The sequence below is a fragment of the Streptosporangium sp. NPDC050284 genome, assembly GCF_044459525.1.
Lineage (GTDB): Bacteria > Actinomycetota > Actinomycetes > Streptosporangiales > Streptosporangiaceae > Streptosporangium.
The window spans coordinates 1-457,276 of record NZ_JBITIZ010000002.1 but is presented as its reverse complement, the minus strand read 5'-3'; the positions used below and the strand labels follow the sequence as shown (position 1 = coordinate 457,276).

The 457,276-nt window shown below is 69.8% G+C and carries 416 protein-coding genes, 6 tRNA genes, 1 rRNA gene and 2 pseudogenes (1 of these 425 cut by a window edge); 243 read left to right on the top strand and 182 right to left on the bottom strand.

Features of this window, described 5'->3' with window-relative positions; all coding sequences use genetic code 11:
- Window positions 1–638, bottom strand: partial view of an XRE family transcriptional regulator gene (locus ACIBH4_RS06480; RefSeq protein ID WP_362764453.1) — the 5' portion only. Its footprint begins 97 nt before the window's first position; the window shows 638 of its 735 coding nt (coding positions 1–638); it begins with the start codon at window positions 636–638; the stop codon falls past the left edge of the window.
- 174 nt (window positions 639–812) lie between these two features.
- Between ACIBH4_RS06480 and ACIBH4_RS06475 the strand changes: the two genes are divergently transcribed.
- The 3 genes from ACIBH4_RS06475 (at window position 813) to ACIBH4_RS06465 (ending at window position 2,260) form a co-directional block, all read left to right on the top strand.
- Entirely contained in the window at window positions 813–1,157 is a 345-nt protein-coding gene (locus tag ACIBH4_RS06475) for a hypothetical protein (protein WP_362764456.1), read from the top strand.
- 11 nt (window positions 1,158–1,168) lie between these two features.
- The gene (locus ACIBH4_RS06470) at window positions 1,169–1,642 is read left to right on the top strand and encodes a winged helix-turn-helix domain-containing protein (RefSeq protein WP_362764458.1); all 474 of its coding nucleotides are present in this window, start codon (window positions 1,169–1,171) and stop codon (window positions 1,640–1,642) included.
- Window positions 1,643–1,708: 66 nt separating this feature from the next.
- Window positions 1,709–2,260 carry an HD domain-containing protein gene (locus ACIBH4_RS06465; protein ID WP_399171560.1) on the top strand — a complete coding sequence of 184 codons (552 nt, stop codon included), beginning with the start codon at window positions 1,709–1,711 and terminating at the stop codon, window positions 2,258–2,260.
- Here the strand turns inward: ACIBH4_RS06465 and ACIBH4_RS06460 are convergent.
- A complete protein-coding gene (locus ACIBH4_RS06460; protein WP_362764463.1) occupies window positions 2,243–2,719 on the bottom strand; it encodes an NUDIX domain-containing protein in 477 nt (158 codons plus the stop codon). The two genes, ACIBH4_RS06465 and ACIBH4_RS06460, sit on opposite strands and share 18 nt — an antisense overlap.
- Window positions 2,720–2,721: 2 nt before the next feature.
- Window positions 2,722–3,459 carry an XRE family transcriptional regulator gene (locus tag ACIBH4_RS06455; protein WP_362764466.1) on the bottom strand — a complete coding sequence of 246 codons (738 nt, stop codon included), beginning with the start codon at window positions 3,457–3,459 and terminating at the stop codon, window positions 2,722–2,724.
- A 151-nt stretch (window positions 3,460–3,610) separates the two neighbouring features.
- On the opposite strand from ACIBH4_RS06455, the gene ACIBH4_RS06450 reads away from it, so the two are divergent.
- Window positions 3,611–3,826, top strand: coding sequence for a hypothetical protein (locus ACIBH4_RS06450; RefSeq protein WP_362764470.1), 216 nt, complete (start codon window positions 3,611–3,613; stop codon window positions 3,824–3,826).
- Window positions 3,823–3,999, top strand: coding sequence for a hypothetical protein (locus ACIBH4_RS06445; protein ID WP_362764472.1), 177 nt, complete (start codon window positions 3,823–3,825; stop codon window positions 3,997–3,999). The genes ACIBH4_RS06450 and ACIBH4_RS06445 overlap by 4 nt, the downstream gene beginning before the upstream one ends.
- Before the next feature lie 31 nt (window positions 4,000–4,030).
- On the opposite strand, the gene ACIBH4_RS06440 is transcribed toward ACIBH4_RS06445, so the two are convergent.
- Complete coding sequence (locus ACIBH4_RS06440) at window positions 4,031–4,366, bottom strand: winged helix-turn-helix domain-containing protein (protein WP_362764475.1); 336 nt, start codon at window positions 4,364–4,366, stop codon at window positions 4,031–4,033.
- A gap of 160 nt (window positions 4,367–4,526) precedes the next feature.
- On the opposite strand from ACIBH4_RS06440, the gene ACIBH4_RS06435 reads away from it, so the two are divergent.
- From ACIBH4_RS06435 to ACIBH4_RS06405, 7 genes are all read left to right on the top strand, one after another.
- A complete protein-coding gene (locus ACIBH4_RS06435) occupies window positions 4,527–4,880 on the top strand; it encodes a hypothetical protein (protein ID WP_362764478.1) in 354 nt (117 codons plus the stop codon).
- Complete coding sequence (locus ACIBH4_RS06430) at window positions 4,870–6,234, top strand: FtsK/SpoIIIE domain-containing protein (protein WP_362764481.1); 1,365 nt, start codon at window positions 4,870–4,872, stop codon at window positions 6,232–6,234. Before ACIBH4_RS06435 ends, ACIBH4_RS06430 begins: the two co-directional genes overlap by 11 nt.
- 31 nt (window positions 6,235–6,265) lie before the next feature.
- Window positions 6,266–6,949, top strand: coding sequence for a DUF2637 domain-containing protein (locus tag ACIBH4_RS06425; protein ID WP_362764484.1), 684 nt, complete (start codon window positions 6,266–6,268; stop codon window positions 6,947–6,949).
- 69 nt (window positions 6,950–7,018) lie between these two features.
- Entirely contained in the window at window positions 7,019–7,180 is a 162-nt protein-coding gene (locus tag ACIBH4_RS06420; protein ID WP_362764487.1) for a hypothetical protein, read from the top strand.
- A 140-nt stretch (window positions 7,181–7,320) separates the two neighbouring features.
- Window positions 7,321–8,676 (top strand): replication initiator, encoded by a 1,356-nt coding sequence (locus ACIBH4_RS06415; protein ID WP_399171656.1) that lies wholly within the window; start codon window positions 7,321–7,323, stop codon window positions 8,674–8,676.
- The gene (locus ACIBH4_RS06410; protein ID WP_344743532.1) at window positions 8,673–8,864 is read left to right on the top strand and encodes a helix-turn-helix domain-containing protein; all 192 of its coding nucleotides are present in this window, start codon (window positions 8,673–8,675) and stop codon (window positions 8,862–8,864) included. The genes ACIBH4_RS06415 and ACIBH4_RS06410 overlap by 4 nt, the downstream gene beginning before the upstream one ends.
- Window positions 8,861–10,228 carry a tyrosine-type recombinase/integrase gene (locus ACIBH4_RS06405; protein WP_362764494.1) on the top strand — a complete coding sequence of 456 codons (1,368 nt, stop codon included), beginning with the start codon at window positions 8,861–8,863 and terminating at the stop codon, window positions 10,226–10,228. The genes ACIBH4_RS06410 and ACIBH4_RS06405 overlap by 4 nt, the downstream gene beginning before the upstream one ends.
- 70 nt (window positions 10,229–10,298) lie before the next feature.
- On the opposite strand, the gene ACIBH4_RS06400 is transcribed toward ACIBH4_RS06405, so the two are convergent.
- Together ACIBH4_RS06400 and ACIBH4_RS06395 are read right to left on the bottom strand one after the other, a co-directional pair.
- Window positions 10,299–11,228, bottom strand: coding sequence for a hypothetical protein (locus ACIBH4_RS06400; RefSeq protein WP_362764496.1), 930 nt, complete (start codon window positions 11,226–11,228; stop codon window positions 10,299–10,301).
- A 416-nt stretch (window positions 11,229–11,644) separates the two neighbouring features.
- A tRNA-Arg gene (locus tag ACIBH4_RS06395) sits at window positions 11,645–11,717 on the bottom strand.
- 1,281 nt (window positions 11,718–12,998) lie between these two features.
- Here ACIBH4_RS06395 and ACIBH4_RS06390 point away from each other — a divergent pair.
- Window positions 12,999–14,078 (top strand): D-alanyl-D-alanine carboxypeptidase family protein, encoded by a 1,080-nt coding sequence (locus ACIBH4_RS06390; protein ID WP_362764499.1) that lies wholly within the window; start codon window positions 12,999–13,001, stop codon window positions 14,076–14,078.
- A 57-nt stretch (window positions 14,079–14,135) separates the two neighbouring features.
- Here the strand turns inward: ACIBH4_RS06390 and ACIBH4_RS06385 are convergent, their stop codons facing one another.
- Together ACIBH4_RS06385 and ACIBH4_RS06380 are read right to left on the bottom strand one after the other, a co-directional pair.
- A complete protein-coding gene (locus ACIBH4_RS06385) occupies window positions 14,136–14,336 on the bottom strand; it encodes a DUF397 domain-containing protein (RefSeq protein WP_362764502.1) in 201 nt (66 codons plus the stop codon).
- Window positions 14,323–15,159, bottom strand: coding sequence for a helix-turn-helix transcriptional regulator (locus ACIBH4_RS06380; protein ID WP_362516821.1), 837 nt, complete (start codon window positions 15,157–15,159; stop codon window positions 14,323–14,325). Before ACIBH4_RS06380 ends, ACIBH4_RS06385 begins: the two co-directional genes overlap by 14 nt.
- A 991-nt stretch (window positions 15,160–16,150) precedes the next feature.
- On the opposite strand from ACIBH4_RS06380, the gene ACIBH4_RS06375 reads away from it, so the two are divergent.
- Together ACIBH4_RS06375 and ACIBH4_RS06370 are read left to right on the top strand one after the other, a co-directional pair.
- Window positions 16,151–16,390 carry a hypothetical protein gene (locus ACIBH4_RS06375; RefSeq protein WP_362516819.1) on the top strand — a complete coding sequence of 80 codons (240 nt, stop codon included), beginning with the start codon at window positions 16,151–16,153 and terminating at the stop codon, window positions 16,388–16,390.
- Window positions 16,375–16,707 carry a hypothetical protein gene (locus tag ACIBH4_RS06370; RefSeq protein ID WP_362516817.1) on the top strand — a complete coding sequence of 111 codons (333 nt, stop codon included), beginning with the start codon at window positions 16,375–16,377 and terminating at the stop codon, window positions 16,705–16,707. The genes ACIBH4_RS06375 and ACIBH4_RS06370 overlap by 16 nt, the downstream gene beginning before the upstream one ends.
- A 148-nt stretch (window positions 16,708–16,855) precedes the next feature.
- Here ACIBH4_RS06370 and ACIBH4_RS06365 read toward each other — a convergent pair whose 3' ends face one another.
- From ACIBH4_RS06365 to ACIBH4_RS06345, 5 genes are all read right to left on the bottom strand, one after another.
- Entirely contained in the window at window positions 16,856–17,461 is a 606-nt protein-coding gene (locus tag ACIBH4_RS06365) for an RcpC/CpaB family pilus assembly protein (RefSeq protein WP_362764505.1), read from the bottom strand.
- Window positions 17,462–17,610: 149 nt separating this feature from the next.
- Complete coding sequence (locus ACIBH4_RS06360) at window positions 17,611–18,423, bottom strand: S-methyl-5'-thioadenosine phosphorylase (RefSeq protein ID WP_362516813.1); 813 nt, start codon at window positions 18,421–18,423, stop codon at window positions 17,611–17,613.
- Window positions 18,424–18,602: 179 nt separating this feature from the next.
- Window positions 18,603–18,971 carry an FmdB family zinc ribbon protein gene (locus ACIBH4_RS06355; protein ID WP_362516811.1) on the bottom strand — a complete coding sequence of 123 codons (369 nt, stop codon included), beginning with the start codon at window positions 18,969–18,971 and terminating at the stop codon, window positions 18,603–18,605.
- 172 nt (window positions 18,972–19,143) lie between these two features.
- Window positions 19,144–20,649: a potassium/proton antiporter gene (locus tag ACIBH4_RS06350; RefSeq protein WP_362516809.1), complete on the bottom strand. Its 1,506-nt coding sequence runs from the start codon at window positions 20,647–20,649 to the stop codon at window positions 19,144–19,146.
- Window positions 20,650–20,700: 51 nt separating this feature from the next.
- Window positions 20,701–21,330: a 5-formyltetrahydrofolate cyclo-ligase gene (locus ACIBH4_RS06345; RefSeq protein ID WP_362764508.1), complete on the bottom strand. Its 630-nt coding sequence runs from the start codon at window positions 21,328–21,330 to the stop codon at window positions 20,701–20,703.
- A 25-nt stretch (window positions 21,331–21,355) separates the two neighbouring features.
- Here ACIBH4_RS06345 and galU point away from each other — a divergent pair, with 25 nt between their 5' ends.
- From galU to ACIBH4_RS06295, 10 genes are all read left to right on the top strand, one after another.
- Window positions 21,356–22,255 (top strand): UTP--glucose-1-phosphate uridylyltransferase GalU, encoded by a 900-nt coding sequence (gene galU / locus ACIBH4_RS06340; protein ID WP_362516805.1) that lies wholly within the window; start codon window positions 21,356–21,358, stop codon window positions 22,253–22,255.
- A gap of 5 nt (window positions 22,256–22,260) precedes the next feature.
- Window positions 22,261–23,448 carry a gephyrin-like molybdotransferase Glp gene (gene glp / locus ACIBH4_RS06335; protein WP_362516803.1) on the top strand — a complete coding sequence of 396 codons (1,188 nt, stop codon included), beginning with the start codon at window positions 22,261–22,263 and terminating at the stop codon, window positions 23,446–23,448.
- A 100-nt stretch (window positions 23,449–23,548) separates the two neighbouring features.
- The gene (moaC, locus tag ACIBH4_RS06330; RefSeq protein WP_362516801.1) at window positions 23,549–24,019 is read left to right on the top strand and encodes a cyclic pyranopterin monophosphate synthase MoaC; all 471 of its coding nucleotides are present in this window, start codon (window positions 23,549–23,551) and stop codon (window positions 24,017–24,019) included.
- Window positions 24,020–24,055: 36 nt separating this feature from the next.
- The gene (locus ACIBH4_RS06325; protein ID WP_362516799.1) at window positions 24,056–24,529 is read left to right on the top strand and encodes a MogA/MoaB family molybdenum cofactor biosynthesis protein; all 474 of its coding nucleotides are present in this window, start codon (window positions 24,056–24,058) and stop codon (window positions 24,527–24,529) included.
- Between the two features lie 47 nt (window positions 24,530–24,576).
- Complete coding sequence (locus tag ACIBH4_RS06320) at window positions 24,577–25,230, top strand: GNAT family protein (RefSeq protein WP_350945798.1); 654 nt, start codon at window positions 24,577–24,579, stop codon at window positions 25,228–25,230.
- Between the two features lie 124 nt (window positions 25,231–25,354).
- Window positions 25,355–26,128 carry a hypothetical protein gene (locus tag ACIBH4_RS06315; protein WP_362764511.1) on the top strand — a complete coding sequence of 258 codons (774 nt, stop codon included), beginning with the start codon at window positions 25,355–25,357 and terminating at the stop codon, window positions 26,126–26,128.
- Window positions 26,129–26,185: 57 nt separating this feature from the next.
- Window positions 26,186–26,259 (top strand) — tRNA-Ala (locus ACIBH4_RS06310).
- Between the two features lie 346 nt (window positions 26,260–26,605).
- Entirely contained in the window at window positions 26,606–27,502 is an 897-nt protein-coding gene (locus tag ACIBH4_RS06305) for a polysaccharide deacetylase family protein (RefSeq protein ID WP_362516793.1), read from the top strand.
- Window positions 27,503–27,564: 62 nt separating this feature from the next.
- Window positions 27,565–28,152 carry a TetR/AcrR family transcriptional regulator gene (locus ACIBH4_RS06300; RefSeq protein ID WP_362764513.1) on the top strand — a complete coding sequence of 196 codons (588 nt, stop codon included), beginning with the start codon at window positions 27,565–27,567 and terminating at the stop codon, window positions 28,150–28,152.
- Entirely contained in the window at window positions 28,146–28,742 is a 597-nt protein-coding gene (locus ACIBH4_RS06295) for an alpha/beta hydrolase (protein ID WP_362516789.1), read from the top strand. Before ACIBH4_RS06300 ends, ACIBH4_RS06295 begins: the two co-directional genes overlap by 7 nt.
- Before the next feature lie 727 nt (window positions 28,743–29,469).
- Here the strand turns inward: ACIBH4_RS06295 and ACIBH4_RS06290 are convergent.
- The 7 genes from ACIBH4_RS06290 to ACIBH4_RS06260 all read right to left on the bottom strand — a co-directional run bounded on the left by ACIBH4_RS06290 (window position 29,470) and on the right by ACIBH4_RS06260 (window position 36,698).
- The gene (locus ACIBH4_RS06290) at window positions 29,470–30,264 is read right to left on the bottom strand and encodes a neutral zinc metallopeptidase (RefSeq protein ID WP_362516787.1); all 795 of its coding nucleotides are present in this window, start codon (window positions 30,262–30,264) and stop codon (window positions 29,470–29,472) included.
- 906 nt (window positions 30,265–31,170) lie between these two features.
- Window positions 31,171–31,839, bottom strand: coding sequence for a Type 1 glutamine amidotransferase-like domain-containing protein (locus ACIBH4_RS06285; protein WP_362516785.1), 669 nt, complete (start codon window positions 31,837–31,839; stop codon window positions 31,171–31,173).
- A gap of 559 nt (window positions 31,840–32,398) precedes the next feature.
- Window positions 32,399–32,686, bottom strand: a complete 288-nt coding sequence (locus tag ACIBH4_RS06280) for a hypothetical protein (protein WP_362516783.1) — start codon at window positions 32,684–32,686, stop codon at window positions 32,399–32,401.
- Between the two features lie 205 nt (window positions 32,687–32,891).
- Complete coding sequence (locus tag ACIBH4_RS06275; protein ID WP_362516781.1) at window positions 32,892–33,740, bottom strand: hypothetical protein; 849 nt, start codon at window positions 33,738–33,740, stop codon at window positions 32,892–32,894.
- A 381-nt stretch (window positions 33,741–34,121) separates the two neighbouring features.
- The gene (locus tag ACIBH4_RS06270) at window positions 34,122–35,015 is read right to left on the bottom strand and encodes a hypothetical protein (RefSeq protein WP_362516779.1); all 894 of its coding nucleotides are present in this window, start codon (window positions 35,013–35,015) and stop codon (window positions 34,122–34,124) included.
- 209 nt (window positions 35,016–35,224) lie between these two features.
- Window positions 35,225–36,181: a helix-turn-helix domain-containing protein gene (locus tag ACIBH4_RS06265; protein WP_362516777.1), complete on the bottom strand. Its 957-nt coding sequence runs from the start codon at window positions 36,179–36,181 to the stop codon at window positions 35,225–35,227.
- A 115-nt stretch (window positions 36,182–36,296) separates the two neighbouring features.
- Window positions 36,297–36,698, bottom strand: a complete 402-nt coding sequence (locus tag ACIBH4_RS06260; RefSeq protein ID WP_362764515.1) for a hypothetical protein — start codon at window positions 36,696–36,698, stop codon at window positions 36,297–36,299.
- A gap of 487 nt (window positions 36,699–37,185) precedes the next feature.
- Here ACIBH4_RS06260 and ACIBH4_RS06255 point away from each other — a divergent pair, with 487 nt between their 5' ends.
- Window positions 37,186–37,563, top strand: a complete 378-nt coding sequence (locus ACIBH4_RS06255; RefSeq protein ID WP_362516773.1) for a hypothetical protein — start codon at window positions 37,186–37,188, stop codon at window positions 37,561–37,563.
- Between the two features lie 455 nt (window positions 37,564–38,018).
- Here the strand turns inward: ACIBH4_RS06255 and trpS are convergent, their stop codons facing one another.
- From trpS to ACIBH4_RS06235, 4 genes are all read right to left on the bottom strand, one after another.
- Entirely contained in the window at window positions 38,019–38,999 is a 981-nt protein-coding gene (gene trpS / locus ACIBH4_RS06250; protein ID WP_362516771.1) for a tryptophan--tRNA ligase, read from the bottom strand.
- Between the two features lie 230 nt (window positions 39,000–39,229).
- The gene (locus ACIBH4_RS06245; protein ID WP_399171544.1) at window positions 39,230–39,556 is read right to left on the bottom strand and encodes a DNA glycosylase AlkZ-like family protein; all 327 of its coding nucleotides are present in this window, start codon (window positions 39,554–39,556) and stop codon (window positions 39,230–39,232) included.
- Complete coding sequence (locus ACIBH4_RS06240) at window positions 39,529–39,945, bottom strand: glutaredoxin domain-containing protein (RefSeq protein ID WP_362516769.1); 417 nt, start codon at window positions 39,943–39,945, stop codon at window positions 39,529–39,531. Before ACIBH4_RS06240 ends, ACIBH4_RS06245 begins: the two co-directional genes overlap by 28 nt.
- A 221-nt stretch (window positions 39,946–40,166) precedes the next feature.
- Complete coding sequence (locus ACIBH4_RS06235) at window positions 40,167–40,781, bottom strand: TetR family transcriptional regulator (protein ID WP_362764518.1); 615 nt, start codon at window positions 40,779–40,781, stop codon at window positions 40,167–40,169.
- A gap of 62 nt (window positions 40,782–40,843) precedes the next feature.
- Here ACIBH4_RS06235 and ACIBH4_RS06230 point away from each other — a divergent pair, with 62 nt between their 5' ends.
- Entirely contained in the window at window positions 40,844–41,776 is a 933-nt protein-coding gene (locus ACIBH4_RS06230; protein WP_362764520.1) for an NAD(P)H-binding protein, read from the top strand.
- Between the two features lie 50 nt (window positions 41,777–41,826).
- Here the strand turns inward: ACIBH4_RS06230 and ACIBH4_RS06225 are convergent, their stop codons facing one another.
- Both ACIBH4_RS06225 and ACIBH4_RS06220 read right to left on the bottom strand, forming a co-directional pair.
- The gene (locus ACIBH4_RS06225) at window positions 41,827–42,666 is read right to left on the bottom strand and encodes an alpha/beta fold hydrolase (RefSeq protein ID WP_362764523.1); all 840 of its coding nucleotides are present in this window, start codon (window positions 42,664–42,666) and stop codon (window positions 41,827–41,829) included.
- Window positions 42,663–42,920 carry a DUF4180 domain-containing protein gene (locus ACIBH4_RS06220; RefSeq protein ID WP_362764525.1) on the bottom strand — a complete coding sequence of 86 codons (258 nt, stop codon included), beginning with the start codon at window positions 42,918–42,920 and terminating at the stop codon, window positions 42,663–42,665. Before ACIBH4_RS06220 ends, ACIBH4_RS06225 begins: the two co-directional genes overlap by 4 nt.
- 362 nt (window positions 42,921–43,282) lie before the next feature.
- Between ACIBH4_RS06220 and ACIBH4_RS06215 the strand changes: the two genes are divergently transcribed.
- Window positions 43,283–44,086, top strand: a complete 804-nt coding sequence (locus ACIBH4_RS06215) for a hypothetical protein (RefSeq protein WP_362516759.1) — start codon at window positions 43,283–43,285, stop codon at window positions 44,084–44,086.
- Window positions 44,087–44,492: 406 nt separating this feature from the next.
- On the opposite strand, the gene ACIBH4_RS06210 is transcribed toward ACIBH4_RS06215, so the two are convergent.
- Entirely contained in the window at window positions 44,493–44,966 is a 474-nt protein-coding gene (locus tag ACIBH4_RS06210) for an NUDIX domain-containing protein (RefSeq protein ID WP_362516757.1), read from the bottom strand.
- Window positions 44,967–45,309: 343 nt separating this feature from the next.
- Here ACIBH4_RS06210 and ACIBH4_RS06205 point away from each other — a divergent pair, with 343 nt between their 5' ends.
- Window positions 45,310–46,305, top strand: a complete 996-nt coding sequence (locus ACIBH4_RS06205; protein WP_362764528.1) for a MerR family transcriptional regulator — start codon at window positions 45,310–45,312, stop codon at window positions 46,303–46,305.
- Between the two features lie 127 nt (window positions 46,306–46,432).
- Here ACIBH4_RS06205 and ACIBH4_RS06200 read toward each other — a convergent pair whose 3' ends face one another.
- On the bottom strand, window positions 46,433–47,386 hold the full coding sequence (locus tag ACIBH4_RS06200; RefSeq protein WP_362516753.1) for a zinc-binding dehydrogenase: 954 nt from the start codon (window positions 47,384–47,386) through the stop codon (window positions 46,433–46,435).
- A 227-nt stretch (window positions 47,387–47,613) separates the two neighbouring features.
- On the opposite strand from ACIBH4_RS06200, the gene ACIBH4_RS06195 reads away from it, so the two are divergent.
- A complete protein-coding gene (locus ACIBH4_RS06195) occupies window positions 47,614–48,957 on the top strand; it encodes a hypothetical protein (RefSeq protein ID WP_362764531.1) in 1,344 nt (447 codons plus the stop codon).
- A gap of 325 nt (window positions 48,958–49,282) precedes the next feature.
- Here the strand turns inward: ACIBH4_RS06195 and ACIBH4_RS06190 are convergent, their stop codons facing one another.
- Window positions 49,283–49,855 (bottom strand): dihydrofolate reductase family protein, encoded by a 573-nt coding sequence (locus tag ACIBH4_RS06190; protein ID WP_362516905.1) that lies wholly within the window; start codon window positions 49,853–49,855, stop codon window positions 49,283–49,285.
- Window positions 49,856–49,927: 72 nt separating this feature from the next.
- Between ACIBH4_RS06190 and ACIBH4_RS06185 the strand changes: the two genes are divergently transcribed.
- The 7 genes from ACIBH4_RS06185 to ACIBH4_RS06155 all read left to right on the top strand — a co-directional run bounded on the left by ACIBH4_RS06185 (window position 49,928) and on the right by ACIBH4_RS06155 (window position 57,014).
- Window positions 49,928–50,500: a TetR family transcriptional regulator gene (locus ACIBH4_RS06185; RefSeq protein ID WP_362516749.1), complete on the top strand. Its 573-nt coding sequence runs from the start codon at window positions 49,928–49,930 to the stop codon at window positions 50,498–50,500.
- A 227-nt stretch (window positions 50,501–50,727) separates the two neighbouring features.
- Window positions 50,728–52,083, top strand: coding sequence for an AAA family ATPase (locus ACIBH4_RS06180; RefSeq protein WP_362764534.1), 1,356 nt, complete (start codon window positions 50,728–50,730; stop codon window positions 52,081–52,083).
- Window positions 52,080–53,288: a tetratricopeptide repeat protein gene (locus tag ACIBH4_RS06175; protein ID WP_362516745.1), complete on the top strand. Its 1,209-nt coding sequence runs from the start codon at window positions 52,080–52,082 to the stop codon at window positions 53,286–53,288. The genes ACIBH4_RS06180 and ACIBH4_RS06175 overlap by 4 nt, the downstream gene beginning before the upstream one ends.
- Window positions 53,289–53,450: 162 nt before the next feature.
- On the top strand, window positions 53,451–54,590 hold the full coding sequence (locus ACIBH4_RS06170; RefSeq protein WP_362516743.1) for an NAD(P)/FAD-dependent oxidoreductase: 1,140 nt from the start codon (window positions 53,451–53,453) through the stop codon (window positions 54,588–54,590).
- A 266-nt stretch (window positions 54,591–54,856) separates the two neighbouring features.
- Entirely contained in the window at window positions 54,857–55,039 is a 183-nt protein-coding gene (locus ACIBH4_RS06165) for a hypothetical protein (RefSeq protein WP_362516741.1), read from the top strand.
- A gap of 374 nt (window positions 55,040–55,413) precedes the next feature.
- The gene (locus ACIBH4_RS06160) at window positions 55,414–55,800 is read left to right on the top strand and encodes a YciI family protein (protein ID WP_362516739.1); all 387 of its coding nucleotides are present in this window, start codon (window positions 55,414–55,416) and stop codon (window positions 55,798–55,800) included.
- Complete coding sequence (locus ACIBH4_RS06155) at window positions 55,800–57,014, top strand: DUF6596 domain-containing protein (protein ID WP_362516737.1); 1,215 nt, start codon at window positions 55,800–55,802, stop codon at window positions 57,012–57,014. Before ACIBH4_RS06160 ends, ACIBH4_RS06155 begins: the two co-directional genes overlap by 1 nt.
- A gap of 77 nt (window positions 57,015–57,091) precedes the next feature.
- Here the strand turns inward: ACIBH4_RS06155 and ACIBH4_RS06150 are convergent, their stop codons facing one another.
- Window positions 57,092–58,045: an NAD(P)-dependent alcohol dehydrogenase gene (locus ACIBH4_RS06150; RefSeq protein WP_362516735.1), complete on the bottom strand. Its 954-nt coding sequence runs from the start codon at window positions 58,043–58,045 to the stop codon at window positions 57,092–57,094.
- 247 nt (window positions 58,046–58,292) lie between these two features.
- Here ACIBH4_RS06150 and ACIBH4_RS06145 point away from each other — a divergent pair, with 247 nt between their 5' ends.
- Together ACIBH4_RS06145 and ACIBH4_RS06140 are read left to right on the top strand one after the other, a co-directional pair.
- Entirely contained in the window at window positions 58,293–58,664 is a 372-nt protein-coding gene (locus tag ACIBH4_RS06145) for a VOC family protein (RefSeq protein ID WP_362516733.1), read from the top strand.
- A gap of 298 nt (window positions 58,665–58,962) precedes the next feature.
- The gene (locus ACIBH4_RS06140; protein ID WP_362516731.1) at window positions 58,963–60,516 is read left to right on the top strand and encodes an amidohydrolase family protein; all 1,554 of its coding nucleotides are present in this window, start codon (window positions 58,963–58,965) and stop codon (window positions 60,514–60,516) included.
- A gap of 13 nt (window positions 60,517–60,529) precedes the next feature.
- Here ACIBH4_RS06140 and ACIBH4_RS06135 read toward each other — a convergent pair whose 3' ends face one another.
- A complete protein-coding gene (locus ACIBH4_RS06135; RefSeq protein WP_362764538.1) occupies window positions 60,530–61,510 on the bottom strand; it encodes a TetR/AcrR family transcriptional regulator C-terminal domain-containing protein in 981 nt (326 codons plus the stop codon).
- Between the two features lie 181 nt (window positions 61,511–61,691).
- Between ACIBH4_RS06135 and ACIBH4_RS06130 the strand changes: the two genes are divergently transcribed.
- Window positions 61,692–62,546, top strand: a complete 855-nt coding sequence (locus tag ACIBH4_RS06130; RefSeq protein ID WP_362764541.1) for an alpha/beta hydrolase — start codon at window positions 61,692–61,694, stop codon at window positions 62,544–62,546.
- 108 nt (window positions 62,547–62,654) lie between these two features.
- Here the strand turns inward: ACIBH4_RS06130 and ACIBH4_RS06125 are convergent, their stop codons facing one another.
- The 5 genes from ACIBH4_RS06125 to ACIBH4_RS06105 all read right to left on the bottom strand — a co-directional run bounded on the left by ACIBH4_RS06125 (window position 62,655) and on the right by ACIBH4_RS06105 (window position 67,836).
- Window positions 62,655–63,200, bottom strand: coding sequence for a MarR family transcriptional regulator (locus ACIBH4_RS06125; RefSeq protein ID WP_362516725.1), 546 nt, complete (start codon window positions 63,198–63,200; stop codon window positions 62,655–62,657).
- Window positions 63,201–63,703: 503 nt separating this feature from the next.
- Window positions 63,704–64,033 (bottom strand): hypothetical protein, encoded by a 330-nt coding sequence (locus ACIBH4_RS06120; protein WP_362516723.1) that lies wholly within the window; start codon window positions 64,031–64,033, stop codon window positions 63,704–63,706.
- Window positions 64,026–65,369, bottom strand: a complete 1,344-nt coding sequence (locus tag ACIBH4_RS06115; RefSeq protein WP_362516721.1) for an MFS transporter — start codon at window positions 65,367–65,369, stop codon at window positions 64,026–64,028. Before ACIBH4_RS06115 ends, ACIBH4_RS06120 begins: the two co-directional genes overlap by 8 nt.
- A 601-nt stretch (window positions 65,370–65,970) precedes the next feature.
- On the bottom strand, window positions 65,971–66,819 hold the full coding sequence (locus tag ACIBH4_RS06110) for an SDR family oxidoreductase (protein ID WP_362516719.1): 849 nt from the start codon (window positions 66,817–66,819) through the stop codon (window positions 65,971–65,973).
- Window positions 66,820–67,143: 324 nt separating this feature from the next.
- Window positions 67,144–67,836, bottom strand: a complete 693-nt coding sequence (locus ACIBH4_RS06105; RefSeq protein ID WP_362516717.1) for a FadR/GntR family transcriptional regulator — start codon at window positions 67,834–67,836, stop codon at window positions 67,144–67,146.
- 273 nt (window positions 67,837–68,109) lie between these two features.
- Between ACIBH4_RS06105 and ACIBH4_RS06100 the strand changes: the two genes are divergently transcribed.
- The 14 genes from ACIBH4_RS06100 (at window position 68,110) to ACIBH4_RS06035 (ending at window position 81,599) form a co-directional block, all read left to right on the top strand.
- Window positions 68,110–68,871: an SDR family oxidoreductase gene (locus ACIBH4_RS06100; protein ID WP_362516714.1), complete on the top strand. Its 762-nt coding sequence runs from the start codon at window positions 68,110–68,112 to the stop codon at window positions 68,869–68,871.
- A gap of 35 nt (window positions 68,872–68,906) precedes the next feature.
- A complete protein-coding gene (locus tag ACIBH4_RS06095; protein ID WP_362516712.1) occupies window positions 68,907–70,589 on the top strand; it encodes an AMP-binding protein in 1,683 nt (560 codons plus the stop codon).
- Window positions 70,586–71,188, top strand: coding sequence for a hypothetical protein (locus ACIBH4_RS06090; protein ID WP_362516710.1), 603 nt, complete (start codon window positions 70,586–70,588; stop codon window positions 71,186–71,188). Before ACIBH4_RS06095 ends, ACIBH4_RS06090 begins: the two co-directional genes overlap by 4 nt.
- Window positions 71,181–71,618, top strand: a complete 438-nt coding sequence (locus tag ACIBH4_RS06085) for a MaoC family dehydratase (RefSeq protein ID WP_362516708.1) — start codon at window positions 71,181–71,183, stop codon at window positions 71,616–71,618. The genes ACIBH4_RS06090 and ACIBH4_RS06085 overlap by 8 nt, the downstream gene beginning before the upstream one ends.
- 61 nt (window positions 71,619–71,679) lie before the next feature.
- Window positions 71,680–72,930, top strand: a complete 1,251-nt coding sequence (locus ACIBH4_RS06080; RefSeq protein ID WP_362769485.1) for a CoA transferase — start codon at window positions 71,680–71,682, stop codon at window positions 72,928–72,930.
- A complete protein-coding gene (locus ACIBH4_RS06075) occupies window positions 72,927–73,739 on the top strand; it encodes an enoyl-CoA hydratase/isomerase family protein (protein ID WP_362769482.1) in 813 nt (270 codons plus the stop codon). The genes ACIBH4_RS06080 and ACIBH4_RS06075 overlap by 4 nt, the downstream gene beginning before the upstream one ends.
- A complete protein-coding gene (locus tag ACIBH4_RS06070; protein WP_362769480.1) occupies window positions 73,736–74,968 on the top strand; it encodes an acyl-CoA dehydrogenase family protein in 1,233 nt (410 codons plus the stop codon). The genes ACIBH4_RS06075 and ACIBH4_RS06070 overlap by 4 nt, the downstream gene beginning before the upstream one ends.
- Window positions 74,965–75,717 (top strand): glucose 1-dehydrogenase, encoded by a 753-nt coding sequence (locus ACIBH4_RS06065; RefSeq protein WP_362516699.1) that lies wholly within the window; start codon window positions 74,965–74,967, stop codon window positions 75,715–75,717. Before ACIBH4_RS06070 ends, ACIBH4_RS06065 begins: the two co-directional genes overlap by 4 nt.
- 37 nt (window positions 75,718–75,754) lie before the next feature.
- A complete protein-coding gene (locus ACIBH4_RS06060; RefSeq protein ID WP_362516697.1) occupies window positions 75,755–76,633 on the top strand; it encodes a 3-hydroxyacyl-CoA dehydrogenase family protein in 879 nt (292 codons plus the stop codon).
- Window positions 76,634–76,645: 12 nt separating this feature from the next.
- Window positions 76,646–77,515, top strand: a complete 870-nt coding sequence (locus ACIBH4_RS06055) for a 3-hydroxyacyl-CoA dehydrogenase family protein (protein WP_362769478.1) — start codon at window positions 76,646–76,648, stop codon at window positions 77,513–77,515.
- Window positions 77,512–78,297, top strand: coding sequence for an enoyl-CoA hydratase-related protein (locus tag ACIBH4_RS06050; RefSeq protein WP_362769476.1), 786 nt, complete (start codon window positions 77,512–77,514; stop codon window positions 78,295–78,297). The genes ACIBH4_RS06055 and ACIBH4_RS06050 overlap by 4 nt, the downstream gene beginning before the upstream one ends.
- Window positions 78,298–78,346: 49 nt before the next feature.
- Window positions 78,347–79,447, top strand: coding sequence for an acyl-CoA dehydrogenase family protein (locus ACIBH4_RS06045; RefSeq protein WP_362516690.1), 1,101 nt, complete (start codon window positions 78,347–78,349; stop codon window positions 79,445–79,447).
- Complete coding sequence (locus tag ACIBH4_RS06040; RefSeq protein WP_362769473.1) at window positions 79,444–80,589, top strand: CaiB/BaiF CoA-transferase family protein; 1,146 nt, start codon at window positions 79,444–79,446, stop codon at window positions 80,587–80,589. The genes ACIBH4_RS06045 and ACIBH4_RS06040 overlap by 4 nt, the downstream gene beginning before the upstream one ends.
- Before the next feature lie 26 nt (window positions 80,590–80,615).
- Window positions 80,616–81,599 carry an NADPH:quinone oxidoreductase family protein gene (locus tag ACIBH4_RS06035; RefSeq protein ID WP_362516686.1) on the top strand — a complete coding sequence of 328 codons (984 nt, stop codon included), beginning with the start codon at window positions 80,616–80,618 and terminating at the stop codon, window positions 81,597–81,599.
- Window positions 81,600–81,611: 12 nt separating this feature from the next.
- Here ACIBH4_RS06035 and ACIBH4_RS06030 read toward each other — a convergent pair whose 3' ends face one another.
- Window positions 81,612–81,788, bottom strand: a complete 177-nt coding sequence (locus tag ACIBH4_RS06030; RefSeq protein WP_362516684.1) for a hypothetical protein — start codon at window positions 81,786–81,788, stop codon at window positions 81,612–81,614.
- 18 nt (window positions 81,789–81,806) lie between these two features.
- On the opposite strand from ACIBH4_RS06030, the gene ACIBH4_RS06025 reads away from it, so the two are divergent.
- Together ACIBH4_RS06025 and ACIBH4_RS06020 are read left to right on the top strand one after the other, a co-directional pair.
- Window positions 81,807–83,000, top strand: a complete 1,194-nt coding sequence (locus tag ACIBH4_RS06025) for a thiolase family protein (RefSeq protein WP_362516682.1) — start codon at window positions 81,807–81,809, stop codon at window positions 82,998–83,000.
- Window positions 83,001–83,002: 2 nt separating this feature from the next.
- On the top strand, window positions 83,003–83,857 hold the full coding sequence (locus tag ACIBH4_RS06020) for a 3-hydroxyacyl-CoA dehydrogenase family protein (protein WP_362769470.1): 855 nt from the start codon (window positions 83,003–83,005) through the stop codon (window positions 83,855–83,857).
- 19 nt (window positions 83,858–83,876) lie between these two features.
- Here ACIBH4_RS06020 and ACIBH4_RS06015 read toward each other — a convergent pair whose 3' ends face one another.
- Window positions 83,877–84,539: an SDR family NAD(P)-dependent oxidoreductase gene (locus ACIBH4_RS06015; protein WP_362516677.1), complete on the bottom strand. Its 663-nt coding sequence runs from the start codon at window positions 84,537–84,539 to the stop codon at window positions 83,877–83,879.
- 64 nt (window positions 84,540–84,603) lie between these two features.
- Here ACIBH4_RS06015 and ACIBH4_RS06010 point away from each other — a divergent pair, with 64 nt between their 5' ends.
- The 21 genes from ACIBH4_RS06010 (at window position 84,604) to ACIBH4_RS05910 (ending at window position 108,276) form a co-directional block, all read left to right on the top strand.
- Window positions 84,604–85,413: an IclR family transcriptional regulator gene (locus tag ACIBH4_RS06010; RefSeq protein ID WP_362516675.1), complete on the top strand. Its 810-nt coding sequence runs from the start codon at window positions 84,604–84,606 to the stop codon at window positions 85,411–85,413.
- A gap of 518 nt (window positions 85,414–85,931) precedes the next feature.
- Entirely contained in the window at window positions 85,932–86,696 is a 765-nt protein-coding gene (locus tag ACIBH4_RS06005) for an ABC transporter permease (RefSeq protein WP_362769467.1), read from the top strand.
- 15 nt (window positions 86,697–86,711) lie between these two features.
- Window positions 86,712–87,767: an ABC transporter substrate-binding protein gene (locus ACIBH4_RS06000; RefSeq protein WP_362516670.1), complete on the top strand. Its 1,056-nt coding sequence runs from the start codon at window positions 86,712–86,714 to the stop codon at window positions 87,765–87,767.
- A 13-nt stretch (window positions 87,768–87,780) separates the two neighbouring features.
- Window positions 87,781–89,226, top strand: a complete 1,446-nt coding sequence (locus tag ACIBH4_RS05995) for an FAD-dependent oxidoreductase (RefSeq protein WP_362516667.1) — start codon at window positions 87,781–87,783, stop codon at window positions 89,224–89,226.
- Window positions 89,226–89,996, top strand: coding sequence for a hypothetical protein (locus ACIBH4_RS05990; protein ID WP_362516665.1), 771 nt, complete (start codon window positions 89,226–89,228; stop codon window positions 89,994–89,996). Before ACIBH4_RS05995 ends, ACIBH4_RS05990 begins: the two co-directional genes overlap by 1 nt.
- A gap of 4 nt (window positions 89,997–90,000) precedes the next feature.
- A complete protein-coding gene (locus ACIBH4_RS05985; protein WP_362516663.1) occupies window positions 90,001–90,795 on the top strand; it encodes an ABC transporter ATP-binding protein in 795 nt (264 codons plus the stop codon).
- Window positions 90,795–92,177, top strand: coding sequence for an MmgE/PrpD family protein (locus tag ACIBH4_RS05980; protein ID WP_362516661.1), 1,383 nt, complete (start codon window positions 90,795–90,797; stop codon window positions 92,175–92,177). The genes ACIBH4_RS05985 and ACIBH4_RS05980 overlap by 1 nt, the downstream gene beginning before the upstream one ends.
- Window positions 92,171–92,746, top strand: a complete 576-nt coding sequence (locus ACIBH4_RS05975) for an ureidoglycolate lyase (protein ID WP_362516659.1) — start codon at window positions 92,171–92,173, stop codon at window positions 92,744–92,746. Before ACIBH4_RS05980 ends, ACIBH4_RS05975 begins: the two co-directional genes overlap by 7 nt.
- Window positions 92,743–95,106, top strand: coding sequence for a xanthine dehydrogenase family protein molybdopterin-binding subunit (locus ACIBH4_RS05970; protein WP_362516657.1), 2,364 nt, complete (start codon window positions 92,743–92,745; stop codon window positions 95,104–95,106). Before ACIBH4_RS05975 ends, ACIBH4_RS05970 begins: the two co-directional genes overlap by 4 nt.
- Window positions 95,103–95,939 (top strand): FAD binding domain-containing protein, encoded by an 837-nt coding sequence (locus ACIBH4_RS05965; protein ID WP_362769464.1) that lies wholly within the window; start codon window positions 95,103–95,105, stop codon window positions 95,937–95,939. The genes ACIBH4_RS05970 and ACIBH4_RS05965 overlap by 4 nt, the downstream gene beginning before the upstream one ends.
- Window positions 95,936–96,409, top strand: a complete 474-nt coding sequence (locus tag ACIBH4_RS05960) for a (2Fe-2S)-binding protein (RefSeq protein ID WP_362516652.1) — start codon at window positions 95,936–95,938, stop codon at window positions 96,407–96,409. The genes ACIBH4_RS05965 and ACIBH4_RS05960 overlap by 4 nt, the downstream gene beginning before the upstream one ends.
- On the top strand, window positions 96,406–97,314 hold the full coding sequence (locus tag ACIBH4_RS05955; RefSeq protein ID WP_362516650.1) for an OsmC family peroxiredoxin: 909 nt from the start codon (window positions 96,406–96,408) through the stop codon (window positions 97,312–97,314). The genes ACIBH4_RS05960 and ACIBH4_RS05955 overlap by 4 nt, the downstream gene beginning before the upstream one ends.
- Entirely contained in the window at window positions 97,307–99,220 is a 1,914-nt protein-coding gene (locus ACIBH4_RS05950; protein ID WP_362769461.1) for an FAD-dependent oxidoreductase, read from the top strand. Before ACIBH4_RS05955 ends, ACIBH4_RS05950 begins: the two co-directional genes overlap by 8 nt.
- A gap of 100 nt (window positions 99,221–99,320) precedes the next feature.
- Window positions 99,321–99,668, top strand: a complete 348-nt coding sequence (locus ACIBH4_RS05945) for a hypothetical protein (RefSeq protein ID WP_362516645.1) — start codon at window positions 99,321–99,323, stop codon at window positions 99,666–99,668.
- A gap of 2 nt (window positions 99,669–99,670) precedes the next feature.
- On the top strand, window positions 99,671–100,810 hold the full coding sequence (locus tag ACIBH4_RS05940) for an MFS transporter (protein ID WP_362516643.1): 1,140 nt from the start codon (window positions 99,671–99,673) through the stop codon (window positions 100,808–100,810).
- Window positions 100,810–102,363: an FAD-dependent oxidoreductase gene (locus ACIBH4_RS05935; protein ID WP_362769458.1), complete on the top strand. Its 1,554-nt coding sequence runs from the start codon at window positions 100,810–100,812 to the stop codon at window positions 102,361–102,363. The genes ACIBH4_RS05940 and ACIBH4_RS05935 overlap by 1 nt, the downstream gene beginning before the upstream one ends.
- A 68-nt stretch (window positions 102,364–102,431) precedes the next feature.
- Complete coding sequence (locus tag ACIBH4_RS05930; protein WP_362516640.1) at window positions 102,432–103,625, top strand: CoA transferase; 1,194 nt, start codon at window positions 102,432–102,434, stop codon at window positions 103,623–103,625.
- Between the two features lie 92 nt (window positions 103,626–103,717).
- Window positions 103,718–104,557, top strand: coding sequence for a cyclase family protein (locus tag ACIBH4_RS05925; protein ID WP_362516637.1), 840 nt, complete (start codon window positions 103,718–103,720; stop codon window positions 104,555–104,557).
- A complete protein-coding gene (locus ACIBH4_RS05920; RefSeq protein WP_362516635.1) occupies window positions 104,550–105,977 on the top strand; it encodes an MmgE/PrpD family protein in 1,428 nt (475 codons plus the stop codon). Before ACIBH4_RS05925 ends, ACIBH4_RS05920 begins: the two co-directional genes overlap by 8 nt.
- Entirely contained in the window at window positions 105,974–107,440 is a 1,467-nt protein-coding gene (locus tag ACIBH4_RS05915) for a dihydroorotase family protein (protein WP_362516633.1), read from the top strand. Before ACIBH4_RS05920 ends, ACIBH4_RS05915 begins: the two co-directional genes overlap by 4 nt.
- Window positions 107,437–108,276 carry an aldolase/citrate lyase family protein gene (locus tag ACIBH4_RS05910; protein ID WP_362516630.1) on the top strand — a complete coding sequence of 280 codons (840 nt, stop codon included), beginning with the start codon at window positions 107,437–107,439 and terminating at the stop codon, window positions 108,274–108,276. The genes ACIBH4_RS05915 and ACIBH4_RS05910 overlap by 4 nt, the downstream gene beginning before the upstream one ends.
- Before the next feature lie 124 nt (window positions 108,277–108,400).
- On the opposite strand, the gene ACIBH4_RS05905 is transcribed toward ACIBH4_RS05910, so the two are convergent.
- Window positions 108,401–108,745 carry a MerR family transcriptional regulator gene (locus ACIBH4_RS05905; protein WP_362516628.1) on the bottom strand — a complete coding sequence of 115 codons (345 nt, stop codon included), beginning with the start codon at window positions 108,743–108,745 and terminating at the stop codon, window positions 108,401–108,403.
- A 133-nt stretch (window positions 108,746–108,878) separates the two neighbouring features.
- On the opposite strand from ACIBH4_RS05905, the gene ACIBH4_RS05900 reads away from it, so the two are divergent.
- Window positions 108,879–109,682 carry an aminotransferase class IV family protein gene (locus ACIBH4_RS05900; RefSeq protein WP_362516626.1) on the top strand — a complete coding sequence of 268 codons (804 nt, stop codon included), beginning with the start codon at window positions 108,879–108,881 and terminating at the stop codon, window positions 109,680–109,682.
- Window positions 109,683–109,843: 161 nt separating this feature from the next.
- Window positions 109,844–110,434 (top strand): iron chelate uptake ABC transporter family permease subunit, encoded by a 591-nt coding sequence (locus ACIBH4_RS05895; protein ID WP_362769455.1) that lies wholly within the window; start codon window positions 109,844–109,846, stop codon window positions 110,432–110,434.
- On the opposite strand, the gene ACIBH4_RS05890 is transcribed toward ACIBH4_RS05895, so the two are convergent.
- Together ACIBH4_RS05890 and ACIBH4_RS05885 are read right to left on the bottom strand one after the other, a co-directional pair.
- A complete protein-coding gene (locus tag ACIBH4_RS05890; RefSeq protein WP_362516622.1) occupies window positions 110,404–111,063 on the bottom strand; it encodes a response regulator transcription factor in 660 nt (219 codons plus the stop codon). The genes ACIBH4_RS05895 and ACIBH4_RS05890 overlap by 31 nt on opposite strands.
- A complete protein-coding gene (locus tag ACIBH4_RS05885) occupies window positions 111,051–112,310 on the bottom strand; it encodes a sensor domain-containing protein (RefSeq protein ID WP_362769452.1) in 1,260 nt (419 codons plus the stop codon). The genes ACIBH4_RS05890 and ACIBH4_RS05885 overlap by 13 nt, the downstream gene beginning before the upstream one ends.
- Before the next feature lie 135 nt (window positions 112,311–112,445).
- Between ACIBH4_RS05885 and ACIBH4_RS05880 the strand changes: the two genes are divergently transcribed.
- The gene (locus ACIBH4_RS05880) at window positions 112,446–112,715 is read left to right on the top strand and encodes a hypothetical protein (RefSeq protein ID WP_362516618.1); all 270 of its coding nucleotides are present in this window, start codon (window positions 112,446–112,448) and stop codon (window positions 112,713–112,715) included.
- A 106-nt stretch (window positions 112,716–112,821) separates the two neighbouring features.
- Here the strand turns inward: ACIBH4_RS05880 and ACIBH4_RS05875 are convergent, their stop codons facing one another.
- Complete coding sequence (locus tag ACIBH4_RS05875; RefSeq protein ID WP_362516616.1) at window positions 112,822–113,838, bottom strand: AraC family transcriptional regulator; 1,017 nt, start codon at window positions 113,836–113,838, stop codon at window positions 112,822–112,824.
- Between the two features lie 178 nt (window positions 113,839–114,016).
- Here ACIBH4_RS05875 and ACIBH4_RS05870 point away from each other — a divergent pair, with 178 nt between their 5' ends.
- Window positions 114,017–114,832 (top strand): NAD(P)H-binding protein, encoded by an 816-nt coding sequence (locus ACIBH4_RS05870; RefSeq protein ID WP_362516614.1) that lies wholly within the window; start codon window positions 114,017–114,019, stop codon window positions 114,830–114,832.
- Between the two features lie 188 nt (window positions 114,833–115,020).
- Here ACIBH4_RS05870 and ACIBH4_RS05865 read toward each other — a convergent pair whose 3' ends face one another.
- On the bottom strand, window positions 115,021–116,532 hold the full coding sequence (locus ACIBH4_RS05865; protein ID WP_362769449.1) for a ricin-type beta-trefoil lectin domain protein: 1,512 nt from the start codon (window positions 116,530–116,532) through the stop codon (window positions 115,021–115,023).
- Between the two features lie 84 nt (window positions 116,533–116,616).
- A complete protein-coding gene (locus ACIBH4_RS05860; protein ID WP_362516903.1) occupies window positions 116,617–117,174 on the bottom strand; it encodes a MerR family transcriptional regulator in 558 nt (185 codons plus the stop codon).
- 100 nt (window positions 117,175–117,274) lie between these two features.
- Between ACIBH4_RS05860 and ACIBH4_RS05855 the strand changes: the two genes are divergently transcribed.
- On the top strand, window positions 117,275–117,595 hold the full coding sequence (locus ACIBH4_RS05855) for a metalloregulator ArsR/SmtB family transcription factor (protein WP_362769446.1): 321 nt from the start codon (window positions 117,275–117,277) through the stop codon (window positions 117,593–117,595).
- A 44-nt stretch (window positions 117,596–117,639) separates the two neighbouring features.
- Window positions 117,640–118,095 (top strand): SRPBCC family protein, encoded by a 456-nt coding sequence (locus ACIBH4_RS05850; protein WP_362516607.1) that lies wholly within the window; start codon window positions 117,640–117,642, stop codon window positions 118,093–118,095.
- A 227-nt stretch (window positions 118,096–118,322) separates the two neighbouring features.
- Here the strand turns inward: ACIBH4_RS05850 and ACIBH4_RS05845 are convergent, their stop codons facing one another.
- From ACIBH4_RS05845 to ACIBH4_RS05830, 4 genes are all read right to left on the bottom strand, one after another.
- Window positions 118,323–118,967: an SRPBCC family protein gene (locus ACIBH4_RS05845; RefSeq protein WP_362516605.1), complete on the bottom strand. Its 645-nt coding sequence runs from the start codon at window positions 118,965–118,967 to the stop codon at window positions 118,323–118,325.
- A 236-nt stretch (window positions 118,968–119,203) separates the two neighbouring features.
- A complete protein-coding gene (locus ACIBH4_RS05840) occupies window positions 119,204–120,508 on the bottom strand; it encodes an AI-2E family transporter (protein ID WP_362769443.1) in 1,305 nt (434 codons plus the stop codon).
- 205 nt (window positions 120,509–120,713) lie between these two features.
- Window positions 120,714–121,928: a hypothetical protein gene (locus ACIBH4_RS05835; RefSeq protein WP_362516601.1), complete on the bottom strand. Its 1,215-nt coding sequence runs from the start codon at window positions 121,926–121,928 to the stop codon at window positions 120,714–120,716.
- A 110-nt stretch (window positions 121,929–122,038) separates the two neighbouring features.
- Window positions 122,039–123,556, bottom strand: a complete 1,518-nt coding sequence (locus tag ACIBH4_RS05830) for a dolichyl-phosphate-mannose--protein mannosyltransferase (RefSeq protein WP_399171653.1) — start codon at window positions 123,554–123,556, stop codon at window positions 122,039–122,041.
- 196 nt (window positions 123,557–123,752) lie between these two features.
- Between ACIBH4_RS05830 and rsmI the strand changes: the two genes are divergently transcribed.
- Window positions 123,753–124,607 carry a 16S rRNA (cytidine(1402)-2'-O)-methyltransferase gene (rsmI, locus tag ACIBH4_RS05825; protein WP_362522389.1) on the top strand — a complete coding sequence of 285 codons (855 nt, stop codon included), beginning with the start codon at window positions 123,753–123,755 and terminating at the stop codon, window positions 124,605–124,607.
- 54 nt (window positions 124,608–124,661) lie between these two features.
- A complete protein-coding gene (locus ACIBH4_RS05820) occupies window positions 124,662–126,191 on the top strand; it encodes a dolichyl-phosphate-mannose--protein mannosyltransferase (RefSeq protein WP_399171515.1) in 1,530 nt (509 codons plus the stop codon).
- Here the strand turns inward: ACIBH4_RS05820 and ACIBH4_RS05815 are convergent.
- Window positions 126,139–127,743 carry a hypothetical protein gene (locus ACIBH4_RS05815; protein WP_362509277.1) on the bottom strand — a complete coding sequence of 535 codons (1,605 nt, stop codon included), beginning with the start codon at window positions 127,741–127,743 and terminating at the stop codon, window positions 126,139–126,141. The genes ACIBH4_RS05820 and ACIBH4_RS05815 overlap by 53 nt on opposite strands.
- A gap of 101 nt (window positions 127,744–127,844) precedes the next feature.
- Between ACIBH4_RS05815 and ACIBH4_RS05810 the strand changes: the two genes are divergently transcribed.
- The 3 genes from ACIBH4_RS05810 (at window position 127,845) to ACIBH4_RS05800 (ending at window position 132,248) form a co-directional block, all read left to right on the top strand.
- Complete coding sequence (locus tag ACIBH4_RS05810) at window positions 127,845–129,113, top strand: glycosyltransferase family 2 protein (RefSeq protein ID WP_362509280.1); 1,269 nt, start codon at window positions 127,845–127,847, stop codon at window positions 129,111–129,113.
- A gap of 248 nt (window positions 129,114–129,361) precedes the next feature.
- Complete coding sequence (gene metG, locus ACIBH4_RS05805) at window positions 129,362–131,143, top strand: methionine--tRNA ligase (RefSeq protein WP_362509283.1); 1,782 nt, start codon at window positions 129,362–129,364, stop codon at window positions 131,141–131,143.
- A gap of 244 nt (window positions 131,144–131,387) precedes the next feature.
- Window positions 131,388–132,248 carry a TatD family hydrolase gene (locus ACIBH4_RS05800; protein WP_362509286.1) on the top strand — a complete coding sequence of 287 codons (861 nt, stop codon included), beginning with the start codon at window positions 131,388–131,390 and terminating at the stop codon, window positions 132,246–132,248.
- 197 nt (window positions 132,249–132,445) lie between these two features.
- Here ACIBH4_RS05800 and ACIBH4_RS05795 read toward each other — a convergent pair whose 3' ends face one another.
- Together ACIBH4_RS05795 and ACIBH4_RS05790 are read right to left on the bottom strand one after the other, a co-directional pair.
- Window positions 132,446–133,864, bottom strand: a complete 1,419-nt coding sequence (locus ACIBH4_RS05795; RefSeq protein ID WP_362509289.1) for an FG-GAP-like repeat-containing protein — start codon at window positions 133,862–133,864, stop codon at window positions 132,446–132,448.
- Window positions 133,861–135,918 carry a protein kinase gene (locus ACIBH4_RS05790; RefSeq protein WP_362769490.1) on the bottom strand — a complete coding sequence of 686 codons (2,058 nt, stop codon included), beginning with the start codon at window positions 135,916–135,918 and terminating at the stop codon, window positions 133,861–133,863. The genes ACIBH4_RS05795 and ACIBH4_RS05790 overlap by 4 nt, the downstream gene beginning before the upstream one ends.
- Window positions 135,919–136,143: 225 nt before the next feature.
- Here ACIBH4_RS05790 and rsmA point away from each other — a divergent pair, with 225 nt between their 5' ends.
- The 3 genes from rsmA (at window position 136,144) to ACIBH4_RS05775 (ending at window position 140,007) form a co-directional block, all read left to right on the top strand.
- Complete coding sequence (gene rsmA, locus ACIBH4_RS05785) at window positions 136,144–137,016, top strand: 16S rRNA (adenine(1518)-N(6)/adenine(1519)-N(6))-dimethyltransferase RsmA (protein WP_362509295.1); 873 nt, start codon at window positions 136,144–136,146, stop codon at window positions 137,014–137,016.
- A gap of 90 nt (window positions 137,017–137,106) precedes the next feature.
- Complete coding sequence (locus tag ACIBH4_RS05780; RefSeq protein WP_362509298.1) at window positions 137,107–138,009, top strand: 4-(cytidine 5'-diphospho)-2-C-methyl-D-erythritol kinase; 903 nt, start codon at window positions 137,107–137,109, stop codon at window positions 138,007–138,009.
- A gap of 186 nt (window positions 138,010–138,195) precedes the next feature.
- On the top strand, window positions 138,196–140,007 hold the full coding sequence (locus ACIBH4_RS05775) for an ABC-F family ATP-binding cassette domain-containing protein (protein ID WP_362509302.1): 1,812 nt from the start codon (window positions 138,196–138,198) through the stop codon (window positions 140,005–140,007).
- A gap of 71 nt (window positions 140,008–140,078) precedes the next feature.
- Here ACIBH4_RS05775 and ACIBH4_RS05770 read toward each other — a convergent pair whose 3' ends face one another.
- From ACIBH4_RS05770 to ACIBH4_RS05760, 3 genes are all read right to left on the bottom strand, one after another.
- Entirely contained in the window at window positions 140,079–140,837 is a 759-nt protein-coding gene (locus ACIBH4_RS05770; protein WP_362769493.1) for a MerR family transcriptional regulator, read from the bottom strand.
- A gap of 102 nt (window positions 140,838–140,939) precedes the next feature.
- Window positions 140,940–141,824, bottom strand: a complete 885-nt coding sequence (locus ACIBH4_RS05765) for a DUF2268 domain-containing putative Zn-dependent protease (RefSeq protein ID WP_362509308.1) — start codon at window positions 141,822–141,824, stop codon at window positions 140,940–140,942.
- A 100-nt stretch (window positions 141,825–141,924) separates the two neighbouring features.
- Window positions 141,925–142,413, bottom strand: a complete 489-nt coding sequence (locus ACIBH4_RS05760; RefSeq protein ID WP_362510038.1) for a MarR family transcriptional regulator — start codon at window positions 142,411–142,413, stop codon at window positions 141,925–141,927.
- A 317-nt stretch (window positions 142,414–142,730) separates the two neighbouring features.
- Here ACIBH4_RS05760 and ACIBH4_RS05755 point away from each other — a divergent pair, with 317 nt between their 5' ends.
- Together ACIBH4_RS05755 and ACIBH4_RS05750 are read left to right on the top strand one after the other, a co-directional pair.
- Window positions 142,731–143,495, top strand: a complete 765-nt coding sequence (locus ACIBH4_RS05755) for a trans-aconitate 2-methyltransferase (protein WP_362769495.1) — start codon at window positions 142,731–142,733, stop codon at window positions 143,493–143,495.
- 304 nt (window positions 143,496–143,799) lie between these two features.
- Window positions 143,800–145,278 carry a CYTH and CHAD domain-containing protein gene (locus tag ACIBH4_RS05750; protein ID WP_362769498.1) on the top strand — a complete coding sequence of 493 codons (1,479 nt, stop codon included), beginning with the start codon at window positions 143,800–143,802 and terminating at the stop codon, window positions 145,276–145,278.
- 118 nt (window positions 145,279–145,396) lie between these two features.
- Here ACIBH4_RS05750 and ACIBH4_RS05745 read toward each other — a convergent pair whose 3' ends face one another.
- The 4 genes from ACIBH4_RS05745 to ACIBH4_RS05730 all read right to left on the bottom strand — a co-directional run bounded on the left by ACIBH4_RS05745 (window position 145,397) and on the right by ACIBH4_RS05730 (window position 150,501).
- The gene (locus ACIBH4_RS05745; RefSeq protein WP_362509317.1) at window positions 145,397–146,281 is read right to left on the bottom strand and encodes an NUDIX hydrolase; all 885 of its coding nucleotides are present in this window, start codon (window positions 146,279–146,281) and stop codon (window positions 145,397–145,399) included.
- The gene (locus ACIBH4_RS05740) at window positions 146,274–148,337 is read right to left on the bottom strand and encodes an RNA degradosome polyphosphate kinase (protein ID WP_362509320.1); all 2,064 of its coding nucleotides are present in this window, start codon (window positions 148,335–148,337) and stop codon (window positions 146,274–146,276) included. Before ACIBH4_RS05740 ends, ACIBH4_RS05745 begins: the two co-directional genes overlap by 8 nt.
- 62 nt (window positions 148,338–148,399) lie before the next feature.
- The gene (locus ACIBH4_RS05735; protein WP_362769501.1) at window positions 148,400–149,509 is read right to left on the bottom strand and encodes a TetR family transcriptional regulator; all 1,110 of its coding nucleotides are present in this window, start codon (window positions 149,507–149,509) and stop codon (window positions 148,400–148,402) included.
- 50 nt (window positions 149,510–149,559) lie between these two features.
- Complete coding sequence (locus tag ACIBH4_RS05730) at window positions 149,560–150,501, bottom strand: fatty acid desaturase (protein ID WP_362509326.1); 942 nt, start codon at window positions 150,499–150,501, stop codon at window positions 149,560–149,562.
- A 402-nt stretch (window positions 150,502–150,903) separates the two neighbouring features.
- On the opposite strand from ACIBH4_RS05730, the gene ACIBH4_RS05725 reads away from it, so the two are divergent.
- From ACIBH4_RS05725 to pth, 5 genes are all read left to right on the top strand, one after another.
- Window positions 150,904–150,975 (top strand) — tRNA-Gln (locus ACIBH4_RS05725).
- A gap of 165 nt (window positions 150,976–151,140) precedes the next feature.
- Entirely contained in the window at window positions 151,141–152,592 is a 1,452-nt protein-coding gene (glmU, locus tag ACIBH4_RS05720; RefSeq protein ID WP_362769503.1) for a bifunctional UDP-N-acetylglucosamine diphosphorylase/glucosamine-1-phosphate N-acetyltransferase GlmU, read from the top strand.
- A gap of 100 nt (window positions 152,593–152,692) precedes the next feature.
- Window positions 152,693–153,670, top strand: a complete 978-nt coding sequence (locus ACIBH4_RS05715; RefSeq protein ID WP_362509333.1) for a ribose-phosphate diphosphokinase — start codon at window positions 152,693–152,695, stop codon at window positions 153,668–153,670.
- Window positions 153,671–153,913: 243 nt separating this feature from the next.
- Window positions 153,914–154,525 carry a 50S ribosomal protein L25/general stress protein Ctc gene (locus tag ACIBH4_RS05710; protein WP_362509336.1) on the top strand — a complete coding sequence of 204 codons (612 nt, stop codon included), beginning with the start codon at window positions 153,914–153,916 and terminating at the stop codon, window positions 154,523–154,525.
- 63 nt (window positions 154,526–154,588) lie between these two features.
- A complete protein-coding gene (gene pth, locus ACIBH4_RS05705) occupies window positions 154,589–155,194 on the top strand; it encodes an aminoacyl-tRNA hydrolase (RefSeq protein WP_362509339.1) in 606 nt (201 codons plus the stop codon).
- Window positions 155,195–155,353: 159 nt separating this feature from the next.
- On the opposite strand, the gene ACIBH4_RS05700 is transcribed toward pth, so the two are convergent.
- Complete coding sequence (locus tag ACIBH4_RS05700; protein ID WP_362509341.1) at window positions 155,354–155,854, bottom strand: exonuclease; 501 nt, start codon at window positions 155,852–155,854, stop codon at window positions 155,354–155,356.
- Window positions 155,855–156,010: 156 nt separating this feature from the next.
- On the opposite strand from ACIBH4_RS05700, the gene ACIBH4_RS05695 reads away from it, so the two are divergent.
- From ACIBH4_RS05695 to ACIBH4_RS05665, 7 genes are all read left to right on the top strand, one after another.
- Window positions 156,011–157,627 carry a sugar transferase gene (locus ACIBH4_RS05695; RefSeq protein WP_362769506.1) on the top strand — a complete coding sequence of 539 codons (1,617 nt, stop codon included), beginning with the start codon at window positions 156,011–156,013 and terminating at the stop codon, window positions 157,625–157,627.
- On the top strand, window positions 157,627–158,394 hold the full coding sequence (locus ACIBH4_RS05690; protein WP_362509347.1) for a 3'(2'),5'-bisphosphate nucleotidase CysQ: 768 nt from the start codon (window positions 157,627–157,629) through the stop codon (window positions 158,392–158,394). Before ACIBH4_RS05695 ends, ACIBH4_RS05690 begins: the two co-directional genes overlap by 1 nt.
- A 19-nt stretch (window positions 158,395–158,413) precedes the next feature.
- The gene (cysD, locus tag ACIBH4_RS05685; protein WP_362509350.1) at window positions 158,414–159,328 is read left to right on the top strand and encodes a sulfate adenylyltransferase subunit CysD; all 915 of its coding nucleotides are present in this window, start codon (window positions 158,414–158,416) and stop codon (window positions 159,326–159,328) included.
- Between the two features lie 112 nt (window positions 159,329–159,440).
- Window positions 159,441–160,703: a sulfate adenylyltransferase subunit CysN gene (gene cysN, locus ACIBH4_RS05680; RefSeq protein ID WP_362509353.1), complete on the top strand. Its 1,263-nt coding sequence runs from the start codon at window positions 159,441–159,443 to the stop codon at window positions 160,701–160,703.
- A 324-nt stretch (window positions 160,704–161,027) separates the two neighbouring features.
- Window positions 161,028–161,987, top strand: coding sequence for a sulfotransferase (locus ACIBH4_RS05675; RefSeq protein WP_362509356.1), 960 nt, complete (start codon window positions 161,028–161,030; stop codon window positions 161,985–161,987).
- Window positions 161,984–162,925: a glycosyltransferase gene (locus ACIBH4_RS05670; RefSeq protein WP_362509359.1), complete on the top strand. Its 942-nt coding sequence runs from the start codon at window positions 161,984–161,986 to the stop codon at window positions 162,923–162,925. The genes ACIBH4_RS05675 and ACIBH4_RS05670 overlap by 4 nt, the downstream gene beginning before the upstream one ends.
- The gene (locus tag ACIBH4_RS05665) at window positions 162,925–163,998 is read left to right on the top strand and encodes a WecB/TagA/CpsF family glycosyltransferase (RefSeq protein ID WP_362509362.1); all 1,074 of its coding nucleotides are present in this window, start codon (window positions 162,925–162,927) and stop codon (window positions 163,996–163,998) included. Before ACIBH4_RS05670 ends, ACIBH4_RS05665 begins: the two co-directional genes overlap by 1 nt.
- Before the next feature lie 49 nt (window positions 163,999–164,047).
- On the opposite strand, the gene ACIBH4_RS05660 is transcribed toward ACIBH4_RS05665, so the two are convergent.
- Genes ACIBH4_RS05660 through ACIBH4_RS05635 form a run of 6 tightly spaced genes read right to left on the bottom strand, consistent with a single transcriptional unit; the run spans window position 164,048 to window position 171,028 of the window.
- The gene (locus ACIBH4_RS05660; RefSeq protein WP_399171505.1) at window positions 164,048–164,968 is read right to left on the bottom strand and encodes a sulfotransferase; all 921 of its coding nucleotides are present in this window, start codon (window positions 164,966–164,968) and stop codon (window positions 164,048–164,050) included.
- 43 nt (window positions 164,969–165,011) lie between these two features.
- On the bottom strand, window positions 165,012–166,310 hold the full coding sequence (locus ACIBH4_RS05655; RefSeq protein WP_362769509.1) for a lipopolysaccharide biosynthesis protein: 1,299 nt from the start codon (window positions 166,308–166,310) through the stop codon (window positions 165,012–165,014).
- Complete coding sequence (locus ACIBH4_RS05650; protein WP_362509371.1) at window positions 166,298–167,173, bottom strand: sulfotransferase; 876 nt, start codon at window positions 167,171–167,173, stop codon at window positions 166,298–166,300. Before ACIBH4_RS05650 ends, ACIBH4_RS05655 begins: the two co-directional genes overlap by 13 nt.
- Window positions 167,170–168,291: a hypothetical protein gene (locus ACIBH4_RS05645; RefSeq protein ID WP_362509374.1), complete on the bottom strand. Its 1,122-nt coding sequence runs from the start codon at window positions 168,289–168,291 to the stop codon at window positions 167,170–167,172. Before ACIBH4_RS05645 ends, ACIBH4_RS05650 begins: the two co-directional genes overlap by 4 nt.
- Window positions 168,288–169,535: a hypothetical protein gene (locus ACIBH4_RS05640; protein WP_362509377.1), complete on the bottom strand. Its 1,248-nt coding sequence runs from the start codon at window positions 169,533–169,535 to the stop codon at window positions 168,288–168,290. Before ACIBH4_RS05640 ends, ACIBH4_RS05645 begins: the two co-directional genes overlap by 4 nt.
- 41 nt (window positions 169,536–169,576) lie before the next feature.
- Entirely contained in the window at window positions 169,577–171,028 is a 1,452-nt protein-coding gene (locus ACIBH4_RS05635) for a Wzz/FepE/Etk N-terminal domain-containing protein (RefSeq protein WP_362769514.1), read from the bottom strand.
- A gap of 321 nt (window positions 171,029–171,349) precedes the next feature.
- Between ACIBH4_RS05635 and ACIBH4_RS05630 the strand changes: the two genes are divergently transcribed.
- On the top strand, window positions 171,350–172,486 hold the full coding sequence (locus ACIBH4_RS05630) for a hypothetical protein (protein ID WP_362509383.1): 1,137 nt from the start codon (window positions 171,350–171,352) through the stop codon (window positions 172,484–172,486).
- A gap of 22 nt (window positions 172,487–172,508) precedes the next feature.
- On the opposite strand, the gene cysC is transcribed toward ACIBH4_RS05630, so the two are convergent.
- Together cysC and ACIBH4_RS05620 are read right to left on the bottom strand one after the other, a co-directional pair.
- A complete protein-coding gene (cysC, locus tag ACIBH4_RS05625) occupies window positions 172,509–173,738 on the bottom strand; it encodes an adenylyl-sulfate kinase (RefSeq protein ID WP_362509386.1) in 1,230 nt (409 codons plus the stop codon).
- 121 nt (window positions 173,739–173,859) lie between these two features.
- Window positions 173,860–174,588, bottom strand: coding sequence for a methyltransferase domain-containing protein (locus tag ACIBH4_RS05620; protein ID WP_362769517.1), 729 nt, complete (start codon window positions 174,586–174,588; stop codon window positions 173,860–173,862).
- A 387-nt stretch (window positions 174,589–174,975) separates the two neighbouring features.
- Here ACIBH4_RS05620 and mfd point away from each other — a divergent pair, with 387 nt between their 5' ends.
- From mfd to ACIBH4_RS05545, 15 genes are all read left to right on the top strand, one after another.
- Window positions 174,976–178,527, top strand: coding sequence for a transcription-repair coupling factor (gene mfd / locus ACIBH4_RS05615; RefSeq protein ID WP_362509392.1), 3,552 nt, complete (start codon window positions 174,976–174,978; stop codon window positions 178,525–178,527).
- Between the two features lie 27 nt (window positions 178,528–178,554).
- Window positions 178,555–179,199: a SurA N-terminal domain-containing protein gene (locus tag ACIBH4_RS05610; protein WP_362509395.1), complete on the top strand. Its 645-nt coding sequence runs from the start codon at window positions 178,555–178,557 to the stop codon at window positions 179,197–179,199.
- Between the two features lie 8 nt (window positions 179,200–179,207).
- On the top strand, window positions 179,208–180,146 hold the full coding sequence (locus tag ACIBH4_RS05605) for a MazG family protein (protein WP_362509398.1): 939 nt from the start codon (window positions 179,208–179,210) through the stop codon (window positions 180,144–180,146).
- Window positions 180,147–180,534: 388 nt separating this feature from the next.
- On the top strand, window positions 180,535–181,812 hold the full coding sequence (gene eno, locus ACIBH4_RS05600; RefSeq protein WP_350950000.1) for a phosphopyruvate hydratase: 1,278 nt from the start codon (window positions 180,535–180,537) through the stop codon (window positions 181,810–181,812).
- Between the two features lie 87 nt (window positions 181,813–181,899).
- Window positions 181,900–182,310: a septum formation initiator family protein gene (locus tag ACIBH4_RS05595; RefSeq protein WP_362509402.1), complete on the top strand. Its 411-nt coding sequence runs from the start codon at window positions 181,900–181,902 to the stop codon at window positions 182,308–182,310.
- Between the two features lie 42 nt (window positions 182,311–182,352).
- Entirely contained in the window at window positions 182,353–182,901 is a 549-nt protein-coding gene (locus ACIBH4_RS05590) for a DUF501 domain-containing protein (RefSeq protein WP_362509405.1), read from the top strand.
- Window positions 182,898–183,857, top strand: coding sequence for a Ppx/GppA phosphatase family protein (locus ACIBH4_RS05585; protein ID WP_362764021.1), 960 nt, complete (start codon window positions 182,898–182,900; stop codon window positions 183,855–183,857). Before ACIBH4_RS05590 ends, ACIBH4_RS05585 begins: the two co-directional genes overlap by 4 nt.
- Window positions 183,858–184,025: 168 nt before the next feature.
- Window positions 184,026–185,183, top strand: a complete 1,158-nt coding sequence (locus ACIBH4_RS05580; RefSeq protein ID WP_362509409.1) for a hypothetical protein — start codon at window positions 184,026–184,028, stop codon at window positions 185,181–185,183.
- A 286-nt stretch (window positions 185,184–185,469) separates the two neighbouring features.
- Window positions 185,470–186,270 (top strand): uracil-DNA glycosylase, encoded by an 801-nt coding sequence (locus tag ACIBH4_RS05575; protein WP_362509410.1) that lies wholly within the window; start codon window positions 185,470–185,472, stop codon window positions 186,268–186,270.
- Between the two features lie 169 nt (window positions 186,271–186,439).
- A complete protein-coding gene (locus tag ACIBH4_RS05570) occupies window positions 186,440–187,756 on the top strand; it encodes an FAD-dependent oxidoreductase (RefSeq protein WP_362509413.1) in 1,317 nt (438 codons plus the stop codon).
- A gap of 222 nt (window positions 187,757–187,978) precedes the next feature.
- A tRNA-Leu gene (locus tag ACIBH4_RS05565) sits at window positions 187,979–188,051 on the top strand.
- A gap of 212 nt (window positions 188,052–188,263) precedes the next feature.
- A complete protein-coding gene (locus ACIBH4_RS05560; protein ID WP_362509416.1) occupies window positions 188,264–188,647 on the top strand; it encodes a helix-turn-helix domain-containing protein in 384 nt (127 codons plus the stop codon).
- 147 nt (window positions 188,648–188,794) lie between these two features.
- The gene (locus ACIBH4_RS05555) at window positions 188,795–189,580 is read left to right on the top strand and encodes a Bax inhibitor-1/YccA family protein (protein ID WP_362509419.1); all 786 of its coding nucleotides are present in this window, start codon (window positions 188,795–188,797) and stop codon (window positions 189,578–189,580) included.
- Window positions 189,581–189,767: 187 nt separating this feature from the next.
- A complete protein-coding gene (locus ACIBH4_RS05550) occupies window positions 189,768–189,995 on the top strand; it encodes a DUF4287 domain-containing protein (protein WP_350950018.1) in 228 nt (75 codons plus the stop codon).
- 68 nt (window positions 189,996–190,063) lie between these two features.
- Window positions 190,064–190,474 (top strand): PPOX class F420-dependent oxidoreductase, encoded by a 411-nt coding sequence (locus ACIBH4_RS05545; protein ID WP_362509422.1) that lies wholly within the window; start codon window positions 190,064–190,066, stop codon window positions 190,472–190,474.
- 105 nt (window positions 190,475–190,579) lie between these two features.
- Here ACIBH4_RS05545 and ACIBH4_RS05540 read toward each other — a convergent pair whose 3' ends face one another.
- The 3 genes from ACIBH4_RS05540 to ACIBH4_RS05530 form a co-directional block, all read right to left on the bottom strand.
- Window positions 190,580–191,800 (bottom strand): acetyl-CoA C-acetyltransferase, encoded by a 1,221-nt coding sequence (locus ACIBH4_RS05540; protein WP_362509425.1) that lies wholly within the window; start codon window positions 191,798–191,800, stop codon window positions 190,580–190,582.
- A gap of 214 nt (window positions 191,801–192,014) precedes the next feature.
- Window positions 192,015–193,358, bottom strand: coding sequence for a PQQ-binding-like beta-propeller repeat protein (locus tag ACIBH4_RS05535; RefSeq protein WP_362509428.1), 1,344 nt, complete (start codon window positions 193,356–193,358; stop codon window positions 192,015–192,017).
- Between the two features lie 59 nt (window positions 193,359–193,417).
- Complete coding sequence (locus ACIBH4_RS05530; RefSeq protein ID WP_362509431.1) at window positions 193,418–194,392, bottom strand: SGNH/GDSL hydrolase family protein; 975 nt, start codon at window positions 194,390–194,392, stop codon at window positions 193,418–193,420.
- A gap of 134 nt (window positions 194,393–194,526) precedes the next feature.
- Between ACIBH4_RS05530 and ACIBH4_RS05525 the strand changes: the two genes are divergently transcribed.
- The gene (locus tag ACIBH4_RS05525; protein WP_362509434.1) at window positions 194,527–195,897 is read left to right on the top strand and encodes a cystathionine beta-synthase; all 1,371 of its coding nucleotides are present in this window, start codon (window positions 194,527–194,529) and stop codon (window positions 195,895–195,897) included.
- 24 nt (window positions 195,898–195,921) lie between these two features.
- Here the strand turns inward: ACIBH4_RS05525 and ACIBH4_RS05520 are convergent, their stop codons facing one another.
- Complete coding sequence (locus tag ACIBH4_RS05520; RefSeq protein ID WP_362509437.1) at window positions 195,922–197,217, bottom strand: histidine kinase; 1,296 nt, start codon at window positions 197,215–197,217, stop codon at window positions 195,922–195,924.
- A 319-nt stretch (window positions 197,218–197,536) separates the two neighbouring features.
- Here ACIBH4_RS05520 and ACIBH4_RS05515 point away from each other — a divergent pair, with 319 nt between their 5' ends.
- Entirely contained in the window at window positions 197,537–198,676 is a 1,140-nt protein-coding gene (locus ACIBH4_RS05515; RefSeq protein WP_362509440.1) for a cystathionine gamma-synthase, read from the top strand.
- 211 nt (window positions 198,677–198,887) lie between these two features.
- Here the strand turns inward: ACIBH4_RS05515 and ACIBH4_RS05510 are convergent, their stop codons facing one another.
- On the bottom strand, window positions 198,888–199,316 hold the full coding sequence (locus ACIBH4_RS05510; protein WP_362509444.1) for a hypothetical protein: 429 nt from the start codon (window positions 199,314–199,316) through the stop codon (window positions 198,888–198,890).
- Window positions 199,317–199,486: 170 nt separating this feature from the next.
- A complete protein-coding gene (locus tag ACIBH4_RS05505) occupies window positions 199,487–199,675 on the bottom strand; it encodes a hypothetical protein (RefSeq protein WP_362764024.1) in 189 nt (62 codons plus the stop codon).
- 272 nt (window positions 199,676–199,947) lie between these two features.
- Here ACIBH4_RS05505 and ACIBH4_RS05500 point away from each other — a divergent pair, with 272 nt between their 5' ends.
- Window positions 199,948–200,370, top strand: a complete 423-nt coding sequence (locus ACIBH4_RS05500; protein WP_362509450.1) for a DUF6292 family protein — start codon at window positions 199,948–199,950, stop codon at window positions 200,368–200,370.
- A gap of 198 nt (window positions 200,371–200,568) precedes the next feature.
- Here the strand turns inward: ACIBH4_RS05500 and ACIBH4_RS05495 are convergent, their stop codons facing one another.
- Both ACIBH4_RS05495 and ACIBH4_RS05490 read right to left on the bottom strand, forming a co-directional pair.
- Window positions 200,569–202,512 carry a hypothetical protein gene (locus tag ACIBH4_RS05495; RefSeq protein WP_362509453.1) on the bottom strand — a complete coding sequence of 648 codons (1,944 nt, stop codon included), beginning with the start codon at window positions 202,510–202,512 and terminating at the stop codon, window positions 200,569–200,571.
- Window positions 202,513–202,521: 9 nt separating this feature from the next.
- Window positions 202,522–203,919 (bottom strand): sigma 54-interacting transcriptional regulator, encoded by a 1,398-nt coding sequence (locus tag ACIBH4_RS05490; protein ID WP_362509455.1) that lies wholly within the window; start codon window positions 203,917–203,919, stop codon window positions 202,522–202,524.
- Between the two features lie 360 nt (window positions 203,920–204,279).
- Here ACIBH4_RS05490 and ACIBH4_RS05485 point away from each other — a divergent pair, with 360 nt between their 5' ends.
- Entirely contained in the window at window positions 204,280–205,461 is a 1,182-nt protein-coding gene (locus ACIBH4_RS05485; RefSeq protein ID WP_362510042.1) for an FIST N-terminal domain-containing protein, read from the top strand.
- Between the two features lie 56 nt (window positions 205,462–205,517).
- Window positions 205,518–206,726 (top strand): threonine ammonia-lyase, encoded by a 1,209-nt coding sequence (ilvA, locus tag ACIBH4_RS05480; RefSeq protein ID WP_362764026.1) that lies wholly within the window; start codon window positions 205,518–205,520, stop codon window positions 206,724–206,726.
- Between the two features lie 82 nt (window positions 206,727–206,808).
- On the opposite strand, the gene ACIBH4_RS05475 is transcribed toward ilvA, so the two are convergent.
- The 3 genes from ACIBH4_RS05475 to hppD form a co-directional block, all read right to left on the bottom strand.
- Window positions 206,809–208,290, bottom strand: coding sequence for a M1 family metallopeptidase (locus ACIBH4_RS05475; RefSeq protein WP_362509461.1), 1,482 nt, complete (start codon window positions 208,288–208,290; stop codon window positions 206,809–206,811).
- A gap of 73 nt (window positions 208,291–208,363) precedes the next feature.
- Window positions 208,364–208,789 carry an RDD family protein gene (locus ACIBH4_RS05470; RefSeq protein ID WP_362509464.1) on the bottom strand — a complete coding sequence of 142 codons (426 nt, stop codon included), beginning with the start codon at window positions 208,787–208,789 and terminating at the stop codon, window positions 208,364–208,366.
- Between the two features lie 357 nt (window positions 208,790–209,146).
- Entirely contained in the window at window positions 209,147–210,256 is a 1,110-nt protein-coding gene (hppD, locus tag ACIBH4_RS05465; RefSeq protein ID WP_362764029.1) for a 4-hydroxyphenylpyruvate dioxygenase, read from the bottom strand.
- A gap of 102 nt (window positions 210,257–210,358) precedes the next feature.
- Here hppD and ACIBH4_RS05460 point away from each other — a divergent pair, with 102 nt between their 5' ends.
- Entirely contained in the window at window positions 210,359–210,838 is a 480-nt protein-coding gene (locus ACIBH4_RS05460) for an Lrp/AsnC family transcriptional regulator (RefSeq protein WP_362510046.1), read from the top strand.
- Between the two features lie 102 nt (window positions 210,839–210,940).
- On the top strand, window positions 210,941–213,121 hold the full coding sequence (locus ACIBH4_RS05455; RefSeq protein WP_362509470.1) for a transglycosylase domain-containing protein: 2,181 nt from the start codon (window positions 210,941–210,943) through the stop codon (window positions 213,119–213,121).
- 126 nt (window positions 213,122–213,247) lie between these two features.
- Here ACIBH4_RS05455 and ACIBH4_RS05450 read toward each other — a convergent pair whose 3' ends face one another.
- Entirely contained in the window at window positions 213,248–215,365 is a 2,118-nt protein-coding gene (locus tag ACIBH4_RS05450) for a thioredoxin domain-containing protein (RefSeq protein ID WP_362509473.1), read from the bottom strand.
- A gap of 146 nt (window positions 215,366–215,511) precedes the next feature.
- Here ACIBH4_RS05450 and ACIBH4_RS05445 point away from each other — a divergent pair.
- The 4 genes and pseudogenes from ACIBH4_RS05445 (at window position 215,512) to ACIBH4_RS05430 (ending at window position 219,835) form a co-directional block, all read left to right on the top strand.
- Window positions 215,512–216,773: pseudogene (locus ACIBH4_RS05445) on the top strand (RNA-guided endonuclease InsQ/TnpB family protein).
- 390 nt (window positions 216,774–217,163) lie between these two features.
- Window positions 217,164–217,745, top strand: a complete 582-nt coding sequence (locus ACIBH4_RS05440; protein WP_362509479.1) for a DUF2243 domain-containing protein — start codon at window positions 217,164–217,166, stop codon at window positions 217,743–217,745.
- Window positions 217,746–217,801: 56 nt separating this feature from the next.
- Entirely contained in the window at window positions 217,802–218,623 is an 822-nt protein-coding gene (locus ACIBH4_RS05435) for a cytochrome c oxidase assembly protein (RefSeq protein ID WP_362764035.1), read from the top strand.
- A gap of 51 nt (window positions 218,624–218,674) precedes the next feature.
- The gene (locus ACIBH4_RS05430) at window positions 218,675–219,835 is read left to right on the top strand and encodes a hypothetical protein (RefSeq protein ID WP_362509485.1); all 1,161 of its coding nucleotides are present in this window, start codon (window positions 218,675–218,677) and stop codon (window positions 219,833–219,835) included.
- 202 nt (window positions 219,836–220,037) lie between these two features.
- On the opposite strand, the gene ACIBH4_RS05425 is transcribed toward ACIBH4_RS05430, so the two are convergent.
- The 3 genes from ACIBH4_RS05425 to mca form a co-directional block, all read right to left on the bottom strand.
- Window positions 220,038–220,355 carry a GNAT family N-acetyltransferase gene (locus ACIBH4_RS05425; RefSeq protein WP_350950387.1) on the bottom strand — a complete coding sequence of 106 codons (318 nt, stop codon included), beginning with the start codon at window positions 220,353–220,355 and terminating at the stop codon, window positions 220,038–220,040.
- Between the two features lie 136 nt (window positions 220,356–220,491).
- A complete protein-coding gene (locus tag ACIBH4_RS05420) occupies window positions 220,492–220,692 on the bottom strand; it encodes a hypothetical protein (RefSeq protein WP_350950386.1) in 201 nt (66 codons plus the stop codon).
- A gap of 34 nt (window positions 220,693–220,726) precedes the next feature.
- Complete coding sequence (gene mca, locus ACIBH4_RS05415) at window positions 220,727–221,623, bottom strand: mycothiol conjugate amidase Mca (RefSeq protein WP_362509489.1); 897 nt, start codon at window positions 221,621–221,623, stop codon at window positions 220,727–220,729.
- 227 nt (window positions 221,624–221,850) lie between these two features.
- On the opposite strand from mca, the gene ACIBH4_RS05410 reads away from it, so the two are divergent.
- The 12 genes from ACIBH4_RS05410 (at window position 221,851) to ACIBH4_RS05355 (ending at window position 233,786) form a co-directional block, all read left to right on the top strand.
- Window positions 221,851–222,279 (top strand): DUF4307 domain-containing protein, encoded by a 429-nt coding sequence (locus tag ACIBH4_RS05410; protein WP_362509492.1) that lies wholly within the window; start codon window positions 221,851–221,853, stop codon window positions 222,277–222,279.
- A gap of 110 nt (window positions 222,280–222,389) precedes the next feature.
- Complete coding sequence (greA, locus tag ACIBH4_RS05405) at window positions 222,390–222,890, top strand: transcription elongation factor GreA (protein ID WP_350950305.1); 501 nt, start codon at window positions 222,390–222,392, stop codon at window positions 222,888–222,890.
- 199 nt (window positions 222,891–223,089) lie between these two features.
- Window positions 223,090–224,367 carry a C40 family peptidase gene (locus ACIBH4_RS05400; RefSeq protein ID WP_362509494.1) on the top strand — a complete coding sequence of 426 codons (1,278 nt, stop codon included), beginning with the start codon at window positions 223,090–223,092 and terminating at the stop codon, window positions 224,365–224,367.
- Between the two features lie 249 nt (window positions 224,368–224,616).
- Entirely contained in the window at window positions 224,617–225,144 is a 528-nt protein-coding gene (locus ACIBH4_RS05395; RefSeq protein WP_362764038.1) for a hypothetical protein, read from the top strand.
- Between the two features lie 289 nt (window positions 225,145–225,433).
- Window positions 225,434–227,233 (top strand): phosphoenolpyruvate carboxykinase (GTP), encoded by a 1,800-nt coding sequence (locus ACIBH4_RS05390; RefSeq protein WP_362509500.1) that lies wholly within the window; start codon window positions 225,434–225,436, stop codon window positions 227,231–227,233.
- A 210-nt stretch (window positions 227,234–227,443) separates the two neighbouring features.
- Window positions 227,444–228,421: a TIGR04222 domain-containing membrane protein gene (locus ACIBH4_RS05385; protein ID WP_362764041.1), complete on the top strand. Its 978-nt coding sequence runs from the start codon at window positions 227,444–227,446 to the stop codon at window positions 228,419–228,421.
- The gene (locus ACIBH4_RS05380; RefSeq protein WP_362509506.1) at window positions 228,414–229,226 is read left to right on the top strand and encodes a DUF692 domain-containing protein; all 813 of its coding nucleotides are present in this window, start codon (window positions 228,414–228,416) and stop codon (window positions 229,224–229,226) included. The genes ACIBH4_RS05385 and ACIBH4_RS05380 overlap by 8 nt, the downstream gene beginning before the upstream one ends.
- The gene (locus ACIBH4_RS05375; RefSeq protein WP_362509509.1) at window positions 229,219–229,593 is read left to right on the top strand and encodes a hypothetical protein; all 375 of its coding nucleotides are present in this window, start codon (window positions 229,219–229,221) and stop codon (window positions 229,591–229,593) included. The genes ACIBH4_RS05380 and ACIBH4_RS05375 overlap by 8 nt, the downstream gene beginning before the upstream one ends.
- A 265-nt stretch (window positions 229,594–229,858) precedes the next feature.
- On the top strand, window positions 229,859–230,644 hold the full coding sequence (locus tag ACIBH4_RS05370; protein WP_362764044.1) for a TIGR04222 domain-containing membrane protein: 786 nt from the start codon (window positions 229,859–229,861) through the stop codon (window positions 230,642–230,644).
- A 254-nt stretch (window positions 230,645–230,898) separates the two neighbouring features.
- Window positions 230,899–231,375: a hypothetical protein gene (locus ACIBH4_RS05365; RefSeq protein WP_362764047.1), complete on the top strand. Its 477-nt coding sequence runs from the start codon at window positions 230,899–230,901 to the stop codon at window positions 231,373–231,375.
- A 78-nt stretch (window positions 231,376–231,453) separates the two neighbouring features.
- The gene (locus tag ACIBH4_RS05360) at window positions 231,454–232,221 is read left to right on the top strand and encodes an isoprenyl transferase (protein WP_362510049.1); all 768 of its coding nucleotides are present in this window, start codon (window positions 231,454–231,456) and stop codon (window positions 232,219–232,221) included.
- Window positions 232,222–232,442: 221 nt separating this feature from the next.
- On the top strand, window positions 232,443–233,786 hold the full coding sequence (locus tag ACIBH4_RS05355) for a PhoH family protein (protein ID WP_362509517.1): 1,344 nt from the start codon (window positions 232,443–232,445) through the stop codon (window positions 233,784–233,786).
- Window positions 233,787–233,996: 210 nt separating this feature from the next.
- Here the strand turns inward: ACIBH4_RS05355 and ACIBH4_RS05350 are convergent, their stop codons facing one another.
- Genes ACIBH4_RS05350 through ACIBH4_RS05340 form a run of 3 tightly spaced genes read right to left on the bottom strand, consistent with a single transcriptional unit; the run spans window position 233,997 to window position 236,829 of the window.
- Window positions 233,997–234,731, bottom strand: coding sequence for a hypothetical protein (locus tag ACIBH4_RS05350; protein WP_362764050.1), 735 nt, complete (start codon window positions 234,729–234,731; stop codon window positions 233,997–233,999).
- A complete protein-coding gene (locus ACIBH4_RS05345) occupies window positions 234,728–236,125 on the bottom strand; it encodes a HAMP domain-containing sensor histidine kinase (protein WP_362509523.1) in 1,398 nt (465 codons plus the stop codon). Before ACIBH4_RS05345 ends, ACIBH4_RS05350 begins: the two co-directional genes overlap by 4 nt.
- A 29-nt stretch (window positions 236,126–236,154) precedes the next feature.
- Window positions 236,155–236,829: a response regulator transcription factor gene (locus ACIBH4_RS05340; protein ID WP_350950292.1), complete on the bottom strand. Its 675-nt coding sequence runs from the start codon at window positions 236,827–236,829 to the stop codon at window positions 236,155–236,157.
- Between the two features lie 303 nt (window positions 236,830–237,132).
- Here ACIBH4_RS05340 and ACIBH4_RS05335 point away from each other — a divergent pair, with 303 nt between their 5' ends.
- Window positions 237,133–237,888, top strand: coding sequence for a lytic transglycosylase domain-containing protein (locus ACIBH4_RS05335; protein ID WP_362509527.1), 756 nt, complete (start codon window positions 237,133–237,135; stop codon window positions 237,886–237,888).
- A 60-nt stretch (window positions 237,889–237,948) separates the two neighbouring features.
- Window positions 237,949–239,925 (top strand): glycosyltransferase family 2 protein, encoded by a 1,977-nt coding sequence (locus ACIBH4_RS05330; RefSeq protein WP_362509530.1) that lies wholly within the window; start codon window positions 237,949–237,951, stop codon window positions 239,923–239,925.
- 124 nt (window positions 239,926–240,049) lie between these two features.
- On the opposite strand, the gene ACIBH4_RS05325 is transcribed toward ACIBH4_RS05330, so the two are convergent.
- From ACIBH4_RS05325 to ACIBH4_RS05280, 10 genes are all read right to left on the bottom strand, one after another.
- Entirely contained in the window at window positions 240,050–241,444 is a 1,395-nt protein-coding gene (locus ACIBH4_RS05325) for a tannase/feruloyl esterase family alpha/beta hydrolase (protein WP_399171488.1), read from the bottom strand.
- The gene (locus ACIBH4_RS05320) at window positions 241,441–242,484 is read right to left on the bottom strand and encodes an alpha/beta hydrolase (RefSeq protein ID WP_362509536.1); all 1,044 of its coding nucleotides are present in this window, start codon (window positions 242,482–242,484) and stop codon (window positions 241,441–241,443) included. Before ACIBH4_RS05320 ends, ACIBH4_RS05325 begins: the two co-directional genes overlap by 4 nt.
- Window positions 242,485–242,504: 20 nt before the next feature.
- On the bottom strand, window positions 242,505–243,827 hold the full coding sequence (locus ACIBH4_RS05315; protein WP_362509539.1) for an MFS transporter: 1,323 nt from the start codon (window positions 243,825–243,827) through the stop codon (window positions 242,505–242,507).
- Window positions 243,828–243,977: 150 nt separating this feature from the next.
- The gene (locus ACIBH4_RS05310) at window positions 243,978–245,975 is read right to left on the bottom strand and encodes a helix-turn-helix domain-containing protein (protein WP_362764055.1); all 1,998 of its coding nucleotides are present in this window, start codon (window positions 245,973–245,975) and stop codon (window positions 243,978–243,980) included.
- Between the two features lie 401 nt (window positions 245,976–246,376).
- On the bottom strand, window positions 246,377–247,123 hold the full coding sequence (locus ACIBH4_RS05305) for a 3-hydroxybutyrate dehydrogenase (protein WP_362509545.1): 747 nt from the start codon (window positions 247,121–247,123) through the stop codon (window positions 246,377–246,379).
- Window positions 247,124–247,408: 285 nt separating this feature from the next.
- A complete protein-coding gene (locus tag ACIBH4_RS05300; RefSeq protein WP_362509548.1) occupies window positions 247,409–247,795 on the bottom strand; it encodes a tautomerase family protein in 387 nt (128 codons plus the stop codon).
- Window positions 247,796–247,959: 164 nt separating this feature from the next.
- Complete coding sequence (locus ACIBH4_RS05295) at window positions 247,960–249,351, bottom strand: class II fumarate hydratase (RefSeq protein WP_362509551.1); 1,392 nt, start codon at window positions 249,349–249,351, stop codon at window positions 247,960–247,962.
- Window positions 249,352–249,431: 80 nt separating this feature from the next.
- The gene (locus tag ACIBH4_RS05290) at window positions 249,432–251,102 is read right to left on the bottom strand and encodes a protein kinase (protein WP_362764058.1); all 1,671 of its coding nucleotides are present in this window, start codon (window positions 251,100–251,102) and stop codon (window positions 249,432–249,434) included.
- 35 nt (window positions 251,103–251,137) lie between these two features.
- Window positions 251,138–252,403, bottom strand: a complete 1,266-nt coding sequence (locus ACIBH4_RS05285) for a serine/threonine-protein kinase (RefSeq protein WP_362764061.1) — start codon at window positions 252,401–252,403, stop codon at window positions 251,138–251,140.
- Between the two features lie 350 nt (window positions 252,404–252,753).
- Window positions 252,754–254,406: a fumarate hydratase gene (locus ACIBH4_RS05280; protein ID WP_362509560.1), complete on the bottom strand. Its 1,653-nt coding sequence runs from the start codon at window positions 254,404–254,406 to the stop codon at window positions 252,754–252,756.
- A gap of 230 nt (window positions 254,407–254,636) precedes the next feature.
- Here ACIBH4_RS05280 and ACIBH4_RS05275 point away from each other — a divergent pair, with 230 nt between their 5' ends.
- On the top strand, window positions 254,637–254,990 hold the full coding sequence (locus ACIBH4_RS05275; RefSeq protein ID WP_362509563.1) for a hypothetical protein: 354 nt from the start codon (window positions 254,637–254,639) through the stop codon (window positions 254,988–254,990).
- On the opposite strand, the gene ACIBH4_RS05270 is transcribed toward ACIBH4_RS05275, so the two are convergent.
- Window positions 254,896–255,846, bottom strand: a complete 951-nt coding sequence (locus tag ACIBH4_RS05270; protein WP_362509566.1) for a DMT family transporter — start codon at window positions 255,844–255,846, stop codon at window positions 254,896–254,898. The two genes, ACIBH4_RS05275 and ACIBH4_RS05270, sit on opposite strands and share 95 nt — an antisense overlap.
- 67 nt (window positions 255,847–255,913) lie before the next feature.
- Between ACIBH4_RS05270 and ACIBH4_RS05265 the strand changes: the two genes are divergently transcribed.
- Window positions 255,914–257,404, top strand: coding sequence for a PLP-dependent aminotransferase family protein (locus ACIBH4_RS05265; RefSeq protein ID WP_362509569.1), 1,491 nt, complete (start codon window positions 255,914–255,916; stop codon window positions 257,402–257,404).
- Between the two features lie 519 nt (window positions 257,405–257,923).
- Entirely contained in the window at window positions 257,924–258,844 is a 921-nt protein-coding gene (locus ACIBH4_RS05260) for a TIM barrel protein (protein ID WP_362509572.1), read from the top strand.
- Between the two features lie 81 nt (window positions 258,845–258,925).
- Here the strand turns inward: ACIBH4_RS05260 and ACIBH4_RS05255 are convergent, their stop codons facing one another.
- Window positions 258,926–260,131 carry an MFS transporter gene (locus ACIBH4_RS05255; RefSeq protein WP_362509574.1) on the bottom strand — a complete coding sequence of 402 codons (1,206 nt, stop codon included), beginning with the start codon at window positions 260,129–260,131 and terminating at the stop codon, window positions 258,926–258,928.
- Between the two features lie 183 nt (window positions 260,132–260,314).
- On the opposite strand from ACIBH4_RS05255, the gene ACIBH4_RS05250 reads away from it, so the two are divergent.
- A complete protein-coding gene (locus tag ACIBH4_RS05250) occupies window positions 260,315–260,917 on the top strand; it encodes a DUF1707 domain-containing protein (RefSeq protein ID WP_362509577.1) in 603 nt (200 codons plus the stop codon).
- Window positions 260,918–261,086: 169 nt separating this feature from the next.
- On the opposite strand, the gene glpX is transcribed toward ACIBH4_RS05250, so the two are convergent.
- Complete coding sequence (gene glpX / locus ACIBH4_RS05245; protein WP_350947970.1) at window positions 261,087–262,121, bottom strand: class II fructose-bisphosphatase; 1,035 nt, start codon at window positions 262,119–262,121, stop codon at window positions 261,087–261,089.
- A gap of 81 nt (window positions 262,122–262,202) precedes the next feature.
- Between glpX and ACIBH4_RS05240 the strand changes: the two genes are divergently transcribed.
- Both ACIBH4_RS05240 and ACIBH4_RS05235 read left to right on the top strand, forming a co-directional pair.
- Window positions 262,203–262,808, top strand: coding sequence for a TetR/AcrR family transcriptional regulator (locus ACIBH4_RS05240; protein WP_362509580.1), 606 nt, complete (start codon window positions 262,203–262,205; stop codon window positions 262,806–262,808).
- Between the two features lie 38 nt (window positions 262,809–262,846).
- A complete protein-coding gene (locus ACIBH4_RS05235) occupies window positions 262,847–263,380 on the top strand; it encodes a DUF4245 domain-containing protein (RefSeq protein WP_362509583.1) in 534 nt (177 codons plus the stop codon).
- A 210-nt stretch (window positions 263,381–263,590) separates the two neighbouring features.
- Here the strand turns inward: ACIBH4_RS05235 and ACIBH4_RS05230 are convergent, their stop codons facing one another.
- From ACIBH4_RS05230 to ACIBH4_RS05200, 7 genes are all read right to left on the bottom strand, one after another.
- Window positions 263,591–265,144, bottom strand: a complete 1,554-nt coding sequence (locus ACIBH4_RS05230; RefSeq protein WP_362764064.1) for a CotH kinase family protein — start codon at window positions 265,142–265,144, stop codon at window positions 263,591–263,593.
- Between the two features lie 9 nt (window positions 265,145–265,153).
- Window positions 265,154–265,831: a DUF4956 domain-containing protein gene (locus tag ACIBH4_RS05225; protein WP_362509589.1), complete on the bottom strand. Its 678-nt coding sequence runs from the start codon at window positions 265,829–265,831 to the stop codon at window positions 265,154–265,156.
- Between the two features lie 6 nt (window positions 265,832–265,837).
- Complete coding sequence (locus tag ACIBH4_RS05220; protein WP_362764067.1) at window positions 265,838–266,749, bottom strand: polyphosphate polymerase domain-containing protein; 912 nt, start codon at window positions 266,747–266,749, stop codon at window positions 265,838–265,840.
- A 92-nt stretch (window positions 266,750–266,841) separates the two neighbouring features.
- Window positions 266,842–268,302, bottom strand: a complete 1,461-nt coding sequence (locus ACIBH4_RS05215) for an ATP-binding protein (RefSeq protein WP_362764070.1) — start codon at window positions 268,300–268,302, stop codon at window positions 266,842–266,844.
- Window positions 268,299–269,000 (bottom strand): response regulator transcription factor, encoded by a 702-nt coding sequence (locus ACIBH4_RS05210; protein ID WP_362509598.1) that lies wholly within the window; start codon window positions 268,998–269,000, stop codon window positions 268,299–268,301. Before ACIBH4_RS05210 ends, ACIBH4_RS05215 begins: the two co-directional genes overlap by 4 nt.
- 284 nt (window positions 269,001–269,284) lie before the next feature.
- Window positions 269,285–270,070: an SGNH/GDSL hydrolase family protein gene (locus ACIBH4_RS05205; protein ID WP_362764072.1), complete on the bottom strand. Its 786-nt coding sequence runs from the start codon at window positions 270,068–270,070 to the stop codon at window positions 269,285–269,287.
- Between the two features lie 214 nt (window positions 270,071–270,284).
- The gene (locus tag ACIBH4_RS05200) at window positions 270,285–270,515 is read right to left on the bottom strand and encodes an exodeoxyribonuclease VII small subunit (protein WP_350947962.1); all 231 of its coding nucleotides are present in this window, start codon (window positions 270,513–270,515) and stop codon (window positions 270,285–270,287) included.
- 137 nt (window positions 270,516–270,652) lie between these two features.
- Between ACIBH4_RS05200 and ACIBH4_RS05195 the strand changes: the two genes are divergently transcribed.
- Window positions 270,653–271,123 carry a GNAT family N-acetyltransferase gene (locus ACIBH4_RS05195; protein ID WP_362509605.1) on the top strand — a complete coding sequence of 157 codons (471 nt, stop codon included), beginning with the start codon at window positions 270,653–270,655 and terminating at the stop codon, window positions 271,121–271,123.
- On the opposite strand, the gene xseA is transcribed toward ACIBH4_RS05195, so the two are convergent.
- Window positions 271,101–272,309: an exodeoxyribonuclease VII large subunit gene (xseA, locus tag ACIBH4_RS05190; protein WP_350947960.1), complete on the bottom strand. Its 1,209-nt coding sequence runs from the start codon at window positions 272,307–272,309 to the stop codon at window positions 271,101–271,103. The genes ACIBH4_RS05195 and xseA overlap by 23 nt on opposite strands.
- Window positions 272,310–272,336: 27 nt before the next feature.
- A complete protein-coding gene (locus tag ACIBH4_RS05185) occupies window positions 272,337–273,746 on the bottom strand; it encodes a hypothetical protein (protein WP_362764075.1) in 1,410 nt (469 codons plus the stop codon).
- 112 nt (window positions 273,747–273,858) lie between these two features.
- Here ACIBH4_RS05185 and ACIBH4_RS05180 point away from each other — a divergent pair, with 112 nt between their 5' ends.
- A complete protein-coding gene (locus tag ACIBH4_RS05180) occupies window positions 273,859–274,827 on the top strand; it encodes a 4-hydroxy-3-methylbut-2-enyl diphosphate reductase (RefSeq protein ID WP_362509611.1) in 969 nt (322 codons plus the stop codon).
- 203 nt (window positions 274,828–275,030) lie between these two features.
- On the opposite strand, the gene ACIBH4_RS05175 is transcribed toward ACIBH4_RS05180, so the two are convergent.
- Both ACIBH4_RS05175 and rmuC read right to left on the bottom strand, forming a co-directional pair.
- On the bottom strand, window positions 275,031–275,570 hold the full coding sequence (locus ACIBH4_RS05175; protein WP_362764078.1) for a DUF6542 domain-containing protein: 540 nt from the start codon (window positions 275,568–275,570) through the stop codon (window positions 275,031–275,033).
- Between the two features lie 137 nt (window positions 275,571–275,707).
- Window positions 275,708–277,012 carry a DNA recombination protein RmuC gene (rmuC, locus tag ACIBH4_RS05170; RefSeq protein WP_362509617.1) on the bottom strand — a complete coding sequence of 435 codons (1,305 nt, stop codon included), beginning with the start codon at window positions 277,010–277,012 and terminating at the stop codon, window positions 275,708–275,710.
- A gap of 196 nt (window positions 277,013–277,208) precedes the next feature.
- On the opposite strand from rmuC, the gene ychF reads away from it, so the two are divergent.
- The 13 genes from ychF to ACIBH4_RS05105 all read left to right on the top strand — a co-directional run bounded on the left by ychF (window position 277,209) and on the right by ACIBH4_RS05105 (window position 295,193).
- Window positions 277,209–278,297, top strand: a complete 1,089-nt coding sequence (ychF, locus tag ACIBH4_RS05165) for a redox-regulated ATPase YchF (RefSeq protein ID WP_362509620.1) — start codon at window positions 277,209–277,211, stop codon at window positions 278,295–278,297.
- Between the two features lie 660 nt (window positions 278,298–278,957).
- A complete protein-coding gene (locus ACIBH4_RS05160) occupies window positions 278,958–279,986 on the top strand; it encodes a conjugal transfer protein (protein ID WP_362509623.1) in 1,029 nt (342 codons plus the stop codon).
- 150 nt (window positions 279,987–280,136) lie between these two features.
- Window positions 280,137–280,412 carry a hypothetical protein gene (locus ACIBH4_RS05155; protein ID WP_362510052.1) on the top strand — a complete coding sequence of 92 codons (276 nt, stop codon included), beginning with the start codon at window positions 280,137–280,139 and terminating at the stop codon, window positions 280,410–280,412.
- 47 nt (window positions 280,413–280,459) lie between these two features.
- A complete protein-coding gene (locus ACIBH4_RS05150; RefSeq protein WP_362764081.1) occupies window positions 280,460–283,186 on the top strand; it encodes a TcpE family conjugal transfer membrane protein in 2,727 nt (908 codons plus the stop codon).
- Window positions 283,187–283,209: 23 nt separating this feature from the next.
- Window positions 283,210–283,347: a hypothetical protein gene (locus tag ACIBH4_RS05145; protein WP_362509629.1), complete on the top strand. Its 138-nt coding sequence runs from the start codon at window positions 283,210–283,212 to the stop codon at window positions 283,345–283,347.
- On the top strand, window positions 283,344–285,836 hold the full coding sequence (locus ACIBH4_RS05140; protein ID WP_362509632.1) for an ATP-binding protein: 2,493 nt from the start codon (window positions 283,344–283,346) through the stop codon (window positions 285,834–285,836). Before ACIBH4_RS05145 ends, ACIBH4_RS05140 begins: the two co-directional genes overlap by 4 nt.
- Before the next feature lie 218 nt (window positions 285,837–286,054).
- A complete protein-coding gene (locus ACIBH4_RS05135) occupies window positions 286,055–288,382 on the top strand; it encodes a type IV secretion system protein (protein ID WP_362509635.1) in 2,328 nt (775 codons plus the stop codon).
- Between the two features lie 2 nt (window positions 288,383–288,384).
- Entirely contained in the window at window positions 288,385–289,053 is a 669-nt protein-coding gene (locus tag ACIBH4_RS05130) for a hypothetical protein (RefSeq protein ID WP_362509638.1), read from the top strand.
- Between the two features lie 76 nt (window positions 289,054–289,129).
- Entirely contained in the window at window positions 289,130–290,233 is a 1,104-nt protein-coding gene (locus ACIBH4_RS05125; protein ID WP_362509641.1) for a bifunctional lytic transglycosylase/C40 family peptidase, read from the top strand.
- Window positions 290,234–290,247: 14 nt separating this feature from the next.
- A complete protein-coding gene (locus ACIBH4_RS05120; protein WP_362509644.1) occupies window positions 290,248–290,661 on the top strand; it encodes a (deoxy)nucleoside triphosphate pyrophosphohydrolase in 414 nt (137 codons plus the stop codon).
- A 107-nt stretch (window positions 290,662–290,768) separates the two neighbouring features.
- A complete protein-coding gene (locus ACIBH4_RS05115; RefSeq protein WP_362764084.1) occupies window positions 290,769–292,817 on the top strand; it encodes a hypothetical protein in 2,049 nt (682 codons plus the stop codon).
- 75 nt (window positions 292,818–292,892) lie between these two features.
- Window positions 292,893–294,416, top strand: coding sequence for a hypothetical protein (locus tag ACIBH4_RS05110; RefSeq protein ID WP_362764087.1), 1,524 nt, complete (start codon window positions 292,893–292,895; stop codon window positions 294,414–294,416).
- Between the two features lie 342 nt (window positions 294,417–294,758).
- On the top strand, window positions 294,759–295,193 hold the full coding sequence (locus ACIBH4_RS05105; protein WP_362509653.1) for a MarR family transcriptional regulator: 435 nt from the start codon (window positions 294,759–294,761) through the stop codon (window positions 295,191–295,193).
- A gap of 139 nt (window positions 295,194–295,332) precedes the next feature.
- Here the strand turns inward: ACIBH4_RS05105 and ACIBH4_RS05100 are convergent, their stop codons facing one another.
- From ACIBH4_RS05100 to ACIBH4_RS05070, 7 genes are all read right to left on the bottom strand, one after another.
- Window positions 295,333–296,094, bottom strand: coding sequence for a succinate dehydrogenase/fumarate reductase iron-sulfur subunit (locus ACIBH4_RS05100; protein WP_362509656.1), 762 nt, complete (start codon window positions 296,092–296,094; stop codon window positions 295,333–295,335).
- Between the two features lie 2 nt (window positions 296,095–296,096).
- Entirely contained in the window at window positions 296,097–298,004 is a 1,908-nt protein-coding gene (locus tag ACIBH4_RS05095) for a fumarate reductase/succinate dehydrogenase flavoprotein subunit (RefSeq protein ID WP_362509658.1), read from the bottom strand.
- Between the two features lie 9 nt (window positions 298,005–298,013).
- Window positions 298,014–298,799 carry a hypothetical protein gene (locus ACIBH4_RS05090; RefSeq protein ID WP_362509661.1) on the bottom strand — a complete coding sequence of 262 codons (786 nt, stop codon included), beginning with the start codon at window positions 298,797–298,799 and terminating at the stop codon, window positions 298,014–298,016.
- A gap of 334 nt (window positions 298,800–299,133) precedes the next feature.
- Complete coding sequence (locus ACIBH4_RS05085) at window positions 299,134–299,583, bottom strand: response regulator (protein ID WP_362509664.1); 450 nt, start codon at window positions 299,581–299,583, stop codon at window positions 299,134–299,136.
- Window positions 299,576–301,231 (bottom strand): ATP-binding protein, encoded by a 1,656-nt coding sequence (locus ACIBH4_RS05080; RefSeq protein ID WP_362509667.1) that lies wholly within the window; start codon window positions 301,229–301,231, stop codon window positions 299,576–299,578. Before ACIBH4_RS05080 ends, ACIBH4_RS05085 begins: the two co-directional genes overlap by 8 nt.
- The gene (locus tag ACIBH4_RS05075; protein ID WP_362509670.1) at window positions 301,228–302,382 is read right to left on the bottom strand and encodes a SpoIIE family protein phosphatase; all 1,155 of its coding nucleotides are present in this window, start codon (window positions 302,380–302,382) and stop codon (window positions 301,228–301,230) included. The genes ACIBH4_RS05080 and ACIBH4_RS05075 overlap by 4 nt, the downstream gene beginning before the upstream one ends.
- Before the next feature lie 160 nt (window positions 302,383–302,542).
- On the bottom strand, window positions 302,543–303,475 hold the full coding sequence (locus ACIBH4_RS05070) for a LysR family transcriptional regulator (RefSeq protein ID WP_362509673.1): 933 nt from the start codon (window positions 303,473–303,475) through the stop codon (window positions 302,543–302,545).
- Between the two features lie 280 nt (window positions 303,476–303,755).
- On the opposite strand from ACIBH4_RS05070, the gene ACIBH4_RS05065 reads away from it, so the two are divergent.
- From ACIBH4_RS05065 to ACIBH4_RS05055, 3 genes are all read left to right on the top strand, one after another.
- A complete protein-coding gene (locus tag ACIBH4_RS05065) occupies window positions 303,756–304,520 on the top strand; it encodes a succinate dehydrogenase cytochrome b subunit (RefSeq protein WP_362509676.1) in 765 nt (254 codons plus the stop codon).
- 97 nt (window positions 304,521–304,617) lie between these two features.
- Complete coding sequence (locus ACIBH4_RS05060) at window positions 304,618–306,546, top strand: fumarate reductase/succinate dehydrogenase flavoprotein subunit (protein ID WP_362509679.1); 1,929 nt, start codon at window positions 304,618–304,620, stop codon at window positions 306,544–306,546.
- Window positions 306,547–306,630: 84 nt separating this feature from the next.
- Window positions 306,631–307,368: a succinate dehydrogenase/fumarate reductase iron-sulfur subunit gene (locus ACIBH4_RS05055; RefSeq protein WP_362510055.1), complete on the top strand. Its 738-nt coding sequence runs from the start codon at window positions 306,631–306,633 to the stop codon at window positions 307,366–307,368.
- 198 nt (window positions 307,369–307,566) lie between these two features.
- Here ACIBH4_RS05055 and ACIBH4_RS05050 read toward each other — a convergent pair whose 3' ends face one another.
- A complete protein-coding gene (locus ACIBH4_RS05050; protein ID WP_362509682.1) occupies window positions 307,567–308,124 on the bottom strand; it encodes a Clp protease N-terminal domain-containing protein in 558 nt (185 codons plus the stop codon).
- A 2-nt stretch (window positions 308,125–308,126) separates the two neighbouring features.
- A complete protein-coding gene (locus ACIBH4_RS05045; protein WP_329085846.1) occupies window positions 308,127–308,360 on the bottom strand; it encodes an RNA polymerase subunit sigma-70 in 234 nt (77 codons plus the stop codon).
- A 115-nt stretch (window positions 308,361–308,475) separates the two neighbouring features.
- On the opposite strand from ACIBH4_RS05045, the gene ACIBH4_RS05040 reads away from it, so the two are divergent.
- Window positions 308,476–310,164, top strand: coding sequence for an ABC transporter ATP-binding protein (locus ACIBH4_RS05040; RefSeq protein ID WP_362509686.1), 1,689 nt, complete (start codon window positions 308,476–308,478; stop codon window positions 310,162–310,164).
- A complete protein-coding gene (locus ACIBH4_RS05035) occupies window positions 310,164–311,909 on the top strand; it encodes an ABC transporter ATP-binding protein (RefSeq protein WP_362509688.1) in 1,746 nt (581 codons plus the stop codon). The genes ACIBH4_RS05040 and ACIBH4_RS05035 overlap by 1 nt, the downstream gene beginning before the upstream one ends.
- A 33-nt stretch (window positions 311,910–311,942) precedes the next feature.
- Here ACIBH4_RS05035 and ACIBH4_RS05030 read toward each other — a convergent pair whose 3' ends face one another.
- Entirely contained in the window at window positions 311,943–312,473 is a 531-nt protein-coding gene (locus ACIBH4_RS05030) for a hypothetical protein (RefSeq protein WP_362509691.1), read from the bottom strand.
- Window positions 312,474–312,527: 54 nt separating this feature from the next.
- Window positions 312,528–314,141: a ribosomal protection-like ABC-F family protein gene (gene abc-f / locus ACIBH4_RS05025; RefSeq protein WP_362764162.1), complete on the bottom strand. Its 1,614-nt coding sequence runs from the start codon at window positions 314,139–314,141 to the stop codon at window positions 312,528–312,530.
- A 132-nt stretch (window positions 314,142–314,273) separates the two neighbouring features.
- Here abc-f and ACIBH4_RS05020 point away from each other — a divergent pair, with 132 nt between their 5' ends.
- Window positions 314,274–314,876: a TetR/AcrR family transcriptional regulator gene (locus ACIBH4_RS05020; RefSeq protein ID WP_362764090.1), complete on the top strand. Its 603-nt coding sequence runs from the start codon at window positions 314,274–314,276 to the stop codon at window positions 314,874–314,876.
- 111 nt (window positions 314,877–314,987) lie between these two features.
- A complete protein-coding gene (locus tag ACIBH4_RS05015) occupies window positions 314,988–315,293 on the top strand; it encodes a hypothetical protein (RefSeq protein WP_362509697.1) in 306 nt (101 codons plus the stop codon).
- A 126-nt stretch (window positions 315,294–315,419) separates the two neighbouring features.
- Here the strand turns inward: ACIBH4_RS05015 and ACIBH4_RS05010 are convergent, their stop codons facing one another.
- Both ACIBH4_RS05010 and tnpA read right to left on the bottom strand, forming a co-directional pair.
- Window positions 315,420–317,480, bottom strand: coding sequence for a prolyl oligopeptidase family serine peptidase (locus tag ACIBH4_RS05010; protein WP_362764093.1), 2,061 nt, complete (start codon window positions 317,478–317,480; stop codon window positions 315,420–315,422).
- Between the two features lie 58 nt (window positions 317,481–317,538).
- Window positions 317,539–317,934, bottom strand: coding sequence for an IS200/IS605 family transposase (gene tnpA, locus ACIBH4_RS05005; RefSeq protein WP_362509703.1), 396 nt, complete (start codon window positions 317,932–317,934; stop codon window positions 317,539–317,541).
- A gap of 39 nt (window positions 317,935–317,973) precedes the next feature.
- Between tnpA and ACIBH4_RS05000 the strand changes: the two genes are divergently transcribed.
- The 6 genes from ACIBH4_RS05000 (at window position 317,974) to ACIBH4_RS04975 (ending at window position 322,619) form a co-directional block, all read left to right on the top strand.
- Complete coding sequence (locus ACIBH4_RS05000) at window positions 317,974–318,945, top strand: transposase (protein WP_362509706.1); 972 nt, start codon at window positions 317,974–317,976, stop codon at window positions 318,943–318,945.
- Entirely contained in the window at window positions 318,923–319,132 is a 210-nt protein-coding gene (locus tag ACIBH4_RS04995) for a zinc ribbon domain-containing protein (RefSeq protein WP_362510061.1), read from the top strand. Before ACIBH4_RS05000 ends, ACIBH4_RS04995 begins: the two co-directional genes overlap by 23 nt.
- Window positions 319,133–319,279: 147 nt before the next feature.
- Window positions 319,280–320,236 (top strand): N-acetyl-1-D-myo-inositol-2-amino-2-deoxy-alpha-D-glucopyranoside deacetylase, encoded by a 957-nt coding sequence (mshB, locus tag ACIBH4_RS04990; protein ID WP_362509709.1) that lies wholly within the window; start codon window positions 319,280–319,282, stop codon window positions 320,234–320,236.
- A 5-nt stretch (window positions 320,237–320,241) separates the two neighbouring features.
- The gene (locus tag ACIBH4_RS04985; RefSeq protein ID WP_362764096.1) at window positions 320,242–320,778 is read left to right on the top strand and encodes a DUF6113 family protein; all 537 of its coding nucleotides are present in this window, start codon (window positions 320,242–320,244) and stop codon (window positions 320,776–320,778) included.
- A 64-nt stretch (window positions 320,779–320,842) separates the two neighbouring features.
- Window positions 320,843–321,277 (top strand): hypothetical protein, encoded by a 435-nt coding sequence (locus ACIBH4_RS04980; protein ID WP_362764099.1) that lies wholly within the window; start codon window positions 320,843–320,845, stop codon window positions 321,275–321,277.
- 58 nt (window positions 321,278–321,335) lie between these two features.
- Complete coding sequence (locus ACIBH4_RS04975; RefSeq protein WP_362764102.1) at window positions 321,336–322,619, top strand: MBL fold metallo-hydrolase; 1,284 nt, start codon at window positions 321,336–321,338, stop codon at window positions 322,617–322,619.
- A gap of 126 nt (window positions 322,620–322,745) precedes the next feature.
- Here ACIBH4_RS04975 and ACIBH4_RS04970 read toward each other — a convergent pair whose 3' ends face one another.
- From ACIBH4_RS04970 to ACIBH4_RS04950, 5 genes are all read right to left on the bottom strand, one after another.
- A complete protein-coding gene (locus tag ACIBH4_RS04970; protein WP_362764165.1) occupies window positions 322,746–325,286 on the bottom strand; it encodes a penicillin acylase family protein in 2,541 nt (846 codons plus the stop codon).
- 218 nt (window positions 325,287–325,504) lie between these two features.
- Window positions 325,505–326,422, bottom strand: coding sequence for an aldose 1-epimerase family protein (locus ACIBH4_RS04965; protein ID WP_362509720.1), 918 nt, complete (start codon window positions 326,420–326,422; stop codon window positions 325,505–325,507).
- 380 nt (window positions 326,423–326,802) lie between these two features.
- Window positions 326,803–327,663, bottom strand: a complete 861-nt coding sequence (locus ACIBH4_RS04960; RefSeq protein ID WP_362509723.1) for an AfsR/SARP family transcriptional regulator — start codon at window positions 327,661–327,663, stop codon at window positions 326,803–326,805.
- A 194-nt stretch (window positions 327,664–327,857) separates the two neighbouring features.
- Window positions 327,858–328,700 (bottom strand): ABC transporter permease, encoded by an 843-nt coding sequence (locus ACIBH4_RS04955; RefSeq protein WP_362509726.1) that lies wholly within the window; start codon window positions 328,698–328,700, stop codon window positions 327,858–327,860.
- The gene (locus ACIBH4_RS04950) at window positions 328,697–329,638 is read right to left on the bottom strand and encodes an ATP-binding cassette domain-containing protein (RefSeq protein WP_362509729.1); all 942 of its coding nucleotides are present in this window, start codon (window positions 329,636–329,638) and stop codon (window positions 328,697–328,699) included. Before ACIBH4_RS04950 ends, ACIBH4_RS04955 begins: the two co-directional genes overlap by 4 nt.
- 131 nt (window positions 329,639–329,769) lie before the next feature.
- On the opposite strand from ACIBH4_RS04950, the gene ACIBH4_RS04945 reads away from it, so the two are divergent.
- Together ACIBH4_RS04945 and ACIBH4_RS04940 are read left to right on the top strand one after the other, a co-directional pair.
- Window positions 329,770–330,915 (top strand): sensor histidine kinase, encoded by a 1,146-nt coding sequence (locus ACIBH4_RS04945; protein WP_362509732.1) that lies wholly within the window; start codon window positions 329,770–329,772, stop codon window positions 330,913–330,915.
- A 16-nt stretch (window positions 330,916–330,931) separates the two neighbouring features.
- A complete protein-coding gene (locus ACIBH4_RS04940; RefSeq protein WP_362509735.1) occupies window positions 330,932–331,618 on the top strand; it encodes a response regulator transcription factor in 687 nt (228 codons plus the stop codon).
- Window positions 331,619–331,718: 100 nt separating this feature from the next.
- Here the strand turns inward: ACIBH4_RS04940 and ACIBH4_RS04935 are convergent, their stop codons facing one another.
- The 7 genes from ACIBH4_RS04935 to ACIBH4_RS04905 form a co-directional block, all read right to left on the bottom strand.
- The gene (locus ACIBH4_RS04935; protein WP_362509737.1) at window positions 331,719–332,558 is read right to left on the bottom strand and encodes an ABC transporter permease; all 840 of its coding nucleotides are present in this window, start codon (window positions 332,556–332,558) and stop codon (window positions 331,719–331,721) included.
- Window positions 332,559–332,590: 32 nt separating this feature from the next.
- Window positions 332,591–333,514 (bottom strand): ATP-binding cassette domain-containing protein, encoded by a 924-nt coding sequence (locus tag ACIBH4_RS04930; RefSeq protein WP_362509740.1) that lies wholly within the window; start codon window positions 333,512–333,514, stop codon window positions 332,591–332,593.
- 34 nt (window positions 333,515–333,548) lie between these two features.
- Window positions 333,549–334,085 (bottom strand): MauE/DoxX family redox-associated membrane protein, encoded by a 537-nt coding sequence (locus ACIBH4_RS04925; RefSeq protein WP_362509743.1) that lies wholly within the window; start codon window positions 334,083–334,085, stop codon window positions 333,549–333,551.
- Window positions 334,082–334,525, bottom strand: coding sequence for a lasso peptide biosynthesis B2 protein (locus ACIBH4_RS04920; RefSeq protein WP_362509746.1), 444 nt, complete (start codon window positions 334,523–334,525; stop codon window positions 334,082–334,084). Before ACIBH4_RS04920 ends, ACIBH4_RS04925 begins: the two co-directional genes overlap by 4 nt.
- The gene (locus ACIBH4_RS04915) at window positions 334,522–334,779 is read right to left on the bottom strand and encodes a lasso peptide biosynthesis PqqD family chaperone (protein ID WP_362509749.1); all 258 of its coding nucleotides are present in this window, start codon (window positions 334,777–334,779) and stop codon (window positions 334,522–334,524) included. The genes ACIBH4_RS04920 and ACIBH4_RS04915 overlap by 4 nt, the downstream gene beginning before the upstream one ends.
- Window positions 334,780–334,792: 13 nt before the next feature.
- The gene (locus tag ACIBH4_RS04910) at window positions 334,793–336,610 is read right to left on the bottom strand and encodes an asparagine synthase-related protein (RefSeq protein WP_362509752.1); all 1,818 of its coding nucleotides are present in this window, start codon (window positions 336,608–336,610) and stop codon (window positions 334,793–334,795) included.
- A 145-nt stretch (window positions 336,611–336,755) separates the two neighbouring features.
- Window positions 336,756–336,881 carry a lasso RiPP family leader peptide-containing protein gene (locus ACIBH4_RS04905; RefSeq protein ID WP_362509755.1) on the bottom strand — a complete coding sequence of 42 codons (126 nt, stop codon included), beginning with the start codon at window positions 336,879–336,881 and terminating at the stop codon, window positions 336,756–336,758.
- 257 nt (window positions 336,882–337,138) lie between these two features.
- Here ACIBH4_RS04905 and ACIBH4_RS04900 point away from each other — a divergent pair, with 257 nt between their 5' ends.
- From ACIBH4_RS04900 to ACIBH4_RS04890, 3 genes are all read left to right on the top strand, one after another.
- Window positions 337,139–338,173, top strand: a complete 1,035-nt coding sequence (locus tag ACIBH4_RS04900; RefSeq protein WP_362509758.1) for an LLM class flavin-dependent oxidoreductase — start codon at window positions 337,139–337,141, stop codon at window positions 338,171–338,173.
- A gap of 48 nt (window positions 338,174–338,221) precedes the next feature.
- Window positions 338,222–338,746 (top strand): flavin reductase family protein, encoded by a 525-nt coding sequence (locus ACIBH4_RS04895; RefSeq protein WP_362509761.1) that lies wholly within the window; start codon window positions 338,222–338,224, stop codon window positions 338,744–338,746.
- Window positions 338,747–339,227: 481 nt separating this feature from the next.
- Entirely contained in the window at window positions 339,228–339,359 is a 132-nt protein-coding gene (locus ACIBH4_RS04890) for a hypothetical protein (protein ID WP_362509764.1), read from the top strand.
- 60 nt (window positions 339,360–339,419) lie between these two features.
- Here ACIBH4_RS04890 and ACIBH4_RS04885 read toward each other — a convergent pair whose 3' ends face one another.
- The 4 genes and pseudogenes from ACIBH4_RS04885 to ACIBH4_RS04870 form a co-directional block, all read right to left on the bottom strand.
- Window positions 339,420–340,262, bottom strand: coding sequence for a transposase (locus ACIBH4_RS04885; RefSeq protein WP_362509767.1), 843 nt, complete (start codon window positions 340,260–340,262; stop codon window positions 339,420–339,422).
- Window positions 340,220–340,714: pseudogene (locus ACIBH4_RS04880) on the bottom strand (transposase); the annotation flags it as partial. The pseudogene ACIBH4_RS04880 and the gene ACIBH4_RS04885, both read right to left, overlap by 43 nt.
- 807 nt (window positions 340,715–341,521) lie before the next feature.
- Window positions 341,522–342,097, bottom strand: a complete 576-nt coding sequence (locus ACIBH4_RS04875) for an ATP-binding protein (protein ID WP_362509770.1) — start codon at window positions 342,095–342,097, stop codon at window positions 341,522–341,524.
- Window positions 342,054–342,452, bottom strand: a complete 399-nt coding sequence (locus ACIBH4_RS04870) for a hypothetical protein (RefSeq protein WP_362509773.1) — start codon at window positions 342,450–342,452, stop codon at window positions 342,054–342,056. Before ACIBH4_RS04870 ends, ACIBH4_RS04875 begins: the two co-directional genes overlap by 44 nt.
- 175 nt (window positions 342,453–342,627) lie before the next feature.
- Here ACIBH4_RS04870 and ACIBH4_RS04865 point away from each other — a divergent pair, with 175 nt between their 5' ends.
- Window positions 342,628–343,950, top strand: a complete 1,323-nt coding sequence (locus ACIBH4_RS04865) for a helix-turn-helix domain-containing protein (protein WP_362509776.1) — start codon at window positions 342,628–342,630, stop codon at window positions 343,948–343,950.
- A gap of 18 nt (window positions 343,951–343,968) precedes the next feature.
- Here the strand turns inward: ACIBH4_RS04865 and cysS are convergent, their stop codons facing one another.
- The 7 genes from cysS to ACIBH4_RS04830 all read right to left on the bottom strand — a co-directional run bounded on the left by cysS (window position 343,969) and on the right by ACIBH4_RS04830 (window position 354,452).
- Window positions 343,969–345,357, bottom strand: coding sequence for a cysteine--tRNA ligase (cysS, locus tag ACIBH4_RS04860; protein ID WP_362764105.1), 1,389 nt, complete (start codon window positions 345,355–345,357; stop codon window positions 343,969–343,971).
- A gap of 136 nt (window positions 345,358–345,493) precedes the next feature.
- Entirely contained in the window at window positions 345,494–347,323 is a 1,830-nt protein-coding gene (locus ACIBH4_RS04855) for a sigma factor-like helix-turn-helix DNA-binding protein (protein WP_362764107.1), read from the bottom strand.
- A 61-nt stretch (window positions 347,324–347,384) separates the two neighbouring features.
- Window positions 347,385–349,442 carry a UvrD-helicase domain-containing protein gene (locus tag ACIBH4_RS04850; RefSeq protein ID WP_362509785.1) on the bottom strand — a complete coding sequence of 686 codons (2,058 nt, stop codon included), beginning with the start codon at window positions 349,440–349,442 and terminating at the stop codon, window positions 347,385–347,387.
- 3 nt (window positions 349,443–349,445) lie between these two features.
- A complete protein-coding gene (locus ACIBH4_RS04845; protein ID WP_362764110.1) occupies window positions 349,446–351,983 on the bottom strand; it encodes a hypothetical protein in 2,538 nt (845 codons plus the stop codon).
- A gap of 111 nt (window positions 351,984–352,094) precedes the next feature.
- Window positions 352,095–352,847: a methyltransferase domain-containing protein gene (locus tag ACIBH4_RS04840; RefSeq protein ID WP_362764114.1), complete on the bottom strand. Its 753-nt coding sequence runs from the start codon at window positions 352,845–352,847 to the stop codon at window positions 352,095–352,097.
- A gap of 137 nt (window positions 352,848–352,984) precedes the next feature.
- Window positions 352,985–354,046 (bottom strand): ABC transporter substrate-binding protein, encoded by a 1,062-nt coding sequence (locus ACIBH4_RS04835; RefSeq protein WP_362509794.1) that lies wholly within the window; start codon window positions 354,044–354,046, stop codon window positions 352,985–352,987.
- A gap of 205 nt (window positions 354,047–354,251) precedes the next feature.
- A complete protein-coding gene (locus ACIBH4_RS04830) occupies window positions 354,252–354,452 on the bottom strand; it encodes a hypothetical protein (protein WP_362509797.1) in 201 nt (66 codons plus the stop codon).
- A 160-nt stretch (window positions 354,453–354,612) separates the two neighbouring features.
- On the opposite strand from ACIBH4_RS04830, the gene fdxA reads away from it, so the two are divergent.
- The 3 genes from fdxA to ACIBH4_RS04815 all read left to right on the top strand — a co-directional run bounded on the left by fdxA (window position 354,613) and on the right by ACIBH4_RS04815 (window position 356,891).
- Window positions 354,613–354,939 (top strand): ferredoxin, encoded by a 327-nt coding sequence (gene fdxA / locus ACIBH4_RS04825; RefSeq protein WP_344902423.1) that lies wholly within the window; start codon window positions 354,613–354,615, stop codon window positions 354,937–354,939.
- Window positions 354,940–355,122: 183 nt separating this feature from the next.
- Window positions 355,123–356,202, top strand: coding sequence for a succinyldiaminopimelate transaminase (gene dapC, locus ACIBH4_RS04820; RefSeq protein WP_362509801.1), 1,080 nt, complete (start codon window positions 355,123–355,125; stop codon window positions 356,200–356,202).
- An 11-nt stretch (window positions 356,203–356,213) separates the two neighbouring features.
- Window positions 356,214–356,891: a DUF4178 domain-containing protein gene (locus ACIBH4_RS04815; RefSeq protein ID WP_362764117.1), complete on the top strand. Its 678-nt coding sequence runs from the start codon at window positions 356,214–356,216 to the stop codon at window positions 356,889–356,891.
- Between the two features lie 159 nt (window positions 356,892–357,050).
- On the opposite strand, the gene ACIBH4_RS04810 is transcribed toward ACIBH4_RS04815, so the two are convergent.
- Window positions 357,051–357,875 carry a hypothetical protein gene (locus ACIBH4_RS04810; protein WP_362509807.1) on the bottom strand — a complete coding sequence of 275 codons (825 nt, stop codon included), beginning with the start codon at window positions 357,873–357,875 and terminating at the stop codon, window positions 357,051–357,053.
- 68 nt (window positions 357,876–357,943) lie between these two features.
- On the opposite strand from ACIBH4_RS04810, the gene ACIBH4_RS04805 reads away from it, so the two are divergent.
- From ACIBH4_RS04805 to ACIBH4_RS04790, 4 genes are all read left to right on the top strand, one after another.
- The gene (locus ACIBH4_RS04805; protein ID WP_362509810.1) at window positions 357,944–358,792 is read left to right on the top strand and encodes a 2,3,4,5-tetrahydropyridine-2,6-dicarboxylate N-succinyltransferase; all 849 of its coding nucleotides are present in this window, start codon (window positions 357,944–357,946) and stop codon (window positions 358,790–358,792) included.
- A gap of 184 nt (window positions 358,793–358,976) precedes the next feature.
- The gene (gene dapE / locus ACIBH4_RS04800) at window positions 358,977–360,038 is read left to right on the top strand and encodes a succinyl-diaminopimelate desuccinylase (RefSeq protein ID WP_362509813.1); all 1,062 of its coding nucleotides are present in this window, start codon (window positions 358,977–358,979) and stop codon (window positions 360,036–360,038) included.
- A 216-nt stretch (window positions 360,039–360,254) separates the two neighbouring features.
- The gene (locus ACIBH4_RS04795) at window positions 360,255–361,049 is read left to right on the top strand and encodes a TIGR00730 family Rossman fold protein (protein WP_362509816.1); all 795 of its coding nucleotides are present in this window, start codon (window positions 360,255–360,257) and stop codon (window positions 361,047–361,049) included.
- 9 nt (window positions 361,050–361,058) lie between these two features.
- Complete coding sequence (locus ACIBH4_RS04790; RefSeq protein WP_362509819.1) at window positions 361,059–361,646, top strand: TIGR00730 family Rossman fold protein; 588 nt, start codon at window positions 361,059–361,061, stop codon at window positions 361,644–361,646.
- Here ACIBH4_RS04790 and ACIBH4_RS04785 read toward each other — a convergent pair.
- Window positions 361,623–362,093: a hypothetical protein gene (locus ACIBH4_RS04785; protein WP_362509821.1), complete on the bottom strand. Its 471-nt coding sequence runs from the start codon at window positions 362,091–362,093 to the stop codon at window positions 361,623–361,625. The two genes, ACIBH4_RS04790 and ACIBH4_RS04785, sit on opposite strands and share 24 nt — an antisense overlap.
- A gap of 23 nt (window positions 362,094–362,116) precedes the next feature.
- Between ACIBH4_RS04785 and ACIBH4_RS04780 the strand changes: the two genes are divergently transcribed.
- Window positions 362,117–363,037: a hypothetical protein gene (locus ACIBH4_RS04780; protein ID WP_399171455.1), complete on the top strand. Its 921-nt coding sequence runs from the start codon at window positions 362,117–362,119 to the stop codon at window positions 363,035–363,037.
- 53 nt (window positions 363,038–363,090) lie between these two features.
- Entirely contained in the window at window positions 363,091–363,675 is a 585-nt protein-coding gene (locus ACIBH4_RS04775; RefSeq protein ID WP_362509827.1) for a DNA-3-methyladenine glycosylase I, read from the top strand.
- 206 nt (window positions 363,676–363,881) lie between these two features.
- On the opposite strand, the gene ACIBH4_RS04770 is transcribed toward ACIBH4_RS04775, so the two are convergent.
- Window positions 363,882–364,664 carry a PaaX family transcriptional regulator C-terminal domain-containing protein gene (locus ACIBH4_RS04770; RefSeq protein ID WP_362509830.1) on the bottom strand — a complete coding sequence of 261 codons (783 nt, stop codon included), beginning with the start codon at window positions 364,662–364,664 and terminating at the stop codon, window positions 363,882–363,884.
- Window positions 364,665–364,854: 190 nt separating this feature from the next.
- Here ACIBH4_RS04770 and ACIBH4_RS04765 point away from each other — a divergent pair, with 190 nt between their 5' ends.
- Both ACIBH4_RS04765 and ACIBH4_RS04760 read left to right on the top strand, forming a co-directional pair.
- A complete protein-coding gene (locus ACIBH4_RS04765) occupies window positions 364,855–365,022 on the top strand; it encodes a DUF3117 domain-containing protein (protein WP_084195322.1) in 168 nt (55 codons plus the stop codon).
- A 207-nt stretch (window positions 365,023–365,229) separates the two neighbouring features.
- Window positions 365,230–366,729 (top strand): leucyl aminopeptidase family protein, encoded by a 1,500-nt coding sequence (locus ACIBH4_RS04760; RefSeq protein WP_362509834.1) that lies wholly within the window; start codon window positions 365,230–365,232, stop codon window positions 366,727–366,729.
- Window positions 366,730–366,894: 165 nt separating this feature from the next.
- Here the strand turns inward: ACIBH4_RS04760 and ACIBH4_RS04755 are convergent, their stop codons facing one another.
- Together ACIBH4_RS04755 and ACIBH4_RS04750 are read right to left on the bottom strand one after the other, a co-directional pair.
- Complete coding sequence (locus tag ACIBH4_RS04755; RefSeq protein ID WP_362509837.1) at window positions 366,895–367,119, bottom strand: hypothetical protein; 225 nt, start codon at window positions 367,117–367,119, stop codon at window positions 366,895–366,897.
- Between the two features lie 327 nt (window positions 367,120–367,446).
- Window positions 367,447–368,097: an O-methyltransferase gene (locus ACIBH4_RS04750; RefSeq protein ID WP_362509840.1), complete on the bottom strand. Its 651-nt coding sequence runs from the start codon at window positions 368,095–368,097 to the stop codon at window positions 367,447–367,449.
- A gap of 171 nt (window positions 368,098–368,268) precedes the next feature.
- Here ACIBH4_RS04750 and sigE point away from each other — a divergent pair, with 171 nt between their 5' ends.
- The 5 genes from sigE (at window position 368,269) to ACIBH4_RS04725 (ending at window position 372,758) form a co-directional block, all read left to right on the top strand.
- Window positions 368,269–368,901, top strand: a complete 633-nt coding sequence (gene sigE, locus ACIBH4_RS04745) for an RNA polymerase sigma factor SigE (RefSeq protein ID WP_362509843.1) — start codon at window positions 368,269–368,271, stop codon at window positions 368,899–368,901.
- Window positions 368,902–368,953: 52 nt separating this feature from the next.
- Window positions 368,954–369,484, top strand: coding sequence for a zf-HC2 domain-containing protein (locus ACIBH4_RS04740; RefSeq protein WP_362509846.1), 531 nt, complete (start codon window positions 368,954–368,956; stop codon window positions 369,482–369,484).
- On the top strand, window positions 369,481–370,548 hold the full coding sequence (locus ACIBH4_RS04735; protein ID WP_362509849.1) for a sigma-E factor regulatory protein RseB domain-containing protein: 1,068 nt from the start codon (window positions 369,481–369,483) through the stop codon (window positions 370,546–370,548). The genes ACIBH4_RS04740 and ACIBH4_RS04735 overlap by 4 nt, the downstream gene beginning before the upstream one ends.
- Before the next feature lie 95 nt (window positions 370,549–370,643).
- On the top strand, window positions 370,644–372,269 hold the full coding sequence (locus tag ACIBH4_RS04730; protein ID WP_362509852.1) for a trypsin-like peptidase domain-containing protein: 1,626 nt from the start codon (window positions 370,644–370,646) through the stop codon (window positions 372,267–372,269).
- Between the two features lie 120 nt (window positions 372,270–372,389).
- Window positions 372,390–372,758, top strand: a complete 369-nt coding sequence (locus ACIBH4_RS04725; RefSeq protein WP_362509855.1) for a sec-independent translocase — start codon at window positions 372,390–372,392, stop codon at window positions 372,756–372,758.
- 161 nt (window positions 372,759–372,919) lie between these two features.
- Here ACIBH4_RS04725 and ACIBH4_RS04720 read toward each other — a convergent pair whose 3' ends face one another.
- Entirely contained in the window at window positions 372,920–374,062 is a 1,143-nt protein-coding gene (locus ACIBH4_RS04720) for an Mrp/NBP35 family ATP-binding protein (RefSeq protein ID WP_362509858.1), read from the bottom strand.
- A 265-nt stretch (window positions 374,063–374,327) separates the two neighbouring features.
- On the opposite strand from ACIBH4_RS04720, the gene ACIBH4_RS04715 reads away from it, so the two are divergent.
- Complete coding sequence (locus tag ACIBH4_RS04715) at window positions 374,328–374,807, top strand: MarR family transcriptional regulator (RefSeq protein WP_362509861.1); 480 nt, start codon at window positions 374,328–374,330, stop codon at window positions 374,805–374,807.
- Between the two features lie 38 nt (window positions 374,808–374,845).
- On the opposite strand, the gene ACIBH4_RS04710 is transcribed toward ACIBH4_RS04715, so the two are convergent.
- Window positions 374,846–375,325 carry a DUF1003 domain-containing protein gene (locus ACIBH4_RS04710; protein WP_362509864.1) on the bottom strand — a complete coding sequence of 160 codons (480 nt, stop codon included), beginning with the start codon at window positions 375,323–375,325 and terminating at the stop codon, window positions 374,846–374,848.
- On the bottom strand, window positions 375,318–376,562 hold the full coding sequence (locus ACIBH4_RS04705; protein ID WP_362509867.1) for a magnesium transporter MgtE N-terminal domain-containing protein: 1,245 nt from the start codon (window positions 376,560–376,562) through the stop codon (window positions 375,318–375,320). Before ACIBH4_RS04705 ends, ACIBH4_RS04710 begins: the two co-directional genes overlap by 8 nt.
- 139 nt (window positions 376,563–376,701) lie before the next feature.
- Between ACIBH4_RS04705 and ACIBH4_RS04700 the strand changes: the two genes are divergently transcribed.
- Window positions 376,702–377,646: a DMT family transporter gene (locus ACIBH4_RS04700; protein WP_362509870.1), complete on the top strand. Its 945-nt coding sequence runs from the start codon at window positions 376,702–376,704 to the stop codon at window positions 377,644–377,646.
- Here ACIBH4_RS04700 and ACIBH4_RS04695 read toward each other — a convergent pair.
- The gene (locus tag ACIBH4_RS04695) at window positions 377,621–377,986 is read right to left on the bottom strand and encodes a hypothetical protein (protein ID WP_362509872.1); all 366 of its coding nucleotides are present in this window, start codon (window positions 377,984–377,986) and stop codon (window positions 377,621–377,623) included. The genes ACIBH4_RS04700 and ACIBH4_RS04695 overlap by 26 nt on opposite strands.
- Window positions 377,987–378,046: 60 nt before the next feature.
- Window positions 378,047–378,622, bottom strand: a complete 576-nt coding sequence (locus ACIBH4_RS04690; protein ID WP_362509875.1) for a biotin transporter BioY — start codon at window positions 378,620–378,622, stop codon at window positions 378,047–378,049.
- A 238-nt stretch (window positions 378,623–378,860) separates the two neighbouring features.
- Here ACIBH4_RS04690 and ACIBH4_RS04685 point away from each other — a divergent pair, with 238 nt between their 5' ends.
- Window positions 378,861–379,802, top strand: coding sequence for a CoA ester lyase (locus ACIBH4_RS04685; RefSeq protein WP_362509878.1), 942 nt, complete (start codon window positions 378,861–378,863; stop codon window positions 379,800–379,802).
- Here ACIBH4_RS04685 and ACIBH4_RS04680 read toward each other — a convergent pair.
- Together ACIBH4_RS04680 and ACIBH4_RS04675 are read right to left on the bottom strand one after the other, a co-directional pair.
- Window positions 379,792–380,358, bottom strand: coding sequence for a DUF6529 family protein (locus ACIBH4_RS04680; protein ID WP_362509880.1), 567 nt, complete (start codon window positions 380,356–380,358; stop codon window positions 379,792–379,794). The two genes, ACIBH4_RS04685 and ACIBH4_RS04680, sit on opposite strands and share 11 nt — an antisense overlap.
- Window positions 380,358–381,020 (bottom strand): hypothetical protein, encoded by a 663-nt coding sequence (locus tag ACIBH4_RS04675; RefSeq protein WP_362509883.1) that lies wholly within the window; start codon window positions 381,018–381,020, stop codon window positions 380,358–380,360. The genes ACIBH4_RS04680 and ACIBH4_RS04675 overlap by 1 nt, the downstream gene beginning before the upstream one ends.
- 381 nt (window positions 381,021–381,401) lie before the next feature.
- Between ACIBH4_RS04675 and ACIBH4_RS04670 the strand changes: the two genes are divergently transcribed.
- Window positions 381,402–384,581 (top strand): hypothetical protein, encoded by a 3,180-nt coding sequence (locus ACIBH4_RS04670; RefSeq protein WP_362509886.1) that lies wholly within the window; start codon window positions 381,402–381,404, stop codon window positions 384,579–384,581.
- Window positions 384,582–384,644: 63 nt separating this feature from the next.
- On the opposite strand, the gene ACIBH4_RS04665 is transcribed toward ACIBH4_RS04670, so the two are convergent.
- A complete protein-coding gene (locus ACIBH4_RS04665; RefSeq protein WP_350947885.1) occupies window positions 384,645–385,043 on the bottom strand; it encodes an NUDIX domain-containing protein in 399 nt (132 codons plus the stop codon).
- Between the two features lie 74 nt (window positions 385,044–385,117).
- Between ACIBH4_RS04665 and ACIBH4_RS04660 the strand changes: the two genes are divergently transcribed.
- From ACIBH4_RS04660 to ACIBH4_RS04650, 3 genes are all read left to right on the top strand, one after another.
- Window positions 385,118–385,759, top strand: coding sequence for a DUF6758 family protein (locus ACIBH4_RS04660; protein ID WP_362509889.1), 642 nt, complete (start codon window positions 385,118–385,120; stop codon window positions 385,757–385,759).
- An 87-nt stretch (window positions 385,760–385,846) separates the two neighbouring features.
- A complete protein-coding gene (locus ACIBH4_RS04655) occupies window positions 385,847–386,569 on the top strand; it encodes an MBL fold metallo-hydrolase (protein ID WP_362509892.1) in 723 nt (240 codons plus the stop codon).
- Window positions 386,570–387,475, top strand: coding sequence for a PD-(D/E)XK nuclease family protein (locus ACIBH4_RS04650; RefSeq protein ID WP_362764120.1), 906 nt, complete (start codon window positions 386,570–386,572; stop codon window positions 387,473–387,475).
- A gap of 180 nt (window positions 387,476–387,655) precedes the next feature.
- On the opposite strand, the gene ACIBH4_RS04645 is transcribed toward ACIBH4_RS04650, so the two are convergent.
- Both ACIBH4_RS04645 and ACIBH4_RS04640 read right to left on the bottom strand, forming a co-directional pair.
- Complete coding sequence (locus ACIBH4_RS04645) at window positions 387,656–388,528, bottom strand: alpha/beta hydrolase (protein WP_362509898.1); 873 nt, start codon at window positions 388,526–388,528, stop codon at window positions 387,656–387,658.
- 112 nt (window positions 388,529–388,640) lie between these two features.
- The gene (locus ACIBH4_RS04640) at window positions 388,641–390,521 is read right to left on the bottom strand and encodes a DEAD/DEAH box helicase (RefSeq protein WP_362509900.1); all 1,881 of its coding nucleotides are present in this window, start codon (window positions 390,519–390,521) and stop codon (window positions 388,641–388,643) included.
- Window positions 390,522–390,889: 368 nt separating this feature from the next.
- Here ACIBH4_RS04640 and ACIBH4_RS04635 point away from each other — a divergent pair, with 368 nt between their 5' ends.
- Window positions 390,890–391,540 carry a ferritin-like fold-containing protein gene (locus tag ACIBH4_RS04635; protein ID WP_362509903.1) on the top strand — a complete coding sequence of 217 codons (651 nt, stop codon included), beginning with the start codon at window positions 390,890–390,892 and terminating at the stop codon, window positions 391,538–391,540.
- Window positions 391,541–392,038: 498 nt separating this feature from the next.
- On the opposite strand, the gene ACIBH4_RS04630 is transcribed toward ACIBH4_RS04635, so the two are convergent.
- The 6 genes from ACIBH4_RS04630 to ACIBH4_RS04605 form a co-directional block, all read right to left on the bottom strand.
- Complete coding sequence (locus ACIBH4_RS04630) at window positions 392,039–392,269, bottom strand: DUF3107 domain-containing protein (RefSeq protein ID WP_362509905.1); 231 nt, start codon at window positions 392,267–392,269, stop codon at window positions 392,039–392,041.
- A gap of 288 nt (window positions 392,270–392,557) precedes the next feature.
- Window positions 392,558–393,187, bottom strand: a complete 630-nt coding sequence (locus ACIBH4_RS04625) for a TetR/AcrR family transcriptional regulator (RefSeq protein WP_350947877.1) — start codon at window positions 393,185–393,187, stop codon at window positions 392,558–392,560.
- A gap of 60 nt (window positions 393,188–393,247) precedes the next feature.
- Window positions 393,248–393,544, bottom strand: a complete 297-nt coding sequence (locus ACIBH4_RS04620) for a hypothetical protein (RefSeq protein WP_362509908.1) — start codon at window positions 393,542–393,544, stop codon at window positions 393,248–393,250.
- 624 nt (window positions 393,545–394,168) lie between these two features.
- The gene (locus ACIBH4_RS04615) at window positions 394,169–394,525 is read right to left on the bottom strand and encodes a hypothetical protein (RefSeq protein ID WP_362509911.1); all 357 of its coding nucleotides are present in this window, start codon (window positions 394,523–394,525) and stop codon (window positions 394,169–394,171) included.
- 755 nt (window positions 394,526–395,280) lie between these two features.
- Window positions 395,281–395,598, bottom strand: a complete 318-nt coding sequence (locus tag ACIBH4_RS04610) for a hypothetical protein (RefSeq protein WP_362509914.1) — start codon at window positions 395,596–395,598, stop codon at window positions 395,281–395,283.
- 667 nt (window positions 395,599–396,265) lie between these two features.
- Complete coding sequence (locus ACIBH4_RS04605) at window positions 396,266–396,598, bottom strand: hypothetical protein (RefSeq protein ID WP_362509917.1); 333 nt, start codon at window positions 396,596–396,598, stop codon at window positions 396,266–396,268.
- Between the two features lie 448 nt (window positions 396,599–397,046).
- Between ACIBH4_RS04605 and ACIBH4_RS04600 the strand changes: the two genes are divergently transcribed.
- The 12 genes from ACIBH4_RS04600 (at window position 397,047) to ACIBH4_RS04545 (ending at window position 416,899) form a co-directional block, all read left to right on the top strand.
- Window positions 397,047–397,955 (top strand): alpha/beta hydrolase, encoded by a 909-nt coding sequence (locus ACIBH4_RS04600; RefSeq protein WP_362509920.1) that lies wholly within the window; start codon window positions 397,047–397,049, stop codon window positions 397,953–397,955.
- Window positions 397,956–398,032: 77 nt separating this feature from the next.
- On the top strand, window positions 398,033–399,214 hold the full coding sequence (gene moeZ / locus ACIBH4_RS04595; RefSeq protein WP_362509923.1) for an adenylyltransferase/sulfurtransferase MoeZ: 1,182 nt from the start codon (window positions 398,033–398,035) through the stop codon (window positions 399,212–399,214).
- A 168-nt stretch (window positions 399,215–399,382) separates the two neighbouring features.
- Window positions 399,383–400,117: a hypothetical protein gene (locus ACIBH4_RS04590; RefSeq protein ID WP_362509926.1), complete on the top strand. Its 735-nt coding sequence runs from the start codon at window positions 399,383–399,385 to the stop codon at window positions 400,115–400,117.
- Entirely contained in the window at window positions 400,111–401,493 is a 1,383-nt protein-coding gene (locus tag ACIBH4_RS04585) for a S8 family serine peptidase (RefSeq protein ID WP_362509928.1), read from the top strand. The genes ACIBH4_RS04590 and ACIBH4_RS04585 overlap by 7 nt, the downstream gene beginning before the upstream one ends.
- Before the next feature lie 95 nt (window positions 401,494–401,588).
- Window positions 401,589–402,557: a hypothetical protein gene (locus ACIBH4_RS04580; RefSeq protein WP_362509931.1), complete on the top strand. Its 969-nt coding sequence runs from the start codon at window positions 401,589–401,591 to the stop codon at window positions 402,555–402,557.
- Window positions 402,551–403,846 carry a S8 family serine peptidase gene (locus ACIBH4_RS04575; protein ID WP_362509934.1) on the top strand — a complete coding sequence of 432 codons (1,296 nt, stop codon included), beginning with the start codon at window positions 402,551–402,553 and terminating at the stop codon, window positions 403,844–403,846. The genes ACIBH4_RS04580 and ACIBH4_RS04575 overlap by 7 nt, the downstream gene beginning before the upstream one ends.
- A gap of 138 nt (window positions 403,847–403,984) precedes the next feature.
- Window positions 403,985–404,335 carry a hypothetical protein gene (locus tag ACIBH4_RS04570; RefSeq protein ID WP_350947866.1) on the top strand — a complete coding sequence of 117 codons (351 nt, stop codon included), beginning with the start codon at window positions 403,985–403,987 and terminating at the stop codon, window positions 404,333–404,335.
- The gene (locus tag ACIBH4_RS04565; RefSeq protein WP_362509937.1) at window positions 404,323–404,631 is read left to right on the top strand and encodes an MGMT family protein; all 309 of its coding nucleotides are present in this window, start codon (window positions 404,323–404,325) and stop codon (window positions 404,629–404,631) included. Before ACIBH4_RS04570 ends, ACIBH4_RS04565 begins: the two co-directional genes overlap by 13 nt.
- 147 nt (window positions 404,632–404,778) lie before the next feature.
- Window positions 404,779–407,679 carry a CDP-glycerol glycerophosphotransferase family protein gene (locus tag ACIBH4_RS04560; RefSeq protein WP_362509940.1) on the top strand — a complete coding sequence of 967 codons (2,901 nt, stop codon included), beginning with the start codon at window positions 404,779–404,781 and terminating at the stop codon, window positions 407,677–407,679.
- Window positions 407,680–408,154: 475 nt separating this feature from the next.
- Window positions 408,155–411,523, top strand: a complete 3,369-nt coding sequence (locus tag ACIBH4_RS04555; protein ID WP_399171439.1) for a UvrD-helicase domain-containing protein — start codon at window positions 408,155–408,157, stop codon at window positions 411,521–411,523.
- A gap of 132 nt (window positions 411,524–411,655) precedes the next feature.
- Complete coding sequence (locus ACIBH4_RS04550) at window positions 411,656–415,393, top strand: UvrD-helicase domain-containing protein (protein ID WP_362764126.1); 3,738 nt, start codon at window positions 411,656–411,658, stop codon at window positions 415,391–415,393.
- 312 nt (window positions 415,394–415,705) lie between these two features.
- Complete coding sequence (locus ACIBH4_RS04545) at window positions 415,706–416,899, top strand: cytochrome P450 (protein WP_362509946.1); 1,194 nt, start codon at window positions 415,706–415,708, stop codon at window positions 416,897–416,899.
- Window positions 416,900–417,031: 132 nt separating this feature from the next.
- Here ACIBH4_RS04545 and ACIBH4_RS04540 read toward each other — a convergent pair whose 3' ends face one another.
- Window positions 417,032–417,583, bottom strand: coding sequence for an NAD(P)H-dependent oxidoreductase (locus ACIBH4_RS04540; protein ID WP_362509949.1), 552 nt, complete (start codon window positions 417,581–417,583; stop codon window positions 417,032–417,034).
- 112 nt (window positions 417,584–417,695) lie between these two features.
- Here ACIBH4_RS04540 and ACIBH4_RS04535 point away from each other — a divergent pair, with 112 nt between their 5' ends.
- Both ACIBH4_RS04535 and ACIBH4_RS04530 read left to right on the top strand, forming a co-directional pair.
- On the top strand, window positions 417,696–418,619 hold the full coding sequence (locus ACIBH4_RS04535) for an AraC family transcriptional regulator (protein ID WP_399171436.1): 924 nt from the start codon (window positions 417,696–417,698) through the stop codon (window positions 418,617–418,619).
- Window positions 418,620–418,907: 288 nt separating this feature from the next.
- A complete protein-coding gene (locus ACIBH4_RS04530; RefSeq protein ID WP_362764129.1) occupies window positions 418,908–420,233 on the top strand; it encodes a phytase in 1,326 nt (441 codons plus the stop codon).
- A 96-nt stretch (window positions 420,234–420,329) separates the two neighbouring features.
- On the opposite strand, the gene ACIBH4_RS04525 is transcribed toward ACIBH4_RS04530, so the two are convergent.
- Entirely contained in the window at window positions 420,330–421,133 is an 804-nt protein-coding gene (locus ACIBH4_RS04525) for an SAM-dependent methyltransferase (protein ID WP_362509955.1), read from the bottom strand.
- Between the two features lie 228 nt (window positions 421,134–421,361).
- Here ACIBH4_RS04525 and ACIBH4_RS04520 point away from each other — a divergent pair, with 228 nt between their 5' ends.
- A complete protein-coding gene (locus tag ACIBH4_RS04520; RefSeq protein ID WP_362764132.1) occupies window positions 421,362–422,105 on the top strand; it encodes a hypothetical protein in 744 nt (247 codons plus the stop codon).
- A gap of 247 nt (window positions 422,106–422,352) precedes the next feature.
- On the opposite strand, the gene ACIBH4_RS04515 is transcribed toward ACIBH4_RS04520, so the two are convergent.
- The 3 genes from ACIBH4_RS04515 to ACIBH4_RS04505 are packed head-to-tail and all read right to left on the bottom strand — an operon-like array spanning window position 422,353 to window position 423,612.
- Complete coding sequence (locus ACIBH4_RS04515; protein ID WP_362764135.1) at window positions 422,353–422,493, bottom strand: DUF397 domain-containing protein; 141 nt, start codon at window positions 422,491–422,493, stop codon at window positions 422,353–422,355.
- A gap of 8 nt (window positions 422,494–422,501) precedes the next feature.
- Window positions 422,502–422,759, bottom strand: a complete 258-nt coding sequence (locus ACIBH4_RS04510; RefSeq protein ID WP_362509964.1) for a DUF397 domain-containing protein — start codon at window positions 422,757–422,759, stop codon at window positions 422,502–422,504.
- Window positions 422,740–423,612: a helix-turn-helix transcriptional regulator gene (locus ACIBH4_RS04505; protein WP_362509967.1), complete on the bottom strand. Its 873-nt coding sequence runs from the start codon at window positions 423,610–423,612 to the stop codon at window positions 422,740–422,742. The genes ACIBH4_RS04510 and ACIBH4_RS04505 overlap by 20 nt, the downstream gene beginning before the upstream one ends.
- An 876-nt stretch (window positions 423,613–424,488) precedes the next feature.
- On the opposite strand from ACIBH4_RS04505, the gene ACIBH4_RS04500 reads away from it, so the two are divergent.
- On the top strand, window positions 424,489–425,298 hold the full coding sequence (locus ACIBH4_RS04500; RefSeq protein WP_362764138.1) for an ATP-binding protein: 810 nt from the start codon (window positions 424,489–424,491) through the stop codon (window positions 425,296–425,298).
- A 113-nt stretch (window positions 425,299–425,411) separates the two neighbouring features.
- A complete protein-coding gene (locus ACIBH4_RS04495) occupies window positions 425,412–428,657 on the top strand; it encodes a penicillin acylase family protein (RefSeq protein WP_362764141.1) in 3,246 nt (1,081 codons plus the stop codon).
- Between the two features lie 249 nt (window positions 428,658–428,906).
- Here the strand turns inward: ACIBH4_RS04495 and ACIBH4_RS04490 are convergent, their stop codons facing one another.
- The 3 genes from ACIBH4_RS04490 to ACIBH4_RS04480 form a co-directional block, all read right to left on the bottom strand.
- Window positions 428,907–430,640, bottom strand: coding sequence for an IucA/IucC family protein (locus ACIBH4_RS04490; protein ID WP_362764144.1), 1,734 nt, complete (start codon window positions 430,638–430,640; stop codon window positions 428,907–428,909).
- The gene (locus ACIBH4_RS04485) at window positions 430,637–432,520 is read right to left on the bottom strand and encodes an IucA/IucC family protein (protein ID WP_362764147.1); all 1,884 of its coding nucleotides are present in this window, start codon (window positions 432,518–432,520) and stop codon (window positions 430,637–430,639) included. Before ACIBH4_RS04485 ends, ACIBH4_RS04490 begins: the two co-directional genes overlap by 4 nt.
- A 161-nt stretch (window positions 432,521–432,681) precedes the next feature.
- Window positions 432,682–433,851, bottom strand: a complete 1,170-nt coding sequence (locus ACIBH4_RS04480; protein ID WP_362509985.1) for a siderophore biosynthesis protein — start codon at window positions 433,849–433,851, stop codon at window positions 432,682–432,684.
- A 376-nt stretch (window positions 433,852–434,227) separates the two neighbouring features.
- Here ACIBH4_RS04480 and nudC point away from each other — a divergent pair, with 376 nt between their 5' ends.
- Window positions 434,228–435,205, top strand: coding sequence for an NAD(+) diphosphatase (gene nudC / locus ACIBH4_RS04475; protein WP_362509988.1), 978 nt, complete (start codon window positions 434,228–434,230; stop codon window positions 435,203–435,205).
- Between the two features lie 66 nt (window positions 435,206–435,271).
- Here the strand turns inward: nudC and ACIBH4_RS04470 are convergent, their stop codons facing one another.
- Together ACIBH4_RS04470 and ACIBH4_RS04465 are read right to left on the bottom strand one after the other, a co-directional pair.
- The gene (locus ACIBH4_RS04470; protein WP_362509991.1) at window positions 435,272–435,526 is read right to left on the bottom strand and encodes a glutaredoxin domain-containing protein; all 255 of its coding nucleotides are present in this window, start codon (window positions 435,524–435,526) and stop codon (window positions 435,272–435,274) included.
- Between the two features lie 58 nt (window positions 435,527–435,584).
- Entirely contained in the window at window positions 435,585–436,769 is a 1,185-nt protein-coding gene (locus ACIBH4_RS04465) for an alpha/beta hydrolase (RefSeq protein WP_362509994.1), read from the bottom strand.
- Window positions 436,770–436,944: 175 nt separating this feature from the next.
- Here ACIBH4_RS04465 and ACIBH4_RS04460 point away from each other — a divergent pair, with 175 nt between their 5' ends.
- The 5 genes from ACIBH4_RS04460 to ACIBH4_RS04440 all read left to right on the top strand — a co-directional run bounded on the left by ACIBH4_RS04460 (window position 436,945) and on the right by ACIBH4_RS04440 (window position 440,997).
- Complete coding sequence (locus tag ACIBH4_RS04460; protein ID WP_362509996.1) at window positions 436,945–439,017, top strand: ATP-dependent DNA helicase UvrD2; 2,073 nt, start codon at window positions 436,945–436,947, stop codon at window positions 439,015–439,017.
- Entirely contained in the window at window positions 439,014–439,880 is an 867-nt protein-coding gene (gene tesB, locus ACIBH4_RS04455) for an acyl-CoA thioesterase II (protein WP_362509999.1), read from the top strand. The genes ACIBH4_RS04460 and tesB overlap by 4 nt, the downstream gene beginning before the upstream one ends.
- Before the next feature lie 115 nt (window positions 439,881–439,995).
- The gene (locus ACIBH4_RS04450) at window positions 439,996–440,298 is read left to right on the top strand and encodes a hypothetical protein (protein ID WP_362510002.1); all 303 of its coding nucleotides are present in this window, start codon (window positions 439,996–439,998) and stop codon (window positions 440,296–440,298) included.
- A gap of 129 nt (window positions 440,299–440,427) precedes the next feature.
- Window positions 440,428–440,697, top strand: a complete 270-nt coding sequence (locus ACIBH4_RS04445) for a WhiB family transcriptional regulator (RefSeq protein WP_329085648.1) — start codon at window positions 440,428–440,430, stop codon at window positions 440,695–440,697.
- A 105-nt stretch (window positions 440,698–440,802) separates the two neighbouring features.
- Window positions 440,803–440,997 carry a hypothetical protein gene (locus ACIBH4_RS04440; RefSeq protein ID WP_362764150.1) on the top strand — a complete coding sequence of 65 codons (195 nt, stop codon included), beginning with the start codon at window positions 440,803–440,805 and terminating at the stop codon, window positions 440,995–440,997.
- Window positions 440,998–441,454: 457 nt separating this feature from the next.
- On the opposite strand, the gene ACIBH4_RS04435 is transcribed toward ACIBH4_RS04440, so the two are convergent.
- Together ACIBH4_RS04435 and ACIBH4_RS04430 are read right to left on the bottom strand one after the other, a co-directional pair.
- Entirely contained in the window at window positions 441,455–442,792 is a 1,338-nt protein-coding gene (locus ACIBH4_RS04435; protein WP_362510006.1) for an AarF/UbiB family protein, read from the bottom strand.
- 136 nt (window positions 442,793–442,928) lie between these two features.
- Complete coding sequence (locus ACIBH4_RS04430; RefSeq protein ID WP_362764153.1) at window positions 442,929–444,029, bottom strand: ThiF family adenylyltransferase; 1,101 nt, start codon at window positions 444,027–444,029, stop codon at window positions 442,929–442,931.
- 606 nt (window positions 444,030–444,635) lie between these two features.
- Between ACIBH4_RS04430 and ACIBH4_RS04425 the strand changes: the two genes are divergently transcribed.
- Both ACIBH4_RS04425 and ACIBH4_RS04420 read left to right on the top strand, forming a co-directional pair.
- Window positions 444,636–445,013: a M48 family metallopeptidase gene (locus tag ACIBH4_RS04425; RefSeq protein WP_386205879.1), complete on the top strand. Its 378-nt coding sequence runs from the start codon at window positions 444,636–444,638 to the stop codon at window positions 445,011–445,013.
- Window positions 445,010–445,609 carry a hypothetical protein gene (locus ACIBH4_RS04420; protein WP_362510015.1) on the top strand — a complete coding sequence of 200 codons (600 nt, stop codon included), beginning with the start codon at window positions 445,010–445,012 and terminating at the stop codon, window positions 445,607–445,609. The genes ACIBH4_RS04425 and ACIBH4_RS04420 overlap by 4 nt, the downstream gene beginning before the upstream one ends.
- A 15-nt stretch (window positions 445,610–445,624) precedes the next feature.
- On the opposite strand, the gene ACIBH4_RS04415 is transcribed toward ACIBH4_RS04420, so the two are convergent.
- The 3 genes from ACIBH4_RS04415 to ACIBH4_RS04405 all read right to left on the bottom strand — a co-directional run bounded on the left by ACIBH4_RS04415 (window position 445,625) and on the right by ACIBH4_RS04405 (window position 448,627).
- The gene (locus ACIBH4_RS04415) at window positions 445,625–446,647 is read right to left on the bottom strand and encodes an endonuclease/exonuclease/phosphatase family protein (protein ID WP_362764156.1); all 1,023 of its coding nucleotides are present in this window, start codon (window positions 446,645–446,647) and stop codon (window positions 445,625–445,627) included.
- 136 nt (window positions 446,648–446,783) lie between these two features.
- Window positions 446,784–447,329: an NUDIX hydrolase gene (locus tag ACIBH4_RS04410; protein WP_362510021.1), complete on the bottom strand. Its 546-nt coding sequence runs from the start codon at window positions 447,327–447,329 to the stop codon at window positions 446,784–446,786.
- Entirely contained in the window at window positions 447,326–448,627 is a 1,302-nt protein-coding gene (locus ACIBH4_RS04405; RefSeq protein WP_362510024.1) for a zinc-dependent metalloprotease, read from the bottom strand. The genes ACIBH4_RS04410 and ACIBH4_RS04405 overlap by 4 nt, the downstream gene beginning before the upstream one ends.
- Window positions 448,628–448,706: 79 nt before the next feature.
- Between ACIBH4_RS04405 and ACIBH4_RS04400 the strand changes: the two genes are divergently transcribed.
- The 7 genes from ACIBH4_RS04400 to ACIBH4_RS04370 all read left to right on the top strand — a co-directional run bounded on the left by ACIBH4_RS04400 (window position 448,707) and on the right by ACIBH4_RS04370 (window position 455,755).
- Window positions 448,707–449,783 carry an NAD-dependent epimerase/dehydratase family protein gene (locus ACIBH4_RS04400; protein WP_362510073.1) on the top strand — a complete coding sequence of 359 codons (1,077 nt, stop codon included), beginning with the start codon at window positions 448,707–448,709 and terminating at the stop codon, window positions 449,781–449,783.
- 101 nt (window positions 449,784–449,884) lie between these two features.
- The gene (locus ACIBH4_RS04395) at window positions 449,885–450,310 is read left to right on the top strand and encodes a molybdenum cofactor biosynthesis protein MoaE (RefSeq protein ID WP_362510027.1); all 426 of its coding nucleotides are present in this window, start codon (window positions 449,885–449,887) and stop codon (window positions 450,308–450,310) included.
- An 83-nt stretch (window positions 450,311–450,393) separates the two neighbouring features.
- Window positions 450,394–451,440: a PDZ domain-containing protein gene (locus ACIBH4_RS04390; RefSeq protein WP_362510029.1), complete on the top strand. Its 1,047-nt coding sequence runs from the start codon at window positions 450,394–450,396 to the stop codon at window positions 451,438–451,440.
- A 320-nt stretch (window positions 451,441–451,760) separates the two neighbouring features.
- Window positions 451,761–454,703 carry a UPF0182 family protein gene (locus tag ACIBH4_RS04385; RefSeq protein WP_362764159.1) on the top strand — a complete coding sequence of 981 codons (2,943 nt, stop codon included), beginning with the start codon at window positions 451,761–451,763 and terminating at the stop codon, window positions 454,701–454,703.
- Between the two features lie 71 nt (window positions 454,704–454,774).
- Window positions 454,775–454,851, top strand: a tRNA-Met gene (locus ACIBH4_RS04380).
- A gap of 224 nt (window positions 454,852–455,075) precedes the next feature.
- Window positions 455,076–455,152 (top strand) — tRNA-Met (locus ACIBH4_RS04375).
- Window positions 455,153–455,326: 174 nt separating this feature from the next.
- The gene (locus ACIBH4_RS04370; RefSeq protein WP_362510035.1) at window positions 455,327–455,755 is read left to right on the top strand and encodes a PH domain-containing protein; all 429 of its coding nucleotides are present in this window, start codon (window positions 455,327–455,329) and stop codon (window positions 455,753–455,755) included.
- Window positions 455,756–456,165: 410 nt separating this feature from the next.
- On the opposite strand, the gene ACIBH4_RS04365 is transcribed toward ACIBH4_RS04370, so the two are convergent.
- Window positions 456,166–456,576, bottom strand: a complete 411-nt coding sequence (locus ACIBH4_RS04365; RefSeq protein WP_350947823.1) for a hypothetical protein — start codon at window positions 456,574–456,576, stop codon at window positions 456,166–456,168.
- Window positions 456,577–457,213: 637 nt separating this feature from the next.
- On the opposite strand from ACIBH4_RS04365, the gene ACIBH4_RS04360 reads away from it, so the two are divergent.
- Window positions 457,214–457,276, top strand: a 16S ribosomal RNA gene (locus ACIBH4_RS04360); the annotation flags it as partial.

The window sequence follows — 457,276 nt, the reverse complement described above, 5'->3', positions numbered from 1 at the left end:
TAGATGACGGGTGCTTCGGAGGCTCGGGTGCCGTACACGTGCAGGTTGACCAACAGGCTGTCGTCGGCGCGGTAGATCGAGTTGTAGAGCACGGTGCGATGCCGGCGGATCTCGATGCCCTCGATGTCCTGGAGAGGACGGTAGAGGGCAAGGGCGTTGTGGATGCGTGCGGCCATGACGTCGCTGCCAGTGCCTTCCTCGGCGCCTCGGGCGGCGACCTGCGGGCTGTCGGGGTCGCCCAACAGGATGCGGACCCGTACCCCTGCCCGTGCTCGCTCGGTGAGGATGCGGAGAAGGCCGGCGTCCTCGGCGAGGAACAGTCCGCTGTAGACGAGGATGCCGATCTCCTTCTCCGCGGCCTGGAAGAACGAGCGCCAAACCTCGGCGGGTACAGCCCAGCGGTGGGGATAGACGGCCTTGATCTCGCCGGTGATGTGGCGTCGGCCGTAGGAGACATCAGGCCACAGGTCGTTCTCGTGGGTTCCGAGGAGATCGGCGACCGCGAAGCGGTGGCGAGGGTGTGGGATGCGGCCGCTGATCCAGCGGGCGACGGTTTTGGGATCGACCGCCAAGCGGGCGGCGATGTCGACGGGCTGCAGTCGCGCCCGGATCAAGGCGTGCCGGAGGTTTTCGTTCATCAGGGACGCACCTTCCGCAGCAGGAGGGCCGGTGCTTGCGACGCTAACATAAGACGTCCCTAGACGTCCCTAACTTGCGGTGCCCGAGTCCCTGCCGGACAGCGAAGCTCGTCGGCATGGAGCCCCGCCCACACAGGGGCTCCGCCCTCACCATCCGATGGGAGTCCTTGATCCATGGCCACCGTGAAAGAGAACCAGTACGCCTATCAGGTCGAGTTGCTCACCGCGCTTCGCAATGAGCTGATCAACCGGGAGATCATCGCGGTCCTGATCACCGACAGCAAGGATCGACCGTGCCTGGACGTCACCGACAGTGGATTCCGCCCTCGTCGCGTCTACGTTCATCTGGCGTTCCAGTGGTTCTACTGGGGCGATCAGCACGACGAGCGGGTCTCGTGCCTGAAGCTGTTCCCCGCCGCCGATCGGATCGCTGAGGCGGCCCAGGCCGGCTGGCGCGACGGTGAGCAGGGAGAGCTGGGCTTGGATCTGGGTCAGATCGTCAACGCTTATCGTTCCTGAGCTCGGCGACGATGTCCCACAGCGAAAACAGATGGCTGACCGGCGGGCGGGTCTATCACCTGCTCGCCGATTGGCTTCGCGACCAGATCACCACGGGCGCGTACCCGCCCGGCAGCGTCCTGCCCTCAGAGATGGCTCTCGTCGACCAGTTCCGCATCGCCCGATCCACTGCCCGCCGCGGACTGGCGGTCTTGGAGGACGAGGGCCTGATCGTCACCCTGCCCGGCAAGGGGCGTGTCGTGAGAGGTGATACGCCAGACCTGCAGGCGACCTATCGCTATCAGGTGATCGCCCGTGCCTTGCGCGAACAGATCCGCGCGGGGGCGTTTCCCGTCGGCGCTACGCTGCCCAGTGAGCATGCGCTGCGTCGTCGGCATCGGGCCTCGCGCAACACCGTCCGTCATGCCCTGGCCGAGCTGGAGCGCGAAGGGCTGATCGTCGCCGAACACGGTAAGGGGCGGTTCGTCCGATCGGCCCAACTCTGAGACGTCTTGAGACGTCTCGCTATGGCTCTGGTCGTCCTCCGGGGGTCGGCATTTATCGTGAACCGCATGGAACACGCCGAATGGGCTCGTGAGCTGGCCGAACATCTTCTCCGGGAGCCGTTGCCACGCCGCTGGGCGCACACGCAAGGGGTGGCCGCACGTGCCGTCTCACTGACGCCGATCCTCGGGGAACATGCTGATCTGCTGATCACCGCGGCCTGGCTGCATGACATCGGTTACACACCCGATCTCGTCGACACCGGCTTTCATCCGCTCGACGGTGCCCGATACCTGCGAGACGTTCAGCGGGTCGACGACACGTTGTGCGGCCTGGTGGCCTACCACTCGGGTGCGGTCAACGAGGCTCGGGAGCGCGGTCTGATCGACCTGTTGACCGCCGAGTTCCGTGAGGGACGGCTCGAGCTGTCCGAAGCGCTCATCTACTGCGACATCACTACCGGCCCGAACGGTGAGCGGTTCACCGTGCATGAGCGCCTGGCGGAGATCCGTGCCCGCTACGGTCCCGGCGACCTGGTGACCCGTGTCATCGGCATTAACGAACCGTTGCTGCTGGCCGCGGTCGCCTCCGTTGAGGCGGCGCTAGCCGATGTGAGGTAGGCCGGCGCCCTTCAGATAGTGCTCGATCCGCATCCGCATCGCCCGGTCCATCGGGAGGGACAGGACGTCCTCGCGCGGGACCCATCGCACTTCGCGTGACTCACTGCTCGTCGTCGGCGATCCCCCTACGGCACGTGCGGTGAGCACGATGGAGAACTCCTGCCGGGCCTCGCCGTTGGACGTGTAGAGGATCACGTGCCGGGGGTCGGTGTAGATCCCGACCATTCCGGTGATCTCGCACGTGATCCCGGTCTCCTCGGCCGTCTCGCGTACCGCGGCCTGCGGGACCGACTCGCCCAGATCGATCGCACCCCCGGGAAGTGCCCAGTTGTCGTTGTCGGTGCGGTGGATCATCAAGATGTCGCCGGCGTCGTTGGTGACCACCGCGTTCACGGACGGAACCATGCTGTTGGGCGTGGGGGCGCCGGGGTCGTCGTGGTAGTCGATCCGCCGAGACATGATCACCACTCTACCGGGCGGGCTTCGTTCCATATCTTGTCGAAACTGTCCAGGTACGTGGTCACCATGTCCCCGCCGGCCACCCGGCGCAGGTGCAGCACGGGGGCGTTGGAGGCCACCTCGCCGTACACGTGCGTGTTCACGAGAACCTGGTCGTCCGCCCGGAAGATCGAGTTGTAGAGCGTCGTGCCGTGCATCCGGAACTCGGCCACCTCGCGCAACGGCGCGTACAGGGAGAGCACGCTCCGGATCTTCGCTGAGATCGCGTCCTTGCCGATGCCCTCATCGGCGCTACGCCGGATCACTTCCTCCGATTCCGGGTCGCCGAGCAGCACGCGAAGCCGAGCCCCGGACCTGCCCCTCTCGGCGAGAAGCCGGATCAGCCCGGCGTCCTCGGCGAGGAACATCCCGACGTACACCAGGATGTCGATCTTTTCTGTCGCACCGCGGAACAGGCTCTCCCACGCGCCCCGGGGCATCGTCCACCGGTGTGGGTACACATTGATGATCTCGCTCTCGGAGGCGGCCACGACCTGCTCTTGGCTGAGGGCCTGCGGCCACAGGTAGGTCTCGTCCGTACCCAGCAGCGACGCCACGGCGAACCGGTGTTTCCGGTACGGCTCGCGTCCCTTGGTGATCCACCGCTCGACGGTCTTGGGATCCACCGCGATGGCCTCGGCCAGTACGGCGACGCTCATACCCTTCGCCAACAGCGCCGCGCGCAGCCGCTCGTTCGCCATCTCACCTGCCCGTCAGGGACGTCCGGGGACCTGGACATCGTATGCCGGACGTCCCGAACATGTCCCGTCCTGTAGTGATCTCGTCCCACCCTTCGGGCGGATTCTCGGTGTCACACCGCACGACACCGACTCGACGAAGGGAGACGCGACCATGATCGACCTGATGGCCTCGCTGGAGGAGGGACCGGTCTGCGCCTGCGGCGCGGCCGTGGAGGAGGGGCAGACGCTCTGCCGGAAGTGCCACGCCTCGGCACGCTGGCTGCGGCGGCAGGCCAGGCGACGTAAGGCGAGCAAGCGGCGCGGCGAGGTCCGGCGCCCGGCCGGCTACCCGCGCGGCACCGTGGAGGCGGGGGTGATCTGGACGTGAGCTCGATCCCCCTCATCGTCGCCCTGGTGCTCACGGCCGTCGTGGTCGTCGGCTACACGCTCGTTCTGATCGGGATGCGCAAGGAGGACCGGTGCATGAGCCTTCGCACGGCCGCGCCGACCCGTTCGGCGGTCCTGGCGCGGCGGGTGACCGGCTGCCACGTCCGCGGATGACCGTGAATCCGCAGGCGACCGCGCAAGGCACCTACGGGCGGTCGTTCAGCGCCGACTCGACTCGGGCGAGTCGTTCCGACAGGTCATGCAGGGTGGCGCGGATCTCGGTCAGCTCATCCGACGGGGCCGGCGCCGGCGCGGCGCCCTCCCGGACGAAGACGCCCTTGCCCTGCTGGCCGATCACCAGGCCCTCGTTGCGCAGGACGCCGACGGCGAGTTTCACCACGCTCAACGAGGCTTCGTAGCGCTCGGCGAGCTGGGTGGTGGACGGCAGCGGGGCTCCGGGGGCCAGGACGCCGACGCGGATCTGCTCGCGCAGATCGTCGGCGATCTGCAGGTAGCCGGGCCGCCCGGTGTTCTTGACCATCCATCCCTCTTCCGCCGCATCACATGCCTGATAGCCCAGCTCGGCTACCAACCTCGTATCAGTTCAGCACAGACGTGCAACCAAGCCAACCATGAGAACGTTGACAACCAGGCCAACTAGGTTAACTATGTTGGCTACGTCGAACAGGAGGTCACACACCATGCGCAACATCCCCATCCCCGTCGACACCGCCAAACTGCAGTTCGTCTGCGTCGCCGCACCCCGCCCCCGCCTGGTCAACAAGGACACCGGCGAGATCAAGACCGACAAGAGCGGCAACCCCATCTACGAGATCTACGAGGTCGCCATGTCGGCCATCGACGCGACCGGCCGCATCGAGCTGATCCGCGTCAACACCTCCGGCGAACCGCCCGTCACCCTCGGCATGCCCGTCCACCCCGTTGACCTGGTCGGTTTCGTCTGGGAACAGACCCGCAACGGCGAAGTCCGCTGGGGCATCAGCTACCGCGCCGCCTCGATCCTCCCCATGGAGGTGAGCACTCTTGCGCGATGACCTGCTGCTCACGCTCCTCGACGTCGGCGTTGTCCTGGCCGTCGCACTGGCCGGACTGTGGGCGTGGCGGCGCTGGCACTACCGCTCCTTCTGGCTGGTGGCCGGCTACCCACTCATGGCTCTTTCCGTCCGCGCCACCTGGCGCAAGGTCGCCCTCGGCTGCGGCCTGACCAAGAAGCGCCAGCGCTGGTGGTTCACCCTCACCCCCGGCGCGGTCGCCTCCACCGGCCTGGTCAAGGTCCGCCGCCGCTTCCAGCGCATCGCCGTCGACACCAAGCCGTGGATGTGGCTGCCCCTGCCCACCCGGCACGGCTGGCGCGTCACCCTCCACCTGCTGGAAGGACAGGTCCCCGAGGACTACGCCAAGGCCGCCGAGCGACTCGCGCACTCCTGGCGAGTCCACGCCGTCCGCGTCTCTTCGCCCTGCCCCGGGCGGGTCGTCCTGGCCGCGACCATGCGCGATCCTCTCGTCAGGGTCGCCGACCTGCCGCCCTCCTCCGGACTGCTCAAGGTCACTGTGGGACGGCTGGAGACCGGCAAGCCCTGGGAAATCGACTTTCGCACCGTGCCGCACTGGCTCAACGCCGGAGCGACCCAGTCTGGGAAATCCAACCTCGCCAACGCCCTGATCGTCGGCCTGGCCCCGCAACCGGTGGCGCTGGTCGGCTTCGACCTCAAAGGCGGCGTGGAGTTCACCCCCTACGCCGTGCGCCTGTCGGCACTGGCCACCTCCCGCGCCGAGTCGGTCGGCCTGCTCGACGACCTGGTGGGACTGATGATCGACCGGATGGGCTTGTGCCGTGCGGCAGGCGCCCGCAACATCTGGCAACTCCCACCCGGCGTACGGCCGATCCCCATCGTGGTCCTGGTCGACGAGCTCGCCGAGTTGTACCTGATGGCCGACAAGAGCGAGAAAGACGAGATCGCTCGCACCTCCACGGCCCTCCTCCGTGTCGCGCAGCTCGGACGGGCCTTCGGCATCTACTTGTTCTGCTGCGGCCAGCGCATCGGCTCCGACCTCGGACCCGGCGTCACCGCTCTGCGAGCGCAGTGTTCGGGCCGGATCTGCCACCGGGTCAACGACCCCGAAACCGCGACCATGACCCTCGGCGACCTCGACCCCGCCGCACTGGTCTCCGCCCGCGCGATCCCCGCCGAAACCCCCGGGGTGGCCATCGTCGCCGGACAAGACGGCCAGTGGTACCGAGCCCGCTCCTTCTACGTCTCCGAGCAGGCCGCCGAACACGCCGCCCGCATGTACTCAGACCTCACCCCGGCCTGGGCCGACATCACCTCTGGCATCCACGACACGGCCACGAGCGAGCTCGACCTGACCGAACTCCTCGACGCCTGAACCGACCGACCCGCTCAGAAAGGGGGACACGATGCGACACCTCGCCCGCTACCTGCTCGACTCCGGGCCGGTCCTCATCCTGGCCGCCATCGCGGGTGCCGGATCGTTCACCCACATCCACGACACCGCCACTCAACACGGACAACACGGCTGGATGGCCTGGGCCGTGGCCATCTGCGTCGACCTCACCTGCGTCATGGCCGCCCGCGAACGCCAGCGCGACGCCAAGACCGGACGCCAGCGCTCCGGGCCGGTCTCTTGGCCGGCGCTCGTCCTAGCCGGTGGCGTCCTGCTGTCCCTGGCGGCCAACCTGCACCAGGCCGAAGCATCGGTATGGGGCTGGCTGGTCGCGGCCACACCCGCCGGAGCATTCCTCATCGCGGTCTCGATGCTGGAACGCCGCGCGGCCGTCTCCCGATCCGCCCCCTCGTCCGCGGTGACGGTCACCACCTCCACCACACCGGTCCCCACGCCGCCGATCCCCGAACTCACCTCCGCCGCCGACGCCATCCCCGATGACTCAACCAGACCGTCTCCGGCGCTGGTCACCTTCGCCCGCCGCGTGGCCACCGAACACCACGCCCAGCACGGCCGGCCCATCACCGCCGACACGCTTCGCGCCCGACTGGGGGTCTCCGACCAACTCGCCACCGACCTGCTCCGCAGCCTGCACACCGTCACCGAACCCGCGCAGAGACAAGGAGCACCACGATGACTGCCCTCGCCCACCGGCCCGTCCTGATCAACGACCTATGGGACCTGACCGCCTTTCTGGAAGCCGCCGATGCCACCTGACACCCACCCGGAAGCGACCATCCAGCCCGTCCACGAGCAGGAACCGCTCTCGCCGACTATGCCGCACCGCTGGCGCTGCCTGTGCGGCGGCGGTGGCCTCGACTCCTACGGCGACACCTGCACCTACTGCGACGGTCTCGGCTTCTGCTGAGAGTCGTCGGCGCCCCCGGCCTGGCCGTACATCCGCCAAGACGCCTGCCAGGTCGGGGGCCATCCCCTTCGCACCCCAACGAGTGAAAGGAGGTCTTCATCTTGCCCGCATCCTCGGCCATCCCGCACGCGATCAAGGGCATGATCACCCGACTGCACGACCCGGACTACACCCGCTGGGCCGCCCAGGTCCGCGCCACGAACGGCTGCCGCCAGCCGATCCACCTTCGAGGCCGCGTCGACCACATCGACCGGGCCACCGGCGCACTGCTCCACCGCTACAGCACCCGCGCCGAACCTGACGGCATCCTTCGCGTCCCCTGCAAGACCCGCCGCGCCTCCCGCTGCCCGGCCTGCGCCGAGATCTACCGCGCCGACACCTACCAGCTCATCCGTGCTGGTCTGGCCGGCGGCAAGGGCGTCCCCGAAACGGTCACCGCACACCCGTGCCTGTTCGTCACCCTCACCGCCCCATCCTTCGGCACCGTGCACACCCGCCGGGAGAAGAACGGCAAAGCGCTGCCCTGCCACGCACGTCGCGACGCCGCCACCTGCCCGCACGGCCGGGTCATGTCCTGCACGGCCCGGCACCGCGCCGATGAGACCTGCCTCGGCGAACCGCTCTGCCCGGACTGCTATGACTACGAGGGCTCAGTGCTGTTCAATGCCCTGGCCCCGCAACTGTGGCGGTACTTCACCGACGCTCTGCGCCGTCGCGTCGCCAAAGCCGCCGGCCTGACCCTGCGGGAGCTGCGTGAGCAGGCCACCGTCTCTTTTGCCAAGGTCGCCGAGTACCAGCGACGCGGCGTCGTCCACTTCCACGCCGTTATCCGCCTCGACGGCCCTGACGGTCCCACCTCCCCGCCTCCGGCCTGGGCCACCACCGACACTCTGACGGACGCCGTACGGCATGCCGCCTCCGCCGTCTCCGTCACCGCTCCCGCCGTCCTCGACGCACCCGCCCGCGTGCTGCACTGGGGCGAACAGATCGACACCCGCCCGATCACCCTGGACGGCGACCTCACCGACCAGGCCGTAGCGGGCTACATCGCCAAGTACGCCACCAAGGCCGCCGAATGCGTCGGCACCCTCGATCGACGCATCAACCCCCTTGACGACCTGACCGCCTTCAACCTCCGCCCGCACCCCCGCCGCCTCATCGCCGAATGCCAGCGCCTCGGCGCCCTCGACGAACTGGCCGACCTTCGGCTGACCCAGTGGGCCCACATGCTCGGCTTCCGCGGCCACTTCTCTACCCGTTCTCGCCACTACTCCACCACCCTCGGCGACATCCGAACCGACCGCACCACCTACGCCCGCGACGAGGCGATCACCACCGGCCGCCTGCCTCTCTTCGACGAGGACACCGTCCTCGTCATCGCCGAATGGGAGTACGCCGGAAAGGGCTACTCACTCGGTGACGCACTCCTCGCCGCCGCACTGACCGGCACTGCCTTACCTGCCTCGCCGACGAGCAGCGAAGGCGATGCCCGATGAGTCGGCGTGACGAGCTACTGACCGTTCCCCAGGTCCTCGACGAGTTGGGTGGACTCTCTCGCCGGACGTTCTATCGCTGGCGCGAGCTCGGCCACGCGCCCAAGTGCATCAAGCTGCCCAACGGAGAGATCCGCGTCTGGCGGAGTGACTTCGCGGCCTGGTTGGACAGTCTCCGGGAGGCGGCATGAACACCTCCTATGACGTGAGGATTTGGGACATCCGCCGAAACGCCTCAAGTAAGACGCCTTCATACGTCGTCCGTTGGAAGGTCGGCGGCAAGGAGCGGTCCAAGACCTTCCGGACGAAGGCGCTCGCCGAGAACTTCGTCTCTGACCTACGACAGGCGACCAGGAAGGGGGAGCCCTTCAACCTGGTGACTGGCCTCCCCGAGTCGATGGCCAAGCCTGCCGCCGACACCGGGGCGACCTTCTTCGGCTTCGCGCGGTCGTACATGGCGACCCGCTGGGTCCACTCGGCTGCTCGGACCCGCGAGACGATGACGTACGCCTTACTGTCCCTGGTCCCTGCGCTCACCAAGGACCTTCCCGGCAGGCCGGATGACGAAGAGCTCCGCGCGGTGCTGCGCGACTATGCCTTCCTCCCGGACAAGCGGCGCGGGGAACTGCGGCCGGAGTACAAGGCGGTGTTCTGCTGGCTGGAAGCAGCGTCCCTACCGCTCACCGACCTACTGGAACCGGTCGTGATTCGATCAGCCCTCGACGCGATCGCTCTCTGCTTCGACGGGAGGCCGGCGGCGGCCAACACGGTACGGCGGAAGCGGGCCGTGCTCCACCACATGATGGAATCCGCGGTGGAGCTCAAGAAGTTGCCTGCCAACCCGCTACATGCGGTCAAGTGGAAGCCCCCGAAAGCCTCTGGGACCGTCGACCCCCGGACGGCGGTCAATCCGGTGCAGGCGCGGGAATTGCTCGACGCCGTGAGGCAGGTAGGCCGGACACGCGGTCCTCGGATGGTGGCCATGTTCGCCTGCATGTACTACGCGGCACTCCGCCCCGAAGAGGCGTCCGACCTGCGTCGCCAGAATTGCGAGCTCCCTGCCAAGGGGTGGGGGCTCATCACGCTTGAGAGGGCACGTCCACAGGCGAACAAGCGGTGGACAGATTCGGGAGAGACCCACGATGAGCGCGGGCTGAAGCACAGGGCCAAGGATGACATCCGGGAGATCCCGATTCCTCCGGCTCTCGTCGCGATCCTCCGCGAGCACATCGAGACGTACGGCGCCGCGAAGGACGGCAGACTCTTCCGCACGAGCAGCGGCCGTCCCTTCTCCTCCTCGGCCTACTCTGCCGTCTGGCAGGAGGCTCGCCGGCTCGCCTTCACCGCCGAACAAGTCGTCTCTCCACTGGCGGCCCGGCCGTACGACCTGCGGCATGCAGCGGTCTCTCTGTGGCTCAACGCGGGCGTCCCGCCCACCGAGATAGCCCAGCGTGCCGGGCACGGCGTTGATGTGCTCCTCCGCGTCTACGCGAAGTGCATAGAAGGACAACGAGCACGCGCCAATAGTCAGATCACCCAGGCTTTGGAGATGTGATCACTATTAACTTAGGAGGCCCCGGCAGAGTCCGGGGCCTTTGGTGTTGCCTGCTGATGGTGTGCAGCGGTTAGCGCCAGTGTCTTAGGTCTGGCGCAGCTAAGGTCCGACCCGCTGCGATGGCGTTCTGCACGCTTCGCGCAAGAGTGTTCTCCAGGGCGGTCGCCTGCTGCAGGAGATTCTGCATGCCCATTCTGTCGTCGGTGTGCGCGAGAAGGTAGCGGTACTTGTCGTTGTTCTGTAGTTGCTCATGAGCCCGTAGCGCGGCGTCTGCCTCTTGAGTACGGCGAGCGTAAGCCTCTAGCTCCATGATTCGCTGTGTGACCATCGCGACCGAATGCTGCAGGGCTTGCCGCTGTGGAGCGAGGACGGCCGTCAGCTCAGGTGTGACGATGACACCGTGGGTAGCGGCGACCTGTTCCGCACGAAGGATGCTCTGAAAACGGAGGAGACGACTGATCTCCCACAGTTGTTGGGGAAACAGTACGTTGTTGGCGACAGAGTCCAAGAACCCCTGCCGACTGACTTGCGACCCGGTGACTGTCATCGTGGCGTCGGCGGTCCGTTTGAGCAGAGCGTGGGCTTCGTTGTCGAGATCGCTGGGGAGTACGTAGCGATCACGGTAGAGGCGTGCAAGTCGTTTTGGGGATTTGAGGCGTTTCCGCGCGAGCAATGTCGCTGCGGCCGCAGCCATCAGAATGAGGAGGGGCGGGCCTATCCATGGTGCCTTGCTCGCAGCTACAGCGATGGCTATGAGGATTCCGTAGACCATAAAGATTGCAAGAGTTATCAGGAGACCTTGTGTTCTCGACGGCTGAGAACCGGCGTACCCGGACGAAGGCGCCATTGATATGCCAACGAGCTTCCGATGGCCTATGATTCGGTGCTTGTCCCGAGGCGGGATGGTGGGATCGACGATCGGCCAGTGATCAGCCCAGGAGTGCATGGTAAAGATCAGCCTCCTAACGGCCCTGGCGTAGTCCAGCGTTGGACTCGACATCGTGGGCTCTTCAGAGCGCAGATAATCTCAGAGAGCACTTTCCCGCACAACCAGCTTCAAGGGCGGCGAACAGAAGCGGGTGAGAGTGGAGGGCTCTCTGAAGCCGGACAGAGTTTCTCGCTGAGCTGCGGCTCGCTCTTCCATCTGTCGATAGCTGAGGGCTCGGCGAGTAACGCCTGTCCTGTCCGTAGGGGCCGATCCCTGACGTGGTGGTTTCGCTGGTTGATGTGACAGTCGACCGCGCTGACCTGGTCCTTTTACGGGACATCGCCGGGCTGGGTGACCTCAAGATCATCCCGTGCATATTCCGCGAACGGCGACTCAGGGCCGCTCAAGGTGGCCTACGGCTGCACAGGGCGCATGCCGCCTCAGACAAGAAGTCCCAGGCCAGACGGCAAACCACAAGGTCAGAAGAGTGCCCCCGGCATGATTCGAACATGCGACACCCGCTTTAGGAGAGCGGTGCTCTATCCCCTGAGCTACGGAGGCAGGGGCTCCTAGTAAGAGTAGCGAAAGTAGCGAGTGGTTGCGCGCCCGAAGGGGGAGTCGGGGGCGGGCGGCGGGTTATCGGTTCGCTGGCCCGGAGTAATAAGGGGGGCAAGTGGGCGGGTGTGTGGCGTTGGGCGAGGTTAGCGTCACGATCTGTGATCGACAGGCGACGGAAGCGCATTCGCGGGCATCGAGCCCTGCGACCGGTGGTGCTGTGCGGTGCGATGCTGGCGCCCGCGCTTCTGGCCGGGGGGTTGCTGGTGGCCGAGCTCACCGGGTACGAGGCCGCTGTCCAGCGGGCCGACGCCGGTGCGGAGCCTGAGGGGCCTGGGGAGGTCGAAGAGGGCGGGAGGGCCGGCGGAGTCCGGGAGAACGAACGGGCGAGAGAAGCCCAACGGCCCGGGGAGACGGCCGGAGCCGGGGAGGCTCGGAGAGCCGAAGAGGCTGAAGAGGGCGAGGAAGCCGAGAGGCTTGACGACGGTGAGGCCCTCTGGGTGGGGGACGGGGAGCGCCGGGGATTCCGGGAAGGCGGGGGAGCCTGGAGAGGTACGGCGTCTCGGCTGAGGGCCGGCGAGCCTGTGGAATCGCCGGACGACGAACCGCAGGGTGAGCCGCAAGGAGCTGCGGGGACACCGGCAGAAGCGGAAACACCGGCGGAGGTGGGAACGCCGACAGCGGTGGAGACACCGCGAGAAGCAGGGACGCCCCGAGAGGCGGAGAGGCCGCGAGAGGCGCGAGCACCGGAAGAAGTAGTGGCCGTGGTGCCGGTCGTGGTCGGATCCGTACGGAGCCGGGTGTTCGGGCCGAGGCTGATGCCTCCGCCGTTGCGGCCGGAGCGGGTGTACGGGGGATGGATGCCCGTCGCGGCGAAATCAAGGGTGCGCGACACGGACCCGGACGAGGCCGGTTGGCAAAGTAACCCGAGCGGGACTGATGGTGCGAGCGAGGCGGAGGTGGTCGTTCCCATCACACCTCGCCCGCAAGCCTCCAGAGGCCCGCAGAAGGTGGCATCTCCACCCCCTGTGGCACCAGAGCCTCAGGCGCGCCGTACGCCGCCACTCGCGCGACCTGAGCCCCGCGACGAGTGTTCGGCGGAGTGGAAGGGGACGTGGCTCTGGGGGGTCTGCAAGAAGCACGCGCGGCAAGAAGCCTGACTTGTCCGGTCCCCAAAAGGGGTGTTCGGCGCATAACGGCTGTGGAGAGCTGGCCCGTTCACTTGGTCAGCTGTAGTAGCGTGCGTGCCTGGCCCAGGTCACGAGTTCGCAAACGGAGGGGTCGAACGTGCCACCTCGTCGATCAGCGGGTCTGATCGCCGTCGTCGCGACGCTGACGTCCCTCCTGCCGGGATCCGCTGTCGCGCAGCGAGCGCCGGCGGAGGTTCAGACCGTCGTCGCTGCGGATCCGGTGAATCTCACCGAGCTGCGTCGTGAGGCGGAGAAGGCCGCGAAGGATCTGGAGGCCGCGACCAAGGCCCTGGAGCAGCGGCGGACCCAGATCCGCAACTCGGAGAAGGAGCTCTCCGCCAAGCTGCGGGAGCTGCAGGTGGCCGAGCGGGCCTTCGCCCAGGTACGGCAGCCGCTGTCGGACCTCGTCGGGATCCTCTACCAGCAGCCCTCCGGTGGGGACCTGGCCGGCTTCTTATCCGGCGAGTCCAACGCCGACACCCTGCGCGCGATGGCCGGCCTCACCCAGATCGTCGCCGAGCGCGACCGCATCCTTGAGGACAGCAGTCGTCTGCAGTTGGAACGGGAGCGCCTGGCGGGTGAGGCGCAGGAACTCAGGGCGGGCAACCTCCTCGCGGAGGCGCAGATGGGCGCCGAGATCGGAACGCTCAGGGTGCGCTCACAGAAGATCGTGCAATCCCTCACCAAGGCCCTGGTGAAACTGGGCGTCAAGATCGACAAGAAGGGGCGCCCGGCTGCCGGGTGCGACCCGACCAGGGCGACCTCGATGAGCGAGTTCCCCAACGGGCTGATTCCGCAGGCCTACCTCTGCCCGCTCCAGCAGAGTGGCAACCAGTTGCGGGGGGACGCCGCACTCGCGTTCATCAGCCTCAACGAGGCGTACAAGCGGCAGTTCGGCAAGCCGATGTGCGTGACCGACAGCTACCGGAGTCTGGCCGAGCAGCAGTCGGTCTACTACCGCCGCCCTGGCCTGGCGGCGGTCCCCGGCCGCAGCAACCACGGCCTGGGACTCGCCGTCGACCTCTGTGGAGGCGTCGAACGCTTCCGCTCAGCCGAGTTCAACTGGCTGGAGGCGAACGGCAAGAAGTACGGGTGGATCCACCCCAAGTGGGCCTATGTCAGCCCCTTCGAGCCCTGGCACTGGGAGTACGACCCCGAGATCGGCTCCCTGCTTTAAAGGGTTTTACGGTTTCAGGGACAGCTGTCCCTGAAACCGGTGGTGCTTGGCGTCAGGTCAGACCTCTCCGTTGCGGATGCCCGCCAGGAAGTCGTTCCAGGCCGTGGGGGAGAAGGTCAGTGTCGGGCCGGATGGGTCTTTGCTGTCGCGTACGACGACGAGGCCCGGCAGGTTGGTTGCTACCTCGACGCAGTTGTTGTTGGCTCCACTGAGGCTGGAGGTGCGGAACTCGGCGCCGGACAGATCAGGGGAGATCATGGTCGCTCCTCAACGCGGTGATGAGCGCCGCGGATTCTTTGGGGGACAGGCAAACCTCGGTAAGGCGCTCAAACGTCAGCATAAGTTGCTTGACCTGCTCGCTGTCTTCGACGTACACCTCGCCTGCTGGGCATTCGGCGTAACCGAGATCCGGATCGTCATCGAACAACAGCACTGAGAAGGTCCCCTCCATGCCGCCGTGCGCACCGACCTCCAATGGGAGCACTTGGACCGTGATGTTCGGTTGTTCCATTGCTTGGAGGATGTCGCCAAGCTGACGGGCCATGGTGTCGGGAGCTCCCACGGGATGACGCAAAGCGCCTTCGGCGATAAGGGCGTGCAGTGTTGTGTGAGCACCGAACAGGCTGGTCTTGCGCTGCATGCGGGCATCGACACGGCGTGCCAGCTCAATGTCTGACCGATCGGGATGACCTGCTCGGATGATCTCTCGGGCATACTCCGGGGTCTGGAGCAGGCCGGGGATCAGTAGCGGTTCCCAATGCCGGATCGTCCTCGCTGCCGCCTCGAACTCGACGTACGACCCGGTGAATACGTCCGAGTAGGCCGTCCACCAGCCGCGTCGGGCGACTTCACGGGTGAGCTGCATCATGGCCTCGGTGGTCGCCGTCTCCACGCAGTACAGGTGGCAGATGGCCGCCACGTCCCCGGGCGCTGGAGCGATCTTGCCGGTCTCGAAGCGGTTGAGCTTCGACCTGGACCAGCCGAGTTGTTCAGCGGCAGCCTCAGTCGTCAGGCCGGTGGTCGCACGCAGGGTGCGCAACTCACGGGACAGACGTCGCAGGCGGACCGTGGAGTACTTCATGCGGTCAGTTTGCCGCAGGTCAACCGCCTCTTCTCGCTCAACGCAACAAGTTTGTGAGATGGGATTGTCAGCGTGAGATTCTCACGGCATCATGATGCTGGTCACATAGGGTAGCGAGGTTCGAACTTATGGTGACGGGCTTGCGTCCGTGTCACCGCAAGCAACCTTGATACAAAAAACGGACCCGCCACCGGTCTTGCACACCGGTGAAACGGGTCCTTGATCAGGAAGTGAGTCCTGACCCATGAATAACCCTAGTGCTCCGGTGCTCGACCGGAGTGTGGTGAGCGGCTGCGGCTGTTTCGCCGACGTACCGCCGTTGCCGATGGGGTGTGCCGCCTGCGGGCACGCTCCCTACGCGCACGGTTGCCCCGACCGGCCCGCCGATCACGAGTACGCGCAGCCCTCGGGCGCCTTGATGGACATCTGCCTGGAGGTCCGTCGTACGGGGAACTGCTCCATGCCCTGCTTCGAGCTGCCCGCCCCCGCCTGCCCTGCCGAGGTGATTCTCTCGGTGCCCGCCCAGCGGCCCGCGGAGCAGGTCCAGGTCCAGGTCCAGGCCGAGGTTCAAGCCCAGGCCCGGGCTGCGGAGGACATCGCGCCGGTGGCCGTTCAGCGTCTTTCCCGACTTCACGAGTCCTGTCCAGCCCACCGACTCCGGTCAGGCGCCGGGCGGCCTCGCGCGGCCCACCCGAACGTGCTCCACCCGAACGCGTCTCACCCGAACGTGCCTCACCGGAACGCGTTCTGCTCGAACGCACCACACCCGAACGTGACCCGCCCGACCCGGACACCCCCGCCCTTCAACCCCGAGCGCCGCCCCAAGCGAACAACCGCCCGCACCCCGTGCCGCGCGGCGCTCACCCCGTCTCCGTACCGGCCGCCCGGCCCGTACGGCTCACCCCTCCGTGTTCTCGCCCGTTCCACAAAGCGGGCCCGTCCACCGCTACCAACGTCCGGACGGGCCCTTGATCGGATGGAGGTCCAATCAATGAACGATGGTAGGTCCAGCGCCCCCGAACCGGCCATCCCCGGCTGGCGGCTGATCCTGAGTGACGCCGGACGGCTGTGGGCCAGCCGCGAGGAGCCCTTCTCGTCGATCGCGTTTCACGCCGGAGCCGAACGGACCGTCGACGCCGACACCCTCGACGCCCTCCAGGCTGAGACCGACAGGCAGGAGAGCATCGCGAGGAAGGCCCAGGAGCAGGCCGCGGGATGGGGGATCTCGTGATCCGCCGCCTTCCGAACAGGCGGGTCTCCGCTCGCGGGCGTCACCGTGACGGCCTGATCGCCACCCCCGTCCCCCACTACACCTGGGACCACCAGGCGCGCGCGGAGGCGGCGCTGCTGCAGGTCACCTGGCCGGGCTGGGCCGTGCTCTACGGCACCGGCAGCCGCCTCTTCCACGCCATCGCCACCTGGCCCACCCCGGAACCGCTGCTGCTCTGCGACCGGACCGTCGAGGGCCTGAAGACTCAGATGCGCGAGGCCGAGATGACCGCGATCGTCCAGCGCTGGGCGATCACCGGGACGACCGACCGTCCCTGAGCGGGTACGGCGGCCGGGGCAGGTCCCGGCCGCCGTACCCTCGTCGGCCGTCGTGAGGTTCACCCTGTACGGGAGTCGATCGTGATGGGGAACCGTCGGAAGACCCCCTGCGCGTGAGTCAATCATGACGGAGGGCCGTCGGGAGACCTCATCCCGCGCGGGGACCGATCGTGATGGAGAGCCGCCCGCCGGCCTGGGCGGAGGCCAACTCGGTGGCCTGGGCCGGCGTGGTGGCCAGCACGACGAGCGCGCCCCGCTCCGACTCCCCGGCCGGGGTGGCGAGGACCGTGACGTCCTCGGCCACGACGGTCGCCGGGGCGGTGCCCTCCCACGCCGAGGTCGCGGCGAGCACGTCCACCACGTCACCCGGCGAGAGCAGGCGCGCGGTCTCGGGGTCGGCGACCCGTACGGGGGTGGCGACCGTTCCCCGGCCGTGGGCGGTCAGCAGGCCGGGGCCGAGCAGGCGGACGTCCGTCAGCGGCTCTCCTCTCCTCGCGGGACCCGTCAGGACCTTTCCCGCGAACGGCGTGCCGGGCCTCAGGACGCCGTCGGGGACCGTACCGGGTCTCAGTGGAGCCGGTATCAGGTCGGCCGCCCCCAGCACGCCTCCGGACAGATCCCTCGCGGCGACCAGGACGGTCACCGAGGCGGTGTCCTGGCGCAGCGCGAGGATGGCGCAGCCCATCGCCGAAGCGGCGACGACGGTCGCGATGAGACGGTGACGACGGCCGAGGAAGCGGCGCAGAGCGCGCATGGCTGACTCCAGGAGTGGGGAGTCGGGCGGCGCGGTGCCCGCGATGGGTGGGATCGCTCCGCGAAGTGGCGGAGTGGCGGTGGACCAAGGCCAGGCCGCTGCGGCCCGGCGCGACTACGGCCCGGCCGCCACGGCACAGCACGGCACGGTCAGCCGGGGAGCTCGAAGGGGAGCTTGAGGCCGTCCAGGACGTTGGGGCAGGGGCAGGTGCGTTTTTCCGGGAGGGCGGCCACGACGTCGCCGATGAGGGAGCGCATGCGGCCGACATTGGTGGCGAAGAAGGAGAGGACCTCCTCGTGGGTGACCCCCTCACCCGCCTCCACTCCGGCGTCGTGGTCGGTGACGAGGGAGAGCGTGGTGTAGCAGAGGGCGAGCTCGCGGGCGAGGATCGCCTCGGGGAAGCCGGTCATGCCGACGATCGACCAGCCGTTGCCGCTGAACCAGCGGGACTCGGCGCGGGTCGAGAAGCGCGGACCCTCGATGACGACGAGGGTGCCGCCGTCGACGGTCTCCCAGCCCTCGGCGGAACGCGCGGTGGAGATGGCCGCCGCACGGCCCAGAGGACAGTAGGGGTCGGCGAAGGAGACGTGGACGACACCGCCCTCGTCGTAGTAGGTCTGCGGGCGGCCGATGGTGCGGTCGACGAGCTGGTCGGGCACGACCAGGGCGCCGGGACCGATCTCGGTACGCAGGGAGCCGACCGCGCTGGGGGCGAGAACCTGGCGGACGCCGAGGGAACGCAGCGCCCACAGGTTCGCCCGGTAGGGGATGCGGTGAGGTGGGAAGCGGTGGTCGCGACCGTGGCGGGGCACGAAGGCGACCGAACGCCCTCCGATGCGGCCGACGGTGACGACGTCGCTGGGCGGGCCGTACGGCGTGGTGATCTCGACTTCTGTGGCGTCGTCGAGCAGGGAGTAGAAACCAGAGCCGCCGATGACCCCGATGTCCGCGCGAGTGACCATGAAGCTGAGGCTAGCGCCACGAACCGACCCCTGAGGACCCCCGATGACGGCCTGTGGATAACCGAGTTCGCCGGGTAATCATCGGGGGTTGAAGAGGCTGAGGGGGTTGAGGGCGGGGAGGGGGTGAAAGGGCTGGGGACGGGGGCAAGAGGGCTGGGGAACGGCTCCGGGCGGGTGGCTCAGGAAGCCGCCGCGGCCGTGCTGCTCGCGGCCTTGGCGGGCTTGGAGTCCGACGAGGTCGAGGAGCTCGAAGAAGACGAGGACGACGAGTCGGACGAGCTCGACGAGTCGGAGGACTTCGAGGAGCCCGAGTCCGAGGAGCCCGAAGCGCTCGACGAGCCGTTCGCGGAGGCCACGGTGCTCGACGACGACGATCGGCTGTCGGTCCGGTAGAAGCCGGAGCCCTTGAAGACGATGCCGACCGCGGAGAACACCTTGCGCAGGTCGCCCGCGCAGCTCGGGCACTCGGTGAGAGCATCGTCGGAGAACTTCTGGACGATTTCGAACTGGTGGTTACAGGCAGTGCAGGCGTACTGGTAGGTGGGCACGCTCTCCTCCTCGTGTGATCCGCGCCGATTGGCACTCTAGTGGCGCGACTGCTAATGGTATGCAGCTGACAAGCTTAAACGCGAGCCGGAGTCCTCGCATTCCGTAGCCCGATTCCCATCAGATGTGACCGAATTCGAGGCGAACCCCCTGGTCAACAGGTCTATCGGGGTATCAAGTTCCCTGTTCGCCGTACCATCCGGCGAGCTTGCCCCTGCGGCTGATCGCCCGCATCCGGCGCTCGACCACGTCCCGGCAGGCGGCCGTGGCCACGACGAGGAGCTGATCGTCGACCCTGATCCTCGTGGAGTCGGCGGGGACGAACGAACGGCCTTCCCGCACGATCAACGTCACCTGGGCGTCCCTGGGCAGCCGCAGCTCGAAGATCTCCACGCCGTGCAGCTTGGACGTCGGCGGCACCTTGACCTGGAGCAGGTCGGCGTTGAGCTCCTCCAGCGGCGCCGACTCGACCTCCAGGTCACGGGCCTCCTCCGGCCTGGTCAGCTTGAGGAGTTTCGCCACGAACGGCAGCGTCGGCCCCTGCAGCAGGGTGTAGACGATGACGATCACGAAGACCTCGTTGAACATGAACTTGGCGGTGCCCTCGGGAACGGAGTCGGCCGCCCACGGGATGGTCGCGAGCACGATGGGCACCGCGCCGCGCAGCCCGGCCCACGACAGGAACGCCTGTTCCCGCCAGCCCAGCCGGTCGATGCGGAGCAGCCGGGTCAGCAGCGAGGAGACGATGATCGACGCGGGGCGGGCCACCGCGACCAGGATCAGCCCGGCCACCAGGCCGGGCACGATCGAGGACGGCATCTCGGAAGGGCTGGCCAGCATCCCGAGCATCACGAACAGGCCGATCTGCGCGAGCCAGGCCACGCCCTCGGCGAAGCCCCGCGAGGCCGCGCGGTGCGGCATCTGCGAGTTGCCCATGACCAGCGTCGCGAGGTAGATCGCGAGGAAGCCGCTGCCGTGGAGCAGCACGGCTCCCGCGTAGGCGACGAACGCGAGCGCGAGCACCGCGATGGGGTACAAGCCGGAGATGGGCAGCGCGATGCGGCGCAGCGCGTACGCGCCGAGCGGGGCGACCGCGAGGCCGACGGCGGCGCCCACCGCCAGCTCGAAGAGCACGTCGACCAGCGCCACCCCCAGGCTGGGAGAGGCGGCGGTGCTCAGCAGCATGACGGCGATCACCGTGGGGGCGTCGTTGAAGCCGGACTCGGCCTCCAGGATGCCCGCGAGGCGCGGCGGCAGGGGCAGGCGGCGCAGTACGGAGAAGACGGCGGCGGCGTCGGTGGAGGCGAGGATCGCGCCGAGCAGGAACGCGGTCCGCCAGTCCATGTCGAGGATGAGGTGCACCGGGACCGCGACGGCCGCGATGCTCACCCCCACGCCGACGGTGGCGAGCACCAGGGAGGTGGGGATGGCCTCTTTGACGTGGCTCCAGGTGGTGGTCAGGCCGCCCTCGGCCAGGATGATCGCGAGCGCGATCATGCCTATCTGCTGCGCGAGCTGCGGGTCCTCGAACTGTAACCCGAACCCGGTCTCGCCGACGATCAGCCCGAAGCCGAGGAAGATGAGGAGGCTGGGCAGTCCGCTCCGATGGGCGACGCGCACCGCGACGATGGCCGCGATGACGATCCCGGCACCGAGAAGCAGCCAGACGTCCAGTCCCATCTGGCCCCCTCTCTCACTCCGGGGACCATTGTGTCGTATTCGAAAAGGCCGTCACGCCCTTGCGGCGGCGGTCCTGAAGATCCCCGAGGGGGTCGCGGCGTAGCGGACCGGGACGTCGTGGGGCTCGGCGGGCACACCCTCGAAAGCGCCGTCGAGAGCATCGTCGAAACCACTGTCGCGAGCGCCGCCGAGCAGCTCGCCCTCGTGGAGCAGCGCCACCGTCGGCACGTTCGGGCCGACCCTGGCCAGTGTCCGGTCGTAGGAGCCCCCGCCCCTGCCCAGCCGTACGCCGGTGGAGACGTCCACCGCGAGCGCGGGCACGATCACCAGGGCCGCGGTCCTGACGGCGTCGACCCCGCGCCTGGTGTCGACCGGTTCCATGATCCCGAAACGGCCGGGGGCGAGGGTGTCCGGGCCGTCGTACACCGCCCAGTCGAGATCGTCGTCGTCGCGGAGCACGGGCAGGATCACGGTCGCGCCGTGTTTCCACAGGGCGAAGACGAGCCCGTGCGTCGCGGGTTCGGTCCCGATCGACCAGTAGCACGCGACCAGCCCGGCCATCTGGACCCAGGGACGGTCCAGCAGGGACTCCCTGATCTGGACGGAGGCCGCATGCCGCTGCTCGTCGGACATCGAGGCGCGTGCCCCCTCGATTGTGGTACGCAGCGTCTGCTTGTCCACAGGTCCCTCCACTATGGTTTTGGTTATGGCCGACTTCGAAGCTGTGACGAAAGCCGTCGTTCCCGCAGCGGGTATGGGCACCCGTTTTCTCCCGGCGACCAAGGCGACGCCCAAGGAGATGCTGCCCATCGTCGACAAGCCCGCGATCCAGTATGTCGTCGAGGAGGCGGTCTCCGCCGGACTGCTCGACGTCCTCATGGTCACCGGGAAGAACAAGCGTTCCATCGAGGATCACTTCGACCGGGCCCACGAGCTCGAGGAGATCCTGGAGGCCAAGGGAGACGACGAGCGACTCTCCCAGGTGAGAGAGCCCGCCGACCTGGCCATCCTCCACTACGTACGGCAGGGCAAGCCACGCGGCCTCGGCCACGCGGTCCTGTGCGCCAAGCAGCACGTGGGGAACCACCCCTTCGCCTGCCTGCTCGGCGACGACCTCATCGACCCCCGAGACGAGCTCCTCAAGCGCATGATCGAGGTGCGTGGCACGTACGGCGGCAGCGTGATCGCCCTCATGGAGGTCCCCCAGGAGCAGGCCTCCCTGTACGGCTGCGCGGCCATCGAACCCACCGGCGAGGACGACGTGGTCAGGGTGACCGACCTGGTGGAGAAGCCCCCGGCGGACGAGGCACCGTCCAACTGGGCCATCATCGGCCGGTACGTGATCGACCCGGCCGTCTTCGAGGTCCTGGAGAACACCCCGCCGGGACGCGGCAACGAGATCCAGCTCACCGACGCCCTGCGGACCCTCGCCGGGCGCGGCAGCGACCAGGGCGGCCCGGTGCACGGCGTGCTGTTCAGAGGCCGCCGCTACGACACCGGTAACAAGATCGACTATCTGCGTACGGTGGTGCAGTTCGCCGCCGAACGCCCGGACCTGGCGCCGGAGTTCATGCCCTGGCTCAAGGAGTTCCTGGCCTCGCGATGAGTTCCATGAAATCAGTCGACGACCACCTTTCCGACATCCTGGGCACCGTGCGGGTACTCGCCCCGCTGGAGTTGGAGCTGGAACGGGCACTGGGCACCACGCTGGCCGAAGAGGTCACGGCCCCGATCCCGTTACCTCCCTTCGACAACTCCGCGATGGACGGCTACGCCGTGCGGGCCGAGGACGTCGCGGACGCCCCGGTGACGCTCCCGGTGATCGACGACATCGCGGCCGGAGACGGCCGAGTGCAGGCCATCGGCCCCGGCATGGTCATGCGGATCATGACCGGGGCCCCGATGCCCGCCGGGGCCGACGCGGTGGTCCCGGTCGAGTGGACCGACGGCGGCACCGCGCAGGTCACGATCAGCCGCCCGGCCGAGAAGGGGAACGCCGTCCGCAGGTCCGGAGAGGACGTGCGGGCGGGTGACGTCGTCCTGCCGGAGGGCACCCCGATCGGGCCCGCGCAGCTCGGGGTGCTCGCCGGTGTCGGCCGCCGCAGGGTTCTCGTACGGCCACGCCCGAGGGTGGTCGTGATCTCCACGGGGGCCGAGCTGGTCGAGCCCGGCCTGCCCCTGGGAGACGGCCAGATCTGGGAGTCCAACAGCTTCACCCTCGTCGCCGCCGTCCGCGAGGCGGGCGGCGAGGGCTACCGGGCGGGGATCGTCGGCGACGACGCCGCGGAGTTCCTCGACCAGCTCGACGCGCAGCTCCTGCGAGCCGACCTCGTGATCACCAGCGGCGGCGTCTCGATGGGGGCGTACGAGCCCGTCAAGGAGGCGCTCGGCCCGCTCGGCACGGTCCGCTTCGAGCGGGTCGCGATGCAGCCGGGCATGCCCCAGGGCTTCGGCGTGGTCGGCGAGGACCAGATACCGATCTTCGCGCTGCCCGGTAACCCGGTCTCGTCGTTCGTGTCGTTCCTGCTGTTCGTCCGGCCCGCGCTGCGCAAGATGAACGGCCTGCCCGACGAGCCCACGCCGACCGTACGGGCGGTCACCACGAGCCCGATCCGCTCACCCGCCGGCAGGCGCTCCTACCTGCGCGGCGTGCTCGGCCGCGACGGTACGGTCGGCCCGGTGCGCGGGCAGGGCTCCCACCAGCTCGCCGCCCTCGCAGCGGCCAACGCGCTGATCGTGGTACCCGAGGACGTCACCGAGCTTCCCGAGGGTGCGGACGTGGAGGTCATGCCCCTGTGAACGAGCGGGAGCGGAGCTTTTGAACGAGCAGGACCGTGGAGGTCACCTCTCCCCGAACGAGCGGGAGTGGAGCCTTCTGAGAAGCGGGGAGCGGAGCGAAGTGACTGGATTCACCCACATCGACGAGACCGGCGCGGCGCGCATGGTGGACGTCTCGGCCAAGGACGTCTCCCTCCGTACGGCGACCGCGACCGGCAGGGTGCTGCTCTCCGCCGAGGCCGTGGCGCTGCTGCGCTCGGGCGAGGTTCCCAAGGGCGACGCGCTCGGCACCGCGCGGATCGCCGGGATCATGGGCGCCAAGCGGACCCCCGACCTGATCCCGCTCTGCCACCCCATCGCGCTGCACGGGGTGAAGGTCGAGCTGACCGTGGCCGACGACGGCGTGGAGATCATGGCGCGGGTCAAGACCGCCGACCGTACCGGCGTCGAGATGGAGGCGCTGACCGCGGTCTCCGTCGCCGCGCTCGCCCTGATCGACATGGTGAAGGCGGTCGACCCGGCGGCCGTGATCACCGATGTCCGCGTCGAGGAGAAGACGGGCGGCAAGACGGGGATCTGGACCCGTCCCTGAGAGACCGGACCCCCGAGATCCTGGGAGAATGACCTCATGAGAGCTCTGGTGATCACCGCGTCCAACCGGGCCGCCGCGGGGACGTACGAGGACACCTCGGGGAAGCTGCTCGCCGAGCTGCTCGCGGCGGCCGGGTGCGACGTGGACGGCCCGAGGGTGGTCCCCGACGGCGATCCGGTCGAGGCGGCGCTGCGCTCGGGGGTCGCCGAGGGGTACGACGTGATCGTCACCACCGGCGGCACCGGTCTGACTCCCGCGGACCTCACCCCGGAGATGACCCGGCGGGTGATCGACAGGGAGGTCCCGGGCATCGCCGAGGCCATCCGCCACGTCAACCGGGACAAGGTGCCCACCTCGATCCTGTCCCGTGGGCTCGCCGGGCAGGCCGGCGGCACGTTGATCGTCAACCTGCCGGGCTCCTCGGGAGGGGTACGCGACGGTATGGGGGTGCTGTCTCCCGTGCTCAGGCACGCCGTGGACCAGATCAGGGGAGGAGATCACCCCCGCTGACCCGTCTGCCCGGCTCACATGGCACGACGGGCACTCTTGGGGGGATGATGGAGGGCGTGGATCGACTTCGTGGCTGGCCGGTGACCCTGACGGAAGGCCCGGTAGGACTTCGGCCGCTGCGACTGCGGGACGTACGCGTCTGGCGGGAGTCGCGGCTGCGCAACGCGAACTGGCTCCGTCCCTGGGAACCGAGCAACCCGGAAACCCCCCTCTTCAAGACCGGTCTCGGTCCCTACGTCTCCATGGCCGGAACCCTGCGCAGGGAGGCCAGGCAAGGGCTCGCGCTGCCGTGGGTCGTCACCTACGAGGGCGCCTTCGCGGGGCAGCTCACGGTGGGCGCCATCGTCTGGGGTTCGGCGAGGTCGGCCCAGATCGGCTACTGGGTGGACGGCGCGTTGGCCGGTCGCGGGATCATCCCCACCGCGGTCGCGCTGGCCGTCGACCACTGCTTCTTCACCACCGGGCTGCATCGTGTCGAGGCCAATATCCGCCCAGAGAATCACGCAAGCCGCAGAGTGGTTGAAAAGCTAGGTTTTAGGGAAGAAGGGGTCAGACGTCGACACTTGCACATCGATGGCGCCTGGCGTGACCACATCTGTTACGCGCTCACGGTCGAAGACGCGCCAAGAGGGCTGCTCGTACGGTGGCGACGGGACCGTGAGGCAGCCGCCCACGGCGGCACTCCCCACGAAGAGGTTTGAAGATCTCGCGACACACCGCATCGAATGCTCGTCAAATAGTGACACGCGGTCTTACGGTGCGTGACATGAGCAGATTGAGGACGCCGGGAGACCACCCCTGTCCTCACGCTGCCCGGAGGTGGTCGTGAGCAGCGGCGTCGTTCTCTATCTGGCCATTGTCGTCATGTGGCTGTGCGTGCTCGTGCCCATGTGGCTGCACCGCGACCGCAACACCCTCGTCGAGACCCACAAGGACGCCGAGCCGTACGCCTACGACGAGCGGGTGATCGACGAGGACTCCGCCGAGACCCTCGCAGAGCCCCTGCCCGTCCCCTCCGCAGACCCGTCCTCTCCGCCCCCTTCGTCCTTGAAGGAAGACGACGCCGCGTCGTCCGGCGCCGAGGGGGTGCGCGCTGCCGAGGATGCCCCTGCGGGCGCCCAGGCCGCATCGGAGCCCGCGGCCTCCGGGGCCGCGGCGACGCCCGTCGGACCCTCGACAGGGAAGCCCTCGACCGGCAGGGCCGCCACCGGTGGCGGTGTCTCCGAGCGTCGCCGTGCGGAGCTGCGCCGCAGGGGCAAGCAGGTGGCCAAGCGCAGGCGCCTCACGCTCTGGTGCGTGCTGCTCCTGCTCGCCTCCGTGGTGACGGCCGCCGTCCAGGTCATCCCCTGGTGGGGCGTGGCGCCCTCAGTGGTGCTCCTGGGGATCTACATGGCCATCCTCAGGGTCACGGTCCAGATCGACGTCGAGCGGCGCGCAGCCATCGCTCAGGCCCACGCGGAACGTGCCAAGCGTGCCCGCCGCCGCGCCGCCCTGCTGGAGGCCCAGCGCCCCGTGGCCGAGATCATCGACCTCGCCGCGCACCGCGACGAGCTCTTCGACCAGTACGCGGAGACCCCCCGCCGCGCGGTCGGCGACTGACCCGCGCTCCGGATGGCGCGAGTGCTCTCGGAAGTTTGCTAATCTAGTCCACGTCTTGGGGATGTAGCGCAGTCCGGTAGCGCACTTCGTTCGCATCGAAGGGGTCAGGGGTTCGAATCCCCTCATCTCCACAGGGGGCCGTTCTCGAAACGGCTGGACTGAAGTTGACGGGATCCCGTCTGATTATCGCGATCGGGCGGGGTCTCGTCGTTTCAGGGGTTTCCGAATCGGGTTCGCCCTGGTTTGGGAGCTGCGGAGCAGGGGTCCGGGAAGGCCCGGGTGATGTCAGGGCGCTGGTGGAGGCCGAAGTTCGCGTCGCTGGGCATGGCGAAGTCGACGCCGGGCTGGGTGTTGCGACACGGTGATCTGAAGTGCGGGTTATGGGACGGGTGGTGGCCTGCTCCGGCCCGTGAGCGGTGAACCTGGGGAAGCGAAATCCGAGTGCACGCCGGGATCTCCACCGGTCACTCTCTTTGAATGCAAGAACACGCCGCGGAGCCGGACCCGCTCTCGTTTCCCTCGACTCAGCTACTGGGCTTTCCCGCGGATGCGCGGGTGCTCTTCGTCAACTGCGACGACCTGGGCATGCACCACGACATCAATATTGCGGTGATCGACTCCATCGAAACGGGAATCGCCACGTCCTGCAGCCTGATGACACCCTGCCCGGCCGCGCACCACGCCATGCAACTGCTCAGCCGGCGGCCCGAGATCCCCTTCGGTGTTCACCTCACCTTGGTCTGTGACACGCCCCACTATCGGTGGGGACCGCTGGCGTCGAAAGAGAGGGTTGCCTCGCTGCTCGATGAGCAGGGACTGCTGTTCACCGCCACACCCGCCGGACGTGCCGCGCTGCTCGCCGGCGCCCGCCTCGACGAGGTCGAGATCGAGTTCCGAGCACAGATCCAAGCAGCCTTCGACGCCGGGCTCAGTCCGACACATTTGGACTTTCACTGCTTGGCCGACGGTGGCCGCGACGACATCTTCGACCTGACTGTCGCACTGGCCGCAGAACACGGCCTGGCCGTACGAGCCTGGTTGCAACCCGCGCGGCAGAAGATCCGCCAACAAGGCATGCCTGTTATTGACCACCCTTTCCTGGACAGCTTCTCCCTCTCCACCGACGAGAAAGGGGCCCAGTACTCCCACCTGTTGCGCGACCTACCGGCTGGACTCAGCGAATGGGCGGTACACCCAAGCCTGGGCACCCGCCAGACCCGCACGATCGACAGCGGCTGGCTCGTGCGGCGAACCGACTACGAATTTCTCACCTCGGCGGCTGCCCGCGACCTCCTCCATCAGCACAACATCACCCTGATCGACTCCCGCCTGATCCAGCAGGCCTGGTCACGCTCCAGCCGCCCCAACCGATAGTGGCGGGAAGCGATCGGGAGTATCGTGTGAACATAAAATCACATTGTTCATATGGAGATGCTATGCCACCGGCGTTCTCCGAGGAGGAGCGGGCGCGGATCACCGAGCGGTTGCTCGACACCGCTACCCGCCTCTTCTCGACCCAGGGCCTGCGCAAGACGTCACTGGAAGAGCTGACGACCCCTGCGGGCATCGCCAAGTCCTCGATCTACGCCTTCTACGACTCCAAGGAGGAGCTCTACTTCGAGGCCATGCTGCGGCAGTACGAGGGGGTGCGGCGGCGCGTGATCGACGAAGGGCTCAACCGCGGTACCGACACCCGCGACCGCCTGCGGCGCTTCCTGCGCGCCACGGTCGCCGAACTCGACACCAACCCGCTCTACCGGCGGCTGATGTCCCACCCCGAGGAGATGGCCGTAGTCGCCGCCAAGCTCACCCCCGAGCGGATGGCCGCCGCCGGGGGCGGCCCGATGGCCGAGCTGCTCCAGTTTCTCGGCACCCATCTGGAAGGCGATCCGCAGGTACTACTCGGCGTGCTGCGCGCGGTCCTGCTGACCCCGCTGTACGCCGAACACCTGGGCGCCGACATCTATCCGGCCGTGATGGACCGCCTGATCGATGCTGTCACGGAAGGGCTCACCTCATGCTGAACGACCTGCCGTACCTGTCGGCCGGCAAAGGACCACCCCTGGTCGTCCTGCTCTACACCCCGCAAGCGGCCAACCCGAGAGGTTTGGCACGCTGGTCCACGATGCGGCTGGTGCAACCGTTCACCGAACATTTCACCGTCTACGTCGTCAATCGCCGGCCCGGGCTGCCATCGGGCACGACGATGGCCGACCTCGCCGCCGTCTACGCACAGGCGATCAGAGGCATCTCTGAGGGCCCGGTGAACATGCTGGCCATCTCCACCGGCGGATCCATCGCCCTCCAACTCGCGGCCGACCATCCCGGCCTGGTCGACCGCCTCGTCCTGGCCGGTACGGCCTGCACCCTCGGCCCCATCGGCAGGCGAGCCCAGCGTGCCTACATCGAGCGCTCACGCCAAGGCAGGCGGCCGAGCCCCGCGCTGGCCGAGGTCGTCACGGAATCGACGATCGGCCGAGGCTGCTCGAAGGCCTGCTGCGGCTGTCTGACAGCGGTCACCAAGACCACACCGACGCCGTCGTCGTCCTCGACGCCGAGGATGGCTTCGACCTGCGTGAACGGCTGCACGGCATCAAGGCGGTCACGCTGCTGATCCAGGGTGACAGGGACCTGGTCTATCCGCTGGCACTGGCCCGGCAGACGGTGAAAGGCATCCCGGACGCCCAGCTCGTCGTCTACCCGGGCCGAAGCGACAGCGGCACGTTCACCGACCAATGGTTCGCTCCGGACGCCTTGGCCTTCCTGACGGACAGTTGATCAACGCACGCTGAACCCCCGAGGGCTCGGCTGAGAAAAGATCACGGCCATCTCGGGAAGCGATCTTGAAGCTCTGCCTCGACCGCAGATCACACCCGCTCGTGAACACCCCACAGGGGGCCGTTCTTGAAACGGCTGGACTGAGGTTGACGGGATCCCGTCTGATCATCGCGATCAGACGGGATCTTGTCGTTTCAGGGACCTCCGAATCGGGTTCGTCCTGGTTTAGGAGTCGCGGAGCAGGGGTCCGGGAATGCCCGGGTGATGAGGTCGCTGGTGGAGGTCGGAGTTCGCGTCGCTGGGCATGACGATGCCGGCTCTGGGCTGGGTGTTGCGACCAGGTGAAGCGTTCTTGCTGCCATCAGCGTCCAGGGCCTTCGGCCTAACGTCACCGAGCGCTACTCGACTTCAGCAGGTTGTTCTGGCCTGACCGACAGGCATTCATGACCACCAGATGTGCAGCACTCAGGGGGAAGCTCAGTCTCTGAGAAGGAACGCAGAAAGCCCGAGTCCGCAGAACTCGGGCTTATCTGTCAATGACCTGCCGCAGCGGAAGGAACCCGTTAGGCGACGCGGGACACCGGTGCGGTCCAGGTGTTGCACGCGGCAGGGGAAGCGCTGGCGAAACCTCGCTGCAGCCAGGCGGCCCGGTTCTTGCCCGTGCCGTGACTGCGTTCCTTGTTGACCTTCTCATCACCACTGCCCCGGTAGTGGTCCACGACCTCCTTCCAGTCCTGGTCCCGGTAGTTCTGCGACGACCAGACGCTGGCCATGAACACCGCTCCCAGGCAGTCGGCCTGCAGTTCCAGACGGCGGCTCTGCGCCAGCGCCTGCGCCTTGCTGCGGGCAGGCATTTCTTTGTAGGCGGTCCACATGCCGGTGAGGTTCTGTACGTGGTGGGCGTACTCGTGTGCGATCAGGTGCAGCATCACCGGGTCGGCCGGTGCTTTGACGGCGTAGTCGCTGATCATGATGACCAGCCGCTGCTCGCTGGTGCAGTAGCGGCCGGTGTTGTACCTGCTCCATGCTGACCCACACGCGCGGCCGGGTTTGGTCATGAACTGGATTGTCGGCTTCTTGAAGGCCAGGCCCGTCTTCTTCAGCTGCTTGGACCATGAGGCGTTCAAGCAGCCCAGCATCGCCGTCAGGTGCTTTTTCGTGGCGGCGACGCTGCCGGAGGCTTCGGGGTGCTGAGCGCAGGGCAGCGTCAGTTTGCCGCTGCGATACAGCGGATTATGGGTCAGCGCCTTGGTGCCGGTGGGAGCCGGCGTGCCGACACTGGCGTCGGCTTGGGCGGTGCCGGTAAGCAACAGGCCAACCAGAACCCCGGCCAGCAGGGCGATATGGGGGGTACGCATGAAGCAGAACTGTATAGAAGGGGCGATAAACCCTGGAGCCGAAAGGTGCACCGTTCTTGATTCCATCCCGATGGATCGTCGGGAGCAAGCACCGCACGCTCCTCACTGGAACCGGTCAGCGGGGCATTGAGCAGCCGTGCATACCACCTCGCGTCGTGTTGGCTGACCTTCCGATTGAACATCGAACACCGGGATGTGTAACTCGCTTAGCGAGATGACGATGGGGGTCCCGGCGGTGACGGGGAGCGCTTTTCCGCCTTCCGACGCTGCCGGTGTGGAGAAGGCCGGCCTCGGGCTTGCCGACGATCTGGACAGTGTCGGCGGCTGCCTACGCCCGCCCTGACGTGCGGGCGCACCCACATGTCCAAGCCGCCCTCCATGAGCAGGTGCCTGCCTGCCCTTCGGAGTCGGCATACGGTACGGACTGTTCACTCGCGGTGTCCCCGCAAAGGAGGAACATTCCATCTGCCCCGTCACCGGCAATCGCCTCCGGGGCATCACCTGATCGCGGCCTGACCACTTCGACGTGCTCGGTGCGGGAGACGTCGAAGTCGAACGGCCATGTCAGTGACTCGGCGGCCGCCGGAGTGTGGTGAATGAGGTCGAGAAGGAGGTTCGGATGCGCCACGGTGAGCACTCTGACAACTCGCTGCTCCTCGACTTCAGGGAAACGATCATCTTCATTTCGGGAAGCGATCTTGTAACCCCCTGTTCCGCCCCGGATCACCCGTACTCGTGAACACCCCATAGGACGAAGGACCCGATTCCAGATCATGGAACCGGGCCTTTTTGCTGTTCAGAGGTTATGAGGTCGCCTCGTTCTCCGGGGGGCGTACGGCCTCCGAAGGAACTTCGCGGACCGGGATCAGCGAAAAGTCGACGACCACCGTGCGAACCTTGTTGATGTCAGGAGGAGAACAGCCTCCAGTGCCCCTCGGACACGACGTCGACGGTGCCCTCGGTCACTCTGATGGCGGTCTCGTCGTCGATCGCATACGCCGGACCTGAGATTCCGGCCGCCCATCTTTCCGCGTCGGCCATGGTGTTCTCCGGCAGGAGCTCGTGATCCAGGTGCGGGAAGATCGAGAAGTCGACGATGCCCAGTGTGCTGTCGCTCCCGGCAGGCGGTTCCCAGCCGACGAAGGTCTCTCCGATACGGGGGGTCATCACCATGCTTCCGGCGCTCAGTCCCACCCAGACCGTCTCGCGCAGCGACGGCAGGAGATCCGCCAGCCCCGACTGCCGCATCCAATGGCACAGGTACAGGGCGTCGCCGCCATTCACCAGCAGGACGTCTGTCTCTCGGACCCAGGAGACCCAGCGTCCTTCGTCGATGCTGGGCAGCGCGGTGAGTTCCAGCACTCCCAAGGACTTCCAACCCAGCTCGCACATGGGGGTGGAGGACTGACCGCTGATGAAACGCCATGCCCCACCGGGATTGCCCTGGGGGTGCCCGTAGCTGGCGGTGGGGATACAGAGGGCGTTGGAGTCGGCGATCGGTTTGCCCAGTAAGTCGACCAGCGCGCTGTGGATGCTCGGGTTCTTGACGCCGGCGGAGGTGAGAAGAAGCTTCATGCTTGCCCCCTGTACATAGCGGTCATGACGCTCTCGTCGAAAGTCGAGAGATCGGTGCATAGGAAGGTTGATGCGGTGTTCGGTCGTGTTGAGCTGTTCACAGAGCTCTGGATCGTGGCTGACCGGGCAACCGCTTCAGGCGAGCCGCGCTCGGCTGCTTGGTGGAGAGGGCGTCCATGGAGGTCTGTTCCCGAATTCGGGTCGGCGCCCGCGTCGAGCTGGGCACGGAGCAGAGCGAGATGCGTCCAGCCGTTCCAGCCCATGCCGGACTATCCGGCTCTGTCGGTGACGTCCATGGCACTCCCTGGGAGGATGTATTAATACGAGCGCTGATCATGCCGTACAAGACTGACAAATTCGGGCCGACCGCGGGAAACGCAACTTCCCGTAGCCATGGTCGCCCCAGGTCGGGCGGCTGGGCGGAGTCCGCTAAAAGTCAGCGAACCGGCTGACACGGGAGCGCAGCCGGGACCGATGGACGTCATCGTCGCGGCATCTGACGACACCGAACGGCATCCGTTGATCGGAAACGGTGCGTCCCACCGGGGTTCGAATCCCCTCATTTCCGTGCTCCCCCCAGCTTCAGTTGGCCATCGCGCCGGCGCGGATCCGGATACAGGTCGGCGAACAACCTCTCGGCACCGCCCGCAGCCATTTGCTCGGCCCGATGGACGACATTCGCATCGAGTACGGCCCGCATCCGTGACCAGTGTGGCGCGGTGAGCCGGTCATGTGCCGCACGCAGTTCCGCGGCGATCGCACGCGGTCCTGCCGCCGGCTGTTCAGCGAGCGCGGCGGCCGGGGCGGAGAGGCCTTCGCCGAACAGGCGCCGGAGGCTGATTCGCACTTGGGGTGCGGGTGTCCTGCGCAACACGGCAAGGTCGTCGTCGATGGACGTCCCCGAGCCGAGCAGGGCAGGAACGAGGAACTCCGGCCAGTTTGGCCGGTCGCTGACGATCAGCGGCCATGTACGTGAGAGATCCAGGGGATCTCTGGCGAGCTCACCCGCCGCCCGCCGCAGCTACCGCAGGTGGAGCGGGTTCCGATCAAGATTACCCAGCTGCTGCAGGCGGGCCACAGTCTCCGACAGCGGCGAGATCGCGAACCGGGTCGCCGCCAACTATCTCGACGTAGTCCAGCTCGGCCGCGAACGGTCCGTCGTCGTGCTGGAATCGCAGCGTGTTCCATTTGTGGTCCAGCTTTAGGGTGGCCGACGCGTGCGACCAGGTTGTCCAGGTGGGGCTACCCGGATAATGCACTACGATCTTGCGCGAGCCATTCACCGTCAGGTACTGCCGCGCGTCGCCATCGGCGGCGCTATACCGCACGTTCACCTTATAGATGTCGGCCCTGGGCGCGTACACCTTGATTTCGACCCAGCTGTCCGGGTAGTTCAAATGGCCCATCGAAGCGTTGTTCGATGCGTCGTCGATATTGTAAAGGCGTCTGGCATTGTTGCAAGAGCCGTCCTCAGCCTCGTAGCGGACCGACGCATCTGATACGACGGCCAGGGCGATCAGGGTGGTCACCACGACAGCCGACACGGTCGTGATCAGCAGGACCGTACGACGTCGCGGGCCACGGGCGTGGGCGGACTCTGCCTGGCCGGACCCCGGTGTCCCCGTGGTGGATGCGATGTCGTCGACGGGCCGGCTTCGCAGTTGCGCGCGTAACGCCAGCATCGCGACGACCAGCCCGGCCGCGCCCGTGAACGTGCCGATCACGCTGGCCCGTTGGCTCAGCATTTCCAGTATGTCCTTCTGCAGATCGAGTGGGTCGACCAAGACCCAGGCCAGCCCCATTCCCAGTAAGACCGGCAACGCCACGCTCGCGGCGATCCGCACTGCCCGCCACTGCCGCGAACCGGGTGCTCGCTCCTGCTCTCCCACCGCCTTTGACATGGTTCCAGGGTGGCCTCTCGATCACCTCAGGCGGACACCGGTAAGGAAATTGTTGCCCTTGTGCTCAGAATTGGTCGCGTTGTAGTCGGCGTCCGCAGCCGGGCGGGGACTGATTGTGAAATGTGTGGAATAGGGGCAAATTCGGCTAGTGGTTCCTGATTAACCGACAGGTGCCATAGACGATGATCGTGCTGTCGGCGCACCGATCAGCGTCAATTGCCCGGTGGCCGCACCGTCCGTTCCCGACAGGCATGTTCCGCCTGTCCCGCCGATCTGCGCCGGCGCCCGTTGGGCGTCCGTTTCGCCGCCGATGGGGGCACGGTGTCGGCATCGGAGGAGGACGAGAAGTTCTGGAGCTCACGGTGCCGGAAGCGGACGTTCTCACTTCACCAGTTCGGTGCGCAGCTCGTGGCTGTCGTCGGGCAGCCGGGCCTCGTAGAAGATCCGGTGAGCGCCGCTGGGAAGGGGCAGTACGTCGAGGTAGCGGACGTCCGCGACGGGAGGGCCGTCGACCGGCGTCAGCGGCGCGCCTCCGGCGCCGCTGGACGGCGTCACCAGCCCAGTGCGTTCACGCCAGTTCTCCGCCGCCGAGGCGCGCCCGTCGTAGCAGGCGCGGCCGTCGGGCAGCACACTGGTCAGACGCGCGCCGCGGGCGTCCCATGAGCCGGGCCGGCCGGTGAGGACGACGCCGTGCCATCGCCAGCTCAGCCCGTCCTGGCTGGTGGCGTATGCGGTGCTCATGCGGTCTTCCGCGCCCGGCACATCGAGCGGGTGGCAGCAGATCCAGGCCCGCCACTCCGTGCCGTCGTAGCGGATCACCGGGTCCTTGACGCCGGTGCGGACGTCGCCGGCGAACACCACTCGCACGTCCGCTTCAGCCAGTCCCTCCGGGGACGCGGCCTCGATCGCCCCGATCCACCAGTGCTTGGTTCCGGGCGTGGCGCAGCTGACATACAGCCGCCAGCCGCCGGACGGGGTGCGGACCAGGGCAGGGCGCTCCACCATCGCCGCGCCGAAGCGGTGGCGCGGCAGGACGGTGACGGTGGTGAAGCGCTCGCCGTCCGCGGAACGGGCCACGACGTTGTAGTCCTCGCCACCCTTCCGCACGCGGTAGGCCAGGACGAACGTGCCGTCGGCGTCCAGCACGGCGCTCGGTGCGCCGGCCCAGCGCTGCGGCCCGGCACCGGGCGCGTGGACGGCGACCGTGAAGCGCTCCTGCGACGGCAGGGGGAAAGGGCGCGCGAGCGAGGGACGGCAGTGTGTGCTCGATGTCATGCCCCGAGTCTGTGAGAGCGGATGATTCAGGAGGAGTGGCAGCACTGCCCGGTTACCGGAAAATCCTGCCATCCTCGTGGTCGTGCCCCGAAGCCCCGAACCCGGGACTCCTCACGACCGACCTCGCCCAGCCGCTCGGGGAGCGACATGCCCGTCACCCGTGGCAGAGGCGTAGAGGGAGCAGCCGGTACGCCCGTGTCGGCGGCCGGTTACGTACTGTGGCGGAAGGCGCGGCGGTAGGCGGCGGGGGCGATGCCGCGGCGGGCGGCGAAGTGGTGGCGCAGGGTGTCGGCGCCGCCGAACCCGGCCCGCGTCGCGACGGCGTCCACACTCAGATCGGTGGTCTCCAGCAGTTCCTCGGCGAGTTGGAGCCTGCGTTCGAGCAGCCAGCGGTGCGGGGTGGTGCCGGTCAGCGTCTTGAACCGCCTGGCGAACGTGCGCGGCGACATGGCCGCGCGTGCAGCCAGCGCCTCCACGGTGAGTGGCTGATGGAGGTGCTCCATGATCCAGTCGAGCAGCTCCGACAGCTCGTACGGGGTGCGCGGTGGCGGCATGGGCGCCTCCACGTACTGGGCCTGCCCGCCGGCCCGGTGGGCCGGTACGACCAGGCGCCTGGCTAGGGCGTTGGCCATGGCGGCGCCGTACTGCAACCGGATGAGGTGCAGGCAGGCGTCGATCCCGGCGGCGGCCCCGGCGCTGCTGAGCACCGGGCCGTCCTCGACGTACAGGACGTCGGGCTCGACGCTGACCCGCGGGTGGCGGCGGGCGAGCAACTCGACGAACTGCCAGTGGGTGGTGGCACGCCGGTCGTCGAGCAGCCCGGCGGCTGCCGGCAGGAAGGCGCCCGTGCAGACGGTCAGCACCTTGGCGCCTCGCGCGACGGCTTCCCGCAGGGCCGCCAGCAGGGGAGCGGGAACGGGCGCGTCGAGCTGAGGCCAGGCGGGCACGGTGATGAGGTCGGCGTCAATCAGGCGCTCCAGCCCGTGCTCGACCTGGATGGTGTACCCCGAGGTCGTCGGGATCGTGCCAGGCCGCGGTGTGCAGAGCGTGAAGTCGTGAAGCGGCAGCCCGTCGTCGGAGCGATCCAGGCCGAACACCTGGCAGACGATCCCGAGCTCGAACGCGGCGGCCCGGTCGCCGACGACGGCCACGACCTTGGGGATCATGATTTCATTATGGCGGCTTTTTCCCGCTTATTGTCATTGCTGCCATTGACGTGCAGGTCGTCAGTGGCCGGGGCCGCAGGGGGTAGCGTCCGCGACTTCCGGGAAACGATCACCTTCATTTCAGGAAGCGATCTTGTAGGCCCCTGTTCTGCCCCAGGTCACCCGTACTCGTGAACACCCCCTCTTCACCGCAACCGAATCCGATCCACAGCCGGTCGTACTCCTGCGCCAGACTCGACGGACACGGGTGCGCGGTGAGGTCGATGCGCTTGGTGATGGCGAGCGTGGCGGTATCGATCTCGATCACTTCGTGCGAATCGCGCAGCGCCGCGTACACCTTCCTGCCGACCCCCGGCGAGGCCAGGGCGACAGCACCGGACAGGCCGGGGATCGTGTCGATGACCTTGCCGTCGATGGGCGCGACCACGATCTGATCGCCGGCGGCGACGAAGGCCTTGCTGCTGCGCGCCACCACGTCTCCGCCCTTCCCGGCGACGCCGAGGTCGGTGACGGTCACGGCGGCCGTGGCGGTGGGCGCCTGAGCGACGAGCGGGGCCGCCGTCAGGAGCAGGGTCCCGGCCCAGGCGACTAATCGGCGGGACAAAGGAGCCCGGGCAGAGGTTGATGGGCGCACAGGCACTCCGTTCTGGAGAGGAAGGGGAGAGTCGAGCACCCGGGCATGGCTACGGGACCCGCTCTCGTTGACGATCTTCGTAAATCGAACGCATATTCGCATAGTGTGAGATTGTCGTCTAGAACACTGGTCGGTTGAGCTGATCGGGGTGCTCGCACTTGCGCTGGACGCAGCATCGGCAGGACTCGTTTGACGCAACGTGCGATCTGATTCTCCAGCCAGGTTTTGTTGGTAGAGATCCGGCTGGGCGCGCTCGCATCCGGTCCCGGTCGTCCTCAACGTCGGCCCCGCTGTGCAGGGGCCTTGGGGGTCGTTTCCCGGGAAGCCATCGGGGATGTCTGCCGACCCCGAAACCCGGTAGCGTCAAGCCATGCCCGCCTTTGCGATCACAGGCCTGATCCTGCTCGTGATACTCGCCGCCCTCCAGATCGCCCTTGCCGCAGGAGTGCCCTTGGGCCGCTTCGCCTGGGGCGGCCGGCATGACGTGCTGCCTCGAAACCTGCGGATCGGAAGCGTGGTCGCGGTCTTGATCTACGTTGTGTTCGCGCTGTTCCTGCTGAGCAAGGCCGGCCTGGTGTCGATCATCGGCGAGCCGCTGTTGACGATCGGGATGTGGGTGATCGTGGTTTACCTGGCGCTGAGTTCGGTGTTGAACCTGTTGTCGGGCAGCAAGTTCGAGCGCTCGGTGATGACGCCGGTCGCGCTGGTGATGGGGGTGGCGTTCCTGGTGGTGACGTTGACCGCGTAGCAGCGGGCACGTCGGCGCGGCGTCGACGTTCGAGTGACTCCGCGACTTGCGACATCCGAGTGACTCCGCGACTTGCGACATCGCTCGGGCGGCCCCGACGCTCTCCACCGACGTGTGGGGTGCGAAAACCCGGATGCGGCCTTGGTCTGCGGTTATCCGCCCCGTCCGGAAGGTCCGGCGTGAGCAGCCCGGCCGGCGAAGTACGGCACACGTCAAGATCGATACCGTTGTCGGCGTACTCCCGCTCCATTTCTGAGATCATCGATCGCGTCGCATCCAGGCTTTCTGTACGGCATGGTGCGGGTCGCCCAAGGGGGTGACTTCTGCTTCTCCTGGGACGGGAGCCCATCGAGTACCGATGGATCTTCACAGATGAGGGCGACGGCACATCACGACGGCCTCCCGCCCGGGTCGTCGTCAGCCACGCGGATGGCCAGGCCCCCGCACCCGCTGACTCATCCGGGTAGCAGGCCGATCGCCGCCTTGGCCTGGCGTACCTTCGCGCCGGCCACCCCGCGGGCACGGCCGGCACCGGCCCGCAGAACCGCCTGGACGTGCCGCGGGTCCTCGGCCAGTCGCAGGTAGCGGTCCCGGAGAGGGGCGAGGGTGGCCACCACCGCGTCGGCGACCGCTTCCTTCAGCTCGCCGTACCGGTCGAACCGCCCGGCCAGCCGCTGAGGCTCGTCGCCGGTGCAGGCGGCCAGGATGGCGAGCAGGTTGGACACTCCCGGTTTGCGTTCCGGGTCGTAGCTCACCACGGTGTCGGTGTCGGTGACCGCACGCATCACCTTGCGCCGCAGGACGTTCGGCTCGTCGAGCAGTCGAAGCACCCCCGCCGCCGAGGGGGCCGACTTGCTCATCTTGTCGCCGGGTGACGCCAGGTCCATGATGCGGGCGGCGACCGGCGGGTTGACCGCACGGGGGACGGTGAAGGTGGGGCCGTATCGGGTGTTGAACCGCTGGGCGACATCGCGGGCCAGCTCCACGTGCTGGCTCTGGTCCTCGCCGACCGGCACCTCGTCGGTGTCGTACAGCAGGATGTCGGCGGCCATCAGGATCGGATAGGTCAGCAGCGACATCCGGACCTGGTTCTGACGGCCGGACTTCTCCTTGAACTGGATCATTCGCTGGGCCTCGCCGTACCCGGTGGTGCACTCCAGCAGGTAGTGCAGTTCGGTGTGCTCGGGTACGTGCGACTGGACCAGGAACAAGGACGCGTCGGGGTCTGCGCCCGCGGCCAGCAGGATGGTCGCGAATTCCAGCGTCCGCCGCCGCACCTCGGCCGGATCGTGCTCCAGAGTCAGGGAGTGCAGGTCGGAGATGAACACCACCGTGTCCGTGACGGCCTGCTTGGCGATTATCGGGGCGATCGCGCCGATGTAGTTGCCCAGATGCAGGTCGCCGGACGGGGTGAAGCCGGTGAGTCGTCGTGGCATCGGTTTGGCTCCCTCAGGATCGGGAGGCCGCCCTGGCCGGGCCACCGAGGTGCGAACACACGAAACGGCCACCCGAACCGGGCGGCCGCGTTGTCGGTTACGCGGATGAACGGTGCCGCCCGTCAGGGGCGCCACCAGCCAAGGAACAAGAAGATCATCCGCATGTTGAGACCATACCATTCGGCGGGCGGAGATCGCAGTCAAGCCGGTGATGATCCTTGTGTGATCTTTCATGCCCACCGCGGCCGGAGCGATTCGACGACTTCGCGTAGCCGGGTCATCCCGCTCCATGCCTTGATGTCCTTGGCGGAGGCCGGACCGAATGCGGTGAGATAGCGCAGGACAAGTTCCCGCGCCGGCGGTTCGTCGGCCGGTGGCCGGTCGAGCCACCGGTCGGCGAGCGTGAACCGGCTGACGCGACTCCTCGGCGAGGCCATGGCGTTCGAGGTCCCCATATCTCGTGGTCGGCTGGGAAGTCTGAAGGCGCCGCCAGGCCAGGCGGCATGTCGAAACGGACGGACGCGACCTCTTAGAAGGGCGGTTGCGCACGCAGCCATTGAGGATCGGGGTTGACGTGTGGCTTGCCGGCCACCACCACGGTCGGCACCGTCTCGTCGCCGCCGGTGGCCGCCCGGACCGCCGCGGCGCCTTCCGGATCGCGCCAGATGTCGACCCAGTGCATCCGGTGGGCGTGGCGGCCGAGCCGGATGCGCAGCCGCAGGCAGAAGCGGCAGCCAGGGCGCCAGTAGACGATCGGGCGGCCGTCGGCCTCGCTGCGGCGTAGCGCTTCCGCCGCGCCGATGGACTTCGGGAACATCAGTGGGGACAGCAGGACGGCGCCCAGCAGGAATATCAGGAGCGGCGCGACGGCGGCGCCCGGGGACCCCTGAGCGGTCTGCCGGGCCGCTGCGGCGAGTCCGAGGGCCAGGAAGAAAATCGGTAGCATCCATCGGCGCAGCATGTGATGACGCTAGCGCACCGGACGGGGGCGTCAGCGGTCGAGGGCGGTGGCGGCGGACCGGCAGCGAGAAGAAGATCGCGACAAGCAGCAGTGGCCAGGCCAGGGTCGGCACTGCGGAGTGCTCGGCGATCCTCGCCGCGTTGGACTGCCTGCCCCGGTGGTGTCAACGCTCGGCGGCGCCGGCCGGAGTGTGCGGGCGCGGCGGGCTAGGGTTTGCCCGTCGCGTGGCACAGCCGGGCGAAGGCGTGGTCCGCGTCGGCGACCGCCTCGGGTCGCACATCGTGTGCGGTCCGCCCGTCGGCGATCTTCTGCCAGTTGGTCCTGGCCAGTACGCGTTGGACCGCGATCACCTGGGCCGCCTGCAGCCGGCCCCGGACACCCGGGTCGAGGACGGCGGCCAACGCGTCCTCGTCGTCGAGCATGTACTGCAGGAGCCGTCCCGCCAGAGTTGGCGTGGTGAACACCAGCCGATGGAACGCCACCACCTCGGGATGATCGTTGAGGCCGGTGACCGGCTCGAAACGATCGAGACCGGCCAGGAAATGCCGGTGCAGCGCCGTTATCGGTGTGATCCCCGAGGGCCGGTCGCGGACCACGCGTGCGGCCTCACCGCTGTGGTCCGCGAAGCGGTGCAGGATCAGATCTTCCTTGGTGGCGAAGTAGCGGAACAGCGTCGGTTTCGACACCTCGGCCGCCGCGGCGATGTCGGACACCGATACCTGGTCGAACCCGTGCGCCAGGAACAGCGAGATCGCCGCCTCGGCGATCGCGTCCCGGGTTCGTACCTTCTTGCGGGCCCGCAGCCCGACCGGCTCGCTCACCTCGTCAGGGTAACATTTGTTACTGAGTTGCTTTTTTAACTCGGTAACGAAAAGATGCGCCCATGGAACAGACAGACACCTCGCCGCACCCCGTCGACGACGGCGAGACTGCCATGACACCTGCGGGAGGGCCTCCGGTGCTCGTCACCGGGGCGACCGGACGCATCGGCCGCGCCGTGGTCGACCTGCTGACCGACGCGGACGTGCCGGTCCGCGCCCTCGTGCGCCGCTCCGAGTCGGCGGCGACACTGCCCGCCGACGTCGAGATCGCCACCGGCGATCTCACGGTGCCCGAATCGCTCGACGCCGCGCTGCACGCCGTCAGCACGGTCTTCCTCGTCTGGACCGCCCCGCCGCAGACCGCGGCGGCCGTCGTCGACCGGCTGGCCGCCCACGCACAGCGGGTCGTCTACCTGTCCGCACCGCACCGGACCCCGCACCCGTTCTTCCGGCAACCGAACCCGATGGCGGCGCTGCACGCCGAGATCGAGGAGCTCATCGCGGCCACCGGACTCGACTCGACGATCGTCCGGCCGGGGATGTTCGCGTCGAACGCCCTGTTCTGGTGGTCCGCCGCGATCCGTGGCGAAGGAGTGGTCCGCTGGCCGTACGGCGCGGCCGAGACGGCCCCGGTCGACGATCGGGACGTGGCCGCGGTCGTCGCACGGATCCTGCGCGAGGACGGACACGCCGGCGGCGACTACGTCCTGACCGGCCCCGAGTCACTCACCCAGGCCGAGCAGGTAAGCGTCATCGGAGACGTGCTGGGCCGCCGGCTGACGTTCGAGGAACTGGCGCCCGACGACTTCCGGCGCGAGACCCCGGAAGCCTCGCGCCCGGCCGTGGACATGCTCCTCGCGGCGTGGAACGCCACGATGGGACGCCCGGCGTACGTCACCTCGACGGTGTCCGACCTCCTCGGAAGGCCGGTACGAACCTTCCGCCAGTGGGTCACCGACCACACCGCATCGTTCACCGAGAACCCCACCCGATGAACCGGCAAATCTCTTTCTGACAGGCTTTCGGCGTTGAGTGACCTTTCACCTCAGGCCCGAAGGAACTCGGCGATCGGCTCGGCCTGGCCGAAGATGGCGTGACCGGCTTCGGGGAGCAGGTTCACGGTCGAGTGCGGGATGCACTCACGGACACGCCGGGCGGTCTGGTGGGAGTCGAACATGGCGTCGTGGCCACCGACGATGACGAGTACGGGCATGGCGAGGCCGCGCAACGCCTCATCGGGGAATACCGGCAGCTTTTCCCTGCGCGGGTTGAAGTGCGTGAACGTCAGGACGACGGCGTCGAGCGCCTGCCGGTCCTTCTCCCCGTCCAGTCCTGCGACGGCCATCGCCGACTCGCGTAGTCCATCGCGTCGGAACGGGCGGGTCAGCAGGGCCTTGAAGATCCAGCCGACCTTCTGCCGTCCCACGCCGCCGGGGCACACCAGCACCAGGCGGGTCACTCGTTCTGGACGGCGGATGGCGTAGTCCAGGGCCGTCCAGCCACCCAGAGACGTGCCGACGAACGCGGCGTCGGTGATCTGGAGTTCTTCCCGCACGTCGTCCAGCCACCGGGATACCGCATCAGAGTCCAGGGCAGGGCGCGAAGGCGCGCTCAGGCCGGGCTCGCCGACGAGGTCGACGGCGTAGGTGCGGAAGTGCTGAGACCAGGTGGCGATATCGCCTCGCCACATCGACGTGTTCGCACCCGAGCCGTGCAGCAGCACCAGGGGCGGTGCGTCCTGCGGGCCACAGGCCAGGACGAAGGTCTCGCCCTCGCGCGTCGGCACCCACAGGTGCTCGGCGGGAACCGGCCAGGCCTCCAGCACCTGCCGATAGTGGTCGCGGAGCTCGCGTTCACCGGCCTCGGACCTGTAGATCATGGTCATGACGGATCGCACCCCCTCCTCGCGCGTCGAGCGCGTTGAAATGTGGAACGAGCCGGCCGGACCTGTTCGGCGCGCCGACGAGCGCGCGGAGCAGGACCGGCCACCGGACATGAGGAGAGGTCGCCGACGACCACGGGCTTCAGCCGGTAGGTGACGACCTTCTGCGTGGGCTCGCCCGCCAAACGGGAGCTCTGCGAGAAGAGCCGTTGTCGCAGGCGTGCCATGGGCGGCGCCACCACGTCCCGTTCGAGCATGGGACCACCTCCTTGGCAGCAGTGAAAGCCTTCTCACCGTGTCAAGGTCAAGCGCGGTCACGTCGCGAGACGGTCTGCCCCGTGTCCGGCGGTGTCAGGGGGCTGGTGGAGGTTGGAGTTCGCGTCGCCGGGTCGGCCGGGCTGGGGCTGTGTCACGGTTATGCGGCGGATGGGTGGCCTGCTTCGGCCCATGAGCGGTGTGCGGTCAACGGACCCTGCTGGAGTTTCGAGGTTGTCAGCAGGTGCGTCGGGCTCGTCGTGAGGTTCCCCGTGGACGCGTCCTCCACCTGGCGCCACTCTTCATGATCGACTGTAGGGTGAGGCGTTCGCTCCCATCCCCCCGAATCCTCAGGAAGCGTCCCGTGTCACGTCGTCACCGTTCAGCCCTGCCCGCCCTGCTCGTCGCCGGTCTGTACGGCGCCGCGCTGACGGTCGCCGTCGTCGTCGCCCTGACCTCTGGCGACCTCGGTCCGCTGTGGTGGCTGACGATGTTCGCGACCATGCCCGAGGGCGTCGCGGCGACAGGGCAGAACCTGCTCTTCCTGGTCCTGGCCGGGATGTCCTGGGCGTGGGGGATCTGGCAGATCCTGCGCGGGCCGTCGGCGGGACCGCCGCCCCAGCAGGACCGGAACACCCTTCGGGTGCGCGTGGCGCTCTACGTCGCGGTGGCCACGATGTGGCTGCTCGATGTCACCGCGTCGTTGATCTGGGCGGATACGACGGTGATCCACTCTGCGGTGATGTGGGTGGTCGTGCTGCTGTTCGCGCGGGTGCTGGGCCGCGACCGTGAGTACACGCGAGGCGCGGGGGTGCTGGGGTACGGCGGTTTCACCGTCATCGGCGTGCTCGACCTCGTCGGCCAGCCCGTCCCGGGTTGGGCGGAGATGGTCTGTGGCCTGGCCGGCCTGGCCTGGACGGTGCTGATCCTGCGGGTTCAAGCGGGCGACGACCGCTGGGAGAAGGCGACCGTCGCGTACGGTGTCGCCGCCCTGGTGGTGCCCATCCTGCTGCTACTGGCGGCATCGCCGTTCCGGGATGAGGGAAGCGCTGTCGAACCACTCGGTGTGGTCTCGACCGTCCTGGTCATGATCTGGCTGGCCCGCTCCGCCCACGACCTCGCCGCCCCGCGCCACCAACCGGCCGCCCAGACCATGTCGGAGGCATGAGCCGACGAGCAGCCGCGGTGTCGGCCGTTGTCGCCGCGCTCGTGTGGGCGGCGATCGCCATGGTGATCATTCGTCCGGACGATCCTGAGGGGACCGCCCCAAGATTGTGCTCCCCAGGATGTCGCGTCCCAGCGGACCATCGAACGCGTGCGTGAGGCAGACCTCGGCTGAGGGGCGGGATCAGCGGACCGAGGAGACGTCGTTGAAGGCGTTGACGGCGCCGTCGCCTTGATCGCCGACTTGGTGATGATGTCGACGGAAGCACTGTCGGTGAAGTCGCGATGGCCGTAGGCGAAGGCGGTGGGGAAGCCGGGCGTGACCAGGGGTTTCACGGTGGTGACGGAGTTGGCGTCGACGCGGAGGACTTCCGTTCGGGGGAAGGAGCGCGGCTGCTGTCGCGGTCGTTCTATGACGCGGCGCGTCGCAGGCCGCGCAGAACCCACGGCGGGCAGTTCGCGTCCGCTTCGGCCTCGGCGACGGTGAGCCAGACGAGCCCGGCCACTTCCTGCGCGGAGGCGGCGATGGGCTGAGCGTGCGCCGGCAGTTCACCGCGGAAGACCACGTTGATCACCGGGTCGCCGTCGTCGGTCGTGAAGAACGCGCTCTCCACGTAGGTGAGCACGACGTCCGTCACGTCGACGCCGATCTCCTCGGCCACCTCCCGCCGTGCGGTCTCCTCCAGGACGTCGGCTCCGGCGCCGTCGATCTCGACCTTGCCGCCGACACCGGCCAGCGCACCGGGAGCGTGGGCCTCCTGTGCCCCGCGCTGGATGAGCAGCCAGCGGTCGTCCCGCTCCAGGAAGACCTCGACGTTCACGACGAATGCCGGTCGGCCCCTTCGCGTCGTGCAGGCCGACGTGTCAGGTGGGTGAATGTCCATGCTCGGTGACTTTACGCGGAAGGATCCTCAACATGATCGTCCATGTGTCCAGGGCGGGGATTTCGTACGTCGAGTCCGGGAAACGATCAATGCCGTTCCGGGAAGCAATCTTCCAGCCTCCGCTTCGACATATGTCAGGGGTATTCGTGAACATCCTGCAAAAAGGAGCCGTTCACGAGATGGCCTGGGAAAGTCTCATGAGGTGCCCTCCTGATCTTGGGATCAGGAGGGCACCTGTCGTTTCGGAGGGTTCTGGCCGAGATTCCAGCCGAGCTGTGCGGCCGCATGACGGTGGCGGGGCGGGACTTGAGTCTCAAGCCGCTTGAGACACCATAGTGACGGCATGGACGACAACGAGCTGTATCCGATCGGGGACGTGGCACGCCGGACCGGTCTGAGTGTCAGCGCCATCCGCTACTACTCCGACGCCGGGGTCATCGCGCCCACAGATGTGACCGAGGCGGGCTACCGCCTGTACGACGTCCGGGCGATCGCCCGGCTGGAGCTCATCCGCACCCTCCGTGACCTGGACGCCGGCCTGGACGACATCCGCCAGCTACTCGACGGCGAGACGTCGCTGCACGATCTTCTCGCAACGCACCTGGAGCTCGTCGAGCGTCAGGAGCGAGCCCTTCGGGCCAGACGGGCCGTGCTGAGAACCCTGGTCAAGCAGGACGGCACGGTCGCGCAGGTGACCCTGATGCACAAGCTCGTATCGATGCCCGACGAGGAGCGCGAGCGGCTCGTCGACGACTTCTGGAACGAGGTCGGCGAAGGCCTCGACGTACCCTCCGGTTTCGTCGAGCGGTTGCGGACGATGCGACCGATCCTGCCGGAGGACCCCACCGCAGCCCAGCTCGAAGCCTGGATCGAGTTGGCCGACCTGCTGCGGGGCGAGGAGTTCCGTGACGCGGTCCGCTCCTATCTCCGGGACACCTACGGCACGTTCCCCGGACGGCGCATGGCCGCCGCACCGGTGTGGGACTTCATCCACGAGGAGGGGGCGAAGGTCGGGGAGGAGATCGTGGAGGCGTATCGTTCCGGGCTGCCGGCGGACTCTCCCCGAGCGCGGGAACTGGTCGTTCGGATGGCGAACGCGTCCGCCGAGGCCGTCGGCGGGCAGGCCACGGCCGAGTCGCGGGAGCGACTGGCCACGGCCTTCCTCCTCGTCGAGAGGATCCAGCGCGAGAATTCCGATAAGGAGGCCCGCTACGACGCGACCCACGGCAGGTACCTGTCCCTGGTGGCCGTGATCAACGGGACGCCGCCCGCTACGGACGAGGAGGGGCCCGAGCTCTTCGCGTGGATCGCAGCGGCCCTTCGCGCTTCGGCCCGGTGAGACGGCGGACGGACAGGCCGGAAAATCGAGGTTCGCTCGCGCGTCGAGTCGCGGATCAGGCTGAGGTCGGTCCGATCGTTCCAGCTGATCGCGGTATGTGGTTCTGCGGGGGGGTCTTGGGGCGTTGTCAGATCAGGAGCAGGGTCTTGCCCAGGGCGGTGCGTGACTCGATCGCGGTGTGTGCGTCCGCGGCGCGTTCCAGGGGGAAGGTCTGCCCGACGACAGGCCGGATCCGGCCCGCCACCGCTTCCGACATCACCTGCCTCGTCCACTTCTCCATCTGGGGCCCGAAGCCGAAGAGCTGCTCGATCCCGATCACCTCGACCCCGCGCCGTCGCGCCCGCGCGGGGTCGATCGTCGTGACCTGGCCGCTGGAGGCGCCGTGGACGGAGAAGCGGCCGCCGTCCGCCGTCACCTCGAACGCGGCCTGGCCGATCTCGCCGCCGACCCCGTCGAACACCACATCGGGGCCCGCACCACCGGTCGCCTCGCGTACCCGGTCCGTCCAGCCGGGATCGGAGTAGTCGATCGCGACCTCCGCGCCCAGATCGCGAGCCAGTTCCAGCTTCCGCGCGCCGCGCGCGGCTGCGATGACCCTGGTGCCGGCCGCCCGGGCCAGTTGCACCAGCAGGCTGCCGACACCGCCACCCGCGGCCTCGACCAGCACCCACTCACCAGGACGGATGCGGGCTCCCTCCACCAGGCCCAACGCGGTGCCGCCGTCGGTGTACAGGGCGACGGCCTCGGGCAGTCCCAGCTCTTCCGGTACCGGGATCAGGTCGCCCACCGCGGCCACCGCACGCTCGGCGAAGCCGCCGCTCTCCCCGGTGCCGGCGAGTACACGTCGTCCCGACCAGGCCGGATCCACGTCCTTTCCGAGCGAGGCCACCCGGCCGGCCACCGTACCGCCCGGCACGTACGGCAGTTCGGGCCTGGCGTGCCACTTGTCGACGCCACGCCGGATCTGCGTCTCGACGAAGGTGATGCCCGCGACGGACACGTCGACCACCACCTGGCCGGGCCCGGCGACCGGCTCCGGCGCCTCGCCCGCGACCAGCACCTCCGGACCTCCGAAATTCATGACCCTCACCACTCGCACGTCAGTCGCTCTCCCGTACTCGGCTGTCCGACACCGGCGCGGAGCAGTCTCCAACCTCAACCTCGATAGAGGTCAAGCGACCGCGAGCCACGCCCCCGAACTCGGTGCGGCCAGAGGCCGTCGCCGTCGGTTCGGTTGGTTGCCTGCGCGGTGCCGTTCCCCGATGATCCAAATGGGGGATCACACACCGAAGGGCGACGATGAGGGTATTGCTGATTTTTCTGGGGGTCACCGCGGTGAGCGCTCTGGTCGCGGTCGTCCTGCTGTTGCGGAGCCCGGCGGACGGAGGGCTGAGAGAGGAGCGGGTGGCCTCGGACTCCACCGCCACGGCCCCCGCAGCCCCCGTGGCGGGAAAGAGCGTGTTGCTGGACGTCGAGGGCGCCGTCCTTGAGGAGTTCTCCGGCGACTGCGCGGGCGTCGGGTATCCCTACCTGTGCCGGCAGGTCAAACAGCAACTTCTCGCCCAGGATCCGCAGTTGCTCAACCGCAGGGGCCTGACGATCCGCACGACGATCGACCAGCGGCTCCAGCGGGCGGCGCAGCGGGCCATCGACGCCCACGTCCACCGCGACGACCCGCAGGTCGCCACCCAGGTCATGATCGTCCCAGGTGAGGGCGCCATCAGGGCCATGGCCACCAGCCGCGACGCCGCCGCCGACAGGGCCGCCAACGGGGTCGCCTTCCAGCAGGGCACGACGGCGATGCCCTACGTCCTGGCCGCCGCGCTCGCCGCCGGTCTGCGCCACGACGACGGCTTCCAGATCTCGGACGAGTACCGCGCTCCGAGCTACGCGGCGTTCAGGAACTGCGCGAACGAGGCGGTCGCCGACCCGACCCACACCGTCGTGAACCGGGAGAAGCGTGGGGACCGGTTCGTCACCCTGCGCTCGGGCACCCGGGAGGTGGTGAATACCTTCTACATGCGCCTGACGGAGAAGGTCGGGCTGTGCGAGACCGTCAGGATGGCCGAGCGTCTCGGGCTCGGACGCGCCGACGGGACGCCGCTTCTGGAGTTCGAGACGTTCCCGCTGGGCATCAACGAGGCCGAGCCCGTCTCGGTGGCCAACTCCTATGCCAGCCTCGCCGCCCGCGGCCGTTTCTGCGAGCCGACGGTGATCACGGAGATCCGCGACGGCTCGGGTGCGCCACGCCCCTTTCCGCCGCGTTGCCGGCAGGTCCTGGACCCGGCGGTCGCCGACGCGGTCACCGACGTGCTGTCGGAGGCCCTGGGGGAAAGCGCGCTCGGCGGCATCGGCCGCGAGGCGGCGGGCATGCCCGGCACGACCGACGCCTTCACCGCCGCCTGGTACGCCGGATATACCCCCGGCCTGGCCTCGGCCGTCAGCCTCGGCGACTCGCGCGGCGCGTTCCAGCACGACCTGAGCGACGTCACCATCGGAGGCCGCCACTATCCGTGGGTGGACGGCATGTCGCTTCCCGGCCTGGTCTGGAAGGAGGCGATGACCGAGGCGGTGAGAGGAACGCAGGAGACCGGCTTCACCCGGCCGGACATCGGGCGCTTCGGCGCCTGCCGCGACGCCTGCCCGAACTGACCGCCGCGGCCCACCCGCCCGGCCACCGCCGCCGTCCCGCCTGCCGCGTCGTGCCCGAAGGCTCCGGCGAGCAGTCCGGTGGCCGGTAGCGGGGCCCGTGGACGTACCTGGCCGGGGTGCTCATGGCCGTAGTCGTCGCTTGCCCGCCAAGGCCGGTCGTCCACTGCGGGAGACTTCCCCCCGGACGGCACAGGGAGGAGGAATCGTCCCGCTACGACACCGGGAATGGGCGCGCGCCATGGCGCCACGCGGATGAGGAGGGCGCGATCTCGCCCGTGAGGTCGAGCCGAGCGGACGCGCCGAGGTGTCCGGCTTTCTCGGGGTGCTAAGCCCTGGTGAGCCAGGTGACCTGGGTGCCGTTGTCGAAGGACTCGCGCCGGGTGGGGGTGAACAGGGTGGGGCGGAATTGTCCGGAGAACAGGGAGATGCCCGCGCCCGCCACCACGGGGTAGCTCTTGAGGATGATCTCGTCGATCTCCGGGAGCAGGGAGCCGGCGAGCCTGCCGCCACCGCAGAGGTAGATGTCCATGCCGGTGTCCTCGGCCTTCAGCCGCCGGACGAGCTCGACCGGGTCGCCGGTCTCCACCCGCACCGTGGGATCGTCGATCGTCAGGGTGCTGGAGACGACGTACTGGCGCAGGTGGGCGTACGGGCTGGTGGTGGGGACGTCCAGGGCCGGCTCGTAGGTGCCTCGGCCCATCACCAGCGTGTCGAAAACCTTGTTTGGCGCGTCCTCAAGGCCGACAAGCCTGCGGACATGGGTGGGGAGCGTCTCGGGGTAGCGGTCGTTGATCCAGGCGGCCATCTGGTCCGACACGGGGTAGAAGTCGAACTCGGCGTTGGGGCCCGCGATGTAGCCGTCGAGCGAGACGGCGACGTAGTAGACGAGCTTTCGCATACCAATCAACTCCAAATATAGTACTCTACTTGTAGTGGTTGGAACGTAGTACTACAGATGGAGTGGTGTCAAGTGCGGAGGAATCCCGAGCGGCGGCAGGCGTTGATCGACGCGGCCATCGAGGTGCTGGCCAAGGAGGGGGCGCGGGGGCTGACCTTCCGGGCCGTCGACGCGGAGGCGGCCGTGCCCCCGGGCACGGCCTCCAACTACTTCGCCAACCGCGACGACCTGTTCACCCAGGCCGGCGGACGCATCTACGAGCGGTTGCTGCCCGACGAGGCCACGATGGCCCGCAGCCGGGAGGGTGTGCAGGACGCGACCCGCTATGCCGAGCTCATGCACGAACTGGTGGATCGGGTCTCCGCCTTCGACTCCGGCTACCTGGCCCTGCTCGAACTGCGGCTGGAATCCACCCGGCGCCCTGAGCTGCGCGCGGTGCTGACCAAGCGCATCCGCGAGGACATCGACGCCAACATCGGCCACCACGCCGCTTCGGGCCTGCCCGGTGACTCGACCTCGGCGGTGCTCCTCTACCTCGCCCTGAACTGGCTCATCGTGGAGCGGCTGACGCTGCCCGACATCTTCACCGAGCAGGAGGTCCGCGAGCTGGTGGACGCCGCCGTGCACAGATCGCTGAACGCCTGACCTGTGAGGCCGCCCGAGGGCTCCGGGAAACGATCGTCCCTTACGCGAGAAGTGATCTTCTGACTCTCCTGGTCCTCAGGCGCCGGTTGGCATTCGTCGATCGGAGGCGATGCGTCTCACCGAGGGGTCGCATCGGAGGGAGCGGGGGTGCGCGGTGCCGCCGGGTGCGAACCCGCATGGAATCATCGACAGGTGTTTCCAGTATTGGGGTGAAAGGCGGGCGTCTTGTGACCGATCGGGGAACGTTGGACGCACTGCGGCAGGCGGTGCAGGTGTCGCCGGACAATCTTCCGTTGCGGCGCCACCTGGCAGAACAGCTGCTGAGTGCGGGGTTGCTCATGGATGCCGAGGCCGAGTTCCGTGCCGCGCTCGCCCTGGTTCCCGGTGACGCCGAGTCGGCGACCGGGCTCGCCGAGGTGTTTCTCAGGCAGGGCAAGAGCGGTGCGGCCCTGGCGGCGCTCGAACGCGTCGCGGCCGGGCAGGGGCCGCCTCGGGCCGGGGTCATCGTGGCCAGGGCGCTGGCCGCGGAAGGGGATGTGGCGGCCGCACGACTGCGCTACCGGGAGGCCGTGGCACGGGACGGCTCGCTCGCCGATCCCGGCTTCGAGGCCGAGCTCGCGTTCGAGGCCGAGCTCACGAACTCCGATGTCGTGCCGCGCTCCATCCGTGGCGAGGCGATGGCGAACGTGGCGTCGCCCCTGAATCCGGGCGCCGACAGGCTGCGCACGAGCTTCGCGGACGTGGCCGGGATGGAGCAGGTCAAGCAGTCCCTGCGGATGAAACTGCTGCTGCCGGTCCAGCAGCCGGAGATGTTCGCCGCCTACGGCAGGCGTGCCGGCGGCGGGGTGCTGCTGTACGGGCCACCCGGCTGTGGGAAGACCCACCTGGCGCGGGCCGCCGCCGGAGAACTGGGCGCCGACTTCATCAGCGTCGGACTGTCGGACATCCTTGACATGTACGTCGGGTCCAGCGAACGCAACCTCCACGCGACGTTCGAGAGGGCCCGCCGCAACAGCCCGTGCGTGCTGTTCTTCGACGAGGTCGACGCGTTGGCGGCACGCCGCTCGGACATGGGCCAGGCGCACAACCGGCAGATCGTCAACCAGTTCCTCGCGGAGATGGACGGTGTGGAGGGCGGCGCCAACGAAGGGGTTCTGATCCTCGCGGCGACGAACGCCCCCTGGTACGTGGACGCGGCGTTCCGTCGTCCCGGCCGGTTCGACCAGCTGGTGTTCGTGCCGCCGCCGGACGCGGCGGCGCGGGCGGCCGTTCTGTCCCTGCTGTGCAGGAAGGCGCCGCTGGCCGAGGTGGACTTCCGGATGATCGCCGAGGCCACCGAGGGGTTCACCGGTGCCGACCTCAAGGGGGTGGTGGACCGGGCCGTGGAGGCCAAGCTCCAGGACGCGATACGCGTTGGCCGCCTCCTGCCGCTGTCCACCGCCGACCTGCTGGGCGCGGCCCGTTCGGTCCGCCCGACGGCGGTCGCCGAATGGATGGCCACGGCCCGCAACTACGTCACGTACTCCAACGAGAGCGGAGCCTGGGACGACCTGCTGCCCTGGATCGGCGGCAGGCGGCGATGACCTCCCAGGTCGACGCCCGGGTTCAGGCTCTGGCGGAGCGGGCGCGGATGCTGGTGATGCTGCGCCGCGGCCCCGACGCCGAGCGGGAGGCCCGTGCCGCGCTGGCCGAGGATCCGCAGAATCCGGCCGCGCATCTCATGCTCGCCCTCGCGCTTTTTCTCCAGAAGGACCTGGACGAGGCACTCGTGGAGGCGAACCGCGGGACCGGACTGATCCCCGATCACTGGTTCGGGCACTGGGTGGCCGGGCTGATCCTGAACAAAACCGGCCGGGAGCGCGAGGCGTTGGGGGCCTTCCAGAACGCGCTGGCACGTGGCCCGGACGAGCCGTTGATCTACGAACTGCTGGCCCGCACCCACTTCAACCTTCGCGAGTTCCCGGCCGCCGCCGGAGCCGCGGGCCATGGACTGCGGCTGGCACCGGAGGACGGCGGGCTCGCCCAGATCATGGGTATCGCCCTGGCCGAGCTCGGCGACGCGGACGGCGCACGCGAGCACGCCTCGCGGGCGATCCGGCTGGCCCCCGAGAGCGCGGACGCGCACCGTGCGTACGGGCTGGTCATGATGACGACCGGCGACCACAGGGCCGCCGCCGGCGCGTTCCGCGAGACACTCCGGCTCGCGCCCGAGTACGAGGAGGGCCGGAACCTGCTCCTGGAGGCCCTCAAACAGCGCAATCCGCTACGTCGTCTCGACGGTTGGCTCGCGTCTCTGCGTCTCCTCACCCGCCGACGGATCCTGCTGTGGCTCGCGCTGTGCCTGCTCGTCCCCTGGTTCGTCTACATGGTGCTGATCACACTGGCGACCTGGGTGAACTGGGTGGGCCAGGCCGTGACCACGCTGGTTCTGCACCGGGACCTTCGCGACCGGCAGTTGTTCGACACCGCCGAGGTGTGGGCCGCCCGGATCTCCGCGGGCCTCTTCTGCTGCGGGATCGTGCTGCTGGTCTCGGCCGCCGTGGCACAATCGCCCGGCACCGTGATGGCGGGTGTCGCCGTGCTCGGGCTGATCACGCCCGTCCAGGAGACGGCACGGCTCAGCGGGGTGCGCCGCCACGTTTTCGGCGGCATCACGGGCACGCTGGCCGCGACGCAGGCGGCCCTGATCCCGATGTCGTACTTCGGCCAGTCGCTGGTCCCGGTGCTGCTCGTCTTCTACGCCTGCCTGGCGTCCACCTGGGTCGCCAACCTCCTGCACCCGCGCTGACCCGGCTGGACCGGGGCACACCGGCGGATGTGCTCGGTGCCGGCCGGGGCGGAGGGCGCGGCCCTCTCGGCAGGGGAGCCGTGGGGCGACGGTGTGAAGGTATGGGGCAGGTAGCGTGCAAACCGTCGTACGGCTGAGGCACCGCCCTTACCGTCGCGAAGTATGCGAACAGTGGATGTACTGGTCGTGGGTGCGGGCCTGGCCGGTCTGCGCACAGCCCGCCTGCTCGCGCGCCGGGACCTGAACGTGCTGGTGGTCGACCGTCGAGGATCGTTGTCGGCCGGGATCCGCACGACGGGGATCTTCGTGCGCCGCACCCTCGACGACTTCGACATCCCCGATCACCTGCTCGGGCCGGGGATCCGGGACGTGCTGCTGTATCCGCCGTCGCGGCGGGCACCGATCCGGTTCACCAGTGACCGGGACGAGTATCGCGTGGCCGACATGGCGGCCGTCTACGAGCACGCGCGCGGCGCGGCGGAGTCGGCCGGGGCACGGGTCCTCCTGGGCGTACGGTACGTCGACGCGTCGAGGGGGTTCGTGCGGTTGGAGGGCGCGGAGCCGGTGAGGACCCGGTTCGTCGTCGGCGCGGACGGTGCCCGCTCCCGGGTGGCCCGTGATCTCGGTCTCGATGTCAACCGGCGCTTTCTCGTCGGCGCCGAGATCGTCCACCCGATCGCGTCGGGCACGGCCACCCCGACGTTCCACTGCGTGCTGGACCCCCGGATCGCTCCGGGGTATCTGGGATGGGTGATCGACGATGGCCGGCACGCGCATGTCGGTGTCGCGGGCTACCCGAACGCGATGCGCGCCGGTATCCGCCACCTGCTGGACGCCTTCGTCGCGGACGCGCCCGGCCACGTGGCGCCGGTCGGGCCGGTCGAGCGTCGAGGTGGTCCGATCCCGGTCGGCGGGGTACTGCGGCGGCTGGCATGTCCCGCCGGGCTGCTCGTCGGGGACGCGGCGGGCGCGGTGTCACCGCTCACGGCCGGTGGGCTGGACCCTTGCCTGCGCATGTCCGAGCTGGCCGCGGCGGTCACCGCCGGATACCTGCGTACCGGCGACCAACGCGTGCTGAGCCGGTACGACGGGGGCGCGTTGCGAAACCGGTTTCTGGGCCGGTTGTCGCTGCGCCGCGTGTTCGCCGGTATCCGGTCCCCCGCCGCGGCGGAGGCGGCGGTGACCGTGCTGCGCGGTCGCGCCGGTCGCGCCCTGGCGGCGCGGATCCTGTTCGGCGACGGCTCGTTTCCCGACATCGACCAACGACTCGCGGACCCGGTGGCCGACCACCCCCGCCGGTGACGGCGCGGGCCCGGCCGCCGTCCCGTGGCGGGAAGATCGGCCGGCAGCCGGGTCAGGCGTCAGGGGTGTCGAGGATCCGGCAGAGTCCGGTCAGCCACCGGTGCCGTTCGAAGAGGCTTCGGCAGTGATCGATCACATGATCATTGTGCCGGAGGTCGAGTGGCAGGGGGAGGTACGACCGTTGTCGCCCGGTGAGGCGGCCGAGTTCGACACGTCCTTGCCGCACCAACGGCAGGCAAGCTCTGGTCGCGGGCGGATCCGGCGTCATGCTCGTGCCCACACTGGTGCGGGGCGCCGTACACCCGGGGGTGGTGAGAAGATCGACCGCGCCTTCGCTCCCTTCCCGCCGGTTGTACGCGGCCTCCCTGGCGCCGCCTTTCCGCCTCCCTGCCGTGACCGCACTGCTGGACGTGATCGCCCGCGTGAGCCGCGAGCGGATCCCGGCCTGATCGACCGGACCAGGGGTAACGAGGATGTCGGAGGTTGAGCGGTCATCGGCGCGGAACCCGGTCTCCGGCGGTTGGCCTTTCAGAGGGCCATCCCGTGGATTCCGCCACGCCGGCCCAACCTCGCACATCCATATTCGGGTGACTGACCCGATCAGGCAGAGCAGGAATTGCTTCCTTTGAGGGCCCCGTGTCCCGGGTGAACATCGACTCTCCGCTGATCCCGTCGGTCACCCATTCTGGGCTCGAGGGCCGGTCTGACAGGATCGTCTGCGTCGCGGCGAGAGATTTCTCCGGGACGGTGTCGATTGGCGGGCCGCTCGTTCGACGTGTGGTGCGAGGGCCGAGAGGCGGTCCCGCCGGACGAGGAGAACGCGATGTCGAAATACCTGCTGATCATGCGAGGCACCGATGAGACGAACGCGGCCATGATGGCTGATCTCGACGAGATGATGGCCATGACCCACCGGTTCATCGAGGACATGATGAAGGCCGAGGTTCTCGTCGCGGCCGAAGGGTTGGACGATCCGGGTCAGGGTGTCGTGGTCGACTTCAGCGGCGAGGCTCCGGTGGTCACGGACGGACCGTACGGCGAGACCAGGGAACTGTTCGGCGGCTACTTCCTACTCGACGTCGCTACGAAACAGGAGGCGGTCGAGTGGGCCAGGCGGGTCCCGGCGGTCCGCGGGTCCAAGATCGAGGTCCGGCGGGTGGCCGAGGTCGACGAGGCTCCGCTGGGCAGCGAGAGCAACGGCCGGATCTGATGGGTACGGCCGACGTCGAGGCCGTCTGGCGGATCGAGTCGGCCCGGATCGTCGCCGCGTTGACCCGGCTCACCGGCGATTTCGGGTTGGCCGAGGACGCGACCCAGGAGGCGGTCGCTGAGGCGCTGGTGTCGTGGTCGCGTGTCTCTCCGGCCAATCCGGCCGGCTGGCTGATGGCCACGGCCCGGCGGCGGGCGATCGACGCGATCCGCCGCCGGACCGCCCTCCAGGACCGATACGCCCTGTTGGCGGCAGCCCCTGCGGTCGACCAAGAGGTCGATCCCGACAAGATCGGCGACGATGTTCTGGCGCTGATGTTCATCGGCTGCCACCCGGTGCTCTCTCGCGAGGCCCAGGTGGCGCTGACCCTGCGCGTGGTCGGTGGCCTGTCCAGCGAAGAGATCGCTCGCGCGTTCCTGGTACCCGTCCCGACCGTGCAGGCCCGCATCACCCGGGGCAAGAAGGCGATCGCGGCGGCACGGGTGCCGTTCGAGTTGCCACCGGCCGACAAGCGCCGGGAACGGCTGGGCGGAGTGCTCAGCGTCCTCTACGTGATCTTCACCGAGGGGTCGACGGCCACATCGGGTGACCGGCTGCTGCGCCCTGACATCGCGCACGAGGCGATCCGGCTGGCCCGCACGCTGGCCGCGCTACAGCCCGAGGAGCCGGAGGTGCACGGCCTGCTCGCGTTGTGCGAGCTGACGGCCGCACGCTTCCCGGCCCGGACCGGCCCGGACGGCACGCCGGTCCTGCTCGGGGACCAGGACCGGAGGCTGTGGGACTTCTCGGCGATCCGCCGAGGGCTGGCCGCGCTGGCCAAGGCATCGTCCTGCGGCCTCGGTCCCTATGGCCTGCAGGCCGCGATCGCCGCCGCCCACGCGTCGGCGCCCTCGGTCGAGGCGACCGACTGGGACCGGATCGTGCTGCTTTACGAGGCGCTCGGCCGGGTCGCGCCCTCGCCGGTGGTCGAACTCAACCGGGCCGTTGCCGTGGCCATGGCCTCGGGGCCGACGCAGGCCCTGGCCATCGTGGACGAGCTGATCGCCTCGGACCGGCTGCCCGGTTCGCATCTGGTTCCGACCGTACGCGGGGAACTGCTGGCCCGCCTCGACCGACGACCGGAGGCGCGCGCTGAGCTGGAGCTGGCCGCCCGCCTGTGCGCCAACCAGTGCGAACGCTCGGTGTTGCTGCGCAAGGCGGCCGCGCTGGACTGACTTCCCCAACGCGGCCGACGCGGATCCGAGTGGTGGGACTCAGCTCCTCGGCCGGCTTCCCAAGACGCGCCGCGGGGTCAATCGACCGTGATGACGAGCTTCCCCGGCGCGTTGCCCGCGGCCAGGTCGCTCACCGCGGTGGAGGTCTCCGCCAGGGGGTACGTGCGCCCGACGGCCGGTCGCACGGCCCCGGCCTCGATGAGGTCGCGCAGCGTGTCCAGGTCGGCGGTGCGGGTCAGCGCGATCAGCGCGTCCAGGCGTTGGCGCGTGAACGGTGTGATCAGCCGGACGGCCAGCATCCGGCCGAGCCCGCCGAACCACCGGCCGCCGCCCTCGCCGCCGACGATGACGAGCCGGCCGCGCTCGGTGAGCAGCCCGCGCAGCAGGGGCAGCGGTCGGATGCCCGCGATGTCGATGATCAGGTCGTACGTTCCGGTGAGCGGCTCGCGCGTGTAGTCGATGACGGCCCGGGCGCCCAGCGACCGGACGAGATCGGCCTTGGCCGTGCTGCACACGGCGGTGACGTGGGCGCCGGCGGCGGTCGCGAGTTGCGTCGCGAAGCTGCCCACTCCGCCGCCCGCGCCGATGACCAGCACCTTCTCGCCGGTGGTGACCTGGCCGAGGGCCCGCAACGCGGTCACCCCCGACACGGGTACGGCCGCCGCTTCGGTGAAGCTCAGGTTGGCGGGTTTGCGGGCGAGCTTGCCCGGGCGGGCGAGTGCGAACTGCGCGTACGCGCCGGTCGCCTCGCCGTACACCTCGTCGCCGGGGCGAAACGCGGTCACGTCGGCGCCGACGGACTCCACGACGCCGGCCACGTCCATGCCCGGCACGCGGTTGCGGGGTCGACGCAGGCCGAGGCCGGGGCGAGCGATGAGCGGCAGCCCGGTCATGATGTGCCACACGCCGTAGTCGACGCCGGCCGCGTGCACCCGGATCAGCACATCGTCGGCGCCGGGCGTCGGGGTCGGGACCTCGCCGAGGCTCAGCATGTGCGGCGGGCCGTACTCGTCCTGGACGATCGCCCTCATAGGGGGTCTCCTTCGGTGTCGGGGGAACCGGAAGACGTCATCGAGTCCGCCCCGGAACACCCGGGCGATGCAGATGTAAAACAAAGCTGACATTGCTTAATGTAAAAGGTCGCGGACATCATGTCAAAGTTTATTTACAGGTGCGGTCGCTGTCGCGGTGGCGTGCGCTGTTCGGCACGCGGGTCCGACACCCGCTCATGCCGATGAGGGATAGCGGTCGTCACCGGCGTGCTGGCATGCTGTCGGTATGATCGGACGCCTCGAAAAGACCGTGATCGACTGCCCCGATCCGCGCGCTCTCGCGGAGTTCTACTGCCAGGTGCTGGGGATGAGGATCAACGAGGACGCCGACGGCTGGGTGGTCATCGGCGCGGAACCGGGCCTTCGGCAGGTGGCCTTCCAGCGGGCCGTCCCGTGGATTCCACCACGCTGGCCCGACCCCGCGCATCCCCAGCAGATGCACCTCGACATTCGGGTGACCGACCCCGATCAGGCCGAGCGGGAATTACTCGCCCTGGGCGCCACCCGTGTCCCGAACGAACACGAGTCGGTCTTTCGCGTCTTCACCGATCCCGTCGGTCACCCGTTCTGCATCGTCTTCGGTCGGTCGGTGCTTTGACGGCATAGTCGCTGATCATGATGACCAGCCGCTGCCGGCCGGCGCAGTGGCATTCCTCACCTTGGCGGTCGCCCTCGATCTCCTGCGCCGTTACGACATCACCCTGATCGACCACCGAGTGATCCAGCGGGCTTGGACACCATCACGGCTGGAAGGACAGGGAAGATCATTCGGGCGACCACGCCGCGGAACGGGCACGGTAGGGCCCGCCCTACCTGTGATGACCTGCCTCCTTCATCGTGCACACGGCGCGACTCCAGAAAGCTGGTGAAAACCAACGGGGGCAGGGAGTTGCACGATGAAGAGGGATGTTTCCCGGCGAAGTGTGATCGCTGGGGCGGCTGTGACCGCGGTCGGGGCGCTGGTAGGGGGCGGCCGGACCGCGCAGGCGAGCACGGGAGCGGTCGGGGGCGCGGCGGGTAAGGTCACCGCCGTCGTACGGGTGACGGTCATCGACGCGACGGGACGACCGGCGGCCCGTGACATGACGGTACTGGTGCGGGGTGAGCGCATCGTCGCGGTGGGCCCGGTCCGGTCGGTGCCCGTTCCGGCGGGGGCGACCGTGGTGGACGGCACGGGTAAGTTCCTCATTCCCGGCCTTGTGGACATGCATGTGCACTCGACGGAACTGGAGCGCACCTATCCGCCGCTCTACCTCGCCAACGGCGTCACCACCGTGCGGGAGATGAGCGCGAACCCGGCGATCAGTTCCTGGCGGCGTGAGGTGGAGGCCGGTACCCGTCTGGGTCCCCGGTACGTGATCGGCAGCCGCATGATCGACGGTGCGCCGTCGCTGTGGGAGGGGATCGGGCCGCCCTTCGTCAGCGTGGCCGGTCCGGAGCAGGCCCGTGCCGCGGTACGGCAGGAGAAGGCGGCGGGCGCCGACTTCATCAAGACCTACACGCGGCTCAGCCGGGCGTCCTTTCTCGCCCTGGCCGACGAGGCGCGCAGACAGCGGATTCCCATCCTCGGCCATGTGCCGGATTTCGTCCGCTTCACCGAGGCGAGCGACGCCGGGCTGCGGACGATCGAACACCTGTCGGCGGTCTGGTACAACACCTCTGACCAGGAGCGGAAGTTGCGTCAGGCGATCGCCGCGGTGCCGATCGGCCCGGGGGAGTACGCCGGCTGGTACAACCGAATGCATCCCGTAGAGTACGCCGCCGCGCGCAGCTACGATCGGCGCAAGGCCGCCCGCGTCTTCGACCGCCTGGCGCGCAACCAGACCCGGTTGACGCCGACGCTGACCAACCACCGGGTCGTCGACACACCGTCGAGTGTGCGCACCGATGATCCGCGTCACCGCTATTTCCCCGCTCAGATACGGCAGTTGTGGGAGATGACCATGCGGGAGGTGTATCTGAAAGACCGTCCTGCGGAGCAGGCCGCGTCACGCAGGGAGCTTTTCGAACGCCGGCTGCGGCTGGTCGCCGAACTCGATCGCGCCGGGGTGCCGCTGCTGGCGGGCACCGATACCGGCACCTCGTATGTGATGCCCGGTTTCGGCCTGCACGACGAGCTGGAGCTGCTGTCCCAGGCGGGGCTCAGCGGCATGAGCATCCTGCGGGCGGCGACCCTGGAACCGGCGAGGCAGCTCGGGCTGCGTGACCACGGAACCGTCGAGCGCGGAAAGGTGGCGGACATGGTGCTGCTGGACGCCGACCCGCTGCGCGACATCCGCAACACGACGCGCATCAACGCGGTGTTCGTTCGAGGCCGGTTGATCGATCGCGCACAGCGGCAGCGCATGCTGGACGACGTGATCACGGCGGCTCGGGAGCCCGTCCCGGCCGCGGCGCGGGTGGCCGGCTGCGCCTGTCATCCCAGCGCTTCACACGCGCTTCATCACTGAACATCCCAGCGCTTCACACGCGCTTCATCACCGGACGTTCTCCACCCTCCCGGGCCGCGCGTCGGTTCGCCCGCCCGAGCTCGCGGCGGTGGGCGTCGATGCCGTCGAGCAGGCGTTGCAACCCGTACTCGAAGACCGCGTCCAGGTCGAAGTCAAACGGTTTCCGTACGACGTAACCGAGTCCGGGGTTGCCGGTGGACGTCCACCGGCGCAGGCCGTCCTGGAGGTTCATCCAGTCGTCCGCCGACATCCCGGTGTCCTCTTCCGCCTGCGTCTCCGTGAGACGGACGAGTGCCATGCCGCGTACGTGCCCGAACAGGTTGATGTGCGTGCACAGCATGTCGTGCGCGTCGAGTCCCATCGTGCGCAGTGTGCTGAGCGACCACTCGGCGATCGGCAGCACGTTGGGCATGAGTTGCGGGCGGCTCAGCGAGAACACCTCGGCGGCCCACGGGTGGCGGCCGAAGACGGTCCAGAACAGGTGCGCGGCCGCTTCGAGGCGTCGTCGCCAGGCGGTTGTCGGGATGTCGGGCAGCCTGGCGCCGGCGAACACGCTGTCGGCCATCCGCAGCGTCAGGTCGTTCCTGTTCGGGACGTGGCGGTAGAGCGCCATCGTGGAGACGTCCAGGGCGACGGCCACCCGCCGCATCGTGACGAGCGGCAGCCCGTCGGTGTCGGCGATCCGTACGGCGGCCTCGACGATCTCGCGCCGGGTCAGCCCGGGGCGCCGTGCCCGCTCGCCGGTGGACGGGCCGGTCCTCCCGGTCGCCGGCTCGTCTCGCCGCCGGACGACGGTCCCGCGGCCCGGGATCGTCTCGACCAGGCCCGCCTCGCGCAGGGCGCCGAGGACCTTGGTGGCGGTGGCCATCGCGACCCCACGGTCCCGGACGATCTGCCGGGTGGACGGCACCGGCCGGCCTTCCGCCAGTCGTCCGCTCCGGATGTCGTCGGCGATCTCATCGGCGATGCGCAGATAGAGCGGTCGGTCTGTCATGACTCTCCAGTGCACTAGTGCGGTCGTGAGTCGGCGGATCGCCGTACTACCCCGTTGTCCTGCGAAAACATGCGAAGTGCACTAGCTCGCAGCAGTGCGAGGTGGTGGGATTTCTTCGCTGCTGCGTACATTGTAAGCACTGCTTGGGACGGCTCCGGGCGACGAGAGAAACGAGAACACCATGCCTGATCTGGACACTCGGTCGGTGACCTCGGCGGACGGCACGCCCGTCGAATACCTCGGCGTGGGGTGTGGGCCCGATGTCATCGTGGTCCCCGGAGCGCTCGCGGTGGCGTCCGACCTCGCCGTCTTCGCCGGACTCCTGGCGGCCCGGCACACCGTGCACATCGTGCAGCGGCGTGGCCGTGGCGGCAGCGGCCCGCAGGGTGATCGGTACGGCATCGCGCGGGAGTGCGAGGACATCGAGGCGGTACTCGCACGAACCGGTGCGCGGCTGATCTTCGGGCACAGCTTCGGTGGACTGGTGGCCCTGCGAGCCGCGTGCGAGACCTCGGCGTTCGACGCGGTCGCCGTCTACGAGCCCGGAGTGTCGGTCGACGGGTCGGTCCCGGTCGACTGGATCGAACGAGCGCGCCATGAGATCTCCGAAGGTGCGGACTTCGAGGCGTTCGTCACCTTCGTTCGCGGGGTCAACCCCGATCAGACCGGACGCCTTCCACGCGGGCTTCTCCGGATCATCCTGCGGTACGCGATTCCCCGCGCGGAGCTGCGGCAGAACCTTGCGCTCATGCCCCAGGCGATCAGCGAGCACGCCGAGGTGGGACGACTCGACGGCCGGCTGGCCGACTACCGCGAGATCTCCGCGACCGCCCTGATCATGCGAGGCAAGGGGCGTGACACCGCTCGGCAGGGCGTCGCCCTCGCCCGATTGGCCGAGACGATTCCGCGCTCCGAGACCGCGACGTTCCGTACGCTCGACCACTTCGCGCCGGAGAAGAAGCCCGGCGAGATCGCGGATGCCGTCCTGCGGTTCTTTGCCGCGTACGTCCGGCCGGGTGTCCAGGCCGAAGGGTGACCCGTGGCTTCGGGGGAGCCGGGCGCACCGCCCGCGTCGCCGCCTGCGGAGAGAACGCCGCCTACAGAGAGAACGTCGCCTGCGACGGGAACGCCGCCTGGCCGGGGGTTATGGCGCGATCGGAGCCGAGGGGGGCGTGCGGCCCTTGCGGGAGGCGGCGGAACGGGGTGGCTGGGCGCGCAGGTGGTCTCGGACGCGGGTCATGATGTCGCCGAGGTGGTGCAGGTCGTCGTTCGCCAGGGGGTCGAAGAGCAGGCGGACGACCTGGATGTGGCCGGGCAGGACACGTTCGACGAGAGCCCGGCCGTCGCCGGTGATGGCGACCAGGGTGGCGCGCTCGTCGTCGGGGCTGGGACCGCGGGTGATGAGGCCGGCCTTCTCCAGCAGGCCGGCCTGGTAGGTCAGGCCGCTGCGGCTGTAGACGACGCCGTCGGCCAGCTCGGTCATGGTCAACGGGCCGTCGTGATGGGCGAGGCGGGCCAGCACCTGGAACTGAACGTAGCTGATGCCGCCCTCGGCGCGTAGCTGCTGCTCGACCTGGTGCTGAAGCAGGCTGACAGCCTCCATGAGCACGAAGTACGCGCCCAGCTGGGCGGGATCGAGCGGCTGGACGTCCTCGGTTCCCGCACCGGCTTCCGGCTGGCTGTCGTTCATGTCCTCACGCTACATGTTGCGAATTCGAAGCAGTGTGACGGTCGTCACACCCCTGAGGGTATCGCTTTGAATTCGAAGCGAGTTACCGTTCTTCCGGTGTTTCGACCTCGGTCCGCAACCTGTCCTCACAGGACGGCCGGTGGGTGAGACCGTCCGCGTCCCCTGACCCGCGAAGTGGCTGTCGGTGCTGCTGGTGGAACCGTACCGGGCCAACCGGTCCCGCGGCGATCATCGGGCCGCTCCGGCGGAAGACGAACCGCCGCTCGAAGACGTCCGGACACCGCGTCGCGGATCGATGCGGGTGACAACAACACTGAAAAGCCCTGCGAGATCCCGTCCGATCAGGCGATCGGACGGGATCTCGTCGTTTCCGAAATCCCGATGCGCCGGATCGACCGGGTGCGGGAAAGCGGAGGCCCGGGGCGGTCTTCGCCGCCCCGGGCCTCCGACTCGGTCCGCCCGCACCGGCCGACAGGCGGCCGCGGGCGTTCATCCGAGGTGGTTCACCGCTTCGCGCCCGCCGGTTCGAGGATCTCCCGCGTGCGCACGACCCCTTCCGGCCACCGGGCGTCGAAGTCGTCGAGCAGCGGTTGGAGCGTCGGGGACCCGACCATCCGTACCAGGGAGTCGAGGTCGTCGAACTCGTACTCGGCGAAGTGGACACCGGGGCTGGTCACGCTCCAGCAGCGTCGTCCCGACCTGGCCCCGAGCGTCTTGATCACCAGTGGGAGGTGGTCGGTCTCGTACCAGTGGTCGAAGTCGTCACGCAGATCGTCACGAACCTCGGCTCGCACCAGGAACACTCCCGGCTTCGCGGTGCCGATCTCAGACATTGTTCAGGTCCTCCTCCTCGTGGGACAGCCCACGACGCGTGAACAGGATCGTGAGGAACGCGATGATCGAGATGGCCGCGGCGAACAACGAGATCGGGATCGTGCTGTCGTAGCTGTCCATCAGCGCGACGGCGAGCGCCGGCGTGATGCCTCCACCGATGACGGCCGCGATGGTGTACCCGAACGAGATGCCGGTGTAGCGGACCTGCGTTCCGAACAGTTCGGCGAGCCAGGTGCTCATCGGGCCGTAGAGCAACCCGAGGAAGATCAGGCCGACCGAGAAGCCGATGCCCGCGAACAGGGGGTTGCCGGTGGCGATCAGGGGGAACAGCGCGAACACCCAGACGGCGAAGCCGATGACGCCGATGAGCATCGGAGGCTTGCGGCCGACCTTGTCCGAGATGTGGCCGGAAATCATGATCGCGCTGAAGTAGAAGACGGACGCGATCAGGACCATCACCAAACCGGCCGTCGCACTGAAGCCCACCTCGTTACGGGCGTACGACAGGGCGAAGATGATGGACAGGTAGTAGCCGGCGTGGATGCCGAGCGAGGCGCCGATGGAGGAGAGGACGCTGCGCGGGTAGCGCTTGAACATCTCCATGAGGGGGATCTTGACGACCTCCGTGGTCTTCGACTGCTCGACGACCTCCTTGAACGCCTGCGACTCCTCGAGTGACAGGCGGATGTACAGGCCGACGATGACCATGATGGCGCTCAACAGGAACGGGATGCGCCAGCCCCACGAGTTGAAGGCGTCCTCCGGCATGAACGCCGAGGTGAGGGCGATCAGTCCTGCGGCGAGGATGTATCCGATCGGTGAGGCGCTGCCCATCCAGGCTCCGAAGAAGCCGCGACGCTTGGCCGCCCCTTCGTGCTCGACCACCATCAGCACCGCACCGCCGTACTCGCCGCCCAGTGCCAGACCCTGGATCAGGCGGAGCGTGACGAGGAGGATCGGGGCCGCGATCCCGATCGAGGCGTAGGTGGGGAGCAGGCCGATGGCGAACGTGCCGATACCCATCATGAGCAGCGCGAGGACCAGCATCTTCTTGCGGCCGTACTTGTCGCCGAAGTGGCCGAACACGATGCCGCCGAAGGGCCGCGCGACGAACGCGACGCCGAACGTCGCCAGGGAGAGCAGTGTGCTGGTGAGCGGGTTGTCCGAGGGGAAGAAGAGCGGCCCGAGAACCAGCGCGGCCATGGCGCCGAAAAGATTGAAGTCGAACCACTCGATCACGGTGCCGACCATGGAGGCGGTGGTGACTTTGCGGATGGAGTTCTTGCTGGCTTGGGGGGCGCCCTTGTTGGTGGCGGCGACAGCGTCTTGTGTCATACCGGATTCCTAATGTTCGACATTCGACCTGATGGACGGACGATACCGGTGGGTCGTGATGAAGGCAACAGTCTTATTTGTCGTGCTCACCGGCTCGCCTCGGCCGAAGTGAGGGGATCGGCCGGGTTTTCCGGTGATGAATCGGGGTGTCATGCCCCCTGCGGCAGGCACCCCTTGTGGGGGTGTTCGGTGTCGTGCGGCCGGGGTTGTGGTGGCCTGACCGGCGTCGCGTGTCGGCGGCGGGGTGGGCCGCCGGAGGTGGCCCTGGACGGTGTCTTCGGCTTCGGGGTGCCCGGGAGGGCTTCGGGGTGCCCGGGAGAGAAGGCCGAGGCGAGGAGTCGTGATCGCCGGGGGCGTGCCCCCGCCACGTGCCGGTCGGTAGCCGGGAAAGTGTGGCGGGTGCCTAATCTGGCCGGCGGCCAGGGAGGCAGGCGCCTGGCTCTGTCTGGTCGCCGATCCGGAGGCGCTCTGGGTGTTCGGCCGGGGGCTCTCTGTGAAAGTCCCAGGTCGTGGAACTTTACCGCATGGTTTCCGGTTAACGTTCGTTACGAAATGTGATTGATTCGTAACGTTCGAGCACGGTGTGGCAGTGCCGTCGCCGCTATCGCCGAGCCTCCGTGGAACGCAGGCGATCCGCGAAGAGCGCGGGCTGGGGGGCCGAATGGCCGCCGTACTGATCCGCGTGACGCTGCACATGCATCAGCGGGGCGGACAGGAACCCGCCGTCGACCACCAGTTCCTGGCCGTTGACGAACGCGGCGGCGTCGCTCGCCAGGTAGGCGACCACGCTCGCGATGTCGGACGCGCCGCCGATGCGGCGCACCGGGGTGAGCTGGGTGCGCAACGCGAGCAGATCGGGGTCGGCGTAGTGGGCCGCCGACATCTCCGTGCGCACGAACCCGGGACTCACCGCGTTCGCCCGCACTCCCAGCGGGCCCCACTCCACGGCGGTATGTCGCGTCAGTGCGACCAGGCCCGCCTTGGAGACGCCGTAGGTGGGGGAGGTGTTCGGCGAGTGCGCCCCCACCGAGGCGATGTTCACGACGGCGCCGCGGCCATTGTCGATCATGAGACGGCCCAGCTCGCGAGTGCAGAGCATCGCGGCCGTCAGGTTCACCGCGATCGTCTCGTTCCACGCCGCCGTGGAGAGCGACGCCAACGGCCCGGGGGTGCCCAGGATGCCGGCGTTGTTCACCAGCACGTGGCAGGTCCCGAACCTGCCGGCCGTCGCCTCCGCGAGGCCGACGACGTCCTCCTCGTCGGTCAGATCCCCGGCGTGGACCATGACGCGGTCGGGGAGGCCGAGCCGCAGGGAGACCTCCTCCAGGCGGCCGGCGTCCCGATCCGTGAGCACCACACTCGCGCCGGCTTCGAGGAACTCGCCCGCGATCGAGCGCCCCAGACCTCCCGCCGCACCGGTCACGACCACTACCTGCCCCTCGAAACCCATCGTGCACTCCCTGTGTCGGCTATTTAAGGACGAGCCGATTATTGTCGGACAGTTCGGAGTGCGGCAAGGGGGAGAGGGCTGCGACGTGTTCTCGGCCGCGCGGGCCCGAGTCGGGATGCGCCGAATCGCCGTACGGGCCAGGGGTTGGGGGCGCCGGGTCGGAGGCGCTCCGTGCGGGCCGGAGTCAGGGGCGCCCTCAAGCAGACGCCCCGTGTGGGCCCGAAGTCAGGGGCGCACGATCGAAGAGACGCCCCGTGCGGGCCCGGAGTCAGGGTCGCACGGGGGTGAACGGTGCTCGTGCGGGCCGGAGCCGGAGGCGCCGGGTCAGATGCGCTCCGCCGCGGCCACGCGGTGAGCCTGCAGGTAGCGAAGGTGCGTCACCATGGCGTTCTGGGCCGCGTCCTCGTCGCCCGCCTCGATCGCCTTCACGATCTGCAGGTGCTGGAGCACGGTCTCGGCGCCGACCTGCTCGGAGAGATCGAGGAACCGCACGGGCATCGTCTGCTCGTGCAGGGCCTGGACGAAGGAGCCCAGCACTCGGTTGCCGGAAGCGCGGGCGACAGCGGAATGGAAGTCGACGTCGAGCTGGGGCACGGACGGGTCTGTCACGCGGACCGACTTCTGACGCTCGATGATCTTGTGCATCTGGGCGAGGTCCTCCGCGTTGCGGTGGCCGGCGGCGAGCCGGACCGCGGGGACCTCAAGGTATTCGCGCACCGACTGCACCTCGTCGGCCCCGATGCTGCCGAGGCTGAGCAGGTTCTTCATGGACTCCGACAGCATCTCGCTGAGTGCCTCGTGGTCCACGGCCCGGACGAAGCTGCCGCCCCCCGCTCCGGGGACCTTCTCGATGAAGTTCTGCGTCGACAGCGAGCGCAGCGCCTCGCGCACCGTCGTCCTGCTCACCTCGAACTGACGTGCGAGCTCGGTCTCGGAGGGGAGACGCTCGCCGCGCTTGAGCTCGCCGTCGAGGATCGCCCGACGGATGCGGTCCTCCACCTGCTGGCGCGGGCGCACGACCGCCTGCCCAAGAGCACGGGGCTCACCAAAGGTCTCCAATGTGGGCCTCTCGTTTCCGGGGGGTTGACAAGTGTCCTACATCAGTCAACCGCCGAACCAGAAGTCTACTGGCTTCCCAGGGCGGCAGTATGTCGTAGCTACTACCGGATGGTACTTGCCTATGTGATGAATGTTCGACATTATGCGTACTCGGCACCGCTTCGCGGACATGGTCGACTCGTTCCCGAGAGAGGGCGGCAAAGACGCCCCCGCGCGATGAGGAGCAACAGCATGTCGGGTTTCCCGGATCTGGCCGGACGAAGGGCCGTCGTCACGGGTGCCAGCAGGGGGATAGGCCGGGCGATCGCGCGAGCGCTGGCAGCGGCCGGCGCGACGGTCGCGATCGGCGGCCGGGACTCCGCGGCACTGAGCGCGGTGGCCGACGAGATCGCCGCCCAGGGGGGCAACGCCCACCCACGCGTCGTCGACGTCTCCGATCACGACTCCATTGAACGCTTCGTCGCGGAGGCGGTGGACGGCCTCGGCGGGCTGGATCTCCTGGTCAACTGCGCGGGGGTGCTCGCCTCGGGCTCTCTCCTGGACGCCGGTGACGAGCCGTGGGACGCGGTGTGGAAAACGAACGTCCTCGGCACGGTGCGGGTGACACGCGCCGCGGGGGCCTTCCTCACCGCCCAGGGCTCAGGGCGGGTCGTGAACGTCGCCTCGAACTACGCGTTCAAAGGGGTGAGCGGACACGCCGCCTACTGCGCGTCGAAGGCGGCCGTCGTCTCGTTCACACGTAGCATGGCGGTCGAGTGGGCGCGCCACGGCGTCCAGGTCAACGCCATCGCCCCCGGGTTCATCGCGACAGACCTCAACGCGAGCATCCGCGCGGACCCCGAACAGAGCGCCCGTGTGACGAGGGCCGTGCCCGCGCGCCGGTTCGGGACGGTCGACGACGTCGTGGCCGCGATGGGACCACTGTGCGACCCCCGCAGCACGTTTCTCACCGGAGCCGTGCTGACCGTCGACGGAGGAGAGACCGCGCGCTGAGCGGTCGAGCAACACCAACCAATGAGGAGCGCATCGTGAGTTCGCAGAACACACCCGCCGCGGGCGAGCACCCGGGCATCCGCCCGGACAGCAGGCTGACCCGGGATCTCGCGACCACCTACGAGTCCAGCGGCCAGTGGACCTCACAGACGCTGACCTCCCTGCTCGCCGACGCGGCCGTCGCACACCCGGAGCTGACCGCGGCGGTCGACTCCGCAGGCCCGGGGGGAAGCCGCCGCGCGATGACCTACGCCGAGCTCGACGCCTACGTCACCGATCTCGCCGTGGGCCTGCGGGCCCGGGGAGTCTCCGAGGGTGACTCCGTCGTGGTCATGCTGCCGAACTGCATCGAGTTCGCCGCACTCATCTTCGCCATCAACCGCGCCGGCGCCGTCTACACCGGTATCCCGGTCGCCTACGGCACCAAGGAGGTCAGCCACATCCTCGCCTCGACCGGCGCGAAGGTGGTGGTGACGCAGGAACGGGTCGCGAGCGCCACCCCGCTGGAGGTCGTGCGAGCCTCGTACGGAGAGGTGGCGCCGCTGGTCGTCGTGCGTGGCGACTCGGGCAGGGGCGAGGGCGAGATCGCGCTCGGGGATCTGGCCGCCCCGTCCGCCGCCGGCGCGCGACTCCCCGCCGTGGACCCTCGTGCCCTGTGCCACATCGGTTTCACCTCCGGTACGACGGGCGCTCCCAAGGGGGTGATGAACACCAACCAGACCCTGATCGCGGTGCTCAGGAACTGGCTGGCCTACTTCGGGGCGGAGAACCTCGGCGCCCCGGTGGTGAACGCCGTGGTCTCACCCGTCGGCCACCACAGCGGCTTCCTGTGGGGAGTCCTGATGACCGCCTACCTCAGGGGGACGGCCGTCTACCTGGAGAAGTGGAGCCCGGCGACGGCCGCGACCTTCCTGCGCGAGGAAGGGGCCACGGTGTTCTTCGGTGCCCCGACGTTCCTCCAGGACCTGCTCACCACAGATCTCGTCGGTGACCCGCGCTGCGCGCTGCGCGCCGTCATCACGACGGGATCGCCGGTCCCGCGTGCGCTCCCCGGTGCCGGGCGCAGTGCCTTCGGCTGCTGGGTGGGCTCCGCATGGGGAATGACCGAGATCGGGATCGGGGTTTCCTGCCGACCCGGTATGTCCGACCCTGAGCTCGCGAGCGACGGCCGGGCGGTGCCCGGCGTCGGAGTCCGCATCGTCGGGACGGACGGCGAGCCCGTGGCCGCCAACACGCCGGGACGGATGCAGGTTCGCAGCGCGGGACTCTTCCTGGGTTACCAGGGCCTGCCCGACAGGACCCGCGAGGAGATCGACGCGGAGGGCTGGTTCGACACCGGCGACACCGCCCGCATCGACGAGAACCAGCTGGTCTACCTCGAAGGGCGCAGCAAGGACATCGTCATCCGCGGTGGGGAGAACATCCCCGTGGTCGCGGTGGAAAGCGTGCTCTACACCCACCCCGATGTCGTCGACGTGGCCGTCGTCGGCGTTCCCGACGAGCGTCTCGGCGAGCGGGCCTGCGCCGTGGTGCACTCCCGCACCGATGATCTGACCCTCGACGAGCTCAACCGGCACCTGCTCGACAACGGCGTGTCCAGGCACTTCCTGCCGGAGCGCCTGGTGCTGGTGCCGAGCCTGCCCAAGACGCCCAGCGGGAAGATCCGCAAGGTCGAGCTCCGTCAGCGGCTGGCACTGGTGGAGACGGCGCCCCAATGACAGGGACCTGGGATCCCGCTCCGGTGCTCGCCCGGCTCACCGCGCTGCGTGAGCGCCAGGAGTCGTGGCGGACCCGCGAGATCATCGAGCCCGCCGACGCGCTCGGCCACGCCCGCCTCTGCGACGTTCCGGCCGGCCGATCCGTTTTCGGTGACCGCGAAAAGGAAGCGGTGGCCGGCGGCACCCCGCCGCCGGACGGCCCCGACGTCGGCGACCACGGCGGGGAAGGCCTCGCCGATGTCGGCGACCACGACGGGGAGGACCGCGCCGATGTCGGTGACCGTGGCAGGGAAGATCTCACCGGCGGCATTCGGGAGGTGCCGCCCGGCCTGTCCGTCGCTCTCACGATGCGCGCCGTACTCGGCGTACTGCACGATCACCGCCTCGACCTGCCGTTCGACCACAACGTCCACGCGGCGCAGGCCCTGACGTGGCACGCGCCCATCACGGTGGGCGCCTCGATCGAGACCCGAGCCTGGATCGGCCGTATCAAGGAGGGCGCGCGTGCCGTCTTCTTCGATGTGGAGACCGAGTCCTTCACCGAAGACGGCCGGATGTGCCTGCGCGGCACCAGCACCCAGGCTCTGCGTCATGGGTGAGGCCTCCGTGCCCGTGGGTGAGGTCCCCGTACCCGCCCCTCTCGTGTGGGAGCCGGCCGCCGACGTACCTCGCGACTACGCGCGGGTCTCCAGGGACCACAGCGCCGTGCACCTCGACGAGGCGGTGGCGAGCCGCGTCGGCCTGCCCGGTGTGATCCTGCACGGCATGTACGTCTACGGATACGTGGCCACCTATCTCGGGCGCCACGCGGACGGTCACGGAGGCCGCCTCGCCTCGTTCGAGTGCCGGTTCCAGGCGCCGATGCTGCCCGGAGCGCCCATCCGGGTGCGGTTCGAGCGTGGCGACACCCGGGAGTCCGTACGCGTCGAGGCCCGCCAGTCGGACCGTCCGGTCCTGTCCGGGGTCGCCGTCCTGGCGTCGGCTCTGGTGTCGGACCTGGTGTCGGCCGGACCGTCCGACACCTCCTGAGCTCGATGAGGACAAAGCAGACGGTGTTGACCAATCGGTAAATGTCCAACATTATTAGTAGGTGATTTCATTGGACACCAGCAGTGGGCCTGTGGACGAGCCGTCGGGGCCTCTCGACGGCGTGCGCGTGGTCGACATGACCACCTCCTACGCCGGCCCCACCGCCGCGATGTACCTCGCCGACCTCGGCGCGACAGTGATCAAGGTGGAACGCCCCGGCAGCGGGGACGACGCCAGGTCCTGGGGCCCGCCGTTCGTCGACGGGGTCTCGGCGTGGTTCGCCTCCGCCAATCGCAACAAGCGGTCGGTCGTCCTCAACCTCAGCGCGCCCGAGGGGCGCGAGGTGCTCCTGCGGCTGCTCGACACCGCGGACGTCTTCCTGCAGAACATGAACCCCGCGAAGCTCAGCCGCATCGGGATCGACGGTGAGACCCTCCGGCGCCGCAACCCCCGGTTGGTGTACTGCGCCATGTCCGGGTTCGGCCTCACCGGTCCCGACAGCGACCTGCCCGGATACGACCTCGTCGCCCAGGCGCGGTCCGGGCTGATGTCGGTCACCGGGGAGAAGGGCGGGGCACCCCAGCGCGTCTCGACCGCGCTCTCCGACGTGGCGACGGGGATGGCCGCGGCGATCGCCGTCAACGCGGCACTGGTCCGTCAGTGCCGTACCGGACAGGGCGATGCCATCGACGTGTCCCTGCTCGACACCGACCTCGCCCTGATGGCGCCGCGTGTCGCCGCGTTCCTCGCCGGCGAGCCGGAGCCGGCGCCCAGCGGCGGCACCGATTCGGTCCTCGCCATGTACCAGCCCTTCGAGGCCGCCGACCGGACCATCGTGATCGCGATCGGCAACGACTCCATGTGGCAGCGGTTCTGCGGTGCCATCGAGCTTCCCGAGCTGGGTGCCGATCCGGGGCTGTCGGACAACGCGAGCCGTCGTGCCGACCGCTCACGAATCACCGAACTGGTCGCGCGACGACTCGCCACGCGGCCCGCCGCGGAGTGGCTCCGGCTCCTCGCCGACGTCGAGGTGCCGGCCGCGCTGGTGCAGACCCTCTCCGAGGTCACGAAGGACCCCCAGGTCGTGGCGCGTGGCGCGATCCTTCCCGTCCCGGGGGGCCACGACGACCTCGTCAGCGTTCGCAGCCCGTTCCGCCTCGCCTCGCAGGAGAAACCGCGCAACGAGCGGTTCCCCGCGCTGGGGGCGGACACCCGGACGACCCTGCTGGATCTGGGATACACACAGGAGCAGATCGACGAGCTCGCGGCAGCGCGCGTCATCGGTCTGGAGACAGCGGAGATCGCGTCATGACCCCGTCCGAGACCGTCCTCGTCGAGCGGACCGGCCCGGTCACGATCGTGACCATCAACCGGCCGGAGGCGTACAACGCGCTCAACGCCGAGGTCCTGTCCCGGCTGCGTGCCGCGGTCCTCGACGCCGACGCCGACCCCGCGGTCCGCGCCGTCGTCGTCACCGGGAGCGGAGAGAAGGCGTTCTGCGCCGGCGCCGACCTCAAGGAACTCGCCGGGATGAGCGCGGACCGCGCCCACGAGACGCTCCGCACCGGACAGCGGGTCCTGCGGGACATCGAACGGGCGACCGTACCCGTGATCGCGGCGGTCAACGGCGTCGCGCTCGGCGGCGGCTTCGAGTTCGTGCTCGCCTCGACGTTCCCGGTCCTGTCGACCGGGGCCTCCCTCGGGCTGCCCGAGTCCGGGCTCGGTCTGACCCCCGGTTACGGCGGCACGCAGCGGCTGCCCCGCGTGATCGGCGCCCCCGCGGCCGCGCATCTCATGCTCACCGGGGCGCGGCTGGACGCGCAACGCGCCCACCAGCTGGGGCTCACCCCGATCCCTCCCGTCGCCCCCGCCGACCTCATGGCCACCGCGACGGCACTCGCGGAGAAGATCGCCGCCCAGGGGCCGATCGCGGTCCGCTCCATCCTCACCGCCCTCGAATGCGGCCGGGACGCCGGGCTCGACGCCGGACTCCAGATGGAGACCGGCCTGGCGGCACTCGCCGTCGCCGGCGCCGAGTCCGACGAGGGGATCACCGCCTTCCTGGAGCGGCGGCCGCCCCGGTTCACCGGCCCCGCGTCCCCACCAGGGGAGTCCGCGTGAGCCCGGAACGACTGGAACGACTCGACCTCGACACCGACCCGAAGGCGTACCTGGCCCTTCACGAGCGGCTCGACGAACCCGTCGTCGACGCCGCGCTGAGCGGCAGGGAGCTGGAGGTGCGCGCCCTCACCCGAGACGTCGTCTCCCGCGAGGTGGCGCCGCGAGCCCACGACGTCGACCGCACCCACGCCTTCGCCCACGACAGCGTCCAGGCGCTCGCCCGGGCGGGCCTGATGGGTCTGATCTTCCCGGAGAGCCTGGGGGGAACCGGAGACACCAACGTCGCCTACGCCGTCGCGATGGAGGAGATCACCGCGGGCTGCGCCGCCACGTCCCTGGTGTTCATGACGCAGACCCACGCGGCGTACCCCATCATGATCGCCGGAAGCGACGACCTGGCACGGCGTTACGTTCCCGGCCTGCTCGACGGATCGGCGTACGGGGCGCTCGGCATCACCGAGCCGAACGCCGGCAGCGACGTGTCCGGCCTGCGCACCACCGCTCAGCCCGTCGGGGACGGCTACCGGCTCAACGGTTCCAAGACCTTCATCACCACCGGTGACAGGGCCGGCGTGATCGTCTGCTTCGCGACCACCGACAAGTCCCTCGGCCGCGACGGCGTCAGCGCCTTCGTCGTCGACGGCGGCTGGGACGGCGTCCGCTCCGGTCGGCCGTTCGACAAGATGGGCATGCACGGCTCAAGCACCGCCGAGCTCTTCTTCGACGACGTGCGCGTCCCGGCCGACCACCGCCTGGGCGCGGAAGGCGAAGGCTGGCGGGTGGTCATGAACTCGGTCGTGAAGTCACGGATCAGCGCGGCGGCGCAGGGCGTCGGGCTGGCCCGAGCCGCCTACGCGCGCACGCTCGCCATCCTGACCAGGACGCACGGGACGCGCCTGCCGGACGAGCACGTCTTCGCGCTGGCCGACCTGCGCGGACGTATCCTGCAGGGCAGGCTGCTCCTGCACGCGGTGGCCCGCCGGGCGGACGCCGCCGGCGACATCTCGACCGGGCAGATCGGGATGATGAAGCAGTCGTGCACCGACCTGGGCTTCGCCGCGGCGGTCGAGGCCACCCGGATCCTGGGTCCCTACGGCGACCTCGCGGTCCTGGGCGTCGAACGCTGCCTGCGCGACGCCAAGGTGACCCAGATCTACGACGGCACGAACGAGATCCAGCGGATCCTGATCGGCCGCGAGATCACCCGCTCGATGAAGGGAGTGACATGAGCGACCTGCAGGGCAAGGTCGCGATCGTCACGGGAGCCGGTCGCGGCCTCGGCCGCTCGATGGCGGCGGCGCTCGTCGACGCCGGAGCCTCGGTGACGGTCGCGGCACGCACCGCCGCGGAGCTCGACACGTTCGTCGAGGAGGCCGGTGACGCCGGAGGCCGGGCGCTCGCCTGCCCGACCGACATCACCGACGAGGCGGCGGTGGAACGCATGGTCGCGGCGACCGTGGAGACCTTCGGGCGCGTCGACGTGCTCGTCAACAACTCCGGGATCGTCGCGTCCACGCCGTTGCTCGACCAGTCGGCCGCCGAGTGGGACCGCGTCGTGGCGACCAACCTGCGCGGCACCTTCCTCGCCACCCGGGCGGCCGGCCGGCACATGGTGGCCCAGGGGGCGGGCAAGGTCATCAACATCGCCTCCAACTTCGCGCTCCAGGGCGTCGCCGACCACGCCGCCTACTCGGCCTCCAAGGCGGCCGTGATCGGGTTCACCCGCTCGATGGCGATCGAGTGGGCGCGCTCGGGAGTGCAGGTCAACGCGATCGCGCCGGGATACTTCGCCACCCCGCTCAACGCCGGGATGCGCGAGGACGCCGACGTCCTGGCGAAGGTCGTGCGAACCATCCCGGCACGTCGCATCGGCGAGCCGGACGAGCTCAGGCCGTGGCTGCTGCTGCTCGCCGGTAGCGCCTCGGACTTCATGACCGGAGAGGTCATCGTCATCGACGGCGGCCAGAGCGTCCGATGACCGGCCACAGCCACAGCCACAGCGAGGAGGAGACCCCGTGAGGAACGAGAGCAAGACCGTCGCCGTGCTCGGCGCCGGCACCATGGGCTCCGGCATAGCCATCGTGATGGCGCGAGCCGGGCACCGGACCATCCTCTTCGACGTCGACGAGAACAACCTCAAACGCGGCATCGAGACCGTGCACGGCTTCTTCGACAAGGGCGTCCGGCTCGGCAAGATGGACGCCGGAGCGGCGCAGAAGGCGAAGGACGCCCTCGTGGGCAGCACCGACCTCACCGACCTGGCGCCCTGCGACGTGGTGGTCGAGGCGGTCTTCGAGGACCTGCGGGTGAAGAAGGAGATGTTCGGCCGCCTCGACGAGATCGTGTCGGACTCGACGCTGTTCCACACCAACACCTCGACGCTCTCGGTCACCGGCATCGCGTCCGGGTCGCGCCTGCCGGAACGGGTCGTCGGCACCCACTACTGCAACCCCGCGCCGCTGATGAAACTCGTCGAGGTGGCCGACGGACGGCACACCGCCGGCTGGGCGCACAAGGCGACCGAGGAGTTCCTCGGCTCCCTCGGCAAGGTGAGCGTCGTCACCAAGGACAGCCCCGGGTTCATCGTGAACAGGTTCCTCATCCCGTGGGAGAACTCGTGCATCCGGGCGCTTGAGGCGGGCGTGGCCACCAAGGAGGACATCGACGCCGCGGTGCTCGGTGCCGTCGGCCACCCCATGGGCCCCTTCCGGCTGCTCGACATCGTCGGCCTCGACATCCACCAGCAGGTCGCGACGCGGCTGTACGAGCAACTGCGCGACCCGCGCTTCTTCCCGCCGCCGATGGTCGAGCGGATGGTCGCGGCCGGCGACCTCGGCCGCAAGACCGGTCGCGGCTTCTACGAGTACGACGACACCCGGCTCTTCGGATCCTGAAGGAGGCAGACGATGAACCAGTTCCACAGAATCGGAGTGGTCGGCCTGGGAACCATGGGCGGCGGCATCGCCCAGGTGTTCGCCATGTCCGGCCGCGACGTCGTCGCCGTGGAGGCCGACCGGACACGAGCCGAAGCGGGCGTCGCCGCGATCGGCGCCTTCCTCGACGGTGGCGTGGCCCGCGGCAAGGTGAGCGACGAGGAGAAACGGGCCACGCTCGCCCGCATCACCACCGTCACGTCACCGGGCGACCTGACCGGCGTGGACCTCGTCATCGAGTCGGTGACCGAGAACCTTGAGGTCAAGCGCGAGGTCCTCGCCGCCGCCGCCCTCGCCGTCGGCGACGAGACCCCGATCGTGACCAACACCTCGGCGTTGTCGGTGACCGAGCTCGCGGCCCTGCTGCCCAACCCCGCGCGGGTCGCCGGGCTGCACTTCTTCAACCCGGCACCGGTGATGCGCACCGTCGAGGTGGTTCGCGCCCTGCAGACCGACCAGGGCCTCATCGACCGGCTCGTCACGCTCGTGAACAGCCTGGAGGGCAAGCAGCCCGTCGTCGTGAAGGACCGCCCCGGGTTCCTGATCAACGCGCTGCTCCTTCCGTACCTCAACGACGTCATCCAGGAGTACGACGAGGGGCTCGCCACCGCCGAGGACATCGACCTGGCGCTCAAGCTGGGATTGGGCTACAGGTCGGGCCCGCTGGAGATGCTCGACATGATCGGCCTCGACGTGCACCTGCACGCCACGGAGAACGCGTACGCCGCCACCTCCGACGACCGCTACGCGCCGCCTCCGCTGCTGCGGCAGATGGTCGCCGCCGGCCGTCTCGGCACCAAGAACGGCAAGGGTTTCCGCGCCGGAGAGAAGAGGACCCGATGAAACCGTCGCACTACGAGGACATCCTCATCGACCTCGAAGGCCCGGTCGTCACGATCACGATCAACCGGCCTGAGGCGGGGAACAAGTTCCGCCACCGGACCTGCCTGGAGCTGTTCGACGCGCTCCAGCGCTTCCGCCTCGACCCCGCCCTGCGCGCCGCGGTCCTCACCGGGGCGGGAGAGAAGTTCTTCTGCATCGGAGGCGAGCACGACCCGGTCACCTCGCTGGACCAGTCGCAGGTCCTGCCGATCGTCGACGTCTACCAGGCGCTCGACACCGTCCCCAAGCCCGTGGTCGCCGCCGTGAACGGGTTCGCCGTCGGCGGCGGCAACGTGCTCCACACGGTGTGCGACCTCACGATCGCCTCGGAGAACGCGGTCTTCCGGCAGGTCGGACCCATGGTGGGCAGCTTCGACGCCGGTTACGGGTCCTGGTATCTGGAGGACACCATCGGCCGCAAGCGCGCCAAGGAGATGTGGTACCTCAACCAGAAGTACTCCGCCGAGGAAGCGCTGGCGATGGGGCTGGTCAACGAGGTCGTGCCCGCCGACCGGCTGCGTGAGCGGGTCGCCGAGGTGACCCGCGCACTCACCTCCCGCGGTCCGATGGCGATCGCCGGGATGAAGGCCGCGTTCTCGGCTCGCCACAACGGCGTTTCCGGCCAGGCGCGGATGGCCCACGACCAGCAGCTGTCCTTCTACCTGCAGACCCGTGAGGCCCACGAGCTGAGCGACTCGTTCGGCGAGCGTCGCGCGCCCAACCCGGAAAGCTTCTGGTCGTGATGTCGTCTCCGCACCTCACGGCGGGGATCTCCACGCGGAAAGGAACACGATGAGCCGGCTCGGCCCTGCCCTCGACGAGGAGCAGCGCGACCTGGTGGCGATGCTGGACGCCTTCGTCGCCGATCACGACGTGGTGTTGTCCGACGACGCGGACGTCGTCGGCGGGCTCGCGGCCGAGCTCGCCGAACTGGGCGTCTGGACCATCGGTACCGACGAGCGGCACGGCGGCGGCGGAGCCGGCCGTCTCACCACCGCCGTGGCGATGGAGCGGCTGGGACGTGCCTGGCCGGCCCTCGGCTGGGCGGCCACCCAGGCGCACGCGGCGGTCGACGTCCTCGGCGGCGACGACCGGTTCTCCGACGTGGTCGCCGCCGTGCACACGGCCGCCGCGGCGATCGCCGTCGTGGACGCGATGTCGCCGCAGGTACGGCTGGACTGGTCCGCGGAGACGCTCAGCGGTTCCGTGGACCGGATCGATCCGGCCGCCGAGGCCCCCTACCTGCTGCTGCTCGGCGACGACGACACCGCGGTGCTGGTCGGGCCGGAGGCGATGACCGCCCGGCCGCTGGAGCGGACCGGGCTGGGCGGCGCCCTGACACGATCGGTGCGGCTCAAGGACAACGTTCCCGTGGGCGCGGTTCACCGGATGGGGAACGTCGACGTCGCCGCGGCACGGACACGACTGCGCCAGGGCGCCGCGGCGGTCGCCGCGGGGATCGCCGGGGCCGCCGCCGACGCCGCGGCCGCCTACGCCGCGGAGCGTCACCAGTTCGGCGGACCCCTCACCGATCTGCCGACCGTGCGGCAGTCGCTGCTCGACCAGGCGATGCGGACCTCGGTGGCGCTGGCGGTGGCGTTCGCCGCGGACGAGGGCGTCGGGGGCGACCGAGGAGGCAAGGGCGGCGGGGACGTCGAGGGCTCGGTGCGGACACTCGCCGCCGTTCGCCACGCCTGCGACGCCGCGATCGAGGTGGCCGCCGCGGCCCTGCAGTCCCACGGCGGCTACGGCTACCTGACCGAGTACCCCGTCGAACGCCACCTGCGCGACGCGGTCTCGCTGCGCGCGGCGACGGACACCCAGGCCGCCACCGCTCTCACCGCCCGTACCCTCGTCGGTCTGGGGCCGCTCCGTGAGGCCGAGGCGTCATGACATCCCCCGTACCGACCTCGCGGCCTCGGCTCCCCCTGCACGGAGTGAAGGTCCTGGACCTCTCCACCCTGCTGCCAGGACCCCTCGCGACCCTGATGCTGGCCGACGCGGGCGCCGATGTCGTCAAGCTCGAACGGCCGGGCCGCGGGGACGAGATGCGCACCTACCAGCCGCGCTTCGGCGAGGCGAGTGCGAACTACGCGGTACTCAACCGTGGGAAACGGGCATACGCCGCGGACTTCAAGGACCCCGCCCAGCGGGACCGCGTGCTCGAACTCGCCGCCGAGGCCGACGTCGTGGTCGAGCAGTTTCGGCCGGGCGTCGCCGACCGGCTCGGCCTGGGGTACGAGCACGTGCGCGCCGTCAACCCCGACGTCGTCTACTGCTCCATCAGCGGGTACGGCCCGACGGGTCCACGAGCCACCCGCGCGGGCCACGACCTGAACTATCTCGCCGAGTCCGCCCTGCTCGGGGTGAGCGTCGACGGCGCCGGATCACCCGGCCTGCCCGTGACCGTGCTCGCCGACATCGCCGGCGGCACCTACCCCGCTGTCGTCAACATCCTGCTCGCCCTGCGACAGCGGGACGTCACCGGCGACCCGGTCCACCTGCAGATCTCGATCACCCACAACCTGCAGGTCCTCGCGTACGGCTACCTCGCCACCCACCAGGCGGGCGGAGGCTGGCCTCGCCCCGGCGCCGAACTCCTCACCGGCGGCAGCCCGCGCTACCAGGTGTACGAGACCGCGGACGGCCGTCACGTCGCCTGCGCGGCGTTGGAGCAGAAGTTCTGGGACCGGCTGGTCGAACTGGTGGGACTCGACCCGAGGTTCCACGACGACCACGGGCAGGAGCAGGCCGTGATCGACGCGCTGGCCGGACGGTTCGCCTCCGAGCCCGCCGACCACTGGCGGTCCGTACTCGACGGTGAGGACGTGTGCACCGTCGTCGTCGCGACGTGGGACGAGGCGGTCCTGGCGAACCTCGTCGACATCGACGCGCCCGAGCGGGTGTCCGCACCCGGGACGCGGGACTCGTTCGCGACCCTCCCCAGCCCCATCTCGCCGACGCTACGTCAAGGACCCGGCACCGTGCCCTACCCCGCACTCGCCGATCTGGGCGAAGAGTCGCCCTGGTCCTGACGCCCGACCAACCGAAGGAGACATCCATGCGCGCTGCACTCGTCAAGGAGTTCGGCCCCCCGACCAGCCTCGTCGTCGAAGACGTGCCCGACCCGGTGCCCGGTCCGGGCGAGGTCGTGATCGAGGTCGGTGCGGTCAGCGTCAACTTCCCCGACATTCTCGTCGTCGAGGGCAAATACCAGAACCTGCCGGAACGACCCTTCAGCCCCGGCAAGGAGGCGGCGGGGCGCGTCAAGGCGGTCGGTGAGGGCGTCGAACGGCTCCGGGTCGGCCAGCGTGTCCTGGCGCTGGTCGAGTTCGGTGGCTACGCCGAGCAACTGCGCGTCCCCGAGGAACTGGTCATGGAGTTGCCCGACGCGATGTCCTACGAGTCGGCGGCCGCCTCCGGCCTCGTCTACTCCACCGCCTACTTCGGGCTGCTGCGCCGAGGCCGGATGAAGGCGGGGGAGACCGTTCTGGTCACCGGTGCGGGCGGAGGCGTCGGTTCCGCCGGCGTCCAGCTCGCCAAGGCGTACGGCGCGCGGGTGATCGCGCTGGCTCAGGACGACGCGAAGGCGGAGCTGGCCCGCCGGCAGGGCGCGGACGTCGTGCTCACCTCCACCCCGGAGACGCTGCGCGACGACCTGCTCGCGGCCACCGACGGCAGGGGCGTCGACGTGGTCCTTGAGATGCTCGGCGGTGACTTCCTCACCCAGATCATCCGGGCGACCGCCTGGGAGGGGCGCATCGTGATCGTCGGATTCGCCTCGGGCGGCCAGAACCCCATCAAGCCGGGACACATCCTGGTGAAGAGCATCAGCATCGTGGGACTCCAGAGCAGCGACTACCGCGACCGGATGCCGGAGCTGATGCGCTCGACCATGGCCGAGGTGTTCCGGTTGTTCGTCGACGGGAAGGTCGACGCGGCGGTCGACACGACGTTCCCGCTCCAGAAGGCCGGCGACGCCCTGCAGTACGTCAAGGAGGGCCGGGTCAAGGGCAAGGTCGTGTTGACGACGGGCCTGGGCTGAGCCTCCCCACGATCAGGCCGCCACGATCAGGCCGCGCCGATCCGCGTGCCCGGCGCCGCGCACCGGGCCGGTGACCAGGCCCGCATCGGGCCCGCCACAGGCCCGCACCGGGCTCGCACCGGGCCCGCCGCAGGCCCGCACCGGGCCGGAAACCGGGCCGGAACCGAGCCCGCACCACGTTCGCACCATGAAGGAAGGACTCCACGGGTGACCGCCTCGTTTCTCTACGCCGCCGTCCGTACGCCGTTCGGCCGTTTCGGCGGCGCCCTCGCCGAGGTACGTCCCGACGACCTGGCCGCGGCCGCGCTCACGGGGGTGCTCGACACGGTGCCGGCGCTGGACCCCGCACTCATCGACGATGTGATCTACGGCAACGCCAACGGCGCCGGCGAGGACAACCGCAACGTCGCGCGCATGGCGGTGTTGCTCGCCGGGCTGCCCACCTCGGTGCCGGGCTCGACGGTGAACCGGCTCTGCGGCTCGTCGCTGGACGCGGCGATGACGGCGTCCCGGATGATCGAGGCGCGTGACGCCGAGGTCGTCGTGGCCGGCGGTGCCGAGTCGATGACGCGGGCGCCATGGGTGCTCCCCAAGCCCAGGCGCGGCTATCCCGCGGGTGACCTCAGCGCGGTCTCCACGACGCTGGGCTGGCGGCTGGTCAACGCGCGTATGCCGAAGGAGTGGACGGTCTCCCTGGGCGAGTGCAACGAGCAGCTGGCCGACAGGTACGGCATCACCCGCGAGCGGCAGGACGAGTTCGCGGCGCGCTCGCACCGGCTCGCCCACGCCGCCTGGGAAGACGGGTTCTACGACGGTCTGGTCGTTCCGGTGGAGCACACCGGACTGCACAGGGACGAAGGCATCAGACCCGACTCGTCCCCCGAGACGCTGGCCGGGCTGAAGCCCTCGTTCCGGCCGGACGGGTCCATCACGGCGGGCAACGCGTCCCCGCTCAGCGACGGGGCGGCTGCCCTGGTCATCGGGTCGGAGGAAGCCGGATCGCTCATCGGTTCCGACCCGGTGGCCCGCTTCGCGGGCCGGGGAGTCCACGCGCTGGATCCTCAGGACTTCGGATTCGCACCGGTCGAGGCGGCCAGGGTCGCCCTGGCGAGGGCGGGGATCGGCTGGTCCGACGTCGGCGCGGTCGAGCTCAACGAGGCCTTCGCCGCGCAGTCACTCGCCTGCGTCGACGCCTGGAAGATCGACCCCGACATCGTCAACACCAAGGGCGGCGCGATCGCGATCGGGCACCCGCTCGGCGCCTCGGGCGCGCGCGTCCTCGGCACGCTCGCCCGGCGCCTCGCCTCGGAAGGGGAGCGCTGGGGCGTCGCGGCCATCTGTATCGGCGTGGGACAGGCCCTCGCCGTCGTACTGGAAAACGTCACCGAAGCAGGGAAGTGATCATGATGCGGTCCAACAGCGCTCCGTCGACGGTGGGGGTGTACGGCGGCGGGCGTATGGGCGCGGGCATCGCGCACGCGTTCCTGCTGGCCGGGGCCGACGTGCGGATCGTCGAAACCTCGGACGACACCGTACGGGCCGCCCGCGAGCGCGTGGAGGGCAGCGTGGCGAACGCCGAGCGGAGGGGGAAACTCCCCGCGCCCGCGACCGAGCTCCTCTCACGGCTGGTCGTCACCACCGACCACACCCTGCTGGGGGCGTGCGCCCTGGTGATCGAGGCGGTCCCCGAGGATCCCGACCTCAAGCGGCGAGTGCTGCGCGACGTGGAGGAGGTCGCGACGGACGCCGTGCTCGCCACCAACACCTCCAGCCTGTCGATCGACGACCTGGCCCGGAACCTGGCCCGGCCGGAACGCTTCGTCGGCCTGCACTTCTTCAACCCCGTACCGGCCAGCGAACTGGTGGAGGTCGTCGTCGGCACCAAGACCTCACGGGATCTCGTCGCGGACGCGCAGACCTGGGTGACCGCCCTCGGCAAGACCGCGATCACGGTGAGGGACTCGCCGGGGTTCGCGAGCAGCCGGCTGGGGGTGGCCATCGCCCTGGAGGCGATGCGGATGCTGGAGGAGGGGGTCGCGTCGGCGGAAGACATCGACACGGCGATGACGCTCGGCTACAAGCACCCCCTGGGCCCCTTGAGAACGACCGACGTCGTCGGACTCGACGTCCGGCTCGCCATCGCCGAACATCTCGCCCGCGAACTGGGAGCGCGCTTCGAACCTCCCCGCATCCTGCGCGAGCTGGTCGCCGCAGGACACCTCGGGCGCAAGACGGGCAAGGGCTTCTACGACTGGTGAGCCCCGTCCCCGTACGGGGCTAGCCCATCCACATACCGCCGTTGACGTCGATCACCGCCCCGGTGACCGAGGCGGCGGAGGAGGAGCACAACCACTCGACCGTGCCGGCGATCTCCTCGGGGCGGGTCACCCGGCCGAGGGGGATCTGGCGTCGCAGGGCGTCCATCTCCTCCTCGGACAGGCGGGTCAGCATCGGGGTCGCCACCGGGCCGGGGGCCACCGCGTTCACCCGGATCCCCCTCGCCGCCTGGTCCTTGGCCAGGTGGCGGGTGAGGCCGATCAGCCCGGCCTTCGCGGTGGCGTAGGCGGGTCCTGACAGGCGGTTGCCGCCGTGGCGGCCGTTGACCGAGCTGAACAGGACGACCGAGCCGCCCTCGCCCATCAGGGGGAGCGCCGCCTGGGTGACGACGAGGGCGGAGGTCAGGTTGTCGTCGAGCACCCGGCGCCACTGGGCCAGGTCGAGGTCCTCGATGCCGCCCTCGCCGACGGAGCCGGCGGCGTGGACGACGTTGTCCAGGATCGGGGTGTCACCGAGTGCCTCACGTACCGAGGAGGGGTCGCTCGCGTCGTGGCCGAGGGCTCTGTCGATGACGATCAGGTCGTGACCGAGGGCGCGCAGGCGGTCGGCGCAGGCACGGCCGATGCCACCCGCACCCCCCACCACCAGGGAAGTCTTCGCCATCCGGACATTTGTATCAGGGATGGGTGAGGCCGGACGAGTCGGGGGCGGGCTATGCTCTGAGCTTGTGCGGGCGGAGGAGAGTACGGCGAACGGGACCCCTGCCGACGACGGGCAGACCAGCAGCGGTGTCGAGAGGGCACTGCAGGTGATCTTCGCCGTCGCGGCGGCGAAGGAGCCCGACATCGGCGTCTCCGAGCTGGCCAGGTCGCTCGGGCTGAGCAAGGCGGTGGTCCACCGGGTGGTCCGCACCCTCGTGGCGGCCGACTTCTTCTCCTTCGACGAGCGCACCCGGCGTTACCGCCTGGGGCCCGGCGCGGTGAGCGTGGGCCTGGCGGCGATGGCGCAGATGGAGGTGCCGAGGATCGCCCAGCCCTACCTCGAACGGCTGGTCGCCCACACCAAGGAGACCGCGACCCTCTCGGTGCGGTACGGCACTCAGCGCATGTATCTCACCCAGGTGCTCTCACCGCAGGAGATCCGCATGTCGGTGCAGCTCGGGCGGCTCTACCCGCTCCACGCCGGCGGGTCGTCGAAGGCGATCCTGGCCGCGATGGAGGCTGAGGAGATCCGTGGTTACCTGTCCTCGCAGCAGCTTGAGGCGCTGACCGGGATCACGATCCAGGACCCGGCCAGGCTCGCCGACGAGCTGGAGACCATCCGGCAGCGCGGTTACGCCGTGAGCCTCGGTGAGCGCCAGCAGGGGGCGGCGTCGGTCGCGGCGGCCGTCCACGAGGCGACCGGCCGGGTTTACGGCTCCATCTCGGTCTGCGGACCGGTGAGCCGGCTCAGCGTCGGCAACATCGAGGAGTACGGCCGCCTCGTCCACGAGGCCGCCACCGAGGTCTCCCGCCAGCTCGGTTACCGTTCCTCCTGACTCCGGCGTCTTCCCGGTTCCGCCGTCTCCCCGGTTCCGCCGTCTCCCTGGTTCCGCCGTCTCCCTGGCTCCGCTGCCTTCCCGGCTTCGCCACCCGGTTTCCTGAGCGGAACGCGGTCGATCCTCGGGGCCGGCCGACTGCGGGGCCGGCTCGCCGTTCATGGTCGGCCGCCCCTGAGTGCCCACTGACCGAAACCCTGGACAAGCGCCCGTCGCCGACGCGACGGGCGTCTCTTTTACCTGCTGTTATCACTCTGTGTAGCGATTGATTGTGCACCGGTCACCCTCAGATATGGTGATAAAAGCGTCAAATCGCCCATGCGTGTTACAAACTCGAAAAACCGCGATGGATCCCTTGACCTGCTTTTGGTGCCGCACCTAGCATCACGGTATCCGGTACGGCGTTCCGCCCAGCGATACACCGGGAGCCTGGAGGACAGCACATGTCGACCTCAGTCCGCACTTCAGAGGAGATGCGGCCCCGCGTGCCTCGACGTAAGTGGACCGACACTTCGTTGATGCTGTGGATCACCACCCCTCTGCTGCTTCTGGTCTTCATCGGGGTGTGGAAGGCCTACACCGTGCTGTTCGGCGTCGGGGAGCTGATGCTTCCTCCGCCCGAGACGGTCGGCGCGGCCCTGGTCGAGCTGATGCAGGGCTCGCTCATCTACGAGGCAATCAAGATCACCCTCTACGAGACGCTGGTCGGGTTCGCCCTCGCCGCCGTCGTCGGGGTGGCCCTGGGCATCATCCTCGGCAAGGCCCGCAAACTGGAACGGGTCCTGTCGCCGTTCCTCATCGCCACCCAGGTCGTACCGAAGGTGGCCATCGTCCCGCTGTTCCTTCTGTGGTTCGGCTTCGGGACCACATCCAAGATCTTTATGGCGGCGATCATCGCGTTCTTCGTGATGATGCAGAACACGATCCTCGGGATCCGGTCGATCGAACCCGGTCACCGCGATCTCATGCGCGTCATCCAGGCACCCTGGTGGAAGCGTGTGATCTCCCTGGACATCCCGTCCTCGCTGCCCTACGTGCTCACCGGCGTGGAGCTGGGCATCGTCTTCGCCATCACCGGCGCCGTCGTCGGCGAATACCTCGGTGGCGACGAGGGCCTCGGCGCCCTCGCGACGATGATGCTGGCCGGTCTCCGCACCGACATGCTCTTCGCGGTCGTGATCGTGATGACGGTGCTCGGTTTCCTCCTCTATGCCGTCACCGCGGCCATCCGGAGGTTCGCGATCCCCTGGCACGAGTCGTCCGGCCGTCCCACGTCTCTCTAGAACAGGAACACTTACATGGACCGCCGCAACTTCCTCCGTGGGGCCGGGCTGCTCGTCGCCACCGCCGCCGGAAGCCAGTTTCTCATCGGGTGCTCGTCGGGTGAGTCCGGCGGGGACGCCGCTGCCACCACCGGTCCTTCGGGCGAGCAGCTGCGCAACCTCGTCTACATGACCCCGTTCCAGCACATCATCTCCCACGCCGACGTGTACGTCGCCCAGGCACAGGGGTTCTTCGCCGAGGAGGGCCTGCTGATCACGTCGATCGGCGGTACCGGCACGGCGAGCTCCGTCTCCCAGGTGGCGGGCAAGCAGGCCATGTTCGGCAAGGCCGCCTCCGTCATCACCTGCCCGCTCATCGCCGACCAGGACACCCCGATCGTCACGATCGGCCAGAAGGACCAGATCAGCCAGTACAGCGTCGCGTCCCTGCCGGACAAGCCGCTGACCAGCCCCGAGCAGTGGCAGGGCAAGACCATCGGCGTCATCTCCAAGGGCGGCACCACCGAGTTGCTGCTCGACGCGATGTCGGTCGCCGCGGGGCTCGACCCCACGAAGGTGAAGAAGGTCGTCACCGGCGCCGACGTCGGCTCGCTGGAGTTCCTCAACCGGGGAGAAGTGGATGGCTTCATCACCTTCATCGGTTCCGAGACGGCCTTGAAGCAGCGCAACATCGAGCTGAACTACCTGAACACCGACCTGTTCGCGCCGCTCCCCGGTGACTCCTACTTCGTCACCAGGGAGACCGCGAAGGCCGAGGGCGAGGCGATCACCAGCTTCCTGCGGGCCTGCCGCAAGGCCTGGAAGTTCATGGCGGAGCCCGCCAACACCGACAAGGTGCTGGAGGCCGTGGGCGTGCTCAACGAGATCGAGGTCTCCGACAAGGCGCTCGCCACCGCGAAGGTCGCCGGGGAGGTCAGGGTCAGCACCCCCCCGAACGGTGGTGACTTCCTGTCGATGGACACCGCCGTCTGGGAGAAGGGGATCGAACTGATGCGCAAGTCCGGGATGATCAAGGACACCGCGCGGCCGGTCACCGACTTCATCGACACCTCGTTCATCGACTCCGTGTGAAAGGCCGCTCCTGATGCAGTGCACCACGACCACCGACCTCGTGGTGGTCGGCGCCGGCACCGCCGGACTGCCGGCCGCGATCGAGGCCGCGGCCCACGGGCTGCGGGTCACGGTCGTCGAGAAGGGCGACCGGCCGGGCGGCACCCTGTGGCGGTCCTGGGCACAGCTCTCGGCGGGCGGCACGGCCCTCCAGCGTGCCAAGGGCATCCGTGACAGCCCCGACCTGCACTTCGACGACGTGATGCGGATCAGCAGGAACACCGCCGATCCGGAGCTGGTCCGGCTCGCGGTGAACCACGCGCCCGCGACGATCGAATGGCTGATGGCCTCGGGCTTCGACATGGATCCCGACGCCCCGGCGGTGCTGCACTTCCACGAGCCCTACCTGCTGCCGCGCACCTACTGGGGGCGCGACGCGGGGCGGTCGGTGCTGGAGGTGCTGCTCCCGGCGTTCGAGAAGGCGTGCGCGGCGGGATCGGTGACGCTGGAACTCGGTACCGAACTGGTCGCGTTCCGGACGGCGGAGCGCGGCAGGGTGGCCGGGGTGACGGTCCGGAACCCCGATGGAACGTTCCGGGAGATCGACGCGGCGAACGTGATCCTCACCAGCGGCGGCTACGCGGGCAACCCCGAGCTGTTCCCCCGGCTCACGTCGGGGGCGCCGCTCGCCGGCCCCGCCTCGCCGGGCGCCGAGGGTTCCGGCCTCCTCGCCGCCGTCGACGCCGGTGGCCGGGTGCGCGGTCAGGACCGCTTCCTTCCCACGTACGGTGGGGTGCTGCGGTCCGGCAGCACCTGGGAGACGGTGGGGCTGGACGACTATCCGGCTCTCACCCCGCAGGCGCGGGCCCCGTGGGAGATCCACGTGAACACCCGCGGCGAGCGGTTCGTCGCCGAGGACGCCCCGAGCGTCGACGACCGGGAGAACGCCCTGCTCGCCCAGCCCGAGCTGAAGTTCTGGGTGGTGTACGACGCCGCGATCCGCCGATCGGCCCCGGCGTTGTTCCCCACCTGGGACGAGGCGGAGCTCGACCGGTCCTTCGACGGTCACCCGTCGTTCGTCACCGCGCTCGACCTCACGACACTGGCGCGGGCCACCGGGATGGACCCCGGCGTCCTGGCCGACACCGTGGCCGCCTACAACACGGCCGTCGCCTCGGGCGACGACCCCTTCGGCCGGGCCCATCTGCCCGCGCCGATCGCAGAACCGCCGTACTACGCCGTCCTGAACCACGGCACCACGCTGAAGAGCCCGGCTGGGCTCGCCGTCGACAGCCGGCTGCGTGTCATCGGGCCCGACGGCCCGTTCGCGAACCTGTGGGCCGCGGGCGAGGTCATCGGCGGCAGCACCTTGTCCGGCAAGTCGTTCGTGAGCGGGATGAGCGTCACTCCCGCACTCGGGTTCGGCCGGATGCTCGGACGCCGGGCGGCCGGCGCCACCACCGATCCAGGGAGCATGTGATGTGGAACAGGCCTGATGTCGACTTCGTCCAGACCCAGGACGTGCCGTGGCAGCCCGTCCAGGACGGGGCGTTCGGCGCGGCGCAGGGCGGGCGCAAGCGGTTGCTGAGCCGCGACGCCGGCACGGGCGCGGAGACCGCGATCCACCGGCTGACCGGCCGTCACCAGGGTGTGCTGTCCGCCGGGGTGGACCTGTTCGTGGTCGCGGGGGAGGGGTTGCTCGACGGAGAGCCGCTCCGCACCGGCGACTACGTCTACGCCCGGGCGGGCAGCGCGATCGACCTGGTGGCGTCGGTGCGCGGTCTCACCGTCTACGCCGGCTTCTGGGGTGAGCCTGGCTTCGCCGCCGGCACCGGCTCGGGTGAACCGCTCCTGCGGATCACCCCCGAGCGGGAACCGTGGATCCCGGCCGGGTGGAGCGGTGAGGTGGAGCTCGAAGTCGGGGCGATGTCGAAGACGCTGCGCTCCGACGGCGAGGTCTTCGTCTACCTCGCCGCGATGATGCCGGGCTGGAAGTCGCCCATGGCCGAGGCCCACCCGGTCTACGAGGAGTCGTTCAAGATCTACGGCGACGTGCTGATGGGGCCGCTCGGTGTGATCCGCGAGGGCGGCTACTTCTTCCGCTCCCCGGGGGTCTTCCACGGCCCGCTCTACTCACGCGGCGGGACGATGTCGTTCATCCGTTCCGACGCGGCGCCGACCACCGAGTACCGCGTTCCCGAGCCCGGCAACACCTGGGACGAACTGTCGGAGCGTGCGTATGTCCGCTGACCGGATGCTTGACGGAGGCGCGGCGATCTCGATCAAGGGCGTCGGTAAGCAGTACACCACCGACGCCGGGCCGGTCCGGGCCCTCATCCCGACCGACCTGGAGATCAAGCCGCGCGAGTTCGTCGTGCTGCTCGGCCCCTCGGGGTGCGGCAAGACGACGCTCCTGCGGATGCTCGGCGGGCTCATCCCGCCGACCGAGGGCACCATCGTCATCGGCGACAAGCTCCTGTACTCGGAGGGTGACGACCGTCCTTCGCGGGAGGCGCTCGGCTCGCTCGGCTTCGTCTTCCAGCAGGCGACGCTGATGCCGTGGCGGAAGATCTGGAAGAACATCGCCCTGCCGCTGGAGGGCAAGGGCGTCAACCGCAAGGAGCGCCGCCGCAGGGCCGAGGAACTCGCCGGGATGATGGGCCTGGAGGACTTCCTCGAACACTTCCCGCGCGCTCTGTCGGGCGGTATGCAGCAGCGGGTCGCCATCGCGCGGGCGTTGATCCACCGGCCGTCGATCCTGCTCATGGACGAACCCTTCGGCGCCCTCGACGCGATGACGCGTGACCGGATGAACTCCATGCTCCAGCAACTGTGGATGGACACGGGGAAGACGACCGTGCTGGTCACCCACTCGATCTCCGAGGCGGTCTTCCTGGCCGACCGGGTGGTGCTGCTCTCGCAGCGCCCCGGACGCATCCAGGACATCGTCGAGATCGACTTCCCCCGGCCGAGGTCGCTCGACATCGTCAAGTCGCCCAAGTTCGGGGAGATCGTCCAGCGTCTCCGCTCCCAGCTCGGCGAGGTCTGATGGGCAGGCCGATCGACGGGACGACGCGTGGGGCGACCCGCGCGCTGGCCCGCTTCGCCGCGGAGCTGACCTTCGACGACCTGCCGGAACCGGTGGTCGCCAAGGCACGCCACCTGCTGCTCGACTTCTTCGGGGCGGCACTGGCGGGCGGCCGGGTCCCTGAGGCGGCCACCATCACCGAGCTGATCCGGGCCAGGGGTGGGAACCCCCAGGCGACCGTGCTCGGAGCCGGCTTCTCCACCACCCTGGCGGACGCCGCCTACGCGAACGGATGCGCGGCCGACGTACTGGAACACCAGGACGGGTACCGGTTCGGTGGATTCCACCCCTCCCACGCCCTTCCCGCGCTGCTCGCCGTGGCCGAGTCCCGCGACGCCGACCTGCGCGCACTGCTGACGGCGGTGGTGGCGGCGTACGAGGTGGCGAACAGGATCGGCCGGGTCATGCATCCCGGCGCGACCGTCGCCGGGTGGTTCCCGGTGGCCGCCGGATACGGTGCCGCCGCCGGGTGCGCGAAGCTGCTCGGCCTCGACGAGGACGGGATCGTGTCGGCCGTCGGCGCCGCCGGATTCTTCGTGCCCGCCGTCATGATCGAGGAGATCTTCGCCGGATTCACCGTGAAGCCCGCGTTCGCCGGGCAGATCGCCCGCGCGGGGGTGGAGGGCGCCCTGCACGCCCAGGCCGGTCTCACCGGCTGGGACGAGGTCGTCGAGCACCCGAGAGGGCTGGTCTCCCTGTTCCGCGGTGACCCCGGAGATTCCCGCCTCACCGACGGTCTGGGCGAGGAGTGGACGATCCTGGAGGTCCACCAGAAGCGTTTCGCCGGGTGCCGCCACACTCACGGCGCCGCCCAGGCGTGTGCCGAGCTCGCGGCCGAACACGACCTCGACGTGGCCGAGGTGACCGCCGTCGACGTCGAGACCTACGACGTCGCCAAGGTCCTGGTCGACCGTCCCGCGGGTGGCTCGGTGGTGCCGTGCACGTTGAGCCTGCCGTACGTGGCGGCCGTCGCCCTCGCCGACCGCGACGTCACCGCCGCCCAGTACGCCCCTGAGCGCACCTCGGATCCGCTCGTCCACCGGGTGGCCGCCTCGGTCCGTATCCGGGTCGCCCCCGACCTCGACGCGCGCTACCCGGAGTACACCGCGACCCGCGTCACCGTCACGACAGGAAAGGGCGTGCACACGCGCCAGGTCGACCTGCCCGTGGGCGACAGCCGCAACCCGCTGACCAGCGAGGAGCTGGTCGGCAAGTATCGAGGCTCCGCTGTCCCCGTCGCCGGGGAGAAGGCCGCCGACCGCGCCGCCGAGCTGCTCCTGACAGCGAAGGACACGCCCGTACGCACCCTGCTCACGATCACGACAGGAGGACAGTCATGCTGAGCCCGGACAGTCCGCAGCACGTCATCACCCCGCAGCCGCTCACGGCCGAGGACTTCGCCCCCTACGGCGAGGTGATGTCGCTGGAGGCCACCCCCCGGTTGCCGATCGACTTCTACTCCGGCAAGAACGCCGTGCACGGGCCGGTCCGGCTCGACTCAGACACCCCGCCGGAGTTCCTGGTGTTCCGTGTCGGCATGCGGGGCGACAACCTGCGCTTCCTGGAGCGTCACGTCGAGATGACCCAGACGATGATCCCGCTCGGCGGCAAGCCCTACGTCGCCGTCGTCGCGCCGCCGGACGTGCCGATGGAGAACGGTTTCCCCCCGCTCGACCAGGTCAAGGCGTTCGTGATCCCCGGTGACGTGTCGATCAACCTCTACCGGGGCACCTGGCACGAGCCGCCGTTCCCCTCGGTCGACGGTCAGCTCTTCCTGATCACCAGCCACGAACGGCTGACTCGGGGGCTGCAGAGCCGCCTCGACGAGAACGGTGAGCTCGACGAGTTCGACGTCGAGAAGCGCAGTCCCTTCTACCGCACCGGCCAGCGGGTCAGGGTCCGGCTGCCGTGACGGCGATCGGCACCTCGGTCCGTAAGGCGGACGGCGAGGTCCTGCTGACCGGGCGGGGCCGGTTCGTGGACGACTACGTCCTGCCCGGCATGCTGCACGCCGCGATCGTCCGCAGCGACGTCGCGCACGCGCGCATCACCGGGATCGACACCTCGGAAGCCGAGCGTGCCCCGGGTGTCGAGCTGGTGCTGACCGGGGAGGGGGCGGCTCGGCACAGCGGGCCGATCCCGCACTTCATCGACCCGGCCGCCCGGGGCGGACGCCGCGCCGAGGTGCGCTGCCTGGCCGTGGACAAGGTGGTCCACGCCGGTCAGGCCGTCGTCGCCGTGGTCGCCCGCACCCGCCGCGAGGCCGAGGCGGCGGCCGGGCTGGTCAGGGTAGGCTACGACCGCCTGCCCCACGTGCTCGACGCCGACGCCGCGCTGCGGCCCGACGCGCCCCGGTTGTACGACGACTGGCCCGACAACGTCATCCTGCACAACCACTACGGCACCGGTGACGTCGACGCCGCCCTCGAAGCGGCCGACCTCGTCGTCACCGAGACGATCCGCATCGGCCGTACCACCACCGCGCCCATCGAGCCGCGCGGCTACCTGGCCTCCTGGGACCGCTTCGACGAGTCGCTGACCGTACACGGTTCCGTCCAGAACCCCCACCAGCTTCGCTGGATGCTGGCCCGCAGCCTCGGCCTCGACGAGACCAGGATCAGGGTCGTCACCGCGAGGGTCGGCGGCAGTTTCGGGCTGAAGATGCAGGGCCACCCGGAGGAGACCCTGATCTGCCTGCTCAGCAGGCTCACCGGCGCGCCGGTGAAGTGGATCGAGGACCGCCGCGAGTGTTTCCTGTCGGGGGCCCGCGAACAGGTGCACCGTGTCACCGTCGGCGCGATGCGCGACGGGCGCATCGTCGCGGTGAGGGACCGGATCGTCGCCAACGCGGGCGCGGTGACGGCCCAGCCGGGCTGGGCGATGCCCAACATGTCGGCGACCACGCTCGCCTCCGGCTACCTCGTACCGAACGTCGAGGCCGAACTGCACGTGGTGGCGACCAACAAGCCGCCGCTGAACGCCGCGAGGGGTTTCGGCAAGGACGGCGCCCACTTCGTGATGGAACGGGTCGTCGACCTGGTGGCCCGCGGGCTCGGAGCCGATCCGGCGCGGGTGCGGCGGGTCAACTTCGTGCCGCCTGACCAGTTCCCCTTCCGTACCGCGACCGGTCTGAACATCGACAGCGGTGACTTCCCCGGCCTGCTCGACAAGGCGCTCAAAGCGCTGGACTACGACGCCCTGCGCGACCGCCAGCGTGAGCTGCGTTCCCGGGGGCGGCACCTCGGGATCGGGCTCGCCTTCGAGCTCACGCCGGAGTCGGCCGACGGTCCCGGCACCTTCGTCTCCGGGTTCGACGTGACGACGGTCCGGATGAACATGAGCGGCGGCGTCACCGTGCTGACCGGGGTGACCAGCCCCGGCGGCGGCAACGACACCGCGATCGCGCAGATCGTCTGCGACGAGCTCGGGGTGCCGCTGAGCTGGATCCAGGTCGTCCAGGGTGACACCGACCGGTGCCCGAGCGGGTTCGGCAACTTCAGCGGGCGCGGCATGGTCGTCGGCGGCGGGTCCGCCGCGCTGGCCGCCCGCGACGTACGGGCCAAGATCGCCACGGTCGGTGCCCGCATGCTGGGCGTCTCCCACGACGAGGTCGAGGTGACCGGCGGCGTGGTGCGGGTCTCCGGCGACCCTGACCGGTCGGTGCCGGTGCCCGACGTCGCCGCGGCCGTGCTCACCCGCGCGTTCGCCGTGGCCTCCGAGGTCGAGCCGGTCCTGGAGGCCACCCGCGCCTTCAAGCCGGGCAACATCAACCACGTCCCGGACGAACGCGGACGTATCCAGCCCTACCCCACCTACTCCAACTGCCTGCACGCCGCCGTCGTCGAGGTCGACGCCGACACCGGCCTCACCGAACTGGTCGACTTCGTGATGGCCCACGACTGCGGGGTCGTCATCAACCCCGCCCTCGTCGAGGGCCAGGCCCACGGCGCGATCGTGATGGGCCTCGGCGCGGCGCTCACCGAGGAACTCGTCTACGACGACGAGGGCCGCCTGCTCAGCGACCGCTTCAAGTCCTATCTGCTGCCTCGCGCCGGTGACCTGCCGAAGGTCCGCCTCGAACACCAGGTCACCCCGAGCCCTTTCACCATGTACGGCAACAAGGGCGCGGGCGAGGCCGGGGTCGGCGGCGCGCAGGCGGCGGTGGCCAACGCGATCGAGGACGCCCTCGCGCCCTTCGGCGTCACCGTGACACAGGTGCCGCTGCCGGCGCCGGTCGTGCTCGACCTCATCGAACGGGCCCGCTCGAAATGATCACCCAGAACTTCGCCTACCACGCGCCCACCGACCTCGAAGGGGTGGTGGCCGCGCTCGCCGGACACGACGCCGTGATCGTGGGCGGCGGCACGATGGTCGTCCCCGACCTCACCCACGGCCGGACCTCGGCGGACGTCGTCGTCGACCTGTCACGGGCCGGACTGTCCGGGATCACCCGGGCCGGCGACGCCGTGGTCGTGGGCGCGACGACCACGTACACCCATCTTCTGCGCGACGGCGGCGAGCAGGTGCCACCGCTGCGGCGGATCGCGGGCGGAATCACCGGCGGCCCGCAGATCCGCAACCGGGGCACCGTCGGCGGGTCGGCCTGCTACGCCAACCCGTCCTCCGAGGTCCCGGCCGTGCTGGTCGCCCTTGGGGCGGAGCTGCGGCTGGTCTCGGCCGCCGGGGTCCGCGAGGTCGCGGCGGCCGACTTCTTCACCGGCGCCTTCACCACCGCGCGGCGGCCCGACGAGGTGCTGGCGGCGCTCGTGCTGCCCGGCCCGGCCGGGCCCTTCGGCTACCACAAGCTCAAGCTCGCCGAGAGCAGCTGGCCCATCGCGACGGCGGCCTGCGTGCGTCTGCCCGGAGGAGGGCTGCGGCTCGCCCTCGGCGGGGTCGCGGCCACGCCGCTGCCGGTGCACCTCGAATCAGACGATCCCGGGCACGTGCGCGCGGAGGTCGGGCGGGTGCTCACCGAACCGTGGAGCGACGTGCTCGCGGACGGCGACTACCGCCGCCGGGTCGCGCCGGTGGCCGCACTGCGCGCCATCGGGGAACTACGGGCCATCGAGGAACCGCACTCCGTCCAGGAAGGAGAACCGCGATGACCAAGGTCAACCTGACCGTGAACGGCCGGGCGCGGGAGATCGACGTCGAGACGTCGAAGCTGCTCGTCCACGCCATCCGCGAGGACCTCGGACTGACCGGCACCCACGTCGGCTGCCTCACCGGGGACTGCGGCGCCTGCACCGTGCGCATCGACGGCGCCACCGTCAAGTCGTGCTCGGTGCTCGCGGTCGGCGCGGAGGGCGCCGACCTCACCACGATCGAGGGCCTCGCGGGCGACGACGGGTTGCACCCGGTGCAGCGGGCGTTCTGGGACGAGTTCGGCTTCCAGTGCGGCTACTGCCTGCCCGGCATGCTGCTCACCGCCTGTGAGCTGCTCGAAGACGACCCCGACCCCGACGACGACGCGATCGTCGAGGCCATCAACGGCAACCTGTGCCGCTGCACCGGCTACGCCGCCATCACGCGCTCGATCCGCTGCGCCGCCGACCGGATGAAGGACACCCCATGAGCACCACCGACGCGGCCATCGCGATCGTCGAGGATTTCCTGGCCGCGGTCGGCCGGGGAGATCTGGAGTCGGCAGGGACCCACCTCGCCCCCGACGCCGTGATGATCTTCCCGGGCGACCGCCTTTACACCACCCTGCGCGACCTGGCCGACGCCTCCGCCACCCGCTACCGGCACGTCGACAAGCACCGCACCGAGTACGAGGCGTTCACCGAATCCTCGGGGGACGTCGTCGTCTGGTCGATGGGCACCCTGTACGGCGAGAACAACCAGGGCGTCAAATACGACGGCGTGCGCTACGTGGACCGGTTCCGGTTGAGCGCGGGCCGGATCGTCGAACAGCGGGTCTGGAACGACCTGGAGATCAGCGGTGTGCTCCGGGCGCGTACCGCGGAGGAGCTCGACCCGCGCTGGCGCACGGCCGCGGCGACGGCGACGGCGACCGCGCCGACGACGACCGCGACGGTACGCCGCGTCGCCACCGCCGCCTGGGACGGCGCGCTGCGCGGGGGAGCGGGTCGCCTCGCCCTCGCCTCCGGCGCCACCGATCCGCTGCCGATCTCCCTGGAGAGCAGGAAGAACAGCGCCGCGCCCGCGACCTCGCCCGAGGAACTGCTCGCCGCCGCGCACGCCGCCTGCTTCGCGATGGCCCTGCGAGGCGTCCTCGACACCGTCGCCCCCGGCACCCCCGAGCAGGCCGTCGAGGTCACCGGCACGTGCGTGCTGCGCATCGACGCGGCGGGTTGGACCATCGACGCCATCCGTCTCGACGTGACCACCCGGGGCGTGCCGCGAGACGCGCTGGAGACCGCGATCCCCGTCGCCGAACGCCGTTGCGCGATCTCCAACGTCGTGAAGGGCAACGCCGCCGTCACGGTCACCGTGCAGGAGCAGCGGGATGACTGAGCGTTACCCGCACGTCTTCTCACCCCTGCGCCTGGGCGGCCTGACCCTGCGCAACCGGGTCTTCGTGTCGGCCCACACCACCAACTTCGGCGTGGACTTCCTGCCGACCGCCCGCCACGTCGCCTACCACAGGGAACGGGCGAGAGGCGGGGCCGGGCTGATCATCACCGAGCCGCTGCGCGTGCACGACACGAGCCTGGGCCGCGTGGGCGGGCTGAGCGCCTCCCGGGCCTCCCTCCCGGGCCTGGCCGACATCGTCACCGCCGTACGCGACGAGGGCGCCGCGGTCTTCACCCAGATCACCCACACCGGGCGCCACAGCGACAACGTGTTCCGGCGGACCGCGTCGTGGGGGCCGAGCGCCGTGCCCTGGCACACCACCGGCCAGGTCCCGCACGTGATGACCGCCGCCGACATGAAAGAGGTGCGGCGGGCCTACGTCGAGGCGGCGCTGCTCGCGGTGGAGGCGGGATTCCAGGGGGTCGAGGTGCACTTCGGGCACGGGCACCTGTTGCACCAGTTCATCTCACCGGCCGTGAACGTGCGGACCGACGCCTACGGCGGCACCGAGGAGAACCGGCTGCGGTTCCCGCTGGAGGTGCTCGACGACGTGCTGGACGCGGTCGGGTCGTCGGCGCTGGTGGGGGTGCGGATGAGCGCCGACGAGCTGCTGCCCGGCGGGCAGGACCTCGCCGCGGGGCGGCGCATCGCGGAACTCCTGGCCCGGACCCGGCCGATCGCTTTCCTCAACGTGTCGGTCGCCTCCTACACGGTGCCGTCCATCGGCCACCACGTCGCCGACATGAGCGAGGGCCGGGCGCCCTACCTGCCGGAGGCGCTCGCGATCGCCGAGGTCGCGGGTGACGTGCCGGTCTTCGCGGCCTGCCGGTTCGTCAGCGTCGACGACGCCGAACGGGCCCTCGCAGGAGGCGAGATCGCGGCCGTCGCGATGACCCGCGCTCACATCGCCGACCCCCATCTGCTCGCCAAGACGGCCGAGGGCCGCGAGGGCGAGGTACGGCCCTGCGTGTCGTGCAACTTCTGCATCGGCGAGATCGCCGGGCACCGCGCCATCACCTGCATGATGAACCCCGCCGTGGGACGCGAGGCCGAGTGGCCGGTTCTCCCCGCACCCGCGACCCCGGCCAGGACGGTGCTCGTCATCGGCGGCGGCCCGGCGGGAATGGAGACCGCGAGGGTCGCCGCCGAACGCGGCCACCGGGTGCGTCTGTGGGAGCAGGGCGACGAGCTCGGCGGCCAGGTGCGGGTCGGACGGCGGGGGATCGGGCGGCACGAACTCGACCTGCTGCGGACCTACGAGGAACACGAACTGGAAAGGCTCGGGGTGACCGTCAGGACCGGGGCGGGGGTGGTGACCGCCGAGGAGGTGGTCGCGGCGGCTCCCGACGTCGTGGTGATCGCCACCGGATCGGCCCGCCGCCGCCCCCTCGCCGCCTTCGAACGTCGTTCCTGGGAAGGGCGGACCGTTGTCGTGGTCGACCGGGAGGGCGCCTGGACCTGCGCGTCCGTCGCGGAGACCATCGCCGGGGCCGGCGGGACGGTGCACGTGGTCACCCCGGCGACGTCCCCGCTGTGGGGGGTGACCGAGTACAGCCGGATGACCGCGCTCGAACGGCTCAGAAACCGCGGCGTCGACATCTGGACCGGCGCCGTCGCCGAGTTCGGTGAGGGACGGGCCGTGGTGCGTTCCTCCCTCGTCTCGGCCGAGACCGTGATCGACGGGGTCACCGACGTGATCGAACTCGACTCTCCCGACGCCCTCGACGCCCTTGCCACCGACCTCGCGGGAAGCGGGCTGACCGTGCACGTCATCGGCGACGCGGTGGCGCCCCGATCCCTGCTCGAAGCCATGTACGAGGGCCACGCCCTCGCCCGTGCCCTGTGAACCCGTGAACCCGCGCCCCTGTGGGAACGACGCCTCGCGGCTCGGTGCACCCGACAACCCATACCTCGTAAAACCGACAAAGAACAAAGGAGACGCCGCCATGGCGCGCAAACTGGTACTGCTCACCTACGACATCCGGCCCGGATCGGACCTGAACGAGTACATCGAGTTCACCCGCTCGGTGGACTACCCCGCATTCCGCCAGAACCCCCGCATCCAGGACTACGCGAACTACGTGGTGAAGAGGAACGTCCGGGGCGAGGAGAGCTTCCGGCACTTCGACCTCATGTTCGTCGACGACCTCGACGCCTTCCACGCCGACGGGAAGCTGCACTTCGGCGACCCGGTCATCCTCGACCACGCCGCTCGCTGGCGAGCCAAGTGGGGGCAGGACGAGGCCACCGGCTGGCGTGCGAACGTGAACATCAGCTACGCGGACGAAATCTAGGGGTGAGCGACTCCCCGACGTCGCGTCGGGCGGTCGTCCTGGCCGTGCTGCTCGGCATGACCTATATGTATCCCGCCTACCTGGTGGGCACCCTGGGCGTGGCGATCCGGCACGACATCGGCCTCGACAGTGCGGGCCTCGGCCTCACCGTCAGCGTCTTCTACGTGGTCGGTGCGGTCGCCATGTCCCCGGGCGGCCGGATCGCCGACCGCGTGGGCCCGCGCAGGGCCCTGCGGTTGTCGGCGATCATGACCGGCCTCTGCCTCGTCGGGGTGGCCGTGTTCGGCGGGTCATGGGCCGGTCTGCTCGCCGCACTCGCCGTGGGCGGGATCGGCTCGGCGGTCGGCGCCTCGATCGGCACCGTGCTGATCGTCGAAAACGTGCGGGCGTCGCGGCGGCCGATGGCGTTCGGCCTCGAACGTTCGTCGATCCCGGCCTCGACGCTGGTCGCCGGGCTGTCGCTGCCGCTGCTCGCCACCGTGATGCACTGGCGGCTGGTCTTCCTCGTGGGTGGTGTCGCGGTCGCCGCGCTGCTGCTGATGCGGGTGCCCGGCACGGTGGCTCCGGCCTCGGCGGGACGCCCCGCGCGGGTGAAGCTGAAGCCGCTGATGCCCCTGCTGCTGGTCACCGGCGCGTTCCTGCTGGGTTCGGCCGCCGCGACCGCGCTGAGCAGTTTCTTCGTGGACTACAGCGTCACGCTCGGCCTGTCCCCGTCCTTCGCGGGCATCGCGCTCGCCGTGAGCAGCGCGGTCATCATCGCCGTGCGGCTGACCCTGGGCCGTACCAGGTACGGCCGTCTCACGGTCGCCGCGATGATGGCGCTCGGCGGGGTCGGGTTCCTGCTGTTCATTCCCGGCGAACGGGGGCTGTTCCTGGTCGGCACGCTGGTGGCCTGCGGCGCCGGCTGGGGCTGGACCGGCCTGGTCGCCCTTACCGTCGCAGAGACCTACGCCACCATGCCGGGCGCCGCGTCCGGCGTCGTGCAGTCGGGCGGCGCGGCCGGGGGCATTCTCGGGCCGCTGCTCGTGGGAGCAGTGGCGCAATATCACTCGTACGCCGCCGGCTGGTTGCTGGCGGCGGCGTTCTGCGGGCTGGCCGCACTCCTCGTGCTGGTCAACCGGGCCGCATGGGAGGCGACCTGATGAACTTCACCACCCTCGATCATCCGCCGGCGTCGTGTGACGTGCTGGTCGTCGGCAGCGGCGCGGCCGGGCTGACCGCCGCCTGCAGGGCCGCCGACGCCGGACACCACGTCGTCGTCGTCGAACGGGCCTCCGTGCTCGGTGGCACCACCGCCGTGTCGGGCGGTGTGATCTGGGCGCCGGGCAACCACCTCGCCGACGCCGACGGTGTCGACGGCGCCCTGCGCCACCTCGTCGCGGTCACCCGGGATACCGTGCCGCGCGCCCGCCTTGAGTGGTTCCTGCGCCAGATCGGGGAGGCCGTACGCTATCTGTGCGACGAGACCCACGTGGACCTGTTCGCGCTGGAACGCCCTGACTACCGGGCCGACCTGCCCGGTGCCAGGCTCGGGGGCCGGGCCCTCGACAACCGGCCGTTCGACGTCACCGCGTACCCGGGACTGGAGAGTCTGCTCCGGCCACCCACCTATCTGCCCTGGCTCACCATGGCGGAACGGGAGCAGGACACCGGCGCCGACCTCGCCGCGCTCGACCGCGAGCGCCGTGAACGGGGGGTGCGCACGGTGGGCGGGGCGCTCGCCGGTTCGCTCGCCGTCTCGGCCCGCGCTCGTGGCGTGGAGTTCCTGCTCGGCGCCCGTGCCGTCGGCCTGGAGCGGTCGGGCCGGTCGTGGGACCTCACCTTCGAAGACTCCGGTCACATCACCGCACGCCGGGCGGTCGTGCTGGCCGGTGGCGGCTTCGAATGGGATCCGGCGCTCCAGCAGGCGTTCCTGCCCGCCCGGCTCACCCCGATCGGGGCGCCGGGCAACGAGGGGGACGGCCTGCTCATGGCGCTGCGCGCCGGGGCGGCGGTCGCCGACATGACCGCCTCGTGGGGGGTGCCCATATTCCGTGACCCCGAGGTCAGCTACGACGGGCTGCCCACCGGACGGCTCGCCACCGCGGAACTGACCCGGCCTGGCTCGATCATGGTCAATGGCTCGGGGCGACGGTTCGCCGACGAGACGGGGAGCTACTACGACCTGACGAAGGTGTTCCGCGAGACCGATCCCGTCACCGGCGCGCCCCGGCATCTTCCCGCCTGGTTCGTGTACGACGCCGCCCACCGCGCCCGGTACCCGGTCGCGGGCATGCCTGCGGGAGAGACGCCCTCCTGGGCGGTCACCGGTTCGACGCCGCACGAACTCGCCCATGCCTGCGGGATCGACGCGTCGGTACTGGCCGAGACGATCGCGGAGTTCAACGCCGACGCCCTCGCGGGCGCCGACCGGCGGTTCGGACGTGATTCGGCGTCCCTCGCGCCGCTGGCCGAAGGACCGTTCACCGCGGTGCCGGTCATTCCCGGCACCTTCGGCACCTGCGGCGGCGTGGTCACCGACGACCACGGACAGGTCATCACCCCCGGTGGCACCCCCGTGGACGGCCTGTTCGCCGCGGGGAACGTCTCCGCGAGCGTTTTCGGTGACCACTACCCGGGCGGCGGCACCTCGCTGGCCGCGGGGGTGGCCCGTGCGTACGCCATCGGGACGGCGCTCGGAGGGGGAGGACGTTGACCGCACCAACCGGCCTGACATACTCTCTGAGCGGACCGGCGTTCGCTATAGCGGAACAAGGAGTGATGGTGGAAGACGGACCTCTGACAGGTCTGCGGGTGATCGACGCGTCGACCATCCTCGCCGGACCACTGTGCTGCCAGATCCTCGGAGACCAAGGTGCCGAGGTCGTGAAGGTCGAGCACCCGGTCGCCGGGGACGGTATGCGCGGCCACGGTCCTTCCAAGGACGGCGTCCCGCTCTGGTGGAAAGAGATCTCGCGCAACAAGCGCACGATCGGACTGAGCCTTTCCGTTCCGGAAGGCGCACAGCTGTTCCTGGAATTGGCGAAGACGGCCGACGTCGTCGTGGAGAACTTCCGGCCGGGCACCCTCGAACGCTGGGGCGTCGGGCCCGAGACGCTCCACGAGATCAACCCCCGCCTGGTGATCGTCCGGATCACCGGCTTCGGGCAGGAGGGCCCCTACGCGGCCCGCCCCGGGTTCGGTACCCTCGCCGAGGCGATGAGCGGCTTCGCCCACCTCACGGGCGAGGCCGACGGCCCCCCGACCCTCCCGGCGTTCGGGCTCGCCGACAGCATCTGCGGCATCGCGGCCAGCTCGGCGACGATGATGGCGCTCTGGGCCCGGGAGCGGACCGGCCGGGGCGAGGTCGTCGACATCAACCTCCTCGAACCGATCATGACCGCGGTCGGTCCCCACGCCACCGTCTACGACCAGCTCGGCGTGATCGGCCGCCGCCAGGGCAACCGGTCGGGCAACAACTCCCCGCGCAACACCTACCGCTGCAAGGACGGCAGCTGGGTCGCCATCTCCACCAGCGCCCAGAGCATCGCCGAACGGGTGATGACGCTGGTCGGCCACCCCGAGGTGATCGCCGAACCGTGGTTCGCCTCCGGGCGGCAGCGGGCGGCCCACGCCGACCTGCTCGACGCCCACGTCGGAGGCTGGATCGCCGAACGCACCCGCGAGGAGGTCATGGCCGAGTTCGAACGGGTCGGCGCCGCCGCCGCACCCGTGTACGACGCCCGCGACCTCGCCGAGGACCCCCACGTGACCGGCACAGGCATGCTCACCCGCGTTCCCGACGAGGACCTGGGCTCGGTGCTGATGCACAACGTGATGTGGCGGATGCCCGGCGCCCCCGGGCGGGTCCGCTTCACCGGCCGGCCTCTGGGCGCCGACACCGACGAGATCCTGCGGGAGCTCGGGGTCGACGCCGCCACGACCGCCGACCTGCGCGTACGCAAGGTGATCGCATGACAGGCGCCGGAACCACCGGCGTGAGGACCGGAAACCACACGACAGACGCCGGAACCACCGGCGCGAGCACCGGAAACGGAAGGCCAGGCGACGTGAGCGGCACCGCTACCACCGACCCGCTGCTACAGGCGGTCCGCGACGGGGTCGGCATCTACGACCTGGGCCGTCCGCTGACCATCGGAATGCCGCAGTCACCGAACCACCCCCCCTTCTGGCACACGCTGCCCCGCCGCCACGGCGACATGGTCCGTGCCGACGGCGGCTCCGCCGCCAACGACATGATCAGCATGGGTACCCACGTCGGCACCCACATCGACGCCTTCGCCCACGTCTCCCATGACGGCCGCCTCATCGACGGCTCCGACGCCCTCGAGGCGAGCCGCGGCGGCCGGTTCGCCGAGCTCGGGGCGCACACGATCGCCCCGATGGTGCGGCGCGGCGTGCTGCTCGACGTGCCCGCCGCCCTCGGTATCCCGGAGGGCTGCGAGGCCGGTTACGAGATCACCCCCGACGACCTGGAGAGGACGGTCGCGAGACAGGGCACCCCCCTGGCCTCCGGAGACGTGGTGCTGGTGCGCAGCGGCTGGGGCCGCCTCTTCGGCGACCCCGACCGGAACGTCTACATCGGCCGCGACTCGGGCGTGCCGGGTGTCGGCGAGGCGGGCGCGACCTGGCTCGCCGACCAGGGCGCCCACGCGGCGGGCGCCGACACGATCGCCTTCGAATGCCTCAAACCCGGCAGCGGCCACAGCGTGCTCCCCGCCCACCGGGTGCTCCTGGTCGAACGCGGCGTCTACATCATCGAGACCCTCGACCTGGAGGAACTCGCCGCCGCGGGGGTGCACGAGTTCACGTTCGTGCTCGCCCCGCTGCCCATCTTCGGCGCCACCGGCTCGCCGGTCCGCCCGCTGGCGGTGGTGAGCCGTGGGTGAGCCGATCCTCGCGGCCGAACTCGCCAGGTTCGCCGCCGCCACCCTGAGCGGCCAACCGCCCGCCGACGTGATCGCCAGCGTACGGCAGCGGGTGCTCGACGTGCTCGGGCTGTGCGTGGCCGCCTACCGGCTGCCGACCAGCGTGGCCGCCTCCGGCTACGTCGCGGACCAGGGCGGGCGGCCCGAGGCGTACGCCGTCGGGGTCACCCAGGCGCTGCCCGCCGCGCAGGCCGCGTTCGCGAACGGCGTGCTGGCGCACTCGCTCGACTACGACGACACCCACCTGCCCTCGGTGCTGCACCCGAGCGCCGGGGTGATCCCGGCCGCGCTCGCCGCCGCGCAGGCCTCGGGGGCCTCGGGCGCCGACACGGTCGCGGCGATCGCGGCCGGACTGGAGATCACGGTCCGGCTCGGCATGGCCGGCTACGACACCACGCTCGGCAACTCGGTCTTCTTCGAACACGGCCAGCACGCCACCTCCATCTGCGGCACGATGGGCGGCGCCGCCGCGGCGGCCCTGCTCATGGGCCTGGGCGAGGACGGCGTACGCGACGCGCTGGGCGTCGCCGCCTCGTTCGCCTCGGGCATCATCGAGGCCAACCGCACCGGCGGCACCGTGAAGCGGCTGCACTGCGGGTGGGCCGCCCACTCGGCCGTCACCGCCGCGTCGCTGGTCGGGCGGGGTTTCACCGGTCCGCCGACCGTGCTGGAGGGCCGGTTCGGCTTCTTCGAGGCGTTCATCCGCGACGACAAGACCGACCTGTCGCAGGTGCTCGACGGACTCGGCGACCGCTGGGCGGTGCCGGGCGTCTTCTTCAAGCCCTATCCGGCCAACCACTTCACCCACACCGCCATCGACGCCGGGCTCGCACTGCGCGCGCGGGGCCTGCCGCTCGACCGGATCGAGCACATCGAACTCCGGGTGCCCTACGCGGTGATCCGCACGATCGGCCAGCCGATCAGCGGCAAGCGCGCCCCCGAGACCGGCTACCAGGCCCAGTTCAGCGGCCCCTACGCGGTGGTCGCCGGGCTCGTCGGAGGCTCCGGCCTCGGTGTGGGACTGGACGACTTCACCGACGACCTCGCCAGGGACCCGTGGAGACGGGCACTGATGGCGAAGGTCGACGTCGTCGCCGACGAGCGGTGCGACGAGATCTACCCCCACCAGTTCCCGGCCGTGGTCCGGGTGCGCACCGACGACGGTCGCGAGTGGACCGAGGAGGTGCTCGCCAACCGGGGCGGTCCGGCCAGGCCGCTCTCGGACGCCGAGCTGTCACGCAAGTTCCGTGAGAACGTCTCGGGCCGCCTGCCGGACGAGGCCGCGGAGACCGTCCGCGACCAGGTGCTCGCACTCGACCGGCTGCCCGGCGTCGCCGACGTGCTGCGCCCGCTCACCCACCTTGAAGGAGTCTCCCTGTGACCTCGTTTGACCTGATCATCAAGAACGTCCGGGTCGTCCACCACGACCACGCCGAGCCGACGGACGCCGACATCGCGGTGCTCGACGGGCGCATCGCCCGCGTCGCGCCCGGCATCGACCCTGCCGAGGGTCGCTCGGTGATCGACGGCGGCGGAAGGCTCGCCTTCCCCGGCGTCGTGGACGCCCACCAGCACTGGGGCATCTACAACCCGCTCTCCGTGGACACCGAGACCGAGAGCCGCGCCTGCGCGCAGGGCGGCGTTACCTCCGCCCTGACGTACATGCGCACCGGGCAGTACTACCTCAACAAGGGCGGCGAGTACGCCGAGGTCTTCCCCGAGGTGCTCGCCGCCTCCGACGGCAGGGCCTTCGTCGACTACGCCTTCCACCTGGCCCCGATGATGCGCCGCCACATCGAGGAGATCCCGTCGCTGGTCCGCGACCACGGCGTCACCTCGTTCAAGGTGTTCATGTTCTACGGCAGCCACGGCCTGCACGGCCGCTCGGCCGACCAGAACTCCTTCCTGATGATCCCGAAGGACGAGCGGTACGACGTCGCCCACTTCGAGTTCGTCATGCGCGGCATCCAGGCCGCCCGGCAGCAGTTCCCCGACCTCGCCGACGAGATCTCACTCTCGCTGCACTGCGAGACGGCCGAGATCATGACGGCGTACACGAAGATGGTCGAGGAGGAGGGCACCCTCACCGGTCTCGCCGCCTACAGTGCCTCCCGCCCGCCCCACTCCGAGGGCCTCGCCGTCAGCATCGCCTCCTACCTCGCGCACGAGACCGGCCTGCCGACGATCAACCTGCTGCACCTGTCGTCGGCGAAGGCGATGGACGCCGCCCTGCGCATGGCCGAGGCGTTCCCGCACATCGACTTCCGCCGCGAGGTCACCATCGGCCACCTGCTGGCCGACATCACCACCGCGAGCGGCATCGGCGGCAAGGTCAACCCGCCGCTGCGCCCCCGCGAGGACGTCGAGGCCCTGTGGGGCCACGTGCTCGACGGCAAGGTCGACTGGGTCGTGAGCGACCACGCCTGCTGCCGCGACGAGCAGAAGTTCGGCGACCCCCGCGAGGACGTCTTCGTCGCCAAGTCGGGCTTCGGCGGCGCCGAGTACCTGCTGCCCGGCCTGGTCACCGAGGGCTCCAGGCGCGGTCTCGGCTACGGCGAGATCGCCCGCCTGCTGTCCTGGAACCCCGCCAGGCGGTTCGGCCTGCGCACCAAGGGTGCCGTCGCCGAGGGCCTGGACGCCGACTTCTGCCTGGTCGACCCCGACTCCACCTGGACGGTGCGCGCGGCCGACTCCGAGTCGACGCAGGAGTACACCCCGTTCGAGGGCTTCGAGCTCAACGCCCGGGTCACCGACACGTTCCTGCGCGGCCACCGGGTGCTCGCCGACGGCAAGGTCACCGGCAGCCCGCAGGGCCGCTACCTGGCCAGGCCGACCGGCGCATGACCCCGCGCAGCTACCTCTACGTCCCCGCGGACCAGGAGGACAGGCTCGCCAAGGCCGCGGGTCGCGGGGCCGACGCGCTCATCCTCGACCTGGAGGACGCGGTCGCGCCCGGAGCGAAGGCCGCCGCCAGGAAGAACGCCGCCGCCGCGATCCCGGAACTGCCCGGCGAGGTCTGGGTACGCGTCAACGCCGACACCCCGGAGGCGGACATCGCGGCGGTGGCCGTACCGGGGCTGAAGGGGATCGTGGTCCCGAAGGCCGAACCCGCGCTGCTGGAACTCGCCGACGCCCTGCTCACCGAGGCCGAGACGGTCCGCGACCTCGCGCCGGGCACGTTCGCCCTGCTCGCGCTGATCGAGTCGGCCTCCGGGGTCGTGCAGGCCGAACGTGTCGCGGCGTCGCCCCGGGTGGTACGGCTCGGCGTGGGAGAGGCCGACCTCGCCGGTGAGCTGGGGTTGCGCCCGGGTCCCGAGCGTGAGGAACTCTGGCCGATCCGGTCACGGATCGTCGTCGCGTCGGCGGCGGCCGGGATCCTGCCGCCGGTCGGCCCGGTCGAGACCGCCGTCCGTGACACGGAGGCGCTGCTGGCGGGCACCCGCACCCTGCTGCGGCAGGGGTTCCGTGCCCGCACCGCGCTGTCGCCCCGCCAGCTCCCGCTGATCAACGAGGTCTTCACCCCGTCGCCCGAGGAACTGGAGGAGGCCCGCGACCTGGTCCGCCGCCTGGCCGAGACGGGCGGCGTCGCACTCGACGCCAGGGGCCGGTTCATCGACGCGGCGGTCGCCAGGAGCGCCCACGAGGTGATCGGACGCGCGGAAGGGGCCGCTCCCCCCTGAACGACCGGTGCGGTCACACGGCGGTGGGGGGCCTGAGTCTCAAACCATTCGAGAACCCCGCCGACGACGGAGCGGGCGCACGGGCCTCCGCGCGGCGGCCGGGCTTCCCCCCCCGTGTGGGGGCTCAGGGCTTCGTCAGGTAGTCGGCGAGGGCGCCACGGCTACGCTGAAGGTCGTCGATACGCTCGTCCATCGCCGCCAGTTCCCCGTTCAGGATGTCCCACAGGTCCGCGCACCAGTCGAACTCCGGGCGCTCGCCCCGCGCGCACGGCAGCACGGAACGGATCACCTCGGTGGACAGGCCCGCCTTCAGCAGAGCGCGCACCTGCCGCACGACGACCACGGAGTCCTCGCCGTAGTGGCGATAGCCGTTCGGACCACGGTTGACGTCGAGCAACCCCTGCGCCTCGTAGTAGCGCAGCAACCTCGGGGTCACCCCGGTACGTCGGGACAGCTCTCCGATCAGCATGTGACCTCCCCGGCCGGGGTTGACCTTTCCATCGATGTGAACCTCTAACGTCGCCTCGTGAACGGACATTCCGGCCCGGGTGTCCGCGTGATCGTCAGTGCTCCCCTTCTGACCTGTCCCGTTGGAGTGACGCATGTCCGCTTTTGTTGTGCACCGTGACGGCCGCGCGGTGAGTGCCGAGGAGTTGGCGCCGCTCGCCTTCGCGGGCTACGCCCATTTCACCGCCGCGCAGGTGCGTGGTGGCCGGATACGGGGCCTCGACCTCCACCTGGAGCGACTGCGGTCCGCCTCCACGGAGCTGTTCGGCCGGGCGCTGCCCGACGATCGGGTGCTGACCCGCATGCGGGCGGCACTGCGGTCCGGTCCTGCCGACCTCTCGCTGACGGTCACCGTGTACTCCCCGGCGGGGGAGTTCACCGTGGCAGGGCCCGACGTGGAGCCCGAACTGCTGGTACGCACCGGACCGGCCACGTCCGGCCCGCGCGGCCCGCTCGCGCTGGCGGCGGTCGAGCACGAACGGTTCCTCCCCGCAGTGAAACACGTCGGAGAGGTGGCGAAGACGTACCTTCTCCGTCAGGCCGTCGGCGAAGGCTTCGACGACGCCGCCTTCGTCGACCGCCGGGCACGGCTCAGCGAGGGGTCGATCTGGAACCTGGCCTTCTGGGACGGCGCCGAGGTGGTGTGGCCCGAGGCCGAGATGCTGCACGGCACGACGATGAACATCGTCCGCCGACAGCTGGACCGCCTCGGTGTGCCCCAGCGCGTCCTGGAGGTGAGGATCGCCGACCTGCCGACGCTGGCCGGGGCCGTGGTCATGAACTCGTGGACGCCGGGTGTGACGGTGCGTCGGATCGGCTCGGTGTCCCTGCCGGAAGCGCCGTCCTTTGTGTCGCTACTGCACCGGGCCTATCAGGCGGAACCTCTCACCGCGCCGTAGGCTCGATGCCTTCCCTGCCCTTACCGAACGACGACCACATCTGAGGCTCATGGGCAGGAGGCGGACGGAGTCGCTCTGACCAGTGCTTCTTCCCGAGCGTGTTGTCCTGCCGTCCGGTATTGGGGTGGAGAAATGTCGCTTGTGCCGCACCGCGTCCATCCATGACCAGGGAGACCCGCACGCTGCCCGCCCTCGCGGCGGGGCCGGTCGACGCCCACGGTCGCCGCCGGCGTGCCTCCCGTCGCCGCCTCGTCGTCGTGACGCTGGTGGCGCTCGTCGTCACCGGGTTCGCCGTGACCTTGATGGCCGGGCAGACGTTCTACCCGCCCCGCGACGTGGTGCGGGTCATCCTCGGCGAGCAGGTTCCGGGTGCGTCCTTCACGGTCGGACGGCTCCGGTTGCCGAGGGCCGTCCTCGCCGTGGTCGTGGTCGTGAGCTTCGGCTTCGGCCTGGCCGGTGTCACCTTTCAGACGATGCTCCGCAACCCGCTGGCCAGCCCCGACGTCATCGGCATCAGCTCGGCGGCGAGCACCGCGGCGGCCATCGCGATCGTGTCGCTGTCCTTGAGCGGGACGCAGGTGTCGGTCCTCGCCATCGTCTCCGCCCTCGCCGTCGCGCTGCTGATCTACTCCCTGGCGTTCCGGGACGGCGTCGTCGGCACGCGGCTCATCCTGATCGGCATCGGGATCGCCGCGATCCTCGAAAGCGGAACGGCCGGTGGTCAGGCTCGGCGCTGGGCGTCTTCGAGATAGCGCAGGACGGCGGTGACGCGCCGGTCCGCCCGGTCCGCGGGCGCCAGGTCGAGCTTGGCGAAGATGCTGCGGATGTGCTTGTGGACGGCGCCGTCGGTGACGAAGAGCCTCTCGGCGATGGCGGTGTTGCCCAGTCCTTCGGCCATCAGGGCGAGGACGTCGCGTTCGCGGGGACTGAGGCGGTCCAGCCGGTCGTCGGACCGGGTGCGGGCGAAGAGTTGCGCGACGACCTCGGGGTCGATCGCCGTGCCTCCCCCCGCCACCCGGTGCAGCGCGTTCAGGAACTCGTCGACGCGTCCGACCCGCTCCTTGAGGAGGTATCCGAGGTGGGCGCTGCCCTGGGCGAGCAGCTCGGTGGCGAAGGCCTGTTCGACGTACGCGGACAGCACGAGCACGGCCAGGCCGGGTCTGCGGCGCCTGGCCTCGACGGCCGCGACGATCCCCTCGTCGGTGTGGGTCGGTGGCATCCGGACGTCGACGATGGCGACATCCGGCTCGTGGGCGTCGACGGCGGCGAGGAACCCGTCGGGCTCGGCGGCGGTGGCCACGACGTCGAGCGACTCCGCGCGCAGCAGCAGCGCGAGCCCTTCGCGCAGGAGCGGGTCGTCCTCGGCGATCACGATCCGCATGGCAGGCTCACCTCAAGGACGGTGGGCCCGCCGGGGGGACTGGTCAGCATGAGCGTCCCATCATGTGCTTCGGTACGGCGGCGGATGCCGACGAGTCCGGACCCGCCGTGCTCGTCGGCTCCTCCGCGGCCGTCGTCGGTGATCTGAAGGTGCAGCCGGTCGTCGCGGCGGCGGACCATGACGGTCGCGTGACCGGCGTGGCTGTGCCTGGCGATGTTGGTGAGCGCCTCGGCCACCACGAAGTAGGCGGTGGCCTCGACGGAGGCGGCGCAGCGGCTGGGAAGGTCTGCGTCGAGCCGGCAGGGCACCGGGCAGGTGGTGACCAGCCCGGTCAGTGCGTCGACGAGGCTCCGGTCGGTCAGCACCGGAGGCAGGATGCCGCGGGCGACCGCGCGAAGCTCGACGAGCGCCTGCTCGGCGGCGTCCTGGGCGCGGTCGAGGATGGCCTCGGCGCCGGACGGGTCGCGCGCCAGCGCACGACGGGCCGCGCCGAGCAGGATGGTGACGGCGACGATCCGGTTCTGGGTCCCGTCGTGCAGCGACCGTTCGATCCGCCGCAGCTCGGCGGCGTGCGCGTCCAGCGCCGCCGCGCGGGTCGCGGTGAGCTGCGCGACCCGCAGCGCGAGGTCGGTGCCCGGGTCGGTCGTCAGGAGCCGCCGGCCGGGCCATGCCTGCAGTCGCGCCATCCCCGGTATGAGGAGCACGGCGAGGACGATCCATCCCAGGCCGAGCAGGCTCACCCCGAGGGCGCCTGGCAGGTCCCGCACGGTCCAGAGCCCCATGGCGGAGGTGGCCGCCTCCTCCGGAGGCAGCAGCCGCCACCACAGCGGGAAGGTGGTGTCGGTCACCGCGCTGAAGAAGATCGTGAGACCGGCCAGGCCGAGGAACAGACCGAGGGTCGAGTGGACGACCACCCAGCCCAGCTCCCGGCGCGTGGCCGGATCGGCGAGGGCGGCACGCAGGCCGGACGGCACCGGCCCCGGGCCGATGATCTCCGGCCCCCAGCGGGAGAGCCTCGCGCGCTCCCGGTCGGCGACGGCACGCAGCCCGCGCAGCGCGGTGGGTGCCAGAAACACGCCCACGCCGACGAGGCAGGCGAGCGCGGTGGCGGCGAGCAGCAGGAGAGCGACGAGGGCGAGGACCGTGGTGCCCAGCCCGCCGACGAGGTGTTCGAACGCGTCCAGGACGGTACGGGCACGGGCGAACACCGCCGGCTTGCGGCCGGCAGGGGACTCGTGGATCGACATTCACACCTCCTCGGCCAGACGATAGGGCACCGTCCGGGCGCCGTCAGGTCGCGGGCCGAGAAGTACAGCCTGCTGTACCTCGCCTGTCTCGTCGGCGGGATCGCCGGGGGCGGCGGCGGTTCGTAGCGTCGGAGCATGACGAACGGTTCGACCAAGGAGCACGCCGTGACCGACCCTTCCCACCGCGTTTCCAACACCTTCGAGACGCCGCCTTCGACGCGGCCCGCCGACGCCCGGAGCGGCATGGTGCGTCCCGTGCTGTGGACTCTGCTGATGGTCGGTGTGGTCTGCAACATCGTGACCTCCACCTCCGACCTCAACGTTTTCATCGGAATCGGGTTCGGGATGATCGTCCTGGCGTGTGCCGCCGCGCTCGTCACCCACCACTACCTGCACCGGCGCTGATGGGCGCCGGGAACGAGGGGGCGAACACCGCGCCGTTCGCCTCCTGCCCAGGAGGCACGCCGTCTCAGGGACGCCGCCTCGGTGGCAGGTCTCCGATGCCTCCGCCTCAGGGGGAACCGGGACGCCCGGCGCTCGCCGCCTCTCCGGTCCGGACGGTGACGCCGTCGCGGTAGACGCTCGGGCTCACGCCCAGGACGCGCTTGAACGCCGAACTGAAGCCGAACGCGTCGGAGTAGCCCACCCTGCGCGCCACCGTGGCGACCGTCGCGGCGGGTTCGGCCAGCATGTCGGCGGCGAGCGCCATCCGCCACTCTGTCAGGTACGTCATCGGCGGCTCGCCCACGAGTCCGGTGAACCGCCTGGCCAGGGTGGTGCGCGAGACGCTCGCGGCGGTGGCGAGGGAGGCGAGCGTCCACGGCCTGGACGGGGCCTCATGGATGGCGCGCAGGGCCGGGCCGACCACGTCGTCGTTCAGGGCGGTGTACCAGCCGGGACTCACCGCTTCTGGCCGGTCGAACCAGTCGCGTAGCGTGCACACCAGCAACCAGTCGAGCAGCCGGTCCAGCACGATCTGGTGCCCCGGGCGACCGGAGAGGAGCTGCGCCTCCAGGTAGGCGCCCATACTGCTGCAATCATGATCGTCCGGTACGACGAGCACGGGGGGCAGCACCCGGACCAGGCGGCGGGCCACCTCGCCGTTCACCCGGTACGACCCCGCCAGCAGGATGGTCCGGCCGGTCAGGTCTCCGGCGACGGCCCCTTCGGGGGGAACCTCCCCGGCAGGGCGCGGTGCGCCGGTCCCCGCGAAAACGGAAGGCCGCGGTGTGCCGGTGTCCGCGACGAGTGGGCTGGGTGCGTGGGCGTCCGCGAGGACGAGTGGCCGCGGTGCGCCGGTGTCCGCGACGACGAAGGGCTCCGGCCCGCGCACGATCGCCGCCTCGCCAAGTCGCACCTGCCGGGCGTCGTCTCCCCGGACGATCCACCCCTCGCCGCGCAGGGGGACGAGGAGCGTCAGGGAGGGACCGTCGGCGAACCTGAGCGCCCACGGCGGCGACAGCACCGACGCGCCGAAGACGGCCCCCTCGCCGCGCACCCCCCGCAACAGGTCGTCGTACGGGTCCATGGCGCCCACGATAACCGGACGATCGCACGGGTGCGGCCTGCGCCCGGGGCATCGCGACAACGGGACGATCGGACCAGGATGGCCTGCGTCCAGGGTGCCGCGACAGTGGGACGATCGGACAGGCGCGGCGTACGTCCGGCCATGTGCGGGCGGCTCCCCGCGCGGTTGGCTCTGTGACATGAGAGAGATCCTGATTCTGGGCGCGACGGGCAAGACCGGCCGCCGGGTGGTGCGGCGACTGCGCGCGGAGGGGGAGCGGGTGCGGCCCGCCTCCCGTTCCAGCGAGGTTCGCTTCGACTGGTCCGAGCCCACCACCTGGGAGAACGCGCTGCGAGGCGCCGAGGCGGTATACCTGGTGGCGCCCGACGACCCCACCCCGATCCGCGGCTTCGTCGAGAGCGCCACGGACGTCAAGCGTTTCGTGGTGCTGTCCGGCCGGGGCATGGACCTGGTCGGCGAGGACTTCGGCCAGGGCATGGCCGCCGCGGAGCGGGCCGTACGCGACTCGGGGGCGGAGTGGACGATCCTGCGGGCGAACAACTTCAACCAGAACTTCGACGAGGACCTGTGGCACGCGCCGCTGCGGGCGGGGAGGCTGGCGTTGCCGATCGGCGAGGTGCCCGAGCCGTTCATCGACGCCGACGACGTCGCCGCGGTCGCCGTGGCCGCGCTGACGAGGGACGGGCACGCGGGGCTGACGTACGACCTGTCGGGGCCGCGCGGGGTGACCTTCGGCGCGGCCGTCGAGATCATCGCGCGGGCGGCGGGCCGGTCCATCGAGTACGTCGAGCTGACCCCGGAGGCCTACCGGGCCGAGCTGCTCGCGGAGGGATATCCGGAGGTCGCGGCCGACGCGCTGAACGCCCTGTTCGCCCTGCACCGCGCCGGTCACACGGCCGAGCCCGTCGACGGGGTCGAGCGGGTGCTCGGCCGTCCTCCGGTCGCGTTCGAGGACTACGCGGCCCGGGTCGCCGCCACCGGCGCCTGGTCGTGACCTCCCGTCAAGATCGTGGTGTTGGGTGGCCGGTGCGGTGGGGGCGCGCACCGCGTGTCCCCACCGCGCGCCGCCGGATGCGCGGTGGGGACTTCCACCGCGTATCCGGCGGTGGGTGAAACGGCGCGGTGCCGGGGCGGTGCGAACCGGTGAGAACGCTTACCGCCCCGGCGGTGTCCCGCGGGTGGTCAGCCTCGCCGCCACTTCTGGTTGGCGCCGCCGTTGCACTCCCACTGCTGCAGCGGGGTGCCGCTGCCGCCGAAGCCGGTGACGTCCACGCACTTGTTGGCCTGCGGGTTGACCAGGTCACCCGCGCCGCTGAGGACGAACTGCTGCGCCGGGTTTCCGCTGCAGGTGGCGAGCTGGATGGCGGCGCCGTTGGCGGTGGAGCCCCAGGCCACGTCCATGCAGAGGCCGAAGGCGCGGACGGTGCCGTCGCCGGGGAACGTCCAGTTCTGCGCGGCGGTGCCGTTGCAGTCCCACAGTTGCAGGCGCTGCCCGTCGGCGGCGTTGCTGCCGGGCACGTCGATGCACTTGTCCTGCCAGCCGATGAGCCGTCCGCCGCCCCCGCCGGTGGTGGTCAGGGTGAGGCCGTACGCGCCGAGGATCTCGTTGACCGGCTGATAGAAGGTGTTGCCGCCGGTCGAGCAGTTGCCGGAGCCGCCGGAGGTGACGCCCTGGGCCTGGTCGCCGGTGATCCAGGCGCCGCCCGAGTCGCCGCCCTCCGCGCAGGCGGTGGTCTGGGTGAGCCCGTGGACCAGGGATCCGGAGTAGTTGACGGTCACGTTCTTGGCCTGGATGGTGCCGCAGCGCCAGCCGGTGGTGCGCCCGGACCGGCAGATCGAGGAGCCCACCACGGCTTCCCGGGAGCCCGCCACGGCGACGTTGCCGCCGCCGTAGTTGTTGACCCACGGGCGGGGTGTCCAGTTTCCGTTGGTACGGACCCAGGCGTAGTCGTTGTCGGGGAACGACGAGCCGGCGAAGGTGCCTTGGCTGACGTTGTTGTGGCCGAGGGTGGGGCTGCCGGTGCGGCCGCAGTGCCCGGCGGTGACGAAGCCGCCGTTGTTGACCGCGAAGCCCACCGAGCAGAGCGTGTTGCCGTTGATGACGTACTGGTCGCCGCCACGGATGTCGTACAGGGGTTTGGGCGCCTCGCCGACAGAGATCCGCACCTCGGCGGCGTCGACGGCGCCCGCCCTGACGAAACGTTCGGCGGCGGCGCGGTCGGCCGCCGACACCGCCACGGTGTTCGCGGCGACGTCCACGTACCAGCTGTGGATTTCCTTGCCCGCGGAGCCCGCGACTCGGTCGAGCGCGGCCTTCGTGGTGGCCAGTTGCTTCTCGCTGCGAGGCACGGACACCGGCAGCGCGCCCGCCGCGCGGACGAGGTCGGCGTCCTCGCGGTTCAGGACGCCGACGCTCAGCCGCCCCTCGCCGGGGGTGAACCACGCGCCGGCGAACCGGTCGGCGAGACGGGTGCGAAGCTGCCGCTCCACCACGGCCGCCCCGGCCTCGTGGGCCTGGCGGACGCGGGCCTGCGTGGGGGTGAGGCCGAGGTCTCGCCGCAGTGCCTGTTCGGCTGTGGCCGCCTTGGAGGGGTCGGGACCGGGGTCGGGTACTGCGGCGGCCTGCGCGGTCGGGGACGGGACGACGAGCGCGGCGGCGAGTACCGCCACGCTGGTCAGCATGGTGAATCTCACGGCTGGTCCTTGAGGGGTGGGGGGAGGAGGACGAGGCGTGAGAGCGCTCTCTCGAAAGAAACTTTACATTTAAGACAATGTAAGTCAATACAAGATCTGACCTGATCTGACTGAGCTTGACAGGGAAGCGTGGCGTCTCGGCACGGCCCGGCGCCGGATGCGGACGGGGCGCGTGGGGATCAGGGAGCGCTGTGGTGCGGGGAGGGCCGCAGGGCGTTCAGCAGCGCCTCGGGGGTGTCGGTGAAGAAGCGGATCGTGGTGGCCTCGGCACGGCCGCCGAGGGGACGGACCACGGTGACCGGCTCGGCCGGCTCGACGACCACGTTGGTCTGGGAGGACACCACCACGCTGAGCCGCAGGTCCGCCACGGTGATCATGCCGCTCTCGTTGTAGTCGCGCGACAGCCGCACCGAGGAGATCAGATGACGGGGGACGCGGAGGTCGAAGTACATGCCGTAGCGGACACGCAGTTCCTCGGCGGTCACCACGTGGGGCCGGGTGACGCAGGCCGCGATGATCATCAGCACGTAGAGGACCCCGTAGACGTCGGCGCAGGGGCTCGGGGAGAAGACCCAGGTGGTGGTAGTGGCGCACGGTCCGGGTGGACACCCCGACCAGCGCGGCGAGCTCGCCGATCCGCATGCCCTCATTGGAAACGTTGACGCTACGGCAAGGTCAAACCCACGATTAATACTTAAGTAGATGCTTGACTGTTCGCCTTTCGTCTCCAATACTTAAGTACATGCTTAACCAAGGTGGTTCGCTGGATCGGGTGTTCCAGGCGCTCGCGGACGCGACGCGACGCGAGATGGTCGAGCGGCTGGTTCGCGGGCCCTCGTCGGTGAGTGAGCTGGCCCGGCCTCTGGAGATGTCGCTGCCGGCGGTGATGCAGCACCTGCAGGTGCTTGAGGCGTGCGGTCTGGTCCGGACCGAGAAGGTCGGAAGGGTCCGCACCTGTCACGTCGAGCCGGACGTGCTGCGGACGGCCGAGAGCTGGCTCGTCGGGCAGCGCACCACCTGGGAGCACCGGCTCGACCGGCTCGGCGACCTGCTGAACGAGTGAGCCGGGATATCGAAACCCGGAACGACCGGAACAAGGAGAAGATCATGGCCGATGGTTCTGTCACGCATGCCACGTTCACCCTGGAGCGGGTGTACGACGTTTCCCCCTCCCGGGTGTTCGCCGCGTGGGCCGATCCGGTGGCGAAGGCCCGGTGGTTCGCCGCCCCCGACGGGAAGCACGACCTCGACTTCCGGGTCGGCGGCAAGGAGGTCAACCGAGGCGGACCGGAGCACGGTCCTGGCACGACGTTCGAGTCCTCGTACCAGGACATCGTCCCGGACGAGCGGATCGTCTACACCTCCACCCTCTCCGTTGGGGATGATCTGGCCACGGTCTCGTTCACCACGGTGGAGTTCGTCCCCGAGGGCGCGGGCACCCGGCTGGTCCTCACCGAGCACGACGCCTTCCTCGACGGCCACGAGAAGCCGGAATGGAGGGAACGCGGCACCGGCGGATGGCTCGACGCGCTGGAGGGGGAACTGCGGCGGCAGGGCTCGTGACCATGGGCACGGCCGGTAACGCGAGCGGCCGGCGTTCGGCGCGGCCTCGGCGGTCGCGCGCGACGCCTTCACCGCCGGGCTCGACATCACCGCCGTCGTCGCCGGAGTGCCGGTGACGGGCATCGCCGTACTCGCCGTCACCGCGCTGCGGCACATGGCCCCCACAGGTCGCACCGCCGACGAGGGTGAGCCCCGCGATGGCTCACCCTCGTCGGCGGCCGCCGTCTCTAGAGCTCGCCGCTCTCGATCGCCTGCTTCATCGCCGCCTGGGTCGCCTCGTGGGAGGTGACGCCGTTCTCCAGGACGAAGTCGATCAGCGTGCTGTCCGCGTCGAAGGTGAGGTACTCGGTGACCTTGGTCTTCCCTCCGGAGAGCGCCTCGAAGACGATCTTCTGGTGCGTGACGACGTTGGGCATCGTCCAGCTGTCGGTCTCGTAGTAGAGGGCGGCGTGGTTGATGCGCTGCTGCGCGTGCGTGTTGATGACGACGGTCGAACCCTCGTACGGGAGCTCCTCGACCGCGGTGAAGTTGATGTGGCGCTTGCTGCCCTGCCACGAGTCCTCGTGGGTGACGACCCGCTTCAGGAACGAGTGCATGCCGAGGTGGTTGTTGATGTTCGAGTACGCGGGGAACACCTGGTTGACGGGGGCGTCGATGGTGATGGAGATGCTGTCCTGTGCCCGGCTCCGTCCCGATCCCGGGAGGGGCGGCGTGTTCTTGTAGAACTTGTAGGTGTCCCACGCGGTCTGCCACTCGGCGGCGAGCTGGGGGTCGCTCTCCGGAGTGCTCGCGTGGGCAGGGGCCGAGAGGGCGGTGAGGACAAGGGTAGCGGCGAGCAGCTGGGCCGCGAGGAGTCGAAGGCGCTTCTTCACGTATACCCCAAAGGGGAGACAGTAGGTGCAAGTGATCTTTTATCGCATGTTGTAGTGATCTGTGTACTTTTGAGACGAAGAAGCGAAAAAAACTTTTTGTGATGTTGTGTGCGGATGAGGGGTGACGGGCGTACCTCGACGGTGAGGACTCGTGACCTCCCGACCCGTGCGGCGGGGGAGAGTCCGACGTGGCTCCTCCACGTCGATCAGGGGTCGATCAGGCCGGTCAGGGCCGGTCAGGTACGTTCCTGCCGGGGCAGGACCACCTCCCGCAGGATGAGCAGGACGGCCGCGGCTATCGGGATGCCGAGCAGCGCGCCCACCACGCCGAGCAGCGCGCCCCCCAGCAGAGCACCGACGATCGTGGCGAGCGGCGGCACGTCGACCGAGCTCTTCATCACGGTCGGGGCGATCCAGTAGTTCTCGATCTGCTGGTAGATCGTGAAGAAGACGATGCAGACGATCCCGACGGTCGGGGAGACGAAGAATCCCACCAGGGAGGCGATGCCCGCGCCGATGAAGGCGCCGACCAGCGGGATGAGGTCGGTGATCGCGACGATCAGGGAGAGCGCCAGGGCGTACGGGACCTGCATGATGCTCAGGAAGATGAAGGTCGTCACACCGGCGATGAGCGAGATGATCAGGTTCCCGGCGACGTATCCGCCGATGCTGTCGATGATCTGGTCACCGAGCAGGGTCGTGCGGACCCTGCGGCTCCGGGGGACGAGGCGGTAGGCCAGCTTCTTGAGCGACTTCAACGAGCCCAGGAGATAGAGCGTCAGCACCAGCACCGTGAGCGAGTTGAAGACCGCCCCGATGAGGACCGACCCGATGCCGAGCACACCGCCGAACATCTGGGTGCCGAAGTCGCCGCTCGTCACGTACGTCTGAAGCTTCTCCAGCAGCTGGAAGCGCTGGTCCAGGTCGCGGATGACCGGATTGTTCTGCAGCTCCTGGACGTACTGCGGGAGCTGCTCGACGAACTGGGTGGACTGCGTGGTCAGCGGGGGGACCACGGCCAGGCCGAAGACGACGAAGACGAGGATGACGCCCAGGAAGACGAGGGTGATGGCCCACACCCGGGGGACGTTGCGCCGCTGGAGGACCTCGACGGCCGGGTTCAGGCCGATGGCGAGGAAGAGCGAGACGACGATGAGGACCAGCACCGAGCTCGCGGTCGCGATGGCCTGCACCAGCCACCAGGCGGTGAGCACCCCCAGGGCGGCGGTGAAGCCGAACACGAACGGGTTGTTGCTCATCGAGCGTCCAGGACGGCCGAACGGGAGGTTCGGCGTGATCCCCGAGGACGGCGCCGCATCGGGGGACGCGGCCGCGCCGGGGGACACGGTGACCGTGCTCGCGGAGCCGCCGGGAGCGGGGCCGCCGGGAGCAGGAGCGCCGGGAGCAGGAGCGCCGGGAGCAGGGCCGTCGAGATCCGCGGGCGGGACGACGGGCAGGACCAGAGGGCCCGCGGAGGTCAGGATCGGCTCGGGCGAGGCGGATTCGCCGGCTCCGGCCGATGACGCCGGTACGCCTCCCACGCCCGTCTCCGTCGACGGAGCGCGGGGGGCGGGCGGGGATGGTTCCGGCGCTGTGGCGCGGTCAGCGGAGGTGGGCTCGGACACCCGCTGCCACTGCCCGTTTCCAGGAAGGTTAGTCGGTCCGCGACCACCATATTTTCCCTGGTCGCCGTACGGTTTCGAGCACGGCGGGACACCGGGGGCCGCAGGGGCTCAGGAGGTGTCGTCAGGTCATGTTGACGTACTGGCGGGGGCGCAGGGCGTGGTTGCGGAGGGCGGCGAGAGCGGCGGAGCGGCCGGCGGGGGTGAGGTGGCCGTCGACGCGCAGGCCGAAGGCGTCCAGGCGCCTGCCCAGCTCGGCGAGCGAGGCGTCGACCTCCAGGGTCTGCCGCTCCGTGCAGTCGATCACGGCGGTGATGTGGTCACGGTCGGCGGGGGCGCCGTCGGCGAGCAGCATCAGCGCCACCTCCCTGGCCGAGGCACGGAAGCCGTTCTCCCCCGGCGAGGGGGCGAGCAGGGCGGCGGCCGCGGTCTCCCAGAGCAGGTCGGTGTCGCCGAGCAGGCGCTCGCCCATCGAGGTGGTCACCAGGCGCCTGCCGGTCTGGCGTAGCGCGCCCATCTGGTCCTGGGCCACCTCGCGGACGGCCGCGAGCTCCGCGCCGCTCCAGGTGCTCTCCGCGAGCACGGAACGGGCGAGGTTGTGCCGCTGGGTCAGCGGGATGCCGCCCGGCCGGAGCCCCACGGTCAGCAGCCAGCGCAGCGCCCCCAGATGGGCCTCGTCCGGTGCTGGGATGGGCGCGTGTAAGCGCACCTCGAAGGGCTGGGCGAGCTCGCGCCAGGCGGTGCCCCGGCCGAGGACCCAGCGATTGAGCCGCTCGCCCTGGACCCGGTGCAGCCAGTTGTCGCCGCCCAGCTCGGGGCGGGGCGTGGTGAGCCAGCGGCTGGTGAGCTTCCGCCGCTCGGCCGGGTGGGGGGCGAGCTCACCGGAGACGATCGCCAGCTCCAGCGCGGCCGAGCAGGCGCCGTGCGCGCCCAGCTCCTCCGGTCCCATGATCGAGCTCCACCGCAGCTCGGGCACGTCGGGCGGGAGCACACCCGTCGCGTCCAGGGCCGACTGGTAGGCGGCCATCCCCGCGTCCTCGCCCAGACGGGCGTAGGTGCGCAGGATCTGGGTGGTCGTGGACGACGAGCAGAGGGCGGCGTAGCGCTCAAGGCCACCCAGCCGCAGCAGCAGGCCCAGCGCGCGGGCGATCGCAGGGCGGTCGCCGGTGACCTTCGAGGGCAGGGTGTACCAGAGAAACTCGCACACGTTGAGCTCGCTGATCGTCTCCAGCGGCTCGCCGCCGGTCAGCCAGTCGATCGCGCTGCGGGCATGCTCGGCGGAGGCGGGCTCGGAACGCTCCAGCTCCGACAGGAGGGCGGCCACGTCCGGTGCAGGCATGCTTCGCAGTCTGCCGTATGCGGGCCTGCTCTGACGATGAACGTGACGTAATGGATCCTGCACGGTGCCTACCCTAGGAAATGTCTTCTAAGTGGCTCATACGCGGACGCTCAGATCCAGCCCTTCTTGAAAAGCATCCGTGAACTCCACTCGGCGTACGGGATGATCTCGGCGGTGAGCACCGGATAGAGCCACCAGAAGTTGACGAGCGCCAGCAGGGCGAAGGCCCCCACGACCGCGGCGCCGACGGTCCGGCGTCCCTGCGGGGCGCTCGCCGGGCCGAGGATCAGCCCGGCCACGAGCACGATCGCCAGGATCATGAAGGGGACCATGGGGATCGCGTAGAACAGGAACATGGTCCGGTTGTCGGCGATGGCGTAGTAGAACCAGGGGAGCCAGCCGGCGGCGTAGCCGACGAGCACGGCTCCGGCCCGCCAGTCGCGGGTGGCGACGTACCAGGCGACCATGGCGATGAGGGCCGCGAGCCCTCCGTACCAGATGACCGGCGTGCCGACCCCGAGGACGGCCTGCGAGCAGGTGTCGGTTCCACAGCCGCCCTGGGGACTCTCGTAGAAGAACGCCACGGGGCGTAGCAGCAGCGGCCAGGTCCAGGGGTCGGACTGGTAGTTGTGCGGGGTCGCCAGGCCGGTGTGGAAGCCGAGCACCTGGAAGTGGTAGCTCAGCCATGATCGCAGCGAGTCGAAGACGAAGAAGACCGGCCCCTGCGAGGTCGCCTGCGCCCAGTTGCGCCCCCAACCGCCGGCGGAGGCGAACCAGCCCGCCCAGGAGGCGACGTAGACGGCGGCGGGGAGCAGGGCGGTGGTGAGCACGGCGCCGGTGAGGTCTTTGCCGAGGGTGCCGGCGTACGGTCTGCGCAGGCCGATGGCTCTGCGGGCTCCGGCGTCCCACAGCAGTGACATCACCGCGAAGGCGACGAGGAAGAAGACACCCGACCATTTGACGGCGCAGGCCGCGCCCAGGCACAGGCCGGCCGCGATGCGCCAGGGCCTGGCTCCCAGGCCGGGGCCGTGGTCGCTGAGGGGTGAGGCCTCGTACCAGGTGACGAGGCGTTCTCTGGCCCAGTCGCGGTCGGCGACCAGGCAGGCGAAGGCGGCCAGGACCCAGAACATCAGGAAGATGTCGAGCAGGGCGGTGCGCGACAGGACGAAGTGCAGGCCGTCGAGGGCGAGCAGGAGTCCGGCCAGGCAGCCGAGCATGGTCGAGCGGGTCATCCGGCGGGCGACTCTGGCCAGGATGAGGATGGACAGCACCCCGACCACGGCTCCGGCGAACCGCCATCCGAGGGGCGTCATACCGAAGATCTGCTCGCCCACGCCGATCATCCACTTGCCCAGCGGCGGGTGGACCACGTAGGAGGCGCACTTGTCGAGCTCGGTGGGCGCGCAGTCCTGCCAGATCGCGGTGCCGCCGTCCATCAAGATCTTGTCGGCGTCCTTGACGACATTGTGCTCGGCACCGAAGTTGATCAGTGCCCAGGCGTCCTTGGCGTAGTACGTCTCGTCGAACATGATTGCGCGAGGGTGACCGAGGTTCGTGAAGCGCAGGATCCCCCCGAACACCGCGACCAGGAGTGGGCCCAGCCAGCCCCACAGGGCGCCGCCGGGCATCGGCGGCACAAGCCGGTCGCGTACCGAGCCCTCGTGCCCGCCGGACGGCTGGGGCTCGGGCTGCTCTGACGCCTGGTTAGTGAAGTCGGTCACGGCCACTCCGACATCGTACGGTCACACCACCCCATCCAGCCCAGAGAAAATCTGTCAGATGCCCAATTCGAGAACTTCTTCCCCGGCTGGGAGGCGATCCGAAATGCGGGAGGATGGGACGGTGAACGACAACGGCAGGCTTGTGCTGGCAGGAGCTCCGATCGGGCAGGCGGGCGACGCCTCGCCCCGGCTGCGGCTCGCGCTGGAGAGTGCCGACGTGGTCGCGGCGGAGGACACCAGGAGGCTGCGCCGCCTCGCGGGGGAGCTGGGCGCGGAGATCGGCGGCCGGGTCGTCTCCTACTACGACGCCAACGAGGCCGGACGTGCCGCCGAGCTCCTCCAGGCCCTCCAGGACGGCAAGACCGTGCTGATCATCACCGACGCGGGCATGCCCGGCGTCTCCGACCCCGGCTACCGCCTCACCCACCTCGCGGTCGAGGCGGGGGTCAGGGTCACCTCGCTGCCGGGACCGTCCGCGGTGACCACGGCGCTCGCCGTCTCCGGCCTGCCCAGCGACCGCTTCTGCTTCGAGGGCTTCCCGCCGCGTAAGTCCGGTGAGCGCTCCCGCAGGCTCTCGGCCCTCGCGGAGGAGGAGCGCACGATGGTCTTCTTCGAGGCCCCGCACCGGCTGCACGCCGCGCTCACGGCGATGGCGGAGGCGTTCGGCGCCGACCGCCGGGCGGCGGTCTGCCGGGAGCTCACCAAGACGTACGAGGAGGTGCGGCGAGGCGGTCTCGGTGAGCTGGCCGAGTGGGCGGCCGGGGGCGTCAAGGGGGAGATCACGGTCGTCGTCGCGGGATACACCGGGCAGGCCCTGCCGCCGGTGATCGAGGACCTGGTCGGCGAGGTGGCGCGCAGGCAGGAGTCGGGGGTGTCGAGGAAGCAGGCGATCGTGGACGTGGCGAAGGCGGCCGGAATCCCAAAACGCGATCTTTATGACGCTGTCCATCGAGGCTGATTTATCACCATAATTGCCCGAATGGGATTGATACGGGATCGCCTCTTACCCCCCATGAGGGGAAGCGTGCTCTGGGGGTGGCTGGGCCCGCTGCTGGTCGCGGCGTTCGGGGGGATCCTGCGCCTCGTCGATCTCGGCAGGCCGCGCGCGGTCGTGTTCGACGAGACGTACTACGCCAAGGACGCCTGGGCGCTGATCCACCACGGGGTGGAGCGAGCCTCGCTCGGCACCGTGGAGGACCCGATCGCCGACCGCATGATCATCGCGGGGAAGACGGACTTCCTGGTCAAGTGCACGCCGCCGGAGGCCGACCCCTGTCCCCTCTACGTGGCCCATCCGCCGCTGGGCAAGTGGATGATCGGCGTGGGCGAGCAGATCTTCGGTATGACGCCCCTCGGATGGCGGTTCGCCGGAGCCGTGGTCGGGGTGCTGTCCATCCTCATCCTGGCCAGAGTCGCCCGCCGGATGACCCGCTCGACCATGCTCGGCTGCCTGGCCGGACTCCTGCTCGCCCTCGACGGCCTGCACTTCGTCCTGTCGCGCACCGCCCTGCTCGACATCTTCCTGATGTTCTGGGTCCTGGCCGCCTTCGCCTGCCTGGTCGCCGACCGCGACTGGGCCAGAGAACGCCTCGTCACCTGGTACGAGACCTCACCCCTCAGCGACCACGGCCCCGGCCTGGGAGCCAGGCCCTGGCGCATCGCGGCCGGCCTGTGCCTGGGCGCGGCCTGCGCCGTCAAATGGTCGGGCGTCTTCTTCCTCGTCGCCTTCGCGGTGATGTCACTGCTGTGGGACGCCGGAGCCCGCAGAGCCATCGGCCTGCGCAGACCGTACGCCGGAGCGCTGAACCGGGATCTGACCGGCGTCGTGCTGGTGATGGGCCTGCTGCCCGCGGTCACCTACGTCGTCTCGTGGGCGGGCTGGTTCGCCTCCCCCCTGGGCTGGGGCCGCAACTGGGTCCAGGCGACCTCGCACGGGCCGGCGTTCTTCGTCTTCGACTCGCTGCGATCATGGCTGAGCTACCACTTCCAGGTGCTCGGCTTCCACACCGGCCTGGCGACCCCGCACAACTACGAATCCGACCCCTGGACCTGGCCGCTGCTGCTACGCCCCGTGGCGTTCCACTATCCGCCGGACAAGACCGGATGCGGCGCCGACAGCTGCGCCGAGGCGGTGCTCGGGGTCGGCACCCCGGTCATCTGGTACGGGGGCCTGGTCGCTCTCATCGCCATGGTCGCCTGGTACGTCGCCACCCGCGACTGGCGGGCCGGAGCCGTGCTCGTCGGCTACGCCGCCGGCTGGCTCCCCTGGTTCTACTACGCGATCGCCGACGGCCGGACCATGTATCTCTTCTACATGATCCCCATGGTCCCCTTCATGATCCTCGCGCTCACCCTGGCCGCCGGGCTGATCATCGGAAAGGCGGACGCCGCGCCCAACCGCAGGGCGGTGGGGGCCGCGGTCGTCGGGGCCTTCACGCTCCTCGCGCTGATCAATTTCGGATGGCTCTACCCGGTGCTCAGCGCCGAGCTCATCCCGCACTCCCAGTGGTGGGCGCGGATGCTGTTCCGGAGCTGGGTGTGACGGGCTCGGGTATGACGGGATCGGGTGTGACGCTGTCGGGGGCGACGGCGGCGGGCGCGGCGGTGACGGGTCCCGAGAACCCGTGGCGCAGCGAGATCGCCGCCGCCATGCACGCCAGCGGCACCGCGGGCAGCAGGTAGCGGTAGTCGAACTCGGCCGTCGCCGCCGGTGCCAGGATGAGGCCGAGCGAGGCGAGCCACGGCAGCAGCACCGGCCCGCCCAGCTTCCGCCAGCGCACCGCCACCCCGGCCAGCCCGACCAGGAGCAGCCCGCCGAGCACGATGCCCGGCAGCCGGACGACCCGCTGGTACGCCTGCAGGAAGCCGGCCCACGGGTCGGTGACATCGGTGCCGATCACGCGCAGCTTGCCCTGGATCTGCGCGGTCCGCAGGCCCGGATCGTACTTCTGCGCGTCGGTGTCGGTGTTGCCCCGGTACGACGACCAGGCGGGAAGGATCTTGTTCTCCGGCAGGAACTCGTACTGCCGGTAGGTGTTGAAGTCGGGGAAGCGCGGCCGGCCCCAGTGGAAGGCGCGGAAGAAGTCGCCGGCCACGAGGCTGAGATAGTCGAGCGGCTGGGACAGGATGGCCCGCTGGGCGAACGCACCCGCGGTCTTGTTCGTCTCGGGGGTGAACGTGCTGCCCACCCCGAAGGCGTGGAAGCGCTGGCCGTTCTGCGCCCACCAGAGATATTTCTGGCCGGAGAAGCCGCGCTGGCCCGGCGGCGCGCTGATGCACAGCAGCGCCAGCTCCAGCTCCTCGCGAGGGTCGACCTTCATCTTCCGGCAGTCGGCGAACAGCGCCGTCCGCATGTAGAGGATCGCGCCGTCGCTGTTGGTCATCGCGAAGTTGCCGTGCGCGGACGCGAACCAGGCCATGTATCCGGTCACGGGGAGCGCGCACGCGACCACCATGGCCGCGATCGTCTTCCAGGCCGTGCGCTTCACCATCAGGTAGATCACGACCAGCACGAGAATCGGCAGGCCGATCGACCGGGTGAGCGCGGTGAGGGCGAGCAACAGCCCGACCACCGCACCGAGCCGCCAGGACATCCGCCGGTGCCAGAGCACCAGCGTGATCACGCCCACGACGAGCAGCATGAACATCGCGTCGGACATGATCAGGTGTTCGAGCTGGATCTGGTACGCGTCGAACAGCACCGGCACCGCGGCGAGCGTCGCCCCCCAGCCGGGCAGCCCGAACCTCACACGCAGCAGGGAGTAGATCAGCACCGCGACGCCCAGGCCCATCAGGTGCTGGACGAAGGCCACCAGCGCGAAGCTCTGCAGCGGCCGCATCAGCAGGAGCAGAAAGGAGTAACCGTTCGGTCTCAGGGCACTGGGACGGTCGGGGTTCACCGCCCCGGAGACATACTCGTAGGAGTCGTTGAACCACTGGGCAGGGCCGTACCCGAGCATGGTGACCACACGCAGCACGAACGCCAGCACCAGGGCGGCCACGAAGATCCGATGCCGATAGAGAAACGCCCATAGGCGACCGACCCGGTCGGGCGGAGGCACGTCCGGGCTAGGGCGGTCGGCGACGGTCACCATGCACTACAGGATGCCAGTCGTTTCAGGGAGTTGACCCGGGCAGGGGACTGTAGAGGGCATCATGGTGAGATTGGCCTGTGCCGTAAGTGAAGGGTTGAGACGTGGAACTGACCGTGGTCATGCCTTGCTTGAACGAGGCGGAGACCGTGGAGACCTGCGTACGCAAGGCGCTCGCCTGCATGCGGGAGCACGGTATCGACGGGGAAGTCCTGATCGCCGACAACGGCAGCACGGACGGCTCGCAGCAGCTCGCCCGGGAGGCCGGAGCACGCGTCGTGCACGTCGACGCGAAGGGATACGGCAACGCGCTGATGGGGGGGATCCGCGCGGCGCGCGGTCGCTACGTCATCATGGGCGACGCCGACGACTCCTACGACTTCACCGCCCTGCTGCCGTTCGTCGAGCAGCTCCGTGACGGTGCCGACCTGGTGATGGGCAACCGCTTCAAGGGCGGCATCGCGCCGGGCGCCATGCCTCCGCTCCACCGCTACCTGGGCAACCCGGTGCTCTCCTTCATCGGCCGCCTGTTCTTCCCCAGCGCGATCGGCGACTTCCACTGCGGTCTGCGCGGCTTCCGGCGCGACTCCATCCTCAAGCTCGGCCTGCAGACCGGCGGCATGGAGTTCGCCAGCGAGATGGTGGTCCGCTCGACGCTGTCCGGGCTGGACGTGCGCGAGGTGCCCACCACGCTGTCGCCCGACGGCCGCTCCCGCCCGCCGCACCTGCGTTCCTGGCGTGACGGCTGGCGCCACCTGCGCTTCCTGATGCTCTACAGCCCGCGCTGGCTGTTCTTCATCCCCGGCCTGGTCATGATGACGATCGGCCTGGTCGCGGGCACCGCCCTCACCTTCGGCCCCGTCTACATCGGCAAGCTCGCCTTCGACGTCGACACCCTGGTCGGCGCCTCGGCGATGGTGGTGATCGGCTTCCAGGCGTCCCTGTTCGCCCTGTTCACCAAGGTGTACGCGGCCGAGGAGGGCTTCCTCCCCGAAGACAGGAGAGTGCGCAAGCTCGTCGACATCGTGAGCCTGGAGAAGGGCCTGATCGTCGGCGGCCTGCTCGCCCTGGGCGGCCTGGGCGGCCTGGTCGCCTCACTGGTCCACTGGCAGACGCGCAGCTTCGGCCCGCTGATCCCCTCGGAGTCGCTGCGTATCGTCGTGCCCTCGGCCACCGCGCTGATCGTGAGCTTCCAGACGATCTTCGCGTCGCTGTTCATCAGCATCCTGGGCATCCGCCGTACGAAGGAGACGCCCATCGACGTGGCCGCCTCCGCCGCCGAGGAGGCCGCCGAGGCCGTCAGCCGCGCCGCCGCGGGCGAACCGGCCACCCCGGCCGAGAGTGCCACCCCGGTGTCGCCGCGGCTGCCCTGAGCCGAACCGGTCGACACCTCCGGCGAGAGGCCGCGCCGGGTTCGCAGAGGCCGTCCTGAACGCCACGGCGACCCCGGGAGAACGGCCGTCCCGAGTCGTCATGGCGGTTCGGGGGAGTGGCCGTCCCGAGTCGTCATGGCGGTTCGAGGGAGCGAGGGCTCCGCGGAGGCGGCGACTTTGGGAAAGCGGAGGCCTCCAAGAGGCATGACGACATCAAGGACCACGGCCGCGTCCCTTAGGCTTACATCATGTCCCAGCACATCCTGACCGCGGTCGCCTGGCCCTATGCCAACGGCCCCCGCCACATCGGGCACGTCTCCGGATTCGGCGTGCCGTCCGACGTCTTCAGCCGCTACCAGCGGATGGCGGGCAACAAGGTCCTCATGGTGAGCGGGACCGACGAGCACGGCACCCCGATCCAGGTTCAGGCCGACAAGGAGGGCCTCACCGCCCGCGAGCTCGCCGACCGCTACAACAGGGTGATCGTCGAGGACCTCCAGGCGCTGGGGCTCTCCTACGACCTGTTCACCCGGACCACCACGGAAAACCACTACGCGGTCACCCAGCAGATCTTCAAGGGACTCCACGACAACGGCTATATCTTCCCCCAGACCACGATGGGCGCCATCTCGCCCTCCACCGGGCGCACCCTGCCCGACCGCTACATCGAGGGCACCTGCCCGATCTGCGGTTACGAGAGCGCCCGTGGCGACCAGTGCGACAACTGCGGCAACCAGCTCGACCCGATCCAGCTGATCAACCCGGTGAGCAAGGTCAACGGTGAGACGCCGGACTTCGTGGAGACCGAGCACTTCATGCTCGACCTTCCCGCGTTCGCCGAGGTCCTGGCGTCGTGGTTGCGCTCCAAGGAGGGCGACTGGCGGCCCAACGTGCTGAAGTTCGCCCTCAACATGCTCGGCGACATGCAGCCCCGCGCGATCAGCCGCGACCTCGACTGGGGCGTGCCGATCCCGCTGGAGGGGTGGAGCGACCAGACCAACAAGCGGCTCTACGTCTGGTTCGACGCGGTGATCGGCTATCTCAGCGCGTCCATCGAGTGGGCCCGCCGATCCGGTGACCCCGACGCCTGGCGCCAGTGGTGGCAGGACCCCGAGGCCCTGAGTTACTACTTCATGGGCAAGGACAACATCGTCTTCCACGCGGAGATCTGGCCGGCGATGCTGCTCGGCTACAACGGCCGGGGTGCCCGCGACGGCGAGCCGGGCGCGCTCGGCGCGCTGAACCTGCCCTCCGAGGTCGTCTCCAGTGAGTTCCTCACGATGGAGGGGCGCAAGTTCTCCTCCTCCCGTCAGGTGGTCATCTACGTGCGCGACTTCCTGGAGCGCTACGACGCCGACGCGCTGCGCTACTACATCGCCGTGGCGGGCCCGGAGAACCAGGACACCGACTTCACCTGGTCGGAGTTCCTCAACCGCAACAACGGCGAGCTGGTGGCGGCCTGGGGCAACCTGGTGAACCGCTCGATCTCGATGGCCGCCAAGAACTTCGGGGTCATCCCCGAGGCGGGTGACCTCACCGACGCCGACCGCGCCATGCTGGAGCGCAGCCGCGAGGCCTTCCCGAAGGTCGCCGTCGAGTTCCAGCACTGCCGTTTCAAGAACGCGACGAACGAGGCGTTCGAGGTCATCCGCGAGGCCAACCGATACCTGGCCGAGCAGGAGCCCTGGAAGATCAAGGACAACCCCGAGCGGGTGAAGACCATCCTGCACGTCGCCCTGCAGGTCGTGGACGACGCCAAGACGCTGCTCACCCCGGTCCTGCCCAACTCCTCCAACAAGATCTACGCGATGCTCGGCGGCACCGGGGTCTGGACGGGAATGCCGGAGATCCACGAGGTCACCGACGACGACGGCCGAACCTACCCGATCATCACCGGCTCCTACGAGGGCGCCGCGCGCTGGGAGTCGTCCCCGATCCGGGTGGGCTCCCCGCTCGCCCCGCCGACCCCGCTCTTCGTCAAGCTCGACCCGAAGATCGTCGAGGAGGAGCTGGCCCGCCTGGCCGAGTAGGGCGAGTCTCTCGGTCCCCGAGAAGCGTGTGGTTCGCAGGACGTCCTGCGGTCTGTGGCCTGTCAGGACGTTCTGTGACCCGCTGTGAAGCGTGTGACCCTTAGGACGTTGAAGCGTGTGGTTCGCAGGACGTCCACGGCCCGCGCCCGGTTCCGGGCGCGGGCCGTCGTCTCTCGGCGGACGAGGGCCGTAGGGGCCGCTCGGTGGGCGCGGGCCGTGCCCGCTTCTCGGTAGGTTGGACGCCGTGAGCACGCCGAACCTTCCCGCCGCGCCCAAGCCCCTGCCAGCAGAGGTGTTCGACAGCCACTGCCACCTGGACATCATGGTGGGCAACCGCCAGGCGTCCTCCGGTGACCCGGTGGCCCAGGCCGCGCAGGCGGCTCGGGCGAGCGTCGAGGGCATCCTCGACGAGGCCCGCGCCGTCGGCGTGACGCGGCTCGTCACCATCGGCTACGACCTGCCGTCCTCGCGCTGGAACGCCGAGACGGCCGCCCTCCACGCGGACGTCTACGCCGGGGTGGCCATCCACCCCAACGAGGCGCACGCCTCGACGCCGGAGACCCTCGCCGAGATCGAGCGACTGGCCCGCCTGCCGCATGTCAGGGCGGTGGGGGAGACCGGGCTCGACTACTACCGAGACTGGGCGTCAAAGGACGACCAGCACGCCAGCTTCCGCGCGCACATCGAGATCGCCAAGCGGACCGGCAAGGCCCTGGTGATCCACGATCGCGAGGCCCACGACGACGTGCTGCGCGTGCTGGCCGAGGAGGGCGCTCCCGAGGTCGTGGTGTTCCACAGCTTCTCCGGTGACGCCGGGATGGCGAAGCAGTGCGTCGATGCCGGATATTTCATGTCTTTTTCCGGTCCGGTGACCTACAAGAACGCGGCCTACCTCCGTGAGGCCGCGCGGGTCGCGCCGCGAGAGCTGATCCTCGTCGAGACCGACGCACCCTATCTGCCGCCCACCCCCCACCGGGGCAAACCCAACGCGCCCTACCTCATACCGCTCACGCTGCGCTGCCTCGCCGAGGTGAAGGGGGCCGACCTCACCGAGCTCGCCACCGCCGTCAGCGCCAACGGGGAGACCGTCTTCGGCTCCTGGTGACCAAGGCTCGGACCCCGCCGACAGCGGGTCCCGAACCCATCCGCGCCGGGTCCTCGTGGAACCCGTCCGTTCCAGACCAGGGGCAGGCCCGTAACCCTTGTGCTCTCGGTCCTCCCGGGTCCCGAGCCGTCCATCCCGGCCGGAGACGGGCCCGAGCCCGCCTGCTCCCGGCTCACGGGGCGTCCGGGCCGGGAGTCTCAGCCCACGGAGGCACCGAAGTCGGCGGAGGCGGCACCTTCGAGGGCGGGAATCCCGCCTGCGCCCGGCGAGAGCGGGACTCCCTCGGTGTCGTTGCGGCCCAGCAGGACGACCGCTCCCGCGCCTCCCCTGTCGGGCGCCCCCGCGACCAGCCGGTTGCCGCTGAACCCGACCGACCAGCCGAAGTGGTCACCCGCCCCGTTCTGGGTGATCAGCCCGCCCGGCCCCTGTTCGCCCATCGTGATCAGACGCACGCCGCCCTGGCCGTCGGCGTCGAAGGGTACGCCCACCGCGAGCCTGACCTCCCCTCCGCCTCCCTCGCCGGTGAACGCGAGCGAGAATCCGTAGCCCTCGCCCGGAGCCCCTTCCGAACCCTGGTGGAGGGTGGCGAGAGGGGTGATCGCCTGGGTGCCCGAGGACTGGAACAGCTGGACGAGGCCGGAGTTCTTCACCGCCCCGCCGTCGCCGAGCGGTGCGCTCACCGCGAGGTAGCCGACGTCGTCCCGCTCGGCGTAGGCCATCGCGTAGCCGAACCGGTCGCCCGTCTCGGACCTGGCCACCTCACGAAGGTCCCACTTCCTGCTCCCGTACTCCTCCTTGGGCTCCCGCACGTCGTAGATCACCGCGATCGACCCCGAGTCGCGTTTGCCCGCGTCGACCTGGCGGCCCGCCCCGTCGTCGTTCTCGTACGGCACCCCGACCGCCAGATCCGGCTCGTCCGCGGCGCCGCCGAGCCTGCCGATCGCGAGTGACCAGCCGAACATGTCGCCGACCTCGCCGTTGCCGGTCACCCCCTCGGTCTCCTGGGAGATCCGCCGGCCCGTGCCGAGCGTCGCGGTGTCGAAGAGGTAGACCGCGCCGGAGTCGGCCGTACCGTCGGCGTCCTCGTGCGGGGCCCCGACCGCCACCATCGTCCCGCCGGAGGTGAGGGACCAGCCGAAGTGGGCGTCGGCCTCGGGTTCGGGGGCGACCAGGCGGACCGTCCTGCCCCCTGGGCCGCCGTACACCACGTAGACCGCGCCCGCGTCCTCGACGCCCGCCACGTCCGCGTACGGGGCGCCGACGAGCAGGTCCGCGCAGCCGTCACCGTCGATCTTGGCCAGCCGCACCGACCACCCGAAGCCGTCTCCCGCCTTCGTCTCGGGGACGGTCACGGCCTTCCCGCTCTCTCCCCTGCCGAAGAGCATGTGGGCGGCCCCCGCCCCGGCCAGCCCGCCGGGGTTGGCGAACGGGTCGCCGACCGCCACGTCCTCCAGGCCGTCGCCGTTGAAGTCGCTCATGCCCGCCCCGGTGCAGTCGGCGGGCGAGGCGGCGGTTCCGGCCGCGAGGATCCCACCGGGTGCGGTGAGCGCCTCGGCGGACCCGGTGGAGGCGAACGCGATCGCGGCCGTCGCCGCGAGGGGGAGCAGCAGCCTCATGACAACCTCACCTCGATGTTCCTGCCTCCCTTGATGACCACACCGGTCAGCTTCGCGGGCTTGCGGGCCGGTGGCAGGTCGAAGACGAGGACGCCGTCGACTTTCGCCCCCGGGGCCAGGGCGGCGGGCATGGCCGTCGACGTCTCCTCGGAGGTGTGCGTCGCGCCGCGATCGTCGATCAGCGTGACCGGAGTGCCGTCGAGCGGGACCGACTCCCCGCCGGTGTTGATCAGCGTGAACGGGATCGTGCAGAACCGGCCGCGCGCCGGGGCGGTGCCCTGGTACGAGGTGAGCCCGCAGCTCGGGGTCCGCGGGATGATCAGCCGCGGGTCCTCGATGAGGGAGCCGGTTGTGATCATGCGGCCCACGTCGGTGTCGCCGGTGCCGGCGAGGTCACCGGTGTTGCCGGTCTCGCCGGTGGCGTCCTGCGACGCCTGCCCCGCGCCGTTGGTCGCGTTTCCCCCACCGGTGTTCAGCAGGACGACGACCGTGACGGCGAGCGCCGCGAGCACGGCCAGTCCGGCGAACAACCAGCGCCGCCGGGGGGCGGACCGCGCGGGGTCCGGCTCGCCCGATCCGGACGGGGTCTGGAGGCCGGTCGAGGGCGACGAGGGCGACGAGGGCGACGAGGGCGACGAGGGCGACGGTGGCGACGGTGGCGACGAGGGCAGGGCGGCGGGTGCCTGCCCCGGCGTCCGGCCCGGTGCTGCGCCCGGTTCCTGCCCGGACGGCCTGGCCTGCAGCGGGCTCGTGAACGGGGGCGACGGTGATGTCGTGGACTCGGTCCGCATGGGGTACGGGAGCGGATTCGGCGGCGGGGTCGGCTCCGCTGCCGTCCGGGAGTCCGGTGACGCGGTCGCCGCTGGGAGGGGCGCCGGTGTCGTCCGGGACGCGGGGTCCATCGGTGTCGTGGACGGACCGGCTGCGGTGAATGGACCGGGTGCCGAGGATCCCGGTGCCTCCGGGGGCGCCGAGGTGAAAGCCGCGCCGGGGGCGGACGGGGCCGGCCCTGAGGGTGGGTCCGCAGGACGCCGGGCGGGGATCGGGCCGGGGATGGGAGTCGGTGCGGTCGCCGGGTCGGCGAACCCCGTCCCCAGGTTCAGTGCGCTGAGGGTCTGGGTGGAGTCGGGTTCCACATTGGAAGGCGGCTCCCACGACTCGTTCAGCAGGTCGGTCGCGATCAGCGTGGGCGGGTCGGCCCGCACGGGCGCGGGAGCGGCCGGTGCCGCGATCCCGCCGCCGACCAGGGCGATCAGCAGGTCCTGGGCGCTGGGCCGCTGGTAGGGGTCCATCTCGGTCGCGCGGCGGACCAGGTCGTTCAGCGGGGCGGGAAGCGCGCCCAGGTCGGGTGGGGTGGTGAGCAGCCGGGTCGCCATGGTCATCATGTCGCCCCGCCCGTAGGGGTGGCGGCCGTTGCCCGCGTACGCGACCATGCAGCCCCAGGCGAAGACGTCGGCGGCCGGGGTGATCTCCAGACCGCGCACCTGCTCGGGGGCCCACCAGCCGGGGCTGCCGAGCACCTCGCCCGAGCGGGTGAAACTGTGCGTGGAGTCGAGGGCTCTGGCGATGCCGAAGTCGATCACGCGGGGTCCCGACATGGACAGGATCACGTTGGCGGGCTTGAGATCCCGGTGCACCAGACCGGCGACGTGGATCGCGGCCAGAGCGGCCGCCACCCCCAGGGCCACGCCGTGCAGGGTTCCCTGTTCCAGGGCGCCGTGCTCGATGATCTGGCGGGACAGCGGCGTGCCCGCGATGTACTCGGTGACCATGTAGGGGCGGCCGTCGTCGTCGTTGCCGTTGTCCAGCACCTGCGCGGTGCAGAACGAGGCCACCCTGCGGGCGTTCTCGACCTCCGTGTGAAACCTCGCCGCGAAGCCGTCCTCGATCGCGAACTCCGCCTTCACCACCTTGAGCGCGACCGGCCGTCCCGTCGGCGCCAGCGCCAGATATACGGTTCCCATCCCGCCCTCGCCGAGACGTCCGAGCAGGCGGTAACTCCCGATCCGCTCAGGGTCGGCGGGGCGCAGCCCTTCGACACCGGGCTGGTTCACGTCCTCTTCACCGGGAAGATTCCCTTTCTCACCGTCGGGCCCCCGTACGGCAACGTTATCCACAACGGAACCTCTCACGCTTCATCGAAAGTCCTCGCATCGCCTTCTGTGCGGGAAACTGGTCGGATGGCATGGGAGAACAACCTTGAGTAATCACGGCGAACGAGCCAAAGACCCCAGCGGGCCGATGGGTGCCGGCCGTGAGCGGGCGTGCGGGGAACCAGCATGAACCTTCTCGGTCCAGCGGAAATACGTATTTTGGCGAACAAGCTCAATATTCGTCCCACGAAGAAGCTCGGCCAGAACTTCGTGATCGACGGGGGCACGGTCCGCAAGATCGTGCGGGTGGCCGGGCTTGAGCCGGACGACGTCGTCATCGAGGTCGGTCCGGGGCTGGGATCGCTCACGCTCGCGCTGCTTCCCGAGGTCCGCCGCGTGATCGCCGTGGAGATCGACCCCGTCCTCGCCGCCCAGCTGCCGCTCACCGTCGCCGACCACGCCCCCGAGCTCGCCGACCGCCTCACCGTGGTGCTCGCCGACGCCATGCGCGTCCTGCCTGCGGACCTGCCCGAGGAGAGGCCGACCGCGCTGGTCGCGAACCTCCCCTACAACGTGTCCGTTCCGGTGGTGCTGCACCTGCTGGAGACGCAGCCGTCGCTGAGCAAGGTCCTGATCATGGTGCAGGCCGAGGTCGCCGACCGGCTCGCCGCCGCCCCCGGTTCCAAGGTGTACGGCATCCCCTCGGTCAAGGCCGCCTGGTACGCCGACGTCCGCCGGGCGGGTCCCGTCGGCCGCACGGTCTTCTGGCCGGTCCCCAACGTCGACTCCGGCCTGGTCGCGATGGTCAGGCGGGAGCCGCCCACGACCGTGGCGACCCGCGAGGAGGTCTTCGCGGTGGTGGACGCCGCCTTCGCCCAGCGCCGCAAGACCCTCCGCGCCGCCCTCGCCTCCTGGGCGGGTACGGCCTCCGCCGCCGAGCGGGCGCTGCGGGCCGCGGGGATCGACCCCTCGGAACGCGGCGAGCAGCTCACCGTCGAGGACTTCGCGCGGATCGCCGAGCATGGTACGAAGGAAAGCGGGGCGGAGAGCGGTGCGTGATGTGATTCGCCGGTCCGTTCGTGTGCACCGCGCAGGGATCCCGTTACCATCTGACGTCGTGACCAGTGAGCGAGCTCTTATGGGGGACGCATGGACTCCGTGACCGTCCGCGTGCCCGCGAAGGTCAACCTGCAGCTCGCCGTGGGGCCGCTGCGGGATGACGGCTACCACGACCTCGTCAACGTCTTCCACGCCGTCTCGATCTTCGACGAGGTCACGGCCACCGCGAAGGTGGGGATGAGTGTCCGGGTGGAGGGCGAGTCCGCCGACCAGGTGCCCGAGGACCGCGAGAACCTCGCGATCAAGGCCGCCCTCGCGCTCGCCGGGCACGCGGGCCGCTCGTACGGCGTGAACCTGCTCATCCGCAAGTCGATCCCGGTGGCGGGCGGCATGGCGGGCGGCAGCGCCGACGCCGCCGCGGCCCTGGTCGCCTGCAACGAGCTGTGGGGCCTCGGCCTGCCGCTTGAGGACCTGATGGAGATCGCCGCCGACATCGGCAGCGACGTCCCGTTCGCGCTGCTCGGCGGTACGGCCGTCGGCACCGGCAGGGGCGAGCGGCTCACCCCGCTGAAGGTCGAGGGAGACTTCCACTGGGTGTTCGCGCTCGCCGACGGCGGCCTGTCCACGGCCACGGTCTACGCCGAGTGCGACCGCCTCCGCCAGGCGACCGGCGAGCGGGTCGCCTGGCCTCGGGCCGCCGAGCCGCTGCTCGCCGCGCTCCGCGAGGGGGACGCGGAAACCCTCGGCGCCGAGCTCCGCAACGACCTGCAGCCCGCCGCCGTGATGCTGCGCGGATCCCTGGCCCGCACCCTGGAGGCCGGCCGTGAGCACGGGGCTCTCGGCTCGCTGGTCTCCGGTTCAGGTCCCACCTGCGCCTTCCTGGCCCGTTCCGAGTCCCACGCGGGTGAGCTGGCCGCCTCCCTGAAGGACGCCGGGGTGGCACGCGACGTCATCACCGCCCACGGCCCCGTCCCCGGTCCAGTGATCGTGTAACCGCTCGTGGTCACAGGAGGCGTGACCGCCGAGGGCAGCCGAGGGCAGCCGAGGACAGCCGAAGACAGCCGAAGACAGCCGAAGACAGCCGAAGACGGGGTCCGCCTCTCGGCGACGGTCGCGCGGGCGGGAGCCGTTCTCCCCGCGGGGGTCGCGCCGGCTGGGAGCGGATACGCTTGTGTGGCGATGAATCTGGTCAATCTTGAGTCGGTCTCCCACTCCTACGGTCCCAAGCCCCTGCTCAGCGACGTCTCCCTCGGCATCGAGGCGGGTGATCGCATCGGCGTGGTCGGCCGCAACGGCGGCGGCAAGACCACCCTGATCTCGGTGATAGCCGGTGATCTCAAGCCGAACAGCGGACGGGTCACCCACAACCGAGGGCTCCAGGTGGGGTCGCTGTCGCAGGGCGACGACCTCGACCCGGTGCGCTCGGTGAGCGAGATCGTCCTCGGCGACAGGTCCGAGCACGAATGGGCAAGTGACGCGGGCATCCGCGAGATCCTCGCCAACCTGCTCGGCGACATCGACCTGACGGCGCCCGCGGGGAGCCTGTCGGGCGGTGAGCGGCGCCGCACGGCCCTGGCCAAGCTGCTCATCGACGAGCACGACCTGATCATCCTGGACGAGCCCACCAACCACCTCGACATCGAGGCGATCGACTGGCTCGCCAGGCACCTGGCGGGCCGCAGGACCGCGCTGGTGGTCGTGACCCACGACCGGTGGTTCCTGGACGCGGTCTCCACCAGGACGTGGGAGGTCGTGGACGGCGCGGTCGAGCGCTACGAGGGCGGGTACGCCGCGTACGTGCTGGCCAAGGCCGAGCGCGCCCGGATCGCCGCCTCCGCGGAGGCCCGCCGCCAGAACCTGATGCGCAAGGAGATCGCCTGGCTCCGCCGGGGCCCGCCCGCGCGCACCTCCAAGCCGAAGTTCCGCATCGACGCCGCCCAGGCGCTGATCGCCGACGAGCCTCCCGCCAGGGAGAGCGTCGAGCTGGTCAAGTTCGCCGCCGCCCGGCTGGGCCGTACGGTCTACGACCTTGAGGACGTGACCCTGCACGCCGGAGGCCCCGGCCAGGGCCCGATGGTCCTCGACCACACGACCTGGCAGTTCGGTCCCGGCGACCGGATCGGCCTGATCGGCGTGAACGGGTCGGGCAAGTCGTCGCTGCTCCGCCTGCTCGCCGGCACCGTGCACCCCGACTCGGGCAGGCTCGTACGCGGCAAGACGGTCCGTCTGGCGCACCTGTCGCAGGAGCTGGGCGAGCTCGACCCCGAGCGCAGGGTGCTGGAGACCGTCGAGGAGGTCCGCAAGTTCATCCAGGTCGGCAAGAAGGAGTGGACCGCCTCCCAGCTGCTTGAGCGCCTCGGCTTCAAGGGTGACGCGCAGTGGAAGGTCGTCGGCGACCTGTCCGGTGGCGAGCGGCGCCGCCTGCAACTGCTCCGCCTCCTCATGGACGACCCCAACGTGCTGCTGCTCGACGAGCCGACCAACGACCTCGACATCGAGACGCTCAATGAGCTTGAGGACCTGCTCGACGGCTGGCCGGGCACGCTGATCCTGGTCAGCCACGACCGCTACTTCCTGGAGCGGGTCACCGACAGGACCGTCGCCCTGCTCGGCGACCACAAGCTGTCGATGCTTCCCGGCGGCGTGGACGAATACCTGGCCCGCCGGGCCTCGGGGGCGGCCCTGTCCGCGCGGGCGGCGTCCGGCGCGGTGTCGGGCACGGCGTCGGCGACCTCGTCCACCGGCGCGAAGGAGACGGCTCCCGGCCTGTCCGCGAAGGACGAGCGCGACCTCCGCAAGGAGCTCTCCAGGATGGAGCGCCAGCTCGACAAGCTGAGTGGCCGCGAGGCGAAGCTGCACGCGTCCATGGCCGACGCCGCCGCCGACTACGAGCGGCTCGCCTCGCTCGACGCGCAGCTGAAGGAGATCCTCGCGGAGAAGGAGTCGATCGAGGGCGAGTGGCTGGAGCTGGCCGACCGCCTGGGTGACTAGGCATGGCTGCCGCTCCGAGGAGACGGGGGCGGTCGGATCGCCCGATCGGTCGTTTCCGCGAGCCACCCGAGCTACATCCGGGTCCGCGTGTACGCCTGCAGTGCGTCGCGGACGAACGTCGCCCCCGCCTCGTCGTCGTACATGGTGGCGAAGCGGGGGTCGTCGACGAACATGTCCCCGATGCCGTTCACCATCTCGATCGAGCGCTCCTGGTCGCCCTCGGCGGTGGGGGTGCCCGGGATCTGACTCAGCCACCGGACGTGCCGGGCGGCCAGCGACTGAGCGTGTTCCGACGTCGGAGAAACCCCGGTCCTCACTGCGGCGACCCATGCGGCGACGAGGTCTTCTGCGGCCTGCTTCCAGGCCCGCTGCTGGTCAAGGGTCTTGCCGTGCCACCAGTCGTTGCTCACCTGGAAGGCGCGCTCGCCCCAGCGTGAGATCACCTCGTCCTTGTAGTGGTCGTTGAACCCCGCCAGCATGACGTCCATCTGCGGTTCCGCCCCCGCCAGCAGGGCTTCGAGCGTGTGACGCACAGACCGGATCTGCCGTTCGACGCGGTCTCGTTCCTCTTCCAGCGCGGCGATGTGGGCGCGGAGCCCGTCGCGCGTGTCCACCTCCTCGGCCAGGACCTCGGCGATGGCCGGCAAGCCCATGCCGAGCCGGCGCATGAGCAGGATCCGCTGTAGCCGGGCGACCGCGGTGGGGTTGTAGTAGCGGTACCCGTTCGTGCCGACCCGGGACGGGGCCAGGAGTCCGACGCGGTCGTAGTGCCGCAGGGTGCGGCTGGTGATGCCGGCCCTCGCCGCGAGTTCCTGGATCGTCCACTCCATCAGTTCCTCCCGAGGGGACCGTCGTCTTCGGGCGACGGGGGAATCGGGAGCGGGAGGGCCGCCCAGGCCCGAGCGTGTAGCGGAGGAGTCACGGTTCCAGTGTTACCCGTGGCGCAGCGTGGTTGCGATGATCTCCGAGGCGTCGGCGTGCAGGGCTTGCGCCGCCGTCTGCCCGGTCGCCGCCAGGTAGGTGTCGACCAGCCGGTTGCCCGCGGCGTACCCCGCGCCCATCGGCAGTCCCACCGGGGTGAGGCCGAAGCGCTCGGCGCTGGGGTCGCCGTGCACCCATGCGGTGAAGTTCTGCATGCCTGTCACGTCGAGCCCGGTGAGCACCTTGCCGAAGACCTCGTCGTCGTGCAGGTGTGGCACGCCGATGCGGGCGGGGCCGAGCTCGTCGCCGTAGAGCTGACGGGCGAAGGCGTCGGCCAGGCCCTCGCCGACGATGTGCTCGCCGACCGTGACGGTCATCGGGTCCCACACGACCCCGCCCGGGCTCCACCGCAGGTTGTGGTGCAGCTCGTGTACGGCGGTGGCCTCCAGCCGCTCCACGTTCTCGGGGAAGGGCCAGAACGTGATGGCGATGTGGCCCGAGATGCCGCCGAACCCGGTCAATCCTTTGCAGGGACCCATGAAGTGTTCGTCACCCGGATCGCCGAGGACGAACAGCACGGTGATGTCCGGGGTCTCCAGCCCCGGCGTCGCCTCCAGCAGTACGGCGAGAGCGTCGTCGAGCGCGCGTTCCATCCGCTCCCAGGCCCCGGCCGCCGCCAGGGTTTCAAGCGCGTCGAGGCAACGCTCCTCGTCGCGGTCGATGGGGAATCCGGACGTTTCGCGGTGTACGGCAACCAGGTCGACCTCGCCGGGGTTGTAGCGGTACATACCCTTGTTGGGCTCCAGCATCGAGTGCAGCAGGCCAACGCGGTCCGCGACCGGGGCCAGCAGAATCCGCCGCATGGCGGAGTAGGTGTCAAGAACAGTGATCGACATGGCCCCGATGCTAGAAGTTGACGCAGCGTCAAGGTCAAACCAGCGGCGCTCACCATGTGGAAGACCTCAGGTTTGGATCTTCACCGGAGGGCATGAACGATCAACGTACTCCGGTGTCGGTGGCGTCAAAAGGGACGAGCAGCGTGCGCAGCAGGTCCGCGAGGGCCTGCTGTTCGCGTTTTCCCAGGCTCGACAGGAGATCGCGCTCGCGGCGCAGCAGGTCGGCGAAGGCTCCGTCCACCCGCGTCCGCCCGGCGTCGGTCAGGGAGACCAGGACACCGCGCCGGTCCTCGGGGTCGGGGCGCCGCTTGACCAGCCCGGCCGCGGCCAGGCGGTCGATCCGGTTGGTCATCGTCCCCGAGGTCACCAGCGTCGCGCGGAGCAGGGCTCCCGGGCTCATCTCGTACGGCTCCCCGGCCCGGCGCAGGGCGGTGAGCACGTCGAACTCCCAGGTCTCCAGGTCGTGCTCCGCGAAGGAGGCCCGGCGGGCGCGGTCGAGGTGGCGGGCGAGCCGGGAGACCCGGCTGAGCACCTGGAGCGGCTCCACGTCGAGGTCGGGGCGCTCCTGGCGCCAGGCGGCGACCAGCAGGTCGACCTCGTCCTTGTCGAGGTCCTTCTCGGGATCCTGGCCGAGGTCTCGATCGAGGTGCTTGTCGGAGCCCCGGTCAAGGTTTCGGCCGGAGTCCGGGGCGGGATCCTGGCCGAGGTCCTTGTCAGGATCCCGGGCGAGGTTCCTGTCGGGGTCCTGGTCGGGATCCCCGGCGGCCGCGTCGGCCGCGTCGGCCGCGACGGTCTCGTCCTTCGTGGCGGAGGGACGCCCGGAGCCGTGCTCCGAGTGGTGCTGGGTCATGGCGCGAGTCTATCTGTCTTGACATCGAGATATCTTGCCGGATATCACTTGTCTTGATGTCAAGAGATATGTGGGATCCCCGGATCTACGGTCGCTACGCCGACGAGCGCTCGCGACCGTTCTTCGATCTTGTTTCCAGGATAGCCGCGGAGCGCCCCGGTTACGTGGTCGACGCGGGCTGCGGCACCGGTGAGCTCACCGCCGAGCTCGCGAGGCGGTGGCCGGACGCCCGGGTCCACGGGTTCGACTCCTCGCCCGCCATGATCGAGAAAGCTCCCGCAGGCGGTTCGCTGAGCTTCTCCGTCGACGACGTCACGACGTGGCGCCCCGAGCGTCCGGTCGACGTGATCGTGTCCAACGCCGTCCTGCAGTGGGTGCCTGAGCACCGCGAGCTGCTGCCGCGCTGGGTGGAGGCCCTCGCCCCCGGCGGCCGGCTCGCCTTCCAGGTGCCCGGCAACTTCGACGCCCCCAGCCACACCCTGATCCGCGAGCTGTGCCGCACCACGTGGCGCGACCGGCTGGGCGACCTGGTCGGGCCCTCCCCGGTCGACGCCCCGGCCGCGTACCTCGGCCTGCTCGCCGGCCTCGGCTGCCGGGTGGACGCCTGGGAGACCACCTACCTGCACGTCCTGCCCGGTGACGACGCCGTGCTCACCTGGATCACCGGCACCGCCCTGCGCCCCATGCTCGACCGCCTGTATCCCGCCGAGGCCACCGCCTTCCTCGCCGACTGCGCCGCCGTACTCCGCGAGGCCTACCCGCCCGAGCCGTCCGGCACGGTCTTCCCCTTCCGCCGGATCTTCGCGGTCGCCGGGAAATGACCGTTGGGATGCGATTCGCGAACGTACGCCCTTGATCCGTACCTGCATCCGAGGCCATGCCGCCGGTAGACCAGCGGTTCTCGGCGTAGGGAGGCGATCGTGCGAACTTCGTGGCGAACTTCTGGAGTTCCACTTCGAGAAGCCAGGCCCCCTCACGGTACGGGAGCACCATGAGGCACCCCGGTAGCCCGGACAGCGGTGGCGTCCTGGTTACGGCGATGGTTGGGGTTCCTGGACGGATGACAGGGCATCAATAAATACTGCGAAGACATGGTAGATATCTGGGCAAATCTGGGGATGACCTGTGGGAATAGAGATCGAGGACAAGTTCGACGTGCCGGTGGACTACCGGCTGCCGGACCTTACGGGCCTGCCGGGTTCGACCGGGGTGGTGGGGCCGAAAACCCACCAGCTGGTCGCCCTCTACTTCGACACGCCCGATCTGAGGCTCGCCGCGCGGGGGATCACCCTGCGCAGGCGCAGGGGCGGCACCGATCCGGGCTGGCACCTCAAACTTCCCAAGGCCAAGGGCGTCCGGCAGGAGATCACCCACCCGCTGACCCGGAGCGCCAAGATCGTCCCTGTCGAGCTGGCGGACCTGGTGCTCGCCTACACCCGGGGCGCCCCGCTCGCGCCCATCGCCGAGCTGGACACCCGCCGCTCCGTCACCACCCTGGTCAACGGCGCCGGGGTGGGGCTGGTCGAGATCGCCGACGACCGGGTCAAGGGCACCGTGCTCGGTGACGAACCCCACGTCGAGCGCTGGCGCGAGGTGGAGGCGGAGTTGCTCCAGGGTGAGGAGAAGCTCCTGAAGAAGGTCGGCAAGCGGCTGGGCAAGGCGGGTGCCGTCCCCGCCGACTCGGCGAGCAAGCTCGCGCGCCTGCTCGGCGGCGCCGGAGCGGTCTCGGAGCATCCGCGCGCCGAGACCGCTCCGGGGTCGGCGGGCGAGGTCGTCCTCGGCTACCTCACCTCCCAGGTCGGTGTGCTGCTTGCCCAGGACCCCCGGGTCAGGAAGGCGGAGGAGGACGCCGTGCACCAGATGCGCGTCGCCGCCCGGCGGCTCCGCAGCGCGCTGAAGTCGTTCAAGGCGGTCGTCGAGGGGACCGACGACCTCAGGAAGGAGCTCAAGTGGCTCGGCGCGGTCCTCGGTGAGGCACGTGACCTGGAGGTCATCCGTGAGCGGTTCGCGCGCAGGCTCGACAGCCTGGACGACGCGCTGATCGTGGGCCCGGTGAGGGCGAGGCTCAGCTCCGACCTGCTGGACGACGAACACGAGGCCCTCGACCGGATCAGGGACCTCATGGGCGGGGAACGCTACTTCGCCCTGCTCGACGCCCTCGACGACCTGACCGGCACTCCGGTGCTCACCAAGGCCGCGAAGAAGCCCGCCGAGACCCTGGAGGTCGTCGCCGCCAAGAGCTGGCGCCGGGTCACCAGGATCTACGACACCGCCCAGGCCGTCGAGGACGAGTCCGAGCGCGAGATCGCGATGCACGACGTGCGCAAGGCGGCAAAGCAGGCCCGCTACACCGCCGAGGTGATCGGCATGAAGAAGCTGGCCAAGTGGGCGGAGGACGTCCAGGAGGTGCTGGGCAGTCACATGGACGGCGTCGTCGCGCAGGAGCGGCTCGCGGCCGAGGCCGGAAACGCCCGCCTCGTCGGGGAGGACACGTTCACCTATGGCGTGCTGACCGGCGTGGAGCGGGCCGCGGCCGCGCGCGCGTGGGAGGAGTTCCCCCGGATCTGGGAGGAGACGAGGGCCGCCGTCGCGAAAATCCTCTGACGGGACGGCCGGGTGGGGACGACCTCACCCGGCCGTCCCCACCCGGCGTCTCGGCCACGGTGAGCTCCGGCGGCACGAGGTCCCTCATGGAGGGACGGCCGACGCCTCCGGCGTGCCGTCAGACGTCGTAGGCGTCCACGGCCACGACGTCGCCGCCGGTGTGGTGCAGCACCATGAACGCGCCCTTGGCCAGCCGCGTGCCACCCGCCCGTTCGTCGAGTCCGGCGATCAACTCGGGCAGGACCTTGCCGTGGCTGCAGAGCGCGACGGGCCGGTTCGAGGCCATCGCCTCCGTGGCCAGGCACAGGGAGGCCCGGCAGTCGTAACCGTTCTCCGACAGGACGGATTCGAGCCGGATCGGCAGGCCGGCCCGCTCGGCGTACGGCTCCAGGGTCTGTACGCACCGCCTGCTGGGTGAGCTGACCAGCTCCGCGGGGCGGAAGGCGCCCAGCACGCTCGCCAGCACCTCGGACTGCCCGCGCCCGCGCCCGTCGAGCGGCCGGTCGTCGTCGTCGCCCTTCCAGTCCTGCCGGTTTCCCGCCAGGGCGTGCCGTACCAGCACGAGCGGGGTGGTCGCGAGGGGCGCCTGCGCCTCGCCGAGTGCGCGGAGCAGTCCGGCGTCCCACTCGTAGGTCAGGCGCCGTGCGGCCTCCTCCACCGGTAGCCAGGCCACGCCGTCGACCTCGCGGGTGTCGGTGCGACCGCCCTCGGAGACCATCCTGGCCAGCCAGTAGTCGACCCGCTTGGGCCGCCCGCCCTTGAAATAGTGGCTCGACGGCAGCGACCGGCCGAACTCCACGGTGAGGCCCGTCTCCTCGGCCACCTCCCGCAGCGCGCCGGCGACGGGGTGCTCACCGCGCTTCAGCTTCCCCTTGGGAAACGACCAGTCGTCGTACTTGGGCCGGTGGACGAGTGCGACCTCCGGCGCGTCGGGGGAGCCGCGCCAGATGACCGCCCCGGCCGCGTGGATCATGTCGTCCGGGTGGGGGCCGTGCTCAGTCATCGATCGCTCTCCACCTGCGGGTGCCGATCAGATAGGTCTGCAGGTCGTCGCCGGGGTGCCGGGTCCAGGTGCCGTCGGAGTTGAGCCACCAGGTCGCGGTGTCGTCCGACATGGCCCGGTCCAGCAGGTCGCTGAGATAGTTGCGCTGCTGCTGGCTGGAGACCTTGACCAGCGTCTCCACCCTGCGTTCGATGTTGCGGCGCATCATGTCACCGCTGCCGATCCAGATCTCCGGGCGCCGGCCGTGGCCGAACTCGTAGATCCGCGAGTGTTCGAGGAACCGGCCCAGGACGCTCCTCACCCTGATGTTCTCCGACAGCTCGGGGACACCGGGGCGGAGCGTGCAGACCCCGCGCACCCACAGGTCCACCGGTACGCCGGCCTGTGACGCCCGGTAGAGGGCGTCGATGATGGGCTCGTCCACCAGGGAGTTCGTCTTCATCCTGATCCTGGCCGGCCGTCCCGCCTCCTGGTGGGAGATCTCCCGCTCGATCCTGGCCAGCAGACCGCCGCGCATGGAGTGCGGGGCGACGAGCAGCCGCCGGTAGGCCGAGTGGTTGGAGTAGCCGGTGAGGTGGATGAACAGGTCCGTGACGTCCTCGCCGACCAGCCGGTCGGCGGTGAGCAGGCCGAGGTCCTCGTACAGCCTGGCGGTCTTGGGGTTGTAGTTCCCCGTGCCGATGTGGCAGTAGCTGCGCAGTTCGCCCGAGGGCTCCTGGCGCACGACCAGGGCGAGCTTGCAGTGGGTCTTCAGGCCCACGACGCCGTAGACCACGTGGCATCCGGCCCGCTCCAGCTTGCGCGCCCAGGTGATGTTGGCGTGCTCGTCGAACCTGGCCTTGATCTCCACCACCACGACGACCTGCTTGCCCGCTTCGGCGGCGTCGATCAGCGCGTCCACGATCGGCGAGTCGCCGCTGGTGCGGTAGAGCGTCTGCTTGATGGCGAGCACGGCAGGGTCGGCCGCGGCCTGCTCGATGAACCGCTGCACGCTCGTGGAGAACGAGTCGTACGGGTGGTGCAGCAGCACGTCCCGCTCGCGCAACACCGCGAAGATGTCGTCCTCGACGTGCACGACCTCCGCGGGCACGAACGGGCGGAAGCTCAGCTCGCCCCGGTCCAGGTCGGCGATCGCGTGCAGCCCGGTCAGGTCCAGCGGCCCCGGCAGCCGGTAGATCTCGTGCTCGGCGACCCCCAGCTCGTCCACCAGCAGGTCGAGCACCTCGGGCGTGATGGTGTCCTCGACCTCCAGCCGGACCGGGGGGCCGAAGCGGCGCTTGAGCAGCTCGCGCTCCAGCGCCTGCATGAGGTTCTCCGTGACGTCCTCGTCGACGTCGAGGTCCTCGTTGCGGGTCACCCGGAAGACGTGGTGCTCGACGATCTCCATGCCCTTGAACAGCTGTCCGAGGTGGGCGGCGATCACGTCCTCCAGCGGGACGAAGCGGTCCCTGGAGGCGGTGACGAAGCGGGGGAGCTGGCTGGGCACCTTCACCCTGGCGAAGACCGTGTTGCCCGTCGAGGGGTTGCGGACGGTGACGGCCAGGTTCAGGGACAGGCCCGAGATGTACGGAAAGGGATGGGCGGGGTCGACGGCGAGGGGCGTCAGCACCGGCCTGATCCGCTCCCTGAAGAGCTTGCGCATCTCGCTGCGCTCGTCGCGGCCCAGATCGTCCCAGCGCACGATCTCGATGCCCTCGGCGCCCAGCTGCGGGCAGATCCGCTCGTGGAAGCAGGCCGACTGCCGCTGCGCGAGGTCGTTGGCGATGGCCGCGATCCTCGCCAGCTCTTCACGCGGTTTCAGCCCGCTCTTCGTGCGGAGCAGCAGGCCGGTGGCCATCCGTCGTTTCAACCCGGCCACCCGCACGCGGAAGAACTCGTCGAGGTTGCTGGCGAAGATGGCGAGGAACCGAACCCGTTCGAGCAGGGGCAGTGACGGATCTTCCGCCAGCTCCAGGACTCGCTGGTTGAACTGGAGCCAGCTCTCCTCCCGGTTGAGGAAGCGTTCCTGGGGTAGAGAGAGCCCATCGGGGGCCGGGCGAACGAGTTCAGCGGACATATGACCAGAATGCCCGCTTTGGTTGAACGGAACGTTAACTTCGTCTCAACGAGCGCTGTTGCTTACTCACTTGGTTCAAGCTTTTCCCGCCCCGCATCGACGGAGCTCGCGTGCCTGCGGCCGTCGCCGGCGGCCCTGGCCTCCTTGAGCTGCGCCTTCTCCAGATCTCGCAGCTCCCGCTCGCGGGCCTTCTCCTGCTCCCTGAGCAGCCGCTGCTGCTCCCGATACTCCCGCTCGCGCACCTTCTCCAGCTCCCGCTGCTCGCGGAGCCGGATCTTCTCCAGGTCTTTGGCGAGCTTCTCGGCCTCGCGCCGCTCGCGCTCGCGGGCCTTCTCCTGCTCCTTGAGCTCGCGCTCGCGCAGCTTCTCCTGGTTCTTCAGCTCCCGCTCGCGGGCCTTCTCCAGCTCCCGGATCTCCTTCTCCGTCAGGGGCGGCGACTCTTCCGGGGGAGGCTCCGGCTCTTTCGGCTCCGGCCCGGTGGCGCGCGGCCGGGGGCCGGACGGGTGGGGTTCGGACGGGCGCGGCTGGGGATGGGCGAGCCGGTGCTCCAGGCCGCGCGAGGCCGCGGTCAGCCGGGGGTTGGGATCCAGGCCGGTCAGACCGTTCCAGGCCAGGTTGACCAGGTGGGCGGCGACCTCCTCGCGCGCCGGTCTGCGCACGTCCAGCCACCACTGGCCGGTCAGCGCCACCATGCCGACCAGCATCTGGGCGTACATGGGAGCCAGTTGGGGGTCGTAGCCTCGCTCGACGAACTCGTCGACCATGACGTCCTCGACCTGGCTGGCGATGTCGTTGATCAGGCTGGCGAACGTGCCGGTCCCCGAGGCGGCGTGCGAGTCACGGACGAGGATGCGGAAACCCTCGCTGTTCTCCTCCACGTAGGCCAGCAGGGCGAGAGCCGCCCTCTCCAGCTTGATCAGCGAGTGCGAGGCGGACAGCGCCTCGGTCACCAGGCTCAGTAACTTCTGCATCTCCCGGTCGATGACGACCGCGTACACGCCCTCCTTACCGCCGAAGTGCTCGTAGACCACCGGTTTGGAGACGTTCGCGGTCGCCGCGATCTCCTCGACCGATGTGCCGTCGAACCCTTTCTCCGCGAACAGGGTCCTGCTGATCTGGATCAGCTGTTCCCGGCGTTCCTTACCTGACATGCGCCGTCGGGGTTCGCTCACGTCTCTAATAATGGCGTTCCCCCGCTCCCGGACGGGACCCGAACCCCGGGTCAGGCGGCGATGCGCTTGGCGGCGAGGCGCTCGGGCGTCGGCCAGCGCACGTCGTAGGCCCATCCGGCCTTCTCGAACCAGCGGATGACGCCCGCGCTGAGGTCGATCTGCCCCTTCAACACGCCGTGCCGGGCGCAGGTCGGGTCGGAGTGGTGCAGGTTGTGCCAGGACTCGCCGAAGGAGGGGATGGCGAGCCACCACACGTTGCGCGACTTGTCACGCGACTCGAAGGCCTCCTCGCCGAAGACGTGGCAGATGGAGTTGATCGACCAGGTCACGTGGTGCAGCAGGCCGATCCTGACCAGCGTGCCCCAGAAGAAGCCGGTCGCCATGCCCCACCACGACCAGGTCAGCAGGCCGCCCAGCAGGGCGGGCATCACCATCGTGGTGATCGCCAGCACGGGGAAGAGCTTGTGCAGCTTGATGATGTCCGGGTCCTTGACCAGGTCGGGCGCGTACTTCTCGCGGTTGGCCCTGTCGGCCTCGAACAGCCAGCCCATGTGTGCCCAGAGCAGACCCTTGGCCACGGCCACGAAGCCCGTGCCGAAGCGCCACGGCGAGTGCGGGTCGCCCTCCTTGTCGGAGAACTTGTGGTGCTTGCGGTGGGTGGCCACCCAGTCGAGCACCGACATCTCCATGGAGAGGCTGCCGGCGATGCCCAACGCGATCTTCAGCGGGCGCTTGGCCTTGAACGAACCGTGCGTGAAGTGGCGGTGCAGGCCGACGGTGACGCCCAGTCCGGTGACCACGTAGAAGACGCTCGCGATGATGACGTCGGACCAGCCGAGCCCCCACCCCCAGGCGAACGGGATGGCCACGACCAGCGCGATCAGCGGGGCGCCGACCACCACCCCGAAGGTGATGATCTCGGGCAGGGTCTTCCGCTCGGGGTCGATGTCAGGTTTTGGGCCCTGAGCAGGGCGCTCTTCGATGAGGGTCATGCGCTACCTCGCGGTGGCTCGGAAAAGGCAAGGACTCATGTCCGGCTACGCAACCGTAACCTACGCAATCGTAAGTTAGGAACACCTAAGCGCCTAATGTCAGGAACATGACTCTCTGGGATTCACTCCGTAGCGGGTCCATCACTTGTTCTACCCTCGGCTGACCTGCTAAACGAGGATGCCGCGTGCGCCCGCCCGTGAAGCCGGTGACGCCCGGGGGGTTCGTGTCCCCTGAGGCGTCCGGGATGCCCGGGGGGATCGGGCGACCGAGCGCGTGCCCGGTTGTGCGGGCCGCGGGGGCGGGTCGCGGAAGCGGGTGCCAAAACGGGGCGCGTTCGGCGGTGCGGGCTCTGTATCGTAGGGGTGCCGGGCGTACGGGTTCCGTCCCGATCGCCCGACCGGTCCGGCATTGGGTAATTGGCAGCCCGCAAGGTTTTGGTCCTTGTTGTCCAGGTTCGAGTCCTGGTGCCGGAGCAATCCATTTCTGTCTGCTTTATTCCTCGGCTGGTCGGCTGACTGGCTTCCCGGGGGGGAATGTATCCTCACGGTGTCGAGCAGGTGAGGACGCCGCCCCCCGGGGTAGCCGTCCGTCACCACGCTTCGCCATGTCTCAGTCGCGACGCCGAGGGAGCCTCGTCCGTGAGTGTGCCGCGCCCGGCAGCCGTCATCGTCCTCGCCGCAGGCGAGGGCACCCGGATGAAGTCGAGAACACCGAAGATCCTCCATGAGCTGTGCGGCCGCGCCCTGGTCGACCATGTGCTCGCCGCCGCCAGGGACCTCGAACCCGAGCGGCTCGTCGTCGTCATCGGCCACGAGAGGGAGCGGGTCCAGGCGCACCTGACCGGGGCCGATCCCGACGCGCGGACCGTCGTCCAGACCGAGCAGAAGGGCACCGGCCACGCCGTCAGGACCGCACTGGAGGCGACCGGCACCATCGACGGCACCGTCCTGGTGACGTACGGCGACACGCCGCTGCTGCGCGCCGAGACCCTCGCCGCCCTGCTCGAACGGCACGGGGAGGACGGCAACGCCGTCACCGTGCTGACGGCCGAGGTCCCCGATCCGCGCGGCTACGGCCGGATCGTCCGCGACGCCTCGGGAGCGGTCCTGGAGATCGTCGAGGAGAAGGACGCGAACCCCGCGCAGCGGGCGATCAAGGAGATGAACTCCGGCGTCTACGCCTTCGACGGCCTCCTGCTCGCCGACGCGGTCAAGCGGGTGTCCACCTCCAACGCCCAGGGCGAGGAGTACCTCACCGACGTCCTCGCGATCCTGCGGGAGGACGGCCACAGGGTCGGCGCGCACATCGCGGCCGACTACGTGGAGGTGGAGGGCGTCAACGACCGCGTGCAGCTGGCGTTCGCCCGCAAGGTGCTCAACGCGCGCCTGCTGGAGGCCCACATGCGGGCCGGGGTGACCGTGATCGACCCGGCCACCACATGGGTCGACGCCGACGTCATCCTCGAAGCGGACGTGGTGATCCATCCCGGGACCCAGCTGCACGGCTGCACGACGGTCGCCGGGGGCGCGGAGATCGGCCCCGCCAGCACCCTGACCGACACGATCGTCGGAGAGGGCGCGCTGGTGCGCAACGCCGTCTGCGTCGACGCCGTGATCGGCCCCGAGGCCCTGGTCGGGCCGTACGCCTACCTGCGCCCCGGCACGGTCCTGGCTCGAAAGGCGAAGGCGGGGACGTACGTTGAGATGAAGAACGCGCAGGTCGGTGAGGGTGCCAAGGTGCCACACCTGAGCTACGTGGGCGACGCCACGATCGGTGCGGGCGCCAACATCGGTGCTTCGGCGATCTTCGTCAACTACGACGGGGTCAACAAGCACCACACGACGGTGGGAGAGAACGCCTTCGTCGGGTGCGACACCATGCTCGTCGCGCCGGTCACGATCGGCGACGGCGCGTACACGGCCGCGGGCTCGGTCATCGACGGAGACGTCCCCCCGGGAGCGATCGGGGTGGCGCGCGCGCGGCAGCGCAACATCGAAGGGTGGGTCGCGCGCAGGCGCGCGGGCACCAGATCGGCCGAGGCGGCGCTACGGGCCGCCGAGGCCGGGGAACAGCAGGGGAGCCAGACGTGAGTGAGCGAAGCGAGCGGCCCGGTGGGCGGCCCGGTGGGCAGTCCGGTGGGCACGGCGGCGTCGCGCGGGCATCGGCGGGCTCTCAGTCGAGGGGGACGGCATGAGCGGCATCAAGAAGACCGGTGAGAAGAACCTGATGTTCTTCTCCGGACGCGCGCACCCGGAGCTGGCGGACGCGGTGGCGAGCCACCTCGGGGTCGACGCGGCGCCGACCACGCTGCGCGACTTCGCCAACGGGGAGATCTACGCCCGCTACCAGGAGTCGGTCCGCGGCTGCGACGCGTTCGTCATGCAGAGCCACACCTGGCCGATCAACCAGTGGATCATGGAACAGCTGATCATGGTGGACGCACTCAAGCGCGCCTCCGCCAAACGGATCACCGTGATCATGCCGTTCTACGGCTACGCCCGCCAGGACAAGAAGGGCCGGGGCCGCGAGCCCATCACCGCCCGCCTCATGGCCGACATGTTCAAGACGGCCGGGGCCGACCGGCTGATGTCGATCGACCTGCACACCTCCCAGATCCAAGGTTTCTTCGACGGCCCGGTGGACCACCTGTTCGCGATGCCCGTCCTGGTCAACTACCTCAAGGACAAGCTCGACCTCGCCACCACCACGGTCGTCTCGCCCGACACCGGCCGGGTGCGGCTCTCGGAGCGCTGGGCCGACACGCTGGGCACCCCGCTCGCCTTCATCCACAAGCGCCGCGACCTCGACGTGGCCAACCAGGTGAAGGTGAACGAGGTCGTCGGCCGGGTGCGGGGCCGGACCTGTGTGCTGATCGACGACATGATCGACACCGCGGGGACGATCTGCAAGGCGGCCGACGCGCTGTACGAGCAGGGCGCGACCAACGTGGTCGTGGCCGCCACCCACGCGGTGTTCTCCGACCCCGCGGTCGACCGGCTGAAGAACTCCGGAATCTCCGAGGTCATCGTCACCGACACGGTGCCGCTGCCCGAGGAGAAGAGGTTCGACAAGCTCACCGTGCTGTCGATCGCCCCCCTGATCGCCCGCGCCATCAACGAGGTCTTCAGCGACGGCTCGGTGACGAGCCTCTTCGAGGGCGACAGCTGACACCCCGTCCCGTCCCCCGGGAAACCGCCGTGCGCGCGTTCCCGGGGACGGTCCTCCTTCCCGTTCCCGGAGCGCGGTGAGGCCCCTTCCGGAGGCATCCGAGGGCGTTCGGGACCGCGACGCGTTTGGCGTCACCGTTGACACGGTAGGGTTGTGGGATTGCGTGCGCTCGTAACGCCTTCCGCTAGGGCGGGTGAGGGGGAGCGCACCTTTCCGATTCCCGAGATCCCTAGGAGATCAGCCATGTCCGAAGTGGTCATCACCACCGAACTCCGTGACAAGTTCGGCAAGGGCGCAGCCCGCAAGATCCGTCGCGAGGACAAGGTCCCCGTCGTCCTCTACGGGCACGGCACCGAGCCCCAGCACCTGTCCCTGCCGGGTCACGAGCTGCTGCTCGCCCTGCGTACGCCGAACGTGCTGATCCGCCTTGAGGGCGCCGTGGCCGAGCTGGCCCTGCCCAAGGGGGTCCAGCGCGACCCGATCAAGGGCTTCCTGGAGCACGTCGACCTCATCCTCGTCCGTCGCGGCGAGAAGGTCACCGTCGACATCCCCGTCACCGTGGTGGGCGACGTCGCCGACGGCATCCTCGACCAGCAGCTCGTCTCCGTCTCCGTCGAGACCGAGGCCACCCACATCCCCGAGGGCGTCGAGGTCGACGTCGAGGGCCTGGAGGTCGGCACCCAGATCACCGCCGCCGACCTGAAGCTGCCCAAGGGCACGACCCTCGCCGCAGACCCCGAGGCGCTCGTCCTCATCGTCGCCCCGACCCCGGTCGCCGAGCCGGCGGGCGAGGCCGCCGAGACGGCCGAGGCCGCTCCGGCCGCCGAGGGCGAGAGCTCCGGGAGCGCCGAGTAGTTTTCTCTGCTAGATCTGTCAGGGCGGCCCGGGACCGGGCCGCCCTGACGCGCGTGTGAAGGGATGTCGATCGTGGACCGCTGGTTGGTCGTGGGCCTGGGAAACCCCGGGCCGGAGTACGCCGGGAACCGGCACAACGCGGGGTTCATGGTCCTGGACGAGCTCGCCGCGCGAGCCGGGGGACGGTTCAAGGCGCACAGGTCGCGGGCGGAGGTCCTGGAGGGCCGCCTGGCGGGTGTCCCCGCCGTGCTGGCCAAGCCGCTGTCCTTCATGAACCTCTCCGGCGGGCCGGTCAAGGCCCTGGCCGACTTCTACAAGGTCGACCCGGCCAGGGTGGTCGTGGTCCACGACGAGCTGGACATCCCCTACGGCGCGCTGAGGGCGAAGCTGGGCGGCGGCGACAACGGCCACAACGGGCTGAAGTCGATCACCAAGTCGCTGGCGACCAAGGACTACCTGCGGGTGAGGTTCGGCATCGGCCGCCCACCAGGGCGGATGGACGCCGCGGCCTACGTCCTGCGCGACTTCGCCACCGCCGAACGCAAGGATCTCGCCTTCCTCGTCGACCGCGCCTCCGACGTGGTGGAGTCGCTGATCAAGGTCGGCCTGGAGCCGACCCAGAACGCCTTCCACGCCGGCGACCTGAACATCTCCGGCCCGCCCAGATAGCCGGCTCTCGGACGGTTGACCCCCAGACGGTTGGCCCGCCCGGACGCTCGGAGCACTCGGACGGCCCGGAGAGCCGGTCCGTCCGGGGAGCCGGTCCGTCCGGACGGGCGGCCCGCCAGGGAGGCCCGGGTGTTCGCGCCGTGCTCCCCGTGGCCGATGTCAGCGGCGGTCGAACGCCATCAGATTCTGCAGCAGCTCGGCCTGCTCGATCGCGTCGTCAAGCGCGTTGTGGGTGTGCGGACGCCGGGACCGCAGGTGCTCGGGCATCTGCCGCTTGGTCGCCCAGCCGATCGGTACGCCTGCCTTGGCCGCGTACAGCGTCTTGAGGTCGATGCACCGCGAATGCCCGAACGGCGAGGCGCCGGTGAAGCGCATGAAATACCAGTAAATCCACATCCAGTCGTAGGAGAGCGGATAGGCCGCCAGCACCGGCGAGCTGTTCCCGCACACCTCGCGGATCCACGCGGCGGCCCCCCGCATCGCCTCGGCCGGGTCGCGGCCCTCGCGGATCAGCGTCTCCCGGTCGAGCCCGCTCACGGCGAGCGCCTCGGGCACATGGTCGTCGCTGATCGGCCGCAGCTCCGCGTAGAGCGTGAGGGTCTGCGGATCCACCGGCTCGAAGACCTTTCCGGTCATCCGCCCGGCCACGGTCATACCCATGCTGATCATTGAATACGGCCCCGGAATGGGACCATCAGCCTCGACATCCACAGAGATATACGTTTCGGTCTTCAACCTTCTGGTCTCTCCCGCCACCGCTAGCATTCCATGACTGTCTGTCCGTGAACGGTTACGCAGGGGGAGCGCGTGCGCGACGTGACCGCATTCCAGGCCGCACAGGAGAGCGGGTCGGGAGCCGTCCAGGCCGCGCGGGAAGCCGACGGGAAGGCCGTGCCGGTCGTGCGGGAAGGCGAGGCGAAAGCCGTCCCGGACATGCAGGAAGGCGGGTCCGGAGCCGTGCGAGAGGCCGGGGCCGCCCCGGTCGTGCGGGAGGCCGGGTCCGGGGCCGTGCGGGAGGCCGGGGCGGTTCCGGTCGCGCGGCGGCGCACACCGGGCTGGGTGCGGAAGCACCGCGCGACGGCCGTCGCCGCCGACACCGTCTGCGCCGCCCTGGCCGGAGCCCTCGCGCTGTTCGTTCGATTCGGCGAGGTTACCGCCTACGTCTTCCCGTACGTCGTGCTGAGTGCGGCCCTGCCCGTCGTCTGGGTCTGCGTGGTCGCGCTGAACCGCGCCTACGAGCCCCGGCTCATCGGCCTGGGTTCGGAGGAGTTCCAGCGGATCCTGCAGTGCGGCTTCATGCTCACCGCCGCCCTCGCAGTCTGCGCCTACCTCACCAAGATCGAGGTGGCCCGGGGTTACGTGGTGCTGGCGCTCCCGCTGACGACGCTGCTCACCCTCCTCGCCAGGTACGCCCTGCGCCGTTCCCTGCACCGCAGGCGGGCGCGGGGCGGGTGCATGCGGCGGGTCGTGGCGGTGGGTCACCGGGCGGCGATCACCGAGCTGGTCCGCAGGTTCCGCCGGGAGCGCTACCACGGCATGGAGGTCGTGGCGGCGTGCATCCCGCGCGGCGGGATGGGCGACGTGGAGGGCGTGCCCGTCCTGGGCGACCTCTCCGAGGTCGCGCTCGCGGTCGGGCGGGTCTCGGCCGACACCGTGGCCGTGCTCGCCTGCCCGGAGATGGACGGGGTGGCGCTGCGGCGGCTGGCCTGGCGGCTGGAGAAGACCGACACGGACCTGATCGTCGCCCCCGCCCTCATGGAGGTGGCCGGGCCGCGGATCACCATCCGCCCGGCGGCGGGACTGCCGTTGCTGCACGTGGACCACCCCGAGATCTCCGGCCTGCGTCAGGTGCTCAAGAACCTGTTCGACCGGGTGGGGGCCGGGCTGCTGCTGACGGCGCTGCTGCCCCTGCTGGCGGGGGTGGCGATGGCCGTACGGGCCTCGGGGCCGGGACCGGTGTTCTTCCGGCAGACGAGGGTGGGGCGCGACGGTGCCGAGTTCACGATCTACAAGTTCCGGACGATGCGCGCCGACGCCGAGCGCAGGAAGATCGCCCTGTCCAGCGACGGCCCCGGCCCACTTTTCAAGATCCGTAATGATCCGAGGGTGACGCCGCTGGGCGCCCGGCTGCGCCGCCACTCACTGGACGAACTGCCTCAATTGATTAACGTGGTTCTGGGGCATATGTCGCTGGTCGGCCCCCGGCCGCCACTGCCCGAGGAGGTCACAAGGTACGGTGACGACGTCCGCCGTCGATTACTGGTCAAGCCGGGCATGACCGGCCTCTGGCAGGTGAGTGGCCGTTCTGACCTCTCTTGGGAGGAATCCGTACGATTGGACCTGCGTTACGTGGAGAGCTGGTCCCTCATGCTGGACCTGCAGATCCTGTGGAAGACTTGGTCGGCTGTCGCGCGAGGAGCTGGAGCATACTGATGACCGTTCGCGACGATCACGAGCTCGCCGCCGAGCTGGCGACAACGGCCGGCGAGAAGCTGGCGGCGCTGCGCGCGGAGCGCGGCTTCGGCGACCCGTCCGAGCTTCGCAAGGAAGGCGACGCCTCCTCCCACGTGTTTCTCATGGAGGCCCTGTCACGGTTGCGTCCGGGTGACAGTGTGCTGTCCGAGGAGGCGACCAGCGAGGAGCGTCTCGACTCGCGCAGGCTGCGCGCCGAGCGGGTCTGGATCATCGATCCGCTGGACGGCACCCGTGAGTTCGCCGAGGAGGGCCGCTCTGACTGGGCGGTCCACGTGGCGCTCTGGGAGCGCGGCACACTGACGGCCGGAGCCGTCGCGCTGCCCGCCCAGGGCCGTACGCTCTCCACCCTCGAACCCCCCGTGCCGCCCACCCCCGACGCGGGCGCGAGGCCCAGGATCGCGGTCAGCAGGACCCGCCCGCCGGAGTTCGTCCAGAACCTGGCCCGCCTCGCCGGCGCCGACCTGGTGCCGATCGGTTCGGCGGGTGCCAAGATCTCCGCCGTGCTCACCGGCGAGGTCGAGGCCTACGTGCACGCCGGCGGCCAGTACGAGTGGGACTCCGCCGCGCCCGTCGCGGTGGCCCTCGCCTCCGGGGTCCACGCGAGCCGTATCGACGGCTCGCCGCTGGTCTACAACCGGCCCGACCCCTCACTGCCGGATATCCTTGTTTCCCTACCGGGACTGGCGTCAACGTTGCTCGCTGGAATCCGGGATCTGCACCGCTAATCCCCGCTAGGAGAGTCTGATGCTTCAGCGCGACTACACCACGTCGCAGCTCGATGTCCTCGAGGCAGAGGCTATTCACATCATGCGTGAGGTCGCGGCGGAGTTCGAGCGCCCCTGTCTGCTCTTCTCCGGGGGCAAGGACTCCATCGTCATGCTCCGCATCGCGGAGAAGGCGTTCTGGCCCGCGCCGATTCCCTTCCCTCTGATGCACGTCGACACCGGGCACAACTTCACCGAGGTCATCGAGTTCCGCGACCGCCGCGCCGCCGAGCTGGGCGCACGCCTCGTCGTCGCCAGCGTCCAGGACTCCATCGACGCCGGACGCGTCGTCGAGGAGACCGGCCGCAGAGCCTCACGCAACCGGCTCCAGACCACGACGCTGCTGGACGCGATCGAGGAGAACGAGTACGACGCGGTGTTCGGCGGCGCCCGCCGCGACGAGGAGAAGGCCCGTGCCAAGGAGCGCGTGTTCTCCTTCCGCGACGACTTCGGCCAGTGGGACCCCAAGAACCAGCGTCCCGAGCTGTGGAACCTCTACAACGCGAGGATCCGCAAGGGCGAGCACATCCGCGTGTTCCCGCTGTCCAACTGGACCGAGCTCGACATCTGGGACTACATCCGGCGCGAGGGGATCGAGATTCCCTCGATCTACTTCGCCCACACCCGCAAGGTGTTCGAACGCGACGGCATGCTGCTCGCCGACAGCGAGTTCATCACCCGCGACGAGGACGAGTCGCTCCTGGAGATGACGGTCCGCTACCGGACGGTCGGTGACGTGACCTGCACCGGCGCCGTCCAGTCGAGTGCCGCGACGGTCGAGGAGATCATCGAGGAGATCGCGGTGACCCGGATCACCGAGCGCGGTGCCACCCGCGCCGACGACCGTGCCTCCGAGGCGTCCATGGAGGACCGCAAGAAGGAGGGCTACTTCTAGTGAGAGTCCGAATCTTCGACGCCCCGTGTGACCCGGTCCACCCGGCCCGCCGCGAGTCCCTTCCCGTGCGGTCCGGCCGCGCACGCCGTACGACCTCTGGAGAGCAGCGCTAATGGACATTCTTCGCTTCGCCACGGCGGGAAGTGTCGACGACGGAAAGTCGACCCTCATCGGGCGGCTGCTCTTCGACTCCAAGGCGATCTTCGAGGACCAGCTGGAGGCCGTCGAGCGCACCTCCCGTGACCGCGGCACCGAGTACACCGACCTGTCGCTCCTCACCGACGGCCTGCGGGCCGAGCGGGAGCAGGGCATCACGATCGACGTCGCCTACCGCTACTTCGCCACTCCCAAGCGCAAGTTCATCATCGCCGACACCCCCGGGCACATTCAGTACACCCGGAACATGGTCACCGGAGCGTCCACCGCGGACCTCGCGATCGTCCTGATCGACGCCCGTAAGGGCGTGCTTGAGCAGTCGCGGCGGCACGCCTTCCTCACCACCCTGCTGCGGGTGCCGCACCTGGTCCTCGCCGTCAACAAGATGGACCTGGTCGACTACTCCCAGGAGCGGTTCGAGGAGATCCGTGAGGAGTTCACCGCGTTCGCCTCCAAGCTGAACGCGCCGGACCTCACGTTCATCCCGATCTCGGCGCTGCACGGCGACAACGTGGTGTCCCGTTCGGAGAACACGCCCTGGTACAACGGGTCCTCCCTGCTCCACCACCTGGAGCACGTGCACATCGCCTCCGACCGCAACCTGGTCGACGTGCGCTTCCCCGTGCAGTACGTCATCCGCCCGCAGCGGGCCACCGACCCCTCACTCCACGACTACCGCGGCTACGCGGGCCAGGTCGCCGGAGGGGTGCTGAAGCCGGGTGACGAGGTCATGCACCTGCCCTCGGGGCTGGCCACGCGCATCGCGTCGATCGACACCTTCGACGGGCCGCTCGACGAGGCGTTCCCGCCGATGTCGGTCACCCTGCGGCTGGAGGACGACATCGACATCTCGCGCGGTGACATGATCTGCCGTCCGAACAACCAGCCGCACGTCTCCCAGGAGCTGGAGGCGATGATCTGCTGGATGGCCGACACGGCCAAGCTGGCACCGCGCGCCAAGCTGACCATCAAGCACACCACCCGCACGGCCCGTGCCCTGGTCAAGGACCTGCACTACCGGCTGGACGTCAACACCCTGCACCGGGACGAGACGGCCCAGTCGCTCGGCCTCAACGAGATCGGCCGGGTCTCGCTCCGCGTCACCCGGCCGCTGTTCGTGGACGACTACGCCCGCAACCGCCTCACCGGCGGTTTCATCCTCGTGGACGAGTCCACCAACAACACCGTCGGCGCCGGGATGATCGTCGACGCCAAGTAGTACACCCCGCCGCCCGCGGCCCGCCCCGTGGACCCCTCCCGCACGTGAAGGGAGGGGCCGTGGCGCGGGGCCGCGGGCGGTTCGCCGTTCCAGGGGCCGGTCGTGGATCCGCCCGGCGTCGGATCGCGAGGTCGCGACCCCTTCCCTGTTCGATCTCCCTGTCCGGTCGCGACGTCGTGGCCACTCCCCGTTCGGTGGAGGAGATTCAGGGGACGGGCGGCGTCACACCCGTTGGGTAGATCCTTTGTCCGTTCTCCGACCCCTCTGTTACGCTCCGCGCTAGCCTCGACACGTTCCGTATCCGTCGGGTAAGGATTCGTGCCTGTGTCTGATAGTCCGTCACCTGCTCGGGTGGTATTCCTGGGCGGCCTCGGCCGTAGCGGGACCACACTGCTGGAGCGCCTGCTGGGGGAGATCCCCGGCATCGTCCCGCTCGGCGAGGTCGTCCACCTCTGGGCGAGGAGCGCGCTCGCGGACGAGGCCTGCGGGTGCGGCGAGCCCTTCGGATCGTGCCCCTTCTGGGAGAAGGTCGGCGAGCGCGCGTTCGGCGGCTGGTCAGAGGGCCTCGCCCACCGGATGATCGCGCTCAGGTCCCGCGTCGACCGCACCCGGCGCATCCCCACGCTGGCGAGGCTCCTCGCCGAGGAGCAGACGGGCACCGGCCGATGGCCGACGCCCGGCACCGCGGAGCTGGACGAGTACGTCGCGATCCACCGTGACCTGTACGACGCGGCGGGCGAGGTCGCCGACTGCCCGGTCGTGATCGACTCCAGCAAGCACGCCTCGCTCGCCTTCTGCCTCGCGGCGGCCGGTGTCGACGTCCAGGTCGTCCACATGGTCCGCGACCCCCGAGCGGTCGCCCACTCCTGGCGAAGGAGGGTCGCCCGTCCGGAGGACGGGCGCCCGATGACCCACTGGTCGCCCTCCCGCACCTCGCTGCACTGGCTGAGCGAGAACCTCGGCCTCGAACTCCTCGCCCGCAGGGGCGTCCCGGTCACCCGGGTCCGCTACGAGGACCTGCTCGACACCCCCGCCGACACGCTCAGGCGGGTGGTCGCCAGGATCGGGCTCCCCTGCCGTCTCGACTTCCTCTCGGGCAGGTGGGCGGAGCTCTCGACGGCGCACACGGCCTCGGGCAACCCGGTGCGCTTCGCGGTCGGCCGCACGGAGCTGACCAGGGACGACGGCTGGCGTGACGTCGCGTCGTCCCGGCAGTCGCGCCTGGTCACCGCGCTGACCTGGCCCCTCATGATCAAATATGGCTATTACGGGAGAATCGCGTGAACGCATCGGTGGGTGTCGTCATCCCCACCCGGGGACACCGGCCCGACCAGCTGCGCGCGGCCACGCTCGCCGTGCTCGGCCAGGACCATCCCGGCCCCGTCGAGGTCGTCGTCGTCGTGGACGGTGGCGATCCCGCCTGGGTCGCCGACCAGGTGGCCGACCTCCTCGCCAGCCGGGCGGTGACACCCGGCCGGCACGGGCCGTCCTCGCGCGGCGTGCGGGTGATGGCCAACCGGCTCACCCCCGGCCTGCCCGGCGCCCGCAACACCGGCATCGCGGCGCTCGGCACCGACCTGGTCGCCTTCTGCGACGACGACGACCAGTGGCTACCCGGAAAGATCGAGGCCCAGGTCGCCGCGCTGGAGGCGGAGCCGAAGGCGCGTTTCTCCAGCTGTGCCATCGAGGTCGAGTACGGATCGCGCCGCATCGCCCGGCTGGCCGGGACCAGTCGCGTCACCTACCGCCACCTGGTGCGCTCGCGGATGGTGATGGTGCACTCCTCGACATTCCTGTTCCGGCGCGGCGGCCTCTGGGCGGACGAGAGCGCCCCCAGGGGACAGAACGAGGACTGGGACCTGGCGCTGCGCGCCGCGGCCCAGCACCCCATCGTGCACGTCGACCGGCCCCTGGTCCGGGTGCGCTGGGGTGGTTCCTCGTACGTGGCCCGCTGGGCCGACCGGATCGCCGGGCTGCAGTGGATGCTCGCCCGGCACCCTGATCTGGCCGTGGATCCGCGCGGCGCGGCGCGGGTCTACGGTCAGCTCGCCTTCCACCACGCGGCCCTCGGCCAGCGCAGGGAGGCGGGCCGCTGGGCCTGGCGGGCCTTCACCGCCCGCCACGGCGAGCCCCGGGCGCCCATCGCGCTCGCGGTGGCGACGGGCCTGATCCCCGCGCGGACCCTGCTCAGCGTCCTGCACCACCGGGGACACGGCATCTGATGGCGCCCATCACCCGGCATCCGCGGGTCGCCCTCCGCCACGGAGCCCTGATCGTTCCACCCGCGACGAGCCAGGCCGCCGAGCGCCGCGACTCACCGTTCGCCCCGTTCCTGACGGTGAAGACCGTCGAGCGCCCGACGGTGTCTCCCTCCCCGCTCCGCACCGACCACCGGTCCGCGACCACCGGTCACGACTCGGCGCCCGGCCTGCCCGCCGTCGCAGGGCAGGCCGGGACGCCGGTCACCGGGCGGGAGGCTTCCCCGGCCGTCTCCCGCCGGAGGCCCCGACCGGACAAGGCCACCCGCAGGCGTCTGCGCAGGCGCGTGCGCGTGGCGGGGGTCGCGATCGACCCGATGACCGAGGGCGAGGTGGTCGAGCACGTGATCGCGGCTCTGAAACGCGGAGAGGGCGGCCACCTCGTCACCCCGAACGTCGACATCAGCCGGACCGTCGCCCGTGATCCCCGGGCCCGCCGACTCGTCGAGCGCGCCGATCTCGCGGTGGCGGACGGCATGCCGCTGGTGTGGGCGGCGAGACTGCTCGGCACTCCTCTTCCCGGGCGGGTCACCGGCGCCGACCTGATCTGGTCCCTGTCGGAGGCCGCCGCCTTCTACCGCCACCCCGTGTATCTCCTGGGCGGTCCCCGGGGCACGGCCGCGCAGGCGGCCCGCGAGCTGGTGGGCCGCCATCCGGAGCTGGTGATAGCCGGGGTCGGCGCCCCGCCCTACGGGTTCGAGGACGATCCGGAGAGCTACGCCCGGGTGCGCGACGACGTGATCGCCGCCGCACCCCGGCTGGTCTTCGTCGGGCTCGGCTTCCCCCGACAGGAGCGCCTCATCGCCTCGCTCCGCCGTGACCTGCCGGGCACCTGGTTCGTCGGCTGCGGCTCGGCGATCGCCTTCACCGCGGGCACCGTGCGGCGGGCACCGGCGTGGATGCGCCGCGTCGGCCTGGAGTGGGTCTTCCGGCTGACGCGGGAGCCGGGCAGGCTCGCCCGCCGCTATCTGGTCGACGACCTGCCGTACGCGCTTCGGCTTCTCACGGTCTCCCTCGTACGCGGCCTCTTCTCCTGAAGCCGTCTTCCCTCGAAGCCGTGGGGCCGCGGTGTTTCCCGCGCGGACCTCAGTGTTCCGCCGAGACCAGTCTCCTGACCCGGAGGGCCTCCTTCGGGCTCAGCCGGGCGTCGGCCTCGGCGAGTGCGCGGCGCGAGTCCATCGGCCGGTAGGCCGTGCGGGACAGGCCGCTCCAGGCGAAGCCACCGACGCCCGTGTCCGCCGCGCCCGTGCACGCGCGGCGGACACGGGCGTCGGCGCGGGCCGTCCAGGTCAGACCTGCCCACTCGTACAGGCGGCGAAAGCCCGCCAGGGGCTCGCGGGCCAGGTCCTCGTAGCGGGCGAGCATGATCCCCGGGTGTCGTTCTGCCAGGTCGGCGGCGGTGATCCCGGCCGCCCGCCACAGGGCCACGGCCTTGGCGAGACGGTCCTGGGAGCCGACCAGCGGGCGCAACGCCTCCAGGTGGGGCTGGTCGCGCATCAGCAGCGGCTGTTCGAGCAACTCGTGAAAGTAGACCGTCCAGCCGAGCCGCTGCCAGCTACCGACGAACGCCACCGGATCGCGCAGCAGAATGATCACCCGGCAGTCGAGCCGCTCGGCGAACCACCCGGCGGAGAACAGCGCGAACGGGTCGTCCAGCAGCGCCCGGCGCCCGCCCAGCCGCCCCAGCGTGAACGCGGTGCCGTACCGGACCATCCTCGCCAGGTCGTACGGTGACCGGTTGCGGCGCAGTTCGGCGAGGAACCCGTAGCGCAGCGCGACCGTACGGGTGAAGGCGGGCAGCCAGGCCCGCTCGTTGTCCGGGCAGATGTACTGGAAGCGGTGGCCGACCACGGCGTCGAGGACACCGGGGGAGTGGCCCGGCGGGTGCTCGGGGTTGAGCGGCTCGTTGACGTAGACCAGCTTCCCGCTCGCCGCGAGCATCCTGCCGGTCCAGCTCGTCCCGGTCCTGGGCAGCCCGGTGACCAGCACGGGTGTCACGGTGTCCATCCCGCGTTCGGGGCCGTGGGGGGAGGCGGGGAAGGAAGGGGGGTCATGCCGTCCGCCGGGTGGTCAGGGCGGCCAGGCTGTGGGTACCGAAGGGCCGCAGGCCGTACAGGCGGTGGATGTGCCAGAGCGGCAGCAGGTTCTTGACCACCGTGCCCCCCGCCCAGCCGAGGGCGGCACCGAGCGAGCCCAGCGACGGGATGAGCAACAGGTCCAGCGCCACCACCGTCGCGACGGCGGCGACCAGGTCGGCCAGGCTGGAGCCGGTGTGCCCGGCGGAGGTCAGCACCACGTCGGCCATACCGCACGCCGTGGCGAGCATCATCGTCGCGGCCAGCACGAACGCCACCGGCGCGCCGCCGGTGTAGCCGTCACCGAAGACGGCGCCGAGCAGCCACGGCGCGAGCGCGGCGTACCCCAGCCAGACCGGCCAGGTGAGCAGGACCAGCCAGAGGGTGGCCGACTGGTACAGCTCCCTGGCGCGCGGAAGGTCGCCCTCGGCGAGGGCCCGAACCAGCCTCGGCTGCGTGGCCTGCGCGAGCCCCTGACCGGCCAGCTGACCCACGATCCTGAAACGGGTGGCGGCGGTGTAGACGGCGGCCTCGGACGGCCCGGCGAGCAGCGCCACGATCACGACGTCCAGCCGCTGGAACACCGCCTGGATCCCGGCAGCCAGCGACCGTGGCCAGGTGTGACGCCACAGGTCGTGCGCGGCACCCGGCAGCCGGGGCGTCCCGGGCAGCCGCCGCCGCAGCCAGATCGAGGCGAGCAGCAGGACCGGCAGGTACGGCAGCGCCCAGGCCGCGGCGAGCAAGGGCACGGAGTCGTGGCCCGCGAGCACCACCGCCCCGACCAGGAGCGACTGGGACACCGGCTGCAGCACCCCGTCCAGCAGCACGGTCGGCCGCATCGAGCCGAACCCGCGGGTCGCGCTCACCACGACGCCCGAGCACGTCACCGCGGGCAGGGCGACCGCGAGCACCCGCAGCGCCGGGTCGGAGACGGTGAGGGCGACCGCCGCGCCGGTCGCCAGCGAGAGCGCCGCGACCGGGACGAGTGCCGCGCGGACGTAGCCGGAGGTGTGGTGGTGGTCGAAGGACCGGGATTTGGCGATGAAGTAGACCAGCCCGTTCCCCGCGTCCAGCCGCAGGACCGTGGCGACCGTGAGGCACAGGGCGGTCGCCGAGAAGAAGAGACCGGCGGCCTCCTGCTCCACCCCCCTGGTGACCAGCACGACCGTGAGGAACTGCGCGACGGCCCCCGCCCCCGCTCCCGCGAGCCCCGCCACCCCGCCCCGCGCGGCCCCGGTCAGGCCCGCCAGGCGGGTGGGGATCAGCGGCGCCACGAGGGCTCCGCGCCCAGCCACGAGGTCAGCAGGGTGTCCTGCTCCTCGAAGTGGGCCCTCAATTCGCGACGGAGCTTGCGGGGCATGGGACCTGGCCTGGCCCGGCCGTTGTGCCGTTCGAACACCGGGTCACCGAGGTGCGGCAGCCCGAGGAACGCCAGCACGCGGTCGTAGGCGAGATCGGGTTCGGCGAAGAACCGGCCGCTGTCGATGACGAGCAGCCGGTCGCGGCCGACCAGTGGCTCCAGCCGGGCGAGTTGCTCGGCGTATCGGCCCCTCGCGAGATAGGCGTGGTGACGGTGGGCGAGGTTCGTCGAGTACGGCGAGGCGCGCAGCCGCTCCTCCGCCCCGGCGAGCCGCTCCTCCTCCAGCCTCACGGCCCTGGCGAAGGAGCGCTCCGTCTCGAAGCCCCTCGCCAGCTCGTGGGCGTGCGCGGAGAAGGCCCGCTCGACGGGGTCGCGGACCAGCACGATCAGCTTGGCACCCGGCAGGTCGCGGGCGATCCTGGGACCGGCCAGCGGGTGGAACAGGTAGTAGGGCGACGACTCGAAGGCCTGGGCGGGGAAGCCGTACCTGCGGGCCGGCCGGGAGGCCGACACCCGCAGCGGGAAGTGCGCCCGATACCAGGACAGGTCCCGGTCGTAGGCCATGTCGAAGTAGTGAACGCCCTTGCGCAGGACGGGCTTCAGGATGAGCGGGTGCTGGGACAGGACGCGGTATAGCGAGGTGGTGCCGCAGCGCTGTGCCCCGACGATGAGGAAGGAGGGCAGCATCCGGCTGCGGGAGGTGAGGCGCCCTATCGCCCACGAGGCCGTGTGGACCGAACGCTTCAGCGCGGGTCTCACAACCTTTACAGCCTTCACAGCAGGGTCTCCTGGGAGTCGGCGAGGGGGGTGAGCCAGAGCTCCGGTGGTCCGAGGGGCGCGTGGCCGTCGGCGGCGTGGCGGTCGGCGAGGGCGATCAGGTAGCGGAGCGCGGTGAGCCGGGACTCGGCGGCCGAGAGCCCGAACGGGGCCAGGATTCGCAGGGACCGAGCCACGCAGGCCCTCGCCGCGGTGGCCGGATCGGCGCGGCGCAGGGCCCGCTGGAAGAAGTGGTGGACGGCGTCGAAGCCCAGCGGGACCCCGGTGCCGAACCGTTCCCAGTCCCAGACCAGCAACCGTCCGTCGGGGCCGCGCGAGATGTTCCACGGCGTCAGGTCACCGTGCCAGCAGAACGGCCGCTCTTCGAGCCCTCCGCTTTCAGGAGCCGGGTTTCCTCCGGCAGGGGCGCCGAGGAGGGCTTGGCCGGCACGGGCGGGTTTTCCGGGAAGCGGGCCTCCCGAAGCCGGGGCTCCTGCGACGGGGTTGCCGAGGGAGGGCCGGGCCGCGCCGGCGGTTTTCCCGGGAAGCGGACCTCCCGAAGCCGGGCCTGAAGCGGCGGGGGCGCGATCTGGGACGTCGCCCCCGGGGATGCGGGCGATCTCGTCGATCGCGTCGATGAGGATGTCACCCGGTATCCGCCCTCGTCGTACGGGAAGCGGGGTGAGCGCCAGCACGGACAGGCCGCGCCAGGATCCGTGGTGCAGCACGGCGGGCGGGACGACGGTCTTGAGCGGCACGCCGGCGAGCAGGCCGAGAGTCCGCGCCTCGTGGGAGACGAGCTCCCGGGTCAGGTCGGTGTCGCCGATCTTCACGAAGGCGATCGGCCCGTCGGCGGCGCGCGCCTCCAGGATCGGCTTGCGGTTGGCCCGGCGGGCCGGGCGCACCCGCAGCGTGACACGGACGGCGGTGCCGAACACCTCGCTCAGGTGGCTCTCGATGCCGTCCCGGCCCGAGGCCACCGTGACCCTCCCGCCGGGGTGCCACCAGGCGCGGGGGACCAACCTGCGGGGGAGCAGCCGGTGGGGGAGCAGGGTGTAGGGGCTCGGGTCGCCGGGGCCGGGGAACAGCAGGTCGAGGGTCTGGTCCAGGTAGCGCAGACGGGCGCGGGCGTCGTTCATGAGGCCGTGCTCGCCATCGAGTTTCTCCAGAGCAGTGCGAACGAGACGAGGTACAGGCTGAGCGGTGTGACCAGCCCGTCGTAGACGAACATGTAGAGGAGGGTGAGGATCATCACGAGGACCCCCGCCATGCCGATCGGGCTCCGGTCACGCCAGTGGCGGCGGACGGCCCCGGCGAAGAACGCCACGTAGAGCGCGGCCCCGGTGAAACCCTGCGTGATCATCAGGTGCCAGAGCTGGCCGTCCCCGCCCAGGGGCGGATGGCCGCAGGTGGGGCACCAGCCGCTCTTGCCGGTGGTGATCGTCCGGTGGTTGCCCGTGGCGTTGCGGGTGTTGCCGTACCCGATGAGCGGCGCGGTGCTCGCGGCGGCGAGGGTCGCCGAGACGGTGAAGGCGCGGATGCCGTTGCTGTGCGGGTTGTCGAGCCGCTGAGCCACCATCGCGTGCAGGGGGCTGAGGGCGAACACCAGGGCCCCCGCGGTCAGGGCCGTGCAGGTCGCGATGCGGGCCCGCGTACCCAGCCGCAGCAGGACGTACGCGGCGGCGACGCCGAGCCCGATCCACAGCCCCCGGTTGAGCGAGTAGACGACGGGGATCGCGGCGAGCGCGACGAGAGGGACGACGGCGAGGCGCCTGCGCGGCCCGCCGTACACCCACCAGCCGACCACGAACCAGACGAGCAGCACCGAGAGGTTGCCCCCCCAGGCGTTGGCCCACTCGAACGGCGCCTCGGGGCGCGGCGAGGCGTGGCCGAGGACCCTCTGCATCTGGGCGGCGGTGGGGTGGATCAGGTTGTGGACGAAGGGGTTGCCGCTGATCCAGTCGGGGAGGACCATCTCGACCGGTGAGGTGAACTCCACGCGCGGGGCGAACACGCCCAGCAGGCCGCCCGCGACGGTCGTGAGGAACAACGCGCCGAGCATCCGCACGAGGGTGAGCTGCGGCAGCTCCTCCTCCGTCAGGTTGCCCAGATAGAGCACCATGACCAGCAGCGAGACGTACAGGAACAGGCGCATCAGATAGCCGATGAGCCGCCCGGCGCCGAACTCGCCGTAGGTGCCCGGAGGCATCTCGGCGAGCATGAGCGCGCTGATCAGGTAACCCGCGAGGAGCAGCAGCCAGAGCCCGAAACCGCGCGGCGCCCTGATCGGCCGTCTCCGCCACAGGATCAGCGCCATCGCCGGGGCCACCACGATCACCGACAGGCCTCCGAAACCGAGCGCCCACCAGATGGGATATCCCACCAAAAGGGAGGCGATCGGCCAGACGGCCGGACGCGGACCCCTCACAGCCTGCGCCCCCTCCGGCCGCCGGCCGCCTGCCCGGCGTTTGGAACGTTCCCGTCGGCCTCGGGAGCGAGCACCGCCTCAGGTCTTCCGGCCGCCCCGCCGTACGTTCTGGGCGGTGTCTCCGCTCCCGCGTTCGCCGCGCGTGCTCTGTCTCCGTTCGCCCAGGGGACGAGCGGTGCCTCCGGCACGCGGGGTGATCCTCCGTACGCTCCCTGCCCGGCGGGTGCCTTCGGGCTCTCACCGATCGGTTCGGGGATCGCGGGACCTCCCGCCAGGCCGGCCAGAGGCCGGTCGGCTCTTCTCTGGGCGCCCTCGCGGCTCCGCTTTCCTCCGGCCCGCGGTGTGGACGCGACCTGCGGGACGTACGCCCTCTGCGATGTCGGTCCCTGCGACACGTAGGGCCCCTGTGGATCGCGCGCCGCGTGAGAGCCCCGCCCGGCGGGGAGCGAGGGGAGATCGTCGCCGATGACGAACGTGCCGACCACGGGGATCCCGCGATCGTTCAGCGCCCGTACGGCGTGCTTGACCTCGCGTGAGGAGGTGCCGGATGTCGCGACCACGAGCACCGCGCCCGCCGGACCGTGCGCCTGGACGCCGTCGAGGGTGTCGAGACCGGTGAGGCGGCCGACGTCGGCGGGGGTCCGCCGGGCGGTGTCGAGGCGGTCGCGGAGCCAGGCGGCCCCGACCCCGCAGATCAGCCCCGCCATGAGGCCGCTGCCCAGGTAGAGGGGAGGGCGGGGGGTGGTGGGTTCGGCCGGTGCCGTCGCCTGGCTGATCACGGAACCGGGGGTGACGGCGACGGTCTTGAGCGCGTCGTATTTGGAGGTGAGGCTGTGAACCTGCCGGGCGAGGACGTTCTGCCGCTGGAGGGCGAGGGTCCGCTCGGTGGTTCCCCTGCCGAGGCCGGGAAGCTCGGTGGCGACCCTGGTGAGACCCGCGTTGGTCTGCCTCAGCTTGACCAGCACGGCCTTGGTCTGGGCCGCGAGCGTCTGAGCGGAGGACTCGCGGCGCTGGGCGAGGTAGGCGAGGGCGTAGGCGCTCGCTCCCGAGGCCGCGGTCGCCGGGTCGGCGGCGCTGCAGGAGATCTCCAGGACCGAGGTGTTGGGCGGCACCGAGACCTCGGCGGGGCAGGAGAGGCCGTCGAACAGCCGCCTCGCCTTCGCCTCGACCACCGCGGACCTGGCCACCTGGGCCTCGGTGTCGAGGTTGAGCGGTTCGCGCTGGCGGCTGGTGACCTGGTTGGTCTGTTCCTGCGCTCCGGTCGCGGTCACCAGGACCTGCCCGGAGGCGGTGTAGGAGGGCGGGGTGAGCCACATCAGGGCGATGCCGCCACCGGCTCCGGTGAGGAACAGGGAGAGAACGATCAGCCACCGGCGGCGGAGAAGCGACGCGTAGTCCGCCAGATCCTCGCCTCCGCGGCGGACGGGGGCGTCCGGTGACGGGCTCATGTGTCGCTGGTGCCTCTCCGGCGAACAGACGCTGGGAACCCTTGGAACTATAGGTCGGCTTTCCGTTTCCCCGAACCGATACGCAAGATTTTCTTTGCGTTGGCCGCGCCAATCACAGGGAGATAACAGCGGTTTATCCGATATTTCCTATTGTCCGCGAGGGAGCTGTGGCACGGACCGGCAAAGTCAGGGACGAGGCACGTCCGGGCGATGGGAAGGTGTTCCCCCGTGACGGTCGAGGACGGCCCACGAATGCGTACGCGCGACGGCTGTGAGGAAACGGTGCATCAGACAAATGCTCCTATAGACGTAATTCCGCGAGTGGTAAGAATCGCCGGTTCCGGCCTCGTGCTGGCGCTGGGGCTGGGCACCCTCGCACTGGGAATCGCCGGGCTGAGCGGAGGCGGCAGGACCTCGAACGCCGCGGACGCCCCGGGTACCGCCGACACGGGGGAGGCCCGTGACGCGGCGGGCGCCGTCGGCGGCCCGGGAGCCCGTGCGGGGCAGCGCTCCCGGGGCTCCCGGGCCGCCTGCGAGGTCAGCGCCAAGCTCGTGCCCTCCTGCGGCGCCTGGTGGGGGATCGCACCCGAGATCTTCACGGGACGGCCGCAGAAGCGGGCCATGGAGAGGGCCGAGAGGCGCATGGGCCGGCCGGCCGACATCATGCACGCCTACCACCGGGGCGACGAGCTCTTCCCGACCCCCGCGGAACGCGCCATCGCCCGCGACCCGGCCGGCCGCAGGCTCCTGCTGATCAACTGGAAGCCGTCCCTCGACCACACCTGGGGGCAGATCGCCCGTGGGGCGCTGGACGAGCGGATCGACCGGCTGGCCGCCCACATCGTGAGGACCTTCCCCGAGCGGTTCTTCCTCACCGTCCACCACGAGCCGGAGAACGACGTGCGGGAGGCCCACGGCAGAGGAATGACGGCGGCCGACTACGCCGCGATGTTCCGCCACGTGGTGAAGCGCCTGCGGCAGGGGGGCGTGACCAACGCGGTCACGGTGATGACCTACATGGGAGCACCCAACTGGGCGTCGAAACCCTGGTTCGAGAAGCTCTATCCCGGTGACGACGTGGTCGACTGGGTGGCGATGGATCCCTACGTCGACCACAGGGTCCACAGTTTCGACGGGCTGGTGAACAAGACCCGCCCCGAGTTCCCCCGGTGGTCCGGGTTCTACCGCTGGATGGGGGAACGCTTCCCCGACAAGCCCGTCATGCTCGCCGAGTGGGGCGTCTTCGAGCGTCATGACCGGCCGGGGTTCAAGGAGTCGTTCTTCGACTCGGTACGCGGGGAGATCGGCGAATACCCGCGGATCAAGGCTCTGATCTACTTCGACTCGCCGCGCGCCCCCCGGGGCGACACCCGCTTCGACACCACGCCCGGCGGCCGGAGGGCCTTCGGCGAGCTCGCCCGCGACCCGCGCCTCGACGCCGTCGTCCCCGCCCGCTGATGACCTGGGAGCCAGGTCGGGATCAGCGGATCCAGCCGCCCTGGATCAACGGGTCGAGCACCTGGTGCACCGCCCGGTCCACGCTGATACCGGTGGTGTCGATCTCCAGGTCGGCGTCGTCCGGCTCCTCGTACGGGTCGGAGACGCCGGTGAACTCGGGGATGATCCCCGCGCGGGCCTTGGCGTAAAGGCCCTTGCGGTCGCGGCGCTCGCACTCCTCCAGGGGGGTGGAGACGTGGACGAGCAGGAAGTCGGCGCCGACGGCCTCGACCATCTCCCGTACCTCCTCGCGGGTGGCGGCATACGGCGCGATGGGCGCGCAGATCGCCAGACCGCCGTGCCTGGCGGCCTCGGCGGCGACGAAACCGATGCGGCGGATGTTGAGGTCGCGATCCTCCTTGGAGAAGGTGAGCCCCGCGGAGAGCAGGTGACGGACCACATCGCCGTCGAGGTAGGTCACCGTGCGGCTGCCGCGCTCCAGCAGCGCGTCACGCAGCCCTCGGGCGACGGTCGACTTGCCGGAACCGGACAGGCCGGTGAAGAAGACCACCAGCCCCCGGCGATGCGGGGGGCCGGGAAGCGTCACAGGCTCGGGACCCGCCAGGTGCTCGGTCGCGCCGTAGGCCTCGGCCACGCGTTCGCGCAGCTCCAGGTCGATGGCGGGCTCCCTGGGCGCGAGCGGGACCACCGCGACGAGCGTGCCCTCGGGCAGCCCATCGCGGGCCTTGAGCGCGGCGCGGACCACCGCCGGCCCGCCCTCGCCGTACGCGAGCGGGAGCAGCAGGATCGACGCCTCCAGCTCCCGCGCGGTCGCCGTGATCTCGCCGAGGTCGCCGAGCGGCCCGCGCATGGTGACGGCGAGGACCGACTCCTGCCCGTTCAGCTGCTCGCGCACCCGCGCCGGGGTGAGGCGGAGCCGGGCGAACGGCCCGTGCTCGGGGGCGTCCAGCGCCTCGACAGGCCCGGCGACGAAGCCGTCCTCACGCTCGGTGACGGTGAGCACGGCGAGCGCCGCGCCCTCGGGGTCGCGCAGGGTGATCCGGTCGCCGGGGGCGGCCGGGTGGTCGTCGGGAAGGGTGAGGGTGACCGGCGCGGGCCACCGGGTGCCGTCGGCGAGCGTGCCGTGCTCGTCCACGGCGTGCGCGTCGGCCGAGCTCAGGAAGCCCTCCAGCGGCCTGAAGGCGCCGGAGAGCAGCAGCTCAAGGTCGGCCAGCTCACGGGCGTCTGGGGTCCACTCGAAAGGCGCCGTCATCTGCTCCACCATCGCGGTCGTCGGAACTTTCCTGCTCCGCCCGCTCATGATGGACGGCCCCGTCCGGCGAATCCAGGAGCCGGCCGCCCGGTGAATCCCAGGTGCCTCGGTCCGGTGGATCTCAGATCAACCGGGCGAAGTGACTCTGGGGCTTGCGGATCACCAAAGTTATCTCGTCGTGAGACGCGGGCCGGCTCCCCCTGGAGAGGGCCTCCACCACCGAGCAGGTGGCGCGGGCAAGCTTACCGAGAGGTCCGCGGAGCGCGGGACCACTGGCGGTGGAGATGTCCTCGGTCACCATCAGCCCACGCACGAGACAGAAGGAGTGCATCCCCTCGCGCGAGGCGATCTGCTCGTAGACGGCGGGCAGCGGGCCCACGGTCCCGGCGGGGACGAACCTGCGCCACAGCCAGCGCCGCAGCCCCGTCGGCGTGAGCCGGTCGCACGCCCCGTACGCCGAAGCCCGGTCGCGCATCCTCACCAGCAGCAGCCCCCCGGGCCGCAACCCGGTGAGCAGCCGGTCGAGCACCAGCTCGGCGTGCTCGATCCGCTCCAACAGGAACGGTACGTAGACGACGTCGAACGCCCGCGGGGGCACCGGCACGGAGCGCAGGTCGCCCAGCGCCCAGGAGTCCAGGTCCTTGCGCGCGGACGTGCTCGTGCGCAACACGGGCAGGTCCTCGTCGATTCCGATGACCCTGGACTCCGTCTGCGCGAGATCGAGCGGCTCAGGCCATCCGCACCCGGCGATCAGGATGTCGAGCCGCCGGCCCAGCTGGCTGCTCCACTGCTCCCTGACCCGCTGACTCAACAGGTCGTCCTGATCGACGACCGACCTCACCTCTGCCATGTAACCGAGAGTAGTCAAGTCAGCACGATTGGGCTACACGGCGACGCTGCGCGTCGCGGTTCGGCTGTTACATGGCGACGCTAACGCGTCGCGGTGAGGCCGCTCTTACCCGGCTCCTTCCCTCGTCGAGGAAGATCGCTCGTTCCTCGCGACCTCCCTCTCCTCGGTCCAGTCGCCGGCGCGGCCTCACGGGTGGTCCCTAACGTTGAAGACGTTGGCGCGTCGAGGTGAGGTCGCTCCTCAGGCCGGTCGCCGGGGCTGTGGGCGGGCCCGCGTATCCGAAGGCCGGAGCACCGGTCCACGATTCGGTACCCTTGGGCGGGTACCCCCCGTGTTCTCTCGGCCCGGGGTTGTCGTGTTGCCGTCGTGGGGCTGTGGGCGAATCTGATGAGTCTTTCCGGACTTCTGGACCTTGTCGCCGGGGAGCCTGAGCTGGCTTCCCTTCTTCAGGACGTGCGCGGGGGCGACTCGTCCGACGTATCGCTGGTCGCGCCGCCGGCGTTGCGCCCCTTCGCGGTGGCGGCGCTGGCCAGGGAGGGCGCCAAGGGGGAGGCGAGGACCGTCCTGGCGGTGACCGCCACCGGGCGCGAGGCCGAGGATCTCGCCTCGGCCCTCACCAGCCTCCTGGACGAGAGCACCGTCGCGGTCTTCCCCGCCTGGGAGACGCTTCCGCACGAGCGCCTGTCGCCGCGCAGCGACACCGTGGGGCAGCGCCTGGCGGTGCTGCGCAGGCTCGCCCATCCGGTCGAGGGCGACCACTCGGCGGGGCCGCTGCACGTGGTCGTCGCGCCGATCAGGGCGCTGCTCCAGCCGATCGTCCGAGGGCTGGGCGACCTGCGGCCGGTACGGCTGCGCGCAGGGGACGACGCCGACCTCGACAGCGTCGTCCACAGTCTCGTGGAGAACGGCTACCACCGGGTCGACATGGTGGAGAAGCGCGGCGAGGTCGCGGTGAGGGGTGGCCTGCTCGACGTCTTCCCGCCCACGGAGGAGCACCCGCTCCGGCTGGAGTTCTGGGGCGACACCGTCGAGGAGATCCGCTGGTTCAAGGTCGCCGACCAGCGCTCGCTGGAGGTGGCCGAGGACGGGCTGTTCGCCGCCCCCTGCCGCGAGTTGCTGCTGACCGACGACGTCAGGGAGAGGGCGAGGGAGCTCGCCGAGGCGCATCCCTCGCTGGTGGAGACCCTGGAGCAGCTGGCCGAGGGTGTGCCGGTGGAGGGCATGGAGGCGTTCGCGCCCGTGCTCGCCGGGGAGATGGACCTGCTCGTCGACCACCTGCCGAGCCAGTCGGCGATCTTCGTGTGCGACCCGGAGCGGATCCGGGGGCGCGCCGACGAGCTGGTGCGGACGAGTCAGGAGTTCCTGGAGGCGTCCTGGATCAACGCTGCCTCCGGCGGCGAGGCGCCGATCGACCTGGGCGCGGCGGCCTTTCGCGACCTGGAGGAGGTCCGCGACCACGCGCGGCGGCTCGGCCGGCCCTGGTGGTCGCTCGCGCCGTTCGGCGCCGACGCCGACGGTGACGCCGCCGAGGGACCCGGCGGGGGTACGGCGCTGCGGGCGAACGAGGTCGAGTCCTACCGTGGCGACACTCAGCGGGCGCTGTCCGACATCAAGGGCTGGCTCGACTCCGACCGGGTCGTCGTCCTGCTGAGCGAGGGCCACGGCCCCGCCGAGCGCATGGTCGAGCTGCTCAAGGGTGTCGACCTGCCCGCGCGCCTGGAGCCGGGCCTCGACGCCGTGCCGGACAGGAAGGTGGTCCACGTCACCACGGGCCTGGTCGAGCACGGGTTTGTGACCCCGACGCTCGCTGTGCTGACCCACCTGGACCTGGTGGGCCAGAAGGCGTCGACCAAGGACATGCGGCGGCTGCCCTCCCGGCGCCGCAACATGGTCGACCCGCTCCAGCTCAAGGTCGGCGACCACGTCGTGCACGAGCAGCACGGCGTGGGGCGCTACATCGAGATGGTGCAGCGGACCGTGCAGGGCGCCACCCGCGAATACCTGGTGATCGAGTACGCCAAGGGTGACCGGCTCTACGTGCCGACCGACCAGCTCGACGAGGTCACCCGCTACGTCGGCGGCGAGTCGCCCACGCTCAACCGGATGGGCGGCGCCGACTGGGCCAAGGCGAAGACCAAGGCGAAGAAGGCGGTCAAGGAGATCGCCGGAGAGCTGATCCGCCTGTACTCCGCCCGGATGGCCTCGCCGGGACACGCCTTCGCGCCCGACAGCCCCTGGCAGCGGGAGATGGAGGACGCCTTCCCCTACGCCGAGACGGGCGACCAGCTGGAGGCGATCGACGAGGTCAAGCGCGACATGGAGCGCCCGATCCCGATGGACCGGCTGATCTGCGGCGACGTCGGCTACGGCAAGACGGAGATCGCGGTGCGGGCGGCGTTCAAGGCCGTGCAGGACGGCAAGCAGGTGGCGGTCCTGGTGCCGACCACGCTGCTGGTGCAGCAGCACATGTCGACCTTCGCCGAGCGGTTCTCCGGGTTCCCGCTGAACGTCAGGCCGCTGTCGCGGTTCCAGAGCGACGGCGAGGTCTCCGTGACCATGGAGGGGCTGCGGGAGGGCTCGGTCGACGTCGTGATCGGCACGCATCGGTTGTTCTCGCCCGAGGTCAGGTTCAAGCAGCTCGGCCTGATCATCATCGACGAGGAGCAGCGGTTCGGCGTCGAGCACAAGGAGGCGATGAAGCACCTGCGCACCCAGGTCGACGTGCTGGCCATGTCGGCCACCCCGATCCCCCGCACGCTGGAGATGGGCCTCACCGGCATCAGGGAGATGTCCACGATCCTCACCCCGCCCGAGGAACGGCACCCGATCCTCACCTTCGTCGGCCCGTACGACGAGAAGCAGATCGGCGCCGCGATCCGGCGCGAGCTGATGCGCGACGGCCAGGTCTTCTTCGTCCACAACCGCGTGGCCAGCATCAACAAGGTCGCGGCCATGCTGCGCGAACTCGTACCCGAGGCGAGGGTCGCCGTCGCGCACGGCCAGATGCAGGAGCACCAGCTGGAGAAGATCATGGTGGGCTTCTGGGAGCGTGACTTCGACGTGCTCGTCTGCACCACGATCGTCGAGTCGGGCCTGGACGTGCCCAACGCCAACACCCTCATCGTCGACCGGGCCGACAACTACGGCCTGTCCCAGCTCCACCAGCTGCGCGGCCGGGTCGGCCGGGGCCGCGAGCGCGGCTACGCCTACTTCCTCTACCCGCCGGAGAAGCCGCTCACCGAGACCGCCCACGAACGCCTCGCCACGATCTCCCAGCACACCGAGATGGGCGCGGGCATGTACGTGGCGATGAAGGACCTGGAGATCCGTGGCGCGGGCAACATCCTGGGCGCCGAACAGTCGGGCTTCATCGCGGGCGTCGGCTTCGACCTGTACGTGCGCATGATGGCCGAGGCGGTGCAGGAGCAGAAGGCGAAGCTGGCGGGCACCTACCAGGAGGAGGAGCGGCCCGACGTCAAGGTCGAGCTGCCGATCAACGCCCACATCCCGCACGACTACGTCACCTCGGAGCGGCTGCGGCTGGAGGCGTACAAGCGGATCGCCGCGATCGGCTCGGACTCCGACATCGGCGCGGTGCGCGACGAGCTCGTCGACCGGTACGGACGGCCGCCCCAGCAGGTGGAGAACCTGCTGGAGGTCGCCCGCTTCCGCGTCCGTGCCCGCCGCGCCGGGCTCACCGACGTCACCCTGCAGGGGCAGAACATCAGGTTCGCGCCGGTGGACCTGAAGGACTCCCAGCAGGTCAGGCTGCAAAGGCTCTACCCGAAGGCGCTGCTGAAGCAGGCGGCCGGTACGTTGCTGGTGCCGGTGCCCAAGACCAGGCCCCTCGGCGGCCAGCCGCTGCGCGACCTGGATCTGCTCAAGTGGTGCGGTGATCTTGTCGAGGCGATGTTCCTCGAAACCGTGCGGGTAGAGTAAGCGGCGTTTGTTGTGAAAGGAAAGCATGTGAAGTCGACTCGAATCCGCGTCATCCTTGCGGTCGCCGCCGTCGGTGTCGCGCTGACCGCCTGCTCTCCGAACCAGGCCGGTGCCGCGGCCATCGTGGGCGGGGAACGCATCAGCTCGGGCGAGCTGGACAGGAACGTGCGGGAGTACGAGGCGGCGCTGGCCAAGGCCGGCCTCTCCTCCTCGCAGCTGCAGTTCCAGGACAGCGTCCCGCAGCTCGTGCTCTTCCAGCTGGCCAACGCCAAGCAGTACGCGCAGGTCGCGACGAGCAAGGGCATCACGGTCACCGAGGGCGAGGTCGACCAGGTGATCGCGGGCCAGGGCGGTCAGGAGAAGTTCGAGCAGCAGATGCTCCAGCAGGCCGTGGCGCCCTCGCAGGCACGTGAGTTCCTGAAGTCGCAGGTGATGGTCAGCAAGCTCGTCGCCAAGTACGGCGGCGGTACGGACGAGGCCGCCATCCAGCGAGGCCAGCAGCAGGCGATCAAGGACCTCCAGGCGACGCCGATCACCTGGAACCCCAGGTACGGCAAGCTGAACGAGGAGCGGAGCGAGCAGCAGCCGGGCGTCTTCGCCGACGCCGGCCGTTTCGGCACCGTCGGCGCTCCCGGCCCCGCCGACGCGCCGCTCGCGCCGCCGCAGCAGTAGCCTCCGGCATGTCGCTGATCGTCGTCACCACCTCGCCCCGGGTCGCTCCCGGACTGCTCAGCCGCCGCGCGTGGCAGGTCCTTGAGGAGGGCCCGGTGCGCACCGGGTCCGCCGACCACCCGCACCTGCCGTACCTGGCGGAGGCGGGGGTCGAGGTCGAGGTGGTCGCCTGCGACCCGGCCGCGCTGGTCCGCGAGGCCGTTTCGGGGACCGTCGTGTGGCTGGAGGCCGACGAGGCGCTGATGCGCTCCATCGGCTACGCCGCGGTGGCGCTCGACGACCCGCCGGTGATCGAGGTCGTGCCGGGCTCGTACGACCTGCCGGGCGCGCGACTGCTCGACCTGGTCTCGGTGATGGACCGGCTCCGGGTCGAATGCCCGTGGGACGCCCGCCAGACCCACGAGTCCCTCGCCCCGTACCTCATCGAGGAGGCCTACGAGGTCCTGGAGACGATCGAGGAGGGCGACCGCGCGGCGCTGCGCGAGGAGCTGGGCGACCTGCTCCTGCAGGTCGCCTTCCACGCGCGGGTCGCCGCGGAGGGGCCGGAAGGGTTCGACATCGACGACGTGGCCGAGGGCATCGTCGCCAAACTCGTCCGCCGCCACCCGCACGTCTTCGCCGACACCCGGGTCGAGGGCGCGGGGGAGGTCAGCGCCAACTGGGAGACCATCAAGGCCGCCGAGCGCGCGGCCAAGAACGGTGGCGACCCCGGTTCGGTCGTCGACGGCGTCCCGATGGGTCAGCCGGCGCTCTCCCTCGTCGCGCAGCTCCTGCGCCGCACCGAGGGCGTCGGAGCCTCGGTGGCCCTTCCCGAGGGGGTCCCCGCCGACGGTGTGGGCGCGAGGCTCTTCGAGCTCGTACGGCAGGCTCAGGCGGCGGGACTCGACCCGGAGGCCGAACTGCGGGCCGTCGCGCGTGCCTATAAGCGACGCTTCGCGTCGCGGTGAGGCCGCTCTTGTCCGGCTCCTTCCCTCGTCGAGGAAGGTCGCTCGTTCCTCACGACCTCCCTCTCCTCAGTCCAGTCGCCGGCGCGGCCTCACGGGGTAGTCCCGCGAGGAAAGGCGGGTTGGGCGTGTCCTCAGGGGTCCTTGGGGGGTGTTCCCGGGGCTTGTTGGGATGCGGCGGTGAGCCATTTGGTGGCGGTTACCCCGGTTGAGGCAGGCATGTTCTTGGGGCGGTTCTTGATGGGGGTGGGGCATGGTGGCGGTGGGGCATGGTGGGAGGTTTGTATGGAAATTGCGCGAACATTGTTCGGCGGTGGCCCGGTCGCCGTGTCGGTATGGGGATCTCGATAGGCTTCCGAGGCAAACTGTCCTGCGACTTTAGGAGCGCTTCGTGGCTTCCATCGAGGGCGTTACCGCCCGAGAGATCCTTGACTCCCGGGGCAACCCGACGGTTGAGGTCGACATCCTCCTGGACGACGGCAGCCAGGGGCGTGCCGCGGTTCCCAGCGGCGCGTCCACCGGCCAGTTCGAGGCCGTCGAGCTGCGTGACGGCGACGAGCGCTACGGCGGCAAGGGTGTCGAGAAGGCCGTTCTCGGTGTGACCGACGAGATCGCCGACGAGATCCTCGGGTTCGACGCCGCCGAGCAGCGCAGCATCGACCAGGTGATGATCGACCTCGACGGCACGCCCAACAAGGCCCGTCTGGGCGCCAACGCGATCCTGGGTGTCTCGCTCGCCGCGGCCAAGGCCGCCGCGGAGAGCGCCGAGCTGCCGCTCTTCCGCTACCTCGGCGGTCCGAACGCGCACGTGTTGCCGGTGCCGATGATGAACATCCTGAACGGCGGCGCGCACGCCGACAGCAACGTCGACATCCAGGAGTTCATGATCGCCCCGATCGGGGCGGAGACGTTCCGCGAGGCCGTGCGGATGGGCACCGAGGTCTACCACGCCCTCAAGTCCGTCCTCAAGGAGAAGGGGTACGCCACCGGCCTCGGCGACGAGGGCGGCTTCGCGCCGAGCCTGCCCTCCAACCGTGACGCGCTCGACCTGATCCTGGTCGCCATCGAGAAGGCCGGATACGTCGCGGGCGAGGACATCGGGCTCGCCCTGGACGTGGCCGCCTCCGAGTTCCACTCGGACGGCGTCTACACCATCGACGGCAAGGGCCTGTCGGCGACCGAGCTGATCGCCTTCTACGAGGACCTGGTCGCCAACTACCCGCTGGTCTCCATCGAGGACCCGCTGGACGAGAGCGACTGGGAGGGCTGGAACGCCATCACCCGCGCGCTGGGGGACAAGGTCCAGCTGGTCGGTGACGACCTGTTCGTGACGAACCCCGAGCGTCTGGGCCGCGGCATCGCCGAGGGCACCGCGAACGCGCTGCTGGTCAAGGTGAACCAGATCGGCACCCTGACCGAGACCCTCGACGCCGTGGACCTGGCCCACCGCAGCGGTTACCGCTGCATGATGAGCCACCGCTCGGGCGAGACCGAGGACACCACGATCGCCGACCTCGCCGTGGCCACCAACTGCGGCCAGATCAAGACCGGCGCCCCGGCCCGCTCCGACCGGGTGGCCAAGTACAACCAGTTGCTCCGCATCGAGGAGCTTCTGGACGACGCGGCCCGTTACGCGGGTCGCGCCGCGTTCCCGCGCTTCCGGCGGTAGTTTCTTCTGGCGGCTCGCGCCCGGATCCGGGCGCGAGCCACACCGCGGACGAGCGTCGGTACGGAGCGTGGAGACGGAGGAGGACGCATGGCGGCACGACCACAGTTGACGGGACGGGCCGCGGTGCTCGCGATCGTGGTGTGCGCGATCGCGATGAGCCTCGCCTACCCCATCAGGGAGTACGTCGCCCAGCGCCGCCAGATCGCCCAGCTGGAGCAGGAGAAGGCGAGGGAGATCGCCGCGATCAAGGCCCTTGACGACCGCTCCAAGCAGCTCCTCGACCCCGGCTTCATCAAGCGGCAGGGCAGGGAGCGTCTTTTCTACTGCGATCCAGGGCAGAAGTGCTACGTCGTCATGGGGGGCTCACCCTCGCCGGGTAAGGGCACGACGGGTGAGCGCAAGGCCGTGGCCAGGCCGCCGTGGTACGAGACGCTGTGGGACTCGGTCAAGGCCGCCGACAGCGGCGGGGGGCAGAAGGCGGCCAAGTCCGCCGGGTGACGCCGATACCCTGGTTGTCGTCTTTCAGGGGGGTGTCCACGAATGGTTGACGACCGCGACGTGGCGGCGGTGGAGCGACAGCTCGGCCGGACGCCGCGAGGACTGCGGAGGGTGGCGCACCGCTGCCCGTGCGGGCTTCCCGACGTCGTCGAGACCGCCCCGAGGCTGCCCGACGGATCGCCCTTCCCGACCCTGTTCTACCTCACCTGCCCCAGGGCCGCCTCGGCCATCGGCAGGCTGGAGACCTCGGGGATGATGCGGGACATGCAGGCCAGGCTCGCCGAGGATCCGGAGCTGGCCGAGGCGTACCGGGCGGCACACGACGACTATGTGGCGCGTCGCGACAGGGCGGCCGCCGAGGATGGCCTGGAGCCGCTGCCCCGTGACATGCAGAGCACCGGGGGCATGCCCACCCGAGTTAAGTGCCTGCACGCCCTGGTCGGGCACGAGCTCGCGGTGCCGGGCGGCAACCCCTTCGGCCGCGAGGCCCTCGACGCGCTCGGCGACTGGTGGTCCGCCGGGCCGTGCGTCGACCCACCCGTAGCCCCGTGTGCCGAGGCCGCGGCACCGACCTCGAAGGAGACAGAGTGATCCGCGTCGCCGCGATCGACTGTGGCACCAACTCCGTCCGCCTGCTCGTCGCCGACGTCGGCAGGGACAGGCTGATCGACCTGGAGCGCCGGATGGAGATCGTCCGGTTGGGCCAGGGGGTCGACAGGACCGGCAGGCTGGCGCCGGAGGCCCTGGAGCGTACGTTCGCCGCCATGCGCGGCTACGCGGGCCTCATCGGCGGGCTCGGAGCCTCCTCGGTCCGCGTGGTCGCCACCAGCGCGACGAGAGACGCCGCCAACCGGCAGGACTTCGTGGACGGCGTACGCGACATCTTCGGCGTGGAGCCCGAGGTGATCACCGGTGCGGAGGAGGCGGAGCTGTCGTTCGTCGGGGCCACCCGCGATCTGGTGCGCTTCTCCGAGGAGACGGGCCTGCCCGCCCCCGAGGGCACCCGCCCTCCGTACCTCGTGGTCGACATCGGTGGCGGCTCGACCGAGTTCGTGCTCGGCTCGACGCACGTGGAGGCCGCGCTCTCGGTCGATATCGGGTGCGTCCGGCTGACCGAGCGCCACCTGCGCGACGCGGGCGACCCTCCGTCGGCGGAGGCGGTCGAGGCGATGACCGCCGACATCGACGACGCGCTCGACCGGGTCGCGGCCGAGGTGCCCGTGGAGCGGGCGCTGACGATGGTCGGGCTCGCGGGATCCGTGACCACCGTTGCCGGAATAGCGCTTGAGCTGCCGGAATACGATCCGAAGAAAATTCACCACTCGCGAATTTCTGCAGGTCAGGTGCATGACGTCGCCAAGCGCTTGCTTGGAATGACCGTTGAACGGCGGGCTGCGATTCCCCTCATGCACCCGGGAAGGGTCGACGTGATCGGGGCGGGGGCGCTCATCCTGGACCGAATAGTGACCCGCTACGGCTTCGGAGATGTGGTCGCCAGCGAGCACGACATCCTCGATGGCATCGCGTGGTCGATTGCTGACTCGTAGCGAGATCTAGACAATTAACCCGTTTAGGGAGTATTGAGGAAAGCTTCCCGTTTATGGTTAGGTAAAGAAGCTTTAGTGAGGCTTTGCCGTAGGGCCCGGCACAGCTGTTGTCGGGGCGGCAACCGTCTCCCGAGCAATCTTGCTTCCCAACGAACGGAGCATCCCCTCATGAAGTCCGGACTAGCCACCAAGCTAGCCGCAGCAGGAGCCAGCGCGGCCATGCTGGCGACGATGGCAGTAGGCATGCTGGCCACGCCCGCAGCGGCGGCCAGTGGTTCGAGCCAGGCGGGTACGGTGGCCTCGGCCGCCGGCAAGCCGAAGCCGGCCGTCTCTGTCGGAACCCCCAAGGCATCGCCCTCGAAGTACAAGGGTGAGTGCCCCGTCGGCGTGACCTTCTCCTCGAAGATCAAGGTGAAGGCCGTCAAGAGCAAGACCACGGTCGCCTACCGGTGGCTGCACGGTGACGGCTCGAAGAGCAAGGTGAAGTCCTTCACCTTCCGCGGCAAGGGCGTCAAGAGCTTCACGGTCAAGGAGAAGTCCACCTTCAAGGGCAACGTCAAGGGCTGGCAGGCCATCCAGGTCCTGTCCCCGCGTGGCGCCACCTCCTCGAAGGGCCACTTCTCGGTCACCTGTGGCTCCAACGGCGACAAGGAAGAGGTCGTCGTTCCCCGCCGCGTCGACGCCGACGCGTGGGTCGACGAGGGCAACTGCCAGGCTGCCCTGATCGGTCGCATCACCGCCACCGGTACCCGCTGGGTGCACTACCGCTGGGTCGTCAACGGCGAGGTCGTCGAGCGTGACGCCGTCCGCGTCAACGGCTCGCGCAAGGTCGTCCACGTGATCAAGCCCGGTGAGGACTTCAGGGGCTGGGCCGTGCTGCAGGTCGTCGGCCCGGTGAAGGCGTCCTCCAACCGCGTCCACTTCAAGATCTGGTGCAAGGACACGTCGCCGAAGGTCTGGGCGTCCGTGGACGGTCCGTCCTTCTACGCGGGCACCTGCCCGACGACCCGCACCTTCACCGGCACGATCGGCGCGAGCGGCCGCACCACCGTGAGGTACCGCTGGATCAGCGACGGTGTGGCGGGCGACTGGAAGTACGCCCACTTCAGTGGCTACGGCTCGCAGAGCCAGAGCGTGTCCGACAGCTGGAGCGCCTCTGCCTCCGGCGAGTCCAAGCGCGCGATCGAGATCTCCGGTGGCCCGACCACCGGCACCGCGGTCGGCAAGGTCTTCTGCAAGCACCCCCCGAAGCCGACCCCGACGCCGACCCCCACCCCCAGCGTCACCCCCACCCCCACTCCGGCCGTCACCGAGACCTCTTCCTGAGGACACGGTAGGTCGAGGTAGCGCGCCCGGCGGCTGACGCCGGGTCGCGTCCCGAGTGAAACAGGCGGCGCCCGCACCCAGCGGGCGCCGCTTCTCGTTTTCCCACGCGACCTTCCGGGCTTCCCTGAGGCTGGAGGTGGGCCGGGCGCTCTCGAGCGGGGTACACGAGGGCGTGAATCGAGTGCTCCCGTGCCGGACGTCGTGAGGGCGTGAACCGGGTGCTCTCGCGTGCCGGGCATCGCGAGCGTGGACCCGGCGCTCTCCCGTGTCGGGCACCATCGAGGACATGAGCTACGTTCCTCCTGGATCCGGCTGGCCCGGTGACCCCGCCCAGCCCGGCACCCCCGTCGCCCACGACCCCGCCGAGGTGCGAAAACTCGCGGGGGAGAGCCGTACCCTCGCGGAGCTCACGGCCGCGCAGTCGGTCTGCCGGGCCTGCCCGCGCCTGGTGGAGTGGCGCGAGGAGGTGGCGACGGTGAGAAGGCGGGCGTTCGCGGAGGAGACCTACTGGGGCCGGCCCATCGCGGGGTGGGGCGACGAGAGGCCCGAGGTCCTCATCGTCGGGCTCGCCCCGGCGGCGCACGGCGGCAACAGGACCGGGAGGATCTTCACCGGAGACCGCAGCGGCGACTGGCTGTTCGCCTCGCTGTACCGGACGGGTCTGGCCGTACAGGAGACGAGCCTTCGCGCGGACGACGGCCAACGGCTCATCGGCGCGCGGATGGTGGCCGCGGTCCGGTGCGCACCGCCCGCCAACAAGCCCGAGCCCGCCGAGCGCGCGGCCTGCCTCCCCTGGCTCTCCCGCGAGGTCGACCTGGTCTCGGCGGAGGTACGGGTGGTCGTCGCGCTGGGAGGTTTCGCCTGGCAGGCGATCTGGCCCGCGCTGAGGGACGCCGGGTACGCCCTGCCGCGGCCGAGACCGCCCTTCGGGCACGGTGCCGAGGTGGAGATCACCTCTCCACAGGGAAATCCCGCGCGCCTTCTCGGCTGCTATCACCCCAGCCAGCAGAACACCTTCACCGGCCGGGTGACCGCACAGATGCTCGACGATCTCTTCAGCAGGGCGAACGTGCTTCGGGGCTTGTGAAGTCGATCACAAAGAGAAGATTGATCGGAATTCTCCTGAGAAGAGTGATGTTTTTAGCTGATGACGGAAATTACCACCAGCTTGCCAGGTAGGCGGCTGGTGCGATGGGAAGCGTGAGCGTATCCTTGTGAAAGGTTTCACAAGCCTCGAAGCTAAGGACAGTGTCGAAGTGAACCGCAACTCCAAGCACATCGTGGTCGTGGGTGGAGGCTATGTCGGCCTCTACACCGTGCTGCGCCTGCAGCACACCCTCCGCAGGGAACTCCGCGATGGAAGCGTGCGCATCACCGTCCTGACCCCCGAATCCCACATGACCTACCAGCCCTTCCTCCCCGAGGCCGCCGCGGGAAACCTCTCGCCCCGGCACGTGGTCGTCCCGCTCCGCCGCGTGCTCTCGAAGGCGACGATCCTCAACGGCAAGGTCTCCAAGGTCAACCACGCGGCCAAGACCATCACCTTCGCCCCCAACGTCGGCACCCCGCACGAGATCGACTACGACATCGTGGTGATGGCCGCCGGATCGATCTCCCGTACGCTCCCCATCCCCGGCCTGGCCGACGCCGCGATCGGTTTCAAGACGGTCGGCGAGGCGATCGCGCTGCGCAACCGGGTGCTCGAACTCCTCGACCGGGCCGAGAGCGACGACGATGAGGCCCTGCGCAGGCGCGCCCTGACGTTCGTCGTGGTCGGCGGGGGCTTCGCCGGCGTCGAGGCGCTCGCCGAACTGGAGGACATGGCGGTCGACGCCACCCGCTACTACCGCAACATCTCCCGCGAGGACATGCGCTGGATCCTCGTCGAGGCCACCGATCGCATCCTTCCCGAGGTGGGCCCCGAGATGGGCGCGTGGACCGCCGAGCAGCTGCGCGAGCGCGGCATCGAGGTCAAGATGAACACCCGCCTCGATTCCTGCGAGGGCGGCCTGGTCAAGCTCTCCGACGGCGACGAGTTCGAGTCGGCCACCATCGTGTGGACCGCCGGCGTGAAGCCGAGTCCGGTCGTCAACGCCGGAGACCTGCCCCTCGACGAGCGAGGCAGGATCAAGACGACCGCCCGTCTCACCGTGGTCGGCGTCGAGGACGCCTACTCGGCGGGAGACGTGGCCGGGGTGCCCGACCTGACCAACCCCGGCCAGTACTGCGCGCCCAACGCGCAGCACGCCGTACGACAGGCCAAGGTCCTCGCGGACAACATCACCCGGAGCCTGCACGGGCAGGAGCTGGTCGACTACCGGCACAGGTACGTCGGCTCCGTCGCCGGGCTCGGCCTTCACAAGGGGGTCGCCAACGTCTACGGGATCAAGCTGCGCGGGCTCGCCGCGTGGTTCATGCACCGCACCTACCACCTGTCGCGGGTTCCCACCTTCAACCGCAAGGTCCGGGTGACGGCCGACTGGACCCTGGCGCTCTTCTTCAAGCGGGAGACCGTTTCTCTCGGAGAGATCGAGGAACCGCGCACGGAGTTCCGCGCCGCGGCGAGCAACTGAACGTCCGAAGGGCGAACAGACTCCCCGGACTTCGTGGTGAACCGAACTCCCGAACCCGGAGGTGGCCGACGAGGCCCACCTCCGGGTTCGCCGTTCCCGGCGATGTGCTATTCCTTGACCGGGTCCCCCGAAGGCGGGACGATCCACAGATTCTCAGCGGAAGTGATGCGACGGTTGCCTTGAGCAGTTACGCATGAGTGGTCCGTTACGTATGATTACGGCGCCCCCGTAGCCCAATGGCAGAGGCAAACCCCTTAAAAGGGTTCGAGTGAGGGTTCGAGTCCCTCCGGGGGCACTCATGGTGATCTGCGGAACAAGGCCCGCGACCAGTGAAAACGTGGTCGCGGGTCTTTTCGTGTTATCCGGCTCCGCGTGGCCCGTGCCGAACGGTCGGGAGGGCCTCTCCCAAATGTGCTCGCAAAACTTTTGGAGTTACATAACTGTGATCATTCTCGGTCGAGTGGAGAGGGTCGGGATTCGATAGATCCCTGGTATAAAATAGTAACCATGAGTAGCGAGGCGAACCTGGAGTCCGTACTGGGGGCGAACGGGGTCGCCCGGCAGTTGATCGGTCATATAGGGGACAAGTGGTCCCTGCTGGTGATCGCGGCGCTGGGGCACGAGGCCCAGCGCTTCTCCCGGCTCAAGGCGCGGATCGAGGGGATCAACCAGCGCATGCTGACCCGGACGCTACGGGCCCTGGAGCGTGACGGCATTGTCGAGCGCAACGTCTACCCGACCTCGCCGCCCACGGTGGAGTACGTGCTCACCAGGATGGGGCGCGACCTGTCGGTGGCCGTGACCGGCATCTGCGAGTGGGCGCGCCGCAATCTCGAAGAGGTCGAGGCGTCGCAGCGGCTCTTCGACGAGCGAGCGGCGAGACAGATGTGAGGCCCGGGAACCGAAGGCGCCACCTGTTCGTTGGCACCATCGGCGGTAGCCGTACGGTCGCCTGGACAACATGGACATCAGCACGATACGGCCGTGTGACAACCGATCTAATACGCTGATCGCGTAGGTCGCAGCGTGGAGGCAGCGATGGAGAGCAAGAACCCCGTATTCAGTCGGCAGGCCAAGGGCCAGCAGCAAGGCTGGGGCATGCCGACCCCCACCCCTGACCAGCTTCAGGGCATGTACAACACGCCGTCATACGCGCCGCCTGCCCAGCGGACGATGACGATTGACGACGTGGTCGTGCGTGGTTTCATCACGCTTGGCACGCTTGTCGTCTCGGCGGCGGTCGCCTGGGTGCTCAACCTCGGCATGGTCGCGGCGATCGCCGGTGTCATCGTCGGCCTGATCCTCGCTCTGGTCATCTCGTTCAAGTCCAGCACCAACCCCGTTCTGATCCTCGGCTACTCGGTCGCCTACGGCGTCGCCGTCGGTGTGATCAGCCACGTCTACAACGATCTGTACAGCGGCATCGTCTTCCAGGCGGTGGTCGGTACGGCTCTGGCCTTCGCCGCCATGCTGACCGTTTACTCGCTGCGCATCATCCGCGTGACGCCGAAGTTCACCAAGTTCGTCGTGGCCGCTGGGCTGGGCCTGATGGGCCTCATGCTCATCAACCTGGTCGCCGGGTTCTTCATCGAGGACGGCATCGGCATCCGCGCGGGCGGCCCGCTGGCCTACGTGTTCAGCATCGCCGCGATCCTCATCGGCTGCTTCTTCCTCCTCCTCGACTTCGACCAGGTCGAGCAGGGCGTGAGGAACGGGGCTCCGGAGAAGTACTCGTGGCTGATGGCCTTCGGCCTCACCGTCACCCTGGTCTGGATCTACCTGGAGATCCTGCGCCTGCTGAGCTACTTCTCAAGTAGCGACTGACGACAGCGCCGAGAGGGCCCCGCCGGACGTGTTCCGGCGGGGCCCTCTCGCTTTTTCCTGCGACGGATGAGTGAACGGAAGGCAAAGGGGGATGGGCGAACCACGAAGGAAGAGAGCATCTCGGGGCTTGCTATCTGGGCTTTCGTGATGCACTGTCGAGCAAAGGAGCCTATCCGTGGAGGTGCCCATGTCGTTGAACCACTCGATGGAGACGCAGAGCAAGCTGATCGCCAGGGTTCCGGACATCACCGGACGTGCACTCCCAGAGTGGTTTCAAGCCATCGACAACGGCCCGTCGTTCCTTCGCTGTGACGAGCGGGCCACCTGGCTCGCCAACGAGCACGGGCTGACCCACGGCTACGCCGCGGCCATCGTGCACGAGCACGAGCGGCACCGCCGTACCCGCCACCTGTAAGCCGTCTATCTCCGTGAAGCCCGTGCCACCTCGGTGGTGCGGGCTTCGGCGTGGGTCATGATGGAGTCATGGATCATGACAAGGCGCGCGGGTTCATCCGCGCCAACCACCGAGCGGTCATGCTGACCTCGCACGCCGACGGCCGTCCGCAACTCTCCCCGGTCACCGTGGGGCTCGACGCGCAGGGGAACGCGATCGTCAGCACCAGGGAGACGGCGGCGAAGGTACGCAACCTCCGCAGGAACCCGCAGGTCTCGCTCTGCGTGACGACCGACGCCTTCTTTGGTGAGTGGATCCAGATCGACGGCGTCGCGGAGATCGTCTCCCTACCCGAGGCGATGGATCTCCTTGTCAGCTATTACCGTGACATCTCCGGCGAGCACCCAGACTGGGACGACTACCGGGCCGCGATGGAGCGGGAACGGCGGGTGATCCTGAGGATCGCGATCACCCGAGCCGGCCCCGACGTGCACGGCTGACCGCGTCCCGGGACACACCTCGGTCGCACGCTCGCCTCGCCGACGTGGTCCGCGTCGGGAGATCCCCCGGTACGCGGTGTCCGACGACACCGCGTACGGCAGGGTTCAGCTGAGGCGTTCCAGGACCATCGCCATGCCCTGGCCGCCGCCGACGCACATGGTCTCCAGGCCGATCGACCTGTCGTGGAAGGCGAGGCTGTTGATCAGAGTGGAGGTGATGCGGGCGCCGGTCATCCCGAAGGGGTGCCCGATCGCGATGGCGCCGCCGTTGACGTTGAGCCGGTCGATGTCGATCCCGAGGTCCTGGTAGGACGGGATGACCTGGGCGGCGAACGCCTCGTTGATCTCGACGAGGTCCACGTCGCCGATGGCCATGCCCGCCCTGGCCAGGGCCTGCTTCGAGGCCTCGACCGGGCCCAGGCCCATGATCTCGGGGGACAGACCGGTCACCCCGGTGGAGACGATCCGGGCGAGCGGGGTGATGCCGAGTTCGGCGGCCCGGGTGTCGCTCATCACGATCACGGCGGCGGCGCCGTCGTTCAGCGGGCAGCAGTTACCCGCGGTGACCGTGCCGTCGGGCCGGAAGACCGGCTTGAGCTGGGAGACCGCCTCGTAGGTGGTCCCCGCCCGAGGGCCGTCGTCCTTGCTCGCCACGGTCCCGTCGGGCAGGGTGACCGGGGTGATGTCCTTCTCCCAGAAGCCGTTGGCGATGGCCTTCTCCGCCAGGTTCTGGGAGCGGACACCGAACTCGTCCTGCTCCTGCCGGGAGACGCCCTTCAGCCCGGCGAGGTTCTCCGCCGTCTGGCCCATCGCCACGTAGACGTCGGGCATCCGGCCGTCCTCGCGCGGGTCGTGCCAGACTCCCTTGCCACCCTCGGCGGCACTCGCCGAGCGGGCCTGGGCGTCGACGAAGAGCGGGTTCGTCGTGTCGGGCAGCGAGTCCGAGCTGCCCTTGGCGAAGCGGGAGACGCACTCCACGCCCGCGGAGACGAACACGTCCCCCTCGCCCGCCCTGATCGCGTGCAGGGCCATCCGGGTGGTCTGCAGCGAGGACGAGCAGTAGCGGGTCACGGTGGTGCCCGGCACGCCGTCCAGGCCGAGCAGGGTGGCGACCACGCGACCCATGTTGAAGCCCTGCTCGCCGCCCGGCAGGCCGCAGCCCAGCATGAGGTCGTCGATCGTGGTCGGGTCGAGCTGGGGGACCTTGGCGAGCGCGGCCTGGATGATCTGTACGGTCAGGTCGTCGGGGCGGATGTCCTTGAGGGACCCCTTGAAGGCGCGTCCGATGGGCGAGCGCGCGGTCGCGACGATGACTGCCTCGGGCATGTGGCTCTCCTGGGTTGGTGTCTGCTCCTCCTGCGGAGCGTACCGCGCGGTATGTCCAAAACCGCGCCCAGGGGCGTTGAAACAGAACTTTGTACGGGATGCGCGAGGCCCCTTCCCATCCGGAGGCGGGAAGGGGCCCGGTCGGGAACCGGCCGCCCCGTCGGTGACGGGTGACCGCGATACCGCCGAAGACGCCGGAAGGTGGCCGGGGATGTCAGCCGTACATGCCGGGGGAGGTGCCGTCGCCGTCCCTGATCCCGTGGAGACCGCCCTTCTCGTCACGCCACATCCGCCAGCCGTTCTGACTGCCGGTGAACCAGAGGGGCGGGGCACCCGAGCCGGACACCCGCTTGCCGTCGGCCAGCCTGTACTCGCACAGCGAGGCCACCGAGTAGAAGCCGGGGTTCTGGCCCTTGATCGCGAGCGGCTTGGGATCGGTCACGCAGAAGGACCAGGCGCGCTCGTCCTTGACGTCGGCGGCGCGGGCGGTGGGAAGGTCGAAGGCGTTACCCGGCTTGCCGTGCCGCAGGAAGCCGACCTTCTCCATGCGAGGCGGGAAGGCGAGCCACCAGCCCGCCTCGGGCACCTGCTCGGCGGAGATCTGGCCGAGCACCCGGCCGCTCTCGGCCTCCAGTCTGGCGAAACCGCCGTACCGGCCCTCCTGGTCGACCGGGCGGACCACCGGGGCGAAGCCGGGACTGCCGCTGGGATAGACGCGGACCACCGACGGGCGCATCCAGTTGACCGTGCCGTCGGAGAGCTTGACGGAGAACAGGCCGAAGGCGGAGACCTTGCTCGTCTTCGGATTGGTGTAGGGGGCGACGTATCCGACGAGGTTTCCCGCCGTCGCGCCGAAGGACCACCCCCCCGACAGGTCGACTCCGGCGCCGAGGGGCTGCTCGACGGGGAGTCGCCAGATGACCTTGCCGCTCTTGAGGTCGTGCGACTCCAGCACGGGGTGGCGGGCGAGGCGGAGGAACACCACGCGCGAGGCGTCGGACCACTCGGCCTCGGCGATGCCGGGGATCTTCCATATGGCCTTGCCGGTGGCCGGATCGAGGACGACGACGCGGGCGCTCGCGAGCGCGGTGTTCTCGGACACGCACACGAACGCCCCGCACCGCTGCGGGCCGAAGGTGGAGTGCACCGGGCGACGCCACCTGCGGGCCCCGGTCCTGGCGTCCAGGCCGACGAGCGTGGCCTTCCACCGGCCCCGTCTGGCGGGGTCGATGGTCACCGCGACGGTCTGTCCGGTGGAGGTCTCGACGATCGCGGGGGCGGGCACCCCCATGCCCGGCAGGCGGCCCGCCATGGTCGAGGGGTGGGCCCACAGCTTCCTGCCCGTGGCGAGGTCGAGGGCGACCGTCTCCAGCGTGCCGTCGGGCTTCATCGAGGTCGTCGTGGCGACGCCGCCGGCGGCGGTGGTGCGGCTGACCGCGTTCACCTCGGTGTTGTGCCAGGTGGGATGGTCGGGGGTGGCCGCTTCAGTGCCGGAGCAGCCGCCCAGGGTCAAAGCTCCGGCGAGCACCAGGGCCGGTTTCGCGAGGGGCCGGATCACGGGTATTCCACTCCAATGCGGGCGAGGCGTTACGGCTTCGCAGCGGAGGGTGACCGTGTTCAGGCGTCGTTGGGCCGCATCCACGGCCTTCGGCCGAGTATGGTCACCCACCGTCCGTGAGGTCCGGTCGCTCGCCCGGCGACACGGGTCGCGGAGACCTCGGCGCCGGGCTCCTCCGCGGCCTTGGCCGCCGCGAGGTAGATCGACTCAGTGCGCCGGACCCGGGGCTCGGGCCAGAGTTCCAACGCACTGCATACGGAAGGTAGCACCGCGTAGGCGATCTGGAGATAGCCTTGGGTAGATGGGTGAAAACGATCAAGGCCGAACATCTCCGTGGGGTTCGTGTCGAACTCCGGCCCCAGCAGGTCGGCGAAGGCCACCGTCCGCCCGCCCGCCTCGACCACGGCGACGGTCTGCGCGGCGGCGAGCTGGCGGCTCCATCGCCGCGTCACCCAGCGCAGAGGCTGCGCGATCGGCCGGACCGTGCCCAGGTCGGGGCAGGTGCCCACGACCACCTCCGCCCCCGCCTCCCGCAGCCGTTCGACCGCCTTGCGCAGGTGCCGTACGGCCTGGGCGGGCCTGCTCTGCGAGGTGACGTCGTTCGCCCCGATGAAGATCACCGCGATCTCGGGCCTGGCCTTCAACGCCTTGTCCACCTGCTCGCCCAGCTCCGCGGAGGTCGCTCCCGACCTGCCCGTCACGGTGAGCCGCACCGGCCGCTCGGCGATCACGGCCAGCCCGTTCGCGATCAGCACGGCGGGTGTCTCCGCGGGTTCGGAGGTGCCCAGCCCGACGGAGGTGGAGTCGCCGAGCATGACCATCCTGACGGGCTCGCCGTGGAAGGCCCCGTACACCCCGTCCGACGGCGGTCCCTCCATGCCGTGCGGGCGGCCGACGGTGCGGCGGGCCACCAGTGCCTCGGCCAGCAGCAGGCCGTAGGTCGCCACGCCGAGCGCGGTGAGGCCCCCTCCACCCAGAGCGGCCGCCGCGGCGACGCGGCGGGCGACTCGCGCCGTACCCGGTGTCCAGCTCACGTGGCGTTGCTCCCTCCGTACGGGGCGGTAGCGTTGCCTTTGGTGACACAGCCGAGTCCCTGCCACCCCTACGGGGATCGCGGCGATTACGACAACAAGCCGACCGAGCTTTGGTATTTCGAGGTGATATCCCGGTGCGCGTACATGACTCGCTTGTCGAACTGATGGGCAACACCCCTCTCGTCCGACTGAACAAGGTGACAGAGGGCATTTCCGCTCAAGTGCTGGCAAAGGTGGAGTATTTCAACCCTGGAGGGTCGGTGAAGGACCGCATCGCGGTCCGGATGATCGACGCCGCCGAGCAGTCGGGAGAGTTGCGGCCCGGGGGCACGATCGTGGAGCCCACCTCGGGTAACACCGGGATCGGCCTCGCCATCGTGGCCCAGCAGCGGGGATATCGCTGCCTGTTCGTGGTGCCCGACAAGGTGGCCCAGGACAAGATCTCCGTTCTGCGCGCCTACGGTGCCGAGGTCGTGGTCTGCCCGACGGCGGTCTCCCCCGACCACCCCGACTCCTACTACTCGGTCTCCGACCGGCTGGCCAGGGAGACGCCGAACGCCTGGAAGCCCGACCAGTACTCCAACCCGCGCAACACCGAAAGTCACTACCACTCCACCGGCCCGGAGATCTGGGACCAGACGGAGGGCAGGATCACCCACTTCGTGGCGGGCGTCGGCACCGGAGGCACGATCAGCGGCACCGGCCGCTACCTCAAGGAGGTCTCCGGCGGCCGGGTCAAGATCATCGGGGCCGACCCCGAGGGTTCCGTCTACTCCGGCGGCACCGGGCGGCCGTACCTGGTGGAGGGCGTCGGCGAGGACATCTGGCCGGCCAACTACGACACCACGATCTGCGACGAGGTCATCGCGATCTCCGACAAGGACTCCTTCAACATGACCCGCCGCCTGGCCCGTGAGGAGGCGCTGCTGGTGGGCGGCTCCTGCGGCATGGCGACGGTCGCGGCGCTGCGCGTGGCCGAGCGGGCCGGGCCGGACGACGTGATCGTGGTGCTGCTGCCCGACGGCGGCCGTGGTTACCTGTCGAAGATCTTCAACGACGAGTGGATGGCAGACTACGGCTTCCTCACCACCTCCAGCGAGGAGGGCCTGGTCAAGGACGTGCTGACCCAGAAGAGCTCCGGCATGCCGGAGTTCGTGCACACCCACCCGCACGAGTCGGTCGACACGGCCATCTCGATCATGCGCGAGTACGGGGTGTCGCAGCTTCCGGTGATGAAGGAGGAGCCGCCGGTCATGGCCGCCGAAGTGGTCGGCTCGATCCTGGAGCGCGATCTGCTCGACGCCCTGTACCGGGGGCGGGTGCGGCCGACCGACCCGCTGGCCGCCCACATGTCGCAGCCGCTGCCGACGATCGGCGCGGGGGAGCCGGTCTCCATCGCCGTCGAGGCACTGGAGAAGGCCGACGCCGCGGTCGTCCTCGACGACGGCAAGCCCGTCGGCCTGATCACCCGTCAGGACCTGCTCGCCTTCCTCGCCAGCCACTAGCCCGTTCTTCAGGAGGGGGCGGGGTCAGAGGGGAAACTCCGCCGCCACCTCCCAGGCCCCGGAGGGGGTGGGGCCGGCCAGGAGGCGTCCGCCGAGAGCCTCGACGCGCTCGGCCATGCCCACCAGCCCGAACCCGCCGCCGAGACGGGCGACCCTGACGTCGGCCATCGAGCCGTAGTTGCGCACCCGCAGCCGCACGGCGCCCCCGATGGGCGAGGTACCTTCACGAGGCGGGGCGCCCGTTGGGGCGGAGGTGGTGCGCCGGGCCCGCGGATCCTGGTCGTTCCCCGTATTCACGCGTACGCTCTCGGCCCAGGCACGCAGGTCGGAGCCGTCGGTGAGCTTCAGGTCCGCCTCGACCCAGTCGGTGCCCGGGGCGTGCCTGCGGACGTTGGTCAACGACTCCTGAAGGACCCGGTGGAGGGTGGTCATCACCTCCGGGGCGACGGTGCCCTCGGCGATGCCCTGGCCGATGTCGAAGGTGACCTGGGGGCCTGCGGCGGAGAAACGCTCGACCATCGTGCGCATGTCCATGAGGGTGCTGCCCGGTGAGCGGGCGGCCCCGTCCTCCGCGCGCAGCACGCTGACCAGGCGGCGCATCGAGGTCAGCGCGTCGGCCCCCGCGTTCGCGATCGCCTCCAGGGAGGGGACCACCGCCTCGGGTTTCTGCTCGGCGACGACCTTGGCGGCCTGGGCCTGCACCACGATCCCGGTGATGTGGTGGGCGACCAGGTCGTGCAGCTCCCTGGCCAACTCCAGGCGTTCGGACCGCCGTACCGTGTCGACGGCCTCCCTGCGGCGCTCCAGCTGGAAGCGGAGGTAGGCGCCGATACCGGCGGCGAAGGACCAGCAGACGAAGAGCAGGAAGCCCGAGGCCGTCGCCGGTTCCTCGCTCATGAAGTTCAGGCGGACGGAGGAGGTTTCGAGCACGATCATCGTCGCCAGGGAGAACAGTGCGGCCCGCCGCACCGGCTCGATCGCGCGCAGCCCGCCGACGGTGAGGACCAGCAGCGACCCGATCTCGGCCACGCCGGGACTGCCGTCGCCGTTGGTGATCCCGATGATCAGGGACGACAGGAACGACACCGTCAGCAGGGTGACGAGTCCGCCGACCCGCCAGCGGCGGCGTCGCGCCACCGCCACGACGCCCACCAGGCCGCACACGGGGCTCAGCAGCATCGCCGGGTTGAGGCCGCCCCTCGATGACATGATGGCCGAGACCACCATCACGTCGATCAGCAGGAGCAGGACGAGCCAGCCGATCAAAGCGATCTCGCTGAGTCTTTTGACCCAGTAGATCAGCCGGTTCGTCTCTCCCACGGTCCCCGAGCCTAAGCCTCGCGGAGGAGTGGTCATATCGGCCGTTCGGCCGAATCGTTCCCCGGGGAACCGGTCCTTCAGCGGAAGCGGCGCGGGGAGCCCCTCGCCGATGCTTGAGAGGTCGAAGGGGGAAAGAGATGACCATCATCGGGATAGTGCTCCTGCTCGCCGGGCTCGCGGTCGGTGCGGCCTTGACGCTCGCCGACCCGGTCCTGCTCTCGCGGATCGGCGGGGAGCGCGCGGAGTAGGCGGCCAGGAGTCCTTGGGCGGCGGTTTCCGCTGCCCTGGGGCACCCGCCGCCGCGAGTAACGTTGACCTCATGAACCAAGGATTCGAGACGCTGGCCATCCACGCAGGTCAGGAACCCGACCCCCACACCGGGGCCGTGGTACCGCCGATCTACGCGGTGTCCACCTATAAGCAGGACGGCGTGGGCGGGTTGCGCGCCGGATATGAGTACAGCCGGTCCGCCAACCCGACCAGGACCGCGCTGGAGGAGGCCATGGCCGCCGTCGAGGGCGGCAGCCGTGGTCTGGCCTTCGCCTCGGGCCTGGCCGCCGAGGACGCGGTGCTTCGGGCGATCTGCAGGCCGGGTGACCACGTGATCATCCCGAACGACGCCTACGGCGGCACCTACCGTCTGTTCGCGAAGGTCCACGAGCGCTGGGGGCTGCACTACGACCCGGCGCCGCTGGGTGACCTGACGGCGGTGGCGGCCGCCGTGACCCAGAAGACCAAGATTATTTGGGTGGAGACGCCCACCAACCCGCTGCTCGGCATCGCCGACATCGCGGCACTCGCCCAGCTCGCGACCGAGTGCGGCGCGCTGCTGGTGGTGGACAACACCTTCGCCTCCCCGTACCTGCAGCAGCCGATCGCACTGGGCGCGGACATCGTCGTGCACTCCACCACCAAGTACGTGGGCGGCCACTCCGACGTGGTCGGCGGCGCGCTCGTCGCGCGGGACGCCGGAGTGGGCGAGGAACTCGCCTACCACCAGAACGCGATGGGCGCGGTGGCCGGGCCGTTCGACGCCTGGCTGACGCTGCGCGGTCTCAAGACGCTCGGGGTGAGGATGGACCGCCACTGCGAGAACGCCGAACGGGTGGTGGACCTGCTGCTCGCCCATCCTCGGGTGACCTCGGTGCTCTACCCGGGCCTGGCCGACCACCCGGGGCACGAGGTGGCGGCCAAGCAGATGAGGCGTTTCGGCGGCATGGTCTCCTTCCGGATGGCCGGAGGCGAGGCCGAGGCCGTCGAGCTGTGCAACAGGACCAAGCTGTTCACCCTGGGCGAGTCGCTCGGCGGCGTGGAGTCACTGATCGAGCACCCCGGCCTGATGACCCACGCCTCGGTGGCGGGCTCGCCGCTGGAGGTGCCCGGCGACCTGGTGCGCCTGTCGGTCGGCATCGAGTCGATCGACGACCTGCTGGCCGACCTCAGCCAGGCGCTGGGCTAGGAGCAGGCGCCGTTCCAGGAGCCGGATCCTGGCCCGGGAACGGGCGCCCGGCCGGGATCGGGTGCTGGAACGGGTACGGGCGCCCGGCCGGGAACCGGTGCCGGGCAGGCGGCGGCCCCCGGGGCGGAAACGGGCGCGGCCGGGAAGCGGCCGTGGCTCGGAAACGGCTGCGGCTGCGGCTCAGAAAGGGGCGCGGCCGGAAAACGCGGGCTCAGGCCGGGCTTCCCCAGACCATCAGCACCAGGATGACCACCCAGATCAGCACGATCACGCCGGAGAGGGCGGCGATCCGGCCGACCTGCACCTTGGCGTCGTCGTCCGGGCTCTCATTGGTGAGGACCCGGATGGCGGTGCGCTGGTCCCGCTCCACCATGATCAGCAGTAGAGCGGCGACGATGAAAAGCGTCATGGATACCGACAGATACGGCCTTCCAAGGAATTCGCGGCCCAGCAGTGCCCCGAACAGGAAAACACCGATGGACGCGAAACCGTAGATGCGCGTGGTCTTGTGGAGATAACGCAGGACATCGACGTTCTTGGTGCGGATGAATCTGGGAGTGGACATCGTGGCGGCGGTGATCGGCCCCAGGGCGAAGATCGCGAAACCGATGTGCAACCAGAGCAGCAGGTGGTCTGTCATGCGCCAGACATTAGTATCCGGTGATCTCGTCTGGGTACGGCTCGCACGGTGTCACCCGACGGCGTTGGTCTTCCTCAATGATCGTTTGAAGGGTTTTCCCGCAGGGCGGGCGGACGTGCTCCTCATCCTTCGCTTTTTCGCGGGCCCCGTGGTCGAGATGTCGCCACCGTTCACGACAGGGACGATTCACCTTCGACGGTGTCGTACCTGCCCGGACGGCCGTCGTCGCGCTCATGGTCCGGGGCGCCGCGATCCGAGATCGCGTTCTCCTCACGCGCGTGTGGCACCATGCACACCTCGAAACAGACGCAGACGATGAGCATCAGCACCACGAGAACTCCCGCGAGCATCGGGCTCACTTCTTCCTCCTCCACAACCGTGTTCTTCCTTTACCGGGTAGACAGCGCAGACATCGATGCGGTTGTCACGAAAAGGTCACGCTTGGGGTGGGGGGTGGAATCGGTGGTACGCGATTGTCGATCTCCGCGTTCCGCGCGGAGCACGTCCGCGGCGTTAGTAGGATCGTGGGCGAGCTCGTTACCGTGTGATGAGACCGGCGGTGGTGAAACCGTGGTCGTGCCGGGCGGGCGTTCAACCAGACAGAGCAAGACGGCACAAGGGAGTGCCCGCCGTGGGTGTCAAACATGTTGAGCCGTATACCGAGGAGTGGCGCGACCAGCCGTCCCGCTACGCCGGCCTCGTCGTCGAGGCGCTGGGCGAGGCGGTCGAGAGCTGGTGGCAGGGTCCCTGCGACCCGCGCACCGTCACCATCCGCCTGACCGGCGGCGACGCGCTGGTCTGGGACGAGGAGAGCGGCTGGCGCCGTGGCCGCTACGCGAGCGGCGACCCCGCCACCCCCACGGTCCTCACCGACGACCGCTATCTCGGCGGAGGTCTCCTGCTCTCCCCTGAGCGGGTCCCCTCCGCGATCGCCGACGCCCGCGCGGGTGTCGGAAACAGCACGGCATGGCGGCCCTGCTACCGCTCCTACCGCCACTATCGCGACGGCCTCGATCTGGCGCTCGACGGATACGCCGCCTACGCCAACGCCTGAGCCCGCCTCGGGCCGTGAGCCCACGTCACCCCGGGTCCGCCTCGGCGGGTGCGGCGGGCCCGCAGGAATACGCCGACGCCTGAGCCCGCCTCGGGACGCGAGTCCACGTCACCCCGGGTCCGCCTCGGCGGGTGCGGCGGGCCCGCAGGAATACGGCAAGCCCGCCTCGGGCGTGAGTCCAACATCACCCCGGGCGCCTCAGCGGGTGCGGCGGGCCCGCAGGAAGTCGCTGACGACGTACTCGCCCAGGCGGTCGGCGCCGGGGGAGAAGACCCGGCCGCCGTTGCGCCGTCCGACCTCGTTCACGAACTCCTTCAGCCGCTCGTCGTCGGCGAGCATGAAGACGTTGAGCGTCGCCCTGCGCCGGGTCATCTTGTCGACCTCCGCGAGGGTCAGCTCCAGCGTCTCCTGGGTCGGTGGCCACTCGAAGGCCGCCGAGCCGTTGCGCCGCAGGTGGGCGGTGGGTTCGCCGTCGGTGACCACGAGCACGACCGGCTCGAAGTCGGGGTGGCGGTCCAGGTGGCGTCCGGCGATCAGCAGGGCGTGGTGCAGGTTCGTTCCCTGGACCATGTCCCACTCCAGCCCTGCCAGCTCGTCGGGCTGCAGCACCCTGGCGTAGTTGGAGAAGCCGATGATCTGCACCGAGTCCTGGGGGAACTTCGAGGCCACCAGCGCCTGCAGCGCCATCGCCGTCTGCTTGGCGGCGGCCCAGGTGCCGCGCAGCGCCATCGAGTAGGACAGGTCGACCAGCAGGCACACCGCGGCCGCCGTGCGCCGCTCGGTCTCGGCGACCTCGAAGTCGTCGACCGACAGGGTCACCGCGCCGCCCCCGCCGCGCCGGACCCCGTTGATCACGGTACGGACCACGTCGATCGGCTGCTCGTCGCCGAACCGCCAGGGCCGTGAGGACCCGGTGAGCTCACCGGCCGAGCCCGCGTCCACCTGGTCGTGGTCGCCGCGGCGCCCGCTCTCCAGGGAGGAGAAGACGCGGCGCAGCGCGGTCTCTCCCAGGCGCCGTACGGCCTTGGGGGTGAGCTCCAGCTTGCCGCGCCGGCGCAGGAGGTAGCCCTGCTGCTCCAGCTCGCGCTCGACCTGCCTGAGCGCCTCCAGGTCGTCGACGGCGGAGCGGCCCAGGGCGCGCCGGATCGCCGCCTCGTCGATGTCGTCCAGGCGGGCGCCGGGGTAGTCCTGGCGGAGTGCGGCCTCCAGCTGGGTCAGGTCGGCGAGCTCGTCCAGCGCGCTCACGGCGTCGGACATCCCCATCGGCTCGTCGCCGCCCAGCCGCTCCGGGGTGTTCCAGGCCAGGTCGGGGCGGCGGGCGTAGAGGGACTCGCCCAGGCGGCGCATCTGCTCGTCCAGCCCGGCCTGCTGGAGGGTCTGCTCGATCAGGTGGTCGAGCTCCTCGCGCTGGGCCGGGGTGAGGGAGGCGAGCAGGCGCTGGGTGGCCGCCGCCCGCCGGGCCAGGGTGTCGACCAACTCCTCCAGGTTCCGTGGCGACTCCGGGAACATGTCCCCGTATTTCGACATGAATTGCTCGAAGTCGGCCTGGGTGTGCTCACCCCGGGCATCCCGGTCGAGCATGTCGTTCAGATCGGACATCATCTCCCTGACCCGCTCCATCGCGGCCGGGTCGGGGTTGGCCAGAGACTGCCGCATGCCGCGGAACTGGCTGTCGAGCACCTCCCTGCGCAGCAGGTCGCGCAGCTCCTCGAAGGTCTGCCTGGCGGCGGCCGAGCGCCACCGGTAGGCGCCCAGCTCCCGGATCGCGCTCGCCGTGTCGTCGGGAAGAGCGGCCAGCTCCGCCTCGCGCAGCCGGGCCTCGTCGGAAGGGTCGGGGAACAGCTCGGCCCGCTCCTGGCCGATCGCCTTGTCCAGCAGCGCCCTGGCCCGCTCCAGCGTGCCGTCGATACGGCCGCGCTCGCGCAGCTCACGGCGCCGTCTCCGCACCTCGCGGAGAAGCTCCTCAAGGCCACGACGATCCTGCGCGCCCGGCAGGCCCTCCTTGAGCAGGTCGCGCAGGGCGTGGGCGGGGTTGGAGCCGGACAGGATCGCGTCACCCATCCGGTCCAGCGCGGAACGGACGTCGTACGGCGGGGCGAGCGGGTCGGGCCCGTCCCGGTATTCGCCATAGCGATAGCTCATGCGGACACCTCAGGTGCGGTAAACCGTCGTGCCGTCCACCTCGTCCTTGGACAGCCGACGCAGGAGGTAGAGGCCCTCCATGGCGAATTCCAGCGCGGCGGCGGCGTGCCCGGGGGACTCGTCGCCGATACCGAGCTGGGACATGATCTTTGCCAGGCCCGGAACGGGGCCGATCCTGCGCAGCAGCTCCCCTGCGGGGATCGCCACGCCCGACTCGACCTGGACGCCCTCGGAGAACTTCTCCAGCAGCGGGTTCAGGTCGCTGCCGCCGAGCGTGCCGCGGAACGTCTCGGCCACCGCCCTGCGCAGCAGGTGCGCGAGCACCTCGGTCTCCCGGCCCTCCTCGCTGACCTCGAACTCCACCTTGCCGCGCAGCGTGTGCACGATCCCCGGCAGGTCGGCGACCCTCGCCACCGCGTGATCCTCACCGGTCAGCGCCGCACGCCGTACGGCGGAGGCGGCCGCGGTCTCGGCGGCGGCGATGGAGAAGCGGGCCGAGACCCCCGAACGGGCGTCCACCGCGGTGGACTCGCGGACCAGCCGGGTGAAGCGGGCGATCACCTCGATCAGGTGGTCGGGCAGATCGGCGCCCACCTGGTCGAGCGCGGCCTCCTGGCGGATCAGGACCAGCTCGGTCTCGATCGACAGCGGGTAGTGGGTGCGGATCTCGGCACCGAAGCGGTCCTTCAGCGGGGTGATGATCCGGCCGCGGTTGGTGTAGTCCTCGGGGTTGGCACTCGCGATCAGCAGGATGTCCAGGGGCAGGCGCAGGTTGTAGCCCCTCACCTGGATGTCGCGCTCCTCCAGCACGTTGAGCAGCGAGACCTGGATGCGCTCCGCCAGGTCGGGCAGCTCGTTGACGGAGAACACCCCGCGGTTGCTCCTGGGGACCAGGCCGTAGTGGACGGTCTCCGGGTCGCCGAGCGTACGCCCTTCGGCGATCTTGATCGGGTCGATGTCGCCGATCAGGTCGCCGACGGAGGTGTCGGGGGTGGCGAGCTTCTCGCCGTACCGCTCGTCCCGGTGCTTCCAGGAGATCGGCAGCTCCTCGCCCATCTCGTCGGCCAGGCGGCGGCAACGGACGCACGAGGGTTCGTAGGGATGGTCGTTGATCTCGCAGCCCTCGACGGCGGGGGTCCATTCGTCGAGGAGCCCGGTCACGGTGCGGATCAGCCGGGTCTTGCCCTGACCCCGCTCACCGAGCAGGACCAGGTCGTGTCCGGCGAGCAGCGCTCGCTCCAGGTATGGCAGGACGGTGTCGTCGAAGCCCACGATGCCGGGGAACCGCGGCTCTCCTGCCCGCAGGCGGGTCAGGAGATTCTCACGGATCTCGGCCTTTACCGTACGGTGAATATGGCCGCTCGCGCGCAGCTCGCGCAGAGTACGTGGCTCTGGGATTTGAGGCACGGGATCGAGCCTACGTCCACAACGCCCGATCCGGCACTCTCATCCCTCTTTCGGATCTTGAGTATTGCGTGAGGGACAACGTGAGTGCTTGTCTCCCCAGTGGGGAGAATCGCTCCAAGACAAGGTATCGGCCGGTTCCCCCGCCCGGGAGCCGGGGCACCCCCGGAAGGGGCCGCCACGTGGGATCTTCGGCATTCGCGGTCGCACGGCACTGACGGGCCTCACGCTCTCGGCTAACGTCGGTTCACAACGGTTCATGGCAGGCTTCAGGGCTTCAGGGCGGGCTTCGGATGAGATCCGACGCTCTCCGGCGAGCCACACGACGAGGGACAAGAGGGAGAGGCGAGACAAGTGGCGTTGATGACGAGCCGCTTCGCCGACGGCCTCGCGGTGGGGGCCGATCTGGTCTCCGCGGCCGAGGCGGCGGTACGCCAAGCCCTGTCCGGCTTGTCCGGACCGGCCGATCTGCTCTGTTTCTTCATCTGCGGCGACGATCCCGACGACGTCTCCCGCGCGGGACTGCGCGCGATGAGCATGGCCCCCGGCGCCGCCGTCCTCGGATGCAGCGCCACCGGGGTCATCGGCGACGGGCAGGGGGTCGAGGTCACCCCCGCGGTGAGCGCCTGGGCCGCCTCCCTGGGCGGGGCCCGGCTGACGACCTTCGCGCTCGACACGTTGAGGGCCGACGACCGCTTCGTGGTGGTGGGTCTGCCCGACCGCGCCCCCGACGATCACGCGGCCATCCTGCTCGCAGATCCCTACAGCTTCCCCACCGACGGCTTCGTCGAGCGCTCCGAGGAGGTCATGGGAAATCTTCCCCTGATCGGCGGCCTGGCCAACGCGATCCAGGGCCGCGGCGCGGTCCGGCTGTTCGCCAACGGGGAGATCCACACCGAGGGAGCCGTCGGGGTGCTGCTCAGCGGTGCCCTCAACGTCAGCACCGTGGTCAGCCAGGGCTGCCGCCCGATCGGCCCGACGATGACGGTCACCTCCGTCGAGGACAACCTCCTGCTCGAACTCGCAGGGCAGCCCGCCCTGGCGCGGCTGGAGGAGATCGTCAGTGCCCTGGACGAGGACGACCGCGACCTGGTCGCCTCGGGCCTGCAGATCGGCATCGCGATGGACGAGTACGCCGAGAAGCACGAGCGCGGCGACTTCCTGATCCGGGGCGTGCTCGGCATCGACCCCGAGCGGGAGGCCGTGGCGATCGGCGACGTCGTCGAGATCGGCCGTACCGTCCGCTTCCAGGTCCGCGACGCCGCCACCGCCGACGAGGACCTGTACGAGCTGCTGGACGCGCACCGCACGGAGTTCGGCCGGGTGGACGGCGCACTGCTGTTCTCCTGCAACGGCCGGGGCTCGGCCATGTTCGGCAGCGCCGACCACGACGCCGTCGCCGTCCGCGACACCCTGGGTCCCATCGGGGTGGCCGGGTTCTTCGCCGCGGGGGAGGTGGGCCCGGTGGGTGGCCACAACCACGTCCACGGCTTCACCGCCTCGGTCCTGGTCTTCTCCTCCCACCAACCGGCCGGCGGTTCGTGACGTGAGCCGGACCGCGCCGTCCGGGCTGCGGGTGCGCTCGTCGTACGATGATCCGCATGTCAGGCACCCAGGTGACCTACGACGACGTGGTCGCCGCGCGTGAGCTGCTGGCCGACGTCGCTCTGCGTACCCCCCTGCTCCACTCGCACGTGCTCTCCGAGATCATCGGCGGGCCCGTCCACCTCAAGTGCGAGCACCTGCAGCGCTCCGGGTCGTTCAAGATCCGGGGGGCGTACGTCAGGATCGCCGGGCTGACCGAGGAGGAGCGGCGTCGGGGGGTGGTCGCGGCCAGCGCGGGCAACCACGCGCAGGGAGTCGCACTCGGGGCGGGGCTGGTCGGCGCCGGGGCAACGGTCTACATGCCCCTGGGGGCGCCGCTGCCCAAGGTGGCCGCGACCCGGTCGTACGGCGCCGAGGTGCTCTTCGCGGGCGAGACCGTGGACGTCGCGCTGGAACGGGCGCGGGAGCACGCGACACGGACCGGGGCCGTGTTCATCCACCCGTTCGACCATCCCGACGTGGTCGCCGGGCAGGGCACGATCGGGCTGGAGATCGTGGAGCAGCTGCCCGAGGTCGGCACGATCGTGATGTCGCTGGGCGGGGGCGGGCTGGCGGCCGGGGTGGCGCTCGCGGTCAAGTCGCTGCGGCCGGGGGTGCGGATCGTCGGGGTCCAGGCGGAGAGGGCCGCCGCCTACCCGGCGTCGCTGGCCGCCGGGCATCCGGTGGAGGTCAGGCCCGCCTCGACGATGGCCGACGGCATCGCGGTGGGCCGTCCGGGCGAGCTGCCCTTCGAACTGATCCACTATCTGGTCGACAGTGTCGTCACCGTCACCGAGAGCCAGATCTCCCAGGCGCTGGTGCTCTGCCTCGAACGCGCCAAGCAGGTCGTCGAGCCCGCGGGCGTGGCCGGGGTGGCCGCGATCCTGGCCCACCCGCACGTCTTCGAGCCGCCGGTGGTGGCCGTGCTCTCCGGGGGCAACATCGACCCGCTGCTGATGGCGAAGGTCCTCAGGCACGGCCTGGCCGCCGCCGGGCGCTATCTCACCCTGCGTGTCCGGCTCTCCGACCGGCCGGGCGCGCTGGCGGCGCTGCTGTCGCGGCTGGCGGAACTCGGCGCGAACGTGCTCGACATCGTGCACGGGCGGCTCGGCATGCACCTGGGGGAGGTCGAGGTTCAGCTCCAGATGGAGACCAAGGGGCCGGTGCACTCCGAGGAGGTGCTGGGCTCCCTGCGCGTCGAGGGATACAAGATCATCGTCACGTGAGGGCGGGGGAGAGTGGGCCGGTCGCGGCGGTGGACGGACGATCTTCCTGGCCAGGACGACCGCCCTGGCCAGGACGGCCCTCCTACCAGGTGGTGGGCTTTTTCGCGGTGAACAGCCAGGCGTCGAAGAGAGCATCGAGCTTCTTGCCGGAGATCTTCTCGGCCATCGCGACGAACTCCGGGGTCGTGACGTTCCCGTACCTGTGGGTGGCGTTCCACTCCTTGAGAAGCCTGAAGAACGCAGAGTCGCCGATCCGCTGCCTGAGAGCGTGGAGCGTCATGCCGCCCCGGGTGTAGACGGAGTCGTTGAACAGGTCGTCAGGCTTGGCCTGGCCCGGGGTGTAGCTCCAGATGGCGGCGTCGGCCCCGGCGCCGTAGTGCCTGCGGAAGAGCTGCTCGGCGGTGGCCTCGCCCTCGTGCTCCGACCAGAGCCACTCGGCGTAGGTCGCGAAGCCCTCGTTGAGCCACAGGTCCTTCCAGCGCGTGATGCTGAGGCTGTCGCCGAACCACTGGTGGGCGAGCTCGTGGGCGATGATGGCGGCGTCGGGGTCGAACCCGCCGTACATGGGCTTGGTCTGGTTCTCCAGCGCATAGCCGGCGGGGAAGTCGTCGACCACGCCTCCGGTGGAGGAGAAGGGGTAGGGGCCGAAGACCGTGCTCCAGTAGTCGGTGACCCTTCCCGACACGTCGTACAGCTTCTTCAGCGAACCGCGGAACCTCGGGTCGACGGCCGCCAGGTTCTTCACACCTCCGGGGGTCGTGCCCTGGAGCATCTCGAACCTGCCCAGCGTCACGGTGGCGAGGTAGCTCGCCATCGGGTGGCTCTCCCGCCACTGGAAGGTCGTCTTGCCCCCGGCGCTCTTCGGCGTGCCGACGAGCTCGCCGTTGGCCAGCGCGGTCAGCCCGGCGGGAACGGTGATCTCGAAGTCGTAGCTCGCCTTGTCCACGGGGTGGTCGTTGCCGGGGAACCAGGTCTTGGCGCCGTTGGGCTGGCAGGTGACGAACGCGCCGTCCTTGGTCGGGATGAAGCCGTACGTGCCCAGGTTGGAGGAACCCCTGACCGGTTTGGGCTCACCGGCGTACGCGACCTCGACGGTGAACGCGGCGGCGTTCGGGATGAACGCGGCCGGGGTGACGCTGAGCTCGGTCCCCGCCCTGTCGAAACTCGCGGGCTTGCCGTCCACGGTGACCCGGCTCACGGTGAAGCCGGAGAGGTCGAGGTTGAAGCTCGCCAGGTTCTGGGTTGCCCGCGCCTCGATCCTGGTCACTCCCGACAGGTGCTTGGAGGGTGGGTCGTAGCTCAGCTTGAGCCCGTAGTGGCCGACGTCGTAGCCGCCGTTGCCGTCGGTGGGGAAGTCGGGGTCGCCGATCCCCGAGGCGCCGGGCGCGGCCTCACCGCCACCGCCGCCACCGCCGCCACCGGCGACGACGTCGGAGGCGACCGGCTTCACGGAACCCGTCGGGAGGACGCTCTCCCCGTTCGACGCCGAGCAGGCGACCGTGCCAACGGTCCCGAGCGTGCTGAGAAGAGCGGCGGTCGCCGCGGCCAGCCGTTTGGACGCCATTCGTTAAAGCCCCTTTCCCGGCCGGACGGCCGAGCCCCGTGGAATGGCACACTACGCGACTGACCTGCGTCGATCAGGCGTCTATGACAAGCGTCCTGGCGGCGAGGTCGTGCACGGCCTGCTTGCGTGGGTGGAAAAGGATGAAAGCCACATCTATCCAGCCCAGGCAGCAGGTGGAGTACATCAGCCAGGAGACCAGTTCGCGCAGCGCGACCTGTCCGACACCGGCCCTCCGCCCGTCGGTGTCCGTCACGCGCAGCCGAAAGATCTTCTTGCCGAGCGTCTGCCCGTTCCAGTAGGCGGTCAGCAGCCAGTAGTACAGGAAGCCGATCACCGTGACCAGGAAGGTCTCCGCGTAGGGTACCTGCACCGACAGCCCGCTCGCGGCGCCCGTGACGGTGTTGACGGTCCGGTAGGTGAAGGGCGAGGAGATGAGCCCGACGATGAGAAGGTCGAGGATTCCCGCGAAGAGGCGGCGCCAACGCCCTCCCAGCCTCATGGTGCCCGGCGGGGAAAAATCGCCGGGCGGATCCCCCGCGGACGTGTAGCCGAAGACGGGATCGAACCCCCGTGCATGCTCCCGTCCGTGTTCCCGGCCATGGCCGGGACCCCGCTCATGGCCGGGACCTAGGTCGGAGCCGAAGCCGGGCCCCTGGCCTGGGTGGGGATCGTGACCGGGGCCCGGAGAAGTGCCATGGGCGGGGTCGCGGCCCGGAGCGGGGTTCGAGCCCTCGTGGCCCGGCCTGAGCGGCTCGGGATCGGACCACGGGTCCGATCCCCGGTCATCCGGCGGTGGCGGTACTGATCCCATCCAAAGATGATCACCTCAAGGTCGCCATCGCAAAGCCAAGGACGGTTACAGGTTGCCCCGCAGGTCCTGCTCGCGCTCGATCGCCTCGAAGAGCGCCTTGAAGTTGCCCTTGCCGAAGCCGAGCGAGCCGTGCCGCTCGATCAGCTCGAAGAACACCGTCGGGCGGTCCTGCACCGGCTTGGTGAAGATCTGCAGCAGGTAGCCGTCCTCGTCCCTGTCGACCAGGATGCCGCGCTTCTTCAACTCCTCGATCGGCGCGCGGACCTCACCGATGCGCTTCCGCAGCTCCGGGTCGTCGTAGTAGGAGGCGGGGGTGTCCAGGAAGCTCACGCCGGCCTCGCGCATGTGGTCGACCGTGCTCAGGATGTCGTTGGTGGCGAGCGCGATGTGCTGCACGCCGGGGCCGCCGTAGAACTCCAGGTACTCGTCGATCTGTGACTTCTTCCTGGAGATCGCCGGCTCGTTGAGCGGGAACTTCACCTTGCGGGTGCCGTCCGCGACCACCTTGGACATCAGCGCCGAGTACTCGGTGGCGATGTCGTCGCCGATGAACTCCGCCATGTTGGTGAAGCCCATGACCCGCCGGTAGAACTCCACCCACTCGTCCATCTTGCCGAGTTCCACGTTGCCGACGCAGTGGTCGACGGCCTGGAACAGGCGGCCGTTGCGCACGTCGGGGGCCGCCACCAGGGGCTTCGCCGCGACGTAGCCGGGCAGGTACGGGCCGCTGTAGTTGGACCTGTCGACCAGGGTGTGCCGGGTCTCGCCGTACGTCGCGATCGCGGCCGTCACCACCTTGCCCTGGTCGTCCTCCATGACGTGCGGCTCCGTGAGCCCTCGCGCGCCCTGGGCGAGGGCGTGAGCATAGGCGGCCTCCACGTCGGGGACCTCGATGGCGAGGTCGATCACGCCGTCGCCGTGTTCGGCGACGTGGCGGGCGACCCCGGTGCCGGGCCGCACCGCCCCCCGGAACTCGAACCTGGCGGAGCCCGAGGTGAGAACGTACGCCACCTCGTCGCGGCTGCCGTTCTCCGGGCCGCGGTAGGCCACGAGCCGCATGCCGAACGCGGTGGAGTAGTAGTGGGCGGCCTGCTTGGCGTTGCCTACCGCGAAGACCACGCAGTCCATACCGTTCACAGGAAAGTTGTCGCTCATGCGAATACTGTCTGTTTTGTTGAGCTGTTTGTGCAACACTGTCTTCGAAGACCAGACAATATGCACACCTACTCGCCGTCCATCGCGGAGCATCTGTACATCATGACGATCGACCAGCTCGACGCCCGGCTCATCGCCCTGCTGGCGGCGGAGCCCCGGCTGGGGGTGCTGGAGTGCTCACGGCGGCTCGGTGTGGCGAGGGGGACCGTGCAGGCACGCCTCGACCGGCTCGCCTCCCGGGGGGTGGTCACCGGGTTCGGCCCCGACGTCGACCCCGCCGCGCTCGGCTACGACGTGATGGCGTTCGTGACCCTGCAGATCCGCCAGGTCAGCGGGTACGATCCGGTCGCCGATCAGCTCGCCGCCATTCCCGAGGTGCTGGAGGTGCACACGATCACCGGCGGTGACGACATGCACTGCCGGGTGGTGGCACGCAGCAATGCCGATCTGCAGCGGGTAATTGACCTGATCGTTGATGTCCGGGGCGTGGTCAGAACCTCGTCGGTGATCGCCTTGGACACCCCTGTGCCATACCGTGTTCTGCCTTTGGTGGCCGATGTCCCGCGCAAGGGGAAGGGCTAGCCGTACCATGCCAAGCAGGGGCCAGACACCGTTATCCATCGTTTACCCTTAACGGTCCGCAACCGTCGGGGGTCAGCGGCGGGTCCTATCGGGGGGTCACGCGTGTCAAAGGGCGGGACGAGCAGTCCCAGGAGGAAACTCCTGAGAATCACACTCATCGTCTTCGGCGTCGGGATCATCTCGGCGATCGGCCTGCTCGGGGTGGTGTGGGCGATCACTCCCATCCCCGACAGCACGCAGCCAAGGGCCACCGCGCAGGGGTCGGTGATCTACTACCGCGACGGCAAGACCGTGCTGGCCAGACAGGGTGTCAACCGCAAGAGCGTGACCCTCGACAAGGTGCCGCAGAGCCTGCGGAACGCGGTCATCGCCGCGGAGAACCGCTCCTTCTACGAAGACCAGGGCGTCTCCCTCTCCGGCACCTTCCGCGCCATGTGGTCCACGATCAGCGGCCGGCAGCTCCAGGGCGGCTCCACGATCACCCAGCAGATGGTCCGCAACTACTACAGCGGTCTCAGTCAGGAACGTTCCATAATCAGGAAACTCAAGGAGGTCATGATCTCCTTGAAGGTGGACCAGTCGAAGTCGAAGGACTGGGTGCTGGAGCAGTATCTCAACACGATCTACTTCGGCCGGGGCGCCGACGGGGTCCAGGCGGCGGCCGGAGCCTACTTCGGCAAGGACGTGAGCAGGCTGAGCGTCGCCGAGAGCGCCTACCTCGCCGCGGTGATCCAGCAGCCCTCCAGGTTCGCCGACCCGCAGGGCCCCGACCTGCACGCGGCGAGGGACCGCTGGAGGTCGGTGGTCGACGGGATGGTGGCCACCGGGGCCGTCACCTCGGAGGAGGCCGCCGCGCTGACCTTCCCCACCCTCCGCAAGCCCAAGGCGATCTTCGCGCCCAAGGGGCAGGAGGGCTACATGCTCGACCAGGTGACGGCCGAGCTGAAAAGCAGGGGCTACACCGACGAGGTCATCAACCAGGGTGGGCTGAAGATCGTATCGACCTTCGACAAGAACCTGATGGCCGCCGCCGAGCGTGCCGTCACCTCGGTCCTGCCGGACGACACCCCCAAGAAGGTCCGCACCGGGCTCGCCGCCGTCGACCCCGCCACCGGTGAGGTCGTGGCCTTCTACGGCGGACGCAGTTACGCCGCCAACAAGTTCGACAACTCCTTCTCGGCCAAGGTGCAGGCCGGATCGACGTTCAAGGCGTACACGCTGGCCGCGGCCCTGGACAACGGCTTCGGCCTCGACACCAGGGTCGACGGCAACTCCCCGCTCAGGATCGCCTCCGCCGACATCCCCAACTCGGGCGGCTACTCCTACGGCGAGGTCAACCTCGTCAAGGCGACCCAGAGCTCGGTGAACACCGCGTTCGTCGACCTCGGCCAGAAGGTCGGCCTGAGCAAGGTCATCAAGGTCGCGGAGAGCGTCGGAATCCCCCGCAAACAGCTCGACCCGCACCGGGGCGCCGCCACGCTCCCGCTCGGCGTGGCCTCGGTGAGCGCAGTCCAGAACGCCTCGGGTTTCGCCTCCTTCGCCGCCGAGGGCGTCCACCGCGAAGCTCACGTGATCCGTTCGGTCACCGACGCCGAGGGCAACGTCGTCAAGAGCTCGACCAAGGGCAAGCGCGCCTTCGGCGAGCAGGCCGCCATCGACGCCACCTACGCGCTCACCCAGGTCGTGGAGGGGGGCACCGGCTCCGCCGCCCGCCTCTACGACCGTCCCGTGGCGGGCAAGACGGGCACCACCGACGAATCGGCGGCCGTGTGGTTCGCCGGGTTCACCCCGCAACTGGCCGTAGCGGTCGACATGTTCCGTGACGACAACAAGCCGGTGACGGTGAACGGCAGCGCCCTGTACGGCGGTTCCTACCCCGCGCAGATCTGGCGGGCCTTCATGACCGAGGCGATGGAGGGCAAGCCGGTCAAGGAGTTCAAGGAGCCGTCCAACTACGGCTACGCCCCGTACGACTACAGCTCGGGCGACCAGCACGGCGACGACCAGACCGGCGGCCAGGACACGACCACGCCCGGCCCCGACGAGGCGGCCACCCCCGGCCCCGACCAGAGCGCCACCCCTGAACAGGAGACCCCGGGGCCCGGCCAGACCTCGGCCCCCGAGGACACCGGCGGAGGAACGGACGGTCCCGGGCCAGGCAGGGGTGAGGACCTCGGCGGCGATGGCGGCGGAGGCGGCAGGGGAGACCGAGGAGACAGGGGCGGTGACTTCGGTGTCGACGACCTGGGCCGCAGGCTCGGCGACCCCGGCCTGGACAACTGAACCGGCCAGGCCGGGGCGGCTGAATCCGGGCCAGGGCGCCTGGTCATGGCTTGGGCGCCCTGGACTCGGCCAGAGCAGGTGAAACGGCCAGGGCGACCGCACCCGGTCTGGACGACCGAACCCCGGCTACGCCTCACCCACCAGCTCGGCTCGAAGGGCCTCGGGGGTGGTGACGGGCATTCTGCAGGTGAAGCCGCGGCACACGTACGCCGCGGGCTCGCCGCCCACCAGGCCCCGTCCGGCCAGCAGCGGCACCTCCCCGGAGCCGGCGGCGGTACCGCTATCGGTATCGGGACCTGAGCCGAAGCCGGCATCGGGAGCGGAGGCGGCATTGACAGCGGTATCGGAGCCGGTGGCGGGACCCGGTTCGCCGAGCGCCAGCACCAGACCCGGCAGGGGAGACAGCAGGGCGGTCCTGTGCAGGGCGGCCGTCGCCGGATCGCCCGCCGGGCCCACGATCGCGACCTCGATCGGACCGGACACCGCGGCCTGGGCCGCGGCCAGCCCCCACCCGGCGAACCTCGCGTGTTTGTCGGCCAGCACGGTGACCGTGCCCAGGGCCGCCTCGGCAGCCTCGCGGTGCCTGGCCGAGCCGGTCAGCGCGGCGTACGAGAGCAGCGCGCCCGCGGTGGCGAACTGGCCGGACGGCGTGGCGTTGTCGGTCGCGTCCCGTGGGCGCTGGAAGAGCGGCTCGGCGTCGTCGGCGGTGTCGTAGAACCCTCCGGAGCCGTCGGAGAACCGCTCCAGGACGGTATCGAGCAGCACCTCGGCCCGCCGGAACCAGCGGACCTCGCCGGTCACCCCGTACAGGGTGAGCAGGCCCTCCGCGAGGTCACCGTAGTCTTCCAGGACTCCCGCGTTGGTGCCGGCCCTGCCGTCGCGGGAGGTGCGCAGCAGCCGGTCGCCGTCCATGTGAAGCTCGTCGACCAGCACGGCCGCCTCGCGCGCCGCCTCGACGAGGTCCGGCCGCTCGAACAGGGCGCCGGTCTCCGCGAGGGCGGCGACGGCCAGACCGTTCCAGGCGGCCACCACCTTGTCGTCTCGTCCCGGCCGCACCCGGCGGGACCTCGCGGCGAGCAGCGCGGAGCGTACCCGGGCGAACCGCTCCTCCTCGCCGGGATCGGGGTCGGCGAGGAGTTGTAGCACCGAGGTGCCGTGCTCGAAGGTCCCGGTCACCTCGAACAGCTCGATCGCCCAGAGCCCGTCCTCCTCGCCGAGGACCTCACGGAGCTCCTCGCGGGTCCAGGCGTAGAACTTGCCCTCCACGCCCTCGCTGTCGGCGTCCAGGGCGGAGGCGAAGCCCCCCTCGGGGGTGCGCATCTCGGCCAGCAGCCAGTCGGCCGTCTCCAGCGCCACCCGCCTGCCCAGAGCGGAGCCGGTGGAACGCCACCAGTGCGCGTAGACCCGCAGGAGCAGGGCGTTGTCGTAGAGCATCTTCTCGAAGTGAGGAACCACCCAGTCGGCGTCCACGCTGTAGCGGGCGAAGCCTCCGGCGAGCTGGTCGTAGATGCCGCCCCGCGCCATGGCCTCCAACGTCCGCCCGGCCATGGAAATCGCCGCGTCGGCGGTCGCCCGCCCTCCGGCTTCCCCGGCCGCCGCGCCCCCGGTGGCCGCGCCGTACCGCAGCAGGAACTCCAGCGCCATCGACGGCGGGAACTTGGGTGCCCCACCGAAACCGGCGCGGACCGGATCGAAGGACTCGGCCAGGTTGTGCACGGCCCGGGTGAGCGTGTCCGGCGTGGGAAGCGGCCCGGACGGCAGCGCCGACCGCTCGTTCAACGCCTCCACGATCTTCGAGCCCTGTTCCAGCACGGCCTCCCGCTCGCCGGTCCAGGCGTTCGACACCCCGGTCAGCAGTCGCTGGAACTGCTGCCTGGGAAAGTAGGTGCCGGTGTAGAAGGGGTGGCCCCCGGGGGTGGCGAAGACCGTCATCGGCCATCCACCGTGACCGGTCATGGCCTGGGTGGCCGCCATGTACACCGCGTCGACATCCGGCCGCTCCTCGCGGTCGACCTTCACGTTGACGAAAAGCTCGTTCATCAGAGCGGCCGTGGCCCGGTCCTCGAAGGACTCGTGGGCCATCACGTGACACCAGTGGCAGGCCGAGTAACCGACGCTGATCAGCAACGGCACGTTCCGCCGGGTGGCCTCGGCGAACGCCTCCTCGCCCCATTCGAACCAGTCGACGGGATTGTCCGCGTGCTGCAACAGATAGGGGCTCGTCGCGTCCTTCAAACGGTTCATCAGAAACCTCCAAGGAAATCCCCGCCTTGAGGCGAGGAAGGAATCGGACCCCTGCGGAGCAGGGCAGGGACAGGCGATTCGTCGTCAGGCGAATCGTCGTACCGAACGCGCACGATCTCTAATTGGTCGTGGCTAACATCTGAGCCGTGGCGCAGATCGTGAAGCGGGCCTACAAGTACCGCTTCCACCCGACCCCCGAGCAGGCTGAAGAGCTCGCCCGGACGTTCGGCTGCGTGCGCCTGGTCTACAACAAGGCCTTGGAGGAGCGTAGCCGCGCTTACAGGCTCGAAGGGCGCCGTGTCTCCTACGTGGAGTCGTCGGCGGCGCTGACCGAGTGGAAACGCAGCGGTGCCTACGATTTCCTGTCCAAGGTGTCGTCGGTCCCCCTGCAACAGGCGCTGCGCCACCTTCAGGCGGCGTTCACCAACTTCTTCGCCAAACGCGCCAGGTACCCGACGTTCAAATCCCGCAAGAAGTCGTGGGCGTCGGCCGAATACACCCGCAGCGCGTTCCGCTGGCGCGAGGGGGAGTTGACGCTCGCGAAGATGGACGCGCCGTTGAACATCGTGTGGTCGCGTCCCCTTCCCAGGGGGGCGCAGCCGTCCACGGTGACGGTGAGCAAGGATGCGGCGGGCCGCTGGTTCGTCTCCCTGCTGGTCGAGGAGAAAATCACCCCGCTTGCTCCGAGCGTGAACGCGGTCGGCGTGGACGCGGGGATCACCGCCCTGGTCACTCTCTCCACCGGAGAGAAGATCACCAATCCGAAGCACGAGCGGGCCGACCGGCGCAGGCTCGCCAAGGCTCAGCGGGGCCTCGCCCGCACGGAGAAGGGGTCGAACAACCGGGCCAAGGCGAAACTCAAGGTCGCCGCGGTGTATGCCCGCATCGCCGACCGGCGCCGCGACCACCTGCACAAGCTCACCACGCGTCTCGTCCGTGAGAACCAAACGGTCGTGATCGAAGACCTCACCGTGCGCAACCTGGTGAAGAACCACAGCCTGGCCCGCGCGATCTCGGGTGCCTCCTGGCGTCAGACGCGCACCATGCTGGAGTACAAAGCGCAGTGGTACGGGCGGCAGCTGCTGGTCGTGGACCGCTTCTTTCCCTCGTCCAAGCTGTGTTCGGCCTGCGGCGTCCTCCAGCGATCCATGCCGCTGAATGTGCGGGAATGGACCTGCGCCTGTGGCGCGGTCCATGACCGCGACGTCAACGCCGCGAAGAACATCCTCGCCGCCGGGCTGGCGGAGAGGTGAAACGCCTGTGGAGCCGGTGTAAGACCTCAACGAGAGTCCTCTCGGGCGGGCGACTGGCGGTGAAGCAGGAACCCTCACGGGCGACCGTGGGGACTCCCCTCCCTTCAGGGAGGGGAGGAGGTCAGGGAGCCCTTTCCCGCGTGCGCGGTGCGTGATTCCTCTCGCGAGGTGCGCGGAGGTCGCGCGTCGTGGTTCTTCCCGCACGATCCCCCTCACACCTTCCCCGGAGGGGGACGACGCCGCGAGCACGGGCGGGACGCCCGTCGCGCGGCCGCCATCGCCATGATCGATTTCCGTGCGGCCGTGGTCGAAATTTTAGGCCGTGAGCGACGCACCCGGGTGCGTCGCTCACGTACGCACGCCGGTGGCTCTGGTGAGGTTTGCCGGGGAACCCTGCCACATCCACGGGTGGAGCGACCCTTCTTCTCTTCTCGGTGAAGCGGCAGGTCGGCGGGCCGGTGGGCGGGATGTGATCACGGACCGCCTGACCCGTACGTGGGACGGACAGGACTGACCGGGGGCGAGCCGGGAACGAGGGGGCCGTGATGACGAACAGGCCAAACAGGCCAAACAGGCCGGACAGGTCGGAAGGCAAGGCCGGTGTCGGGCGGATCGCCCTGCCGGGCGCGGTGTTGGGCGTCGGGCTGGGAGGGTTCGTCGACGGCATCCTGCTGCACCAGATCCTGCAGTGGCACCACATGCTGTCCAGCACGAACACCGACAACATCGGGGTGAGGTACTACCCGGTGGACACCGTTCCAGGGCTGCGGATGAACACGCTGTGGGACGGGCTGTTCCACGCGTTCACCTGGCTGGCGGTGCTGATCGGTCTCGGCCTGCTGTATTCGCGGGTCCTGCACTCCCGTGGCCGGGTGTGGAGGTCGCGGGAGCTGTGGGGCTGGATCCTCGTCGGATGGGGGGTGTTCAACCTGGTGGAGGGCGTCGTCAATCACCATCTGCTGGGCATCCACCACGTGCGGACCGGGCCGTACCAGACCTGGTGGGACCTGGGGTTCCTGCTCCTGGGCGTGGCGCTGGTGCTCGGCGGGTGGATGCTGCGACGCGGCGGCGGCCCGGTCGAGCTGTGCGAGGAGGGCGGGCGGGCCCCCGCCGCGCCGACGTCGTGACCGCCCTGGCCCATGGGACTCACGGGGTTCACGGGGTTCACGGCGGCGGTGATCTGGTGGCGGCACTGCCGCCGACGGTCCTCGCCGTGGTGGCGGTGGGATACGTGCTTCTGGCGGTGCGGCGCGGCCGTGAGCCCAAGGGCTGGAACCGATGGCGGACGGCGGGTTTCCTCGCGGGCGTCGCGCTGGTCGCCGCCGCCGTGACCGGCCCCGTCGCCGCGTTCGCCGAGACGGACTTTCGCGGGCACATGCTGCAGCACCTGATGATCGGCATGCTCGCGCCGCTGGGCCTGGTGCTCGCAGCCCCGGTGACGTTGCTGCTGCGCTCGCTGCCGCCGGTCCACGGGCGGCGCGTCGGCGCCGTGCTGCGCTGCCGGGCGGTGCACCTGCTGACCGACCCGTGGATCGCGCTGCTGCTCAGCGTGGGAGCCATGGTGGCGCTGTACTGCACCCCGCTGTATCGGATCACCTCCACCGGCGGGCTGTCGCACCACCTGACGCACCTGCATTTCCTGCTGTCCGGCTGCCTGTTCGCCTGGGTGATCGCCGGCCCCGATCCGGCGCCGCGGCGCCCTTCTGTCCCCCTCCGGCTGGTCGTGCTGGGGGTGGCGATCGCCGTACACACCGCGTTGTCGCAGCTGATGTACGCGGGGCTCCTCGTCGACGTGCCGGTGCCGGCCGAACAGCTGCGCGGAGCCGCGGAGATCATGTACTACGGCGGGGACATCGCCGAACTGCTGCTGGCGTTCGCGCTGGTGAGCACCTGGCGTCCCGCGCGGGCGGCCGCCCGTTCCGGCCCCGGAGCGGGCCCCGGATCGGGCCCCGGAGCGGGCCCTGCGGCTTTCCGGACAGACGCGGTGTCCCGGTACGGGAGGTGACACCGGGCGGGAAGGTGTGTTCGCGGCGCTTCGGGCGTAGGCTCACTGGGCGTGGATCTCGACTTCGTCTGTGTGCACGCCGGAAGGGCGGCTTCCGAGCTGACCCGGCGTGATGTTGCCCGCGCGCTGCTCGCCGTGCCGTCAGGGGTGGCGCTGGTGGCGCTGCCCGATCTGAGGCGGGCGCTGCTGGCGGCGGGAAACCCGCTGTCGGTGCCCTTCTGGGACTCCGCGAAGGCGACGCTCGGCGCGATCGAGTCCGGCGCCGCGACCGTGGGGGATGTGCAGCGCTGGATGGAGTCCACGGGCACCGAGCCGCTCCTGCTCACTCCGAGCTTCTTCGTCTGGCCCGAGGAGGACGAGCGGGGGCCGGTCGGTGAGGAGATGTTCCGCGGGCTCGTCGCCCACCTGGAGGAACGGGTCGCAGCGGGGGAGATCGACCCGGACGCGCTCGCCCGGGGCGACGAGGGGGCGAGGGAGGCCTACGCGGACCTTCAGGAGCGCTGGCTCACCAGCCCGCTGCCCGACGGCCGGGTCCCCGGGACGGCGGTCTCCGACGAGCAGGACGAGGAGCTGTTCGCCGCCTGGGACGAGGAGGAGGCGTTCGCCCTGAGCGAGTTGCGGCGCATCCTGGCCGAGTTGCCCGCCCCTGAGCGGCCCGTCAGGGAGTTGCGGGCCGCGGCGAGCAGGCTGCGCGAGGTGCTGGGCAGGCCCGGCTATCCGGGCAATGTGCTGCGGGCCTGCGCCGGGTACGAGGGGGAGCCGCTGCCGGCCGATGACGAGGAGCTCTGGCTGACCGTCACGGCGGGCATCGCGGGGCCGATCTCCGACCTGTCGGAGGAGGGCGACCGGCTGGAGATCTTCTCCGATCTGGACGGGGAGCTCAGCCACGAGGACTCGGTGCTGGCCGCCCTGTGCGCGATCCACCACGCCGACTGGCTGGCCGTGGTCGCCGCCCTGGCCAGGCGTGGCCCCGGGGTTCTGGCGTCCCCTGAGCGGATCGCGAGGCTCATCGCCGAGTCGGAGGACATCGACGTCGATCTGGACGAGCCGGAGGACCTGGAGGCGGCCGAGACGCTCTTCAGCTCGGTCACCCCGCTCTGGGCGTGCCTCGGGATCGTCGACAGGACCGAGGTGCTCACCTCGCTGGGCCGATGGGGGCTCCCCAAGGCCTTGGAGCGCGCCTGGTCCTCGACGGACACCCTCGGCGACTGACGGGGACGTTCGCGTACGACCCCCGTACGACCTGGGGGAAGCCTCAGGATTCCGACACGTGCTCGCACGGCTCCCGTGCGGCTCAGGGAAACCCTCGTGAGCCCGCCGGGGTCCGGCCGCGGCGCCGTCCGATGACCGGCGATCCTCGCGTGACTTTCCGCCCTCGATTCCCGGCCCTCGGGTTCCGGGGTGAACCGCGAGGTCAGGCCTCCTCGTCGAGGAGGTCGCGATAGCCCTCGGGCACCAGATCCCTGTATTCGGGGTGGCGCCGGATGTAGCGGGAGATGAACGGGCAGAGCGGCACGACCGACCGACCCGACGAGCGGCTCGCGTCGAGGGCCGCGGAGGCGAGCCTGCTGCCCAGGCCCTTGCCCTCGTGCTCGGGGAGGATCTCGGTGTGGGTAAAAATGATCTTCCCGGCGCGCAGGCGGTACGCGGCGAACCCGGCGACCTCGCCCTTCAGCAGGATCTCGAAGCGGAGGGCCTCGGGGTTGTCGGAGACCTCGATGTCGTCGGCCATGCTCGTCCTCGCTCGTTCTCGGGGGTTTCGGTTCGGCCCTCTGCCGTGCGTGTCGCACGGTGGCCGGTCGGGGCCGTGGGGCCGGAGACGTGGGCGATCACCCCGGGCACGCCGGAGGTGCGCGGGGTCGTCGGAGCTAGGGAGCGGTCGGCGTCGTGGTGGTGACGTCGGTCTTCTGCTCCCTCAGCTCGGCCTCGGAGGGGACCTCGATCCTGGAGATCTGCTTCCTCATCGACTTGACCAGCATGTAGAGGGCGAACCCCAGACCGGCGATGACGAGGAAGCCCAGGAGGCCCGGACTGACGTCACCCTTGGTGACGATGTCGAATGCAATCACATGTCAAGTTTGCCACCGCCACCCCACGGTCGCGTCAGTGGCAGGCGTGCGAGACCGTGTCCGCGGGGACCTCCGCGTGGATGCCCGTGAACAGGTCATCCTCGGGAAGCCCGACGTCCACGAGCGATCGGGCCAGGTGGTAGTCCTCGGTCGGCCAGATCTCGCGCTGCAGGTCGCGCGGGCAGACGAACCAGAAGCCGTCCGGGTCGACCTGCGTGGCGTGTGCGAGCAGCGCCTCGTCGCGGAGCTCGAAGTAGTCGCCGCAGGGGATCCGGGTGGTCACCGGCCACTTCTGCGGGCGATCTTCCCAGCGGGAGATCCAGTCGGCGTACGGGGAGCCGATGCCGCGGGCGTTCATCGCCTCGTGCAGCGCCTCGAACCGGTCCTTGGTGAAGCCCATGTGGTAGTAGAGCTTCATGGGCTGCCAGGGCTCGCCGGTGCCCGGGTAGCGGTCGGGGTCGCCGGCCGCCTCGAACGCCTCGACCGAGACGCGGTTGGTCATGATGTGGTCGGGGTGCGGGTAGCCGCCGTCGTCGTCGTAGGTCAGGATCACGTGCGGCCTGAACTCGCGGACGGCCGCCACCAGCGGCGCCGAGGCGATCTCCAGCGGCTGCAGGGCGAAGCAGCCCTCGGGCAGCGGCTCGCTCTCGTCCTCGGGCAGGCCGGAGTCGATGAAACCCATGAAGCGCTGCCGCACGCCGAGGATCTCGCGGGCGCGCTCCATCTCCAGGCGCCGGACCTCGCCGATGTTCTCAAGAATCTCCGGGCGATCCATCTTCGGGTTCAGGATCGACCCGCGCTCGCCTCCGGTGAGCGTACAGACCAGCACGTCCACGCCCTCCGCCACGTAGCGTGCCATGGTGGCGGCGCCTTTGCTCGACTCGTCGTCGGGATGCGCGTGAACGGCCATCAGCCTGAGCGGTGCACTCACGGGCTCGGTGTCTCCTTATGTCGGTCGCGCGTCGGATCGTCGCCGGTCGCCTCGCGGACGGCCCGCCTGGCCGTGTCTTCCGCTCCGCTCGACGTGGTGCCCCCGCGCGCCCTCGGCTTACGTCACTCTAGGGAGAGGTTAGTTTCTCTTGGGCGGTCGCGAGGGCGAGGCCCTCGCAGGGGACAATTGTCTCGGATAACACCGAGGTAGTGCAGGGAGATTCCGTCATGGCCACCAGCGAAGCCGAGAAGGGCCGTCGGGACGGTCCCGTCCTCGGCACCCCGGGCGACTTTCCCGACCGCCCGGAGCGCAGGGGGCGTTTCGTCGTGCACGCCGTGATCGCGATCCTCTGCGTCGTGTGCGCCGGAGGGTGGGGCTACGTGATGTGGGCGGCGAAGGGGGACACGGAGGTGATCGACCAGGTCATCGCATTCGACACCAGTCGCGGCGATTCTGTGCAGATCACCTTCGAAACGGTCAAACCATCCGATCGTGCGGCGCTCTGCCGCCTGCGGGCCACCGATGTCAGCCACGTCGAGGTCGGCAGCAAGGAGGTCAATATTCCGGCTGGTGAGGGGTATGTTCGGCTTACCGAACGGCTAGAGACCAGTGCTCCGGCCACTTCCGTTCATGTCCAGTACTGCTATCTCGTATAGTGAGACATTTGGGGAGGCGATCGGAGGGTTAACTTGTTAGCCTTTCGAGATTCGACCGACCGCACCCCCAGGCACCAAGCACGAAGCCCCCGAGGAAGCAAGGAGAACCCGTGGCCGACTCCCACAACGAGAGCGTCACCTGGCTCACTCAGGAGGCGTACGACCGCCTGAAGGCTGAGTTTGAGCACCTCTCGGGGCCCGGGCGCGTTGACATCGCCAAGAAGATCGAGGCGGCACGCGAAGAGGGCGACCTGAAGGAGAACGGCGGCTACCACGCCGCCAAGGACGAGCAGGGCAAGATGGAGGCCCGGATCTTCCATCTCCGCCAGATCCTGGACAGTGCCAAGGTTGGTGAGGCGCCCCGCACCGAAGGCGTGGTCGGCCCTGGAATGACGGTCACCGTCCGCTTCGAGGGCGACGACGAGGAGGTCGCCTTCCTGCTGGCCTCGCGCGAGGAGAGCGGCGCCCCGATCGACGTCTACTCGCCCAAGTCGCCGCTCGGTTCGGCGATCAACGGCAAGAAGATCGGCGAGAAGGCGACCTACACGATGCCGAACGGCCGTTCCAACACGGTCGAGATCCTTGAGGCCGTGCCGTACATCGGCAACTGACCTCCGCGAACCCTGATCGATTCGCTGATCCGCCGGGACGGGCGTCCCGGCGGATTGCCGTGTGTCGGAAGATTTGACAGTCTTTCGCAAGACTTGCGGCTGCATTGCAGATTGGGTGCTTTTCAGTAGGTTTGCATGCATCGTGGGACCGCCTGCGGCACCCTCGTAGGGCTGGAGTTCGTGGGGAAGGGGATGTGTCGTGTTCAAGCGGCGACCACGTGTCTCCGACCTGATCCGGGAAGCCCGGCAGGACCTCGCCTACAGCCCCCGTCCCCGCTACAGCCACCGCACCGCCCGCCTGATGAGGCGGGCCGTTCCGATCCTGGCGGTCCTGCTCGTCGGCCTGCTGGCCACCGGTCTGATGGTCTTCACCCAGATGCCGGAGACCAAGCCGGAGACGATCACGATGCGCAAGTCCGTCGCCACCCTGCCGACCCAGGTGGCCAAACCCGTCCAGGGCGGGCAGGGCGGTAGCTCACCGGAACCGGTGGCGCCGCTCACCTCGATGCGGCAGCCGCACCTGTTCGTCGTCGCGAACAGGCCGCTCAGCGCGGCCGTGGTCGCCAAGGTCGCCCAGGTCTCCGGGGTGCGGGCGGTGGAGCGCGCCGACGCCGCCGAGGTGGTCCTGGACGGCAAGCGGGTGCAGACCCTCGGGGTGAACCCCTCGACGTTCCGCGCGTACACCCCCAAACCGACCGCGCGCTCCGACCGGCTCTGGCGGAACGTCTCGGCGGGGGAGGTCGCCGTCTCCTTCGTCCTGGGCAACGACGGGGGCATGCCGCTGGGCAAGACCTTCACCACCGCCGGGCGCGAGCTGCGCGTCGGCGCCTACGCCACGATGGGCATGGGCGCCATCGACGCCGTGGTCTCCCGGCCGACCGCCCGCGCCCTGGGCATCCCGGAGAACAACGCGCTCGTGGTGAGCGCGCCGAAGGCCGACTCCACGAAGCTGCGCCTCACCCTCCTGCGGGCCCTGCCCAAGGGGGCACAGGTCGCGGTGATCAACCCGGTGCTGCGGGCTCCCGGCAGGACCACCGCTCCCAGCAAGACCACGACGACCTGGTCCGCGAGCTCCTTCATGACCGCCCCGCAGGTCACGACCGCCCTCACCGCCGCGATCGGCAAGCTCGGCCGCCCGTACGTGTGGGGGGCCGAGGGCCCCGACAGCTTCGACTGCTCGGGCCTGGTCCAGTGGGCGTACGCGCAGGCGGGGATCAAGGTGCCCCGGGTGACGCACCAGCAGTTCGTCTCCGGGCCCCAGATCCCGCTCGCCCAGGCGCAGCCCGGTGACCTGCTGTTCTGGCGGCACGACCCCACCAATCCCGGCTACGTCTCGCACGTGGCCATTTACTGGGGAGACGGCAAGATGCTGCACGCCCCCAGGACCGGCGACGTGGTCAAGCTCGTCCCCGTCACCACCCGCAACTTCGCCGGGGCCGTCCGGATCAGCCCGGGGGTCGCCGCCCGGGTCCGCTAGCCCGGTGGTGCCGACGGGTCCGCCGGCCCGGTGCCGAGCGGTGCCGCAGGCCCGGGTGTCGCCCTGGTGTGCCGGTCCGGCTCCGCCAACCCGATGCCGAGCGCGCGACTTCGATCGCCCCCGGGGGCACTCGCCTCGCTCACCCGGGGGCCTGACTTGGGCCCACTCCGTTTCCTCGCCTGCGGGCGCCTCTCCGGTCTTCCCTCGCGATGCTGGCTTCGATCTACGAAGCGATGTAATCTAAATTACATGGAAAATGATGAAGCAGTGGAGAAGCTGCGCGGCTGGTTCTCGGGGAGGCTGCCCGCGGAGTGGTTCGAGGGTGGAGTGGAGATCGTGCTCGACCGCGAGGAGATCGCGGTGGTCGGCAGGCTCCGGGCTCCCGAGCTCGGTGACGACGTCTCGGAGGTGGAGCGTTCCGCCGCGGTGGAGGGCGGCATCCTGCGTTTCCGTGAGGAGACGAGGGAGCGGCGCGTCGAGATCGCGCTGGAGGCCGAGCATCGTTTCCGCAGGAAGGTCTCCTGGGGCGTCGCGGTCGGTGACGAGACGGTGATGTTCACCACACTCTCGGTGCCCGTCATGACCCGGCTCAAGCAGTCGGAGCGCCAGGTGCTCGACACTCTCGTCGCCGCCGGAGTGGCCCGCAGTCGCAGCGACGCGCTCGCCTGGTGCGTGCGTCTGGTGGGCAACCACACCGACACCTGGCTGGCGGATCTGCGGGACGCGCTGCAACACGTCGACCGTGTACGGGCCGCAGGACCGGACGTGAATTCCTGACCCCAGCGGGGAAAATGGCGAAAAAATTGGTCTGAACCTGTCCGATGATTGGTTTAGACCTTTCTCATTGGCCTATACCACTGGCGGAACGGCTTTTTTAGAGTCACTTCTTTTGGGTAGGGGTTTCAAAACCCTGCGTCTCCTGCCTGGGCATACGTCGACAGGGGCGTCGGGTCTGGGGTGTCGCGACGCATGATCGCGTTAATTCAGTGGTCTACGCCAATTGGATTGGACGCGGTCCGGTCGTCAATGATGCCTTGGTCCCGGGAAGTGTAAAGGAGCCCAAGTAGTGTCCGTTACCGTAGATGCCACCGCCGTCAGCCCGACCAGCCACGAGGAACTCGCGGGGTGGGTCAAGGAGATCGCCGAGCTGACCCAGCCGGACCGGATCGAATGGTGCGACGGCTCCGAGGCCGAATGGACCCGCCTGACGAACCTGCTGGTCGAGCAGGGCACCCTCACGCGCCTTTCCAAACGGCAGAACAGCTTCCACGCCGCCTCCGACCCCAGCGACGTCGCCAGGGTCGAGGACCGGACCTACATCTGTTCCGAGCGTGAGGAGGACGCGGGGCCGACCAACAACTGGATCGCTCCCGCCGAGATGCGCCGTACCTTCGGCGAGATCTTCAAGGGCAGCATGCGCGGCCGGACGATGTACGTGGTGCCGTTCTGCATGGGCCCTCTGGGCGGTGAGATCTCCCAGCTCGGCGTGGAGATCACCGACTCGCCGTACGTGGTCGTGTCCATGCGCGTCATGACCCGCATGGGCGAGGACGCCCTGCGGCTCATCGAGGAGCGCGGCGGCTACGTCAAGGCCGTCCACTCGGTCGGCGCCCCGCTGGAGCACGGCCAGGACGACGTGCCGTGGCCGTGCAACCCCACCAAGTACATCAGCCACTTCCCCGAGACCCGCGAGATCTGGTCCTACGGTTCCGGGTACGGCGGCAACGCCCTGCTCGGCAAGAAGTGCTACGCCCTGCGCATCGCCAGCACGATGGCCCGCGACGAGGGCTGGCTCGCCGAGCACATGCTCATCCTCAAGATCACCCCGCCCTCGGGAGAGACGCGCTACGTCGCGGCGGCCTTCCCGAGCGCCTGCGGGAAGACGAACCTCGCCATGCTCCAGCCGACCCTCCCCGGATGGAAGGTCGAGACGATCGGCGACGACATCGCCTGGATGCGTTTCGGCGCCGACGGGCAGCTGCGCGCGATCAATCCCGAGGCGGGATTCTTCGGCGTCGCCCCCGGAACCGGCGAGTCCACCAACGCCAACGCGGTCAAGACGCTGTGGGGCAACAGCATCTTCACCAACGTCGCCCTCACCGACGACGGCGACGTGTGGTGGGAGGGCCTCACCGACGAGCCCCCGGCGCACCTGACCGACTGGAAGGGCCGCGACTGGACGCCGGAGTCCGGCGAGCCCGCCGCGCACCCCAACGCCCGCTTCACGGTCCCGGCCGCGCAGTGCCCGACGATCGCCCCCGAGTGGCAGGACCCCGAGGGCGTGCCGATCTCCGCGATCCTGTTCGGCGGGCGCCGCGCCAGCGCGGTCCCCCTGGTGACGGAGGCCTTCAGCTGGCGGCACGGCGTCTTCGTGGGGGCGAACATCGCCTCGGAGAAGACCGCCGCCGCAGAGGGCAAGGTCGGCGAGTTGCGCCGCGACCCGTTCGCGATGCTGCCCTTCTGCGGTTACAACATGGGCGACTACTTCGCCCACTGGCTCAAGATCGGCCGACGTGAGAACGCGCGGCTGCCGCGCGTCTACTACGTGAACTGGTTCCGCAAGAACGACGAGGGCAGGTTCATCTGGCCCGGCTTCGGAGAGAACACCCGCGTTCTCAAGTGGATCGTCGACCGCCTCAACGGCGAGGCGGAGGCGGTACGCACCCCCATCGGCCTGCTCCCCGCCCGGCTCGACACCGAGGGCCTCGACGTCTCCGACGAGGACATGCGGACGCTGCTGAGCGTCGACGAGGAGATCTGGAGGCAAGAGGCGTCGCTCATGCCCGCCTTCTTCCAGACCTTCGGCGACCACCTGCCGGGAGAGCTCTGGGAGGAGCACGAGGCCCTCGTCGCCCGCCTGGGCTGAAAGGGCCGTGCCATCCGGGCGTGACGGAGACCGGGAGCCGAGGCTTCCGGTCTTCGTCATACTCGGGGCGGGTGGCCGCATTTCGCCTGGTGACCGACATCTCACTGACTCGCCGTCGAAGTCGGGCGAAACTTCTGCCAGGCTGTGCGCGTCCATCTGAGTGCACGGGACGCCGCTCCTGTGGCCCACCTTTCCCCCGAGGAGGCGGACATGGAGTTCTCGCTCTTCGTCATCGCCTGTGTCGTCGGCCTGGTCATCCTCTCCACAGCCCTCACGGTGCGCCGCGAGCACCGCCGGGTTCGCTCGGCCATGGTCGGCCACTACGGCGGACCGCCGAACCCGTACGAGCTCGCCTATCTCGCCGGAGGGCCGCGCCGCGTGATCAACACCGCGCTCGGCCTGCTGGCCAGGGCCGGGGTGATCCGGGTCTCGCGAGGCGGACACACCAGCCTGGTCGCGGGCGCCAAACCCTCTCCCGACCCGGTCGAGCACGCCGTCATGGAGGCGCTCCACCTGCGCGGAGGCTCGGCCCCCGTGAGTGAGGTCCGCCGCGTGGTGGCCGAGGGGCGAGGCGTGGAGAGTCTGCGCTACCGGTTGCTGGGGCTCGGCCTACTCGTGCCCGAGGGCGCGCTCGACCACGCGCAGGCGCTGCTCAGCCGGCTCCAGATCGCCTCGATCATCGAGCTGATCGTCGTGGCGGGCATCCTGCTCGCCGGGGCGACCGGAGGACTGGGCACCTTCGCGCTCCTGGTGGGCATGGTCTCGGCGATCGGCGGTTTCTCCGCCTACTCGCGGCAGAAGCGGGCCCTGAGCGACGCCCTGAGCAACGCGGGCCACCAGGTGCTCGCCTCCGCCCGCAAAGCCCACGCGCGAGGCAGCCGCCCGCTGGTGCCCGATCTGGCCTTCGCCGTCGGCATTCCCGTCGCCCTGTACGGCCTGAGCGAACTCAACGAGCCCGGACTGGAGGAGGAACTGCAGCGTCAGACCGCGGGCGCCTCCAACAGCTGCGCCACGGGCGCCTGCGGCGGCGGCTCGAACTCCGGTGACGGCTTCTCCTTCGGAGGTGGTGGCGACTTCGGCTCCGGCGGCTGGGGCGACTCCGGTGGGTCGGGTGACAGCGGCGGGTCGAGTGACGGCGGCGGCTCCGGTTGTGGTGGCGGGTGCGGCGGTGGCGGGTGCGGTGGCTGAGCCTCGGGCGCTGGGGGTGGGCATCGGCTGGCGGCCGGAGATCGACCTGACCGTGGAGCGGCTGCCCGGTGTCGACTTCGTCGAGGTCATCGCGGAGAACGTGAACCCCTCCCGGCTCCCCGAGTCACTGCGGGTGCTGCGTGCCCGCGGGACACCGGTGATCCCGCACGGTGTCGGGCTCGGCATCGGTGGCGCCGAGTCCCCCGACCCGCGGCGGCTGGCGCATTTGGCGGACTGCGCCCGAGCCCTGGACGCGCCGCTGGTCAGCGAACACCTCGCCTTCGTACGGGCGGGCGGGATGGAGGCCGGGCACCTGCTTCCCGTCCCGCGCACCCGGGCCGCGCTCTCGGTCGTCGCCGAGAACGTGCGACGGGCGCAGGAGGCCCTCCCCGTGCCGCTGGCCCTGGAGAACGTCGCCGCCCTGTTCGGCTGGCCGGAGGACGAGATGACCGAGGCCGCCTTCCTCGGCGAGCTGGTGGAGATGACGGGCGTCGGGCTCCTGATCGACGTGGCGAACCTCTACACGAACCAGGTCAACCTGGGGCTGTCGGCCGTCGCCGCGCTGGACGGCCTGCCGCTGTCCGAGCTGGCCTACGTTCACGTCGCCGGGGGCCACTCCCACCGGGGGCTGTGGCACGACACCCACACCGCCCACGTCCCCGCGGACGTGCTGGACATCCTCTCCGAGCTGTGCGCGCGGGTCGAGCCGCCCGGTGTGCTGCTCGAATGGGACGACGACTATCCCAGCGACGGCGCCCTGGCAGGGGAGCTCGACCGGATCCGCGGCGCGATGGCCCGTGTCTGAGGACGGGGCGAGGGAGGCGCTGGCCAAGGCGCAGGCGGCCCTGGTGGCGGCCCTGGTGGCCGGGGAGGAGGCGCCCCGGGGTTTCGACCGGGAGCGGCTGCGGATCCAGGAGGCCGGCCTGATCTCCAAGCGGCGCAGGACCGTGGCCAGACTGCGGCCAGATCTGGCCGCGCTGCTCGGCGACGGCCTCGCCGGCGAGTTCGACGCCTACGCGAGGGGCCGTCCCAAGCCGCAGGGCGGTTCCCACGCCGATGCCCGTGACTTCGCCGACCACCTCCGCGCGGCGGGGCGGCTGCCGGAGGAACCCGTGGCCCCGGAACCCGGCCCCCCGCCCCGCCGATGGTGGCTCTTCGGAGGACGCCGCTGAGCCGGGTGCGCCGGGCCGCGTGTGTTGGGCCGGGTGCGCCGAGCTGGTTGCGCTGGGCCGGGCGCCTGTCGTAACAGGGTGTCTTAACGGCGCCTTACCGGGTGCCTTCGAGCCGGATGTGTTCAGCCGGGAGTCGCCGAACCGGAGGTGCCGAGCCGGGTGACCGATATCGGTCGTGCCGGACGGGGCGCGGCAGAAACTTCTGGTCCTCCCCGTTCGTCCACCGGGTAGTGAACCTCAGGCAGGGACCATCCCGGAGGCCGTCATGCAGACCGTACAGATCGTCGTCGTGGTGGGTCTCGCGCTTCTGGGAGTGGCGGGGCTGATCGCGCTGCGCCTCGCCATGCGCCCCTCGCGCGTCTACGAGGGGCCCGAGCTGACGCCGTACGAGCTGGCGCTGCTCGCGGGCGGCCGGTCCAGGGTGGCCGACACCGCGCTCGCCTCGCTGACCGCCGTAGGGGCGGTGAGGGTACGGCGCGACGGGTGGCTGACGCAGGTGTCAGGCCAGGTCGGCGTGCTCACCCAGCCGGTGCAGACCGAGGTCCTCGACCACCTCAGGGGGCAGGCGGGCGGCGTGCCGGTCTGGGCGATCAGGAACGGGGTCGCCCAGGGGGCCGCGGTGACCATGCTGGTCGCGCGGCTGAGGGACCTGGGGCTGATCGACGCGCCCGGTTCGGGACGGGCCGACCCCACCCACCCCAACCGTGCGGGGAAGACCGCGCTGGCCCACTACCGCCTGCGCCACCGCGAGGACAGGTCCCTGCCACCCCGCGCCGGAGACCACGTCGACCATGACGAGCTGAACATCCTGGGCGTCGCCCTGCACGGTCTGAAGCAGTGGGAGGACGGGCGGCTGGCGGGGATCCTGTCCATGGAAGGCCCGCCGCCTCGCGCGCCGCGGCGCGGCTCCTCCCGCCGTGGCGACGCCTCCGGTGCCTCGGGGGGTTCCTCCCATGACGGTGGCGGCGGGGGCTGCGGCGGGGGCTACGGCGACTCCGGTTCGGGTTCCGGCTGCGGCGGCGGAGGAGGTTGCGGCGGGGGCGGCTCCTGAGGACCCCCGACAGGCCGGGTGACGCCGCCTCGGGGACGTGTGCGAGGCGGCGCCGCCGGGGTGGTGTGGTCTTGGGGAGGTGCGTGGGTGGGGACGCCCGGGTGACGCGGTTTTGGGGATGTGCGCCGGGGCCGTCGCCCGGATGGCGGGGACATGGATGGCGTTGATCATGTTTTGGCGGACTGGGGCGGGATACCCTCTCTGAGGTGGGGGGACTGCGTTGTCTTGATGGTTCTTATCTGACCGTTACGCCAGTGGCGTGCCGTGACAGTGCCGGTACGCCGTACGAGATCACCCTGCGGCTCCACCGCGACGGCGCGCTGTACGGCACGGTGGGCGAGCGGTGCGGCTGGTTCCTCACCAGGCTGGCGCGAGGGGTCGCCGAGGCGCGTGCGGGTCACGAGGCCCGGTGGCCCGACCCCGACGACCGCTTTCCCGGCGACGAGGAACTGTTCGCCTTTCGTTACCGGGCCAGGAACGGTGTCGTCGGCGGGGGCGAACTCCGCTGCCAGCTGCGGACCATCCCGATCTGGGTGCCGGGGCGGCGGGGGTCCGGTGGAGAGTGGCGGGTCACCAGAAGGGCGTTCCTGGAGGCGTGGGGCAGCGACGGGATGGGGATGCGCGCCGTTCTGACCTCCTCCGAACTGGGCGTTTTCGTGGAGGCGCTCGTCGCGGAGGCCGAGGAGTGCCTGAGATCTCCCAACCTGGGCAAGGCCGCCAGATCCCTGTAGAGGGGGCCGAGAGGTCCGCGGGGCGGTGATAATTGCCTGTCAGTGCCCATTCGTGGCAGTGCTGAGGGAGGGGCTTCAATGGGCGTGCGAGATCTCGTCTACCGGCTGTACGAACGCCGGCTTGAGTCGAAGCTGTCCCGTCACAAGGAGATGGTTCCCCGGCACGTCGGCGTGATCGTCGACGGCAACCGGCGCTGGGCGCGCTCGATGGGCATCGACGACGTGAGCCGCGGGCATCGCAAGGGCGCGGACAAGATCTCGGAGCTGCTCGGCTGGTGCCGCGAGGCCGGTGTCGAGGTCGTCACCGTGTGGCTGCTGTCGAGCGAGAACATCAACCGCTCCAAGGACGAGCTGGACCTCCTGGTGAAGATCATCGAGGACGTGGTCCAGGAACTCGTGGCCGACGGATGGCACATCAAGCCCATGGGCGCGCTTGATCTTTTACCTGATCACACGGCCCGGGTGCTCAAAAACGCAAAAGAAGCGACATCACATCGTCCCGGTTTGATTGTGAACGTTGCTGTTGGGTATGGAGGAAGGCGTGAGATCGCTGATGCGGTGCGCTCCCTTCTCCAGGAGCACGCGAGCAAGGGCGCAAGTATCGAGGACCTCGTCGAGGTCCTCGATGTCGAGCACATCGCGGAGCATCTCTACACGCGCGGTCAGCCCGATCCGGATCTTGTCATCCGGACATCGGGGGAGCAGCGGCTCTCGGGCTTCCTGCTCTGGCAGAGCGCTCACTCCGAATTCTACTTCTGCGAGGCCTACTGGCCTGACTTCCGCAGGGTCGACTTCTTGCGGGCTCTCCGCTCCTACGCCGCGCGACACCGCAGGTACGGTTCCTGAAATTCCACATGAACGACCCCTTTCGGTCAGTCTTAAGCAGTTGGAAGTCGGGCATTCAGGACGTACCGTAAGAAGTAGGGGAGCACAGCTCACCTACGCCGGAGAGGGCCCGCCTTTGCGTCACGACCTGCTGAGGAGGGCCGGTCAACGGTCCCTGCTCGACGTTCTCGTGAGCGGGCCCCTGGCCGGTCCGCATCCCAGCTCATGGCAGGGCGCCGTGCATGGTGCCCGGGGGAGAACGCGTGGCAAACCCTTCGTCCTCACCCACGTCGCCGGCAGTGCAGCGGCGCACGTACGTCCTGGACACCTCGGTGCTCCTGGCGGATCCAACGGCGATGAGCCGTTTCGCCGAGCATGAGGTCGTCCTCCCGATCGTCGTCATCACCGAGTTGGAGGGCAAACGCCATCATCCAGAGCTCGGATATTTCGCGCGCAAGGCGCTGAGATACCTCGACGAACTCCGGGTGACACACGGACGTCTGGACGAGCCCATGCCGATCGGCGAGGGCACCATCCGGGTGGAGCTCAACCACAGTGACCCGTCCATCCTGCCCGTCGGGTTCCGGCTCGGCGACAACGACACCCGCATCCTGACCGTGGCGAAGACCCTCGCCGCCGAGGGCAACGACGTGGTGCTGGTCTCCAAGGACCTGCCGATGCGGGTGAAGGCCGCCTCCATCGGGCTCGCCGCGGACGAATACCGCGCCGAACTCGTGGTGGAGTCCGGCTGGACCGGCATGGACGAGCTCCAGGTGACCGAGGATGACGTCGAGACCCTCTTCGAGCACGGCACGGCAGACGTGGTCGACGCCCGCGACCTGCCCACCCACACGGGCCTGCGCCTGCTGTCCAGCAGAGGTTCCGCGCTGGGCCGGGTGCTGCCCGACAAGTCGGTACGGCTGGTACGCGGCGACCGCGAGGTCTTCGGCCTGCACGGCCGCTCCGCCGAGCAGCGGATCGCGCTCGACCTCCTCATGGACCCCGAGGTCGGCATCGTCTCGCTGGGCGGCCGGGCGGGTACGGGCAAGTCCGCGCTCGCCCTCTGCGCGGGCCTGGAGGCGGTCCTGGAGCGCCGTCAGCACCGCAAGGTCATCGTCTTCCGCCCCCTGTACGCCGTCGGCGGCCAGGAGCTGGGCTACCTGCCCGGTTCCGAGAACGAGAAGATGGGCCCGTGGGGGCAGGCGGTCTACGACACCCTGGGCGCGGTCACCACGCCCGAGGTGATCGAGGAGGTCATGGACCGGGGCATGCTGGAGGTGCTTCCGCTCACCCACATCCGTGGCCGGTCGCTCCACGACGCCTTCGTCATCGTGGACGAGGCGCAGTCGCTGGAGCGCGGGGTGCTGCTCACCGTGCTGAGCCGGATCGGCGCCAACTCCCGGGTCGTCCTCACCCACGACATCGCCCAGCGCGACAACCTGCGGGTGGGGCGCCATGACGGCGTCGTGGCGGTGGTGGAGAAGCTCAAGGGACACCCGCTGTTCGCGCACGTCACCCTGACCCGCTCCGAGCGCTCGCCGATCGCGGCGCTGGTCACCGAGATGCTGGAGGACATCACGATGTGACGGGGCGTCAGACGCCGCCGGAGCGCGGTCGCGGGGCCGTACGGGCCCGCGACCGCGCTCCGCGCGTTGTGGCTTCGCGCGTTGTGGCTCCGCGCCTCCGGTGGCGGCCGGCGCGTCGGGGCGCCCGCGGATTCCGGTGTCCGTACCCCTGGCGTTCGTGGGATTCCGGTGCCCGGTACGCGCCTGGCCCGGGTGGAGGTACGGGGTCTGTCAGGGCGGCAGCCGCACGCCGGGGGCCGCGAGATTGCGGAACTCGAAGCAGCCCCGGTCGCCCATCGTCTCCGGGGTACCGGGGAAGAGCCGGGTGACCTCGACGCTCCAGATGCTCTCCTGCTTGTTCTGCCGGATGGTGCAGGTGATCTGGGCGAGGGCCTCCTTGGTGACCTTGCCCTGGCCCGTGATGATCACGTTCAGCCGGTAACCCAGGTTGTCGTTCGGCTCGTTGCGCTGATCGATGTTGTCGGTGTTGTCGGAGTAGCGGGTCGTCTTGGTGTCGTAGTGGCTGAAGTCGTTGAGCGCGCTGGTCAGCCCCGCCTTCGGCGGCTGCTTGCCGGCCCGGAAGAGCGTGTCGATGATGTTCTTGGCCGAGTCGGAGACCACCGGGATCTTGACGGGCTCCAGCCGGCCGTCGCGGAGCAGATAGACCGTCACCCAGGTGGGGCTGTAGCTGATCACCGGCGGACGGCCGTAGTCCTGGACCTCGGTGGGGGAGATGCCGCATCCGCCGAGCAGCAGGGAGGCGGAGAGCAGGCAGGCGAGCCACCTCGCACCGGGGACGGCCGGCCGGGCGAGCCACCTCCTGCCGAGGGACGTCATGGGGGTGAGCCGTCTTCCGCCGAGGGCGATCAGGAGGGTGGGCCGTCGTCTCCCGTGGGGGACGGTCGGGAGGGCCGGCCGCCTCCTGTCCGGGGCCGTCGGGGCGTACGGGCGGGTGAGCCGTCTCATGCCGGGGGAAGCCAGACCGTGAAGAGGGTTCCCGGCCGCTGCGCGCGGACCGAGATCGTGCCGCCGTGCAGCTGGGCGTTGGCCCGCGCGATGGACAGGCCGAGCCCGCTGCCGTCACCCCGGGCGCCGGCCTTGTAGAAACGGTTGAACACGAAGGGCAGATCCTTCGCAGGGATGCCCTTGCCGTGGTCGCGCACCTTCACCTCCAGGCCGTTCGGGGTACTGCGGGCGGTCACCATCACCGGGGGCTCACCGTGGCGCAGGGCGTTGCCCACCAGGTTGGCGACGATGACGTCGAAACGCCTGGGGTCGACGGAGAAAGTGAGTCCCTCCGGCACGTTCACCCGTACCCGGTCCGACCAGCCGCGCATGTCCAGGCAGTCGCAGACCACATCCACGATGTTCACGGTGTCCACGTTCAGTGTGGCCGTGCCCGAGTCGAACCGGCTCGCCTCGATGAGCTGCTCGATCAGGGTCCGCAGCCGCTCGATCTCGCGCAGCACGAGCCGCACGGCCGTCGCGGGCTCGGGTGGCAGGCGCTCCGCCTCCTCGGAGAGCATGTCGGTCACCGCGGTCATCGCGGTGAGCGGGGTCCTGAGCTCGTGGGAGACGTCGGCGACGAAACGGCGGGACATCGCCTCCAGCGAGCGCAGCTCGGTGACGCTCCGCTCCAGGGCGGCGGCGGTGTCGTTGAACGTGGCGGTGAGCTCGGCGAGCTCGTCCTGGCCGTGTACGGGCAGGCGGGTGTCCAGGTGGCCCGCTCCGAGCGCTCGGGCCGCCGAGCCGAGCCGCCTCACCGGCAGCAGGAGCTGCCTGGCCGACACCAGGCCCAGGGAGAGGGCGATGATCAGCATGGCGACGCCGGCGACGGCGAGCGGCTGCCGCAGGCCGCTCAGGAGCCGATCCTCCTCGATGAGAGGGGCGAACACGTAGACGATCATCCCGGTGGGCTGCGCGGTGTGTATGGGTTCGATCCGCCAGACGGGGGTGCCGATGAGCAGCCACATGTCGCCGCGGATGGTCATGCGCTTGGCGACCATCCGCTGGGTGGCCCTGGCGGAGAGGTCACCGGGGACGTCCTTGGTGCCGAAGTCGCCGTCGGGGTAGACGTACTCCTCGTAGCGGACCACCACCCTGCCGCCCTGGGGACGCAGGCTCCTCTGCAGCGTGCTGATCTCCTCGTCGGTCGGTGGGCCGTCTCCCGGCCAGAGTCCGCCGACGGGCACCCTGATGCCCTCCAGGGTGTCGCGTACGTCGCTCACGGCCACATGCTCGGCACGTCCGATCATGCGGCTCTTGACGAACTCGTAGCCGATTCCCGCGACGACCGCGGAGGCGGTGACGGCGATCAGGGTAAAAGTGATCACCAGGCGCCCGCGCAGACCGGTGTACATCCACCGGAGCGAGGGAGGGAGCGCCCGTCTCACGGCGGGCTGAACCGGTAGCCGAATCCCCGTACCGTGTGGATGAACTCGGGCTCGGCGGGGACCGCCTCGATCTTGGCGCGGACCCGCTGGACGCAGGCGTCGACGAGCCGGGAGTCGGCGACGTGGGTGTGGTCCCAGACGGCCCGCAGCAGGTATCTGCGGTTGAGCACCTGGCCGGGGTGGCGGACGAGTTCGAGCAGGAGCCGCAGTTCCGTGGGGGTGAGGTGGACCTCGCGGCCCCCCAGCGCCACCTTGAGCGCCCCCCGGTCGATGACCAGGTCGCCGAAGGTGATGCGGTCGGAGGCAACCGACTCCATCCGGCGCAGGACGGCGCGGATGCGGGCGTCCAGCACGCGGGGTTCGACAGGCTTGACCACGTAGTCGTCGGCCCCCGCCTCCAGTCCCACGACGACGTCGAGGTCGTCGCCCCTGGCGGTGAGGAGGATCACCGGCAGCTGGTCGAGCCTGCGGATACGGCGGCACACCTCGACGCCGTCGATGCCGGGCAGCATGACGTCCAGGATGGCGATCTCGGGTCGGCGCGTTCTGATGTGCTCAAGGGCCTCCTCACCGCTGGTGTACGCGGTGACGGAGTGTCCCTGCCGGGTGAGCGCGAGCTCCAGCCCGATCCGGACCGAGGGGTCGTCTTCGACGAGAAGGATGCCTGCCACCGGGTAATCATTCTCCCAAGGCTTGGTTGGTTCCGCTGGGTCACAAAACCCAGACATAACGCAAACAGTACCTGAATTAGGTGGTCAGACCACGATTCGGGCACTTTCATGATCATCGATATGGTCGAAGTGATCCCATAAGGCAAAATGTGAGCAAAATCACTCCCATGCTTTCATTGCCGGGAAAGTAGCCGTGGCCTGGCGGTTATGTCATGAGAAACCCCTACGGGTACGAGCGAGCGCCGACCAACTCTCCCGTTCCGGTTGCGGACCACCCCCCTCCCCACGGCAAGCTCATAGGTCGTGAGTCCAGGATCACAGGAACTTAAGGAGCGCTCGGCGCCCGGTACCCGCCGCGCGAGCCGCAGGGCCGGCAGAGGGAAGGCCGACGCGGGTAAGGCCGACGCGCCCAGTTCGAAGCGCGGCATGACCTCCAAGCGCGCCCTCATCCTGGGCGCCGCGCTCGTGGTCCTGGTGGGTGGAGGCGCCTTCACCGCCTACACCGCCGTTCAGAACGCCTCGGCACCGAAGACGACGCCGCTCACCCTGGACGAGATGGCGCAGATGCTCGGCTCCGACCCGTTCGGCTCGGACCTGGAGTCCGACATGCTGAAGGCCCAGGCCGCGCAGGCGCTCAAGGCCGACAAGATCGCCGCCGAGCGCGACAACCGCAGGGCGCTCAACCAGGTCAAGATCGTTGACGAGGCGCCCGGCGGTGGCGGCTTCAACCCGCAGCAGCTCCCCCCGGGCACCTCCAACCCGACCGGCAACAGGGCACTGGGCAAGCAGATGCTGGACGCCAGGGGCTGGTCCGGCGAGTGGGGCTGCCTGGAGAAGCTCTGGATGAAGGAGAGCGGCTGGAACGAGCGCGCCATGAACACCTCCAGCGGCGCGTACGGCATCCCCCAGTCCCTCCCCGGCCACAAGATGGCGAGCGCGGGAGGCGACTGGCAGACCAACGCGGCCACCCAGATCGAGTGGGGGCTGGGCTACATCAAGGGCCGTTACGGCTCGCCCTGTGGCGCCTGGGCCCATTCCCAGGCCAAAGGCTGGTACTGAGAGACCAGGAGTCGGCAAGTCTGATCGCCTCCCGGCGCCCCGCGCCGCACCCTTGGCCGCATGGACGTGAAGGTCAGCGTGGTGGTGCCGGTGCACAACCCCGGTGATGGCGCCGACGCCTGTATCCGGTCGGTGCTGGAACAGTCGATGGCCTCCGAGGACTACGAGGTCATCTTCGCCGACGACGGCTCCGACGACGGGATCCAGCAGCGCCTCGACACCCTGGCCGCGGTGCGGTCGAACGTCAGGGTGCTCCACATCGAGCGGACCGGCTCGCCGATGCGCGGCCGCAACCTTGCCCTCATGGTCGCCAGGGGCGAGTACGTCTACCTGCTGGACCAGGCCGACCGCCTGGAGAGAGACGCTCTGGAGCGGATGTACGCGCGGGCCGTGGAGACCGGGGCCGACATCCTCCTCGGACGGCTCGTCAACGACCGGAGGCCACCCTCCGCGGTCTTCGACGCCGACCGCGAGAACGCCGACATCGTGAAGGACCGGCTGCTCACGCTGCTCACCCCGCACAAGCTCTTCCGCAGGGCCTTCCTCGACGCGGAGGCGCTGAACTTCTCCGACCCCGGCGGCCTCCTGGCCGAGCAGACCTTCGTGCTCCGCGCCTACCTGCGGGCCGAGAACATCGTCGTCATGGCCGACGGGGTCTGCTGCCACGTCACCGAGCGTCCGGAACCGCCGCAGGACCCCTACGTCTGGGCCGCGGAGCTGCGCGAACTGCTCGACGTCATCGACGACGAGGTCCCCGAAGGCCGTCGGCGCGACCGGATGTACGCCCAGTGGTTCCGCGGCGCGGTGCTGCGACGGCTCGGCGGAAGCAGATTCGTCACCTCCTCCGCGGATCGGGCGGTCACCTTCACGACCCTGCGCGAGCTGGTCGTCCAGCGCTTCCCTCCGCGCCTCGACCTCCTGCTGCCCGTACCGCTGAGGGTCCGCGCCGCACTGCTCCGCGCCGGCAGGCTCGACCAGCTCGTCGTGCTGGCCGGAGCCATGCGCGGTGTCCACCTCCAGGCCGACCTCGACGACCTCGCCTGGGACGACGGCGCGCTCACCCTGCGGCTCACCGTGGAGATGACACAGGCCGACGGCACCCCGATGCGCTTCGTCCCCTACGGAGAGGGCGGCCTGCTCTGGGAGCCTCCCGTTCCCCTCGACGGGCTCCGCCTGCCGCCCGAGATGGCAGACGTCAGCCAGGCCGCGGCCAAGGCGCGGTTCGAGGTCTACGTCAGGCACGAGGACACCGGGACGATCCACTTCCTGCCCTCGGACTGTTCGATGACCCGCTGCCGTCACCGCAACGGGGTCAGGCTCCAGGTCACGGGCACCGCCCGGCTGGACATCGACTCGGCGGCCATGGACGGACCGCTGCCGCCGGGACTGTGGGAGATACACGTGCGCATGTACGGCGGGGTGCAACAGGCGAGCACCCGGGTGACGGGGTCGCCGCTGAACTGCACGGGAATGGTCGCCGACTGCTCCAGGCGGCTCGTCGTCCCCTGGTGGTCCGACAGGGGGGAGCTGGGGATCTGCGTGGAACCGCGCTCGTTCCCCGAGTCGATCGTCCTGGTCTCACCGGGTACGACGGTGATCAGGCAGCACAAGCACGTCTTCGTCGTCGTGCCCGTACCCTACGTACCGCCGAGCGGGGGGCCGCCCGCGGAGCTGGTGTTCCGCCAGGCCGAGGGCAGGGAACGCGAGGTGACCGCGCCCGCGCTGGTCGAGCCCGGTGTCCCGGGGGAGCTGGCGGGGCGGCTGATCGCCAAGATCCCGACCAGGCTCGCGTACCGGGAGGGGTTCCTCGCGCCGGGGATCTGGGCACCGTTCCTGCGGGTCGACGGCGAGGAGACCGGGCTCCGCTTCAAGGTGGAGATGAACCGCGGCGGCCGGGTGGAGATCCACAAATCCGCCGCCGCCAAGCCCTCCGAGCCCTGGTACCCGCTGCTGAAGCGGGTCGCGCTGCGGATACCGCTGGTCAGGAACGCGGTCCGGGTGACCAAAAGCGTCCAGCGGCGCTACATGCTCAACTGATCCGGCCCGGCGCCACACGGCCCGCTGGGGCTGTGCGGCGCCGGGCCGTCATACGGCCGGTCGGTGTGTGTCATACGGTTCCGGAACCGGCCGGTCGAGGTGGTGGGGTGTCAGGGGGGCCGGGTCACACTCTCAGCCGGCACTCGTTGGGCAGGTCGCCGGTCGAGGGCCTCGGCAGCGTCGCGCTCGGCGGCGGGTTCTGCCCGCGCTCCACCCAGCTCTCCAGAGTCTCGAAGGCGCTGCGGAAGCACGGCAGCAACGGGCGGAGCCTGTCGGGGTAGGAGGCGTAGAGGCTGTCCACGTGGGTGCCGTCGGTGATCCGGTAGTAGCGGAACGGCCGGCGATCGCCGACCATGTCCGCGTAGACGTCGCCGGAGCGGGAGATCGGCAGCAGCGTGTCCAGCGTGCCGTGGATCGTGATCAGCGGCTTGCCGATCCGGCCGGTGAGCCCGATCTTCCGCACCGCCGCGTACGGCTTGCGCGCGTCGTAGTCGTAGTCGGCGTCGCAGGCCGGGGTGCCCGAGGAGCAGAAGGGCGTGCCCGCGTCGGTGTCGCCGTCGAAGGAGGGGTCGAGTTCCTCGCGGTAGACGCGCTGGGTCAGGTCCCAGTAGTACTGGTAGTGGAACGGCCACAGGAACTCCGAGCCACGGGCGAAACCCGCGTCGTACATCGCCTGGGTGTCACCCGCCGGATAGGCCCGCAGCGCCGGAGGCAGGTAGTTGAGCAGGTTGTCGCCCTTGACCCGCCAGAGCGTGCCCTCCCAGTCGATCCCGCCGTCGTAGAGCCAGGACCGGTTCTCCAGCTGCCAGCGGACCAGGTATCCGCCGTTGGAGATGCCCGCGGCGTAGGTCCGGTCGGGAAGCCTGCCGTAGCGCTGCGCGACGACGGCCTTGGCCGCGATCGCGATCTGCGTGACCCGGTCGTTCCACTCGGCGACCGCGTCACCGGGCTTGCGGCCGTCCCTGTAGAAGGTGGCGCCGACGTTGCCCTTGTCCGTCACCGCGTAGGCGTACCCCTTGGCCAGCGCCCAGTCGGAGACGGTGAAGTCGTTGGCGTACTGCTCCCGGTTGCCCGGGGTGCCGGTGACCACCAGCCCGCCGTTCCAGTCGTCCGGCAGTCGCAGGACGAACTGCGAGTCGTGGTTCCACCCGTGCGTCGTGTTGAAGGTCGAGGTGTCGGGGAAGTAGCCGTCGATCTGGATGCCGGGCACGCCCTTCGGGTTCACCGCCCCCGCCGGGTGCAGGCCCGCCCAGTCGGCCGGGTCGGTGTGCCCTGAGACGGTCGTGCCCGCCGTCGTGAGGTCGTCCAGGCATGCCTTCACCTGGTGCTCGGCACCCGGCACCGTCACCCGGTCCAGCTTGGCGCAGTGCGCCGGCGCGGTCCCCGCACTCGCCGCGGGCGCCCCGGCGAGGGCCACCAGCGCGGCGAGCCCGACGGCGACGACCCCAGCCACCCGGCCGCGTCCCCCGGCGCCACTTCTCGCGCTGTTTCCAACGCCGCTTTCGCCACTACTACTCATGGTCGGCTCCGCTTCAGGTGGTCGGAGAGGGCGGCGCGGAACTCGGCGGGCCGCTCGATGTGCGGGCTGTGGCCGCAGTCCAGGACGACCTCGGTGTACGGGCCGTACCGCTCCAGGACGGCGCGGGTCTGGGTGACCATCGGCTGCGCGGGGGTGCCGGGCGAGCCGGGGACGGCCCCCAGGGCGCCCAGGTGGGCCAGGTCGAAGAGTGAGGTGTCGGAGATGATCACGTCTGCCTCGCCCCTCACCCACAGGATCGGCGGCTTCGGGTCGATCGTGTGCAGGTCGTCGAGCCGGAAATGCGTCGGGGCGAACGAGTTGAGCACGCCCCGCGTACCGGGACGGACCCCCGGCCACTCCTCCGACGCCACCGCGTCGCCGGGGTAGTTGTCCTCGCCGACCCTCGTGGACAGCAACGACGCGACCAGGGCGTCCTCGTCCTCGATCACCGTGCCTGGCTTCACGTACATGGTCCGCATCACGTTCCTCGGCGAGACCGGGGAGTCGTCGGAGGTGTCCCCCGCCGCGAGCAGCTTCACGAAGTCGGGGTTGGCCGCGCCCGCCCCGGAGCCCGTGCCGTCAGGGTGGTTCAGCACGCCGTCGGGGCCGTGCGTGCCGCCGAAGCCGTACGGGGAGACCGGGTTGACGAGCGTCGCGCTCCGTACGGCGGCCGGCCGGTCGCGCAGCGCCTGCAGCACGACCCCGCCGCCCATGCTCCAGCCGACCAGGTGCACGCGGTCCAGTCCGAGGGCGTCGAGGAGGGCGAGCACGTCGTCGGAGTAGTCCCGCAGGCCACGGGTGGCGTCGACAGGGGCGGGCTCGGTGTCGCCGAAGCCTCGCAGGTCCACGGCGAGCGGTCGGTGGCCCGCCTCGGCCAGGGCGAGCAGCGTGGCCCGCCAGAAGGCGGCGCTCGACACGTTCCCGTGCACGAACAGCACCGTCTCGCCGCTCTCCGAGGCGTTCTCCGTGGCGCTCCCCACGACCGACAGGACATTCTGGGTGATCCGGCCGGTGGGCACCGGCCGGTTCTCGATGTGCATCAGACGTCTCTCCGTACGGTTCAGCGGGTGGTGGTCTTGGCCTCGTCGGGGGTGCCGATGGTGACGAGGTCGCGTCCCCTGGTCTCGCGCGAGACATACACGGTGATCAGGGTGAGCACGGCGGCTCCGGCCACGTACAACATGATCGGGAACGCCGACCTGTAGGTGTCCAGCAGGGCGACCGCGATCAGCGGGGCGAGGGCGCCCGCGACGATCGAGGCGAGCTGCGAGCCGATCGAGACGCCCGAGTAGCGCATCCTCGTCGCGAACAGTTCGGAGAAGAACGCGGCCTGCGGGCCGTACATCGCGCCGTGCAGGATCAGTCCGACGGTCACCGCCAGGGTGACGGCGGCGAAGCTCCTGGTGTCGATCAGCGGGAAGAAGGCGAAGGCCCACAGCCCCACCCCGGCGGCGCCGATCAGGTAGACGGGCCTGCGGCCGAGCCGGTCGGAGAGCGCCCCCCACATCGGGATCGAGACGAAGTGGATGGCCGACCCGATCAGTACCGCGTTGAGCACGAGGGGCTTCGGCAGGCCCGCCTGTGCCGTCGCGTAGACCAGCACGAACGCGGTGATGACGTAGTAGGAGACGTTCTCCGCGAAGCGGGCGCCGATCGCGATGAGGACGTCCCGCCAGTGATACCTGAAGACGTCCACGATCGGCAGGGACGGCGCGGGCTCGGCGTTGGCGACCGCCTGCTGGAAGACCGGCGACTCGCTGATGGAGAGCCGGATCCACATGCCGACCAGCACCAGGACACCGGACAGCAGGAACGGGATCCGCCAGCCCCAGCTCACGAACGCCTCGTCCGTCTGGACCGCCGCCAGCACCGCCAGCACGGCGGTGGCGAGCAGGTTGCCGCCGGGGGCGCCGGCCTGCGGCCAGGAGGCCCAGAAGCCGCGGCGCGCGGCGTCGCCGTGCTCGGAGACGATCAACACCGCACCGCCCCACTCGCCACCGAGGGCGAAGCCCTGGACGAGCCTGAGCAGGGTCAGCAGCAGCGGTGCCGCCATGCCGATCGCCGCGTGGGTCGGCAGGCAGCCGATCAGGAAGGTCGCCCCGCCCATCAGCAGCAGACTGACCACCAGTAGCTTCTTGCGGCCGAGCCGGTCGCCGAAGTGCCCGAAGACCAGCGCACCCAGCGGGCGGGCCACGAAGCCCACCGCGTAGGTCAGGAACGCCAGCAGGGTGCCCGTCAGCGGCTCCGACTCGGGGAAGAACAACTGCGGGAACACCAGTGCGGCGGCGGAGCCGTACAGGAAGAAGTCATACCACTCGATCGTGGTGCCGACGAGACTGGCACCGACGATCTTTCCGATGGGGGTGCGGGTTTTCTCTGCCATCTCACTCACCAGGGGAAGTCGCTGTTGGGGGGATTTCGGCTACCGTACGTAGTGACCGGCGTCACTCCTATGGGTACGACCGCCATAGCCGACAGGTGCCCTATGTGGACGTGTGCGACGGCCCCGCGAGCCGGGCCCGGCACGGCCCGGTCAGCCGCTGAGACGGTGCAGGCGCAGGGCGAGCTGAACCTCCAGCGCCCTGTCGGGGCTCTGCCAGTCGTCGCCGAGGAGCTGGCCGATCCGGTCCAGGCGCTGGGTGACCGTGTTGACGTGGATGTGCAGGGCCTCGCTCGTCCGCGACAGCGAGCCGCCCATGCCGAAGTACGCGGTGAGCGTCTGCACCAGAGCGGTGCCCCTGCGGGCGTCGTAGTCGATCACCGGGCCGAGCACCGAGGCGAGGAACGCCCCGATGTCGCGTCCCTCACCGACCAGCAGCCCGACGAAACCCAGCTCTCTCGCACCGGCGCCCTCCCCGGCCCTCCCCAGGGCCACCAGGGCGTCGGCGCAGCGCTGCGCCTCCCGGTGCGCCGCGGCCACCTCGGCGGTGCCGCGTACGGGCCCTCCGGCGCCCGCCGTGGCCGGATGGCCCAGCGAGGCGCTCAGCTCGGTCGCGACCCGTTTGGCCAGAGGCCCCGGCCGGTCCCCCGGGAGCATCAGGACCACCTCGTCGCCGCGCTGCGCGGCGAGACCGTGGTGCATCGCCGCCTGGGAGGACGCCCAGAACGCGGCACGCTCCCGCCCACCGCCGTGGCGCACCACGACCACCACGTGGTCATGGTCCAGATTCACCCCGACCCGCCGGGCGCGGTCGGCCAGACCGTCGAGCGCGGGCCGCGAGATCAGGTCGTCGAGCAGCTCACCCCTGACCCGGCCCTCCGCCTCGGCCACCGTACGCCTGAACAACAGCAGCAACGCGGTCACCAGCGCGGCCCGCTCCAGGATGCGCTGGTCGGCGTCCGACACCTGGCCGCCGTTGCGAAGCACCAGCGTGCACAGCGGCTCCGCGCCCACGTCCACCGACGCGACCAGCAGGTCTCCCTGCCGTACGCCGCGCCCCAGCGCCCTCGACGAGCGCGCGGCGTCCGCGATCGCGTCCTTGCCCAGCGCGCCGTCCTCCAGTACGCGCGCGTCCCCGGCGATCGGACGCCCGGCGTCGTCGAGCACCGCGAGCGAGCCGCCGAGCACCTCCGTCACCACCGCCGCCACGTCCTCGACCCCGCCGCCGCGCAGCACCAGGCCGGTCATCCGGTCGTGTGCGAGCGCAGCGCGCTCCACGGCCTGGCTGTGCGCGCTCACCTGCCGGTTGGCCTCGCTGAGCTCCTCCAGGGCGTGCCTGGTCTCCTGCAGCAGCCGGGCGTTGTCGATCGCCACCGCCGCGTGCGCGGCCAGCGAGCCCAGCAGCACGACCTCGTCCTGGGTGAAGGGCCGTACGCTCCGGTTGGCCGCGAACAGCACCCCGATCACCCGCGCGCCCAGCTTGAGCGGCACGCCGAGGATGGCGACCAGCCCCTCCTCAAGCACCGCGTCGTCGATGTCGCTCTTGTGCCGGAAGCGCTCGTCGGCGAAGTAGTCGGCGGTCGAGTACGGGGTGGCGGTCTGGGCCACCAGCCCGCCGAGCCCCGCGCCCATGGCGAGCCGCAGCGCCCGGAACTTCGCCGACACCGAGCCGTCGGTCACCCGCATCCAGGTGTCGCCCCGCTCGGGGTCGTGCAGCGTCATGTAGGCGGCGTCGGTGCCGAGCAACTGCCTGGCCCGGTGCACGATGGCCTCCAGAACGGCGTCCAGGTCCCGCAGCCCGGCGAGGTCGCCCGCCGTGTCGAACAGCGCCGACAGCTCCGCCTCACGCTTCGCCCTGCGCCTCAGCAGCGCCCGCACCTTCAGCGCGGCGAGCTTGGCCTCCTCCAGCTCCGCCAGCGCCTCCGCGTCGATCCCGTCGGACCTCGCCGCGAGAACGGGTCCCTCGAACTCGACGGCCGAAGCCTCCCTGGCCAGCAGTTCGAGAAAGACCTGTGTTTGTTGGCGCTGTGTTGTTGGCGACGCCGGCGCGTCGCGGTTCGGCCGCTGTGTTGTTGGCGACGCTAACGCGTCGCGGTGAGGCCGCTCTTGTCCGGCTCCTTCCCTCGTCGAGGAAGATCGCTCGTTCCTCACGACCTCCCTCTCCTCAGTCCAGTCGCCGGCGCGGCCTCACGGGTAGTCCCACTACTGGGGACGCTGGTGCATTGCGGTGAGGCCGCTTTTACCCGGCTCCTTCCCTCGTCGCTCATCCGCTTCGCTCCTGTTGGTTGGCGACGCCGGCGCGTCGCGGTTCGGCCGCTGTTTTGTTGGCGACGCCGGCGCGTCGCGGTGAGGCCGCTCTTGTCCGGCTCCTTCCCTCGTCGAGGAAGGTCGCTCGTTCCTCACGACCTCCCTCTCCTCAGTCCAGTCCCCGGCGCGGCCTCACGGGTAGTCCTCACTGTTGAGGACGCTGGGGCGTTGCGGTGAGGCCGCTCTTGTCCCGCTCCCTCCCTCTTCCCCGGTGCGGTTTCACGGGTTCATGGCGATGTTAGGTGTCAGCGGGCGGTCCAGCCGCCGTCTATGGGGAGGGAGGTGCCGGTGACGAAGGAGCCGTTCGGGCCGCAGAGGTAGGCGACGAGTTCGGCGACCTCCTCGGGTTCGATCAGCCGTTTGACGGCGGCGGGGGCGAGCATGATCTGCTCGATCACCTCGTCCCTGCCGATGCCGTGGGTTCCGGCCTGGGCGCCGATCTGGTTCTCCACCAGAGGGGTGCGGACGTAGGCGGGGTTCACGCAGTTGGAGGTGACGCCGTGGGAGGCGCCCTCCAGGGCGATCGTCTTGGACAGCCCTTCGAGGGCGTGCTTGGCGGTGACGTACGCCACCTTGTAGGGCGAGGCGCGGAGCCCGTGGACCGAGGAGATGTTCACGATCCGGCCCCAGCCGCGTTCGTACATCCCCGGCAGGACCTCCCTGACCAGCAGGAAGGGTGCCTCCACCATCACTTTGAGGATCTTGGAGAACACCTCGGGGGGGAACTCCTCGATCGGGGCGACGTGCTGGAACCCGGCGTTGTTCACCACGATGTCCGTACCGGGCGGGATCGCCCGTACGAAATCCGGTTCCGACAGGTCCGCGACGACGGGTGTGCCCGAAATCTCCGCGGCGACCTTCGCCGCCGCCTCGGGGTCGATGTCGACCACCAGCACGTGTGCTCCGGCCGCGGCCAGCCGGTGCGCGCAGGCGCGCCCGATCCCGCTGCCCGCTCCGGTCACCACGGCTCGCCGACCCGCTAGGTCAATCATGCTGCCGAATCTAGGCAATGACCCGAATCCTGGCCCATGTCGCCCACCCCCACACTCCACCGTACGTTTATGTGGCGGATATCCGCCTGCCTGGTCCCGTCCCGCCACCCGGCTCGGGACACCTCGGTGGCGGAGGGCGGGAAGTGGGTCAACGTCCCGGAAGCCGTCGCGTGAGACGAACGCGGACGTTCAACGATTCGTTGTCTCGATCGCTTTGCCGCTCCTGGCCGCACGGGTTAGGGAGAATGGCTTCCCGGTGCGGGTTCGTGGAGGGACGCGTGGCTCTCAGACGGTGACCGGGTACGTGAGCGTGAGCTCGTCGCCGGGGAGGCCGCGGATGCCCCAGTTGACCTTGGGGGACTCCATGATCACGATCTCCAGGTCCTCGGCGGGAAGGTCGAGGGCGTCGCCGACTCCGGTGAACAAGGCGCGGATCAGCGAGCGTTTGGCCTCGTCCGTCCGGCCGCTGAAACAGACGATCTCCACGATGAGATACCGCTCGCTCCGCTGCGGGCAGATCATGTCCTCGGCGTCCAGCAGCAGGAACCGGTGGAACCGCTTGTCCTCAGGGAGCTTCCAGACGTCCACCAGACAGCCGTGGACAGTGTCGGAGATCTCCTGACGCCGGCCGGACCAGGCGTCCCTGCGGCCGTAGAACTTGATTTGGGTCATGTTTCCGAGTCTCCCAGGAAGCCGACTACGACGCCGACCGGGGAGCCGGTTCACGATCGTGCCGGTTCACGGTCGGCGGTCGGGGCCGCCGGTGCACGTGCCGGACCGGTCACCGGTCCGCGAGGGGGCCTGGGCGCGGTCGGTGACCTGCGGCCGGGCGCGGTCTACGAGGGGGGCCGGGTCATGGACAGGACGTCGAGCAGCTCGTCGAGCCGTTCCTCGGTGAGGGTGCCGTTGGCGACGTGGCCGCGCTCGATGACGACCTCACGGATGGTCTTGCGCTCGGCCAGGGCCTGCTTCGCTATCTTCGCGGCCTCCTCGTACCCGACGTACGGGTTGAGCGGCGTGACGATCGACGGCGACGACTCCGCGTACTCGCGCATGCGGTCGACGTTGGCGGTGATGTCGTGTACGCACCGGTCGGCCAGCAGCCGGGAGGCGTTGGCGAGCAGCCGTACGGACTCCAGGATGTTGCGCGCGATGACCGGGAGCATCACGTTGAGCTCGAACGTGCCGGAGGCGCCGGCGAAGGCGATGGCCGCGTCGTTCCCGATGACCTGGGCGGCGACCATGGTCACCGCCTCGGGGACGACCGGGTTGACCTTGCCCGGCATGATCGACGACCCGGGCTGCAGGTCGGGCAGGTTGATCTCGCCCAGTCCCGCCCGGGGACCGGAGCCCATCCAGCGCAGATCGTTGGCGATCTTGTTGAGCGAGATCGCGACCGTGCGGAGCTGGCCGGAGAGTTCGACGACGGCGTCCCTCGCGCCCTGGGCCTCGAAGTGGTCGGGAGCCTCGGAGAACGGCAGCCCGGTGGTCTGGCGCAGCTTCTCGATGACCTTGGCCGCGAAGCCGGGAGGGGTGTTGACGCCGGTGCCGACCGCCGTGCCGCCCAGGGGCAGCTGGGTGAGGTGCGGGAGCGCGCTCCGCACCCGCCCGATGGCGTTGTCGATCTGCGTGGCGTACCCGCCGAACTCCTGCCCCAGCGTGACCGGGGTGGCGTCCATCAGGTGGGTGCGCCCGGCCTTGACCACGCCCTCGAACTCCAGCGACTTGTCCCGGAGCGCGGTGGCGAGGTGCCGCAGCGAGGGGATCAGGTGGTACGAGACCTCGGTCGCGGTGGCGACGTGGATGGAGGTGGGGAACACGTCGTTGGACGACTGTGAGGCGTTCACATGGTCGTTCGGGTGGACGGGACGACCGAGCCGCTCCTCGGCGAGGGTCGCGATCACCTCGTTGGCGTTCATGTTGGAGGAGGTGCCGGAGCCGGTCTGGAAGACGTCGATGGGGAACTCGCCGTCCCACTCGTTCTCCGCGACGTCGGTGGCGGCCTCGGCGATCGCCTCCGCCAGCTCCTTGTCGAGCACCCCCAGCTCCGCGTTGACCTCGGCGGCGAGCGCCTTGATCAGGCCGAGCGCCGAGATGTGCGGGATTTCCAGCCCGCGCCCCGAAACGGGGAAGTTCTCCACCGCCCGCTGGGTCTGCGCCCGCCACTTCGCCCCCGCGGGAACCCGTACCTCGCCCATCGAGTCATGCTCGATCCGATACTCGCTCATGACCCCAGTCTGCGTCCTGAGGAGGAAATCAAACGGCGGGTACGGGGTCGCCCTCGCGGGACGTTCTCGGAAGGGGGTTCTCAGAAGAGGGCGGCCACCGCGAGGATCATGATCACCACGAGGGCGATCGCCGCCACGCCCATCAGGACGAGGACGCCGATCCGGGTCTTCTCCGACGGCGGTTTCCTCGGCCCGGGGCGACCGGGGTCGGGGTGGGCGTTCTGGCCCGCGATCGCGAACAGGTCGGTGCCCAGGCCGGGGGAGCGGTAGGCGCCGTCGGACGCCTCGGGGCCCGGCGGACGCCAGGGCTGTGAGGAGACCGGCCCCGCATGGTCGGGTGAGCCGCCGACGCCGGGGGGGTTACCGGGACCGGGCCGGTTGCCGGGGACGAGTCTCGGCGGAGGGGGTGCTTCGGATCCCGGGCCTCCCGCGCCGGGCTTCCCGAACTCCGGATCGACCGGCGGGAAGCCGTGTGGCGGGGTGGCGGAGAGATCGGCTCTGCCGCTCACGGGGAACCCGTGGGGTGGCGTCGCCGCGGCCTCGGCTCCTGGCTCCGCGAAGGCCGTCTCGTCCGGCTCCTCGAACGCGCCTGGCCTTCCGAAGGCGCCGGGTCCTCGGGCGACGGGGGTTCCGAGACCGGGAGGGCCCTGCCGTCTCGCGGCCGGACCGCCCGGCTCTCCGAAGGGCGGGCGGTCAGGGTAGGGCGAGGTCGTCGGGCGGCCGGGGGCGGCGGGCGGTGTGCCGCCGGGGATGCGCAGGCCGTCCTTGGGACGGATGACCATCACGGTGCGATTGGCGTCGAAATCGTCGGCGCCGTCCTTGGCGTCCCCGGTGTCCGCCGTGGAAGGGGGCGCGGAGGCCGAGGGGGACGGCGCGGGAGGGGGCGTGGCGGGCGCGGGGACCGGGGGCAGGGAGTCCGCGAGGTGTGAGGGGGTGTCGGCCACCGCCCGCAGCAGTGCCCCCGCCTGGGCGGCTGTCAGCCGCGCCGTGTGGTCCTTCTCCAGCAGCTGTTCGAGCACCGGGCGGAGCGGTCCCGCCTGGGTCGGCGGGTCGACCTGCTCGCTCATCAGCGCGGCCAGGGTCTCCGCCACGGAGGCCCGCTCGTAGGCCGGGCGGCCTTCGACCGCGAAGTACAGCGTGGCGCCGAGGGACCACAGGTCCGACTCGGGCCCGGTGTGCTCGCCGCGGGCCCGCTCGGGTGCGGTGTATCCGGGGGAGCCGATCACCATGCCGGTCTTGGTGAGGCTCGTGTCGCCCTCCGCCTTCGCGATGCCGAAGTCGGTGAGGACCACCCGGCCGCTCTCGGTGATGAGCACGTTGCCGGGTTTGACGTCACGGTGCAGGACCCCTTGGGCGTGGGCCGCGCGGAGCGCCCCCAGCAGGTCGGCCCCGATCTCGGCGACGAGGCGGGGTGGAAGGGGCCCCTCCTCCTCGATCACCTGCTCCAGGGAGCGCGCCTGTACGAGCTCCATGATGATCCAGGGGCTGCCGTCCTCGACGATCGCGTCGTGGACGGTGGCCACCGAGGGGTGGCTGATGCGGGCGGCCGTACGACCCTCGCGGATCATCCGCTCCCGAAGCTCGGCGCGTTGCGCCTCGCTGAGGCCGGGCTCCTGACGGATCTCCTTGATGGCGACCTCACGGCCGAGGGAACGGTCGTGGGCTTTCCAAACGGTGCCCATCGTGCCTCGGCCGAGCGGCGCGATCAGCTCGTAACGGTCCGCGAGCACACGCGTCTGCTGTTCCGGCATGAGAAGAAGATAGCCATTCCACCTTGAGAAGCGCTTTACCCGCGCTTACGGAGTTCCCTCGGCCAGAGAAGACGTGGGAGGACCAACCTTATAAAGGGCGTCATAAAACGGACAAGTGGCCGGTAGGTTGGCGAAATCTCCACTGGCTTCCGATGGACCCCCTCACCGGGGCGCCGGTGCGCCCGGAGCTGAGGTGTCGGCCCGGACGGAGGCCCCGACGGCGGTGGGGGCGTCCCCGGTGACGAGGGGCGCGGTGCCGGGGGCGGCGCGGAACCGACCCGGTGCATCCCGCGGTGCTGGGAGCGGCGGCTGAACGGCGGGGCCGACGCGCCGTCGGACCCGCTCGCGGACGACCTGACGTTGAATCCGCCAGAGGACGGCCTGCCGCCGGACCCGCCCGTGGACGGCCTGCCGCCGGACCCGCTCGTGGACGGCCTGGTGTCGGGTCGTGTGGAGGGCCTGGAGAAGGACTCCTCGACCAGTCCTCCGGCCGCCACCCTGGCGAGCATCATCAGGGCACGTCCCGCGTCGAGCCGGGCGTTCGGGTCGATCGTGAGGAGGCCGCGCAGCACCGGCGTCAGCGGTCCGGCCCGCTCCATGGGGATCGGCTCGCCACTGGTCAGCGCGGCGAGCGCGGCGGCGGCCGTACGGCGCCCGTGCAGGCCCCGGCCCTCGACGGCGGTGTAGAGGGTCGCGCCGAGCGACCACAGGTCGCCGGCCGGGCTGGCCTTGGCGCCCAGCACGCGCTCGGGGGCGATGTATCCGGCCGAGCCCAGCACGATGCCCGCCTGGGTGATCGACACGTCTCCTTCGAGCGCGGCCAGGCCGAAGTCGGTGAGCACGGCTCGGTCGTCGGTCACCAGGACGTTGCTCGGCTTCACGTCGCGGTGGAGGATCCCCTTGGCGTGCACGGCGCGCAGCGCTCCCAGGACCTGCCTGCCGATCTCCGCCACCTGGCGGGGCGGCAGCGGGCCGTGGTCCTGGAGGAGCTGCTCCAGCGACCTGGCGCGGAGCAGCTCCATCACGATCCAGGGGCGCTCGTCCTCGGTGACGACGTCGAAGACCGTGATGACGGAGGGGTGGGCGACCATCGCGGTCGCGCGCCCCTCGCGCTCGGTCCTGGCGCACAGCTCGGCGCGGAGCTCCTCGTCGAGGATCACGGGAAGGCGAACCTCTTTGACGGCCACCTCGCGGTTGAGCAACTCGTCGTGTGCACGCCAAACAGTGCCCATGCCGCCGCGCCCAACCGGTTCGGACAACCGGTAGCGCGCTGCGAGAAGGTATCCGGGCGGCGCACGCATGTGGTGCAGCTTACCGATTTGCGTAATGCGACCAGTAGAGACAGGCCCGAATCTTCTTGCCAACTTGAGTCAGATTTTCAGGCTTGTAACTGTTAGGAAACAATGGGTGACATCTGCTGGATTGGTCGGACTTCACGGCTTCTCTCCGTAGTCGGACCGCACGTTGCGGTGAGGGGGGTGTCCTCGTCGGGAGTGGTGGCCGACAGAGCGATGGTCCCGCCAATGACGGTTGCGGCCGTCGTTCCCGAGGTGTCGCGCACACCGCCGCACGGCGCTCCGACGTCGAACTCGTCGACCTCGGGCGCCTGTACGGCGGGTCCTGACCCTCGGCGTCTCGCCAGGGGGTGTGGTCAGCGGCGGCCGATGGTGAGGACGGGGCCGGTCGAGTCGGCGAAGAAGTCTTCGCCCTTGTCGTCAACGACGATGAAGGCGGGGAAGTCCTCGACCTCGATCTTCCAGACGGCCTCCATGCCCAGCTCGGGGTATTCGAGGACCTCCACCTTCTTGATGCAGTCCTGGGCGAGGCGGGCGGCGGGGCCGCCGATGGAGCCGAGGTAGAAGCCGCCGTGGGCCTTGCACGCGTCGGTGACCTGCTTGGAGCGGTTGCCCTTGGCGAGCATGACCTTGGAGCCCCCGGCCGCCTGGAAGCGTTCGACGTAGGAGTCCATGCGCCCGGCGGTGGTGGGGCCGAAGGAGCCCGAGGCGTACCCCTCGGGGGTCTTGGCAGGGCCGGCGTAGTAGACCGCGTGGTTCTTGAGGTACTCGGGCATCTCGCCGCCCGCGTCCAGAAGCTCGTCGATCTTGGCGTGGGCGATGTCGCGGGCGACCACGAGCGGTCCGGTCAGTGACAGGCGGGTCTTGACGGGGTATCTGGTCAGCTCGGCGAGGATCTCCGCCATCGGGCGGTTGAGGTCGATCTTGACGACGTCTTCGGAGAGGTGGTCGTCGGTGGTCTCCGGCAGGAACCTCGCCGGGTCGGTCTCCAGCCGCTCCAGGAAGACCCCCTCGGGGGTGATCTTCGCCAGGGCCTGGCGGTCGGCGCTGCAGGAGACCGCGATGGCCACGGGGCAGGAGGCGCCGTGGCGGGGGAGGCGGATGACGCGGACGTCGTGGCAGAAGTACTTGCCGCCGAACTGCGCGCCGATGCCGAGCTTCTGGGTGAGCTCGAAGACCTTGGCCTCCAGTTCGGTGTCGCGGAAGCCGTGACCCGAGGGGGAGCCGGAGGTGGGGATGGAGTCCAGGTAGCGGGCGCTGGCGTACTTGGCGGTCTTCAGGGCGAACTCGGCGGACGTGCCGCCGACGACGATCGCCAGGTGGTACGGCGGGCAGGCGGCGGTCCCGAGCGAGCGGATCTTCTCCTCCAGGAACTGGAGCATCCGCTTCTCGTTGAGCACCGCCTTCGTCTCCTGGTACATGAAGGACTTGTTGGCGCTGCCGCCGCCCTTGGCCATGAAGAGCAGCTTGTACTCGTCGGGGTGGCCGCCCGGGTCCTCGGCGTAGAGCTCGATCTGCGCGGGGAGGTTGGAGCCGGTGTTCTTCTCCTCCCACATGGTGAGGGGGGCCATCTGGGAGTAGCGCAGGTTCAGGCGGGTGTAGGCGTCGTACACCCCGCGGGAGATGTGCTCGGCGTCGGCGCCGTCGGTGAGCACGTGGCGCCCGCGCTTGCCCATCACGATCGCGGTGCCGGTGTCCTGGCACATCGGGAGCACGCCGCCCGCCGAGATCGAGGCGTTCTTCAGCAGGTCGAGGGCGACGAAGCGGTCGTTCCCGCTCGACTCGGGGTCCTCGATGATCTTGCGGAGCTGGGCGAGGTGGGACGACCGCAGGTAGTGGGAGATGTCGTGGATCGCGTTCTCGGTGAGAAGCCTCAGTGCCTCGGGCTCGACCTCGAGGAACCTGCGTCCCGCGGCTTCGACGACCCGCACCCCCTCGGTGGTGATCAGACGGTATTCCGTCTCGTCCGGTCCCAGGGGAAGCAGGTCGGTGTAGTCGAACTCGGGCATCGTCGTCGATCCTCCGTGCGGGCGCCGTTTTCCCTAGAGGGTACGGCCTCGTGTTTCGCGCTCGGCCCCCGCGGTCGGGTTGCGCACGGTCAGCCGGACATATGAGATGAAAGACACATATTTGCGGCAAGTGTTGATGACTTATGCGTCTTTTATGGCTATTTGTCCGAAATGAAGAGGAGGCTGGAAGGAGCCGGACCGAGCGTCCGGCGGAAGCGGGGAGATGGACAATGACCATAGGAAACACAGTCATGCTGGTGATCGTGGCCCTCTTCGTGATGGTCGGTCTCACCGTGTCACTGATAGCGATCACGCTGACGAGCATCAAGGAGACCGGCGGACGCATTCCGCAGTGGCCGGTGAGCTGGCCGGAACCTCCGCTCACCCTCTCCCAGCAGAAGCCAGACACCGCCTCCGGGCCGGCGAGCCTGCCCTCGCAGCGGGTGACGACCCTGCCCCTGCGGCAGGTCGGCGAGTCCGCGCGGCAGGTCAGCCTGCCCCAACAGGTCGAGATTCCCCGGCAGCGGGTCGCCCCGTCCCGGCCGGCCGACGTACCCCCGCAGCGGGTGAGCCCGCTGAGCTGAGGCCGATGACGATGCCGGCGACGACGAGCGCGGCGCCGAGCAGGTCGGGTGCCGAGGGTGCGCCGAGGCCGAGGATCGCGCCGGTGGCGATGGCGCCGACCGGGATCAGCCCGGCGAACAGTCCCGCGGTCGCCGGGCCGAGCCGGGGCAGGGCGTCGTACCAGAGGAAGAACGCCACGCTCGTCACGATCAGCGACTGGTAGCCCAGACCCGCGAGTTCGGGCGCCGTCGGCACCCGGATCATCGCGGCGCCGTCCACGAGCAGCCCGGCGACCACCAGCATCGGCACGGCCAGCGTCACCGAGTACGCCGAGACGCGCACCGCTCCCAGCTTCGGCAGCAGCGGGATGGCGAGCAGGGAGAAGCAGACCTCGCAGCCCAGCGCGCCCAGCGACCAGAGCAGCCCGGTCAGGTCGCCGCTGCCGAGCCCGGTCGCCACCGTCGCCCCGGCGACGACCACCGCCGCCGCCCCGACGAGCCGGGGCGAGGGGCGCCCGCCGAGCAGGGCGAGCGCGAGCGGTACGGTGCCGAGGACGGTCCCGACCAGGGCCGGACCGCCGTGCCGGGTGGCCTCGATCACGCACACGTTGAAGATCACCAAACCGGTGAGGGACAACGCCGCCAGCAGCGCCGTCTCGCGGGGGGTGAGGCGGACGAACCGCAGCCCCGCGAGCCGGGCGACGGTGAGCAGGATCATGGCCGCGAGCAGGTAGCGCAGGGCCTGGCCGCCGTAGACGGGGTACTCCCCGATCACTCCTGAGACCCCTGCCAGGGTGCCCACCAGGAACATCGCCGTCGCGGCCTCGACCGGGCCGCGCCGTCCCCGCCGGGCGGCGGTACTGACATCCACGTTCATGTGCGGAATGCTAGGAAGTCAATGGCACTCTTGTCGGGTCCAATCCAGCGGTGAAACAGAGGACCAATTGGCCGACCTGCACATCGTCGTCGACAGGGCGGCGGGCGGTGTCGCCGCCCAGATCGCCCGCGAACTCCGCGAGGCGGTGCGGCGCGGGCGGCTGGCGGCCGGGGCGAGGCTGCCCGCCAGCCGCGAGCTGGCGAGGGATCTCGGGCTCTCTCGCGGCGTGGTGGTCGAGGCGTACGAGCAGCTCGTCGCCGAGGGTTTCCTGATCTCCAGGATCGGGGCGGGAACCACCGTGGCACCCGCCGCGAGCCGTCCCGCGCCCCTCGACGGTCCCTCCCCGACGCCGCCGGCCCGGCCGCGCGCGAAGGCACGCACCGCCCGCGGGGAGGAGAGCGGTCGCGGGCCGTACCGCGGGCGCCGTTCCACCGCGCCCGACCTGGGGGCGTTCCCCAGACAGCGGTGGCTGGCCTCGATGAGGAGGACGCTCGCCACGCTGCCCGCGGAGGCCCTGAACTACGGCGACCTGGGCGGTGTCCCGACGCTGCGCGAGGAACTGGCCGCCTATCTCGGGAGGGTGAGGGCGGCCGACGTGAGCCCGGACAACCTGGTGATCGTGAGCGGGGTGGCCCAGGGGATGAGCCTCACCGTCCAGGCGCTCGCGGGCAGGCTCCCCCAAGCCCGGTCCCCCCACGACCTCGGCTGGTTCGTCCGGGGGGCCGCGAACCCCGTGCCGTCCCCCGGCCGGATTCGGCTCGCGGTCGAGGATCCGGCGGGCGCGCGCCAGCTCCCTCTGCTGCACGCCGCCGGCGCCGACCTGGTCGCCGTCCCGGTGGACGGCGAGGGCGTCGACGTCGGGGCACTGGCCGCGACCGGGGCGCGGGCGGTGCTGCTCACCCCCGCGCACCAGTACCCGACGGGGGTCGTGCTCTCGCCCCGCCGCCGCGCCGAGCTGATCGAGTGGGCCGTCGCGACCGGCGCGGCGATCCTGGAGGACGACTACGACGCGGAGTTCCGCTTCGACCGCGACCCGGTGGGCTGCCTGCAGGGGCTGGCCGCCGACCGGGTGATCCTGATCGGGAGCGTCAGCAAGTCCCTCGCCCCCGGCCTCCGCCTGGGCTGGGTGGCGGCCCCGCCCGAGATCGCCGGATCGCTGCGACTGGCCCGTGGCGAGCTGGACCTGGGATCGCCCGTCCTGGAGCAGTACGTCCTGGCCGACTTCATCACGACCGGCGGCTACGACCGGCACCTGAGAAGGATGCGCCGGGAGTACCGCGCCCGCCGCGACGCCTTCACGCTCGCCCTCGGCGAGCACCTTCCCGAGATCACCGTGCGGGGTGTCTCCGCCGGGCTCCACCTGCTCGCCGAGCTGCCGCGTGACTGGAACGAGGCGGTGGTGGCGGAGACGGCCCAGGAGTGCGGGCTGGCGGCCGAGCCGGTGGGTCCGATGCGATACGCCCCGGGTCCGCCCGCACTGGTGATGGGCTTCGCCCGGCTGCCCGTCCACCGCGCCGACGCGATGGTCGGTGCCCTCGCGGACGCCCTGCGCCGCTGAGTCACCTCGTGATCCGTGTCCTCGTGGGAATCCGGTCGTCGGTGACACCGAGGTCGGCGGTCACGATCCGTGTCCTCGCGGGCATCCGCCGAGCCGTCTCGCGATCCGCGTCCCCGCGGATGCCCCGCGCCGCTGAGTCGCCCCACGATCAGGCCTTCCACCTGTGGATACGCCTTCCGGTGGACGTCGCGTACGGTCCGATGGATCGTCCTTATGTCCTGACAAATTCTTGACGGCTTCCCAGTCCTCGCCTAGAACTGGGGATCAACCGCTTTCTTCCCCGAAAGGCACAATGCGTGTTGAACCATCGGGAATCCGCAGGATTAGCGCGTTTCCCGGCGTGGTCCGGGGGGAAGCGGAGAGTCACCGCACTGTCGAGGACACCCTCGCGGCGCCCTGCCTCGCCGAGGCCGCGGGACTCTCCCGGCGCGAGGGGCGTGCGGTGCGCGTCACGGAGGTGATTATGTGAGAAGAGGCGATCCTGTGAGAGAGTCCGGCTCCGCCGCCGAAGGAGCCCCGGTGAGAACGGCCGGCGCACCCATCTCCTGGGGGGCCTGCGAGGGCCCGGGCTGGGGGCGGCAGCCGGATCGTTCTCAGGTGCTCGCCGAGATGAGAGAGCTCGGCCTGACGGCCACCGAACTCGGCCCCGCCGGGTTCCTGCCGCCCTCGCCGACGCACTGCCGCTCCCTGCTCGCGGAGTACGGGCTGCGCGCGGTGGGCGGGTTCGTCCCCGTCGTCCTGCACGAGGCCGACCACGACCCGCTCCCGATCGTCCGGGCCGCGATGCGCGCCTTCATGGACGGCGAGGTGGACGTGCTCGTGCTCGCCGCCTCCACCGGTGGCGAGAGCCGCGACCCCAGGCCGGAGCTGGACGCCACCGCCTGGAAGACCCTCACCGGCAACCTGCGCCGGATCCTCAAGAACGCCAAGGAGTTCGGCAGGACCGTCACCCTGCACCCGCACATCGGAAGCGTGGTGGAGAACCGTGAGGAGGTCCAGCGGGTGCTCGACGACAGCTCGATGCCGCTGTGCCTGGACACCGGCCATCTCCTCGCGGGCGGCACCGACCCCGCCGAACTGGTCTCCCACGCCGCGGAACGGATCGCGCACGTCCACCTCAAAGACGTGGACGCCGCGATGGCCGAGCGGGTCAGGGCGGGCGAGCTGACCCACACCCGGGCCGTGAGAAACGGCCTCTACCGCCCGCTGGGCGGGGGCGACGTGGACCTCCCCGCCGTCGTCGGCGGCCTGACGGCGGCCGGGTACGGCGGCTGGTACGTCCTGGAACAGAACATCGTGCTGGAGCCCGCCAAAAACGGTTCGGACGGTCCCGGTGGCCCCGGGGAGCCCGGCGGTTCCGCCGCGCCCAGGGAGAACGTCCGCGAGAGCCTGGCGTACCTGAGGAAGCTCACCGGCGACGGGAGCGGCCGACCGGGCTGACGACGAGATCCGGGCGAGCCTCGCGCGGCCGGAGGCGACGGCGAGCCGCCCGGCCGGACCGGTTGATCACCAGGACCGGAGTCACGGCCGTTCGGCGGGCTCCTGCGGGGCTCTCCCGGGGCCACGGTCGTCCGAGGGTTCCAGATCGGGTTGGAAGCCCCTGGCGAGGAACACGATCAGGGCCACCAGGACGGCCGCCGGTACGAACGCCACCCGGACGCTCACCAGGTCGTTGAGCGTTCCGACCACGGCGGCACCGACGAGGAAGCCGACGTAGTTGAACATGTTGACCCGCGCGATCGCGGTCTCCGCCCCGGCGCCCAGCCGCCCCGCGGCCGAGAACGACTGCGGGGCGATGACGGACAGGCCGACGCCGATCAGGCCGAACGACACGACGGCCACCGCGACGCCGGGCGCGACGACGACTCCGAGCGTGCCGACGGCCGCGATCACCGCGCCCACGCGGACCACCGGCGCCGGTCCGTACCTCCGTACGGCGAGGTCGCCGGGGACCCGCACCAGCAGCATGGTCGCCTGGTAGACGAGGTAGGCGAACGGCACCAGCCAGCCGCTCGCCGTCAGCGCCTTCTCCATGTAGACCGTGCTGTAGTTGGACACCGCCGCGTCACCGACGTACAGGAACGCCATCGCCAGGCAGAGCGGGATGATCGGCCGCCACGGCACCCGGGCCGTCACGTGCGCGGCCCGCTCACCGGACCTCTCCTCCTGCCGCCCGTAGAGCCGGGGGAGCATGACGATCGAGATCGCCGCGCCGATCAGCACGGGGACGGAGAAGGACCAGCCCAGCTCGACGCCGAGCGCGCTGAAGGCGGAGTTGAACCCCGCGCCCAGCATCGAGCCGATGCTCCACACCGCGTGGAAACCGGTCAGCACGCTCATGCCGTACCGGCGCTCGACCGCGACCGCCTGCATGTTCATCGCCGCGTCCACCGCGCCGACGAACAGGCCGAACGCGGCGCTGAGGGCGTACAGCCCGGCGAGCTGCTCGTTCCAGCCCGTCAGGACCACGGTGGCGCAGACGCCGACCTGGGCGATCCGCAAAACCGGGGCGCTGCCGTACCGGCTCGCGAGGAGACCCGCGACCGCGCTGCCGACCCCGGCGATCACCGGTACGAGCAGCAGGACCAGGGTGAGGTCGCCGTCGCTGAGCCCGAACTTGTGCTGGAGGTCGATCACATGGGTGAGCAGGGTGGCGAAGCAGAGCCCCTGGACGAAGAACGCCGCCCAGGTCGCCACGCGCGCCTGCCTGTCACGTGGGGTCGGCATGACGACCTCCGGGGAACATGAGGGGGATTCAAGTTTCCGTCAGGGTATGGGCGAGGTACCCGGCGGTCAATGGCCGATGATCTACCGGTTTTCGCCGGTCCGTCGCGCCGGATGTTCCGGCTCACGGGCATGCCGGCGCACTCGCACCGCTGCCGGAGCCTCCACAGGGATTATGGTCGAAGGGTGGAGAGTCCCCGTCCCCCCGCCGTCCGTCATACCGGTCCCCAGCCGCGTCCCGCCGACCTGAGAGCCGGAGACGTCGACCGCGAGAGAGTGGCCGCCGTGCTGGCCGACGCGCTCGCCGACGGGCGTCTCGACCACGCGGAGTACGACGAGCGCACCGAGACCCTCTACCGCGCCCGCACGCTGGGAGAGCTCTCCGCGCTCACCGCCGACCTGCTCCCGCCCGAGGCGCAGCCGCTGCGCACCGACGTCCGCCCGGTGGCGGCGTTCTTCGGCTCCGAGGAGCGTTCCGGCCGATGGGTGGTGCCGACCCGGTTCACGGCCACCGCCATCTGCGCGAACGTCAAGCTCGACCTGTGTGACGCGCTGCTGCAGTCCAGCCACGTGACCCTGCACGTCACCGTGATGGGCGGCACCCTCACCCTGATCGTCCCCGAGGGCGTGCGGATCGAGATGCCCGCCTCGTCGTACATGGGGGGCAAGAAGAACCAGGTTCCAGCCTCACCCGACGGGCCGGTCATCGAGATCACCGGCGTCGTCACGCTGGGGAGCATCGTGGCGAAGTCTCCCAAGCGTCCCCGCCGCTCCTGGTTCCGCCGCTGACACCGTTCCCGGATCAGCCGCCGACGCGGTTTTCCTGGTCTTTCGTGGCCTTTTGCCGGCCGCGATCGCTCTTCCGCCGCGCCCTCTTCACCGGGAGCCCTCCGCCGAGGGGCGCCCCACTGAGGGCGCTCCTCGGCCGAAGGGGAATCCCGGCTCCGGCGCCCGGTTCTCAGCTGGCGCTGTCGAAGTTGATCGCGCTGTAGGCCCGCAGCTTCCAGAGCTGGTGCTCGCTCTCGATCTTCCGTATCGTCCCCGAACGACCGCGCATCACCAGGGAGCTGGTGATGGCCCTCCCCGCGCGGTAGCGGACGCCCTGCATCAGCTCGCCGTCGGTGATCCCGGTGGCCGCGAAGAACACGTCGTCGGACCTGACCAGGTCGTCGGTGCTCAGCGTGGCGTCGAGGTCGAGGCCCGCGTCCAGCGCCCGGCGGCGCTCGGCGTCGTCCTGCGGCCAGAGCCTGCCCTGGATGACACCGCCGAGGCACTTGAGCGCGCACGCGGCGATGATGCCCTCCGGGGTGCCGCCGATGCCGAGCATCAGGTCGACGCCCGTGCCGACCCTGGCCGCCATGATCGCACCGGCCACGTCACCGTCGGTGATGAGCCTGATCCGGGCCCCGGCCTCCCGGATCTCCTGGATGATCTTTTCGTGGCGGGGCCGGTCGAGGACGACCACGGTCACGTCCGAGGGCACGCCGCCCTTGGCGCGGGCCACCGCGGCGATGTTGTCCGCCACCGGCGCGTTGATGTCGACCGACGAGGCGGCCTCGGGGCCGGTGACCAGCTTGTCCATGTAGAAGACGGCCGAGGGGTCGTACATCGAGCCGCGCTCGCTGACCGCGATCACCGAGATGCCGTTGGGCATGCCGAGCGCGGTGAGCCGGGTGCCGTCGATCGGGTCCACGGCCACGTCGCACGCCGCGCCACTGCCGTCACCCACCTGCTCGCCGTTGTAGAGCATCGGCGCGTTGTCCTTCTCACCTTCGCCGATCACCACCACACCGCTCATGGACACCGTGTTGATCAACTGGCGCATCGCGTTCACCGCGGCGCCGTCGGCGCCGTTCTTGTCGCCTCGCCCGACCCAGCGGGCACCGGCCATCGCGGCCGCCTCCGTGACCCGGACCAGTTCCAAGGCGAGGTTGCGATCGGGTGCGTGTTCTCCCGTGGCGAGGGCGTCGGGAACGGACGTCTCATCGGACATGGTGGGAAACCCCTCTCGTGTCAATGCAACGATCGTAGTTGGCCCCCCTCTGACCGGTCGGCGGAGGATAATGTGCCCACCATGAGCAGCGACACGGAACGGCTGGTGAAAGGCGTGGGTGCGCGGACATCCGAGCGGGGTGCCGCCACGCGCGTCGCGCTCCTGTCCGCCGCGAGGGAGATCTTCGTCACAAGCGGTTTCGCCGAGACCGGGGTCACCGACGTCGTCGCCCGCGCGGGAGCGAGTGTCGGAAGTCTTTACCATCATTTTTCCGGTAAAGCCGATCTTTATCTCACGCTCTTCGAGGAGTTCCAGACTCGTCAGACCCAGCGGACCAAGCAGGCGGTCCAGGACGCCAGGGCGGAGGGCGAGAGCGACCCGATGCGGCTGTTCATCGCCGGGGCCCGCGCCTACCTGGAGGGTTGCCTGGCCGAACGGGAGGTCTCCGCGCTCTTCCTGCGCGGCGACGGGCCGCCCGGGTTCGAGGTGATCATGCGCGACCGGCTCCGGCAGTGGGCCAAGCGCAACGCCGCCCTGTTCGAGGGCGACGAGGGGGCGTTGGTCGTCGTCCTCACCGGCGCGCTCGCCGCCGCCGTCTCCGAAGTCGCCCTCTCCGACGACGAGGACGCCTCCCGGGCACTCGTCGAAGACGTGCTGACCATCATCGCCCGGATCCACCGCCCCTGAGGACCGACCACCCACCCGAACGGATAGTGTCGACAGTCGTGCGAAAGTTCACCCAGGGCTTCTACGGCTACGTGTTCGCGATGGCGGTCTGTCTGGCCGCCGTCGGCCTGTTCCTGCTGGTCACGCCGCAAAGCAGGACCGAGCACATCCCCAGGGTCGACTACTCGATCGCCCTCGCCGACCTGCGCCGTACGGCGCCCTTCCTGGTGTGGGCACCCGAGCCCGTCGCCGCCGGATGGGTCCCGAACAGCTCCAGGAACACGAACGCGAACGGCGTCACGACCTGGAGGCTCGGCTTCGCCACCGCGAAGCGCTTCCACGCGATGCTCGCCCAGAGCGACGAGAAGCCCGAGGCCGAGTTCGCCAACCGGCTCTCCAACACCTCCACGGTCACCGGCACCGTCCAGATCAACGGCGTCACCTGGGAACAGCGCGTCCGCGAGGACAAGAACCAGCGCTCCCTCGTACGGTTCCTGCCGGACGTCACGATCGTCGTCACCGGCACCGCCCCGTGGGACGAGCTGTCCACCCTGGCCGGGTCCCTCAAACAACTGCCGAAGAACACCTCCTAGAGAGCCGGTCACGTGATCGTCAGGTGACCGGCACCGGCCCTTGGTCGATCATGTGCGTGATCATCGTCACGCACATGACCTGTGTGATTCCTGAAAGGGCGAGGGGACGGTTCTCCGGCAGACCGGTCTGTCGGAGAACGGTTGGGCCGCGGTCGCTTCCGGGCTTCGGTCCAGCTCCCTCCTCAGGGCCCTCGCGTGATCGCGAGAACCCTAACCGCCGCTGATCGCTTTGTCGGACCGCAGTGTCTGAGTGCGGGTGGTCAGGAACGTGCGCAGCTTCTGTGCCTCGGTGTCGGCCTTGGCGGTGTCGGCGTTCTCGTTCAGCTTGTAGGACGTGACGAGATCGTCGAGCAGGCCGGATGCGGTGCCGTTGCCGAGCAGTTCGGTGTACAGAGCGCGATACTGGTCCTGGTAGATCTTCTTGAAGGCGGCGTTCTTGAGGAACTTCTCCTTCAGAGGATGGCCCAAGCGCATCATGCCGCCGCCTTCTGGACCTTGCGGACGCTCCGGCCGGCCATTCTGGGGTGGGGTGGCACTCTGGTTCGGCTGGCCTTGCTGGGGGCGTCCTCGGCCGCCCATCGAGATCGTGTCGTTCACACCACTCTTGGCGTTACCGTTGAAGGCGAAGTTGAGGTCCCAGGTGATGACTTTGAACTTCTTGGTGTCCAGGTCGTACCACAGGTAGTAGTTGCGTCCGGGCCCAGCCATGTCGTCGAAGTTGACCATGAGGTTCTGCAGGACCAGATAACGGGCGAACGACTCCACGTCCAAACGCTCGCCCAGGTCTGAGGCGAATTCGGGGTCGGAGGCCTCGTTCACCCATTTGACCAGATCGATGACCGGCTGCAGATCCTGGACGCCGACCTTGTCGATCTGCTTGAAGTCGTTGGTGTACCCGGTCTGGTCCTCGCCCTTGTAAGTGAAGGAGCCGCTGGCCAACGACTTGTACAGCACACCGTCGCCGAGGTTTTCCGCATAGCCCTCGTCGAGGTATTCCACGATCAGGCGCGGTGTCGAGGTGCGGCCGTTAACGGTGAAGGCGCTGTGGATGGAACGCTGGGTAGGCTCACCGGAGGCACCGACCAGTGCGATGCCCAGTGCCTCGTTCAGCATCGTCGTCGAGCCCATCGCGGCCGGCCGTACCGCCACCTGGTTGTGCCCCTGGTAGCGGCGGCCCTCCACAAACTCGTCGAAGCTGATCAGCCACGGCAGGTTCTCAGGCTCCTCGCCCTTCAAAGACGCGCCGAACCCGCCACCTCTGGGCTGGTCGCCATTCGGCTCACCGCCTTCGGGTGGTTGGAACCCCTCGGGTGGTTGGAACCCCTCTGGCATACCTCCGCGTCGTTGCCCGCCGCCAGGCATGCTCCGTTGCTTGGATTGTCCCTTCCAGGTCAGCCCGGCCAGAGTGGAGTTGCCCTTGAGCCGAATGCCCACGCTGGGGATGCGGGTGCCGTCGATGGTCAGATCGGCTTCGACATACTTCTTGTCGCCGTCCTTGAAGTACTCGTTCAGCATGTCCTCATAGGCCGCGTCGGTGAAGGTGATCTTCACCTCGTGCGCCACGGAGGTGTCGAAGAGCTCCTTGGTGCCGGTCACGTTCGTGATGACGGTCTCAGCCTTGGCGCTCTGGGAGACGGTGACGTACGGGCGGATCATCCCGCTGCCGAGCACACCCCAGCACAGGGCCAGGAACGCCGCGCACAGCGCGACCAGCTTCCAGTTGTGCCGGAGTTTGACCGGGATGCGATGTTTGAACTGCGCCATGGTGTCGCCTTACAGGTCGCTCTGGTCGTACCCGGTCAAGACAGTGACCGACTGGCCGTGGTTGCGCTCGCGCAGCGCGGCCATCACATCGGCGGGCTCGCTGCCCTTTTTGATCTTCACGGTGTACATCAGCTCTGTCAGCGCGCCACCTCGGATCGACTCCATGCTGACCAGTTCGAACTCCTCGGTGTGCCGGATGAGCACATCCTGGATGACCGCGGTGTAGTCCTCATCCGTGGGAACCTGCACCTTGACCACCTGCCGCCGTACGTTGAGCTGGAACCAGTTGAACCGGTGCATGACCATGATGATCAGCGAGATCGCCACGGCGGCGACGATGGCCAGCAGGTAGAAGCGGGTACCGACGGCCATCCCGATGCCCATGACGAGGAAGATGAACCCGACGTCACGCGTCTCCTTGATGGCGTTACGGAACCGCACCACCGAGAGCGCGCCGACCAGGGCGAAGGCGCGGGCGATGTTCGAGCCGACGACCAGCATGATCAGCGAGATCAGCATGCCCAGGATGACCAGCGTCTGCACGTAGGACTGGCTGTAGGACACGTTGCGGTGCGTGGCCCGGTAAACCCAGCCGATCATCGCGCTGAGCACGAACGACAGCGACATCGCGATCGCGATGTCGGCCACGCTGAACGTGCCGGACAGGTCCTGGAACGAGAAGTCCATGGGGAGTCATGCCTCCGAGAGAACGGTCGGCTGATGGCGGCCGAGATCGAGATCGTGGTCGGGAATGTGAAAGACCGAGCGGGGAGCGAGCCCATGCGCCTCCACGCTCTGGCAGTACTTGGAGACCCGGACCACCTGCAGGTTCCGTTTGGCGGTCAGGTCGGTCAGCCAGTACGGCACGCGCTCGTTGGCCTTGACCTCGACGATGGACATGTGAGCGGGGACGATGAGCCTGTTCTCGGCGTCGGCGCCCAGGTGGAAGTCGCGGTCACGGCCCCGGATGCGGTTGTCGAAGGTGACGCGCAGGCCTACGTCGGCGTCGCGGCCCACGTAGGCGTGCCGGGTGTAACCGGTCATCGCGACAGCCCGCAGGTCCAGACGCAAGGAGAGGTCGAGCACCTCCTGCAGGAACGCACGCTGGGATGGCTCGTGCTCGACCATCTGCCGGCCGTCACACAGGCGCAGCGCGTCCCTGTAGGGCAGGCTCACCCGGCGCTTCTGCGTGACCCGGTTGACTCGCTGCTTGATCTCGACGAACACCGGAGTGTCGTCCCGCAGGGTGAACCGGTCGCCGTAGTGGCGCACCCGCAGCTTCCTGCGGAACTTCAGCCCCTCGATCTTCTCCCAGTAAAAGCGCAACTGCCGGGTGTCGTAGTAGACGCTCCAGATGCCGTACCCCTCCTGGCCGCTGTGACGGTCGCGATCCAGTCGCTGCTCGATCTCTTTCCTGAGCGTGACCGCCTCCGAGGCCGCCACGAGGTACTTGATCTCGTACCGGTTGAAGGCGTGCAGCTTGCTCGGTGCCCGCAGCCGGTGACCCTGATCACCGGCTGGGTCATCGGCTGGTTCGGTGCCGGATGTGCTTCGATCGCTGTCGCGAGCCACGGAGATGGCTGGTTTGCGGAATCTTGCCAGCATGTTTCTCCTTTCGTCAGCGCACATCTGACAGCACCAAGCTGGGAACAATGTGTGAACCGCATCCGACGAGAAGGTGAACTGCCTGTGGACGTTCAGCTGTCCTGGGGCTGCTCCAGCGGGAGAAGCACGCGGAAGGTGGTGCCGCGGCCAGGTGTGCTGGTCACCTCGATCCGGCCGTCGTGCGCCTGCACGAGCGCGGCGGTTATGGCCAGGCCCAGCCCGGTCCCGCCGCTGTCACGGGAGCGGTCCGGATCGGCACGGTAGAAGCGGTCGAACAGGTATGGCAGATGCTCGGGATCGATGCCCTGCCCCTCGTCTCGCACTTCGAGTAGTGCGGCTCCGCGGTGGGGGGCGGGTCCGGTACCGGCGTGCACGACACCGGGGGTGAGGACCCCGGTAACCGCTCGTGGAGCGACGGTGAGGCTGATCTCGGTGCCGGAAGAGGTGTGCTGGATGGCGTTGCCGACCAGATTGGCGATGACCTGATGCAGGCGGCGCTCGTCGCCGCGCACGAAGACCGGCCCGTCGGAGATGATCAGTCGGATCGGCCGTTCGAGATCGCGGGCGCGAGCGGCGTGCACCACGTCTCCGGCCAGCACGTGCAGGTCCACGACGCTGGGCTCCAGCGCGGGCTCCTGGTCCAGCCTGGCCAGCAGCAGCATGTCCTCCACCAGGACGCCCATGCGCTCGGCCTCGGCCTCGATTCTGCGCAGCAGCCGCTCGGCCGCCGGATCCCTGGCGTCCTGGCCGTGATGGTAAAGCTCGGCGAAGCCCCTGATGGAGGTGAGCGGGGTGCGCAGTTCATGGGAGGCGTCGGCGACGAAGTGCCGCAGTCGCCGTTCGGAGCGCTCGGACTCGTGTAGCGCGGTGGCCAGGCGCTCCAGCATGGTGTTCAGCGCGCCACCGAGACGGCCTGTCTCGGTGTCGGGGTCGGTGTCGCCGACCCTGCGGTCGATGTCTCCGCCTGCGATGGCCTCTGCGGTCTGTTCCATGCGGGTCAGCGGGCGCAGGCCCAGCCGTACCACGGCGAAGGCGAGCGTGCCGAGCAGCAGTAGCACCAGGCTACCCGCCGCCGCCTCGATGACCAGGATCTGGTGCACGGTCGCCTGGTTGGGCTCCAGCGACATCGACACGGTCAGCCTGGTGCCGTCGGGCAGGCTCCTCACCAGCACCCGCCACTGACCCGTCTCCGTGGCGGGCACGGTGATGGGGCCTCGCGGGATGGTGGATATCGCCGCTTTGGGGATGATCGGTCCGTCACCGTTCTCGGCGGGAAGACTGCGCAGCAGGGTCCCGGAAGGGTGGTAAAAGGCGATCTTGAACTGGGTGGGGATCTGAACGGACTGCCCCCCATCCACCGATGGCGGAGGCGGAGGCGGGAGCGGACGCCGGCCGAAGACGATGACCGTCTCGGTCAGCTGGGCGTCCACCTTGGACAGCAACGAACGCTCCAGTAGCAGCACACTCGCGGTGGCGAACGTCGCCAGCCCGACCGCGCACAGACCGAGCAGCGCGGCCAGCAGCCGATGTCGCAGGGGCCAGGCCCGTCTCACGAGAACCTCTGCAACCGGTAGCCGACGCCACGCAACGTGTGGATCAGTGGCGGGCCGTCAGCGTCGATCTTCCGCCGCAGGTAACTGATGTAGGACTCCACGATCCTGCTCTCGCCGTCGAAGGCGTGGTCCCACACACGGTCGAGGATCTGCGCCTTGCTGACCACCCGCTCGGCGTTGATCATCAGGTAGCGCAGCAGGCTGAACTCCGTCGGCGACAGGTGGATCGCCCGCCCCGCCCGCCGTACGGTGTGGGCCTGCTCGTCGAGTTCCAGGTCGGCGTAGTGCAGCACGCCGTCGTCGGCCTGCTCCTGTGCGGGCCGCATCCTGCGCATGATCGCCCGCAGCCGCAGGAGCACCTCTTCCAGGCTGAAAGGCTTGGTCACATAGTCGTCACCACCGGCGGTCAGCCCTGCGATCCGGTCGGACACCGCGTCCTTGGCGGTCAGAAAGAGCAGCATGGGGCTGTCACCGGTTTCGTGGAGCCTGCGCGCGACTGTGAACCCATCCAGGCCGGGCATCATCACGTCCAGCACGACGATGTCGGGCCGCTCTCGGGCCACCGCCTCCAGCGCCCGGCGGCCATCCGCCGCGGTCCGCACGGAGAAGCCGTTCAGTTCCAGGGCCTCGGACAGCAACTCGCGAATGTTCGGCTCGTCGTCGACGACCAGCACCTTCGCGCCGGAGTGTTCGTTCACGGCATCGTTCTACCTACCCTTTATGAGAAAAAGGTAGAAGGGTCAGGTTGAGCAGAGACGGCTCCGTCCAGTGAGGCTGTTCATCGCCGGGGCCCGCACCTGTCTGGAGGGCTGCCTGGCCGAGCGGGAGGTCTCCGCGCTCTTCCTGCGCGGCGACGGGCCGCCCGGGTTCGAGGTGATCATGCGCGACCGGCTCCGGCAGCGGGCCAAGCGCAACACCGCCCTGTTCGAGGGCGACGAGGGGGCACTGGTCGATGTCATCGAGAGTCGTGGGCGACGACGCCTCACTCGACGAGGTCGCCCCGCTCACCGGCACGATCCCACGCGTGTTCGAACCCGCCCGTCAGGACGGGACGTTTGGGAAGAACCCCGTCGCCTGAGGAACGGCCCGTCATGCGGCGGCGCAGCCAGGGGGTGAGGTGTGTCGCCGCCCAGCGGAGATCGGCGAGCGGCGCCGATCGGCTTCCAGGCAGGCCGGCGGGGGGAGGAGCGGCGGTGCGGCCGAGCGTGGCCAGGACATGGTCGGCGACCCGGCGGTGGCCCAGCGGGTTGAGGTGCAGGCGGTCCTCGCTCCACAGTTCGTGACCGTCGAACGCCCGGTCGCCGAACAGGTCGACCAGGTAGGTCCCGCGTCGCCCGGCCACCTCCATGACCAGGTCGTTCATCGCGATGATGCGGGGTCGCAGCACTCGGGGCAGGGGGAGTCGCACGCTCATGTCGGGAAACCGGAAGAGCACCACGTCCGCGCCCGACGCGCGCAGACGGCCGACCACCCGGTCGAAGCGGTCGTGCATCGCGGCCGCGTCGAAACCACGCCGCAGCGCGTCGTTGCCGCCCGCCGCGACGCTGATGAGCGACGGGTTCATCGCCACCGCCGCCTCCACCTGCTCCGCGGCGACCTCGTCGAACCTGCGCCCCCGAATGGCCAGGTTCGCGTAGCCGAAGCCGGGCGAGCTGAGATCCGCCGCCACGAGATCCGCCCATCCCCGGAACGTGCCGTCGGGAAGCGGGTCACCGACCCCCTCGGTGAAACTGTCGCCGATCGCGACGAAGCTCCTCACGGGATTCACCCGAGATCCTCAGGGGTGACAGCGGCGACGACCTTGCCCAACGCGCCGCCCGCTCGCCGGTCGAGTACGAGAATGTCCATGTGGCTTACCTTAGAAGCGGGAGCGGCCCTGTCCCAGCGCCAAAAACGGCCAAATTGATCAGGCCACTCTAGATGAACGCCGCCGGAACCATTCGTCCCCACTCGTCCAACATCGGCCGCTCGCCGAAGGGGACTCAGAAGGGCGTCTCCCCGGCCGGGTCGGGTTGCCGACGCTGGGCCATCGCGGCCGCGAGCCTCACCCGAGCCCCCTGGAGCCACTCCTCGCAGATCGCGGCCAGCTTCTCGCCGCGCTCCCAGAGCTCGATCGACTGTTCCAGGGTGAGCCCGCCCGCCTCAAGACTGCGGACCACCTCGGTCAGCTCCTCGCGCGCCTGCTCGTACGACGGTCTCTTCTCATCGGCCACGGACCCACCTTAGATCGTTGCGCCCATCCGGTGACGCCGTGCCGTGCCGGGAGTCACCGTCGGTTCGCGAGGGCTGATCGGCGTCGGCGGGCTCCCCTCCCGCTTCGCCGGTGCCGTACGGCTGGAAGAATGCCGAGGTGAACGTTCGTGACGCGACGGTCGGCGACATTCCCGAGCTGGTGCGCCTCCGGGAGATCCTGGCCGACCGGATGGCGATGGACGGCCACCTCCCCATCGAGGAGGAGTGGCAGGGCGCCTACGCCGAGAGCCTCCGGGAGCGGCTGGGCAGCTCCGACACCGCCGTCTACGTGGTGGACTCCCCCGGCCACGGGCTGGCGGCCTGCGGGATCGGCCTCATCTTCGACCGCTTTCCCGGCCCCAGCCTTCCCGACGGCCGCTACGGCTACGTCCAGGGCATGACCACCGACCCCCGCCACCGGCGCAGGGGGCACGGCCGGGCGATCATGGGAGCCCTCCTGGAGTGGTACCGCGACAGCGGAGTCCGCAGGGTCGACCTGCACGCGACCTCCGACGCCGAGCCCCTCTACCGGCAGCTCGGCTTCGTCGACGACGGCTACCCCTCGCTCACCTGGCGGGATCGCTCCTGACCCGCACCCGGTCGTCGGGGAAGCGCACCGTGAGCTCGTCACCGGGGGAGACCTCGCTCGCGAGCCGTACGACCTCGCCCGAGGGGCGCTGCACGATCGCGTAACCGCGTTCCAGCGTGGCGGCGGGAGACAGCGAGACCAGGCGGGCGCGCAGGTGCTCCAGCGAATCGGAGGCACGGTCCAGGGAGGCGGTGAGGGACCGCCTCGCCCGGTCCCTGAGCTGCTCGGCCTGCTCGGCCCTACGTTCGACCTCGCGCACCGGGTCGGCGAGAGAGGGGCGGGAGCGGGCCGCCGCGAGCCAGGCCGTCTCGCGGTCGAGCCAGCCGCCCGCCACCCTGCGGCCCCGGTCGCGGAGCTGGCGGATCAGTGTCATCTGCTCGCCGACGTCCGGCACGACCTTCTTCGCCGCGTCCGTCGGGGTGGACGCGCGCACGTCGGCGACCAGGTCGAGCAGCGGATTGTCCTGCTCGTGGCCGATCGCGCTCACCACGGGCGTACGGCAGGCCGCCACCGCGCGCACAAGAGCCTCGTCGGAGAAGGGCAGCAGGTCCTCCATCGACCCGCCGCCCCGCGCGACCACGATGACGTCGACCTCGGCGTCGGCGTCGAACTTGCGCAGCGCCTCGACGACCTCACCGACCGCGTACGGCCCCTGCACGGCCACCGGCTCGACCTTGAACCGCACGGCGGGCCAGCGGCGCCGAGAGTTTTCCAGCACGTCGCGCTCGGCGGCCGAATCGCGACCGCAGATCAGCCCGACCGTGCCCGGCAGGAACGGCAGCCGCCGCTTCCTGTCGACGCCGAAAAGCCCCTCCGAGGCGAGCAGTCGGCGCAGCCGCTCAAGCCGCGCCAGCAGCTCGCCCACCCCGACCGGCCGCATCTCCAGCGCGGTGAACGCGAACGAGCCCTTGTTGACCCAGAAATCGGGCTTCAGGTGGGCCACGATCCTCGCGCCGTCGACCGGCCGGGGGACGGTCGCCTCGTAGACACCGCGCGGGCAGGTGATCCGGGCCGACACGTTGGCCACCGGGTCGCGCAACGTCAGGAACACCGTGCCGCCGCGGGCGGTCAGCTCGGTGATCTGCCCCTCGACCCAGACGGTGCCGAGCTTGCCGATCCAGCCGCCGACCATCTGCAACACCGTGCGAACCGGTAGGGGCTGCTCAGGGGTGGTGTTCGAGCTCATGGCCGGGAGCCTACGCGCCGGAGGCGACTATTCCGCGGCCGCCAGCTTGGCCAGGCGGTTCTCGTACATCCGCACGACGACCTCGCGGTCCGCGGTGGCCCGCTCGTAGGTGAGCAGCTCCCGGATCTGCTCGGCGGTCCTGCCACGCATCCGCGCCCGCAGGGACGCGACCGTCAGCTCCGAGTAGCCGGGCAGAGGCTCGGCGGGTGTGGCGGTTTCCGAGGAGGACTCCGCCGCCGTGGTGGTCGTCTTCGAGGAGGGGCCGGCCGCGTCGGCGGCCTCGGGTGCCGCGACCCTGGTCCCGGTCACCTCGACCACCGCGGCGTCCGTGGCCCCGGGCTTCGCGGTGTCTACCTTGGTCACCTCGACCTTCACCGCCGCGGGGGTCTCCACCTCGGCCGGGGTGCCTTCCCCAGCGGAGGCCGTGGCCCTCGTCAGGGTGCCGCTCTCGGCGCTCTCGGCCACGGTGTCCGCGGGGGCGGCCTTGGCGGTCGCCTTGCGGGTCCTGGTCGTCCTGGCCTTCGGAGTGGTGGCCTCGGTGGTTTTGGGAGCCTCGGGGGCTGCGGCTGCGGCTGCGGCTGCGGCGACCGGGGCCTTGGCCTTGGCCCGGGTGGCCCTGGGCTTCTTGGCGGGGGTCTCGACGACCGCGTTCGCCTCCGCTGCCGGAGTCTCCGCGCCCTTGACCTCGGGGGCCTCGGGGGTCTTGGGTGCCTTGGCGGTCTTGGGAGTCGAGGTCTTGGCGGCCTTGGGAGTCTCGGCGACGGCCGGGGTCTCCGAGACTTCCGGGGCGGCCGGTGCTTCCGTGGCCCTCACCTCGGCGGTGTCCGAGGGCTCCGTGGCGACGACCTCGGCGGGCTTCGCCGGGGCGGGCTCGGGCTCCGGAGCCGGGGCGGGCTCGGGCTCGGGAGTCGAGGCGGTCTTGGGCTCCGGAGTCGGGGCGGGGGCCTCGGTGGTTCCGGTAGTGGCAGGGGCGTCGACGACCTCGGAAGCCTTGACCTCGGGGGCGTCGCCGGCCTCGGCCTTGACCTCCGGGGCCTCGACGGCGGGGGCCTTGACCTCGGGCGAGGAGGGTGTCGCGGTGTCGGGCTTGGTGGGGCTGAAGATGACAGGGTCGGGGGTGGTCTTCGTCCCGTTGCGCTCGGTGGAGGGAGCGCTCGCGGCCTTCTCCGGACGCGGTGCGAAGATGACGGGCTCGCGACGGGTGGGCTTCCCCGCCTGCTCCGTGCTCTCCTCGCCGCTCTTCGTCGGCTGGTCGCCGACCGTCCCTGTGGGCTCCTCGGCGGTCTCGCCCTGGCCCGAGGTTCCCTTGAACCTGGTCCGGACGCGGTCACCGAGGAGCAGGGCCTGGCCGACCCCGCTCAGTGCGCTCTGCAGCATGTGCAGCGGCAGGTCTTTTGCTTTTTGTGTGACATTGCGAATCATGTCGGGGACTGACATATCGTCTCCCTGGGAGGTCTGTATCGAGAAGGCTAGTGTGACAAGACTTGTGCCGCATGAGCTTGTGGGACGTATGGGCAGTCTCGCGGGCGTGTCCACGTAGCATATGAGCATGACTTCAGACACCCCCGCGACCCGACGCGTACTAGTGGCGAAGCCCCGTGGTTACTGTGCGGGGGTCGATCGTGCGGTCCAGGCCGTGGAGAAGGCGCTGGAGCAGTACGGCGCCCCGATCTACGTACGTAAGCAGATCGTCCACAACACCCACGTGGTCAAGACGCTGGAGCAGCGCGGGGCGATCTTCGTCGAGGAGACCGAGCAGGTGCCCGAGGGCGCGATCGTCGTCTTCTCCGCCCACGGCGTCTCTCCCGCGGTCCACCAGGAGGCCGCCGACCGCGGTCTCAAGACGATCGACGCCACCTGCCCCCTGGTGACCAAGGTGCACAACGAGGCCAAGCGTTTCGCCTCCCAGGACTACGACATCCTCCTCATCGGTCACGAGGGCCACGAGGAGGTCGAGGGCACCGCGGGCGAGGCGCCCGACCACGTCCAGCTCGTCGACGGCCTGCACTCGGTCGACACCCTGCGGGTCAAGGATCCCGAGCGGCTGGTCTGGCTGTCGCAGACCACGCTGTCGGTGGACGAGACGACCGAGACGGTCTCCCGGCTCAAGGAGCGCTTCCCCAACCTGATCGACCCTCCGAGCGACGACATCTGCTACGCCACCCAGAACCGCCAGGTCGCGGTCAAGGAGATCGCCGCCCAGGCCCAGCTGGTCATCGTCGTCGGCTCCGAGAACTCCTCCAACTCCAAGCGGCTCGTCGAGGTCGCCCTCGACCACGGGGCCGAGGCCTCCTACCTGGTCGACGACGCCTCGCTCATCGACGACGCCTGGTTCGACGGCGTCACCACGGTCGGCGTGTCGAGTGGCGCCTCGGTGCCCGAGGAGCTCGTCGCCGAGGTCCTGGCCCGTCTCGCGCGAAACGGGTTCGGGGACGTCGAGGAGGTCGAGTCCGTCCGCGAGAGCGTGCGCTTCGCGCTCCCGCACGAGCTGCGCAGGGACCTGCGCGCCACGGTCTGACGTCGCGTCATCCGCCTGGGAGGTCGAGTCCGTCCGCGAGAGCGTGCGCTTCGCGCTCTCGCCTGAGGACCCCTGCCACCCTGAGGACCCCTGCCACGCTCCGGCCGTCCGATCCGATCGGACGCCTCATGCGAGGCCCTGGCCCGGCAGCCTTCTCCGCGGTCTGGGAGATCCCGTCACGGGCGAGCCCCCGCGCCCGGCCGCTACTGCCCCTCGCGGGGGGTGCCGTACACCCTGGGCTCGAAGTATCCCTCGGGCTCGGGGGCGAAGGCCCTGCCGTCGCCGCCGTCGCCGTCGCCGCTCCTGGGGCGGGGCACCGAGGCCTTGGAGGTCCTGAGCTCCTCGCGCAGCTCTTGGACGCAGCGGGTGAGTCCCCGGCGCCAGGCGATGACCAGCACCAGGAACGAACCGCCGAACAGCCACGGGGCCCCCTGCGACAGCGCGGTGTACATGCCCAGGCCGAAGGCCTGCACGGGCGTGGACGCGAACAGGGATCGGATCGCCTCGATGAGCGCGGTGGTCACGAAGAAGAGCAGGGGCGGGGACACCACCAGCGACAGCAGGTCCCTGCGGTTCACCAGCGACGCGGCGGCGACGCAACCGGCGACGAACGCCGCCCCGGTCAGTGCCGCCACCCCGGTCAGCGCCTGCAGCACACCGCCCACCAGCGTGGACGCCAGCACGAAGGCCAGTGCGCCCCGAACGGTCAGCCGGATGCCCGAGGCCCGGTCAAGCTCACTCATGCGATCACCCCGCCGACCGGCTGCACGCCGCCTCGCTCGTCCACCACTCGCCCCCTGACCTTGACCACCGCGGCCCCCGGCGCCGTCGCCCTCGCTATCTCCAGTGTCCGGCCGCAGGAGCCCCCGAGGGAACAGTTTCAGGGCAGGTCGTTGGTCAACCTACCGTTCAGGCGGGATACGAGAGGCGGGCTTGGCTCCTCTCGCGCGAGGAGTTCGGGTGAGGTCAGGGCGCGCGGCAGGTCCTCGACCGCCTGTGGCGTGTCCAGGTCGCTCTCGACCAACCCCAGGTCGTTCAGCTTGCGGGCGCTCACCAGCACCCGGGTCTCCAGCGAACCGACCGTCCTGTTGTACGACTCCACGGCCCGGCTCAGCGAGCGGCCCAGGGCGTCGACGTTGCGTCCCATGCTGCCCAGGCGCTCGTACAGCTCCTTGCCGACCTCGAAGATCGCCCGTGCGTTCTCGCCGAGCGCGGCCTGCTGCCAGGCGTACTGCGCGGTGCGGAGCATGGTGATGAGTGTGGTCGGTGTGGCGATGTGGACCCGCCGTCGCATGGCGTACTCCAGCAGGGCGGGGTCGCGTTCCAGCGCGGGGGCGAGGAACGCCTCGCCGGGGATGAACAGCACCATGAACTCGGGTGCCGGGCTGAACGCCTGCCAGTAGGGCTTCGAGGCCAGCCGGTCGACGTGGTCGCGCACGTGCCGGGTGTGGGCGTCGAGCCGGGCCGAGGAGTGGTCGGGGTCGGCCGACTCGGCGGCCTCCAGGTAGGCGGCGAGCGAGACCTTGGAGTCGACCACGATGTTCTTGCCGCCGGCGAGCCGCACGATCATGTCGGGTCGCAGGACGCCGTCCGGCGTGGTGACGCTCACCTGCTCGTCGAAGTCGCAGAACCGCTGCATGCCGGCGATCTCGGCGACCCTGCGGAGCTGGAGCTCGCCCCATCTGCCCCGCGCCTCGGGCCGCTGCAGGGCCCGTACCAGCGAGTTCGTCTGGGCGCGGAGCTGCTCGTTGCTCTCGCGGACGATGTCGATGTGCTTGGCCAGCTCGGCGTGGGCGGCCCGCTGGCCCGCCTGGGTGTCGCGCAGCTGCGTCTCGACGCGGGCCAGGGTGTCCTTCAGCGGCTCGATCAGGTGCTCGACGGCCTGCTTGCGCTGCTCCAGCTCCCCGGCGGCCTCGGCCCGGTTGGCGGCGAGCCTCGTCTCCGCCAGCTCCAGGAATCGCAGGTTGTTGACGTCCAGCGCCCGGCTCGACAGGGCCTGGAACCGTTCGGAGAGCTGTCCCTCGATGTAGACGACCTTCTCTTCGGCGATCTTCGCGCGGGCCTCGGCGTCGGCGAGGCGGGCCATGACGTCGGCGGCTCCCGAGGAGGAACGCGCCCGGCCCAGCAGGAAGCCGATCGCGAGTCCCGCGGCGAGGCCCACCGCGAGCTGGAAGGAGAGAGCCATGACATCCACCCCGGCATGATTCCAGGCCCGGCCGCTTCCGGCGGTTCCGACACGCTCCTCGGCCCGGAACGGCACGGAACGGCCCGGTTCGCGCCCCATGAGTGACCCGTGAGTGCCAGGTGAGCGCCCTGCGATTCGTACCTGTGACCTGCCCGTGGCGGGTAGCAGTGGGTCATTCCGCGTAAACTCGGCTCACGTGAGCCTGAGCATCGGCATCGTCGGATTGCCCAACGTCGGCAAGTCAACGCTTTTCAACGCGCTGACGAAGACCGCCAACGCCCTGGCGGCGAACTATCCGTTCGCCACCATCGAGCCCAACGTGGGCATCGTCGGCGTTCCCGACCCGCGTCTTGAAAAGCTGGCCGAGATCTTCGGGTCCGCGAAGATCCTGCCGGCGAAGGTCGAGTTCGTCGACATCGCCGGCCTGGTCCGCGGGGCCTCCGAGGGACAGGGGCGAGGCAACCAGTTCCTCGCCAACATCCGTGAGACCGACGCGATCTGCCAGGTCATCCGGGTCTTCAACGACCCCGACGTGACCCACGTGGACGGCGGCGTCGCCCCCGGGCGCGACATCGAGACGATCAACACCGAGCTGATCCTCGCCGACCTGCAGACCCTGGAGAAGGCGATTCCCCGCCTCCAGAAGGAGTCCAGGACCAACAAGGACCGCAAGGCCGCGCTCGACGCGGCGGAGGCGGCGTTCAAGCTCCTCGACGGTGGCGCCACCCTGTACGCCGGGGCCAAGGGCGCGGGCATCGACCCCAAGGACCTGCGCGAGCTGCACCTGCTCACGGCCAAGCCGTTCCTGTACGTCTTCAACCTCGACGCCGACGAACTGGTGGACGAGAAGCTCAGGGCACAGCTGTCGGCGCTCGTCGCACCGGCCGAGGCCGTCTTCCTCGACGCGAAGATCGAGTCCGAGCTCGTCGAGCTCGACGACGCCGAGGCGCTGGAGCTCCTGCAGTCCGTCGGCCAGGAGGAGTCGGGTCTCACCCAGCTCGCCAGGGTGGGCTTCGAGACCCTGGGCCTGCAGACCTACCTGACCGCGGGTCCCAAGGAGACCAGGGCCTGGACGATCCGCAAGGGCGCCACCGCCCCCGAGGCGGCCGGGGTGATCCACACCGACTTCCAGCGGGGTTTCATCAAGGCGGAGATCGTCTCCTTCGACGAGCTCGTGGAGACCGGCTCCATCGCCTCCGCCCGCCAGGCGGGCAAGGCGCGCATCGAGGGCAAGGACTACGTCATGCGCGACGGCGACGTGGTGGAGTTCCGCTTCAACGTCTGAGCGAACGGTCGTCCTCGCCGCGCGCGAACTCCGGTCGAACGGCGTCTTCGCCGCGCACGAACGGTCCGGTGAGCTCTCCGACCTCGAACCGGACGAGCACGTTCGGGTCGGTTGGATCGTGGGCGACGGCATCGTGGATCGTGAACGACGACGTCCCGGCGAATCTCGTCTCCGCGACGGTCGGTGCGCCGGCCCGGCATCGGGCGGGGGCCTGGACGCCTCGTCGGACCTCCGGAACCGGCGGGGCGGCCGACCGTGGAGATCGGCACCGTCCGCCTCGGGGTGGCCGGAACCCCCTCGCGATGGCGGCCGGTGGTGAGGAGGTGTATTTCCAGGGGTTGTGACCCCAGGTGACGTATTTCGTGTTAAATGCGCAGGTCGCGACAGTCAGGGGGCTGTCTGGTTAGCAATGGGTGGCGTTTGAGTAATCACCCCACGCGCTGGCCAGGGGGAATGCGCTTTTCCTCGACCATAGGCCGCATCGGCGCCCTCGTCGAGGTTCCAGACCCGGTTTGCTCAGTCATCATGATGCCTGCAGCATAGGCGTGGCTTTCCTGGAAGAATCGGCGGGGCGGCTAGAGTAAGTGCGTCACCATGGCCAACGGGATCGTCAACAATACGACACCGCACCGGCCGAGGATTGACGCGAGCGGAGGCGTGATGGCTCGAAGGTCGACAGTCCAGCGTGATCCCCGGATCGCTGGCGACCCTGAGCTGTCGTCATATCCGGACTTCCCCGACGATCCCGACCTCGATCGCGCTCCGGCGCGCGGGCGGGGCGTGTCGCGCGGACGCTGGTCCGGTGGAGGCGGACGCTGGCTGGTGTGGGCCGGTCGCGCCGTGCTCTGGGCGCTGATCGTCGTCATCGTCGTGAACGGGGTCCGCGCGCCCTTCGAGCGCTTCACCCAGCAGAACGCGCCCTCGAGCGCCGTGCCCGTCGAGGGAAACGGGTTCCCCACGGTCCAGGCCTCCGCCTTCGCGGCCCAGTTCGCCGAGGTCTATCTGAACTTCGACGGGGCTCGCCTCGCGGAGAGGGAGTCGAGGCTCGCCCCCTACCTGCCGGAGGGCGTCGAAGGGCAGTTCGGCTGGGACGGTTTCGGCAGGATGAGCGCTGGAGCGGTGCAACCGTACGGGATCGAGGTCGTCGACGCCGACAACGCCGTCGTCACCGTGGCCTACCAGTCGGAGAACCGCCGCCAGCTCCTGTCCGTGCCCGTCTACCGCGACCGGGCCGCGGAGAGGTTCGTCGTCGCCGGACGTCCGGGCATCCTGCCCGCGCCGAGGGCGGCCGGCCTGCCGCCCAAGGCCGCACCCGAGCGCGACCGCGACGCCGAGCAGGAGCTGCGCACCCCGCTGGAAGACTTCTTCAAGGCCTATGCGGGTGACACCACCGCGCTGCAGCGCTACGCCGACGCCGGGGTCACCCTGCAGGGATTCGGGGGGGCGTTCACCTTCCTGCAGCTCAAGGACCTCTCCGTGCCCGTCAGTGGGGGAGTCGACCGCGAGGTGACCGCGACGGTCACGTGGGGCGTGCCGTCGAAGGCAGTCCCGTCCACCGACCCAGAGCCCGCCGATCCCGGCCAAATGGGAGGCAAGCTGGAGCAGTCCTACTTGCTCACCATGGTCAAGCAGGGCGACAAGTGGTTCGTCAAGGACATTCGCGGCGCATACCGATCTGTGGCGGGGTAAGCATGATCGAATGGTGCCGATCCACGGTGAGCAGACCCCCCTTGATCGATGAGCCGTCGGTCCGGGTCCCCGCGCACACGCGCCGAGGACCCTTATCCGCTTGGCGGGCACGATCGTGAGTACGGAGGACAAGAAGTGATTCTCAAGACCATGCTGCTGAGCGCCATGGAGCTCGCTCAGCCCACAGCACCTCCGGCGGGCGTCAACACCGAGGGCCTGGCCGACTTCCTCCGCAGCTTCTTCGCGCCGCTCTTCCTGGTCATCGTCTCGGTGGTGGCACTCTTCTTCCTCTTCACCCGTGAGATCACCAGGTTCGTCCAGTTCATCATTCTGGCGATCGCCATCGGAGTGATCTTCTACGTTCCGAACATCATCGAGGTGACTGCCAAGGCGATCGCGGGCGCGCTGGGCATTTCGGGGGGTTGAGACCGGGTTCGAACGGTCAAACAAGGAGAGGCGGAGAGGAGGATCACGTGGATCTGCCCACGTACACCAATATCTGGAGGATCGAGAAGCGGCTCTACAAGCTGTACGACCTACGGCTGCCGATGCCGCTCCCGATCGTCTGGATCGGTGGGTTCGTGGGAGTGCTGGCCCCGTGGTCGCTGCTGCTCTACCTTCTCGGTCTGCCCTTCGCCGCCCCCTGGCACGTGATCTACCTGGTGCCCCCCGGTATCGTCACCTGGCTCTCCACCCGGCCGGTGATCGAGAGCAAGAGGCTCACCGAGCTGCTCCAGTCGCAGGTGCGCTACGTGGGAGAGCCGCGCACCTGGTGCAGGATGGCCCCCCTCTCCGAACCCGCCGAGGTCACGCTGACCGGCCGGATCTGGCGGGCCGCGCCGCAGTACACGGCCGTCAGGGTCAAGGCGTCGCGCAAGGCCCGGCACGCCCAGGCCAAGCGCGCCGCCGCCCGCCGCGAGGTGCGTCCCGCCGTGGCCGCGGCCGCGGCGGCCGCCGCCACCGCGCCCGTCGCCAGGGCCGAGGTTCACGCGCTTCGCCAAGGTGTCGCCCCGGCCCTTGGCCAGACATCGGCCCTTGGTCAGGCTGCGGGCGTCGGTCAGGGCTCGGGCGTCGGTCAGGGCTCGGCCGCCGAGACTTCCCGGGGCGTCGAGACCCCTTGGGCCGTCGAGGCGCCCCCGGTCGCCGTCCCCGCCGTTCTCCCCGTGCCCTCTGCGCTGTCCGGACCCTCCGCGCCGTCTGTGCGGTCCCTGCCCGTCGTGACTCCGGTGTCCGAGCCCGTCGCGTTCGCCGAGGCGGCCGAGGCCGTCGAGTCCGCGCCGGGTACGCCGATCCCCGGCCCTGCCTCGCGACCGCCCGCGGATCATTCCCGCGGACCTTCCGAGGAGCGGGCCGACCGCACTTCGCCGGCCGGATCCGCGGCCGAGGGGAAGGCGGACGATTCGAGGGACGAGACCCCGGGGGCGTCCGGCGCGACCGCGGCTCCGCCCGCTCCGATCGGCACCGAGGCGCTGCGGCGGCTGCGCAGGCTCGCGGCCTCCGCGGAGGCCGAGCGCGCCGCCGCGGCCCCCGCCCCGCCGGTCGTGGCCCCACCGCCGGTCGTACCTTCCGCTCCGGCCATACCGGTCGCGCCTCCCGCGGTGGTCACGCCGCCCTCCGAGGTGATCGTGCCTTTCGCGCCGGTCGAGCGTCCCGACGCGCCGGTCGGGCGACCCGAGGTGATCGCGCCCGCGGCGTCCTCCGAGACCGACGCCCCCACCTCGAAACCCTCCGAGGAACGGCCCGAGGCACCGGCCGTGCCGCAGCCCTCGGCACCCAGGGCACCACGGGAGGAGACCTCCGCTCCGGCCCGTGCGGTGTCCGCCGAGAGGCCGGCCGTCGTGCCCGACCCCGTCAGGAAGCCCTCGGAGCCCGCCCCCTCCTTCGTACCCAGGTTCGTCGGACCGGCGCCGGTCGGGCGCCGCGCCGAGGCGGCCGAGCTCCCGCAGACCGGACAGAGCAGGCAGGACAAGCAGGACAGCCAGGACGAGGAGAGCGCACGGCGTCAACACCGCAAGGGGCAGCCCGCGCCGATCGGGCGCGCGGCGGAGACGGCGGAGACGGCGGAGACGCTGAGGGCGTCGAAGGCGTCGAAGGCATGGCCGCCGGAGCGGCCCGCGAGTGCGCAGGCGGGTCCCGGCGCCCCGGCGGGCACCGGCGTCCAGGGGGGCGGCATGTCGATCCGCGCGGTTCCCTCGGGGCCTGCCACGGCGGATCCGGTCACCCCCGCGGTGCCGGTGACCGGTTCCTCACGTGGCGAGGCCGAGACCAGGGTCCGCCGGGTCGAGTCGGTGGTCGGCCGTGACTCCTCCGGCGGCTGGCGGCGGCTGGCCCAGGTGGTGATCGGGCCCGGCGGTGGCCGTACGGACGGCTCGGAGATCGACGAGGCGCGGGCCAGGGCGGTGTTCAGCGGCAGTCGCCGGGTGGTGGTCCTGGGATGCACCGGCGGCGCCGGGCAGACCACGACCGCGCTCATGCTCGGCCACACCCTCGCCCGCTACCGCGAGGACCGGATTCTCGCGGTCGACGCCAGCACCGGCTCCCACGCCCTGTCCAGCCGGATCCAGGGCGAGTCGCCGGAGACCCTGACCTCCCTGCTCTCCGGGCTCGACAACGTCCAGGGATATCTCGGCATGCGCGCCTACACCAGCCGCTGCGCCTCGGGGCTGGAGGTCCTCGCCGGAGACAGCGACGCCGGTGCCGAGCAGCGCCTGTCCGACCGCACGCTCTTCTCCGACCGGCGGCTCGGCCAGACGATGGACATGCTCGACCGGCACTACAAGGTGGTCGTGATGGACCCGGCCGCGGCTCTGGCCGCGCGGGTCCTCCCTTACGCCGACCAGCTCGTCCTCGTCGTCCCGGCGAGCGAGGACGGGCCGGACGCGGTGGCGATGACCTACGAGTGGCTCGACGGGCACGGTTGCTCCGACCTTCGCCATCGGGCGGTCATGGTGGTCAACGGGGTGAGCCGCCGCAGCATGGCCGACGTGGAGCAGGCGGAGGCGGTCGCGCGGGGCAGGTGCCGGGCGATCGTCCGGGTGCCCTGGGAGGACGCCCTGGCCCCCGGCAGGGCCGATCGGGTGGAACCGTCCCACCTGCGGGCGCCGGGCCGCCGGGCGTATCTCGCCCTGGCCGGTGTCGTCGTGGCGGGCTTCGGAACGGTTCAGGCGGGTCGACCCAGCGAGGAGGAACTAGCCCAGTGATCCCCCGGGCGCGAGGAGATGCGGTGAGCGGGCGAGACGAGGTGCGGGTGGTGAGCGGGCAGGCCGGGGTCCGGATGAGCGGACGCCGTGGAATCCGGATCGGCGAGGGGTCCGGAGGCCGCGGAGGCAGGGCCGCGCGCGCGATGGAGGAGGGGCCGTGAGCCGCGCCTCCCAGGCGCGCAGCCGCCTCGCCGTCCGATACTTCGACGATCGGATTTTGCTGACCGACTCGTCGGTCTGGGCCTATTTCAGGCTTCCCACCGTGAGCTACGAGTTCATCACCCCCGAGGAGCGGGAGGCGCTCGCCACCAACATCACGATCGCGCTCGCCGCCATCCGCATGCCCGACGCCGAGGTCCACCTGCGGGTGGCGCACCGCACCTATCCCGCCGCCGAGTGGGCGATGGCGCTGAACGCCACCTCCGACGAGGGACCGGGCTGGCGCGACTACCTGGAGGACATGTATCGCCACGTCTGGGCCAAGGACTTCTGGACAAAGGAGGTCTATCTCGGCGTGCGGCTCGGCACGCGCGGGCGGCAGCTGGGCACCGGGGTCCTCGCGCAGCTCTTCGGTTTCTACCAGCGCAGTGAGAAGGCCCTGGGCATCGAGGACGACCACGTCCCCAAGGCGGAGATCGCCAAGTGGTCCGAGCAGGCGGAGCGGCTGGGCAGGGCGCTGTCCGCGAGCGCGCTGTACGCCAGGCACGCCACCTCCGTCGAGCTCGCCTGGCTGTTCCAGCACGCCACGACCGGTTCCCTCGGTGACCCCCCGGCCTCGGCCAGCCCCAAGCGCCGGTGGGGACAGGGGGAGATCGAGTCCCTCGTCGAGGGGCAGATCCACAACGGCAGGGCGCTGCTGCGGATCGAGCAGCCGCAGGGCGACTCCTACGTCGCGCACATGTCCTTCGCCCGCTTCCCCGACCTCATGCCCTTCCCCGACGGCGAGCCCTGGATGCACTTCGCCGACCAGCTGCCCTTCCCCGTGGAGATCAGTTCGAGGATGCGGCTGATCCCGCCGGTCAAGGCGAGCAAGGACGTCGCGCGCAAGCTCGCCCACGCCCGTGACATGGACATCCACATCCGTGAGGCGGGCGCCGAGGCGCCACTCGCCCTCGCCGAGCAGATCGACGCGGCCAGGATGCTGGAACACGGCATCACCAAGGAGCGTCTGCCGTTCGTGTACGGCTGGCACCGCCTGATCGTGTCGGCCCCGACCGAGGAGATCTGCGTGCAGCGGGTCGAGGCGGTCGTGGAGCACTACCGCGACATGGGCATCGACATCGTCAACTCCACCGGCGACCAGTTCTCGCTGTTCTGCGAGACGCTGCCGGGAGAGCGGGTCCGGGTGAACGCCTACGCGCAGCGGCAGCCGCTGCGCACCATCGCGGGCGGCATGGCCACCGCCACCGTCGACCTGGGCGACCGGACGGACGAGGGCGGCTCCGGCTGGATGGGCCCGTACGTCGGGGAGACTTTGGGCAGGGCGCGCAGCATCGTGCACTTCGACCCGCTGGTCGCGGCGACGCGCAACCGGCCGACGGCGATCGCCATCACCGGCGAGCCCGGTGGAGGCAAGACCACGCTCGCGCTGCTGATGATCTACCAGATGGCGCTGCGCGGGGTGACGGTCGCGGTGATCGACCCCAAGGGCGACGCCGAGTCGCTGGTGCAGCTGCTGCAGAAGCGGGGCAGGAAGGCGCGGATCATCCCGCTCGGGTCGGCGGCCCCGGGCCTGCTTGACCCGTTCTCGTTCGGTGACGACCTGGCGGCCAAGAAGACGATGGCCACCGAGACCCTGCGTCTGCTGCTGCCTCGCATGTCGGAGGAACGCGAGTCGGCGATGATCCAGGCGGTCGCCGCGGTCTCCAACGGCCATGACCCGTCGCTGGGCAAGGTCGTCGACTTCCTTGAGCAGACCGAGGACGCCGCCTCCAAGAACCTGGGCGCGGTGCTCCGCTCCATGTCGGACATGCATCTGGCCAGGCTCTGCTTCGACCCCTCGGGCGGCGACCAGATCGACACCGAGGGGTGGACCACGGTCTTCACCCTGGGCGGCCTGACGCTGCCCGACGCCTCCACCGGTCGCGACGACTACTCCTACGAGCAGAGGCTGTCGGTGGCGCTGCTCTATCTCGTCGCGCAGTTCGCGCGGGGTCTGATGAACGGCCTGGACCGGCGGACGCCCAAGGCGATCTTCCTGGACGAGGCGTGGGCGATCACCTCCACCCCCGAGGGGGCCAAGCTGGTGCCCGAGGTCAGCCGGATGGGCCGCTCCCGCAACACGGCGCTGGTCCTGGTCTCGCAGAACGCCGGAGACCTGCTGAGTGAGCAGGTGACGAACTGTCTGTCGTCGGTCTTCGCCTTCCGCTCCACGGAACGGGTCGAGGTGGAGCACGTGATGGCGCTGCTCGGGGTCGAGCCCTCCGAGGAGCACAAGGCGGTGCTGCGCTCGCTCGGTAACGGTGAATGCGTCTTCCGGGATCTGGACGGTCGCGCGGGCCGTATCGGGGTGGACCTGATCTCGGACGAGCTGCTGCGCTGGCTCGACACGAATCCGACCCACGACAAACCCGACGAGAAAGTGCATGATCTTCCTGGGGGCGACAGAGTCGGTAGGCCGGGGGCTGCGGCGCTGGAGGTGCGGTCATGAAAGGCTCCCTTAAGGGATTCGATGGCTTTCGCGGGAGACGGCCACTCGGAGGGCCGAAGGGTCTCCGCGGGCTTCGTGAGGTCCGTGAGTTCCGCGGTCTCCGTGGGATTCGCGGGCTTCGTGAGGTCCGTGGGCTTCGTGAGGTCCGAGGCACATCGGGCTCCCGCGCGGGTTCCCGCAGGGGACGGCTGGGCAGGCGGATCGCGATCGGGCTGGTCGTGCTCGCCGCCTTCCTCGCGCTGCCGCTGGCGTTCCCCGGCGACACGTCCACGGCCGTCGCCGCGGCTCCCTGTGACATGTCTCCCGACCTGTCACCCGACATCGTCGCCGGAGGCGTGGACGGCCTGATCCAGCCGCCGCTTCCCGACCCGCCCGCGACGGGCGCCCCCGCGGCACAGCCCCCGGCGGCCCAGGGCAACTACGCGACGTACGGCATGAGCGGCCAGTTCTGGCACACCCACCTGCTCGGCTGCGACGACATCGCGGCCGTGATGGGCAACGCGATGGCGAACACGGTCTTCCTGTGGGCGAAGGCGCTGGACCGGTTGACCATCACGACCTACCAGGCGGCGGCCACCGAGGGCCCGCTGGAATCGATCAAGAACGTCGTCGACGACATCGTGGTCCGTCTGGCCGACGCCATGTACTGGCCGTACCTGCGGCCGCTGGTGATCCTCGGCGCCATCTGGCTCGCCTGGTACGGGCTGATCCGCAAACGCGCCACCACCACCGCCGAGGGTGTCATCTGGATGGTCCTCGCGGTCACGGTGGCCGTCTGGTTCTTCAGCCGCCCCGGCGACCTCACGGGTATGGGCAAGATCGTCACGGACAAGACCGGCGAGGTGGTCAACTCCGCCTTCGCCGGGCTGCCCGGCGCGGGCGGGACCTCCTGCCTGCCCGCACCGGGTGAGGCGAACCCGCAGGTTCAGGGCGGCGGATACGGGCAGAGCGGCGTGCCCGGCGTCGAGCAGAACGCCGACGCGCTCTGGTCCACGCTGGTCTGCAAGCCGTGGCTGATGGGCCAGTTCGGCACGGCCGACCCCGACGCCCCCATCATCAAGATATTCGGCGCCAAGCTGCTGGAGATCCAGACGATCGACGCGGCCGAGATGAAGGCCCAGCAGGTGCCGGAGGCGAACTCCCACCAGGCGCGATACGAGACGGAGATCGCCGACAAGCTGCAGAACACGCCGTACTTCCCCCTCTTCCAGGGCAAGGACTGGACGAACCGCCTGGGGGTCGCGATCGGCGCCTTCATGGCCGCGGTGGTCGCGGGACTGCTGATCTTCCTGGTGGCGGTCTCGCTGCTGGTGCTCAAGGTCGGGTTCCTGCTGTTGCTCATCCTCGCGCCGGTCTTCCTGCTGATCGGCGTCCATCCGGGATCCGGGCGGATCATCGCCATGCGCTGGGTGGAGATGCTGATCGGCACCCTGCTCAGACAGGCGGTGCTCGCCCTCGTCCTCGGCGTGCTCGTCTACGGCTACGCCCTGATCATGTCCACGGCGATGCCGTGGGGCATGCAGGTGATGTTCATGGCGATCCTCACGATCGCGGTGTTCTTCTACCGGAGACCGTTCCAGCACCTGTTCTCGTCCATGGACGGGCACACGCTCACCACCCGGATGCTCGGCGACGCGGCGTCCGCGCCGACCCTGCAGCGGGCGGCGTCCGCGCTGCCGCCGGTCGCGGCGGTCAGGGCGGGCCGGTGGGGGATGCGCAAGGCCGAGCCGGTGCTGCAGGCGGCGGCGATGGTCGGCGGAGCCTCGGTCGGCGCGGCTGCGGCGGCAGCGGTCGCCCAGGGCAGGGTGCGTGGCGAGGAGGGTGGTGCCACGCCGAACACGCCGTCGGGCACCCGGGTGCCGACCGGCGCCCAACCGGCGCCGCTCGACACCGACGCCCAGGCCGCGGGCAGGCGCAAGGGCACCGGCAGGCCGGTCACCGCGGCCCGCACCGGCGCGGCGCCGCCGCTCAACCTCTCCGGGGCCGGTACGGGAGGCAGCGCGCCTCCGACCAGGTCCGGAGGCTCCTCGGGACGCGGCTCGGGAGGGACGGGCTCCTCGGGAGGCTGGTTCGGCGGCCGTTCCGGCGGCTGGGCTCCGCAGGGAGGCTCGGGCGGCCGACCCTCTTCGGCGGGCAGGTCGTCGGGTTCCTCCGCCCCCGCGGTGCGGCCCTCGGCGCCCGCGCCCGGCAGGTCGTCCGGTTCCTCGGGCTCCTCGGGCGGTGGCGGTCGTTCCGGCGGGAGCATCTTCGGCGGCGGCGGTTCTTCCCGGGGGTCCTCGGGATCCGGCTCCTCGCGGGGCGGCTCAGGCTCGGGATCGCGTAACGGCGGAGGTTCCTCCCGCGGCTCCTCGGGGTCGGGAGGCTCGGGGTCGGGCGGGAGCATCTTCGGCGGCTCCCGGGGCTCCGGTGGTTCGCGGAACCGCGACTCCGGAGGCAGGTCGTCCGAGGCGCCCCCGCTCTGGATCACCCGGCGGGTGGAGCGCGGCGGGGAGGCCGGTGAGCCGCCGCCGTTCTGGCTGCGTTCCTCCAACCGCGACAAGGACTGACAGTGGTCGAAGGAGGCAGTCGGCGGGGAGCCGTCTTCGCGGTGCTGGTCGTGATACTCGCCGTTGTCGGCGTCTACCTGACCATGTGGCCGGACACCGAGGGGGGGCCGGGGCAGCCGGCCGGTGTCACCCGTACGGTGGCGTCGGGGCAGGAGGCGGCCGAGGAGCCGGCCCGTCCGGCGGCGACGGCGAGTGACGCGCCCTTCGACGTCTACTCCTACCTGCCGATGACCAAGCAGGAGCTGGCCGCGGCGGCCGACTACGCGCAGCGTTTCACCGCCGAGTACGGCACGTTCAGCTACGACGAGGACCCGGCGGTCTACGGCGACCGCCTCAAGGGGTACGTCACGGCGGAGTTCTCGGGGACGCTGCTGCGGACCGTCACCTCACCGGGCACCGTCGAGGCGAACAAGGCCGACGAGATCGTGTCGATCGGTACGGCGCGGGTCAAGGGGATCCGGCAGATCGACAGCGCCTCGGTGACCTTCGTGGTCGTGGGCACCCAGAACGTCACGGCGAGGAGCGGGGCGAACGAGAGGACCGCGGAGTACGCCGTCACGCTCATCCAGGCCGGCGCGGAATGGCGGGTCCACGATCTCCAGCCCGCGGACTCCGGCCAGGAGGGGGACGATCAGCCCGTCGAGAGCGGCGCCACCGGCGGGACCGGATGAGCGGCGAGATCGCGTACGGATGGGAGCGAGCGGGCGGGGCCGCGTACCGGCGGGATGAGATGGGCGGCAAGGTGGCATGAGGAACAACAAGCACCTCCGCCTCGCGCTGATCCTCGGAGTCGCCGCGCTCTGTCTGATCACGCTGATCATGGCGCCGATGATGATGATCAGCGGGTTCCCCTCCTTCCCGTCGATCACCGGTGGCGCGGCGCAGCAGCCTGAGTGCGGAGACACCGGCGGGGCGGCGGAGGACCAGTCGGAGACCGCGACGTCCGACATCCCCGAGGAGTATCTGAAGCTGTATCGCGAGCACGGCAAAAAGGTCGGCGTGCAGTGGAACGTGCTCGCCGGGGTCGGCAAGCGCGAGACCAACCACGGACGCTCCACGCTCCCCGGTGTGCGCAGCGGCACCAACTACGCGGGCGCGGCCGGGCCGATGCAGTTTCTCATCAGCACATGGGGCGGCAAGGCCAAGATCAAGATCCCGTCCACGTTCAACGGCTACGCCTCCGACGGCGACGGAGACGGCTGGGCCGACGTGTACAACCCGGCGGACGCCATCCTAGGCGCGGCGAAGATGCTGAAGCGGAACGGCGCGCCGGAGGACGTGCGACGTTCGCTGTTCGTCTACAACCGCGCCTGGTGGTACGTCGACCAGGTGATGGAGATCGCCAAAAAGTACGCCAAGGACGGAGAGGTCACCGTACCGCCCGAGGCGGACGAGAACTGTGACGAGCCCATGCTGGAGGCGGCGCCGACGAGCACGGTGGCCGCGATCCTGGAGTACGCGCTCGCCCAGCGCGGCAAGCCCTACATCTGGGGCGGTACGGGTCCCGCGGGCTACGACTGCTCGGGGATCATCTACATGGCCTACCGGAGTGCCGGCCTGACCATCCCGCGCACCACGTTCGGCCAGTGGCCGTTCGGAGTGGAGGTTCCCGCGGGGGAGGAGCAGGCCGGAGACCTCGTCTTCTTCAACTCCGGTCCTGGAACGGGCCCGGACCGTCCCGGCCACGTGGGGCTGGTGGTCTCCCCGGGCAAGATGGTCGAGGCGAGGTGCCGGTTGTGCGGGCCGATCAAGGTCACCACCTACCGGGAACGCACCGGAATCGTGGGGTTCACCCGGCCGCTGCGACACCCCCAGGTTCTCGCGCAACTCAAGACACGGGAGCAGGGCTGACAGAATCGGGTGCCATGGAAAAGGTCGTTGTGGGCGCCGCCATCGTCGACGGCGACGGGAGACTGCTCGCCGCCCAGCGGGCCGATCCTCCAGAGTTGGCCGGAGGGTGGGAGTTGCCGGGAGGGAAGGTCGATCCCGGCGAGGACGAGCACACGGCACTGGTCAGGGAGTGCCAGGAGGAGCTCGGCGTGCTGATCGAGGTGGGCGAGCGCGTCGGGGGCGACTGGGCGCTCGCCGGCGGCTACGTCCTGCGGGTCTGGTTCGCGGTGGTCGCCGAGGGCAGGCCCGAGGCGAAGGAGCATCTGGACCTGCGCTGGCTGGCCGAGAGCGAGCTCTACGACGTGGCGTGGCTCCCCGCGGACCTTCCAATCGTCCGGGCGGTACAAGGTCGCCTCAACGATGGGCAAGGTCGGTTCAATAAGGATTGATCAACTCCGCAGCGTGACATAACTGCTACTGGACGTGGCGATGTCGCGTGTCCGTACCCGGGGAACGGAGATATGCGGTGACCGTAAGGTGGCGTGGTGCTGGGTTCGTGTCAGCGGTCGGAGCGGGAGTACTCGTCCTCGGAGCCTCGGGGGTGTACGCCGTTCAGATGGACGAGTCGGCCCCGTCGCCTCTCGACCTGACCACCGTGGCCGATTCGGATGCGTGGGCACGGGGGAGCGGCGCCGAGCAGGTGATCCGCTACCGGATCCGGCTGCGGGGGCCGGGCACCGACGCCCGGCTCGCGGTCCTGACGACCCCCGCCGAGGCGCTCAGGGGCATCGAGTGCCCCGAGGAGACCAGGTCGTCGACGCCCCTCCCGAAGGGGGCGGGGGTGTGCATGGTCGGAGCCCTGCCTGCCGAGGGCGGCTCCGTCGACGTGCTGCTCGCCCTGCCGGAGCGCCCGCGTGATCTCACGGTGTCCGCCCTGGCCCGGATGAGCGGCCCCGACGGCAAGATGGTGAGCCAGCGGGCCCAGAACACGATCAAGAGCACGGACGCGGTGATGCGGCGAGGCGGGGATGCCGCCGAGGTGCCGGAGACGCTGGAGCACGCCCGCGTCACGCGGGAGTCGAGGCCCGCCGAGCCCCGCGGCGGTGTGGGAGCTCCAGGTGCCGCCAGCATGGTCCTCAAGGTGCCCCAGACGGCCGAGGAGTCCGGGGAGGCCCCATTGGGTGCACCCCGTGTCTCGGAGGCGCAGAGGGCCGAACAGCGCATGTCGGCGTTCCTTCTCGATCTTGCCGGGAAAGCGTTCGTCGCGCCGCCCGTCTCGGGTCCTGGCGCGGGAGCGAACGCCGCCGGGGCTCCCGCCGATCAGGGAACGTCGCGGGGAGCCGGGGTGCCCGTGAACCCGCTGACGCGCGCGCTTCCCGGCGCCCCGGGAGCGACGGGAGGCCCGGCGGCCTCCCACGAGACGCGGGGCACGGTGCCGGGCGGGCGTGGGGAGGCCGGGTCTCCGGTGGCTCCCGCCCGGGTCCCCGACGGGGCGGTTCCCGGTCGCCCCGCGGCCCCGCTGCCTCCCGACCGTCATGCGGCCCCGCTCTCTCCCGGTCGTCCGCAGGAGGGAACACGGCTTCCGGACGGCGCCGCGGTTCCGGGCGCCGCGGCTCAGGGTGCCGCGCCGGAGGCCGGTGCGGCGGTGCCGGGTCGGGGAGCGGCACCAGGTCAGGGAGCGGCCGCCATACCGCCGGCGGGAGCGCCCGAGCCCCCCGCCATCCAAGGGCAGAACGGTAGGAACCACTCGGCCACGGGTGCCCAGACGGGCCGCAAGGCGGCCGGGCGGAAGGTGCGCGGGCAGCGGCACGCGGCCGGTCGGCCCGGTGCGCGCGAGCAGGGAGTGAACCCGCAGGCTCTCCTGCGGCAGACGGGTCCCGGCCGGCAGACGGTCGGGCTGCCCGGGGTGCCGCAGATGGGACCCGGCCAGCCGGTTCTCCCGCAGATGGGACCGGGCCTGGAGCAGATGGGTCCCCTCTATCCCGGCTACCCGGGAAACGGGAAGAAGACGGCCGGTGGCCCGGGATCGCGTCGGCCGATGGTCGGGCCGATGCCTCCCGGATACCCGGGGATCGGACAGCCCGCCGTGCCCGGGCAGGGCATGGGGCAGCCGATGCCTCCCGGATACCCGGGGATCGGGCAACCGGGGATGGCGGGGCAGCCCGGCGTGCCGCAGCAGGGTCCCGGCGGGCCGGTGGGCGGCCCCATGGCTCCCGGCGGGCCGGGAGTGGGGCAGCAGCCGGGCGGGCCGCAGACGCCGGGCATCCAGCCGGGCGTACCGGGGGCCATGACGCCGCCGATCTCGATGGGCATGGCGGGGGCGGGCCAGATGCCGGGGCTCGCGAACGGTCTCCAGCTGCCGCAGGCGGGTCCCTTTCCCGCCGCGCAGGTGCCCGTCTCACAGGATTCGGGTCCGCAGGGGGCGCCCCTGCCGCAGGATCTCGACGGCCCGAGCGGTCAGGTCCAGCCGGTCTCCGAGTCAAGCCCGCTACTGACAGGAGCGACGGGTCTCCCGGCGGTAGGTGCGGGGGTGGGGACGTTGCTGGGCCTTCTGTGGCTGCAGCGGAGGATCCAGCGGCGTCGTCGGTCGCGACACGTTTTGTAAAACGCGGATTACTGTTATTTTTGCCCGACTAGTATTTCTTTGGCGTGTTCATGGTTGATTGCACGGAGGACACCGGTGACGCGAGCACGGCGCAGGGCAGCGTTCTCCGCCGTCGCGATGTCCGTCGGACTCAGCGGCGCCGTCCTGCTCACTTTGGCGCCGCTTACCGGATCCTCCGCGGCCGGCGCGACCGTCAGGACGATGGTCATCGAGCCCTCGCAGGTCGAGGGGTGTGACGTCGATCCCGCGGGCCCCTGTGAGGAGCCCACGCCGGTCGTCACCGTCACGGTCACCGAGGATCCCGAGGTGCCGCAGGAGACCGTGACGACCACGATAACCGTCCCGGCGTCGCCGAAGCCCAAGCCCACGAAGACCACGGCCGCCCCTCCGCCTCCGCCTCCGCAGGAGACGGCGGTCGCGCCGCCGCCGGTCCAGGATCCGCCCCCGGTGGTCCCGACCGCCGAGGCCAACACGCCGGAGAACTCGGAGAACAACGAACCCCAGTTCCCGCAGACCACCCCTGAGCCGAACCAGCAGCTTCCCGCCGCAGAGCCCACGCCGTCCGACACGGCCACGCTCGACCAGAGCTCCTCGGGCACCTCCGTGTACGAGATCCGCAACGCGGGTTCCGAGTTCGACGGGGCCACGCTGAGCCGTCAGCTCGGCATCCCGGCGCTCATCCTGGTGCTGCTGGTGCTGTTCGCCGTGCTGATCTTCGAGGGCAGGCTGCGCCGCATGGCCCACGCGGCGGCGATCCGCAGGGCCGGTCCGCGCGGCATGGACCCGATGGCCTACCCCGGCGGTCCCGGTTACGCCGCCGCCGGCCCCTACCAGGGCGGTACGGCCTACGCGCCGATCATCAGCTTCGTGCCCATGCAGATGTACGCCCCGGTCTACCCGGAGGGCTACACCCCCGAGCAGTATCCCCACGGGTACGACCAGACGACGGCGTACATGCCCGCGCCCGGCCACGAGCAGCACCCGGCCACCGGCCACGGTGCCCCGTACGACCCGCGGACCGGCCAGGTGTATCCCGTGCCCCCCGGGCAGTCGCCTTACGGCCCGACGCTCCAGGACGGCCCGACGCCTCAGGGCGGCGCGGCGGCCTTCCAGGGCACCCCGCACCCCGGCCAGGACTCCCGTGAGGGACGCCTCCCGCAGGGGGCGCCGGAGTTCCCCGGTGCGCCGTTCCCGCAGGAGCCAGCCAGGAGCAGGCCGGGCGACGACCCGCTGGACGACTTCCGGCCGGCCGTTACCGATGACGCTCCCGGCCAGGTCCCCTCGCAGGACCGGCCCCTCAATGACGGCCCTCAGGACGGCCTCCCGCCCCTGGGGCGGGAGCCGCAGGGCGACCTGGGCGGGTCGAAGGGCGAGGTCATGACCTTCGGACCCCAGCCTCAGGACGGTCCCGGTCAGGGTCCGGGCGAGGGCGGCCCCGGTGAGGCGCGTCCTGGCGGCGACCAGCCGACCGGGGGCGAGCGGCCTCCCGCCGGTCCCGCCTCGACGGCGATCTATCCGATTCCCGGCCAGGAGACCGGCAAGGACTCCGGCAAGGACTCCGGCAAGAAGAAGCGCGGTCTCTTCCGCCGCTCCACCTGACCCGCCCCGCCCTTCCGAGCGCGTCCACGGCCTGTGCCGTCCGCCGCTCGGTCGTGGACGCGGCCGGCAGCAGCAGGCAGGGCGGCGCGGCCGGGGGCTAAGACAGCGGCGCGTTGTCCAGGAAGGCCGCGCTCGGGACGATGCCGAAGATGATTCGGTTTCGACGTGATAGGGGCGAGCCGGTTTGGGCAGGAGGAGCGGGCATCCTCCTGCTGGAGGGTCGGCCACTCTTTGTCGCATGAGAGAGACTCTCTGATTTGGAGTCTCTCTGTTTTGGAGAGAACGGAAAGAGGGGGCGCCGTGTCAACGGAGCCGGAAGCCCGCAAAGAGATGATCACGGCCGTGTCCGATCAGGGACGCCTGACGGCGATGCGCTCGGTGCTGTTCCACGTCGGCGTGGCAGGCCGGGCCGGAATCAACGTGACCGACTTCAACTGCCTGGCCCTCCTCGACAAGGAAGGCCCTCTCACCCCTCACGACCTCGCCGTACGGCTGGGGCTGACACGCGGTGGCGCGATCACCGCGGTCGTGGACCGCCTGCAGAGAGCGGGGTACGTGCGCCGCGGCCGGGATGCCGTCGACCGGCGCCGTGTCCTCGTCGAGCTGGTGCGTGAGGGCCCCTACCTCGCGCTGCAGGAGATCCTGGCGGACCTCAACAGGGCCTACGCCGATCTCGCCGCGGACTACAGCGACGCGGAGCTGACGGTCATTCACGACTTCGCCGTCCGCGCCGACGACGTCATGCGGAAGCAGACCCGGCGGCTGTGGCGGGAGTGAGGCCTCCAGGAGCCCGTACGAGGCTCCTGGAGACGGCCGAAAGCGGCCGGGAGAGCCCGTACGAAGGCCCTGCTCAACAAAGCGCGAACGGCGCCGCCCCCGGGAGAGCCCGTGGACGGCGCCGTGAGACGCGGGAAGGTCAGGTCTTCGAGCTGGAACGCTTGAAGATCTTGTTGCCGAGCCAGACCAGCGGGTCGTACTTCCGGTCGACGACGCGCTCCTTCATGGGGATCAGCGCGTTGTCAGTGATCTTGATGTGCTCGGGGCAGACCTCGGTGCAGCACTTGGTGATGTTGCAGTAGCCGAGACCGTGCTCCTCCTGGGCGGAGTCCTTGCGGTCGGCCACGTCGTACGGGTGCATGTCCAGCTCGGCGATCCGCATCAGGAAGCGCGGACCGGCGAAGTTGGTCTTGTTCTCCTCGTGGTCGCGGATGACGTGACAGACGTTGTTGCACATGAAGCACTCGATGCACTTGCGGAACTCCTGGGACCGCTCGACGTCGATCTGCTGCATGCGGTACTCGCCCGGCTTCACGTCGGCCGGAGGGGTGAAGGACGGGATCTCCCTGGCCTTCTGGTAGTTGAACGACACGTCCGTGACGAGGTCCTTGATCACCGGGAACGTCCGCATGGGCGTCACGGTGATCGTCTCCTCCTCGGAGAAGGTGGACATCCGGGTCATGCAGCCCAGCTTCGGCTTGCCGTTGATCTCCATCGAGCACGAGCCGCACTTGCCGGCCTTGCAGTTCCAGCGGACGGCGAGGTCGGGAGCCTGAGTGGCCTGAAGCCTGTGGATGATGTCGAGGACGACCTCGCCCTCGTTCACCTCGACCGTGAAGTCCTCAAGCTTGCCCTCGCCGCCCTCGCCCCGCCAGACGCGGAACTTCGCCTTGTAACTCATGGTTACTCCTTGGCCAGCGCGTCAAAGGCGGCCAGCTCTTCCTCGGTGATGTACTTCTTCAGCTCGTCCCGGTCGAACAGCGTGATGAGGTCGTCCCGCATCGGAGGCTGCACCTTCTCCTCCACCGTGATGCCGGAGGCGTCCGGGGTGAGGGCACAGCGCAGGATCTTGGCCCGCCACTCGGGCGACATGCCGGGGAAGTCGTCGCGGGTGTGACCGCCGCGGCTCTCCTGGCGCAGCAGCGCCGCCTTCGCGACGCACTCCGAGACCAGGAGCATGTTGCGCAGGTCGAGGGCGAGGTGCCAGCCCGGGTTGTAGATGCGGTTGCCCGCCGCGCCGACGCCCTGGGCCCGCTCCTTGAGCTTCTCCACCGCCTCCAGCGCCTCGGAGACCTCCTCGGCCTTGCGGATGATGCCGACCAGCTCGTTCATCGTCCGCTGCAGCTCGTGGTGGACCTCGTACGGGTTCTCGCCCGTGCGCTCCAGCGGGGCGAGAGCCTCCGCGCTCGCCTCGGCCACGGCCTCATCGGAGATCGCCGGCCGGGCCGCGAGACCGTCCACGTACGAGGCCGCTCCGGCGCCCGCGCGGCGGCCGAACACCAGCAGGTCCGACAGCGAGTTGCCGCCCAGCCGGTTGGAGCCGTGCATGCCGCCGGAGACCTCACCGGCCGCGAACAGGCCGGGCACGTCCGCCGCACCGGTGTCGGCGTCGACCTCGACGCCGCCCATGATGTAGTGGCACGTCGGGCCGACCTGCATCGCCTCCTTGGTGATGTCGACGTCCGCCAGCTCCTTGAACTGGTGGTGCATCGACGGCAGCCGCTTGACGATCTCGGCGGCCGGGAGACGGGTGGAGACGTCGAGATAGACGCCGCCCTGGGGTGACCCGCGGCCCGCCTTCACCTCGGAGTTGATGGCCCGCGCGACCTCGTCGCGGGGGAGCAGCTCCGGAGGGCGGCGGTTGTTCGCCTGGTCGGTGTACCAGCGGTCGCCCTCCTCCTCGGTGGTGGCGTACTTGTCCTTGAACACGTCCGGGATGTAGTCGAACATGAAGCGCTTGCCCTCGGAGTTTCTCAGCACCCCGCCGTCACCGCGGACGGACTCGGTGACGAGGATGCCCCTGACCGAGGGCGGCCAGACCATCCCGGTGGGATGGAACTGGATGAACTCCATGTTGATCAGCTTCGCGCCGGCGAGCAGGGCGAGCGCGTGGCCGTCGCCGGTGTACTCCCACGAGTTGGACGTGACCACGTACGACTTGCCGATGCCGCCGGTGGCGAGCACGATCGCGGGGGCGTCGAACAGGATGAGCTTGCCGTTCTCCCGCCAGTAGCCGAAGGCCCCGGAGATCGCGCCGCTCCCGCCGGGACCCGTCTCCTTGAGCAGGCGGGTGACCGTGCACTCCTGGAAGACCTTGATGTACGCCTCGGCGTCGCCGTGGGTCTTCTCGTCCTCCTGCTGGAGCGCGACCACCCGCTGCTGCAGGGTGCGGATCAGCTCCAGGCCCGTGCGGTCGCCGACGTGCGCGAGCCGAGGATATTCGTGCCCGCCGAAGTTACGCTGGCTGATCTTGCCGTCCTTGGTGCGGTCGAACAGCGCGCCCCACGCCTCCAGCTCCCAGACCCGGTCGGGGGACTCCTTGGCGTGCAGTTCGGCCATCCTCCAGTTGTTGAGGAACTTGCCGCCGCGCATGGTGTCGCGGAAGTGCACCATCCAGCTGTCGTCGCTGTTGACGTTGCCCATCGCGGCGGCCGCGCCGCCCTCGGCCATGACCGTGTGCGCCTTGCCGAACAGGGACTTGCAGACGATCGCCGTCCGCTTGCCCTGCTGGCGGGCCTCGATGGCCGCCCGCAGCCCCGCACCGCCGGCGCCGATGACGACGACGTCGTATTCGTGACGCTCGATTTCCACAGGTGATCCTTATGCGAACGGGAAGGCGATGATGCCCTTGGCGACCAGGCGCACGTACAGGTCGGCGCCCATGACGGAGAACATGGAGATCAGCGCGAGCTGCGAGTGCTTGGCGTTGAGCTTGGAGACGAATCCCCATGCCCGGTAACGGATCGGGTGCTTGGAGAAGTGGTTCAGGCGCCCGGCCGTGATGTGCCGGCAGGAGTGGCACGACAGGGTGTACAGGTTGATCAGCACCGCGTTGACGATCAGGATCCAGGTGCCCAGACCGCCGGGCCTCTCGATCAGCGACTTCACCGCGTCGTGCGCGAGGACGAGGCCGATGACGATGGCCGCGTAGAAGAAGTAGCGGTGGACGTTCTGCAGGATGAGCGGGAAGCGCGACTCACCGGTGTACTTGCTGTGCGGCTCGTTCACCCCGCAGGCCGGGGGTGAGAGCCAGAACCCTCGGTAGTAGGCCTTGCGGTAGTAGTAGCAGGTGAAGCGGAAGCCCGCGGGAAGGCCGAGGATGAGCAGGCCGGGAGGCAGGGTGTACCAGTCGCCGAAGGGCGCGAGGCCGAACAGGCGTGCGCCCGGCGGACAGCTCGTCGCCAGACAGGGCGACGCGAACGGCGCGTGGTACGGCGACACGAAGTAGCTTGTATCGAAGATCGCCCACGTGGCGTAGACGAGGAATGCCGTGAAGATGATGAAAGTGACCAGCGGATAGCGCCACCACTGGTCCGTTCGCAGAGTGCGCTCCTTGATCTGCGCACGTTGCCTTCTGGCCGGGCTCTCGGCCGTTGTCTGGGTCATTGAGACCTCTCCACCTCCCGCGGACCCCGCTCGCCCAGGTGTCCGGGTTGTATCAGTTGTGCCGCGCGTCCGGGCCATCGTCGCGCCGGGCTCACACGTGCGCGCGCATATTGGTGGGGGATACGTTACGACGGACCTCAGGGGTTGTGTGCAAGGGGTCTCTCACAATTTCACTACCCCGGTGTGATTCCTGTCACGTTCGCCTGCCAAGGGTGTCTCGCCTGCGACATCTCACGAGGTGGACGATCACGGGAAGGTCTCGGCGGACGGGAGGCACAGATGTGGCGAAAGGACAACCCCTGACCTCATCCCCCGCCCGCGCCCTCGCGGGCCGTCAGTAGTGCTGGGTGGAGTTGGGCAGTTTGACGACGGTCACGAAGAAGTCGTCGATCCGCCGGACCACGCTGATGAACTGGTCGAAGTCGACCGGCTTGGAGACGTAGGCGTTGGCGTGCAGGTTGTAGCTGCGCAGGATGTCCTCCTCGGACTCCGACGTGGTGAGCACGACCACCGGGATCCCGCGAAGCTTCTCGTCGGCCTTTATGTCCTGGAGCACCTCCCTGCCGTCTTTCCTGGGCAGGTTGAGGTCGAGCAGGATCAGGTCGGGCCTGGGCGCGTCGGCGTAGTCGCCCTCCTTGCGCAGGAAGGCCATGGCCTGCTCGCCGTCGTTCACCACGTGCAGCTTGTTGCGGACCTTGTTGAGCTCGAACGCCTCCCGCGTCAGCAGGACGTCGCCCGGGTCGTCCTCGACCAGGAGCACGTCTATCCAGCGCAGGTCATTCATCCAAATCTCCTGTGGGAAGGGTCCAGCGGAAGGTCGTACCCCGTGTTGGGGCCTTTTCGACGTTCTCGCCGGGCTCGGTGACTTCGGTGGTTCCGGCGCTCTGGGTGCTTCCCCCGTTTTCCGAGTCGACCCAGATGCGGCCACCGTGATATTCGACGATCTTCTTGCAGAGTGCCAGCCCGATGCCCGTGCCCGCGTACACGTCCCGTCCGTGCAGGCGCTGGAAGATCAGGAAGATGCGGTCAGTGTACTTACTGTCGATGCCGATGCCGTTGTCGGTGCAGGAGAACTCCCACATGTCCCCGTCGCGCCGCACCCCGATGTGGATCACCGGCGGGTCCTGCGAGTGGAACTTGATCGCGTTGCCGATGAGGTTCTGGAAGAGCTGGGTCAGCTGGGCACGGTTGCCGAGCACCTCGGGCAGCTCGTCGTGGGTCACCGTCGCGTCGCTGTCCTCGATGGTCGCGCCGAGGTTGTTCAGCGCGGCCTTGAGCGGCACGGCGGCGTCGATCCTGGTGCGCTCGCCGCCCATCCTGCCGACCCGGGAGAAGTCGAGCAGGTCGTTGATGAGCATCTGCATGCGTTTGGCGCCGTCGACGGCGAAGGCGATGTACTGCTTGGCGCGATCGTCGAGCTGGTCGCTGTAGCGCTGGTCCAGCATCTGGGTGAAGCTGGCGACCTTGCGCAGCGGCTCCTGCAGGTCGTGGCTGGCCACGTAGGCGAACTGCTCGAGCTCGCCGTTGGAGCGCTTCAGCTCCGCGGCCTGGTCCTCCAGCTTGCGCTGCGTCTCCGAGGACAGGCGCCACTCGGCGAGGATGCGGCGGCGCATCGCGTCGACGTGGCCCGACAGCTCCGACAGCTCGGCGGGGCGCTCGACCTTGAGCCTGTGGTCGAAGTCTCCCTGGGCGACCGCGCGGACCTGCTGGTTCAGCTCCGCCAGCGGGCGGAGCACCGCGTACCGCACGATGAGCACCGCGATGATCCCGGCCACGACGAGTGCCGCGGCCACCCCGAGGAGCGCGGCGTAGAGGGCCTGCCAGCCGGTCTCGAGCCGTACGACACCGACGTCGTGCAGCTGGTTCAGGTGTCTTTGGAGCACCGCGAGGGACTGGCGGACCTCGTTGAAGCGGGTGGCGTTGACGGAGGCGTTCTGCCGGGCCGCGTCGGTCTTGAGGGTCGGCACGGCGGCGATGACCTTCTCTGCGTAGTCGCGCCGCCAGGCGTCTCCCGCGGCCTTCAGCCCGTCCACCTCGGCGCCGACCGCCTGCCGCTCCGGCATCCGGGGGAGCAGCGCGGTGAGGGTGTCCAGCGCGGCCTCCTCCGCGGTGATCGCCTTGCGGTACTCCTGGAGGGAGATCTCCTCGTTGGTCCTGCCGTAGGCCCGTACCGAGCTCTCCTGCGAGGTCAGTGTGTTGGAGATCTCCAGCAGGCGCAGCGCCGCCGGGTCGACGACGTCGACCAGCGCCTCCTTCGCCTCCCGCGTCTCCTCGATCGCGTTGACCGTGACGGCGGCCGAGATCATGAAGACCAGCGCGACGCCCACCCCGGCGAACGCGAACCAGCGTCCGACCGGCAGGTTCGCGAACCCGCGGCCGGGGGTGAACGCGGGGAGGGGGTGCGGACTCGAACGGGCGGAACGGCCGGTCATCGTTTTCCGTTCCTGGAGATGAGCACGGTCGCCAGGTCGTCACTGAGCGCGTCGCGGTTCAGCTCGACGACGCGCTCGATGAGGCGGTCGAGCTCGATCCCGCCCTGCTCCTGGACGAGCCTGAGCAGGCCCTCGGTGCCGAGCAGGTCGGGTCCGCCGCCCACGGTGGCCTCGATCAGGCCGTCGGTGTAGAGCAGCATCGACCAGTCGTCGCCGAGCTCGACGTCGATCTCCGACCACTCGATGCCCTGGAAGATCCCCAGCGGAGGTCCCGAGGGGGTACCGGGCACCACGCCGATCTCGCCGTCGCGGATGAGCAGCGGCGGCGGGTGGCCGACCACGTGCATCCGCGCGGTGCTGAGCGTGGGGTCGATCGTGGCGATGCACAGGGTGGTGAAGATCTCCGCGGACTTGCGCTCAAGGCGGAGCACCGACTCCAGGGTGGTGAGCAACTCGTTGCCGGTGTGCCCGGCCAGGACCAGGGTCCGCCAGGCGATCCTGAGCGCGACCCCCAGCGCGGCCTCGTCGGGGCCGTGCCCGCACACGTCGCCGACCACCACGTGGACGGCGCCGTCGGGACTCTGCACGGTGTCCCAGAAGTCACCGGCGAGAAGGGCGCGCCTGCGTCCTGGCAGGTAGCGGGCGTGGTGGTCCAGGACCTTGGTGGTGAGCAGCGGGACCGGCAGCAGCCCGCGTTCGAGGCGGGAGTTCTCCTTGGTGAGCAGCTCGGCCTGGACCAGCTTGCGCTGGGCCAGGTCGGCGCGCTTGCGCTCTATCGAGTAGCGGATCGCCCGCGCCAGCAGGCGGGCCTCCACATCCTGCTTGACCAGGAAATCCTGGGCGCCGGCGGCGACGGCCTCCACGCCGACGTGGGTGTCGTTCAGACCGGTCAGCACGAGCACGGCGGCGTGCGGTGCCATCGACAGCACCTGCTCCAGTGCCTCAAGACCGGTCGCGTCGGGCAGGGAGAGATCGACGAGCACGCATCGCACGTCCTCGGTGAGGCGCTCCAGGCTCTCGGCCAGGCTGCGCACCCAAATGATCTTGGGGGGGTTGTCCGCCTGGCTGAGCAGCTCCTCCACGAGGAAGGCGTCGCCCGCGTCGTCCTCGATGAGGAGGAGCGTGAGCGTTTCATTGGCGGGGGCGGTCACTGACGCCTCTTCGTTGATCGGGAGAACCTGTCGACGCTACGTAGAATAGTGTGACACCGGCACTTAGAGGGTGTTGATCAGTCACCTTGATCCACCGGCCGACATCGTGCCCGTTCCGCACGTGGGGAACGCGGCAAAGCGCCCTCCTCCTCCCGCACCGTCAGCTCTCGGTGATCAGGTCGACCCCCTGCGGAAGGCTGCCGTCGCGGGCGGCCTCGGTGAGGAAGCGGAGCAGGGTCGCGCGGAAGGCCTGGGCGGCCCGGGTGGGCTCGACGTCCTTGCGGTGCGCGATCGCTATGGTGCGGCGCAGTCCGGGAGGCGCCAGAGGTGTGCCCGCCAGCCCGGGACGACCGTCCAGCACCATCGAGGGGACCAGGGCGACGCCCAGCCCGGCCTCGACGAAGCGCAGCACGGCGTCCATCTCGCCGCCCTCCACCGCGAACATGGGCTCGAAGCCGGCCTGCCTGCAGGCGCTGAGCGTGGCCTCCCGCAGGTCGTACCCGCGCCTGAACATCACCATCGGCCGCCGCCGCAACTCCTCGATGCGCGCGTACGGCTTGCGGGCGTGATCGTTGGAGGGGGAGGCGACGACGAGGTTCTCCCGCAGGATCTCCTCGGTGACGAGGGCGGGATCGTCGCTGTGCAGCGGCATGATGATCAGCGCCAGGTCGAGCTGGCCCCGGGCGAGGGTGCGGACCAGGTCGCGGGAGCCGCCCTCCTCCACGAACAGCTCGATGCCGGGGTAGGCGTGGTGGAACCTGGCCAGCGCGTCGGCGAGCAGCCCGGCGCAGAGCGAGGGGGTCGCGCCCAGCCGGACCCGGCCCCGGCGCAGTCCCACCAGCTCGCCGACCTCGCTTCTCGCGGTCTCGGCGTCGGCCAGCATCCTGCGGGCCAGCGGCAGCAGGGCCTCGCCGGCGGGGGTGAGCGTGACGTTCCCCCGGGCGCGGCTGAACAACGACGCGCCGAGTTCGGCCTCCAGGGCCTTGATCTGCTTGCTCAGCGAGGGCTGGGCGACGCGCATCCTCTCGGCGGCCTGGGTGAAATGGCGGGCCTCGGCGACCGCCACGAAGTAGGCGAGTTGCTGGAGCTGCACGTTTCCCAAGCGTAGGGGGTCGCCGGGGGCAGATGCCTGCCGGGACATACCGGACGTGCGGGTATTTATAGCGCACGGATCCTCCGGTCTCGGATCCGGGGCCGACGGTGACACGGGAGAAAATGGGCGATTGCCATAAAGAAGTTGTGAGATTGCTCGCACAGTGCGGCGATCGCGTCTCCGGAAGCGGCAGGAGCGCAGAGATAATAGCCGCAGGCTATGGAAACCACATCCACGATGACTTGGACGGTGGTAAACCCTCCTACCTAGCGTGATGAACGTGACTGCCACGATTGAGCGCGGATCCGCCACCGCGCCGGTGAAACCCCCGGCGGACGCCCCTGCGAAGTCCACGCGACCCAGGCGGCCAGGCGGCTTCCTGGGCTCCACCAACGGCAAGAAGGCCGTGATGGCCGTCACGGGTGCCGTGATGGTGCTCTTCCTTGTCGGACACATGGCCGGAAACCTCAAGAGTTTCTTCGGCGCGGAGTCCTTCAACTCCTACGCGGCCTTCCTGCGGACCATGGGCGAGCCGATCCTCCCGCACCGCACCCTGCTGACCGTCGTCGAGATCGGACTGGTCGTCGCGGTCGGCCTGCACATGTGGGCGGCGATCTCGCTGGCCCGGCGGGCGCGCAAGGCCCGCCCGGTCAGGTACGCGGCGAGGCGCAAGTCCCGGGCGAACGGCTACGCGGTCCACACGATGCGCTACGGCGGCGTCGTCATCGTGCTGTTCGTGGTCTACCACCTGCTCGACCTGACGTTCGGCGCGGCGAACCCGGCGGGTGCCGGCTCCACCCCGTACGAGCGCCTCGTCGAAGGCTTCGCGCCGTCCCGCTGGTGGGTGACCCTGTTCTACGTGTTCGCGGTCGTCATGGTCGGCCTGCACCTGCGCCACGGCCTGTGGAGCGCCTTCCAGACGCTCGGCCTGGCGAGCCGCCGAGGCTACCGCTCGCTGAGGGCCGCCGCCACGGGGCTGTCCGCCCTGCTGGTCGTCGGCTTCCTCGCGGTCCCGGTCGCGGTCGCGGTCGGAGTGATCAAGTGATCGGAGCCGGGCACGGCGGCGTACGGGGAACGGATCTCCCGTACGGCGGACGAGAAGGGGGTCTTCCCCGAGACGAGCGAGGAGCGGTGAGCGGGGCATGAGCACGGGATACACAGAGGGTGCGCCGATCCGCGACACCAAGGCTCCCGAAGGCCCGATCGAGGACCGCTGGGAGAAGCGCAAGTTCGGCGCCAAGCTGGTCAACCCGGCCAACAAGCGCAAGCTCAACGTCATCGTCGTGGGTACGGGGCTGGCGGGCGGTTCGGCCGCCGCGACCCTCGGCGAGCTGGGCTACAACGTCAAGTCCTTCTGCTACCAGGACACACCCCGCCGCGCGCACTCCATCGCGGCCCAGGGCGGCATCAACGCGGCGAAGAACTACCGGGGCGACGGCGACTCGATCTACCGGCTGTTCTACGACACGGTCAAGGGCGGCGACTTCCGCGCCCGCGAGTCCAACGTCTACCGGCTCGCCCAGGTCAGCGTGAACATCATCGACCAGGCCGTGGCCCAGGGCGTGCCGTTCGCCCGTGAGTACGGCGGCCTGCTCGACACCCGCTCCTTCGGCGGCGCGCAGGTCTCCCGCACCTTCTACGCGCGCGGCCAGACGGGCCAGCAGCTCCTGCTCGGCGCGTACCAGGCGCTGGAGCGGCAGATCGCGGCGGGAACCGTCGAGATGCACACCCGCCACGAGATGCTCGACCTGATCGTCTCCGACGGCCGGGCGCGCGGAGTCATCGTCCGCGACATGGTCACCGGCGAGATCGAGCGGCACCTGGCCGACGCGGTCGTGCTGGCGAGCGGCGGGTACGGCAACGTGTTCTTCCTCTCGACCAACGCCAAGGGCTGCAACACCACGGCGATCTGGCGGGCGCACCGGCGCGGCGCGATGTTCGCCAACCCCTGCTACACCCAGATCCACCCGACCTGCATCCCGGTCAGCGGCGACTACCAGTCGAAGCTGACGCTGATGTCGGAGTCGCTGCGCAACGACGGCCGCGTGTGGGTGCCGCTCGAGCGGGGCGACAGCCGTCCGGCCTCGGAGATCCCCGAGGAGGAGCGCGACTACTACCTGGAGCGCATCTACCCGGCGTTCGGCAACCTGGTCCCGCGCGACATCGCCTCCCGCGCCGCCAAGAACGTCTGCGACGAGGGCCGCGGCGTCGGCCCCGGCGGCCTGGGCGTCTACCTCGACTTCGCCGACGCGATCCGCCGCCTGGGCCGCGACGCGGTGGAGAAGAAGTACGGCAACCTCTTCGAGATGTACGAGCGCATCACCGGTGAGGACCCCTACGCCCAGCCGATGCGCATCTACCCGGCCGTCCACTACACGATGGGCGGCCTGTGGGTGGACTACGACCTGCAGTCCACGATCCCCGGCCTGTTCGTGATCGGCGAGGCCAACTTCTCCGACCACGGCGCCAACCGTCTCGGCGCGTCCGCGCTGATGCAGGGCCTGGCCGACGGCTACTTCGTACTGCCGACCACGATCGGCGACTACCTCGCGAACGGCCCGTACGGCGAGGTCGACGAGGAGGCCGTGGCGGAGGCCGAGGTCGCGGTGCGCGAGAAGATCGCCAGGCTGCTGTCGAACGACGGCGACCGCACCGCCGACTCCTACCACCGCGAGCTGGGCAGGCTCATGTGGGATCACTGCGGCATGGAGCGCACCGAGGAGTCGCTGCGCAAGGCCCTGGAGCGGATCCCCGAGCTGCGCGAGGAGTTCTGGAAGAACGTGAAGGTCTCCGGCGAGGCCGGGGAGCTCAACCAGGCGCTTGAGCGGGCCGGGCGGGTGGCCGACTTCTTCGACCTGGCCGAGCTGATGTGCATCGACGCGCTGCACCGCACCGAGTCCTGCGGCGGCCACTTCCGCGCCGAGTCGCAGGACGCCGACGGCGAGGCCCTGCGCGACGACGAGCATTTCGCCTACGTCGCCGCCTGGGAGTACGGGGAGCAGGGCCCGATCCTGCACAAGGAAGATCTCGACTACGAGTACGTCAAGATGAGCCAGCGGAGCTACAAGTGAGTGCGCCTGACGTAGTGAGCGAAGTGGCTCGCGAGGGACGAGCGATCCGCGCGGCGAACGAGGAACGGTGAGCGAACCATGGGCATGAACCTCACTCTCAAGATCTGGCGGCAGAAGGGGCCCGAGGACAGGGGCCGTATGGTCAACTACCGGGTCGAGGACGTGTCACCGGACATGTCCTTCCTGGAGATGCTCGACGTCCTCAACGAGCGGCTCATCCTGGAGGGCGACGACCCGATCGCCTTCGACCACGACTGCCGCGAGGGCATCTGCGGCATGTGCGGCATGGTCATCAACGGGGTCGCGCACGGCGAGCAGGTGGCCACCACCACCTGCCAGCTGCACATGCGGCACTTCGAGGACAACGCGGTCATCACCATCGAGCCGTGGCGCGCGGCGCCCTTCCCGGTGGTGAAGGACCTGGTCGTGGACCGTTCGGCGTTCGACCGGATCATCCAGGCGGGCGGCTTCGTCTCGGTCCCCGCGGGATCGGCCCCCGACGCGCACAGCGTCCCGGTGAAGAAGGACGACGCCGACTCGGCGTTCGACGCGGCCACCTGCATCGGCTGCGGCGCCTGCGTCGCCGCCTGCCCGAACGGCTCGGCCTCCCTCTTCACCGCCGCCAAGATCACGCACCTCGCCCTGCTGCCGCAGGGCCAGCCCGAGCGTGACTCCCGCGCCAAGGCCATGGTCGAGCAGATGGACGCGGAGGGCTTCGGCGGCTGCACCAACACCGGGGAGTGCACGGCGGTCTGCCCCAAGGGCATCCCGCTGGACACCATCGCCCAGATGAACCGCGACTACCTGCGAGCCGCCAAGTAGGTCTCCCGAAGGCGGGAGCCGCCCCACACCGGGCGCGGCTTCCGCTTTCCCGTTGCCCTGACCGGTGCGGTTTCCGCCTTCACCGTTCCAGGTCGTCGGTGTCCGGGCGTGGCCGCCTGCACTGTCCCGAGCCGGTGACGTGCCGGGTGTGGTTTCCGCCCTCCCGTCAGGGCCGGCGTCCTTGGGGCCTCCCGGTGGCTAGCCGAGCTCGGTGACGATCTCCCGTCGCAGGGTCGCGGCGTCGATGCCCGCGTCGGACAGCACCTCGCTGCCACGCCCCCCGCCCTCGCGCAGGATGCCCAGCAGGATGTGGCCGTCGCCGATGTGCTTGTGCTTGAGGTTGACGGCCTCGCGCAGGGACAGTTCCAGGGTCTTCTTCGCCCGGCGGCTGAAGGGGACGTGGAAGCCGAACAGGCGGCCTCGCCGCTGGATGTCGGGTTCGCGGTCCAGTGCGCCGGGTCCGAAGGTCGCCTCGACCTTCTCCCTCACGGCCGACAGGTCGATGCCGATCGACTCCAGCGCCTCGGCGTCGAGCGCGTCGCCGGGCTTCTGGGGGGTGAGGCGGGTGACCGACCGGTAGGCGCGGGCGTGGTCGAGGCCGTGGCGGCCGAGCACCCGCGCCGAGACGCTTTCCGGCTGGGCGAGCAGGCCGAGCAGGAGGTGCTCGGTGCCGATGACGTCGTGCCGCAGTTTTCTGGCGTTCTCCTGTGCGAGGGTGACCGCCTGGCGGGCCTCGTGATGGAACCGTTCGAACATCGCTATCTCTCCCGTCTCAGCAAACCTCGGCCGCCCGCGTACTTCTTGTGCACCGCCTGCCGGGTGACTTCCAGACAGTGCGCGATCTCCTGCCAGGACCAGCCCTGCTCGCGTGCGTTCTCCACCTGGAGTGCCTCCAGCCGGTCGACCAGTGTCCGCAGTGCCCGTACGGCCCGCAGGCCGACGGCCGGATCGCGGCTGCCGGCGTCGGATGCCAGTTGTGCCGTATCGCTCATGTCTGTCAATTTAGGTTGACATGATGCGCTTGTCAACCCCAATTGACGGCGACACGCCGGGGAGGCCGAAAATGGTTTGCCGGGCCAGGTCGAAGTTTGTGACCCTTGCTGTGAGATGCGCTCCCTACCCGTCGCCGACCCCGGCGTTCCCGATGCCCGCAGCCCTTTCGGATACCTGTGGTGGGTGATCCGCGCGCAGATGGGCCCGCTGCTCCTCGGCATCGCCTACGCCATCCTGTGGTGGCTCGCGATGGCCCTCGTGCCGTACGCCATGGGCAAGGGGATCGACGCCATCACGGCGAAGGACGTGCCCTCCTTGACCACCTGGGGCGGGGTGGTGCTCGCCCTGGGGATCACCCAGGCCGTCGCCGGCATCCTGCGCCACCGGATGGCCGTCTACAACTGGCTCGCCGCCGCCTACCGGACCGTCCAGGTCACCGCGAGACAGGCGACCAGGCTGGGCGCGACCCTGCCCAAGCGCATGTCCACCGGCGAGGTCGTCAGCGTCGGCAACTCCGACATCGCCCACATCGGCAACACGGTCGACATCCTCATCCGGGGCGGTGGCGCGGTCGTCGCCATCGTCGTCGTGACCGTCATCCTGCTGAGCAGCTCGGCGCCGCTCGGCCTGATGGTGCTGGCGGGCCTGCCCGTCATGGCGGTCGCCGTCGCCCCCCTGCTCAAGCCGCTGCACCGCCGCCAGAACGCCCACCGCGACCTGCAGGGCGACCTCTCCACCCGCGCCGCGGACATCGTCTCCGGCCTGCGCGTGCTGCGCGGCATCGGCGGCGAGCGGGTCTTCGCCGACCGCTACGGCGCCGAGTCCCAGCGGGTGCGGCGGGCGGGTGTGCGGGTGGCCTCGGTGGAGTCGATGCTGGAGGGGGCACAGGTCCTGCTGCCTGGACTGCTGGTCACCGCGGTGACCTGGCTCGGCGCGACCTTCGCGACGCGCGGCGAGATCAGCGCCGGCCAGCTCGTCGCCTTCTACGGCTACGCGGCCTTCCTGATCGCCCCCGTACGCACCCTCACCGAGGCCGCGGACAAGCTGACCAAGGGGCACGTCGCCGCCCGCAGGGTGGTGCGCATCCTCTCGCTGAGGCCGGAGGTGGAGGGCGGCACCGGCCGCTCGGAGGGCGGCCTGCTGCGCGACGTCACCTCCGGGGTCGCCGTGCGCCCCGGCATGCTCACCGCCGTCGCGGCGGCCGTCCCCGAAGAGGCGGAGGCCATCGCCGACCGGCTCGGCCGCTACGGCGAGGGTGACGTCGACTTCGGCGACGTGTCGCTCGCGACCCTGCCGATCTCCGAGGTGCGCCGCCGGATCCTCGTCGCCGACAACGACGCGAGACTGTTCGCCGGAGTGCTCAGGGACGAGCTCGACGTCACAGGGCGGGCCACGGACACCGAGCTCGGCCGGGCGCTGCGGGTCGCGTGCGCCGAGGACATCGTCGAGGCGCTGCCCGGCGGTCTCGGCGGGCGCGTCGCCGAGGCGGGCCGGGAGTTCTCCGGCGGCCAGCAGCAGCGGCTCAGGCTCGCCAGGGCGCTCACCCTCGACCCCGAGGTGCTCATCCTCATCGAGCCCACCAGCGCGGTCGACGCCCACAGCGAGGCGCGCATCGCCGACCGGCTGGCCAAGGCCCGCGCGGGCAGGACCACGCTGGTCTGCACGACCAGCCCGCTGGTGCTCGACCGCACCGACCACGTCATCTACGTCGAAGGAGGCGTCGTGCGCGCCCAGGGCACGCACCGGGAGCTGCTCGCCGCCCACCCCGGTTACGCCGCCGCCGTCACCCGGGGAGAAGCGTGATGAGCAGGCAGATCCTGCCCGTCGCCGACCAGTCGCAGGTCCGTGCGTACGCCCGCAGGCTCACCCTGAAGTACCCCCGCGACCTGACCGTGGCACTGCTCCTGCACGCCCTCGCGGCCGTCGCGGGCCTGACGGCGCCGTGGCTGCTCGGTGGCCTCGTCCAGGGCGTCCACGACGACTCGGGGGTCGACGTCACCGGGGTGTCGCTCGCCATCGGCGGCTTCGTGGTCGCCCAGGCGGTGCTGGTCAGGTCCGCCGTCTACTTCTCCTCCAGACTCGGGGAGAAGGTCCTCGCCGAGCTGCGCGAGGAGTTCGTCGGGCGGGTGCTGGGCCTGCCGCTGTCCACGGTCGAGCGCGCCGGATCCGGCGACCTGATCTCCAGGACCTCCCGCGACGTCGACTCGCTGTCGCGCACCGTGCGGCACGCCGTGCCGGAGACACTGATCGCGCTCGTCACCTGCGTGATCACCGTCGGCGCGCTGCTGCTGGTCGGGCCGCTGCTCGCGTTGCCCTCGCTGCTCGCCGTCCCCGTCCTGTGGATCTCCACCCGCTGGTATCTCAAGCGGGCCAGAGACGGATACCTGCGGGAGAGCGCGGCGTACGCCGACATGACCGACGGCCTCGCCGAGACGGTGAACGGCGCCCGCGCCGTGGAGGCCCTGGGCCTGCAGGAGCGGCGCCACCGCCGCACCGACGCCGACATCGCCGAGTCGTGGGCGGCCGAGAGATACACGATGGGGCTGCGCACGGTCTGGTTCCCCACGGTCGAGCTCGGCTACGTGATCCCGATCGTGGCGACGCTCGTCATCGGCGGCCTCTTCTACACCCGGGGCTGGGTCTCGCTGGGGCAGGTCACCGCCGCCACCCTGTACGTCCAGCAGCTCATCGACCCGCTCGACCGGCTGCTCATGTGGATCGACGAGCTCCAGGTCGGCGGCGCCTCCATGGCCCGCCTGCTGGGCGTCGCCGAGGTGCCCGACGACCGCGAGGCCACCGCCGCCACTCCCGAGGGCAGCGAGCTGAGGGCCGACGACGTCCGTTACGCCTACCGCGAGGGCCACGACGTGCTGCACGGCATCGACCTCACGATCAGGCAGGGGGAGCGGCTCGCCATGGTCGGCCCGTCAGGGGCGGGCAAGTCCACGCTGGGACGCCTGCTCGCGGGCATCCACGGCCCCCGCACCGGCTCGGTCGCGGTCGGCGGTGTCCCGCTCATCGAGCTCCCCCTGGACGACCTGCGCGGCCACGTCGCCCTGGTGACCCAGGAGCACCACGTCTTCCGCGGCACCGTACGCGAGAACGTGCTGATCGCCAGGCCCGACGCCGACGACGCGCGGGTCCGCGAGGCGCTGGAGGCCGTCAACGCCTGGGAGTGGGTGGAGGCCCTGCCCGAAGGGCTCGACACGGTCGTCGGCTCCGGCGGCGAGGCCGTCCCCGCCGCCCAGGCGCAGCAGCTCGCCCTGGCCCGGTTGGTCCTCGCCGATCCGCACACCCTCGTCCTCGACGAGGCCACCTCGCTGATCGACCCCCGCGCCGCCCGTCACCTGGAGCGCTCGCTCGCCGCCGTCCTCGAAGGACGTACGGTCATCGCGATCGCCCACCGCCTCTACACGGCCCACGACGCCGACCGCGTCGCGGTGGTGGAGGACGGCCGCGTCAGCGAGCTCGGCTCCCACGACGAGCTGGTCGCGGCGGGAGGCTCGTACGCGGCGCTGTGGAGCAGCTGGCACGGCACCTCCCGATGAGAGCGGGCTCGCGGGCTTCCGCCTCCGCGCCTCTCAGCGAGGAGCCGAGGTGGTGAGCCGGGCCAGGGCGCCGGTTTCGAGTGCCACCCACAGGGTGCCGTCAGGTCCGGCCGCGATGCCGTGCGGCTCCGATGCCGGGGTCGGCAACTCGTGCTCGTCGATCCGGCCGTCGGTGGTGATCCGACCGATCCGGCCGGCGCCGGATTCGGTGAACCACAGGGCGCCGTCGGCTCCCGCCGCGATTCCGAACGGCCCGGCACCCGGCGTCGGCAGCGGGAACGAGCCGATCTCCCCGGTCGTGGTGATCCGGCCGATCCGGTGGCTCTGATATTCGGTGAACCACAGGGCGCCGTCGGGGCCGGTGGCGATGACCGTCGGCCCGCACGACGCCGGGGCGAGCTGGTGGGAGCCGAGTTCACCGTCGAAGGTCATCCGGCCGATCCGGCCGTGATGGACCATCGTGAACCACAGGGCGCCGTCGGGGCCGACGGTGATCCCGTACGGCCCGGCGTCGGGGCCGGACACGGGAAACTCCTCGATCGATACGGTCAGGTCGTGTGGCATGAGAGAGGTTCTCCTTTGTCAGACGAATGTCAGGCGAAGAAGTGGTCGTCTTTGTCAGACGAGGCGGCCGTCGCGCATCTCGATCTCGGTGCCGGTGAACCGGCCGCGCAGCGCCCGGTCGTGCGAGACCACGACGAGGGCACCTCGATAGGCGGCGAGGGCCTCCTCCAACTCCTCGACGAGGGTGAGGGAGAGATGGTTGGTCGGCTCGTCGAGCAGCAGCAGGTCGGCCTCGCAGGTCAGCAGTCTGGCCAGGACGAGCCGCCGTTGCTGGCCGACCGACAGCGCCCCGGCCGGGGTCTGGAGGTCGCCGGGCTTGAACAGGCCCATCGACAGCAGCCGCGTGCGGTGTTCGTCCGGACAGCCCGGCCGGCCCTCGGCGAACGTGTCGAGGACGGTCAGTTCAGGCCGGGACGGGGGCGACTCCTGCGGCAGGTAGCCGACTCCTCCCCGGTGTCGCACGGTCCCGAGGTCGGGTTGGAGGTCACCGGCGAGGACGCGCAGGAAGGTCGACTTGCCCGCGCCGTTGGGGCCGTGGATCAGCAGCCGCTGTCCCGGTTCGACGCGGAAGGAGTCGACGGCGAGTCGGTCGCCCACCCGTACGGCGTCCAGCTCGGCGACCGGGCCTTCGGCCGCGCCGCTCCGGAAGAGCCCTTGGAACCGCAGGGGCTCCGGCGGCTTGGGCACCCGATCCTCCAGGAGACGGCGCAGGCGCTCCTGCGCCTGACGGATCCGGCCGGCGATCGAGCTCTGCACCCGGCCCGCGTCGCGGTCGTAGGCCGGCTTGTTGCGGTCCTTCATGGGGCGGCCGGGCGCGACACGGTACGCCGTGGTCGCCGCGAAGGTCTCCACCCGCCTGATCTCCTCGCGCCAGTCGGCGTAGGCCTGCTCCCATCGCCGCCGGGCCGCCGCCTGCTCGGCCAGGAACCCGGTGTAGCCGTTTCCGAACCTGGTGACTCCTCCGCCTTCGACCTCCAGGATCGCGGTGGCCACCCGGTCGAGGAAGAGGCGGTCGTGGGAGACGGCGACCACCGTGCCCCGGTGGGTGCGCAGTCGCTCTTCCAGCCAGGTCGTCGAGGGGGCGTCGAGGTGGTTGGTCGGCTCGTCGAGCAGGAGGACCTCGGGGGAGGCGGCGAGCAGGCAGGCCAGGCCGAGCCGGGCCTGCTCGCCGCCGGACAGGGTGCCCAGCGGGCGGTCGCGCGCGACGTGCCCGAGCCCGAGGCCGTGCAGGGTCTTGTCCACGCGGGCGTCCGCCTCGTAGCCGCCACGCGCCTCGTACGCGCTCAGCAGGTCACCGTACTCGGCGAGCCGGTCCTCGGTGAGGTCGTCCTCCAGCGCCCGCATCCGCCGCTCCATGGCGCGCAACTCCGCGAGCGCGGCGTCGACGGCATGCTGGACGGTCTGGTCGGCGGGTAGGTCGAGGCTCTGGCCGAGGTGGCCGATCCCGCCGTCGGCGGAGACGGTGATCTCGCCGTCGTCCGGGGCCTCGGCTCCGGAGATCAATCGCAGCAGGGTCGACTTGCCCGAGCCGTTCTCCCCGACGATCCCGGCGCGCTCGCCCGGCCTGACGGTGAAGGAGACGTCGTCAAGAAGCGGTCGTTCGCCGTACGTCTTGGAAATCCCGCGAAGGGTGAGTTGAGTTGACAGGACGGGCCTCCGGAACGGGATGTGGACGGGTCATCGCGATGCCGGGTGAGAGGTCCACGTCTGCTGCGCTCCTTGGGTTTGGCTTAACGCTACTGAGTTGTATTAAGTTGGAGTATGCCTGATGAGTCGTAGCACTCGCAACCGGAGGTGATCGTGACGCGAAGCGGGACCGTACGGCCCGGTGGGCGCACCGCGCGGGTACGCGAGGCCGTGCGCGAGGCCACCCTCGCCGAGCTGGCGGAGAAGGGATACGACCGGATGACCGTGGAGGGCGTCGCCCTGCGCGCCGGGGTGCACAAGACCACGGTCTACCGGCGCTGGGGCAGTGTGGAGGGGCTCGCCGCCGACGCGCTCGACCTGGCCGTGGCCGAACCGTGGCCGGTTCCCGACACCGGCACGATCGAGGGGGATCTACGCGAGCTCACCCGCCTGGTGCTGGACGGCTTCGCCGACCCCGAGATGGGGCCGGTGTCGACCGCGTTCGTCAGGGCCTCCGCACGCGATCCCGTCGTCGCGAGGGCACTGCGCGCGTTCTTCGCCGCCCGCCATGAGCAGTCGGCGCTCCTCGTCACCCGGGCGGTCGAGCGCGGTGAGCTGCCCGGGGACATCGACGCGGCCGACCTGATCCGCACCGCCGTCGCGCCGTTGTACTACCGGTTGTTCGTCAGCGGTGAGCCGGTGGACGAGCAGGTCGCCGACCGTGCCGCCGCAGCGGCCCTGGCGGCGGCCCGCGCCGGGGTGTTCCGTCCCCGGTGAACCGCCGCCCCCCACGGACAGCCTCTTCCGGGGCAAAAAGTCCGTCGGTCCGGGAGGCTACACTCTCGCCCCATGGGTATAGGCCGCATCCTCTATCTCAGCTTTGGTTGCATGGTGCTGTTCGTAGCCTTCTTGTTGGCCATGAACGAGGGGGACCCCGAGAACATGCAACGGGCTCAGGTCTTCGCGCTGGGGGCGATCGGGCTGATGGTCGCCGGCGCCGCCTGCGGAGCCGCCGAGCGCCGGACCGCTCGCGCCCCGCAGGTTCTCCAGCAGCCGATGGTTCCGCAGTCCTATCCGCCGCAGGGCCACGCCGTGCCGCAGGGGCACGACTTCCAGCAGGGCTACACCGCGCCGCAGGCGTACAACCCTCAGCAGGGCTACACCGCCCCCTATCCGCCCGGCCAGAACCGCTGAGACCCTGGAGCTGTCAGAACGACCGACGCGGCCACCGCCGACCACGCCCCGAGGCGGAAGAGGGGGCGCAGCCGGTGAAGACGGTGGCCGGCGGCTCACCGCCGGCTCGGGACAGCTCAGGGCGGGTCAGGACAAGGATTTTTTCAGGAAGTCGACCTGGAGGAGCAGCAGGTTCTCCGCCACGGTCTCCTGCGGGGTCATGTGGGTCACCCCCGACAGCGGCAGCACGTTGTGCGGGCGGCCCGCGGCCAGCAGGGCGGAGGACAGGCGCAGGGTGTGCGCGGCGACCACGTTGTCGTCGGCGAGGCCGTGGATCAGCAGCAGGGGACGGTCCAGCTTCTCGGCGTCGGCGAACAGCGACGAGGAGTCGTAGTGGCCCTCGTCCGGGTGGCCGAGGTAGCGCTCGGTGTAGCAGGTGTCGTACAGGCGCCAGTCGGTCACCGGGGCGCCGGCGACGGCCGCGTGGAACACGTCCGGGCGGCGGAGCACGGCGAGGGCGGCCAGATAACCGCCGAACGACCAGCCCCGGATGCCGACCCGCGACAGGTCCAGGTCGTCGGGGAACCGTGCGGCGGCGCCGTGCAGGGCGTCGATCTGGTCGTCCAGGATCGGGGTGGCCAGATCGTGCAGGACGGCCCGCTCGAACTCGGGGCCGCGCCCCGGGGTGCCGCGGCCGTCGGCGACGACCACCGCGAAGCCCTGGTCGGCGAACCACTGGCTGGTCAGGTGCGCTCCGCTCGCGGCCAGCACGCGCTGGGCGTGCGGTCCGCCGTACGGGTCCATCAGGACCGGCAGCCTCGCCGAGCCCGGCACGTGCCCGGCGGGCAGGAGTACGGCGGTGGCCAGGTCGCGCTCGCCCGCCTTGATCAGGGAGACCCGCAGGTCCAGGGTGGGACGTTCGGCGTGGGAGGTGATGTGGCCGCGGGGCGTGCCGTTGTGCAGGACGCGGGTGACCGAGCCCTCACTGCCGAGGGTCTGGCCGGTGATCACCAGGGTGCCGCCCGCGGTGTGGCCGCTGTAGACGCCGCCCTCGGTCGGGCTGACCAGGGTGATCTGGCCCCGCCGGTAGGCCCAGACGGCGATCTCGGTGGGCTCGCCGCTCGCGCGGAAGAGCACGGTCTCGCCGTCGATGTCGAGGATCTGGCGGACCTGGAGGGTGGGCGGCGTGACGGGGGAGTCGCCGACGATCAGGCGGTGGCCGCCCTCGGCGGTGGCGGCCCAGACGAGGCTGCCGTCGGACAGGTGGCCGGGAACGCCGGTGACGATGTCGACCCAGGCGGGGTCGGTGTCCTCGCGTACGAGCGTGGAGGTGCCGGTGGCGGGGTCGACGTCGAACAGCCGCATGGTCCGCTGGTCGCGCGTCATGGTGACGATCGAGAGGCCGTGGGCGTCCCAGCCGGCGTTGACGAGGTATTCGTCGTCGAAGGGCACCGGGACGCGGGCCCCGTTGAGAGTGAGGACGAAGAGCTCGACCCCGGCGTTGGGCGTACCGGCGGCGGGGTAGCGCTGCTCGGTGGCGGGGCGGGCCGGGTTGGCCGGGTCGGCGATGTGCCAGTGCTGCACCGGCGACTCGTCGGCCCGCTCGACCAGGATCGCGTCGCCGGACGGCGACCACCAGTAGCCCCGCATGCGGTCCATCTCCTCGGCGGCGATGAACTCGGCGAGGCCGTACGTCACGTCGGGAGACTCGGGACGGGCCAGCGCGTGGTCGACCTCGTCCTCCAGGTCCTGGATGTGGAACGCGCCGCCGGTCACGTAGCCGACATGGACGCCGGTGGGGGACATCCGGGGGTCGATCACCGGTCCGGAGGTCGTCAGCCGCCGTACGTGCCTGGTCTTCAGATCGACGACGTAGAGGCCCCCGGAGAGAGCGAACGCGGCGACGGTCACCGCGGAGTCGGTGCTGTATCCGACGATGCCCCCGGCCTGCTCCCTGCTCCGCTCGCGGCGCGCCCGCTCCTCGGGCGGCAGGTCCTCCTCGTCGGCCGCCAGCGCGCGAGGGTCGGCGATGAGCCGTTCCGTGCCGCTGAGGACGTCGTACTCCCACAGGCAGGTCACCGGGTCGAAGCCGCTTTTGGTCCGAAGGAAGACGACGCGGTCACCGCCCGGGGCGATCGTGAAGCCGCGCGGCACCCCGAGGGTGAATCGACGGGTTCTGGCGTGCAGGCGAGGGAAGCTCTCACTCATCAGGATCCTTCCGTGGAAACCCCCGGCTTTAGCCGTGGGGAGGAAGCGCAACGTCTGGTCAGACGTTGCGCTGGTTCTCGACATACCTCTTCACGATCTCCAGTGTCGCGCCGCCGACGGTGGCGACGAAGTAACTGTTGGTCCACAGGGTCGGCATCCGGGACTTGAGGTGCGGAAACTCGGTGCGCAGCAGGCGTGAGGATCGGCCCTTGATCTGCTTGACCAGCCGGTGGATGCCGTACTGCGGGTCGCAGGTGACCAGCAGGCGCACATGGTCGGGCATGGTTTCCAGTTCGGCTATGGGGGCGTCGCGTTCGACGCACACCTCGCGGATGATCTCTTTGAGCCGGGTGTCGACGTCACCCTTGATGACGTCCCGGCGATACTTCGGACACCAGACGACGTGGTAGGTGCAGCGGTACACGACGTTGTTGTTCGATCGGATCTCGTCCACGCTTTCGACTATACAGCTAGGGCCTGTATAGTGATCGGCGTGATCGAGACAGTGCGTTACACCTACCGCCTGCGGCCCGGCCGCCAGGCGCAGGCCGCACTGCTCGAAGAGTGGTCGCGCTGCCGGTGGCTGTGGAACGAGGCCGCACATCAGCAAAAGTCGGGCCGCAAGCCGACGTTCGGCAAACTGTCGAAGATGCTGACCGAGGCCCGCTCCCGGCTGTCTTGGCTGCGGGCCGGCTCGCAAGTGGCTCAGCAGCAGACGCTGCGTACCTACTGTGCTGCCCTGGACGCCTCGTTCAAGGTCAAGGGTCGTGGCCGTCCGAAGAAAAAACGCAAGAAGGACGCGCTGTTGAGCCTGGAGTACACCACCCGGGGTTTCTCGATCAAGAACGATCGGCTGTGCCTGCCCGGCAATGTGGCCGTCCCGGTCCTGTGGTCGCGCGACCTGCCGTCCGAACCGACCAGCGTCCGCGTCTACCAAGACAACCTCGGCCACTGGTACGCGTCCTTCGTGGTCCGCCGCGACCAGGTCGAACCTTCGGATGCGGACCTGCCGGGGATCGGTGTCGACTGGGGCGTGAAGGCCACCGCCACCACCACCGACCCGGCTTTCGACCTGCCGCACCTCGGCCACCGCAAGCGCTGCGCCGCCGAACTGGCCAAAGCCCAGCGCAAGATGGCCCGCCGCCGTCGGCCCAAAGGCCGCCCGGCGTCGAAGGGCTACCTGACCGCGAAACGGCAGGCAGCCCGGATCGCGAAAAAGGCAGCCCGGCAAAACACCCACGATGCCCGCGTCTGGGCCAAGAGCATCGTCGATCGCCACACGCTGATCGCCATCGAGGACTTCAAGCCGAAGTTCCTGGCCGGCACGTCCATGGCCCGCAAGGCCGCGGACGCCGCGATCGGCGCGTGCAAACGACAGTTGATCGAAAAGTGGCACGCGGGCGGGCCGGAAGGTGGTGCTGGTGCCGCCCGCCTACACCACGATGACCTGCTCCGAGTGCGGTGAGAGAGCCAATCTCCGCCTCGGATTGGGTGTACGGACTTTCGAGTGCGCGGCCTGCGGATACACCGCGGACCGTGACCTCAACGCCGCGAGGACGATCCTCGCCACGGCTGAACGCGACCGTGCCAGTGCCGACGACGTCAGACATCAGATCGCCTCCTTCCGGGACGGTGGATCAGGTGCAGTCTGAGCTGGGAAATCCCCCGGATTTATCCGTGGGGATGTCGTTAAACGAGCCATCTTGCCAGTTCCGCATCGAGTGCTTAGTTTTCCGAGGATCGGCGGGAAGGGAATTCGGAGGTTCTGGGCGATGCCCGGCATCGATACCCTCGGACGCATGACTGATCGGCGCCTCATGCTCGTACACGCCCACCCGGACGACGAGACGATCGGCAGCGGAGCCACCATGGCCAGGTACGCCGCCGAGGGGGCGCACGTCACGCTGGTGACCTGCACGCTGGGAGAGGAGGGCGAGGTCATTCCCCCGGAGCTGGCCCACCTGACCGCCGACCGCGACGACACCCTGGGCGGGCATCGCGTCGGAGAACTCGCCGCGGCCTGCGCGGCGCTCGGCGTCACCGACCACCGCTTCCTGGGCGGCCCCGGCCGCTGGAGGGACTCGGGCATGATGGGCGCCGCCTCCAACCACAGGGAGAACGCCTTCTGGCGGGCCGACCTGGACGAGGCGGCGGGCGAGCTCGCGAGGATCATCCGCGAGGTGCGGCCCCAGGTGCTCGTCACCTACGACGAGAACGGCTTCTACGGCCACCCCGACCACATCCAGGCCCACCGTGTCGCCTGGCGGGCCGTCGAGCTGGCCGCCGACCCCGGGTTCTCCGGTTCCGTGACCCGTTCGGGGGGCGCTTCCGTGTCCGGAGAAGCGCCTGGCGGAGACGAGCCGTGGCGGGTCGCGAAGTTCTACCACACCGCCGTCCCCAGATCCGTGCTGTACAGGAGCGAGGAGGCGATGCGCGAGAGCGGCACCCCCTTTCTCGTCGAGCCGGTCGACGACCTGCCGTTCGGTTGCGCGGACGGGGACGTCACCACCGAGATCGACGCCCGCGCCCACATCGGCAGGAAGACCGAGGCGTTGCGGGCGCACGCCACCCAGATCAGCGTGAGCCCGCCCTGGTTCGCCCTGTCCAACGACGTCGGCCAGGAACTCCTCGGCGTCGAGCACTTCATCCTCCGCTCCGGCGTACGGGGTCCCGCGGGCCTGGGAGCGCCGATCGAAATGGGCGGGCTCGGCGAGCCGTACGACCGTGAGGACGATCTCTTCGCCGGGATCCACTAGCCTCGATGCTTGTGATGGAGCAGGTCCCGGCTGTGCGCGCGCCCTCGGAGACGGTTGTCGCCGTGGCGACGAACGCCGTGCTCTTCGTGCTCGGACTGCTGCTGGGCGTTCTGGGGGGGTTCCAGCACTCCTGGTACATCAGGCCCGTCCCGGTCTCCGCCATCGTCTGCCTCGCCCTGCTGTTCGCGATCCCCTACGCGGCGGGCCGGATGACGCACGGCAAGTCCGCGGCCGTGGCGTTCGTGGCGGGCTGGGCGCTGATCACCATCATCTGGATCTCCGGACGGCCGGAGGGCGACCTGGTCATCGCCAACGACCTGTCCGGTTACCTTTACCTCTACGGAGGACTCGCGGCGGTCACGGTGGGGATCATGCTTTCGCCGTCGGCCATCCTGGGCGGGACGTGGCCGCCCACCCCGGACGGTTACCGTTCGGGTCCCGAATCCTCGCCGATACCGTCGGATTCCCAGCCTCCGCCCGGTTTCCCGCCCCCTCCCGGCTCCCAGACCCCACCCGCACCACCGGGCACGCCCGCTCCCTGACGCGCCCCCGCCCAGAGTCCCGGGGCGTCTGTCGCTCGCCGCCCTGATGGCGGACAATCCGGGTATGCGGCGGTTACATCGAGTACGGCGGACCCTCAACTACATCAACCTGTCCACACCGCTGGGGCTGCTCCTGGCACGTGTCGGCCGCGCCCAGGTGACGGCGGGGCCCGACGGGCTGCTCCTGGCGTACGGCTACCGCTTCGGGTTCCCGATCGCCTCGGCGTTCACCGTGGGGAACGTGGTGCTGACCAAGCACCCGGAGGGCTTCCTCACCGGTTCCCTGCTCAAGCATGAGGACCGGCACGCCTCCCAGTACATGTGCTGCGTGGGCCTGCCGATGCTCCCGCTCTACGTCGTCGCGGTGGTCGTCTCCATGATGATCTGCGGAAACCAGGCCTCGTGGAACCTTTTCGAGCGGCTGGCGAACCTGGAGGACGGCAACTACGCCCGAAGGTCGCCCTGGTGGCTCAACACCAGATCCCCACAAAAGGAATGAATCCCGCTGTGGGGGGATCTACAAGGGGTGAGCTGTCGATGACCGAAGGGGGCCGCCCATGTCGCAGACGTCCCACCCAGAAACCGCCTCCCACCTGTCCGTGGAAATCGACGGCCTCGTCGCGGAGCCCCCGCGGCGTCCCGGATGGTCGGCCCGCTTCGCCGCGCGACCGGCGCGCGCCCTCAGGAAACTGGGCCGCACCGCCGGCCGGGCGGTGCGGGATCGCCCCTCAGGACCGCGTACGGCCATGGCCGAGGCGGCATCCCGTTCCTCCATGCTCTCCGCTCCCTCGATGGCTTTCTCGACGGGAACCTCGACGGGAACGGAGTTCCCCGTACAGTCCGGGACATCCGGACGACCCGCGCCTCCGGTACGGCCCGCGCCGCCGAGGCGGCCGGAGCCCCTGCCGAGGCGGTCGTGGCCGGGTGGCTTCAGGGACCGGCTGACCTCGCCGATCCCGACGTTCCAGGAGTTGCTGGCGGTCGCCTGGCACGGCACGCTCCGGCCCGATGTCGGGGACGCGGACCGCATCCCGGTCCACAGGAACGGGCTCCCACGGCCGACGGGGACCGAGGCGGTCGTGACGTGGGTGGGGCACGCGACGTACGTGGTGCAGATCGGCGGGCTCACCATTCTCACGGATCCGGTCTGGGCGAGGAAGATCGTCGGTATTCACCGGCCCCGGCTCACCCCGCCCGGCGTCGCGTGGGCGGACCTGCCCAGGATCGACGCCGTGGTGATCAGCCACAACCACTACGACCACCTGGACGCGTGGACGGTGCGGCGGTTGCCGCGCAGCACGCCCGTCCTCGTACCGGCCGGGCTCAGGTCCTGGTTCACCCGGCGCGGGTTCCGTGACGTCACCGAGCTCGACTGGTGGGAGAGCACCCGGGTGGGTGATGTCCGCTTCGACTTCGTCCCCGCCCACCACTGGAGCCGCCGGTCGATCTGGGACACCTGCAAGACCCTCTGGGGCGGCTGGGTGATCGCCTCCGACGACCAGACGATCTACTTCGCCGGGGACAGCGCGTACGGTGAGCGCTTCGCGCAGATCGGGGCCCGCTACCCGGACGGCATCGACCTGGCCCTGATGCCGGTGGGGGCGTTCGAACCCCGCTGGTTCATGCAGGCGGCGCACGTCGATCCCGAACAGGCCGTGCGGGCGTGCCAGGACGTGGGGGCGCGCCGGATGGCGACCATGCACTGGGGCACGTTCGTCCTGTCGGGGGAGTCGCTCCTCGCGCCGGTGGAGGAGGCGAGGGTGGCCTGGGCAGAGGCCGGGCGGGACCGCGCCGACCTGTGGGACCTCGCCGTCGGTGAGTCCCGCGTCCTGACGCCCTGACAGCGGTTCGGGGAGGCGGGAGAAACGGGGATCCGGGCCGCGGGGGCTCACCCCGCGGCCCGGAAGCGGCCCGCGGCCGTCAGGAGGTGCCGGAGGGTGCGTCCCCGCCTCTCAGGGGTTGCTCGGTCAGGGGCTGAGCGTCAGGGTGTGGATGGCCGCCTTCTTGACGGCGTCCTGACCGGCCAGCATGGGGGTGGTCTCGCCGCGCGCCCACAGTGGCGCCTGGTCCCAGTAGTTGTCGTGGAACGCGTGGCCGGAGGCACCGGTCAGGTTGATCCATCGGGACTTGTCCGGGTTCGCCAGGTCCACCACCATCCGCATGGACGGCAGCCAGCTCACCGCGTAACCGTCCCGTACGTCCCACCCCGCCGCGTTGACGGCGTCGTCGCCGCCCGCCACCGGGAACGGACCCCGGTTGAACAGCCACTCGATCGGGCCGATCCCCGAGGTGCCGAAGGTCTGGTGGACGAGCTCCAGGGAGTGCAGGTCGCCCCAGCGCCAGTCCTTGACGTCCGGGCCGAGCAGGCCGTTCAGCTCGTCGTACGCCCTCGCCATCGCCCGTCGCAGCATGTCGTCGCGGGTCTCGGCGCGCGGGGTGGTCGTGTCGTTCCAGAACGCCTCGTCCGGCTTGTCGAGCATGACCCGTACGACCTCGAACCAGCGGTCGCCGCCCTGGGGCCAGGCGCCCTCGGGAAGATCGTCGTTGAAGGTCTCGATGAGCAGGTGCCGCCAGACGGCGTTGAAGTACATCGCGGGAGCGGACTCCGTGCCCTGCGCCTGGTCCCACCCGCGCAGCAGCTCGCGGGCGTCCTTGGCGGGCCCGGCCATCTCGACGTCGAGCAGCTTGGGCACCAGGAAGCGGGCGAAGCCGTTGTCGCTGTCCTGCTGCAACGCGCTCATCGCCGCCACGTCCACCTTGCCGCCGTCCTTCAGCGCCTCGCGGAGGCGCTGAAGGATGCGCTGGGAGCGGTATCCGTACGCCCAGTCCTTGGTGAGGTTGTACGGGTAGCGGTCGGGGTCGATGACCGCGTTGTTGGCGGTCACGATGTAGCCCTCCGGCGGGTTGTAGAGGCTGGGCAGCTCGTTGAAGGGGATCGTCGACTGCCAGGCGTACTCGCCGGTCCAGCCGGGCACCGGCCAGGTGCCGTCGCCGCGGGTCCGCACCGGGATCCGTCCGGGGGCCTGGTAGCCGATGTTGCCCTCGGTGTCGGCGTAGATCAGGTTCTGCGCGGGCACCTCGAATCTGCTCGCCGCCGCCCTGAACTCCTGCCAGTCCTGCGCGGTGTTCAGCGCGAAGATCGCGTCGGCGGTCCTGCCGGGCTCCAGGGCGGTCCACTTGAGCGCGACCGCGTCGCCCTTCTCCTCGAAGACCGCGTCCATGCCGGGCAGCGTGTCCTTCGCGCTCTCCAGGACGTCGGAGATGATCGGCCCGTGCATGGTGTCGCGCACCGTGAGCCGTACGTCGTCGCCCCCGGCCACCTTGATCGTCTCGGTCCTGGTGGTCATCGGCTTCCACTCGCCCATGAGCAGGTACGAATCATCCTTGATCCGCTCCAGGTAGAGGTCGGCGACGTCCGGGCCGAGGTTGGTGAAGCCCCATGCGATCTTGTCGTTGCGGCCGATGACCACGCCGGGCACGCCGGAGAAGGTGAATCCGGTGACGTCGAACGGGCACTCGGGGCTCTTGACGCGGCAGTGCAGCCCGGCCTGGTACCAGACCGAGGGCATGCCCGGCCCCAGGTGGGGGTCGTTGGCGAGGATTGGTTTGCCCGACTCGGTGTGCTCGCCGCCGACCACCCAGGAGTTCGAGCCGATGCCCCTGCCGCCCGCCGGGTCGCCCATCAGGCTCGGCACCGCGCGGATGGCCTCGGCCGCCCGGGTCAGCGCCCCGGTGGCGGGCGCCACCCCTGACGGCTCGGGCTCGGCGCTCTTCGGCTCCTCGTCCTGGCGGAACCCGCGCTCGCCGACCGAGCCCCGGGTGACGATCGGCTGGTTGGTCTCGTACGGGTAGTCGGGCCAGAGCTGCTCCACCCGGCCGCGCGGCAGCCTGCTCGCCGCGAGCGCCCGGCCGATCTCGTCGGTCATGTTGGAGCGCAGGTCCCAGGCCATCGCCTTGAGCCAGGCGAGCGAGTCGGCCGGGGTCCACGGCTCCGGCCGGTAGTCCGGGCTGGTCGCCCGCAGCAGCACGTACTCCAGGCTCCTGTCGGCGAAGCCGTCGTTCCGCTTCATCCAGGCGTTCACCCCGCCCGCGTAGGCGTTCAGGTAGCGCCGGGTCCGCTCGTCGAGCAGGGGGAGTTCCTTCTCGGCCACCTTCCGCCAGCCCATGGTCCTGATGACCCTGTCCTCGGTCAGCGTCGCCGAGCCGAACATCTCCGAGAGCCGTCCCGCGGTGACGTGGCGGCGGAAGTCCATCTCGAAGAAGCGGTCCTGGGCGTGGACGTAGCCCTGGGAGAGAAAGAGGTCCTCTGGGGAGTCTGCGTATATGTGCGGGATGCCCGTCTTATCGCGATATACGGTGACTTTCCCCTTCAAGCCGTCCACCTTGAGCTCGCCTTCGAGCTGTGGGAAGGACGCTCGCACGCTCCATACGCCCGCTCCGGCGAGCAGCAGCCCGAGCACCAGAAGAACGGTGAGCACCCGCGCCAGCCACGTGAGTGGGCGGGGCATCCAGGCGTACGGGCGGAACCTCACAAAAACCTCCTAGGCGACATGCTTCCGCAAGTGTGGCACCACCCCCATGGGGTCGGCACCGACGTCAGGGCGAAGATGCGCGTATGAGACTTTTGCTACCGACCTGGTCAACGCCCACGGCACGGTGGCCGCGAGCCGTCTGACCCGGTTCCGCTCGTACGACCCGAACCCTCAGGAGCGGGCCGGGACGCCGGTCAGATCGGGCCGATCCCCCAGTGGTGGACGGCGCGGTCGCCGGGGGCGAGCCTGATGACGTCCTCACCGCTGCGGAAGGCGTTCGGCGGGCAGGTCATCGGCTCCACCGCGAGCCCCAGACGGCGGTGGCCCTCCGGCAGGGTGTCACCGGTGTAGAGCTGGAGCCACTCGATCCCCTCGCCCGCCCACAGCTCGACCCCGGTCCCGTCGGGGGCCGCCAGCGTGACCCGCACCCGGCCGTCGGCGCCGCGCTCCAGGCCGGTGAACGCGGTGTCGAGCTCCGTCCCGCCGATCGGGCGGGGGACCCGGAAGTCGTACTCGGTGCCCTCGACGTCGTGGCGGCCGGTGGGGATCTTCCGATCGTTCACCGCGATCCACTGGGCTGCGGGGAGCTCCAGGAGGGCGTCGTCGAGGGCGCAGAGGGTGCCGAGGGACAGGTAGGGATGGGCTCCGAAGCCGTACGGCGCGTCGGTGGCGCCGACGTTCTCCACGCTCACCTCGACCTCCAGGCCGGCCGCACTCAGCGCGTACCGGACGGAGAGGTCAAGGACGTGCGGGTAGCCGAGCTGGGGGAACAGCCGCATCCCCAGCCGGATCGAGTTGTCGTCGTGGAAGAGGACCGTCCAGGGGAACGACCGGGAGAAGCCGTGGATCGCGTTGCCGGTCTTGGGCTCGCTCAGCGCGAGCTGCCGCTCCTCGCCGTCGAACGTGTAGCGGCCGTCCTCGACCCTGTTCGGCCAGGGAAGCAGCGGCAGCCCCGCCCCGCCGAGCGGGGGCTCGTCCTCGGGAAAATCGATGACGAGCGGGCGGTCGTCCAGGGTGAGACTCCGTAGCCCTGCTCCGAGCTCGGTGACGACGGCCTGGAAACCGCCGTCCGAGATGGTGTGTTGGGCCCCTGTGGGCGCGATGTTTTTCACCCGGTAATTCAACACCTTTGCCCCCACCCCCCATCCACCACCGCGCCACCTGAAGGAGGGCGGCGGCCATAGAGCCGCCATCCGCCGTTTCGTCATCGCCCATCTGGACGCCGCTGCCCGCTCGGGCAGCCTGGCCGTGAGCGTTCTGGATGAGTCCTGGTTCATGGGCCTGCGTTCCGCGTAATTCGGAGCGGCTAGAGCTCGAAACTGGCATCTGAAATGGGAAAACATACGGAGACACGCCGAGTGGGCATGTCTCTAGGAGTTCGAGCGCGAGTCCGAGGTCACAAGGGGGTGGCGAGCTCGATGATCTGCTGAGGCGGGGTGATGCCGAACCATTTGTGGGCTTGCCGGTGGCGGCATCGCATGTCTCCTTGACTTCAGAAGAAAGTCATGGCCGTCAGGTTAGGCCTGCTCGTTCCAGCCAGTTCCTGCAGCGGATAAACCGGGTCGCCATGCAGGATCTCCATATGGAGTCGCTGGAGTTGTTGGCTCGGATCAATTCCCATCTCCTCACGGAGGCGATGGCTGATAGAAGTGTATGCCGCCAGTGCCTCAACCTGCCGCCCCGAACGGAAAAGCGCAAGCATAAGCTGCCACCACAGTCGTTCTCTGAAAGGATGCTTGGTGGTCAATGAACTAAGGCTGGTGATGAGATTGCTATCGATCCAGCCTAAGCCGAGACAGAGGTCATTGTGCCGTTCAAACGTCCAAAGGAGTTCGTCGGTGAGTTTCGGTGCGGAGTCTCGGATTATGGGATCGGCCTGCAGGTTGGAGAGAATCGGACCGCGCCACAAGGTGAGTGCCTCGGCTAGGCCGGTGACCTCGGCGCCGAAGTCCCCGGCTCGGCCCGCGTCGCGAGCCCCGGTCACCAAGCGGCGGAAGCGGATCAGATCGAGACTCTCCTGGTCGATCTCTATCGCATAACCGGACGATGCCGTTCGGATTGCAGGTGACGTTCCCTTTCCGAAACTGCATAAAGTCTGACGGAGGCGAGTTACGCACGTATGTAGGGCGCCACGCGGCTCCCGTGGCAGGTCGTCGTCCCAGAGGCGGGCGATGAGCTCTTCGGCGGGAACGACCTTGTTGGCGTCTAGTAGAAGCGATGCCAGAAGCGTTCGCCTTTTCCCGGAGGGCAAAACTATAGATTGTCCGTGCAGAGTGACTTCGAACGGCCCTAGGAGGAGGAACATAATTTCCTTGTTTGCGGAGGAGGTCTTCGGCAAGGAATCTGATCGCATGATCGCATGATCGCATTTCCTTTCGGCGTTTGTCTAGCATCATTTAAGCAAAGAAAAGTGGTTGTGCATAACCTCCAATCTGAGTGAGCATTTAACATTTGCATTGCGTGTGGAATTGTTGGCTAAGAGTAAACAGCGAAGACCTGGACCGGCTGTCCGCGCGTCTCGGGCTGTGCCCGGAGAGCGCGGAACGGTTAGGGGTCCCGGCGTGTGATGGCGACGGATGCGGCTGCCAGCGCGAGCGCGATGTAGCCGAGCAGCACCAGCACCGCCCCCGCTGGCGGCAGCCACGCGTCCGAGATCCGGCCCGGCAGCAGGTTGGAGGCCATCGGCAGGGTGAGCGAGCCGATCCGCTCGTTCCAGGGGGCAGGCAGCAGCGAGATCAGTGCTGGAACCACGAACAGCAGGGCGAAGATCGCGATAAACCCGCCAGCCGACGAGCGCAGCACGGTCCCCACCCCTAGCCCTACCAGCCCCATCACCATGCAACTGAACCCGGCGCCGAGTACGGTGGCTAGGGCATACGGCGACGCGAGCGTTACACCGATGCCGCGGGTGCCGAGCACGGCCTGGCTGATGAAGAAGATGGCGAACGAGCTGACCTGGCCGGCGGCGAGCGATACCACTCCGACTACCACCGCCTTCGCCATTAACAGGCTGCGTCGCTGTGGCACGGTAGTGAGCGTCATACGCAGCATGCCCGTGGTGCTCTCCGAGGTGATGGCGAGGATGCCAAAGGCGGCTAACACCAAGTAAGTCACCTGGAGCGCGGTCCCACCCGCCGCCGACGGGTCGAACCCGGAGCGGCCCTGTTCGGACAATCGCTCCCAGGAACTGGCGGCGCTCAGGGCTAGCCCGCCGCCGAGCACGATCGGCAGCGGCAGCACCGCCAGCAGATAGTACGTCGAGCGCAACGAGCGGATCTTGAGCCACTCCGCCGCGACCAGGTCCCAGATCAACCGGGTGCGGGAGGGTTCCAGAGTGCGGCCATCCGGCTCGATGAGGCTGCTCGCGATATAGGTGTCACCGGTCTTCATGCCTGCCGTCGTCCCGTCCTGTGGTCGGTGCTGCTTTCGGTGAGTTCGATGAACGCCTCTTCCAGCGACGCGCTGCGCGGCGTGATCTCGTACAGCGGGATGCTGTGCGCGGTGGCCAACTCGGAGATCCACGCGTTGTCGAGCGCGGGAGTGCGGGTGGCGTCGCGCTGACCGCCGCTGATGGCCAGCCCGCCTCCCGGTTCGGGGCGCACCACGGCGCCGTGCGCGAGCAGTAGCCGCTTCAGTTCATCCTCCCGCGGGCTGCGCACTAGCACGTCCCGGTGAAACCGTACGAGGAGCTCGTCGATGGTCGCTTCAGTGATGAGCCGGCCGCGTCCGATGATGATGACTCGGTCCGCGGTCAGTGCCGTTTCGCTCATCACGTGGCTTGAGATGAAGACCGTTCGACCCTCGCCCGCTAGCGTGCGCAGCAGCCCGCGGATCCACCGGATGCCTTCGGGGTCGAGCCCGTTGATCGGCTCGTCGAGGATGAGCACCCCGGGATCACCAAGCAAAGCCGCGGCAATTCCCAGCCGCTGCCGCATGCCGAGCGAGAAACCGCCCACCCTCCGGTGCGCCACATCCGCTAGGCCGACCTGGTCCAGCACCGCGGCCACCCGTCGGCGGCCGATGCCATTGGTGCGGGCCAGCACGGACAGATGATGGTACGCTGAGCGGCCGGTGTGGGCGGCGTCCGCGTCCAGCAACGCGCCGACGGAGTAGAGCGGACGGACCAGCGACCGGTAGGGTCGGCCGCCGATGAGGGCCTCGCCTGAGGTAGGGGTGACCAGGCCGAGCACCGCACGCATAGTGGTCGACTTCCCCGCGCCGTTCGGGCCAAGGAACCCTGTCACCAGACCCGGCATCACATGGATGGACAGGTTGTCGACGGCAGTCCTGGACCCGTGGCGCTTGGTCAGGTTCCGTACTTCAATCATGTCTCCACGATGGCGAAACACTGGCTCGAAGTCATCGAGCCCAGGTCTGGACCTCTCCGCCCTGGGGTGGAGGCCGCGGCCTCCACCCCAGGGCGGATGCTCTACGGCCGGGCGGTACGTAAGGTGATCGCATGGATGGCCTCCGTCCGCTGATGGCTTCGCGCTTACGCCGCCACCATCTGTTCGCCTTCGATGTAGTGCTGGCTGTCCCGATTGGCCTGGTGGCGCTCGAACGGGTGGCCATGCCGCCGTACGGCTGGCTGTTCGGGGCCGGGCTAGGGCTGGCCGCCGCGCTGCGTCGGCTTTGGCCGCTGCCCACGCTCGCCTTGGTGCTGACCATCGCGGCCGCCGGGGTGTGGGCCGGCGCGCTGATCAACCCGTGGCTGGCGTGGGCGTTCGTGCTCTACACGGTCGGGCTGATCACCTCGGGCCTGCCCGCCTACCTGGGCCTCGTGGCCAGCCTGGTCGCCGCCGCCGCTCTGGTGCCTATTTCGCACGAGCCCAACCTTGTGGGCAGCTTCGGGCTGATCGGGCTGAGCTGGCTGACCATGGCCGCCGCCTGGCTGCTCGGCCTGACCGTCCGGGAACGGCGGACCGGCGCGGCCAGGATCGCCGAACAGCGGGCCCGCCTCGCTGTGGCCGAGGAGCGGGTCCGTATCGCCCGAGAGCTGCACGACATCGTCGCCCACAGCCTCAGCCTGATCGCCATGAAATCTGGCGTCGCGGTGCACATGGCCGGGGAGCGCCCCGGCGAGGCCGTCGCGGCGCTGGAAGTGATCCAGGCGACCAGTCGCGCCGCGCTCGACGAAATGCGCCGCATGGTGGGCGTGCTGCGCTCGGCCAGCGCCGACGACCCAGGAGACTCCCCGCTGACCCCCGTTCCCGGACTGGCTGGCCTAGAGACTTTGGCCGGTCAGGCACGGGAGGCGGGTTTGCAGATCACCCTGAACCATGACGGCGGGCAGGACCTGCCGCGCGGCATCGAGAGTGCGGTCTTCCGCATCGTGCAGGAGTCCCTCACTAACGTGATCAAGCACGCGACGGACGGCACGGGGGAGCGCGTGTCCTGCGCAGTCTCGGTCGCAGTGACACCTCGGGAGGTTCTCGTCGAGGTGGTCGACAACGGGAAAGGCGGTAAGGTCACGACCGCCAGGGCGGGCGGGCACGGCCTCATCGGTATGCGTGAACGTGTCTTGCTCCAGGATGGTGACTTCACCGCCGGCCCGCAGGAACAGGGCGGATTCCGGGTCGCGGCCAGATTGCCGTACCGCTCGTAACAGGGGATGGAGGGTCATGACCGAGCGCATCCGGGTGCTTATCGCCGACGACCAGGTGCTGCTCCGCGGCAGCCTTCGCATGCTGCTCGAATCGGTGCCCGACATTGAGGTCGTGGGCGAGGCCGGGACAGGTGGCGAGGTGCTGAAGCTGCTGCTGCGGCAGGTCCCAGACGTGATCCTAATGGACGTGCAGATGCCGGACATGGACGGTATCGAGGCCACCCGTCAGGTCTGCGCCAGCCGGGAGAGCAGCGCGCGGGTGCTCGTCCTGACCACCTTCGACATGGACGAATACGTCTACGGTGCGCTCCGGGCGGGAGCCAGCGGTTTCATCCTCAAGGACACGCCGCCCGCAGACCTGCTTGCCGCGATCCGGGTCGTGGCGGGCGGGGACGCCCTCATCTCGCCCGTGGTCACGCGGCGGCTCATCGCCGAGTTCGTCCGGCACCCGGGACCCGCGACCGCCTCGGCCCGCGGCCGCGCCCTCCCCGGTGTCACCGAGCGAGAGCGAGAGGTGCTGCTGCATGTCGCCCGCGGTCTGTCCAACACCGAGATCGCCCGCCAACTCCAGGTCAGCCTGGCCACAGTGAAGACCCACATTGGCAGCCTGCTGGCGAAACTCGGCGCAAGGGACAGAGCCCAGCTTGTCATCACCGCTTACGAGGCTGGCCTGGTCGAAGCGAACTTCCGCAAACACGGCTAACCCCGCCCGGCGTCTCGGTTTACGGCCTCAGCAAGCGGGGAGAGCCGTGGTGGCCGGTGTTGTCGGCGCACCGCGTCACAAGACAGCGTTACAAACGATGTCATAGGGGGCGGCGGAAGCCGCGGACCGCGACTACAGCGCAGAGCGCCGACAGCAGCAAACTGAGCAGGACCGCCAGATACGCCGCCGTGCCCGGTACCTGGCCCTGCATGAGCGCGCGGGTCGAGTCGATGCCGTATGTCATCGGATTAACCATCGCGACCACCTGCAGCCACTCCGGCAGCCCGCCCACCGGCACGAAAGCGCTCGACGCGAACATCAGCGGAAACGTCACCAGCATCGTGGCGCCCTGGAACAGGTCAACGTTGCGCACCCAGCTTGCCAGCGCGATGAACAGCCATCCCACGCCCGCGCCGACGATCAGTGCCACCGCCCAGGAGACAGCCGACCCGGCGAACCCGCCGGACGGCCTGAACCCGAAAAGCACGTAAGCGAAGCCGAGCACACACAGGAGTTGGATGCCGCTGCGCACCAGATCCGCCAGGCTCCGGGCGAAGAGCACCGAGCCCAGCCAGATAGGCAGCGATCGGAGCCGGATAATCATTCCGTTCCGTACGTCCTGGGTGAGCGTGATACCGGTTTGCAGGGCAGCCTGCATAGCTGAGTTGACCATGATGGCCGGCACCAGGAACTCGATGTAGGTCACTCCGGGTGGGAAGTTTGGGGTGTCCGCTATGGATCCGAAGATTTGGCTGAAAACCAGCAGCATCAGCAACGGCCCCGCCGCGTTGAGCGCGATCATGCGTGGATCGAACGCGATCGTGTTCATGTAGCGCAGCGTGAGAACGCGGATCTGCGCCACCACCGAGGTCCCCCGCCAGGAACCGACACGGGTCCCCTTCGGGGCGTCCTCGGTGTCCAGAATGGCAGTGCCGCTCATCGCCTCTCCTCTCGAAATCGTTACGTTCCCGGCTAGCCGGAAAATGCGTGAAACACGTCGTCTAGGTTCGGTTCGGTGAAGCTGATCTCCGCCATCTCCACGCCGCATCCGGCGATGGCCTGACCGAAGGCGACGATGTCCTGGGTGCGTACCGCCGGGATGGTGACAGCGAGCCGGGCCGCGTCCCACAATGGGGCGAACCCCGCGGCTCGCAGAGCCAATACAGATGTACGCCCGTCATGCGGGTTCCCGCAGCGTGCCGTGATGGTACGGTTACCCACTCGCGCCTTCAGCTCATTCGGCGACCCGGCCGCCACCACCGTTCCGCCCGCCATGACGACGATCGAGTCGGACAGCTGGTCAGCCTCGTCTAGGTACTGCGTAGTGAGCAGCACAGTGGCGCCGTCCCGCGTGGCCGCACGCACGACCTCCCACATGGCCAGCCGCCCGGTTGGGTCCAGACCCACCGTGGGCTCGTCTAGGAAAATCACGTCGGGACGGCCCACCAGGCTCGCGGCTAGGTCCAGCCGCCGCCGCATGCCCCCCGAGTAGGTCCGCACCTTCCGATCGCCCGCGCCGCACAGATCGAACAGGTCGAGCAGTTCCTGGGCACGCACTTCGGCGGAGCCGCGGGTGGTGCCGAGCAGCCGCCCGATGAGCACCAGGTTCTGCCGTCCGGATATCTGCTCGTCCAGGGTGGCGGTCTGCCCGGTCAGCCCGATCCGCTGGCGGACCTGCGCGCCCTGCCGCACGACGTCGAATCCGGCGACCTGGGCGCTGCCCGCGTCCGGCCGGGAGAGCGTGGACAGGATGCCGATCAGCGTGGACTTGCCCGCGCCGTTGTGTCCGAGTAGCCCTAGCACCGAGCCGCGCGGCACCGCGAAGCTGACGTCCGTCAGCGCGGCGACGTCCCCGTAGCGCTTGCTCAGCCCCATCACTTCGATCGCTGCGGTCACCGGAGTCTGCTCCTTTCCTGAGAGGTTCCCGCCGTTAGGCCGTAGTTGGCGGAAGGTGCCTTGCAACGGCCCGCACGACATCGTCGTAGTACCGGATGTAGAGGGCCGCCACGAGCACGCCAGCGACGGCCACAGACCAGCCCGCAGGGCCCACCGGCGCTGCGGACCCGGTGGCGGCGAGACCCGCGGCGGCGGCGATGATGAGGATCACATTGCGGACGATCATCCCGGTACTCATCACCGACCCGCCCCGGCCGAAGCACCTGCACTCGGCGATAACACCGCTGCGCACCGCCCGGACTGCCACCGCGATGAAGCACGCCAACAGCGTGATGGCCAAGGCGAACCCCGCGCCACGGGTGCCGGACGATACCAGCAGGGCGACGGTGGCCCCCTCACCGAGCACGATGCCCGCTGCGGCCGACCTGGCGAGCCGGGGCGACAGTACGGCGAGGTGGCTGATCGCCGCCTCGAACCGGTGGAAGAACGACACGCCGCGCACCTTGTTGACGAACGCCACCGCGAACACCGTGGCGATGAAGCTCGTCATAGCGATCAACACGTACGTCATTGCGTCTCTCCCAGCCGGGCAGGGGCAGACATGAGGGGTATGACCATGGTCCGGTGGAAATGCCGGATCTCGTCGCGCTCGCCGATCGGCACGCCGTCCACCTCCACCCAGGCGTGTGCCCGGAACGGCTCGGTGAGGACCCCGGTGCACCAGGTCGGCCAAGTGCTGGCGAACCGGCACAGCAGCACGGTGGCGATCGACCGTTGCAGACAGCCCTGGCCAGCGCACTGCACGCTCACCGTGACCACGGCCGTCCGGGCGGCCAGTGCCCGATCCGCCGGGCACGGCCCGGCGCCGCGCCGGATGACCATGAGCAGCCGGCGTAGCCGCAGCGGGGACAGCCGCATGAGTACCCGGGCCAAGCTCACCGCCACGTGCGCGGCCAGCCGCCGCCGCCAAGTGATCCGGGCCGACGCCTCCAGCGTCACCGGCATCGTCATGGCGTCACGACCCGGGCTTCGCGCAGCGACACCAGCAGCTTTTCCACGTCCGTTGGGATGCGGTGCACGGACGCGGGGTGGCTGCGGCCGAGCTGCGCCACGACCTCGGGCACGCTCACCCCCTGCAGCAGCAGCCGCACCACGACCGCGCCCGTGGCGTTCAACAGCCAGTAGCCGCCGGATCTCTCGTTCAACAGGACCAGACTCTGTCCCATATCGGTCATGGAGACATGCGGTGCGAGAGAGAAACTCACCCTATTCCACCTCTCATCGAATCAGGGGTGCAGGCTGTCCGGCGCGCACCGAGCGAAGCCATGTCTCGCAGGCGAAGGTGCTGATCAGCGGCATCAGGCTCATCGACCGCGGTGGCAGGCAGAGCAACACCGAGCGCAGCGCGTCGGCGTCAACCAGCCCGAGCCGCGCGAGTTCCAGATCCTCGCAAAGCTCCAGTAGCTCGGACCGGTTCGCTCGCAGGCTCGCGTACGCCTCGGAGCTGTACTCTGACTTCGTCGAGCGATTGAGGATGTCGTCCGGGACGATTCCCCGCATCGACGCGGCGAGTAGTGGCTTATACCGGTCCGGCATGGCACAGTCCTCAAACCGGATGGACAGCGCCGCCTCCAGTACCCGGTCGTCGACATATGGCGCCTCCCAGGACACGCCGAACCGGGACGTTAGCCGGTTCACTCGGCGCAGCGTGTCCCCGCACAGCCGGACGTCTTGGACGGCCAGATGCTGGCCGCGCAGCGGTGACAGCGGCGCCGGCTGTGCGCCGCCGACCTGCCCTAGCACGCGGCGGGTCACGTCGACCGCGTGTCCCGTCGCCCACTCCGGCATCCGGAAGCTGAATCCCCAACCGAAATCCGGCTTGGATGAGATTTCGCGCAGCGGGTCCACGACCGACGCACCGGACTCCGCCAGCCACGATCCAAAGGAACGGTTACGCATCAGGGCCGTGACCGCTCCCGACAGGCTCCACCGGTGCATCGCCCGGTTGGCGCGCAAGTACCGGATTGCCCGCAGCGGCCGGGACCGGATGAGCGTGTGCAGGTAAAGCGGTGTGGTCAAGAAGAGCTCATCCCCGCCATGCCCGGTGAGGTGCCGACGCGAGCCCTCGTGGGCGAGTCGCTGTGCCAGGTAGGAGAGCCGGTCACGGGTCCGGATCCAGGCGAATGGAGCTTCCAGGTCGTCGTCCAGCTCCGCCAGGCCCGAGAACCACTTTGGTGCCTCCCGCACCGGCAGGATGATGTGCTCCGCCCGCGGCAGGGAAGAGGCGGCGCGGGCCGCCCACATGCGGTCCTCGCTAGCGGGGTTCTCCGCCTCCCACTGCGTGGTGATCAGCCGGTCGGACCTGGCGTTCGCAAGGAAGCACAGACTGGTCGAGTCCATGCCGCCGGAGAGGTCCGCACTGATCACCGGGCCGCCCACAGTGCGGACGGCGACGGCTTCCCACAGCGCCCGCTGCACCCGCTCGGCGGCCTCCGCCAGGGGGGTCTCGGCCGGTGGCGGCGCCCACCAGCGGACCGTGCGGAACCCGTCGTCCCGGCTCAGCTCCAGATAGCATCCGACGGGCAGGGCCTCGACCCCCTGCCACATCGGATGTTCGAACAGTGGCCACGGTGCCCAGGGCGCGAGCAGCCGGGTAGCCAGCAGATCCTCCGCCATCCCGGCCCCAGACAGCTTGGCCAGCGTCTGCGGGCGGTCGGCGGCGACGTGCGCGCCGGCGATACGGGCGTGGAAGATCTGACACGTGGTAGACAACGTGCCCTGCGCCCTGACGTCCCCGTCAAAAGAGACGAGAAAGTGGGCAGAACCGGCCAGACCGCCCACCAAGGCGTCCAGATCCGGCAGTTGGGCGGCCTTCGCCAGGGCCCGGCCCACCTGCTCGGCAGTGGCCGACGTCACGCCAAGAATCACGGCTTTCCTCGAACCGACCACCACCGTGGTCAACTCCTCCGGACGCCATTCGCCAACCACCCATGGACGCCCAGAAGAATGCGTGATGACCTTGCATTCCTGGACGGCTAGGAAGGAGTTGTAAAAATTCTCTCCCTCGATCGTGTCGGGGAGTATTACGAAGTCCACTTCAGTCCCTGTCTGGTTGTCGAGCGCCAGCTCCGGTGCGCGTAAATGCGCTGAAGGAGCTGGCGCCGGCCAAGAAGGCCGGCGCCAGCGACTTGGTTACTTCAGTCAGACGGACTGCATCGCCCCGCCATAGTCGCAGCGCGGATTAGCAGAGCATGACGCACGACCAGTCGGCCTCGAAGCCCCAGCTCGGCCGACCCAGCGTAACCTCTGCGAACTCGCCGACACCGGACACTGTGGGCGGCTCGTAGGCCAGCACGTCCTTCTCCATTTAATTCTCCTTTGATTCGCACTCAGGAAGCTCTGCGTTTTTCGCGGTGGCACTTCCTGCGACTGGTTACGACAGTAGCAAGACCTTCTTCCGAATCGCGTTCTCTCTGTTTTCCGCTGACTTTCGCTACGCTTTCAGTGATCTTTCACCGTGATCTGACGACCTTTTCTGGGCATACCTGCGCGTGTAATCATTCGACGGGTTCGATGCCCTTGATAGATTCACGTCGATCGCATAACGCCAGGGAGACGGTGGCCATGAGTGAGCAGGCACTGACCAGACTGTCGGTCCTCGACACCTCTCCGGTATGGAGAGGCGCCAGCCCAACACTGGCCCTAAGGGAAAGCGTGGCTGCGGCGGTGCACGTCGAGAGACTCGGCTACCACCGGTACTGGGTGGCCGAGCACCACAACGCTAGGTTCATCGCGAGTTGCGCTCCCGCCGTGCTGGCTGGACAAATCGCCGCCGCGACCTCGGCTATCCGGGTCGGATCAGGTGGGGTGATGCTGCCCAACCACGCCCCGCTCGTCGTAGCCGAGCAGTTCGGCACTCTGGAGGCGCTGCACCCGGGACGCGTCGACCTGGGCATCGGCCGGTCCCCGGGAACCGATATGGGGACCGCCCGCGCACTGCGCCGGGTGAGCAGCCCGCCGCGCTCGGGATACTTCGCGGAGCAGGTGGCCGAGGTCGCCGCGTACTTCGAACCAGACACTGGCAAGGACGACAGGATCGTGGCCACCCCTGCCCAGGGCAACCGACCCGAGCTGTGGATCCTCGGATCCAGCGCGGAGAACGCCGAGCTGGCCGGACGGCTAGGTCTGCCGTATGCCTTCGCCTACCACATCAAGCCGGACCAAGCCAGCGAGGCGCTCGCCGCCTACCGCGCCGCGTTTCACCCGTCGGCGTGGCTCGCCCGACCGTACACGCTGATCACAGCCTCGGTCGTGGCCGCGGACACCGACGAGCGGGCCGACCTGCTCGCCGGGCCTCTCGCGGTGGTGATGCACGAGTCGCTGCGCGGTGTTCGGACCCACCCGAACCTGGGGACGAGTGAGGCCGCCCGGTACTTCCGAACCCCGCGGGAGCGGACCCAGTCGCGCGAGCAGCTCCGCACCCACATCATCGGTGGCCCGCACACGGTACGGGAACGGGCGGCCGAGCTGATCGCCGCCACCGGCGCGGACGAGCTGATGGCGATGAGCCTGGTCCACGAGGTCGAGGACCGCCACCGCTCATATGAGATTCTCGCTTCCGCCGTCACTCCACGGCAGCCGGCGGGTGCGGCCCGCTGACCGTCCCCGGTGCATTGCCGTGTCGTATCAACGCCGGAAGGAGCAGATATGTCGGAGATCGGGTCCACATCGGCGCAGGACTGGCAGGCAATCGATGACGCGTGCTTTCGCCGGGCTATGTCCAGGCATGCGGCTGGCGTGGTGGTGGTCACCGCCCGAGTAGACGGTGGTCCGGTCGGGCTCACCGCGACCTCCTTCTCATCGATAAGCTTGACGCCGCCGCTGGTCGCGTTCTACATCGCCAACGTCTCCGCCACTTGGGCGTCGCTGCGCTCGGCGGAGAGCTTCGGGGTGAACATCCTGTCTGCTGGCCAGGCTGACGTGGCCGCCCGGTTCGCTCTGCGTAGTATCGACCGGCTCGGCCCGACCCGATGGCGTATCGGCGTCCGCGGCCTCCCGGTGCTCGATGGCATACTGGCCCACTTGGCTTGCCGAACCCACTCGCGTACCGTCATCGGAGACCACACTCTCGTGGTCGGCGAGGTGACCGACGTCGCCCTAAGCAGCGACGTGCGTCCCCTTGTCTACCAGCAGGGCGGCTTCGGCGACTTCCTGCCGCACGTGAGTCAGTAGGACAACGGGACCGGACTGCAGAAGGTTCTTGTCCGAGAGCAGAGCCACATGTCGCCATACCGATCGCGCGCTGCGTCAGCTGCGGGCCGATCGACTCGGCCAGTGAGGCACACGGCCTGGTGATGAGCGTCTTCGGCGGGATGCGCACGGGCGAGCGCAACCGGGTCAAGATTCGGGTGTGCAGCGCCATGTCGGCGCAGGCCCAGATGGAGAGCGGCGCTTCCTCGGTGGACGGCCGCCGTAGGGCTCTCTGCGATAGATCGACCTCGCGCTGCGGCTGGACCGCTGGCTCGGCAAGCTCTTCAGTCGTCCAACGTAGCGCGAATCGTGAATGCGCTCGCCGCAGCCGATGAGTCCGATCGGTCTGAGAAAGCCGAGTTCGTCACGCTGTGCCGCATATCGCCGCCTGGGGTGGCACCGGGCGGTGATAGAGGCTGGCGCCGACCCCACGATGGTCGCCGAGTGAATCTGGTAGGAGCAGGTGCACAAGAGCGTGGTCGAGCGGCGGCTGGCCCAGGTCCCGCTGTCACGGTCGTGGCGCCTCGAGCGCGGTTCCTTGGCCGCGACGCTGACCGAACTGGGGGACATGATGGACCTACCGGTGGTCTATTAAATCCTGGCGTAGAGGTTGAGGGCGTGTCTGGCTCCGAGGGCGGTGAGGAGGCGCTGAAATTCAGAGGGCGGGGGCGCGTTGGACCGGGCACGCCAGTAACGCTGGAGCCGTACCCAGGGGGTAAGCCAGCCGCGGACGTGGCGCAGCACTGACGGCCAAGACGGCCTGAGCTGGACGTCGGAGCTGATTTTCCTCCCGATCCTCGACGGTCTGGCCACCGTTGGAATGATTCTCACTCAACAGAGGCGGTGGTTCGCCGCCCGGGCCCACGCTGCCATCGGGCGGGCCGCTTCCGGTCAGGGTGTGCCAGCAAAAGCAGAACGCGGCCATCACCAGCGCCTGGTGGCGGCGGATCGTCACCGAGGAGCGGACCTGGAAATCGGCCCAGCCGAGCTCGTCCTTGACCTGCTTGCAGCCCTGCTCGATCCAGGAGCGCAACGCGTAGATCCGTACGAGTGCCGCCAGGTCGGCCGGTGGGTGCGAGGAGCTGGCGGCGGCCGGGCCGCCGGGGCGCGGCAGGTTGGTGGTCAGATAGCAGGTGCCGGCATCTGGCAACCTGGCCGGGTCGGTGGTGGCGATCACCAGCCGGTAGGGCTCATCGGGGCCCCACGGCCCCAGCGGGGCATCAGCCGCCCACCAGGTCTCGGTATGGCCGTCACGGAAACGACGCCGCACACGCGTCCACTCTCCGGGAGCGTCCGGGCCGCCCCAGGCCAGAGCGCGGGCGGCGTCGATCGGGGTGTGCTCGGCGCTGACGGGCGCCCACAGGCCCTTGCGCCGCTTGAGCGCCAGCACATACGTCAGCCCGAGTTGCCGCAACTCCCGCTGGTAGTCGTTGTCGCCGTAGGCGCAGTCACCGGTCACGGCGGTGAAAGCGATCCCGGCCTCCAGCGCTTTGGCCACCAGCCGTGCGGCAAGGCGCGGTTTGGTGGCGAAGCCCGAATCGGCCGTGCCGTGTGGCAGGCGGCCGTGTACGGCTGGGCGTGCAGCGGCTCATACAGCCGCTCATCGGCCCACAACGTGGTGACGGTGACAATCCCGTTGTCGGTCTTGCCCAGGCGGCCCAGCCACTGACGGGACACGTGATCGGAGGCCTGCCCATCCTTATGGTCGCCGCTGTCGTCGATCACCAGCACCCCGCCCCGGTGCGGCGCGGTCGTCGGATCTGCACGCAACAGTGCCAGCCGCTGGGCGTTGATCTTCTGTGGGTCCCACACCGACTCCGACAGGAAGTACTGCAACCGTTGCACCGCCGGGTCGTTGCTCCCGGCCACCGGTGCGGCCCCGGCCAGGCAGGTCGACGTCTTGTTACGCTCGCGAGGTAGCAGCAGCTCGGTCAGATACTCGCGAACCCGCGCCGTTGCCCGAGCGCGGAGAACAGGTCATCAAAACGCGCCGCGTAATTCTCCAGCGGAGCAGGCGCCACCGGGCACGGCAGACGAGTGGTCATCACACACCCCCTCGAAACATTCGAACGAGTATTAACAGGGTGATACCCGACGCACAGCTTGATCCAACAGGCCACCGGTAGAGGTTGAGTGCGTGTCCGGATCCCACCGCAGATCAGCAAGGCTGCCCTCAGCTTGCGATTTAAGGCGGTCCTGGCTGCTGGGGGTGTCAGCGGAGGGCTGGCCGGGCGAGCCATTGATGTTCGCCCTGGATGTCGCCCCTGATGCCCGGTCCGACGCAGAGTACGTCGACTAGCGGGTGATGGTGCAGGTGCGAGGCAAGGGCACGGACAAGTTTCCGCCCTGCTGGCCCTGCAGCCTGCTGCGGGATACAAGGAAGGCGGAGCAGGCGGCAGCTAGCCGACTGCAGAACATCGACCGCGCTATGGATATGGGCGTGATCAAGCCGGTCGGCGGACGCTTGGACGTACGTCCTGATCTCACCCTGTAGCCGTCAGGTAGAGGAACTACGGCGCAAGCTCGCTCCATAGGACGTTGGTCGTGTGCGAATCCGGTTCCCAGCACGTCGTGGCCGAACTGACCCCACTGTGTGACCGGCTCGCCCGTCACTGGCCCCCCAGCTGAAGAGCCGTGAATTCCACGAGGTGCTCATCACCGGGTAGGCGCCAGGACGCCGAGCGGAAACCGAGTGGCCCCGTTGGTTGAGGGCGTGGCGGCGCTGCTCCTCCAGGCGCGCGCCGCCACGCCGGGCTGTCAGGTGAGCTCGAACCAGACAACGGTTCCTGTGGGGTCGCGGTGGAAGCCCCAGCGGGTGGAGAGTTCGTTGACGAGGAGGAGTCCTCGGCCGCCGGTGGCGTTGGGACGGGGATTTCCGGTGTGGGGGATCCGCGTGGAGCCGGGGTCCTGGACGGTGACGATGACGCCGCGCAAGGTGAAGGCCACCGTGACGACGAACTCCCGTGGCCGATCGACCGGTGTGACGTCCGCGCTTCTGGCACCTGAGGTCCCGGTGCAGACCGGCCTGGCGGAGTGTTCGACGGCGTTGGTAGCGAGTTCGCTGGTCAGGAGCATGGCGTCGTCGCGGAGCGGGTGGTCGTCGCCGAGGATGTCGGCGACGAAGGTGCGTGCGGGCCTGACCTGGTCGGTGGTGGCCGTGAACCGCTGGGAGATGACGGGGGTGGGGGTCGGCGTCGTCGACCAGCCGGGTATCCGGCCCGGATACGGCGACCAGAGCGCGGCTGGGTGAGCAGGTCCGGTGGCGTCGCCGGGCGTGGTCCGGAATCGGTCAGCGAGCACGCTGGCGAGTGCGGACAGCAGTCGTACGGTCATCCCGGTCACCTCCCTTGCTCGTGATCTCGGTGCTCTGGCCGCCTCCGGAGGCCTCGGTGTCCCTGACGGCCGTCCGGTGGTCGGTGTCGGCTGGCTGGTCGTGCTGTTCGGGGTGGGGGCGGAAGTCCTCGATGTGCTGCATCCGGGCGGCGAGTTCAGCGGGGGTGTCGGCCTCGACGAGGCCGATGCGCTGCCGGCACCGGGTGGGGGAGAGCGCCCACCAGCGTCCGGTGGCGTGGCCGTACCAGGGGCGCCAGCCGGGGAAGCGGAGCGTCAGCGTGCACAGCGCGTGGAGGTCTTCGCCGGGTTCGTGCCGGAGGCTCTCCGCGTCCGCCTCGATGGAGGACGTGCTCATAGATCGCGACTCCTTTGCGATCAAGGGGACTCCGCATGGCCCAGTCCGCCTGCGGCGTTCCGCTTTACGTGACGCTGAATGGTGCCCATAGTTGGAGTCGCGGAGAGTGTGCGGAAAGGCACACCCTGTCGCGCTGATGCCCGTGCGACGCATGCGACGGATCACGAGGACAGACATGGCCGGACAATCAACAGTGAATGCCTCGGCGGGGTGGCAGGAGTTCGGCCACGCTCTGCGAGCGTGGCGGGAGCGTCGTGAGCTGAGCCTGCGTGATCTCGCCGAGCGGGTCCGATGGCACTTCTCATTGATCGGCAAGTGGGAGCAGGGGAAGAACCGCCCGCCTGTCGAGGCGATCATGGCCCTCGACGCCGAACTCGAAGCGGGGGGCGAACTCATGGCGCAGGCACTGCGTGTGGCCATGGCCGACGCCGATCAGGCACGGAAGGGCACCGTCGAGGCAAAGGCCTCAAAGTTGGATGAGGGAGAGGACATGGAGCGCAGACGACTCATGCGGGATGCCGCCACCGTCGCCGTTGGTGGCGTGGTCGCGCCCGTACTGGCCACGTTGACTGACGCTTGGCAGGCGTCCGAACCTCGGATCTCCGGTGCGAGCGTGTCGCAGGAGATGATCGACGACTGGGAGGACGCCGCCGACATCCACGCGAAACAGGCGTATGTTGACCCGCCCGCTGTGGTCCTTGCCGCGCTCGCCGCTGACTTCACTGACATGGCTCCTCACCTGAGCCGAATGCAACCCGAGCCAGTACGGAGCGATCTCGCCCATGCCGCCGCACGTCATGCGGCCTTGATCGCCGGAAAGTGGTTCGACCTGGGAAACCGCCGTGAGGCGCACAGGTGGTGGGCGAAGACGCGGACGCTGAGCGAACGATCCGGAGATACTTTGCTGGCCGCGTGGCTGATAGGCCGTGAAGCGGCCTACCGAAGAACAGATCCAGACGAAGACCTCGCTGACGTGCTTCTCGCGGCTCAGCGCGCTCGTCGTCTCGCCGGAGACCACCCCAGCACGCCACTCGTGATCGCCCTCAGCGCCGAGGCTCAGACTCTCGCGATGCTGGGCCGCTACGCCGAAGCGGTCGCCGTACTACGTCGAGCTGAGGAGGTGTTCTCTCGGCTGCCGTCTCAAAGCGTTGGCCTGGATCCCCATTGGATGTACTTCGATCAAAGCCTGATCTATACATTCGCGGGAGACGCCAAGCGGGCAAATGACGCACAAAACACTGCCGAAGAGCTCTATCCGTCGCAGAACCATACGAGGGTCACCATCGCCCTGCACAATGCCGCACTGCACGCCCGGACGGACCCGGAACAGGGCGCACAACAGGCATTGAGACTCGTGGAGGCGCTCCCGGTCGCACGGCGGGACGCACGGGTCAAGGCGACGGCTCGCATCGTGCTGGCCGTTGCTCCTGAGAAGGCTCGTGAGTTGCCCGCCGCCCGGGAACTGCGTGTTCTGACGACGGGCGACCGATCGGCCTGAGCTGGATTCCCTTGACCGTCAGGACCAGGTCTGGCCATCGGGGGTGTCGACGACCTTCACGCCGAGAGCGGCGAGCTCGTCGCGGAGGAGGTCGGAGGCGGCCCAGTCCTTGGCGTCGCGGGCTTGTGAGCGCCGCTCAAGCAGCTCGGCGGCGCCTTCGGGCAGGGTCTTCGGCCTGACCGCTCTGCCGATGTCGAGGGAGAGGTCCAGGGCGAGGATCTGGTCGAGGTGCAGGAACGCCTCGAAGCGCGAGCCGGGGGCGATCGAGCCGTCGCGCTCCAGCTCGCGCATGAGCCGCAGCGCGAGCGGGGTGTCGAGGTCGTCGTCGAAGGCGGCCTCGATCCTGGAGACCCGGTCGGCGGGCATCGGGCCGCTCGGCGACTCCGACCACTCGGCCACCTGGCCGCGCCAGCGGCGCAGGGTCTTGTCGGCGGCCCGCAGGGTGTCCCAGGTGAGGTTCATCTGCTGGCGGTGGCGGTGCTCAAGCAGTGCGAGCCGTACGGCCAGCGGGTCGAGACCGGCGTCCGCCACGTCCTTGAGCAGGACGACGTTGCCGGTGGACTTCGACATCTTGCGCCCGTCGAAGAGCAGGTGCTCGCCGTGCACCCAGTGCCGTACCACTTCGTGCCCGGCGGTGGCGTCGGACTGGGCGCGCTCGTCGTCGTGGTGCGGGAAGCGCAGGTCGATCCCGCCGGTGTGCAGGTCGATGTTCTCGCCGAGGAAGCGCAGTGACATGGCCGAGCACTCGATGTGCCAGCCGGGGAAGCCGCGGCCCCACGGGGTCTCCCAGGTCAGTCCCTGCTCGGAGGGCTTCCACAGCGCCCAGTCGGCGTGGAAGCGCTTGCGCGGGTCGACGGCCTCGATCCGGTGGCCCGGCCTCAGCTGGTCGAGCCGGTTGCCGGAGATCTCCCCGTACGTCGGGAAGGAGGCGGCGTCGAAGAAGACCGACCCGTCGGGGGTCGCGTACGCGTGCCCCTTCTCGATCAGCTTGGCGATCATCTCGATCATCAGGTCGATCGACTCGCTCGCCCGGGGCGAGTGCTCGGGCGGGCGAATGTTCAGCGCGGTCGTGTCCGCCACGAAGGCGTCCTCGTAGAAGCGCGCGACCTCAAGGACGCTCCGCCCTTCGGCCCTGGCCTGGGCGAGCACCTTGTCCTCGCCGGAGGGGTCGATCTCGGTGTCGTCCACCAGGTGCCCGACGTCGGTGATGTTGCGGCAGGCCACCACCCGGACCTTCTGCCGCTCGCTGACCCGCCTGATCAGGTCCGCGAGCAGGTACGAGCGGAGGTTGCCCACGTGGGCCGACCTGTAGACGGTCGGGCCGCAGGTGTACATCCGCAGGGAACGGCTCCCCTCGGGGACGATCCGCTCGACCCGGCGATTCCGTGTGTCATACAGGCGCAGCATGTGTCGAGCCTACGCAACGATCGCGCCCGATCCCACGGCGCGTGAGCCGCCCCGGGCGCGACCGGAGCCGGTACGGGCGCGGCCGCACCCGCCTTCTGGGCGCGTGGCCGCGCCCGTACCCGGGGGTACGGCGAGATCACCCTTCGAGGAAGGCGAGGATCTCGCGGTCGCCCCGGTCGCGCAGGCGGGTGATCACCTCTTCGCGGGTGCAGCCCTCCGACAGGCCGATGCGGGCGCCGATCAGGCGGATGCCCTCCGCCTCGGAGGCCACCGGCGCCGTGTAGCCGATCAGGTGCAGTGCCCGGTTCAGGGCGGGCAGGGTCGGCGAGGCGGCGGGCAGGTAGCGGGTGAGCAGCTCGCCGCCGTCGGAGACCGTGAGGAAGACGTGGTCGCCCTCGGAGGCGTTGGCGGCGATCAGGACGGGACGGATGGAGCCCATCGTCGGCTGGTTGTGCCAGCTGATCACCACGTCGCCCGAGGGGGTGGCGGCGGTGAGCTGGCCGCCGGGGGCCATGCCCAGGTGCGCGGCGAAACCGGTCGGCAGCGGCGAGCCCGAGCCGCGCAGGTGCTCGGCGTTCACGTCCACCCGGTGCCACCAGCGCCCGTCGCGGCTGCGGAAGCAGCGCCGGGTCTCGGAGACGTCCCTGCGCGGCTGGTAGTCGGCCTGCTCGGCTCCGGCGACCCTGATCCACCCGCGCTGCGTACGCTCGAAGCCCGGCCCGCCCGCGTACGCGCGGACCGAGCTCTCGCTCACGTCGTAGCGTTCGGTGAGGTTGGTGACGATCGTGTTGACCGACGCCTCGCCGTTGGCCCGCTCGATCTCCCGGACGATCATCTCCCGGATGCCCAGATACTGCTCGCCGCCCCAGCGCGTGAGCCCGTACTTGTTCCGGTCGACCCGCAGGAAACGGTCGTCGGCGGTGAGCTGGTTGCGGATGCCGACGAGGCTGTAGTCCTCGCCGATGCGCTCCTGGATCTCTTCGGGGGTGAGCGGGCCGCCCGCCACCGCGAGCACGGCCTCGGCCTTGTCGTTGACGCTGCGCGGCCAGGGCACCACGTGGTTCTCCAGCACCCGCAGCTGGGGCACCGCGATGAGCCAGCGTTCGGCGACGTCCTCGCGGATGCCGAGCTGGCTGGCGAGCGTCACGGCCTCGTCCATCGGGCGGGGCCCGTCGGTGAACAACTGCCGGGTCTTCTCCCTGAGCTCGTCGGCGCCCCCGGCGACCAGCCAGCCGTCCACCTGCTCGTAGCCGGTGAGCAGGGTCCGTACGAACCGCCAGGAGGGGATGCCCAGCGTGGCGAGCTCGGTGCGGTGCCACGGTACGGCGGCGGCGAGGTCGTCGGCGGGCACGGCGGAGCCCAGCCGGCCCCGCAGCCACGACACGTGGGCGATGAGCGGCGCCGCGTCCTCCTTGGCGAGCCAGGCCTCGACGTGGTCGCGCAGGTCGCGTTCGATCTGCCGGATGCGTTCCCTGGTGACCGAGAACCGCTGGGCCAGGTCGTCGAGGGTGGCCCGCTGGGAGGCGTACAGCCGGTCCCTGGCGATGGCCCGCTGCCGCTCGTCAAGCGCGGCGAAGACCTCGTCGATCAGCTCGGGCAGCGGCCGGTCGGGCCGGGAGGGGCGAATCCTGGTGACGCTCTCCTCGGTGACCGGTTCGAGGAGCCGCTCCAGCACCCCGGTGAACAGCTTGTGCACCACCTCGCGGCCGAGCCCTTCCGGCGTGCGGGCGCTCGCTGCGGGGTCGGCGAACCTGAGCAGGGGGAGGACGTCACCGAGCATCAGGTGGCCCCAGCACGCCAGGGCGAGGTCGGCCAGGCGGCCGGCCACCTCGGACGTCCCGATGGTCGAGCAGGCGGTGTCGAGCGGGAGCGCCTGCCACCACGCCTCGGGGAGGCGGGGGTCGGTCGCGATCGGCGCCACCTGGCCGGGAGAGGTCCAGCGCAGAGGTGGCGCGATGTCGCTCAAACTGAGGTTCATTGAGGTCCAACCGGCAAAGGGGAATATATCCGCAGTTCAGACTATGTGGTCAGGTAGGAAGGAATGGACTTGCCCGTCCGTAATAAGAAACGTAAAGAAGTTCCCTGGCCCGGGTGCAGGCCACATACAGCAGGCCGCGTTCCCGCTGGAGGTCGTGTGCCCTGGCAGCGGGGTCCTCACCGATCGGGGTGAGGGAGTCGAGGTCGGGGACGATCCCCTCGGTCACGCCGATCACCGCGACCCGGCGGAACTCCAGCCCCTTCATGCCGTGCAGCGTCGTCACCCGTACCCCCAGATCACGCAGAGCGGCCCGTGCGTCACGCACGAGGCCGGCGGTCCTGGCGGCCACCGCTATCTCCTCGGGCGTCACACCCTCATTCACCCACTGTCCCACCTGTGCCACCAGACCCGTTAGCTCGTCCTGCGGTGAATCGTAGGCGCGGACCATCGGCCGGAGCCCGTGCCGGGTGCCCCTGAAGCCGTAAAGCTCCTGCACACCCTTGACGAGCCCGTCGGCGGGACCGCCCCCGCGTAATCGGACTCCCCAGGACAGGATCTCCCGTGGGAGCCGGTACGACACCCGCAGACGCTGCTGGATCGCGTCGATTCCCACGGCGCCGAGCGTCACCCGCGTGTCGAAGATGCGCTGGTGCGGGTCGCCCACGATGAACAGGTCGTCGCGGGCGTGCGGCACCGCCGCCCGCAGCAGCCGCCACTGCGCCGGGTGAAGATCCTGCGCCTCGTCCACGATGATGTGCCGGTACGGCTCCCGCGCGGGCTCCGCCTCCTCCAGCAGGTCCCCCGTCGTCTGGCCGAGCAGCACCGACGCCTCGGAGGCGAGCTGCAGCAGGGTCCGCTTGCCGCGTGCCCGCAACTGCTCGGTGACGTGTTCGACGGCCCTCCACACGGAGGCGCGCTCCTCGCCGGACAGCTCGACGCTGCGGCCGGGGCGGGGGGCCGCCAGATACTCGTCCAGGGTCCGCAGGTTCTGCGCCAGGACCACCTGCTCCCACTCGCGCAGCAGGAACGCCGGGCTGTGACCGGTCTCGGTCTCCTCCCAGAGCGCGGTCAGCTCGGCGGCGCCGATCAGCGAGGGCGGGCGCCCCTCGGCCTCGGCGACCACGCGGTGGGCGAGCCGGTCCACGTTGCCGACCTCGATCCGCTTGCGGACCACCTCGTCCTCGATCAGCAGGTCGAGCCTGGTCGCGAGCTCGGCGCTCAGCCCCTGGGAGAAGGTGACGAGCAGGATCTGCCCGCTCGCGCGCCTGGCCAGGTAGGCGGCCCTGTGCAGGGCGACGAGCGTCTTGCCGGTGCCCGCGCCGCCGGTGACCAGCGTCGGCTGCTGGTAGGACTCCCAGTACGCGAGCCGGTGCTGCGGCGGGTGCAGGAACACGCACCAGCCGGGCGCGTCGAGCACGCGGTTCAGCTCGCGCGGATCGTCGACGAAGACGGCGCGGTCGGGGCTGCGCACGAGCGCGGCGCCGAAGTCCTCGGGATTGATCGGCTCGGGGCCCGCGGCGACGGCGCGGCAGTTCTCCAGTTCCCGCCACGCCCCGGCCATCGACTCGCCCCTGGCGAGCGCCGCCAGCGGCTCGTACTGCGTCGGGGGCAGCAGCGGCTCCAGCGCCTCCAGGGTGAGCTGGTCGGTGATCTGCCTGACCAGCGGCAGGAAACGGCCGTCGACCCCCAGCTCGGCCAGGTCGCTGTCGCAGATGTCGACGAACAGTCGCGTCGCGGACGCCTCGGCCGCCCTGCGCACCGCGGGCCGCACCCGGTCCAGCGCCTCGGCGTCCCACATCTCGACCACGCCCAGCGCCGTGTTCACGCCGAACCGGTAGCGCTGCGCGTACGCCCACGCCTCCGCGTCCGGCAGCACGGTGAGCAGCCAGTACACGTCCCGCTGCTTGACCACGACGCCCCGGTGCCGCTCGGCCAGCCACAGGGTGGCCACCCGGGGGTCCCTCGCCCCCCTGACCCGCTCGGGGTGCGGGGCGCCCGCCACGTTCTGAAGGAATCTGCGCGTCGAGACCACGATGTCCCTGCGCACCGGCTGGGCCAGGGCGCCGAGTTCGACGGGGAAGTCGGGGGAGATGGCGAGGCGGGGCATGGGTCAGGCCAACAGGGACAGGAGATCGCGGTCCCCGCGTTCTCGAAGCCTGGTGAGGAGTTCCGGGAAGCCCACGGGACCCGTCATGCCGACCCGGGTGGCGATGACCCGCCTCGCCTGCTCGGGAGTGCCGCCCGCCGCGGTGTAGCCGACCAGCCGCAGTGCCCGCGCCGTCGTCTCCACCTCCTCGCCCGCGAGCGGCAGGTGCCTGGCCCGCAGGACCCCCTCGTCGGACAGGGTGAGGAACAGGTGACTGCCCTCTTTGGCGCCCACGTCCTCCAGGAGCGTCCTGAGCGACTCCAGCACGGGCCTGTCGTGCCAGCTGAGTACCAGCTCGCCGACCGCGCTGCTGACCGTGCGGCCCTCGCCCGGCGACATCCCGAGGTAGGCGGCGAACCCGCTGGGCAGCGGGCACTCGATGCCCCCGAGGTGTTCTTCGGTGACGTCGATCCTGAGCCACCAGCGGCCGTCCGGCTGCCGGAAGCAGCGCCTGGTGAGCGAGACGTCCTTCAGCGGGCGGAACGGGGCCTTCCTCGGCTCCCCGCCGCCCGGCGGCTCGCCGATCCCCTCGGCCGGCTTCTCCACGGTGAGGGCCGGGGCGCCGTTCGAACGCTGGGGAGACCGCTCGCCCGCGCCGAGGATGCGGAGCTGCGGGACGTTCTCCAGCCACTCCTTGGACACCTCGGGGTGAATGCCCAGCGAGGAGACCATGTCGAGGGCCTTGTTGATCGTGAGCGGCGGCTTGGCACCGCTGATCATGTCGCGGGTACGGTGGCGCAGCTCGGTGATGTCGCCCTCCACCAGCCACTCGTCGACCAGGTGGTAGCCGGGGAGGGTGGCCAGCACGAACTGCCAGGCAGGCACGTCCAGGGAGTGCAGCTCCCCGGTGTGCCACTCGGCCGCGTTGATCAGACGCTCTCTCGGCGCGGCCTTGCCGAGGATTTCCTTCACCCCCTCCAGGTGCTCCCGGTACGGGGCGGCCTCGTCGGAGGCGACCCACTCGGCGAGCTCCCGGCGCAGGTCGGCCTCGATGCCGCGGATGACCTCGGGAGACACCGCGAAGAGCTTGGCCAGCGCCTCCACGGTCGCCGGGGCGTCGCTGAACAACCTGTTCTGCGCCACCGCCCAGCGCTTGTCCTCCACGTTGGCGAAGACGCCGTCCAGCAGCGCGTGCAGGTTCTTCCGCACCGGCCGGGCCTCGTCGCCGTCGTCGCGGCCCTCGTCATCACCCTCGTCGCGCCCGTCGGCCTCGTCGCCCTCCGCGACCGGCTCGGGGGCGTCGGGGAGTGCGAAGGCGTCCTCGCGGTCGCCCTCGGAGTCGTCCTCGGGGGCGTCCCCTGTCTCGGCCGTCTCGGCTGTCTCGGTGGCGGGCTCCACGTCCGGCTCGACGGCTTCCGCGACTCCGGCTTCCGCAGGTCCGGCTTCCACGGCCTCGACTTCCGAGGATTCAGCCTCGGTTTCCACGGCTCCGACCCCGGTTTCCGCGGGTCTGTCCCCAATTTTCACGGCTTCGACGTCCGCGGGCCCGGCTCCGGTTTCCACGGGACCGGCTCCGGCGGGCTCGGCCCCGGTTTCCAAGAACCCGGCTCCGGTTTCCGCGGGTCCGGCTCCGGCTCCGGCTCCGGCGGGCTCCGCCTCCCCGGAAGCGGGCGCGAACCGGTCCTCCCTTACGAAAGCGCTCGCCCCTTCCCACGGGAAGGCGTCGGCGTCCTCCCGCTGGAAGGCGCTCGCCGACGGGCTCTTCCTCGCCGAGGCGGGCTGGAAGAGCGATCCGGGGGCCTCGTCGGGGCGGCGGGTGTCGGTTACCGGTGGCTCCCGGCGGGCCTTGCGCTTCGGCAACGCCATCGGCTGCGCGAGGGCCTCGGGCTCCGGCGTGGGAACGTTCTCGGCGTCTTCCGGCACGGTCTGCGCGCGGAGGTCCGCCACGGCGGGCGGGCCGTCCGGCGCCCGGAGCCCTCCGGCGACGGATCCACTCGCGACGGACTCGCTCTCGGCACCCTCGTCCGCGAGGGCTTCGCGCGTGGCGCCACCGTCCGCGACGGGCTCGTGGGCGGCCTCGGCCGCCCCGGAGGACACCGCCCCGGAGGACACCGCCCCGGAGGACTCGGCCGCGCGCGCCGGCGGGATCGCGTGGGCGGGGACCGCCAGGCGCGTGAAGACCGCCGTGAACAGGACGTGCAGCAGAGGGACCGGCTGGATGAACGGCTGGTCGCGCAGGTCGTGGCCGGTCAGTGAGAGAAGGCCGGGCCAGGACCCGGCGCGGTCGAGGGCGATGGCCGTGGAGGGCTCGTCGGCCTCGTCCGGGTCCAGGACGTGCAGGGCGGGGAGCACGTCACCCAGGGCGGCGGCGGGCCAGTGGTTCAGGACGATCGAGGCGAGGATGTCGGCGAGCCTCTCCGGGCCCAGCACGGCGAGCACGCGGGCCATCGGCAGGCTCCGCCACCAAGCGTCCGGTAGGTCGGGCTGTTCACGCAGAAGTGGGATCGTGGCCGCGTCGCTCCAGCGCAGCGGCGGCACGAGGTCACTCAGACAGAAGTTCATCCGTTCCCTTCACCAGCCCCTCAAGCCGCCCGAGTCACCCCATGTGGCCGGGGAACGAGACTCATGGAACAGACCATAGTCTGGCAAATTACCTCGGCGCATTGGGTGGGTTCAGCGGCGTACGGCCGCGAACCGCAGTCTCACGTAGTCGGCCATCCAGCCGCTCTCCCGCCGCAGGGCGGGGGCGGCCAGCTCGTTCACCCGCCGGAGCAGCGGGTCGACCATCTCCGCGGGCACCTCCTTGAGCAGCGAGCCGGCGAACATCCGCACCCAGTCGGCCGCCCCGCCGGGGCACTCGTCGAGCGGGGTCGGCCGGTCGAAGTATTCCAGCAGGCGGACGGTGAAGCCGCCCTTCTCCAGCCGCGTGGCGTATTCGGCGGGGGTGGGAAAATACCAGGGCAGGCCGGGCTCGCGCAGCCCGTACTCCCGCCAGGCGGTGGACAGTGCCGCCGTCAGCGCGGCGCAGTTGCCCGCGCCGCCCATCTCGGCCACGAACCGCCCGCCAGGCGTGAGGGCCTCGCGGACCCTGCCGATCACCGCGTCCGGCTCCTGGCCCATCCAGTGCAGGGCGGCGTTGGAGAAGACCGCGTCGTAGAGCTCGGCCACCGTGAAGCCGCGGCCGTCGCCGACGACGAAGTCCAGCCCGGGATGCTGCGCCTGGGCCTTTTCGATCATCGCCTGCGATCCGTCGATCCCCAGGACGTAGGCGCCCCGGGAGGTGATCTCGGCCGCGAGCATTCCCGTGCCGCAGCCGAGATCCACGATGCGCTCCCCGGGCTGCGGGTCGAGGAGGTCGACCAGCGGGGCGCCGTGCGCCGAGACGTATCCGAAGCTGTTGTCGTAGGCGCGAGCGTTCCACCTCATCAAGCTCGGGGTGTCGTATCGCAAGACGATCAGCTCACATTCTGAGACGCGAAGCCTCTTATCGGTACTCTCCAGACACTTTAGAGCCTCTGGGAAGTCGCGACATATCAGTCTCACCAGCCTCAGCAACCTCAGGGCTATCTCACCTTGCTGGACCACTCGCGCTGGAGGTAGGCCCTCGCCGTGTCGATCTCCGGGATGGTGAGGATCACCGGCCTAGCGTTGGTGGCGGGGAGTTTCGCGGCCAGTTCCTGATCGAGGGTGCCGCGCATCTGGAGGGCCTCCATCCTCGCGGGCCTGGCGTAACCCTTCAGGAACAGGTTCTGCCCTCTGTCGGAGAACAGGAACTCCTGCCAGAGCCTGGCCGCGGCCGGGTGCGGGGCCCGCTTGTTGATGGCCTGCACGTAGTACGCGCCGAGCACGGCGTCGCCGGGAATCATCACCTTCCACGTCTTGTCGGCGGCGGCCCGCTCGGTGTTGTTGTAGTCCCAGTCGACGAGGACCGAGGCCGCCTTGGGGGTGGCCGCGAGGTTGCCCGCCTTCTTGAGGCGGTGGAAGAACTCCACGCCCCGCTCCGCCCGCGCCTCGCCACCCCGCAGGGAGGTCGCCATCACCCCGCTGAAGGCCGCGGAGACCTCTCGGGGGTCGCCGGGCAGCGCGACGCTGTGGCGCGGCTTGAGCAGGTCGGAGAAGGACGCGGGGGCGGTGACCCTGGTCGGGTCGTAGCCGATGGACATGTAGCCGCCGTACCCGGCGTACCAGAAGCCCCTGTGGTCCTTCAGACGGTCGGGGATGTCCTGCCAGCCCTGGACCCTGTACGGGGCGAAACGGGCGGCGTTGGCCGCGGCGACGTCCATGCTCAGGTCGAACACGTCCGGTTTGAGGTCGTCCGCGGCCGCGATCTCCCGCGCGCTTCCGGCGTCGGGCTCCAGCTGGTGCACCTTGATCCCGTACTCCTCGGAGAAGGTGTCGATGATCTCGCCGTAGTTCACCCAGTCGCGCGGCAGCGCGATCACCGTGAGCGCCCCCTCCTGCCTGGCGGCCTCCACGAGGCGCTCCATCGTCGAGAAGCCCTCCTTGAGGGAGGCGGCCTGCACGTTGAGAGGCGGGAATTGGACGTTCTGAGGAGCCGGGGCGCCACATCCGGCGATCGTGGCCGTGAGGATCACGGCGGCTGCGGCGCTGGTACGTACGGTCACGAGCGGAATGCTCTCCGCTGTCATTCCCCTGGTCGAGCAGGCGCGACGCTTCTTAACGAACGGCTTACACGTGTCTTGGCGAGCGGCTTACCCAGAGGGCGTCCATCCTGACCGGTCAGCGGCTCCGAGCGTCCCGGCGAGGCCCCGGTGCCCCTTGAGTCCCCGGAACGTCCCCTGGAGTCCCCTGGAGTCTCTGGGCCGCCGTTCACCCGCCGGTGCGGGGACCCCGGGGCCGCGGGGACTCGGGAACGACCTTCGCCGCGGCGAGCGTCTCCTCGGCGATCTCCACCAGGACGCCGTTCCGCCTGCGCACACCGAGCACGCCGTCCCGCCAGAACTCCAACTCGCCCACCGCGTCGCGAAATCCCTCGGGGACCCTTCTCCGGGTGGTGACTCTTTTGCCCACGTCGGAAGGGGTTATGGTGATGCTCAGGCGAGCGCTGACATGAAAGGCCATTGGCTTTTGCCCCCTCCCGTTTCAGAGACGCGGCGGGCACGGCAATACTAGGGCTTAGCAACTCGCGGTCGAAGTCGTGCCTAGGTGCGTAAAGAAGAAGGAGCCCGAGGTGACCTACGTCATCGCGCAGCCTTGCGTGGACGTCCTGGACAAGGCGTGCATCGAGGAGTGCCCTGTCGATTGCATCTACGAGGGTGAGCGGATGCTCTACATCCACCCCGACGAATGCGTCGACTGCGGCGCGTGCGAACCGGTGTGTCCGGTGGAGGCCATCTTCTACGAGGACGACCTTCCCGAGCAGTGGAAGGACTTCTACAAGGCGAACGTGGACTTCTTCGAGGACCTGGGGTCGCCCGGCGGCGCCTCCAAGGTCGGCAAGATCGAGAAGGACCACCCGGTCGTCGCGGCCCTGCCTCCGCAGGCCGAGAGCCACTAGGAGCCGGTGTCCGAGGGGGCGGCCGCGACGGCCGTCCCCTCGCACCGCCATCGCCGGACCTCGTTCCGGCGAAATCCCTCGCCCCGTCATCGGCAGGCCCAGTTCCAGTGAAAGACGACGGCTGATCACCATGAACGCCAATTCCGACCGGTCAGAGGCTTCGAGCGTCCCGGCGAGGCTCCGATGAACGGTCTGCCGGACTTTCCGTGGGACCGGCTCACGCCGCTGAAGGAGCTCGCGGCGTCGCACCCGGACGGGATCGTCGACCTGTCGGTGGGCACGCCCGTCGACCCGGTGCCCGCCATCGTGCGGCAGGCTCTCGCGGACGCCTCCGACAGTCCCGGATACCCGCTGACGTACGGCACCGAGCGCCTCCGCTCGGCCGCCGCCGGATGGCTGCGACGCAGGCACGGCGTGATCCTCGACCAGGCGAACGTGCTGCCGCTGATCGGTTCCAAGGAGTTCGTGGCCTGGCTGCCGACGCTGCTCGGTGTCGGCCCGGGGCAGCGGGTGATCCTGCCCGAGCTCGCCTACCCCACCTACGACGTGGGAGCGCGCCTCGCGGGCGCCGAGCCGTACGCCACCGACGGGCTGCTCGCGCTCGGTCCCGAGCGGGTGCCGCTGGTCTGGGTGAACTCACCGTCCAACCCGACCGGCAAAGTCCTGCCCGCCGAGCATCTGCGCAAGGTCGTCTCGTGGGCGCGCGAGCACGGCGCGGTCGTGGCCTCCGACGAGTGCTACATCGAGCTGGGCTGGGAGGAGCGGCCGGTCTCGATCCTGCACCCGGACGTCTGCGGCGGCTCGCACGAGGGCCTGCTCGCGGTGCACTCGCTGTCCAAGCGCTCCAACCTGGCCGGTTACCGGGCCGGATTCGTCGCGGGTGACCCCGCGCTGGTCAAGCGGCTGCTGGAGATACGCAAGCACGCCGGCATGATCATGCCCGCGCCGGTCCAGGCGGCGATGGCCGTGGCCCTGGACGACGACGAGCACGCCGAGGAGCAGCGGGCCCGCTACGCCGCCCGCCGCGCGGCGCTCCGCCCCGCCCTGGAGGCGGCCGGCTGGAAGATCGAGCACTCCACCGCGGGCCTGTACCTGTGGGCGTCCAACGGAGCCGGCTGCTGGGACCAGGTCCGCGCGCTGGCCGGGAAAGGAATCCTGGTCGCGCCCGGCGACTTCTACGGGACCGCGGGAGAGAGGCACATCAGGATCGCCGTGACGGCCGACGACGAACGCGTCGGTGCGGCGGTGCGGCGCCTCCAGTAGGATCGCGCGGCATGACCCCCGAGGTCGTCGTGATACTCGGACTGAGTGTGGCCACTCTCGTCCTGCTGTTCGTCGCGTTCCTCACGACGACGCGTCAGGACGGGGAGGCCGACGAGTCCGAGCGTTCCGGCGAGACGCCCCTCCCTTCGGTTGAGGCCGCGCAGCCGTCGGCCCAACCGTCTGCGGGCCATGTCGGCATCGACTACCCCGACCCCCGCACGATCAGGGTCGGCGACACGATCGAGTGCCAGGGGATCCGCAGCAGGGTCCTCGGCGCCCTGTACCTGTCGTGGCAGGGCACCCAGTGGACCGAGTACCGCCTCGACGACGGCACCCGCCGCCCCCAGTGGCTCTCGATCCAGATGCGCCCCGGGCTGGCCGCCGGTGATCCGCCGCACCTTGAGGTGCTGCTGTGGACACAGGTACCCACGGAGGGCATGATCCCCGCCAAGGCCACGCTGAGCGTCGAGGGGGTCGACTTCTTCCCCGTCGACCGGGGCACCGCGGCCTTCCGGGGGGAGGGGGTCACCTCGATGCCCGAGCGGGGCCTGCTCGACTTCGCCGACTACCGGGCCGCCGACGGCCGCCTGCTCAGCTTCGAACGCCTCCAGGGCAAGCGCTGGGGCGCCTCCCACGCCCAGCCCCTCGCCCCCGGCACGATCAAGATCGAGAAGAAGAAGGGCGGCTAGGCCACACGCCCTCGATCACCCCATCGCCCCGTACGTCGCCCCGAACCCGACCTGTCCGCTCGCGATGTGGACGCACTCGTCGCCCGGGGAGTCGCGGTGGAGCCCGCCGGGTTCCTCGCTCAAGGCGTACGGGCCGCCGTCCCGAGAGGTCGGGGACGGTCAGGACAGCTCGACTTTCCTGGCGGAGGATTTCGGGTCGGCCCGCCAGCCGTCGTGGCTTTTCGCGGCCGTCCATGACTGGCCGTCGTAGCGGATCCCTCCCAGCCCGAACTCCTTGGCGTGGGCGATCGACCAGCCGGCCACCAGCCAGCCGCGCTTGCGCGAGGGGGGCGCGAAGCCGTTTCCCGCTCCGAGCGCCCTGGCGAGCTCGCGCGCGGCCCCCCGCTCGTCGGGGAGCGGGGTCTTGCCCGTCGGGGCGGGGAACCAGCAGTGCACCGCCTTGGGCACGCGCCCGGTGAACGCCGCCGCGAGAACCTTCCCGTCGTCCTCGTGCTGGGCGTACGCCGACCCGTCCGCCGAGCGCTGCACGGCCTGGGCCGCCTCGTGGAGCGGCAGCTTGCGGTAGTTTTTCACCTTCACCAGCGCGGAGAAGAACCTTCCCGAGGCGTAGACGGGGTCGACGAGCTGCTTGGGCTCGCCCCACCCCTGGGAGGGGCGCTGCTGGAACACGCCGACCGAGTCGCGGTCGCCGCCCGTCAGATTCTCCAGCTTGGACTCCTGGATTCCGGTGGCGTAGGCGATCACCACGGCCCGCTCGGGCAGCTTCCTGCGGGCCGCGACGGCCGCGATGACCGCGGCCACCTTGGCCTGTTCGAGGTCCAGCTCCAGTGAGCCCTCCGGTGTGGTGATCTTGCATCCCTCGCCGAGGTCGACGAGCGGTGTCACCTTCCTGAGCAGGCTGAGAAGACCCACGGTGATGGCCACCGCGAGCACGGTCACGATCGCGATGATCGCGATGACCCCTTTTGAGAAGCGCCGTCGCACGGTCAAGAACCTACAGGTCCCCAGCGATTGCGCGGTCTGGTAGAACGCCGCGAACATAGGCTCCGGCCATGACCCAGAGCGATGCCAGCCCGCTGCCCGCGGCCGTCGACGAGCTGTGGTGGCGCAGGGCCGAGCTGAGCCCCGCCGACACCGAGGCCCGCGCCGTCGTCGTGAGCGCGGTGGACATGCTCGACAGTGGCAAGGCCCGGGTCGCCGGGGTCTCCCGCGCCGGCGAGGTGGTCGTTGACGAGCGCGCCCGGCGGGCTGTCATGCTCGCGTTCCTGGTGCTCGGCACGTCCAGGTCCCAGGTGGGCGACTTCCACCACCACGACCGCGTCCCGCTGAAGGCCTCCGTCGAGGGGGTGCGCGTCGTGCCGGGGGCGATCGCCCGCTGGGGCTCCTACCTGGCGCCGGGCGTCGTGCTGATGCCCTCGTTCGTCGATATCGGCGCCCACGTGGACGAGGGCAGCACGGTGGGCACGTGGGTCTCGATCGGCTCGTGCGCCCAGATCGGCAGGAACGTCCACCTGTCCGGGGGAGTCGGCGTCGGGGAGAGCGGCGACCCCGACGGCGGGGAGGCCTTCCTCGCCGCCGAGGAACGGACGATGCCCGCGATCGTCGAGGACGGTGCGATGATCGGCGGCCGGGCGGTGATCGCCGATGGGGCCCGTGTGGGACGGGGTGCCGTGGTCGGCGCCGGGACGATCCTGTCTGGCTCGACCCCGGTGATCGACGTTCGGACGGGCGAGGAACTGGAGCGCGGGCGCGTCCCCGACCGGTGCGTGGCGACCGGAGGCACCCGTCGGCGCGAGTTTCCCGGCGGCGCCTTCGGCCTGGGGTGTGTCCTGGTGCTCGAACGCCTGGAGGAGGGCCACAGGCCCGGCAGGGCCGAACTCGACCGCATCCTGCACGGATAGGGCCGGTCGGCGCCCGGACCGGTGGGGGTGCGGGGTGAGATGGGAGGACCGTTCGGATCCGGCACGGGCACGGCGGGTTTCCCACGGGGCCGGACCTCGTGCGGGCATCCAGGGCGTGGGCGTGAGACTCGTGCGGGCACCGGGGCATGGGCGTGAGACTCGTGCGGGCACTAGGGTCGCGGGCATGAGTACGCGTCTGGACCTCACGCAGGATGTCGGGGAGCTCACCGCCAGGATCGTGGACGTCGAGTCGGTCAGCGGCGGCGAGAAGGCCCTGGCCGACGCCGTGGAGGAGTCCCTGAGGCCGCTACGGCACCTCACCGTCGAACGCGACGGCGAGTCGATCGTGGCCCGCACTCACCTGGGCCGCGGCGAGCGGGTGGTGATCGCCGGGCACCTCGACACCGTTCCCGTCGCGGGCAACCTGCCCAGCCGGGTCGAGGGAGACCGGTTGTACGGCTGCGGCACCTCGGACATGAAGGCCGGTGTCGCGGTCGCGCTGAAACTCGCGGCCACCCTTCCCGAGCCCAGCAGGGACGTGACCTACGTCTTCTACGACTGCGAGGAGATCGAGGCCGAGCGTAACGGGCTGCTCCGCCTCAGCCGCACCCGTCCCGACTGGCTCGCGGGTGACTTCGCCGTGCTCATGGAGCCCACCGACGGCGTGATCGAGGGCGGTTGCCAGGGCACGCTCCGGGCCCAGGTCGTCATCCGGGGCAAGCGCTCGCACAGCGCCAGGTCCTGGTTCGGGATCAACGCGATCCACGCCGCCCAGCCGGTGCTCGCGATCCTGAACGCCTACGAGGCGAGGCTTCCCTTCGTGGACGGCCTGGAGTATCACGAGGGACTGAACGCGGTGGGCATCGGCGGCGGCATCGCGGGCAACGTGATCCCGGACGAGTGCGTGGTGACCGTGAACTACCGCTTCGCTCCCGACCTGTCGCTGGACGAGGCGCGCGCCCACGTACGCGAGGTCTTCGACGGGTACGAGGTCCGCTTCACCGACGGCGCCGCCGCCGCGCGGCCCGGCCTGACCCATCCGACGGCGTCGGCCTTCGTCGAGGCCGTGGGCGGCACGCCACGGGCCAAGCTCGGCTGGACCGACGTGTCGCTTTTTTCCGGCCTGGGCGTGCCCGCGGTCAACTACGGTCCCGGGGATCCGAACCTGGCGCACCAGAAGGAGGAGTTCGTCTCGTTGGCGAAGATCGCCGACTGCGAGCGCGGAATGCTCGACTGGCTGTCGTGAGGACTTGTTCGCGGCGTGCGCGGGCCTCGACGTGCGAGAGCCTGGAGGGGCGGTGCAAATGAAAGTGGCTTTCCTCGCCGGCCATTTGGCGGGGAAAGCCACTTTCAGTCCCGAGCAGCACCCTCGTTCGGTTAGACGTGCGCTGTTCAAAGTCCGGTTCCATGTTTTCATGGAGATTTTTCAAGATTTTTCTGAGACGACGCTACGGTGGCCCGCATGAAGAAAACACGTCCAGAGCGTCGCCAGGGGGCCGCCGTGGTCCGTGGTGATCTCGTCTCCGAGTCCACCCACGACCAGCGGCTTCTTGATCGGAGAGGTCCTGCCGACTGGCTGCACATGGATCCGTGGCGGGTGATGCGCATCCAGGCCGAGTTCGTGGAGGGCTTCGGCCACCTCGCCGAGCTGCCCCAGGCGGTCACCGTCTTCGGGTCCGCGCGCACCCCCGAGGGCACCCCCGAGTACGAGATGGGGGTTCAGCTGGGCAGGAAGCTGTCCGAGGCGGGCTACGCCGTGATCACCGGTGGCGGCCCCGGCTGCATGGAGGCCGCCAACAGGGGAGCCGTGGAGGCGGACGGCGTCTCGGTCGGCCTGGGCATCGAGCTGCCCTTCGAACAGAGCATGAACGAGTACGTCGATCTCGGCATCGAGTTTCGCTACTTCTTCGTCCGCAAGACCATGTTCGTGAAGTACTCCTGCGGATTCGTCACGCTGCCCGGCGGTTTCGGCACCATGGACGAGCTCTTCGAGGCGCTCACCCTGGTCCAGACCCGGAAGGTCACCTCCTTCCCCGTGGTGCTGATGGGGACGGAGTTCTGGGGCGGCCTGATCGACTGGATCAAGAACACCCTCGTGGCGACGGGCAAGATCTCTCCGGTGGACGTGAATCTCATCCACGTCACCGACGACGTCGACGAGGCGGTCCGGATCATCATGGACGCAGACAGCAAGAGGGGCCGCCAACTGGGGGACGAAAGGAAAGCGGCCATGTCCACGGTCGGCGATGCCGAATAGGGTCGGCACGTGTTCATTTGCATATTCCTCGCGTCGAGTCAGAAGATCGACAAGAAGTATCTGGAACTGGCGGATCAGGTCGGCACCGAGCTCGCCAGGCGCGGCCACTCCCTGGTGAGTGGCGGGGCCAGGGTGTCCTGCATGGGAGCCGTGGCCCGTGCGGCCCGCGCGGGTGGCGCCCGTACCATCGGAGTGATCCCTCAGTCGCTGGTCGACATCGAGCTCGCGGACGACGGTGCCGACGAACTGGTGGTCACCACCGACATGCGTGAGCGCAAGGGCGTGATGGACGCCCGCTCCGACGCCTTCCTGGTGCTGCCCGGCGGCATCGGGACCCTGGAGGAGCTGTTCGAGATCTGGACCTCCCGCACCCTGGGCCTGCACGACAAGCCGCTGGTGGTCCTCGATCCCTGGGGGATCTTCAAGCCGCTGCGGGAGCTGGTCGAGGGCATGGAGGAGGCGGGCTTCACCCGCCCGAACGTCTTCGACGCCATCTCCTGGGCCACCACGGTCGACGAGGCGTTCCGGCTGCTGGAGAAGTCGACCAGGCACCTGGAGCCGAGCGCGGAGGAGCTAGGCGAGGCCACGGCGGGTTAGCGCGGGCGGCCGCCGCCCGGCGAGGGCGTCGGTCATCTCGACCGCGAGCCGCACCTGTTCGACGCGGTCCGTACGGAAGACGCGGGCACCGGCCCAGGCGCAGATCGAGGCCGCGGTGAGCTCGGCGGCCTCGGCGTCCCGCTCCCTAGCGGCGTTTCCGGCGGTGCCCATCCCGGCTCCTGGGTTTTCGCCGGCGTCCATCCCGGTCCCGGCGTTTCCGGCCGTGTCCGCCCCGCCTTCGGCCTCGTCGGACTCCCCGAGGTCACCGGACGGTACGGATGCGGCGGAGGCGACGCCGGCGAGCCTGGCAGGGGTGACGACCACGGTGCGCCCGGCACGGGCGAGCTCCTCGACCTCCCCGATCGAGACGGCCTCGACCCAGCCGGGCTCGCCCGGGTCACCGGGACGGAGCACGACGAAGGCTTCCAAGCCGGGGGCGGACGTCATGATCCGATCCTAGGTCAGCGCAGATGTGGCACGATTCGTATGTGCTGGTCGTATTAGCTCTCGCTGCTGTAGCCGTTATCGCCGGTGTCACGGTCGTCGCCATGGGCCGGGGAGGGGAGCTGAGTGAGTTCGCCCCCGACGTGCCCCCGCTGAACCTGCCCCAGGCAGGTCAGCTCGGCGCGGTCGACTTCATGGCCCTCCAGCTCCCGGTGAGCCTCGTCGGATACAACACGCAGAGCGTGGACGAGACGCTGAGCCGGGTCGCCGGGGCACTGAGCGAGCGTGACACCAGGATCGCCGTGCTGGAGCAGCGGGTGTCGGAGTTGCTCGCGGGCAGGCTCCAGGCTCGTCACGAGCTCAACCCCGGCTCCCGGACCTCGCCGCGCGGCCCCGAGGCGCCGTACGAGCTTTCCGGCGGGGACGGTTTCGGGCCGTCCGAGGAGTTGTCCAGCGGGCCGCAGGCGGTTCCGGGTGCCGAGGGTGAGACATCACCCGAGTCTTCCGGCGGGGAGGGTTTCGGGGCGTCCGAGGAGTTGTCCAGCGGGCCGCGGGCGGTTTCGCGTGCCGGGGATGAGACGTCCGGGTCCTCCGGCGGGAAGGGTTTCGGGGCGTCCCAGAAGCTCTCTTCCGAGAAGCTCTCTGACGGGGCGAAGGTCGCGGGCGAGCCTGCGGAGGCCGAGCCCTCCAAGAGCTCCGAGCCGGAGGAGCCTCTCAGGTCTGAGGAGGATGTGCCCTCCAAGGATTCCGAGCCGGAGGAGACTGCCAAGCCCGACGAGGCGTCTGATTCATCCGGGTCATCCGGCGTGTCGCCTTTCGCCAGGCCGTCCGAGCCGCCTCAGGCGTCGGATTCTTCTTCCTCGTCCGAGACTTCGGATTCGAAGGAGCCGTCTCCCGGTTCCGTCGGCCTCCGTACGGGGGAGCGGAAGACGGAGGACACCCGGTGACCGAGACCTCGCGGGCAGTGGCTCCGGGCGCCCCAGTGGTTCAAGGTGAGCCTGTGACATCCGAGACTCTCGCGCAGCCCAGGGAATCCGCGGAATCCCCAGGGCTCGTGCGCTGCGGCTGGGCGACCTCGGCCCCCGACTACATCGCCTACCACGACGAGGAGTGGGGTCGTCCGGTCACCGGCGACGACCAGGTGTTCGAGCGGATCTCGCTGGAGTCCTTCCAGTCCGGCCTGTCGTGGATCACCATCCTGCGCAAGCGGGAGAACTTCCGGGCGGCCTTCGCGGGATTCTCCATCCCGGCCGTGGCCGCGTTCGGCGAGGAGGACGTCGATCGTCTGCTCGGCGACGCGGGCATCGTCCGCAACCGGGCCAAGATCGAGGCGACGATCGCGAACGCGCGGGCCGCGCTCGACGTCGACCTGTCCGACCTGGTCTGGAAGCACGCGGACCCCGGCGCGCCCGTCCCGAAGACCCCTGCGGACGTGCCCGCCCAGACCCCCGGTTCCAAGGCGCTGGCCAAGGAGCTCAAGGCGCACGGCTTTCGTTTCTTCGGCCCGACCACCGCCTACGCGCTGATGCAGGCCATCGGCCTGGTCAACGATCACCTGGTCGACTGCTGGATACGCCGAGCCTGACGTCTTTTCCCTGAGGTCTGGAGGCCTGTGGCGCGGGGGCGCCTTCTCGTGCGGGGAGGTGATGGCGCGCGACGTCTTTCTCCTCGACGCCCGCAGCGCGAGGGCGCCTTCCCGCGTGGGGAGGCGAGGCGCCCGACGTCTTTCTTGAGGCCCGTGAGCCCTGGAGGTGCGCGGGTTCGTGAGCCCGGTGAACTCCGTGAGTGGTTTCAGACCTCGTTGAGCTGGCGGTCGACGAAGGCGGCGGCCGCAGGGAGCAGCCGCCCGGCCTCGTGCTCGAAGTAGATCCTCGCCTTCTCTCCCGGCCAGCCTCGCGGCAGGAGTTCCGCGGGGAGCCCGGGGTCGCGGAACAGGAAGTTGCGCCAGCCGTGCAGCAGCCTGCTCCGGGTGGCGAACACCTGGTCGCCGCTCGCGTTGTCGGGCAGCCCGCCGACCAGCTCCGTCGCCTGGGCCATCCACTCCTCGTAGGCGGCCCCGATGGCGTCCAGGTCCCATGTCCTGGCGACCAGCGCCGCGGGGTCGCCGTCGAACACCGCCTCGAACCGGTCGGCGGTGAGATCCACGCCTTCGAGGATCGCGTCGAGTTCCGGGGAGGGACGCGGTCCGATCCAGGTCGTCTCCGACAGGGAGGCGTATCCGATGAAGGAGAGATCCGAGCGCAGGCGCTCCCGCCTGGGCCGCTCGCGCACGGGTTCCACCACGAGGATGTGCCATCGGCCGTTCCACGTGATCGTTCCGACTCGGTAAATTCTTGGTGCGGTTTCGTCAAGGCGGCGTACGCACTTGGGAGTGACCTCGTAGCCGGGCCCCCTGGGCAGCCGGGCCGGCGTGAGCCAGCCCTGCCGGACCATTCGTGAGACGGCGGTGCGGACTGCGGGAGCCGCGATGTCCAGCGGGGCGAGCAGACGAACGAGGGCGGCCACGGACGCGCGACCGCCTCGGAACCTGAGGTGGTCCCCGTACAGATCGAAGAGAGCGGCGCGGGCGTTCACAAGGACAAGTTTGGCCGTCTGAAGGGGGCTTGGACAACGGTCTTGATCGCCGGATGAGCCGACGCTGAGATTGATCGTTCCCATTCTCCCTGCGGAGGCGGGATAATAGGACATCACAGAAGACGTGAATGCGTCGGCCACCCTCGGGTCAGTCGGAGATCCGGAGCCCGAAGCAGGAAGGGATACACGCATGGCGGCTATGAAGCCGAGGACCGGTGATGGTCCGCTGGAGGTCGTCAAGGAAGGCAGGGGCATCGTCATGCGGGTTCCCCTGGAGGGTGGCGGCCGCCTCGTCGTCGAACTCTCGGCGGACGAGGCAAGTGCCCTCGGTGAGGAACTGAAGAAAATCGTCGGTTGATCCCGATCTAAACCAGAAGTGGTGGAGCCGGGCCCTATTTGAGCTTGCTCGGGGAGCATGACACCTGCGACGGCCCGCGAGACCGACGATGGACAGACGATTGCACGGCCCTGGCCGTCGGACCGCCTCACGGTGGCTCGCGCCAGGGCCGTGCTGTTCTCCCCGGTGCCTCTCCCCACGCCGGGCCTGATGACTGGAGTTACCGCTATGCCCATCTCCCCCCATCTGCTCCTGCCGCGCGTTCCCTACGCGCAGGGGTTGTCCGTCGCGTCCTCGGAGGGCGCGGAGCCGGCCGCAGGGGAGGGGCCAGGGGCCGGGCTCCCCGGTGACGCCGAGTTGCTGGCCGTCCCCTTCGCCGACGGCCTCGCGCCCGATATCGAGCTGCCGGTTCCCGTGGCGGCGCTGCTCGCCCACCACAAGGTCAAGGGTGAGGCGGGCGAGATCGTCGAGGTTCCGGTCGCGAACGGCGACGCCGTCGGCCGGGTGCTTCTCTACGGGGTCGGCGACGGTTCGCCGGCCACCCTGCGCAAGGCGGGCGCGGCGGTGGCGCGGCGCGGCAAGGGCAGGGACGCCATCAGGATCGTGCTCCCGAGCGGGCCGGTGGCCGCGTTCGTGGAGGGCGCGCTCCTGGCCACGTACACCTTCAGGGTCGGTGAGGTGAAGTCCTCCCCGGTGACGCTCGAGTTCGTCGGCGACGGGGTCGAGACGGAGGTCGCCGCCGCCGAGGTGGTCGCCGAGGCCGTGGCGCTCGCCAGAGACCTGACCAACACCCCCTCATCGGTGAAGTCACCCGCCTGGCTCGCCGAGCGCGCCGCCGAGCGGGGTGTCGCGGTGAGGGTGTGGGACGAGCGAGAGCTGCGCTCCGGCGGGTTCGGCGGCATCCTCGCCGTCGGCCAGGGATCGGTGACCCCGCCCCGGCTGATCCAGCTCTCCTACGAGCCCGAGGACGCGACCGGTCACGTGGTCCTGGTCGGCAAGGGCATCACCTATGACACCGGCGGCATTTCGCTCAAGCCGACGAGCAACATGGTCTTCATGAAGACCGACATGGCCGGCGGAGCCGTCGTCATCGCGGTTCTGGGCGCGCTGGCCGCGCTCGGCGTGCGGGTGCGGGTCACCGGCCTCGTCGCCGCCGCCGAGAACTCCTTCTCCGGCACGGCCCAGCGTCCCTCCGACGTGATCACGCAGTACGGGGGCCGGACGGTGGAGGTGCTCAACACCGACGCCGAGGGCCGTCTGGTCCTGGCCGACGCGCTGGCGTACGCCGACGCGGAGCTGAAGCCGGACGTCATGATCGACATCGCCACGCTGACCGGGGCGATCGGCATCGCCCTGGGCAAGGATCTCGGCGCGGTCTTCGCCTCCGACGACGAGTTGGCCGGCGCCCTGATCGAGGCGGGGGAGACGAGCGGGGAGCGGCTCTGGCGGATGCCCCTGATCGACGACTATGTCCCCGCGCTCGACTCGTCTGTGGCGGACCTGACCAACATCGAGGCGGGATCGACCTACGGCGCGGGTTCCGTCACCGCGGCGCTGTTCCTGCGCGAGTTCACCGGCGGACGGCCGTGGGCGCACCTGGACATCGCGAATGTCGGCCGCAGCGGCGCCGACGAGGGCGTTCTCAGCAAGGGGGCCACCGGGTACGGCGTGCGTCTGCTGCTCGGGTGGCTGTCGGGGCTCCAGGGAGCGCCGATCGGGGAGCGGTGACAGCCGCGCCGACCACGCTGACAATGCCGACCACGTGGCGCTGAGCGGATAGCGGTGACCAGGCCGGAGGCCAGGCCCGTGGGCCTGGCCTCCGGTCGGCCTGCGGTCGCGGGACCGGGTCCCCCGAAGGGGCCGGTGCGGGCCGCCGCTCCCGCCCGGCCACTCCTACCTGCTCGCCTCCGAGAGGCTGACGATGGCCTCGGCGGCCCGGAAGTGCTTGTTGCGGCCGAGGTCGCCGATGGTCTTGATACCGAACGCCTTGGCCAGGTCCTGGGCGTCGCTCTCGCTCACCCCGGAGAGCGCGCTGACCGGCGCGTTGGTAAGCGAGTGAAGATCGGACCCCTCGTACTCCTTGTCGAGCAGTTTGTCGAGCTTGGCGGCAACCGTCATGGCGCACCCCTGTGTATCGGTGATCGTGGGAAAGGCCCGCGTTGTGGCGACATGGCCTATCGGCATCGTTTCCGGCCGATAGAGGATTGACGCGCGTCTCCCAGGATCTTGGTGATCGCTTGCCGGACCCGTGTGAACGGTATTGCCAGGCCCCGGGGCGTGTCGCGGGCGGTGACGGTCGAGACGTCGGCCGGTCGGCGGGCAGACCCGCCGCGACGTCACCGTGAACATCGTCACGGCCGCCTGAAAACCGGCTCTCCGCATGACGAGGCGATCGCTCGGGCGCACCGGGAGCCGGCTTGAACACCTCAGCGCATGGGACGCCTGTCAGTCGGCGAGCTTGACGGCCGCCAGGATGCCGTCTCCCAGGGGCATCATCAGCGGGCGGAGCCGCTCGTCGGAGCGGACCAGCTTGCCCAGCTCCCTGATGACGACCGTGTCGGGGTCCCGCTGCGAGGGGTCGGCCACCCTGTTGCCCCAGAGGGCGTTGTCGAAGACGACGATGCCGCCGACCCGCAGCAGGCGGACGGACTCGGCCAGGTAGTCGGCGTACTCGTGCATGGCGCCGTCGCAGAAGACGAGGTCGTAGCCGCCGTCGGAGAGACGGGGGAGCACGTCGAGGGCGCGGCCGGTGATCAGGCGGATCCGGCCGCCGGAGAATCCGGCCTGGGCGAAGCTCTGCCTGGCCAGCCGCTGGTGCTCGGGTTCCACGTCCACGCTGGTGAGCGTGCCGTCCTGGCGCATGCCGCGGAGCAGCCACAGCCCCGACACGCCGCAGCCGGTGCCGATCTCCACGACGGCACGGGCGTTGATGGCGGTGGCGAGGAAGCAGAGAGCGGCGCCGCCGCCGGGCAGGATCGGGGGTGCCCCCACCTCCGTGCCGCGCATGCGTGCGGCCCGCAGGATGTCGTCCTCCCTGTGGAACTCGTCGGCATAGGCCAGAGTGGCCTCCAACGGACTTGTCGGCGTCTCTGCCATCGGCCTCTCCTCCCGCTTTCTCCGTACACAGTCATATAGGCGCTGGGTCGCAGCCTAAGGGAGGCAGGCCCGATCGGGAACTCATGTCACCCCCGGTGCGTTGCACGGTTTAAGCGGCCTTTGCCGGTCCTGAAGGTAGTGAGTGCGCACGAAGGGACGAAACCAGGCACTATGGCGATAGCGGTGGCCCCTGAGAGAGGAGTGCCGGTGGAGGGTTCCGACCACCAGGCGGAAGCTCCCATGTCCGACTGGACGCCTCCCACCTGGGAGGAGGTGGTCCGGACGCACTCTGCGCGCGTCTACCGGCTGGCCTATCGGCTGACCGGGAACGTGCACGATGCGGAGGATCTCACCCAGGAGGTCTTCGTCCGGGTCTTCAGGTCGTTGTCCAACTACACGCCGGGCACTTTCGAGGGCTGGCTGCACCGCATCACCACCAACCTGTTCCTCGACATGGCGCGGCGTAAGCAGCGCATCAGGTTCGAGGGGCTCGCCGACGACGCCGCCGAGCGGTTGCGCGGACGCGAGCCTTCTCCCGCCCAGGTGTACGACGACAGCCATCTGGAGCCCGACATCCAGGCCGCACTCGACGCGCTCGCGCCCGAGTTCCGCGCGGCCGTCGTCCTGTGTGACATCGAGGGGCTGTCCTACGAGGAGATCGCGGCGACGCTGGGCGTGAAGCTCGGCACCATTCGCAGCAGGATTCACCGTGGGCGGTCGCAGTTGCGTGAGGCGCTGGACCATCGTGCGCCGCGGAACGATCAATTCCCCCCGAACGTTACTCACGGGGAGGAATTCGCATGAGAAACCACAGTCATGACGAATGTCACGACGAGCCACTTGGCAAGGAGTGCGCATGAGTCACCTCGGAGAACGCGTTTCCGCGCTGGTCGACGGTGAGCTGAATCACCACGAGCGCGACCGTGCCCTCTCGCACCTGACCTTCTGTGCCCCCTGCAGGGCCGAGGTCGACGCCGTGCGGGCACTGAAGAGCCGGTTGCGCTCCCTTGACGGTCCGGCGATGCCGACCGACCTGACGATGTCCCTGCTGCGAATGGCAGAGCCCGGCGGCCCGTTGCCGCCGCGTGAGCGCCCCTTTCGGGCCTCACGCACCTTCGGTGGCGCGCCCATTCCGAGCATGCACGGCATCGCTCCCCCCGACAACCGGCCCAGGGGCCGTGCCGGAGGACCCCGCCGCGCGCGCAGGGCGGGCTATGTCGCGGTGGGCGTCGCCTCGGCGGCCGTGGCCATCGGGACCCTGTTCGTGGTAGGCGGGGCCGACCCCAACCCGCGCATCGTGCCGCCGGTCGACATGTTCGCCAACCAGCACAGGAACACCGCGCCCTATGGCGGGTCGGCGACGCCGACTCTCTCCCCCTCTCCGTGATCCGGCTGCCCGCCACGGTCATCCTGGCCGCTCTCATGCTGCTGGGGCTGGTGACGGGCGGTACGGCACACGCCGTCCGGTCCCCGCACGCCGTGCCGCCGGACGACGTCGAGAGCGAGGACACCGGCCTGCACCTGCTCCGCGAGGCGGCGGCCGCGGGCCGCTCCCGCGGATACTCCGGCACCCAGTACGTCACCTCCTGGGGCACCTCGGGTGCCGCCTCGGAGGTGTTGGAGGTGCGCAACGTCCCGGGAAAGGGGTTGACGGTACGCACCGCGTCCTCGGGGCCCTCGGGCTCCGTGGGAGATGCCGCCCCCTCGGGTTCGGTGCGGAACGCCGATCCCGGCACCCCCGCCGGGGGCATGTCCAGCCCGTCCGAGGTGATGCTCGAGGTCATGGCCCGCAACTACCGGGTCGTGGACGCGGGGGAGGGCTTCGCCTGCGGGCGCCCGGCCCGCCTGGTGAACGTCCTGCGGGCCGACGGCACGGTCGCCGCCCGCTACTGGATCGACCGGGACGGAGGTCCGGTGCTGCGCCGCGAGCTCATGGACACGAAGGGGCGGGTCGTCAGGGCCGGAGCCTTCGTCGACCTGACCCTCGATCCGGTGGTGAGGAGCGCGGCGCCCGCGCTGGCGGCCGGTGGCCTTGACCTGGCCGAGCTGCCGCGGATGGAAGCCGAGGGTCTGCGTTTCCCCCGCACCCTGCCGGGACGGCTGGAGCTCTTCGCCGCTCGCACGGTCCCCTCCGGATACTTGTATCTCGGGTATTCAGATGGCTTGTCGGTTGTGTCGGTTTTTATCCAGTCTGGGATGCTTGACGAAGAACGTCTCCAGGGTTGGCATGCGGAACGGCGTAAGGGGCATACGATCTGGATTCGAGACCCTGCTGGGCAGGAGACGATCTGGGCGAGTGGGGGTCATGTCTACACTGTCTTTGCCGACGCGCCGGCCGACATGGTCGACGCCGCTGTCGCGGCGCTGCCGCACGAGCCCGTTCCCGATCTCTGGACGCGGCTCGGCCGCGGTGCCAGCCGTCTGCTCTCCTGGGTCAATCCCTTCGGATAGCGCGTGCTTTACACATCGCGTATGTCACTCGGGGGAAGATTGCCGGGTTGCCCCGGTGAGCGGCCGTCCGCGAGTCAAGGAGTAGTGAGTATTCGATGACCGACGATGCCCGTACTGCCCGCGAGGCGAACGATGCTGAGGGCCGTACGCCGTCGGAATTCGCCGACGGCGGACACGACACCCAGGAGTCCCGCCGCCCCGACTTGTCCGGCCCCGAGTTCTCCCGCCCCGAGTTCCTGCCCGCCGGAGAGGGTGCTCCCTTCCAGGCCGAGCAGCCCCGCGACGACGACGGCTGGAGCCGGCCGGGCGCCCAGTCCGACCACGCCCTGTGGGGCAGGCCGCAGGACCAGCCCGAGTCGCGCCATCACGACAGGCACCTGCCGCCCGGTGAGGGCGACCAGGGCCCCGGTTCCGCGGGCCACAGCTGGGGCGACCCCTCTGGCAGGCCGCCCAGGCAGGACACGATGGTCTTCGCCGCCCAGTCCGCTCAGCCCCCTCCGCCCACCCAGGCGTTCGGCATGGGGCCCGGCTGGGCGCCGCCGCCCGGGGCTCCCATGGGCCCCGGAGGTTTCGGCGGTCCGCCGCCCAGGCCCGCCAGGAGTGGGCCGCGCACCACCACGCTGGTGATCCTCGCCCTGGTGATCGCGTTGCTCGCCTCCACGCTCGGCAGCGTCGGCACCTACCTCCTCACCAAGCCCACGGCCTCGGGGCGCGACCCCTCCTTCAGCCTGGGCGGGGCGCCGACGGGCTCCAACGTCCGGCCTCCGGAGTCGGTCGCGGGCGTGGCCTCGAAGGTCCTGCCCAGCGTGGTGTCACTCGCCGTCGAGGGCGGGGTGAGTTCCAGCACCGGTTCGGGCTTCCTGATCAAGGGCGGCTACGTGGTGACCAACAACCACGTGGTGGCCAACGCCGACTCGCGCAGCCAGATCCAGATCCAGTTCAACAACCGCAAGTCCACCTCGGCCGTCGTCGTGGGCCGTGACCCCGAGTCCGACTTGGCGGTGGTCAAGCCCGCGGAGACCTTCGGCGCCCCCGAGATCGTTCTCGGCAACTCGGACAACGTGGTCGTGGGAGACCCTGTCATCGCCATCGGATCCCCGCTGGGCCTGACCGGCACCGTGACCTCCGGCATCGTCAGCTCGCTCAACCGGCCCGTCCAGGCGGGTGAGGAGAACAGCTCCGACACCACCTGGCTCAGTGCCGTGCAGACCGACGCGGCCATCAACCCCGGCAACTCGGGGGGACCGCTGGTCAACGTGAACGGCGAGGTGATCGGCGTCAACTCGGCGATCGCCACGCTCGGCAGGTCGGTCGGCGGCCAGAGCGGCAGCATCGGCCTCGGCTTCGCCATCCCGGTGAACCACGCCCGGCGGGTCGCCCAGGAGCTGATCACCACGGGCAAGGCGAAGAAGTCGCGCATCGGCGTCGCCATCGACCCGACCTATCAGGGCGTCGGGGTGCGCATCGCCACCGAGTCCAGGCAGGGCACCCAGCCGGTCGAGCCGAACGGTCCCGCGGCCCAGGCCGGTCTCAAGCCCGGAGACGTCATCCTGGAGATCGACGGCGTCGTGCTCCAGGACGGCAACGAGCTGATCGCCATGATCCGTAACAGGGCTCCCGGTGAGAAGCTCGCGGTCAAGTACCAGCGTGGCGGCGAGGAGAAGACCGCGACCGTCACCGTTGGCACCGCCCCCGAGCAGCCCTCACCCCAACCCTCCTGAGCGGCCCTTTTGAGAGACGGGGTGAGGCGCGTGCTCACCTGTGGGGGCGTTAGTGTGGAACCTCTCCGGCGTGTGGCCGGAGAGGTGCTTCTGGCACCTTCCTCCCGGTAGGAGATCACCGTGTTCGGACTCGGCTGGCCTGAGATCGTGGCGCTGGTGGTGATCGCCCTTCTCGTCTTCGGCCCGGAGAAACTGCCCCAGGCCGCCTCACAGGCGGGCAAGACGCTACGCAACCTGCGCCGGATGGCCAACAACGCGAGAGACGACCTGCGGACGGGGCTCGGTCCCGAGTTCGCCGACTTCGACCCGGCCGACCTCAATCCGAAGAACTTCGTCAGAAAGCACCTCATCGCCGACCTTGAGGACGACCTGAACGGCACTTCGGCGACCACCGCCACCGCGGAACCGGCGACCGACCACCACGCGATGAGCGGCGGTGGGGAGCTGGGGTACGGCGAGATCCCCCCGTACGACTCCGACGCGACCTAGCCGTTGAACTTTGCGTAGTTTTTCCGTTTTGCGGCGCTGAGGCGCCTCTCACACGGCAGACGGCGGCGCCCCCGGTTCCGGGGACGCCGCCGCCGTCGCGTCGCGGGAGAGGCCGCTCCAGGCCTCGCGGGGCCGGTCCGTCGGCCTCTGACGCAGCCGCCTCAGCCGCGCCGGGTGGGCGAGATGCCGAGCTGGAGCCCCTTGAGGCTGGTCGACTTCTTGCTGAGGGACGCGGCGATGCGGCTCAGCTCGGTCGCGGCCGGGGCGTCCGGGTCGGTCAGCACGAGCGGCTTGCCCTCGTCGCCGCCCTCGCGCAGACGCGTGTCGATGGGCACCTGGCCCAGAAGCGGCACGCGGGACCCCAGGGTGCGGGTGAGCGCGTCGGCCACGCTCTGGCCACCGCCCTCACCGAAGACCGAGATCCGCTCGTCACAGTGCGGGCAGGGCAGCCACGACATGTTCTCGATGACACCGGCGATCTGCTGGTGGGTCTGGACGGCGATCGACCCCGCGCGCTCGGCGACCTCGGCGGCGGCCTGCTGCGGGGTGGTCACCACCAGGAGCTCGGCGGACGGCATCCGCTGCGCCACGGAGATCGCGATGTCACCGGTGCCCGGGGGCAGGTCCATCAGCAATACGTCCAGGTCGCCCCAGTAGACGTCGGCGAGGAACTGGTGCAGGGCACGGTCGAGCATCGGGCCACGCCACACGACCGGGGTGTTGCCCTCCGGCTTGAACATGCCGACCGAGATGACCTTGATGTCATGCGCCACCGGCGGCATGATCATGTCCTCGACCTTGGTGGGGCGCTCGGAGACGCCGAGCATGCGCGGAACGCTGTGGCCGTAGATGTCGGCGTCGACGACGCCGACCTTCAGGCCGCTCGCGGCCATCGCGGCGGCCAGGTTGACGGTGACGGACGACTTGCCGACGCCGCCCTTGCCCGAGGCGACCGCGAAGACGCGGGTCAGCGAGCCGGGCTGGGCGAAGGGGATCTCCTTCTCCGGTCCCTTCGCGCCCCGCAACTTGGTCTGCAGCGTCTTGCGCTGCTCGGTGCTCATCACGTCCATCTCGACGGAGACACCGGTCACCCCGTCGACCTTGGAGACGGCGCCGGTGACGTCTCGGGTGATGGTGTCCTTCATGGGACAACCGGAGACCGTCAGGTAGATCGCGACACGTACGGCTCCCTCGGGGGAGATGTCGACGCTCTTGACCATGTCGAGTTCGGTGATCGGCCGACGGATCTCAGGGTCGTTGACGGTCGCGAGGGCGGCCATCACCAGTTCCGTGGTAGGTGCCATCGAAGTGTCGGCAATCACGTCACCCGGGGGCGACGAGGATGCCGTCCCTCCTTGTCTGTTATCGATGAGGCGTCTCACAGGCGGGCCCCGCCTGTCGTGGCGCCCGTATGGCTTGGCAGGAGGCCGATCCCGTCAGGGAGCGGTCGGCGTCGTGAGCCCATGGTATGAACCCGAGAACACCGAAAGGAATTCCGAAACCGGTGATGGTCGCTGGATTCGGACAATTCGCTGTGTAGGTGCACGTGCAACGTTCTAAGGTTACTCCGTGACCCTCACAGCGGGCGAGTCAAGAGGGAGCACCGGCTCGGAGGAGCTGGTGGTCTGGCGCATGCTCCAGCGGGCCCAGGTCCGCATCACCCGGGTTCTGGAGGCCGACCTGCTGGTCGAGCACGATCTGGCCCTGGCCTCGTACGAGGTCCTGTCGCAGCTGTCGGAGGCGCCCGAGCGGCGGCTGAGGATGAACGACCTGGCGGACAGGGTGCTGTTGTCGCGCAGCGGCCTGACCCGGCTCATCGACCGTCTCCAGCGTGACGGCCTGGTCGAGCGCGAGGCGTGCCCCAGCGACGCGCGCGGCCTGTTCGCCGTCCTCACCGACGAGGGGGCCGCGCGGCTGGCCGAGGCCGGCCCCACCTACCTGCGCGGGGTCCGCGGCCAGTTCCTGGACATGCTCGACCCCGACGAGCTGCGGCAGTGCGCGGCCATGCTGAACAAGCTCTTCCCCGGCTCCGGCACCGACCCGTACTGAGCCCTCGCCTCCCAGGACCGGCCGGAGGTCGCGCGGGCTCACGGCTCCATGGACCTCTGGGGCTCGGAGAGGTCCTCCTGCAGGCGTTGCAGCTCCGAACGGATGTAGTCGCGGGTGGCCACCTCGCCGAGCGCCATGCGCAGGGCGGCGATCTCCCGGGTGAGGTAGTCCAGATCGGCCTGGTTGCGCTCCGCAGCCCTGCGGTCGTTCTCGTTCTGGACCCGGTCGCGGTCGTCCTGCCGGTTCTGGGCGAGCAGGATCAGCGGCGCCGCGTACGAGGCCTGGAGCGACAGGATCAGCGTGAGGAAGATGAAGGGGTAGGGGTCGAACTTCAGCGGGTGGGGGACGAGGACGTTCCACAGCACCCAGACGGCGACGAAAACCGTCATGTAAACCAGGAACCTGGCGGTGCCGAGGAAGCGGGCGATCCGCTCCGACAGCCGCCCGAACGCCTCGGGGTCGTAGTGGGGGCGCAACCGAAGGCCGGGCTGCCTGGGCTGGTCGAGACGGTCAGCCATTCCCGCCCTCTCTCGGTCGGTCGTCCCGCTCGCGCCAGTCGTCCGGCAGCAGGTGGTCGAGCACGTCGTCGACGGTGACCGCGCCGACCAGGCGTCCCGCCTCGTTCACCACGGGAGCCGCCACGAGATTGTAGTTGGCCAGGTAGGAGGTGACCTGGTGCAGGGTGAACTCGGGTCTGATCGGGTCGAGGGAGGTGTCCAGGATGCCGCCGAGCAGGGTCGAGGGCGGTTCGCGCAGCAGCCGCTGGAAGTGGGCCAGGCCGAGGAAGCGGCCGGTGGGCGTCTCGACGGGCGGCCGGGTCACGTAGACCTGCGCGGCCACGGCCGGGGTGAGTTCGCGCTGGCGGACGTTGGCGAGTGCCTCGGCGACCGTCGCGTTCGGGGGCAGGATCACCGGCTCGCTCGTCATCATGCCGCCCGCGGTGTTCTCCGGGTAGATCAGCAGTCGCCTGATCGGCGCGGCCTCCTCGGGCTCCATCAGCGCCATCAGCGCCTCGGCCTGCTCGGCGGGGAGGTCCTGGAGCAGGTCGGCCGCGTCGTCGGGGTTCATCTCCTCCAGCACGTCCGCGGCCCGCTCGGGGGCGAGCCTGCTCAGGATGCCGATCTGGTCCCGCTCGGGAAGTTCTTCGAGCACGTCCGCGAGCCGTACGTCGTCGAGGGCGGCGGCCACCTCGACCCGCCGCTTGGCGGGCAGATCGTGCAGGGCGCCGGCCAGGTCGGCGGCGCGCATCGACTCGAAGGCGACCAGCAGGTTGGCCGCGCCCTGGTCCTTCTGGACGGCGCCGAAGCCGTGGACCTCGCGCCAGTCGACGATCCTGGTCGCGCCGCGCCGGCGCAGCCCCAGGCCGGGAGGGCTCTCGATCACCGCCACCTTGGTGATCAGCCACTCCGAGCGCCTGGTCTCCTCCATGGCCAGGTCCAGGACCGTCATCCGCTCGCCGTCGACCTCCACGCCGAGGTCGAGCAGCTCGGTGATGGCGAGGGTCTCGGTCGCCCGCTGCTCGAACCTGCGCATGTTGAGCTGGCCGCTGAAGACGACGGCGCCGGCCTTGGCGGAGCGTATCCGGGTGATCGGCAGGAAGACCCTCCGCCGGGGCTGCACCTCGACGACCAGCCCGTGCACGTGCGGCGGCTCGCTTCCGGCGATGGCCACCACCACGTCGCGGACCCGGCCGATCTGGTCCCCCGCGGGGTCGAAGACCGGGGTTCCGGCGAGACGTGCGATGAAGATCCTCACATCTGAAGCGTAGGCCGCATCCCGGACCGATCGGTCACTGCCACGCTCCCCTGCTCACATCGCGGAACTCACTTGCTGGCCGACACTCCAGCATGACAGCATCAAAGCCGCTTAACGGTAATTACAGAAATGGTGGGTCATGAGACGTGCAGGACTCCTGATCGCGCTCGCGTCGTCCCTGGCCTTCGCCTTCTCGGGTCCCATGGCCAGATATCTGGGCGCGGCGGGACTCGCCCCGCTGGAGGCGGTCTGGATCCGCATGGCGGGCGCCGGGCTGCTGCTCGCCGGCATCCTCGCGGTCGCCCGGCCCGCGGCCCTGCGCATCCCCCGCTCGCGGCTGCCGTTCCTCCTGGTGTACGCGGTGGTCGCGGTCGCCGGTGTGCAGGCGCTGTTCTTCGCGGCGATCACCCGGCTGCCGGTCGGCGTCACCCTGCTCATCGAGTACACCTCGCCGGTGCTGGTGGTGCTCTGGGTGCGGTTCGTCCGACGGGTACGGCTGCCACGGGCGGCCTTCGTCGGTGCCGTCGTCGCCGTGGTCGGCCTCGGCATCGTGGTGGAGGTCTGGTCCGGTCTCGCCCTCGACCCGGTGGGCCTGCTGCTGGCCTTCGTCGCGATGACGTGCTGCGCCGGATACTTCCTGCTCAGTGACAGCTTCGGCGACGACATCGACCCGCTCGGCCTGATCGCCTGGGGCCTGCTCGGCGCCGCCGTGGTGCTCCTGCCGTTCTCCCAGCCGTGGAACATCCCCTGGGAGGCGATCAGCGGGACCGCCACCCCCGAGGGCGGCCACACGCTGCCGGTCGTCGGGGCGCTGGTCTGGCTGATCGTGGTCGCCACGGCCGCCGCCTACATCCTCGGCGTCCTCGCGATCCGCCGCCTCTCGGCCGCGATCGGCTCCACCGTCGCCTCTCTGGAGGTCATCGCCGGGGCGGTGGTCGCCTGGATCCTGCTGGGCGAGGCACTCGGCCCCTTCCAGATCGCGGGTGGCCTGATCGTCCTGGTCGGCGCCTACCTGGCACAGCGGGCCACGGCCGCGCTGCCCTCGCCCGTCGAAGAGGTCAGGGAACCGGCTCGCGTGGGGTGAGCCGTATCACCTTGGAAACCGCGGCCCAGCGCTCCAGAAGCCTCGCCCCGTCGGGGGCGTTGAGCCGCTCCTTGGCGAGCGCGGCCACCGCGTCGGGGGCATTCGCCTGGTCCACCACCTCCACGGAGGCGTCGAAGGCGACCAGGCGCCCGCCGTTGTCCTTGCTGCGCAGCGTCACCCGCACCTCCCCGGCCTCCGCCAGCCCCGGCAGCGGCTGCTCGCCCCCGCCGGTGACCAGGTAGATCGCGCCGTCGTGCCAGGTGTGCCAGGCCAGCCGGGGCCGGTCCAGCGACAGCCACAGGACGCTCGACTTCTTCGCGCCCTCCTCGATCACACCCATGAGACGAATGTACGGCCTGTGCCTCCCCGAATGGCGGTACAGGCCGTACACGTCGCCGGGTCAGCGCCGGGAGAGCTTCCAGGCGGCCGGGAGCAGTCCCGCCGCGATGACGATCTTGACGGCGTCGCCGAGCAGGAAGGGCACCACGCCCAGGGCGAGGCCGGTGGCGAGATCCAGTTGGGCGACGGCGATGAGGACCGGCAGGCCGAAGGCGTAGATGACCAGGTTGCCGAGGATCATCGTGCCGATCGTGCGCGGTACGGTGCGGTCGCCTCCGCGTTCGGCGAGCTTGCCGACGACGGCCGCCGCGGCGATGAAGCCGATGATGTATCCGAAGGACGCCCCGCCGAAGCCGGAGGCGCCGGCGGCGAACCACGGCACGCCCGCGACACCGGCCAGCATGTAGAGCGCCATGCTCAGCGTCGCGCGGTTCATGCCGAGGGCGGCGCCGACCAGCAGGACCGCGAAGGGCTGGCCACTGACCGGAACCGGTGAGCCGGGCAGCGGGAAGCTCAGCTGCGCGGCCAGACCCGTCAGGGCGGCGCCGCCGACCACGAGCGCGACGTCGCGGACGCGCGACGCGGGGATGAGGTCGGACAGTACGGCGGGCCTTGCCACCGAAGAAGCGTTTGCCATCGTGCGTGTCTCCCTTGGCAGATTCCTGATGTCCATTCTTCTGACATCTCAGGCAAGGGTCCTACGAGATCATCACCAAGAACAGGGCGGGGTCTTTGTGCGGAGGCCACAGGGGTGTCCTCGTCCTCATCCGGTGTGTTCCGGCCGAGGTCACGGCGTCGCCAGGCTCGTCCCGGCGCGTGGGCGTGGCGGCGCCCGGTCTGCCGTCCACCTCCCCGAGGGCGTTAGCGTGTTCCCCATGCGTTCTCGACGTTCGTGTCTCGCGGTGCCCGGCAGCAACCCCAGATTCCTGGAGAAGGCCCAGGGGCTCCCCGCCGACGAGGTCTTCCTCGACCTGGAGGACTCCGTCGCGCCGCTCGCCAAGGAGGGCGCGCGCAAGAACGTCGTGGCCGCCCTGCGCGAGGGTGACTGGTCGGGCAGGACGAGGGTCGTCCGGGTCAACGACCTCGGCACCCAGTGGACCTACCGGGACGTCATCGAGGTCGTGGAGGGCGCGGGGGAGTTTCTCGACTGCCTGATGCTGCCCAAGGTGGAGGACGCGGCCCAGGTGATGTGGCTCGACACGCTGCTCACCCAGATCGAGAGGGCGAACGGCCTCCCGGTCGGCCGGATCGGCATCGAGGCCCAGATCGAGAACGCGAGGGGCCTGGTCAACGTGGACGCCATCGGCGGAGCGTCCCCACGCCTGGAGACGCTCGTGTTCGGCCCGGCCGACTTCATGGCCTCGATCAACATGCGGACCCTGGTGGTCGGTGAGCAGCCGCCCGGCTACACCGAGGGCGACGCCTACCACTACATCCTGATGCGCATCCTGATGGCCGCGAGGACGCACGACCTGCAGGCCATCGACGGCCCGTACCTCGCGATCAGGGATCTCGACGGGTTCCGCCGCGTGGCGGGGCGGGCCGCGGCGCTCGGGTTCGACGGGAAATGGGTGCTCCACCCCTCCCAGATCGAGGCCGCGAACGAGGTGTTCTCGCCGCCGCAGGAGGACTACGACCACGCCGAGCTGATCCTCGACGCGTACGAGTACTACACGACGGTCGAGAGGCGCGGCGCGGTCATGCTCGGCGACGAGATGATCGACGAGGCGTCCAGGAAGATGGCGCTGGTGGTCGCGGCGAAGGGCAGGGCCGCCGGTCTGCGGCGCACCACGGCCTTCACCCCGCCTACAACCTGACCCCGATCGTGGTGAAGAACCAGAACGACGAGGTGAGCCAGAGGCCGGTGAGGGCGACGAAGGTGAGCCCACCGAGGACCGGGAGGGTCCAGCCGGGCAGCCCCCGCCTGGGCAGCGACAGCATCTTCGCGGTGAAGACGCCGTAGAAGAAGCAGCCGAGCAGTGAGTGGATCATCACGCGCGGCACGTCGAACTGGGCGCCCAGCGCGTACAGGCAGTGGAGTGCCACCGGGATCGTGAGCAGGAACGCCGCCCGCCCCGACCAGCGGTGCAGGGCACCGATCCACGGCACGTCCAGCTTGATCCGGCCCCACATGACCAGGGCGGAGAAGAGCTGGACGAGCGCCAGCAGGAACGCGCCGGTGGTGAGCCAGGACTTCATCGCCAGTGCCCCGGAGAATCCGGCCGGTCCGATCGCGTACCCGGTGGGCGTGTGGGCTCGCCCGTAGACGCCGAGCCCGACCGCCACCAGCCCGCCGACGACGAGCGGGAGGAGGAGTGGGGCGACGTTGTTCGCCCGCGGCCGCGGGACCGGTGTGATCTGTGTGTCACTCATCAGAACCCCTCGATGAACTCGTCGACGTCCCGGGGATCGACTTCCACGCCGTTCACGACGGCGTTCTCGCCGGGCTCGGGGATCGGCACGTCGGCGACCTCGTCGCCCACGAGGGTGAGGCCGACCCTGGTGCCGTCGTCAAGATAGATCCATCCGGCGCGGACGTCGGCGCCGCGGACGAGCGCGGTCGCCCGGTAGAGGCCGGAGGGCTTCTTCACGGTCGGAGCCTTGAAGCTCCACTTCCTGCCGCCGAAACCGAGGGTTCCCGCGGCACCGCCGCCGCCGAGACGGGCGGTGAGCGAGGCGTCGCCGCGACCGGACAGGGTGACCTTGCCGTCGGCGGCCCTGCCCTTCATCCAGGCCTCGATCTTGCCGTCGCAGAAGTAGCCGACCGCCTTGCCGTTCCTGACGGAGACGGCGATCAGGCCGCCGTTGCCGGTGACCCGCCCGGCGTAGTCGGCCTTGGCGGGGGTGGGCCTGGCCGTCTTGACGACCTCCGGTGCGGGCGACGCCTCCGTGATGGCCTGGGCGGGCGTGGCGGGTGTGTCGTCCTGGGCGTTGACGGTCCGCGTGGCGGGCGAGGTGGTGGCGCTGGCCACGCCGAGGGCGACGGCCATCACCGCTCCTGCCGCCAGTGTGTATACGGGCCCCAGCCGTGTCATATCCGCTCCCTGGGGTGGTGGGTGGTGACATCAGATGTACAGGCCCTGGTTCCGGCCGTCTGTGAACTAATCCGCACTCGGAGGGACGACGTTGGATCCTCACCGACTACGAGAAAGCCGGATAATTCCGGTACTGGATTGAAAAATCTGACTAGAGAGGTCTCGTCATCGCGGCCCGGACGTGTTGCTCTTGACTGTGTACGGCCGGGGACCGGGTATCCGGTCGCGGGAGGTGATCGTTTCCGGAGAACGGGGTACTAGTAGGAACGCTGCGATTTGCCGCATCCATAGGGGTTGCGGCCTGCTGTTACGGAGACGACTGGAACGGTCCGGGACGGGGTGTCCCGGTCTGAATGGGCTTCCTGCAAGGAGGTGCTGAGCGTGGCCTCGGGCCCCCACGACCCGCGCTCGCGAGAGTGGCCGGCGGATGACGACGGCGTGCACGACGACGCTATACACGAAGGCAGGTCCCAGGAGCCCCAGACGTCACCGCCGACGATCCAGCACTCCCCGCCAGGCCCCTCGGACGACGGCACGCGAGGGCGTCCCATGGCCTCCCCGTGGATGCTCCCGCCGTTCGCCGCGCCGACCCCGGACGACGGCGAGCCGCAGCAGGCCCGCCCCGAGGGATTCGGGAGCGAGCGCCGCCGACCGTACGCCCGCCCCTACGGCCCCTCCTCCCAGTCCTCAGGCCCCTCGCCCGCGCCGGAGACCTCCGCCGATCCCTCAGGCGAGGAGGAGCGGTCAGCGGGCCAGGGGCGCCACGCCACGCCCGAGCAGGGGCGGCCGCGGCCCGCGGACCGTCCCGACCTCCTCGTCGCCTCAGGACCGGCTCCAGCGCGCGGGAGGAGGAGAAGAGCGGATCGCCCCGACCTCCTCGTCGCCTCTGGGCCGCCCCGCGAACCGGGAGGAAGTGGGAGAAAGGAGCCCTCGCACCCCTCCGCCGAGGATCGGATCAGGGTCGAGCCGAGCATCGCGGCCACACCCGAACCGGCGCCGGAGGCGCGGCCGGACCCCGGACCCGAGCACGGAGCGCCGTCCGGGCCGGTGTCCGAACCCGAGCCCGAGTGGCCCTCCGCGACGGCCGAGGACGACTTCGAGCCGGTACGAAGGGTGGGGCGCCCACCGGGCGGCAGGCCCGCCAGGCCCGACATGCTCGTCGCACAGGGCCCGCCGGGCAGGCGGGGGACGAACGGCGGGCGGCACCACCGCCAGGCCACCGCACCTTCCGCGGTGCGCCGCTCCAGCCCGACCAGGCGCAGGCGCGGCCGCGGTCTGGTGATCCCGTTCCTGATGGTCCTGGTCCTCACCGTCGCGGTCGGCGGTGGCCTGGTCCTGTGGGGCTGGGTGAGCAGCCCGTTCGCCACCGGACTCCGGCTGGTCGGTGACGAGGTGACGTCGGGCGACGACAACTTCGTGCCGCAGGCCGGTGTCGGCGGCAACGGATCCAACCAGGTGCTCAACGCGGTGGCCTCCGTGGGTTCCGTCATGGTCGCGGTCGGCAGCGACACCACCAGCCCGGTCCCCAGGCCGCTGTTCCTCGTCTCCCCCGACGGCGGCACGACCTGGCAGCTGGGCAAGGTGACCGGCCCGGAGGGGTACGAGACGGGGCCGACCACGGTGGGCCGGGTGGCCGGCGGCGACGGCCTCTGGCTGGCGGCGGGAAACGATCCTCTCGGCGGCGGGCACGGCCTGTGGACCAGCTCCGACGGCTACGCCTGGACCGCGGCCGACCCCGGCGAGCTGGGCGCCTTCGCCCGCGGGGACAAGATCATGGATCTGGCGAGGACCGACTCCGGTTTCGTCGCGGTCGGCGCCGCCGTACTGGAGGACGGCACCACCGGGGCCGTCGCCTGGGTCTCCCCGGACGGGCGCGCCTGGGACCGGGTGGAGACCCGGGAGATCGGCATGCCGGACAAGGTGCGCGGCATGAAGGCGGTCGTCGCCAGGGGTGGCGCCGTCGTCGCGCTGGCGGACCCGGCCCAGGGGCAGTCCACCTCGGTCATCCTGCGCTCGTCCGACGGCGGCAGGAACTGGCAGCGCACCGGTGCCGCGCTCAACGACGTCATCCCCGAGCCGGGCGCGCTGGCCGTGGCCGGCGACGGGTTCGTCCTCGTACCGACCCAGCAGCGCAGCGACAAGGGCGAGGTCCGCGTCTACTGCTCTGGAGAGGGCGCCGACTGGAAGGCCTGCGGCGCCATCACCGGCCTGGGGCAGGAGGGCACGGGTGTCAAGCGCCTCGCCTCCTCCTCGGCGGGGGTGGCCGCGGTCGTCGAGTCCGGCTTCGAGCGCTACACCGTCCACACCAGCGAGGACGGCCGCGACTGGAGCAAGACCACCGATCTCGGCGAGGTGCCCGGCTCGCTGCGGGCGCTCGCGCTGTCCGACACCGGCACACTCGTCGTCGGCGGCGACGAGCGCGCCGCCGACGTGGACAACCGGGTGGTCCTCATCACCGCGCCCAAGGGAGGCGAGGCGAGGCCGGTCCCCCTGAGCGGCATCCAGGGCCTCGCCAGAGCCGCCCGCGAGACGGCCAGGGTGGCCTCGGGGGACGGCAGGTTCGTCGCGGTGGGCACCGTCTCCGGCGACGCCGGGATCTGGGGCAGCGCCGCCGGAGACGCCTGGAAGGCGGGCGGCCCCGCGCGGCTCTTCGGCGGCCCGAGGCGACAGGCGCTCGCCGACGTCGCGCACGGCAGGCGGGGCTGGCTGGCGGCGGGCAGCACGATGACCGACGCCTCGTCCACCGAGCCCCTGCTCTTCACCTCCTCAGACGGTGAGAGCTGGCGCAGGGTGCCGGTGCTCGGCCCCCTCGCGCCGACGGACGACCACGACTTCCTCGCCCCGCACGCGGTGGCGGCGGGGCCGTCCGGCTACGTCATGGCGGGCGAGGACCGCGGCCCCGCCGCCACCGTGCCCGTCCTGTGGTTCTCCACCGACCTCAAGCGCTTCTCCAGGGCGTCCAAGCTTCCCGCGGGCGGTACGGGGGTGCGGCTGTACGACGTCTCGGCGACCTCGTCCGGGTACGTCGCCGTCGGCGGCACCGGTACGGCCGAGCGCGAGACCGGCGTGGTGTGGGTGTCGGCCGACGGGGTCAACTGGACCGCGCGCAAGCCGGTCCTGCCGCCGGGGGCGACGTCCGCGGGCCTGCGGCACGTGGTCCTGTACGGCGGGTATGTCGTCGCGGCGGGCACGGCACAGACCGAGGAGGGCAGGAAGGCGTTCGGTGCGGTCTCCGACGACAACGGTGCGAGCTGGGAGTTCTCCTGGTTCCCCACGGACCGGGCGTCCGCCGTCCAGGATCTCGCCGCGACGCCCGAGGGCGTGGTGGCCGTCGGCTGGCACGGGGTGGCGGGGGCCGGCGACAGCGCGGCCTGGACCTCGGAGGACGGCCTCAACTGGCAGCGCCACACCCCCAGCCAGGGCAGCCTGGACGGCGAGGGCGCCCAGTGGCTCGGCGCGGTGGCGGTCTCCGGCGCCCAGGTCGTCGCCCTGGGCCGCTCCACCACCTACAGCGCGGACCACCTCACCCTGTGGCGCTCCACGCTCACCTCGTCACGATGACAGGAAACCGCGGCGCCACGCGCTCACCCGCGCCGCGTGGCGCTCGCGGCGATCCCGTGGCGCTCACCCGGGCGCGATGACCGCCCACTCGGTCAGCGCGTCCAGCAGGCCGGGGGTGAGGGGGAGGCGCGCGAGCTCCTCGCGGGTGAACCAGCGGGCGTCCGCGGCGTCGTCCCCCGCGGCGAGCGTGCCGCCGGAGACCTCGGCGAGGTAGTCGCGGATCTCGTAGACGGTGTCACCGGGACCGGGGCGGTCGACGGTCCCGGCCAGACGTCCGGGGACGACCGTGAGCCCGGTCTCCTCAAGGACCTCCCGCACGACCGCCTCGGAGTCGGACTCCCCGGATTCGACCCGCCCTCCGGGGACGGACCACAGGCCCTCGCCCGGCGGGTGGCCACGACGTACCAGAAGCATCCGCCCCGACCCGTCGAGGACGATTGCTCCAACACAATTTACGCGCACGTGAACAAGATTACGTTGTGATAACGCCCCAGCCTCTTGACGGATGACCGGTACAAGAAGCAGCGTGGGTAGGCGTGAAAGCCGCCCCTATCTGTCCACGGTGTTTCGGCCCGCTTCGTCCGCCGAGTGCTTGGTCAAGCTCCTGGAGATGCGGTCCGCACGGCGATGTCCTGCCGTTCCAGCCACCCAGACCGCCGTCGTCCGCCGCGGTGGAGGCCGTCACCCGAGACTCCCGCGTCCCCGCCTGGGTTCCCTGGCCGCTGCCCACGGGGTGGCTGGTCACGGGATTCGCCGAGGCGGGCGACGAGCGCAGCGGCACGCGGGCGACCGTGGTCGCGGTCTCCGGCCCCTCGCTGACCCACGGTCCCGCCGACCTGCTGATCATCGCGGAGGAGCCCGGGGTGGGGCTCGGCGCGGCGTTCGCGGGGCTGGAGGGCACCGACCCCGGCACCGGGTTCGACCAGGGCCCGCCGCACGCCAAGATCGACGTCAGGGGCCATCCGTGCTCCCTGTGGTGCGTCACCGCCGCCCCCGACCGGGCCGTCTACGCGGGTGAGGCGATGGGAAACTGGCTCTGGGCGGTCGTGTGGCCCGCCGAGGCCGGTTACCTCATCACCCTCGCCGAGCTCTCCCTGCGCGACCTGCGCGACCAGGACCAGGCTCTTGACCTGCCCTTCGGGGCGTTTTCCCCGCGTCTGGACCTCCCGGCGTCCTGACACTCGCCCGCTCGCGTCCCCTTTGTTCGGAGCCTTGACCGTTCTGTCCGAACCGGAGGGCGGGTGTAGGCAGTAAAGTTCGGAAGCGTGACAGCGCGTATCGAGCGAGTGGTGACCGAGGGCGTCGTCGATGTCGACGGCGTCGAGCACAAGGTCGAGAACAACACGTGGATCCTGGGTGACGACGAGGATGTCATCGTCATCGACGCCGCGCGCGACGCGGAGAAGATCCTGGAGAAGGTCGGCGAGCGGGAGGTGCTGGCGATCATCTGCACCCACGGCCTGCCCGACCACGTGGGCGCGGCCATCGAGGTCGCGGCCAGAGACGAGGCGGTGGTCGCCCTTCACCCGAAGGACCGGCCGCTGTGGCGGCTGACCTGGCCCGATACCTGGCCCGACATCGCCATGGAGGACGAGGGCCTGTTCGAGGTCGGTGGCGTCCAGTTGGAGGTCATGTCCACCCCCGGCATCTCCCAGGGTGGTGTCTCGCTGTACTGCGAGGCCCTGGACGCGGTCTTCACCGGCAAGACCCTCCAGGCCGACGGCCCCGGCAGGATCGGCGGTGAGTATCCCGCCCTGGCCGACCAGCTGACGGCGATCGGCGGGCGGCTGTTCACCCTGCCGCACAGCACCCGGGTGTTGCCCGCGCACGGGGAGGAGACGACCATCGGCGACCTGGAGCCCCAGTTCGACGCCTGGCTCTCCGGATCGCTGACCCGCGGCGCCGAGGCGCCGGAAGAGGAGGGGCCGCTCACCGACGGCACGCGCGCGGCGGGAATCCGGCTGAACCTCCGGGACGAACAGCCCTAAATGGATCAGCTTCCCCTGAAGGGCATGCCGCGACGGCTCTACGCCTGCACGCCGTCGCGGCTGAACAACTGGCTCGACTGCCCCCGCCGCTACCGGTTCACCTACCTGGACCGGCCCGCGCCGCGGAAGGGCCCGCCGTGGGCGCACAACAGCGTGGGCGCCAGCGTCCACAACGCCCTCGCCGCCTGGTGGCGTGAGCCGCCCGAGCGGCGTACGCCCGAGGTCGCGGGAAGCCTGCTCACCAGGGGATGGATCAACGAGGGGTTCCGCGACGCGGAGCAGTCGCGGACCTGGCGGGATCGGGCCCGGGAGATGGTCTGCGGATACGTGGCGAGCCTCGACCCCTCCGCCGAGCCGGTCGGCGTCGAGCGTACGGTCGCCACGCGCACCTCCGTCGTCGCGCTCTCCGGCCGGGTGGACCGGCTCGACCGGCGCGGCGAGGAGCTGGTCGTGGTCGACTACAAGACCGGCAGACGCCCGCTCACCACCGACGACGCCCGCTCCTCGCTCGCGCTGGCGGTCTACGCCATCGCTTCCTCCCGGATGATGCGCCGCCCCTGCCACCGGGTCGAGCTCCACCACCTGCCGACCGCCTCGATCGTGGAGTGGGAGCACACCGACGAGTCGCTCGCCCGCCATCTGGGCCACGCCGAGGAGATAGCCGTCGAGGCGTCCGGCGCCGACGAGCGCTACAGGGAGTGGTCGGCCACGGCCCGGCCCAAGGGAGCCGCCCCTGCGAAGGCGCGCGGTGGCGACCACGCCCCGCCCGTCGTGCCCCCCGAGGTCGACGCGGCCTTCCCGCCCCGTACGGGACCCCTGTGCTCGTGGTGTGACTTCCGCCGTCACTGCCCCGAGGGGCAGGCCGCGGGCACCGAGCGCGAGCCCTGGGCGGCCCTCGCCGACTGATGGCGAGGACTTGGCGACAGCGTCCCCCGCGATGAGACCGAGGGCTGTCTCGCCGACCCCGCGCCCGAGCGACAGGGTCATCGACGCCGCGCGCCTTCGTCGGGGCGGCACCCGGTCACACGAGACGCCGTTCACAGCCGGTCACACGATGGCCGCTGCCGCCGGGCAACCTCGGAGGGTTCAGCTCCTCAGACGGCTCTCGGCGGCGTTCCAGAAGCGGATGAGGGCGGCGGCCGTGGTCTCCGGCGCCTCCACCGCGGGGGAGTGGGCCGCGCCGGGGACGACCAGGCACTCGGCGTCCAGGCGGCGGGCCATCTCCGCCTGCATGCGCGGTGGCCAGCCGTCGTCGTGCTCGCCGTACAGGACCAGGGTGTCGACCTCGACCTGGGTGAGCTCGTCGCACCGGTCGGGCGCGGTGAGCACCTCCTTGGTCATCGTGAGCATGCCGACGGTCGAGTTGGCGAACAGCCGCTTGCGCAGGAAGGCGATGATCTCGTCGGACACCCCGGAGGCGAGGGCCTCGGGCTCCAGCCGGGTGTGCCACAGGTGTTCAAGACCGACTTCGGGCAGCTCCGAGATCATGAAGCGGCCCGCGCGCTCGCGGGGCCCGACGATCGCGGCCGGCCCGGAGCTCATGAGCGTGTAGGACACGAACCGGGTGCGGCCGTCGATGACCGCCTCCCGGGTGACCAGGCCGCCGAACGAGTGGCCCACCAGGTGGATAGGACCCCCGTGGCCGATCACCTGGGCCAGGACGTCGACGTCGTTGCCGAGCGCGGCGCAGGTGTAGGCGCTCCTGTCGTCAGGACCGTTCGTCTCGAACTGGCCGCGCATGTCGATCGCGACGACCTGGCGCCCCGACTGCGCGAGTGTCTGCAGGACCGCGATGAAGTCTTCCTTGCTGCCGGTCAGACCGGGCACCAGCAGGGCGGGCCATCGCTCCGGGATGCCGCTGACGGGCAGGGCCTCCAGTACGGCGAAGGAGCCCACCGCCGTCTCGATCTGGCGAGAGCGGACGCCAGGAGGCAGGGTCAGAAAACGCGGCGTACTCACGTGGCCCCACGATACCTCTCTTGGTGACTTCGCTCCGTGCGTCCGTAAGGGGCCGGGAGCGTGAAAAGGGGCGCTACCGATATGGTCGCGCCCCTTTTCGTGGTGGTACTTGCTAGTTGGGGCGACGCGGTCCTCGCTGCTGACCGTTGCGTACCGGCGGCCGACGGCGGCTCTGCACGCGTTCCGAGGCCGCCGAGGGGGCGATCTCGTCATCCTCCGACGCCAGGTCCGGCGACTTGAAGATCACCGAGAACGGGCTCGGAGGAATGATCTTCTCGGGCTGAGGCCGGGGCGCGGGGGCCTCGGCCACGGGCTCGTCGTCCCAGCGCTCCGCCACGATGTCGTCCTCTCTGGGCTCCGCGAACGCCGCGACCCGCTCGTCGGCCTGCGGCGGAGCCGAAGGGGTCTGCGAGGTCACGGGGGCGTCCGCCACCTGCTCGCGCCGGGCGCGGCGCTGCCGGCGAACCGGCTCCTCCGCGACGGGCTCGGTGTGAACCGGAGCCTCGGGCGTGCCGGTGAGGCTCACCTCGGGGTTCAGCCCTGCCTTGCGGGCCCTGCCCCTGCGGGGCGCGGCCTCGGCGGGCTGCTCGTCACGGATGTCCCTGCGGGCTGCCACATCCGCCTCCACCTCGGCGATCTCAACGACAGGGGACTGGGGTTCTTCGGCCGCGACCGGCGCGGAAACCTCCCCGCCGCTACGGCCGCCACGGGTGCGACGGCGTTCACGGGACGTGCGCGCGGGGCGCTCGCGACGCTCCTCGCGATCGTCCTCGCGTCCCTTACGAGAGTCGTCCTCGCGTCCCTTGCGGGATGGACGGGAGCGGATGCGACCCGTCTCGCCGAGGTCCTCGACCTCCTCGGCGGCCAGACCCGCCCGGGAGCGGTTGGCGCGCGGCAGCACGCCCTTGGTGCCCTCGGGGATGCCCAGGTCGCTGAAGACGTGCGGAGAGGTCGAGTAGGTCTCGACCGGCTCGGGGAAGGGGAGCGAGAGCGCGTTGTTGATGACCTTCCAGCGAGTGAGGTCCTCCCACTCGACGAAGGTCACCGCGACGCCCGTCTTGCCGGCCCGGCCGGTGCGGCCGATCCGGTGGACGTACGCCTTCTCGTCCTGCGGGCAGTCGTAGTTGACGACGTGGGTGACGTCGTCGACGTCGATGCCGCGCGCCGCGACGTCGGTCGCGACCAGCACGTCGATCTTGCCGTTGCGGAAGGCCCGCAGGGCCTGCTCACGCTGGCCCTGACCGAGGTCGCCGTGGACGGCCGCGGCGGCGAAGCCACGTTCCTTGAGCTGCTCGACGACCATGTCGCAGGCACGCTTGGTCTCGCAGAAGATCATGGTGAGGCCGCGGCCCTCGCACTGCAGCAGGCGGCCGACGATCTCGATCTTGTCCATCCGGTGCGTCCGCCAGACGAACTGGGTCGTCTGCGGGGTCGCCTCGGCCTCGGCGTCGTTGTTCTCCGCCCGCACATGGGTGGGGCGGGTGAGGTAACGCCTGGACAGGGCGACGATCTCGCCCGGCAGGGTCGCGGAGAACAGCATCGTCTGCCGCTCCGCCGGGATGAGCTTGATGATGCGCTCGATGTCGGGCAGGAAGCCCAGGTCGAGCATCCGGTCGGCCTCGTCCAGGACGAGGGTCCCGATCTGGCTGAGGTCGAGATGCTTCTGCTTGACCAGGTCGAGCAGGCGGCCCGGGGTGCCGACGATGACGTCGACGCCCTGCTTGAGCGCCTCGATCTGGGGTTCGTACGCGCGCCCGCCGTACACGGTGAGGATCCGCGAGCCGAGCTTGCCGGCCGCCGTCACAAGGTCCTCGGTGACCTGGACGGCGAGCTCGCGGGTCGGCACGACGACCAGCCCGCGGGGCTTCTTGCGGTTCTTCCTCGGCTTGCCGACCCGTTGCAGCATCGCCACGCCGAAGGCGTAGGTCTTGCCGGTGCCGGTGCGCGCCTGGCCGATGATGTCCTGGCCGTTGAGGGCCAGGGGGAGTGCCATTTCCTGAATCGGGAACGGCGCGATGATGCCCTCGGTCTCAAGGGCATCGGCGATCTCTGGGGTGACTCCGAGGTCTCGGAACGTCGTCAGCTTGGCCTGCCTAAATCTCCGTTGAAGGCAGGCCTGCCGGGACCACGGGCAGAAAACGTGTCCCCGTGCCGGGTCCTCGCGGAAGGTCCAGCCCTCTCATGTCATCAGCGACCGCTGCGGCGTCACGCCGACTTTTGGGGGCGTCCGGGCGTGGATATCCCGGATTAACACGGTGCGGTCGCACTTTCACAGAGCAGTGTACTCGATACCACAACGGAGAACCGATTTCTTCGTATTCCCGGTGAATCGCGAGGCCACCGAACTCGTAGGCTGCCTCCATGAGCGATTCCCCTCCCGGTGTCTCCGACCTGCTCGGCGTCCTCGCCTACGCCGAGCTGACCGCGTTCCTCAGGCTCGCCGAGGACGCCACCAGGTACGCCCCCTCGCTGACCGATCAGGCCGCCCTCGGCGGCCTCGCGGCGGCGGAGTACGCGCACTTCGAGTTGCTCCGCGACCGGCTCACCTCCCTGGGCGTGGACCCCGAGGAGGCGATGGCGCCGTTCACCGGGCCGCTGGACGACTGGCACGCCCAGACCTTCCCGGGAGACTGGCTGGAGGCCCTGGTCAAGGCGTACGTCGGCACGGGGATCGCGCTCGACTTCTACCGCGAGGCGGCCGTCGGCGTGGACGACGAGACGCGGGAGCTCGTCGACGAGGTCCTCACGGACGAGGGACGGTCGCAGTTCGCCGTCGAGCGGGTCCGCGCGGCGCTCTCCGAGGATCCCAGGCAGGCGGGACGGCTCGCGCTGTGGGCGAGGCGGATGGTGGGAGAGGCGCTGAGCCAGGGGCAGCACGTGGCCGCGGCCAGACCGGAGCTCGCGGCCCTGCTGGTGGAGGCGGTGGGAGAGGACATCAGCCGGATGTTCTCCCGGCTGAGCGAGAAGCACGGCCGGCGGATGGCCGCCCTGGGACTCACCCCGGGCCCCTAGCGGGCTTCCCGCACGTGCTGGGCTCGGGGCCTTTGATCGCCTCTGAGGCTGTTCGCCGGGGGCGGAGAGGGGAAGCCGGTCGGCGGATCACGACACGTGAGGCGGCGAACAGCTGTAGCGTGCGAGACATGAGGGCCTCGCGCCGCTATGGCAGTTCCTTGACGAGATGTGGGCCGAACCGCTGGACTTCGCGTCCCGTGCTGCGCAGGGGAGGTGCGGGCTGCCCGGCGGTGAGCCGGGGGCGGGAGCATCTGCGCCGCGTCAGACGCCCGCGCTGCTGCGGGTTCGGCGAGCGGGACGAGTGCTCAGGCACCTGAGGCTTCGGCACCTGTGGTTTCGGCATCTGGGAGCGGGATGTTCTCAGGGCAATCGCCCTGCCACCGGGTGTGTCCGAGCCGGGCGCCCCTCTCTTCGGCTCCGCGGCGGCGCGCTCGCACCCGATCCGCGGACCGCGCCATGCCGACGAGGGACGACGACCTGGCGCGAGCCCGGAATCCGTCAGAGCGTGCCGCCGAAGCCGACGGGACGCGCCTCCTCCTCGCCGATCTCGATGAAGCCGAGTGAGGCGACCGGGACGATGATCTTTCGGCCGTTGACGTCGGTGATGGTGAGGACACCGTTGCCGGACGAGAAAGCGGCGCTGACCTCGCCCTCAAGCTGCTCGGCCGTGAGGTTGGTCTCCACTACGAGTTCACGGTGCACGGAACGTACGCCGATCTTGATTTCCATCGTGCTCCCTTTTCGATGAGGGTTGCTCGCCCCATGGTCTCCCCAACGAAGGCCCGACGCGCCGGTTGATCGCGCGAAGCGAACAGCTGATCGCGGCGAGCGAACAGCCGGGCCGCAGACCGGAGCGGTCGAGGGTTCCGGGTGCTGAGAGTGCCGACACGGCGGGTACCGGCGAGGCCGGTGGTGAGGGTGCCACTTCGGGAGAGGTCGGTGAGGCCGGTGGCGGGAGTGCCGCTGCGGAGGAGATCGACCGGGGCCGACGGCGGGAGCGCCGTCGGCGCCGGGATCTCAGTGGTCGGCGACGGTGCGCGGGAAACCGGAGATGCCGCGCCACGACAGGCGGGCGATGAGCTGGGTGGCCGCGTCCTTGGGAATGGAGCCGTTGCTGCTGATCCAGTAACGGGCGCTGACCTCGGCCATGCCGACGAGCCCGACGCCAAGCAGGCGCGCCTCGTCGCTGGAGCAGCCGGTGTCCTCCTGGATGACCTGACTGATCATCTCGGCGCTCTCACGGAGGTTGCGCTCCATGCGCTGGCGGACCGGGGCGACGTTGCGCAGGTCCGACTCGAACACCAGCCGGAACGCCTCCCCCTGGGTGGAGACGAAGTCGAAGAAGGCGCCGATCGCAGCCTGGACGCGCTGCTTGTTGTCCGTGGTGGAGGCGAGGGCGTCGCGACAGCGGGCGATCATGTCGTCCACGTGCAGGTCGAGCAGTGCCAGATAGAGCTCCTGCTTGCCGGGGAAGTGCTGGTAGAGAACCGGCTTGCTCACCCCTGCCCGCTCGGCGATCTCGTCCATCGCGGCCGCGTGGTAGCCGTTCTCCACGAACACCTCCTGTGCCGCGCTGAGCAGCTGGCGGCGGCGAGCTGTTCGGGGCAGCCGGGTGCCCCGGGGCTTGGCGTCCGGGGTAGCGGTCACGTGGTCTCCTCGTGTCAAGCTCCTGGCGTCTGGGGCCATCCTACGCGTGGGTAACCCGGGTCAGCGATAGTCGTCCTCGTCGAGCTCGACGGTGCGCCGCTGCTCGAAGGCGTCCGCCGGATCGGCCTCCAGAGGGACGGAGTCGGGCCACTGCGGTTCTTCCTCGCGCGTCGCGCGGTTCTGCTCGGCGGCGTCGGCGGGATTCACCTCCAGCGGGAGGTCGGCGGGCGTCTCGGAGCCGTTCTCACGCACTGCCCTCTGTTGCTCGGCGGCGTCGGCCTCGGGCGTCTCGACGGAGAGCTCCTCGGGAAGGTCGTCGGCCGTTTCCCCATGTGATCTGTCGCCCCGCGCGTTCATGTTCAGACATCCCCTGTCGTCATCCGGGCTTCGACATGCTCCCTCTCCTCGCCCGGTTCCGGTAAACGTCGGACATCGCCCAGCGTACGACCTCGGGTACCGCGCGCCGCGAAAGACGCGGCCTCGGGCCGCCCATGGCGTCGTCCGCGGCGTCGACGGGGTTTCACGAACGTGTGCGCGACATCCGGGTTCCGGGGTGAGGTGTCGGCGGGGAGAGCCTCGCCGGGCGGCCCGAGGAGGCCGTGCCGCCCGAGACGTGAGGGAGGGCCGTGGCCCCAGGGAAACAGGGGGCGGGGGCAGAGAGTGGGGGTGCGGAGGAGAATCGTGCGGCGGGCGTCGGACAACACGTGGGACAACACAGGACGGGGGCTCCGCGGTCGGAAAACCGCGGAGCCCCGCCTGTGATTCGTGAGAAATGAGAATTCGCACTGTGTTGAGAGTTGAAATCCCGAGGATGTCATCCCCGGCTTTCCGTGCTCACCGTCCGGGCCGGCGTCCCCGAGCAGGAGAACGCGATCCTGGTGAATACGGGATTCCTACCTCTCGGTAACGGTTTCCGAACCGCTGTGAAACGCGGTTCCAGCCGTTGTCGGCCTCGTGTTCCGACCCCGTGTCAAGCGGGGATCAGGACGCGGCGACCGGAGGCGCCGTGGCCTCCGTCGGCCAAGGCTTGTGCTCGTGCTCGTGCTCGTGCTCCTGCTCCTTAATGGGCACGAGGCGCTCGGAGCGGGTCTTGTTGTGCAGCCGGTTCCGGTTGCAGCTGTCGTTGTTGAGCGTCAGACGGAAGCGGTGGTGGGTGCGACGGTAGTCCCGGTTACGGCAGCAGCCGCCGCCGCCCCAGGTCGTGAAGGTGCCGGCGGTGACCGCGGTGGTCATCGCGTTGGCGCTGGTGACGGTGGTCGCCGCGCCCATGGCGACGACCCCGCCGGCCAGTGCCGTGCTGATCGCGAGCCCTGCGAGAACACTCTTGAACTTGGGCATGCGTTTCCCCCTTGAAAGGATTGACTTACCAATTTTTGGCATTTACCGCATGAGTCGGGAATTGCCAGAGATGGTTAGAGATAGCCGGTGATGAGCCATCCCTGCTTGTCATAGTTTCCTCGCATGTCTGCTGACAAACGAAGATCGAAGGCTTTTACCCTACTCTTAGCTATTTATCGTCGATGTTGGATGCTTATTGGTCGCTTTAAAGCGAAATGTATTTAATGTCGGATTTGTTCACTGAGGGCGAAGATGGCTGCCGTGTATCGCCGGGAGATGGGCCGGTGCGGCTCGCGCCCGCCGAGGGTGTCGTCGTGCGACCTCGGCTCCCTGTGTCTCGATCGCGCGTTTCCCGGAGGGGGGCGACCCTTCCCCGGGTGATCCGTCGCCGACGGGCCGAACCGGACGTCGGTGTCACGCTCCAGCCCCCGGGAGTGGCCTGGGGAGGGGGGCGGGAGTTGGACATAAACGACGAAGGCCCCGCGGTGTGGAAACCGCGGGGCCTCGCTGTCACTTCGTGAGATGAGAATTCGCACTGTGGTGAGAGTCAGGTTCCTGTGGATCTCTCCTCAGGTTCCCGCTGTCGCTGTTCGGCCGGTTCCCCTGGGTGAGGAGCACGGTCGCGGCGAACGCGGGGTCCTGTCTCTCCGTCGTCACGGCCTCGAAACCGCGGGAAATCGCGGATCCTGCCGTGAGCGATTTCGTTCTCGGGCTGTGCCGCGCCCCGATCGGGGTGTGCGGCCTCGGTCCGACGACTAACCGGCGGCGGCCGTGCCGAGCAGCGGCACGATGCGGTCGCTGCGGTTGTCGTTGAACAGCTCGTTGTCGTTGTTGTTGTGGTTGTTGATGATCAGCCTGAAGCGCTTGCGGCTGTGGTGCCGGTGGCAGTGGCCGCCACCGCAGCAGCAGCGACGCTCGCAGCCGCCGCCACAGGTCGGGAAGGCGGCGGCGGTGACCGTGGTGGTCATCGCGTTGGCGCTCATGACAGTGGTCGCCGCGCCCATGGTGACGACCCCGCCGGCCAGCGCCGTGCTGATCGCGAGCCCTGCCATGACACTCTTGAACTTGGGCATTGCGTTTCCCCCTTGTAAGGACTAAGTATCCCCGTTTTTGACTTTTCCCGTATAAGCCGGAAATTGTCAGGGATGGCTGGTGATAAGCCATCCCTGGTTGTCATAGTTTCCTCGCATGTCTGCTGACAAACGGAGATCGAAGGCTTTTGCGATCCTCTTAGCTATTTATCGTCGATGTTGGATGCTTATTGGTCGTTTTGAACCGAAATGCATTTAATGTCGGATTTGTTCTTTGAGGTGAGGGGCGAGGGGTGCGGGACGCCGTCGAGGGGCGAGCCGGTGTCGCCTCATACACGGGCGCCGAGGTGGCGAGAGGAGTTCGCGGTTCGGAGGAGATACCGGGCGACGGTGGGAAAGGCGGAGGACGGAAGGTCGTGGAGGACGCGCGAAGGCCCCGCGGTCCGGAAACCGCGGGGCCTCGCTGTCACTTCGTGAGATGAGAACTCGCACTGTGGTGAGAGTCAGGGTCTTGGGAGTCTCTCCCCAAGTTTCCGCTGTCGCCGTTTGGCCCGTTCCCCTGGATGAGAAGCACGGCCGCGGCGAGCGCGGGGTCCTGTCTCTCTGTCACGGTCTCGAAGCCGCGGGAAATCGCGGATCGGGCCCTGAGTGGTCCTGTCCTCCGATGGTGCCGCGCCCCTGTGCGGGTACGCGATTTCGGGCCGGCGACTTACTCGTCGTCGTCGTCACCGAAGGCCAGGGGCCGAAGGAGGCCGCTGCGGTTTTCGTTGCGCAGCTCGTTGTGGTTGTTGTTGTGGTTGTTGATGATCACCTTGATGCGCTGGTGGCTGCGACGATGGTGGCGCCAGCCGCCACCACAGCAGCGGCCACAGCCGCGACGCCAGCCGCAGCCGCCGCCGCATGTCGGGAAGGCGGCGGCGGTGACCGTGGTGGTCATCGCGCCGGCGCTCGTGGCGGTGGTCGCCGCCCCCAGGCCGACGACGCCGCCGGTCAGCGCCGTGCTGATCGCGACTCCTGCGAGAACGCTCTTGAACTTGGGCATGCGTTTCCCCCTTGAAAGGATCGATTACCCCGATTTCTGGCATTTTCCGCATAAACCGGAATTGCCAAAGATGGCTGGCTATGAGCCATCCCTGCTTGTCATGATTTCCGCCCATCTCGGGCTAGAAACAGGAATCGAAGGGCTTTGCGCTGCTCTTATCTATTTATGGCATGTGTTGGACTCTTATTGATGGTTTTGAAATGAAATGTCTTTAATGTCGCCTTTGTTCTTTGGTGGGAAGTGCGGAGAGGAGGTTCGGTCGCGGGGTGCCCCTCGGCGGTCGCGGGCGCCGATGGAATGCCGTCGAATTAATGATGATAAATCGTGCAATAGAAGACATCTGGCGAAAAAAGCGTTATGTGTCTTTTGTGGTAACGGGAGGCTGTCTCCCCGCCATGCCGAGGGCCGAACTATCGTGGAAGGGCAGTGGAACGACAGGAGGCGAGTGGTGAACAACCCGATCCCCATCTGGCCGGGTGAGACGATCGACCTCGGCGAACAGCGGGTCCACGTGCGGTCGACACCCCGTGGGCCTGCCGAGACCGCCGTCTACGTGCACGGTCTCGCAGGCTCGGCGACCAACTGGACCGACCTGATGGACGAGCTGTCCGAGACGGTGACGGGCCACGCCCTCGACCTGCCCGGCGCCGGATACTCGCCCGCGCCGCCGGGCGCCGACTACTCCGTCGACGCCCACGCCCGGACCGTCGCGGCCCTGATCGAGCGGCTCTCCGACACACCCGTACACCTGTTCGGCAACTCCCTGGGCGGTGCCGTCTCGGTGCGGGTCGCGGCCACCCGCCCCGACCTGGTCCGGTCGCTCACCCTGATCTCGCCGGCCCTGCCCGACCTTTTGCCCAGGTACGCCCCGGCGCGGGTGGCGCTGTCCACCGTGCCCCGCATCGGCGAGTGGGCCGCGAGCAGGCTCGCCCTCGTGCCCGCCGAGCGCAGGCTCGGCGCCACACTTGCCCTGTGTTACGCCGACATCGGGCGGATTCACCCTGACCGGCTCAGGGAGGCGGCCGAAGAGCTGCGCCGCAGGGACGGTCTCCCGTACGCGGTGGAGGCGATGATCAACTCGGCCCGAGGCATCGTCGCCGAGTACTTCAGGCGCGGGGAGACGAACCTGTGGCGGCAGGCGGCCCAGGTGAGCTCGCCCACGCTGGTCATCCACGGCCGCCACGACCGCCTCGTCAACCCTCGCATGGCCGCCCGCGCGGTCCGGACCTTCCCGCGCGTGCGGCTGGTGCTGCTGCCCGACGCCGGGCATGTGGCCCAGATGGAGTTCCCCGAGCGGGTGGCCCGCGAGGCGAGGCTCCTCATCGCCGAGACGCGCCTCACACCGGTTGGGGAATGACAGGGGCACCGGGTTAGGTTGTGAGTGAAGCGTGCTGCGCCAGCCGCATCAAAGACCCCTGAAACGGGAGCAGAACTGTGTCGTTGCCACCGCTGGTAGAGCCGGCAGCCGAGCTGACCGTCGACGAGGTGCGCCGTTACTCGCGCCACCTGATCATCCCGGACGTGGGCATGGCCGGGCAGAAGCGTCTGAAGAACGCCAAGGTGCTCTGTGTGGGCGCCGGAGGCCTGGGTTCTCCGGGGCTGCTCTATCTCGCGGCGGCGGGAGTGGGCACGCTCGGCGTCATCGACTTCGACGTGGTCGATGAGTCCAACCTGCAGCGGCAGGTCATCCACGGCCAGTCCGACGTCGGCCGCCCCAAGGCGGAGAGCGCCGCCGACAGCGTCAGGGAGATCAACTCGCTGGTCAACGTGGTCGTTCACAACGAGGTGCTCACCACGGACAACGTGATGGAGATCTTCGCCGCCTACGACCTCATCGTGGACGGCACCGACAACTTCGCCACCCGTTACATGGTCAACGACGCGGCCGTTCTCCTCGGCAAGCCGTACGTCTGGGGTTCGATCTACCGCTTCGACGGCCAGGCCAGCGTCTTCTGGGCCGAGCACGGCCCCTGCTACCGCTGCCTCTACCCCGAGCCCCCGCCGCCCGGCATGGTCCCCTCGTGCGCCGAGGGCGGCGTGCTCGGTGTGCTGTGCGCGTCGGTCGGCTCCATCCAGGTCAACGAGGCGATCAAGCTTCTCGCGGGCATCGGGGAGCCGCTGGTCGGCCGTCTGATGATCTACGACGCCCTGGAGATGAACTACCGCTCGGTCAAGGTCCGCAAGGACCCCGAGTGCGTGCTCTGCGGCAAGAACCCGACGGTCACCCAGCTCCTCGACGACTACGAGGCGTTCTGCGGCGCGGTCTCCGAGGAGGCACAGGAGGCCGCCTCGGGCTCCACGATCACCGCCGCCGAGCTCAAGTCCTGGCAGGACCAGGGCGAGAGCATCTACGTGATCGACGTCCGCGAGCCGAACGAGTACGAGATCGTGTCCATCCCCGGCGCCGTGCTCATCCCCAAGGGAGAGTTCCTCAACGGCTCCGCGCTGGAGCGGCTCCCGCAGGACAAGAAGATCGTCCTGCACTGCAAGTCCGGTGCCCGCTCCGCCGAGGTCCTCGCGGTCGTCAAGAGCGCCGGCTTCTCCGACGCCGTCCACGTGGGCGGCGGCGTGCTCAGCTGGATCAAGACGGTCGACCCGAGCCTGCCCACCTACTGAGGCCCCGTGTCCGGTATGTCCCGCGCCCCGTGGAGCACACGCTCCGCGGGGCGCTCGCCGTTCAGGCGGTCCGCAGGGATTCCACCGGGGTCACCAAGTGCTCTCCACACTGACGGATCTGGACGGAACGGCGGATGACACCCGCCTCGCCGCATTAAGGTCGAGGGCGTGCATGAAATCCCACGTCAGCGGCGGCGTTCATGGCCGACGCTGGTCGTGGCCTCGGCCCTCACGATGTTCTGCGCGATCGTGGCCGGGGTGGCGAGCAGTGCCGCGGCGACGGAGCTCACCCGGGGGCCGACCCAGGCGGAGCTCGACCGGGCCGCCCTCGACGAGGTGGCCAGGCGCTGGCAGGCCTGGCCCGCCGGGCGCGTCTTCCCCGAGACCGTCACCTACGCCCCCGAGCAGGGAGGCGAGGAGAAGGCCCGCCGGGTGGGCATCTCGCCGGAGACCCGCTGTGACAGGGCGGTCGACGCCCGGCTGCGCAAGGTGCTGCGACAGACCGGTTGCCTGGGCATCCTGCGGGCCACCTACATCGACGCACTCCAGGGGATCGTCGTCACCGTCGGCGTCGCGGCCTTCGCGGACGAGATCGGCGCCACCACGGCGAGGGCGGCACTGCCCAGGAGCGGCAGGCCCTCGCCGGGGTTGAGGGCGCTCGCCTTCCCCGGCACCGTCACCGACAGGTTCGTCTCCGCGGGGCGCCAGGCGGGCCTCGCACGGCAGGCGGGCCCGTACGTGGTGATGGCCACGGTCGGGCAGACCGACGGCCGGCCGGCGAGGGCGGTCGGCGAGCAGCGGCCGACCCTGTTCGCGTTCACCGGGGACATCGCCGACCGCATTCTCGCCAAGCTGTCCATGCCCGCCCACCCCGACTGCGCCTCCACGGAATGGCGATGCTGACCACGCCGAGGCGTCTGCCCGCCACCGGGTCGTCCGTGAGGGTGCCGCCGGTGCTCACCGTGCTGGTGGTGCTGAGACTTCTGATGTCGCCGAGGGCACTGAGAGCGCTGAGGAACGCGATGACGAGGGCGACGCCGGTGGTGCTGGCGGCCCTGGTGGTGCCGGTGGTCCTGGTTCCGGCACCGGTCGCGCGGGCCGACGACGTCAGGGAGAGCCAGCGGGAGGTGCTGCGAACCCTTGACCTGCCCGCGGCCTGGCAAATCTCCGAGGGCAGGGGGGTGATCGTGGCCGTCCTCGACTCGGGGGTGGACCGCGACCACCGGGATCTCGCCGGCTCGGTGATCGAGGGCAGGGACTTCACGACCGGGGCCAACCCGCCGGGGGTGGAGCCCCTGAGGCTGCACGGCACGTACATGGCGTCGCTGATCGCCGGACACGGGCACGGTCCCGGCGGCGGCGACGGGGTGATCGGCGTCGCGCCACGCGCGAAGGTGCTCTCCGTACGGGTCATCCTGGAGGACGAGGAGCCCGGTTTCCGGGAGTTCAACACCGCCGAGCGCTACGAGAACGTGGTGGCCAGGGGCATCAGGCACGCGGTGGACCGCGGCGCCGACGTGATCAACATGTCGATCTCCAAGGAACTGGCGACCAGGGAGGAGCGGTCGGCGATCCGGTACGCGATATCCAAGGGGGTCGTGCTCGTCGCGGCGGCGGGCAACGAGGGCGCGGAGAAGCCGGACGCGAGAGGTCACGCCCCCTATTCCTACCCGGCGGCCTTCCCCGGGGTGGTCTCGGTCGCCGCGACGGACCGCGGGCTGCGCCGGGCCTCGTTCTCCAACCGGAACCCCTCGGTCCTGGTGGCCGCACCGGGGGTGGACATCCTCGGTGCCGGGCCGGGGGACGAGTACTGGGTCGGCCGGGGCACCTCGCAGGCGACCGCCCTGGTGTCGGGCGTCGCCGCCCTCATCAAGGCCAAATATCCAGATATGTCGCCCGCGCTGGTCGTGCAGGCGATCACCGCGGGAGCCACCCGGCGGCCCACCGGCGGTTATGACACCGATACGGGCTTCGGCGTCGTCAACGCCACCCGGGCACTCGCCGCCGCCGCCAGGATCTCCCGGCACACCCTCACCGCCGAGGGGGTCGGGGGCGCCGGTGGGCACGACCCCGCCCGCCCGCTGGGCAAGGCGGTCGAGCCCGTGCGGATCGTCCACCGCGACCGGGATCGGATCACCCTGTACGGCGGGGTGGCCGTGGCCGCCGGACTCGGTGCGGTCGTCTCCCTGATCGTGCTCGCCGTGTGCATCGGCCGTACGCGCTCGTCGGAGATCGTCGAGGAACCCGTGCCGGACCCGTTCACGACCCCCTGGCCGTGAGCCTCCGGCCTGACCGTGGGCGTCCGGGCGGGAGAGCGCCGCGAAAATACACGCCGCCGATAGGGCGGAGAGGTCCTTCGACGTAGCATCGAAGTATGTCGCAGCAAGGGCGGTCCCGGGAGCCGGAGCGGCCCCTGGGGGCTCCCGCCCCCCGCGCGCGCGGCGGCTGGCCGCCGTCCGGTTCACGGGTGGGCGGCACCGGCGGCGCCGGAGGCGGTCGGGGCCGGCGAATGCCCGCGCCCGGCGCCTCCGCCCGGCGGGCCCGCGTGCGGTCCTGGCCCGCGGCGGGCCGCGACCGCGAGGCGGTCAGGCGGGCCGAGCTGGCGACCCTGGAGCAGGGCATCCACTTCCGTACGATCTTCCTGATCCTGGTGGGCACGATCCTCGCCATCGCCGCCACCAACGTGCTGACCGGCACGGTCGGGCTGGTGCGCGAGACGAGCTCACGCCCGCTGACCGCCGCCGAGCAGGCCCGCTACATCCAGGACGACATCGCCAGGCGCTGGTACACCTGGACCGCCGACCTGGTCTTTCCCGTCGAGTTGCAGTACATCGGCCTCGGCAGGGTCCAGCAGTACGCCCGCAGGGTCGGTCTCGCCCCCGAGGTGGCCTGCGCGGCGGGAACGGACGCGCCGGTGGGATCGGTGCTCTCCGAATACGGCTGCCGCACCCTGCTGCGGGCCACCTACGTCGACCAGACGTCCTCGTTCGTCTTCACCGTGGGCATCGCCGTGCTCGACAACGAGGAGCGGAGGATCGCCGCGACCGCGCAGCTGGGCGTGGACGACCGGGTGGGGGTGCGCCCCGTGGCCTTCCCCGGCACGGCGACCGAGCTCTTCGGGGCCGCGCAACGCCAGCGCAACGCCTGGGTGGGTGTCGGTCCCTACATCGTCTTCTCCACCGCCGGTTACACCGACGGGCGCACCCGAGCGGCGGTCGCCCCCGAGGAGATCCTGCACAGCGAGCTGTGGCCCGCGGCCCAGGCGGTCGCCGGGCGCATCGCCCGTGCTCTCGGCGACGAGCCCAGCGCCGTTCCCCAGTGCACCCAGGGGAACGTGTGCTGAGGCGGCGACGGTTCTGGGCGGCGGGAGTGCTGGCCGCGCTCTGCGTGGCGGGTCCGGCGCTCGCCGGGCCGGTGTCGGCCGCCTCGCCGGTGTCGGCGCCGCCTGTTTCCGTAGAGCCCAGGGGGGCCGCGGACGTCCGAGAGGACCAGCGCTGGGTGCTGGAGATGCTCAACGCCGAGGAGGCGTGGAAGGTCACCAGGGGCGCGGGCGTCATCGTGGCCCTGGTCGACAGCGGGGTGGACGACCAGGTCGCCGAGTTGCGGGGGCGGGTGATCTCCGGGCCGGACATGGGGTCGGTCCGGTTCGACAGGGACACCCCGGACGCCGGGCGGCACGGCACCGCGATGGCCTCGCTCATCGCAGGGGCCGGCAAGGGGGAGGAGGGCCTGCTCGGCGTCGCGCCCGAGGCGAGCATCCTCTCGCTGCCGCTGATCGTCGAGGAGCGGCCGGAGGACGGGTCCTCCGCGCCGCCCGAGGATCTGCGCTCGCGCGCCGACAGCCCTCTCGCCCGCGCGATCCGCTACGCCGCCGACCACGGTGCCAAGGTCGTCAGCATGTCGCTGGGCGCCTACGGGCCGCACAGGAGCGAGCGGGAGGCGGTCTCCTACGCGCTGTCCAGGGGCGTGGTGCTCGTCGCGGCCGTGGGCAACGACGGGGATTCCCAGTACGCCATGGACAAAGCCACCTCCTTCTGGAACTTCCCCGCCGGATACTCCGGGGTGATCGGTGTGGGCGCGGTGGACGACCTGGGCAGGCCGGCGACGTTCAGCAGCGACAACCTCTCGGTCCTGGTCTCGGCGCCGGGCGTCAACGTTCCCGTGGTCGTTCCCGGAGGGGAGTACGGGTCCTCAGAGGGGACGAGTTCGGCGACCGCGCTGGTGGCCGGAGTCGCCGCCCTAATAAAAGCAAAATATCCGGATATATCGCCGCAAATGGTGTCGCAGGCCCTCACCTCCACGGCCACGTCCCGGCCCGTCAACGGCTACGACGACCACGTCGGGTTCGGCGTCGTCGACGCCGCGGCCGCCCTGGAGGCGGCGGGCCGCCTCGTGGCCGGCGCGAAGGAGGTCCCGGTTCCCGAGGGCAAGCACTTCGGTGACGGCACCCTGCCCACCGAGCCCAGCAGGCCGGGGCCGGAGCCCGTGCGCCTCTGGCTGTACGGCACGGGCCTCGTGGCCGGCCTGCTCGCGTTCGCGGGGGCCGTGGTGATGCTCAACCGGCACTCCGGCAAGGGAGGGCGGGCGATGGCGGCCCCCGAGCCGATCTGGCGCGGAAGAGCGCGGAGGTGACCGTATTCGACGGTGATTCGACTGCGATTCGAACGCGTTTTGGACACCGTTCGGATGCGGCAGCCCAGATGTCGGGATTCATACCCGGAATACCTGGAAGGTTCGATAGTCTCGCGCCTTATGGGGTACGAGTTGCGCGTGGAGCGCCCTGCGCCTCTCGCCTTCGCGGAACTCGCGACTGTGCTGGGGCAGGCGGGGTTCGAATTCAGAGGTTCACAGGAGTCGGGGGAGATCCTGGCCCGTCACAATGGCGCTGTCCATGCCATAGCGGTATGGGACGGCCGGCTTTCCGGCACGCCCGGATCCGACTGGCAGGTGGCCCAGCTGGCGCGCGTGTCCGCCCTTCTGGGAGCGCGGCTCGTCGGTGAGGACGGCGAGTCCTACGCGATCCGCGGCGGCCTGGTGGAGCAGCTGAACGGCTCCGCGGCCTACGAGTTCGGCAAGCTCGACGAGATCCTCTCCGCCGGACCGACCGTATGGAGCCAGTAGGCCATCCCTCCCCGTACGCCGAGCGGGTGCTCGACCTGGTCGAGCGCATCCCGTCGGGAATGGTGATGTCCTACGGCGACATCGCCGAGTATCTCGGCGAGGGCGGCCCGCGCCAGGTCGGCAGGGTGATGTCCACGTGGGGCGGGGGCGTGCCCTGGTGGCGCGTCGTGCACGCCGACGGCACCCCGCCGCCCGGTCACGAGCAGCGGTGCCTGGTGAGCTGGCGCGCGGAGCGGACCCCGCTGAGGGGTGCGCGCGCCGACATGCGGGCGGCCAGATGGGACGGGAAACCATAGATGGTACGACGGGACCGAGCGGGAAACCGGCTAGATTACAAATGCCTGTAAATCTCTCAAGCCCGTAAATTACGGCGTAACCGGCCCTGCTGTGGCGCACTAACATGGCCTAGGACAGCGCTCTGTCCGAAAGGCGGTGCCTTCTCCATGGCGACCGGTGCCACTCCCGCACGAGCCGGCGGCGACCCCGTCGCCGATCGCCTGCGGGCTGTCCAGGATCTCTGCGACCGGGGAGAACCACTCGACTCGATCATGGAAGCGGTGCTGGCAGACGGACTGAAACCGGTCGAGCGACGCCGTTTCGACGCCGACGCGCTGGCCGGCCCCCTGGGGTCCCGGCTGGAGATCGCGGCCAAGCGAGGAGCCGCCAAGCGCCGCGAGTTCGTCACGCTACTGAAGCCGTACGTCACCGGCGTCGACGCGAAGGTCAAGCGTGACCTTCCGGTGGCCCGCAGGATCGCCTTCCACCTGATCGAGCACCGGGAGATCGACGAGCTCGCCGACGGCGACGCGCTGCAGAAGCTCGTCACCGCCGCGGCCGAACCGTCCAGGCGCGTCCGCAAGAGCCTCAGGTGGTACGCCGACCTGCCGCTCCAGGACGAGCTGCCCGAGGCCCTGTACCGCCTGCGGGCGGCCGACCTCATCCCGGTCACCCAGATCGAGGACATCTCCTGGTCGGGCGGGCGGCTGCACATCGGCGGGCACGCCTACCTGGCCGGACTGTCCGTGCGCAGCCGCCGCTTCAACCGGGCCACCGTGGTGCTGCGCGGCCCGCGCTGGCTGCCGCCGGTGCTGCTTCGCACCCGCAGGGTCTTCCACCCCGAGGCGACCCACGGGGCGGAGGAGGCGGGCTGCAACTACGACTGGTCCGGTTTCACCGCCGAGATGAGCCCGTGGCCGCTGCGCTGGCGTTCGGCCGTGCGGGCCGTTGTGCGCGGGGGCAAGCGCCTGCTGCGCCGCCGCGAGACCGTCCAGGACACCACCACCTGGCGCGCCGAGATCGTGATCTGGAGCCGTGGCGCCCGCGCGGGCGGTCTGCTGCGCGGTCCCTCCACCGGCCGCACCGAGCGCCCCGCGGGCCTGGACCTCGGCAAGGGCTGGTGGATCCGTCCCGTCTGGACCTCCGACCGCGCCCTCCAGGTCGTGCTGCAGCCCACCCGGGCCGAGCTGGTCGGCGTGCGGCTGGACGGCGAGCGCCTGGAGGTCGAGGTCTTCCTGCCGGGCAAGGAGGTCAACAGGGGGCAGGCCCGCCTGGACGGCCACCGGATCGCCGCCGACTTCACCCCCGGCGAGGGCGGCACCACCGTCGTCGTGCCGCTCGCGACGGCCTCCCTGCTGCAGGAACGCGACGGCGGCAGGCTCTGGATCGAGCCCAAGGGCGACCCCGCGGCCTCCGTCATGATCGGCAAGGCCCGGGAGAGCCGTACGGTCGTCGGTGACCGGGAGATCACCGTGCTGCGCGACCGGCGCGACCGCGTGAGCGTCTCCGCGCACCGGGTTCGCCCGGTCGTCACCGCTGCGACCTGGGACGAGGGGGGCGTGCTCACCCTGGAGGGCTCCTACCCGGGTTCCGGTGAGGCCGCGCTCACCCTCAAGCACCGCAGCGGACTGATCCACGCGATCCCCCTGGAGCGCGAGGACTCCCGTTTCACGGTGAGGCTCGCGCCCGCCGCGATGCCCCGCTTCGGCGACACGGCTCCGCTGAACAGCGGCACCTGGAGCATGGCGGTGCGCGACGCGGCCGGACAGATCGTCCCGTTCCGCGTCGACCACGCCATCCTCGACGGGCTGGACGAGGAGACGAAGATCCGTGACGGCCGCGAATACCGCCTGCTCTCCACCCGCTTCGACATCCCCGTGCTCTCCGTCGCCGAGCACCTTCCCGACGACGAGAAGGGCGCGGGCGGCCTGTACGCCCTGCGCCGGCACTTCTACCCCGCCGAGCGGACCCGTGAGCTGAACGACGCGACCGTCTACGTCGCCTACGACGGGCGGCAGTACGAGGGCAGCGTCCGCGCGGTGTACGAGGAGCGCGTGCGGCGCGGCGACACCGGTGAGCACATCTGGGTGGTCAAGGACGGCGCCTTCGTGCCGCCGGGTCCCGACAGGCTCGGTTTCGGCACGGGCGAGGGGCCGACCGTGGTGCGCGCGGGCAGCCGCGAGCACTACGCGGCACTCGCCCGCTCGCGCTACGTGGTGACCAACGGCTTCCTGCCGCCGTGGTTCCGGTCCCGCGAGGACCAGGTTGTGGTGCAGACCTGGCACGGCACCCCGGTCAAGCGCCTGGGCAACGACCTGCCGCACATGTCCCGCGACCCCAAGCCGCCGGCCTGGCACCGGCAGGCCGTCGAGGTGCGCGGCTGGGACCTGCTGGTCTCCCAGAGCCCCTGGGCGACCCGCGTCATGCGCAAGGCGTTCGGCTACCAGGGCGAGGTCCTGGAGAGCGGCTACCCGCGCAACGACGTGCTCGTCGCCCCCGACCGCGACGAGCTGGCCGCGGCGGTGCGCGCGCGGCTCGGCATCGCCGAGGGCGCCAAGGTGGTGCTCTACGCGCCGACCTACCGCGACTACGACCGCAAGAACGCCTCGATCCGCCTGGACCTGGCAGAGGCGCACCGGGTGCTCGGTCCGGGCCACGAGTTCCTGATCCGGGGTCACTCGATGCAGGCGGCACCGAACGTGCGCGCCGGCCTCGGCCGCGACGTCACGACATATCCGGATATCACGGATCTGTTGTTGATCGCGGACGTGCTGATCACGGACTACTCGTCGGTCATGTTCGACTTCGCCGCGACCGGCAGGCCGATGCTCTTCTTCACCTACGACCTGCAGCGCTACTCGTCCAAGCGGGGCATCTACCTCGACCTCGCCGCCGAGGCCCCCGGCCCGCTGCTGTCCACCGGGGCCGAGGTCATCAAGGCCCTGAAGTCGATCGACGAGGTGGCCGCCGCCCACGCCGAGAAGTACGACCTCTTCCAGCGCACCTACGTCCCCCGCGACGACGGCAAGGCGACGGCGAGGCTCGTCGACCGCGTCTTCTCCGCCTGACCCGCCCGCCCCGGGCCGGGTGATTCGCCGGTTCAGGGGGCTGTTTCTCCTCTCCGGATACGGCCCCCTGAGCCGTTCCCGAGTGCGTCCCGGGGAGCGTCTCCTGCCGGGAGAGGTCCTCGGGGCCGGAACCGTCTGCGACTTCGTCACTCGGAGGGCGTCCCTCCGCTCCCGGCGGTCTCGCGGATTCCCGGCCGGTTTCCGGTGATTCCGCGAGTGCCCCGCACGATGCCCGCCCCGTCCCCCGCACCCCCTTTGGAGCCCTCGGAAGACTCCCGCCCAGGTCCGCGCGGTGCTCCGCCCGCCGGATTCCCGAAAAACCGCCCGCGGCCCGCCCCATCCGGTGAAGAATCCGCCATGCCGTACCCGCCGACTCGGCACGATCATCGTCCGGGATCTGGTGGAATGGCGAGTTGTGAGTGGTCAGGACTGGCGGCTGATACGTCGTGAGGGCGCGGGGAGGGCTGTTGCCCCTGTGCTCGACGAGCACCAGCGGGCGGTGGTGGCCCATGAGAGCGGCCCGCTCCTCGTGCTCGCGGGGCCCGGCACCGGCAAGACCACCACGATCGTCGAGACCGTCGTCGACAGGATCGAGCGCAGGGGCGTCGACCCCGAGCGGGTGCTCGTCCTCACCTTCAGCCGCAAGGCCGCAGAGGAGCTGCGCGAGCGCATCACCTCCCGGATGCGCCGCACCACCCGCACCCCCCTCGCCCTCACCTTCCACAGCTACGCCTACGCGCTGCTGCGCCGCGAGGCCGTGCTCGCCGGAGGGCTGCCACCGCGCCTGCTGACCGGTCCCGAGCAGCTCCTGGAGATCCGACGTCTGCTCCACGGCGAGCTGGAGGACGGCGCCACGCACTGGCCCCACGACATGCACGAGGCGCTCAAGACGCGCGGCTTCGCCTCCGAGCTCCGCGACTTCCTCGCCCGCGCCGCCGAGCGCGGTCTCGACGGACCTGAGCTGAGAGAGCTGGGCCGCCGCCACGGCCGCGCCGACTGGGTGGCCGCAGGAGGGTTCGCCGACCGATACCAGGCCAGGTTCGACCTCGACCTGGAGCCGGTGCTCGACTACGCGGAGCTGATCCGCGCGGCGGGCGCGCTGCTCTCCGACCCCGAGGTGCGCGCTCGCGAACGGTCGGCGTACGACGCCGTCTTCGTCGACGAGTACCAGGACACCGACCCCGCGCAGGAATTCCTGCTGCGGCAGCTGGCGGGGGAGGGCCGCGACCTGGTCGCGGTCGGCGACCCCGACCAGTCGATCTACGGCTTCCGTGGCGCCGACGTCCGCGGGATCATGAACTTTCCCGACAGGTTCCGCGACGCGAACGGCGCGAAGGCCCCCGTCATCGCGCTGCGCGTCTGCCGCCGCAGCGGTCGCGAACTCCTGAGGGCGACCCGCCGCGTCACCGCCCGCCTGCCCGCTCCCCCCGGCGCCGCCGCCCACCGCGACCTGCGCGCCCTGCCGGACGCCGAGCCCGGCGACGTACGGGTGCTGGTGGCCGACGGGGGGCCGCAGGAGGCGGCGATCGTGGCCGACACCCTCCGCAGGGCGCACCTGCTCGACGGTGTTCCCTGGTCGCGGATGGCCGTGCTGGTGCGTTCGGCGACCCGTCAGGTGCCGCTGCTGCGCCGGGCGCTGGTCAGCGCAGGGGTGCCCGTCGTGGTCGGCGGTGGCGAGGTGCCGCTGTTCCAGGAGCCGGGCGTACGGCCGCTGATCAGGCTCATCCAGGTGGCGCTGCACCCGGAGACCCTGGACGAGGGGGTGGCCGAGGAACTGCTGACCGGGGCACTCGGCGGCACCGACATGATCGGGGTGCGCCGCCTGCGCCGCGCGCTGCGGATCGCCGAGAACGAGGCGCTCGCAGGCATCGGCGAGCGCGACATGGACGAGACGTCGGCCGGTCCCGGCGAGCGCGATGCGGAGGAGAGGTCGGCCGGTTCCGGTGAGCGCGATGCGGAGGAGAGGTCGGCCGGTTCCGGTGAGCGCGATGCGGAGGAGAGGTCGGCCGGTTCCGGTGAGCGCGATGCGGACGAGGCGCCGACCGGCCTCGGCGAGCACGGCGTGGACGAGGCGCCGGCCCGCGTCGGCGAGTACGACGCGGACGAGATGGCGGACCGCGAGACCCACGGCCCGCGTTCCTCCGGCGAGCTGATGGTCGCGGCGCTGAAGGACGCGCGGGAGCTGGTGAGGGTGGAGCCGCACGTGGCGCAGCCCGCCGAGCGGCTCGCCGGTCTCATCTCCGCCGCCACCGAGGCGGTGGGAAAGGGCGGCACCGCCGAGGACGTGCTGTGGGCCGTCTGGCAGGCCACCGGCCTGGCCAGGAAGTGGACCGACATCAGCCTCAGGGGCGGCGTGCGGGGCCTCATGGCCGACCGCGACCTTGACGCCGTGGTGGCGCTGTTCGACCACACGGCCAGGTTCGTCGACCGGCTCCCGCACGCCGGGGTGGACGTGTTCGTCGAGGACCTGGTCGCCCAGGAGATCCCCGGCGACTCGCTCGCCGAGCGCGCCCCCGACGGCGACACGGTCCGCATCCTCACCGCGCACCGCTCCAAGGGCCTGGAGTGGGACGTGGTGGTCGTCGCGGGGGTTCAGGAGGGCGCCTGGCCCGACCTGCGGCTGCGCGGGTCCATCCTGAGCACCGACGACATGGTCGCCAGAGCCGAGGGTTCCGAGCACGAGAACCCCGCGGCCGTCTCCGCCGCCCTCGCCTCCCAGCTGCTGGCCGAGGAGCGCCGCCTGTTCTACGTGGCCGCGACCAGGGCGAGAAAGAAACTCATCGTCACCGCCGTGGGCGGCGACGACACCGAGGAGCGGCCCTCCCGCTTCCTCACCGAGCTCGTCCCCGGTTCGACCGAGGACGCGGGCGTCGACGAGCGTTCCCGCTGGCTCAGCATGCCCGCGCTCGTGGCCGACCTGCGTTCGGCGGTCGCCGACTCCACCAGGCCCGAGCCGCTGCGCAGGTCCGCGGCCGAGCACCTGGCGAGGCTCGCCGCCTCGGGGGTGCCGGGCGCCCACCCCAACGAGTGGTACGCCCTCACCCCCATCTCCGACGACCGCCCGCTCAGCTGGCCCGACGACATCGTGCGCGTCTCGCCCTCGGCGGTGGAGAGCTTCAGCAAGTGCGGCCTGCGCTGGCTGCTGGAGACCTCCGTGGGCGCGGGCGGCACCGACGTGGCCCGCGGCCTGGGCACGGTCGTGCACGCGCTCGCCGTCCTCGCCGCGACGGGCATGCCCACGGAGGAGACCCTCGGCAAGCGCCTGGACGACGTCTGGCACGAGCTCGACTTCGGCGGCGTCTGGTACAACCGCAAGCAACGCGCGGTCGCCGAGGAGATGATCTCCAAGTTCGTCCGCTGGCACGAGGAGAACCCCAGGGAGCTGGTCGGCCTGGAGGAGGCGTTCACGGCGATGGTCTCCGAGGGCGTGCAGATCAAGGGCCGGGTCGACCGGGTCGAGCGCGACGGCGAGGGCCGGGCCGTGATCATCGACATCAAGACCGGCAAGACCGGCGCCAAGGACAGCGAGCTCGAACGCCACCCCCAGCTCGGCGTCTACCAGCTCGCCGCGCTGCTCGGCGCCTTCCAGCGGCACGGCCTGACCGAACCGGGCGGTGCGGCCCTGGTCCAGGTGGGCGACGCGGCGGGCAAGAAGGCCGCCAAGGAGCAGGCGCAGCCTCCCCTCGGGGACGACCCCGACCCGAACTGGGCCAAGGACATGGTCGGCACCGTCGCCGTCGGCATGTCGGGGCCGTTCTTCCAGGCCAAGGTGAACGACGGCTGCCGCACCTGCGCCGTACGGTCGAGCTGCCCGGTCAGCAAGAACGGAGACCAGGTGTGCTGAGCCGCACGACCCCGGGGGACGCCCCGTGCTGAGCCGCGTCACGCGTACGGGGAACCCGCGCGCCGCGTCCGGTCGTGTCGCGCGTACGGGGGGATCGGTCCCGCACCGCACGGTCCTTGACGGGGGCGCCACGTGCTGAGCCCGGTCCAGCTCGCCGCCAAGCTGGGCATCCTGCCGCCGACCCCCGAACAGGCCGCCGTGATCGACGCCGGCCTCGAACCGATGGTCGTGATGGCCGGGGCCGGATCCGGCAAGAGCGAGACCATGGCCGGGCGCGTCGTCTGGCTGGTCGCCAACGGGCTGCTCCGCCCCGAGCAGGTGCTCGGCCTCACCTTCACCAGGAAGGCCGCCGCCGAGCTGGCCGCGCGGGTGCGCGAGCGGCTCAACGGTCTCGTCGAGGTCGGGCAGGTGCCGGCGGAGCTGCTGGAGGGCGAGCCGACCATCTCGACGTACCACGCCTACGCGGCCCGCCTGGTCACCGAGCACGCCCTGCGCGAGGCGCTGGAGCCGACGATGCGCCTGGTCTCCCCAGCCGTCTCCTGGCAGCTCGCCAGCCGGGTGGTGAGCGCGTACGACGGACCGATGGAGCAGGTCGAGTGGAGCCCGGCGACCGTCACCCGGGCGGTGCTCGAACTCGCCGGTGAGCTCGCCGAACACCTGCGCACCCCGCAGGACGTGCGCGACGTCGGCATCAAGCTCGCCCAGCGGCTCGCCGCGCTGCCCGGCACTCCGACCAAGGACCAGCGCAGACCGCTGCTCGCCCAGCGGGCCAGGGAGCAGCTGCTGCCGCTGGTGGAGGCGTACAACCGCCTCAAGCGCGGCCGGGAGGTGGTCGACCACGGCGACCAGATGGCGCTGGCCGCCAGGATCGCCGACCGGCACGCCGACGTCGGCGTGATCGAGCGCGGGCGGTTCGCCGTGGTCCTGCTCGACGAGTACCAGGACACCAGCCACGCCCAGCTCGTCCTGCTGCGCGCCCTGTTCGGCGGCGGCCACCCGGTGACGGCGGTGGGCGACCCCTGCCAGTCCATCTACGGCTGGCGCGGCGCCTCGGCGGGCAACCTCACCCGGTTCCCGCGCGACTTCAGGACCGCCTCGGGGGAGCTCGCGCCCGTCAACCGCCTCTCGGTCAGCTTCCGCAACGGCGACGCCGTGCTCGACGTCGCCGCCCGGATCCAGCTGCCGCTCCGCATGGAGGCGAGGGAGGTGCCGGTCCTGGTGCCCGGTAAGAACCGGGTCGAGCGCGGCCGGGTGATGTGCGCCTTCCACGAGACTGCGGACGACGAGGCGCGCTGGGTCGCCCTGGAGGTCGCGAAGGTGCTGGGCGTCGAGAGCGCGCCCGATGGCATGCCGTGGGGCGAAGGCGAGCGTAAGAAGGCGAAGCAGAGCATGTGGGGCGGGCCGCAGGCGCTCCAGCCGCACGACGTGGCGATCCTGGCGCGCAAACGCTCGCAGTTCCCCGCGCTCCGTAAGGCCCTGGAGGAGCGCGGCATCCCGGTCGAGGTCGTCGGCCTGGGCGGGCTGCTGCTCGTGCCGGAGATCGCCGACATCGTCTCCACCCTGCGGGTGATCTACGACCCGAGCGCGGGGGACGCCCTGGTGCGGCTGCTGTCCGGCCCTCGCTGGCGGATCGGACCCGCCGACCTCAAGGAGCTCGGCGAGCGGGCCCGCGAGCTGAACCGGGAGACCCGCGAGGGCTCCTCGCCGGTGGCCGACCCGCTGGACCAGGTCGTGGCCGACATGGCCGAGGAGCGCGGCAGCCTGGTCGACGCCCTCGACGAGCTGCCCGACCGCCCCGAGTGGCAGGAACTGTTCTCACCCCTGGCGGCGGTGAGGCTGGTCGCGATGGCCCAGGAGCTGCGCGTCCTGCGCGCCCACACCGGCCAGCCGCTGCCCGACCTGATCCTGGAGATCGAGCGCACCCTCGGCCTGGACATCGAGGTGGCGGCGAGGGGGACGGCCGTCGGTCCCTTCGCCGCCCGCGCCGACCTCGACGCCTTCCTGGACGCCGCCGCCCGGTTCGCCGGAGACTCCGAGGACCCCACGCTGGGCGCGTTCCTGGCGTTCCTGAAGGCGGCCGACGAGGAGGAGAACGGCCTGGACGCCGGGCGGGTGGGCGAGAGCAACAGCGTGAAGCTGATGACGGTCCACGCCTCCAAGGGCCTGGAATGGCCGGTCGTGGTGGTGCCCGGTCTCTCCCAGGCGCTGTCGAAGACCGGGACGCTCACCGTCGGCACCGTGTTCCCCGCCCGCTCCACGACCAGCACGAGGTGGACGGAGAACCCGCGCAAGCTGCCCTACCAGCTACGCGGGGACGCCTCCGACCTGCCGGGACTCGCCGGGCTCGCGAAGGAGGAGCTGGCCGACTTCGACGAGCGCTGCCGTGACCGCGACCTGCTTGAGGAGCGCCGCCTGGCGTACGTCGCCGTCACCCGCGCCCACTACCTGCTGATCGCCTCCGGCTACCGCTGGGGCACCGCGGCCAGGCCGCTGGACCCTTCGGACTTCCTGCTGGAGATCCGCGAGACCTGCGGCAGGGTGGTGTCCTGGGCGCCGGAGATGGAGGAGGGCGCAACCAATCCGCTCCTCGACGAGCCAGCCGAGGCCCGGTGGCCGATCGAGCCGGACGACGCCCGCTACGCCGCCGTCCTCGACGGCGCCACCATGGTGGAGGCCGCCCTCGCGGCCCTCGCGGGCGGCGCCGCCTCCGTTCCCGCTCCCGCGGCCGGGGGCGTTTCCGTTCCCGCTCCCGCGGCCGTTTCCGCGCCCGCGTACGAGGACGTTCCCTTTCCCGAGGCCCCGCTTTCCGAGGCCCCGCAAGGGGAGGGCTTCCCCGAGGAGACGGACGTTCCCTTCCCCGAAGACCCGTGGGACGAGTTCCTCCCTGAGGACCCTGAGGTGCCGTCCCCTGCCGATGCCGACCCCGGAGCATCCGAAGCCGTGTCCCCCGCCCGGCGGAACGAATCGACCGGCTCGGGAGCCGTACCCGAGTCGGGGACGGCGTCCGGGGCGGAAACGGTGTCCGAGCCGGTCTCCGGGGCGAGTGCGGTGTCCGAGCCGGGGACGGCGGCCGCGGAACCCGCAGCCGACTCCGGGCCCTGGGCCGGGTTCGAGGCCGAGCCCGGTGAGCGGTCCTCCGAGCGGCCGGCTCCCGCGGCAGAGCTGCGAGGGTGGGACAGGGAGCGGGCGAAGGCGTGGGAACGCGACATCGAGCTCCTGCTCAGGGAACAGGAGCTGAAGCGACGGCGTGGCAGTGGCCGGGTGGAGCTGCCGACCCACCTCACCGTCTCCTCCCTCGTCACCCTCGCCTCCGATCCCAAGGCGCTCGCCAGGCAGATCCGCCGCCCGGTGCCGAAGAAACCCGCGCCGCTGGCTCGCCGGGGCACCTCCTTCCACCGCTGGCTTGAGGGGCGCTGGGGCCAGCAGCGGCTGATGGACGAGTTCGAGCTGCCCGGCGCGTCCGACGACTTCGAGGAGACCGACGCCCACCTCGACCAGCTGCGCGAACGCTTCGAGGAGAGCGAGTGGGCGGGCAGGGAGCCGCTCGACGTCGAGGTCCCCTTCGAGACCGTGATCGCCGACCGGGTGGTCAGGGGCCGGATGGACGCGGTCTTCCAGGTCTCGGAAGGCCGCTACGAGGTCGTCGACTGGAAGACCGGCCGTCGCCCGAACGGAAGGAAGGCCGAGGCCGCCGCCTCCGTGCAGCTCGCCGCCTACCGGCTGGCCTGGTCCCACCTGGCCGCCGTCCCGCTGGACCAGGTGGGGGCGGCCTTCCACTACGTCCTGCTCAACGAGACGGTCCGCCCCGTCGACCTCCTCGACGAACGCGGCCTCGTCACCCTCGTCGAGTCGGTCCCCGTACTCCCGTGAAACTCCTCACGGTGAACATGACGCTCTTGGCGTGATCCCGCGTCCTGGGTGCCGGAGTGTGACCCAATGATCTCGGTCGGAGCGCGAGGAGGCCGGCGCATCATCACTTCAGCGCCATATCTGTACTACGACATCCCTGATATCCGGCTGGAAATCCTCCCCTGAGTGTCTTCCCGTGAGATTTTCGAAGACCGACCTTCGAGCGCCGGCAGGTAAGCGCGTCGGTCCGACCCACCGCACCTGGTTCCACGCGTACGAGAGAGCGCACGAGCCCGGCTGATCCCGGACCCGTCCTGAGCGGAAAGGCACGCCATGACCACCATCGCCGACACATGGGGCCTGCACGAGGGGCACTTCTGGCTACGCGGAAAGCGGCCCGACCAGCCGGTGAACTTCGACGCCGACACCGGGATGTGGAACGTCTACGGCTATCCCGAGGCGCTGCGGATTCTCGGCGACCCGAAGACGTTCTCCTCCGACACCAGCCGCATGGTGCCCGAGATCGCCAGGCCCGCCGAGCGCAGCCTGACGCAGCTGGACCCGCCCATGCACGGCAAGCTTCGCAAGCTCGTCAGCCACGCCTTCACCCCCAAGATCGTCGCCGACCTCGAACCGCGCATCGCCGCGCTCACCAATGAGCTGCTCGACGCGGTGGCCGAGCAGGACCGGCTGGAGCTGGTGACCGACCTCGCCTACCCGCTGCCGGTCATCGTCATCGCGGAACTGCTCGGGGTGCCCAGCTCCGACCGCTACGTGTTCAAGCAGTGGGTCGACAGAATCTTCGAGAACTCCCAGCGGTTCTCCCTGGTCAACCGCAGCGAGGAGCAGGAGCGCAACCTCGCGGTCGCGATGGAGCAGATGAAGCACCTCACCGACTACCTCGGCGAACACGCCACCGAGCGCAGGCGCCACCCGCGCGCCGACCTGCTCACCCAGCTCGTCGAGGCCGAGGTGGACGGTGAGCGGCTCAGCCAGGCCGAGGTGGTGAACTTCGCCAACATCCTGCTGCTGGCCGGGCACATCACCACCACCATGCTGCTGGGCAACACGGTGCTCTGCCTGGACGAACAGCCCGAGCGGTTCGCCCGTGCCCGTGCGGACCGCTCGACGATCCCGGCCGTGATCGAGGAGTCCCTGCGCTTCTTCAGCCCGTTCGCGGCCGTCGGCCGCGTCACCAACGTCGACGTCGAGATCGGCGGGCAGCAGGTGCCCGCCGACCAGCTGCTCATGGTGTGGATCGCGGCGGCGAACCGCGACCCCAGACAGTTCGCCGACCCCGACGTCTTCGACCCGACCCGCGATCCCAACCCCCACCTCGGTTTCGGCAGGGGCATCCACTTCTGTCTCGGCGCCCCGCTGGCCCGCCTGGAGGGCCGCGTCGCGCTCGACATCCTGCTCGACCGCTTCCCGCACCTGCGCACCGACCCGGACGAGCCGCCGCAGTTCATCCCCAGCCCCAACATGACCGGCGTACGCAAACTGCCGCTGCTCACCTCCGCCGGCTGAGCGGGCCGCTCCGCCCGGATCCGCCCTGCGAGGAAAGGCAGCCGCCTCCACGTCGCGCGAGCGGCTTGACGAGAAACCCGGGGAGCCGAGGCGCCACCGAGTCCGCGGAGCGTTCGCGGTGGCGTCCGAGGCTCATCCCCTCAGCGGACGCAGGGCGGAGCCCCAGGCGAGGACCTGGTCGAGGACGGCGTTCAGTTTGTCCTCGTGGACGGAGGCGGGCTTGAAGCCGTCCGCGAAGTCGGTGTGGATCGACAGCCCGACCTGGTTCGACACGGTGGCCACGCTGAGCAGGCCCAGCACGGGCCGTAGGTGCGCGATCGCCCGGGGCGCGCCGTCCACGCCGTAGCCGACGAAACCGGCCGCCTTGTTGCTCCATTCGGCGTACAGGAAGTCGATGGCGTTCTTGAGCCCGCCGGGGAACGAGTTGTTGTACTCGGGAGTCACGATCACGAACGCGTCCAGGGACGAGATCTTGGCCGACCAGCGCTTGGTGCGCTCGTGCCGGTAGTTGCCCGTGGCAGGGTGCTCGGGCTCGTCAAGGTTTCCCAGGTCGTAGTCTTTCAGGTCGACGAGTTCGTACTCGGCGTCGCCCCGCTTGGCCGCCAGATCGCGGACCCAGTGCGCCACCGCCTCGCCGTTTCGGCCGGGCCGGGTGCTGCCCAGGATGATGCCGACCTTCAGCATGTCGTTCTCCCTCGCTCGGTTACGAAAACCACCGTAGGGAGACCAGCTGAGATAATGAATGCGTAGCTGTCCAATATTTATAAGCCAGCGTCTCAAGGCGTAGACTGGCCGCGTGGATATGCTGAGCGACGTCGCGGCCTTCATCCGATGTGGGCGCCCCACCTCCGCCCGTGTCTCCTGGCGTGCGCCCTGGGGGGTGTCGTTCCGCGCGTCGCCCGGTTCCGCGGGGTTCCAGGTGGTGCTGCGCGGCTCCTGCTGGCTCCTCCCCGAGGAGGGCGAGCCCGTTCCACTGAGCGTGGGCGACCTGGTGTTCCTGCCGCACGGCGACTCGTTCGGGTTGGCCGACGATCCCGCGAGGCCACTGGTCGAGTCCGACTGTGGCGCGCACTCTCAGCTGTTCGCCTCGGCAGGGTTCGGCGGCGCGGGCGCCGAGACGGTCATTCTGTCCTGCGGTTACCTGCTCGACCTCGACAGGACCCACCCGATCCTGGGTTCGCTGCCCGGCGTGATCCATCTGCCCTCGACGCTCGGCAGCCATCCGGAACTGCGGGCCGCCGTCGAGTTGCTGGCCGGAGAGATCGACAATCCCCGCCCGGGCACGGACACCGTCGTGTCGTCCCTGCTCGACATGTTGCAGTTGTATGTCCTGCGGGCCTACTTCGAGACGCAGGACGAGCCCTGCACCCTGTCCGGCTGGGCCGCCGCGCTGGCGGACCCGGCCGTCGGCCGCGCGCTCGACGCCATCCACCGCGACCCCGCCCGCCGCTGGACGGTCGAGTCCCTCGGCGCTCACGCGGGCCTGTCGCGCGCCGGCTTCGCCCGCCGCTTCACGGGACTGGTCGGGCAGCCGCCGCTGGCGTACCTGACCTGGTGGCGGCTGATGAGCGCGGCCCGCATGCTGCGTGACTCCGACGCGTCGGTGGCGGAGGTGGCCGAGCGGGTGGGGTACGGGTCGGAGTTCGCCTTCGGTAACGCGTTCAAGCGGGAGTTCGGCGTGGCGCCCGGCCGGTTTCGCCGCCGGGCCGCGGTGGCCTAGCGAGAACGGCGGCGAGTCGTCCGGGGCGGAGGACAGCTGGAACGCGCCTGTCGCCGTTGTGAGTCTCCGGTGGCCAAACGGGTGCGACGGCCATCCCGTCACCCGGTACATCGCGCGGGTTGGGGTACTTTCGCCCCACTCCGAGCGGTTTTGAACCTCAGATCGAGATCTGTGGGCAAGTGCGAACGGCATCCTGATTTGAGGAGAAGTTTCGGTCCGGTTCATCGTTCGTTCCGCTTGCCTGCACAGGATCGAGGTCGCGACACCCCCCTTTCCCAGGAGAAGTCAATGCGTCCCTTGAGCACACTGACGTCCACAGCGTTGACGGTCTGCCTGCTCGGCACCGTGGCCCTACCGGCGACGGCGAAGGACCTGCCCACCGTCGCCCCCCGGGTCGAGACCCCGGCCCTCTTCGACGACGAGGCCGGAGGCAACGCCAACGGTGACGACCCGGCGATCTGGGTCCACCCCACCTCCCCGGCGGCGAGCGTGATCGCCACCACCGCGAAGGAGGGCGGGCTCTACGTCTACGACTTGGACGGCAGGCAGCTCCAGCACCTGCCCGCGCCGGCCGCGCCCGGCCGGGACGACGAACCGGGCCGGTTGAACAACGTGGACGTCGTCTACGGTCACGCCGCCGCGGCGGGACGGTCGGACATCTTCGTTGCCTCCGACCGCGGTGCGGACAAGCTGCGCGTCTACCGGATCGACCCCGCGAAGGCCGGACGGGACCGGCGGGTGCTCACCGACGTCACCGACCCCGCCGCGCCGTTCGTCTTCAACACGACCCAGGCGGAGGTGAACGACGCCGAGACCGTGTACGGCCTCGCGACCTGGAAGCGGGACTCGGGCACCTACGTCCTGGTCAGCCGCCGGCACACGACGCGGCTCGCGCTGCTGAAGCTCACCGACGCCCCGGGCGGCAAGGTCGGCTACACGAAGGTCAGGACCATCGACCTGCCCTCGCGCTTCACCCTCCCGAACGGTCGGAGCTGGACTCCCTGCGACGAGCCGGGCGTGGGTCCGCAGATCGAGGGCATGGTCGTCGACGCCGGGACCGGCACGCTCTACGCGGCACAGGAGGATGTCGGCATCTGGCGTCTGAACGGCGATCTCACCGGCTCGCCGGTGCTGGTCGACCGCGTCCGGGAGTACGGCGTACCCGCCACCTACGACGCCGACGCCGACGAGTGCGTACCCGGGGCCGACCCCGGGTACGGCGGCCGCAACCTGACCGCGGACGCCGAGGGCCTGACCATCTACCACGGCAAGGGCGGCAAGGGCTACCTGATCGCCTCCAGCCAGGGAGACAACACCTTCGCCGTCTACGACCGCGGCGGAAGGAACACCTACCTCGGCTCCTTCCAGGTCGGCGGGCGCGGTCGCATCGACGGCGTACAGGGCAGCGACGGAGCGATGGTGATCAACGTGCCTCTCGGCCGCGGGTTCCCCAAGGGCCTGTTCGTCACGCACGACGGCACCAACACCCCCGAAGCGTCGGACTCGGAGGGCGAGGTGCGGGAGAACACCAACTTCAAATACGTGAAGTGGGACGACATCGCCCGCCGTCTCGGCCTGGACATCGACACCACGAGCTGGAACCCGCGCCGCTGACCTGCCTTCACCCGCTCGGAGCCGTACGAGCGGCTCGTACGGCGCCGAGCGGGAGCGTCGGGGCGACCCCCCGCTCCCGCTCGGAGCCAAGGCGCATCAGGGCTTGCGACCCACTCCGACGTAGCCGATAGAGGTGTTCCGGGCACCGAACAGGGGCGGATCGGCGAGGCGCCACTCCCTGGGGAACACCAGGCCGGGTTCGAGCAGCTCGTAGCCGTCGAAGAAGCGGGAGATCTCCGCGTGCGTGCGCAGGCTCAGCGACGCGGTGGCCCGGTTGTAGATCTCCAGGGCCTCCGGCGTGGTGTCGGGCTTGGCGTCGGTCCCGTGACTGACGACGAGATAGCTGCCCGGCGCGCTCGCCTCGTGCAACCGCTCGACGATCTGGTAGGCACCCGCGCCTTCAGGGTTCTCGTCCGGGATGAAGTGCAGGATGGCGAGCAACAGGAACGCCACGGGCTGGTCGAAGTCGATGTGCCCGCGCAACTCGGCCAGCAGCGTCTCCGGGTCACGCACGTCGGCCTGCACGACGGTGACGTTGTCGCTGTTCTCCAGGATCGCCCGGCTGTGCGCGCACACGACGCTGTCGTAGTCCACGTAGACCACGCGGGTGTCGGGTGCGACCTCGTGCGCGATCTCATGCGTGTTGCCCCGGGTGGGAAGCCCGGAGCCCAGGTCCACGATCTGCCGGATGCCCGACTCGACCAGGAGGCGTACGGCACGCCCGAGGAACGCCCGGTTCTCCTTCGCGGAGTCGCGTGTCTCGGGGAAGATCTTCAGCATCTGCTCGGCCGCGGCCCGATCGGAGGCGAAGTTGTCCTTGCCGTCCAGGTAATAATCGTACATCCGGGCGATGTTGGGCACGTTCGGGTCAACCCCGGCCGGCCCAGCCTGATCATCCACGGTTTCTCCAGACTCTTCCGCCTTTGTCTGGCTTTGATCTTAGAGAGGCTTTCATGTTTTGGCAGCGAGATGAGGTCATCGCCGTGAGCCTTTGGCGGCGGACGTCGCCGGGGCCGGTGAACAGCCCGAACGGCCGGCCTTGCCGGTCGGGTGTCATCCTTCTGATGGTGTGCCGCTCATCCTCGCGAGTGACGTCACAGTCCTGCCTCCGTTGTCATGATCTGGTCTGTGGTCACAGAGGCAGCTTTACGGGCGGGCTGGTGGCGGGTCGTCGGGCGGGGGGTGCTGTTCCTCGCAGCGACAGTCGCCTCCTGGTGGCTCATCGGTATCGTCTTCGCCCTCGGCTCAGGATGGTCGTTTCTGGGCGGGATGCTCGGCCTCGCCCTGGTCGGCTGTGCCCTGGTGGCACTGGTTGGGATCTCCGAGGATGTCCCCTGGGCGGTCTGGGGGACGTTTCCGTTCCTCGCCGTACTGCTGTTGAGCGGCATGTTCCTGCCGGGCGACTACTACCTGAGCACCTTCGGTGAACCGGTGACCACGACCGTGGCGGAGCGGACGTGGGTCGAGGGCCGGAGGTCGCACAGGGACCATTACCGGTATGTCCTGCGGGGACCGGACGGTCGACTCCTTGACGAGGTGATCAAGAACTATAGGGACGATTCGCCACTGGAGATCGGGGCGCCGGTCGAGATGCTGATGGATCCCCTGGGCGTGTTCGAGGCCAGGGAGCCGCAGGAGCTGAGGTCGCTCACCGTCCTCTGGGTCTCGGCGGCCGGGGTCGTGCTGATGACGATCGTGCTCAGCGTGATGGGTGAGCTGAGGCGCCGGACCATGCTTCCCAAGGGGGCAGGCGCTTCGAAGGCCGATGACTCCGAAAGAGCCCCGGCAAAGCGCGGTTCCGGGAACCCCACGGCGCCCGACAGTCCCAAACGAGCGAACGGCTCCAGAAGATCCAACAAGCGAAGAAGCTGAACTCCCATCGCGGCGGCACGGTCCTCGCTTCACGGCGCCATGCCCACTGGCTGGGAAACTCGTACACCACTTCCACGGACGCAACTCAAGCAACGAACTTGCGGGGACTTGCGCAACAGCCTCCTCACCGAGCGTGTCGATCGCATCCATGGCACTTGGCGGGCTCCAGGCATGGCCGACTATCTCTGGCCGAACTCGCCGTTCTTCACGCCGCCAATGAACGCGCGTCACTCATCAAAGGTGAAGTTCAGCATGGGTCCGTTGGGGTTTTTCTGTCTCGTACGGCCCGGTTGCCGCCGGGGAGGTTGGCGACCTCGACGCAGTTGTCGGTGTTGGCTCCGCTGAGGGTGCTCTTGCGCCAGGTGAGATTCGGACGGGTCTGGTCCACTGTTTCGCCTATCCCTTGTGATGCTTCATGGGGTTAGCCGCCTGTCGAGTCGGCTGGTTCGGATAGTCGAACCTGCCGTTTTTGACGTTGGTGATGAATGCTCGCCATTCGGTGTGCGTGAAGTTGAGTATGGGTCCGTTGGGGTTTTTGCTGTCTCGTATGGCGCGGTTGCCGCCGGGTAGGTTGGCGATCTCGACGCAGTTGTCGGTGTTGGCTCCGCTGAGGGTGCTCTTGCACCAGACGAGGTTATGAGTGTTTTGTTCCACTATGCTCCACTTGTCTCTTGAGTTGTTCTGTCAGTTTTGTGAGGTATCGAACCGACTCTTCTGGTGACAGAGCTAATGTCATCACATGATTGTAAATAAGGCTATATCGCTGATAGTCCGCCTGCTGCTCAAGCCAGAGATTTTCCGTTACGGTCACGGTGTAAATGAGGCTCGGGTCATTGGGGAAGTCCAGGATGACGAACGCCCCGTCCAAGGCGGGATGGGCGCCAGCGGAGTCGGGAACTACTTGGATGGTGACGTTCGGCCTGGCGGCCATGGTGATGAGGTGGTTGATCTGCTCACACATCACTTCGGCCCCACCTATCAACTTTCGTAATGCGGCCTCGTCGATCAATGTCAGCAGGGTCGGCGGATTCTCGTTGGTGAGGATCTCCTGGCGTGCGAGCCTCGCCTGCACATGGCGTTCGATGAGGGCTTCGTCCAGAACACGGCCAGCTCGCCATACTGCTTTCGCGTATGCCTCCGTCTGAAGTAATCCTGGAACGAGGATGACCTCCCAAGTTCGGATGACGCTGGCGCCTGCTTCGAAGTCGGGCAGGCTGGTCCGGAAGACGTCCTGGTACTTCTCCCACCAGCCGCGCTGACGTGACTCCCTGGCGAGAGTGATCATCGCCTCGCGCTGGTCTTCGTCGGTGACACCATAGAAATCGAGCATCAGGCGTATGTCGTGGACGCTGGGAAGCTTCCACTCGTTGCGCTCCATCCTCGATATCTTCGACGGCTCCCACTCCAGCCTCCTGGCGGCCTCGGTCACCGAGAGGCCGGCTTCCTGGCGGAGTTGGCGGAATGCCTGAGAAAGCCTCCGTCGCTTGACCGTAGGGCTGTTCGCCATGCTGAGACCTCCCTGGGAATTGTCCGCTATGACCTCCGGTCAAAGTGGACAATTTACCGCACAATCACTTGTGCGTTGCGATTTATACTTTGCTCTGCCAGCATGCTAGTGGGCTTGAGGCAGGAAAGTGGTCGCATTGCGACAGTGGCAACTGCTTGCCCCGGAGCCTGCGGAAACGTGTCCGAATTAGTGTCACATCGGCGATTGTCATATTTAATGCTACTTGTGGATCGGTAGTTCGGACACGGGTTGCATGTCAGCCCTGGATCGACAGAAGGAATGTCTGCTCTGATCAATGTGGAATGAGAAGGGCGGTGACATCAGTGATCCTGGTCTATCTATCCAGCCCAAGCGGTTGCGATGGTCGCATCCCGTCTCGTCTCCACTGAACCGATGCCAATAGGCGAGGCCGTCACGGTGCAGCAACACCGTGACGGCCTCTTGAACCGGACGCTGGAGGTCCAATCCCGTGCTCGATTTTACAAGGGCGATCCGGGTCATCCGGATGCGTTTCAGTGGTGACCGGCCGCCGACCCCGTTGGGGTGTCGGTGGTGTGGGCATTCGCCGTACGCACACGACGACCGGTGCCTGCCGCACCGGCAGGCGCACGCCTACGAGCGGCCGACTCCTGCGCAGTTCCGGGCGAGGCTGGCGGAGTGGTGGCGGCTGGGGTTCGCGGGGCGGTTGTCCGCCTCGGCGGAGGTACGCCCGCCGAGGGAGGCGCGGCCGTTTCCCGGTCACGGACGTCAAGCCCGTCCCGTGGAGCCGGCGGGCGCGGGGTCGTTCGCGCCGTACGGGCGAGGTCGGCCACCGGACGAGCTCGCCGGGAGCGGGCGTAGGCCGTACCCGGGCATGCTGCGGCAGGGAAAAGCGGCGTGAGCGGGCGGCATCGGCGGGGCGAGCCCGTCGATCAGCGAGGCCCACGGCGGTGGGACCGCGAGCAGCGGGAGGTCGCGGACCGGCTGGATCGGGCCGAGACGGGCTGGCTGGTCATGTACGGGGTGGGCGGGCGCCGGTTCTACGCGATCGCGGTGGGAGGCGAGCCGCTGGTCGTGCAGGCGGGCACGGCCGAGGAGTTGTGCGCGCTGATGCGCGAGGCGGAAGAGACCGAAGCGGAAACCCACCGGCACGGGCAAGGAGATCTGATGGTCGCAGGCACCCCCGACGGACTCAGGACCGTCTGCTGGGACATTCCCCGTGACCCGGCGACCGTCGCCGAGGCCCGCCGGATGACGCGGGACGTCTTCACCGGTTGGGACCTGCCGCCGGAGTTCGTCGACGACGCGGTCCTGGCGGTCGGTGAGCTGGTGGCGAACGCCACGGTGTACGGGCAGGAGCCGATCCGGCTGTCGCTGTGGAGCACGGCCCAGGGGGTCTGCGTACGGGTCACCGATCACGGTCCCGGGTGGCCTCGTCCGCTCGACCTCGGCCAGGACGCCTCCCATGGCAGGGGCCTCGCGATCGTCGAGGCGCTGGCCGACCGCTGGGGTGTCGTCCCCGTCAAAGGCGGGGGAGGGGCCGGGCGTGGAGGTACGGGAGGAAGAGGGGGCGGGGGTGGAGACGGAGGCAAGACGGTGTGGATCGCGTGGGAGGTGCCTTCGGGGGGCGGTGTCTCCAGGACCGTCGACTGTGTGGACCTGGTCTCGTCCTCACGGCTCCGTGAAGGAGTCGACCGGATGTTCTGACAACGAGTCACAACCGGTAGGGGTGATTATCACAGCGGCCATTGATTCGGTGTTGGCCGGAACGTATGTTCCTCTCAACATCCGAGTACGCCTCATGTTTAGGGGATCCTCCTATGCATGCACGCCTCCGGCGGATGACCACGGCGGCCTCCGGGCTCCTTCTGGTCCTCACGCTGGCATCCCCCGTCGTGCCCGCAGCCGCCGCCTCCACGACCTCATCCAAAACCGGCACCACGACCGGTACGGTGACCGCTGCCGTCCTCCCTCCCGACGACTACTGCCTCGGAGAGTGCGCCGACATCCTGCCTCCGGGGCAGAACGGCAACGCCACCCTCGCCGGGATCCTCGCCCACCAGGCCCTGGGCACCAAGCCGAAGCACAGCGACGACCAGCTCGGCAAGTACGCGAACCTCCTGTCTAGCTACACCGGCCTCACCAACGACCAGATCGCCGACTTCTTCAACGACGCCTCGTTCGGCGTCTCCGCCGGACAGGTGGAGAGCACCACGAACCCCCGTTCGGACGTGACGATCGTCCGTGACAAGGCGACCGGGACCCCGCACATCACCGGGACGACCCGCGAGGGCACGATGTTCGGCGCCGGGTACGCGGGAGCGCAGGACCGCCTGTGGGTGATGGACCTGATGCGGCACGTGGGCCGCGGCGAGCTGACGCCGTTCGCCGGTGGCGCGCCCGGCAACCGGGCGCTGGAGCAGAGCGCCTGGCGCAACGCCCCCTACACCGAGGCGGACCTCCAGACGCAGATCACCAGGCTGAGGGACTCCGGCCCCCGGGGCGCGCAGCTCTACACCGACGTGCAGCACTACATCGCCGGTATCAACGCCTACATCGACCGCTGCATGGCGGACCGGAACTGCCCCGGAGAGTACGTACTGACCGGGCACCTCGACGCGATCACCAACGCGGGCGGCCCGGTGAAGTTCACCATGACCGACCTGGTCGCGATCTCCGGCGTGATCGGCGGGCTGTTCGGCGGTGGCGGCGGTGCGGAGATGCAGTCCGCGCTCGTGCGGGTCGCGGCCCGCGCCAAGTACGGTACGGCGGTCGGCGACCAGGTCTGGGCGGCGTTCCGCGCGCAGAACGACCCGGAGACGACGCTCACCCTGCACAACGGCCAGAGCTTCCCGTCCGGCGCCGCGCCCGCCGGAGCCACCGGGGTCGTCCTGCCCGACCCGTCGACGGCGCCTGTGGACATCACCGCGAACGAGACCGGCTCCGCCACCTCCGCAGCCTCGGCGGCGGCGACGGCCCAGAAGGGCGTGCTCGACGGCCTGCTCGTCGACAACTCCAAGCCCGGAATGTCCAACGCCGTGGTGGTCTCGGCGGCGAAGTCGGCGACCGGGAACCCGATCGCGGTGTTCGGCCCGCAGACAGGCTACTTCGCCCCCCAGCTGCTCATGCTGCAGGAGCTCTCAGGGCCGGGCATCCGCTCGCGCGGCGCCGCCTTCGCCGGGCTCAACCTCTACGTGCTGCTCGGCAGGGGCACCGACTATGCCTGGAGCGCGACCTCCAGCGGCCAGGACATCACCGACACGTACGCCCTCCAGCTCTGCGAGCCCGGCGGCGGCGCGGCCACCACCGCGTCCAACCACTACCTCTACCGGGGCGTCTGCACGGAGATGGAGACGCTGAGGAAGACCAACTCGTGGAAGCCCACCGTCGCCGACTCCACCGCCCGCGGCTCCTACGACCTCGTCGTCCAGCGCACGAAGTACGGGCTGGTGAGCTGGCGCGGCACCGTCGGCGGGCAGCCCACCGCCTTCACCACGCTGCGGTCGACGTACCAGCACGAGGTCGACTCGGCGGTCGGCTTCCAGATGTTCAACGACCCGGCCCAGATGGGTGACGCGGCGGCGTTCACGAACTCGGCCTCGACGATCGGCTTCGCGTTCAACTGGTTCTACGTCAACTCCAAGGACGCGGCGTACTTCATGTCGGGCAACACCCCGGTCAGGTCCGCGGTGTCCGACCCGAACCTGCCGATGACGGCCGACGCGGCCCACGAGTGGGCGGGCTTCGACCCGGCCACCAACAGCGCGACCTACACCGCTCCCGCCACCCACCCCCAAGCGGTGAACCAGGACTACTTCGTCAGCTGGAACAACAAGCAGGCCAAGGACTACGGCTCCGCGGACGGAAACTTCAGCTTCGGGCCGATCCATCGGGCCGACCTGCTGGACGCCCCGATCAAGGCGGCCCTGTCGGGAAGCGGCAGGCTCGACCGGGCGGGCACCACGAAGATCATGGCCGAGGCCGGTGTGACCGACCTGCGCGGGAAGAGGGTCCTGCCCGACCTGCTCCGAGTGATCAACAGCGCGGCCGTGACCGACCCGGCCCTCGCCTCGGCCGTCTCCAAGCTGTCGGCCTGGACGTCGGCGGGATCTCGCAGGCTGGAGACCTCGCAGGGCAGTAAGACCTACGCCCACGCCGACGCGATCCGCGCGTTCGACGCGTGGTGGCCCAAGCTCGTCCGCGCACAGTTCAGGCCGGGTCTTGGCGACGGCCTCTACCAGTCGATGGTGAACGCGATCCAGATCAACGAGTCACCCTCCGGCCACCAGCAGGGCGACCTGTCCACCCTGCCCACCTCGGCGAACGAGGCCCAGGCGCACAAGGGCTCGGCGTTCCAGTACGGCTGGTGGGGCTACGTGAGCAAGGACGTCAGAAGCGTGCTCGGCGACCCGGTCCCCGGACCGCTGCCCGCCAAGTACTGCGGGAACGGCACGGTGGCGGGCTGCCGTACCGTCCTGCTGGAGAGCCTGGCGGCGGCGCTCGCCGAACCTGCGGCGACGACCTACCCCGGAGACGACGTCTGCGCGGCGGGCGACCAGTGGTGCGCCGACGCCGTCGAGCAGTCTCCGCTCGGCGGGATCACGCACTCGCTGATCTCCTGGCAGAACCGGCCGACCTACCAGCAGGTCGTGTCGTTCCCCGCCCATCGGGGTGACGCGATCAACAACCTGGCGGAGGGGAGGAGCGCCTCGGCGTCGAGCACCCAGCTCTTCTACCCGGCGAGCAGGGCCGTCGACGGCGACCCGACCACCCGGTGGTCGAGCTCGTCCAGCGACAACCAGTACCTCCAGGTCGACCTTGGGTCGGCCACGACCGTGGCCAGGGCACTGCTGCGCTGGGAGACGGCGTACGGGGCCGCCTACTCGATCCAGACCTCGACCAACGGCTCCACCTGGACCACCGTCTACTCCACCACCACGGGAAACGGCGGCGTGGACAACGTGAGATTCACCCCGACCACTGCCCGGTACGTCCGTATGCAGGGTGTCACGCGGGGGACGTCGTACGGCTACTCCCTCTACGAGCTGGAGGTCTATCCCCGGTGACGAACACCTGAGGTGAAGAGGTGACGGTCGCCGCCGAGAGGACGGCGGTGACCGTCACCCTCTCTCGACCGTCACGCTGGGCTCCCTGACGGGCCGAACCTCTCAGGCTGGCCGGAAGATGCCTGGCGCGACGGCGGGAGACGGTTCCAGCCGACCTCGGACGACTCGGACGGCCCCGGACGACCCCGACGACCCCTCGGAGGGCGTCGACCGTCCGGGCGACGGACCCCGCGGGAAGTCCTCCGCCGTTCAGGCCGTGGCCAGCGGGTTGGCGACCGTCACGTATCCCGCGGAACGGTCCGCCGAGCGCGTCCACCGGACCGACAGGTTGGCCTTGGCCGGTAGCGGCGCTCCCGACAGCAGCTCCGACAGCGGCCGGGGCCACCCGCGCGACGCCGCGTACTTCGCCAGGACGTCTCCCGCCACCGCCCACAGCTCCCGCGTGGACCCGCTCCCCGCGAGGGAGGCGGCGATCTCGGCGAGGTGGTTGACCATCAGGCAGTAGACCACCCGGTTCCAGCCGGAGGCCGCGTCGTAGGTGAGCGCCTCGGCGACCCGGTGGGGCACCCCGGACAGGTCGTGCCGCCCCGCGACGAGCTTCGTGCCTTCCAGATCGCGGAACACGGCCTCCACGGGCAGCCCGTCCGCGTCCACACCGATCAGGACGTTCTGCAGGTGGGGTTCCAGCACCACGCCGTGACTCACGTAGGCGTCGAGCACCGGCGGCGCCACGCACTCCACGTACGCCCGCCACCAGCGCACCGGATCGGCCACCGACACCCCGGCCATGCCCGTCGGCACGCCGCCCGGCACCGTTCCGGTCATCGGCGGCCCGACCACGCCCGGCACCGTTCCCGCCGCCCGCCACCGAGCGATGTCCGGCACGTCGCTTCGCACCGCTCCGGTCACCGGCGACCGCACCGTGTCCGGCATGTCGCCCGCCACCTGCCACCCGGCGGCCAGCGCGCCGCTCAACAGGGGGGTCACCCCCGGCCTGCACACCGACCACGGGCCGACCCGGACGATCACGCCGAGCCCTTCCAGTAGCCGGGTGCCCAGCTTCGCGGAGCGGTAGCCGGGCTCGGGCAGCCAGCGGGTGCCGGGGAAGGCGGCGGCCAGGTCGAGGAAGACCGGTTCGAGGCGACGGCTCAGCTCGACCGCGCCCGCCAGCTCGTACCAGGAGTTCTTCCGCACGCAGTTGGTGATCCGCACATCCAGGCTGAACTTCAGGCACCGGTCGATCAGCGGCTCGTAGACCGTGCGGACCGACGACGTGGGAACCGCCATCCGGGCGCTTTCCCCCAGGTCGATCAGACGGCCGTCGGCGAGTGGTGCGGCCAGGTCCGCCGCGAGCAGCTCCAGCTGCCACGGGTGCGCGGGCAGCGGCGAGTAGCCCGGCGGTGCCTGGCCGAGCTCGTCGAGCGCGCCGGTGTCACCCTCCCCGGCCAGCACGTCGTCCCTCACCCCGAGCAGCCGCAACGGGAAGCTCGCGTGCGCCTCCGGTGCGTATCGCAGCCAGCCCGCGCCGCCGCGCGCCTTCGGGCTGGGATGGAACGGATGCCCACCGACCAGTGCCTGCTCCGAGGCGAGCCACGGGTCGGTGGGCGGCGGCACCTCCTGCCGGGCCGCGATCAGCGCCGCGATGGCGTCCCTGCTCGCGGCGACCTGGGCAGCGAACTCGTCGTTGTCCTCGCCGAGTTCGGTCTCCACCAGCCGGACGAGCACGTCCGTCGAGAGCGGCCGCCAGGAGCCGTTCTCCAACCATTCGGGCCGCCCCTCGAAGCGCAGCGCGAGCCCGCCGTGCGCGCGGGCCCGCAGGCGAGTGCCGGCGACGCTCAGCAGCACGTACGATTCCTCGTGCCCGACCTGCCCCCGAGGGCCCGCGATCTCCCTCACGCAGCAGCGCAGCAGCGCCGCCAGCGAGACGTCCTCGGCGACGGCGGGGGCGACGGCGGCGGGTGAGCCGAGGGCGAGGCTGGTCATGTCGTCCTTCGCGGGATCTGGGGGGTTCGCGGGAGCTGGGGAGGATGGCGGAGATAGTTCGGCCCGCTCGTGCCGTAGAACTTGTTCACGTCCCGCGCGCCGGTGCGGGCCTTGTCCACCAGGGTCCCGGCGGTGATCATCGATTTGCCGACGAGCCGGTCGGCGTCGAGGGTCCTGGCCCGCAGCAGCCGGGCCATCGGATCCTCCCCGTACTCGTCGAGCGCCTCGGTGAGCGTGTCGCGGACCAGCTCGAAGGCCCTCGGCGAGGGCAGCGCTCCGAACGTCACGGCCGCCGCGGCCAGATGCAGGGTGATGGTCACGAACACGTCGGCGAGCGCGTGCGGGTCGTCGGTGAACATCCGCGCGTCGGTGAAGTCCGGCACCGCGAGCCCGGCGGACCGCAGCCTGTCCGGCGAGGTCAGCAGGCCGTCGTTGTCCTTGACGAGCAACCGCAGGACACCGTCACCCGCGCCCCCGTCACTGGCGCCTCCGTCACCCGCGCCTCCGTCACTTGCGAGACCGCCCCCGAGGCCGTTCCCGCTCGCGGTCTCGGCGCCGAACACCAGCGAGAGGTTCTGCTGATGGGCCTCCAGCGCCGTGCCGTACCTGACGAAGAGCCGCACGTGGAAGTGGAACAGCACCCGCAGGTATCGGCCGAGCAGCCGGGTGACGTCCCCGTCGAACCACCGCCCGGCGAGCTCTTCGACGACCAGGCCGCCTCCGGGCAGCGGCGCGGGCAGCGCCGCGACCGGGACGACCTCCCCGGCGGGATGACGGCGCAGCAGCCAGCCCAGGTATTCGTGCCCGGCGTGCCCGTACGTCTGCTCGTCGGCGAGAAGCACCTCGGGATCGGGCATGGCCCGCAGAAGCATCTCGGCCCGCGCCCCGTCGGCCAGCGTGTCCGGCTTGAGCGACCTGCGGTTGCGCAGCCCGAGGGTGCTGGTGGTGAGCGGCAGCTTCAGGTGCGTGCCGGGGACGATCTCGACCGTCCGCATCGAGAGCGTGGGCCTGACCTCCAGGTACGCCGACGGAGCCACGACCGCCCACGGGATCTCCTCGACCACCGGGACCGTGAGCGGGTGTACGGGGAACAGCACATGGGTCCGCGCGAGATCCCCGGCCAGGCCGACGGCGGCGAACCCGGGCGCCACCGGGGGTTCCGTCCCGATGAGCCGTTCTCGCGGCACCGCCGCCCATCGCAGCTCGAAGGCGGGCGCGAACTCCGGCGCGTACGCGGTCAGATCCTCGTCGGACAGGCCGCTCCTGGACCGGGCCGTCGGATAGACGGGGTGATCGAGGAACGCGGCCAGCGTCTCGTACCACACGCCGCCGCGCCCGTTTTCGCGTCCACTGCCCGTTGTGCGCGGTGCCTCGTTTCCCGCCGCGCGTCCGGTTTCGTCTTCGGTTGTGCGCGGGGCGTCGTCTCCCGTCGCGCGTCCGTTCCCGCTCACCGTCGTGTGCGGAAGGCCGGAACGCGTGGCGACGGCGGTGACGTTCAACCGGACGAGTACGTCCTCGCGGTGGACGTCGTGAAGGTCGAGGGCGCGCAACGCCTCGCGGCACTCGGTGACGAACGACTCCACCCCGGCGGTGTCGGCGAGAGAGGAGATCTCTCGCAGGGCGCGCAGGACCTCTTCCAGGTGAAGTGCCTCCTCCGGGGCCACCACGAAGTCCTGGAACAGCGAGCCGGGGGTCAACCGCACCCGCCTGCCCCCGGGCAGGAGCAGCGCGACACCGGTCTTGTCGCGGGTCACCCGCGCGGCCAGACCGCCGTAGTCCTCGCGCAGGAGCGCGTTCAGCACCCGGGTGGCGAGGTACCGTTCCCGTTCGCTCCCGGAATCTCCGCCGACCGCTCGGGCATCCGCGATCTCGCGGTTCACACGGTCACCCGTGGATCGCCGACCCGCCGACACCTCCCCGGGACCTCCGCGGACCACGCGATCGGTCGTGCGTTCCCGGTCCGCACGGTCACCCGTGGTTCCAGGGCGCACTCGGTCGCCCACGGGGTTTTGGCCCACCCGATCGTCCACGTTGTTCCGGCTCACGCGATCACCCACGGGTTCTCCGAGGTGAATGCCGCGACGGCCGCGTCCACGCGGGCCCGATCGGGTCCGATCGCGCGGACGATGCCCACGTAGTCGCGGTTGGTGTTGCTCAGGTCGATCCGGTCGCCCGTCGCGCGCAGCGGCCGGTGCCAGATACGGACCGGGTCGCCGGGTGCGGGAACGACCGTGCCCGGAGCACTCACCACGGTTCCAGGCCGGTCGGCGACGAGGCTCAGCGCGGTCGCGTGCCCCTGGCCCTGGTCGGAAGGCCGCGGTTGCGCACCGAGACGCGCTCCGAGATGCACGCCGAGAACGAGCTCGAACAGGGGCGCGTCCAGCATGCTCGCCAGCAGGAAGTCACAGTGGTCGCCGATCATCCGGTAGTTGACCTCGACGATCCGCGGCCCGGCCGGGGTCATCACGTACTCGGTGTGGCAGGCCCCGAACCCGACCCGCAGCGCCCCAAGGGCCCGCAGCACGTGGTCGCGGCCGGGGGGTGGTTCCCAGTCGAGCCGTTCCTCCACGAAGTACGGCAGCGGCCCGAGGGTGGTGCGGAAACCGCCGAGCACCCTGATCCGCTCGCCGTCGCCGAGCGTCTCCATCGTGTGCAGAGGGCCGTCGAGATACTCCTCCACGACCAGCGTCTCTCCGGGGCGCCTGTCCCGGATGGCCGCGACGGCATCCGCGAGCTCGCCCGCGTCGCGGACCAGTACGACGTCCTCGCTCGCCACGCCCTCGCGTGGCTTCACGACCGCGGGGAACGGCATGTCCGCGGGCGGCGGATCGTCCGGTGCCAGCCGTGCGGAACGGACGGTCTCGACTCCGTCGGCGGCGAGCCGCCGCCGGGTGAGCGCCTTGTTCTTGGTGTCGACGCAGGCCCGCCAGTCCTTGCCCGGCAGGCCGAAGTACGCGGCGGCGAGCGCGGTCTCCGCCTGGATGTGGTCGGAGTTCGAGAAGATCGCGTCCGGGGCGTGGTGGTGCGCGACGGTGTCGATCACCGCCCGCGCGTCGCGCACGTCGCAGCGGAGCACCTCGGCCCCGGAGTCGCGGTACCGCTCGGGCCGGTCGGTGAGGATGGTGACCTCGCAGCCGAGCGCACGTGCCGCAGGGAGAAAGCCGTCGCTGACCGAGTCGGTCGGTTTCAGCGCGGTGAGGTACAGCCGCAATGCAGGGACCCCCGATATCAGGCAAGGCTAACCTAACTCGGAGATCCTAGCCTGAGGTCGATCGGCACGCGGAGGCGATCAGCTTATTGACAGTAGATGTCCGTGTCGCCCAATGATGAGAGCCCGCAGAGCCCTCTGTACAGGGCGGGAAGAACCGGGCGAGGGGCGAGGAAGGAGGAAAATCGGTGATACATCGAGGCGTGTGTCACCTCTCCCGTGCTCATGCCGAGAAGGGGGGAGGGGGGCGTGCGCCGAGACGTATGCCACCTTTCCCGCGCGTACGTCGAGAAGGGCGGAAGACCTGTACGCGGAGAGGGGCGATAGGGGCTTCGTCCTGCGGCATAGTATGTGCACTCGGTGGGGGAGGCTGAACGGCGTGGAGATCGCGGCACAAGAAGGACTGTTGGGACCGCTGCTGCTCGCGCGCAGTGCCATCGACCGGTCGGCGGCGCTTCGCGGCGACGCCGAGTGGCTCGAAAAGGCCTGGGCGGACACCGCGACCAGGGTCGTGGTCATCGACGACGGGCAGGCGCTGATCCGGCGCAGTGGCGGAGAGGCCAAGCTGGTCCTGCTGCCCACGGCGGAGGCGCCGGACGGCGAGCGCTACCTGCTCGGTGTCGACGCCGAGGGCATCGCCTACTTCGCGGTGGCGGCGCCGCTGGCGGACAGCGTCCACACCGGTTCCTTCAACCGGATCGTCGCCCCGCTCGCCTCCTCGGAGCTGGAGGAGGGCCAGACCCTCACCGCTGGGCTCCGCCAGGTGGGGGCGATGCTGGAGGATCTGGACGCGGGGCTGCTGGTGTACGCGGTCGCCCTGGACGCCTGGCACTCCACCCACGAGTTCTGTCCCCGGTGCGGGAGCGCCACCGAGGTGCGCGCGGGCGGGCACGTACGCGTCTGTCCCAAGGACAGCAGCCAGCACTTCCCCCGGGTCGATCCCGCGGTGATCATGCTGGTCCACGACGAGGACGACAGGTGCCTGCTGGCCAGGGGGCCGCAGTGGCCCGAGGGGCGGCTCTCGGTACTGGCCGGGTTCGTCGAGCCCGGCGAGTCGCTGGAGCACGCCGTGGCGCGCGAGGTGGTCGAGGAGGTCGGTGTGCGCGTCGTCGAGCCGCGCTACATGGGCAGCCAGCCCTGGCCCTTCCCGCGCAGCCTGATGCTCGGCTTCTTCGCGCGGGCCACGTCGACGGAGTTCGTCCTCGATGCCGAGGAGATCGCCGAGGCCCACTGGTTCAGCCGTGCCGAGCTGCTGGCCGCGGTGGAGAGCGGCGAGGTGCGCCTGCCGCCCGAGGTGTCGATCGCCCGCAGGCTCATCGAGGCCTGGTACGGCGAGCCGCTCACCGGCGACTGGTGAACCCTGGCATACGAGAGCCCCGGTGTCCGTGGAAGTGAGACCGGGGCTCCGACGTCGCGAGGGCGGTTACACGCCCGCGCCCGCCAGGATGCGCTTGAGCTCGATCACCGAGGGGTTGGTCCTGACGACCTGGCCGGTGGGGGAGTCGACCACGACGGTGGGAACGACCTGGTTGCCGTTGTTCACGCTCATGACGAACGTGGCGGCGTCCGGGTTGCTCTCGATGTCGATCTCCTTGTAGGAGATCCCTTCGCGGCTGAGCTGGCTCTTCAGCCGTTTGCAGGGACCGCACCAGGTCGTGGTGTACACAGTGAGCGCCATGTCGTGAAAAATCCCCTCATGTGATGTCCGGCGCCAATGGCAACACGGCGAGGGCCGTTCATCTTCCCGATGGGAGCAGTTTCTCCGCGACCCACTGCTGAACCCGGTCCGCCACGCCGGGCAGCCGGTAAAGAGGCGAGCTGTGCGCGATGCCGGGCTCGGTGACTATCGTCACCGGCACGCCGACCTTGCGCAGGTGCTCCTTGAGCTGCTCGCTGTGCTCCGGCGACACGAACTCGTCCTCCGAGTGCACGACCAGCATGGGCGCGTCACCGCGGCTCGCGTGCCACGGTACCTCCATGCTCGCCCAGACCCTGGCGCACTTGCCGGTGGGCTCACAGCCCCCGGCGAGCCTGATGGCCGACTCGCGAAGCTTGCGCCTCTCCAGGTCGAAGGTGTCGATGCCCTCGGTGTACGCCGTGAGCGGGGACATCACCGGGGAGATGCCGACGACGCCGCGCATGCCGGGCCAGCCGTTCTTGTAGGTGCCCACGGCGCCGGCGAGGTGGCCTCCGGCGGAGAAACCGATGACCACGTAGTTGTTCGGGTCGAAGGACCACAGCGCCGCGTTCCGCCGCGCGGTGGCGATCGCGCTCAGCGTGTCGGTGCGCTGTGCCGGCCAGGAGGCGTCGGTGGAGAGGCGGTAGTTGATGTTGAAGACGACGTAGCCCTGCTCGGCGTAGCTGCGGCTTATCTCGGTCATGTACTTCTTGTCGCCCGACGACCACCAGCCGCCGTGGATCAGGAAGACACCCGGCCGCTTCAGCTCGTCGGTTTGATACCAGACATCCATGCGCTGGCGGACGTGCCGACCGTACGCGACGGTGTTGACGACCGTGCCCTGCACCAGGGGGTCGGGCTGGCCCACCGGAGGGGGCGTCGGGTTGCCCGCGCGGGTCTTCTGGGTGGAGGTCTTCTTGGGGTCGCCCGTGCCCGTGCCGCCTGTGCCTGTGCCGGCCTTGCTCACGCCGGTCCCTGTGCCGGTCGTGCCCGCGGCGACCGTGCCGATCTCGGCCACCCCGATGGTCGCCTTCGCCGTGCCGTACGTGCTGCGATCCGCCTCGTCCGCGCCGTTCTTCACCGTACCGGTGGTGGCTCTGCCTGTGGGGGCCTCCGCCGAGCCGGGTGCGCCGGCCTGGGCCGGAGCCGAGACCGTGTGGGCGTGCGCGGTCGTGTACGCCACCGCGGGTACAACCATCGCCGTCGCCAGGGCGAGTGCACCTACGGTTACCCCAGTTCGCACGAGCCTCTTCCTTCCCCCGGATCGGTCGACCCCATTGTGGAGCAAAAAGCCCGCTTTGTGCATCTCGGCGAACCACATAGGTTGACGGCGGCATGTTGCCAGAATGACTGATGCTTGGCCAGTGACTGGGAGGATGTTGCCGCCCGGTCCGTTCGACTGCGTGTAAGGAGGCTCCGTGGAGCCCGACAACGTTCTGGCGGCACTGGATCCCGAGCAGCGTGAGGTGGCGGAAGCAGTCAGAGGACCGGTCTGTGTCCTCGCGGGGGCGGGGACGGGCAAGACCCGCGCCATCACCCACCGCATCGCGCACGCGGTCCGCAGCGGGGTGGTCGACGCCCAGGGCGTGCTGGCGGTGACGTTCACCACCCGCGCGGCCGGTGAGCTCAGGCAGCGGCTGCGGCACCTCGGCACGCCGGGCGTGCAGGCACGCACCTTCCACGCCGCCGCGCTGCGCCAGCTCACCTACTTCTGGCCGCGCGTCATCGGTGGCGACCCGCCCAGGGTGATCGAGTCGAAGCTGCCGCTGCTGATCGACGCCTGTCGCGTCCTGCGCAGGAACCAGGACCGTTCAGAACTGCGTGACATCGCCTCCGAGATCGAATGGGCAAAGGTCACCCAGATCGCCCCAGAGGACTACGCGGAGGCCGCGAAAAAGGCGGGCCGCGTCTCGCCCGCCCCCGCCGAGGAGGTCTTCCGGCTCTACGAGGCCTACGAGAACCTCCGCCGCGACCGGCACCTGGTCGACTTCGAGACCATCCTGGAGCTCACCGCGGCTGTGATGACCGAGCACCGCGAGGTGGCCTCCCAGATCCGCCAGCAGTACCGCTACTTCGTGGTCGACGAGTACCAGGACGTCAACCCCCTGCAGAAACTGCTGCTCGACACCTGGCTCGGCGGGCGCGACGACCTGTGCGTGGTCGGCGACCCCAACCAGACGATCTACTCCTTCACCGGAGCCACCCCCCGCTACCTGACCGGTTTCTCGGTCGAGCACCCCAACGCCACCGTGATCAAGTTGGTCCGCGACTACCGTTCCACCCCCCAGGTCGTCTCCCTGGCCAACCGGGTGCTCGACAGGGCGCGCACCCCGCACAAGCTCGCCCTGATCGCCCAGCGCCCCGACGGCCCCGAACCGGTCTTCACCGAGTACGACGACGAGACCGCCGAGGCGGAGGGCGTGGCGCGGGCGGTGAGGAAGCTCGTCGGCACCGGCGTGCCGACCCGCGAGATCGCCGTGCTGTTCCGGGTCAACGCCCAGTCCGAGGCGTACGAGCAGGCCTTCGCCAAGGCCGGCCTGCCGTACGTGCTGCGCGGCGCCGACCGCTTCTTCGAGCGTCCCGAGGTCCGCCAGGCGGTCGTGCTGCTGCGTGGCGCCGCCCGCTCGGCCGAGCCCGGCGACACGCTCGCCTCGACCGTGCACCACATCCTGGCCGGCATCGGGCTCACTCCCGAGGCCCCCGGCGGCGGCAAGGCCCGCGAGAAGTGGGAGTCGCTGAAGGCACTGGCCGATCTCGCCGAGGACCTCGCCGCCACCGGCGCCGATCTGCCCGCCTTCGTGGCCGAGCTGGAGCGCCGGGCCGGAGAGCAGCACGCGCCGCCGGTCGAAGGGGTCACCCTGGCCTCGCTGCACGCCGCCAAGGGCCTGGAGTGGGACGCCGTCTTCCTCGTCGGCGTCGCCGAGGGCATGCTGCCGATCATCTACGCCGAGACGCCCGAGCAGGTCGAGGAGGAGCGCCGCCTCCTGTACGTCGGCGTCACCCGCGCCCGCGTCCACCTCGCGCTGTCGTGGGCGCTGGCGCGCTCACCGGGCGGGCGGCGTTCCCGCAAACCGTCCCGTTTCCTGGACGGGCTCACCGGCCGCTCCACGCGGAAAAGCCGCGCCGACGCCCCGACCGCGCCGGCCGACCGCCGCCAGGTCGCCACGCCGATCAGCTGCCGGGTCTGCGGCAAGACCCTCACCGTCGCCACCGAGCAGAAGCTCGGCAGGTGCGCGGGCTGCCCCGCCGACTACGACGAGGCGCTGCTCGGGGCGCTCAAGTCGTGGCGTACGGGAGTGGCCAAGCACGAGAAGATCCCCCAGTGGGCGATCTTCACCGACGTCACCCTCCAGGCCATCGCCGAACGGGCGCCGCTTTCGGAGCAGGATCTCCTCGCCATCACCGGAATCGGACGGGTCAAGCTTGATCGTTATGGTGAGGCGGTACTCGAACTATGCCGTATCGCCGCGAACCAGACGGAGGGCGCGTGAACGAGGCGTTGAAGGAGCTTCTGGACCTGCTCGACCTGGAGCAGATCGAGCTCGACATCTTCAGGGGACGCAGCCCGAAGGAGCGCATCCAGCGTGTCTTCGGTGGCCAGGTAGCCGCCCAGGCGCTGTTCGCCGCGGGACGGACGGTGCCCGACGACCGCCACGTCCACTCGCTGCACGCCTACTTCATCCGCCCCGGAGACCCGGCCATCCCGATCGTCTACAACGTCGAGCGGGTCCGCGACGGCAGGTCCTTCACCACCCGCCGGGTGGTGGCCATCCAGCACGGTAAGGCGATATTCACCATGTCGGCCTCCTTCCACGTGACGGAGACCGGCGTCGAACACCAGGCGGTCACGATGCCGCAGGTGGTCGACCCCGAGGGTCTGCCGCTCTTCAGGGACCGGATTCTGCAGGCGGTGGGGCCGGACTCGCCGCTGCGAGAGTGGGTGTCCAGGCCGAGGCCGGTGGACGCCCGCTACGTCACCCCTCTCACCTGGGAGGCCTACCGCGACCCGGAGCTTCGCGGTTCAAACACCAACGTGTGGTTCCGCTACGACGCGGAACTGCCCGACGATCCGCTGCTGCACGTGGTGCTCGCCGCCTACGCCTCCGATTTCACCCTGGTCGACACCGTCCTTCTCACCCACGGCCTCGCATGGGGCGCGTCCAACCTCTTCGGCGCGTCGCTGGACCACGCGATGTGGTTCCACCGTCCCTTCCGGGTGGACGAGTGGATGCTCTACGCCCAGGAGTCGCCCTGGTCCGGGGCGGCGCGGGGGCTCGCCAAGGGCGAGATGTTCACCCGGTCCGGGAAACTGGCCGTGTCGGTAGTTCAGGAGGCGATGATCCGCGTGAGATAGTCGCAAAACCGCAGGTAGAAAATAGGTTGCCCACTCCCCGGGCCGGGGTTTAAGGTCATGGTCATGCAAGTCGGACGCTACTGTCCGACGATCCACGAATGGAGGTGAGTCCGCTGTGAAGAGCATCCTGATGCAGTCCCAGATGGGGCTCACTTCCGCGCGCCGTAACACCGTTCTGCCTTGCGACAGTCAGGTCATCCTCGCCGGCGGCGCGGCTGCTCTGGCTCTGCAGGTGGACTCTGCCCGCTTCCACGCCGAAGCCGGCCGTCGTTGGTTCACTCCGGTCGATTTCCCGGCGACGGACGTCCCGGCTGTTCGGAGTGGGCTGGGCGGCAACTACGCAACAACGACCAAGCACATCGGAAACGGTGGACTGCGCGGTCCGCAACCCTGGGGGCAACCTCCGGTCATAACCTGACCGAGGAAAAAAAGCCTTCAGGCCGCGGATCCGCACCCAGGATCCGCGGCCTTCTTGTTTGTCCGCGTCATTCCTGACCCCCACCCCAAGAGGTAACCGAAGATCAACACCTAGCTGAGAGGTGAACAGATGGGGGCCCAGACGGTCATGGACCTGATCGACGAAGCCACAATCCCCTGTCGTACCGACCCCGACCTGTGGTTCGCCGAGTCTCCGGAGGACGTGGAGTTCGCCAAGGCACTCTGCGGGGGCTGCCCGATCCGTGAGGCCTGCCTGGCCCGCGCGCTGGAGCGCGAGGAGCCGTGGGGCGTCTGGGGCGGCGAGCTTGTCCTGCGGGGGGCGATCGTTCCCCGGAAGCGTCCGCGCGGGCGTCCCCGCAAGAACCCGGTCGCTGCCTGAACAACCCGGCAACCGCCGAACCACCCAGAACCTGAACCGCCGAGAACCCGGATCACCAAGAACTCGGCCGACCACGAACCACACGTTTCCGAAAGGACCACCCCGATGAGCCACTCCAACACCAGAAGCCTCCCCCTGCCGTCTATGCAAGAAGAACTGGTCCGTGACCGAATACGGACCCTCCACCGGGAGGCGGAGGAGCATCGCAGGGCCACAGGTCTTCAGCGCCTCCGGCGCGCCCAGCGTGACGCGGAGCGCGCCTCGGCGCGCCTGCGGAGCGCGATCCTGCGCCTCGTCTGATCCATCGTCCTCTGTCGTCATCTGTCCGTCTTGATCTGTTCGACCCGACCGGTAGGGACCGGCGGCGACGCGTAGAGCACGCACGAGAAACACGCGAAGCCGCACGGAAGACGGACGTGAAGAGCGAGACGGGCCAGAGAGAGGCTACGGACTCAAAGAGCGAGACGAACGAGGGGTGACCCGCTCAGGCGGGCCACCCCTCAAACGTCTCGCCGGATCCACCACGTCGCTGCACGTCGCTGCACGTTGCGGCACGTCGCTAGGCATCGCAACACGTCGTGGTAGGTCCGAGAGGCATCGCAACACGTCGTGGCACATCGAGGGGTATCGCAGTACGTCACCGCGCCACGACAAGGGGACAGCCCTCGGGCGCCGGTGAGCCACCGGCGCCCTGTCCGCGTAGAAGTCGAAGAACTAGAACTCGCAGGAGCGGAAAGTCGTGGCAGGGAGAAATCCCTCAGGCGCTGGTGAGAGTGGGTTCTCCCGAGTCTTCGTCGGTGAACCCGGGGACCCAGCGGATGACCTCCTCGCGGAAGCGGGCGGTGGCGCCGAGCTGGCAGAGAACACCGACCCCCGCCGCGTGCACCCGGTGGATGAGAACGTACGAGGCCGGCAGGTTGAGCTGGCGCACCACATTGCCGGGACGCAGGTCGGTGGCCATGGCGGCCTGCTGCTGGAGCCACTCCCTGCTGAAGGAGAACTCCTCCACGGCGGTCGGCTCGACGTAGGGGGCGAGGAACGCCCGCAGGGCTTCGGGGTCGATCTCGATGTGCGGCTGGATGAAGCCCTCGTCGCGCAGGCCCTGCACGACGGTCGCCATGTCGCCGTTGTTGAAGATGCGGGTCAGCTTCCCGAAGACCGGCGGGTATCCGTCGGGCATCCGGTTGACCGCGCCGAAGTCGAGCACGCACATCCGCCCGTCCTCGACGATCCGGAAGTTACCCGGGTGGGGGTCGGCGTGGAGCATGCCCAGCCGCGCGGGTGAGGAGAACAGGAAACGGACAAGCTGGAGACCGGCCCGGTCACGCTGCTCCTGGGTGCCGTCGGCGATGATCCGCGACAGAGGGGTGCCGTCGACCCATTCGGAGACGAGCACCTGCTCGTTGGCGGCGATCACGTCCGGGATCAGGAAGTCGGGATCGTCCTTGTACTCCAGGGCGAAGGCGTGCTGGGCCTCGGCCTCGTGGAGATAGTCGAGCTCCTCGACCACCCGTTCGCGCAACTCGCTCAGCACAGTCTTGATGTCGAGGCCGGGCAGCAGCACCCCGAAGAGCTTGCCGAGCCTGGACAGCTGGGTGAAGTCGGAGAGCAGCGCCTTCCCCGCCCCCGGATACTGGATCTTCACCGCGACCGTCCGGCCGTCGTGCCAGACGGCCTTGTGCACCTGCCCGATCGACGCGGCGGCGGTGGGCCTGTCGTCGAACGACAGGAAGTTCTCCCGCCAGTCGTCGCCCAACTGCTCGACGAGGACCTTGTGCACGGTCGCCGCGGGAAGCGGCGGAGCCGCGTCCTGGAGTTTGGTCAGGGTCGCGCGGTAGGGGCCGGCGACCTCGGCGGGCAGCGCCGCCTCGAAGATGGACAGCGCCTGGCCGAGCTTCATCGCCCCGCCCTTGAGCTCCCCGAGAACCTTGAAGATCTGCTCGGCGGTGCGTTCCTGGATTTCCTGGGCGACGATCTCGGCGGACTTGCCCCCGATCCGTTTTCCGAGACCGAGAGCGGTGCGTCCGGCGAACCCGATCGGCAGGGCGGCCAGCTTGGCAGAGCGCGCAACGGCGCGGCGCGGAAGGTCACTCACCTTGGTTAGCGGCGCATCCGCTGCTACAGCGAGACGCCGCTCCCTCCCTTCGCTGTGTATCCGTCGGCGGCAGGTAGCCGACCGCTGTGTCCGTCAGCTGTGTCTGTCAGCTGTGTGTTTGTGAGCCGTGTGTCCGTCAGCGACAGGCAGCCGACGCGACCATTGTCAGCGACCCCAACTCGTTTCGGAAGCAACGACATTGAGGATGAACACTCCAGGATCGCCTCTTCCAGCTCCAATCTGGCAATACTTCCACTGTGCTGTTGGTCACAGCGGGCTCATGGCCGTCGATCACGGCGAGTGCGTGACCTGCGGCAGTCGCCGCCACCAGCGTCGACAGCACCGTCCCACACGCGATTTCTCCCGCGGGGAAACCACCCAGCCGGGCGCTGACGACAGGCCAACCGGGGTCACGATCTCGTCGGGTCAAATCTAGGCAGTGCAGGCATGTGCTTCGTCCAGGCAGCACCAGAGGGCCGACCGACCCGGAGCCCTCGAAGGCGGTGACCAGCAGGTGCGGGATCTCCCACTCGACGAGCTCCTTGACCAGGAGACCGTCCAGGGGCCCCACCGGAGCGAGCACCGCCAGGTCGAAAGGTCTGGCCCCATCGGCCAGCTGGGCCGCCCTGTCGCCGGTCCACGCCGTGAGACCGGGCGCGAGCCTCCTGGCCACCGCGACCGCGCCGTCCTGCCTGCTCATTCCGACCTCCGTCCAGCCGAGCCCGCCGGGGACGACGTCCCTTCGCCGGGCCGTACCGGGATCGATGACGCAGATCCGACCGACCCCCGAGGCGGCGAGCAGGGTGACGACCTGCGCGCCCACCCGGCCCGCGCCGTAGACCCGCACCTGGGCCTCTCGCCTGCGCTCCAGCACGGCGAGACCGCCGTCGATCGTGCCCGGTGTGAGGGAGAGCGCGTCGAGATCCGGCTGGAGCCTGTCACACTCGGCCGTCGCGAGTGTGCGCAGCGGACCGGGGCCCGCGCCCGCGTCGTCCACCACACCACGGCTGACCAGCAGATCGAGCAGAGTCCGGCCGCCCTCCTCGCCGAGGCCCACCTCGACGGCACCGGCCAGCACGCCCGCGAGGTCACGGACGCCGTCGAGACTCTCGACCCAGCGGCGGACCCCCGGCTCCAGATCGGTCAGCACCACCGCGTGACGGGGATGCAGACCGAACTGCAGGGTGCGTCCGTCGCGGGCGACGCGGCGTAGGGCGGGCTTCAGACGTGGTCTCATCGCAGAACCTTTCTCAGGAGGAACCCGCAGGTGAGCTGGGGAGAGCGGGCGGGCCGGGTGTGCCAGCGTGCCATGGCCCCTCAAGATCCCAGACGTCTTTCCCGTCGCCTGTGGATAACTCCCATCCTGTGGACAACTCACCCCCTGCCGGATCCCCGCTCCGTCGACCGCTCAAAAGATCTCCCTGGCGGGTGGCGGGTACGGGATCTCGACGCCGCGCCGCGCCGGAAGCCCTTCGCCCGGCCCGTCGAGATGATCTACGACGGCATGCTTGAAGGGGCGGCAGGCTAGAGAGAACAGCGGGTCCCGCGTTTCGGCAACGCATGAGACGGCTGATATCCAGGTTAATTAGATAAGTCACGGTCATAGTTGATCATCCACGCTGAACAATCGGCGAACGGGGATTGACCAGCGGGAACGTGTTCTACCCTCTGGTGTGAATTCGCCATTCTCGGCTACCGTTCATATGTGCCCCCCGAGACAGTCGAGGTCCGTCGTAGTTCTCGCCGCCGGCGGACGGTTTCTGCGTACCGCGACGGCGAGAAAACGATCGTGCTCCTCCCCGCCGGTTTGAGTAGCACCGATGAGGAACAATGGGTGCGCCGTATGCTCGATCGCCTCGCGGCCAAGGAGCAGCGCAGACGTCCCTCCGACGACGATCTCCTCGATCGGGCCGTCGATCTGTCGGCCCGATATCTGGGCGGGGAGGCGAGGCCGTCGAGCGTGCGCTGGGTGGAGAACCAACAACACCGCTGGGGCTCGTGCACCCCCGATCACGGGACCATCAGGATCTCCACGCGGCTCCGGGGCATGCCGTCGTGGGTGGTCGACTATGTGATCATGCATGAGCTCGTCCACCTGCTGGTGCCGAGCCACGGCGCGCGCTTCTGGGCGCTCGTGGAACGATATCCCAAGGCCGAGCGGGCGCGAGGCTTCCTGGAGGGATTCTCCACGGCGGCTCACGGTTCCGCGGAGGGGTTTTGACGGAAGACCGAGTGGTGGCCGTCCTGGTCACGCCCTCCGTGGCGGACGCGGCCCCTGCGGGGGTCGACGCCGCCCTCTTCCTCACGGCCCTCGCCGAAGACGCCTACGAGCTCGTCGCCGGGCTCGACTTCGTCTCTCCGGTCGTGGTGACGAGCGTCCCCGGCATGGAGGAGATCGTCTGGCCGGGCACCCCGGTCGTAGAGATCCCCGACCTTTCCGGGAGCGCCCTGGTCGAGGCGGCCTTCGCGGCCCTGCCGTACGGACGGCAGGCGGTCCTGCTGAGCGCGGACGCGCCCGATCTGCCCCCGTTGCTCATCGGCAAGCTCTTTCGCGAGCTGGGCCGGGCCAGGATCGCCGTCTGCCCGGACACCGGGGGTGGCACGGTGGCGCTCGCCGCCCACCTGCCCTATCCGGACTGGGCCACGGTGGGTTTCGACGACCTCGACCCGGTCAAGGCGCTCCGCGCCTCCGCGCCCGGCAGCCGCATGGTCGCGAGGGGTCCCGGCTGGCACCGCCTGCGCACCCCTGACGACATCCGTCTCCTCGACCCCGGCCTGGAGGGCTGGGACAACACCCGGGCGCTCCTCTCGTCCTGACGTTTCGGAAAGCCGTCAGGACGGCGAAGGTAGTCGCAGGTCGGCGAAGACCGCCCGGTGGTCGGTGCCGGGCACGGTGTGCACGCTGACCGCGTTGACTCCCACCCGCCGGTCCACCACGACATGGTCGATCGTGATCAGCGCGGGGACGCGCCTGTTGACCGGCCAGGTGGGGGTGAGGCCCTCCCCGGCGACGGCGGCCGCGTCCTCGTAGCCGCGGCTCAGGAAACGCCGCATCGCCGCGTGGTCGAGGCTGGCGTTGAAGTCGCCCGCGAGGATGCGGATCGTGTCGGGCGCGGCGGGGGGCAGAGCCTCCAGCGCGGCCGTCCAGTCGTAGACCTGCCTGCCCAGCGGCGGGAAGGGATGCACGTCGACGATCTCGACGGGTTTGGTGCCGGGCATCGTCATCAGCGCGGCGGGCATGTTGTGCCCGATCGCCTCGAACAGGTCCTGCCTCGGAGTCAGCGGATACCGCGCGTACAGGCCGCTTCCACCGGCGCTCCACTCCGGCTCCAGCACCTGGTACGGCAGGATCTTCTCCAGCCCGGCGGCCCGCAGCTCCTCGACCATCCCGGGGGTCAGCTCCTGGGTGCTGAACACATCGGGATCCAGCCGCCGGACCAGATCCATCACGGCGTCGGGCTCGGCGCGCCCGAACAGCGTGTTGAGCGTCAGCACCCGCAGCGGCGTTCCCGCCGCCGCCACCGCGGGATCCCCTGAACGGAAGGCCCTGGGGAGCACGCTGAGGCCGAGCGCCGCGGTGGTGACCAGCGCCACCGCCGTCACCGCCCGGTTGCGTGTCAGCGCCGACAGCAGCAGCGGTACGAGCGAGGCCGCGGCCACGTACGGGGTGCCGGTCATGAGCTGGGTGGTCAGCGAGTCGCGTTCGAGCCCGGCCACCCGGGCCACCGCCCAGGCGGCGAACGGGGTCACCGTGGCCCAGGCGAAGGTTTTGGGAACCTTCCAACGCCGTCGGCGCGCCGACGGCGCGACCGCGCTCTCGACACGTCCGGCGCCCCTGTCAGCCGCTGTCTTCACGCTCACAGTGCCCCGATCCGTTCCGTACAGCCCGATGAGAACGAAGATATCCGGGAGAAGATGAGACAAGCGTAAAACGGTCCAACACCCTCGGGGCATGTCCAGGGCAGGCCGGAGTACGGCATCGAGCTCCCGATCACCTGGAACGCAGGACCTCACGGGCGCGGCGGGCCAGTCGGCGGGTCGCCTCGTCGGAGAGCTCGGGGATCTCCTCCACCGGGAACCAGCGCAGGTCGAGCGACTCGGCGCTGATCACGGCCTCGACGTCGGCGGGAGCGACGGCGCCGTACTCGACGTCGAGGTGGCTGCTGTGCGGGGGGTGGCACCAGACCCGGTGCCGGTCGAGCGCGAGCGGGCCCGGTAGCAGCCGCAGGCCCGCGATGCCGGACTCCTCGGTGGCCTCACGCAGCGCCACCGCCTCCAGGGAGGCGTCGCCGCGCTCGCAGTGACCTCCCATGGGCAGCCACATCCCGGCCTTGCGGTGCAGCGTCAGCAGCACCCGCTCACCGTCGTGGGAGAGCACCGCGGTCGTGGCCGTCAGGTGGCCGGTGACGCATTCGCGCCACATCGCGTCGTCATTGGCGTGGACGTGCTCAAGGAACTCCTTGCGGAGGATCTCCTCCTCCGCAGTCGGGGCGACCCACCCCGTGAGCACGTCCTTCGCGTCGGCGCGCAGGCTCACGCGCTCCCGTCCTCGTCGTCCTCGCGCTTCTTCTCGGCGTCGCCGCCCTCGCGGGGAGGCTCCCGCAGGGTCCCCTCCAGGGACGACAGGTCGAGCTCGGGCTCGCCCCGCACGAACCTCTCGGGGTTGTCGAGATCGTCGGCGGTGGGCATCAGGTCGGGGTGGTTCCAGACCGCGTCGCGGCCGTCGACGCCCCGGTCGGCCTCCAGGGCCTGCCACAGGGTGGCGGCCTCGCGCAGGCGGCGGGGCCTGAGTTCGAGGCCGACGAGCGTGGCGAAGGTCTGTTCGGCGGGGCCACCGGTCGCCCTGCGGCGCCGTACGGTCTCCGACAGCGCGGTCGCCGAGGGGAGCTTGCCGTCCGCGGCGCCGTCCACGGCGGTGCCGACCCAGCCCTCGACCAGGGCGAGCATGGTCTCCAGCCGGGACAGGGCGGCCTTCTGCCGCTCGGTCTCCTCGGGCTTGAGCAGGTTGCCGCCGCTCAGGGCCTGCTGGAGCTGCTCGGGATTGTTGATGTCGAGCCCGCGGAGCTGCTCCTCCAGCGCGGAGGCGTCCACCGTGATGCCCCTGGCGTACTCCTCCACCGCTCCGAGCAGGTGCGCGCGCAACCACGGCACGTGCTGGAAAAGCCGGTGGTGGGCCGCCTCGCGCAGGGCGAGGTAGAGGCGGATCTCCTCGGCGGGGATCTCCAGACCCTGGCTGAACGCCGCGACGCCGCCGGGCAGCAGGGCGGCGTTGTCCGACAGCGGCAGGCCGATGTCGGTGGAGCCGATCACCTCCAGGGCGAGCGAGCCGACGGCCTGGCCGATCTGCTGGCCGACCATCATGCCGCCCATCTGTTTCATCATCCCCATCAGCGGCCCGGCCATGGCCTGGGCCTCCGCAGGCAGACCGGCGGCACCGAGCGTGCCGCTCATGGTCTCGACCATGCGGGCGGCGATCGGGTCACAGAGCTTCTGCCAGACCGGAATAGTCTTCTCGATCCACTCCGAACGGCTCCAGGCCTGAGGGTTGCTCACCCCGCTCGGCAGGGAGGTGGCCTCGTTGAGCCACAGGTCGGCCAGATTCAGGGCGTCGACGATCTGGCGCCGCTCGCCTTCCATGACACTTGGATCGCCCTCGGCGACCACTACGTGCCGTGCGATGTTCTTCGCCATGTCCCAGTTGACGGGACCTGAGGTCGGCGGAGCGGAGAGCATGTCGGCGAACTGGCGCATTGCCGCTGCGATCTGCTCCGGGTTGCCGAACATGGCGAACGGATTCTCGTTGGGGTCGTTTTCCCGACCTGGCAAGTCAGTCACCGCTCTACCTCGTGCAGGATGGAGGAGTCCACATCCGCCACGTTATCCGTCGTATGGCGGGTCAGTGCAAAGTGAGGACCTGGTGCCTACCTCGAAACGCTCCCGGCCCCCCGTCGTCGCCGTCACCGGCGCCGCCTCGGGCCTAGGCCGTGCCTTCCTCGCGAAGGTCGCCTCGTCTGCGGATTTCCGCAGGGTCGTGGCCATCGACGAGCAGCGTGGTGACGTCCCCGACGTCACCTGGCGGGTCCTCGATGTCCGAGATCCGCTCTTGGCGAACCGCATATCTGATATTGACGTGCTCGTGCATCTGGCTGCCGACTACGCGCTCGACGTCAACCCGACGGAGCGGCGCGCCTACAATCTGCGAGCGGCCCAGACGGTGCTCACCGCCAGCGCGGCCGCGCGGGTGCGGCGGGTCGTGCTGGTCACCAGTGCCATGGTGTACGGAGCCGTCCCCGACAACCCGGTCCCGCTGCCCGAGGGGGCGCCGGTCGCCGCCGAGCCCGACACGGGCATGGTCGGCGACCATCTGGAGATCGAGGCGCTGGCCCGCCGCTCCCTGCGCAGCCACCCCGGTCTCGGCGTGACGGTGGTCCGGCCCGCCGCCGTGGTCGGCCCCGGCGTCGACAGCGTGGTGACCAGGCACTTCGAGGCGCCCCGGCTGCTGACCGTGAAGGGATGCGCCCCTCGTTGGCAGTTCTGCCACGTGGACGACCTCGTCTCGGCCCTTGAGATGGCAGCGCTCGGCACGGTCTCGGGGGTGGTGGCCGTCGGCGGCGACGGGTGGCTGGAGCAGGAGCAGGTGGAGGAGATCTCCGGGCTGCGCCGGCTGGAGCTGCCCGCCGGGCTGACCTTCGGCACCGCCCAGCGCCTGCACCGCCTCGGCATCACCCCGGCCCCGGCCACCGACCTGCACTACGTCGTCTACCCGTGGGTGGTCGACTGCGCCGCGCTGCGCGAGGCCGGTTGGAAGCCGATGTGGAGCAACGAGGCCGCGTTCGAGCAGCTCCTCAAGCTGCGCGAGGGCAGGCACGCCGTCGTGGGCCGTCGCCTGTCCGGCAAGGAGGCCACGCTCACCGCGGCCGGCGCCACCGTCGCCGTCCTCGGCACCGCGGCGATCGTCCGGGCCGCCCGCAAGAAGCGCCGCACCACCTGATGTCCGCTCGGGGTGTACAGGCTCGTACGGGTCCGGGCGCGGATCCCGTCCGCGAAGGTGCGCGGCGGGGGCCGTTTTTCCCTGCCGGTACGCTTTGCGGCGTGGATGTCATCCGGTTGCTCGATATTCGCGACAGCGTGCTCTCCGTCGACGAGGTGCTCGCCGCCGTCGGTGACCACGCCGCGGGCGGCACGACGGTCTTTGTCGGCACGGTCCGTGAGCAGGACCACGGCAAGCCGGTTACGAGCCTGTCCTACTCGGCGCACCCGAGCGCCGTGGACGAGCTTCGCCGGGTGGCGGAGAAGATCGCCACGGACTTCCCCGTGACCGCGCTCGCCGCCGTCCATCGAGTCGGTGACCTGCGGCTCGGCGATATCGCGGTCGTCGTGGCGGTCGCCGCGCCACACCGAGGCGAGGCGTTCGAGGCCTCCCGCAGGCTGATCGACGACCTCAAGAGCCAGGTCCCCATCTGGAAGAACCAGTTTTTCGCCGACGGCTCCTCCGAGTGGGTGGGGGCCTGCGAGTGAGATCGACCGGCCGGTACGCGACCGTCGGCGCGGCGGCGTCCGGGTGCGGTTTCATGACCTGTCGTACGGCATAGGCTTTGTCCATGTCCCGACGTGCGCTGACCCTCATGGTGGCGGGCTTCCTCACGCTCATGTTCGCGCTGGTCGGCGCCCTGCTGCCGGTCCCGTACGTCGTGCTGAGCCCAGGGCCGACCGAGAACACCATCGGGGACGTCGACGGCAAGCCGGTGATCAGCGTCGAGGGGCGCCAGACGTATCCGACGGAAGGCAAGCTCAGCCTCGTCACCGTCGCCTACCAGGGCGGACCCGGCACCAGGATCGATCTTTTCAGCGCGCTCAGGGGATGGATCGATCCCACCATCGCGGTCGTGCCCGAGGAGACGATCTTCCCTCCCGCGACCACCGCGAAGGAGGTCGAGGAGCAGAACACCCAGGAGATGACGAACTCCCAGGACGACGCGACCGCGGCGGCGCTGACGGAATTGAAGATCCCCTACAGCTCGGTCGTGACCGTGGCCTCCACGGAGAAGGGCCTGCCCGCGGACGGGAAGTTCAAGATCGGCGACGAGATCGTCTCGGTGGACGGCACCCCCGTGTCCGACCGCGAGAGCGTTTCCGCCGCCGTCCGCAGGCACAAGCCGGGCGAGCAGGTTGGTTTTGTCGTCAACCGGGGCGCCGAGAGCATGACCATCACCGTCCCGACCGTCGCGGGCCAGGACGGCGCCCCCCTCGTGGGCATCACCATGCGGGTCGGCTACAAGTTCCCCTTCCAGGTCAAGATCAACGTCGGTGACGTCGGCGGACCGAGCGCGGGGATGATGTTCTCCCTGGGCATCGTCGACAAGCTCACCCCCGGGGCGATGACCGGCGGCAAGTCCGTCGCGGGGACCGGGACGATCACCGCGGAGGGTGACGTCGGTCCGATCGGCGGCATCCAGCAGAAGATGGTCGGCGCGAGGAAGGCGGGAGCGACGATCTTCCTTACCCCCACGGAAAACTGCGCGGAGGCGGTCAAGGCGATCCCGGACGGACTCAGGCTGGTCAAGGTCGCGACCCTGCGCGAGGCAGTCCAGGCGATCGACGCGATCCGCACCGGCTCGGGTTCCGTGCCGAGCTGCCCGGCGGGCTGACTCCCGAAGCCGGACGGGGGCTCCTGGGCGAGGGAATGCGACCTCGGGAGCGAGTGGCAAGAGAAGCCCGGAAAGCGGGACGCGTCGCCCAATTAGGTAAAAGATCTGGTTTTCCGGGTCTCGGGCCTCGTGGCGGGGCACTCATCGGGGTCCTCGTACGTTGGACCTGAGGACCCGAGACCAGTTGGTGTTGTGGCCGGACCGTGCCCGAAAGGCTGAACGCGGCCCATTGCCCGCCGGTGTAGGTTGCCAGACACGGACCGTGCTCTTACGACAAGGGGTTGGCCTTGAGCTTCCGGACCCCCGGAGCCGGCAGGGCAATGCGCTTGCCCCGCCGGCCACGACTGCTAGTTCCCGTCGCGATCGCGCTGGGCGCGATAGTTATCCTTTTCTTTCTCTTTGCCGGTATTTTTACTGAGTACCTTTGGTACGACTCGGTCGACTACACGGCCGTCTTCTCCGGTGTGATCGTCACGCAGATCCTGCTGTTCGCCGTCGGCGCACTGCTGATGGTCGGGATCGTCGGCGGCAACATGCTGCTGGCGTACCGCATGCGACCGATGTTCGGCCCGGGAATGTTCGGTGGCGCCAGCGGCGCCGACCGCTATCGGATGGCCCTTGATCCGCACCGCAAACTGATCTTCCTGATCGGTGTGGCGGTACTCGGCCTGTTCTCTGGTTCGTCCTTCTCAGGTCAGTGGAAGACCTGGCTGGAGTTCATCAACGCGACGCCGTTCGGTACGACCGACCCGCAGTTCAAGATGGACATCTCCTTCTTCATGTTCACCTATCCCTTCATCCGGATGGTGCTGAACTTCCTGTTCGTCGCGGTGGTGCTCTCCGCCCTGCTGTCGGCGATCGTGCACTACCTGTACGGCGGGTTCCGGCTCCAGTCACCAGGCGTGCACGCCTCGCGCGGCGCTCGGGCGCACCTGTCGGTGCTGCTGGGCATCTTCGTGCTGCTGAAGGCGGTCGCCTACTGGGTCGACCGATACGGGCTGGTTTTCTCCGACAGAGGATTCCGTCACGGTGCCTCGTACACCGACATCAACGCGGTGCTTCCCGCCAAGACCATCCTGGCGATCATCGCCCTGATCTGCGCGGTCCTGTTCTTCGCCGGGGTCGTGCGTGCCGGAGGCATGCTGCCCGGCGTCGGTTTCGGCCTCCTGGTGCTCTCGGCCATCCTGATCGGCGGGGTCTACCCGGCCCTGGTCGAGCAGTTCCAGGTCAAGCCGAACCAGCAGGGCAAGGAGCAGGAATACATCAAACGCAACATCGACGCGACCCGAACAGCCTACGACGTCAACGACGCCGAGGTGATCGATTACACGGCTCAGGGCGACCCGAGCAAGGTCAACGTCAGCGCCGACAGCTCCATCTCCGGCGTGCGCCTGCTCGACCCCAGCCTGGTCGCGAAGACGTACCAGCAGAAGCAGCGGATTCGCGGTTACTACGACTTCCACGACCCGCTCGACGTCGACCGCTACCCCGACGAGAACGGCACGATGCGCGACACCGTCGTGGCCGTGCGAGAGCTCACGGGGCCGCCGGCCGAACAGAACAACTGGATCAACCGGCATCTCGTCTACACCCACGGCAACGGTTTCGTGGCGGCGCCCGGCAACGAGGTCGACTCCGAGGGGTTGCCCAACTTCGACGCCAAGGACATGCCGGTCACCGGTTCCCTGGTGGAGCGGACGAAGCTCAAGGAGTCGCGGATCTACTTCGGCGAGGCACGCGGCGCGGCCGAGTACGTCGTCGTCGGTGGCAACGGCCAGAGGAATCAGGAGCTCGACTACCCCGAGAGCGGTGGCACCGGCCAGAAGAACACCACCTACGAAGGCAAGGGTGGTGTCCCGGTCGGATCCTTCATCAACCGGATGCTCTACGCCGCCAAGTACGGCGAGATCAACCTGCTGCTGTCGGGTGACGTCAACCCGAACTCCAAGATCCTCTACGAGCGCAACCCGCAGCAGCGTATCGCCAAGGTGGCGCCGTTCCTGAGCCTGGACGACAACCCCTACCCGGCGATCGTCGACGGCAGGGTGGTCTGGATCGCCGACGCGTACACCACGTCCAACGCCTACCCGTACTCCCAGAGCAAGAGCCTGGAGGCGATGACGCGCGACACCATCACCGACCCGCGCGTAGTGGTCCCGCAGCCGCGCGACCAGATCAACTACATGCGCAACTCGGTGAAGGCCACGGTCGACGCCTACGACGGCACCGTCAACCTGTACGCCTGGGACGAGAAGGACCCCATCCTGCAGACCTGGCGCAAGGCCTTCCCCGGCGTCATCAAGCCGCAGACGGAGATGACGCCCGAGCTCAGGCAGCATCTTCGCTACCCGGAGGCGCTGTTCAAGGTCCAGCGTGACGTGCTTTCCCAGTACCACATCGCCGACCCGAACGCCTTCTACAGCGGCCAGGACTTCTGGAACGTCCCGAACGACCCGTCCTCGGGCGAGCGTGACATCAAGCAGCCGCCGTACTACCTGTCGGTCAAGATGCCGAGCACCGACAAGCCCACGTTCTCGCTGACCACCACGTTCGTGCCGCGCCAGGGACCCAACCTGGCCGCGTTCATGGCCGTGGACGCCACCCCCGGAGACGACTACGGAAAGCTGCGCATCCTGCGCATGCCCTCCAACACCACGATCCCCGGTCCCGGCCAGGTGCAGAACAACTTCCAGAACAAGTTCTCCGGTGAGCTGAACCTGCTCGGACTCGGCCAGGCGAAGGTCCGCTACGGCAACCTGTTGACCCTGCCGTTCGCCGACGGCCTGGTCTACGTCGAACCGGTCTACGTGGAGATCGCGGCCGCCTCCGGTCAGGAGCCGTACCCGATCCTCCGCCGCGTCCTGGTGGCCTACGGCAGCAAGGTCGGCTCGGCCGACACGCTCAAGGGTGCGCTGGAACAGGTCTTCGGTGACAGCACCCAGGCCGCTCCACAGGAGCAGCAGGGGGAGGGGAAGCCGGCAGAGGAGGCGAACGCCAACCAGCCCACCACCGCGCTGGCTCAGGCGATCGACGAGGCGCAGAAGGCGTACGACAAGGCGCAGGCCGCTCTCCAGGCCGACCCGCCGAACTGGAACGACTATGGCGAGGCCCAGAAGGAGCTCCAGGCGGCGCTGTCGAAGCTGAAGGGCGCCGAGGCGAGCCCCGCGCCCACCCCGTCTCCCTCGGCGTCGGGATCCCCGGCACCGTCGGCGACACCCACGCCTGTCCCATCCGCCACACCGACACCCACACCGAATCCCTAAAAAGACATTGGGGCCCAGCGATCTGATTCGCGTCCGCCACCAAAGCCGGGTATGGTTGAGACATACACCGACGCGGGGTGGAGCAGTTCGGTAGCTCGCTGGGCTCATAACCCAGAGGTCGCAGGTTCAAATCCTGTCCCCGCTACCAATGAGAAGGCCCCGGTCGCCGGAAACGGCGACCGGGGCTTTTTTTGTTGTTCCCTTCTCGGGCTCCACCGCGTCCAGAGGCTCTGCGATGGGGATAGCGCCTCGTGCCCGTCTGTGACACCCCAGAGGCTCCGCGCACGGGGCGATGTGAGGCCGCTGACCTCGCATTCCCGTGCCGATTTGCAGCCCGAGGGGAATCCCGGATAGTGTTCAAACACACACCGACGCGGGGTGGAGCAGTTCGGTAGCTCGCTGGGCTCATAACCCAGAGGTCGCAGGTTCAAATCCTGTCCCCGCTACCAATCGGAAGGCCCTGATCTCCCAGAGATCAGGGCCTTCCGCGTTTTCGGCAGTCGAGACCTCGCCTTCGTGCGCTTGGCCGGGGCATCACATCGCCGTACACGCCAGGGGATGTCGGGCCGGGCGTGCGGGAGGCATTTCGAGAGATGCCTGAGTTTGAGAGGTGGCGTGCCGTTGTGAGCGAAACGTCCGGACCTGTCCTGCGCTGGCGCGTGCGCCGCGATCTCCTCATTATGAAGATCGTCGGGGCGTTCGCCCTCGCGGTGCTCACGGTTCTCACCCTCGACGACCCACGGGGGGCGATCCTGGCGGGCGCCGCGGCCGCGATCCTGACAGCGCTGGTGGTACGCGATCTCCTCGCTCCGGTACGGCTCACGGCCGATGGCGAGGGTCTCGTCGTGGTGAAGGGCTTCGCCGGATCCGAACGGGTGCCGTGGAGCGCCGTCGAGCGTATCCGGGTGGACACAAGGACCCGCTTCACCTCGCGTACGGAACTCCTGGAGATCGACACGGGGGAGGGCATTCACCTGCTCAGCCGGTTCGACCTGGGAGTGCCGTGCCGGCAGGTGGCCGACGAGCTCCGCTCGTTCCGGACGGGGTCATAGTCTGCCCGGTCCCCGGCGGCCGGGACGCGAGACTCCGTTCCGGACCGCCCCCGCCGTGCCTACTCCGAACCGGGACCCGGCGCCGATGAGCGGCTGCCGGGTCTCGGCTCGCGAGGACATCCCTCAGGCTCTGACCCTCACTCGGCGATGTCTCGGGACGAAGCTGGGCTTGGTGCAACGCACCAGCAGACTCGCCTTGTAGCAAGCCCAGCAGGTGAGGAAGGCCCCGAAAGAGACCTGTCCTATCCACGTCCACGTCGAGGTCTCGACGGCCGCGAACATCACTACACCGGTCCAGACAAAGCCGAAGACGCCCACGAGGGTCGCCGCAGCCCAATTCAGCCCTCGCTGCAACATGCCTGGAGTCTTACAGATCTTGGTTCAAGCCCAGGTCAATGACGCGGAACGCCTCATCGCGGGAGGCTACGGCTTGTGCCGGCGCACCTCCGCGCGCGAGACCCTCCGGTATTCATCGGGGTCGTCCCAAGAGGATTCTCCTCAAGGCAGGCCAGCAGCGCCGCCGCGGTGTGGGCGTCGCCGAGGATCCGGTTCACCTCGTCCTCGGATGTCGGGAGCTGGCCGCGCTTGGCGAGCTCGTCGGTGAGGAAGGTCAACGGCTCCGGGTAGCCGGCCGCCTCCGCGGCGACCGTCGCCCGAGCCGCGGTGAGGAGACGCAGATAGTAGGCGCGGAGGGTCGCCTCTCTCATACGTGCGTCTTCAAGGTCGTTCAGCAGAGACCTGGCAACCCTCAGCAGGTCGCCTGGGTGGTCGGCCTCCGCATCGATGTGCGCGCGGATGTCGTCGAACTCCGAGCGGGTCATGGTGCTCACCTCCACGGCGGAGTCAGGATTCTGACCCTCGCGCCTCTTCGTATCCAGAGTCGATTGCGGATGGCTTGACGTCTGGTTGCGCGCTTGCCTGTTTGGGACGCGCGAGTCTCCGGGATGGTTGGCAAGTTGTCTCTGTGACGTGAGAGTCCTGGTAGTGTTCTTTCCGCAGGGCAGCGAGCCTCCAGGTTTAAACCTCCAGGAGCGAACTAACTGCCCGGCAAAACCCTCTCTCCATCCCGGCAAACCGGATGTGTCCATGTGATTGGACAGCGACCGGATGTTGGAGTAAGTTAGAGGGGTTGCCCTGGAAACGGGGTGGTCGCAATCCTAGCGGGTTCGACGGGTTCGAGTCGATGGTCGGAAAATCCGACAGTTTGACACGAAACCGGCACTTCCGATAAGATAGTGATACGAAATGGAACGCCCCGGAGTTCTGCCGGACCGGTTGGTCGGGTGTGGGTGATGGTGTACGCGTCCGTTTCTTGAGAACTCAACAGTGTGTTAAAAGCCAGTGCATGAAGCACAACCCCGTCCTACCACCCTTGTGGTGGGGGATGGATTCCTTTGGTTGAACACATTCGCCCGTTGAGGGTGGGTGCTTTCAGCTGGGTAAGGACTGTTCAGACATTGTTTGGAGAGTTTGATCCTGGCTCAGGACGAACGCTGGCGGCGTGCTTAACACATGCAAGTC

Coding starts and splice junctions, on each gene's coding strand:
- ACIBH4_RS06475 (WP_362764456.1), top strand. CDS start 813: ATGGCCACCGTGAAAGAGAACCAGTACGCCTATCAGGTCGAGTTGCTC.
- ACIBH4_RS06470 (WP_362764458.1), top strand. CDS start 1,169: ATGTCCCACAGCGAAAACAGATGGCTGACCGGCGGGCGGGTCTATCAC.
- ACIBH4_RS06465 (WP_399171560.1), top strand. CDS start 1,709: ATGGAACACGCCGAATGGGCTCGTGAGCTGGCCGAACATCTTCTCCGG.
- ACIBH4_RS06460 (WP_362764463.1), bottom strand. CDS start 2,719: ATGTCTCGGCGGATCGACTACCACGACGACCCCGGCGCCCCCACGCCC.
- ACIBH4_RS06455 (WP_362764466.1), bottom strand. CDS start 3,459: ATGGCGAACGAGCGGCTGCGCGCGGCGCTGTTGGCGAAGGGTATGAGC.
- ACIBH4_RS06450 (WP_362764470.1), top strand. CDS start 3,611: ATGATCGACCTGATGGCCTCGCTGGAGGAGGGACCGGTCTGCGCCTGC.
- ACIBH4_RS06440 (WP_362764475.1), bottom strand. CDS start 4,366: ATGGTCAAGAACACCGGGCGGCCCGGCTACCTGCAGATCGCCGACGAT.
- ACIBH4_RS06435 (WP_362764478.1), top strand. CDS start 4,527: ATGCGCAACATCCCCATCCCCGTCGACACCGCCAAACTGCAGTTCGTC.
- ACIBH4_RS06425 (WP_362764484.1), top strand. CDS start 6,266: ATGCGACACCTCGCCCGCTACCTGCTCGACTCCGGGCCGGTCCTCATC.
- ACIBH4_RS06420 (WP_362764487.1), top strand. CDS start 7,019: ATGCCACCTGACACCCACCCGGAAGCGACCATCCAGCCCGTCCACGAG.
- ACIBH4_RS06415 (WP_399171656.1), top strand. CDS start 7,321: ATGATCACCCGACTGCACGACCCGGACTACACCCGCTGGGCCGCCCAG.
- ACIBH4_RS06410 (WP_344743532.1), top strand. CDS start 8,673: ATGAGTCGGCGTGACGAGCTACTGACCGTTCCCCAGGTCCTCGACGAG.
- ACIBH4_RS06405 (WP_362764494.1), top strand. CDS start 8,861: ATGAACACCTCCTATGACGTGAGGATTTGGGACATCCGCCGAAACGCC.
- ACIBH4_RS06400 (WP_362764496.1), bottom strand. CDS start 11,228: ATGTCGAGTCCAACGCTGGACTACGCCAGGGCCGTTAGGAGGCTGATC.
- ACIBH4_RS06385 (WP_362764502.1), bottom strand. CDS start 14,336: ATGATCTCCCCTGATCTGTCCGGCGCCGAGTTCCGCACCTCCAGCCTC.
- ACIBH4_RS06380 (WP_362516821.1), bottom strand. CDS start 15,159: ATGAAGTACTCCACGGTCCGCCTGCGACGTCTGTCCCGTGAGTTGCGC.
- ACIBH4_RS06375 (WP_362516819.1), top strand. CDS start 16,151: ATGAACGATGGTAGGTCCAGCGCCCCCGAACCGGCCATCCCCGGCTGG.
- ACIBH4_RS06370 (WP_362516817.1), top strand. CDS start 16,375: ATGGGGGATCTCGTGATCCGCCGCCTTCCGAACAGGCGGGTCTCCGCT.
- ACIBH4_RS06365 (WP_362764505.1), bottom strand. CDS start 17,461: ATGCGCGCTCTGCGCCGCTTCCTCGGCCGTCGTCACCGTCTCATCGCG.
- ACIBH4_RS06360 (WP_362516813.1), bottom strand. CDS start 18,423: ATGGTCACTCGCGCGGACATCGGGGTCATCGGCGGCTCTGGTTTCTAC.
- ACIBH4_RS06350 (WP_362516809.1), bottom strand. CDS start 20,649: ATGGGACTGGACGTCTGGCTGCTTCTCGGTGCCGGGATCGTCATCGCG.
- galU (WP_362516805.1), top strand. CDS start 21,356: ATGGCCGACTTCGAAGCTGTGACGAAAGCCGTCGTTCCCGCAGCGGGT.
- glp (WP_362516803.1), top strand. CDS start 22,261: ATGAAATCAGTCGACGACCACCTTTCCGACATCCTGGGCACCGTGCGG.
- ACIBH4_RS06325 (WP_362516799.1), top strand. CDS start 24,056: ATGAGAGCTCTGGTGATCACCGCGTCCAACCGGGCCGCCGCGGGGACG.
- ACIBH4_RS06320 (WP_350945798.1), top strand. CDS start 24,577: ATGGAGGGCGTGGATCGACTTCGTGGCTGGCCGGTGACCCTGACGGAA.
- ACIBH4_RS06305 (WP_362516793.1), top strand. CDS start 26,606: ATGCAAGAACACGCCGCGGAGCCGGACCCGCTCTCGTTTCCCTCGACT.
- ACIBH4_RS06300 (WP_362764513.1), top strand. CDS start 27,565: ATGCCACCGGCGTTCTCCGAGGAGGAGCGGGCGCGGATCACCGAGCGG.
- ACIBH4_RS06295 (WP_362516789.1), top strand. CDS start 28,146: ATGCTGAACGACCTGCCGTACCTGTCGGCCGGCAAAGGACCACCCCTG.
- ACIBH4_RS06290 (WP_362516787.1), bottom strand. CDS start 30,264: ATGCGTACCCCCCATATCGCCCTGCTGGCCGGGGTTCTGGTTGGCCTG.
- ACIBH4_RS06285 (WP_362516785.1), bottom strand. CDS start 31,839: ATGAAGCTTCTTCTCACCTCCGCCGGCGTCAAGAACCCGAGCATCCAC.
- ACIBH4_RS06275 (WP_362516781.1), bottom strand. CDS start 33,740: ATGTCAAAGGCGGTGGGAGAGCAGGAGCGAGCACCCGGTTCGCGGCAG.
- ACIBH4_RS06270 (WP_362516779.1), bottom strand. CDS start 35,015: ATGACATCGAGCACACACTGCCGTCCCTCGCTCGCGCGCCCTTTCCCC.
- ACIBH4_RS06265 (WP_362516777.1), bottom strand. CDS start 36,181: ATGATCCCCAAGGTCGTGGCCGTCGTCGGCGACCGGGCCGCCGCGTTC.
- ACIBH4_RS06255 (WP_362516773.1), top strand. CDS start 37,186: ATGCCCGCCTTTGCGATCACAGGCCTGATCCTGCTCGTGATACTCGCC.
- trpS (WP_362516771.1), bottom strand. CDS start 38,999: ATGCCACGACGACTCACCGGCTTCACCCCGTCCGGCGACCTGCATCTG.
- ACIBH4_RS06245 (WP_399171544.1), bottom strand. CDS start 39,556: ATGGCTGCGTGCGCAACCGCCCTTCTAAGAGGTCGCGTCCGTCCGTTT.
- ACIBH4_RS06240 (WP_362516769.1), bottom strand. CDS start 39,945: ATGCTACCGATTTTCTTCCTGGCCCTCGGACTCGCCGCAGCGGCCCGG.
- ACIBH4_RS06230 (WP_362764520.1), top strand. CDS start 40,844: ATGGAACAGACAGACACCTCGCCGCACCCCGTCGACGACGGCGAGACT.
- ACIBH4_RS06225 (WP_362764523.1), bottom strand. CDS start 42,666: ATGACCATGATCTACAGGTCCGAGGCCGGTGAACGCGAGCTCCGCGAC.
- ACIBH4_RS06220 (WP_362764525.1), bottom strand. CDS start 42,920: ATGCTCGAACGGGACGTGGTGGCGCCGCCCATGGCACGCCTGCGACAA.
- ACIBH4_RS06210 (WP_362516757.1), bottom strand. CDS start 44,966: ATGGACATTCACCCACCTGACACGTCGGCCTGCACGACGCGAAGGGGC.
- ACIBH4_RS06205 (WP_362764528.1), top strand. CDS start 45,310: ATGGACGACAACGAGCTGTATCCGATCGGGGACGTGGCACGCCGGACC.
- ACIBH4_RS06200 (WP_362516753.1), bottom strand. CDS start 47,386: ATGAATTTCGGAGGTCCGGAGGTGCTGGTCGCGGGCGAGGCGCCGGAG.
- ACIBH4_RS06190 (WP_362516905.1), bottom strand. CDS start 49,855: ATGCGAAAGCTCGTCTACTACGTCGCCGTCTCGCTCGACGGCTACATC.
- ACIBH4_RS06175 (WP_362516745.1), top strand. CDS start 52,080: ATGACCTCCCAGGTCGACGCCCGGGTTCAGGCTCTGGCGGAGCGGGCG.
- ACIBH4_RS06170 (WP_362516743.1), top strand. CDS start 53,451: ATGCGAACAGTGGATGTACTGGTCGTGGGTGCGGGCCTGGCCGGTCTG.
- ACIBH4_RS06165 (WP_362516741.1), top strand. CDS start 54,857: ATGCTCGTGCCCACACTGGTGCGGGGCGCCGTACACCCGGGGGTGGTG.
- ACIBH4_RS06160 (WP_362516739.1), top strand. CDS start 55,414: ATGTCGAAATACCTGCTGATCATGCGAGGCACCGATGAGACGAACGCG.
- ACIBH4_RS06155 (WP_362516737.1), top strand. CDS start 55,800: ATGGGTACGGCCGACGTCGAGGCCGTCTGGCGGATCGAGTCGGCCCGG.
- ACIBH4_RS06150 (WP_362516735.1), bottom strand. CDS start 58,045: ATGAGGGCGATCGTCCAGGACGAGTACGGCCCGCCGCACATGCTGAGC.
- ACIBH4_RS06145 (WP_362516733.1), top strand. CDS start 58,293: ATGATCGGACGCCTCGAAAAGACCGTGATCGACTGCCCCGATCCGCGC.
- ACIBH4_RS06140 (WP_362516731.1), top strand. CDS start 58,963: ATGAAGAGGGATGTTTCCCGGCGAAGTGTGATCGCTGGGGCGGCTGTG.
- ACIBH4_RS06135 (WP_362764538.1), bottom strand. CDS start 61,510: ATGACAGACCGACCGCTCTATCTGCGCATCGCCGATGAGATCGCCGAC.
- ACIBH4_RS06130 (WP_362764541.1), top strand. CDS start 61,692: ATGCCTGATCTGGACACTCGGTCGGTGACCTCGGCGGACGGCACGCCC.
- ACIBH4_RS06125 (WP_362516725.1), bottom strand. CDS start 63,200: ATGAACGACAGCCAGCCGGAAGCCGGTGCGGGAACCGAGGACGTCCAG.
- ACIBH4_RS06120 (WP_362516723.1), bottom strand. CDS start 64,033: ATGTCTGAGATCGGCACCGCGAAGCCGGGAGTGTTCCTGGTGCGAGCC.
- ACIBH4_RS06115 (WP_362516721.1), bottom strand. CDS start 65,369: ATGACACAAGACGCTGTCGCCGCCACCAACAAGGGCGCCCCCCAAGCC.
- ACIBH4_RS06110 (WP_362516719.1), bottom strand. CDS start 66,819: ATGGGTTTCGAGGGGCAGGTAGTGGTCGTGACCGGTGCGGCGGGAGGT.
- ACIBH4_RS06100 (WP_362516714.1), top strand. CDS start 68,110: ATGTCGGGTTTCCCGGATCTGGCCGGACGAAGGGCCGTCGTCACGGGT.
- ACIBH4_RS06090 (WP_362516710.1), top strand. CDS start 70,586: ATGACAGGGACCTGGGATCCCGCTCCGGTGCTCGCCCGGCTCACCGCG.
- ACIBH4_RS06085 (WP_362516708.1), top strand. CDS start 71,181: ATGGGTGAGGCCTCCGTGCCCGTGGGTGAGGTCCCCGTACCCGCCCCT.
- ACIBH4_RS06075 (WP_362769482.1), top strand. CDS start 72,927: ATGACCCCGTCCGAGACCGTCCTCGTCGAGCGGACCGGCCCGGTCACG.
- ACIBH4_RS06065 (WP_362516699.1), top strand. CDS start 74,965: ATGAGCGACCTGCAGGGCAAGGTCGCGATCGTCACGGGAGCCGGTCGC.
- ACIBH4_RS06055 (WP_362769478.1), top strand. CDS start 76,646: ATGAACCAGTTCCACAGAATCGGAGTGGTCGGCCTGGGAACCATGGGC.
- ACIBH4_RS06050 (WP_362769476.1), top strand. CDS start 77,512: ATGAAACCGTCGCACTACGAGGACATCCTCATCGACCTCGAAGGCCCG.
- ACIBH4_RS06045 (WP_362516690.1), top strand. CDS start 78,347: ATGAGCCGGCTCGGCCCTGCCCTCGACGAGGAGCAGCGCGACCTGGTG.
- ACIBH4_RS06040 (WP_362769473.1), top strand. CDS start 79,444: ATGACATCCCCCGTACCGACCTCGCGGCCTCGGCTCCCCCTGCACGGA.
- ACIBH4_RS06035 (WP_362516686.1), top strand. CDS start 80,616: ATGCGCGCTGCACTCGTCAAGGAGTTCGGCCCCCCGACCAGCCTCGTC.
- ACIBH4_RS06030 (WP_362516684.1), bottom strand. CDS start 81,788: ATGGTGCGAACGTGGTGCGGGCTCGGTTCCGGCCCGGTTTCCGGCCCG.
- ACIBH4_RS06020 (WP_362769470.1), top strand. CDS start 83,003: ATGATGCGGTCCAACAGCGCTCCGTCGACGGTGGGGGTGTACGGCGGC.
- ACIBH4_RS06015 (WP_362516677.1), bottom strand. CDS start 84,539: ATGGCGAAGACTTCCCTGGTGGTGGGGGGTGCGGGTGGCATCGGCCGT.
- ACIBH4_RS06005 (WP_362769467.1), top strand. CDS start 85,932: ATGCTGTGGATCACCACCCCTCTGCTGCTTCTGGTCTTCATCGGGGTG.
- ACIBH4_RS06000 (WP_362516670.1), top strand. CDS start 86,712: ATGGACCGCCGCAACTTCCTCCGTGGGGCCGGGCTGCTCGTCGCCACC.
- ACIBH4_RS05995 (WP_362516667.1), top strand. CDS start 87,781: ATGCAGTGCACCACGACCACCGACCTCGTGGTGGTCGGCGCCGGCACC.
- ACIBH4_RS05990 (WP_362516665.1), top strand. CDS start 89,226: ATGTGGAACAGGCCTGATGTCGACTTCGTCCAGACCCAGGACGTGCCG.
- ACIBH4_RS05985 (WP_362516663.1), top strand. CDS start 90,001: ATGCTTGACGGAGGCGCGGCGATCTCGATCAAGGGCGTCGGTAAGCAG.
- ACIBH4_RS05980 (WP_362516661.1), top strand. CDS start 90,795: ATGGGCAGGCCGATCGACGGGACGACGCGTGGGGCGACCCGCGCGCTG.
- ACIBH4_RS05975 (WP_362516659.1), top strand. CDS start 92,171: ATGCTGAGCCCGGACAGTCCGCAGCACGTCATCACCCCGCAGCCGCTC.
- ACIBH4_RS05965 (WP_362769464.1), top strand. CDS start 95,103: ATGATCACCCAGAACTTCGCCTACCACGCGCCCACCGACCTCGAAGGG.
- ACIBH4_RS05960 (WP_362516652.1), top strand. CDS start 95,936: ATGACCAAGGTCAACCTGACCGTGAACGGCCGGGCGCGGGAGATCGAC.
- ACIBH4_RS05955 (WP_362516650.1), top strand. CDS start 96,406: ATGAGCACCACCGACGCGGCCATCGCGATCGTCGAGGATTTCCTGGCC.
- ACIBH4_RS05950 (WP_362769461.1), top strand. CDS start 97,307: ATGACTGAGCGTTACCCGCACGTCTTCTCACCCCTGCGCCTGGGCGGC.
- ACIBH4_RS05945 (WP_362516645.1), top strand. CDS start 99,321: ATGGCGCGCAAACTGGTACTGCTCACCTACGACATCCGGCCCGGATCG.
- ACIBH4_RS05935 (WP_362769458.1), top strand. CDS start 100,810: ATGAACTTCACCACCCTCGATCATCCGCCGGCGTCGTGTGACGTGCTG.
- ACIBH4_RS05910 (WP_362516630.1), top strand. CDS start 107,437: ATGACCCCGCGCAGCTACCTCTACGTCCCCGCGGACCAGGAGGACAGG.
- ACIBH4_RS05905 (WP_362516628.1), bottom strand. CDS start 108,745: ATGCTGATCGGAGAGCTGTCCCGACGTACCGGGGTGACCCCGAGGTTG.
- ACIBH4_RS05900 (WP_362516626.1), top strand. CDS start 108,879: ATGTCCGCTTTTGTTGTGCACCGTGACGGCCGCGCGGTGAGTGCCGAG.
- ACIBH4_RS05895 (WP_362769455.1), top strand. CDS start 109,844: ATGACCAGGGAGACCCGCACGCTGCCCGCCCTCGCGGCGGGGCCGGTC.
- ACIBH4_RS05890 (WP_362516622.1), bottom strand. CDS start 111,063: ATGCGGATCGTGATCGCCGAGGACGACCCGCTCCTGCGCGAAGGGCTC.
- ACIBH4_RS05885 (WP_362769452.1), bottom strand. CDS start 112,310: ATGTCGATCCACGAGTCCCCTGCCGGCCGCAAGCCGGCGGTGTTCGCC.
- ACIBH4_RS05880 (WP_362516618.1), top strand. CDS start 112,446: ATGACGAACGGTTCGACCAAGGAGCACGCCGTGACCGACCCTTCCCAC.
- ACIBH4_RS05875 (WP_362516616.1), bottom strand. CDS start 113,838: ATGGACCCGTACGACGACCTGTTGCGGGGGGTGCGCGGCGAGGGGGCC.
- ACIBH4_RS05870 (WP_362516614.1), top strand. CDS start 114,017: ATGAGAGAGATCCTGATTCTGGGCGCGACGGGCAAGACCGGCCGCCGG.
- ACIBH4_RS05860 (WP_362516903.1), bottom strand. CDS start 117,174: ATGCGGATCGGCGAGCTCGCCGCGCTGGTCGGGGTGTCCACCCGGACC.
- ACIBH4_RS05855 (WP_362769446.1), top strand. CDS start 117,275: ATGCTTAACCAAGGTGGTTCGCTGGATCGGGTGTTCCAGGCGCTCGCG.
- ACIBH4_RS05850 (WP_362516607.1), top strand. CDS start 117,640: ATGGCCGATGGTTCTGTCACGCATGCCACGTTCACCCTGGAGCGGGTG.
- ACIBH4_RS05835 (WP_362516601.1), bottom strand. CDS start 121,928: ATGCCTGCACCGGACGTGGCCGCCCTCCTGTCGGAGCTGGAGCGTTCC.
- ACIBH4_RS05830 (WP_399171653.1), bottom strand. CDS start 123,556: ATGCCCGGCGGCGCCCTGTGGGGCTGGCTGGGCCCACTCCTGGTCGCG.
- rsmI (WP_362522389.1), top strand. CDS start 123,753: ATGCGGGAGGATGGGACGGTGAACGACAACGGCAGGCTTGTGCTGGCA.
- ACIBH4_RS05820 (WP_399171515.1), top strand. CDS start 124,662: ATGAGGGGAAGCGTGCTCTGGGGGTGGCTGGGCCCGCTGCTGGTCGCG.
- ACIBH4_RS05815 (WP_362509277.1), bottom strand. CDS start 127,743: ATGGTGACCGTCGCCGACCGCCCTAGCCCGGACGTGCCTCCGCCCGAC.
- metG (WP_362509283.1), top strand. CDS start 129,362: ATGTCCCAGCACATCCTGACCGCGGTCGCCTGGCCCTATGCCAACGGC.
- ACIBH4_RS05795 (WP_362509289.1), bottom strand. CDS start 133,864: ATGAGGCTGCTGCTCCCCCTCGCGGCGACGGCCGCGATCGCGTTCGCC.
- rsmA (WP_362509295.1), top strand. CDS start 136,144: ATGAACCTTCTCGGTCCAGCGGAAATACGTATTTTGGCGAACAAGCTC.
- ACIBH4_RS05780 (WP_362509298.1), top strand. CDS start 137,107: ATGGACTCCGTGACCGTCCGCGTGCCCGCGAAGGTCAACCTGCAGCTC.
- ACIBH4_RS05775 (WP_362509302.1), top strand. CDS start 138,196: ATGAATCTGGTCAATCTTGAGTCGGTCTCCCACTCCTACGGTCCCAAG.
- ACIBH4_RS05770 (WP_362769493.1), bottom strand. CDS start 140,837: ATGGAGTGGACGATCCAGGAACTCGCGGCGAGGGCCGGCATCACCAGC.
- ACIBH4_RS05765 (WP_362509308.1), bottom strand. CDS start 141,824: ATGTCGATCACTGTTCTTGACACCTACTCCGCCATGCGGCGGATTCTG.
- ACIBH4_RS05755 (WP_362769495.1), top strand. CDS start 142,731: ATGTCAAGAGATATGTGGGATCCCCGGATCTACGGTCGCTACGCCGAC.
- ACIBH4_RS05745 (WP_362509317.1), bottom strand. CDS start 146,281: ATGACTGAGCACGGCCCCCACCCGGACGACATGATCCACGCGGCCGGG.
- ACIBH4_RS05740 (WP_362509320.1), bottom strand. CDS start 148,337: ATGTCCGCTGAACTCGTTCGCCCGGCCCCCGATGGGCTCTCTCTACCC.
- ACIBH4_RS05730 (WP_362509326.1), bottom strand. CDS start 150,501: ATGACCCTCATCGAAGAGCGCCCTGCTCAGGGCCCAAAACCTGACATC.
- ACIBH4_RS05715 (WP_362509333.1), top strand. CDS start 152,693: ATGAGCGGCATCAAGAAGACCGGTGAGAAGAACCTGATGTTCTTCTCC.
- ACIBH4_RS05710 (WP_362509336.1), top strand. CDS start 153,914: ATGTCCGAAGTGGTCATCACCACCGAACTCCGTGACAAGTTCGGCAAG.
- pth (WP_362509339.1), top strand. CDS start 154,589: ATGTCGATCGTGGACCGCTGGTTGGTCGTGGGCCTGGGAAACCCCGGG.
- ACIBH4_RS05700 (WP_362509341.1), bottom strand. CDS start 155,854: ATGGGTATGACCGTGGCCGGGCGGATGACCGGAAAGGTCTTCGAGCCG.
- ACIBH4_RS05690 (WP_362509347.1), top strand. CDS start 157,627: ATGACCGTTCGCGACGATCACGAGCTCGCCGCCGAGCTGGCGACAACG.
- cysD (WP_362509350.1), top strand. CDS start 158,414: ATGCTTCAGCGCGACTACACCACGTCGCAGCTCGATGTCCTCGAGGCA.
- cysN (WP_362509353.1), top strand. CDS start 159,441: ATGGACATTCTTCGCTTCGCCACGGCGGGAAGTGTCGACGACGGAAAG.
- ACIBH4_RS05665 (WP_362509362.1), top strand. CDS start 162,925: ATGGCGCCCATCACCCGGCATCCGCGGGTCGCCCTCCGCCACGGAGCC.
- ACIBH4_RS05660 (WP_399171505.1), bottom strand. CDS start 164,968: ATGGACACCGTGACACCCGTGCTGGTCACCGGGCTGCCCAGGACCGGG.
- ACIBH4_RS05645 (WP_362509374.1), bottom strand. CDS start 168,291: ATGAACGACGCCCGCGCCCGTCTGCGCTACCTGGACCAGACCCTCGAC.
- ACIBH4_RS05635 (WP_362769514.1), bottom strand. CDS start 171,028: ATGAGCCCGTCACCGGACGCCCCCGTCCGCCGCGGAGGCGAGGATCTG.
- cysC (WP_362509386.1), bottom strand. CDS start 173,738: ATGACGGCGCCTTTCGAGTGGACCCCAGACGCCCGTGAGCTGGCCGAC.
- ACIBH4_RS05620 (WP_362769517.1), bottom strand. CDS start 174,588: ATGGCAGAGGTGAGGTCGGTCGTCGATCAGGACGACCTGTTGAGTCAG.
- mfd (WP_362509392.1), top strand. CDS start 174,976: ATGAGTCTTTCCGGACTTCTGGACCTTGTCGCCGGGGAGCCTGAGCTG.
- ACIBH4_RS05605 (WP_362509398.1), top strand. CDS start 179,208: ATGTCGCTGATCGTCGTCACCACCTCGCCCCGGGTCGCTCCCGGACTG.
- ACIBH4_RS05595 (WP_362509402.1), top strand. CDS start 181,900: ATGGCGGCACGACCACAGTTGACGGGACGGGCCGCGGTGCTCGCGATC.
- ACIBH4_RS05590 (WP_362509405.1), top strand. CDS start 182,353: ATGGTTGACGACCGCGACGTGGCGGCGGTGGAGCGACAGCTCGGCCGG.
- ACIBH4_RS05580 (WP_362509409.1), top strand. CDS start 184,026: ATGAAGTCCGGACTAGCCACCAAGCTAGCCGCAGCAGGAGCCAGCGCG.
- ACIBH4_RS05575 (WP_362509410.1), top strand. CDS start 185,470: ATGAGCTACGTTCCTCCTGGATCCGGCTGGCCCGGTGACCCCGCCCAG.
- ACIBH4_RS05560 (WP_362509416.1), top strand. CDS start 188,264: ATGAGTAGCGAGGCGAACCTGGAGTCCGTACTGGGGGCGAACGGGGTC.
- ACIBH4_RS05555 (WP_362509419.1), top strand. CDS start 188,795: ATGGAGAGCAAGAACCCCGTATTCAGTCGGCAGGCCAAGGGCCAGCAG.
- ACIBH4_RS05550 (WP_350950018.1), top strand. CDS start 189,768: ATGTCGTTGAACCACTCGATGGAGACGCAGAGCAAGCTGATCGCCAGG.
- ACIBH4_RS05545 (WP_362509422.1), top strand. CDS start 190,064: ATGGATCATGACAAGGCGCGCGGGTTCATCCGCGCCAACCACCGAGCG.
- ACIBH4_RS05540 (WP_362509425.1), bottom strand. CDS start 191,800: ATGCCCGAGGCAGTCATCGTCGCGACCGCGCGCTCGCCCATCGGACGC.
- ACIBH4_RS05515 (WP_362509440.1), top strand. CDS start 197,537: ATGAACCAAGGATTCGAGACGCTGGCCATCCACGCAGGTCAGGAACCC.
- ACIBH4_RS05510 (WP_362509444.1), bottom strand. CDS start 199,316: ATGACAGACCACCTGCTGCTCTGGTTGCACATCGGTTTCGCGATCTTC.
- ACIBH4_RS05495 (WP_362509453.1), bottom strand. CDS start 202,512: ATGAGCTATCGCTATGGCGAATACCGGGACGGGCCCGACCCGCTCGCC.
- ACIBH4_RS05485 (WP_362510042.1), top strand. CDS start 204,280: ATGACGAGCCGCTTCGCCGACGGCCTCGCGGTGGGGGCCGATCTGGTC.
- ilvA (WP_362764026.1), top strand. CDS start 205,518: ATGTCAGGCACCCAGGTGACCTACGACGACGTGGTCGCCGCGCGTGAG.
- ACIBH4_RS05475 (WP_362509461.1), bottom strand. CDS start 208,290: ATGGCGTCCAAACGGCTGGCCGCGGCGACCGCCGCTCTTCTCAGCACG.
- ACIBH4_RS05470 (WP_362509464.1), bottom strand. CDS start 208,789: ATGAGGCTGGGAGGGCGTTGGCGCCGCCTCTTCGCGGGAATCCTCGAC.
- hppD (WP_362764029.1), bottom strand. CDS start 210,256: ATGAGCGACAACTTTCCTGTGAACGGTATGGACTGCGTGGTCTTCGCG.
- ACIBH4_RS05460 (WP_362510046.1), top strand. CDS start 210,359: ATGACGATCGACCAGCTCGACGCCCGGCTCATCGCCCTGCTGGCGGCG.
- ACIBH4_RS05450 (WP_362509473.1), bottom strand. CDS start 215,365: ATGAACCGTTTGAAGGACGCGACGAGCCCCTATCTGTTGCAGCACGCG.
- ACIBH4_RS05440 (WP_362509479.1), top strand. CDS start 217,164: ATGACGAACAGGCCAAACAGGCCAAACAGGCCGGACAGGTCGGAAGGC.
- ACIBH4_RS05425 (WP_350950387.1), bottom strand. CDS start 220,355: ATGGCCGACGACATCGAGGTCTCCGACAACCCCGAGGCCCTCCGCTTC.
- ACIBH4_RS05410 (WP_362509492.1), top strand. CDS start 221,851: ATGGCCACCAGCGAAGCCGAGAAGGGCCGTCGGGACGGTCCCGTCCTC.
- ACIBH4_RS05395 (WP_362764038.1), top strand. CDS start 224,617: ATGGAAAATGATGAAGCAGTGGAGAAGCTGCGCGGCTGGTTCTCGGGG.
- ACIBH4_RS05385 (WP_362764041.1), top strand. CDS start 227,444: ATGGAGTTCTCGCTCTTCGTCATCGCCTGTGTCGTCGGCCTGGTCATC.
- ACIBH4_RS05370 (WP_362764044.1), top strand. CDS start 229,859: ATGCAGACCGTACAGATCGTCGTCGTGGTGGGTCTCGCGCTTCTGGGA.
- ACIBH4_RS05360 (WP_362510049.1), top strand. CDS start 231,454: ATGGGCGTGCGAGATCTCGTCTACCGGCTGTACGAACGCCGGCTTGAG.
- ACIBH4_RS05355 (WP_362509517.1), top strand. CDS start 232,443: ATGGTGCCCGGGGGAGAACGCGTGGCAAACCCTTCGTCCTCACCCACG.
- ACIBH4_RS05350 (WP_362764050.1), bottom strand. CDS start 234,731: ATGAGACGGCTCACCCGCCCGTACGCCCCGACGGCCCCGGACAGGAGG.
- ACIBH4_RS05345 (WP_362509523.1), bottom strand. CDS start 236,125: ATGTACACCGGTCTGCGCGGGCGCCTGGTGATCACTTTTACCCTGATC.
- ACIBH4_RS05330 (WP_362509530.1), top strand. CDS start 237,949: ATGGACGTGAAGGTCAGCGTGGTGGTGCCGGTGCACAACCCCGGTGAT.
- ACIBH4_RS05325 (WP_399171488.1), bottom strand. CDS start 241,444: ATGAGTAGTAGTGGCGAAAGCGGCGTTGGAAACAGCGCGAGAAGTGGC.
- ACIBH4_RS05320 (WP_362509536.1), bottom strand. CDS start 242,484: ATGCACATCGAGAACCGGCCGGTGCCCACCGGCCGGATCACCCAGAAT.
- ACIBH4_RS05315 (WP_362509539.1), bottom strand. CDS start 243,827: ATGGCAGAGAAAACCCGCACCCCCATCGGAAAGATCGTCGGTGCCAGT.
- ACIBH4_RS05305 (WP_362509545.1), bottom strand. CDS start 247,123: ATGATTGACCTAGCGGGTCGGCGAGCCGTGGTGACCGGAGCGGGCAGC.
- ACIBH4_RS05300 (WP_362509548.1), bottom strand. CDS start 247,795: ATGACCCAAATCAAGTTCTACGGCCGCAGGGACGCCTGGTCCGGCCGG.
- ACIBH4_RS05295 (WP_362509551.1), bottom strand. CDS start 249,351: ATGAGCGAGTATCGGATCGAGCATGACTCGATGGGCGAGGTACGGGTT.
- ACIBH4_RS05290 (WP_362764058.1), bottom strand. CDS start 251,102: ATGCCGGAACAGCAGACGCGTGTGCTCGCGGACCGTTACGAGCTGATC.
- ACIBH4_RS05285 (WP_362764061.1), bottom strand. CDS start 252,403: ATGCGTGCGCCGCCCGGATACCTTCTCGCAGCGCGCTACCGGTTGTCC.
- ACIBH4_RS05280 (WP_362509560.1), bottom strand. CDS start 254,406: ATGCCCGAGTTCGACTACACCGACCTGCTTCCCCTGGGACCGGACGAG.
- ACIBH4_RS05275 (WP_362509563.1), top strand. CDS start 254,637: ATGACCATAGGAAACACAGTCATGCTGGTGATCGTGGCCCTCTTCGTG.
- ACIBH4_RS05270 (WP_362509566.1), bottom strand. CDS start 255,846: ATGAACGTGGATGTCAGTACCGCCGCCCGGCGGGGACGGCGCGGCCCG.
- ACIBH4_RS05255 (WP_362509574.1), bottom strand. CDS start 260,131: ATGCCGACCCCACGTGACAGGCAGGCGCGCGTGGCGACCTGGGCGGCG.
- glpX (WP_350947970.1), bottom strand. CDS start 262,121: ATGTCCGATGAGACGTCCGTTCCCGACGCCCTCGCCACGGGAGAACAC.
- ACIBH4_RS05240 (WP_362509580.1), top strand. CDS start 262,203: ATGAGCAGCGACACGGAACGGCTGGTGAAAGGCGTGGGTGCGCGGACA.
- ACIBH4_RS05230 (WP_362764064.1), bottom strand. CDS start 265,144: ATGGCGCAGTTCAAACATCGCATCCCGGTCAAACTCCGGCACAACTGG.
- ACIBH4_RS05225 (WP_362509589.1), bottom strand. CDS start 265,831: ATGGACTTCTCGTTCCAGGACCTGTCCGGCACGTTCAGCGTGGCCGAC.
- ACIBH4_RS05220 (WP_362764067.1), bottom strand. CDS start 266,749: ATGCTGGCAAGATTCCGCAAACCAGCCATCTCCGTGGCTCGCGACAGC.
- xseA (WP_350947960.1), bottom strand. CDS start 272,309: ATGAGCTCGAACACCACCCCTGAGCAGCCCCTACCGGTTCGCACGGTG.
- ACIBH4_RS05185 (WP_362764075.1), bottom strand. CDS start 273,746: ATGTCAGTCCCCGACATGATTCGCAATGTCACACAAAAAGCAAAAGAC.
- ACIBH4_RS05180 (WP_362509611.1), top strand. CDS start 273,859: ATGACTTCAGACACCCCCGCGACCCGACGCGTACTAGTGGCGAAGCCC.
- ACIBH4_RS05175 (WP_362764078.1), bottom strand. CDS start 275,570: ATGAGTGAGCTTGACCGGGCCTCGGGCATCCGGCTGACCGTTCGGGGC.
- rmuC (WP_362509617.1), bottom strand. CDS start 277,012: ATGGCTCTCTCCTTCCAGCTCGCGGTGGGCCTCGCCGCGGGACTCGCG.
- ACIBH4_RS05160 (WP_362509623.1), top strand. CDS start 278,958: ATGGCTCGAAGGTCGACAGTCCAGCGTGATCCCCGGATCGCTGGCGAC.
- ACIBH4_RS05155 (WP_362510052.1), top strand. CDS start 280,137: ATGCTGCTGAGCGCCATGGAGCTCGCTCAGCCCACAGCACCTCCGGCG.
- ACIBH4_RS05125 (WP_362509641.1), top strand. CDS start 289,130: ATGAGGAACAACAAGCACCTCCGCCTCGCGCTGATCCTCGGAGTCGCC.
- ACIBH4_RS05120 (WP_362509644.1), top strand. CDS start 290,248: ATGGAAAAGGTCGTTGTGGGCGCCGCCATCGTCGACGGCGACGGGAGA.
- ACIBH4_RS05100 (WP_362509656.1), bottom strand. CDS start 296,094: ATGAGTTACAAGGCGAAGTTCCGCGTCTGGCGGGGCGAGGGCGGCGAG.
- ACIBH4_RS05090 (WP_362509661.1), bottom strand. CDS start 298,799: ATGACCCAGACAACGGCCGAGAGCCCGGCCAGAAGGCAACGTGCGCAG.
- ACIBH4_RS05085 (WP_362509664.1), bottom strand. CDS start 299,583: ATGAATGACCTGCGCTGGATAGACGTGCTCCTGGTCGAGGACGACCCG.
- ACIBH4_RS05080 (WP_362509667.1), bottom strand. CDS start 301,231: ATGACCGGCCGTTCCGCCCGTTCGAGTCCGCACCCCCTCCCCGCGTTC.
- ACIBH4_RS05060 (WP_362509679.1), top strand. CDS start 304,618: ATGAGCACGGGATACACAGAGGGTGCGCCGATCCGCGACACCAAGGCT.
- ACIBH4_RS05055 (WP_362510055.1), top strand. CDS start 306,631: ATGAACCTCACTCTCAAGATCTGGCGGCAGAAGGGGCCCGAGGACAGG.
- ACIBH4_RS05050 (WP_362509682.1), bottom strand. CDS start 308,124: ATGTTCGAACGGTTCCATCACGAGGCCCGCCAGGCGGTCACCCTCGCA.
- ACIBH4_RS05045 (WP_329085846.1), bottom strand. CDS start 308,360: ATGAGCGATACGGCACAACTGGCATCCGACGCCGGCAGCCGCGATCCG.
- ACIBH4_RS05040 (WP_362509686.1), top strand. CDS start 308,476: ATGCGCTCCCTACCCGTCGCCGACCCCGGCGTTCCCGATGCCCGCAGC.
- ACIBH4_RS05035 (WP_362509688.1), top strand. CDS start 310,164: ATGAGCAGGCAGATCCTGCCCGTCGCCGACCAGTCGCAGGTCCGTGCG.
- ACIBH4_RS05030 (WP_362509691.1), bottom strand. CDS start 312,473: ATGCCACACGACCTGACCGTATCGATCGAGGAGTTTCCCGTGTCCGGC.
- ACIBH4_RS05015 (WP_362509697.1), top strand. CDS start 314,988: ATGGTGCTGTTCGTAGCCTTCTTGTTGGCCATGAACGAGGGGGACCCC.
- ACIBH4_RS05010 (WP_362764093.1), bottom strand. CDS start 317,480: ATGAGTGAGAGCTTCCCTCGCCTGCACGCCAGAACCCGTCGATTCACC.
- ACIBH4_RS04995 (WP_362510061.1), top strand. CDS start 318,923: ATGACCTGCTCCGAGTGCGGTGAGAGAGCCAATCTCCGCCTCGGATTG.
- mshB (WP_362509709.1), top strand. CDS start 319,280: ATGACTGATCGGCGCCTCATGCTCGTACACGCCCACCCGGACGACGAG.
- ACIBH4_RS04985 (WP_362764096.1), top strand. CDS start 320,242: ATGCTTGTGATGGAGCAGGTCCCGGCTGTGCGCGCGCCCTCGGAGACG.
- ACIBH4_RS04980 (WP_362764099.1), top strand. CDS start 320,843: ATGCGGCGGTTACATCGAGTACGGCGGACCCTCAACTACATCAACCTG.
- ACIBH4_RS04975 (WP_362764102.1), top strand. CDS start 321,336: ATGTCGCAGACGTCCCACCCAGAAACCGCCTCCCACCTGTCCGTGGAA.
- ACIBH4_RS04970 (WP_362764165.1), bottom strand. CDS start 325,286: ATGCCCCGCCCACTCACGTGGCTGGCGCGGGTGCTCACCGTTCTTCTG.
- ACIBH4_RS04960 (WP_362509723.1), bottom strand. CDS start 327,663: ATGCGATCAGATTCCTTGCCGAAGACCTCCTCCGCAAACAAGGAAATT.
- ACIBH4_RS04955 (WP_362509726.1), bottom strand. CDS start 328,700: ATGAAGACCGGTGACACCTATATCGCGAGCAGCCTCATCGAGCCGGAT.
- ACIBH4_RS04950 (WP_362509729.1), bottom strand. CDS start 329,638: ATGATTGAAGTACGGAACCTGACCAAGCGCCACGGGTCCAGGACTGCC.
- ACIBH4_RS04945 (WP_362509732.1), top strand. CDS start 329,770: ATGGATGGCCTCCGTCCGCTGATGGCTTCGCGCTTACGCCGCCACCAT.
- ACIBH4_RS04940 (WP_362509735.1), top strand. CDS start 330,932: ATGACCGAGCGCATCCGGGTGCTTATCGCCGACGACCAGGTGCTGCTC.
- ACIBH4_RS04935 (WP_362509737.1), bottom strand. CDS start 332,558: ATGAGCGGCACTGCCATTCTGGACACCGAGGACGCCCCGAAGGGGACC.
- ACIBH4_RS04925 (WP_362509743.1), bottom strand. CDS start 334,085: ATGACGTACGTGTTGATCGCTATGACGAGCTTCATCGCCACGGTGTTC.
- ACIBH4_RS04920 (WP_362509746.1), bottom strand. CDS start 334,525: ATGACGATGCCGGTGACGCTGGAGGCGTCGGCCCGGATCACTTGGCGG.
- ACIBH4_RS04905 (WP_362509755.1), bottom strand. CDS start 336,881: ATGGAGAAGGACGTGCTGGCCTACGAGCCGCCCACAGTGTCCGGTGTC.
- ACIBH4_RS04900 (WP_362509758.1), top strand. CDS start 337,139: ATGAGTGAGCAGGCACTGACCAGACTGTCGGTCCTCGACACCTCTCCG.
- ACIBH4_RS04895 (WP_362509761.1), top strand. CDS start 338,222: ATGTCGGAGATCGGGTCCACATCGGCGCAGGACTGGCAGGCAATCGAT.
- ACIBH4_RS04875 (WP_362509770.1), bottom strand. CDS start 342,097: ATGACCGTACGACTGCTGTCCGCACTCGCCAGCGTGCTCGCTGACCGA.
- ACIBH4_RS04870 (WP_362509773.1), bottom strand. CDS start 342,452: ATGAGCACGTCCTCCATCGAGGCGGACGCGGAGAGCCTCCGGCACGAA.
- ACIBH4_RS04865 (WP_362509776.1), top strand. CDS start 342,628: ATGGCCGGACAATCAACAGTGAATGCCTCGGCGGGGTGGCAGGAGTTC.
- cysS (WP_362764105.1), bottom strand. CDS start 345,357: ATGCTGCGCCTGTATGACACACGGAATCGCCGGGTCGAGCGGATCGTC.
- ACIBH4_RS04850 (WP_362509785.1), bottom strand. CDS start 349,442: ATGCCCCGCCTCGCCATCTCCCCCGACTTCCCCGTCGAACTCGGCGCC.
- ACIBH4_RS04845 (WP_362764110.1), bottom strand. CDS start 351,983: ATGAACTTCTGTCTGAGTGACCTCGTGCCGCCGCTGCGCTGGAGCGAC.
- ACIBH4_RS04840 (WP_362764114.1), bottom strand. CDS start 352,847: ATGAGGTGGAACGCTCGCGCCTACGACAACAGCTTCGGATACGTCTCG.
- dapC (WP_362509801.1), top strand. CDS start 355,123: ATGAACGGTCTGCCGGACTTTCCGTGGGACCGGCTCACGCCGCTGAAG.
- ACIBH4_RS04815 (WP_362764117.1), top strand. CDS start 356,214: ATGACCCCCGAGGTCGTCGTGATACTCGGACTGAGTGTGGCCACTCTC.
- ACIBH4_RS04805 (WP_362509810.1), top strand. CDS start 357,944: ATGACCCAGAGCGATGCCAGCCCGCTGCCCGCGGCCGTCGACGAGCTG.
- dapE (WP_362509813.1), top strand. CDS start 358,977: ATGAGTACGCGTCTGGACCTCACGCAGGATGTCGGGGAGCTCACCGCC.
- ACIBH4_RS04795 (WP_362509816.1), top strand. CDS start 360,255: ATGAAGAAAACACGTCCAGAGCGTCGCCAGGGGGCCGCCGTGGTCCGT.
- ACIBH4_RS04785 (WP_362509821.1), bottom strand. CDS start 362,093: ATGACGTCCGCCCCCGGCTTGGAAGCCTTCGTCGTGCTCCGTCCCGGT.
- ACIBH4_RS04780 (WP_399171455.1), top strand. CDS start 362,117: ATGTGGCACGATTCGTATGTGCTGGTCGTATTAGCTCTCGCTGCTGTA.
- ACIBH4_RS04765 (WP_084195322.1), top strand. CDS start 364,855: ATGGCGGCTATGAAGCCGAGGACCGGTGATGGTCCGCTGGAGGTCGTC.
- ACIBH4_RS04760 (WP_362509834.1), top strand. CDS start 365,230: ATGCCCATCTCCCCCCATCTGCTCCTGCCGCGCGTTCCCTACGCGCAG.
- ACIBH4_RS04755 (WP_362509837.1), bottom strand. CDS start 367,119: ATGACGGTTGCCGCCAAGCTCGACAAACTGCTCGACAAGGAGTACGAG.
- ACIBH4_RS04750 (WP_362509840.1), bottom strand. CDS start 368,097: ATGGCAGAGACGCCGACAAGTCCGTTGGAGGCCACTCTGGCCTATGCC.
- sigE (WP_362509843.1), top strand. CDS start 368,269: ATGGCGATAGCGGTGGCCCCTGAGAGAGGAGTGCCGGTGGAGGGTTCC.
- ACIBH4_RS04740 (WP_362509846.1), top strand. CDS start 368,954: ATGAGTCACCTCGGAGAACGCGTTTCCGCGCTGGTCGACGGTGAGCTG.
- ACIBH4_RS04730 (WP_362509852.1), top strand. CDS start 370,644: ATGACCGACGATGCCCGTACTGCCCGCGAGGCGAACGATGCTGAGGGC.
- ACIBH4_RS04720 (WP_362509858.1), bottom strand. CDS start 374,062: ATGGCACCTACCACGGAACTGGTGATGGCCGCCCTCGCGACCGTCAAC.
- ACIBH4_RS04710 (WP_362509864.1), bottom strand. CDS start 375,325: ATGGCTGACCGTCTCGACCAGCCCAGGCAGCCCGGCCTTCGGTTGCGC.
- ACIBH4_RS04700 (WP_362509870.1), top strand. CDS start 376,702: ATGAGACGTGCAGGACTCCTGATCGCGCTCGCGTCGTCCCTGGCCTTC.
- ACIBH4_RS04695 (WP_362509872.1), bottom strand. CDS start 377,986: ATGGGTGTGATCGAGGAGGGCGCGAAGAAGTCGAGCGTCCTGTGGCTG.
- ACIBH4_RS04690 (WP_362509875.1), bottom strand. CDS start 378,622: ATGGCAAACGCTTCTTCGGTGGCAAGGCCCGCCGTACTGTCCGACCTC.
- ACIBH4_RS04685 (WP_362509878.1), top strand. CDS start 378,861: ATGCGTTCTCGACGTTCGTGTCTCGCGGTGCCCGGCAGCAACCCCAGA.
- ACIBH4_RS04680 (WP_362509880.1), bottom strand. CDS start 380,358: ATGAGTGACACACAGATCACACCGGTCCCGCGGCCGCGGGCGAACAAC.
- ACIBH4_RS04675 (WP_362509883.1), bottom strand. CDS start 381,020: ATGACACGGCTGGGGCCCGTATACACACTGGCGGCAGGAGCGGTGATG.
- ACIBH4_RS04650 (WP_362764120.1), top strand. CDS start 386,570: ATGGATCAGCTTCCCCTGAAGGGCATGCCGCGACGGCTCTACGCCTGC.
- ACIBH4_RS04640 (WP_362509900.1), bottom strand. CDS start 390,521: ATGGCACTCCCCCTGGCCCTCAACGGCCAGGACATCATCGGCCAGGCG.
- ACIBH4_RS04635 (WP_362509903.1), top strand. CDS start 390,890: ATGAGCGATTCCCCTCCCGGTGTCTCCGACCTGCTCGGCGTCCTCGCC.
- ACIBH4_RS04630 (WP_362509905.1), bottom strand. CDS start 392,269: ATGGAAATCAAGATCGGCGTACGTTCCGTGCACCGTGAACTCGTAGTG.
- ACIBH4_RS04620 (WP_362509908.1), bottom strand. CDS start 393,544: ATGAACGCGCGGGGCGACAGATCACATGGGGAAACGGCCGACGACCTT.
- ACIBH4_RS04615 (WP_362509911.1), bottom strand. CDS start 394,525: ATGCCCAAGTTCAAGAGTGTTCTCGCAGGGCTCGCGATCAGCACGGCA.
- ACIBH4_RS04610 (WP_362509914.1), bottom strand. CDS start 395,598: ATGCCCAAGTTCAAGAGTGTCATGGCAGGGCTCGCGATCAGCACGGCG.
- ACIBH4_RS04605 (WP_362509917.1), bottom strand. CDS start 396,598: ATGCCCAAGTTCAAGAGCGTTCTCGCAGGAGTCGCGATCAGCACGGCG.
- ACIBH4_RS04585 (WP_362509928.1), top strand. CDS start 400,111: ATGCTGACCACGCCGAGGCGTCTGCCCGCCACCGGGTCGTCCGTGAGG.
- ACIBH4_RS04580 (WP_362509931.1), top strand. CDS start 401,589: ATGTCGCAGCAAGGGCGGTCCCGGGAGCCGGAGCGGCCCCTGGGGGCT.
- ACIBH4_RS04565 (WP_362509937.1), top strand. CDS start 404,323: ATGGAGCCAGTAGGCCATCCCTCCCCGTACGCCGAGCGGGTGCTCGAC.
- ACIBH4_RS04560 (WP_362509940.1), top strand. CDS start 404,779: ATGGCGACCGGTGCCACTCCCGCACGAGCCGGCGGCGACCCCGTCGCC.
- ACIBH4_RS04545 (WP_362509946.1), top strand. CDS start 415,706: ATGACCACCATCGCCGACACATGGGGCCTGCACGAGGGGCACTTCTGG.
- ACIBH4_RS04540 (WP_362509949.1), bottom strand. CDS start 417,583: ATGCTGAAGGTCGGCATCATCCTGGGCAGCACCCGGCCCGGCCGAAAC.
- ACIBH4_RS04530 (WP_362764129.1), top strand. CDS start 418,908: ATGCGTCCCTTGAGCACACTGACGTCCACAGCGTTGACGGTCTGCCTG.
- ACIBH4_RS04505 (WP_362509967.1), bottom strand. CDS start 423,612: ATGGCGAACAGCCCTACGGTCAAGCGACGGAGGCTTTCTCAGGCATTC.
- ACIBH4_RS04495 (WP_362764141.1), top strand. CDS start 425,412: ATGCATGCACGCCTCCGGCGGATGACCACGGCGGCCTCCGGGCTCCTT.
- ACIBH4_RS04490 (WP_362764144.1), bottom strand. CDS start 430,640: ATGACCAGCCTCGCCCTCGGCTCACCCGCCGCCGTCGCCCCCGCCGTC.
- ACIBH4_RS04470 (WP_362509991.1), bottom strand. CDS start 435,526: ATGGCGCTCACTGTGTACACCACGACCTGGTGCGGTCCCTGCAAACGG.
- ACIBH4_RS04445 (WP_329085648.1), top strand. CDS start 440,428: ATGGGGGCCCAGACGGTCATGGACCTGATCGACGAAGCCACAATCCCC.
- ACIBH4_RS04440 (WP_362764150.1), top strand. CDS start 440,803: ATGAGCCACTCCAACACCAGAAGCCTCCCCCTGCCGTCTATGCAAGAA.
- ACIBH4_RS04430 (WP_362764153.1), bottom strand. CDS start 444,029: ATGAGACCACGTCTGAAGCCCGCCCTACGCCGCGTCGCCCGCGACGGA.
- ACIBH4_RS04425 (WP_386205879.1), top strand. CDS start 444,636: ATGCTCGATCGCCTCGCGGCCAAGGAGCAGCGCAGACGTCCCTCCGAC.
- ACIBH4_RS04390 (WP_362510029.1), top strand. CDS start 450,394: ATGTCCCGACGTGCGCTGACCCTCATGGTGGCGGGCTTCCTCACGCTC.
- ACIBH4_RS04385 (WP_362764159.1), top strand. CDS start 451,761: ATGCGCTTGCCCCGCCGGCCACGACTGCTAGTTCCCGTCGCGATCGCG.
- ACIBH4_RS04365 (WP_350947823.1), bottom strand. CDS start 456,576: ATGACCCGCTCGGAGTTCGACGACATCCGCGCGCACATCGATGCGGAG.